This is a genomic window from Streptomyces sp. NBC_01707 (assembly GCF_041438805.1).
Classification (GTDB): Bacteria; Actinomycetota; Actinomycetes; order Streptomycetales; family Streptomycetaceae; genus Streptomyces.
Genome location: NZ_CP109190.1, coordinates 8,833,324 through 9,294,696, shown reverse-complemented (window position 1 = coordinate 9,294,696; position 461,373 = coordinate 8,833,324). Strand labels below are relative to the sequence as shown.

General features: G+C 68.8%; 401 protein-coding genes and 19 pseudogenes (2 of these 420 cut by a window edge). 197 read left to right on the top strand and 223 right to left on the bottom strand.

Going from position 1 to position 461,373, the window contains the following annotated elements:
* Nucleotides 1–1,049, top strand: partial view of a hypothetical protein gene (locus tag OG963_RS41550; protein ID WP_319740450.1) — the 3' portion only. Its footprint begins 472 nt before the window's first position; the window shows 1,049 of its 1,521 coding nt (coding positions 473–1,521); its start codon lies beyond the left edge, outside the window; the stop codon is at nt 1,047–1,049.
* 86 nt (nt 1,050–1,135) lie between these two features.
* Nucleotides 1,136–1,549: a hypothetical protein gene (locus OG963_RS41545; RefSeq protein WP_319740449.1), complete on the top strand. Its 414-nt coding sequence runs from the start codon at nt 1,136–1,138 to the stop codon at nt 1,547–1,549.
* Between the two features lie 72 nt (nt 1,550–1,621).
* On the opposite strand, the gene OG963_RS41540 is transcribed toward OG963_RS41545, so the two are convergent.
* A complete protein-coding gene (locus tag OG963_RS41540) occupies nt 1,622–2,098 on the bottom strand; it encodes a diadenosine tetraphosphate hydrolase (protein WP_371800118.1) in 477 nt (158 codons plus the stop codon).
* 282 nt (nt 2,099–2,380) lie between these two features.
* Between OG963_RS41540 and OG963_RS41535 the strand changes: the two genes are divergently transcribed.
* Both OG963_RS41535 and OG963_RS41530 read left to right on the top strand, forming a co-directional pair.
* Nucleotides 2,381–3,559, top strand: a complete 1,179-nt coding sequence (locus OG963_RS41535) for an alpha/beta hydrolase (protein ID WP_371800117.1) — start codon at nt 2,381–2,383, stop codon at nt 3,557–3,559.
* 320 nt (nt 3,560–3,879) lie between these two features.
* Nucleotides 3,880–5,274, top strand: a complete 1,395-nt coding sequence (locus tag OG963_RS41530) for a phytoene desaturase family protein (RefSeq protein WP_371800116.1) — start codon at nt 3,880–3,882, stop codon at nt 5,272–5,274.
* 410 nt (nt 5,275–5,684) lie between these two features.
* Here the strand turns inward: OG963_RS41530 and OG963_RS41525 are convergent, their stop codons facing one another.
* The 3 genes from OG963_RS41525 to OG963_RS41515 form a co-directional block, all read right to left on the bottom strand.
* Entirely contained in the window at nt 5,685–6,137 is a 453-nt protein-coding gene (locus tag OG963_RS41525) for a nuclear transport factor 2 family protein (RefSeq protein ID WP_030932737.1), read from the bottom strand.
* Nucleotides 6,138–6,590: 453 nt separating this feature from the next.
* Nucleotides 6,591–7,886: an MFS transporter gene (locus OG963_RS41520; protein ID WP_319740446.1), complete on the bottom strand. Its 1,296-nt coding sequence runs from the start codon at nt 7,884–7,886 to the stop codon at nt 6,591–6,593.
* On the bottom strand, nt 7,883–8,548 hold the full coding sequence (locus OG963_RS41515; RefSeq protein WP_319740445.1) for a winged helix-turn-helix domain-containing protein: 666 nt from the start codon (nt 8,546–8,548) through the stop codon (nt 7,883–7,885). The genes OG963_RS41520 and OG963_RS41515 overlap by 4 nt, the downstream gene beginning before the upstream one ends.
* 329 nt (nt 8,549–8,877) lie before the next feature.
* Between OG963_RS41515 and OG963_RS41510 the strand changes: the two genes are divergently transcribed.
* Nucleotides 8,878–9,330 (top strand): DUF6210 family protein, encoded by a 453-nt coding sequence (locus tag OG963_RS41510; protein ID WP_371800115.1) that lies wholly within the window; start codon nt 8,878–8,880, stop codon nt 9,328–9,330.
* A gap of 69 nt (nt 9,331–9,399) precedes the next feature.
* Here the strand turns inward: OG963_RS41510 and OG963_RS41505 are convergent, their stop codons facing one another.
* Both OG963_RS41505 and OG963_RS41500 read right to left on the bottom strand, forming a co-directional pair.
* A complete protein-coding gene (locus tag OG963_RS41505; RefSeq protein WP_319740443.1) occupies nt 9,400–9,810 on the bottom strand; it encodes an ASCH domain-containing protein in 411 nt (136 codons plus the stop codon).
* Nucleotides 9,811–9,949: 139 nt separating this feature from the next.
* The gene (locus tag OG963_RS41500) at nt 9,950–10,384 is read right to left on the bottom strand and encodes a MarR family transcriptional regulator (RefSeq protein WP_319740442.1); all 435 of its coding nucleotides are present in this window, start codon (nt 10,382–10,384) and stop codon (nt 9,950–9,952) included.
* Nucleotides 10,385–10,497: 113 nt separating this feature from the next.
* Here OG963_RS41500 and OG963_RS41495 point away from each other — a divergent pair, with 113 nt between their 5' ends.
* Together OG963_RS41495 and OG963_RS41490 are read left to right on the top strand one after the other, a co-directional pair.
* The gene (locus tag OG963_RS41495; RefSeq protein WP_371800114.1) at nt 10,498–11,625 is read left to right on the top strand and encodes an NADH:flavin oxidoreductase; all 1,128 of its coding nucleotides are present in this window, start codon (nt 10,498–10,500) and stop codon (nt 11,623–11,625) included.
* A 1,143-nt stretch (nt 11,626–12,768) separates the two neighbouring features.
* Nucleotides 12,769–13,167 (top strand): DUF6234 family protein, encoded by a 399-nt coding sequence (locus tag OG963_RS41490; protein WP_319740440.1) that lies wholly within the window; start codon nt 12,769–12,771, stop codon nt 13,165–13,167.
* A gap of 1,109 nt (nt 13,168–14,276) precedes the next feature.
* Here OG963_RS41490 and OG963_RS41485 read toward each other — a convergent pair.
* Nucleotides 14,277–15,092: an aminoglycoside phosphotransferase gene (locus tag OG963_RS41485; RefSeq protein ID WP_319740439.1), complete on the bottom strand. Its 816-nt coding sequence runs from the start codon at nt 15,090–15,092 to the stop codon at nt 14,277–14,279.
* 231 nt (nt 15,093–15,323) lie between these two features.
* Between OG963_RS41485 and OG963_RS41480 the strand changes: the two genes are divergently transcribed.
* Nucleotides 15,324–15,839 carry a DinB family protein gene (locus OG963_RS41480; protein ID WP_319740438.1) on the top strand — a complete coding sequence of 172 codons (516 nt, stop codon included), beginning with the start codon at nt 15,324–15,326 and terminating at the stop codon, nt 15,837–15,839.
* A gap of 39 nt (nt 15,840–15,878) precedes the next feature.
* Here the strand turns inward: OG963_RS41480 and OG963_RS41475 are convergent.
* The 9 genes and pseudogenes from OG963_RS41475 to folE all read right to left on the bottom strand — a co-directional run.
* Nucleotides 15,879–16,085, bottom strand: a pseudogene (locus OG963_RS41475) (transposase); the annotation flags it as partial.
* 152 nt (nt 16,086–16,237) lie between these two features.
* Nucleotides 16,238–16,903 (bottom strand): response regulator transcription factor, encoded by a 666-nt coding sequence (locus OG963_RS41470; protein ID WP_030932760.1) that lies wholly within the window; start codon nt 16,901–16,903, stop codon nt 16,238–16,240.
* Entirely contained in the window at nt 16,900–18,051 is a 1,152-nt protein-coding gene (locus OG963_RS41465) for a sensor histidine kinase (RefSeq protein ID WP_371800113.1), read from the bottom strand. The genes OG963_RS41470 and OG963_RS41465 overlap by 4 nt, the downstream gene beginning before the upstream one ends.
* 297 nt (nt 18,052–18,348) lie before the next feature.
* Nucleotides 18,349–18,984, bottom strand: coding sequence for a cytochrome b/b6 domain-containing protein (locus OG963_RS41460; protein ID WP_319740436.1), 636 nt, complete (start codon nt 18,982–18,984; stop codon nt 18,349–18,351).
* Nucleotides 18,968–19,711, bottom strand: a complete 744-nt coding sequence (locus OG963_RS41455; protein WP_319740435.1) for a molybdopterin-dependent oxidoreductase — start codon at nt 19,709–19,711, stop codon at nt 18,968–18,970. Before OG963_RS41455 ends, OG963_RS41460 begins: the two co-directional genes overlap by 17 nt.
* Nucleotides 19,708–19,911: a hypothetical protein gene (locus OG963_RS41450; RefSeq protein ID WP_319740434.1), complete on the bottom strand. Its 204-nt coding sequence runs from the start codon at nt 19,909–19,911 to the stop codon at nt 19,708–19,710. Before OG963_RS41450 ends, OG963_RS41455 begins: the two co-directional genes overlap by 4 nt.
* Before the next feature lie 433 nt (nt 19,912–20,344).
* Entirely contained in the window at nt 20,345–21,049 is a 705-nt protein-coding gene (locus tag OG963_RS41445) for an NUDIX hydrolase (protein WP_371800112.1), read from the bottom strand.
* Between the two features lie 27 nt (nt 21,050–21,076).
* Nucleotides 21,077–22,381 (bottom strand): CynX/NimT family MFS transporter, encoded by a 1,305-nt coding sequence (locus tag OG963_RS41440; RefSeq protein ID WP_371800111.1) that lies wholly within the window; start codon nt 22,379–22,381, stop codon nt 21,077–21,079.
* 119 nt (nt 22,382–22,500) lie between these two features.
* Complete coding sequence (gene folE, locus OG963_RS41435; protein WP_030932776.1) at nt 22,501–23,034, bottom strand: GTP cyclohydrolase I; 534 nt, start codon at nt 23,032–23,034, stop codon at nt 22,501–22,503.
* A gap of 418 nt (nt 23,035–23,452) precedes the next feature.
* Here folE and OG963_RS41430 point away from each other — a divergent pair, with 418 nt between their 5' ends.
* From OG963_RS41430 to OG963_RS41405, 6 genes are all read left to right on the top strand, one after another.
* Nucleotides 23,453–23,719 carry a glycosyltransferase gene (locus tag OG963_RS41430; RefSeq protein WP_371800110.1) on the top strand — a complete coding sequence of 89 codons (267 nt, stop codon included), beginning with the start codon at nt 23,453–23,455 and terminating at the stop codon, nt 23,717–23,719.
* On the top strand, nt 23,695–23,895 hold the full coding sequence (locus OG963_RS41425) for a hypothetical protein (protein ID WP_371800109.1): 201 nt from the start codon (nt 23,695–23,697) through the stop codon (nt 23,893–23,895). The genes OG963_RS41430 and OG963_RS41425 overlap by 25 nt, the downstream gene beginning before the upstream one ends.
* 265 nt (nt 23,896–24,160) lie before the next feature.
* Nucleotides 24,161–25,081 carry an FUSC family protein gene (locus OG963_RS41420; protein ID WP_371800108.1) on the top strand — a complete coding sequence of 307 codons (921 nt, stop codon included), beginning with the start codon at nt 24,161–24,163 and terminating at the stop codon, nt 25,079–25,081.
* 778 nt (nt 25,082–25,859) lie between these two features.
* On the top strand, nt 25,860–26,333 hold the full coding sequence (locus OG963_RS41415; protein WP_371800107.1) for a hypothetical protein: 474 nt from the start codon (nt 25,860–25,862) through the stop codon (nt 26,331–26,333).
* 109 nt (nt 26,334–26,442) lie between these two features.
* Nucleotides 26,443–27,816 (top strand): IS1380 family transposase, encoded by a 1,374-nt coding sequence (locus OG963_RS41410; RefSeq protein WP_371800106.1) that lies wholly within the window; start codon nt 26,443–26,445, stop codon nt 27,814–27,816.
* Nucleotides 27,817–28,079: 263 nt separating this feature from the next.
* Entirely contained in the window at nt 28,080–29,285 is a 1,206-nt protein-coding gene (locus tag OG963_RS41405) for an NUDIX domain-containing protein (protein WP_371800105.1), read from the top strand.
* 255 nt (nt 29,286–29,540) lie between these two features.
* Here the strand turns inward: OG963_RS41405 and OG963_RS41400 are convergent, their stop codons facing one another.
* Nucleotides 29,541–30,029, bottom strand: coding sequence for a hypothetical protein (locus OG963_RS41400; RefSeq protein ID WP_371800358.1), 489 nt, complete (start codon nt 30,027–30,029; stop codon nt 29,541–29,543).
* Nucleotides 30,030–30,370: 341 nt separating this feature from the next.
* Between OG963_RS41400 and OG963_RS41395 the strand changes: the two genes are divergently transcribed.
* Nucleotides 30,371–31,204, top strand: coding sequence for a hypothetical protein (locus OG963_RS41395; RefSeq protein WP_371800104.1), 834 nt, complete (start codon nt 30,371–30,373; stop codon nt 31,202–31,204).
* Nucleotides 31,205–31,389: 185 nt separating this feature from the next.
* On the opposite strand, the gene OG963_RS41390 is transcribed toward OG963_RS41395, so the two are convergent.
* Nucleotides 31,390–31,710 carry a hypothetical protein gene (locus OG963_RS41390; protein ID WP_371800103.1) on the bottom strand — a complete coding sequence of 107 codons (321 nt, stop codon included), beginning with the start codon at nt 31,708–31,710 and terminating at the stop codon, nt 31,390–31,392.
* Nucleotides 31,711–32,271: 561 nt separating this feature from the next.
* Here OG963_RS41390 and OG963_RS41385 point away from each other — a divergent pair.
* Nucleotides 32,272–33,381: a hypothetical protein gene (locus OG963_RS41385; protein ID WP_371800102.1), complete on the top strand. Its 1,110-nt coding sequence runs from the start codon at nt 32,272–32,274 to the stop codon at nt 33,379–33,381.
* Nucleotides 33,382–33,567: 186 nt separating this feature from the next.
* On the opposite strand, the pseudogene OG963_RS41380 reads toward OG963_RS41385, so the two are convergent.
* Nucleotides 33,568–33,645, bottom strand: a pseudogene (locus OG963_RS41380) (transposase family protein); the annotation flags it as partial.
* A gap of 310 nt (nt 33,646–33,955) precedes the next feature.
* Between OG963_RS41380 and OG963_RS41375 the strand changes: the two are divergent.
* From OG963_RS41375 to OG963_RS41365, 3 genes and pseudogenes are all read left to right on the top strand, one after another.
* Entirely contained in the window at nt 33,956–34,528 is a 573-nt protein-coding gene (locus OG963_RS41375; protein ID WP_371800357.1) for an AAA family ATPase, read from the top strand.
* Nucleotides 34,428–34,913 carry a transposase gene (locus OG963_RS41370; protein ID WP_371800101.1) on the top strand — a complete coding sequence of 162 codons (486 nt, stop codon included), beginning with the start codon at nt 34,428–34,430 and terminating at the stop codon, nt 34,911–34,913. The genes OG963_RS41375 and OG963_RS41370 overlap by 101 nt, the downstream gene beginning before the upstream one ends.
* Nucleotide 34,914: 1 nt before the next feature.
* Nucleotides 34,915–35,202: pseudogene (locus OG963_RS41365) on the top strand (IS5/IS1182 family transposase); the annotation flags it as partial.
* Between the two features lie 296 nt (nt 35,203–35,498).
* Here the strand turns inward: OG963_RS41365 and OG963_RS41360 are convergent.
* The 4 genes from OG963_RS41360 to OG963_RS41345 all read right to left on the bottom strand — a co-directional run bounded on the left by OG963_RS41360 (nt 35,499) and on the right by OG963_RS41345 (nt 39,270).
* A complete protein-coding gene (locus OG963_RS41360; protein ID WP_371800100.1) occupies nt 35,499–36,788 on the bottom strand; it encodes an amidohydrolase family protein in 1,290 nt (429 codons plus the stop codon).
* 680 nt (nt 36,789–37,468) lie between these two features.
* Nucleotides 37,469–37,690 (bottom strand): trypco2 family protein, encoded by a 222-nt coding sequence (locus OG963_RS41355; protein WP_319740423.1) that lies wholly within the window; start codon nt 37,688–37,690, stop codon nt 37,469–37,471.
* 144 nt (nt 37,691–37,834) lie between these two features.
* A complete protein-coding gene (locus OG963_RS41350) occupies nt 37,835–38,491 on the bottom strand; it encodes an NAD(P)H-dependent oxidoreductase (RefSeq protein ID WP_319740422.1) in 657 nt (218 codons plus the stop codon).
* Between the two features lie 50 nt (nt 38,492–38,541).
* A complete protein-coding gene (locus OG963_RS41345; protein ID WP_371800099.1) occupies nt 38,542–39,270 on the bottom strand; it encodes a DsbA family protein in 729 nt (242 codons plus the stop codon).
* 86 nt (nt 39,271–39,356) lie between these two features.
* Here OG963_RS41345 and OG963_RS41340 point away from each other — a divergent pair, with 86 nt between their 5' ends.
* Together OG963_RS41340 and OG963_RS41335 are read left to right on the top strand one after the other, a co-directional pair.
* The gene (locus tag OG963_RS41340) at nt 39,357–39,815 is read left to right on the top strand and encodes a helix-turn-helix domain-containing protein (RefSeq protein ID WP_319740420.1); all 459 of its coding nucleotides are present in this window, start codon (nt 39,357–39,359) and stop codon (nt 39,813–39,815) included.
* Between the two features lie 728 nt (nt 39,816–40,543).
* A pseudogene (locus OG963_RS41335) lies at nt 40,544–40,920 on the top strand (helix-turn-helix domain-containing protein); the annotation flags it as partial.
* Between the two features lie 44 nt (nt 40,921–40,964).
* Here OG963_RS41335 and OG963_RS41330 read toward each other — a convergent pair.
* Complete coding sequence (locus OG963_RS41330) at nt 40,965–41,528, bottom strand: winged helix-turn-helix transcriptional regulator (RefSeq protein ID WP_371800098.1); 564 nt, start codon at nt 41,526–41,528, stop codon at nt 40,965–40,967.
* 108 nt (nt 41,529–41,636) lie between these two features.
* On the opposite strand from OG963_RS41330, the gene OG963_RS41325 reads away from it, so the two are divergent.
* Together OG963_RS41325 and OG963_RS41320 are read left to right on the top strand one after the other, a co-directional pair.
* Nucleotides 41,637–41,942, top strand: a complete 306-nt coding sequence (locus tag OG963_RS41325; RefSeq protein WP_371800097.1) for a putative quinol monooxygenase — start codon at nt 41,637–41,639, stop codon at nt 41,940–41,942.
* Between the two features lie 529 nt (nt 41,943–42,471).
* Complete coding sequence (locus OG963_RS41320; RefSeq protein WP_371800096.1) at nt 42,472–43,551, top strand: SDR family NAD(P)-dependent oxidoreductase; 1,080 nt, start codon at nt 42,472–42,474, stop codon at nt 43,549–43,551.
* A 297-nt stretch (nt 43,552–43,848) separates the two neighbouring features.
* Here the strand turns inward: OG963_RS41320 and OG963_RS41315 are convergent, their stop codons facing one another.
* Complete coding sequence (locus OG963_RS41315) at nt 43,849–44,229, bottom strand: hypothetical protein (RefSeq protein WP_362277538.1); 381 nt, start codon at nt 44,227–44,229, stop codon at nt 43,849–43,851.
* 931 nt (nt 44,230–45,160) lie between these two features.
* Nucleotides 45,161–45,748, bottom strand: a complete 588-nt coding sequence (locus OG963_RS41310; RefSeq protein WP_371800095.1) for a hypothetical protein — start codon at nt 45,746–45,748, stop codon at nt 45,161–45,163.
* A gap of 610 nt (nt 45,749–46,358) precedes the next feature.
* Between OG963_RS41310 and OG963_RS41305 the strand changes: the two genes are divergently transcribed.
* Nucleotides 46,359–47,183: a hypothetical protein gene (locus OG963_RS41305; RefSeq protein ID WP_371800094.1), complete on the top strand. Its 825-nt coding sequence runs from the start codon at nt 46,359–46,361 to the stop codon at nt 47,181–47,183.
* Nucleotides 47,184–47,484: 301 nt separating this feature from the next.
* Here the strand turns inward: OG963_RS41305 and OG963_RS41300 are convergent, their stop codons facing one another.
* The 4 genes from OG963_RS41300 to OG963_RS41285 all read right to left on the bottom strand — a co-directional run bounded on the left by OG963_RS41300 (nt 47,485) and on the right by OG963_RS41285 (nt 50,624).
* Entirely contained in the window at nt 47,485–47,787 is a 303-nt protein-coding gene (locus OG963_RS41300; RefSeq protein WP_371800093.1) for a hypothetical protein, read from the bottom strand.
* 740 nt (nt 47,788–48,527) lie between these two features.
* The gene (locus OG963_RS41295) at nt 48,528–49,070 is read right to left on the bottom strand and encodes a GNAT family N-acetyltransferase (protein ID WP_319740411.1); all 543 of its coding nucleotides are present in this window, start codon (nt 49,068–49,070) and stop codon (nt 48,528–48,530) included.
* Between the two features lie 86 nt (nt 49,071–49,156).
* On the bottom strand, nt 49,157–49,597 hold the full coding sequence (locus OG963_RS41290) for a hypothetical protein (RefSeq protein WP_371800092.1): 441 nt from the start codon (nt 49,595–49,597) through the stop codon (nt 49,157–49,159).
* A 109-nt stretch (nt 49,598–49,706) separates the two neighbouring features.
* Nucleotides 49,707–50,624, bottom strand: coding sequence for a hypothetical protein (locus tag OG963_RS41285; protein WP_371800091.1), 918 nt, complete (start codon nt 50,622–50,624; stop codon nt 49,707–49,709).
* Between the two features lie 346 nt (nt 50,625–50,970).
* Here OG963_RS41285 and OG963_RS41280 point away from each other — a divergent pair, with 346 nt between their 5' ends.
* Nucleotides 50,971–52,641 (top strand): TlrC/CarA/OleB/SrmB family ABC-F type ribosomal protection protein, encoded by a 1,671-nt coding sequence (locus tag OG963_RS41280; protein WP_371800090.1) that lies wholly within the window; start codon nt 50,971–50,973, stop codon nt 52,639–52,641.
* Nucleotides 52,642–53,029: 388 nt separating this feature from the next.
* Here the strand turns inward: OG963_RS41280 and OG963_RS41275 are convergent, their stop codons facing one another.
* On the bottom strand, nt 53,030–54,490 hold the full coding sequence (locus OG963_RS41275; protein ID WP_362277517.1) for an MFS transporter: 1,461 nt from the start codon (nt 54,488–54,490) through the stop codon (nt 53,030–53,032).
* Between the two features lie 275 nt (nt 54,491–54,765).
* Here OG963_RS41275 and OG963_RS41270 point away from each other — a divergent pair, with 275 nt between their 5' ends.
* Both OG963_RS41270 and OG963_RS41265 read left to right on the top strand, forming a co-directional pair.
* Nucleotides 54,766–55,341 carry a helix-turn-helix domain-containing protein gene (locus tag OG963_RS41270; RefSeq protein WP_319740406.1) on the top strand — a complete coding sequence of 192 codons (576 nt, stop codon included), beginning with the start codon at nt 54,766–54,768 and terminating at the stop codon, nt 55,339–55,341.
* A 648-nt stretch (nt 55,342–55,989) separates the two neighbouring features.
* A complete protein-coding gene (locus OG963_RS41265) occupies nt 55,990–56,433 on the top strand; it encodes a PAS domain-containing protein (RefSeq protein WP_371800089.1) in 444 nt (147 codons plus the stop codon).
* A 141-nt stretch (nt 56,434–56,574) separates the two neighbouring features.
* Here OG963_RS41265 and frc (OG963_RS41260) read toward each other — a convergent pair whose 3' ends face one another.
* The gene (gene frc, locus OG963_RS41260) at nt 56,575–57,831 is read right to left on the bottom strand and encodes a formyl-CoA transferase (protein ID WP_030934744.1); all 1,257 of its coding nucleotides are present in this window, start codon (nt 57,829–57,831) and stop codon (nt 56,575–56,577) included.
* Nucleotides 57,832–57,920: 89 nt separating this feature from the next.
* Nucleotides 57,921–59,672: an oxalyl-CoA decarboxylase gene (gene oxc / locus OG963_RS41255; RefSeq protein WP_030934747.1), complete on the bottom strand. Its 1,752-nt coding sequence runs from the start codon at nt 59,670–59,672 to the stop codon at nt 57,921–57,923.
* 274 nt (nt 59,673–59,946) lie between these two features.
* On the opposite strand from oxc, the gene OG963_RS41250 reads away from it, so the two are divergent.
* The gene (locus OG963_RS41250) at nt 59,947–61,521 is read left to right on the top strand and encodes a FadD7 family fatty acid--CoA ligase (protein WP_319740404.1); all 1,575 of its coding nucleotides are present in this window, start codon (nt 59,947–59,949) and stop codon (nt 61,519–61,521) included.
* A 46-nt stretch (nt 61,522–61,567) separates the two neighbouring features.
* Here the strand turns inward: OG963_RS41250 and OG963_RS41245 are convergent, their stop codons facing one another.
* Nucleotides 61,568–62,503 (bottom strand): LysR family transcriptional regulator, encoded by a 936-nt coding sequence (locus OG963_RS41245; protein WP_030934752.1) that lies wholly within the window; start codon nt 62,501–62,503, stop codon nt 61,568–61,570.
* Between the two features lie 162 nt (nt 62,504–62,665).
* Entirely contained in the window at nt 62,666–63,640 is a 975-nt protein-coding gene (locus OG963_RS41240) for a 2-dehydropantoate 2-reductase (protein ID WP_319740403.1), read from the bottom strand.
* Nucleotides 63,641–63,889: 249 nt separating this feature from the next.
* Between OG963_RS41240 and OG963_RS41235 the strand changes: the two genes are divergently transcribed.
* From OG963_RS41235 to OG963_RS41225, 3 genes are all read left to right on the top strand, one after another.
* Nucleotides 63,890–65,443, top strand: a complete 1,554-nt coding sequence (locus OG963_RS41235) for a Re/Si-specific NAD(P)(+) transhydrogenase subunit alpha (protein ID WP_319740402.1) — start codon at nt 63,890–63,892, stop codon at nt 65,441–65,443.
* Nucleotides 65,440–66,906 (top strand): Re/Si-specific NAD(P)(+) transhydrogenase subunit beta, encoded by a 1,467-nt coding sequence (gene pntB / locus OG963_RS41230; RefSeq protein WP_030934761.1) that lies wholly within the window; start codon nt 65,440–65,442, stop codon nt 66,904–66,906. The genes OG963_RS41235 and pntB overlap by 4 nt, the downstream gene beginning before the upstream one ends.
* Nucleotides 66,907–66,999: 93 nt before the next feature.
* Nucleotides 67,000–67,698: a GntR family transcriptional regulator gene (locus OG963_RS41225; RefSeq protein WP_319740401.1), complete on the top strand. Its 699-nt coding sequence runs from the start codon at nt 67,000–67,002 to the stop codon at nt 67,696–67,698.
* Nucleotides 67,699–67,907: 209 nt separating this feature from the next.
* Here the strand turns inward: OG963_RS41225 and OG963_RS41220 are convergent, their stop codons facing one another.
* The 5 genes from OG963_RS41220 to OG963_RS41200 all read right to left on the bottom strand — a co-directional run bounded on the left by OG963_RS41220 (nt 67,908) and on the right by OG963_RS41200 (nt 74,985).
* The gene (locus tag OG963_RS41220; protein WP_362277506.1) at nt 67,908–69,320 is read right to left on the bottom strand and encodes an OFA family MFS transporter; all 1,413 of its coding nucleotides are present in this window, start codon (nt 69,318–69,320) and stop codon (nt 67,908–67,910) included.
* Nucleotides 69,321–69,832: 512 nt separating this feature from the next.
* Complete coding sequence (locus tag OG963_RS41215) at nt 69,833–70,045, bottom strand: formate dehydrogenase subunit delta (RefSeq protein ID WP_319740399.1); 213 nt, start codon at nt 70,043–70,045, stop codon at nt 69,833–69,835.
* Between the two features lie 4 nt (nt 70,046–70,049).
* Nucleotides 70,050–72,872 carry a formate dehydrogenase subunit alpha gene (gene fdhF / locus OG963_RS41210; RefSeq protein ID WP_319740398.1) on the bottom strand — a complete coding sequence of 941 codons (2,823 nt, stop codon included), beginning with the start codon at nt 72,870–72,872 and terminating at the stop codon, nt 70,050–70,052.
* Nucleotides 72,869–74,458, bottom strand: a complete 1,590-nt coding sequence (locus tag OG963_RS41205) for an NADH-quinone oxidoreductase subunit NuoF (RefSeq protein ID WP_319740397.1) — start codon at nt 74,456–74,458, stop codon at nt 72,869–72,871. Before OG963_RS41205 ends, fdhF begins: the two co-directional genes overlap by 4 nt.
* Nucleotides 74,455–74,985 (bottom strand): formate dehydrogenase subunit gamma, encoded by a 531-nt coding sequence (locus tag OG963_RS41200; RefSeq protein WP_319740396.1) that lies wholly within the window; start codon nt 74,983–74,985, stop codon nt 74,455–74,457. Before OG963_RS41200 ends, OG963_RS41205 begins: the two co-directional genes overlap by 4 nt.
* 427 nt (nt 74,986–75,412) lie before the next feature.
* On the opposite strand from OG963_RS41200, the gene OG963_RS41195 reads away from it, so the two are divergent.
* Nucleotides 75,413–76,099, top strand: a complete 687-nt coding sequence (locus tag OG963_RS41195) for a GntR family transcriptional regulator (RefSeq protein WP_371800088.1) — start codon at nt 75,413–75,415, stop codon at nt 76,097–76,099.
* On the opposite strand, the gene OG963_RS41190 is transcribed toward OG963_RS41195, so the two are convergent.
* From OG963_RS41190 to frc (OG963_RS41175), 4 genes and pseudogenes are all read right to left on the bottom strand, one after another.
* Nucleotides 76,060–76,863, bottom strand: a complete 804-nt coding sequence (locus tag OG963_RS41190; RefSeq protein WP_371800087.1) for an acyl-CoA dehydrogenase family protein — start codon at nt 76,861–76,863, stop codon at nt 76,060–76,062. The two genes, OG963_RS41195 and OG963_RS41190, sit on opposite strands and share 40 nt — an antisense overlap.
* A gap of 194 nt (nt 76,864–77,057) precedes the next feature.
* Nucleotides 77,058–77,609: a carbonic anhydrase gene (locus OG963_RS41185; RefSeq protein WP_319330839.1), complete on the bottom strand. Its 552-nt coding sequence runs from the start codon at nt 77,607–77,609 to the stop codon at nt 77,058–77,060.
* Between the two features lie 192 nt (nt 77,610–77,801).
* Nucleotides 77,802–79,189, bottom strand: a pseudogene (locus OG963_RS41180) (OFA family MFS transporter).
* A gap of 1,048 nt (nt 79,190–80,237) precedes the next feature.
* Nucleotides 80,238–81,467 (bottom strand): formyl-CoA transferase, encoded by a 1,230-nt coding sequence (gene frc, locus OG963_RS41175; protein WP_371800086.1) that lies wholly within the window; start codon nt 81,465–81,467, stop codon nt 80,238–80,240.
* Nucleotides 81,468–81,903: 436 nt separating this feature from the next.
* Between frc (OG963_RS41175) and OG963_RS41170 the strand changes: the two genes are divergently transcribed.
* Nucleotides 81,904–82,443, top strand: a complete 540-nt coding sequence (locus OG963_RS41170; RefSeq protein WP_319740356.1) for a TIGR00730 family Rossman fold protein — start codon at nt 81,904–81,906, stop codon at nt 82,441–82,443.
* 82 nt (nt 82,444–82,525) lie between these two features.
* Here OG963_RS41170 and OG963_RS41165 read toward each other — a convergent pair whose 3' ends face one another.
* The gene (locus OG963_RS41165; protein WP_319740349.1) at nt 82,526–83,977 is read right to left on the bottom strand and encodes a PLP-dependent aminotransferase family protein; all 1,452 of its coding nucleotides are present in this window, start codon (nt 83,975–83,977) and stop codon (nt 82,526–82,528) included.
* 47 nt (nt 83,978–84,024) lie between these two features.
* Between OG963_RS41165 and OG963_RS41160 the strand changes: the two genes are divergently transcribed.
* The 3 genes from OG963_RS41160 to OG963_RS41150 all read left to right on the top strand — a co-directional run bounded on the left by OG963_RS41160 (nt 84,025) and on the right by OG963_RS41150 (nt 86,517).
* On the top strand, nt 84,025–84,525 hold the full coding sequence (locus tag OG963_RS41160; protein WP_319740348.1) for a carboxymuconolactone decarboxylase family protein: 501 nt from the start codon (nt 84,025–84,027) through the stop codon (nt 84,523–84,525).
* A 93-nt stretch (nt 84,526–84,618) separates the two neighbouring features.
* Nucleotides 84,619–85,548: an MIP/aquaporin family protein gene (locus OG963_RS41155; protein WP_371800085.1), complete on the top strand. Its 930-nt coding sequence runs from the start codon at nt 84,619–84,621 to the stop codon at nt 85,546–85,548.
* Nucleotides 85,549–85,641: 93 nt separating this feature from the next.
* Nucleotides 85,642–86,517 (top strand): NAD(P)-dependent oxidoreductase, encoded by an 876-nt coding sequence (locus tag OG963_RS41150; RefSeq protein ID WP_319740346.1) that lies wholly within the window; start codon nt 85,642–85,644, stop codon nt 86,515–86,517.
* 170 nt (nt 86,518–86,687) lie between these two features.
* On the opposite strand, the gene OG963_RS41145 is transcribed toward OG963_RS41150, so the two are convergent.
* The 3 genes from OG963_RS41145 to OG963_RS41135 form a co-directional block, all read right to left on the bottom strand.
* Nucleotides 86,688–89,000 (bottom strand): FUSC family protein, encoded by a 2,313-nt coding sequence (locus tag OG963_RS41145; protein ID WP_371800084.1) that lies wholly within the window; start codon nt 88,998–89,000, stop codon nt 86,688–86,690.
* Nucleotides 89,001–89,784: 784 nt separating this feature from the next.
* Nucleotides 89,785–90,663, bottom strand: coding sequence for a trans-aconitate 2-methyltransferase (locus tag OG963_RS41140; RefSeq protein WP_371800083.1), 879 nt, complete (start codon nt 90,661–90,663; stop codon nt 89,785–89,787).
* Between the two features lie 136 nt (nt 90,664–90,799).
* On the bottom strand, nt 90,800–91,393 hold the full coding sequence (locus tag OG963_RS41135) for an XRE family transcriptional regulator (RefSeq protein ID WP_319740343.1): 594 nt from the start codon (nt 91,391–91,393) through the stop codon (nt 90,800–90,802).
* A 523-nt stretch (nt 91,394–91,916) separates the two neighbouring features.
* Here OG963_RS41135 and OG963_RS41130 point away from each other — a divergent pair.
* Nucleotides 91,917–93,119, top strand: coding sequence for a PP2C family protein-serine/threonine phosphatase (locus OG963_RS41130; RefSeq protein WP_371800082.1), 1,203 nt, complete (start codon nt 91,917–91,919; stop codon nt 93,117–93,119).
* Between the two features lie 102 nt (nt 93,120–93,221).
* On the opposite strand, the gene OG963_RS41125 is transcribed toward OG963_RS41130, so the two are convergent.
* The 4 genes from OG963_RS41125 to OG963_RS41110 form a co-directional block, all read right to left on the bottom strand.
* Entirely contained in the window at nt 93,222–94,409 is a 1,188-nt protein-coding gene (locus tag OG963_RS41125; protein WP_371800081.1) for a protein kinase family protein, read from the bottom strand.
* 281 nt (nt 94,410–94,690) lie between these two features.
* On the bottom strand, nt 94,691–96,238 hold the full coding sequence (locus tag OG963_RS41120; RefSeq protein ID WP_371800080.1) for a polysaccharide lyase family 1 protein: 1,548 nt from the start codon (nt 96,236–96,238) through the stop codon (nt 94,691–94,693).
* A 236-nt stretch (nt 96,239–96,474) separates the two neighbouring features.
* Entirely contained in the window at nt 96,475–97,464 is a 990-nt protein-coding gene (locus tag OG963_RS41115) for a LacI family DNA-binding transcriptional regulator (protein ID WP_362273833.1), read from the bottom strand.
* 951 nt (nt 97,465–98,415) lie between these two features.
* A complete protein-coding gene (locus tag OG963_RS41110; protein ID WP_319740339.1) occupies nt 98,416–99,072 on the bottom strand; it encodes a class I SAM-dependent methyltransferase in 657 nt (218 codons plus the stop codon).
* A gap of 179 nt (nt 99,073–99,251) precedes the next feature.
* On the opposite strand from OG963_RS41110, the gene OG963_RS41105 reads away from it, so the two are divergent.
* Nucleotides 99,252–99,608 carry a pyridoxamine 5'-phosphate oxidase family protein gene (locus OG963_RS41105; RefSeq protein WP_319740338.1) on the top strand — a complete coding sequence of 119 codons (357 nt, stop codon included), beginning with the start codon at nt 99,252–99,254 and terminating at the stop codon, nt 99,606–99,608.
* A gap of 35 nt (nt 99,609–99,643) precedes the next feature.
* A pseudogene (locus OG963_RS41100) lies at nt 99,644–99,796 on the top strand (IS5/IS1182 family transposase); the annotation flags it as partial.
* A 16-nt stretch (nt 99,797–99,812) separates the two neighbouring features.
* Here the strand turns inward: OG963_RS41100 and OG963_RS41095 are convergent.
* The 8 genes from OG963_RS41095 to OG963_RS41060 form a co-directional block, all read right to left on the bottom strand.
* The gene (locus OG963_RS41095; RefSeq protein WP_319740357.1) at nt 99,813–100,079 is read right to left on the bottom strand and encodes a hypothetical protein; all 267 of its coding nucleotides are present in this window, start codon (nt 100,077–100,079) and stop codon (nt 99,813–99,815) included.
* Nucleotides 100,080–100,113: 34 nt separating this feature from the next.
* The gene (locus OG963_RS41090; RefSeq protein WP_371800079.1) at nt 100,114–101,004 is read right to left on the bottom strand and encodes an LLM class F420-dependent oxidoreductase; all 891 of its coding nucleotides are present in this window, start codon (nt 101,002–101,004) and stop codon (nt 100,114–100,116) included.
* A gap of 256 nt (nt 101,005–101,260) precedes the next feature.
* Entirely contained in the window at nt 101,261–101,887 is a 627-nt protein-coding gene (locus OG963_RS41085; protein ID WP_371800078.1) for an SMI1/KNR4 family protein, read from the bottom strand.
* 692 nt (nt 101,888–102,579) lie between these two features.
* The gene (locus OG963_RS41080; RefSeq protein ID WP_319740335.1) at nt 102,580–102,906 is read right to left on the bottom strand and encodes a hypothetical protein; all 327 of its coding nucleotides are present in this window, start codon (nt 102,904–102,906) and stop codon (nt 102,580–102,582) included.
* Nucleotides 102,907–103,153: 247 nt separating this feature from the next.
* A complete protein-coding gene (locus OG963_RS41075) occupies nt 103,154–103,519 on the bottom strand; it encodes a DUF6300 family protein (protein WP_371800077.1) in 366 nt (121 codons plus the stop codon).
* Nucleotides 103,501–107,094, bottom strand: a complete 3,594-nt coding sequence (dnaE, locus tag OG963_RS41070; protein WP_319740333.1) for a DNA polymerase III subunit alpha — start codon at nt 107,092–107,094, stop codon at nt 103,501–103,503. The genes OG963_RS41075 and dnaE overlap by 19 nt, the downstream gene beginning before the upstream one ends.
* A 761-nt stretch (nt 107,095–107,855) precedes the next feature.
* Nucleotides 107,856–108,197, bottom strand: coding sequence for a DUF6299 family protein (locus OG963_RS41065; RefSeq protein WP_319740332.1), 342 nt, complete (start codon nt 108,195–108,197; stop codon nt 107,856–107,858).
* 133 nt (nt 108,198–108,330) lie between these two features.
* Complete coding sequence (locus OG963_RS41060) at nt 108,331–108,525, bottom strand: hypothetical protein (RefSeq protein WP_319740331.1); 195 nt, start codon at nt 108,523–108,525, stop codon at nt 108,331–108,333.
* A 543-nt stretch (nt 108,526–109,068) separates the two neighbouring features.
* Here OG963_RS41060 and OG963_RS41055 point away from each other — a divergent pair.
* Nucleotides 109,069–109,947: an isocitrate lyase/PEP mutase family protein gene (locus OG963_RS41055; RefSeq protein ID WP_319740330.1), complete on the top strand. Its 879-nt coding sequence runs from the start codon at nt 109,069–109,071 to the stop codon at nt 109,945–109,947.
* A 408-nt stretch (nt 109,948–110,355) separates the two neighbouring features.
* Here OG963_RS41055 and OG963_RS41050 read toward each other — a convergent pair whose 3' ends face one another.
* Both OG963_RS41050 and OG963_RS41045 read right to left on the bottom strand, forming a co-directional pair.
* Nucleotides 110,356–111,525 (bottom strand): thiolase family protein, encoded by a 1,170-nt coding sequence (locus OG963_RS41050; RefSeq protein WP_319740329.1) that lies wholly within the window; start codon nt 111,523–111,525, stop codon nt 110,356–110,358.
* Between the two features lie 283 nt (nt 111,526–111,808).
* Entirely contained in the window at nt 111,809–112,765 is a 957-nt protein-coding gene (locus OG963_RS41045) for a YafY family protein (RefSeq protein ID WP_319740328.1), read from the bottom strand.
* A 97-nt stretch (nt 112,766–112,862) separates the two neighbouring features.
* On the opposite strand from OG963_RS41045, the gene OG963_RS41040 reads away from it, so the two are divergent.
* Nucleotides 112,863–113,852, top strand: a complete 990-nt coding sequence (locus OG963_RS41040) for a zinc-binding dehydrogenase (RefSeq protein WP_371800076.1) — start codon at nt 112,863–112,865, stop codon at nt 113,850–113,852.
* Nucleotides 113,849–114,973, top strand: coding sequence for a winged helix DNA-binding domain-containing protein (locus tag OG963_RS41035; RefSeq protein WP_371800075.1), 1,125 nt, complete (start codon nt 113,849–113,851; stop codon nt 114,971–114,973). The genes OG963_RS41040 and OG963_RS41035 overlap by 4 nt, the downstream gene beginning before the upstream one ends.
* 176 nt (nt 114,974–115,149) lie before the next feature.
* On the opposite strand, the gene OG963_RS41030 is transcribed toward OG963_RS41035, so the two are convergent.
* The 11 genes from OG963_RS41030 to OG963_RS40980 all read right to left on the bottom strand — a co-directional run bounded on the left by OG963_RS41030 (nt 115,150) and on the right by OG963_RS40980 (nt 123,938).
* Nucleotides 115,150–115,566, bottom strand: a complete 417-nt coding sequence (locus tag OG963_RS41030) for a GFA family protein (protein WP_319740325.1) — start codon at nt 115,564–115,566, stop codon at nt 115,150–115,152.
* Nucleotides 115,567–116,023: 457 nt separating this feature from the next.
* Nucleotides 116,024–117,691: a phosphoenolpyruvate--protein phosphotransferase gene (gene ptsP / locus OG963_RS41025; protein WP_362273849.1), complete on the bottom strand. Its 1,668-nt coding sequence runs from the start codon at nt 117,689–117,691 to the stop codon at nt 116,024–116,026.
* Between the two features lie 177 nt (nt 117,692–117,868).
* Nucleotides 117,869–118,477: a bifunctional 4-hydroxy-2-oxoglutarate aldolase/2-dehydro-3-deoxy-phosphogluconate aldolase gene (locus tag OG963_RS41020; RefSeq protein ID WP_319740323.1), complete on the bottom strand. Its 609-nt coding sequence runs from the start codon at nt 118,475–118,477 to the stop codon at nt 117,869–117,871.
* A gap of 31 nt (nt 118,478–118,508) precedes the next feature.
* Complete coding sequence (locus tag OG963_RS41015; protein WP_030931699.1) at nt 118,509–118,793, bottom strand: HPr family phosphocarrier protein; 285 nt, start codon at nt 118,791–118,793, stop codon at nt 118,509–118,511.
* 118 nt (nt 118,794–118,911) lie between these two features.
* Nucleotides 118,912–120,027, bottom strand: a complete 1,116-nt coding sequence (locus OG963_RS41010) for a DgaE family pyridoxal phosphate-dependent ammonia lyase (RefSeq protein WP_319740322.1) — start codon at nt 120,025–120,027, stop codon at nt 118,912–118,914.
* A 17-nt stretch (nt 120,028–120,044) separates the two neighbouring features.
* The gene (locus OG963_RS41005) at nt 120,045–120,767 is read right to left on the bottom strand and encodes a DUF4310 family protein (protein ID WP_078879168.1); all 723 of its coding nucleotides are present in this window, start codon (nt 120,765–120,767) and stop codon (nt 120,045–120,047) included.
* Between the two features lie 11 nt (nt 120,768–120,778).
* On the bottom strand, nt 120,779–121,570 hold the full coding sequence (locus OG963_RS41000; protein WP_319740321.1) for a DUF4311 domain-containing protein: 792 nt from the start codon (nt 121,568–121,570) through the stop codon (nt 120,779–120,781).
* Between the two features lie 7 nt (nt 121,571–121,577).
* Complete coding sequence (locus tag OG963_RS40995; protein ID WP_319740320.1) at nt 121,578–121,913, bottom strand: DUF4312 family protein; 336 nt, start codon at nt 121,911–121,913, stop codon at nt 121,578–121,580.
* Complete coding sequence (locus OG963_RS40990; RefSeq protein ID WP_319740319.1) at nt 121,910–122,275, bottom strand: SFCGS family glycine-rich protein; 366 nt, start codon at nt 122,273–122,275, stop codon at nt 121,910–121,912. The genes OG963_RS40995 and OG963_RS40990 overlap by 4 nt, the downstream gene beginning before the upstream one ends.
* A 47-nt stretch (nt 122,276–122,322) precedes the next feature.
* Complete coding sequence (locus tag OG963_RS40985) at nt 122,323–122,730, bottom strand: hypothetical protein (RefSeq protein ID WP_319740318.1); 408 nt, start codon at nt 122,728–122,730, stop codon at nt 122,323–122,325.
* Nucleotides 122,727–123,938 (bottom strand): amidohydrolase/deacetylase family metallohydrolase, encoded by a 1,212-nt coding sequence (locus OG963_RS40980; protein ID WP_371800074.1) that lies wholly within the window; start codon nt 123,936–123,938, stop codon nt 122,727–122,729. The genes OG963_RS40985 and OG963_RS40980 overlap by 4 nt, the downstream gene beginning before the upstream one ends.
* A gap of 133 nt (nt 123,939–124,071) precedes the next feature.
* On the opposite strand from OG963_RS40980, the gene OG963_RS40975 reads away from it, so the two are divergent.
* The 3 genes from OG963_RS40975 to OG963_RS40965 all read left to right on the top strand — a co-directional run bounded on the left by OG963_RS40975 (nt 124,072) and on the right by OG963_RS40965 (nt 127,307).
* On the top strand, nt 124,072–124,818 hold the full coding sequence (locus OG963_RS40975) for an IclR family transcriptional regulator (protein ID WP_319740316.1): 747 nt from the start codon (nt 124,072–124,074) through the stop codon (nt 124,816–124,818).
* 109 nt (nt 124,819–124,927) lie between these two features.
* A complete protein-coding gene (locus OG963_RS40970; protein WP_371800073.1) occupies nt 124,928–126,139 on the top strand; it encodes an epoxide hydrolase family protein in 1,212 nt (403 codons plus the stop codon).
* 169 nt (nt 126,140–126,308) lie between these two features.
* Nucleotides 126,309–127,307, top strand: a complete 999-nt coding sequence (locus tag OG963_RS40965; protein WP_371800072.1) for a bile acid:sodium symporter family protein — start codon at nt 126,309–126,311, stop codon at nt 127,305–127,307.
* Nucleotides 127,308–127,744: 437 nt separating this feature from the next.
* Here OG963_RS40965 and OG963_RS40960 read toward each other — a convergent pair whose 3' ends face one another.
* The 3 genes from OG963_RS40960 to OG963_RS40950 all read right to left on the bottom strand — a co-directional run bounded on the left by OG963_RS40960 (nt 127,745) and on the right by OG963_RS40950 (nt 131,456).
* Complete coding sequence (locus tag OG963_RS40960; protein ID WP_319740313.1) at nt 127,745–128,005, bottom strand: hypothetical protein; 261 nt, start codon at nt 128,003–128,005, stop codon at nt 127,745–127,747.
* 389 nt (nt 128,006–128,394) lie between these two features.
* Entirely contained in the window at nt 128,395–129,198 is an 804-nt protein-coding gene (locus OG963_RS40955; protein ID WP_319740312.1) for a VanZ family protein, read from the bottom strand.
* A 170-nt stretch (nt 129,199–129,368) separates the two neighbouring features.
* Nucleotides 129,369–131,456: a SpoIIE family protein phosphatase gene (locus tag OG963_RS40950; RefSeq protein ID WP_319740311.1), complete on the bottom strand. Its 2,088-nt coding sequence runs from the start codon at nt 131,454–131,456 to the stop codon at nt 129,369–129,371.
* A gap of 573 nt (nt 131,457–132,029) precedes the next feature.
* On the opposite strand from OG963_RS40950, the gene OG963_RS40945 reads away from it, so the two are divergent.
* On the top strand, nt 132,030–134,417 hold the full coding sequence (locus tag OG963_RS40945) for a SpoIIE family protein phosphatase (protein WP_319740310.1): 2,388 nt from the start codon (nt 132,030–132,032) through the stop codon (nt 134,415–134,417).
* Nucleotides 134,418–134,548: 131 nt separating this feature from the next.
* Here the strand turns inward: OG963_RS40945 and OG963_RS40940 are convergent, their stop codons facing one another.
* Nucleotides 134,549–135,307: an IclR family transcriptional regulator C-terminal domain-containing protein gene (locus OG963_RS40940; RefSeq protein WP_319740309.1), complete on the bottom strand. Its 759-nt coding sequence runs from the start codon at nt 135,305–135,307 to the stop codon at nt 134,549–134,551.
* A gap of 411 nt (nt 135,308–135,718) precedes the next feature.
* Here OG963_RS40940 and OG963_RS40935 point away from each other — a divergent pair, with 411 nt between their 5' ends.
* Entirely contained in the window at nt 135,719–135,988 is a 270-nt protein-coding gene (locus OG963_RS40935; RefSeq protein ID WP_362273872.1) for an SH3 domain-containing protein, read from the top strand.
* Nucleotides 135,989–136,238: 250 nt separating this feature from the next.
* Entirely contained in the window at nt 136,239–137,570 is a 1,332-nt protein-coding gene (locus tag OG963_RS40930; RefSeq protein ID WP_371800071.1) for a PP2C family protein-serine/threonine phosphatase, read from the top strand.
* Nucleotides 137,571–137,706: 136 nt separating this feature from the next.
* On the opposite strand, the gene OG963_RS40925 is transcribed toward OG963_RS40930, so the two are convergent.
* On the bottom strand, nt 137,707–138,087 hold the full coding sequence (locus tag OG963_RS40925; RefSeq protein ID WP_371800070.1) for a hypothetical protein: 381 nt from the start codon (nt 138,085–138,087) through the stop codon (nt 137,707–137,709).
* Between the two features lie 119 nt (nt 138,088–138,206).
* On the opposite strand from OG963_RS40925, the gene OG963_RS40920 reads away from it, so the two are divergent.
* The 3 genes and pseudogenes from OG963_RS40920 to OG963_RS40910 form a co-directional block, all read left to right on the top strand.
* Nucleotides 138,207–138,368, top strand: a complete 162-nt coding sequence (locus OG963_RS40920) for a hypothetical protein (RefSeq protein ID WP_030931772.1) — start codon at nt 138,207–138,209, stop codon at nt 138,366–138,368.
* Nucleotides 138,369–138,720: 352 nt separating this feature from the next.
* Nucleotides 138,721–139,089 carry a PRC-barrel domain-containing protein gene (locus OG963_RS40915; RefSeq protein ID WP_319740306.1) on the top strand — a complete coding sequence of 123 codons (369 nt, stop codon included), beginning with the start codon at nt 138,721–138,723 and terminating at the stop codon, nt 139,087–139,089.
* Between the two features lie 189 nt (nt 139,090–139,278).
* Nucleotides 139,279–139,920, top strand: a pseudogene (locus tag OG963_RS40910) (thiamine pyrophosphate-dependent enzyme); the annotation flags it as partial.
* 165 nt (nt 139,921–140,085) lie between these two features.
* Here OG963_RS40910 and OG963_RS40905 read toward each other — a convergent pair.
* Nucleotides 140,086–140,685 carry a DinB family protein gene (locus tag OG963_RS40905; protein ID WP_371800069.1) on the bottom strand — a complete coding sequence of 200 codons (600 nt, stop codon included), beginning with the start codon at nt 140,683–140,685 and terminating at the stop codon, nt 140,086–140,088.
* 424 nt (nt 140,686–141,109) lie between these two features.
* On the opposite strand from OG963_RS40905, the gene OG963_RS40900 reads away from it, so the two are divergent.
* A complete protein-coding gene (locus OG963_RS40900; RefSeq protein WP_319740304.1) occupies nt 141,110–141,619 on the top strand; it encodes a DinB family protein in 510 nt (169 codons plus the stop codon).
* Nucleotides 141,620–141,921: 302 nt separating this feature from the next.
* Here OG963_RS40900 and OG963_RS40895 read toward each other — a convergent pair whose 3' ends face one another.
* The 6 genes from OG963_RS40895 to OG963_RS40870 form a co-directional block, all read right to left on the bottom strand.
* Nucleotides 141,922–142,236, bottom strand: coding sequence for a hypothetical protein (locus OG963_RS40895; RefSeq protein ID WP_327122804.1), 315 nt, complete (start codon nt 142,234–142,236; stop codon nt 141,922–141,924).
* Between the two features lie 415 nt (nt 142,237–142,651).
* Entirely contained in the window at nt 142,652–143,215 is a 564-nt protein-coding gene (locus tag OG963_RS40890; RefSeq protein WP_319740302.1) for a hemerythrin domain-containing protein, read from the bottom strand.
* Between the two features lie 230 nt (nt 143,216–143,445).
* Nucleotides 143,446–143,628: a CDGSH iron-sulfur domain-containing protein gene (locus OG963_RS40885; protein ID WP_319740301.1), complete on the bottom strand. Its 183-nt coding sequence runs from the start codon at nt 143,626–143,628 to the stop codon at nt 143,446–143,448.
* A 61-nt stretch (nt 143,629–143,689) separates the two neighbouring features.
* On the bottom strand, nt 143,690–144,349 hold the full coding sequence (locus tag OG963_RS40880; RefSeq protein WP_371800068.1) for a HemK2/MTQ2 family protein methyltransferase: 660 nt from the start codon (nt 144,347–144,349) through the stop codon (nt 143,690–143,692).
* Between the two features lie 329 nt (nt 144,350–144,678).
* Nucleotides 144,679–144,852, bottom strand: coding sequence for a CsbD family protein (locus OG963_RS40875; protein WP_319740299.1), 174 nt, complete (start codon nt 144,850–144,852; stop codon nt 144,679–144,681).
* A gap of 558 nt (nt 144,853–145,410) precedes the next feature.
* Nucleotides 145,411–145,782 (bottom strand): hypothetical protein, encoded by a 372-nt coding sequence (locus tag OG963_RS40870; RefSeq protein ID WP_371800067.1) that lies wholly within the window; start codon nt 145,780–145,782, stop codon nt 145,411–145,413.
* 1,080 nt (nt 145,783–146,862) lie between these two features.
* On the opposite strand from OG963_RS40870, the gene dnaK reads away from it, so the two are divergent.
* The gene (gene dnaK, locus OG963_RS40865) at nt 146,863–148,731 is read left to right on the top strand and encodes a molecular chaperone DnaK (protein WP_371800066.1); all 1,869 of its coding nucleotides are present in this window, start codon (nt 146,863–146,865) and stop codon (nt 148,729–148,731) included.
* Nucleotides 148,728–149,315, top strand: coding sequence for a nucleotide exchange factor GrpE (grpE, locus tag OG963_RS40860; RefSeq protein ID WP_319740296.1), 588 nt, complete (start codon nt 148,728–148,730; stop codon nt 149,313–149,315). The genes dnaK and grpE overlap by 4 nt, the downstream gene beginning before the upstream one ends.
* Before the next feature lie 105 nt (nt 149,316–149,420).
* Here grpE and OG963_RS40855 read toward each other — a convergent pair whose 3' ends face one another.
* Both OG963_RS40855 and OG963_RS40850 read right to left on the bottom strand, forming a co-directional pair.
* Nucleotides 149,421–149,984: an N-acetyltransferase gene (locus OG963_RS40855; protein ID WP_319740355.1), complete on the bottom strand. Its 564-nt coding sequence runs from the start codon at nt 149,982–149,984 to the stop codon at nt 149,421–149,423.
* Nucleotides 149,985–150,166: 182 nt separating this feature from the next.
* Nucleotides 150,167–150,358, bottom strand: coding sequence for a hypothetical protein (locus OG963_RS40850; protein WP_371800065.1), 192 nt, complete (start codon nt 150,356–150,358; stop codon nt 150,167–150,169).
* 170 nt (nt 150,359–150,528) lie between these two features.
* On the opposite strand from OG963_RS40850, the gene OG963_RS40845 reads away from it, so the two are divergent.
* Entirely contained in the window at nt 150,529–151,662 is a 1,134-nt protein-coding gene (locus OG963_RS40845; RefSeq protein WP_319740295.1) for a glutathione-independent formaldehyde dehydrogenase, read from the top strand.
* 166 nt (nt 151,663–151,828) lie between these two features.
* Here OG963_RS40845 and OG963_RS40840 read toward each other — a convergent pair whose 3' ends face one another.
* From OG963_RS40840 to OG963_RS40830, 3 genes are all read right to left on the bottom strand, one after another.
* Nucleotides 151,829–152,611 carry a nuclear transport factor 2 family protein gene (locus tag OG963_RS40840; RefSeq protein ID WP_319740294.1) on the bottom strand — a complete coding sequence of 261 codons (783 nt, stop codon included), beginning with the start codon at nt 152,609–152,611 and terminating at the stop codon, nt 151,829–151,831.
* A gap of 193 nt (nt 152,612–152,804) precedes the next feature.
* The gene (locus OG963_RS40835; RefSeq protein WP_371800064.1) at nt 152,805–153,701 is read right to left on the bottom strand and encodes an RNA polymerase sigma-70 factor; all 897 of its coding nucleotides are present in this window, start codon (nt 153,699–153,701) and stop codon (nt 152,805–152,807) included.
* 692 nt (nt 153,702–154,393) lie between these two features.
* Complete coding sequence (locus OG963_RS40830) at nt 154,394–155,590, bottom strand: FAD-dependent oxidoreductase (RefSeq protein WP_362273897.1); 1,197 nt, start codon at nt 155,588–155,590, stop codon at nt 154,394–154,396.
* Nucleotides 155,591–156,093: 503 nt separating this feature from the next.
* Between OG963_RS40830 and OG963_RS40825 the strand changes: the two genes are divergently transcribed.
* From OG963_RS40825 to OG963_RS40805, 5 genes are all read left to right on the top strand, one after another.
* Nucleotides 156,094–156,462: an STAS domain-containing protein gene (locus tag OG963_RS40825; protein WP_319740291.1), complete on the top strand. Its 369-nt coding sequence runs from the start codon at nt 156,094–156,096 to the stop codon at nt 156,460–156,462.
* Between the two features lie 63 nt (nt 156,463–156,525).
* Nucleotides 156,526–157,278 (top strand): SDR family NAD(P)-dependent oxidoreductase, encoded by a 753-nt coding sequence (locus OG963_RS40820; RefSeq protein ID WP_371800063.1) that lies wholly within the window; start codon nt 156,526–156,528, stop codon nt 157,276–157,278.
* A 146-nt stretch (nt 157,279–157,424) separates the two neighbouring features.
* Nucleotides 157,425–157,916: a nucleotidyltransferase domain-containing protein gene (locus OG963_RS40815; RefSeq protein ID WP_319740290.1), complete on the top strand. Its 492-nt coding sequence runs from the start codon at nt 157,425–157,427 to the stop codon at nt 157,914–157,916.
* A 94-nt stretch (nt 157,917–158,010) separates the two neighbouring features.
* Nucleotides 158,011–158,475, top strand: coding sequence for an SRPBCC family protein (locus tag OG963_RS40810; RefSeq protein ID WP_319740289.1), 465 nt, complete (start codon nt 158,011–158,013; stop codon nt 158,473–158,475).
* Nucleotides 158,476–158,963: 488 nt separating this feature from the next.
* Complete coding sequence (locus OG963_RS40805; RefSeq protein WP_319740288.1) at nt 158,964–159,662, top strand: BlaI/MecI/CopY family transcriptional regulator; 699 nt, start codon at nt 158,964–158,966, stop codon at nt 159,660–159,662.
* Nucleotides 159,663–160,121: 459 nt separating this feature from the next.
* Here OG963_RS40805 and OG963_RS40800 read toward each other — a convergent pair whose 3' ends face one another.
* Nucleotides 160,122–160,601 carry a DUF2000 domain-containing protein gene (locus OG963_RS40800; protein ID WP_319740287.1) on the bottom strand — a complete coding sequence of 160 codons (480 nt, stop codon included), beginning with the start codon at nt 160,599–160,601 and terminating at the stop codon, nt 160,122–160,124.
* 52 nt (nt 160,602–160,653) lie between these two features.
* Here OG963_RS40800 and OG963_RS40795 point away from each other — a divergent pair, with 52 nt between their 5' ends.
* Both OG963_RS40795 and OG963_RS40790 read left to right on the top strand, forming a co-directional pair.
* Nucleotides 160,654–161,457 carry an AraC family transcriptional regulator gene (locus OG963_RS40795; RefSeq protein WP_371800356.1) on the top strand — a complete coding sequence of 268 codons (804 nt, stop codon included), beginning with the start codon at nt 160,654–160,656 and terminating at the stop codon, nt 161,455–161,457.
* Between the two features lie 192 nt (nt 161,458–161,649).
* Nucleotides 161,650–163,995 carry a SpoIIE family protein phosphatase gene (locus OG963_RS40790; RefSeq protein ID WP_371800062.1) on the top strand — a complete coding sequence of 782 codons (2,346 nt, stop codon included), beginning with the start codon at nt 161,650–161,652 and terminating at the stop codon, nt 163,993–163,995.
* 2 nt (nt 163,996–163,997) lie between these two features.
* On the opposite strand, the gene OG963_RS40785 is transcribed toward OG963_RS40790, so the two are convergent.
* Complete coding sequence (locus OG963_RS40785) at nt 163,998–164,459, bottom strand: MarR family transcriptional regulator (RefSeq protein WP_319740284.1); 462 nt, start codon at nt 164,457–164,459, stop codon at nt 163,998–164,000.
* Between the two features lie 86 nt (nt 164,460–164,545).
* On the opposite strand from OG963_RS40785, the gene OG963_RS40780 reads away from it, so the two are divergent.
* The 3 genes from OG963_RS40780 to OG963_RS40770 all read left to right on the top strand — a co-directional run bounded on the left by OG963_RS40780 (nt 164,546) and on the right by OG963_RS40770 (nt 167,437).
* Nucleotides 164,546–165,106, top strand: a complete 561-nt coding sequence (locus OG963_RS40780) for an NADPH-dependent FMN reductase (protein ID WP_030931845.1) — start codon at nt 164,546–164,548, stop codon at nt 165,104–165,106.
* 263 nt (nt 165,107–165,369) lie between these two features.
* The gene (locus OG963_RS40775; RefSeq protein WP_030931847.1) at nt 165,370–166,557 is read left to right on the top strand and encodes a CE1758 family FMN-dependent luciferase-like monooxygenase; all 1,188 of its coding nucleotides are present in this window, start codon (nt 165,370–165,372) and stop codon (nt 166,555–166,557) included.
* 151 nt (nt 166,558–166,708) lie between these two features.
* On the top strand, nt 166,709–167,437 hold the full coding sequence (locus OG963_RS40770) for a CE1759 family FMN reductase (protein WP_371800061.1): 729 nt from the start codon (nt 166,709–166,711) through the stop codon (nt 167,435–167,437).
* A 243-nt stretch (nt 167,438–167,680) separates the two neighbouring features.
* On the opposite strand, the pseudogene OG963_RS40765 reads toward OG963_RS40770, so the two are convergent.
* The 5 genes and pseudogenes from OG963_RS40765 to OG963_RS40745 form a co-directional block, all read right to left on the bottom strand.
* Nucleotides 167,681–168,373 (bottom strand): annotated as a pseudogene (locus OG963_RS40765) (HAD family hydrolase); the annotation flags it as partial.
* A gap of 102 nt (nt 168,374–168,475) precedes the next feature.
* Nucleotides 168,476–169,558, bottom strand: coding sequence for an ABC transporter ATP-binding protein (locus OG963_RS40760; RefSeq protein ID WP_319740354.1), 1,083 nt, complete (start codon nt 169,556–169,558; stop codon nt 168,476–168,478).
* A gap of 8 nt (nt 169,559–169,566) precedes the next feature.
* On the bottom strand, nt 169,567–170,400 hold the full coding sequence (locus OG963_RS40755) for an ABC transporter permease subunit (RefSeq protein WP_362273912.1): 834 nt from the start codon (nt 170,398–170,400) through the stop codon (nt 169,567–169,569).
* Nucleotides 170,388–171,293 carry an ABC transporter permease subunit gene (locus OG963_RS40750; protein WP_319740281.1) on the bottom strand — a complete coding sequence of 302 codons (906 nt, stop codon included), beginning with the start codon at nt 171,291–171,293 and terminating at the stop codon, nt 170,388–170,390. The genes OG963_RS40755 and OG963_RS40750 overlap by 13 nt, the downstream gene beginning before the upstream one ends.
* A gap of 8 nt (nt 171,294–171,301) precedes the next feature.
* The gene (locus tag OG963_RS40745) at nt 171,302–172,456 is read right to left on the bottom strand and encodes an ABC transporter substrate-binding protein (RefSeq protein ID WP_319740280.1); all 1,155 of its coding nucleotides are present in this window, start codon (nt 172,454–172,456) and stop codon (nt 171,302–171,304) included.
* Between the two features lie 235 nt (nt 172,457–172,691).
* On the opposite strand from OG963_RS40745, the gene OG963_RS40740 reads away from it, so the two are divergent.
* Complete coding sequence (locus OG963_RS40740) at nt 172,692–173,465, top strand: GntR family transcriptional regulator (protein WP_319740279.1); 774 nt, start codon at nt 172,692–172,694, stop codon at nt 173,463–173,465.
* Between the two features lie 617 nt (nt 173,466–174,082).
* Complete coding sequence (locus OG963_RS40735) at nt 174,083–176,143, top strand: phosphocholine-specific phospholipase C (protein ID WP_371800060.1); 2,061 nt, start codon at nt 174,083–174,085, stop codon at nt 176,141–176,143.
* A 98-nt stretch (nt 176,144–176,241) separates the two neighbouring features.
* Here the strand turns inward: OG963_RS40735 and OG963_RS40730 are convergent, their stop codons facing one another.
* On the bottom strand, nt 176,242–176,697 hold the full coding sequence (locus OG963_RS40730; protein ID WP_371800059.1) for a hypothetical protein: 456 nt from the start codon (nt 176,695–176,697) through the stop codon (nt 176,242–176,244).
* A 323-nt stretch (nt 176,698–177,020) separates the two neighbouring features.
* Nucleotides 177,021–178,340, bottom strand: coding sequence for an acyltransferase (locus OG963_RS40725; protein WP_371800058.1), 1,320 nt, complete (start codon nt 178,338–178,340; stop codon nt 177,021–177,023).
* Nucleotides 178,341–178,802: 462 nt separating this feature from the next.
* On the opposite strand from OG963_RS40725, the gene OG963_RS40720 reads away from it, so the two are divergent.
* Both OG963_RS40720 and OG963_RS40715 read left to right on the top strand, forming a co-directional pair.
* Nucleotides 178,803–179,873, top strand: coding sequence for a mechanosensitive ion channel family protein (locus OG963_RS40720; RefSeq protein WP_030931878.1), 1,071 nt, complete (start codon nt 178,803–178,805; stop codon nt 179,871–179,873).
* 216 nt (nt 179,874–180,089) lie between these two features.
* Complete coding sequence (locus OG963_RS40715) at nt 180,090–180,989, top strand: YihY/virulence factor BrkB family protein (RefSeq protein ID WP_362273922.1); 900 nt, start codon at nt 180,090–180,092, stop codon at nt 180,987–180,989.
* Between the two features lie 75 nt (nt 180,990–181,064).
* Here the strand turns inward: OG963_RS40715 and OG963_RS40710 are convergent, their stop codons facing one another.
* Complete coding sequence (locus OG963_RS40710) at nt 181,065–182,141, bottom strand: glycerophosphodiester phosphodiesterase family protein (protein WP_352306870.1); 1,077 nt, start codon at nt 182,139–182,141, stop codon at nt 181,065–181,067.
* A 442-nt stretch (nt 182,142–182,583) separates the two neighbouring features.
* Between OG963_RS40710 and OG963_RS40705 the strand changes: the two genes are divergently transcribed.
* Complete coding sequence (locus OG963_RS40705) at nt 182,584–183,072, top strand: GNAT family N-acetyltransferase (protein WP_371800057.1); 489 nt, start codon at nt 182,584–182,586, stop codon at nt 183,070–183,072.
* Between the two features lie 226 nt (nt 183,073–183,298).
* Here the strand turns inward: OG963_RS40705 and OG963_RS40700 are convergent, their stop codons facing one another.
* Nucleotides 183,299–185,176: a transketolase gene (locus OG963_RS40700; RefSeq protein ID WP_371800056.1), complete on the bottom strand. Its 1,878-nt coding sequence runs from the start codon at nt 185,174–185,176 to the stop codon at nt 183,299–183,301.
* A gap of 354 nt (nt 185,177–185,530) precedes the next feature.
* The gene (locus OG963_RS40695; RefSeq protein ID WP_319740271.1) at nt 185,531–186,052 is read right to left on the bottom strand and encodes a CGNR zinc finger domain-containing protein; all 522 of its coding nucleotides are present in this window, start codon (nt 186,050–186,052) and stop codon (nt 185,531–185,533) included.
* Between the two features lie 414 nt (nt 186,053–186,466).
* Between OG963_RS40695 and OG963_RS40690 the strand changes: the two genes are divergently transcribed.
* From OG963_RS40690 to OG963_RS40680, 3 genes are all read left to right on the top strand, one after another.
* On the top strand, nt 186,467–187,336 hold the full coding sequence (locus tag OG963_RS40690; RefSeq protein ID WP_371800055.1) for an alpha/beta fold hydrolase: 870 nt from the start codon (nt 186,467–186,469) through the stop codon (nt 187,334–187,336).
* Between the two features lie 170 nt (nt 187,337–187,506).
* Complete coding sequence (locus tag OG963_RS40685; RefSeq protein ID WP_319740269.1) at nt 187,507–188,367, top strand: DUF427 domain-containing protein; 861 nt, start codon at nt 187,507–187,509, stop codon at nt 188,365–188,367.
* Nucleotides 188,368–189,120: 753 nt separating this feature from the next.
* The gene (locus OG963_RS40680) at nt 189,121–190,260 is read left to right on the top strand and encodes a DUF3103 family protein (protein ID WP_319740268.1); all 1,140 of its coding nucleotides are present in this window, start codon (nt 189,121–189,123) and stop codon (nt 190,258–190,260) included.
* Between the two features lie 241 nt (nt 190,261–190,501).
* Here OG963_RS40680 and OG963_RS40675 read toward each other — a convergent pair whose 3' ends face one another.
* On the bottom strand, nt 190,502–192,625 hold the full coding sequence (locus tag OG963_RS40675; protein WP_371800054.1) for a glycogen debranching N-terminal domain-containing protein: 2,124 nt from the start codon (nt 192,623–192,625) through the stop codon (nt 190,502–190,504).
* A 125-nt stretch (nt 192,626–192,750) separates the two neighbouring features.
* Between OG963_RS40675 and OG963_RS40670 the strand changes: the two genes are divergently transcribed.
* From OG963_RS40670 to OG963_RS40650, 5 genes are all read left to right on the top strand, one after another.
* Nucleotides 192,751–193,800: a LacI family DNA-binding transcriptional regulator gene (locus OG963_RS40670; protein ID WP_371800053.1), complete on the top strand. Its 1,050-nt coding sequence runs from the start codon at nt 192,751–192,753 to the stop codon at nt 193,798–193,800.
* An 89-nt stretch (nt 193,801–193,889) separates the two neighbouring features.
* Nucleotides 193,890–195,134, top strand: coding sequence for an extracellular solute-binding protein (locus OG963_RS40665; protein ID WP_362273941.1), 1,245 nt, complete (start codon nt 193,890–193,892; stop codon nt 195,132–195,134).
* Nucleotides 195,135–195,139: 5 nt separating this feature from the next.
* Nucleotides 195,140–196,288 (top strand): sugar ABC transporter permease, encoded by a 1,149-nt coding sequence (locus OG963_RS40660; protein WP_362273944.1) that lies wholly within the window; start codon nt 195,140–195,142, stop codon nt 196,286–196,288.
* On the top strand, nt 196,285–197,223 hold the full coding sequence (locus OG963_RS40655; protein WP_319740264.1) for a carbohydrate ABC transporter permease: 939 nt from the start codon (nt 196,285–196,287) through the stop codon (nt 197,221–197,223). The genes OG963_RS40660 and OG963_RS40655 overlap by 4 nt, the downstream gene beginning before the upstream one ends.
* Nucleotides 197,224–197,640: 417 nt before the next feature.
* Nucleotides 197,641–198,504, top strand: a complete 864-nt coding sequence (locus OG963_RS40650; protein WP_371800052.1) for a serine hydrolase — start codon at nt 197,641–197,643, stop codon at nt 198,502–198,504.
* A gap of 251 nt (nt 198,505–198,755) precedes the next feature.
* Here the strand turns inward: OG963_RS40650 and OG963_RS40645 are convergent, their stop codons facing one another.
* The 4 genes from OG963_RS40645 to OG963_RS40630 all read right to left on the bottom strand — a co-directional run bounded on the left by OG963_RS40645 (nt 198,756) and on the right by OG963_RS40630 (nt 201,781).
* On the bottom strand, nt 198,756–199,229 hold the full coding sequence (locus tag OG963_RS40645) for a carboxymuconolactone decarboxylase family protein (RefSeq protein WP_362273950.1): 474 nt from the start codon (nt 199,227–199,229) through the stop codon (nt 198,756–198,758).
* Between the two features lie 278 nt (nt 199,230–199,507).
* Complete coding sequence (locus OG963_RS40640) at nt 199,508–200,389, bottom strand: MBL fold metallo-hydrolase (protein WP_371800051.1); 882 nt, start codon at nt 200,387–200,389, stop codon at nt 199,508–199,510.
* A gap of 153 nt (nt 200,390–200,542) precedes the next feature.
* Nucleotides 200,543–201,244: a type 1 glutamine amidotransferase domain-containing protein gene (locus tag OG963_RS40635; protein ID WP_371800050.1), complete on the bottom strand. Its 702-nt coding sequence runs from the start codon at nt 201,242–201,244 to the stop codon at nt 200,543–200,545.
* A gap of 111 nt (nt 201,245–201,355) precedes the next feature.
* Nucleotides 201,356–201,781: a PPOX class F420-dependent oxidoreductase gene (locus OG963_RS40630; RefSeq protein ID WP_319740259.1), complete on the bottom strand. Its 426-nt coding sequence runs from the start codon at nt 201,779–201,781 to the stop codon at nt 201,356–201,358.
* Nucleotides 201,782–202,200: 419 nt separating this feature from the next.
* Here OG963_RS40630 and OG963_RS40625 point away from each other — a divergent pair, with 419 nt between their 5' ends.
* Nucleotides 202,201–205,422, top strand: a complete 3,222-nt coding sequence (locus tag OG963_RS40625) for an alpha-L-rhamnosidase (RefSeq protein WP_371800049.1) — start codon at nt 202,201–202,203, stop codon at nt 205,420–205,422.
* Nucleotides 205,423–206,152: 730 nt separating this feature from the next.
* On the opposite strand, the gene OG963_RS40620 is transcribed toward OG963_RS40625, so the two are convergent.
* Nucleotides 206,153–207,019, bottom strand: a complete 867-nt coding sequence (locus tag OG963_RS40620) for a class I SAM-dependent methyltransferase (RefSeq protein WP_362273978.1) — start codon at nt 207,017–207,019, stop codon at nt 206,153–206,155.
* A 168-nt stretch (nt 207,020–207,187) separates the two neighbouring features.
* Here OG963_RS40620 and OG963_RS40615 point away from each other — a divergent pair, with 168 nt between their 5' ends.
* Entirely contained in the window at nt 207,188–207,943 is a 756-nt protein-coding gene (locus OG963_RS40615) for a GNAT family N-acetyltransferase (RefSeq protein WP_362273964.1), read from the top strand.
* A gap of 66 nt (nt 207,944–208,009) precedes the next feature.
* Here the strand turns inward: OG963_RS40615 and OG963_RS40610 are convergent, their stop codons facing one another.
* The 6 genes from OG963_RS40610 to OG963_RS40585 all read right to left on the bottom strand — a co-directional run bounded on the left by OG963_RS40610 (nt 208,010) and on the right by OG963_RS40585 (nt 214,037).
* Nucleotides 208,010–208,879, bottom strand: coding sequence for an endonuclease/exonuclease/phosphatase family protein (locus OG963_RS40610; protein WP_319740352.1), 870 nt, complete (start codon nt 208,877–208,879; stop codon nt 208,010–208,012).
* Nucleotides 208,880–209,526: 647 nt separating this feature from the next.
* Entirely contained in the window at nt 209,527–210,921 is a 1,395-nt protein-coding gene (locus tag OG963_RS40605) for an FAD-dependent oxidoreductase (RefSeq protein WP_362273967.1), read from the bottom strand.
* Between the two features lie 360 nt (nt 210,922–211,281).
* A complete protein-coding gene (locus tag OG963_RS40600) occupies nt 211,282–211,908 on the bottom strand; it encodes a glyoxalase (protein WP_371800048.1) in 627 nt (208 codons plus the stop codon).
* A gap of 5 nt (nt 211,909–211,913) precedes the next feature.
* A complete protein-coding gene (locus OG963_RS40595) occupies nt 211,914–212,378 on the bottom strand; it encodes a helix-turn-helix transcriptional regulator (protein ID WP_319740255.1) in 465 nt (154 codons plus the stop codon).
* 275 nt (nt 212,379–212,653) lie between these two features.
* The gene (locus tag OG963_RS40590; RefSeq protein ID WP_030935256.1) at nt 212,654–213,064 is read right to left on the bottom strand and encodes a VOC family protein; all 411 of its coding nucleotides are present in this window, start codon (nt 213,062–213,064) and stop codon (nt 212,654–212,656) included.
* A gap of 460 nt (nt 213,065–213,524) precedes the next feature.
* A complete protein-coding gene (locus tag OG963_RS40585) occupies nt 213,525–214,037 on the bottom strand; it encodes a lamin tail domain-containing protein (RefSeq protein ID WP_256223322.1) in 513 nt (170 codons plus the stop codon).
* Between the two features lie 583 nt (nt 214,038–214,620).
* On the opposite strand from OG963_RS40585, the gene OG963_RS40580 reads away from it, so the two are divergent.
* On the top strand, nt 214,621–215,487 hold the full coding sequence (locus OG963_RS40580; protein WP_319740254.1) for an AraC family transcriptional regulator: 867 nt from the start codon (nt 214,621–214,623) through the stop codon (nt 215,485–215,487).
* Nucleotides 215,488–215,739: 252 nt separating this feature from the next.
* On the opposite strand, the gene OG963_RS40575 is transcribed toward OG963_RS40580, so the two are convergent.
* Together OG963_RS40575 and rph are read right to left on the bottom strand one after the other, a co-directional pair.
* A complete protein-coding gene (locus OG963_RS40575; RefSeq protein WP_319740253.1) occupies nt 215,740–216,216 on the bottom strand; it encodes a DUF2871 domain-containing protein in 477 nt (158 codons plus the stop codon).
* 361 nt (nt 216,217–216,577) lie between these two features.
* Entirely contained in the window at nt 216,578–219,175 is a 2,598-nt protein-coding gene (rph, locus tag OG963_RS40570; RefSeq protein ID WP_371800047.1) for a rifamycin-inactivating phosphotransferase, read from the bottom strand.
* A gap of 778 nt (nt 219,176–219,953) precedes the next feature.
* Here rph and OG963_RS40565 point away from each other — a divergent pair.
* Nucleotides 219,954–220,613, top strand: a complete 660-nt coding sequence (locus tag OG963_RS40565; protein ID WP_319740248.1) for an HAD family hydrolase — start codon at nt 219,954–219,956, stop codon at nt 220,611–220,613.
* A 179-nt stretch (nt 220,614–220,792) separates the two neighbouring features.
* Here OG963_RS40565 and OG963_RS40560 read toward each other — a convergent pair whose 3' ends face one another.
* Both OG963_RS40560 and OG963_RS40555 read right to left on the bottom strand, forming a co-directional pair.
* On the bottom strand, nt 220,793–221,494 hold the full coding sequence (locus tag OG963_RS40560) for a glycoside hydrolase family 11 protein (protein WP_319740351.1): 702 nt from the start codon (nt 221,492–221,494) through the stop codon (nt 220,793–220,795).
* Between the two features lie 700 nt (nt 221,495–222,194).
* Entirely contained in the window at nt 222,195–222,572 is a 378-nt protein-coding gene (locus tag OG963_RS40555; protein ID WP_319740247.1) for a tetratricopeptide repeat protein, read from the bottom strand.
* A gap of 290 nt (nt 222,573–222,862) precedes the next feature.
* On the opposite strand from OG963_RS40555, the gene OG963_RS40550 reads away from it, so the two are divergent.
* The 4 genes from OG963_RS40550 to OG963_RS40535 all read left to right on the top strand — a co-directional run bounded on the left by OG963_RS40550 (nt 222,863) and on the right by OG963_RS40535 (nt 227,365).
* The gene (locus OG963_RS40550; protein WP_371800046.1) at nt 222,863–223,630 is read left to right on the top strand and encodes a calcium-binding protein; all 768 of its coding nucleotides are present in this window, start codon (nt 222,863–222,865) and stop codon (nt 223,628–223,630) included.
* A 546-nt stretch (nt 223,631–224,176) separates the two neighbouring features.
* Nucleotides 224,177–225,067, top strand: a complete 891-nt coding sequence (locus OG963_RS40545; RefSeq protein WP_319740245.1) for an alkaline phosphatase family protein — start codon at nt 224,177–224,179, stop codon at nt 225,065–225,067.
* Nucleotide 225,068: 1 nt separating this feature from the next.
* Nucleotides 225,069–226,349, top strand: coding sequence for an MFS transporter (locus OG963_RS40540; protein ID WP_371800045.1), 1,281 nt, complete (start codon nt 225,069–225,071; stop codon nt 226,347–226,349).
* A complete protein-coding gene (locus tag OG963_RS40535) occupies nt 226,346–227,365 on the top strand; it encodes a TolB-like translocation protein (protein WP_362278147.1) in 1,020 nt (339 codons plus the stop codon). Before OG963_RS40540 ends, OG963_RS40535 begins: the two co-directional genes overlap by 4 nt.
* Before the next feature lie 344 nt (nt 227,366–227,709).
* Here OG963_RS40535 and OG963_RS40530 read toward each other — a convergent pair whose 3' ends face one another.
* The 4 genes from OG963_RS40530 to OG963_RS40515 form a co-directional block, all read right to left on the bottom strand.
* Entirely contained in the window at nt 227,710–228,279 is a 570-nt protein-coding gene (locus OG963_RS40530; RefSeq protein ID WP_093770682.1) for a hypothetical protein, read from the bottom strand.
* A gap of 1,369 nt (nt 228,280–229,648) precedes the next feature.
* Entirely contained in the window at nt 229,649–229,771 is a 123-nt protein-coding gene (locus tag OG963_RS40525) for a hypothetical protein (RefSeq protein ID WP_371800044.1), read from the bottom strand.
* Nucleotides 229,772–229,941: 170 nt separating this feature from the next.
* Nucleotides 229,942–230,373 (bottom strand): transglycosylase SLT domain-containing protein, encoded by a 432-nt coding sequence (locus tag OG963_RS40520; RefSeq protein WP_319330875.1) that lies wholly within the window; start codon nt 230,371–230,373, stop codon nt 229,942–229,944.
* A gap of 655 nt (nt 230,374–231,028) precedes the next feature.
* Complete coding sequence (locus OG963_RS40515; protein WP_371800043.1) at nt 231,029–232,249, bottom strand: cysteine desulfurase-like protein; 1,221 nt, start codon at nt 232,247–232,249, stop codon at nt 231,029–231,031.
* A 374-nt stretch (nt 232,250–232,623) separates the two neighbouring features.
* Between OG963_RS40515 and OG963_RS40510 the strand changes: the two genes are divergently transcribed.
* Nucleotides 232,624–234,282, top strand: a complete 1,659-nt coding sequence (locus tag OG963_RS40510; protein ID WP_030928891.1) for an FAD-dependent oxidoreductase — start codon at nt 232,624–232,626, stop codon at nt 234,280–234,282.
* Nucleotides 234,279–235,712, top strand: coding sequence for an ATP-binding protein (locus tag OG963_RS40505; protein WP_362278129.1), 1,434 nt, complete (start codon nt 234,279–234,281; stop codon nt 235,710–235,712). Before OG963_RS40510 ends, OG963_RS40505 begins: the two co-directional genes overlap by 4 nt.
* A 470-nt stretch (nt 235,713–236,182) precedes the next feature.
* Here OG963_RS40505 and OG963_RS40500 read toward each other — a convergent pair whose 3' ends face one another.
* Nucleotides 236,183–236,443, bottom strand: coding sequence for a hypothetical protein (locus OG963_RS40500; RefSeq protein ID WP_037823089.1), 261 nt, complete (start codon nt 236,441–236,443; stop codon nt 236,183–236,185).
* Nucleotides 236,444–237,123: 680 nt separating this feature from the next.
* On the opposite strand from OG963_RS40500, the gene OG963_RS40495 reads away from it, so the two are divergent.
* Nucleotides 237,124–237,669 carry a hypothetical protein gene (locus OG963_RS40495; RefSeq protein ID WP_319740233.1) on the top strand — a complete coding sequence of 182 codons (546 nt, stop codon included), beginning with the start codon at nt 237,124–237,126 and terminating at the stop codon, nt 237,667–237,669.
* A gap of 636 nt (nt 237,670–238,305) precedes the next feature.
* Nucleotides 238,306–239,106 (top strand): hypothetical protein, encoded by an 801-nt coding sequence (locus OG963_RS40490; RefSeq protein WP_319740232.1) that lies wholly within the window; start codon nt 238,306–238,308, stop codon nt 239,104–239,106.
* Nucleotides 239,107–239,237: 131 nt separating this feature from the next.
* Here the strand turns inward: OG963_RS40490 and OG963_RS40485 are convergent, their stop codons facing one another.
* On the bottom strand, nt 239,238–240,176 hold the full coding sequence (locus OG963_RS40485; protein WP_319740231.1) for an SDR family NAD(P)-dependent oxidoreductase: 939 nt from the start codon (nt 240,174–240,176) through the stop codon (nt 239,238–239,240).
* 174 nt (nt 240,177–240,350) lie between these two features.
* Between OG963_RS40485 and OG963_RS40480 the strand changes: the two genes are divergently transcribed.
* On the top strand, nt 240,351–241,238 hold the full coding sequence (locus OG963_RS40480; RefSeq protein ID WP_319740230.1) for a helix-turn-helix transcriptional regulator: 888 nt from the start codon (nt 240,351–240,353) through the stop codon (nt 241,236–241,238).
* A 30-nt stretch (nt 241,239–241,268) separates the two neighbouring features.
* Here the strand turns inward: OG963_RS40480 and OG963_RS40475 are convergent, their stop codons facing one another.
* Together OG963_RS40475 and OG963_RS40470 are read right to left on the bottom strand one after the other, a co-directional pair.
* The gene (locus OG963_RS40475) at nt 241,269–242,930 is read right to left on the bottom strand and encodes an ABC-F family ATP-binding cassette domain-containing protein (RefSeq protein ID WP_371800042.1); all 1,662 of its coding nucleotides are present in this window, start codon (nt 242,928–242,930) and stop codon (nt 241,269–241,271) included.
* 578 nt (nt 242,931–243,508) lie between these two features.
* On the bottom strand, nt 243,509–244,456 hold the full coding sequence (locus tag OG963_RS40470; protein ID WP_319740228.1) for a MerR family transcriptional regulator: 948 nt from the start codon (nt 244,454–244,456) through the stop codon (nt 243,509–243,511).
* Nucleotides 244,457–244,657: 201 nt separating this feature from the next.
* On the opposite strand from OG963_RS40470, the gene OG963_RS40465 reads away from it, so the two are divergent.
* The 4 genes and pseudogenes from OG963_RS40465 (at nt 244,658) to OG963_RS40450 (ending at nt 248,262) form a co-directional block, all read left to right on the top strand.
* Nucleotides 244,658–245,143: an SgcJ/EcaC family oxidoreductase gene (locus OG963_RS40465; RefSeq protein WP_030928909.1), complete on the top strand. Its 486-nt coding sequence runs from the start codon at nt 244,658–244,660 to the stop codon at nt 245,141–245,143.
* Nucleotides 245,144–245,433: 290 nt separating this feature from the next.
* A complete protein-coding gene (gene asnB / locus OG963_RS40460; protein WP_371800041.1) occupies nt 245,434–247,275 on the top strand; it encodes an asparagine synthase (glutamine-hydrolyzing) in 1,842 nt (613 codons plus the stop codon).
* Nucleotides 247,276–247,608, top strand: a pseudogene (locus OG963_RS40455) (dihydrofolate reductase family protein); the annotation flags it as partial.
* Between the two features lie 165 nt (nt 247,609–247,773).
* Entirely contained in the window at nt 247,774–248,262 is a 489-nt protein-coding gene (locus OG963_RS40450; protein WP_371800040.1) for a potassium channel family protein, read from the top strand.
* An 86-nt stretch (nt 248,263–248,348) separates the two neighbouring features.
* Here OG963_RS40450 and OG963_RS40445 read toward each other — a convergent pair whose 3' ends face one another.
* On the bottom strand, nt 248,349–248,864 hold the full coding sequence (locus OG963_RS40445) for a DinB family protein (RefSeq protein WP_371800039.1): 516 nt from the start codon (nt 248,862–248,864) through the stop codon (nt 248,349–248,351).
* A gap of 42 nt (nt 248,865–248,906) precedes the next feature.
* The gene (locus OG963_RS40440) at nt 248,907–249,680 is read right to left on the bottom strand and encodes a DUF4389 domain-containing protein (RefSeq protein ID WP_371800038.1); all 774 of its coding nucleotides are present in this window, start codon (nt 249,678–249,680) and stop codon (nt 248,907–248,909) included.
* A 468-nt stretch (nt 249,681–250,148) separates the two neighbouring features.
* Here OG963_RS40440 and OG963_RS40435 point away from each other — a divergent pair, with 468 nt between their 5' ends.
* Both OG963_RS40435 and OG963_RS40430 read left to right on the top strand, forming a co-directional pair.
* A complete protein-coding gene (locus OG963_RS40435; RefSeq protein WP_371800037.1) occupies nt 250,149–251,213 on the top strand; it encodes a phosphatidylinositol-specific phospholipase C domain-containing protein in 1,065 nt (354 codons plus the stop codon).
* A 252-nt stretch (nt 251,214–251,465) separates the two neighbouring features.
* A pseudogene (locus OG963_RS40430) lies at nt 251,466–252,162 on the top strand (YoaK family protein).
* Between the two features lie 70 nt (nt 252,163–252,232).
* Here OG963_RS40430 and OG963_RS40425 read toward each other — a convergent pair.
* The gene (locus OG963_RS40425; protein WP_319740223.1) at nt 252,233–252,493 is read right to left on the bottom strand and encodes a type B 50S ribosomal protein L31; all 261 of its coding nucleotides are present in this window, start codon (nt 252,491–252,493) and stop codon (nt 252,233–252,235) included.
* 62 nt (nt 252,494–252,555) lie between these two features.
* Nucleotides 252,556–252,720 carry a 50S ribosomal protein L33 gene (gene rpmG, locus OG963_RS40420; protein WP_319740222.1) on the bottom strand — a complete coding sequence of 55 codons (165 nt, stop codon included), beginning with the start codon at nt 252,718–252,720 and terminating at the stop codon, nt 252,556–252,558.
* 639 nt (nt 252,721–253,359) lie between these two features.
* On the opposite strand from rpmG, the gene OG963_RS40415 reads away from it, so the two are divergent.
* Nucleotides 253,360–254,802 (top strand): PP2C family protein-serine/threonine phosphatase, encoded by a 1,443-nt coding sequence (locus OG963_RS40415; protein ID WP_371800036.1) that lies wholly within the window; start codon nt 253,360–253,362, stop codon nt 254,800–254,802.
* A 122-nt stretch (nt 254,803–254,924) separates the two neighbouring features.
* On the opposite strand, the gene OG963_RS40410 is transcribed toward OG963_RS40415, so the two are convergent.
* On the bottom strand, nt 254,925–256,421 hold the full coding sequence (locus OG963_RS40410) for a hypothetical protein (RefSeq protein ID WP_319740220.1): 1,497 nt from the start codon (nt 256,419–256,421) through the stop codon (nt 254,925–254,927).
* Nucleotides 256,422–256,652: 231 nt separating this feature from the next.
* On the opposite strand from OG963_RS40410, the gene OG963_RS40405 reads away from it, so the two are divergent.
* Nucleotides 256,653–257,789 carry an aminoglycoside phosphotransferase family protein gene (locus tag OG963_RS40405; RefSeq protein ID WP_319740219.1) on the top strand — a complete coding sequence of 379 codons (1,137 nt, stop codon included), beginning with the start codon at nt 256,653–256,655 and terminating at the stop codon, nt 257,787–257,789.
* Nucleotides 257,790–257,940: 151 nt separating this feature from the next.
* On the opposite strand, the gene OG963_RS40400 is transcribed toward OG963_RS40405, so the two are convergent.
* Nucleotides 257,941–259,275, bottom strand: coding sequence for an N-acetylmuramoyl-L-alanine amidase (locus OG963_RS40400; protein WP_371800035.1), 1,335 nt, complete (start codon nt 259,273–259,275; stop codon nt 257,941–257,943).
* Between the two features lie 386 nt (nt 259,276–259,661).
* On the opposite strand from OG963_RS40400, the gene OG963_RS40395 reads away from it, so the two are divergent.
* Nucleotides 259,662–261,887, top strand: coding sequence for a germacradienol/geosmin synthase (locus OG963_RS40395; protein ID WP_371800034.1), 2,226 nt, complete (start codon nt 259,662–259,664; stop codon nt 261,885–261,887).
* Here OG963_RS40395 and OG963_RS40390 read toward each other — a convergent pair.
* The 3 genes from OG963_RS40390 to OG963_RS40380 all read right to left on the bottom strand — a co-directional run bounded on the left by OG963_RS40390 (nt 261,851) and on the right by OG963_RS40380 (nt 265,422).
* Entirely contained in the window at nt 261,851–264,253 is a 2,403-nt protein-coding gene (locus OG963_RS40390; RefSeq protein WP_371800033.1) for a glycoside hydrolase N-terminal domain-containing protein, read from the bottom strand. The genes OG963_RS40395 and OG963_RS40390 overlap by 37 nt on opposite strands.
* Before the next feature lie 151 nt (nt 264,254–264,404).
* On the bottom strand, nt 264,405–264,905 hold the full coding sequence (locus OG963_RS40385) for a hypothetical protein (protein WP_030928952.1): 501 nt from the start codon (nt 264,903–264,905) through the stop codon (nt 264,405–264,407).
* The gene (locus OG963_RS40380) at nt 264,883–265,422 is read right to left on the bottom strand and encodes a class I SAM-dependent methyltransferase (RefSeq protein ID WP_371800032.1); all 540 of its coding nucleotides are present in this window, start codon (nt 265,420–265,422) and stop codon (nt 264,883–264,885) included. The genes OG963_RS40385 and OG963_RS40380 overlap by 23 nt, the downstream gene beginning before the upstream one ends.
* 172 nt (nt 265,423–265,594) lie before the next feature.
* Here OG963_RS40380 and OG963_RS40375 point away from each other — a divergent pair, with 172 nt between their 5' ends.
* Nucleotides 265,595–266,227, top strand: a complete 633-nt coding sequence (locus tag OG963_RS40375; RefSeq protein WP_371800031.1) for a LysE/ArgO family amino acid transporter — start codon at nt 265,595–265,597, stop codon at nt 266,225–266,227.
* 76 nt (nt 266,228–266,303) lie between these two features.
* On the opposite strand, the gene OG963_RS40370 is transcribed toward OG963_RS40375, so the two are convergent.
* Nucleotides 266,304–268,163 carry a serine hydrolase gene (locus OG963_RS40370; RefSeq protein WP_371800030.1) on the bottom strand — a complete coding sequence of 620 codons (1,860 nt, stop codon included), beginning with the start codon at nt 268,161–268,163 and terminating at the stop codon, nt 266,304–266,306.
* A gap of 182 nt (nt 268,164–268,345) precedes the next feature.
* Between OG963_RS40370 and OG963_RS40365 the strand changes: the two genes are divergently transcribed.
* A complete protein-coding gene (locus tag OG963_RS40365; RefSeq protein ID WP_371800029.1) occupies nt 268,346–269,455 on the top strand; it encodes an NAD(P)H-dependent flavin oxidoreductase in 1,110 nt (369 codons plus the stop codon).
* Nucleotides 269,452–271,002, top strand: coding sequence for an acyl-CoA synthetase (locus OG963_RS40360; RefSeq protein WP_371800028.1), 1,551 nt, complete (start codon nt 269,452–269,454; stop codon nt 271,000–271,002). The genes OG963_RS40365 and OG963_RS40360 overlap by 4 nt, the downstream gene beginning before the upstream one ends.
* A gap of 52 nt (nt 271,003–271,054) precedes the next feature.
* Here the strand turns inward: OG963_RS40360 and OG963_RS40355 are convergent, their stop codons facing one another.
* Nucleotides 271,055–273,466: a penicillin acylase family protein gene (locus tag OG963_RS40355; protein ID WP_362273278.1), complete on the bottom strand. Its 2,412-nt coding sequence runs from the start codon at nt 273,464–273,466 to the stop codon at nt 271,055–271,057.
* 149 nt (nt 273,467–273,615) lie between these two features.
* Here OG963_RS40355 and OG963_RS40350 point away from each other — a divergent pair, with 149 nt between their 5' ends.
* Entirely contained in the window at nt 273,616–275,124 is a 1,509-nt protein-coding gene (locus tag OG963_RS40350) for an acyl-CoA synthetase (RefSeq protein ID WP_319740205.1), read from the top strand.
* Nucleotides 275,125–275,255: 131 nt separating this feature from the next.
* On the opposite strand, the gene paaK is transcribed toward OG963_RS40350, so the two are convergent.
* Nucleotides 275,256–276,545 carry a phenylacetate--CoA ligase PaaK gene (paaK, locus tag OG963_RS40345; RefSeq protein ID WP_362273315.1) on the bottom strand — a complete coding sequence of 430 codons (1,290 nt, stop codon included), beginning with the start codon at nt 276,543–276,545 and terminating at the stop codon, nt 275,256–275,258.
* 189 nt (nt 276,546–276,734) lie between these two features.
* On the opposite strand from paaK, the gene OG963_RS40340 reads away from it, so the two are divergent.
* Nucleotides 276,735–278,258 carry an alpha/beta fold hydrolase gene (locus OG963_RS40340; protein WP_371800027.1) on the top strand — a complete coding sequence of 508 codons (1,524 nt, stop codon included), beginning with the start codon at nt 276,735–276,737 and terminating at the stop codon, nt 278,256–278,258.
* A gap of 26 nt (nt 278,259–278,284) precedes the next feature.
* Here the strand turns inward: OG963_RS40340 and OG963_RS40335 are convergent, their stop codons facing one another.
* Complete coding sequence (locus tag OG963_RS40335) at nt 278,285–279,913, bottom strand: FAD-dependent monooxygenase (protein WP_362273282.1); 1,629 nt, start codon at nt 279,911–279,913, stop codon at nt 278,285–278,287.
* Nucleotides 279,914–280,182: 269 nt separating this feature from the next.
* On the opposite strand from OG963_RS40335, the gene OG963_RS40330 reads away from it, so the two are divergent.
* The 7 genes from OG963_RS40330 to OG963_RS40300 all read left to right on the top strand — a co-directional run bounded on the left by OG963_RS40330 (nt 280,183) and on the right by OG963_RS40300 (nt 285,464).
* On the top strand, nt 280,183–281,301 hold the full coding sequence (locus tag OG963_RS40330) for a SchA/CurD-like domain-containing protein (protein WP_030929001.1): 1,119 nt from the start codon (nt 280,183–280,185) through the stop codon (nt 281,299–281,301).
* 75 nt (nt 281,302–281,376) lie between these two features.
* A complete protein-coding gene (locus tag OG963_RS40325; protein ID WP_030928998.1) occupies nt 281,377–281,811 on the top strand; it encodes a cupin domain-containing protein in 435 nt (144 codons plus the stop codon).
* Complete coding sequence (locus OG963_RS40320) at nt 281,808–283,076, top strand: beta-ketoacyl-[acyl-carrier-protein] synthase family protein (RefSeq protein WP_319740208.1); 1,269 nt, start codon at nt 281,808–281,810, stop codon at nt 283,074–283,076. Before OG963_RS40325 ends, OG963_RS40320 begins: the two co-directional genes overlap by 4 nt.
* On the top strand, nt 283,073–284,323 hold the full coding sequence (locus tag OG963_RS40315) for a ketosynthase chain-length factor (RefSeq protein WP_030928991.1): 1,251 nt from the start codon (nt 283,073–283,075) through the stop codon (nt 284,321–284,323). The genes OG963_RS40320 and OG963_RS40315 overlap by 4 nt, the downstream gene beginning before the upstream one ends.
* A gap of 16 nt (nt 284,324–284,339) precedes the next feature.
* Nucleotides 284,340–284,597 carry an acyl carrier protein gene (locus OG963_RS40310; RefSeq protein WP_030928988.1) on the top strand — a complete coding sequence of 86 codons (258 nt, stop codon included), beginning with the start codon at nt 284,340–284,342 and terminating at the stop codon, nt 284,595–284,597.
* Between the two features lies 1 nt (nt 284,598).
* Entirely contained in the window at nt 284,599–285,078 is a 480-nt protein-coding gene (locus tag OG963_RS40305) for an SRPBCC family protein (RefSeq protein WP_319740210.1), read from the top strand.
* Between the two features lie 53 nt (nt 285,079–285,131).
* Complete coding sequence (locus OG963_RS40300; protein ID WP_030928982.1) at nt 285,132–285,464, top strand: TcmI family type II polyketide cyclase; 333 nt, start codon at nt 285,132–285,134, stop codon at nt 285,462–285,464.
* Between the two features lie 93 nt (nt 285,465–285,557).
* Here OG963_RS40300 and OG963_RS40295 read toward each other — a convergent pair whose 3' ends face one another.
* The 3 genes from OG963_RS40295 to OG963_RS40285 all read right to left on the bottom strand — a co-directional run bounded on the left by OG963_RS40295 (nt 285,558) and on the right by OG963_RS40285 (nt 289,578).
* Entirely contained in the window at nt 285,558–286,610 is a 1,053-nt protein-coding gene (locus OG963_RS40295; RefSeq protein ID WP_030928979.1) for a methyltransferase, read from the bottom strand.
* 35 nt (nt 286,611–286,645) lie between these two features.
* Nucleotides 286,646–287,734, bottom strand: coding sequence for a NosD domain-containing protein (locus OG963_RS40290; protein WP_319740211.1), 1,089 nt, complete (start codon nt 287,732–287,734; stop codon nt 286,646–286,648).
* 194 nt (nt 287,735–287,928) lie between these two features.
* On the bottom strand, nt 287,929–289,578 hold the full coding sequence (locus tag OG963_RS40285; RefSeq protein WP_371800026.1) for an acyl-CoA synthetase: 1,650 nt from the start codon (nt 289,576–289,578) through the stop codon (nt 287,929–287,931).
* 167 nt (nt 289,579–289,745) lie between these two features.
* On the opposite strand from OG963_RS40285, the gene OG963_RS40280 reads away from it, so the two are divergent.
* The 5 genes from OG963_RS40280 to OG963_RS40260 all read left to right on the top strand — a co-directional run bounded on the left by OG963_RS40280 (nt 289,746) and on the right by OG963_RS40260 (nt 294,066).
* A complete protein-coding gene (locus OG963_RS40280; RefSeq protein ID WP_030928972.1) occupies nt 289,746–290,546 on the top strand; it encodes a crotonase/enoyl-CoA hydratase family protein in 801 nt (266 codons plus the stop codon).
* Between the two features lie 15 nt (nt 290,547–290,561).
* Nucleotides 290,562–291,506 carry a Zn-ribbon domain-containing OB-fold protein gene (locus OG963_RS40275; RefSeq protein ID WP_371800025.1) on the top strand — a complete coding sequence of 315 codons (945 nt, stop codon included), beginning with the start codon at nt 290,562–290,564 and terminating at the stop codon, nt 291,504–291,506.
* Complete coding sequence (locus OG963_RS40270) at nt 291,507–292,559, top strand: thiolase domain-containing protein (RefSeq protein ID WP_319740214.1); 1,053 nt, start codon at nt 291,507–291,509, stop codon at nt 292,557–292,559.
* Nucleotides 292,552–293,718, top strand: coding sequence for a thiolase domain-containing protein (locus OG963_RS40265; RefSeq protein WP_327424651.1), 1,167 nt, complete (start codon nt 292,552–292,554; stop codon nt 293,716–293,718). The genes OG963_RS40270 and OG963_RS40265 overlap by 8 nt, the downstream gene beginning before the upstream one ends.
* A gap of 105 nt (nt 293,719–293,823) precedes the next feature.
* The gene (locus OG963_RS40260; RefSeq protein WP_030928960.1) at nt 293,824–294,066 is read left to right on the top strand and encodes a DUF397 domain-containing protein; all 243 of its coding nucleotides are present in this window, start codon (nt 293,824–293,826) and stop codon (nt 294,064–294,066) included.
* 24 nt (nt 294,067–294,090) lie between these two features.
* On the opposite strand, the gene OG963_RS40255 is transcribed toward OG963_RS40260, so the two are convergent.
* On the bottom strand, nt 294,091–294,744 hold the full coding sequence (locus OG963_RS40255) for a pyridoxal 5'-phosphate synthase (RefSeq protein WP_371800024.1): 654 nt from the start codon (nt 294,742–294,744) through the stop codon (nt 294,091–294,093).
* Between the two features lie 51 nt (nt 294,745–294,795).
* On the opposite strand from OG963_RS40255, the gene OG963_RS40250 reads away from it, so the two are divergent.
* From OG963_RS40250 to OG963_RS40240, 3 genes and pseudogenes are all read left to right on the top strand, one after another.
* Nucleotides 294,796–295,431: an ABATE domain-containing protein gene (locus OG963_RS40250; protein ID WP_371800023.1), complete on the top strand. Its 636-nt coding sequence runs from the start codon at nt 294,796–294,798 to the stop codon at nt 295,429–295,431.
* A gap of 28 nt (nt 295,432–295,459) precedes the next feature.
* Nucleotides 295,460–295,825, top strand: a pseudogene (locus OG963_RS40245) (ACT domain-containing protein); the annotation flags it as partial.
* 20 nt (nt 295,826–295,845) lie between these two features.
* Nucleotides 295,846–296,085 (top strand): hypothetical protein, encoded by a 240-nt coding sequence (locus OG963_RS40240; protein WP_371800371.1) that lies wholly within the window; start codon nt 295,846–295,848, stop codon nt 296,083–296,085.
* 345 nt (nt 296,086–296,430) lie between these two features.
* Here OG963_RS40240 and OG963_RS40235 read toward each other — a convergent pair whose 3' ends face one another.
* Nucleotides 296,431–297,537, bottom strand: coding sequence for a LacI family DNA-binding transcriptional regulator (locus tag OG963_RS40235; protein ID WP_319740199.1), 1,107 nt, complete (start codon nt 297,535–297,537; stop codon nt 296,431–296,433).
* Nucleotides 297,538–297,762: 225 nt separating this feature from the next.
* Between OG963_RS40235 and OG963_RS40230 the strand changes: the two genes are divergently transcribed.
* The 11 genes from OG963_RS40230 to OG963_RS40180 all read left to right on the top strand — a co-directional run bounded on the left by OG963_RS40230 (nt 297,763) and on the right by OG963_RS40180 (nt 311,750).
* Nucleotides 297,763–299,031, top strand: coding sequence for an ABC transporter substrate-binding protein (locus tag OG963_RS40230; RefSeq protein WP_319740198.1), 1,269 nt, complete (start codon nt 297,763–297,765; stop codon nt 299,029–299,031).
* 12 nt (nt 299,032–299,043) lie between these two features.
* Nucleotides 299,044–300,012 (top strand): sugar ABC transporter permease, encoded by a 969-nt coding sequence (locus OG963_RS40225; RefSeq protein WP_327424634.1) that lies wholly within the window; start codon nt 299,044–299,046, stop codon nt 300,010–300,012.
* Complete coding sequence (locus OG963_RS40220; protein WP_371800022.1) at nt 299,999–300,919, top strand: carbohydrate ABC transporter permease; 921 nt, start codon at nt 299,999–300,001, stop codon at nt 300,917–300,919. The genes OG963_RS40225 and OG963_RS40220 overlap by 14 nt, the downstream gene beginning before the upstream one ends.
* Before the next feature lie 45 nt (nt 300,920–300,964).
* On the top strand, nt 300,965–301,729 hold the full coding sequence (locus OG963_RS40215) for an SDR family NAD(P)-dependent oxidoreductase (RefSeq protein ID WP_362273268.1): 765 nt from the start codon (nt 300,965–300,967) through the stop codon (nt 301,727–301,729).
* Nucleotides 301,717–303,504, top strand: coding sequence for a heparinase II/III family protein (locus OG963_RS40210; protein WP_362273266.1), 1,788 nt, complete (start codon nt 301,717–301,719; stop codon nt 303,502–303,504). The genes OG963_RS40215 and OG963_RS40210 overlap by 13 nt, the downstream gene beginning before the upstream one ends.
* Nucleotides 303,505–303,507: 3 nt before the next feature.
* Nucleotides 303,508–305,496 carry a hypothetical protein gene (locus OG963_RS40205; protein WP_371800021.1) on the top strand — a complete coding sequence of 663 codons (1,989 nt, stop codon included), beginning with the start codon at nt 303,508–303,510 and terminating at the stop codon, nt 305,494–305,496.
* Between the two features lie 3 nt (nt 305,497–305,499).
* The gene (locus OG963_RS40200; RefSeq protein WP_319740192.1) at nt 305,500–306,126 is read left to right on the top strand and encodes a DUF624 domain-containing protein; all 627 of its coding nucleotides are present in this window, start codon (nt 305,500–305,502) and stop codon (nt 306,124–306,126) included.
* Nucleotides 306,123–307,202 (top strand): right-handed parallel beta-helix repeat-containing protein, encoded by a 1,080-nt coding sequence (locus OG963_RS40195; RefSeq protein WP_319740191.1) that lies wholly within the window; start codon nt 306,123–306,125, stop codon nt 307,200–307,202. The genes OG963_RS40200 and OG963_RS40195 overlap by 4 nt, the downstream gene beginning before the upstream one ends.
* A gap of 86 nt (nt 307,203–307,288) precedes the next feature.
* Entirely contained in the window at nt 307,289–308,350 is a 1,062-nt protein-coding gene (locus OG963_RS40190; RefSeq protein WP_371800020.1) for an SGNH/GDSL hydrolase family protein, read from the top strand.
* A 12-nt stretch (nt 308,351–308,362) separates the two neighbouring features.
* Entirely contained in the window at nt 308,363–310,771 is a 2,409-nt protein-coding gene (locus OG963_RS40185) for a polysaccharide lyase 8 family protein (RefSeq protein WP_319740189.1), read from the top strand.
* Nucleotides 310,772–310,775: 4 nt separating this feature from the next.
* Nucleotides 310,776–311,750, top strand: a complete 975-nt coding sequence (locus OG963_RS40180) for an alpha/beta fold hydrolase (protein ID WP_319740188.1) — start codon at nt 310,776–310,778, stop codon at nt 311,748–311,750.
* A gap of 21 nt (nt 311,751–311,771) precedes the next feature.
* Here OG963_RS40180 and OG963_RS40175 read toward each other — a convergent pair whose 3' ends face one another.
* The 4 genes from OG963_RS40175 to OG963_RS40160 all read right to left on the bottom strand — a co-directional run bounded on the left by OG963_RS40175 (nt 311,772) and on the right by OG963_RS40160 (nt 317,459).
* A complete protein-coding gene (locus OG963_RS40175) occupies nt 311,772–313,316 on the bottom strand; it encodes a phytoene desaturase family protein (RefSeq protein WP_371800019.1) in 1,545 nt (514 codons plus the stop codon).
* Nucleotides 313,317–313,376: 60 nt separating this feature from the next.
* On the bottom strand, nt 313,377–315,665 hold the full coding sequence (locus tag OG963_RS40170) for a tetratricopeptide repeat protein (protein ID WP_371800018.1): 2,289 nt from the start codon (nt 315,663–315,665) through the stop codon (nt 313,377–313,379).
* 27 nt (nt 315,666–315,692) lie between these two features.
* Nucleotides 315,693–316,580, bottom strand: a complete 888-nt coding sequence (locus OG963_RS40165) for an oxygenase MpaB family protein (RefSeq protein ID WP_319740185.1) — start codon at nt 316,578–316,580, stop codon at nt 315,693–315,695.
* 105 nt (nt 316,581–316,685) lie between these two features.
* On the bottom strand, nt 316,686–317,459 hold the full coding sequence (locus OG963_RS40160) for an SDR family oxidoreductase (protein ID WP_319740184.1): 774 nt from the start codon (nt 317,457–317,459) through the stop codon (nt 316,686–316,688).
* A 229-nt stretch (nt 317,460–317,688) separates the two neighbouring features.
* Between OG963_RS40160 and OG963_RS40155 the strand changes: the two genes are divergently transcribed.
* The gene (locus OG963_RS40155; RefSeq protein ID WP_362273254.1) at nt 317,689–318,300 is read left to right on the top strand and encodes a TetR/AcrR family transcriptional regulator; all 612 of its coding nucleotides are present in this window, start codon (nt 317,689–317,691) and stop codon (nt 318,298–318,300) included.
* Between the two features lie 99 nt (nt 318,301–318,399).
* Nucleotides 318,400–319,335, top strand: coding sequence for a LysR family transcriptional regulator (locus tag OG963_RS40150; RefSeq protein WP_371800017.1), 936 nt, complete (start codon nt 318,400–318,402; stop codon nt 319,333–319,335).
* 152 nt (nt 319,336–319,487) lie between these two features.
* On the opposite strand, the gene OG963_RS40145 is transcribed toward OG963_RS40150, so the two are convergent.
* Nucleotides 319,488–320,513 carry an alcohol dehydrogenase gene (locus tag OG963_RS40145; RefSeq protein ID WP_319740181.1) on the bottom strand — a complete coding sequence of 342 codons (1,026 nt, stop codon included), beginning with the start codon at nt 320,511–320,513 and terminating at the stop codon, nt 319,488–319,490.
* 244 nt (nt 320,514–320,757) lie between these two features.
* On the opposite strand from OG963_RS40145, the gene OG963_RS40140 reads away from it, so the two are divergent.
* The 5 genes and pseudogenes from OG963_RS40140 to OG963_RS40120 all read left to right on the top strand — a co-directional run bounded on the left by OG963_RS40140 (nt 320,758) and on the right by OG963_RS40120 (nt 326,138).
* Nucleotides 320,758–321,489 (top strand): HAD family hydrolase, encoded by a 732-nt coding sequence (locus OG963_RS40140; protein ID WP_371800016.1) that lies wholly within the window; start codon nt 320,758–320,760, stop codon nt 321,487–321,489.
* Between the two features lie 282 nt (nt 321,490–321,771).
* Nucleotides 321,772–322,494 (top strand): dienelactone hydrolase family protein, encoded by a 723-nt coding sequence (locus OG963_RS40135; RefSeq protein ID WP_371800015.1) that lies wholly within the window; start codon nt 321,772–321,774, stop codon nt 322,492–322,494.
* 262 nt (nt 322,495–322,756) lie between these two features.
* Nucleotides 322,757–322,963, top strand: a pseudogene (locus OG963_RS40130) (transposase); the annotation flags it as partial.
* Between the two features lie 120 nt (nt 322,964–323,083).
* Complete coding sequence (locus OG963_RS40125) at nt 323,084–323,242, top strand: IS3 family transposase (protein WP_371800355.1); 159 nt, start codon at nt 323,084–323,086, stop codon at nt 323,240–323,242.
* A gap of 208 nt (nt 323,243–323,450) precedes the next feature.
* Nucleotides 323,451–326,138 carry a bifunctional GNAT family N-acetyltransferase/acetate--CoA ligase family protein gene (locus OG963_RS40120; RefSeq protein ID WP_362273244.1) on the top strand — a complete coding sequence of 896 codons (2,688 nt, stop codon included), beginning with the start codon at nt 323,451–323,453 and terminating at the stop codon, nt 326,136–326,138.
* A gap of 99 nt (nt 326,139–326,237) precedes the next feature.
* On the opposite strand, the gene OG963_RS40115 is transcribed toward OG963_RS40120, so the two are convergent.
* The gene (locus tag OG963_RS40115; RefSeq protein ID WP_371800014.1) at nt 326,238–327,662 is read right to left on the bottom strand and encodes a sensor histidine kinase; all 1,425 of its coding nucleotides are present in this window, start codon (nt 327,660–327,662) and stop codon (nt 326,238–326,240) included.
* Complete coding sequence (locus OG963_RS40110) at nt 327,659–328,393, bottom strand: response regulator transcription factor (RefSeq protein ID WP_319740175.1); 735 nt, start codon at nt 328,391–328,393, stop codon at nt 327,659–327,661. The genes OG963_RS40115 and OG963_RS40110 overlap by 4 nt, the downstream gene beginning before the upstream one ends.
* Before the next feature lie 170 nt (nt 328,394–328,563).
* On the opposite strand from OG963_RS40110, the gene OG963_RS40105 reads away from it, so the two are divergent.
* The 5 genes from OG963_RS40105 to OG963_RS40085 all read left to right on the top strand — a co-directional run bounded on the left by OG963_RS40105 (nt 328,564) and on the right by OG963_RS40085 (nt 334,214).
* Nucleotides 328,564–329,925: a ferric reductase-like transmembrane domain-containing protein gene (locus OG963_RS40105; protein WP_371800013.1), complete on the top strand. Its 1,362-nt coding sequence runs from the start codon at nt 328,564–328,566 to the stop codon at nt 329,923–329,925.
* A gap of 11 nt (nt 329,926–329,936) precedes the next feature.
* On the top strand, nt 329,937–330,368 hold the full coding sequence (locus tag OG963_RS40100) for an FMN-binding protein (RefSeq protein WP_319740173.1): 432 nt from the start codon (nt 329,937–329,939) through the stop codon (nt 330,366–330,368).
* Entirely contained in the window at nt 330,361–331,128 is a 768-nt protein-coding gene (locus OG963_RS40095) for an FAD:protein FMN transferase (RefSeq protein ID WP_319740172.1), read from the top strand. The genes OG963_RS40100 and OG963_RS40095 overlap by 8 nt, the downstream gene beginning before the upstream one ends.
* Before the next feature lie 138 nt (nt 331,129–331,266).
* Nucleotides 331,267–331,782 carry a DUF2231 domain-containing protein gene (locus OG963_RS40090; protein ID WP_319740171.1) on the top strand — a complete coding sequence of 172 codons (516 nt, stop codon included), beginning with the start codon at nt 331,267–331,269 and terminating at the stop codon, nt 331,780–331,782.
* A gap of 1,025 nt (nt 331,783–332,807) precedes the next feature.
* Nucleotides 332,808–334,214 carry a PP2C family protein-serine/threonine phosphatase gene (locus OG963_RS40085; protein WP_371800012.1) on the top strand — a complete coding sequence of 469 codons (1,407 nt, stop codon included), beginning with the start codon at nt 332,808–332,810 and terminating at the stop codon, nt 334,212–334,214.
* Nucleotides 334,215–334,438: 224 nt separating this feature from the next.
* Here the strand turns inward: OG963_RS40085 and OG963_RS40080 are convergent, their stop codons facing one another.
* Nucleotides 334,439–335,113 (bottom strand): CBS domain-containing protein, encoded by a 675-nt coding sequence (locus tag OG963_RS40080; protein WP_319740169.1) that lies wholly within the window; start codon nt 335,111–335,113, stop codon nt 334,439–334,441.
* Nucleotides 335,114–335,316: 203 nt separating this feature from the next.
* Between OG963_RS40080 and OG963_RS40075 the strand changes: the two genes are divergently transcribed.
* Nucleotides 335,317–336,216, top strand: a complete 900-nt coding sequence (locus OG963_RS40075; protein ID WP_319740240.1) for a pyridoxamine 5'-phosphate oxidase family protein — start codon at nt 335,317–335,319, stop codon at nt 336,214–336,216.
* Between the two features lie 350 nt (nt 336,217–336,566).
* Here the strand turns inward: OG963_RS40075 and OG963_RS40070 are convergent, their stop codons facing one another.
* A complete protein-coding gene (locus OG963_RS40070; RefSeq protein WP_319740168.1) occupies nt 336,567–336,830 on the bottom strand; it encodes an SHOCT domain-containing protein in 264 nt (87 codons plus the stop codon).
* Between the two features lie 385 nt (nt 336,831–337,215).
* Between OG963_RS40070 and OG963_RS40065 the strand changes: the two genes are divergently transcribed.
* Complete coding sequence (locus tag OG963_RS40065; protein WP_319740167.1) at nt 337,216–337,497, top strand: DUF1876 domain-containing protein; 282 nt, start codon at nt 337,216–337,218, stop codon at nt 337,495–337,497.
* Nucleotides 337,498–337,790: 293 nt separating this feature from the next.
* On the opposite strand, the gene OG963_RS40060 is transcribed toward OG963_RS40065, so the two are convergent.
* From OG963_RS40060 to OG963_RS40040, 5 genes are read right to left on the bottom strand one after another with little or no spacing between them, the layout of a single operon-like run.
* Nucleotides 337,791–339,158, bottom strand: a complete 1,368-nt coding sequence (locus OG963_RS40060; protein ID WP_319740166.1) for a nickel-dependent hydrogenase large subunit — start codon at nt 339,156–339,158, stop codon at nt 337,791–337,793.
* Nucleotides 339,155–339,937, bottom strand: a complete 783-nt coding sequence (locus OG963_RS40055) for an oxidoreductase (protein ID WP_319740165.1) — start codon at nt 339,935–339,937, stop codon at nt 339,155–339,157. Before OG963_RS40055 ends, OG963_RS40060 begins: the two co-directional genes overlap by 4 nt.
* 1 nt (nt 339,938) lies before the next feature.
* Nucleotides 339,939–340,772, bottom strand: a complete 834-nt coding sequence (locus OG963_RS40050) for an FAD/NAD(P)-binding protein (RefSeq protein WP_319740164.1) — start codon at nt 340,770–340,772, stop codon at nt 339,939–339,941.
* A 2-nt stretch (nt 340,773–340,774) separates the two neighbouring features.
* Nucleotides 340,775–341,233 carry a Crp/Fnr family transcriptional regulator gene (locus tag OG963_RS40045; RefSeq protein WP_371800011.1) on the bottom strand — a complete coding sequence of 153 codons (459 nt, stop codon included), beginning with the start codon at nt 341,231–341,233 and terminating at the stop codon, nt 340,775–340,777.
* Nucleotides 341,230–342,390 (bottom strand): 4Fe-4S dicluster domain-containing protein, encoded by a 1,161-nt coding sequence (locus OG963_RS40040; RefSeq protein WP_319740239.1) that lies wholly within the window; start codon nt 342,388–342,390, stop codon nt 341,230–341,232. Before OG963_RS40040 ends, OG963_RS40045 begins: the two co-directional genes overlap by 4 nt.
* Nucleotides 342,391–342,566: 176 nt before the next feature.
* Here OG963_RS40040 and OG963_RS40035 point away from each other — a divergent pair, with 176 nt between their 5' ends.
* The 5 genes from OG963_RS40035 (at nt 342,567) to OG963_RS40015 (ending at nt 348,725) form a co-directional block, all read left to right on the top strand.
* Nucleotides 342,567–343,070, top strand: coding sequence for a hydrogenase maturation protease (locus tag OG963_RS40035; protein ID WP_319740162.1), 504 nt, complete (start codon nt 342,567–342,569; stop codon nt 343,068–343,070).
* Nucleotides 343,071–343,350: 280 nt separating this feature from the next.
* Nucleotides 343,351–344,166 carry a polyphosphate kinase 2 gene (gene ppk2 / locus OG963_RS40030; RefSeq protein WP_319740161.1) on the top strand — a complete coding sequence of 272 codons (816 nt, stop codon included), beginning with the start codon at nt 343,351–343,353 and terminating at the stop codon, nt 344,164–344,166.
* 257 nt (nt 344,167–344,423) lie between these two features.
* Nucleotides 344,424–345,770, top strand: coding sequence for a nicotinate phosphoribosyltransferase (locus OG963_RS40025; protein WP_371800010.1), 1,347 nt, complete (start codon nt 344,424–344,426; stop codon nt 345,768–345,770).
* A 155-nt stretch (nt 345,771–345,925) separates the two neighbouring features.
* The gene (locus OG963_RS40020) at nt 345,926–346,549 is read left to right on the top strand and encodes a CBS domain-containing protein (protein WP_319740160.1); all 624 of its coding nucleotides are present in this window, start codon (nt 345,926–345,928) and stop codon (nt 346,547–346,549) included.
* 223 nt (nt 346,550–346,772) lie between these two features.
* On the top strand, nt 346,773–348,725 hold the full coding sequence (locus tag OG963_RS40015) for a multicopper oxidase family protein (RefSeq protein ID WP_371800009.1): 1,953 nt from the start codon (nt 346,773–346,775) through the stop codon (nt 348,723–348,725).
* 156 nt (nt 348,726–348,881) lie between these two features.
* On the opposite strand, the gene OG963_RS40010 is transcribed toward OG963_RS40015, so the two are convergent.
* The 3 genes from OG963_RS40010 to OG963_RS40000 are packed head-to-tail and all read right to left on the bottom strand — an operon-like array spanning nt 348,882 to nt 353,253.
* On the bottom strand, nt 348,882–351,434 hold the full coding sequence (locus OG963_RS40010) for a cation-translocating P-type ATPase (protein ID WP_371800008.1): 2,553 nt from the start codon (nt 351,432–351,434) through the stop codon (nt 348,882–348,884).
* A 59-nt stretch (nt 351,435–351,493) separates the two neighbouring features.
* Nucleotides 351,494–352,351 (bottom strand): universal stress protein, encoded by an 858-nt coding sequence (locus tag OG963_RS40005; protein WP_327424600.1) that lies wholly within the window; start codon nt 352,349–352,351, stop codon nt 351,494–351,496.
* Nucleotides 352,351–353,253: a universal stress protein gene (locus tag OG963_RS40000; protein WP_371800007.1), complete on the bottom strand. Its 903-nt coding sequence runs from the start codon at nt 353,251–353,253 to the stop codon at nt 352,351–352,353. The genes OG963_RS40005 and OG963_RS40000 overlap by 1 nt, the downstream gene beginning before the upstream one ends.
* A 270-nt stretch (nt 353,254–353,523) precedes the next feature.
* Here OG963_RS40000 and OG963_RS39995 point away from each other — a divergent pair, with 270 nt between their 5' ends.
* The 6 genes from OG963_RS39995 (at nt 353,524) to OG963_RS39970 (ending at nt 358,436) form a co-directional block, all read left to right on the top strand.
* Nucleotides 353,524–354,213 (top strand): CBS domain-containing protein, encoded by a 690-nt coding sequence (locus tag OG963_RS39995; RefSeq protein WP_362273223.1) that lies wholly within the window; start codon nt 353,524–353,526, stop codon nt 354,211–354,213.
* Between the two features lie 140 nt (nt 354,214–354,353).
* Nucleotides 354,354–355,223 carry a universal stress protein gene (locus OG963_RS39990; RefSeq protein ID WP_319740154.1) on the top strand — a complete coding sequence of 290 codons (870 nt, stop codon included), beginning with the start codon at nt 354,354–354,356 and terminating at the stop codon, nt 355,221–355,223.
* 28 nt (nt 355,224–355,251) lie between these two features.
* Complete coding sequence (locus OG963_RS39985; RefSeq protein ID WP_319740153.1) at nt 355,252–355,938, top strand: CBS domain-containing protein; 687 nt, start codon at nt 355,252–355,254, stop codon at nt 355,936–355,938.
* Between the two features lie 250 nt (nt 355,939–356,188).
* Nucleotides 356,189–356,782 carry a CBS domain-containing protein gene (locus tag OG963_RS39980; protein WP_319740152.1) on the top strand — a complete coding sequence of 198 codons (594 nt, stop codon included), beginning with the start codon at nt 356,189–356,191 and terminating at the stop codon, nt 356,780–356,782.
* Between the two features lie 12 nt (nt 356,783–356,794).
* On the top strand, nt 356,795–357,421 hold the full coding sequence (locus tag OG963_RS39975; RefSeq protein ID WP_371800006.1) for a CBS domain-containing protein: 627 nt from the start codon (nt 356,795–356,797) through the stop codon (nt 357,419–357,421).
* 139 nt (nt 357,422–357,560) lie between these two features.
* On the top strand, nt 357,561–358,436 hold the full coding sequence (locus OG963_RS39970) for a universal stress protein (RefSeq protein WP_327424597.1): 876 nt from the start codon (nt 357,561–357,563) through the stop codon (nt 358,434–358,436).
* A gap of 168 nt (nt 358,437–358,604) precedes the next feature.
* On the opposite strand, the gene OG963_RS39965 is transcribed toward OG963_RS39970, so the two are convergent.
* The 5 genes from OG963_RS39965 to OG963_RS39945 form a co-directional block, all read right to left on the bottom strand.
* Nucleotides 358,605–361,289, bottom strand: coding sequence for a cation-translocating P-type ATPase (locus tag OG963_RS39965; protein WP_371800005.1), 2,685 nt, complete (start codon nt 361,287–361,289; stop codon nt 358,605–358,607).
* 166 nt (nt 361,290–361,455) lie between these two features.
* On the bottom strand, nt 361,456–361,911 hold the full coding sequence (locus tag OG963_RS39960) for an Hsp20/alpha crystallin family protein (RefSeq protein WP_371800004.1): 456 nt from the start codon (nt 361,909–361,911) through the stop codon (nt 361,456–361,458).
* Nucleotides 361,912–361,980: 69 nt separating this feature from the next.
* Nucleotides 361,981–364,407 carry a phosphoenolpyruvate synthase gene (gene ppsA / locus OG963_RS39955; RefSeq protein WP_319740147.1) on the bottom strand — a complete coding sequence of 809 codons (2,427 nt, stop codon included), beginning with the start codon at nt 364,405–364,407 and terminating at the stop codon, nt 361,981–361,983.
* 330 nt (nt 364,408–364,737) lie between these two features.
* Nucleotides 364,738–366,327, bottom strand: a complete 1,590-nt coding sequence (locus OG963_RS39950; RefSeq protein ID WP_371800354.1) for an ATP-binding protein — start codon at nt 366,325–366,327, stop codon at nt 364,738–364,740.
* Nucleotides 366,328–366,408: 81 nt separating this feature from the next.
* Nucleotides 366,409–366,819: a hypothetical protein gene (locus OG963_RS39945; RefSeq protein ID WP_319740146.1), complete on the bottom strand. Its 411-nt coding sequence runs from the start codon at nt 366,817–366,819 to the stop codon at nt 366,409–366,411.
* Between OG963_RS39945 and OG963_RS39940 the strand changes: the two genes are divergently transcribed.
* The 5 genes from OG963_RS39940 to OG963_RS39920 all read left to right on the top strand — a co-directional run bounded on the left by OG963_RS39940 (nt 366,775) and on the right by OG963_RS39920 (nt 371,715).
* Nucleotides 366,775–367,662, top strand: coding sequence for an MBL fold metallo-hydrolase (locus tag OG963_RS39940; RefSeq protein WP_319740145.1), 888 nt, complete (start codon nt 366,775–366,777; stop codon nt 367,660–367,662). The genes OG963_RS39945 and OG963_RS39940 overlap by 45 nt on opposite strands.
* A 312-nt stretch (nt 367,663–367,974) precedes the next feature.
* On the top strand, nt 367,975–368,625 hold the full coding sequence (locus OG963_RS39935) for a CBS domain-containing protein (RefSeq protein ID WP_371800003.1): 651 nt from the start codon (nt 367,975–367,977) through the stop codon (nt 368,623–368,625).
* A gap of 292 nt (nt 368,626–368,917) precedes the next feature.
* Complete coding sequence (locus tag OG963_RS39930) at nt 368,918–369,919, top strand: nitroreductase (protein WP_319740143.1); 1,002 nt, start codon at nt 368,918–368,920, stop codon at nt 369,917–369,919.
* Between the two features lie 61 nt (nt 369,920–369,980).
* Nucleotides 369,981–370,856, top strand: a complete 876-nt coding sequence (locus tag OG963_RS39925) for a universal stress protein (RefSeq protein WP_319740142.1) — start codon at nt 369,981–369,983, stop codon at nt 370,854–370,856.
* A 145-nt stretch (nt 370,857–371,001) separates the two neighbouring features.
* Entirely contained in the window at nt 371,002–371,715 is a 714-nt protein-coding gene (locus OG963_RS39920) for a response regulator transcription factor (protein WP_319740141.1), read from the top strand.
* 18 nt (nt 371,716–371,733) lie between these two features.
* Here the strand turns inward: OG963_RS39920 and OG963_RS39915 are convergent, their stop codons facing one another.
* The 4 genes from OG963_RS39915 to OG963_RS39900 form a co-directional block, all read right to left on the bottom strand.
* Entirely contained in the window at nt 371,734–373,449 is a 1,716-nt protein-coding gene (locus OG963_RS39915; protein ID WP_371800002.1) for a GAF domain-containing protein, read from the bottom strand.
* A gap of 533 nt (nt 373,450–373,982) precedes the next feature.
* Nucleotides 373,983–375,173 (bottom strand): acyl-CoA dehydrogenase family protein, encoded by a 1,191-nt coding sequence (locus OG963_RS39910; protein WP_371800001.1) that lies wholly within the window; start codon nt 375,171–375,173, stop codon nt 373,983–373,985.
* A gap of 103 nt (nt 375,174–375,276) precedes the next feature.
* Entirely contained in the window at nt 375,277–376,434 is a 1,158-nt protein-coding gene (locus OG963_RS39905; RefSeq protein ID WP_371800000.1) for a methyltransferase, read from the bottom strand.
* A 61-nt stretch (nt 376,435–376,495) separates the two neighbouring features.
* The gene (locus OG963_RS39900; RefSeq protein ID WP_030929108.1) at nt 376,496–376,702 is read right to left on the bottom strand and encodes a hypothetical protein; all 207 of its coding nucleotides are present in this window, start codon (nt 376,700–376,702) and stop codon (nt 376,496–376,498) included.
* A 219-nt stretch (nt 376,703–376,921) separates the two neighbouring features.
* Here OG963_RS39900 and OG963_RS39895 point away from each other — a divergent pair, with 219 nt between their 5' ends.
* Complete coding sequence (locus OG963_RS39895) at nt 376,922–377,752, top strand: endonuclease (protein WP_362273202.1); 831 nt, start codon at nt 376,922–376,924, stop codon at nt 377,750–377,752.
* 18 nt (nt 377,753–377,770) lie between these two features.
* Here OG963_RS39895 and glsA read toward each other — a convergent pair whose 3' ends face one another.
* The 3 genes from glsA to OG963_RS39880 all read right to left on the bottom strand — a co-directional run bounded on the left by glsA (nt 377,771) and on the right by OG963_RS39880 (nt 380,256).
* A complete protein-coding gene (glsA, locus tag OG963_RS39890; protein ID WP_371799999.1) occupies nt 377,771–379,117 on the bottom strand; it encodes a glutaminase A in 1,347 nt (448 codons plus the stop codon).
* A 13-nt stretch (nt 379,118–379,130) separates the two neighbouring features.
* Nucleotides 379,131–379,694 carry a hypothetical protein gene (locus tag OG963_RS39885; RefSeq protein ID WP_051878954.1) on the bottom strand — a complete coding sequence of 188 codons (564 nt, stop codon included), beginning with the start codon at nt 379,692–379,694 and terminating at the stop codon, nt 379,131–379,133.
* Between the two features lie 67 nt (nt 379,695–379,761).
* Entirely contained in the window at nt 379,762–380,256 is a 495-nt protein-coding gene (locus OG963_RS39880; protein WP_030929119.1) for a DUF1269 domain-containing protein, read from the bottom strand.
* A 381-nt stretch (nt 380,257–380,637) separates the two neighbouring features.
* Here OG963_RS39880 and OG963_RS39875 point away from each other — a divergent pair, with 381 nt between their 5' ends.
* On the top strand, nt 380,638–380,961 hold the full coding sequence (locus OG963_RS39875) for a plasmid stabilization protein (RefSeq protein ID WP_319740135.1): 324 nt from the start codon (nt 380,638–380,640) through the stop codon (nt 380,959–380,961).
* A gap of 138 nt (nt 380,962–381,099) precedes the next feature.
* On the opposite strand, the gene OG963_RS39870 is transcribed toward OG963_RS39875, so the two are convergent.
* From OG963_RS39870 to OG963_RS39845, 6 genes are all read right to left on the bottom strand, one after another.
* Nucleotides 381,100–382,524, bottom strand: coding sequence for an NADP-dependent succinic semialdehyde dehydrogenase (locus OG963_RS39870; protein ID WP_371799998.1), 1,425 nt, complete (start codon nt 382,522–382,524; stop codon nt 381,100–381,102).
* 210 nt (nt 382,525–382,734) lie between these two features.
* The gene (locus tag OG963_RS39865; RefSeq protein WP_030929128.1) at nt 382,735–383,211 is read right to left on the bottom strand and encodes an ATP-binding protein; all 477 of its coding nucleotides are present in this window, start codon (nt 383,209–383,211) and stop codon (nt 382,735–382,737) included.
* Nucleotides 383,212–383,398: 187 nt separating this feature from the next.
* Nucleotides 383,399–385,498 (bottom strand): xanthine dehydrogenase family protein molybdopterin-binding subunit, encoded by a 2,100-nt coding sequence (locus OG963_RS39860; RefSeq protein WP_371799997.1) that lies wholly within the window; start codon nt 385,496–385,498, stop codon nt 383,399–383,401.
* A 19-nt stretch (nt 385,499–385,517) separates the two neighbouring features.
* Nucleotides 385,518–386,504: a xanthine dehydrogenase family protein subunit M gene (locus OG963_RS39855; protein ID WP_371799996.1), complete on the bottom strand. Its 987-nt coding sequence runs from the start codon at nt 386,502–386,504 to the stop codon at nt 385,518–385,520.
* On the bottom strand, nt 386,501–387,067 hold the full coding sequence (locus tag OG963_RS39850; protein ID WP_319740131.1) for a 2Fe-2S iron-sulfur cluster-binding protein: 567 nt from the start codon (nt 387,065–387,067) through the stop codon (nt 386,501–386,503). The genes OG963_RS39855 and OG963_RS39850 overlap by 4 nt, the downstream gene beginning before the upstream one ends.
* Nucleotides 387,068–387,166: 99 nt before the next feature.
* Entirely contained in the window at nt 387,167–387,553 is a 387-nt protein-coding gene (locus tag OG963_RS39845; protein ID WP_319740130.1) for a hypothetical protein, read from the bottom strand.
* Between the two features lie 174 nt (nt 387,554–387,727).
* On the opposite strand from OG963_RS39845, the gene OG963_RS39840 reads away from it, so the two are divergent.
* The gene (locus OG963_RS39840; RefSeq protein WP_030929141.1) at nt 387,728–388,060 is read left to right on the top strand and encodes a DUF6479 family protein; all 333 of its coding nucleotides are present in this window, start codon (nt 387,728–387,730) and stop codon (nt 388,058–388,060) included.
* 116 nt (nt 388,061–388,176) lie between these two features.
* Nucleotides 388,177–389,001, top strand: a complete 825-nt coding sequence (locus OG963_RS39835) for a VOC family protein (protein ID WP_030929144.1) — start codon at nt 388,177–388,179, stop codon at nt 388,999–389,001.
* Between the two features lie 59 nt (nt 389,002–389,060).
* On the opposite strand, the gene OG963_RS39830 is transcribed toward OG963_RS39835, so the two are convergent.
* Nucleotides 389,061–389,588 carry a DUF6328 family protein gene (locus tag OG963_RS39830; RefSeq protein WP_319740128.1) on the bottom strand — a complete coding sequence of 176 codons (528 nt, stop codon included), beginning with the start codon at nt 389,586–389,588 and terminating at the stop codon, nt 389,061–389,063.
* 219 nt (nt 389,589–389,807) lie between these two features.
* Between OG963_RS39830 and OG963_RS39825 the strand changes: the two genes are divergently transcribed.
* A complete protein-coding gene (locus OG963_RS39825) occupies nt 389,808–390,197 on the top strand; it encodes a VOC family protein (RefSeq protein WP_030929149.1) in 390 nt (129 codons plus the stop codon).
* Nucleotides 390,198–390,303: 106 nt separating this feature from the next.
* Here the strand turns inward: OG963_RS39825 and OG963_RS39820 are convergent, their stop codons facing one another.
* From OG963_RS39820 to OG963_RS39800, 5 genes are all read right to left on the bottom strand, one after another.
* Complete coding sequence (locus tag OG963_RS39820) at nt 390,304–390,795, bottom strand: GNAT family N-acetyltransferase (RefSeq protein ID WP_319740127.1); 492 nt, start codon at nt 390,793–390,795, stop codon at nt 390,304–390,306.
* 63 nt (nt 390,796–390,858) lie between these two features.
* Nucleotides 390,859–391,263, bottom strand: a complete 405-nt coding sequence (locus tag OG963_RS39815; protein ID WP_371799995.1) for a DUF1992 domain-containing protein — start codon at nt 391,261–391,263, stop codon at nt 390,859–390,861.
* 227 nt (nt 391,264–391,490) lie between these two features.
* A complete protein-coding gene (locus OG963_RS39810) occupies nt 391,491–392,315 on the bottom strand; it encodes a tyrosine-protein phosphatase (RefSeq protein ID WP_030929157.1) in 825 nt (274 codons plus the stop codon).
* An 87-nt stretch (nt 392,316–392,402) separates the two neighbouring features.
* Entirely contained in the window at nt 392,403–392,705 is a 303-nt protein-coding gene (locus OG963_RS39805; RefSeq protein ID WP_319740125.1) for an SHOCT domain-containing protein, read from the bottom strand.
* Between the two features lie 90 nt (nt 392,706–392,795).
* Complete coding sequence (locus OG963_RS39800; RefSeq protein WP_234322217.1) at nt 392,796–393,224, bottom strand: DUF6325 family protein; 429 nt, start codon at nt 393,222–393,224, stop codon at nt 392,796–392,798.
* Between the two features lie 423 nt (nt 393,225–393,647).
* On the opposite strand from OG963_RS39800, the gene mutA reads away from it, so the two are divergent.
* The 6 genes and pseudogenes from mutA to OG963_RS39770 all read left to right on the top strand — a co-directional run bounded on the left by mutA (nt 393,648) and on the right by OG963_RS39770 (nt 402,287).
* Nucleotides 393,648–395,507 (top strand): methylmalonyl-CoA mutase small subunit, encoded by a 1,860-nt coding sequence (gene mutA, locus OG963_RS39795; RefSeq protein ID WP_371799994.1) that lies wholly within the window; start codon nt 393,648–393,650, stop codon nt 395,505–395,507.
* Nucleotides 395,507–397,708 carry a methylmalonyl-CoA mutase gene (gene scpA / locus OG963_RS39790; protein ID WP_371799993.1) on the top strand — a complete coding sequence of 734 codons (2,202 nt, stop codon included), beginning with the start codon at nt 395,507–395,509 and terminating at the stop codon, nt 397,706–397,708. The genes mutA and scpA overlap by 1 nt, the downstream gene beginning before the upstream one ends.
* Nucleotides 397,709–397,720: 12 nt before the next feature.
* The gene (gene meaB / locus OG963_RS39785) at nt 397,721–398,707 is read left to right on the top strand and encodes a methylmalonyl Co-A mutase-associated GTPase MeaB (RefSeq protein WP_362273181.1); all 987 of its coding nucleotides are present in this window, start codon (nt 397,721–397,723) and stop codon (nt 398,705–398,707) included.
* A 317-nt stretch (nt 398,708–399,024) separates the two neighbouring features.
* A pseudogene (gene rho, locus OG963_RS39780) lies at nt 399,025–400,163 on the top strand (transcription termination factor Rho).
* 72 nt (nt 400,164–400,235) lie between these two features.
* A complete protein-coding gene (locus OG963_RS39775) occupies nt 400,236–401,234 on the top strand; it encodes an aldo/keto reductase family protein (protein ID WP_362273177.1) in 999 nt (332 codons plus the stop codon).
* A 180-nt stretch (nt 401,235–401,414) separates the two neighbouring features.
* On the top strand, nt 401,415–402,287 hold the full coding sequence (locus OG963_RS39770) for a sigma-70 family RNA polymerase sigma factor (RefSeq protein WP_371799992.1): 873 nt from the start codon (nt 401,415–401,417) through the stop codon (nt 402,285–402,287).
* 56 nt (nt 402,288–402,343) lie between these two features.
* Here the strand turns inward: OG963_RS39770 and OG963_RS39765 are convergent, their stop codons facing one another.
* The 3 genes from OG963_RS39765 to ctaD form a co-directional block, all read right to left on the bottom strand.
* The gene (locus tag OG963_RS39765; protein WP_030929190.1) at nt 402,344–403,705 is read right to left on the bottom strand and encodes an NAD(P)/FAD-dependent oxidoreductase; all 1,362 of its coding nucleotides are present in this window, start codon (nt 403,703–403,705) and stop codon (nt 402,344–402,346) included.
* A gap of 133 nt (nt 403,706–403,838) precedes the next feature.
* Nucleotides 403,839–404,180, bottom strand: coding sequence for a hypothetical protein (locus OG963_RS39760; RefSeq protein ID WP_371799991.1), 342 nt, complete (start codon nt 404,178–404,180; stop codon nt 403,839–403,841).
* A gap of 43 nt (nt 404,181–404,223) precedes the next feature.
* Entirely contained in the window at nt 404,224–405,936 is a 1,713-nt protein-coding gene (ctaD, locus tag OG963_RS39755; protein WP_319740236.1) for a cytochrome c oxidase subunit I, read from the bottom strand.
* 441 nt (nt 405,937–406,377) lie between these two features.
* Between ctaD and OG963_RS39750 the strand changes: the two genes are divergently transcribed.
* Nucleotides 406,378–406,548, top strand: coding sequence for a hypothetical protein (locus OG963_RS39750; RefSeq protein WP_371800370.1), 171 nt, complete (start codon nt 406,378–406,380; stop codon nt 406,546–406,548).
* A gap of 34 nt (nt 406,549–406,582) precedes the next feature.
* Here the strand turns inward: OG963_RS39750 and OG963_RS39745 are convergent.
* The 3 genes and pseudogenes from OG963_RS39745 to OG963_RS39735 form a co-directional block, all read right to left on the bottom strand.
* A pseudogene (locus OG963_RS39745) lies at nt 406,583–406,768 on the bottom strand (3-hydroxyacyl-CoA dehydrogenase NAD-binding domain-containing protein); the annotation flags it as partial.
* Between the two features lie 73 nt (nt 406,769–406,841).
* Nucleotides 406,842–407,231, bottom strand: a complete 390-nt coding sequence (locus OG963_RS39740; protein WP_371799990.1) for a Zn-ribbon domain-containing OB-fold protein — start codon at nt 407,229–407,231, stop codon at nt 406,842–406,844.
* 110 nt (nt 407,232–407,341) lie between these two features.
* On the bottom strand, nt 407,342–408,046 hold the full coding sequence (locus tag OG963_RS39735) for a TetR family transcriptional regulator (RefSeq protein WP_319740116.1): 705 nt from the start codon (nt 408,044–408,046) through the stop codon (nt 407,342–407,344).
* Between the two features lie 109 nt (nt 408,047–408,155).
* Here OG963_RS39735 and OG963_RS39730 point away from each other — a divergent pair, with 109 nt between their 5' ends.
* Together OG963_RS39730 and OG963_RS39725 are read left to right on the top strand one after the other, a co-directional pair.
* Nucleotides 408,156–408,941, top strand: coding sequence for an electron transfer flavoprotein subunit beta/FixA family protein (locus OG963_RS39730; protein ID WP_093778800.1), 786 nt, complete (start codon nt 408,156–408,158; stop codon nt 408,939–408,941).
* 57 nt (nt 408,942–408,998) lie between these two features.
* On the top strand, nt 408,999–409,961 hold the full coding sequence (locus OG963_RS39725; protein WP_093778802.1) for an electron transfer flavoprotein subunit alpha/FixB family protein: 963 nt from the start codon (nt 408,999–409,001) through the stop codon (nt 409,959–409,961).
* A 72-nt stretch (nt 409,962–410,033) separates the two neighbouring features.
* Here the strand turns inward: OG963_RS39725 and OG963_RS39720 are convergent, their stop codons facing one another.
* Nucleotides 410,034–410,720, bottom strand: coding sequence for an alpha/beta hydrolase (locus OG963_RS39720; protein ID WP_371799989.1), 687 nt, complete (start codon nt 410,718–410,720; stop codon nt 410,034–410,036).
* A 577-nt stretch (nt 410,721–411,297) separates the two neighbouring features.
* Between OG963_RS39720 and OG963_RS39715 the strand changes: the two genes are divergently transcribed.
* Nucleotides 411,298–411,777, top strand: a complete 480-nt coding sequence (locus tag OG963_RS39715) for a hypothetical protein (RefSeq protein WP_371799988.1) — start codon at nt 411,298–411,300, stop codon at nt 411,775–411,777.
* Complete coding sequence (locus OG963_RS39710; RefSeq protein WP_371799987.1) at nt 411,774–412,958, top strand: CaiB/BaiF CoA transferase family protein; 1,185 nt, start codon at nt 411,774–411,776, stop codon at nt 412,956–412,958. The genes OG963_RS39715 and OG963_RS39710 overlap by 4 nt, the downstream gene beginning before the upstream one ends.
* Nucleotides 412,959–413,162: 204 nt before the next feature.
* Here OG963_RS39710 and OG963_RS39705 read toward each other — a convergent pair.
* Nucleotides 413,163–413,207: pseudogene (locus tag OG963_RS39705) on the bottom strand (hypothetical protein); the annotation flags it as partial.
* Between the two features lie 277 nt (nt 413,208–413,484).
* Between OG963_RS39705 and OG963_RS39700 the strand changes: the two are divergent.
* Nucleotides 413,485–417,219, top strand: a complete 3,735-nt coding sequence (locus OG963_RS39700) for a S8 family serine peptidase (RefSeq protein ID WP_371799986.1) — start codon at nt 413,485–413,487, stop codon at nt 417,217–417,219.
* 64 nt (nt 417,220–417,283) lie between these two features.
* Here OG963_RS39700 and OG963_RS39695 read toward each other — a convergent pair whose 3' ends face one another.
* A complete protein-coding gene (locus OG963_RS39695) occupies nt 417,284–417,997 on the bottom strand; it encodes a pyridoxamine 5'-phosphate oxidase family protein (RefSeq protein ID WP_371799985.1) in 714 nt (237 codons plus the stop codon).
* A gap of 281 nt (nt 417,998–418,278) precedes the next feature.
* Here OG963_RS39695 and OG963_RS39690 point away from each other — a divergent pair.
* From OG963_RS39690 to OG963_RS39675, 4 genes and pseudogenes are all read left to right on the top strand, one after another.
* Nucleotides 418,279–418,509: pseudogene (locus OG963_RS39690) on the top strand (histidine kinase); the annotation flags it as partial.
* Nucleotides 418,510–418,511: 2 nt separating this feature from the next.
* Nucleotides 418,512–418,892, top strand: a complete 381-nt coding sequence (locus OG963_RS39685) for an ATP-binding protein (protein ID WP_319741463.1) — start codon at nt 418,512–418,514, stop codon at nt 418,890–418,892.
* 137 nt (nt 418,893–419,029) lie between these two features.
* Nucleotides 419,030–419,944: a universal stress protein gene (locus OG963_RS39680; protein WP_319741464.1), complete on the top strand. Its 915-nt coding sequence runs from the start codon at nt 419,030–419,032 to the stop codon at nt 419,942–419,944.
* Nucleotides 419,941–420,819 carry a universal stress protein gene (locus OG963_RS39675; protein ID WP_319741465.1) on the top strand — a complete coding sequence of 293 codons (879 nt, stop codon included), beginning with the start codon at nt 419,941–419,943 and terminating at the stop codon, nt 420,817–420,819. Before OG963_RS39680 ends, OG963_RS39675 begins: the two co-directional genes overlap by 4 nt.
* Nucleotides 420,820–420,955: 136 nt before the next feature.
* Here OG963_RS39675 and OG963_RS39670 read toward each other — a convergent pair whose 3' ends face one another.
* On the bottom strand, nt 420,956–421,414 hold the full coding sequence (locus OG963_RS39670; protein WP_030933831.1) for a Crp/Fnr family transcriptional regulator: 459 nt from the start codon (nt 421,412–421,414) through the stop codon (nt 420,956–420,958).
* A gap of 403 nt (nt 421,415–421,817) precedes the next feature.
* On the opposite strand from OG963_RS39670, the gene OG963_RS39665 reads away from it, so the two are divergent.
* Nucleotides 421,818–422,693, top strand: a complete 876-nt coding sequence (locus tag OG963_RS39665) for a universal stress protein (RefSeq protein ID WP_371799984.1) — start codon at nt 421,818–421,820, stop codon at nt 422,691–422,693.
* Nucleotides 422,694–422,745: 52 nt separating this feature from the next.
* On the opposite strand, the gene OG963_RS39660 is transcribed toward OG963_RS39665, so the two are convergent.
* A complete protein-coding gene (locus OG963_RS39660) occupies nt 422,746–423,813 on the bottom strand; it encodes a zinc-dependent alcohol dehydrogenase family protein (protein WP_319741467.1) in 1,068 nt (355 codons plus the stop codon).
* Between the two features lie 340 nt (nt 423,814–424,153).
* On the opposite strand from OG963_RS39660, the gene OG963_RS39655 reads away from it, so the two are divergent.
* On the top strand, nt 424,154–424,855 hold the full coding sequence (locus OG963_RS39655) for a response regulator transcription factor (protein ID WP_319741468.1): 702 nt from the start codon (nt 424,154–424,156) through the stop codon (nt 424,853–424,855).
* 660 nt (nt 424,856–425,515) lie between these two features.
* A complete protein-coding gene (locus OG963_RS39650) occupies nt 425,516–425,947 on the top strand; it encodes a transglycosylase SLT domain-containing protein (RefSeq protein ID WP_319330875.1) in 432 nt (143 codons plus the stop codon).
* Between the two features lie 440 nt (nt 425,948–426,387).
* On the opposite strand, the gene OG963_RS39645 is transcribed toward OG963_RS39650, so the two are convergent.
* Nucleotides 426,388–427,611, bottom strand: a complete 1,224-nt coding sequence (locus OG963_RS39645; RefSeq protein WP_371799983.1) for an MFS transporter — start codon at nt 427,609–427,611, stop codon at nt 426,388–426,390.
* A 206-nt stretch (nt 427,612–427,817) separates the two neighbouring features.
* Here OG963_RS39645 and OG963_RS39640 point away from each other — a divergent pair, with 206 nt between their 5' ends.
* Nucleotides 427,818–428,765: an NAD(P)H-binding protein gene (locus tag OG963_RS39640; protein ID WP_371799982.1), complete on the top strand. Its 948-nt coding sequence runs from the start codon at nt 427,818–427,820 to the stop codon at nt 428,763–428,765.
* A gap of 10 nt (nt 428,766–428,775) precedes the next feature.
* Here OG963_RS39640 and OG963_RS39635 read toward each other — a convergent pair whose 3' ends face one another.
* The 3 genes from OG963_RS39635 to OG963_RS39625 form a co-directional block, all read right to left on the bottom strand.
* Nucleotides 428,776–429,147, bottom strand: coding sequence for a hypothetical protein (locus tag OG963_RS39635; RefSeq protein ID WP_319330729.1), 372 nt, complete (start codon nt 429,145–429,147; stop codon nt 428,776–428,778).
* A gap of 315 nt (nt 429,148–429,462) precedes the next feature.
* Nucleotides 429,463–430,176 (bottom strand): SDR family oxidoreductase, encoded by a 714-nt coding sequence (locus OG963_RS39630; RefSeq protein WP_319330727.1) that lies wholly within the window; start codon nt 430,174–430,176, stop codon nt 429,463–429,465.
* Nucleotides 430,177–430,383: 207 nt separating this feature from the next.
* Nucleotides 430,384–431,307, bottom strand: a complete 924-nt coding sequence (locus OG963_RS39625; protein WP_371799981.1) for a LysR family transcriptional regulator — start codon at nt 431,305–431,307, stop codon at nt 430,384–430,386.
* 150 nt (nt 431,308–431,457) lie between these two features.
* Here OG963_RS39625 and OG963_RS39620 point away from each other — a divergent pair, with 150 nt between their 5' ends.
* Nucleotides 431,458–431,760: a muconolactone Delta-isomerase family protein gene (locus OG963_RS39620; protein ID WP_319330723.1), complete on the top strand. Its 303-nt coding sequence runs from the start codon at nt 431,458–431,460 to the stop codon at nt 431,758–431,760.
* 96 nt (nt 431,761–431,856) lie between these two features.
* Nucleotides 431,857–433,131: a YbfB/YjiJ family MFS transporter gene (locus OG963_RS39615; protein WP_371799980.1), complete on the top strand. Its 1,275-nt coding sequence runs from the start codon at nt 431,857–431,859 to the stop codon at nt 433,129–433,131.
* A 58-nt stretch (nt 433,132–433,189) separates the two neighbouring features.
* Here the strand turns inward: OG963_RS39615 and OG963_RS39610 are convergent, their stop codons facing one another.
* The 4 genes from OG963_RS39610 to OG963_RS39595 form a co-directional block, all read right to left on the bottom strand.
* On the bottom strand, nt 433,190–433,810 hold the full coding sequence (locus OG963_RS39610; protein WP_319330721.1) for a TetR/AcrR family transcriptional regulator: 621 nt from the start codon (nt 433,808–433,810) through the stop codon (nt 433,190–433,192).
* Between the two features lie 100 nt (nt 433,811–433,910).
* Complete coding sequence (locus OG963_RS39605; RefSeq protein ID WP_319330719.1) at nt 433,911–434,459, bottom strand: CchlQ; 549 nt, start codon at nt 434,457–434,459, stop codon at nt 433,911–433,913.
* 259 nt (nt 434,460–434,718) lie between these two features.
* The gene (locus OG963_RS39600) at nt 434,719–435,444 is read right to left on the bottom strand and encodes a YcnI family protein (protein ID WP_371799979.1); all 726 of its coding nucleotides are present in this window, start codon (nt 435,442–435,444) and stop codon (nt 434,719–434,721) included.
* 30 nt (nt 435,445–435,474) lie between these two features.
* A complete protein-coding gene (locus tag OG963_RS39595) occupies nt 435,475–436,068 on the bottom strand; it encodes a hypothetical protein (RefSeq protein WP_319330715.1) in 594 nt (197 codons plus the stop codon).
* A 214-nt stretch (nt 436,069–436,282) separates the two neighbouring features.
* Here OG963_RS39595 and OG963_RS39590 point away from each other — a divergent pair, with 214 nt between their 5' ends.
* Nucleotides 436,283–437,200, top strand: coding sequence for an SDR family NAD(P)-dependent oxidoreductase (locus tag OG963_RS39590; RefSeq protein WP_371799978.1), 918 nt, complete (start codon nt 436,283–436,285; stop codon nt 437,198–437,200).
* Between the two features lie 195 nt (nt 437,201–437,395).
* Here OG963_RS39590 and OG963_RS39585 read toward each other — a convergent pair whose 3' ends face one another.
* The 5 genes from OG963_RS39585 to OG963_RS39565 all read right to left on the bottom strand — a co-directional run bounded on the left by OG963_RS39585 (nt 437,396) and on the right by OG963_RS39565 (nt 443,886).
* On the bottom strand, nt 437,396–440,842 hold the full coding sequence (locus tag OG963_RS39585; RefSeq protein ID WP_371799977.1) for an NACHT domain-containing NTPase: 3,447 nt from the start codon (nt 440,840–440,842) through the stop codon (nt 437,396–437,398).
* Nucleotides 440,843–441,190: 348 nt separating this feature from the next.
* Nucleotides 441,191–442,249 carry a vWA domain-containing protein gene (locus OG963_RS39580; RefSeq protein ID WP_319325762.1) on the bottom strand — a complete coding sequence of 353 codons (1,059 nt, stop codon included), beginning with the start codon at nt 442,247–442,249 and terminating at the stop codon, nt 441,191–441,193.
* Between the two features lie 453 nt (nt 442,250–442,702).
* Nucleotides 442,703–442,927 carry a hypothetical protein gene (locus tag OG963_RS39575; RefSeq protein WP_371799976.1) on the bottom strand — a complete coding sequence of 75 codons (225 nt, stop codon included), beginning with the start codon at nt 442,925–442,927 and terminating at the stop codon, nt 442,703–442,705.
* Nucleotides 442,921–443,190, bottom strand: a complete 270-nt coding sequence (locus tag OG963_RS39570) for a hypothetical protein (RefSeq protein WP_371799975.1) — start codon at nt 443,188–443,190, stop codon at nt 442,921–442,923. Before OG963_RS39570 ends, OG963_RS39575 begins: the two co-directional genes overlap by 7 nt.
* A 390-nt stretch (nt 443,191–443,580) precedes the next feature.
* Entirely contained in the window at nt 443,581–443,886 is a 306-nt protein-coding gene (locus OG963_RS39565) for an amino acid permease (RefSeq protein ID WP_371799974.1), read from the bottom strand.
* Nucleotides 443,887–444,110: 224 nt separating this feature from the next.
* Here OG963_RS39565 and OG963_RS39560 point away from each other — a divergent pair, with 224 nt between their 5' ends.
* Complete coding sequence (locus tag OG963_RS39560; RefSeq protein ID WP_319325472.1) at nt 444,111–444,914, top strand: Cof-type HAD-IIB family hydrolase; 804 nt, start codon at nt 444,111–444,113, stop codon at nt 444,912–444,914.
* Nucleotides 444,915–445,341: 427 nt separating this feature from the next.
* Here the strand turns inward: OG963_RS39560 and OG963_RS39555 are convergent, their stop codons facing one another.
* A complete protein-coding gene (locus OG963_RS39555) occupies nt 445,342–445,992 on the bottom strand; it encodes a carbonic anhydrase (RefSeq protein WP_030920328.1) in 651 nt (216 codons plus the stop codon).
* Between the two features lie 512 nt (nt 445,993–446,504).
* On the opposite strand from OG963_RS39555, the gene OG963_RS39550 reads away from it, so the two are divergent.
* On the top strand, nt 446,505–447,599 hold the full coding sequence (locus OG963_RS39550; RefSeq protein WP_371799973.1) for a PP2C family protein-serine/threonine phosphatase: 1,095 nt from the start codon (nt 446,505–446,507) through the stop codon (nt 447,597–447,599).
* 185 nt (nt 447,600–447,784) lie between these two features.
* On the opposite strand, the gene OG963_RS39545 is transcribed toward OG963_RS39550, so the two are convergent.
* The 3 genes from OG963_RS39545 to sigJ form a co-directional block, all read right to left on the bottom strand.
* Entirely contained in the window at nt 447,785–447,958 is a 174-nt protein-coding gene (locus tag OG963_RS39545) for a hypothetical protein (protein WP_158716135.1), read from the bottom strand.
* 1,156 nt (nt 447,959–449,114) lie between these two features.
* Entirely contained in the window at nt 449,115–449,573 is a 459-nt protein-coding gene (locus OG963_RS39540) for a VOC family protein (RefSeq protein ID WP_319325474.1), read from the bottom strand.
* A gap of 95 nt (nt 449,574–449,668) precedes the next feature.
* The gene (gene sigJ / locus OG963_RS39535; RefSeq protein ID WP_371799972.1) at nt 449,669–450,625 is read right to left on the bottom strand and encodes an RNA polymerase sigma factor SigJ; all 957 of its coding nucleotides are present in this window, start codon (nt 450,623–450,625) and stop codon (nt 449,669–449,671) included.
* Between the two features lie 223 nt (nt 450,626–450,848).
* Between sigJ and OG963_RS39530 the strand changes: the two genes are divergently transcribed.
* Nucleotides 450,849–451,427: an NADPH-dependent FMN reductase gene (locus OG963_RS39530; protein WP_371799971.1), complete on the top strand. Its 579-nt coding sequence runs from the start codon at nt 450,849–450,851 to the stop codon at nt 451,425–451,427.
* A 197-nt stretch (nt 451,428–451,624) separates the two neighbouring features.
* On the opposite strand, the gene OG963_RS39525 is transcribed toward OG963_RS39530, so the two are convergent.
* Together OG963_RS39525 and OG963_RS39520 are read right to left on the bottom strand one after the other, a co-directional pair.
* Nucleotides 451,625–452,662, bottom strand: a complete 1,038-nt coding sequence (locus OG963_RS39525) for an SPFH domain-containing protein (protein ID WP_319325477.1) — start codon at nt 452,660–452,662, stop codon at nt 451,625–451,627.
* Between the two features lie 4 nt (nt 452,663–452,666).
* On the bottom strand, nt 452,667–453,098 hold the full coding sequence (locus tag OG963_RS39520; RefSeq protein WP_319325478.1) for an NfeD family protein: 432 nt from the start codon (nt 453,096–453,098) through the stop codon (nt 452,667–452,669).
* A gap of 269 nt (nt 453,099–453,367) precedes the next feature.
* Here OG963_RS39520 and OG963_RS39515 point away from each other — a divergent pair, with 269 nt between their 5' ends.
* Entirely contained in the window at nt 453,368–453,634 is a 267-nt protein-coding gene (locus OG963_RS39515) for a DUF6233 domain-containing protein (protein ID WP_371799970.1), read from the top strand.
* Between the two features lie 16 nt (nt 453,635–453,650).
* On the opposite strand, the gene OG963_RS39510 is transcribed toward OG963_RS39515, so the two are convergent.
* Both OG963_RS39510 and OG963_RS39505 read right to left on the bottom strand, forming a co-directional pair.
* Complete coding sequence (locus OG963_RS39510) at nt 453,651–454,157, bottom strand: DinB family protein (protein WP_319739368.1); 507 nt, start codon at nt 454,155–454,157, stop codon at nt 453,651–453,653.
* 91 nt (nt 454,158–454,248) lie between these two features.
* A complete protein-coding gene (locus OG963_RS39505; RefSeq protein ID WP_371799969.1) occupies nt 454,249–454,545 on the bottom strand; it encodes a hypothetical protein in 297 nt (98 codons plus the stop codon).
* Nucleotides 454,546–454,841: 296 nt separating this feature from the next.
* Here OG963_RS39505 and OG963_RS39500 point away from each other — a divergent pair, with 296 nt between their 5' ends.
* Nucleotides 454,842–455,222, top strand: coding sequence for a VOC family protein (locus OG963_RS39500; RefSeq protein WP_319325481.1), 381 nt, complete (start codon nt 454,842–454,844; stop codon nt 455,220–455,222).
* Nucleotides 455,223–455,277: 55 nt separating this feature from the next.
* Nucleotides 455,278–455,860: pseudogene (locus OG963_RS39495) on the top strand (IS5 family transposase); the annotation flags it as partial.
* Between the two features lie 292 nt (nt 455,861–456,152).
* Here the strand turns inward: OG963_RS39495 and OG963_RS39490 are convergent.
* A complete protein-coding gene (locus OG963_RS39490) occupies nt 456,153–456,326 on the bottom strand; it encodes a hypothetical protein (RefSeq protein ID WP_319325482.1) in 174 nt (57 codons plus the stop codon).
* Between the two features lie 753 nt (nt 456,327–457,079).
* Between OG963_RS39490 and OG963_RS39485 the strand changes: the two genes are divergently transcribed.
* The gene (locus OG963_RS39485; protein WP_319325483.1) at nt 457,080–457,646 is read left to right on the top strand and encodes a YcxB family protein; all 567 of its coding nucleotides are present in this window, start codon (nt 457,080–457,082) and stop codon (nt 457,644–457,646) included.
* A gap of 143 nt (nt 457,647–457,789) precedes the next feature.
* On the opposite strand, the pseudogene OG963_RS39480 reads toward OG963_RS39485, so the two are convergent.
* A pseudogene (locus OG963_RS39480) lies at nt 457,790–458,026 on the bottom strand (IS630 family transposase); the annotation flags it as partial.
* The gene (locus tag OG963_RS39475; RefSeq protein WP_319739370.1) at nt 457,987–458,625 is read right to left on the bottom strand and encodes an acyl-CoA thioesterase domain-containing protein; all 639 of its coding nucleotides are present in this window, start codon (nt 458,623–458,625) and stop codon (nt 457,987–457,989) included. The pseudogene OG963_RS39480 and the gene OG963_RS39475, both read right to left, overlap by 40 nt.
* On the opposite strand from OG963_RS39475, the gene OG963_RS39470 reads away from it, so the two are divergent.
* Nucleotides 458,604–458,939, top strand: a complete 336-nt coding sequence (locus tag OG963_RS39470) for an STAS domain-containing protein (RefSeq protein WP_319787738.1) — start codon at nt 458,604–458,606, stop codon at nt 458,937–458,939. The genes OG963_RS39475 and OG963_RS39470 overlap by 22 nt on opposite strands.
* Before the next feature lie 301 nt (nt 458,940–459,240).
* Here OG963_RS39470 and OG963_RS39465 read toward each other — a convergent pair.
* From OG963_RS39465 to OG963_RS39455, 3 genes and pseudogenes are all read right to left on the bottom strand, one after another.
* A pseudogene (locus OG963_RS39465) lies at nt 459,241–459,495 on the bottom strand (DNA-formamidopyrimidine glycosylase family protein); the annotation flags it as partial.
* Between the two features lie 299 nt (nt 459,496–459,794).
* The gene (locus OG963_RS39460; protein WP_319325486.1) at nt 459,795–460,646 is read right to left on the bottom strand and encodes an aldo/keto reductase; all 852 of its coding nucleotides are present in this window, start codon (nt 460,644–460,646) and stop codon (nt 459,795–459,797) included.
* 31 nt (nt 460,647–460,677) lie between these two features.
* A protein-coding gene (locus tag OG963_RS39455; RefSeq protein ID WP_319325766.1) for a zinc-binding dehydrogenase crosses the window boundary here: on the bottom strand, nt 460,678–461,373 show its 3' portion. 318 nt of this gene lie beyond the right edge of the window; only the last 696 of its 1,014 coding nucleotides appear in the window; its start codon lies beyond the right edge, outside the window; the stop codon is at nt 460,678–460,680.

The window sequence follows — 461,373 nt, the reverse complement described above, 5'->3', positions numbered from 1 at the left end:
ACCTTCCAGAGGGCCGGGCCAGGACCCGCTGGGCCCTGCTGGTGCTGGGTGTGCTGTTTCTCGCGTACGCCGCCCTGGTACGGAAGAACGGAATCCCCGCCGCGATCCCGGTCTTCGCCCTGCTGGTCCTCGCGGCGTGGCCCGCCCCGGGCCGACGCCGCTGGCTGGCCGCCACCGGTGTCTTCGTCGCGGTCGTGATCGCCGGCAGCGCCGGTGTCTCCGCGGCCACCGCACCGTTGGCCACCCGCGTGTACGCAGTGATCCCGGTGGACGATCTCGTCCACGTGCTCACCCCGGCCCAGGTGCGCACCGCCGCCGAACAGGCAGGCGCGAGCGCGGACCTGCGTGACCGCCTGGTCACCACCGCCGTCAACTGCCAGAAGCGGCACATCGCCTCCGACGCGTACCTGCAGTGCTACCCGCGCAGCCGGCCATTCGACGTGACGTATCTGAATCACCGCGCGGACGTCATCGTCCGGATGTGGACGCAGCAGATGCCTCGGCATTGGAAGGGCTACGTCGAGTATCGGGTCCGGGTCTTCACCAAGCTGCTCTTCCAGAGCAACCAGGTCTTCTGGAACGGCACCTACGTCAATGCCGACGCCCGACTACACCCCGTTGTGCAGAAGGAGCCGCTCAACGACACCCTGAGATCGGCTCTGCAGAACTATGTGACCGGTTTCGCCCGCGACCTGCCGATGCTCTTCCAGGGCTGGTTCTGGCTGGCCGTCTCGCTGGTACTTGTGCTGCGTCGCCGGTGGACCGGCCCTTACTCCCGGGAACTCCGGCTCCTGGGGGCCAGTTCCCTCCTGTACATCCTCGCCTACCTGCCCACGGCGCCCGAGTCCAACTACCGTTACGTGTACTGGCCCGCGCTCTCCGGCACCGTCGCACTCGCACTGATCGCGATCGCCTTCGTGGCGCGTCGCCGCACGGCGGCCGACGGCCCCATCGGTGAACCGGACGCCCACCACACCGTGCCGTCGGCCGGCCGGGCCCCCGAATCCGCCCCCGCAGGACCGCGCGAGGACGCCGGCGTCGCCATGTGACCGGCATTCGGTCCGGGCCTTCAACGCTTTCCGGTGCTCAGAGAGTGCTCTGTCCTGGCGGAAATGTTTGGCAATGCAGTGCCGCCATGGATGATGACGAGGTGTTGATCCAGGTAGAAGCAGTGCGACAGGTTCCCGGAAGGCCAGCGACAGTTCGGGTGCGCTCGGAGGTGGGTGACGCCGCGGCGTTCTGGTGCGGCGACCCGACGGAAGTGGGCTGCGAGCATCATGTGGAGTGGACTGTCGATGAAACCGTGGCCTGGGACGGCAACACGCGGCCGGCCGATTCGTCCTCACCCAAGTTGGCTGAGGACGGAAGGCATATTGCCTTCCGGGGCCGACTGACTCTCACGGGTGATGGTGGGGCCGTGCTGGAAGTAGCCGGCACCCAAATCCTGTTCGACCTCGCCGATCCGCTGCCACCGGCTGCAAGCGATGGAACGTGGGTCGAGGTCCGTGTGGAGCGGAACAGCGTCAGTCTCTGGCCCTACGTGTTGTGAGTCGCAGGAGTCCGGCTCTGCCGCCGTTCAACTGTCCTGCCGGTTGTAGGTGATTCGCGGGTGAGTCTCGGCTCATCGGGTCGGCAGCCGGTCCAGTTCGCTGCCGATCGCATCCCGCAGCACGTCATGCTGCGGACCGAGCCTGAACTGCTCGTCACTCCACCACTCACGCGGATAGAGCCACACCGGAGCACCCACCGCCTCGGCCGGCTCCCACTCGAACCGCGGCCAGACATGCGCATGCAAGAACGGGTCCGTGTTCCCCAGGATCTCCAGGTTGACCCGTCGGAAAGCCGGGTCCAGCCGCCGACAGGCACGCTCGACCGCCTCGCCGAGCTGGTCCATGTCAGACAGGAAGGACAGCCGCTTCGCCCTCGGCAGGTCCGACAGGCGCTGCACACCCGGTTCGTCCACGAGCAGAACCGAGTAGCCCGGCAGGAACTGAACGTCCCCGATCACCGCGAACCCAGATGTCAGCCGTCGCAGCACGGTCGGGTTCTCGCCCCTCAGCGCAGTCCCGATCCGGTCCATCCGCCAGTCACCGTTCATGGCCAAAACCTACATTCTGGTGATCAAGGACCGCTCTTCGATCCCCATCCTCCTCACACAGTTCAAAGACCAAGCAAGTGGGGAGAGGAGCGGCCCCGGCCGTTTTCGAAGATCCCCATCACCGCGTACTGGTCGTAGAACTCGATGTCCCGGTTCCCAGCGGAATTGATTCGTACCGGACATGGATGCCGGTGGCCAAGGGCGTCACCTCCGTGGCAAGGCAAGGCTGGGAGATGAAGTACCGGGCGTTCTCCCAGAGTTGACGAAGGTAGGGTCATGGGCATGCCTATGGGATACGTGGTGACGACCGCGCTCTTGACCTGGTGCACCTTCTTCGCCGTTGTCGCACCGCGCCGGCCCCGGCCGCTGGCAACACTGAGCTTCTGGTTCGGCATGGTCCTCAACGAGGTGCCATTCCTGGGCATGCTCGCCGTGGTGACCTCCACGGCCTTGGCCGCCGGCCAAGGCGACCTGGAGTCACCGGCCAGCAAGGTGACGGCCGCGGTGGCCCTCGCCACCATCCCCGGGATGGCCGTGTCCGCCTGGCGGGGCCTGCGAACGGACCAGGTGGTCGGGCGCGCCCTTGAGGAGGGGCTGGGGGCCGACTGGCGGGATCGTGTGCACGTACCGCTGCGCCGCCACCGGCCCTGGGCGCGCATCCTGCTGCTGTCGCGCTTGATGCGGCGGCGCCATGTGCAGCGGATCCCCAACATCAGCTACGGGGACGCCGGCCGCCGGAATCTGCTCGACATCTACCGCCGCCGCGACACACCGCAGAGCGGGCCGGTCCTGATCTACTTCCACGGCGGCCACTACACCAGCGGAGCGAAGAGCCGTGAGGCACGGCCCCTGCTCTACCGGCTCGCCGATCAGGGATGGGTGTGCATCAGCGCCAACTACCGGCTGCGGCCCCAGACCGATTTTCCCGGCCACCAGATCGACGCCAAGAAGGTCATCGCCTGGGCCCGCGAGCACGCCTCCGAGTACGGCGCCGATCCGTCGAGGCTGTTCGTGGCGGGCAGCTCCGCCGGCTCCAACCTGGCCGCCCATTGCGCGCTCACGCCGAACGACCCGGTGTATCAGCCCGGATTCGAGTCGGCCGACACCTCGGTCACCGCGGCGATCTGCCTGTATGGCTACTACGGCCACTTCTTCGGTGAAGAGCCCGACGCCACGCCGTCGCCGAACCAACCGTACGCGTACCTCAACCCCGGTGCGCCACCGATCCTCATCGCGCACGGCACCAAGGACGCGCTGGCGACGGTCGAGGGCACCCGGTACTTCGTCGACCGGCTGCGCCGCGTCTCGGACAGCGCCGTTGTCTACGCCGAACTGCCCGGCGCACAGCACGCGTTCGACCTGTTCCACTCCGCGCGCTTCGAAGCCGTCGTGGACGGCGTCGAAGCCTTCGCCGCCTGGGTCCTGGCTGCTCCGCAGCCCACTCCCGACTCAGCCCGATAGATCCGGCCAGCCGGCCACCGGACGGACCGGCGCGTCCGCCGTCCGGACGGAGTGGTAGCAGCAGGCCGAGGGCATCAAGCCCACCCCCGGCGTCGTGTGCGCGCCCCCTCGCACAACGCCGGGCGGAACAGGTCTGCACGGTCTCCCGAACACGGGCAGAGACTTGGCGCCGCCGCCGTTTCAGCGCGGGCGGGCGAAGGTCAGCGCACCTGGGCCGGCAGCGTCAGCCGATCCGCGGGTGTTGCGTTCCGTCGATACGGGAGGAGCATGGAGACAGGGACATTCCGGAGTCGGGAGTAGCCACGCACCGATCGGGAGACATGCCCATGGGCTCCAGGATGACTGCAGCACACTCATACGATGCGGTCGTGATCGGCGGCGGTCACAACGGGCTCGTGGCAGCCTTGTACCTCGCTCGGGCGGGGTGGTCGGTGGCGGTGCTGGAGCGTAACGCCACGGTGGGTGGTGCCATCGCGAGCGGTGAGGTCACATTGCCGGGGTTCATGCACGACCTGTACTCCACCAACCAAAACCTCTTCCTCGGATCCCAGACGTACGCGGACTTCGGTTCCGACCTGTCACGCCATGGACTGCGGTTCCGCACTACTGACCATCCCTATGCCAACGTCTTCCCGGACGGGTCGAGCGTGCGTGTCCATTCCGACTACGAGCGCACCATCGGGGAACTTGCGGAACACAACCCCGGGGACGCCGAAGGTTTCGCCGGCCTCTATCAGCAGTACAAACAATTCGCGCCGTACCTGTTCGGCCTCTACGGAAGTGCAGTGCCGTCGAGCGCGGCAGTTCGGCAGGTTCTCAGCCTCCTGCGTCACCATGGCCTGCGTGGTGCGAGACAACTCACGCACACGCTGCTGATGAGTACGAGGGAGCTGGGCAGGGCCTGGTTCACCACCCGTGAGGCGCGGGCCATGGCGGCCTGCTGGGGCATGCACCTGGATTTCGGTCCGGACGTGGCCGGCGGCGCGATGTTCCCGCTCCTGGAGATGTTCGCCGACATGGAAAATGGCATGTCCGTCGTCGAAGGGGGCGCGCAGCGACTGCCTCAAGCGCTCGCCGAGGTTCTGGCGGAGCACGGCGGCGAGGTCCGCACCAGTGCCGAGGTGGACCGCGTCCTGTGCTCGAACGGCCGGGCTGTCGGTGTGCGCTGCGCCGACGGCGACACACTGACAGCGCGTCGCGCCGTGATTGCGAACGTCGGGCCCCCGGCCCTGTACCAGCGGCTGCTGGAACCCGATCAGGTACCTGCGCAGATGCGCCGAAAATCGCGCGGATACCTGTACGGCCCCGGCACCATGATGCTGCACCTTGCACTTGACGGGCCATTGCCGTGGGCGGCGGGAAGTGAGCTCGCCGGCTTCGGGTACGTGCACGTGGCACCGTACGTCGATGATCTGGCCCGTACCTATACCGATTCCCAGGCCGGGCTCCTGCCCGTGGAGCCACTACTCATCGTGGGACAGACTTCCGCGATCGACCCGACTCGGGCCCCGGCAGGCCGCCACGTCGTGTGGATCCAGATCCGTACGATGCCCTCGGTTGTCCGCGGCGATGCGGCAGGGGCCATCCGGCACACCAGTTGGCCTGAAGCGGTCGAACCGATGACGGACCGGGTGTTGACCAAGTTGGAGCACTACGCGCCCGGCAGCCGGGCACGGATTGTCCACGCCACCGCATACACCCCCCCAGGACCTTGAATCGGCCGATCCGAACCTTGTCGGCGGTGACAGTGTCGCCGGCAGCCACCACCTTTCCCAGAACTTTATCTTTCGGCCGATGTCTGGACACAGCGGCTACCGCACGGCGGTCCCCGGCTTGTACCTGACCGGTGCGGCGACATGGCCCGGCGCGGGCAACAACGCCACATCGGGTCGGCTCACGGCCCGCCAGGTACTCAATGATGTCCGTCTGCGCGGTTGGACATCGCGTTCAACGCGATTCCGGCAGACAGCCGGCCCCTGACCTATGTACGCGGCTTGGGAGGCCCGTAGGGCTCCCTGGACCTTTCGAAGAGCGACACGCCATCCTGAGCGCGAGCGATCAGACGTTCGTGCCAGGCTGTCCGAGAGCACCGATGTCCGGGGACCTCATTTTCACGGTGAACCGATCACGAACCCTCAGCTGTGCGCGGCGGTGAGCCGGCCAGCGTCGAGGCGTCTTCGTACCGGACCTCGTAGACGCGCTCGGCGAACTTCCAGCCGTCGCCGGTGCGCTGATAACGGTCATGATAGATGGCGTAGTTCAAGCCGCCGCGGCCGTCGCGGCCACGCCCGACCTCCGACATGTACGCGCGGCCGAACGCGGTGTCGCCGTCAAGTCGGATCACGCCCGGGTGCGTGTTCTGCACAAGAAAGTCCACGACATCCGGCACCCGCCTCCCCCAGGCACGGATCGGCTCCTGCCCTGCGAGTTCAACGGGGATGTTGGGCATCCGCCATACGCCGTCCGGTGTGAACAGCAACGCGATACGGTCGTAGTCGCGCATCATCACCGCGTCGGTGAACTCACCCCGCAGCGCCTCGATCTCGACGCGATCCGCGATGGCCTGAAAGTCACTCATCGATTGCCTCCCTAGCGCCTTGAACTCCGCGCACGAACGACACCGGGCCTCCACGGGATGGAAGCCGCCACCATGGCGGTACATCCGGTCCCGCCAAGCGTCCCTGGCTCCGACTCGCTTGATGGCGCGTTCGTCTCAGGAGTACGACGCCACGGCCCTCCGGAATGTGACACGGCCCCGCTCGGAACGCACCGCGATGAGGATCCGCTCGCACGAACGAGAACGAATGAGAATCCGACTGCTTCCATGCGCCGGGACATGCGCTGCCTGTCGAACTGCTTCTGGGCGGCAGCGGTTCGCTGACCTGCGGAGGTGTCTGGTGGTTTGAGGACGCAGGAGGCCGGTGTTCTCAAACCATCCGGGCTTCGGAAGTCGCGTTCGCGGTGGGGCGAGAAGCCACTTCGGCAGGACAGCCTTGTCACGACATTTGCACTGGTCGGCTGAGCGTCGTCCTCAGGTTGCCGCTTCGGGGGCCCCTCGCGCATCCACGCGGTCCATGTCGCGCCACTCGGGCCGCAGCCCGGTGAGGTTCGTGGTGAGGAAGTATGCGGCTCCGCCGACGAGGAGCACCGGCACGAGTCCGACGGAGGCCACCGCGGCCCCAGCGATCAGTCCGCCGAGAGGGATACCGGCCCAGGCCAGCGAGTCTCCGAGCGCGCTGACCCGGCCCAGCATCCGAGTCGGCACCCGTTCGAAGAGGATGGCCCCCAGCACGGGGTTGAGGAAGCCCGCCCCGAATCCACTGACGGCGAACACGGCCAGGACCGCTCCCATCGGCGCGTGGGAGGCAAGGACCAGGAATCGCGGTGCCCCGGCCAACAGGAATCCGATGAAGAACACCACTCGGCGCCGCAGTCGGTGCGCAGCCATCGCGGCGATCAGGCTCCCACCGACCGCAGCGGCTCCCAGCACGCTGCCTGCCAGGCCGATGGCGGTCGGCCCGTTGCCGGACTCTCGGGCCCAGACGGGCATGAGCACCGCGGCGAAAGCTGCGTCCAGCAGGTTGGTGATCGCGACCATGACGATGACAGTGAGCAGCAACGGCTCTTTGCGCAGGAAGGTGAAGCCCTCGCCGAATCGTCGCCAGTAGCCCGGTTCCGTCCCGGCCTGCGAGGGGGTTCCTTCGGCTGCATGCCCCATGCCGCGTGGCAGCGCCAGTCCGACGATCACGGATCCGAGAGCGAAGCAACCGGCGTTGACGACCAGGCCTGTCAGGGGGCCGAGCAGCGCCACCAGGGAACCGCCGGCCGCCGGGCCGACGGTGGAAGCGAGCCGCTCGGTCACACCGGTCAGACCAGTGGCCCGTTCCAGCGGCACCCGGCCGCGCTCGGCGGCCTCCGGGACCATGACCTCCTTGGCGAGGTCACCAGGCCCGCGGGCCGCGCCGATCAGCGCGACCAGGATCAGCAGGAACGGAAAGGACAACAGGTTCAGGGCATGCAGGACGGGAACCGCAGCGGCAGCGGCAGCGCTGGCCAGATCGGTTGTCCAGGAGATGGCCCGCGGGCCGATCCGGTCCACCAGCGGCCCGGTGAACGCCTTGACCACCACGTAGGGAGTCATCTCGCAGAAGGCGACCAGGCCGGTCTGGGCGGCGCTGCCGGTCGTGACGAGCACGAACCAGGGCAGGGCAACAGCCGAGACCCGAGTGCCCGTCAGTGATACGGCCATGGCTGCCAGCACCCCGCCCAGCGGCCGTAAGGAGCGTTTGCCGGCCGCGTCGTCGGCGCACGGGACGCCCGTCGTCACGACGTCTCCGTCCCTGTTGCTTTCTGAGGGATGGAAGGGTCCGCCGATGCGGCGGGCAGATCCAGCTCGGGCAGCACGTGCGTGATGACATCGACTCGCTCCGCTCCCTCGGGGGCGCTTGCCGCCGCCTCTGGGGTATCCGGTCGGTAGCGGGCGATGACGTCCCTGAACTCCTGGTGCAGGGCAGCGGTCTCCTCGGGCGTGAGCCGCAGAGCCCAGTTGCTCATGTCGAAGTTGTCCCGCCATGCGCGAGGCATCGTCTGGAGCTCGTTGAGCGTCTGCTGCGCGCGAAGTGTGTACGTGGCGGCCACCGACTGCAGGTAGGCCAGTGTGGCCTCGGGTTCCCGCTCGGCCAGATTCGCGTCGTTGAACCACGTCCTTTGGTGCACCGAACGCCACCAACGCTCTCGCGCGTTGCCGCGTTCCGTGTCCTCCTGGACGAACCCTGCAGCGCCGAGTTGGCGCAGGTGGTAGCTGGCCGTACCGGAATTCACGCCCAGCCGTTCCGCGAGGCGGGTGGCCGTCGACGGGCCGTACTTCCGCAGCAGCCCTACCAACTGCACGCGCACCGGGTGCGCCAGGGCGCGCAGCCCCTTGGCATCCAGAACAACCGCTTCTGCTTCGGCGTCGGAGCCATCCGGCCTCTCGCTTGAGTCAGTCATACCGCACACTCTAAACCGCAAACAGTTCTTCGCGAAGACTTATTCGCGAAGAACTGTTTGCGAAGAACCGTCTACTGTCCGGGTGAGGTGCACGGCCAGGTGGCGGCTCGCTGACCCACGGAGGCGCCTGAGCCGGTACGCGGACACGGCTGGGCCCTCCCATGGAAAACGGGTGGCCCCGCGAGCGCCGCCCCGGTTGGCTAATCCCGTGGCCCTCAGCAGCGCACCGCAGGGACCGAACCCACCTGCGCCCTGCCGCTCCGGCGGCCTTCACCGCCAGCACAGCGGCGGACAGCAGCTACGACGGCGCGTGGGAGGCCGGTGGAACCATGGATCACTTCTGCGAAACCAGCGGCAAGCGGCACATCCACCTCGACCCGGACAGCTGCGGCTCTGACACCGGCTGGGTATTCGTCATCGTGGCGGCGCCCACGGGCGTCGTCTACCAGAACCAGAGTGGTGGCCACTCCTGCGCCCAGTACGAGCAGGAGGGGTACTTGGTCCCGCTCTTCGGCTCGGGCCTGGACGAGGAGTTGAAGGAGATCTTCGTCGGCGAGCTGCGCGGGTGGGGCATGCGCGGCCAGGAGTGGACGGTGGAGCTTCTCGACCGGCTCCGGACAGCCGTCAGCTCCTTCGCGGTATACGGCTCCGGCCGCCATGACGAGCTGCATCCGACGGCGCTGGTCCTCGACGAGTCCCGTCTTCCGGAGGCTGCTGAAGCTTGGATCCCTGTCGTCAGTCCCGACGGGCCCGGCGTGCTGGTGTGGGAGAACTCGGACTAAGGCCAGTTGCAAAGCTTCGAGCAAATACAAGCCGACGCCGGAACGAGTCACGGGACCACCCGGTCCGTCCTACTCGACCACCCGGAAACGTTCGGCAACCACGAGCGTGTCATCGTCAAAGACCGCGGTACGCCCCAGGAACTCGCTCACGCCATCGCTCCGGAAGAACTCTTCGTGCGCCGCCCGCCACTGGGCAACGTCGGAGTAGCCGCGCCCCTCGGCACGCGCGAAGTCGTCATCGATGTCCCCCACAGCGACGACGCGCACGTCGACGAGTTCGATCGTGACAGCCGAACGGCCTTCGGAGTCGAGCACCGAGAATCGCTGACCGGTCTGCGGCACCGCCTCACCGGCGTGCTCGTAGATTTCCAGGAGGCCCGTGAGCGCGGTCTTCCGACCGCTCAGGATCGCCGCCACGCCACGGTCACGTTCCGGGCCAGGAAAGGCGAGTTCAAGAGCCGGAAGTTCGTCATGCCCCATCGAGAGAGGATACGAAGCCCGGTCGCGCTGATCAATGGTCATCGCCCCGCTCGCCCCGGACCCTCGCAGCGAGCACTTTCGCAAGCCCTGGTGTTCCGAGTCGGCAGACCCGGAACACCCGTCAGCTGATACCCCCGGCTCAAGCAGCGGGCTGGGAGATGAAGACTCGTTCCAGCAGGGTGTGCAGGGATTCCCGCTCATGATCGCTGAGCGCGTCCAGGCCCTCCTGCGTAGTGCGCATCTTCGCCCGAATCGTGTCGGCGACGCGCTCACCCTCGGCTGTGAGGACGACGTTCTTGATGCGCCGGTCGGAGGGGCTGGGCTCGCGGCGCACCAGATCGCGCTTCTCCAGCCGGTCGATGATCCCGGTCATGTTAGAGGCGTCGCAGGTCAGGGTGTGGGCCAGGGCGCGCATCGCGGCGGGACCCCGGCGCAGAACGGTCAATGCCTTGCCCTGGCTCGCGGTGAGGTTCTCGCTCGCTGCCGCGACCGTGAAGTCGCCGTAATAGGCACCGAGGCACACCGACAGCAGCTCCATGAGCCGTGCCGTATCGACGCGGGCGGTTCCTGTCATGGGAAGCACTTTACCCAGGAAACTTGACAATCTCAAATATCTACATCTACCGTCTTCTCATTGCTTGAAGTTATCAACCATCAATGTCCTCAAGTACCACAAGGAGCACCTGCGTGACCATCACGTCGACTTCGGCCCCCCGCGCGGCCGAAATCCTGTCCCGGCCCGTCACGCTGAACGGCCTGACTGTCCCGAACCGCATCGTGATGGCGCCGATGACGCGCATGTTCTCCCCGGGCGGCGTTCCCGGCGAGGACGTGCGGTCGTACTACGCCCGTCGCGCCGCCGCGGGCGTGGGCCTGATCATCACCGAGGGGACCTACGTCGGCCACGAGTCGGCCGGGCAGAGCGACCGTGTGCCGCGGTTCCACGGTGAGGAGCAGCTGGCGGGATGGGCGAAGGTCGCCGAGGCCGTCCACTCGGCGGGCGGCACGATCGTCCCGCAGCTGTGGCACATCGGCATGGTGCGCAAGCAGGGCGAGGCACCGTACGCCGACGCACCCGCCGTCGGCCCTTCCGGCATCCGCGTCGACGGTACCGAGGGCACCGGTAAGGCCATGACCCGGAGCGACCTGGACGACGTCATCGGCGCTTTCGCCGAGGCTGCCGCGGCCGCCGAGCGCACCGGCTTCGACGGCGTCGAGCTGCACGGCGCCCACGGCTACCTCCTCGACCAGTTCCTGTGGGCGGGGACGAACCGCCGCACCGATGCCTACGGCGGCGACCCGGTGGCCCGTACGAAGTTCGCCGCCGAGATCGTGGCCGCGGTCCGCGAGACCGTCTCACCCGACTTCCCGGTGATCTTCCGCTACTCGCAGTGGAAGCAGGAAGCCTACGACGCAAGGCTCGCCCAGACCCCGGAGGAGCTGGAGGCGATCCTGACCCCGCTCGCCGCGGCCGGCGTCGACGCCTTCCACGCCTCCACCCGCCGCTACTGGCTCCCGGAGTTCGAGGACTCGGATCTGAACCTGGCGGGCTGGACCAAGAAGCTCACCGGCAGGCCCACCATCACCGTCGGCTCGGTCGGCCTCGACGGCGACTTCATCCGCGCGTTCGCGGGCGAGGGCGCCGCGGTGGGCAGCATCGACAACCTGCTCGACCGCATGGAGCGCGACGAGTTCGACCTGGTCGCCGTCGGCCGCGCTCTGCTCCAGGACCCGGAGTGGGCGGCGAAGGTCCTGGCGGGCCGGGTCGAGGACCTGAAGCCGTACGACGCCGCGGCGCTGAAGACGCTGAGCTAGTGCAACGTTGCGCTGATCACGCGAAGGTCTGATCCGGGGTGCGGGGCCGTGGATGGCCGCTCCGAGGGAGAGTTGCCCCGCTGGTGTCGGTGTCTGGGGAGCTACCGTCCTAGCCCCGCCGTTGTCAGCGAACTGCCCTTACCGGAGGGACTGCACGTAGTCGATCTCGCGCGCAGAAGCACGAGGCCGGCAGGACCTGCTCGATGCCGCGGAAGGTATCGAGCAGGTTGTCAGCAGGTGGGAGTCGTCGACCCCGGCCGGACCGTTCCGAACGGCGCTCTGTCGAGCGTTGACGGAAGGCCGTCCGGGGTGGACGCCGCCGGTCATGGGCGAACCGGAACATCCGGGTACCGGCCGGTTCTCGGTCGGCACCGGATGCCGGTGGGGGGAGATCTGCGCCTTCTGAGCACAGCACAACGCTGCCCTGCCGGTGATGACTTGGGCGGTGGGCCGCCGACGTGCTGGTGACGAAACGTCCCGGCACGGACGCGGCCCCTCCAAGTCGAAGGGGTCGACCACCCCTGGCAGCCGCAATGTCGGCGCTGATCTCCGCGGCGGAGTCGCTGGTCCTTCCCGCAGTGACGAAGCAGCCGAAGGTGCTCATCCCGACCCACAGTGGCCGACCGAGCCCCGTCGCCTCCGCGGGGACCGAGATTCCGCCGTAGTCGCTGGTGTCCTGGTTCAGGCCACTCCTGCAGGACGGCCCGAAGCGTTCCACAAGCGCGCGGGTGAGCTGGGCGAAGCGGCGCGCTGAGGCTTCCAGATCGAAGTCTCGAGGACGCTCCGGGCGGTGGGGATCGTCGAACTCGCGCAGAAGCGCCCGGATCTGGTCCGCAGGAAGCACGCGCGTGCCCTTCTCTCGTGCGGTCTTGTGAACCGGCAGGTGTCGGCCCGGCTTCCTGCCCCACCCCCGGCTATCGAATCAAGGACAGAGAACGCCGCGGCGTACAGGCCGATCGGTTCGCCGCGCCTGCACCGACCACTCGCCGGGTCCTGAGTACTTCTACTCAGGACCCCGGTCCGCTTCTGAGCGACGCTGGACCGATGACCGCGCCCCCTGCTCCCGATACCCCGCCGTGGCCGAACCGCCATCCCCGCTATACAGGGGGCAACCATCCTCAGCCGCCGCAACGGCGCAGGTGGTTGCGCCCGGCCGCAGACATCGCACTCGCCGTCGGCCTCCTCGTGATCGACATCATCGCCCCGCTCATCGTGTTCGTATTCGGGCTCGACGCGGCTGGGTACCAGATGTTCGACCCTGCAGCCGACAACTCGTCCGTCTCACTCACACGCCCCTTCGCCTACGTGGCCGTGGTCGGTGGCATCCTCCTGCTCTCAGCCGTCCCCTTGTTCATGGCTCGCACATTCATCAGCTTCGGCGTCCAAGTCCTCACCGGCCTGGTCCTGGTCCTGGTGGCCGCCATCGGAATGAACGACGCAGACCGCAACTCGCATCCACAGCCCGTCCCGGTCTCCCCCTCCATCGACCCGGGCGCGCAGTGCCGGTCCGGCGGCGACAACAGCGAATGCGGCGGATCCTGACAAACTTGATGTTCCTCGTCACGGTGCGAACACGGCGGCCCCCGTGCAGAGGATCTGGTCCGGGCCAGGGTGATCGCCGGTGTACGGGTCAAGAACCGGCTCCCCAGGGCGAAAATCTCGACAGTGTCCACGAGGATGCGTGCCTCGACGATGGGGGCGACGGCGGCAAGCGAAAGCCCCTCAGAGGGCGGCCTCAGAGGGCTGAGGCGCGCTCATACGTTCGAGCGTAGGACGGTGCGCGGACAACCCCGCCCGAGGAAACGGCGGGCGCAGCCGGCTTACCCAGGTGCACGGGTCTCGGCCCGGCGGGACGATCCTGATACGGGTGGTGGCTCAGATGCTTCTCCCTGCTGGACCGCCGCCCGACCTCTGTCCGAGCACCCCGAGCTCAATGTCGGGCCGACAGTGGATGCGGACTCGGATCCCGTCGGCGAGGGCGCCGAGGGCCTGCTCGCGACCAATGGCCCGGCGGCCCCTCTCCGCCCGCGTGGACCTCAAGGGGTCAGGCGCCTGGGACGATACCCAACTCGACGATACAGCCGGCACGGGCGGTCGCCGCTCTTCGCCGTGCTCCCGCTCTTCTCCCGCTGCTCGGCCGCCGCCAATCTCCTCGTCGATGGGGTCCACCCACATGCGTACCAGGTCCGCGGAGTGCGGAGCCGAGGCAGGTCAGACGACGTGTCGCGCATACGTTCTGCGGTGCCGTCCCGTCGGCATGCCGAGACCCCACCGCTCGGGCAGGGGCTCGGGACGTAATGCGCTCGTCTTGGCTAATCGGGCGGCTCTTGCGGCAAGGGGCGATCTTGGGTGCCGCGCATCCGCTCCGTAAACTCGTCTTCGGCCCGCCTGGCCGTCCCCTCGGCTTCTTTCTGGTCTCGGTCGCCAATCACCTTGCCTGTGGCTTCCCCCTTCTCGCCTGCGGCTCCCCTCACCGTGCCGGGAAGTCTCACCTTGCCACTCCGCCGCCTCATATCGGCTCCTCGCGTATGCGAATCCTTGCTTTCCCAAGCTAGGTCAACTCAGCGCAGGTCGCTTTGCCTGAGAGACAGCAAGAGGGAGGATGCGCCCGTCGCGTCCGCCGCGCCCTCAAGAGTCGGGAGCGTAGCGATTCAGTCCATGCCCGACCAGTAGCTGCACCATTGCTCGGCCATGCGGGCCGTGTGCAGCTTCCACGGTTCGGCGTCGTGCACGGTAATGCTCTTCCACAGGCGCGCGTTGGCGGCCGAGAACGACGCCACCTCCGCCCGGTCGGCGCCCTGCCAGGCAGGCAGGACCCCGCACACCATGTCGGCCTGCGCCGCGGTGTGTCCGGCCTCCATCAGTCGCAGGATCAGCACCACCGGGTCGACCCACGCCGGGCCGACCGTGGGCCACGCCCAGTCGATCAGCCAGTCGCGCGTTTCGCCGAGCAGGACGTTGTGCGACGCCAAGTCGGTGTGCAGCAGCGTCCGTCCGGCGCGCCAGCGTTCGGCCGCGCCGGGGTCGGCGTGCGCCGCCCAGCGTTGCTCGACGCTGCGGACCACCGACGCCGGCGGCGTTTCCACCTGCGCCAGCTCACCCGCGAGCTGCAGGACGCGCGGCAGGTCGGGCGAGCTCGGCTCGTAGTCGGCGTGGCGGCCGCTGACGTTCTCGAACCCGAGTAGGTCCCACCCGCTGTCCTGGACTCGCCACAGGATCGTGGGAGCCAGGCGGGGCGCCACGTAGGGGTTGATCGCGGCCTCGCGCTGTTGCGAGGGGCGCTGCGGGTGATCGGACGGCATGCCCTTGACGAACACCAGCTGGTCGGCGGTGGACACGCACGCGGCGATCTGGGAGTTCTTGCCGCCCGAGACGGTCTCGGCCTTGATGACCGGCCCCGTGTGGACTTCCACGGCGTGGTGCACGTGCTCGGGAAGGTGCTCCCAGTCGATGCGCGACATGGACATGTGTGGCACCGTTCCCATCGGACGAATCGGGCAGGGCTGCCTCGGTCGGACATTACCACCGGACTGTCCCGCAGCCTGCTGGATGAGTTGTGGGCGCTGATCGAGCCGCTGCTCAGGGTCTGTCCGGCGGATCTTGCAGGACGTGCCGGCGCAAGGCGGTGGTCGCACGCTTGCCTGCGCGGCTTCTAAATCACGCGACACCAGCTCCGAGCTGTGGGAACCTCACCCACGATGACACAACGAACCGATACACCCCCCACGTGGGACGAACGTACACAGCTGGCCACCTTCCTGGATTACGCCCGTGACACGGCGCGAGCCAAGTGTGAGGGCGTGTCCGAGGAAGATGCCCGCAAGGCACCACTCCCGAACTCACCGTTGATGACGATGTGCGGGCTGATCAGCCACCTGCGATGGGTCGAGCACCACTGGGTCCAGGTGATGTTTCTCGGCGAGGAGCCCGAGGGGCCGCTCACGGCGGCGACCGACGACGACCCCGACCCCGAGATGCGGACAGCGGTCGACATCCCGTTGCCCCAGCTTCTCGCCGAGTACGAGGAACAGAGCACCCGCTATCGCCGCCTGGTGGCCGACCGCGACCTGAACTCAACGGCCGAACGTCCTATCAGCGACGGCCGCCACGTGGACCTGCGCTGGGTGATCCTCCACCTCATCGAAGAGATTTCCCGCCACAACGGCCACCTCGACGTCGTGCGTGAACTCGTCGACGGACAGACCGGCGTCTGAGGGCTGTCCCATCATCCCTGGCGGGCGCACGATGACCGCCGACCAGCGTCGATGCCGCTCGTACACGTTTTTCCACGGACCGAAACGCGCAGGCAGATACCGCCACGGCATCCCGGTGCGTAGCCGATACAGGATGCCGTTGACGACCCTGCGGTGGCTGACCCAACGGCCGCCTCGCTTGCCGGACTTCGGCAGATGCAGCTTCAGCCGGGCCCGCTCCGCATGCGTTAAATCTCCCCGCCCCATGCCCATGCCAACGACCCGAGACCGATACGGTCACAAGATCCGTCGGACAGACCCTGGTGTGCCTGGTCCTGGGCCCGTGCCAGGTCCAGCGTTCCGCACCCCGCTCACGGCTGTGATCCGCTCGGTCGTCAGCGTCCCGGCTCGCCGCCTGTTCATTGTGAGGGATGGACCAAGCCGCCCTCATAGGCGGCAATGACCAGGTGCGCCCTGTCTCTGGCTCCCAGCTTCACCATGGCCCGGTTCACATGTGTCTTCGCCGTCAGGACGGAGATGCCGAGGTGTTCCGCGATCTCGTCGTTGGACAGTCCCGTGGCCGCCAGCATCACCACCTCGCGCTCCCGCCCGGTCAGACTCTCCAACATCGGCGCAGCGTGCCGTACGGGGGGCCGGCGTGCGAGGAAGCGCTGGATCAGCGACCGTGTCGCTGCGGGCGACAGCAGTGCGTCACCGGCGGCGATCGTCCTGATCGCATCGATCAGCTCCTGCGGGTGGATGCCTTTGCCGACGAATCCGCTCGCTCCCGCTTGCAGTGCGTCCGCTACGTACTCGTCGGTCTCGAACGTGGTCAGGATGAGTACCTTCACCCCGGCAAGGGCCTTGTCACCGGTGATGATCCGTGTCGCTTCGATCCCGTCGAGGCCGGGCATGCGGATGTCCATCAACACCACGTCCGTTGGCTGACTCCGGACCTGGTCCACGGCGTCCGACCCGTCGCATGCCTCACCGACGACCTCGATGCCCGGCGTGGCCTCCAGCAGGATGCGGAAGGTCCCTCTGAGCAGCGCCTGGTCATCGACCAGAAGCACGCGGATGCTCATCCGCCCTCCTGGGGGCTTGCCGACGGAAGGTCGTTCGAACCGATGGGGAGGAGCGCGTGAACGCGGAAGCCGCCTGACACCTGGAGGCCGGCCTGCAGGGTTCCGCCCGCCGCGCGCACGCGTTCTGTGAGGCTGATCAACCCCAGGCCCGTGCCGGAACCATGGCCTGGTCCGGTGCCCCCGTCGTCGGTGATGGAGACCTCCAGGTGGGTTCGGTGAACCGCGACGACCACGGACACACGGGCGTCGGCAACGTGTTTTCGCGCGTTCGTCATCGCCTCCTGGACCACCCGATAGGCGGCCAGGTCGGTCAGGGGCGGCAGAGTGGCGCGCGGCCTGTCGCATCGGGCTTCCACGCAGAGGCCGGCATGGCGGAACGAGTCCAGCAGCGCCGGCAGGTCACCAAGTCCGGGCGCCGGGGTAAGCGGCTGGTCGGAGTCGTCGGCCTGACGCAGCAGGCCGACGGTGGCGCGCAGTTCGTCAAGTGCCGCTCGGCTGGTGTCGCGGATCTGCCCGAGAGCCCTGTAGGCGCGCTCGGCATCCTGGCGAACCAGATGGTGGGCCACTCCGGCCTGGGCGTTGACCAGGGTGAGGTGGTGCGTCACGACGTCATGCAGTTCCCGTGCGAGGCGCATGCGCTCGGCCACGACCTGCCGGCGCGCTTCCTCTTCCCTGGTCGCCTCGGCGTGCTCTGCGCGCTCCTGATAGGAGACCAGCAGCTCGCGTCGGCTCCGTACCGCGTCCCCGACCGCGGTGGGCAGTTGGGTCCATGCCAGAAGCGCAAGGTTGGACTCCACGGCTGACAATTCGGGGCGCACGACGAACGCGGCAGCGGTCATCGCGATGCCCACTGCCGCGCTGGTGCGCACGGCGGTTCGGCGGTCCGTCCGAGCTCCGAGCAGGAAAAGCGCTGCAACCGCCGGTGCCGGAGGCGGCGGCCCGTCAGGCACAAGGGCGACAAGCACCACGCTGGTGGTGGCCGTTGCCCACGTGGTTGCACGTGGCCATCGATGGGCGCACAACACCAGCAGACTGCAGACGGCGGATACCGCACCGGCCAGACGAAGATCGGCTTGGCCCTGGTGCGACACCAGCATCATGATCGGTCCGGTGATGAGGACGCAGCAGACAACAGCCACGGCGTCCACGCCGAATGGACGCCACGCCGGACGGTCGGCGAGGTTCCTCACCGTCGTCCAGATGCCTGTGACCGGTGCCATATCCCTTCCCCTACGTGTTGCGCATCGCGACCCGGCGCGCGTCGGCGTGACCCACGGTGCGATCGGGTTTCCCTGTCCCCGTGGTTCGCGGCAGTGCTGTCGGAGTGGAAGCCTTTGGCGGCCTTCGTCTCGGACTGGTCCAGTGCCCGCGGTCCTTCGGAACGAGCTTCGGATGTCACGGTTGCGGTAGGTGCAGGATACTTCCCGCCCTGGCAACCGGGTGCGTCAGGGCTCCCGGGCGGCTGCGGGCACCGGGTTCTCCTCCTCCCACAGAGGGTGGTGGTCACGCGCCCAGTCACGTGGGACCTGCCCGGTGCGCAGCCCACGGCGGGCCTGTGCGTCGCGGACGGCCATCCGTACATGGCCGAGGACCAGAGCCGCGATGAGCAGAGCCAGCCAGTCGTGGACGAATGTCGCTCCGGTACGCCACAGGAGGGGCGCAAGGCGAGGGAACCACATCAGGAGCCCCGTGCCGATCATGACGAGCAAGGCCCCGGCGAGGACGTTCGCGTACAGCTTCTGCCCGGCGTTGAATTTTCCCGCTGTACGAGGCCGCCGGCGAAGGGTGGCACGCACCCAGCCGCGGTCGTGCGGGCCGAACCGGTTCAGCCGGCTCAGGTCGGCACGGAACGCACGGGATACCAGGCCGGCCAGGAGCGGAACAGGCATGGCGATGCCCGCCCACTCGTGCACGGTCACCAACAGCCTCCGCCGCCCGACGAGTTCGGCCAGCACCGGCACGTAGAGGAACGCGGCGGTAACGAGCGCGGTTCCCACCAGAGCGGCTGTCCCCCGGTGTATCCAGCGTTCGGCGGCAGTGAAACGTCTGATCAGGTCCGGTTGTTCAGCTGGTCGGGGCATCATCGCGTCCGTTCGACTTGCCGACCCAGCCATCCACGTCGTACCCGAAATGCTCCCAGTAGCCCGGCTGGACATGGTCGGTGACGGTGATGCCGGACAGCCACTTGGCTGACTTGTAGAAGTACATCGGGGCGGCATACAGGCGCACCGGGCCGCCATGGGCAGCGGTCAGCGGCTCATCCCGCATCTTGTAGGACACCAGCATGTCGTGGCGTCGCGCCTGCTCCAGGGTGAGGCTTTCGGAGTAGACCCCGTCGAAACAGGTGAAGCGCACCGCGGCGGCCTCGGGCCGCACTCCGGAGACGTCAAGGAGATGAGACAGCTGTACCCCGGTGAAGGCCGTCTGAGGAACGCGCCAACCGGTGACGCACTGCACGTCCCGCACCAGGCGGGTGCTCGGCATGGCCGTCAGTTCGTCCAGTGTGTACGACGCAGGGCGGTCCACCAGACCGTCCACGGTCAGCCGGTAGTCGTCGGCGGAGCGGTGCGGGACCTTGTCGGCGACGGAATAGAAACGAAAGCCGCCGCCACCGGGCAACAGTGAGAAAAGGCCGGTGGGGTCCTTGCTGGCCACCGCGGCGAATGTGTCGTCAAGCCTGCGTTGCGCGGGCGCGCCCACAGCCACTCCCAGGGCGCCGGCCCCAAGAGCACCGAGGATGATTCGCCGGCCGACAGGCCTGTCCTCTCGGCGCCCTCGGGTGGAGCCGCCGTCGCTGTTCGAGGTCACCGTCGGTCGGCCCGCAGCTTCCTGATGCCGCCGACCAAGAGCGTCACACCGACGATGGCCACGACCAGACCGATGAACAGCCACTGTGATTCGCCGGACATCACTTCGCTGTTGTCGACAGCGCCGGAGCCCTGCAGCGACCACATCACGCCTATGAAGAGCAAAATTGCTCCGACCAGTGGCCGTACCCACTTCTTCATCTGCTGCTCCCTGGAGTCTGTATGCGTCTCCTGCGACGCGTCATGTCCGACAGGAACAGTCTCTCTGTGGGCCGCTCTCCGACGGTCATCCGCAGGAACGGAGTTGGGCTACCACCGTTACGGTGGACATCCGTGCTGCCTACCACGGCCGTGGTATGCGGCAGTGGGTGCGCTGGACGGCCGGTGCGCCCTCCCGCGCGCCGGTCCGCCGGGCGGAGGTGGAGGCGACGACGACGGTGATCCGCGACGGGTGCGCCACCCCGCTCGAAGTCATCACGACCGCGGTCACGTCAACGACGTCACTCAGACCCTCGCCCGGGGAACGGAGGCCTGCCCCAGCACACGCTCGAGTTGCGGGCCGTCACCGTAGTGGAAGGCATCCCCTGCGGAGGAAGCAAGGCCGTGATCGTCTACACGGTACGACCGGGAGGAGTTACACCGTTCGCTTCACAGTGCCCTCCCCGGGTGTGCACCGGACAACGTGCAGGAGCCTGTCGGAATACCGATCGATGATGTGTTCCACGGCGAACGTCGGCTGGGAGGAGAGTGCTTGGTCGAGAGTGAGCCAGAGGGGCTCCTCACCTTCCTCGTTCACGGTCAATTCTCCCTGAGTTCCCGTTGCCCGGTGATCGTCGACGTCCAGCAGATAAGCGTGCCAACGATGGGCGTCGGAGCCCCTTCTGCACATGTCTCCGTCGAGATGCTCGTCCGCAACGAAACGGAGGTCCCCGTGCGCGGCGCGGATGCCCACTTCCTCCCAGAGCTCCCGCGCTGCCGCGCGCTTGGGGTCCTCCCCACGTTCAACATGGCCTGCGGGTACGGTCAGACGGTAGGGAAAGGCAGTTCTCTGGAAGAAGAGAAATCTCCCTCGTGGGTCACGTACGAATACGCCGGCGCTCTCATGCCAGTACTCGCCGTCCGAATCGGTCCACCAGCGGATGCGGGGATCGACGACGACGGCTCTTCCGGCCTCTCGGCCGCACGAACGGCAGGTGCACCGTTTCCTTCCGTCCACGACGATCCATTCGACGGTCTCGGCGTGGCAGTGCAGGCAATACTCGCCACAGGTGTTGTCCCGCAGCGGGAGGAAGTCGATTTTCATCGTGCCCCGTTTCAAGAAGAAGGCCGCCGGCAGCATTCGGGAACCCGCACACCCGTAGCTCGGTCAGATTCTGTTGTGGTTGGGGTTGCTGACATCGGGTGCCTTTCGCAAGGGCTCCGATCCCTCCCTCACGTGCACGCCGCGCGGTGCGTCGAGCGACCGGGACACGCCGTCCGCAGTGCCGGTCGCGGACGTACGGGCGCCCTTCAGCAGAAGGACTGTGCCAAGTCCGCCGAAGACGAAGGTCCCGGCGGCGACGGCGCCCCATCCCGCCGCAGCGATGGCCAGGCCGAAGACCGGTGGTCCCATCAGCATTCCCACGCTGCCGAGCTGGTTGAGGATGCCATTGGCGACGTCGACATCCTCAGCACGGCTCACCGCGGCGGGGACGGCAGCGAAGACTGCGGAGATCAACAGTCCGTCGACGAGGAGAACAAGCGTGGCGGCGCCGCCGCTGACCGCGAGTGGGAATTCTGCCGAGAAAGCGGGGAGGCAGGCCACCGGCATCAGTACGCCCAGCGGGACGAGCGAGGAGAGGGCCACGCCTCGGCGCAGCAGCCAACTGGCGGCGAGCCCCCCGATCGCACTCCCCAGGCAGACGAGTGCCACCACGGTACCGGCGACAGTCGGCGTCACCTCTCGGTGCTCGGTGAGGAAGAGCGGGAGGACCATCACCACAGCGACGCCGACCAGCGACAGGCTTCCGTACGCCGCGCCGAGCTTCAGTGCCCCATTCCAGGTGCCGAGTGCGCGATGAGAGTGCTGCACGGGTGTCCTCGGCAGCCGGGGCAGGACGACGGTGAGCAACCCGGCCATGATCAACGGACCGAGCGCTGTGAGGGCCAACCATCGGTTCCACGTCCACTGCGATGCCAGGACTCCGCCCAGGGCCGCGGCGACGGCCAGGCCCATCGGAACGCACGTGCCCCACAACGCGAGCGCCGCCGATCGGATGCCGCCTTGCGTCATACGGGTGATGACGACCGGCCCCGCCACGAACACCAGCAGGTAGCCGACCCCTTCCGCGACGCGCGACCCCAGCAGCAGACCCCAGGATCCGGCGGTCGCGCTGATGGCGGTCGCAACTGCCATGACGAACAGGCCCCCGGACAGAGCTCGGTGAGCGCCGAAGCGGACGATCCACCATCCCGCCGGGGTGCCGAGGACGGCGCCCACCGCCGTGATGCTCGAAGTGGCCCAGGCGAGCGCGCCGGCTGACAACCCCAGTGACGAACGCAGGGCGGATCCCGCCGGCGAGACGGCACCCAGGCCGACTGCCGCCAGCACGCCGGCGAACCATGTCGCCACCACGTACTTCCAGGGTGACGTCGACACGCGGCGGTGGCTGCCTCTCTTCCTGTCGCGCACGGGTTCTCCTCGTGGTGGCTGGCGCGTTGTTCCGCACGGCGGCCGTCCTGGATCGGGTGACCGGTGGCGCGTGGCGGGAGGGTCGATCCCTTGAGCACCTCCCGCCACACGAGTCCGGATCAGTCGTCCAGACCGAACTTGGCCATCAACTCCTGATGACCCGCCACATATGAGGTGTCGGTGATCACGGTCTGATCGGACGGACCGCGGCTGCACATGCAGAGATGGCGGCTACGGGAGGTGACTCGCACGGCTTTTGCGCCGCCGGAGGACATGATCTCTTCAGCGATCTCCTTGACGAGGTACTCCTGGATCTGGAAGCGCCGGCTGAACGCCTGGACCAGTCGAGGGAATTTCCCGAGGCCGAGAATGCGATCACCGGGGACGTAGGAGATGTTGACCTTTCCGAAGAACGGCAGGAAGTGGTGGGCGCAGATCGAGAAGAAGTTGTTCTCCTGGACACGCACCACGCCGGTGTGCTCGCCGTTCACCAGGCAGGTGGTCTTGAGGATCTTTGAGGTGTCGATCTCATAGCCGCTCAGCAGCTCGCGATAGGCCCGGACGATGCGGTCCTCGCACTCCGGGCCGCTGTACCAACCGAGTGCCCTCGTGTCGGTGGTTACATTGGTTTTGAGCCAGTCTTCAATGGTCACCTGCGGCCTCCATTCCCACTTCCACCAAGGGTTCCGAAACCCGATGGAGTTATTTCACTATCCACCCAGTTGCATTCGTTGAGAACATCGCCCGCTTGGCTGACACCCGATCAGACCAATGCGCGGGTGATACGCTTATACCTACGTATTCAAATCCGCGAAGAAAATTAACGTTTCCCCGACGCTTAAAGCGGGCGGGGAGCGGGAACCCGGCGCCCGAATGACAAACAAAAAACCACCTGTCGTGCGCCGGAGCGCGGCCCGCTCATTCTGCCCGTCGCGCCACACCTCAACCCGGATCCGCCGGCTTGATACCTGTTGATAGTTCTTCCGGAAACGAGGAAGTGCCTTCCGTACGCGACCAAATTCCGGATCATCGAACTGTGCCGCCCATGGGGCACAGCAGATCAACAGCGGTGTGCGCGACGCGCTGGCGTGGCTGCTTGACCACGCCAACGTGATTCACCAGTGCGGCCCCGGACGACATCGAGGGCCTGTGCGGGCACTCGGCGCAGTTGCCCGCACAATGCGCGGCGGGCTATCACCTCGCGCGTACGTCGGCGCCGAGCTCCCTGACGTGCTCGCCCTGGCCGATGTGGTGATCTCCCGCAACGGCACCGGTACCATCACCGAGCTGACCGCGCTCGGCAAGCGGAGCACTTGGCGACCAACGGCGCCGCCGTGACGCTGGTGGGTGACGTGACCGCCGAGCGGCTGTGGGTCGCCGTGACACCGCGACTGACGGACTCGCAGCAACGTACGGCGACGGCCGAGCGTGCCCGTTCGCATGCGCGTCCCGACACCGCCGAGCGCCTGGTCTACGTCGTACTCTCCGCAGCCGGCCTAGGTCGATTCTCCTGAATCACCCTGCTGAGCAGATCAAGATGGCGGCACGGTAGTTGGTCCGCGGCCGACCCGACCTCGTGGCTGTCCGACTACCGCCAGCTCAGCCCGCGCTATGAACGTCGTCCCCGTAGCTACCTGGCCTTTCTCCGCCTCACCACCGCTCTGCGCTGCGCTGCCCCTGCGCATTGTCCGACCCGCCCTGCGCGGACAGTGTGGGAGACACGCCACCGACAGCGCAGTTCGTCCTCTCTGCCTGGGTGTTCAGGTCAGACTGCTGGGCGTGAATCGGAGGCAGGACGAGTTCGGGTCAGATGTGGGGCGCGGCCGGCATCGCGCGGGTGCCGGCTGCGGTGATCCGCCGCGCCGCGCGGTGCGGCTGCGGGCTCTGTTCGATGTGGAGTGGCGGGCGCAGGTGTCGCCGGACTGGCCCGCGGGAATCGCGGCGGGGATCGCGCTTGCTGCCCCCTTGCTGGTCGGCACGGTGGTGGCGCACCCCGAGGCGGGCGCTTCCCTGACCCTTCCGGCCCTGCTGGTGGTCATGCCCTTGCCACAGGATGCGAACCTGGGCGAACGCGCTCGCCGGCTCGGTGCGCGAACCGTGGCGATCACCCTGGCAGGGCTGTATTCCTTCCTGGTCGACGCCCGTCTCTGGGCCTTGGTGCCCGCGATCGCCGTGTCCGCCGCGGCGGGTGCGGTACTGCCACGCGTGGGAAACACGCTGGGTCTGGCCATGGTGCTGGTAGGCATCACCGGCCCGCTGGAAGGATTTGGCGTCCCTGCCCTCCCCCAGCTGGCCGGAAGCCTGTGGGGCGCGGTACTTCTTCTGCCCCTCCTACCCCGAAAGGATCCGGCCTCCCGCCCCGCACCCCCGTCCGGGCCACCGAAACACACCCGGCAGGACTGGCTTCACGCCGCCCGCCTCGCGCTGCTCCTGGGAACCGCGTCGGCAATCATGGCAGCGGCGCATCGGCTCACCGGCGAAGGCCACTGGCTCGTCACCGGAATCCTGCTCTCCCTGCGCCCCACACCCGAGGCAACCCAGGCCAAGGCGCGCCAGCGCATCGTCGGCAACACCCTGGGCGGCATCGCCGCCGCGCTGGTCCTCCTGACCCACCCCGGACCCTGGGCGGTCACGGCCACGGTCGCCGCCACGAGCACACTCGCCTACGCCCTCAGACCCGCCAACTACCTCTACTGGTGACTCGCCTTCCCCCTTCTGCTGCTCCTTCTCACCGACTTCGACCGGCCCACTCCCTGGTACACGGCCGCGGTACGGGCGGGCCTGGTACTGGTCGGAGCCGTCGTTTCCGTCCTCGCCTCACGTTGGCTGTGGCCACCGACCCAGACACTCGGATCCGCCAGCTGAAGCACTGAGATCGGCAAGATGCCCTGGACCGGGTCCGACGGCGGCGCTACGAGCAACACGCCAAGCCCCAGCGCGTCCTCGCAACCGCCGCTCGACTCCTTGACCACATCGGATGTTCGATCGTCGACCGGCACGGCACTCCGCTTGCTGTCTCTCTGACCAGCGGAAACCGTCACACCGTCACCGGACGGTCATCGACGCCGCCCCGGAGAACGCCGTGAGCTCCGCTGAAACACCCCCACCAACCTGATCACCAGCATGCACGGACACGTCGTTCCAGACGCCCGGAAGCGACGACCAGCTTGACCCATGGGGTCCTCAGACCGCGGCGCGTTCCCGGCACGGCAGGCGGGTAATCATCCGCCATGAGCTGGATCGCACCCCAGGAACTGGGCCATGCGGTACATACGGGCCCTGTCTCTGGCGCACTCAGACCTACTGACGACCAACTAGCCTCGCCCTTTCATGAGTTTGGTGGGTCCAGACGTGGTGGACGTGCCGGAGTGCCCCTGACCTGGCCATTGCTCTCGCAAGAATCTCACGAGCTGATCAGATGTGTTGCACCTGGCAGGTGCAGGGTGCCCTCGTTCCGGCAGATCCGCGAGGAAAGGGGGTGACCAAGAAGGGGCTCTCCTGCAAGGCTGCAGGCATGGAGAGCGAGTTGCTGGACGCAGAGGACTACGCTTCGGTTCTTCGGGCCACACAACTACTGTCCAGTCGCTACCTCCACGGCATGACACTGAACGCTCGCATGGAGGCGTGGGCAGAGTTCGTCGCGGACGCGGAAGAGGGCTTCGACACCATGTGGGCTCGGGAGTTCGACAACGACATGGCTCATCGCGACTGGCTCCACGATGCCTGGCCGATCCTGACCGAACGCGTCTGCCGGCTCCGTCAATCCGAGCTGGATGCGCTAGACGAGCGGTTCCGCGTGGCTACGGTACCGATCAAGCCGTTCGGTATGAACCAGAGCGCGAATTCACAACAAGCGCGGTGGTGGCAGTTCCGCTACCCGCGGCTCGTGACCGGGGATCCGGCCGAGGAACTGCCTTCGACGTGGTCCCCGGTACCCACCTACATCGACTGACGCTGGCCGTGATCCACTGAGTGGCCAGCAAGGCGGAGAGTGCAGATGACCTGCAATGATGGGACTTGTCTAGGGTCCGGTCAGACGCAAGGAAAGAAGTCCTCTCCCGGTGAAGACTATCGGCGTCTACCCTCCTGTCCGTGTCCAGGGCGACGGGGGTGGGGTGGTCTCGCAGGCCGGCGGGGTGCTGCTGGTGGAAACGGTCCGCAAGACGGGGCTGGACACGGCTATATCGGCGGCGCTGGCGCCGTGGCGCAAGTCCCGGGCGGTGCACGATCCGGGCAAGGTCCTGCTGGACCTTGCTCTGGCGGTGGCGCTGGGCGGTGACTGCCTGTCGGACATCGGCGTGCTGCGGGCCGAACCGGGCCTGTTCGGGTTGGTGGCCTCCGATCCAACGGTGTCGCGGCTGGTTGACATCCTGGCCGGGGCGGGTCCCCGCGCGCTTACCGCGATCCGCCGAGCCAGGGCCGAAGTCCGCGAGCGCGTGTGGACGTTGGCCGGTACCGATGCCCCCGACGCGCACGGGCACGTGATCGTGGACATCGACGGGGTGCTGGTTCTGGCGCACTCCGACAAGCAGGACGCGACCGCGACGTGGAAGAAAACCTTCGGGCATCATCCGCTGGTCGCGTTCGTCGACCACGGCCCGGCCGGGTCCGGGGAGCCGGTGGCTGCCCTGCTGCGGCCGGGCAATGCGGGCAGCAATACCGCGGCCGACCACATCACTGCCACGAAGCTGGCGCTGGCCCAACTGCCCAAGCAGTACCGGCGGGGTCGCTCGACCCTGATCCGAACCGACTCCGCAGGCGGCACCAACGAGTTCCTGGACTGGCTCACCGCGCGTGGCCGGTGGCTGTCCTACTCGGTCGGGATGACCATCACCGACGCCGTCCACCACGCCGTGCTGCAGGTCCCGGACTCAGCCTGGACCCCGGCGGTCGAACCCGACGGCCAGGTCCGCGGCGGCGCCTGGGTCGCCGAGCTGGCCGGCGACGTCCTCAAGGGATGGCCCGCGGGTATGCGGCTGATCGTCCGCAAAGAACGCCCGCACCCCGGTGCGCAGCTACGGTTCACCGACGCCGACGGTATGCGCTTGACGTGCTTCGCCACCAACACCACCGGAACCGCGATCGCCGCCCTGGAACTGCGGCAACGCCAACGCGCCCGAGCCGAGGACCGCATCCGAGCCGCCCGCGCCACCGGACTGCGCAACCTGCCTCTTCACCACGCAGCGAGCAACCAGCTCTGGCTGGAGATCATCCAGCTCTCCCTGGACCTCCTCGCCTGGATGCCCATGCTCGCGCTGACCGGCCAAACACGCCGCTGGGAACCCAAAAAGCTCCGCCTCAGACTGTTCTCCGCCGCCGCCCGCCTGGTCACCACCGGCCGCCAACGCATTCTCCGCCTCGACCGCCACTGGCCCTGGACCAAGGCGATCACCAGCGCCTTCACCCGGCTGCAAGCCCTACCGAACCCCGACTGACCAGCAGGATCAACCCGCCCCGACAAGCACCCGAATACCTCCGGACCCGTGGAACCCGGCGCCTACCCGACACGACAGTCGGGCCGTCGGCCTGCCCATCCCCAGAACAACCCGAGACCCGGCAAGTAAAAAAGCCCCCGTCAACGTCCAACGAGGGCTCACGCAAGATCGAGGCTAGGCTTCTGTGCAACGCCGTTCCTCCAGTACTTTCCACAATCTTGCGTTACGTACATGACTGTAGCGATGATCCCGAGGAGAAGGTGATGGGGCCGGAGCAGGTGAACACCACGGCGTGGGAGCGGTACGGAGCTCACCACATCGATCGAGGGACTCCCATCCCCGATGTGGAGAGCATCGACTGGGGATATTGGGGCGAGGGCCCGGGCGTCGAAGTTCTGGGTGACCTCCGGGGTAAGAGTGTGTTGGACCTCGGCTCCGGCATCGGGAAGCACGCCGCGCATCTCGTGCGGGAGCACGGAGCGGTCGTGGACGCCATTGACGCTTCACCAAACCAGTACCGACGCGCACGCGATCGATACGGTGCGCTGGACGGGCTGCAACTGCTCCTCGGCGATGCTGTCGAGCATCTGCAGGCCGCGGAACCGTACGACGTGATCTATTCCATCGGCGCTGTCCCCTACATCGACCCCCACCGCCTGCTTCCGGTCCTCGCTGCAGCCCTCAAGCCGGACGGGAAGCTCTGCTTCACCACCCTGCACACCAACAGCCTCGGCGACGGCCCCTCTCCGTCTGTCAGCGCCCGCCCCGAGATTCTGCGCCTGGCCGGCGGCGGCGAACTCACCGTGCAGATGTGGGTGCTTACTCCAGAGCTGTGGGAACACCTGCTCCTCGAGCACGGATTCCTTGTCGAGAGCATAGATGTCCTCGACTCGCCCGAAAGCGGTGACCACGTCTCCTACCGGTTGTTCCACGTGCGTCGGCGCGCTCGCGTCTCCTCGCGACCACGCACCTCCCAACCACCCGAGGCGCATGCAGCTCTCGGAGTCGGAGCGATCGTCCACAGTCGGCAAGGAGTGCTGCTCGGGCGCCATCGGAGGGGCACCTGGGAACTGCCCGGCGGGAGCGTGGAGCCGGGCGAGACACTGCAGGAAGCAGTCGTCCGGGAGCTGGGCGAAGAGACAGGGCTCAGGGCTCGAGCTGATGACGTCATCCTGCTCGGCACCCTGCTCGACGCCGTGGGTGGAGTCGTGCGGATCACCGTGCCCGCGGTCGTGACCGAATGGAAGGGCGAACCGGCCGACCAACCCGGGGAATGCGTGAGCGCTTGGCGCTGGTACCCGCCGCAGCACCTCCCCGACGGGCTCTTCGTGTGCAGCGCCCAAATCCTTACCGCATGGAACTCCGGACTCCGCATCGACCACCCGCCCGCCGCATTCACCCCCTACGCCCCGCCCCAACAGGCGTCCGGCCGCCCCACGGCCAAAGGCCAGGATCCTGAAGCACGTTGATCCCCCAAGGACTCCCCATCCGGTCTCTCCAGAGGACTACGTCAAGACGCTGCCCCACCTGGCCGCCCAAGCGAAGAGGTCGCTGATCGACTGGGCCCGCACCCGCCCACGTTCCACGTCCACGGCAGCGCTGCATCAGAGACTGCCGACGTGGCCGGCCCGGACTCCTGGAGGCCGCGAGTCCGCCTGAAAAGCACCACGACGGACAACATCGGCTTCCTGGAGGCGGATGATCACTCCCGTGGGGCGGGGCGCTCAGTCGTCGGCGATCTGCAGGGCCAGCGTGAAGTGCTCACCGTCCGTCCCTGCGAGCAGACTGTCGAACAGTGGGGTGAGTCCGTTCACAGCGCCGCATCCGGCGTCGTGGTTGGTCCACCATCTGGCCGTCGATCCGAGCAGGGACACCACCCGGTCCGCCGCACGCTCGGCGGTCTCGACGGGCAGGTGCCGGTAGCTCGGCCACACCAGGTCGACGGCCGCGACCTGGGCCAGGAACGAGGCGGCTCCGTGGGTCTCCACCGCTTCCAGAGCGGCGCAGATCTCCGGGACGGACGGCGGGGTGTACCCGGACAGGAAGCGCCGCCAGGCATCGTCCGCCGCGATCATGGCCAGCAGCGTGCGGATCCGGGCTGCCAGCTCTGGCAGGCCGGGGTCCGGCTCGGTGAACCGACCGGCCGCCACGTACACCCGCATCGGCGTGGAAAGCTCTGCCATGCCGGCTTCCAGCTCGGCCAGGATCCCCATGGACGTCACGGAGTGATTCTGCCGTACGCCCGGCCCGCGTCCGCTCCTCGCTCCGCACCCGGCCGACTGAGACACTCAGCCACGGCAACTGTGACTGAGCGTTGTAGGCGGGCGGCTGGCCAAGTGTGTGCTCAGGCCTCGCAGACCCGCGTATTTCAGCGGCTAAGGGACGGCCGCTCTGCGGGCCACTCAGAACGCTCAGCCGGGCCGAGTAGGACGCTCACGGACCCATTACAGCGTTCAGTCACAGCTGGTGCGAGTTGACCCTTGCTTGGCCCGACCGGCCGGATTCGCGCTCAGTAGTCGGTGGTGCCGACCGCAGAGTCCCATATGGTCGGTCCGTGTTGATCAAATTGGGTGAGCCGCGCAAGCTCGGCGTCCCGGCCCCCGAGGCGCGGTTGCACTTCGAGGCAGAGAAGCGGGAGAGCGGGTGCGGGCCGGGGCGCAGGTTGCTCGTGGTCGACGGGGAGCCTGCCTTCGAGCTCAGCTTCTGGTGTGGAACATGCCCGTTGCTGTTCCGCCGGTTGGAAACCGCGAAGCAGACGTTGTCGTTGGAGGGCGTGCAGGAGCAACTCACCGGGGCGCTGGCTGATCCGGGCGACGGTGGCGTGATCGATGCGTTCGGTGCGTTGCTGCCGCAGGGCGAGTACCTTCCGGTGCTGCTGCGCGTGGAGCCCCGTCTGGTCATCCCCGGCAAGGAAGGCGACTACTTCAGCGGCGAGCAGGTGGCCACGTGGGGGCTCGACCAGTTCTCGGGCCTGCCGGAGTACCCGCATACGCCGTACTACCGGACCTTCGAGACCGCAGTCGACGCGTCCGCTCACCTCTATGAGTTCGTCGTGCCCATGGTTCCCCCGACATGGAACGCGAGGGAGCGCGTCGAGGACTACGTCAAGCTCATGGGCCGGGGAGCGGTCCCGACGGCCGTGGCGGTCTCGACGCTGGACGTGTGCGAGCCCGCCGTCGGCCTGGGGGCCGACCATTCCCGGCACTGGGGTCTCACGCACTTCCTCCTCGACGGCCACCACAAGCTGGAGGCTGCGGCCACTGCCGGCCGCCCGGTGCAGCTCCTCTCGCTCCTGGCCCTCGGCGAGGGCCTGGCTGCACCTGAAGACTGTGCTCGACTGCCTGCCCTGCGCACTCAACCCCGGTCGGCCCGAACAACCGGTAGCTGAATCCAGCACCGGAGATCACACCTGCGAGCCGGCCTCAACGCACACCCGGGCCAGTCTGGACCTCAATCACGACCGGCAAGAGGGTGATTCCCCGCCGTTCGAACCGGCCTTGGACGCGATGCGGATGCCGCAGCTCGGCGTGGCACGGCCCGCCGTCGACACTCATCGGGAGGGCTTGGCCGGCTTCAGCACCGCCGCCCGGGTCCGATGACCGTGAGCCCCGCCTGCTCGGCGAGCCAGTGCGCACACGGCTCCCGTATCTGCCGGCCGTCGACGCCGACGCTGCGGACGTGGACGAGGACGGTGTGGTCATCGTCGAGCTCGCGCGTGCGAGTGTTGAGGAGGAGCGTCACCTCGGCGTGCTTGGACTCGCCGAGAATGCCCACCTCGGGCGCGTCCGGCCAGCACAGGCCCTCCCTGTTGATCTCGCCCACGTTCGGGCCGATCGCCGCCGTGAAGACGTCGTCGATGCTGCCGACCGGCAAATCGTGCAGCTCGCACTCCACCGGCAGCCGCCCTTCGTACGCAGACGGGTCGGTCGGCAGACCCGGGCCCCTGAACGCCGACGACCAGTGCGGGCTGGTCCTCCAATGGCACCCCGTCGAACTCCCCGCACTCCCCTACCCCCGGAACCACCCCACGGACAGTTCTCCTTCGCCACCCGCCGCACCTCGGCGACGGAACGGAGCTCGGCTTACACGGGAATCTCGGCCTTTCCGCAGCGGCCGAACTCCGTGAGGCGGCGCTCAAGGCGAGTGCCAGGTCAGGGGTACGGAAGACTGGATAGGCAATGTCGTTGGACATGCGGTGACTGTGCCACGGTCCGTCATCGCAGGTCATTGCGTTCACTGCACGGTTCACCACTTCGGAAGGCGCCACAGCACACCGAGGCCTCGAACACTGAGTGAGCCGCTTGCCGCCGACGGAGACAGCGTTTCGCATTCGCCCGCGCTGCGTTGACGCTCCGCGACGGTGGCAGGTGCCGTTCCCACGGCGGACGAGAGAACACGTTGGCCGGCTGCTGCCGAGCTGCGACGATGCAGCTGTTTCCTATGCGGAGGGGGCCTTTGTTCATTTTTGTCTGTGCCAGATGCGACGCCGAGCTGACCGTTCCCTTGTCCCAGGTCTCCCTTCCGGCCCACGCCCGTCAGAAATACGGGAATGGGGTCCAGCTTCCGGTGCTCATGGAGTCAGGGACGTTTGCCGTGGACCCAGACCTCTGGGGACGGCCGTGGCGGATGTGGGACGAGATGGATCCCGGCAAGGCGGAGGCGCGCGGCATCTACGCGCCGGGCTACGACCTGTCCGACAGTGCGCCCGGGGCGATTGTCATCGCGCCCGGTGATATCCGCGGAACCCGGCTGATCCCCGAGAAGCGCGGCGGTGCCTGCTGTGGCCTCGACGGGGCCGATGGGCCCAACATGTCCTGCGAGGCGTGCGACCTGCCGGTGGCGACCAGGGTCGACGACTGTTCGCTCTGGCAGGTAGTGCGGCTCAGCTCAGACGCCGTGCGCCGCGTCCTTGTTGACGGTGTCCACGCTGCGCCGCTCTCCTGGGCGGAGCTGGCAGAGATGCGAGAGAACACGCCCCCGTTCGAACCGATTGCCACGTGGGGAGGAGGACGGTTTGGGTCGAACCACTACTGGTCGTGGAGTCCGCAATGGGAGGCGGCAGCCGGCCAGGCGCTCGCCCACCTGCTGGCGGCCTCCAAAGGGCAGCCGGTGAAGGTCCCGGGCGGTCTGACCGCGGACGTCTTCCAACGCGTGCTCGATGCCCTGCTTCCCGCAAGCTCGCCAACGCGGCGCGCCGTCCTGGCTGGACCGGGACAGCCCTCCCCCGACGCGGACGTCGACATCCTCCTCGTACCGGTCCATCCCCAGACGGGTCAGACCTGGACCCCCGCCGGCCCGACTGCGTTGGCATACCTGGTACCCCTGCCGCTGGGGGTGTGGCTGTGGCTAGTCTCTCCCCAGCCGTATTTGCCGGTTCCCGCTGCGGGCCACATACCCCAAGACGTCCTCCGCGACGACCCGCTCCCGCCGCGCCCCAACTACCTGTTCCGGCCCGACCGGGCAACGTTCCAGCGCACCTTGGTTCGGCTACCATCCGTTGACAGCCCGTGGATGCGCACGATCCTCAAGAACCTCACGCAGGACAGGTCGGCCAGCCTCTTCTAGTCGCTTGGCAAGCGAACGGCGCCAGCCGCTCATGCCTCCCAAAGTGGTCGACATCCGCTGGCCGTTATCGGATCAGGCACGAATTCCGTGAGGCCGATCAACGGCGGTCGACCTCGGAAATGCAACGTCTTCTGGGACCGTAATCGAATTTCAGGACAGGGTTATCGCGATGGTCCTTGCTCGTCCGCCGAACAGCGGAGCGAGCTGCCGCAACGTCAGATTGGTACGCCAGTAGGCCGTGACCAGCAACACCCGGTCCTCCAGCGCGGCTTCGGCAAGCTGCTGACCACTGTCTCTCAGATCCGGCCGTGAGATCGTCGTGCTCATGATCGAGTCCTGGGTGATCGACGGTGGCAGCACCGTGCCCGTGTTGTCCGAGAAGGTGCTGCAGACCCTCCGAGCGAGGATCGCCGACGGGCTGCTTGAAACGTGGCTGACCAGTTCTTCCGGCCGATCGTTGTCGTTCGTGACTAGGGCGTGTGTCGAAAGTGGATCAAGCGGTCGCTGACTGGGCGGGTGATGGGGCAGCGCGTATTCTCCCAAGGTCTTGATCGTCTGTGCTTGGAGAACTCGTATGAGCTTGGATCTGGTGCCCGTTGACCGCGAGTCGGCTGCCGGGGCTGTCCTGCTGACCGGCATCCCGGGGAGTGGGAAGTCGACGGTGGCCGCTGCACTGGCCGGCCGGTTCCGGATGGCGGCCCATATCGAGGTGGACGCGCTCCAGCAGATGATCGTCAGCGGTGGGCAATGGCCCTCACCGGACGCGAACGCGGAAGCCGACCGGCAGATTTTCCTGAGGGCCCGCAACGCGTGCCTTCTGGCGGACAGCTTCGTGCGGGCCGGATTCATCCCGGTGCTCGATGATGTCGTGGTCCGTCGTTCCCACCTTGACTTCTACCGCATGACGCTGGCGGCCGTGCCGCTCCACATCGTCGTCCTCGCTCCTGGCCCGGCAGAGGCATGGCGGCGCAACCAGGCTCGGGAGAAGGCACTGGCCGTGGACTGGTCGCCACTGGATGAGGCGATGCGCTCCGAGCTCGGGCAGCATGGAGTCTGGATCGACAACGCTGCGCAGACGGTTGAAGAGACAGTCGAGGCGATCCTGTCTGCGACCGGTCTGGCCGAAGTCGATCAGCCTCTGCGATGATCGCCCGGTGGCGCGTGGAGATCTGACGGATACCCAGTGGGAGTGGCTGGCACCGTTGTTGCCCGGGGGCACGAAGCTGGGACGCCCGCCGATATGGACGAGGCGGCAGCTGATCGACGGCATACGGTTTCGGACCCGTACCGGCGTCCCGTGGCGTGACGTTCCGGAGCGGTACGGCCCCTGGGGTCGGGTCTACGACTTGTTCCGCCGCTGGCAGCGGGACGGCACCTGGCAGAACATCCTTGCCGAACTTCAGGTCCGGGCGGATGCCAAGGAACTCATCACCTGGGACATCAACGTCGATTCCACCGGTGATCAGCCCACCGTCGCCCACGAACCGGATCGGCTGGCATCAACGGCTCGATCCGGCCACTCCGATCATTGATCGCCGCCTGCTGCGGCGCCGGAGCATCGTCGGCACGATCCCCGAGCGCCGCGACCAGGCGGCCAGCCGCCGACGACCCGGGGCCCTCGGCGGCAGACCACCCACCTTCGACGAGGTCGTCTACCGCGACGGCAACGTAGTCGAACGATGCTCGGCCCGTCTCAAGCAGTTCCGCGCTCTCGCGACCCGGTTCGTCGAGCTCGCCGACCGTTACCGTGCCGGAGTTGTCTGGCTTCCTTGATTCTCTGGCGCCGCGAGGCCGCCAGGTGATCATTTGTCAGACGGGCCCGAGGGCCGCGGTGAACTGGCGGCGTGCTTCGTCGCATGTGCTGGAGGCGGCCGGGCGATCGTGCACAGCGCGATGACGGACGACCAGGGCGGGCGCATGTTTGTGGGTGCCCCGACGCCATCGCAGAGCTCCGAGAACGGGTGGATCAGCGTCTGCGGACGCGTCCGGCCGACTATGGCTCGGGCTTTCGTACCCTCCTCGCGATCGGGGGCAGTTCCATATAGATCAGGGCATCGGCTCCGACGGCGCTGCGGCCCGGCCACATCTGGGCGGTCCAGGAGCTACGGGACCCGCGTTCAGCGGGCCTTCCTCGGGTGGAAGTTGGACCGGCGTTCGCGTACAGCCGCCACGGCCTTGGCGACCTGGGCGTCGAAAGCGTCGAGCTGCTCAGCTTCGGCAGCGCTCGCGACGAAGGCACGTCGATCACAGGCTGTGCCCGCGCGCCAGATCCGCTCGATCGCGCGTGTTGCGGTGATGTCCGTCAACGGGTTACCGGACACGAGGACCAGGTCCGCGCGCTGCCCGGCCGCGACACGTCCTCGGTCGGCCAGGCCGAACACTCGTGCCGGTTCGGTTGTGGCGGCGGCCAGGGCCTGCGCCGGGCTGATGCCGCACCGGACAAGGAGTTCCAGCTCCCGGTGCAGGCTTGCTCCGAACACGGTCCCCGGGTTCGGGGCGTCGGTACCCGCCAGCAGAGTGACCCCCGCATCGGCCAGTCGCCGCACGTTCTCCTCGGCCCGCGAGTAGGGCGGCATTTCCCGGCCACGCCATCCCGAGGCGCTCGAGGTCAACCGGCGTGCCCAGCCGTCTCCGAGCGGCTCAGCAAGCCGCGGGTCACCTGCCACTGCCGCGCCACCTGGTTCACCGAGGGTGTTCTCGATGGTGGCCAACGTCGGGCCGACCGCGATTCCGGCTTCGGCCATGCGTCCGACCATAGCCTTGTCCAGCTCGGCGTCCACGGGAACGTGGGCCACCACGTCGACACCGGCGGACACAACCTCCTCGACACCGGCCACCGAGCTCACATGAGCGACGACGACCAGGCCGCGGGCATGCGCGGCAGTGACCAGTGCCTTGATGGTTTCGGAGTCCAGCGACGGCCATAGACCCCCGATGCCAGAGATGATCTTCAGGTAGTCCGAGCCCGCCTCGATCCGTTCCGCGACGAACTGCTCAGCCTGATCAGCGGTGGTCAACGTCGGGAACGGGGCATACATGATCGACGGGTGCCCGCCGGGCGCGGTGGCACCGACACCCGAGGAACGCACATCGGCCACGTCCGGACGGGAGCCGGCCTGCTCCTTGGCCAGCGCCACCAGGTCCGGTTTGCTGAACATGTCGAGAACGGTGGTAACGCCGAAGGTCAACGATTGGGCGAGGGCGCCGGGAACGAGGTGCACGTGGGCGTCGATCAGACCGGGAAGTACAGTCCCGCCAGCCGCGTCGATCACTTCGTCGCCTTCTTGGGCGGCCGAGACCGCCGAGCACTCAGTGATCAGCCCGTCAGCGAACCGGACCGAAGTCCAGTCCCGCGACATCGTCCCGTCGAACACCTTCGCGTTCACAATCGTTGTTGCCGCGGCCACGGCGTCCTCCCCCACGGGATCCTGAATAACCGGGACAGTGGGGGTTCACCCAACGTGAGGTCCCCCGAGGTCCTCGACCTCGCCGGCGGAAAAGCCACTCGCTACGCAGGGAGTCTACGACCCCCGCTCAGTTGAACAGCTCGACTCCCGCCGCAACCAGCAAGGCCTCCCGCGAATGCCTCGAGCGGGATGTGAAGATCACCCGCGGTTACGGATCCACTTACGGTACGGCGACCGCGCCGGCTCGAGACATTGTGGTGGTTGATGCTCGGCCAGCACGAGTGCAGAACACGGCGACGCCGGACAGCCAGCCCCACGGCGACTGACCGCCCGGCGAGTGGCTGTCCAACTGCAGGACACAGCGATCGCCGGCCATCTGTTCCCCCGCCTTGAGCCACACGGACAGCCGGCTGGCCTCCGGGTCGGAACACCGTGACCGCGCGGCCCTCCGCTCGCCCCACATGACCGGCGGTCAGCACGAGGCGCGCGCCGACGAGGTAGCCCGAGCCGGGACCGTGCGAGCCGGTGACCGCCACACCCCTGTCCCAGTGCACGCCGGGGCCTTCCGGGTCCTCAGCGTCCGATGTGGTTGGACACGTCGCCCGGTCCGGCGGGCCGACGCGAGTCGCCCCCCACCAGCAGGTTCCCGCGGTCGGCGCGACGCGAGGTCAGCGAGGGAGTCACCCGATGTGTCCTGCCCCCGTGACACTTCCGCCTCGGCTCCCCGGAAACCGCCCAGCCTTGAATCCGGCCTTGGCCTTGGCGTCCGTGCGCAACTCAACGGCGAGTTCGAGCTCGACCGTTCCGACGTCGAACACCACGTCCTGCCCGGCTCCGCGCGCGTCTGCAGTCAGCAGCTCGTCCCGCAACCCAGTGACTGAGTCGGCCAGTTCGATGTCCACGCTCCTACATTCGGTCTCTTCGGCCGAACAACTGATGGGAACTATAGGGTCCTTGCCCGGAAACCGGCCCGTACCCGACTCGGTGGCCGATCAGTCGGGTATTGGTGTCGTCCGGCGGGCTCGGCTCATGAGTGGCCGGAACGATCAGGCGATTGCCCGGGTGGCCGTGATGCGGGAGAACTCCTCGGCCTGCTGGCGCGCCTGGGTGTGCGCGCTTTCCAGTGAGGCGCGGTGCTGTGGCACCAGGTGCCGGAGCGACTCCACGCTGGGGGCGTACGTCAGCTCTGGTGTGATGGCGCGGACGTCCAGCGCCATCAGGTTCGTATCACCGAGGATGGTCTCCAGCGCGGGGACCAGGAAGTCCTTGCCGTGCTGGGGTGCGCCGGGGCCGTAGCCGCCGCCGCGGGCGGAGACGATGAGGGTGGGGCGGCCCGCGCTGGGAACCGCGCTGCCCAGGCCGATGGTCCTGCCGACCACCATGATGTGGTCCAGCCACGCTTTGAAGACCGAGGGGATCGAGTAGTTGTAGAGCGGCACTGCGAAGAGGTAGGCCCCGGCGCCGAGAAACTCCTGGACCAGCTCGTCCTGAAGCCGGATTGTGGCCTTCTGCTCGGGGGTGTGCTCGTCGGCGCGCATGGTGCGGGCGGTGATGCCGACGGCGCCGAGGTGGTCGACGGGATTGAGTGCGAGGTCACGCCTGACGATGTCGCCGCTCCAGGCAGCGGTGAAGGAATCGGCGACCTGGCGGGAGATGGAAGAAGCGCCGGAGGCGGAGGCGTCGATGCGCAGCAGGTAGGACATGGGGTGGGGTTCTTTCGTTGTGTCGGGCGTTCGGTACGGAGCGGGACGGTTCAGGTGGCGGGACGGCGCGGGACGGCGCAGCCGTCCACTCCGCAGGCGCCCTCGACATGGCCTTCCCCGAGCACCTGCAGCGGCCGGGGCTCGGGGTGGGTGGCTTCCCACACCGTGATCATCGCGGCCAGGAGCTCGTCGGTGCCGACTGCGCCGGGCAGGGCGTAGCGCCCGTCGAGGACCGTGAACGGTGTGCCGCCGGCGCCGAGTCGCTCCGCTTCGCGCTGGTCGGCGGCCACCCGGTCGCGGTAGCGCCGCTCGCGCAGGGCCTCTGCGGCGTCGGCACGGTCCAGGCCGATCTGGGCGGCGAAGCCGAGCACCTCGCCCTCGGTCCACAGGCGGCGTCCCTCGCCGAAGTGGGCGCGGAACATCGCCGTCCAGGCCTCGTCGCCCCGCCCCTTGTCGGTGGCGTAGGCGAGCAGCTCGTGGGCAAGGTCGGTCGGGCCCAGTGTCCGCTCCAGCGCGCGGTAGGGCTCCAACCCCTCCGCGCGGGCGGCAGCCTCGATCGGGGCGAAGATCCCCTCTGCATCCGAGGCGGGAATGCCGTACATCTCCAGCAGCTGCCGCTGGGTGACACCCTCGCGCGGCAGGTCGGGGTGAATCTGGAAGGAGCGGTGGGTGACCTCGACGTCGCCGGCGTACTCGAAACGCTCGAGAGCCAGCCGGAGACGGTTGTCCATCAGCCCGCAGTACGGGCAGACGATGTCCGCCCAGAACTCGATCTTCATGGTGGACCTCTCTCGAAACTCACTATCTGTTCGTAACCACACTGTGCATTAGGATGACCATCGATACAAAAGGCACATCTATGTGCGTGAGTTACCGGAAAGGGCTGGTCACCGTGGCCGTCGACAACGAAGTGAGTCGGGGGCGCACGAACGTGCGGACGAATGTGCGCCGCGTCCCCGGACCGTGCGCACACTGGAGCGACCAGGACGCCGACTTCATCCGCGAGATCCTCGACCTGGTCGGCGACAAGTGGAGTGTGCTGATCGTCGGCACCCTCTCCGACGGACCCGTGCGCTACTCCGACCTGGCCTGCGCCATCCCCGGCATCTCCCAGCGCATGCTCACCCTCACCCTCAAGCGGCTCCAGCGCAGCGGACTTGTCGATCGCACCGCATACGCGGAGGTCCCGCCCCGCGTCGAATACTCCCTGACCGGGCTCGGGAACTCGCTCCTCACCACCGTGCTGGAGCTGGCAGCCTGGTCCGCCGACCGGCACGACGAGATCCGCCACCACCAGCGCACATACGACACGCGAAACGCATAGGCACCCACCACACGAGCAACCGCTGAGAAGCGACGCCGCAAGATCTCAGGGCGCACGACCACCCCCTCAGGGCCGACGGGTCGTGGCGAGCGGTGATGCACGCGTCGAAAGGTGGATGACCGCTGCGCGCACAGCGCACGCCACCCATCACGCAGCGTGCGCGTCGGTTATGCGGGCGCCCACCAAAGCCTCGAGTGATTGGGCGACTTGGCCGTAAGGACGACACATTCGCCGATCACGCGTCGGAGGCTGATGTCCAAGGTGGCACCGATGCCGCAGAGGGAGAACCACTACGACTTCCGCATCTCAGGCTCACCGATATGGGACCAGGAGCGGTCGTCTTCAAGGGCGGGCCCCCGGGTGGCCTGGCCGAACCGGTGCGCGTCACCGACGCCGGACCGCGGGTCCACTGACCACGAAACCCCACGGCCGCTGACGCCCCCGAGAGCAGCCGGAGAGGAGTTCTGGCAGGCGGGTGCGTGCTCTCCGGGTGATGTCGACGGGCAGTCACTGTTGGTTGCCCGTACGGTCGGTATGGGTGCCCTGACAGAACGGCACTCGCGTGGCCCCGCGGATCCGTCGCACGTACCGCGGGATCCCTCCGCGTGGCTTGAGGCGTATCTCGTGCTGTGACCGCATAGGTTCGCCGGGTTGTGGTGGGCGGCGCCGTTGGATGTGCGGTGACGGCCGATCCGCCCGGTCGAGGTGCGGCGGCTGAGCCTGTCCGTGTGTGCAGACCAACTGACCCGGAGTGGTGGTAGCCGCAGCAGTTCGCGCGCGTACCAGTTTGGCGCGTGAGCGGCGTGCGGTGATACTCCTGGGGCCGGCCGGAGGGATCGCGTCCCGGTCATCGCGCAGTTGGTAGGGGCCGACGAGGACACGGTGAGCGGTGTGCTCAACCACGAGATCGGTCCGGCCATGTCTCGCCCCTCGCCGGGCGGGAGACCGTCCCGGCCGGCACAATTCCGATGACGAGGACTTCGTCGGCGCGACGCCCAGCACTCGCGCGACCAAGCGCAGGTCACCCCTTCACCCGCTGGTCGATCCGGAAGCCCGGCTGCCTACACCCGCCCACGGCCGGGTGATCCGCATCGGCCGTGAGGCGTGCACTGTTCCTCCGGCCTGGCCGACCGCCTGGCCGGCCCCGGTTCACGCCGCGCTGAGGTCACTCTCTTCGGCTGAGCGTGTGCGCGGTGTCACGATCGGTTCCAGGAGTCGTCGAGGTGTGTTGATCGCGTGGGACAGGGGATCGTCATCGGCGCCCGCCGGATCGAATCCAGGTCCGGGCTCGATGCGGATCTGCGGGACCGGGACGAGCGAACCGCACTCCTGACAGCGCCCCTCGCGGTCGAGGGGGCCGCCGTCCCGATCGTGACGCAGAGCGCGTTTGGCTCCTGTGGGCGAGTAGAACTCGTCCCCCCAGTTCATCAGAGCGTGCACGATCGGCCACAGCTCGACGCCCTTGTCGGTCAGTCTGTACTCGACGCCCGCGGTCGCGTCCTCGACGCGGATGAGCACGCCTTCATGCACAAGGGACTTCAGCCGATTGGCCAGGACGGCTCGCGGGATCTTCAGCTGAGCGGCGAAGTCGCCGAACCGGCGCAGCCCGAAGAACGCGTCGCGGATGATCATGAGCGTCCACCGCTCTCCGATGATCTCCAGGCTTCGCGCCAGCGAGCAGTTGGTGTCCGCGTAGGTGCTGGGGAGTGTCATACCTTGAATTCTACCCGCCCAGTTCACTCATTGAACCACCCCGTGTTACCGTTTCACCAGGAGAGTTCAGTCAGTGAACTGCCCTCTCGAGGCTGAGGAGGCCACCCCATGTACCAGTTCCTTGTTTCCTTCACCGTCCCACCTGAACACCGCGACGACTTCGTTCGAGCAGCCCAGCAGACAGCGCGGGAATCCCTGGCGAACGAGCCCGGTTCCCTGCGGTTCGAGGTCCTCGCGGACGAGGAGAACCCGGACCTCTTCTACCTGAACGAGGCCTACGCCGACGTCGACGCGTTCAGCGCCCACGCCGGCGGCCCCTACTTCGCCGCATTCTTCGCCGAAGCCGGCACCTACGCACAGGGGCCGACGTGGCTGATGAAGGGAAACCTCATCGGCGACAAGGCAGGCGCTTGAACTGCTGCGGGCGGCACGAGATCGATGCGGCTGCCGGTAACACCGCCGGGAGTGAGGCAGGCCCGCAGGCCAGCCAGCCGTCGCGGCCCTGACCGACCCGCGTCCATATGCGAGGGGCGCACGCTCTCGCCAAGGGTCGGCGAGACAGGAAGCTGAGAGGCAGGCGTGCCCGAACCTCTGAGGCGAACCTGCCGCTGCGTCGTGGCGCAGCGCCCTGACACACCCGTCGGTCGGTCCGCTGCAGGAAGGCGTCCTGCGCGCTACGAGGATGCGTTCCACCGGCGGTCGCTGCAGGCGCACAGGTGATCGGCGGCGCCGGAACGCCGGCCCCATGTGAATGGGTGCGGGAGATCGGCGCCGAGGACTGCGTCACCTGCCACAAGAAGGGTGGGTCCGGTGCGTACCCGCGACGGAGTCGGCGTGATCTTCGGCAACGTCGGCGAGGCGATGCTCGACCATCTGCTGCCGCACCTGACAGCCGACGCTCGCGTGCTCCTGTGCGTTGCGATCTCCCGATACGACGGAGGCCGTGGCCCCGCCCCTGCACAACTGGCTTCACCTGCCGATCAACAGGGTCCAGCTGCGGCGATTCATCGAGTTGGACCACCGGGCCCGCTTCGACGTGATCGAAGCCAACCTCCTGCCACTTCTGCGAGGTGGCAAGCCCCACAGCCGCAAGCACATGATCGAAGGGCTGACCCCGTCCCCAGCGGCGCTCCGCAAGCTCGTCGACGGCACAGACGCAGGCAAGCTGCTCGTGCGGGTCGGACCTCGTGAACCGCGACCACCCCACCGCCACACCCAGCCGGAGAACACCAACACGTCAACGAGGAGTACCACCATGTCGTCCGTACTGATCACCGGCGCGTCCAAGGGCATCGGCCGAGCCATCGCCATCGAACTGTCCGGCCGGGGCCACCGCGTGATCGCCACCGCGCGTCGTCCGGAAACACTGGCTGACCTGCCTGTCGACCAGCGCCTGCGCCTTGATGTCACTGTTCAGGAAAGTGTCGACCAGGCCATCCAGGATGCCGGCGACATCGATGTACTCATCAACAATGCCGGTGAGACCGTTCGAGCGCCCCTGGAGAGCGTCCCGCTCTCGGAAGTCGAGCGGCTCTTCCAACTCAACACCCTGGGTGCCCTGCGGGTGGCGCAGGGCTTGCTTCCGGCGATGCGCCAGAAGGGAGCGGGACACCTCGTGTTCGTCTCCAGCATCCAGGGACGACTGGTACTCCCGTTGATCGGCCCCTACGGTGCCAGCAAATGGGCGCTTGAGGCACTCGCCGAGACCCTCGCCATTGAGACAGGCCACTTCGGCATCAAGGTGAGCATCGTGCAACCTGGTGTCGTCTCCTCTGGCGGCGCCGAACGCGCCAAGGTGTTCTTGGAGGAGAACGACCCCTACGCCCCGCTGTACAAGGCACTCGATGTCCTGCGGGGCGAATCCGTCACCCCGCAGGAGGTGGCCGCCACGGTGGCCGACACCATCGAGCAGACCGACCCCCCACTGCGCGTACCGGTCGGCGCGCCGGCCGAACAGGTCCTCCGGGCCCGCAAGGAAGCTCCGGAGAACGAGACCTTCCTGACGGCCGAAATCAATTGGTAGGCACAGTGAGTGCCCCCGTCTTCCTTGTGCTGCGACCGCACGAGTCGGGTGGTACGTACTCCTATCAACCCCGATTCCCCGTGCGTCCCCGCCCGTTCTGGCACTCATGTGACACGACCGCTCTTCATCCCGAAGCAATGCAGGCAGGCCGGCACGGGGCAATGAGGTCCGACTTGCGCGTCGACGGCTTGTCCACGCACGCGGGCATCGATGTCCCGCGTACTCACCCGCCGGTGTTCGTCAATGATGGCTGCGGGCAATGGCATCGAAGAACGTCGCCCCTGCCGGTGGCAGTGGTCAAGGCAGCTGCGACACAGCGAGGCCGCTGATCCGGGATCGACCGAAATCGCTACCGCAAGCAGGGCATCCGCTCACGAAGCGGTGCCGGGCAAGGTTGCGTCCCAGTACTGGGATCGCCGCCTCGAAGTGGATCGCCTCGAACCTGGCAGCGCAGACGAAGCAGGTGTGGTGCATCAGTTCAGCCAGTACCACGCCCGCCAGATCCTCCTGCACCCCTGCGGAAGCGTGCCCGGCCAAATCAGGCAGGACAGCGTCTCGGGGCCACACCGCGACGTACGTACCATCCGGCCACTTCGGCCACTGCGGGAAACGCAGCAGCGCCGGCCGAAACCTGGCACCGAATCGCACCGGAACCCCGGCCATCTTCTCCACAGACACCGGAAGAGGCTCGTCCGCGAAAACACGAAGCTCACCCCAGGGTCCCGAAAACAGCCGCATCTACCCCGCCGTCCCACTCACCGGCAACCGCAGCGGCTGCCCTCATGTTCACCGTGTCGTCGCCGCTCCGGCCGGTGACACCCGCGCGGACGGCCACCCTTTCATGGTCACGGCGAACGTCGCGCGACCACCCGCTCGTCCCCGTCCCTCACGTCGTTCAACCCCCGGGGCTTGGAGCACTGGTTTGGAAGCACCCGTATGCGGCTGGCCACTGACCAGGCAACTCGCTGAACTACGCTCCGGCGGGCGCTGAACCGTTGTTCCCTGCTACTCCCCGATGGGCGCCGCCTGGTCCGGCACGCGGCGGGCACGCGGTCACTCGTGGATGCGGGCGGCCCCGAGCGCCCCGACGAAGAACGTCCAGTCGCACTCGGGAGGCAGGCCCTGCTCAAGGCAGGTGTACGAGCCCTGAGCGTCCGCGAGCCAGGCCCCCAGCTTCGTGGGACGTCGCGTTGTCCGGCGGACTCCATAGCCGAGTCGGCCAACCAGGCCAGGCCGCGGTTCATGGCAACGCCGACCGCGCCAATGGCCTGGGCTTGCGCCTGAGGCGTCCAAGAGTGGATGTGCGATGAGGTCCTGCTCGTGCCCTGGCCGGCGAGGAACTGCCGCCGGCATAGCAAGCGGAACCGCGCCATAGAGCCTCGACAACGTAGCGGCCAGTGCCTTGACTTGCGCCTCGCCGAGCGAGTGGCCACGCAAGGACCCACCGGGCAGCCGGGACATCACCACCGTGGGTTCCGGTGCCTCAAGGTCTGCTTCACAGGGCGCGGGGGCCAACCCGGGCGCGTACCCCGGCGCTTGCACACGTTCGCTGATTCCCAGGCAGGGAACGCCGCATGCGCCGGAAGGGCGCCGCAGGAAGGGGCCGGGTCTAGAAAGGAGGTTGCCAGTCGCCCCAGTCCGTCCTGTGGCCTGTCGCGGGCCAGGATTTCGTTTCACCTCGATGGGGCCACAAGCGGCCCACCCATTCACACCCCGGGATCGCGCCTTCCCAATCGTCGGTGCACCGGTCGGCCCAGGTCCGGCCCACCATGACCGGCCGTGTCAGCACACCGCCGACGACCGCCTGCACCCGCACCACCAGACCGAGCCCGTTGACTCCGGGGTTCCCCCGCGGACCGTAGGACACATCGAGCACCTCACACCTGTGAGCGTGCAAGAGGAACCGTTCCAGATCGGCGGGCACGCATGTGGTCAACTGCCGTCCCCGGAGTGTCACCTGGGGCCCGTGGACCGCGTCGACCGCGACGCAGAACAACCGGCCGTCGACACAGTAGGCGTACACGGCAGGTTCTGCACGCCTCGTGCCGAACTCCACACCGAGGTTCTCCCGGAACGAGGGGTCGGCCTGGAACCGACGCAGCTCGGTCATGCCCGGCATCACTGCGGCGACCTCATCGATAGGCATGCCAAAAAGCAGCGGACCGACGCCGTCCAGGGGCATCAGCTCCCAGTCCAACCGCGCCGGTCCCTTCACAGCGCCCCGGAGCTCTGTTGCCGCCATCCGTCCCCGTCCACACCGAGCCGAGCCGATTCCCGACGCTCAGCATCACCCTGGCATTACACCAAGTTCCAGATCGGTCAGGGGACTCCGGGGTGAGCCACATACATGAAGTGCCATCATCGCGTCACCTGACCGCTGCTGCAGGCCGGACGGGCTGCAGCAGCGGCCAGGTGACATCCATTCTCATCGATATCGATCGTGAAATGCCGGTGTCGACTACTCCCGGAACCACGTCGAAACGGCATCCCCGGAGAGTGGACAGCCGCCTATCTGTCAGCGGAGCGTGAACGCCTGCGTCGCCGCAGTGGTGCTGTCACCCACATCGTCAGTCCGACGAGGGAAAAGATCACTATCCCTCCGACAACGACAGGGATGGCTCCCACGAGAACAAAGGTCAGCAGAAGCTCTGCCCATGTCGGCTCCTCACCCATCGTGCTCCCACCCTGTGCCATGAACGTCATGACGCCAGCGGTGATCAATCAGTTCCGCAAGGTAGGGCGATAGCGATCCTCAGCAGGCCAAACCCCCCTCGGCGCTCGCCGGACAGGGGCGGTACCTTGCCGCCATGTGTATATCGACAGGTGAGGCCGCGTTCTCTGGCACGATCGTGTACTGCGGGCGCCAGCACCACCGCGTACACGGCCTCGTCCACGTCCTTGGCTACCAAAACACGGCCGTCAATCTGGCGGACGGCCCGAACGCCATGGTGCTGCACCTGCCCACCAGGCAGCTCACACCCCGGCACTTCCTCTCCGCGAGGCGCGCCGGCGACGTCCTGCACCGCATGGTCGCCGCCGTGGAACACGCCGCCGCCACAGCCGACGGCATCGCCTGGATGGGCGCGGAACCGCAGCCCGTCCAGGTCTTCGACCACGACGTCTACACGGTGCTCTTGGCAGACGACCCCACCGCGGTCCCCGCCGCGCTGTGGCAGGTGCCGCCCCACCGGCGCCCCGATCTCGACCCGGATCTCCTGCACTTCTACGCCGAACACTTTCCCGACCACACCATCGCCGTGTGCTGCTTCGACAACGCCGACGCGCAACGCGCCAAGCCCTTGCTGCTGTGGTACCCGCCCCTCGACCCCGACCGGCTGACCGTGCCGGCTTTGGACAGTCACACGGGTAAGGTGCCGGACCTCGACGCCACCGTGCCCGTGGACCACTGGGTCCTGTTCTCCACCGACCAGGCCCCCTCCGACTGGGGCACACCCGTGGTGTACCCCGGGGACATGCGCCACCGTCTGCGCGCCTTCCTCCCCACCGCCGTCGTCGGCCGGCACTACGGCCGCGGGCAGACTCTGCCCAACGGAGACTTCACCATCAGTCACCGCGACCTGCTCACCGGCGACCTCGACCGCATCGAGCGCCTGCAACCGACCCGCCGCTGAAAGATCAGGGCCGACGGGAGGTGGCACGTCAACCGAACCCAACATCACCCATTCAAGTTCAGCAGTGGTCGGCATCGGGCTTGTCGCGTCGGGACACGTCCGGAAGCCCACGCAGTGGCCCCGCGGGCCACGCTGCAGGGCAACTTCCGTCGAATGGCACCAGGCAGGATTCGAACTTGCGGCACCCGGTTCAGGACTTCTGCTGGGGCGTCTTGAGTACCTGCCGTCTCCCGCGGAGGACCGTCGGCGCAGGTCGCCCAACGCTGCCAGTGTCCAGCGCGGTTGCGGTCAGCTGTGGACGTCAGGTGCTCTTCGGCCGAAGGGCAGCGATCACTCCCGTGACGATGGCAAGCATGGGTACAAAGCTCAGCACGTCACAGATCATCACGACTGGGAACGGAGCTCCGAGAAGCGTCGGCAACTTCCTCCCGATCGCGATTACTCCAAATGCGAAGATCAACAAGGTAGAGATTCTGTAGCGCAAACGATCAATGCCGGGCCCCGTCCGAGCCTTCTCCATCGCACGGGCACACACGCTCGCGCTGACCAAGAGGAACCCAAAACCGGCCATGCCCCAAGACAGCCAGTTCACGGCGTTCTCCACGGCGTCCCCCTCAACCTCTCGCGTCCGCCCTCGGGAGAATATCCATGCGACGACGTTTGCCGATAGTCGCTACGGTTGCGGTGCTTCTCTGCTGTCTGCTGACCGAGGGCCCGCACGGACCTGCGCAGAAGGCCGGGTACGTCCTCGCGGTACTCCGGAGTTGACGTGGGGCGGAGGGTGGCCCTGGGCTGGAAGCGGTAGTGCTCCATACTCTTGCGCTCGATGATCGCCGTGACGTAGCTGAGGATGTCCACGGGCCGGTGAGATCCGGCCGATCCCACCGCCATCGTCCCGCCGAAGAAGAGCGCGCCCACGCAGCCGGTGATCACAGGATGCACGGCGGCGTGGACGAGCGCGGCAGGCGCCGGGGGTCCCTTTCCAGGCAGGGTCGAACGTCCACCATGCCCGTATCCGCGCCTTCGTTGCCGTTCGCAGCGCGCTCATGGACCGGTCGCTTCGTGTCGGGCCCCCGCGGTCGGGTTCCGGCCTCTCAACGACCGAGGCGAACCGGTGCCGCATCATCGGCGGGTTGAGGGCCGATTTGCCGCCTTCACGCGGGCTTTGAGCTCTGCCCACATCCCTATCAGATTGATCACGCGGGACCGGTGACGTAGGCCCCCTGGCTGTGCCCGACCCTGCCGTGCGCCGAGGATCGGCCTTGACCGCTGTTGTTCGTGCCTGTTGGTGTCAGCGATGTCAGCCGCACATGTCCCGCTCGACAGCTTTGGGGAGCCGGACGGTCAGGGGCGATTCAGACCCCACGTCTGCAGCGCGTAGGGTCGCCCCTTCTCCTCACCCGTGATCAGCGGCACGTCGAGCAGTCCGAAGCCCGCTTTGGTGGCCACGGCGACGCTGGCTGCGTTCTCGGCCTCCAGTTCCAGGATCACCTGCCCCACGCCCAGCTGCTCGAAGGCGTACGAGGCCATCACCCGCACCGCCCGCGCCGCCAGCCCTCGGCCGCGGTGCGCCGGGCCGATCGCGTAGCCGAGTTCCGTGCCCTCGGGGGCACGTCGCAGCATCACCTCACCGAGCGGTGCGCCGCCGTCGACGGTGACGGCCAGGAGGATGGTCGTGCCCTCCGCACGCAGCTGCCGGTCCAGGTCCAGCCGAGCGCGGGCGGCCGTTTCGTCGAAGGGGGAGACGATCGGTGTCCAGTACGCGATATCAGGGTGGTCGAACAGCGTCGGCATCGCGGCCAGGTCCGCCTCCGTCCAGTCGCGGAGGACGAGCCCCTCCCCCGAGAGCTCGATCCGCTCGGGAAAGGACGACATGGTGCTGCTCATGGTGGGGAACCTCTCTGGCCTGTTCCGGACGAGGCAGCATAACCGGGGGCAGGTAACGTCTCACCAGTAATTTCCGGGGACTCTCATCAATCGCATGCCTGTGCCGACCAGCGCGCCTGCCGACCAGCGCACCGCCGCAGGAACTCGCTGTCGCCCACCAGGCGGCACTGCACCTCGCCGCCATCCTGATCTGGTCCCGCAGGTGAACAGGACGCCGACGCCAGCCGGCTACTGGAGACCTGTGCTTGGTCGGCGACACCAGGCAGGACTTCGCGGAGGAAGGCCCGGGCGGCGTCCATGGACTGGCACGACACGTAGACCGCGTACGGTTCACCGATCCGGGTCGTCACCTGCTCGAGCTCTTCCGGCTCGTAGTCCCCCAAGATTCCACCCGAGAGGTCGATGCAGTACGAGTACCCGTGCTGGTGCAGCCTTTCATCGCCCGTCGCTGGATCCGGCACGAGCCCAAGGCAGCGGATTCGCCCTTCAAGCGACGGGCGTCGCTCCGCGGGGACAAGAATGATCACAGATGGCCAGGACACGCGTGTACCTCCCCGGCGACCGTCGTCGAGCAGTCCCCGCGGGGCGCCGGATCTTCCGTTCGGCGGGGCGGCTTCTTCACCTGGGAGACAGGCTCTAGCCGACCAGACGGCGGCGCCAGTCCAGAGGAGTGACGGTGATCGCCCGGCCAGGGTCACGGTCCCACTCGGCGCTGAGGCCGGCTGCTTCGAGGGCAGCCACGACCTCGTCGCCGATCACTGCAGCGGTCTCGGACGAGCCGTCGAAGCCGCCGTAGAGCAGCATCAGTCCTTGGCCGGCTGCGGCGGAGTCCGTGCACTGGGTGTGGAAGTAGACGAAGCCGCGAGCGTCGGGCCCGCCTTCGCCGCCGATCTCGGACTGGCCGCAGTTGCGGCAGCAGGTGAAGTTCTCGCGGGCGGTGATACCGGCCTTCTGGAGGGCGGTGAAGGCGTGGGTCAGCCGCTCAGGGTCGGTCTCACCCTGCCATGCGGCCTGCTCCGCTACGCGCTCCAGCCACATCCGGTCGGCCAGCGCCTCCGCCTGCTCGCGCGAGACGGGCCGACGGCCCTCGGTGACCAAATATTCCTCAGCGAGCTCGGCCAGTTCCGCGCGGGAGGCGTAGCCGCCAACCAGCACCTCGCGTACACGCTTCTCCAACTCCCCACGCTCGTCTACGTCGAGGTCGAGCAGCGGCACCTCTCGGTTGGGGCCCATGTCCAACGGAGACCACGCCAGATCAGCGTCCCAACCATCCACCTGGCGGGCCCAGCCGGTAAGCGCCGCAATCACGACCTCGGGCCTGTCAGCCATCGCCTGGAAATGCCGGTCGGCGGCACCGTCGCGGTACTCCAGGGTGTAGTCACCACCGGCCTCGTGCCAGACCTGGGCGAAGACGTCCGGTAGGTCGGGTATGCGTTGGGCCACCAGGAATCGGTCGCCGTCACCGCCCATACGCCGGACCAGTACGGCCAGCTCCCCGCCGGACACACGAACGTGCCGTTCCCAGTTCTCCGTCTTCACCACGATCTCGAGCATGCGCAGACTCTGACACACCCCGCCGACAGCAGAACTGCCGTCAGCCGGTACCGGCGTTGCTTCCACTGCCCGCCCACGGCATGGCCGGCATGGCCGGAGCGCCGTGTCGCTTCCAACAACTGGATTGCAGGCGGGCAGATTCCGGCCTACGGTTTTGCACATGGGTTCCCTGTGACAGTCTCCGTGCGACCGCGTTGAGCTTGGCTCCGCCGTCGCGCGTTCTCATCCGTGCTTCTGTTCCCCCGCGGTGTCGCCTGCTGTCCGGCATGCCGTGGAGTGTTCTGGCCTGCGCGGATGCGTCCAGCTGCCCGTTCCGATCGGCCTGGCCGAGAACAGGGGACTCTTCATGCTCACCGCACAGCTATCTCTTCAGAACGTTGCCCGCCGCTACGACGACCATGTCGTGCTGGACGACGTGTCTTTCAGCCTCAAGCCTGGCGAGAAGGCCGGGATCATCGGCGACAACGGAGCCGGGAAGTCCACCCTGCTGCGACCGATCGCCGGACACGACCGGCCGGACGACGGCGAGCTGACCGTGATCGCGCCGGGCGGCTCGGGTTATCTCGCCCAGTCGTTGGCATTGCCGCCGGAGGCCAGCGTTCAGGACGCGGTGGACGACGCTCTTGCCGATCTGCGCAGTCTCGAGGGGCGCATGCGTCGGGCCGAAGCCGGGCTCCAGGGCTTGGTAGGGGTGGAGCTCACCGCGGCGCTGGACGCCTACGCCCAGCTGGTCGTCCAGTTCGAGGCGCGCGACGGTTATGGGGCGGATGCCCGGGTGGACGTCGCTCTGCACGGACTCGGCCTGCCAAGTCTGCCCCGGGACAGGACGCTGGGCACGCTGTCGGGTGGTGAGCGGTCGCGGCTGGCGCTGGCCGCGGTCCTGGCGTCCCAGCCGGAGCTGTTGCTGCTGGACGAGCCGACCAACGATCTGGACGACCAGGCGGTGCGCTGGCTGGAGGCCCACCTGCGGGGGCATCGTGGCACGGTGCTCGCGGTCACCCATGACCGGGTGTTCCTGGAGCGTGTCACCACGACGATCCTGGAGGTCGACGAGGGCAGGGTGGCGCGTTACGGCGACGGCTACGACGGCTATCTCGCCGCGAAGGCCGCCGAGCGGCGGCGCCGGCTGCAGGAGTACGAGAACTGGCGCACGCAACTGGTCCGCAACCAGAAGCTGGCCGACACGCATGTGGCACGGCTGGGAGCGATCCCGCGCAAGGTGCCGTTCGCCGTGTTCGGCCACGGCGCCTTCCGGACCCGTAGCCGCGGACACGGGGCGATGAGCCGTATCCGCAACGCGAAGGAGCGAGTCGAGCGGCTGACGAACAGCCCCGTCGCACCGCCGCCCGATCCGCTGGTGTTCGCCGCCCACTTGAGCACCGTCGACGGGCGGACGCAGAAGGCGGCAGCGGCCCTCACCGGCATCCGTGTCGGGGAACGTCTGCATGTGCCTTCGCTGCGGATCGGCGGCGAGGAGCGGCTGCTGGTCACCGGGCCCAACGGAGCCGGCAAGACGACGCTGATGCGGGTGTTGGCCGGTGAACTGCAGCCCGAGGAGGGGACGGTACGCACGCGTGGCCGGGTCGGTCACTTGAGGCAGGAGGAGACATCGTGGCCGCCCGGCCTGACGGTGCCGCAGGCGTTCGCCCACGGGCGCGGCGGAGACCTGGACGAGCACACCGACCACCTCCTGTCGCTCGGCCTGTTCAGCCCCGCGGACCTGTGCCTGAAAGTGAGCGAGTTGTCTTACGGACAACGACGCCGTATCGAGCTGGCCCGCCTGGTGAGCGAGCCCGTCGATCTGCTGTTGCTGGACGAGCCCACCAACCATCTCTCCCCGGCCCTGGTCGAGGAACTTGAAGGGGCTTTGAGTGGCTACGAGGGCGCCGTCGTCATCATCACCCACGACCGCCGCATGCGAACCCGCTTCACCGGCACCCGCCTGGAGCTGAAGGCCGGCCACGTCTCACAGCCACCTGGCCCGGGTGGCGCTGCGAGCGAGGAGGCTGCTCAGTAGGCCGTCCGTCTGCGCTTCCCTTTCGAAGCCGCCTCCCAGTCGCTCGTCGATTGGTGCGAGCCGGGCGGCGGCTTCGCACACGGCCGCGATGTCGCCCCGCCCGGCCCCACGCCACAGGACCACCGCCGGCCCCATCGCCCATGCCGTCGTCCGTCTCCAGGCGGTCATCGAGCGAGTCGAGGAAGCCCGTGTCCTGGGCGGTGGAGCGCAGCCTCCCCCTGGCCGCATCCCGACCCGCCCGCCGAACCGGTCACTGCGTGACGGACCCCGGGGGCAGGGGGCGGCGAACCTGGGGGCACCGCGCGGGACGGGCGGGTCCGCGCCGGAGGGTTCGGCGTCTTCATTGCCCGCCCCGGGCGGCTTGTCGAGCCCTGATGCGGCCGAGGCCCTACCCGGCCACCGCTTCCGCCGTTTCCCGCGGCGTGCGCGAGCCCTCCAGGGAGCCGGTGTCCCGGCGCCGCAGAACTGTGCGGGCGGACGGGATCAGCAGGGCCGTCAGAGCGGCGGCGAGGCAGAGCACCGTCAGGAGAGCGAAGCCGTGGGTGTAGCCGGACTCCTGGGGCAGTCCCGTCGGCTGGAGATGGGCCGTGACCAGGAGGCCGGTGACCGCGGCGCCCAGCGAGCCACCGATCGTGCGGATGTTGGCGTTCATACCCGTCGCCGCACCGGTCTGGGTGGCCGGGACGCTGTGCACGATGAGCGTCGCCATCGACGCGAACGCCAGCCCGATACCCAGGCCGAAGATGCCTGCGGCGAGAGCGACCTGCCAGGCCTGCGCATGCAGGACGGTGAGCAGCCCACCGGCCGCCGCCGCGAGCGCGGAGCCGGTGACGAGCTGGGCCTTGGCACTGAACACCGGAGCGAGGCGCCCGCTGAGCACCCCGGAGAAGAACATCGCGACCAGCATCGGCAGCATGAGCAGACCGGCCCCGGTGACGCCCGCCCCGAACCCGTACCCGGCGACGGCCGGGGTCTGTGTGAAGGCCGGCAGGAACGACCACAGGGCGAACATGCCCGCGCCGAAGAGCAGTGCGACCGTGTTGGTCGTCCACACCGCGGGCAGCCGCATGATCCGCAGGTCGATCAACGGATGTGCGGCCCGGGCCTCGGCGATCAGCCACAGGGCGAACAGGACTACGGCGGCGGCGAGCAGGCCCAGGACCCGGGCCGATCCCCATCCCCAGGAGCCCGCCTGGCTCAGCGGCAGCAGCAGTGCCACCAGCCATGCCGACAGCAGGCCGGCGCCGAGCCAGTGGACGCTGCCCTCGGCCCGCCGGGGCGATTCGGGTATGTGCCGGACGGCAAGTACGACCGTCACAGCGACGACGATGACCGGCAGCCAGAACAGCCAGTGGTAGTCGAGCGCTGCCACGGTGGGCCCCGCCAGAACCATGCCGAGGCCGCTGCCGGCCGCGATGACCGCGGAGAGGTTGCTGATGGCGGAGCCGACCCGTGACGCGTCGAACTCGTCACGGATGATGCCGAAGGAGAGCGGGAACAGGGCGCCGCCCATGCCCTGGACGACACGCGCCACGATCAGGACGCCGATGTTCGGTGCGAGCGCGGCGAGCAGGCAGCCCGCGAGGACGGTCAGCAGCGCGGCGACCAGGGTGCGCTTCTTGCCCAGCAGGTCGCCGACGCGACCCAGGATCGGGGTGAAGACCGAGGCGGACAGCAGGTAGGCCGTCATCACCCAGGTCACCGTCGTCTGCGAGGTGTGCATCGCGTGCTGGACGGTGGGGAGGGCAGGCGCGATCAGCGACTGCAGGAGCGAGAACACCCCCGAGCCGGCCGCGAGGACGGCGAAGGTGGTGCGGTGCGAGGACCGCCGGCGAGATGGTACGGACACAGTCAGCTTCTTCCTCAGGCATGCGGGCAGGCCGTTTTCACGCAAGGGGCGCGGCGAGAGGCCGCTCGCTCCGACAGGGGAAACGGGTGCCCGCGCCGATGGGGGACGCGGGGGTGCCAGGAGGCACGATGAGGAGCGCGGCGTCACTGCCGCGTCGGGGAGGATGGAGGGTCCGAGGCAGGGCACGGCGAGTGCCGCCGCCCGCCCACTGCTAAAGTGGAGGTACGCCTCCACATTAACGGAGGCTTGCCTCCGGTTCAAGTCAGGAGTCCCCCGTGGCGCACACCCCGGTGAACGAGATCGTCGCGGCCCGGCGCCCTCGCCGCGCCGACGCGCGACGCAATTACGACGCGCTGCTGCTCGCCGCCCGCGAGGCCTTCGCCGCGCATGGCGCCGACGCCTCACTCGAAGACATCGCGCGCCGCGCAGGTGTCGGCATCGGCACGCTGTACCGCAACTTCCCTTCCCGCACCGAACTCTTCGAAGCCGTCTACGCGGACGAGGTCGACGCACTGTGCCGGGTCGCCGAAGAAGTCGCCGAAGAGCCCCCCTGGCAAGCACTCACCACATGGCTGCGCCGCTTCGTCGACTACATGGCGACCAAACGCGCGATCCGCGAGGCGATGGACACACAGTCGGCCGTGTTCACCTCCTGCCGCGCCTCCATGTACGAAGCAGGCGCCCCCCTCCTCGCCCGCGCCCAGACAGCCGGCGAGGTCCGCACCGACATGACCTTCGACGACCTGATCCGCATGGTCGCCGGAATCACCGGAGCGACCTACCCCGAGCCGGGCCAACGCGACCACATCCTCAAGATCGCCCTGGACGGCGTCCGCACCCATCGGACCTGACAGGACTCCAAAGCCCGCACCTGCCCCGGTCGAGCACCGGCCCCACCGCCACAGGGCCGTGAACGCGCGCCCCACCTCGTTCACTGTCGAGGCAGGGGCAGACCGTCGTGATGCGCACGGACCTGCGGTCACGCAGGGGAATGGGACCGGGCGGCACAGAGACCGCACTCCCATCGGGGCATCGCGCTCGACCGGCGGACACGGCGCCGGTGAACGCCCACCCGCGGGATGTCTCCGCGACGCCCATGTCATCGCCGCCCTGGACCGACCGGCCCCGCGGAGCCCTGTTCCGACCAGCCCCTCACCGGGCGGCACACGGCCCACTCACCGCCGCCGCACTCCCCCGGCGAGTCCGCACGCCGGTACTCGCCGAGACCGATACAGGCGGCACGAACTCGAACGCCACGGACGACAGCGGAGGTTGGCCCACCTCGCGGCCGACACCGTTCATCTCCCGTGAGAGCGCCGCCCAGTTCCGCGGCGGCCGACGCGTCCGCCGACGCCGGCCAGCCGGGCCGGAAGAACGTGGAGGCGGATGATGGCCTCGCTTCGACCGTGAGTTGATGACCGATCACCCCTCGATCGGTGGATTGTATTCAGTATACTTGCGACCGGCCGTACACTCGCATCGCGCCATCCGGAGGAGCCATGACAGTCCCGCACCCCGAACTGCTCACGCACATGACCATCCACGCGCCCGACGGCATCGTCATCGTCGACAGCGAGGGGCTCATCCTGTTCTGGAACAGCGGCTCGGAGCGGATCTTCGGGTGGAAGGAGAGCGAGGCACTCGGACAGAGTCTCGACCTGATCATCCCCGAGCGGCACCGGCGCCCGCACTGGGACGGCTTCAACGCGGCGATGGCCAAGGGCACCACCCGCTACGGTGCGAGCGACCTGCTGACCGTGCCCGCGCTCAAGGCCGACGGGTCGAGCCTGTCGATCGAGTTCAGCGTGTGCCTCCTGCCGGATCCGCAGGGCGGCGCCGGACATGTCGGCGCGGTCATCCGTGATGTCACCGCGCGCCGCGCCCAGGAGAAGGAGTTGCGCCGCCGCCTCGCCGACGCGAACGTTCGCGCCACGACCGGGTGAAACACGAGGCATCGCGAGGAGGGCAGGGAACCGCCGGTTCCCTGCCCTCCTCGCTGTTCCGTGTCCGCATACGCGGGTGTCCCGCACGCTGGTCGCGCGCGGGACACCCTGCCGTCCCCCGGTCACCGGGCTGACCCGGCATCAGGCGACGACGGAGACCTCGCGCAGCTTACGGATGGCGGCCTCGTCGTAGCCCAGGTCCGCGAGGACCTCGTCGGTGTGCTCGCCGAGCAGCGGCGCACCCTTGATGTCCGGCTTGAACCCGGAGAACTTCACCGGGCTGCCCACCGTCAGGTACGTGCCGCGCTCCTTCTGCTCCACCTCGACGATGGTGCCGCTCTTGCGCATGTCGGGGTCCTCGGCGAGCTCCTTCATCGACAGGACCGGGGCGCACGGCACCTCCCACTTGCGCAGGATGTCGACGGCCTCGTACTTCGTCTTGCCGGCGAGCCACTTCTCGATCTCGCCGAAGATCTCCATGATGTGCGGCTGGCGCGCCCGGGCGGTGCTGTACTCCGGGTCCTCCTTCCACTCCGGGTGGCCGATGACCTCGCAGGTACGAGCCCAGTTCTGCTCCTGGACCGTGAAGTAGATGTACGCGTTGGGGTCGGTCTCCCAGCCCTTGCACTTCAGGATCCATCCGGGCTGGCCACCGCCGCCCGCGTTGCCGCCGCGCGGCACGGCCTCACCGAACTCGCCGTGCGGGTACTGCGGGTACTCCTCCAGGTAGCCGACCCTCTCCAGTCGCTGCTGGTCCCGGAGCTTGACGCGGGTGAGGTTGAGGACGGCGTCCTGCATGGAGACCGAGACCTTCTGGCCGAGCCCCGTCTGGTCGCGCTGGATGATCGCCGTGAGCAGGCCGATCATGAGGTGCATGCCGGTGTTGGAGTCACCCAGCGCGGAGCCGGAGATGGTGGGCGGGCCGTCCCAGAAACCGGTGATGGAGGCGGCGCCGCCGGCGGCCTGGGCGACATTCTCGTAGACCTTGAGGTCGTTCCACTTCGAATCGTCGTTGAAGCCCTTGACCGAGCCGAAGATGAGGCGCGGGTTCAGCTCGTGGATGTGGTCCCAGCCGAGACCCATGCGGTCCATGGCGCCGGGCGCGAAGTTCTCGACGAGGATGTCCGACTCACGGATCAGCTTCTCCATGACCTCCTTGCCCTCGGGCGTCTTGGTGTTGATCGCCAGCGAGCGCTTGTTGGAGTTGAGCATGGTGAAGTACAGGGCGTCGAGATCGGGGATGTCCCTGAGCTGCTGGCGGGTCACGTCGCCGCCGTTGGTGCGCTCGACCTTGATGACGTCGGCGCCGAACCAGGCGAGCATCTGCGTACAGGCGGGGCCGGCCTGGACCCCGGTGAAGTCGATCACCTTGAGGCCTGCGAGCGGCTGGTCACTCATGTCTGAGTCCTTTTTGTGATGGGTTGCGCGGCGAACGGAGGTCGTGCTTGCTGATGTCGAGAGGTGGTTTGCCAGGTGTGGTGTGCGGGTCACTTCTTCTTCGGCACGATGTTGCCGACGGTGATGCCCTTGGGGTTGAGGTGCGAGATGTGACCGCTCTCCGTGCCCGCGCCAGGGTCGATGGCGCAGTCGATGAGGGCGGGGCCGCCCGCGGCGAGCGACTCGGTGAGGGCTGCGGTGACCTCGGCCGGGGTGGTGGCGCGGTAGCCCTTGCCGCCGAACGCCTCGATCATGAGGTCGTGCCGGGCGGACAGCATCAAGGTGGTGGGCGACGGGGCGTCGTCGAGCGGGTTGACGTCGTTGCCGCGGTACACACCGCCGTTGTTCATGATCACGGTGGTGACGGGGAGCCGGTACCGGCAGATCGTCTCCAGTTCCATGCCGCTGAACCCGAAGGCGCTGTCGCCCTCGACGGCGATCACCGGCTGGCCGGTCTCCACGGCGGCGGCGATCGCGTAGCCCATGCCGATCCCCATCACACCCCAGGTGCCGACGTCCAGGCGGTGGCGCGGGACGTGCATGTCGATGACGTTGCGCGCCATGTCGAGGGCGTTGGCACCCTCGTTGACGAGGTACGCGTGCTGGTTGTCGTGCAGCACGTCGCGCACGGCGCGCAGCGCGCCCATGAACTGCATCGGGTGCGGGTCGGCCGCCAGACGCCCGGCCATCTTCTCGACGTTCTGCGCGGAGCGCGCCGCGAGCTCCTCGCGCCAGGCGGCGGGCGCGGAGATCTGCCCCGGCTTGGTTCGCTCCGCCAGCACCTCGAGCACGGATTCGACGTCGCCGACGAGCGGCGCAGCGATCGGCTGGTTGCTGTCCAGCTCCCTGGGCTCGATGTCGACCTGGATGAACTTCGCGTCGGGGTTCCACTGCGGCGCCTCACCGTGCCCCAGCAGCCAGTTGAGGCGGGCTCCGACGAGCATCACGACGTCGGCCTTGCGCAGCGCCAGGGAGCGGGCGGTCGCCACCGACTGCGGGTGGTCGTCGGGCAGCAGGCCCTTGGCCATCGACATCGGTACGTACGGGATGCCCGTCGACTCGACGAACTCCCGGATCCTGGCGTCGGCCTGGGCGTAGGCGGCGCCCTTGCCGAGCACCACCAGTGGCCGTTCGGCGCCGGCGAGGAGTTCGATGGCACGGTCCACCGCCGAGGGCGCGGGCAGCTGGCGTGGGGCCGGGTCGACCAGCCGGCTGAGGGTCTTGGCGCCCTCCGCCTTGTCCATGATGGAGCCGAGCACGGCAGCCGGGATGTCGAGGTAGACGCCCCCCGGCCGGCCGGAGACGGCGGTGCGCAGCGCACGGGCGATCCCCCGGCCGATGTCCTCGACCCGGCTGACGCGGTACGCGGCCTTGCAGAACGGCTGCGCGGCGGCGAGCTGGTCCATCTCCTCGTAGTCGCCCTGCTTGAGGTCGACGAGGTGGCGCTCGCTGGACCCCGATATCTGCACCATCGGGAAGCAGTTGGTGGTGGCGTTGGCCAGGCCGACGAGTCCGTTGAGGAACCCCGGCGCGGACACCGTGAGAGCGATGCCCGGCTTCTTGGTGAGGTAGCCGGCCGCGGCCGCGGCGTGGGCCGCGTTGCTCTCGTGGCGGAAGCCGATGTAGCGGATACCCTCGGCCTGGGCGAGCCGGGCCAGATCCGTGATCGGGATGCCGACCACGCCGTAGATGGTCTCGACGTCGTTCAGCTTCAGAGCGTCGACCACCAGGTGATACCCGTCGGTGAGCTCGGCCGGTGCGTCGGCGTTCGCCGCTGTCTCCTGTGGTGAGGGGGCGGTCATGGTCCGAGGTCCTCCTTGGGCAAGTGATGCTGTGCGGCTTGTGGGTCCACCTTCTGCACCGAACCCTCGTCCCGTCCAAGACCTGACGGCGACCAGCCGATAACCAGCGTTTATCAACGGCTGGAATCGACCGCAGCACCTGCGGTGATAGTCGGCCGCTATCGGCCGTTCGCGGTTGTGCATTGGACGGTCGCGGGCCGTGGCCCGCAGGCTCGCACTCGACCGTTTCAGCTGTGTCGGTTGTTCGCCTCAACTGGCTCGAGGAGGTGGGGTGATGACCACAGTGGCCACAGCGTCCGTGCAGGAACCGGACCGCTACCGCCCGCCCGCGCTCACCGGTCTCGTCGATCTGCTGTCCCGGCCCGTGCGGGCACGTCCGCACTCGCGGGCCCTCGTCGTCGGTGCGGAGCGCGTCGAGCTGTCGTACGCCGGCCTCGCCTCGCTCGCCGATGACTTGGCCCGCCGGCTGACGGCCGCCGGGGTGCGGCCCGGGGACCCGGTGGGACTGGTCGCAGCGAACACCGCCGAGTTCGTCGTGTCTCTACTGGGTGCGGCCCGGGCGGGCGCGGTCGTCGCCCCGCTGGATCCGTCCCTGCCTCCCGATCAGCTGGGCGCGCGGCTGGGGGTGTTCGGGGCGCGGGTGGTGCTGTGCGGGCCCGAGGCCACCGCGGGCGTACCGGCCGCGTGGCCCGTGCGGGTACGGGTCACACCGGGCTCCCCCTGTGCGGTCACGCTCGACACGACGCGCGCGCCGCTCGGGCTGTACGGAACACGCACGCCGGGCCTCGCCGTGGACGATGCCCTGATCCTGTCGACGGCGGGCACGATGGACCGGGCCCGCCTGGTGCCGCTGACCCACGCGAACGTGGCCGCGGCGGTACGTGTGGTGTGCGCGACGTACGAACTGGGGCCGCAGGACGCGACGGTGGCGGTCATGCCGCTCTTCCACACGCACGGGCTGATCGCGGCGTTGCTCGCCACGCTCGCCGGCGGCGGCTGCGTGCTGCTCCCGGCCGGGGGGCGCTTCTCGGCCGACACGTTCTGGGACGACATGCGCGCGGTGGGTGCCACCTGGTTCACCGCGGTGCCCGCCATCCACGAGACCCTCCTCGCCCGTTCGGCCGGCGACCATCCCGCGCCAATGGCACCGCCCCTGCGCTTCGCCCGCAGTTCCAGCGCTCCGCTCAACACCGCTACCCAGCGGGCCCTGGAGCGCACCCTCGGGGTGCCGCTGCTGTCGGCCTACGGCATGACGGAGGCCGCCCATCAGGCGAGCAGTGAATCACTGCCGCCGCCCGGTACGTCCAAGCACGGCTCGGTCGGCCGTCCGACCGGGACTCGGATCCAGGTCGTCGACCCGTCGGGGCAGGCGTGCCCGCCCGGTGTGCAGGGCGAGGTCTGGGTTCGCGGCCCCGGCGTGGCCAGGGGCTATCTCGCCGATTCTGCTGCGACGGTGCAAGGTTTCGGCGGGGGCTGGCTGCGCACCGGGGACCTTGGGCATCTGGACGCCGACGGCGCCCTGTTCCTCACCGGCCGGATCAGGAACCTGATCATCCGGGCGGGCGACCAGGTCTCCCCCGAGTACGTCGAGGACGTGCTGTGCGGTTGTCCCGCCGTCGCCGAGGCAGCCGTGTTCGGGGTGCCGGACGAGCGGCACGGGTATCGGGTGGGCGCGGCGGTGGTGCTGCGCGAGGAGGAGGACGTGGAGCCCGCGGAGATCGTCAGGTACTGCCTGGACCGGCTGGCCCCCTTCGAGGTGCCCGAGCGGATCCAGGTCGTCCCGGCGCTGCCGCACACCGCCAAGGGAGCGCTGGACCGGCAGGCGGTCCAGCTGCGTTTCGCCCGGTGACGCTCGGGCCGGGTGAGCCGGGTGAGCCGGCTGGATCCACCTCGGCTCAGCGGACCAGGGGTTCGGGCACGGGCAGCGGCCGGTCGAAGAACTCGTCCAGGCGAAGTGAGGCCGCCGCCGTGATGAACGCGCGGGCCGCCAGCGAACCCGGCGTCGCGTCGTGGATCGCGACCGAGATGAGCGCCCGCGCGTCCGGCTCGACAAGCCGCAGCACGCGCATCCGGCCGGTGACCGGCAGGGCTCGCAGCCAGGTGTGCGGCACGATGCTGGTGCAGGCGCCCGCGCCCACGTTCGCGTACAGGGTGGCCACGGAGTCGGTCTCCACCTGTGGGATGACGGTGACTCCGCTGCGGGTGAACGCTGCGTCGATGACCTGACGTATCCGCATGTCGGGGGTGAGCAGCGCGAGCGGCAGCTGGGACGCCTCGGCCCAGGTCAGGGTGTCGGACTGGGGCAGCAGCTGATCGGCCGCGGCGAGCAGCATGTACCGCTCCTCGTAAAGCGGCGTCACCTGCAGTCCGTCCCGGTCCTCGGGGCCGAAGTGGGCGATGGCCGCATCGAGTTCGAAGGCGCGGAGCTGCCGGATGAGTTCCGTGGTGGACAGGCGGGACCGCACCTGGACCTTGGCCAGCGGGTGCGCCGTGCAGAACGCCGTCACCGGCAGCGCGAGCGTCGTCGAGGCCGTGGGCTCCGCGCCCAGCCGCAGTGTCCCGGTGATGCCCGACTGGACCGCGGCCACCTCGGCCTTGAAGGCCTCCTGCTCGGCGAGGATCCTCTTGGCCCAGACGACCAGACGCTCCCCTTCGGGCGTCAGGCCCTGATAGTTGTGGCCGCGATTGATCAGTGTGACGTTGAGCTCGCGCTCCAGTTTGGCGATCGACACGGACAGTGCGGGCTGTGAGACGAAGCAGGCGTCCGCGGCCCGCGCGAAGTGCTTCTCGCGGGCCACCGCCACGAAGTACTCCAGCTGACGGAAGAGCATGCTCGCCTCCTGCTTCGTCCCGCGCACTCCATACGTCCCCGCCCCGACCAGGTCGAACACGCCTGCGGTGGCTGCGCTGCCCGAGCTTACCCGGCGGCCCGGGCGGCGCCTCGCCCACACCGAAGGCCCGGCTCCCCGTCGTTGCGGGAGCCGGGCCGGTTCTCATCCCGTGCCGGTGTGGCGCGCCAGCAGGTCCGTGGCCGCGTGCACCGCTCGGAGCCTGGGTGCCTCGGCACCCGTGATGTCGGCCATCTCCACCACCGCGGTGACGATGGCGTCGAGTTCCAACTGCTTGCCCGCCTCGAGGTCCTGGAGCATCGACGTCTTGTGGTTGCCGACCCCCTCCGCACCCCGCAGCCGCTTCTCGATGGAGATGTCCGGTGTGCTGCCGACCCGGGATGCGATGTCCAGCGTCTCCTCCATGAGCTGGGCCACCAGGCGTCGCGTAGGCGGATGTCGGCAGATCTCGACCATCGTGGCCCGGGTGAGCGCGCTGATCGGGTTGAAGGCGACGTTGCCCATCAGTTTGATCCAGATGTCGTCCCGCAGGTTCGGCTCCACGGGGCACTTCAGTCCACCCGCGATCATCGCCTCGCTCAGCGCGGTGCACCGCGCCGAGATCCCGCCACCGGGTTCACCGATGGAGAAGCGGGTGCCTTCGAGGTGGCGGATCACGCCGGGGGCCTCGATGACGGTGGCGGGGTAGACCACGCAGCCCACGGCCCGCTCCGGTGCGAGGACCTTGCTGGTCGCACCGCCAGGGTCCACCGCCTCGATCCGACGACCCTCGTAGGGGCCGGCGAGCCGGTGGAAGTACCACCACGGGATGCCGTTCTGCCCGGCGACGACGGCGGTGTGCGCGCCGAGGAGCGGTTCGATCAGCGGGCCGCTGGACGCATAGGAGTGTGCCTTCAGCCCGAGGAACACGAAGTCCACGGGTCCGATCTCGGCGGGGTTGTCGGTGGCGTGCGGGTGGGCGACGAAGTCCCCGCGCGGGCTGATGACGCTGACGCCGCGCTCGCGAATGGCCTGCAGGTGCGGACCACGGGCGATCAGGTGGACATCGGCACCACCCCGGTGCAGGGCCGCTCCTACGAATGCTCCGATCGCGCCGGCTCCGAGGACAGCAATCTTCACGGCATCTCCTCTCGTGAGGAAGGTGAGGGTGTGATTGGATACTGTATGCAGTTCGTCGGTCCGATGTATACCCATCGAACCCGAACTGACACGGCCCTGATGCCCCCGACCACCCGCCCGGATTCACCCTGGCGTCGAGCGAACGGCGCACAATATGCTGCGCGCCTCCTGTCCGGTGCCCCGCTTCCTCCGCTCCTGACGCCCGCCGCGCACCGACGGACCCGCAAGGCCACTGAGAGAAGGAGAGCAATGTCTGCGCCACCACCACAACGCATAGGCGTCGTCGCCGAGTCGACCTCCGGGGAGACCAGAGTGGCGGCCACGCCGGACACCGTCCGCCGCCTGATCGGCCTCGGCTACGAGATCGTCGTCGAGACCGGCGCCGGAGAGGCATCGGGCTTCTCCGACGCGTCGTACGTCGAGGCAGGCGCTCGCCTCGACGACGCATGGCGCGCCGATGTCGTTCTCAAGGTCAACACGCCGTCCCACGACGAGGTGCGACGGCTGCGGGACGGGGCGACGATCGTCGGCCTGCTCGCCCCCGCCCAACACCCCGAACTCCTCACCCGGCTCGCGAGCAAGCATCTGACCGCGCTGTCCATGGACGCCGTGCCCCGCATCTCGCGGGCCCAGTCCCTGGACGTGCTCAGTTCGATGGCCAACATCGCCGGCTACCGGGCGGTCATCGAAGCCGCCCACGCCTTCGGACGATTCTTCACCGGACAGGTCACCGCGGCAGGCAAAGTGCCTCCCGCCAAGGTGCTGGTGGCCGGCGCCGGAGTGGCCGGCCTCGCGGCCATCGGCGCCGCGGGGAGCCTCGGCGCGGTGGTCCGGGCCACCGACCCACGCAGCGAGGTCGCCGACCAAGTACGGTCACTGGGCGGCGAGTTCCTGCCCGTCGAGGTCGAACAGGAGTCGGCGGGCGACGGATACGCCCGAGCCACCTCCGAGGCGTACGACCTGCGGGCCGCCGAGATCTACTCCGAGCAGGCCAGGGATGTCGACATCATCATCACGACGGCCCTGATCCCGGGCCGCCCGGCGCCACGGCTGATCACGGCCGATCAGGTGGCCTCGATGAAACCGGGCAGCGTCATCGTCGACATGGCGGCGGCGCAGGGCGGGAACGTCGAAGGGACGGTGAGCGATCGGGCTGTCGTCACCGAGAACGGCGTCACCATCATCGGCTACACCGACCTCGCGGGCCGACTGCCCGCCCAGGCCTCACAGCTGTACGGCACGAACCTGGTCAACCTGCTGAAGCTGCTCACCCCGGGCCGGGACGGGCAGCTGACCCTCGACCTCGAGGACGTCGTACAGCGGACGGTGACCGTGGTGCGCGATGGCGAGACGCTGTGGCCGCCGCCCCCCGTCGCGGTCTCGGCAGCACCCGCGAAGGCCCCGGCCCCGTCGGTGTCAGCGGTCGATCCGGCGCCGCCGCGGCGTCTGTCACCCGCGGGCCGCTACGGACTGATCGGGCTCGGGATGCTCGCCCTGTTCGCACTCATCGCCATCTCGCCCGCCCAGCTCGCCGCCAACTTCACGGTGTTCGCGCTTGCCGTCGTCATCGGCTACTACGTGATCGGCAAGGTCCACCACGCGCTGCACACCCCGCTGATGTCGGTGACCAACGCGATCTCAGGGATCGTGGTGGTCGGGGCGCTGCTCCAGATCGGCCACCCGCCCCTGGCCATCAGCGTGTTGGCCTTCCTGGCCATCTTGCTCACCACCGTGAACATCTTCGGTGGGTTCGCCGTCACCCGTCGCATGCTCGGCATGTTCTCGAAAGGCGAGGTTCGATGAACGCATCCACAGCGGCCCAGGCCGCCGACATCGTCGCCGCGCTGTTGTTCGTCTTCAGCCTCGCGGGACTCTCCCGGCACCACACCGCCCGTGCGGGGGTGGCCTACGGCGTCGCGGGCATGGCGCTCGCGCTCGTCGCCACCGTCGTCGTCGCCGGGCGCTCCGTCTCCGGCGAGTCGATCGCGCTGATCGCCGTCGCGGGCACGATCGGTGGCGCGATCGGCCTGTGGCAGGCCCGCCGGGTCGAGATGACCCAGATGCCCGAGCTGATCGCCGTGCTGCACAGCCTCGTCGGGCTCGCCGCCGTACTGATCGGCTGGAACAGCTACTTGGAGGTCGAGGCACAGCGCCCGGGCGCCACCGAGCTGGCCGGGTCGCTGCTACGGATCCATCACGCCGAGGTGTTCATCGGCATCTTCATCGGCGCGGTCACCTTCACAGGTTCCGTGATCGCGTTCCTGAAGCTGTCGGCGCGCATCAAGTCCCGGCCGCTGACCCTGCCCGGGAAGAACCTGCTCAACGTCGGCGCCCTGATCGCGTTCGTGGCCCTGACCGTCTGGTTCACCGTCAGCCCGAGCCTCGCCCTGATGATCGCCGTCACCGTGCTCGCGCTCGTCCTGGGGTGGCATCTGGTCGCCTCCATCGGCGGCGGTGACATGCCCGTGGTGGTCTCGATGCTCAACAGCTACTCGGGCTGGGCCGCCGCAGCGGCCGGCTTCCTGCTGGACAACAACCTGCTCATCGTGACCGGGGCGCTGGTCGGCTCCTCCGGCGCCTACCTGTCGTACATCATGTGCCGGGCGATGAACCGGTCCTTCCTCTCCGTCATCGCGGGTGGCTTCGGCGTCGAGGCCGCACCCAGCGGCGAGCAGGAGCAGGGCGAGCACCGGGAGATCAGCGCCGAGGACACCGCCGGCGTGCTGGCGGGCGCCACGCAGGTGATCATCACGCCGGGATACGGCATGGCGGTCGCCCAGGCGCAGCACCCGGTGGCGGAGCTGACGCGCCGTCTGCGGGAGCGCGGCGTGACCGTGCGCTTCGGCGTGCATCCCGTGGCGGGGCGACTGCCGGGGCACATGAACGTACTCCTTGCCGAGGCCCGCGTACCGTACGACATCGTCCTGGAGATGGACGAGATCAACGACGACTTCGCCGGCACGTCGGTGGTTCTGGTCATCGGCGCCAACGACACCGTCAACCCGGCGGCGATGGACGATCCGGCCAGCCCCATCGCCGGGATGCCGGTGCTGCGGGTGTGGGAGGCGGAGCACGTGGTCGTGTTCAAGCGGTCCATGGCCTCCGGGTACGCAGGTGTGCAGAACCCGCTGTTCTTCCGGGAGAACAGCAGCATGCTCTTCGGTGACGCCAAGCAGAGTGTGGAAGCGATCCTGCGCGAACTGGCGGCGAGTGACCCGAACCCGGAAGCGGGACGCCGGCCGGCGGAACAGCCAGCACCTGCGTGACATACACAGATTGCATACAGAAGCCTATATGCTGTAGGTGATCCCTCTCGCTCCATCGCCGGCACCTCCCCGCCGCCCACCACCAGGGAGCCCATGCGCGAGCCACGCACTTCCCCAGCCACCGTGACGACACCTGTCAACAGGCCCGTGCCCCTGCGCCAGGCCGTCTACGACGTCCTGATCGAGCTGATCGTGGGGGGCGTACTCCAGCCGGGCCAGCATCTGATCGAGGCCGAACTGGCCGAGGAACTCGGCGTGAGCCGCCAACCGGTGCGCGAAGCGCTCCTGCGCCTCCAGGCCGACGGATGGGTGGACCTGCGCCCCGCGCAGGGCGCATTCGTGCACAGTCCGACCGTCGAGGAGGCCACCCAGCTCCTCAGCGTCCGCGCCGTCCTGGAGACCCACTCGGCGCGAGGCGCGGCACAGTACGCGACCGGTCCGGACATCGCTCGCCTGTGGGAACTGCAGGCCGCCGGAATAGCTGCGCTCTCCGCGGACGACGCCCGCGGCATCGTCGAGGCGAACGCCGCGCTGCACGGCTTCATCACCGAGCTCGCGCGCAACCCCATCCTCGCCGAACTGATCCGGCAGGTCGACCGCCGGGTGCGCTGGTACTACATGCCCATCGCCCGGCCACGTGGCAAGGACGCGTGGAACGAGCACGCCGACATCATCGACCGCATCGCGGCCGGTGACGCCGATCGGGCAGAGGAACTGATGCACCATCACACCAGGACGACCACCGACTTCTACTGCCGGCAGCTGACCGCGGCACCCCCGGCCGGGGTGTGACCGCGGCGACTTCAACCGACCACACCACACATGAGGGACCTGACGCGGAAATGGGCCGGGGCCGGACGGAGCAGGGAGCGCACCCCACCGTCCGGCCCGACCCGTGCCACGGGCGCCGCGCCGGACGACTGCCGCCGCCGCCCAACGCTGTGTCGGCGCCCGCGCACGGTCCGCGGGGCCCGGGCGCGAAGTTGCGCCCGGGCGTTCGCTCAGTTCGCCGCGCCGGTCAGCCCGAGGCTGTCGGCGACGGCCGGCGCGGCGGGCCGCTCCTGGTCCGCGGGCCGGCCGGGCTGGCGCAGCAGCAAGGTGATCAGAGCCGACAAAAAGGCGATGCCGCCTGCCAGGTAGTAGCCGCCCGCGTAGCCCCAGGCGCTGATCACCGAAGCCGCCAGGCCACCACCGCCGACACCGCCGACCAGCTTGGCGCTGTAGACGAGGCCGTAGTTGGTGGCATTGTTGTTCTCCCCGAAGTAGTCCGGGACCAGTGCCGCGAACAGTGGGTAGAAGGCACCGCCGCCGAAGCCGTTGACGAACGCGAAAATCAGGAACAGCGGCTCGTTGTGGGCCTGCCCCGACCACAGCACGCCGAACTGCGCGACGCCCGCGATCACGAGCACCAGCGTCAGGGTCTGGCGGCGGCCCAGGGTGTCCGACAGCCACCCAACGGCGGCCCGGCCCACCCCGTTGACCACGGCGAGCACACCCGCCGACGAGGCGGCGATCAGCGGCCCGAACCCTAGGCTCTTGGCGAAGGGGACCTGGAAATTGATGCCGAAGAGCGAGACGCCGCCGATGCAGACCAGGGCGAACCACATCAGCGGCAGCTGGCCGGTCCTGATCGCCTGCATGGGAGTGAACTGGCCCTTGGCCGGCGGGTTCTTACGCAGCCTGCGCGCCACACGCTCGGCGTCCTCGCCACCGCCACGGTTGAGCGGGTCCACGTCGTGCGGCCACCAGCTCTTGGGCGGGTCGCGGAAGAAGAAGCCGCAGCTGCCGACGAGGAGGACCATGCCCAGGGCGATCAGGTCGAGGACCAACCGGTAGTTGTCGGCGTGGAACCAGTAGCTGAACACGAAGATCAACGGCAGTGTGCCGTAGGCGAATCCGCCGTTGACGAAGCCGGTCCGCGCGCCCTTGTTGTCCGGATACCACTTGCCGACCATGTTGATACAGGTCGCGTAGACGAGTCCGGAGCCGGCGCCGCCGAGCACCGAGTAGCCGAGTATCACCACGATCGGGTTCGAGACGTGGGAGATGGAGAGGAAACCGAGCCCGGACAGTACCGCCCCGAGGAGCATTCCCGTCTTGGCGGACAGCTTTCCGGTCTCCCGGAGCCTGCCCGCGGGAAAGGCGACGCCCGCCTGGAAAACCGCCCAGATACTGGCGATCCAGAAGGCCTCGGTAAGGGTCCAGCCATGGGCGTGCTCGAGGGTCGCCTCCGCCGAGCTGTAACCGTATTCGTAGACGCTGACGCCCATCATCGCGATCCACGGGAGCCAGACCATCCACGCCCGAGGCCTGCCCAGGATCGAGCGGTCGCTCTCCCCGATCCGATAGATGCGTCCATTGGCATCGGCGACCTCGCGGTACGAGGAGGAAGTCGCCTGCGGTGTTTCTGACATGTGTGCCTTCCCTTGCCTGAAAAAGAGCTTGGCGTGCGCCCCCTGGGGCCTTGCTCTTCATGCGGTGGGTGAAAGCGACTCCCCTCCACGGTGCGCGCCCGGGCTCTCGCCGGGCGCGGGTAGGGGGTACGCCGTCGGCGCGTCACGGGTCCGGGGCGGCATCCCGGAGTCCGCCGGCGTGCAGGCGGTGACCTGGTGGTTCGGCCTCGGCGCGGCGGGTTCGGGACCGCGGCGAGGTATGGCAGACAACTGACCTGCCGGTCGCGGCGCAGGGAGCCCGACCGGTGATTGCATACGGTATGGAGAATCGAAATCGTGTGTCCAGTGGGGCAGCGCGAAGCTTGACCAGTGCATTACCCAACTACCCTTTGGCACTGTGCAGTTACGGAACACAGTCGAGCGGCACGACCGGTTCCGGGCATGCCGAAGGGCCCCGCGGGGCTCCCCGCGGGGCTGCACGAGACAGCGCCCGCTGCGTCACATCGCAGCGGGCCGCTCTCTCAACTCCTGCGTCAGCGGAGCAACTTCACCGCCTCCACGACCAGCGGGAGCACGCCCGGCGCGTCGGATTCCACCAGCGCGCGCAACCTGGTGCGCATCCGCGGGTCCCAGAACCTGTCGATGTGTCCGGCCAGTTCGATGGCCGCCTGCCCGTTGGGCAGATGGGCGAGGTTCAGGGCGATGTCATTGGCCATGCGGCACTCGGACGGCTCAGTGGCGGACATGTTGTCAGTCCCCCGCCGTCAGGGCGCCCACGGGGGCCTCGGAGGCCCCGGTGGCCCCTTCGTGCCCCGGCGGCGCCAGGGCGACCTGGACGGCCGTCACCTTGTACTCCGGGCAGTTGGTCGCCCAGTCGGAGTTCTCCGTGGTCACCACGTTGGCTCCGGTGACCGGGTGGTGGAAGGTCGTGTAGACGACGCCCGTCGGCATCCGGTCCGACACCAGGGCCCGCAGCGTGGTGCGGCCTACCCGGCTGGCCAGGGTGACCTGGTCGCCGTCGGTGATCCCGCGGTCCTCCGCGTCGTGGGGGTGCAGTTCCAGTACGTCCTCGGGGTGCCAGGCGACGTTGCCCGTGCGGCGTGTCTGCGCCCCGACGTTGTACTGGCTGAGGATGCGCCCGGTGGTGAGCACCAGCGGGAAGCGGCGGGTGGAGCGCTCATTGGTCGGTACGTACGAGGTGACGACGAACCTGCCCTTGCCGCGGACGAATTCGTCGGTGTGCATGACGGGCGTCCCCTCGGGCGCGTCGGCGTTGCACGGCCACTGGACGCTGCCCAGCTTGTCGAGCAGCGCGAAGGAGACGCCCTCGAAGGTCGGGGTCACCGCGGCGATCTCGTCCATGATCTGGCTCGGGTGGTCGTACGCCATCGGATACCCCATGGCGGTGGCGATCTCGGTGACGATCTGCCACTCGTGCTTGCCCGCCTTCGGCGCCATCACCGCGCGCACCCGGTTGATGCGCCGCTCCGCGTTGGTGAAGGTGCCGTCCTTCTCCAGGAACGACGCCCCGGGCAGGAACACGTGCGCGAACTTGGCGGTCTCATTGAGGAACAGGTCCTGGACGACGACGAGTTCCATCGCCTCGAGGGCCGCGGTGACGTGCTTCAGGTTCGGGTCGGACTGCGCGATGTCCTCGCCGTGCACGAACAGGCCGCGGAAGGAGCCGTCGATGGCCGCGTCGAACATGTTGGGGATGCGAAGCCCCGGCTCGGGCAGCAGGGCGGTGCCCCACAGGTCCTCGAACACGGTGCGCACCGCGTCGTCGGAGACGTGCCGGTACCCGGGAAGTTCGTGCGGGAAGGAGCCCATGTCGCAGGATCCCTGGACGTTGTTCTGGCCGCGCAGCGGATTGACGCCCACGCCGTCGCGGCCGATGTTCCCGCACGCCATCGCCAGGTTGGCCATTCCCATGACCATGGTCGATCCCTGGCTGTGCTCGGTGACGCCCAGACCGTAGTAGATCGCACCGTTGGGTGCGCCGGCGTACAGCCGGGCGGCCGCGCGCAGTTCTTCGGCGGGGACCCCGGTGACCGGTTCGACGGCCTCGGGGCTGTTCTCCGGGCGGGCCACGAACGCGGCCCACTCCTCGTAGCCCTCGCATCGCTCGGCCACGAAGCTCCGGTCGACGAGCGCCTCGGTGACCACCACGTGCGCCATGGCGTTGACCACGGCCACGTTGGTGCTCGGTCGCAGTTGCAGATGGTGGTCGGCCTCGATGTGCGGCGAGCGTACGAGGTCGATGCGGCGCGGGTCGACCACGATGAGCCGGGCGCCCTCGCGCAGTCGGCGCTTCATCCGGGAGGCGAACACCGGGTGTCCGTCGGTGGGGTTGGCGCCGATCACCATGATGACGTCGGCCTCGGCGACCGACCGGAAGTCCTGGGTGCCCGCGGATTCACCGAAGGTCTGCTTGAGCCCGTATCCCGTGGGCGAATGGCAGACGCGCGCACAGGTGTCGACGTTGTTGTTGCCGAACGCGGCGCGGACCATCTTCTGGACGACGTACACCTCCTCGTTGGTGCACCGCGAGGAGGTGATCGCGCCGACCGCGCCGGTCCCGTACGTGTCCTGCAGCGCCCGCATCCGGCGCGCGACGGTGGCGATGGCCTCGTCCCACTCGACTTCGCGCCACGGGTCCGTGATCCTCTCGCGCACCATCGGCTTGAGGACACGGTCGGGGTGCGTGGCGTAGCCGAAGGCGAAGCGTCCCTTGACGCACGCGTGGCCCTCGTTGGCGCCGCCGTCCTTGTACGGCACCATGCGGACGAGCTCGTCGCCGCGCAGTTCGGCCTTGAAGGAGCAGCCGACGCCGCAGTACGCACAGGTGGTGAGGACCGAGCGGGTGGGCATGCCGAGGTCGACGACCGACTTCTCCTGGAGCGTGGACGTCGGGCACGCCTGAACGCAGGCTCCGCAGGAGACGCACTCGGAGTCCATGAAGGACTCCCCCGCGCCGGCCGCCACCTTTGAGTCGAAGCCACGCCCCTCGATGGTCAGGGCGAATGTGCCCTGGACCTCGCCGCAGGCACGGACGCAGCGGGAACAGGCGATGCACTTGGACGCGTCGAAGTCGAAGTAGGGGTTGCTGGTGTCCTTCTCAGCATCGAGGTGGTTCTCCCCCTCGTAGCCGTAACGCACCTGGCGCAGTCCGACGACGCCCGCCATGTCCTGCAACTCGCAGTCGCCGTTGGCGGGGCAGGTCAGACAGTCCAGCGGGTGGTCGGAGATGTAGAGCTCCATGACGCCCTGGCGCAGCTTCTCCACCTTGGGTGTCTGGGTGCGCACCTTCATACCGTCGGCGCACGGGGTGGTGCAGGAGGCGGGTGTGCCGCGCCGGCCGTCGATCTCGACCACGCACAGCCGGCAGGAGCCGAACGCCTCCAGGGAGTCGGTGGCGCACAGTTTGGGGATGTCGACGCCGGCCAGCGAGGCGGCACGCATCACCGAGGTGCCCTCCGGCACGCTCACCGGCATGCCGTCCACCTCGAGCGCCACCGTGGCCTCCCCCGGTCGCTCCGGGGTGCCGTGATCGGGTTCCTTGAGCAGGGTCATACCGTGCCCTCCGTCCTCGTGTCGGCGGGGACTTCGCCGAGGAAGTCGTCCGCGAAGTGAGCAAGGGCGCTGCGCACGGGCAGCGGGGTCAGTCCGCCCATCGCGCACAGCGAGCCCTCGGTCATCAGCTCGCACAGGTCGTCGAGCAGTGCCAGGTTCTCGTCCCTCTGCTCCCCCGCCACGATCTTGTCGATCACCTCGACGCCGCGCACCGAACCGACCCGGCACGGGGTGCACTTGCCGCAGGACTCGGCCGCGCAGAACTCCATGGCGAAGCGTGCCTGGGCGGCCATGTCCACGGTGTCGTCGAAGACCACGATGCCGCCGTGTCCGACCATCGCCCCGGCCGCGGCGAACGCCTCGTAGTCCATCGGCAGGTCGAACGAGGAGGGCGGAAGGTAGGCGCCGAGCGGCCCGCCGACCTGCGCGGTGCGCACCGGCCGGCCCGATCGCGTACCACCGCCGTACTCCTCGATGAGTTCGCGCAGCGTGATACCGAAGGCGGTCTCGACGATGCCGCCGTGGGCGATGTTGCCGCCGAGCTGGAACACCTGGGTGCCACGGGAGCGCTCCACTCCCAGCTCCTGGTACGCCTTGGCGCCCTGGGCGAGGACGACGGGGACGGTGGCAAGCGTCAGGACGTTGTTGACGACGGTCGGCTTGCCGAACAGGCCCTCGATCGCGGGGATCGGTGGCTTCGCGCGGACCATGCCGCGCTTGCCCTCCAGGCTCTCCAGCATGGAGGTCTCCTCGCCGCAGATGTACGCGCCCGCTCCGACCCGCACATGCAGATCGAAGTCGAGCGGCGTGCCGAGGACCGAGGTGCCGAGCCAACCGCGCTCGCGGGCGATGTCGATGGCGGCGCGCATCGTGGCGACCGCGTCCGGGTACTCGGAGCGGATGTAGAAGTAGCCCTCGCGGGCGCCGACGGCGTGCGCGGCGATCGTCATGCCCTCGATGAGCAGGAACGGGTCGCCCTCCATGAGCATGCGGTCGGCGAAGGTCCCGCTGTCGCCCTCGTCGGCGTTGCAGCAGATGAACTTCAGCTCGCCCGGGCAGTCAAGGACGGTCTTCCATTTGATGCCTGCGGGGAAGCCCGCCCCGCCACGACCACGCAGGCCCGAGTCGGTCACCTCGGCGACCACGTCGGCCGGCGCGAGCTTCAGCGCGGTGCGCAGCCCGGTGAGACCGCCGTGGCGCAGATAGTCGTCGGCATCGAGCGGATCGATGACGCCGACGCGCGCGAAAGTGACCCGGTTCTGCCGGGCCAGCCAGGGCAGTTCGTCCACCGGGCCGAGGCGCAGGGGGTGCTCGTCGCCGTCGGACAGCCCGGCGGCGAGCAGTGCGGGAACGTCGTCAGGGGTCACCGGACCGTAGCCGATACGCCCGCGCTCGGTTGCGACCTCGACCAGCGGTTCGAGCCAGAGCATGCCGCGCGATCCGGTGCGTACGATATCGACGGCCAGGTCAGCGCCGTCGGCAGCCTGTTGGATTGCAGCGGCCACCTCGTCGGCGCCCACGGACCGGGCGGCCGAGTCGCGGGGGACGTAGATCCGCACATGGGGCTGTGCGGGATGCTGGGTCATGACCGGGGTGCCTCGCTTCCGTCGGATGTCGCGCCGACGCCGTCGCGCCGCGTCTGGTCGGTTCCGTGCAGCAGCGCGCCGAGCCGCTCCGTGTCCACCCGGCCGTACAGACGTCCGTCGACCTCGACGGCGGGGCCGAGGGCGCAGTTGCCGAGGCAGAAGACCTGCTCGACGGTGACCGAACCGTCCTCGGCGGTTCGGCCCAGAGTGAGCCCCATCTGCCGTACGTACTCCACGAGATGTCCCGCGCCCTGGGCCTGGCAGGCCTCGGCGCGGCAGACGCGGACCGTACGGTGACCCGCGGGCTCGGCGCGGAAGTCGTGGTAGAAGCTCACCACCCCGTGCACGTCGGCCCGCGAGAGGTTGAGCTCGTCGGCGAGCACCGGTACGGCCTCCTTGGGCACATGTCCCAGTTCGGCCTGCACGGCGTGGAGGATCGGCAACAGAGCTCCACGCTGCTCGCGATGGGCGGCGGCGATCTTCCTCACCACCTGCTCCACCGTCGGATCACTGGTCCGGATGTTCATGGTCGTGCGGCCTTTCGTCAGGGCCGTGGAAGGGGTACGGGCACGGGCACCTGGGGGTCCGGTCCGAGCACCACGGTTCGCGTTCACAGGGGCACCTCGACCTCCCCTCGCACGCTCGGCGCAAGGGGCGAAACAGTCCTAGCGAAGCACGCAACCCTGATGCATACAAGCTTTTTGCATACAGAATCCCGCATGGAGTCATCTTTGCCGATCTTCCCCGACGGCCGGTCAACTCCACTGTTGACGCTCTGCGTTGATCCGGAGCGCGACCGGCCTCCGCCCCTGCGGGACATCACGCAAGGTCGTCGCTGGACATCACACTGCATACGAAAACCTGTATCCTGAACCGACCGCCGCGCGGTCCGCCCGGGGGTAACGGCCGGCACAGCCACCGACTCGGTGAGCTCGGGGGCGGAACAGGAGAACCATGCGCCAAGGCCTGACTGCCGGCTCCGCCCGGCGCGTCGCCCGCCCGACACCGCTGCGCCAGGCGGTGTCCGATGCCCTGGCAGAGCTGATCATCAACGGCACCCTGAAATCGGGCCAGCACCTGGTCGAATCAGATCTCGCCGAGCAGTTGGGAGTCAGCAGGCAGCCCGTGCGCGAGGCGCTCCAGCGCCTGCACACGGACGGCTGGGTCGACCTCAGGCCCGCCCAGGGGGCGTTCGTGCACACCCCCACGCAGGATGAGGCGACCCAACTCCTCGACGTCCGTACGGTATTGGAGACCTACTCCGCACAACTGGCGGCGCAGCACGCCAAGCCCGAGCACATCGAGCGCCTGTGGCAGCTCCAGCAGGAGGGCCTGGACGCACTGGCGGAGAGTACGACCGACCGCCTGGTCGCCGCGAACACGGCCCTGCACACCTACATCACATCCGTGGGCGGCAACGACGTGCTCACCGAGCTGATCGCACAGGTGGGGCGCAAGGTCCGCTGGTACTACACCCCGATCGCCAACTCCCGCTCCAAGGGCTCCTGGAACGAGCACGCCCGCCTCATCGAGGCCATCGCGAAGGGCGACCCGGAGCGGGCCGGCGAGATCATGCGGAAGCACACCGAGCGCACCCGCACCTACCGCAAAGCCATCGCGGCGGAGGCCGCGAACGCCTGACCGTCGCCGGTGTGCGTGGCCCCTGAAGCGGATCGCGCCAGCGCGCCGAGCGAGGGGTGCACCGCGTCGGACCCGACGACACCGCACAGCTCGAGCAGCCACGGCAGTACGGCGCCCAGCAGAATCTTGAAACCTTCGCCGTCCGAGCCCAGCATCGCCTCGGCCGGGACGCGCACCGGATCGGCGACCACCGTGGACGTGGCGCTGGCAAGCGGCGCCCCGGTGGGGTGCGCCGGAACGAACAGGCCGGGAGCGTGAGCCGGCACCCCCCAGAGCGTCAGGCCACCGTCCGAGCCGAGAGATGGCGACGACCAGACATAGCTGTCCGCCTCACCCGCGGCAACCACATCACGCTTGCGGGCCCGCAGCGCCACCACACCTCCGGTACGCCGCGCGGTCGGGCGCACCTCTCCCCCGGCGCCGTCCTCCACCACCGCCAGGGTGCACAGGTGGCGGCCGGCCGCCACCTCACCCCTCAGCCACCGGCCGCCGCACGTCTCGACCACCGCGGCCGCCGCATAGTGGGACTGGAGCACCGCGGCCGTGGCCGGACACACGGGCATGACCCGGGCGACCACCTCGGCGGCTCGTGCCAAGTCGGTGCCGCCACCGGCGGGTTCTGCCGAGCAGGTCAGCCCGAGGAGCCCGGCCCGGCCGAGGGCCATGACCGCCGCGCGCGGGAACTTCTTTTCCTGACACGCCAGTTCGCCGGCCGGAGCGATGATGTGGTCCAGGACGTCATGCAATGCGCTGGGATACGACACGGGGCGCCCCCTCAGGTGCGATGTCCGATCCGCCCCGGGCGGGCGGTCCCGATGGCCTCGGCCGCGGATCCCGGATCGGCGAGGCACTTGGATTGCATACAGTATTCGATTGTCGCCCGCAGCGCTATGTGTTCGGACGGACACGGCCACCCGACTCGCTTTCCAAGGGCGCGAAGTCGCAGATGCGGGCGCGCTCAGTCGAGGTCCGAGATCTCCCTCAGCAGCCCCGACGCCACATCGAAGACGAAACCCCGCACGTCGTCGGTGTGCGCCAGGAACGGCGACGTACGCACCCGCCGCATCGACTGCCGCACGTCCTGGTCGACGTCCCGGAACGACTCCACGGCCCAGGCCGGCCGCTGCCCGACCTCCCGCTCCAGCTCGTACCGGAACTCCTCGGTCAGCGTCTGCAGGCCGCACCCCGTGTGGTGGATGAGCACGACGCTCCGGGTCTTCAGGGCCCGCTGGCTGATGGTGAGGGAGCGGATGGTGTCGTCGGTGACCACTCCACCGGCATTGCGGATGGTGTGGCAGTCGCCCAGCTCGAGGCCCAGCGCGGCATGCAGGTCGATTCGGGCATCCATGCACGCCACGACCGCCACTCCTAGGACGGGACGGGCATCCATGCCGGGGTCGCGAAACGCGTCGGCGTAGGCGCGGTTGGCCCGCACCAGGGAGTCGATGACCGATTCCTGGCCAGGGGAACCGTTGGACGGGCGGGCACCGGAAGGTGTCGATGTCAACATGCTCGGTCGCCTCTCAGGGTCGATGCTCGGGAAGAACGGAGCCGGGCAGAACGCTGTCGCCCCGGCGAACCGGGGCGACAGAAGGGAGATCAGAAGTGGTCGTCAGGAGCGTGGGCACCCAGCGCGGGTGCTCCGCGCGGGGACACCCCGGCTCGGCCCCGCGCGCGGCGGGGCCGAACCCTCATCCCCTGCTCAGAGCGCCTCCCTCGCGACCGCGTCCGTGGCCGTGCTGACGCCATCTCGCTCGGACCGGCCGGGTGCCCGTAGGAACACCGCCAGGACCGCGGAGGCGAGTCCGATGCTGCCTGCCAGGGCGAAGGCACCGCCGTAGCCCCAGGCGCCGACCACGACCGCGCCGACACCGGAACCGACCAGGCCGGAGATCAGCTTGGAGCTGTAGACCATTCCGTAGTTGGAGGCGTTGTTGTTCTCACCGAAGTAGTCCGCGGTCATCGCCGCGAACAGCGGGAAGATGGCGCCGCCACCGAACCCGGAGACCATCGAGCAGAACAGGAAGAACGGCATCGAGCCGATGTCGCCGGAGAAGAACACCCCGAACTGTGCGGAACCCAGGACCAGACAGACGATGATCAGCGTGTTGCGGCGTCCGTACCGGTCGGAGATCCAGCCGATGACCCCCGGCCGGTACCGTTCACGATCGCCTTGAGCGACATGGCCGTGGCCACGATGCCGCCGGCGAACCCCATCTCCTTGCCGAACGGCACCTGCATGGCGATACCGAAGATGTTGATGCCCGCCGTGCACAGCAGGCAGAACCACATCATCCACAGCACCGGGGTCCGGGCCGCCTCGCGCGGGGTGTACTGCTTGACCGCCGGCGGGTTCTTGGCCAGCGAACGCACGATCCTCGGGTCGTCCGAGACCTTCAGCGGGTCGACGTGGTGGGGCCACCAGTTCTTCGGCGGGTCCTTGAAGAACCAGCCCGCGACCGCGACGACCGCACAGCAGACGACCCCGACCGAGACCAGTACACCCTGGTAGTTGGACAGATCCATGTACGAGGTGAAGAGGAACACGAACGGCACCGAGCCATAGGCGAAACCGCCGTTGACCATGCCGGTCTTGCCGCCCTTGCGCTCCGGGTACCACTTGCCGACCATGTTCACACAGGTCGCGTAGACGAGTCCGGCGCCGATACCGCTGAACATGCCGAAGCCGAAGTAGGCGACGATGACATGAGGCGCGTACGCCAGCGAGAGATAGCCGAGCAGGGTGCCCAGCGCTCCGAGCATCATCGCTCTCTTGGCCGGCAGCCTCCCGCTCTCACGGAGCTGCCCGGCCGGGAAGGCGACGGCCGCCTGGAAGAAGATCCAGACCCCCATCAGCCAGAAGATATGGCCGCTGGCCCACAAGTGCGCGTCATGCAGCGTCTCCTCGGCGGACGTGAACGCGTACTCCGACGAGCTGATACCCATCATGCCGAGCCACGGGAACAGCACCATGGTCCAGCGCGGCCTCCGCATGATGTCCCGGTCGGTCTCACCGAGCCGGTACACACGGCCGTTGCCGTCCGTCACCCCCCTGAAGGGGATGTGTGACTGTATGTCAGTTGTCGTCATGCCATTTTCCCTACGTCGCAGAACCCTGGTCAGCGCCCCCTGCCTGGTTCTCATGTGCCGTCAGGACCGGTCCGCCCGCGAGCCGCCCCACAGCCGGCCGGGTTCCCTGCACCCTGGACCGGCCCGGAGCGCGCGTGCGCTCACGAGTCCTGACTTCGCGTCACCACATGTGCGACCCCCTCCACGACGACGAAACAGTGATCCACTCCACACGCGGAGATTTTGCATACGGTATGGAGTAGACCGTATTCTGTAGAGGGGTGGCCGCCCTGTCTAGGGGCCGCACTGCGTCTTTCTCGCCCGGATGTCACGCGGAGGTCCGCGTACACCGCGTCGGACCGCAGCGGGCTCCCATCGGATCACAATCTCCCCTGAGTGGCCGGGCGTTGCTCAGGTCGGCGTCGCCGCCCGGTGACACCGGCGCACGGGCTCCGAGCCGTACGCGGCCGTCGACCCGTGCGGCTTCGGACGGCCGACGATCCGGAACCCGCGAGCCCGGCGTTCCACCGCCGTCGTGCACACGTCCGGAGGACGGCCCCTATGGCGCTGCGACCGCTGTGCGTGTCGCCGTGGACGTGCACGGCGCGGACCCCGCCCCTGGGCCTGCCGATGTCACATCGCCTTGCAACCCGAAGAAGTTGAGGACCTCGCGGCTGGGGGCAGCGCATGCGCGGCGATGGCGCGACGGGGCGTCGACGGCGCTCACGGCGACGCTCATGACTTTGTGTTGCCGTTCCACCGTGCCGTCGTGAAGTGGGATGACGCCGGGTGGGCGGGCCGGACGGTGCCAGGGGGCGCCTGAGAACACACCGTCCGGCCTCGCACCCGCGCCGCGGCGGCGGACGAGGTCCGCCGCCGCGGGCACGATGAGGGCCGACGCCTCAGTCCGAGGTCGTACGGGCGGTACGGGCGGCGCAGTGCGCATACCCGTGGATCCGAGACACGACTCGGTCCACAGAGTGCGACCGGCGCCGAGCGGTGCGGCCATCACGGCGGCCGTGGCGACAGCACGTACGCAGGAAAACGCCGTCGGCCGGTCCGAGCGGCATCAGATCACCCCGCCGGTCCGCAGCAGGGCCAACTCCTCTTCACTGACACCGAGTTCCCCGACGAAGACCTCTTCGTTGTGCTCGCCGAGCAGCGGCGAGCTGGTGATGTCGACGGGGGAATCGGAGAGCTTGAGCGGGGATCCGACGGTGGTGAACGAGCCGCGCTCCGGGTGCTCCACCCGGACGACCATCTCGTTGGCGGCCAGCGACTCGTCCGCGATGATCTCCTGGGTGGAGAGGATCGGGCCGCATGGGATGTTGTGGGCGTTGAGCTTCTGCAGGACGTCCCACTTGGGGAGCGTCGAGGTCCACTCCTCTATCAGCTGGAACATCTTGCCGAGTTTCGGGAGTCGCACCTCCGGGGTCGCCCACTCGGGGTCATCGGCCAGCTCGGGCCGCCCGATCAACTCGCTCAGCGGCTTCCAGCCGACCGGTTGCACGATCACGTACACGTAGTCGTTGGGCCCGCCGGGCGCGCACCTCACGGCCCATCCGGGCTGCCCGCCGCCGCTCGCGTTGCCACTGCGCGGCACCTCGTCGCCGAAGTCCTCGTTCGGATACTCGACCAACGGACCGTGTGCCAGGCGCTGTTGGTCGCGCAGTTTCACCCGGCACAGATTGAGCACGGCGTGCTGCATGGCCACGTTCACGCGCTGCCCACGTCCGGTGTTCTCCCGCTGGAACAGGGCAGCCAGAATGCCGGCGACGGCGTGGACGCCGGTCCCCGAGTCGCCGATCTGCGCGCCGGTCGCGAGCGGCGGACCGTCCTCGAACCCGGTGGTGGACATCGAACCGCCCATGGCCTGGGCCACGACCTCGTACGCCTTGAAATTGGTGTACGGACCCTCACCGAAGCCCTTGATGGACGCGTAGACGATCTTCGGATTGATCTCCTGGATCCGCTCCCAGGTGAACCCCATCCGGTCGACGGCGCCGGGCCCGAAGTTCTCCACCATCACATCCGAGCGGCGGATCAGCTCGGTCAGCAGCTCCTTGCCGCGCTCGCTCTTGGTGTTGAGAGTGATGCTCCGCTTGTTGCAGTTGAGCATCGTGAAGTACAGGGAGTCGACGTCCGGGAGGTCGCGCAGCTGCTTGCGCGTGATGTCGCCGCTCGGCGCCTCGAGCTTCACCACGTCGGCGCCGAGCCAGGCGAGCAGCTGGGTGGCCGAAGGCCCGGATTGCACGTGCGTCATGTCCAGAACTCGGATGCCTTCCAGTGCCTTTGCCATGCCGTCCTCACCTCGCTGATGTGTCGTGTCGTCGGGTTCGGGCTGGAGAGGAACACGGTCGTGCGGGACCCGGCGCCACGCGCACACCCTGCGCGACGACCGCAGTCATCACCCTGTCCGACCCCACACTGTAGATTGCATACCGTATGGAGTCGCCATCATCGTGGCCGCAGCGGGCGTCGTTGTCCAGAGGCCGTACGTGATTCCGCACGGAACCGTCGAACCGCACCGAAGTCGCCCGGTGACCCAGGACTGTTGGCGGCACGCACGCAAAGGTTCGGCGGCACGCACACCGCGACGGGCGCCCACGGTCAGCCGACGGCGAGGACCCGACCGATCGGCGAATTGGTCCTCTCCGCCAGCCGGTAATTGGTCCATGCCGCCGAGATGTCCAGCACGTACGGTCGGGATCATGACGACAGCAGCGCCCACCACGATGAAGATCTGTGTATTCCTCTCCGCCGCAGACCTCGACGAGCACTACACCCGGCCGGCCCGCGAACTGGCGGAGCTGCTCGGCAAGGGCGGTCACACCTTGGTGTGGGGTGGGTCGGACACCGGGCTGATGAAGGTCGTCGCCGATGGGGTGCGGGAGAGCGGAGGGCGGCTCGTAGGGGTCTCGGTCACCTTTCTTCAGAAGTGGGCCAGGCGAGACGCCGACGAGATGGTGTTCGCCGATGATCTCGCCGAACGGAAGGCCCTGCTGCTCGCCCGCGCGGACGCGGTGGTCGTGATGGCGGGTGGCCTGGGCACGCTGGACGAGGTGACCGAGATCCTGGAGCTGAAGAAGCACGGCCTGCACGACAAGCCGGTGGTGCTGCTGAACACGGCAGGCTTCTACGACGGTCTCTCACTCCAACTCCGCCGTATGGAAGAGGAAGGATTCTTGCCGGTGCCCCTGAACAAGTTGCTCTTCCCCGCCTGCACGGCTGCCGACGCCTTCGCCCACCTGGAGCGATCCGTCGGATCGCGGTGAGTCGACCACGGCGGTGATTCCCACTCCCCTGATGCACAAGGGCCGGTTCCGGTAGCGGCGCAGCGGTGGCCCTGCCCACGCATCAACCCTGCGCCCGGGGCATCACCCTGCACAATGTGTCCAGCGCACCCGTCCACGCACTGTCCGAGGGCGCCGCGTAGTTCACCACGAGTGCGTCCTGTTCGGGCAGCCGCCGGCCGGACTCGGGCACTTCGTAGCGGAACTCGGCGAGCCCGCTGACGGCGAGGCCCTGCCGCGCTGCCGCCTGAGTGACCGACTGCTCCGTCCCGTTCGGGAGTTCGAGGACCGCTTGCAGCCCGGCAGCCATGCCGGTCACGCGGACGTGAGGGGCTCTCCGGGCCAGAGCCGTGACCAGTTGTTCGCGACGGCGCCGGTAGTGCAGCCGCATCGAGCGCACATGACGGTCGTACGCGCCCGACGTCAGGAACTCCGCGAGCGTCAGCTGCTCCAACGCACTCGACATGTAGTCGCCGTACCCCTTGGCCGCAACGATGTCCGGGACGAGTTCCTGCGGCAGGACCATCCAGCCGAGCCGAACCCCGGGCGCCAGTGACTTGCTGGCCGAGCCGAAGTACACCACCCGGTCGGGGTCGAGTCCCTGCAGGGCGCCCACCGGCTGACGGTCGTATCTGAACTCCCCGTCGTAATCGTCCTCAAGGATCAGCCCACCGGTGCGCCGCGCCCATTCGACAGCCGCCGTGCGACGGTCCGGGCGCAGCGCGACCCCCGTCGGGTACTGGTGGGCGGGTGTCATCAGTACTGCGCCGATGCCGTCCAATCGCGCCAAGTCGTCGGTGCGCGCGCCGTATTCGTCGACGTGGACGGGCGTGGTACGCAGACCGGCGCCGGTCAGCAGGTCGCGATAGAGGTCGAGTCCGTACGCTTCGACGGCCACCGCCCGGACCTGTCGTGCGCCGAGCGCCCGTGCCATCAACGCGAGCCCGTGGTGGAAGCCGGAGCAGATCACGATCCGTTCCGGCTCGGCGTACACCCCGCGGGCACGCGCCAGATAGTCCGCGAGGGCGGTGCGCAGTCGGATCTGGCCGAGGGCGTCGCCGTAGCCGAGGGCGTCGTGCGGTGCCGAGGTCAGGGCGCGGCGGGCAGCGGTGAGCCACTGCGTGCGGGGGAAGTTCGCAAGGTCCGGTGAACCTGGCTGCAGGCCGTACATGGGGCGTTTCCGGGCCGGCTGCGCGCGGGAGGCGGCGGGTCTCGCCCGGCGCGGTTCGGCCCGCTTGGCCACCCGGGTCCCCGATCCCTGTTGGGCGGTGAGCCAGCCCTCCGCGACGAGTTCGGCGTAGGAGTCGGTCACGGTGTTGCGGGAGACACCGAGATCGGCGGCGAGCGAGCGGGATGGTGGCAGCCGGGTGCCGGGAGCCAACCGCCCCGTACGCACGGCGTCCCGGAGGGCGTTCGTCAGCCCGGCGCGCAGCCCGGGTCCGCGCAGTTCCAGATGGAGGTCGGTGCCGGGTTCGGAGGGCGGACCGGTCTCTGAATTGGTCTGTGAATCTGTCACAGAAATGGACCCTACTTCAGTGCCACTGGATGCGTAGCGTTGCAGCCATGAACACGAACGAAGCACACGAGAGCCCGGAACGTCTTCCCGAACACGCACCCCGACTGGACTGGACGAAACTCGCCCCGGAGGCGTTCAAGGCCATGATTCGCCTCGACACGGCGGCGAAGCAGGGAATCGATCCCGTCCTGCTGAACCTGGTCAAGATCCGCGCCTCTCAGATCAATCACTGCGCCTTCTGCCTGGACATGCACAGCAAGGATGCGCTTGCGGCAGGCGAGTCCGCGGAGCGGATCTTCCAGCTCGACGCCTGGCGGGAGTCGAGGCACTTCTACACCGCCAAGGAGGTCGCGGCGATCGAGCTGACCGAGGCGGTCACCGTGCTCACGGACGGGTTCGTGCCGGACGAGGTGTACGCGCGGGCCGCGGCGGAGTTCAGCGGGAGCGAGCTGGCCCGCCTCATCGTCGCGATCACCACGATCAACGCATGGAACCGCTTCGGCGTCTCCACCCGCCTCGTCCCCGGCCACTACACCCCCGCCGGCTGACAGGTCGGAGCGGGTCCGGGACGACCGGGCCCGCTGTTCGGCACCGCCCCGGCTCCGCTCCTGCTTCGGGCAGGCCCACACCAGGAGATTTTGGTGAGTACCGTCACTTCTCTGTCACCTCCTCCGCGCCTGGCGCGTGCCGCCGACGAGTTCGCACTCACCACCGTCCTGCTGTTCCTGGCGGTGACGGTCGTCAGGTGGCTGCGCGACCCGGACTCCGCGCTCTACGTGGGCGACCTCGACGCCGCGCTCGCCGTCATCGGCATCCTCAGCGGGGCCATCCTCACCGGGCTGATTTTCAGCCCGCCCGGCCGACGCAGTGGGGGCCACCTGAATCCCGCCGTGACGGTCTCCCTGTGGCTCATGGGCGCCTTCCCCGGGCGCAACGTCGTGCCCTACGCACTGGCCCAACTCGCCGGGTCCGCGGCGGGGACGGGTCTTGGCCGCTTGGTGTGGGGGCCCGCGGCCTCGCTTCCGTCGGTGGACTACGCGGCGATCGTGCCCGCACCCACATGGCAGCCCACGTCCGTCTTCGTAGCCGAGGCGGGCAGCATGACGATCATCATCGTCGCTGTCGGATTCACCATGACCCATGCCCGTCACGCACGCCTGGTGCCGTACGTCATCGGGCTGTCCGTCGCCCTGGTGATCGCTGTCCTGGGCCCCCGCAGCGGCGGCTCGATCAACCCCGCCCGCCAGTTCGGCCCTGCCGCACTCGCCGGGCAGAGCACTGATCTCTGGATCTACCTGGTCGCGCCGGTCCTGGGAGCGGTCCTGGGGGCCTGGCTGTACCGCTTGCTCAGCCGGCGCCGGCCGCTGACACGCAGAGTTCGGGGAGTCGCTCCCGGGCACGCTGTCGCTGCCGAGCCGCCTGCCGATCGGACTCGTGGTAAGCGCGATACAACTGCCCTGCATCCGGGTGAACGACATCCGGACCTTCAAGTACGGCATCACCCGTCCACCGCAGCTGGGCGACAAGCTGACGGAGGCGGTACCCGAGGCGGAGGCCGAAACCCGGGCTGATCAACGACTTCATGATTCCTCATAAAGCTCTTGCCCCTCTGCGCCGCCTCCCCTGTGAGAGGGATTCCCGAACCGAACGAAGGACTGATCCCCATGCGCATCTTGATCGCGGGCGCCACCGGCGCCGTCGGCCGACTGCTCGTCCCCCTGCTGCTGGACGCAGGACATCAGGTCACAGGACTCTCCCGTACGCCTGCAGGAGCCGAACGCGTGCGACGCCAGGGCGCCTCAGCCGTCCAGGCCGACGCCTTGGACAGAAACGGTCTGCTGCAGGTGATGGCGGCAACCGCACCGGATGCCGTGATCCACCAGCTCACCGCCCTGTCGGACGCGGACGGGGAAGCGACCAACCGGCTGCGCCGGGAGGGGACACGCAACCTGGTCGACGCGGCCGAGTCCGCCGGGGTGGGAAGGATCGTCGCCCAATCCATCTCCTGGGCGTACGCACCGGGAGAGGCCCCGGCCGACGAGACCGTCCCGCTCGACATCGGGGCGGCGCAGCCGCGAGGGGGAATGGTGGAGGGCATCCAGGCGCTGGAAGAAACCGCGGCCGAGCTGGAGACCTCCGTGGCGCTGCGGTACGGCATCCTGTACGGACCCGGCACCTGGTACGCGCCCGGCGGCGCCGTTGCCGCTGCCCTGGCAGGTGACTCGACCGCGCGTCTGCTCGCATACCTTGAGGCGGACCGTTCGGTCACCTCGTTCGTCCACGTGGCCGATGCCGCAAGAGCTACCGTCGCGGCCCTCGACTGGCCGTCCGGCCCTGTCAACATCGTGGACGACGAGCCGGCGCAGGGGCGCCAGTGGCTGCCCGTCCTGGCCGAAGCTCTCGGCGTACCCACTCCGGAAGCCACATCAGGACGGCAGAGCTGGGCAAGGGGAGCGTCCAACGCCCTGGCACGCTCCCGCGGATGGCAACCGGAACATGAGACGTGGCGAGACGGCTTCGCGACACAGGACGCGACCTGAGACGGGATCCGATGCGCGATTTCCGCCGGGACCGGTCGACGCGTCCCCAAAGAAGCCGCCGCCTTCGACGACGCCCTTCCCGTCACAAAGCCGCAGACGCGTCGCCTCGGTCACGGAGCTGCCCCCCGGCTTCCGTCGAACGTGGGCTGAACGCCACGACGCCGGCCCGGCTACGCGCCCCCGCCCCCGCCTCTGGACGACGCCCGGTCGGATGTTGCGGCCGAGACCACCCCGAGGGGGCGGGCCAGGCCGATCAACCCTTCGTCCAGGCGTTGCAGATGCCGCAGGACTCGGTCCGTGACACGGTCGTGCCGGGGGGTGCCGGGCGTGTCCGTCTCCAGCATGGAGGCCAGGCTCGCGCCGGTCTCCACCACGCCGTCGCTGTCGTCGTCCTCGACACGCGCGACAAGGACGTCGATGTTGTGGGCGATGCGTCGGCCTGCCCCTTTCAGGAGAGGGTCCGCGGCAACGCTCTTGCTGTTCGGAAGGAGTTCGGCCGTAGCCGCAAGAGAACGCGCGTGGTAGGCGCACGTCTCCAGCAGCGCCACGACGTAGCGAGCGGTCTGGCGGCGGGTCCGCAGCGGGGTGATCGGGTGGGTCAACGGCTGCGTGGAGGACCGCAGATCCTCCATGGCCGTATCGAGCTCCCGGGCCATGTCCAGCAGATCGCGCGCGACCCCACCGCTCAGCTGCTCCACCGCGGCATCGGTGACTGCACCGAGCCTGGTCAGCACCGTGCCGAGGAGTTCGTCGGTACGGCGATCGGTGTGCACCGGCAGGATCACGGCCGCCGCGATCACGCCACAGGCGGCGCCGAGCGCCGTCTCCTCGATGCGCAGGACGAGCACCGCGGAGCTGTAGGTGTTGAGCAGGGTGTACAGCAACCCCAGTGCCGCCGTGACGAAGAAGGACATCAGGGCGTACGACAGCGGCGCGGTGAAGAACATGGCGAAGACGAACAGCAGCACGAGTGCGAACGCCGTCCAGGTGTGGTGGCCCACCAGCCCAGCCAGGCCGACACCAGCGACGACGCCGAGAACCGTACCCAGCAGGCGCCGATAGCCCTTGACCAGGATCTCTCCGGTGGACGCCGTGTTCAGGAAGACGACCCAGCAGGTCAGCACGGCCCAGTACCAGCGCTGACTGGAGAGGAACTCCCCGCCCACGATGGCCAGCGCCGAACCCACCGACACCTGGACCGCGGCACGCGTCGTGGGACGCTCAAGTCCCTTGCGGACATCCTCGTCGGCATCGGTCTCCTCGGCCTGCGCGATGGCGATGTCCTCGGCCTCCAGTTCCTCACGCGAACGTGTCGTCGTGGGCGTGTCGTCGGACTCGTCCTGGGGCCCGTCGAGGGCCAGCCGCAGGCCCATGACACCGCGCGCCGCCTCCCCGATGCCACGGAAGACGTCCTGGACGGCAGCCGGGGCGCGCGGCAGATTCTCCTCGTCCCGATAGCCGAGCAGCCGGTTTCGCAGGTGGGCCACCGCCGCACCGCGATTGTTCGACGCCGGGCGCGCGACGAGCAGGCGCAACGCGTTGAGATCACGACGCAACGTCGCGGTGACGTCGTCCTGTGTCCGCAGCTGGTTACCGGGCGCCGGTGCCGGCGCGTGCGGCAGATGAAGCGTGAGCGTATCGGCGCGCTCGGAGCTGCGCGCGGTGAGGACGAGGACACCGAGCCGCTCGGCGGCGATCTCGGCGTCGGCGACACGACGCTGGACGAGCAAGGCGGTGGCTCTGTCGCTGGTGCCCTCCTCCAGCCGCCCCTGGATCATCATCGCGCTCTGATGGAGGCGCGCGGTGTACCGGCGTGCGTCCTCCAACGCCTTCTCGACGTGGTCCGGCCCGGCGACGAGCAACTCTATCTGGGCGGCCACCAATTGGGCGAGTCGGGCACGGAATGCCTCGCGCAGTCGCAGCAGAATACGTTCGGGCGTCTCGACGACCAGGCCGAATCGCACGACCGCGCTGCAGACGAACGCGACGACCAATGTCGCGCACAGCCCCGGCAGCGCAGACACCGTGGCCCTGACGAACAGGGACACGAAGTAGATCTGAAACCCGATGAGCCCCAGGGCGGTACCGCGGTCACCGAACCGGCGGCTGTAGACCGCCGCGAAGATCAAGGCGAGGAAAACGAGGTCGCCCGCGACGACCTCGGTGCTCAACAGCGCTCCCAGTGACATCGCCACGAGCGCCACGGGCAGGCCGAGCGCAAGGGTGATGGCCTGTCCACGCCGCTGCTTCTCCTTGATGGCGAAGGTCGCGACCATGGCGGAGATGGCACCGGCCACCATATGGCTCACATCGGCCTCGAGCAGCGCCAGGGCCGCGAGCGTGAGCGCGATGGCGCCGACCGTCCGCAGGCCGGCCATCAGCCGCAACAATCCGGGATCGGAGGCCGAGAACCGGTCCCAGATCCTCGTCCGGCTCGCCCGTGTCACTGTCCTCACCCTGCCGCTTTCCACGCTCGCCACCATGAACCGGAAGTTCCAGCATGGCACGCGTCAACCCCCGCCCTGGCCCCGCCGTCCCGCGGGAGTGATCAAGCGGTTGTGTGTACATGCCGGACGAGAAGGGCTGGAGTGAGACACTCGGCCCGGTCGTCCTGATCACCGCGGCTCGCCAGGTCCTGGTGGACGGATTCCGCACCTCCGGCCCGGGCTTCTTCCCGTGAGTCGAACCGCATGGACGCGCCGTCGAGCAGCACCTCCGCCTTCGTCCTGACGTCGTTGTCGTCGATCAGCTCGGCGATCTCTCCCTCGTGGACGGCGAAGTCCGCTCTTCGTACTGCTTCGACGTGGCCGGATCTCTTGACGATGTCTCGTGCCTCCAGCAGTGGATCGCGCGCAACGGCACCTCCCTCTGTTCACCCTCATCGGGCTCTCGCAAGGTCCATCGAGTCGTGAGTCGTCGCAGCACAGGAATTCCTGGCGCAGCCGAAGACGCAGGATCTGGCCGAACACCCCTGCGGACGGGACGCTCACCAGCCGCAGCAGCTCCACTACAACATCACCATCACGGGCGCACTGAGATCCGTCCTCCCGCTGGTCCTCGCATTCCTGATCCTGCAGCGCTACTGGCGCTCGGGACTGAGCGCCGGCAGCGGAAAGCTCTGCCCCTCTCACCCCGCCTTCGCAGGCACGCCCGTGACCGACCGGCCCGTGCTGCGCGGCGACGCAGGCGACCATCTCCTGAATCCCGCAGGCCGCGCAGACTCCGGCGCCGACGTGCCGACCGTAGTCGCTTCCGCCGCATGCCCGGTCAGGTACGTCGTGCTGCCCATACGGTGCGCTCGGTACGCACCGTCAGGTCGTCGCGGCGCAGAATGCTGCGAGGGCTGTCGGTGTCGAGCAACTGGTCGAGAGCGGTCAGGTCTTCGACCGTCAGCGCCTCGGCGACGCTGCCGCGCATGCGGCGCAGGCCGCCGAGTGCATAGCGGCCGACCGCCTCGGTGTGGGGCGGGCCGAGGTTCACGGTGATGGTGCGTTCGCCCTCGACGGTGAAGCCGGCGGCGGTCAGCATGGGCCCCCAGTCGGCGCCGCGGTGCGGCATGTGTTCGGCATGGTGACGGTCGAGTGCGGCATGGCAGCGTTCCTCGAGGCCGGGCCGGTCTTCCGGGGCGTCCTCGGGCAGGAATCGCGGGAAGCCTGCCAGTTCGACGACGGCGAACAACCCGCCTGGCGCCAGTGTGTCGTGAACCTGGCGCAAGGTGCGGTCGGGGTCGGCCATGTGGTGCATGGAGGCTGATGCCCACACGAGATCGGGCGTGCCGAGATCGGGCCAGGCAGCGTCGAGGTCGGCCAGAACGGTATGGACCCGGCCGGCCAGGCCTTCCGACTTGGCCTTCTCGAGCAGGCGGTGATGGTGGCTGGTCGAGGTGTCGACGGCGGTCACCTCGGCATCAGGGAAGCGCTTGAGCAGTGCGAAGGTGCCGGCTCCGGTCCCGCTGCCCAGGTCCACGATGTAACGGGGGGCGGCTTCGACGGGCAGCCATGCGGTGATGGAGGCGATGTGCTCCGCGAGCACTTCCGCATCGAGGTCGAGGATCTCCGCCAGGTCGTCGGCGTCCTGCTGCTGTCCGTGCTGGTGCACCGAGTGCGCGCCGTGGTCGTGCGCCGCATGCGGGGATGTGTGCGTCATGGCACCCACGCTAAGAGGATCAGAGGTGTGCGGCACGGTTGCTTTCCGAATGCGCAAGACGATGGCTGCTCGGACTGCCGAATACGCAAGCGGCTCTCGACCTGCGGCGGGGAAAGGCGGCTTCGCGGCGCTCCCGTCACTGCGGCGAACGGCCGGTGTCCCCTGCGCTCACGCCGGTTTGGTGCCCGCGGCGGGCGTCCCGGTCGAAGATGCCCAGGATCTCGCACGGGCCGCCTTCTGCTCCGACGGCATGCGGAAGCATGGTGGGAAACTCCGCGGACTGATTGGTCTCCACGCGAAAGCGGCGGTTGCCCAGCAGCAGGATTGCGGTGCCGGAGAGGACGACGAGCCATTCGTGGCCTGGATGGGCACGCATACGTGAAGGGCTGTCGGGCGGCGGATCCGTCATCCGCTGACGCACGACCGTCATGCCCGGGTCCGCCCGGACGGGCCACCGCATGAGCTGGCGGGCCCCGTCGATCATGGGGCTGGAGATGACATCGTCTGTGGCCGTCTCGACGAGCTGATCGAGCGAGGTGTCCAGGGCTCGGGCGAGGGTGACGAGCTGGTCCAGAGCAAGGCGGCGCTGACCGGTCTCGATCCGGCTGAGCGTGGAGGGACTCAGCCGGGCTCGGGCGGCCAAGTCGTCGAGCGACCAGCCCTGCGCCACCCGCAGCGCCCGGATCCGTTGGCGTACCAGGCTGTCGAGCTCACCATCACCTTGCGTCATGAGCAAGACTATATGCTCCATACGCAAAGCGTGCGGTGTGAACGCATGAGGGCCCGCGGCCTGCGGGTGTCGAACCCGGCAGCGTCACCCGGTTCGAGGATGAGAACGCGCTCGCCGAGTACCCAGCGAAGCGTTCCGCTGCGGACGTGGATCCGGCGGTCCACTCCGGCGGACGCCGACGCAGTCCGTAGAGACGCTCGCGATCATGTGGAGGTCCGCATGCACCTCGACATGAGACAGGAATCCGGGAGGCCGCCGCCTGTCTCCCCGGCGCACCGGCTCCGGGGAGATGAGGGACTCGTCAACAACATGGCCGTCCAGCACCGCACACAGCATCTGCCGAGATGCCCGAGTTCTGCGGTGGACGGAGATTCTCGCCGGGTACGGACCATGACGTGCCCGGCGGCTCAAACCTGTGACGGCAGACATCCGCGGCCGACAGGCGACCACGGAAGCCCAACAGCATACTGAACCAAGTGAGCATGAATAGCGGACTCGATCGCCAACGTGTCCGGGGTATGCCGTGAGAGAACCGGGGATCGACTACCACGCCATCTTCGAGGCGTCACCCAGCGCAATGCTGGTGCTCAATTCCGTGCTCGTCATTCTGGACGCGAACAGGTCTTATCAGAATCTGGTTGCTCGCAACCGCGACGAGCTCATAGGCCAGTACGTGTTCGATGCCTTCCCACAGGACGACGAATCCGAGATGGAGGACCTGAAGGCGTCACTGCGCCGGGTTCTGGAGAGCCACGACCAGGACGTGGCGGGCCCTATCCGCCACGACTTGGAGGAGCCGGACCGGCCGGGAGTGTTCGCAGAGCGCTACTGGAGCCCGATCAATGCCCCTGTCCTGGACTCCGACGGTCAGGTCGCGCTGATCGTGCACCGCCTCGAGGAAATCACCGACCTCGTCCGCGCCGGCGGCCCGGACGCCGATCATCAGAGTCGCCAGATGAAACTCGAGCTGTACGCCCGCTCCCGCGAATTGCAGCAGGTCAACGAGCGACTGCGCCAGACCAACGCCCGCGAACGACAAATCGCCCTCGCGCTCCAGGACTCGATGCTGCCCGCCCCCCAAGCCCTCGCCCACCACCAGGCAGCGGTCCGCTACCGCCCCGCTGTCCACGCCCTCAACGTCTGCGGAGACTGGTACGACGTGACCCAGCTCCCCAACGGCAAGTACGCCGTGGCCGTCGGCGACGTCGTCGGGCACGGCCTGGCCGCGGCGGGCGTCATGGGCCAGTTGCGCAGCGCCCTCAGCGCCGCCATCCGCGTAGTGGGCGGCCCCGCATCGGCCCTCGACGGACTCGACATGTATGCCCGTTCCGTTGACGGTGCCCTGTCCACCACCGCGGTGCAGACCATCATCGCCTGGGCCGACCACCGCATCACCTACAGCAGCGCCGGCCACCCGCCTCCGGCCCTGGCCGACCCCGACGGCACCGTGCGCTTCCTCGACCAGGCGACCGACCCGCCGTTGGGGGCCAGCATGGAACACACCCCCAGGCCCCAGGCCTCCACCACCTACGCCGACGGCGCCACGCTCGTCCTGTACACCGACGGGCTGATCGAGCGCCGCGGAGAGGACATCGACCAAGGACTGCAGCGCCTCGCCGACCATCTGGCTCGCCATGGCAACGGCGAGGTCGAAGCACTGGCAGATGCACTCATCGACCTCAGCTCCGCCACCGATGACACGGCCGTGGTCGTCGTCCGCCTGTGACCTGGCCGCCACCCATCGGCCGGGAGGAGCGAGCAACGCCGTCCCCACACGGGGATGTTCGGCACGCATTGGGCACGGCATGCGGAAGCGACCGGAACGCTGTCACCGCAGCGGCTCGCTCGGCTCCAGACAGCTCGAGGCAGAGGCCGACGCCCCCTCGTCGCCGAGATCAATGCGACCTGGCCTGTGAACACCCACCGATCCCACCTGGCTCCACCGCGCTGAACGACCACCCGACCTGACCCGTTCGATGTCGGCGGCCGGATACGACGTCCGTTTGCTCACCGTGAGCAGCCGGCGGTGGAACCCGTCCAGCACAACGGCAGCCCGGGCGTGCCGGTCGATGATCGCCGCGATCGCGGGCGGGATCCTCTCGGACCTTTCACCTGCGATCCAGTTGCGCAGAAACACCTCGTGCTCCACCTCGCCGCGCAGGCCGTCGGGCAGATGGTGGCGCAGCAGGTGGTTCGCGACGTAGCAACTGTCATACGCGAGATGGGCGGTGAGGAACTCGAATTCCTCCTGAGAGAGTTCGAACCCGGAGCTCAGAGCGAGACCGAAGTCCGCGAAGTAGATCGACCGGCCGTCGGTCAGGACGTTGTCGAAGTGGGCATCGAAGTGGACGAGTCCGCGGGAGCTCATGAAGGCGGCTCCGCGCGTCAGCGCTTCTTCAGCCCACGCGTGCGTCAGGCCGTCTTCGCCATCCGGAGCGGCCTTCCGTTGCTCGCCCAGCCACGCGGCAAGTGTGTGCGGGACGTGTTCCAGGAGGAGCACAAGACTGTAGGAGGACCGGCCGAGGGCCTCCAGCCGCTCCCGCACGGCTGACGAGCCCTCCCAGTGCGCGACCGCCCCGTCGATGCTCCCGAATGCGTCGGCGAATCCCCGGGGAGGAGAGTCCGGCAGGACTCGCCAGTGGTACATCAGCGGAAAGCCCTCGTACTCGTTCCCGAGGACCCAGTTGGTGGTCATCGTGTGCACGGCCAGCTCGCGCCAGGCCCCGAAGCCGGCTGAGCCCACCCCGTACTGATAGAACATCGGCAGGCCGAAGTGGTTCGCCGTCGACCGTAGGTTCTCCGGCCACATCTCGATGTCCGTCAGAGGGACTCGCTTGACGAAGACTCGGGTCCCGCCGACCTCGAGCTCCGCCGACCTGCCCCCGATACCGGACCCGAGCGGGGTGGCGGCGGCCACGACTTCGCCGAGTCGATGGTCGCTGAGCAGCGACAGGTGCGTGGAAACAGATCCGTACGTGGCCAGGCGTGCCACATACTGCGGATCCGGGTGGTCCATCAACGACTCCTCAATGCCCGAACCATCAACGTCTTCGATCGTGCGAATGTAATCGACCCTGACTCCGGCAGCCGACCGGCAGCGTGAGCACCGATGTCTCACGGCCCGACAGGCCAAGAGTTCTCCACGCGCAGAACTCCGACGGTTCCCATCTGCGGCGGCGGATACCCGAGTGTGCGAATCGACCTGAACGGGGGCCGCCGCACGCGACGGCCCCCGTTGCTGTTGCCCGGCGTGTCCGGGGAAGCCGGCCCCCGGACGGACGACGGGACCGCGCGCCGCTACCCGGCGTAGGTCTCGTACTCGGCGATCTTCGGTGTGCCCGTCGAGCTGACGATCTCGAAAGTGATCTTGCTCAGCGAGGTCCGGGGAACCGCGATGACACCCGCACCACTGCCGGACGTCAGGACTGCGCCGGTGTCACCGTTGACCACCCTCCACGATCCGATGCTGCCCTCGGAGCCTGACCCCTCCCGGATGTTGATCCTGGATACGGCAGTGGAGGAAGCCCACTTGATCGAGATGGAACCGGTCGAGCCGGCCGGCGACCAGTACGTGCTCATGTCACCGTCGCGCACGTTGCCGAAGCTCGTCCCTCCGGCCTTGCCGGAGCCGTCGGAGCCGGCGCCGATGCTGAGGTTGGTCCCGCCGGGCTGGGTCGGGTCCGGTGTGGGAGTGGTGGGGTCGGGCGTGGGGGTGGTCGGTGTCGGGGTCGGGGTCTGCGGCGAGCAGTTGCCGTTCGACACCTGCAGCCCCTTGTTGGCGCCTGCCGTCTGCGTCACGATGTCCGGCACACAACTGGCCGCATCGAGGTTGTAGGAGTAAGGGATGCTGACAGTGGTGTTGGACTGGGGGTTGGGGCCGGCGGGGTTGTTCTCGCTGCCGGGGCTGGACCAGGTCACGTTGTCGAAGGTGTTCCCGCTGACCTGCCAGTAGCCGGCCGCGTCGGTGTAGAAGGTGCCCAGGACGTCCTTGGAGTCCTTGAAGTAGTTGTTGTCCACCTTGGCGCGGGCGCCGGCTCGGGAGTTGATGCCGGATTCGTTGAGCTTCACGTAGTAGTTGTTGTAGATGTGCGCTATACCGCCGCGCAGCAAGGGGGTGCGGGAGTCGATGTTCTCGTACAGGTTGTGGTGGTACGTGATGAAGCCGTTCGAGAGTTCGGTCTCGCTGGATCCGACGAGGCCCCCGCGGCCGGAGTTGCGCAGGATGCTGTAGGACAGGGTCACGTACTGGGTGTTGTCCTTCATGTCGAAGAGGCCGTCGAACCCTTCGGACTCCCCACCCGACGCCTCGAGCGTGGTGTGGTCGACCCAGACGTTGCGGACGTCGCTCTCCATGCCGATGGCGTCACCACCGTTGGACGTGGGTGAGCCCGATTTCTTGACGTTCCGGACGGTCACGTTCTGAATGATGATGTTGCTGGACTCGCGGATGTGGATGCCCAGCTGATCGAAGACCGCTCCGCTGCCGACGCCGACGATCGTGACATTGCTGATCTGCTTGAGTTCGATCACGCCGGCGGCGGTGTTGCAACTGTCGCCCGACACCTTGGCAGTGTTGCCGTGGTTGATGGTCCCCTCGACCTCGATGGTGATCGGGGTACTGCTGCTGGCCCGGCTGCACAGGGCCGCATGGATCGCGGTCCCCGTGGTGGCCCGCACCGTCTGGCCACCCGTACCGCCGGTGGTCCCACCGTTCTGGGTCGCGTAGCCGGTGGCGCTACCGGTTGCCGCCGACGCCTCGGGCATCGACATGACCAGACCGGTCGCGGCCGCAAGGGCCATCGTGGCCAGCGCCGCATTGAGTCGTAGTGCGACTGGTCGTCTCATCCTCGCCTCACCTTTCGTTGTCGAATGCTGGGTGTTGCTGCTACGTACCGTGCTCATTTCGGCGGGCCGTCGAGGCTGCCGACCTGTTGCCTGGCAGGTCGCCGGTCGGCCCAGATGCATGCGTGAAGGCCGTTCCCGATTCACAAGAATTCTTGTATGAGAATCGGGTTCGTGTATGTGAACAGCGGTGACGGTACGTCACCCGCTTTGGCTCGTCAAGAAGTTGAGACGAAGGATCAGCCGGCCGGTTGCTCCGGGGCGCCGGTGGAGTCCCTGACGACCAGCGATGTCGCCAGCATGGTCCGGGCCGTTGCCGGTTCACCGGAGGTCTCCAGAGCCTGGATCAACAGATCGACCGCCGTGCGCCCCGCCGCCGCGGTGGGCATGGCGACGGTGGTGAGTCGGGGGCGGTTCAGCCTGCCGGCGACGGTGTCGTCCACGCCGATCACACTGATGTCCCGCGGCACACGTACGTTCTGGCCGTCGAGCCCTTCGATGAGCCCGATGGCGACCAGGTCGTTGTAGGCGATCACCCCGGTGGCGCCCGTCCCCAGGACGGCGGGCGTTGCCGCGATGCCGCCGTGTTCGGTCGGCGGATTGGGGCCGAGGACGTCCAGCCTGACCCCCTGGTCGGCGGCGGCCTTTCCGGCCGCCCGTCGCATCTGCGCACTGGTCCACGAACCACGGGGACCGCAGACCAGGGCCAGGTGACGGTGGCCCAGCCCGGCGAGGTGATCCACCGCGAGGGCCGCACCGTTCGCCACGTCCATGAGTACGGCCGAGAGCCCCGCCACGGAACGGTTGACCAGCACGAAAGGCAGCTCGCCGCCCAGCCGGCCGATGACGTCGTTGGCCAGCCGGGGGCTGACCAGGATCACACCGTCCACCTGGCGGGCCAGGGTCTGGATCAGTTCCTCCTCGACGGCCGCGTCCTCGTCGGTGTCGGCGACGAAGACCTGGTAGCCGCGGACCCGCGCGTAGGCCTGAGCAGCCTTGATGAGCGGCGGGAAGAAGGGGTTGGCGATATCGGAGACGATCAGTCCCAGATTCCGTGTGCGGCCCGTGGTCAGAGCGCGTGCGGTCTCGTTGGGCTGGTAGCCCAGTTCCGCGGCGATGGCGAGCACCCGTTCGCGGGTTTCCCGCTTCACCAGATGGGGGGCGGAAAAGGCCCGGGAGACGGTCGAGACATGAACCTCGGCGGCCTGGGCTACGTCACGGATGGTCATGACCACGGTTGCTTCCCTTGCCCGCCGTAAGCACGGTCGGCCGACCTCTGCCCGAAACCGGCCAACTCTTCGTCAGGTGCACACACTAGCCCGCACCGACAGCACCGCCTTTCATCGTGCAACCGGTTGCAAACATGGTCGGCGAAGAGGTGGTGGAGGTGATCGGTTCGACTCCGCATCTGCTTCCACGAACGCTTTGGCGGCGGCCGTGTCCTGTGGCTTGTAACACCGGAAGTCCTCTCGACTGGGGGGTCGATGGGGCGTACGAAGCGTGGGGACACCTCGCCCCTCCGGCATGCGACCCACAGATACTGGGATGCAACCGGTTGCATTCCGAGCTGGCATCAGAGTGGCGGCGAGTCCTGAGCATGTCAATGCTGCGGTCAAATCCCGTGCTGCGTAACGTCCTTGTTCCATCAGCGCGATATCAGCCTCGAAGGAAGCCGGCGCTTGCGGGCCGACGACCACGTCGTCAACCCGCTCGCCGTGCGCCGGGTGGGTCCGCCGGCCCACCGGCCGAGGAGACCGGCCGGTGTCGCGGAGCGGAGCTGCGGCGTTGCCGGCAGCCTCTGGCCTGTGGCCCAGGTGCCATGCAGGTGACTGTGTCGCCGGCACCCAACTCGAGTATGTGGTGCCCATCATGTGGTGCCGGTCAGATGCTCGCTGCACCGACCTGACCCCCGGATCAGCGGGGCGACCGATCGACATTCGCGACACCCTCATCGCTCGTATCGCCGAAGCCGAGCGCCAAGGCCGGCTCGGCGAGTTCGAAGGATTACAGGTCGGTCTCGCAGGCGCACGGAATGGGCTCGCCCAGAGCGACCGGCATGCCTACCAACGGACAACTGCCGGGCTCTGCAGGCCTGTGACCTGAAGCGGAGATCAGCGAGCACCGGTTCGGACCAGGAAGAACCGGACCATGGGATGAGCGCGTGTGCCGATCGAGCGTCTTCAGGCGTTCTGGGCTTTGCGGGCGAGCAGGTGAATCTCCTGGAACTGCCGTCGGTCGGTGGGCAGAGGCTCGCGAACCATCCGAGCCACCTCGGCCAATCCGGACTTGCGCAGCATCTCGGCAAGGTGATCAGGCGACCACCGATAGGCCGTCGCGACTGCGTGATCGAAGGCCTGCGTCGGGCGAGACGGATCATCGCTGGCCGAAAAGCCGACCAGAAGGTGGCCACCCGGTGCCAGCACACGGTGGAACTCCGCCAAGACGACGGGGAGTTCTTGCGGCGGAGTGTGGATGATGGACCAGCGTGAGAGTACGCCGTCCAGCAGGCCGTCGGCGATGTTCAACGCCGCCATCGAGCCCGTGTCGAACCGCAGGCCCGGATAGGCATTTCGAGCCAACTTGATCATCGCGGCAGAGGCATCAACGCCGAACACGGGAAGACCCAACTTGTCCAGATGGGCAGTGATATGGCCGGGCCCGCACCCCAGATCCGCGACCTGACCGTCCCCACTGGCGCTTACGACCTCGGCGAAGGCACTCAAGATCGCGCGGTCAAAAGGCCTGTCACGCAGCTCGTCGCGGAACAACTGCGCGTAAGTAGGGGCAACGGCATCGTAGGCGTCGCGAGAGACACTGAGGGCATCGTGTTCGACCATGCTCGCGACAGTAATTCCCGGCGCGGAGGTGAGCCGAGAAAATCGCGAACATCCCTCCCGCCTGTTCGTCCGGGCCGCCACTGATTCAGAGAAGTGATCAGGCCGAAGCTTGCCGGGATGCGGAAGCCGACCCTGTCACAGACTCTCGTGCGACCTGGGTGTATTCCTGCCTCTGGTTGATGGCGGCCAGGGCCGAGAGGGTAGGCGATGACAACAGCCCGGGCGAGGGCTGGGTCGCCCGGGACGTCGACGACCTGCTTCTCTCTTCGGCAGCCGGCCGCCGCAAGGTCAGCAACGTGGAGCGCGACGCGCGGGTGAGCCTGACGATCCACGACCGGGTCAACCCGCTGCGATGCCGGGAGGCGCACGGTACCGCGACGGTGACCGAAGATCGGGGCCGGATGCCGGCCGTCGCACTGGCCGAGCGGTACGAGGGGCCCGGCGCGGGTGAGACGTACCCGGAACCGCCACCCGAGGTGGTGCGGGTGGTCGTCAGGATCACCCCACAGCGGCAGGTCGGCGCCATCACCGACTGACTGATCGTTACAGAGCGAGTCGGGCCCGCGATGTCGTGCCTTGCGTTGTTGATCGCGAGGCCGTGTGGGTGGTTGCTGCTCTTGTTCCGGACGACCTCCGGGAGCGCGTGGCTCCGTTGCTGCCGCCCGTTGCCGAGCGCCGGCCTCACCGCCCCGGACGTCTGCGTGCTCCGGATCGGGCGGCGCTCCCCAGCACCGGTCCGCTCATGATGTCCGACGCTCTCGACCACCTTCGCACCAGGCAGAGCCGAGCGGTCGCGGGCAGGTGGGCGGCCGTATGCCCTCGACGGTGTTGTCGTGCCGTGCACGTTCGGCGGCCGGTACGGTCAGGTGGCTGGTGAGGGATTCGGACTTCACCAGACCGGGGTCTCCGGTGGCGACGACGGCGATGAAGGCGTCCATCAATCCCGCGTCGCCGCCCCCGTGGCCGCCGGCCGCATCCATCGTCCCCTCCGTGCCGAGGTCGGTCACGGGGGCACCAGGCCGGTCCCCCGGTGCCCCCGCGCTATGCGGGAGTGGGAGCTCCGCATTCCTCCGGGCGAATCCAGGTCCGGGCGAGTTCCGCGACCCAGGTGGCTGCCGCGTCGGGAGCGGGCGGGGGTGCGCCGACGACGACGAGCTCGGTGACGCCCGCCGCACCGAGTGCCGGGAGGTCCTCCGGGATGCCGTCGCTCAGAGCGACGGCGACCGTGAGCTCACCGAAAGCGCGACCGTGGCGGGCGCACTCATCGGCGAGCACGGCGACGCGCGCCGGGACGTCCGACGCCGCGACGTCGAAGCCGTACCAGCCGTCGGCGAGCGTGGCCGCGCGGTGCAAGGCGGCGTCGCTGTTGCCGCCGACCACGACCGGGAGACGGCCGCCGCGCAGCGGCTTCGGGTTGACCCGGATCGCGTCGAAGCGGGTGAACTCCCCGGTGAAGGACGCCGGGTCCTCGGCCCAGAGGGCGCGCATCGCGGCGAGGTACTCCTCGGTCCGCCGCCCGCGCTCGGCGAAGGGCACTCCGAGTGCTGCGAATTCCTCGGCGGACCAGCCGACCCCGACCCCGAGGCTGAATCGCCCGGCGGAGAGCACGTCGAGTGTGGCGGCCTGTTTGGCGACCAGGACCGGGTTGTGCTCAGGCAGCAGGAGTACGCCCGAGCCGAGCTCGATCCGGCTTGTGACGGCTGCCGCGAAGGTCAGGGCAAGCAGCGGGTCCAGCCAGTCCGCATCCGCGGGCACGGCGATCCTGCCGTCCTCGGAGTAGGGATAGCGAGAGGCAGGCGCGTCCACGAGCACCACGTGCTCGCCGCACCAGAGCCTCGCGAAGCCGTGCTTCTCCGCGGCTGTGGCCACCGCACGGATCACCTCGGGACGGGCACCGTCACCGATGCCGAGCGCGTGCAACCCCACTCGCATTCTCCACCTCCGGACGTCGCTTCAAGTACTCCTCACGAAATGATCTCTCCCCCACGGACGGACATCGACGGTCAGCCATCAACCACGCGCCGCGAAGCGAGGGTCCGCAGGCGCCGCTGTGGTGGTTCATTCCGTTAGGACTTCTAACGATCTGAACCGCGACCAGTCCGACCGAGGGTCCTCATCGGTGGGTGAGTCAGGGAGTTCTGCGATGGGGCTGCCGGACCGGCTCCACCCGGTGTCGGCCCGGCAGCGTTCACCAGCCGACCAGATCCATGGACCTTCGAGCCAGCCAGTCCATGAACGACACAGGCCGACCGTCGAGATTCAGAGGAAGGATTCGGTCGCAGGTGGCCCGGCCGTCGAACCACAGTGAGCCCTGGTAGGGACCGGCGACAACGAGCAGGGTCGAGAAGCCACAGCCGTTGTCCTGGATGAATACAGCTCCGGACGTCTTGCGCTCCTGGAACACCTCGTACTCGGCATCCCACTGCTTCCATGCCGCCTGGTGGGCGTTGTGGTCCGGGAAGTCCTCCGGCAGCGGCTCGCGTGCGTCCAGCTCATCCTCGTAAGCACGGTAGGAGTCCGGATGCGGGAAGGCGGTAGTGAGCAGGTCGTAGTTGGTGCTTGAGTCCCCATGCCAGCCCCAGCCTGCCGCGGACCGGCGTAGGCGGTTCACAGCGCCGTCGGGGCTGTGCCGGAGCAAGTACTCTCGGTACTGGTCCGGGAACGCGATGCCCAGCTCCGCCTCCGCTTCGCGGATCTCCGCTTCGGAGAGCGGCGGCGCCGGGCAGGCGTCCTGCCCCGAGGGGGGACAACTGAGCTCCTCAAGGCGCCGCCCCCGGGCGATGCGTTGGGCTTCCGCCATCCAATCGGTCGTCATACGGGTGAGGGTAGACGCGCACGGAGAGAGATGATCTCGGCGAGTGCCGCCGACGGCGCCGACCCGTCAGCCGCCGGCTCCTCCACTGCCAAAAGCCCCACCGTTGTCCTCCTTGCGTGCGTCGCGCAGCGAAGAGGGTCGGTTGATCTCATAGGGGCTGAGGCCTTCCCCGAAATCATCGGCGTCCCTCAAAGTCCGACCGCTTCGGGAGGAACGGTCGGTCCGTGGTCCCTGCAGTCGTGCTCGAGACCGACGGCGCGCGTCCCACCAGAGGAGGCCAAGCAGAACCGCCACTACGACCACCGCTATGCCGACGGGGAAGATCCAGCGCACATCCGTGGCGGCCATTGTGATGTCACTGATAGGCACCTGGCTCACAAAGTGGCTCATCTGGCCCACGTCCTTCCTGAGGGGATTCCACCGCTCACAAAGCGAGGCAGAGGCTTCCGCTCATTGGCGAGAGCCCGCGATGGCCGGAGCCGTGGGAAGTTCGAATCCCGCCGCCCTTGGCTGGATCATCTCGCGTGGCCCGCCTGAACTGGACGCCTGGCAAGGCTCAAGCTCACTTCAAGTTTACGGCGGGCAGCGCACGGCGGCCGCTCCCCGCCCGGACAGAGCCTCACGCCGCCACGCACGCCTGAGGGCCGCCCCAAGTCGTGATCATGTTGCGGGGTGGAGGCTGAGCATCCAGATCACTGCTCCGCGCAGGTGAAGACCGACGAGGTAGTTGTCGGAAGTCTTGTCGAGCGGGTCTTGAAGCAGCGCCACGCCTTGATCTTGTTGATGCACCGTTCGGCGCTGTTGCGATCTTTGTGGAGTTCTGCGTCGTGAAAGGCGGGCCTGCCGCCCCGGTGGCCGGCCGTCTTGTGGTTCGCTGCCTGGTCGGCCTTCTGCCGGATGACTGCCTCGATGCTCTGTTTCCGCAGGTGAGCGCGATTGGCGCGAGAGTGCGCCTGGTCGATGGCCACCGCGTCGGGCCAGGTGCGCAGGCGGCCGACCGCGCCACGGACCTCGGTCACCGTAGTCCGATGTCCTGGTGGATCCGGGGCTGACCCTCGGGAAACGCGATCCCCATCGTCAAGGCCGAGCACGTGCACGCAGACACGATCCGGGCCGCCCTCGCCGCCGGATACCTGGCGGTCAGGGACATGAGCGAGCGCAGCGTCCCTCTGTTCGGCTGGGGCCCCGGCGGCGCAGGGGTGACCTGCCCAGTCGCAGCATCCTCCCCGGCAGTCTGCGGGACCTCAGAGATGATGCTGCGCTTCGCTACAGTTCGCCTCGGCGCCAGCTGTCTTCTTCGTATGCAAGGGCCTGGCCAGCCGGCTTCCGCTGCCTCTGTACCTCGCCCCAGTCACCGGCCAGGTCGGCAAAGGACGAGAGATTTCCCTGCGTCACCATGTCGTCGACAGCGAACAGCGCGAGCAGATCTGCGGCGGCAGGATCCATGGCGTCACAGCTCGAGCACAGCAGAGAGGCGCGCATGCCTTCCACATCCTGGTTTCGTTGGTTCTTCCAGGAATGGGGAAACGAGGCGAGCATCAGTCCTGGCCTGCTGCAGCGCGCGCAGTCAGGCACTCCGTCGACCTGGACCAGAAGCGAGGCTTGCTCGCTACTCACGCGACACCCAGCCATGCGTCGGTACCGAAGGTTCCCTTGATGTCAGAGGCCACCGACGTGGGGTCCACCTCGAAGCCCAGCTCGTACACCACCGTCTTCACCGGTGTACGCACCTGAAGCCGGACAGGGCTCTCTCCCTTGTGCGCCGCCAGGATCCGCTTGAGTTCCTGGACGGTGGGCTCGTTCATCCTGTGGGCGAGGAAGGAGAGCTGCACCGGCGGCCGGCCGCCGTGTTCGGCCGACGACACGTCCAGGACCTGGATCTCCTGCCCGAAGATGCTGACGGCCCCGTCCCGGTCGTTGAGGCGTCCTTCGACCGAGACGACGCTGTCCGGGATCAGGGCGTGCTGGACCAGGTTGTACACGGCGGGGAAGAAGAGGACCTCCATCTCGCCGTCACGGTCGGCAAGGTTGATGATCGCCCAGGCGTTGCCCTGCTTGGTCACCCGTCGGTCGACGTTGGAGATCAGACCGGACAGACGCACGACTCCCTCGGTGCGTCCTGAACCGAGGAGTTCGCTGATGGTGGTGTCGCGGTTGCGGGAGAGGATGTGTTCCGTGCCGTCCAGCGGGTGCGCGGAGACGTACAGGCCGAGCATCTCCCGTTCGGTGGAGAGCAGTTGCTTGCGGGGCCATTCGTCTTCCCCGATCGGGAAGTCCAGACCGAAGCCGCTGTCGGGGCCGGCGCTGTCGGCGCCGAGGTCGGCGAAGAGATCGTCCTGACCATAGGCGGCTGCCTTCTTCACCGGGATGACAGAGTCGATGGCGTCCTCGTGGACGGCGGACAGTCCCTTGCGGGTGTGGCTCAAGGAGTCGAACGACCCGGCCTTGATCAGCGACTCGACAGCCCGCTTGTTCAGGGCGGGCAGGTCAGCCTTGTCGAGGAAGTCTGCGAAGGAGGTGAACTTCCCCTTCGACTTGCGCGAGGCCACCAGCGACTCGATGACGTTCTCGCCGACGTTGCGGACGGACCGGAGCCCGAAGCGGACGTCGTCGCCGACGGCTGTGAAGTTCGCCACCGACTCGTTGATGTCCGGCTGCAGCACCTGCACACCGAGCTTACGTGCGTCCGCGAGGTAGATCCCGGCCTTGTCCTTGTCATCACCCACGGAGGTGAGCAGGGCTGCCATGTACTCGGCCGGATAGTTGGCCTTGAGGTAGGCGGTCCAGTAGGAGACCAGCCCATAGCCGGCGGTGTGGGACTTGTTGAACGCGTACCCGGAGAAGGGCAACATGACGTCCCACAGGGCCTTGATGGACTCCTCGGAGTAGCCGTTGCCCTGCATGCCTGCATGGAACTTGTCCCACTCGGCAGCCAGCACTTCGGGCTTCTTCTTGCCCATCGCTCGGCGCAGGAGGTCTGCGCCGCCCAGGGTGTAACCGGCCAGTTCCCGGGCGATGGCCATGATCTGCTCCTGGTAGATGAGCAGATGGAACGTGTTGCCGAGGATGCCCTCCAGGGCGTCCTTGAGTTCGGGGTGGATCGGTTGGATCTCCTGGCGGCCGGTCTTGCGGTGGGCGTAGTTGGTGTGCGCGTTGGCCGCCATGGGGCCCGGACGGTACAGGGCCAGGGCGGCTGCGATGTCTTCGAAGCGGGAAGGCTCCATCAGCTTCAGCAGGGTGCGCATACCGCCGCCATCGAGCTGGAAGACACCGAAGGTGTCGCCACGGGCGAGGAGCTCGAAGGTCTTCTTGTCATCCAGCGGGATGCCCTGGGCGCCTCCCATGGGGACGGTGTCGGTGGTCAGGTCGACGCCGCGGTTCTCGCGGATGTTCTGGATGGCGTGGTCGATCACACCCAGGTTCCGCAGCCCCAGGAAGTCCATCTTGACCAGCCCCATGTCCTCGCAACTGGGGTAGTCGAATCCGGTGATCTTGACGCCGTCCTTGGCGCGCATATGGAGCGGGATACGGTCGGTGAGCTTCGTCTTGGAGAGAATGACCGCGGCCGCATGCACACCGGTGCCGCGGATCAGGCCCTCGACGCCCATGGCGCCGTCGACGACCTTCTTGACGTCCAGCTCGTTCTCGTACAGAGCCCTGATCTCACCGGCTTCTCCGTGGCGGGGGTGAGACGAGTCGAAGATCCCCGAAATGGGGATGCTCTTGCCCATCACGTCCGGCGGAAGCGCCTTGGTGATCCGCTCACCGTGGCTGAAGGGGTAGCCCATCAGCCGTGAGGTGTCCTTGATCGCGTTCTTCGCCTTGAGCTTGCCGAAGGTGTTCACCATGGCCGTGTACTCGGTGCCGTACTTGTCGACGACGTAACGCACCATCGCGTCACGCTGGCGGTCGTCGAAGTCGAGGTCGACATCCGGGGGGTTGATGCGCTCAGGGTTGAGGAACCGCTCGAAGAGCAGACCGTGCTCCAGGGGGCACAGCTCGGTGATGCGGGTCGCGTAGGCGACGATCGAACCGGTTGCCGATCCACGGCCCGGCCCGACGGGGATGTTGTTGTCACGGGCATGCTGGACGATGTCGGCGACGACGAGGAAGTAGGAGGAGAAGCCCATGGGGCCGATGACCGTCATCTCGGTCTCGAACCGCTCCATGACCTCATCGGGAATCGGAGAGCCGTAGCGCATCTCCAGGCCTTTGAGAACGTCCTTGCGCAGCCACGATTCCTGGGTCTCCCCCTCGGGGACGTCCGGGAACTGCGGCATCTCGTCCTCGGGCGCGAAGACTTCTTCGTAGGACTCGACACGTTCCGCGATCAGCAGCGTGTTGTCGCAGGCCTCGGGCAGCTCGGAGAACAGTTCCCGCATCTCTGCGGCGGTCTTGAGGTAGTAGCCGCTGCCGTTGAACCTGAACCGGTTCGGGTCGTCCTTGTTCTTGCCCACCCCGATACACAGCAGGTTGTCGTGCGCATCCGCGTGCTCTTCCAGCACGTAGTGCGCGTCGTTCGTCGCCAACAGCGGGATACCGAGATCCTCGGCCAGGCGCAGCAGGTCGCCTCGGACGTTGCGCTCCAGGTCCAGGCCGTGGTCCATCAACTCCAGGAAGTAGTTCTCCTTCCCGAAGATGTCCTGATACGCGCCGGCGACCTGCCGAGCCTCGTCGTACTGGTTCAGCCGCAGCCGCGTCTGGATCGCCCCCGAGGGACAACCGGTCGTCGCAATGATCCCCTCTGCATGCTCAGAGATCAGCTCCATGTCCATACGCGGCTTGCCCGCCGGGAACTGCCCTGTGTAGGACGCCTCGGTCGACATGTAGAACAGGTTCCGCAGGCCCTGGACGTTCTGTGCCCACATCGTCATGTGGGTGAAGCGGCCACCGCCGGAAACGTCCTTGGAGCCCTCGCCGTCGTCCGACATGGCCCGGACACCGCCGGGCCCCCAGAACTCCTGCTTGCGGTTGCGCCGCGAGGACGGCGCGACGTACGCCTCGATTCCGATGATCGGCTTCACGCCGTCATGCTTCTTGGCCACCTGCTGGAACTCGTAGGCTCCGAACATGTTGCCGTGATCACTCATCGCGATCGCCGGCATCTCCTGACGCGCGACCTCGGCGAACATCGGCCCAAGCCGTTGGGCGCCATCGAGCATCGAGTATTCGGTGTGATTGTGCAGGTGAACAAAGCTGTCGGACACCGGGCAGGCACCTCCGAGGCGCTCGTGGAGAGCCCTCACCCTATCCCTCGGTCGGACGCGGCAGACGCTCTCCGACACGCGTCGAAGGTGACCCCGAAGGGATCCGACGGTGACCTCGGTCGATCACACAAAGTTGTCACCGAGCATGCTTACGTTGCCGTTCGGGGGATTCCTACGTCTCGTAGCGGCCCAGCGCTCGGACGAAGGAGCGCCACGACGGCGCCTGCTCCGGCTCGCCGCTGCTGCTCCTGCCCTGAAGGGTCGGCGGAGCCGTACAGCCTCCCGGCGACCTGATCCCTGTCGAAGGCCGCGCCGCCACCCGCTCCCTGATTCTCAGCCTTGCCGTCCTGTTCAACCTGGGTGCAGCAGACGACGATCACGCCGGCCGGTCGATGCCGCGATGCCCCGGCCGTTGCAACCAACGGCAGCGGCTTCGTCCCGGCCGGACAGAGACCGTGCACGCGGTACGGGTCCGGGTCAGGCCGCGGCGGCCGCCGGCACCACGATGACGCATCCCCTCCGGTCACGGCTCGACGAGCGAGCCGGGCACGACGCGGCGGAACGGCCGGCTGCGCCAACGGCGAAGGAGCACTCGCTGGGAAGGCACCCAGTGTGAAGCAGCCCGCCCGCCACGGCTCCGGCCGGGCCACCCCGGTTCACCCGATGTCGGGGCGCGGGCGGCGCCTCGACCTCTGTGCCGGCCGCGATCTGCGCTTCCTCCCGCGGTCCCATTTCCGGTAGCGCTCGATCGGCCGGGCCCGTCAGCCCTTCGCGGGGCGCAACTCGATCTCGTGCCGGTTGGTCGCGATGATGCTTGGCATGGGCAGGCCGCTTCCCGTGTCCAGGTGCACAAGGGTCGTTTCCACCTCGGCCGGCCCCGGTGCCACCGGGGCTCCGAGCACGAGCTTGTCCTGGTTCACCCATGTGTGTTCGACGCCGTCGCACGTTGCCGCCGTGCCGCCGATGCCGTGCCGCACTTCGCCGACCCGCACCGAGGAAGACACGAAGACCGGTCCGGCACCCGACAACGGCGAACAGCGATAGGTGCCGAAGACGGTGACGGTTCCGTCTGTGGAAACCGTTCCGGTCGGGGCGGCGGACACTGCTTGACCATCCGCGGCACCGACCGGGCCTGCGGCTGCTGTCAGAAGAGCGCCGCCAATGACAACGACACCGGCGGCGACAAGGCTTCCTCGCACTGGCTGATCTCCTTGATCGTAAGAACCTTCCTGCAGCTCAACGAGATGCCTCGGGGGCGGAAACGACGACCGGAGCAATTGCGGGCGCGGTGTACGCCACCTGGCCGTAGGGGTACGAGACCAGGGTCGGTGCGGACGGCTTCGCCTGGGCGAAGCCTCGCGTGCCCGCACCGAGGAGCGAGCGACCGCACGCCACACGACAGTTGAGCCGTGCGCTCTTCGGCGGTCCCACAACCGAAGGATGGAGGCCCGGGGACGTCCAGGGTCTCGGCGTGGCGTTGCTCGCGCCGATCCCGCCTGCCTCCCCGGCACGGTGCCCCCTCCTGCTTTCGGACCACCAGGCCCTAGATCCCCCGCTCCGGGAGAACGATGGCACCGACCGGGCACGCTCCGGCGAATATCGGGCCTGCCGCTGCAGCCCGGACCGATCGCGTGTGGCTTCGCGCATGCCACCCGCCGGAACCGGATCCTGGGCATGACCGCTCACCCGCGCGAGGCCCGGGTGGTCCAGGTCGTGGGAAATGGGTGAGCGCGCCGGACCGGCGGATGACGGCCACATTTATTAGGTCACTTTCACCATATTTTTGCCCTATCATCCGAAATAAGGCCGGTGCTGGCGGATCCTATGGTCCGGAGCACCGGCGGACAGCGTGCCGCCGGCAGCCGGACGTCCGTGGTCATACCGAGGGGCACGAGCGATATGCGGGCGCATACGGTGCCGGGGCCGCGGCGACCGCGGTCGGCACCCACTCCCCTTCGGCGCAGGAGGACGGCCATGCCCAGACACACGACCCGCCTGCGGCAACTGCTCAACGACCCGAACATCCTGGTGGCTCCGGGAGCCTACGACGGAACCGGTGCCCGGCTGGTGAAGCAACTCGGCTTCCAGGCGGTCTACCTCAGCGGATTCGAGACGGCTGCCAGCATCCTGGGGCAGCCCGACGTGGGCTATCTGTCGCACACACAGATGGTGGAACGAGTCACGGCCATCGCCGATGTGGTGGACCTGCCACTGATCGCCGACGCCGATACCGGCTTCGGCAACCCGCTCAACGTCCGCCGCGCGGTCATCGCCTACGAACGGGCCGGCGCCGCGGCCATGCACATCGAGGACCAGACCTTCCCGAAGCGCTGCGGGCACATGCTCGGACGCGAGGTCGTCCCCGTCCACGAGATGGTCCAGAAGATCAAAGCAGCGGTCGACGCGCGGCAGGACCCCGACTTCGTCATCATCGCCCGCACCGACGCGCGGACGACACACGGGCTCGACGAGGCGATCGACCGAGGTGCCGCCTACCACGAGGCCGGCGCCGACATGTTGTTCATCGAATCCCCCGAGAGCGAGGAGGAGATGCGGCGGATCTGCGAGACGTTCCGCGGCATCGTCCCCCTTCTCAGCAACCAGGTCGAAGGCGGCCGGACGCCGACTCCGGGTGTCGGTGTCCTCCAGGACATGGGATACGCCCTCGCAATTTTCCCGGTGGGGACGGCATTCGCGGCCGCCCAGGGAATGCGGGACTACCTCGAGGTGCTTGCGACGGCAGGCGACACGCGAGGCGCACTCGAGAACCGGATCCAGTTCGATGAGTTCACCGCGCTGATCGGTCTTGGCGAACACACCGAACTCGAGCGGCGCTACCAGTCCGAACAGTAGGACCGTGCCCTGCATGGTGGTTGGTCCTTGAGAAACGTATGGGGAGCGTCGGGTGGGGCTGGACCGTCCCGGACGAACTGCGGGGACCGCCCAGCCCTTGTCGCCACCGGCCCGCCCGGGGCCGCAGAGCGATGGGAGTGCGGACAGGGCAGTGCGTGATCGCGATCTGTCCGGGTCGATCAGGTGAAGGGGAGGGATGACAGCGGGGTCACGGACGTGGTGCAGGAGGTTCTCCATGCCCCGGTGACCTCCGATCCACCCGACGCGCGCCTGCCGTCATCCGGTGGACGCCCCACCGCATGAGACCGCCGCACGCGCACCTCCGCCATCCGCCACAGGCACCCGCCGATCCGCTGGACAGGCACCTCATCGGCCCACCGGGCGGGCAGCCCGCACCCGGACGACCCGTCAGACCGCCTCCACCACCATCGCGTTGGCGAGTCCGCCTGCCTCACACATCGTCTGGAGGGCGTAGCGGGCGCCGCGCTCGCGCATCGCGTGGACCAGGGTGGTCGTCAGGCGGGTGCCGCTCGCGCCGAGGGGGTGGCCGATGGCGATCGCGCCACCGTGCACGTTGACCTTGGCCAGGTCGGCGCCGGTCTCCTGCTGCCAGGCCAGGACCACGCTGGAGAAGGCCTCGTTGACCTCGAACAGGTCGATGTCGTCGAGCCGCAGGTTCGCCCTGCGCAGCACCTTCTCGGTCGCCGGGATGACGCCACTGAGCATCAGCAGCGGGTCGGAGCCGGTGACGGCGAAGCTGTGCAGGCGGGCGAGGGGGCGCAGGCCGAGGCGGGCCGCGGTCTCGCTGGAGGTGATCAGAACGGCCGAGGCACCGTCGTTGATGGGGCTGGCGTTGCCCGCGGTGACGTTCCACTCGATCTGCGGGAAGCGTTCGCCGAAGCCGGGCTCGTAGTAGGCAGGCTTGAGGCCGGCCAGGATCTCCGGGGTGCTGCCGGGCCGTACGCACTCGTCGCGGGTGACGCCCTCCAGGGGCGCGGTCTCGGCGTCGAACAGTCCGGCGTCCCAGGCGGCGGCCGCCTTGTGGTGCGAGGAGACGGCGAAGGCGTCCATCCGCTCGCGCGTGATGGACCACTTGGCGGCGATGAGTTCGGCGCTGATGCCCTGCGGGACGAGGCCTTCGGGGTAGCGCTCGGCAACTCCGGGGCCGAAGGGGTCCTTACCGTCGGGCACGTTCGACCACATCGGCACCCGGCTCATCGACTCGACACCACAGGCGACGACCAGGTCGTACGCGCCCGAGATGACCCCCTGCGCGGCGAAGTGCACCGCCTGCTGGGAGGAGCCGCACTGACGGTCCACCGTGGTCGCCGGGACCGTCTCGGGGAAGCCCGCCGACAGCACGGCGTAACGGGTGGTGTTCATGGCCTGCTCGCCGACCTGGTCGACGGTCCCGCCGATGACGTCGTCGATGAGGGCGGGATCGATTCCGGAGCGCTCGACGAGGGTGCGCAGGGTGTGAGCGAGGAGCTCCACGGGGTGGACGTGCGCAAGCGCGCCGTTCGGCTTGCCCTTCCCTATCGGCGTGCGTACGGCTTCGACGATGACTGCGTCACGCATGGTGCGGGCCTCCTGACCGCCGGTGCGCCGGGCGGACCGCCCGGCACGGTTACCGGTGAGTTGCAAAATCAAACTCACTCTAACTCCATGAGTTGGAAAATCAAACTGATCCAACCGACCAGGCACGGAGCGTTGGCAGCCACGGGTCATGGCGATCAGGACGTTGTGACGCTCTGTGATCACAGGGGAGGTCCGTGCCGGTGCCGCTCGCAGAGCGCCTTTGCCACGCTTCACCCGCTGCTTCGAACGCTGCGCCACCGTCGCGGTGCTACGGCGAGGAAGGTCACTCGGGTGCGCGGGTGGCCCGGAGGAAACGGGCCCCCCACTCCTGGACATGCGCGGCGAACTCCGGCGGCCCCAGGACCTCGAACTCGACGCCCACGTTGCCCAGTGCCTGGGTCGGCCAGTCGAGGGAGGCCGAGGTCATGGTGAGCCGGCAGCTGTCCTGGTCGAGCGGCTCGATCGTGCCCCACCGGCCGACCACCTGCCGCACCCGTGCGGATGGCGCGTGGACGAGGACCTCGACCGTGTACGGAGCCGGGGCCCCGCTCGCCGCCTGGACGAATGCCACGGCGTCCTCGGCCGGGAGCAGGCGGGGCCGGAAACGGGCTCCGGTCGCCGTCGGCCCGGTCAGCCGGTCGAGGCGGAAACTGCGCCAGTCGTGGCGGTCCAGGTCGTAGGCGACCAGGTACCAGCGCCCGCCGAGGGCGACGACACGGTGTGGTTCGACCTCGCGCTCGGTGGGTGCGTGACCCCTGGATGCGTAGCCGAACCGCAGCCGCTCCTCGTCACGGCATGCCTGGGCGACTGCGGTGAGCACCCTCGCTGCGACGACCGGCCCGGACGCGGCAGCGGAGACGGTCATCGCGCGCAGGGCATCCACCCTGGCCCTGAGCCGGGGCGGCAGGACCCGCACCACCTTGGTCAGTGCGCGCAGGGAGGCATCCTCCAACCCCGCGATCCCGCTCTGCGCCGCGTCGCCGATGCCCACCGCGAGCGCCACCGCCTCCTCGTCGTCCAGCAGCAGCGGGGGCAGGACAGCGCCGGGCGCAAGCTGGTAGCCGCCGTCCGTCCCCCGGGCGCCGCTGACCGGGTAGCCGAGCTCGCGCAGCCGGTCGACGTCGCGGCGCAGGGTCCGCTCGGAGACTCCGAGCCGGTCGGCCAGTTCCAGGCCGGGCCAGTGCCGGTGGGTCTGCAGCAGGGAGAGCAGTTTGAGGGTCCGTGAGCTGGTGTTCGCCATGCCGGAATACTGCCCCGAGTTCCGGCCAGTAAGTGTCCGGAAGCCTCCTTAGGGTCGATCTCGAAGGCCGTACCGGACCGATGTGAGGACGAAAAAAATGATCACCCGTGAGATCCGACTGGCCGCGCAGATCACCGGCGTACCGACGCTCGACCACTTCGCCGTCGCCGAGACCGAGGTGGACGGCGAGGTACTGGTACGGACCGACCAGGTGGGGCTCGCCGCGACGTACCTGGAGCTGATGCGGGCCGACTGCACCCTCCCGGTGCCGGCCTGGCAGCCGGGCCGGCGGGTAGGAGTGGCCGCCATCGGCACGGTGGTCCGGTCCGACAGCCCCGAGCTCGTGGTCGGGGACCTGGTCCAGTCGATGGCCGGTTGGAGCGAGTACTCGGCCGGTCCGGCCGCGGGGTACGTCAAGCTCGACCGCGAGCTCTTCGCCGACCCCGGGTACCACCTCGGCCAGGGGCCGACCGCCTACTACGGGATGGCGGATGTGGCGGCCGTCGGCGAGGGCGATGTGGTGTTCGTCTCCGGTGCGGCGGGCGGGGTCGGCTCGCTGGCGGGGCAGATCGCCAGGTGTCTCGGTGCGGCGCGGGTGATCGGCAGTGCCGGAAGCCCGGAGAAGGTCGAATACCTCGTCGACGAACTCGGCTACGACGCCGCGTTCGACTACCACGACGGCTCCGCGGCCGACCGGCTGGGGGCGCTCGCACCCGAGGGCATCTCGGTGTTCTTCGACGTCGTGGGCGGCGAGCAGTACGACGCCGCGCTGCAGGCGGCCCTGCCTGGGGCGCGCTTCGCCCTGTGCGGCTCCCTGTCGAGCCAGCTCGGTGACGCGGCCGAGCGCTTCCCGAAGCCCGACCGCGCGGCTGCCGAGGCAAACGGCATCGAGCTGCTGCCGTTCTCCTGCTACCACACACCCGATCAGATCGCGGCCTGGAGTAAGCACTTCAGCACGTGGCTGGGCGAGGGCCGCTTCATCTACCCGCAGACGGTCGTGGAGGGCGGGATCGAGGACGTGCCGCGGGCCTTCCTCTCGCTGCTTCAGGGTTCCCACCGGGGCAATGTCTCGGTGCGGCTGTCGTGAACACCCTCTCCCTCCGGGCCCTGAACCGGGCACTGCTGGACCGACAGTTCCTCCTGGCGCGCACCGATCGCACGCCTGTGGAGGTGATCGGACGGCTGGTCGCACTGCAGGCACAGGAGCCCAACTGGCCCTACGTCGGGCTGTGGAGCAGGATTCACTGCTTCACACAATCCGAGCTCACCGCACTGCTGGAGGACCGGCAGGTGGTCCGCTCCGGCCTGCTCCGCAGCACCCAGCACCTCGCTGCAGCCGACGACTTCCGTCGGCTGCGGCCGCTGCTGCAGCCCGCGCTCGACCGCACCGCCGGTTCCCCCCACTTCACCCGGAACAGCACAGGGCTGGACGCCAAGTCCTTGGTGGCCGAGGGACTCGACCTGCTCGGGGGCGGGACGCTGTCCCGCAAGGAGCTGGCCCGGAGACTGGCCGAACGCCACCCGGGACGCGACGGTCGGATCCTGGCCGGGGAGGTCGAACTGCGCACTCCTCTCGTCCACGGCGCTGCCACCGGTGCCTGGGGCTCCTGGGGAAACCGGTCGGCGGTCTCCGTCACGCCCGCCGAGGCGTGGCTGGGAAAGCCGATGGTTACCGCAGGGGCGGCGGCCGGCGTCAAGGATTCGGCAAAGGAGCTGATCCGCCGTTATCTGGCGGCCTTCGGCCCGGCCGGGGTGAAGGACGTCCAGGCCTGGTGCGGCCTGACCCGCCTGGGCGAGGTCGTCGCGGACATGCACGCCGAACTGCGCCGCTACTGCGGCCCCGATGGCAGGGAACTGATCGATCCGGCCGACGCGGAGCTGCCCGACCCCGAGACCCCCGCCCCCGTACGGCTGCTGCCCGCATTCGACAACGCCCTGCTCGGTCACGCCGACCGGACCCGCGTCATCAGCGACGAGGACCGCAAGCGCGTGATGCCCGGCCAGGCGCAGGTACGGCCCACCTTCCTGGTGGACGGCCGGGTGCAGGGAACGTGGTCCCTCGGCGCCGGGACGCTGCGGCTCACCCCGTTCCGGCCGCTCTGCGCAACCGATCGCGAGGCCCTGGAACAAGAGGCCGACCGGCTGCTGCCGTTCGTGGGAGGCACGACGGTGTCCTACAGCGACACGGCGTCAACCCGGTCGTCTTGAGGTTCCACCCGGCATCCACCGCTGGAACGAGGCGCCCGACGCCCAACACGACGTCAGTGCCCCTGCGGCCGACGCCGGGCAGCGTGAAACGGTACTGACGCCGTGGCGTCCCGTCGGCAGGTGTGCGGTCATGGGTCGCCCTGCGATGCTCCACGCCATCCCCTGACCTGGTGCTGCTACAAGTGGAGCGGGTCGGGAGCGAGGTCGACCCTCATCCACGGCACGGCACGCTGACGGAAGCTGTGCCCCACGGGCTCCAGGCCGTCGATCTGCTCGGTGAGGCTGAATGTCGTCACCATGACCATGTCCGAGCCGTCCGCCACCGAGACGAGGTGGGTGCCGCAGCGCGGGCAGAAGCCTCGGCTCAGGGTCGGCCAGGTCGCGTACCACGTCGGCTCCCCGCAGCGGCCGGTCCAGATCAGCGTCTCCCGGCGGAACCCGGCCCACGACATCGCCGGTGAGCCGGACAGCAGGGTGCAGTGCTCACAGGAACACAGGTGCGGATCGTCCGGAACGCCTGTCACCTCGTACGCGATGTCACCGCACTGGCAGCGGCCCGTCCGCAGGTCGGGAGCGGTGGTCGATTCGGTCACTGCGACATCTCCTTCGACGCGACGTGCGGTTGCGGTGCCAGTGTGCTGCCCCGGAGCAGCCCGCGCCGGTGTTCGGGATTCCGCACCCCAAGTGGAGAGACATGTTCACCCCTCGCGGTGAACGGAAGCCCGGAACGCATGCTGGGCCACTCCGAATCGGGACGGCAGAGCTTTCATGTGTGTCGGGCGGAGCGGCCGGCCTCGACGCTCGGTCGGCCGAAGCTCGCAGCAGCCTCTCCCACGTGCTCCCGGGCAGCTCCCGGGCAGCGCCCGACGCAGGACCGGTGCAGTGGAACTGGGCGCGTCGGCGGCGCCCTCGACAAGATCGCGCGGCACGCCGGCGCCGACTCGGCTCACAGGCACGGTGCATCCAGTTCGGGTCGGCCCCCGCCTCATCGGCCGCAGCCGTCAGGGCGTGCGGGGCGACGTCCGGGTCACACGGACATCTGACGAACCATCAATCGAAGAGCACCGTCTGCGCCATACGCCGCGCCTCGTCGGCCGAGTCCGTCGAGCGGGCGGCGGACGCCGCGCGTCGGCACTGCGCGAGTGTGTATTTCGCCAGCGTCGCCCGCACGTACGGGATGGACGCGGCGCCCATCGAAAGTGAGGTGACACCCAGGCCCGTCAGCACACAGGCCAGCAGCGGATCGGAGGCCGCTTCACCGCACACGCCGCAGCTCTTGCTCGCTGCCTGCGCTGCGTCCGCCGCCAGCGCCACGAGATCCAGCAGCGCGGGCTGCCACGGATCCTGCAGCCGGGAGACGGCACCGACCTGCCGGTCAGCCGCGAAGGCGTACTGTGCCAGGTCGTTGGTACCCAGCGACAGGAACTCCACCTCCTGGAGCACCGAACGCGCCCGGAGCGCGGCGGAGGGAATCTCCACCATCGCACCGCACTTCGCCTGAAGCCCCGCCTCGCGGCAGGAGTCGGCGAACGCCTTCGCGTCGGCGCGGTCGGCGACCATCGGCGCCATGACCTCCAGGGACACCGGAAGGCCCTCGGCCGCCCTGGAGAGCGCGGTGAGCTGGGTCCGCAGTACGTCGGGGTGGTCCAGCAGACTCCGCAGACCTCGCACACCGAGCGCGGGGTTGGGTTCGTCGGCCGGCGTCAGGAAGTCGAGAGGCTTGTCGGCGCCCGCGTCCAGCACCCGTACCACGACTCGGCTCCCGGTAAAGGCTTCCAGCACCGCACGATAGGCCTCGACCTGCTTCTCCTCGGACGGCGCCTGCTTGCTGTCGTCCAGGAAGAGGAACTCCGTACGGAACAGCCCGATGCCCTCCGCGCCCGCCTCCAGTGCGGCCGCTACGTCACCCGGTCCGCCGATGTTCGCCAGGAGCGGCACCCTGTGTCCGTCCGACGTGGTGCCGCGTCCGGTCGAGACGGCGAGCGCGGCCTTGTGCTGCGCGGCGGCACTCTCCATCTCGGCCCGCGCCTCGGCGCTGGGCTCGACGAAGACCTCACCGGTGCGGCCGTCGACCGCGACGACGGTTCCCTCGGCCAGCTCGGCCACGCCGGGCAGTGCGACCACCGCCGGTATGCCCAGTGCCCGCGCAAGGATCGCGCTGTGGCTGGTGGGACTGCCCTCCTGGGTGACGAAACCGAGCACGAGTGTCGGGTCGAGCAGTGCGGTGTCCGCCGGGGCCAGGTCGCGCGCGACAAGGATGTACGCCGAGTCGCTGTCCGGCACGCCGGGCATCGGCACGTCCATCAGGCGGGCCACGATCCGGTTGCGGACGTCGTCGAGGTCCGCAACCCGTCCCGCCAGGTACTCGCCCGCATGAGCGAGCAGCGCGCGGTACGCCGCGAAGGCGTCGTGGATCCCTCGCTCCGCCGAGCTGCCGGCCGCGATGCGCCGCTCGGCGTCCGCCATGAGCTCGGGGTCCTGTGCCATCATGGCCTGCGCTTCGAGGACCGCCTGCGCCTCGCCGTCGGCCTGGTTGCCACGGGCGACGAGGTCTGCCGCGACCGCCTCGGCCGCTCGACGGGCGCGACCCTGCTCACGCTCCACCTCCTCGGCCGGAACCTGCTCGGCAGGCGGCTCCAGGTCCGCCGCGCCCATGTGCCGCACTTCGCCGATCGCCCATCCGTGGCTGACACCGACGCCCTGCAGTGTTGTCTCCATGTAACCGTCCCCGATGGTGCGGAGGTTCCGCCCCCGCGCCGGATTCCTGACCGCGTCCCGGCCGTGCCCCGTGGTGGTGTGACCGCCCGATGCTCTGCTCCCGACCCGGCCACTCCGCTCGGCGGGCCGGGGCGCGGACGCGCGGCAGTCGAGGTGGGGCGGCCCTCACCCACGTCGCTACAGCTGCTGCTGCAGCCGCTCCACCGCCTCGCGCACATTCCCGTGAGCGGTGAGGTCGCTCCCGATGCTCACCGAGAAGGCACCGGCCGCCAGCCACTCCCCCGCCTGTTCGACACCGACGCCGCCCGTCGCCATGATGCGCGCCCCCGGGAGCACGGACAGCAGGGACTTCAGGTACGGGATGCCGCCCACATGCGCGGGGTAGAGCTTGGCGACGCCTCGGAGTGCGGCGGCCCTGATCTCGGTGGGGCTGTGGCCGCCCTCGACGAAGAGCCGGTCCGCGTCGTCGGCGACCGGTCGTACTTCCGGCACCTGGAAGGGGCTGACGAGGAAACGGGCACCGGAGGCCAGGCCGGTTTCGGCGATCTCGGCCGAGGTGACCGTGCCGAGCCCGACCAGTACGTCGGGCCTGCTGCCCGTCCAGTGCTCCACCAGCCCCTCCCAACCCGGCGTGGTCGCGGTGAATTCGAAAGCGGTGATGCCGGCCGCGACGAGCTGGTCGGCAAGGGCGTGGGCGCTGTCGGCGTCGGCGGCCCGTACGGTCGGCACGGCGCGGGCGGCGGCGAGTCGGTCGATGACGTCCTGTACGGCGGGGGTGAGGGGCATGGGGGTCTTCCGTTCGTGAGCGGTCGTGCGGTCAGGCGGGCGCGGCGATGGCGGCAAGGGCGTCGACGGCCTGTCGGGCCGTTTCCTCGTCGACGCCGTCCGCGCGCAGCACGATCTCCTCGCCGCATCGGACGCTGAGGGCGAGCAGGGAGAGCACGCTGCGGGCATTGACGGGCCTGGCCTCGGGGCCCGCGTCGGCGCGGGCGACCGTCACCTGGGCGTCGGTGCGGGTGGCGGCTTGGACGAATGCGGCGGCGGGCCGGGCGTGGAGCCCGGACTCTTCCGTGACCACGAGGCGTCGTTCGACGACGGGCACAGCGATACCTTCCTTACGGAGTTTTGTGGGGGCGAGGGGCCGGCCCGTGCGGATGTGCGGCCCCGTCTCGCGGCGTTGCCGGACGGGGAGCTTCAGTGCGCCGTGCGGTGGCGCCCGATCAGTCCCGGGCGGGGAGCAGCTCGGTCAGGCGGCGGACCAGGATCTCTTCCTCGGCGTCGGACAGGGGACGCGGATCGACGGCCAGTCGCCCCGAGGATGCGTGGTGGTCGCGGAGGTGGATGCCGGGGGTTCCCGCGACGAGTTCGGCCGCCAGTGACACGGCGTCACGCCCGGCGGCCTCCGGGTGGACGGTGAGTTCCGTGCGGAAGATCTGCCGGCCCGCCTCGTCCTGCACCACGCGCGCTTCGATCCCGGGCAGGGCGCCGAGCCGCGCGGCGAGAGCGTGCATTCGGGTGCGCTGCCGTTCCCCTTCGGAGGTGGTGGCCGCCCTTCCGTACGTGCGTACCGCCTGCACCAGGCCGGCGACGGTCTCCTTGCCGACCTTCATCGGCCGGCCGATCCCCGCGTACTGGGCTCGGCATGCGGCGATGAGCTCCGACGAACCGCAGATGAAGCCGGAGGCGGGGCCGCCGATGGCCTTGCCTCCGCTGTAGACGACCAGGTCGGCGCCGGTGTCGGGCCATCGCCGCAGGTCTTCCTCGGCCGCCGCGTCGACGATGACCGGAATGCCGTGCTCACGTCCGACGGCCACCGTCTCCGCCAGCGAGACCATGCCCTTCTGTACGGCATGGTGCGACTGTACGTACATCAGGGCGACGGTGCGGTCGGTGATCGCACCTTCGAGGTGGGCCGCGCGGACCTTGTTGGCCGACCCGGCCTCGACTGCGCGGCCGCCGCCGAGCGCGATCATCTGGGTGAGGGGCGCGCCGAAGTGGACGGCGTGGCCCTTGGGGAGGATCACTTCGCAGGGACGATCCCCCGCGTCCGGAAGCGCCTCGATGCGGGCGACGTCCGTTCCGGCGACGAGGGCGGCGACGGCTATGGCGACGCCGGAGGCCGCTCCGGTTGTCGGGCACGCGTCCTCGGTACCAGCGGCGGCGGCCAGTTCACGACCGGCGGCGACCATCAGGTCGTCCATGACGACATGTGCCCTTGCCGCCGCGCCCATCGTCTCGATGGTCTCCTCGGAGAGCCTGCTGCCTCCCAGGGCGGTCATCTTCCCGTTGGCGTTGACGGCGGGTGTGAGGCCCAGGGTGTCGTAGAAATCTGCCATGGTCGTTCTCCTGTCTCTCAGCTGCCGGGGATGGGGAAGATGACGCCGAAGACCATCGCGCCGAGGATGGCTCCGCCGGTCAGCGGCTTCTTCCACAGGTAGAAGAGGAGCGCGCCGATGGTGGAGCCGATGCCGACCGGGAGGGAGGCGGTGGCAGCCGCGATGATGACCAGCGGTCCCAGGTAGCGCCCCGCGGAGTTGCCGGCGCCCATCATGACGTCGGCTCCGAAGGTCGACGTGTTGCCCGGTGAGTTCAACGTCGCCCGGCGTATGGCGATGATCAGCAGGCCGATGAGCGCGCCGCAGAGTGCTCCGGTGGGCAGGGCCAGCCAGAAGTTCTCCAGGGGCGCGGTGATGCCGGCCGCCAGGAGCATCGCGGGGATGCCGATGCCCACGCCGGTCTGCAGGGAGCCCCCGATGTCGAGGATGCCGACCATCGGTCCTTCGATGATCCGGGCGAACAGGAATCCGGCGCCGAAGGCCGCAGCGGCGCCGTAACTCCCGTTTTCCATACCGGCCTTGAGCAGAGCGGTGACGGCGATGTCGCTGAACGTACCGGTGTGGTAGACGTAGTAGAGGTGTGTTCCGGTGAAGATGCCTGAGGCCAGCATCGCCACGAAGAGCGGGAAGGCCCATTCGGAGAGCCAGAAGCTGCCCTCCTGCGGCACGTTCACCTTCGAGGATGTCGGCGCCCCGGCGTCGGAACCGGCCGAGGCGGCACTGGCGGTCGCGTGCGTCATGAAGGTGCCCCTCAATCGGTGGGTTCGGTGCCGGTGGCTTCGTGCAGTTGATGCAACCAGTTCGGGGCGTGGACCTTCATCTGCTCCAGGATGTCCAGGTCGACGCCTCGCAGGAAGGCGCTGGCGATGAAGAGGACCGCGACCGCGCCGGCGAGGACGCGGGTCAGGCGGGTCCAGCCGAGGTCGTCCAACGCCTTGCCGATGACGATGCCGAGGACGATGCCGGGCACCGCGTTCCCCATGACGATGTGCGCGACACCGCCGAGGACGGTGCCCCACGCGCCGGTCCGGCGGCCGGCGTCGACGGCCGCCATCCAGAAGACGATCGGCATCACAGGGTTGATGAGCCACTCGGACGCGGGCCCAAGGACGTCGGCGGCGATGCGCTGGAGCGAGTCGGGGATCGACGCGGCAGTCGTGTTGAGCGCCGAGACGAGCACGATGCCCACACCCGTACCGACGAACGCCATGCGCCGCGGGTTGTGCAGTGTCTCGGTGAGGTTGCGGTTCTTGACCATGGACAGCGCCGCGGCCCAGTGGGGCACGATCCGGTGGTCGACGTCGGAGCTCAGGGCGCCTGTGCCGACGGCTCCGGCCCAGGCGTTGAAGAAGAAGCCGAGGCCGAAGGAGAAGTGGGCGACCGGGTCGTTCTCGCAGGCGTTGAGCTCTCCCAGCGTACGGAAGGCGCCCATGCCCTGGACCTTCGGCGCGTGGAACATGCGGGCCACGCCCGCCGAGGCGGCGAATCCGATCAGCCCGCCGACGACGATGGATTCCAGCAGAATGGTGAGTGTCTGATTCATGGCCGGTTCACCTCATGTGGAGCGCGTGCTGGAGCGGCGTGAGGCGCTCCTCGCGGACGATGAAGTCGAGTCCCTCCAGGTCGAGGTGGCCGGCGCGCACCCGGACCAGCAGGTTCAGCTCGAAGCGGCGGCGCGCACGGGCGAAGAGCAGACCCAGGAAGCGCTCCGTCCAGCGGTACTCGGTGGCGGACGCCACCTCCAGCGACTGCGGTTCGACGCGGTAGCAGACGCCGTCGACCTGCTTGCCGACCTCCTGCCGGACCTGCTGCATCGCGGCGGCGAAGGCCCTCTCGCGGGTCGGGCCGGTGCCGGTGACACGGACCGTGAGCAGCGTCTCCCTCATGCCTGCTCACCCAGCTTCTTCAGCAGCGCCCCGGCGATGGCCCGGCCGAGCTCCTCGGTGTCCATGAAGCCGAACCCCAGCACGGTGCGGCCCTGTTCGACGGCGGTGATGCCCGCCTGAACCGAGCGCATGCCGAACTCGATGTCGTGCCCGTACTTCGCCTTGGCCGTGACGGCTCCGGCGCCGCCGCTGCCGCAGAACGAGATGCCGAGCGCGGCGCCCTCGGCAGCCATGATGTCGCCGACCTTCATGTCGGCGCCGGGGCCGGGGATCAGGACGGGCTCGGCGCCGGCCTTGCGGATGCCCTCGGCCACGCTGTCGCCCTTGCCGAGGCGGTGACCTATCACGATCTTCACAGTCATGCTGGTGCTCCTTCAGGGTCTGTCGGGGGTGGGGTACGCGCGGTGCGTCACGCGGGAAGGTCGAGCGCGGACGTCGACTGCCGGGCCGCCTCGAAGTGCAGCGCGAACAGGAGCACTTCGGTCTCGCTCGGGGTCTGGGCACGCGGCGTGCAGTAGAGGGCGAGCATCTGCCTCACATCGCGCAGTCGTTCTTCGGGCACTTCGGCGAAGACTTCGGGGCCCAGGTCGTCGAGGCGCTCGCCGTCCCGCATCCTGCGCACGAAAGCCAGCGCGTGGACGGCGATGGCGAGCCGCCGCTCCTGGGTCGGGGACAGCGTCTCGTCGGCCGCCTGCTGCTCGACGAGCGTGAGCAGCACGAGCAGTTCTGCCCGGTCGTCGTCGGACACCGGTCGGGAGGTCTGTGCCACCGTCTCGGCGAGGAGGTCGATCAGGGAAGACAAGGATCGGTCGGTCACGCAGCGGCCTTTCGGTGGTCGTGGAGGTGGGTGAGCAGCCCTGCCCGCACGACGGCGACAGGCACCAGCCGGCGCCGCGCGGTGCGGGTCTCGCCCTCGGCGTCGGTCAGTCCCGCTTCCTCCGCATCGAGGCGGAACAGGCTGACGTCGGCGCAGGAACCGACCCCGAGGTCCGCCAACTCACCCGCGAGGCCGAGCACTTCTGCCGGCCGCCGGGTCGCGCAGTCGAGGACCTCGTGGAGGGGCAGCCCGAGCACGAGCAGTTTGTTCAGCGTCGTGGCCAGCGAGTGGACCGGCCCTTCGACGTTGCGCAGATGCAGATCCGAGCCTGCGGTGTACGGGCGGATCCCCGCGTCGAGCGCCCGTTCCGCCGTCCGGAACGAGAAGCTGGCGCTGCCGTGGCCGACGTCCAGCCGAACGCCCCGTTCGAGCGCGGCGCGGGCCTGCGGCAGCGGCTGCGCGCCGCCGCCGAACAGGCCACCCGTCTTCCCGTGGAACGCGTGGGTCACCACGTCGCCCTCGTCGAGAAGGTCGAGCACGTCCCCCAAAGCGGGCGGTGCGTTGCCCACATGCACCATCACGGGCACGTGTCCGATCTCGGACCGCAGGCGGGCGGCCGTCTCCTTGGCCACCTTCAGCGGCAGGAGGCCGCTGTCGCCCAGTACGGAGCTGCTCATCCGGACCTTGAGGCCGCGGATGCGGTCGCGATGGCGCAGGAGCAGTCCGGCGGTGGCGTCGACATCGATGTCAGCGGCACCGCCGGCGAGTTCACGCACACCGTTGACGAGGCCGTGCCGGGAGATGTTCAGCCAGCTGAGCACGCGGGTCCTGGCGGCATCGACGACGTGACCGGCGAAGTGGTCCCAGTGGTCGCTGCCGCAGCTGCCCGCGTCCACGAGGGTGGTGACGCCCTGTTCGACTCCCGCCCGGTCGGCCTCGAGTCCCAGCCCGGTACTGGCGTGGTAGACGTGGGCATGGAGGTCGACGAGGCCCGGGGCGAGCAGATCTCCGCCTGCATCGTGCCGCTGCGCCGCCGGCGCCGCCGCCAGACTCCCGGCCCCGCCGATGTGGGCGATCCGGCCGTCGCGGACGGCGAGTTCGACCGGCTGGAGCTCGCCCGTGTCCGGGTTCGGGCGATTGGCACCGGTGATCACGAGGTCGAACGGATCCGGATCTTGTGAAGGGATTGCGGAGTGGTGTACAGCCATGGATGGCCGCCTTTCCCTTGCGGGGGTGGGGAGGCAGACACGCGGCAGCGAGAAACCGCCGCGTTCCGTACAGTGGACTATCATTCCGCTGTACGGATTACTGGAATCTAGCTGGCTGATGCACGGAGGGTCAATGGATCACGGGAAATCGGCGAACTCTGCCGCGAAGACCTTGCGGGTTCTGCATGCCGTGGCCCGGCTCGACTCCGCGCGCAAACTCAGCGAGATCGCCGAGGAGTCCGGTATCCCCAAGGCCACCACGCACCGCCTGCTCGGCACACTGATCGAGGAGGGGTACGTCGTCCCGGAGGGCGGCGGCAGCTACGGCGTGGGGCCCCAACTACGATCCATGGCCGCCCAGGTGCTCGCGGACGACACCGTCGGAATCGAATCGACCCTGCGCGCACTCCAGCAACGCCTGGGGCAGGCAGTCCATCTCGCCGTCCTGGGCGGCGAGTTCGCCACCTATACGCACAAGGTCGAGCCCGGCCACGCGTACCGCATCGCCACCGGCGTCGGCATGCCCGTACCCCTGCACGCCAGCGCCGCCGGAAAGGCGCTGCTCGCCTACCTTCCCCCGGCGGAGGCGGCCGCCCTCCTGGACCGCGCGGGCCTCCCCGAACGCACCACCCACACCATCACCGACCGCGGACGGCTGGACGACGAACTGGCACGCGTACGCGAGCAGGGATATGCGTCCGAGTACGAGGAGGCCGACGAATCGGTCTGCTCGATCGCGGCCCCCGTACTGGACCGGGACGGCTATCCCAGAGCCGCGGTCTCCGTATCCTCACTGACCTTCCTGGTCACCGAGGAACAACTGCGCACCTTCGCCCCCACCGTCTGCGACACCGCGGCGGAAGTCGCCCGGAGACTGTGACCCACCCGAGGCAGACGCCGGCCGGGCGGTCCGGCATTCGTTGTCGGGGACACGGTGGGCACGGACGACGTCCGCGCTTCCGGAGCGCCGGTACGTAGCATGTGCAGGCATGACGACGTCGACCGACGAGACCATCCACCCGTTCCGCATCGACATCCACCAAGACGAGCTGGACGATCTCCACGAGCGTCTCGACCGCACCCGCTGGCCGGACGAACTGCCCGGAGTGGGCTGGGCATACGGCATTCCACGCGACTACCTCGAGGAACTCGTGAGGTACTGGCGGCACGAGTACGACTGGCGTGCCGCGGAGTCCCGGCTGAACCAGTGGCCGCAGTTCACCACCACGATCGACGGGGCGAATATCCATTTCGCTCACATCCGGTCGCCGGAGCCTGATGCGACCCCGTTGGTCATGACGCACGGCTGGCCGGGCTCGATCGTCGAGTTCGCCGAGGTCGCCGGACCTCTCACCGACCCGCGAGCCCACGGCGGCGACCCTGCCGACGCGTTCCACCTGGTGCTGCCGAACATTCCCGGGTTCGGGCTGTCCGGGCCCACCAGGGAACGGGGCTGGGAGTTCAAGCGGGTCGCCGCCGCATTCGCCGAGCTGATGGAGCGCCTCGCCTACGAACGGTACGGGGTACAAGGCGGTGACTGGGGAGCAGCCATTTCCCGGGAGCTCGGCCGGATTCGGCCCGACCAGGTCATCGGCGTACACCTGAACCTGCTGCCGAACTCAGCCGCGACGCAGGACCCCGGCGCGGACGACCTGGACGCGCTGGGCCCCGCCGAGCGCGAGCGGACGCTGGCCTCCTGGCAACGCATGCGGGAATGGAGCAGTGACCGCCAGGGCTACGCCGACATCCAGTCCACCCGGCCGCAGACCCTTGCCTACAGCCTCACCGACTCACCCGTGGGTCAACTGGCCTGGATCGCGGAGAAGTTCAAGGAGTGGACCGACTCCGACAACCGCCCTGAAGACGCCGTCGACCGCGACCAGATGCTCACCAACGTCATGTTGTACTGGCTCACCGGCACAGCAGGCTCGTCCGCCCGCATCTACTACGAGCGCGCGCATGCCGACTACCGGGGCACACCACCTGAGCCCTCGACGACGCCGACCGCGCTCGCCGACTTCCCCCGGGACAACTTCATTCCGCTGCGGCACATCGCGGAACGGACGAACAACATCGTGCAATGGACGCAGTACGACCGCGGCGGGCACTTCGCGGCCATGGAACAGCCGGACCTGCTGGTCGGCGATGTAAGGAAGTTCTTCCGGGACTTGAGAGACCGTCGACGGAGCCACCACGAGTGACCCGGGTCGCCGGTCCCCGATCGAACCCGTGCACCACTTCCTGGGCGCTGCCGCTCGCATCTCCCCAGGAAGCTGTCGTTCGAATCCTGGACACCATGACCATATATCGAGACTCGGTTGCGAAGGGCCGGGCCCGCATCGTCTCATCACGCTCGTGCAAACCGAACAGATGATCACTGATCGCCCGGCGTCCGGCGACAAGGCAGCCCGACGCGCCGTCACCGTATTTCCCGTCCTCGTACTCGTGGCAGGCGCAGCCGGCCTCGTCTCGCCCGGCGCGTTCGCGGGCTGGACGAGCTCGGTTCCCTACCTGCTGGGAACCGTCATGTTCTGCATGGGACTGACGATGACCCCACTCGACTTCAGAGGCGTGGCGAAGCGTCCGTGGGCCGTGGCGATCGGCCTGGTCGCGCACTACGTGATCATGCCGGGGCTCGGCTGGCTCATCGCCCATCTGCTCGGGCTCCCGCCACAGTTGGCCGCCGGTGTGATCCTGGTCGGCTGCGCGCCGAGCGGCACGGCGTCGAACGTGGTGACCTTCCTGGCCCGCGGCGACGTGGCCCTGTCCGTCTCCGTCGCCACCGTCTCCACCGTGCTCGCCCCGCTGGTGACGCCGCCGCTCACACTGCTGCTGGCCGGTGCGTACCTGCCGGTGGACGCCGGTTCGATGATGACGGACATCCTCAAGACGGTGCTGCTTCCGGTGCTCGGTGGCCTGCTGGTGCGGCTGGTCGCGGGCAAACTCGTCGACCGGGTGCTGGGCCTGATGCCCTGGCTGTCATCGCTGGCCGTCGCCGCGATCGTCGCCGCCGTCGTGGCAGGCAGTGCCAGTGCCATCAAATCGGCCGCTGTCAGCGTGCTGATCGCCGTCGTGCTGCACAACGGCTTCGGACTCGCTCTCGGCTACGGCGTGGGCAAGGCCACCGGACTCGGCCGACCCGCCAGCCGCGCCATGGCTTTCGAGGTCGGCATGCAGAACTCGGGGCTTGCCGCCTCACTGGCGACCGCTCACTTCAGCCCACTGGCCGCCCTGCCGGCAGCGGTGTTCTCCGTGTGGCACAACATCTCGGGCGCCCTGGTCGCCGCCTGGCTGTCCCACCGGTCACGGCACAGTCGTCCGGCGCCCGCGGCCGCCGGCCACGCACTGGCCACAGCCGAGGAAGCCTGACAAGAAACGTCCGGACGGCCCCGGCGCCGATTCGCGGGGTCGTCGCAACCGGCCGGTCGACCGGACCGCGAACAGACGCCTGTCGGGCCGACCGGCGTGCTCGGATTCGGCTGGTCAGGTCGTGACCTGAGGGCCACGAAATCCACGGCAGCCGGCGGACGGGGCACGAGGCCGGTGCCCCGTCCGGGGCCGGCCCCACCGGCTGCTGTCAACTTCTCTCTTCACCTGGGCGGTTGTCCCAGCGCCGGATCCTCCGGCTGCGGCGGATGATGTCGCGCACGGGACACGTTCACGTGACCCCTACCAGCCAGGGTGTGGAGCGTCTTGCCGCCGTCCCGGTACTCGTTTCCCCACACCGGCCGCCGCGTCGGGCTGAGTGAGTGATCCCGGTCGGGGTCGAGATCAAGCTCGGTCAGCGTGCTCCGGCGCGCGCTCGCTCATTTCTGGCCGAGCTTCATGCGCTCGGTCAGACCGCCGATCTCGCTGCGGAGCTTCTGCACGAAGTCGGCAAGGCACGCCAGGGCGGACTCGATTTCGACCACTACGGCAGCGTGTTTGTCCATGGTGGCTGCGTGCTCCAGCTGTGCCCACACAGCTGCTTCCGCCACCAGTGCGTTGCGCTGGGGACTTGCGACCGGGTGCCGGGATGCTTGGGCGAGCAGTTCGCAGGCCTTCTTGCCGGGGGCGCTGTCGGTCATGCCGAAATCCTTCCAGCGGGACACGCGCAAAAGGGATGGTGGGCGTGCCGATCGGGCCTACGGCCTCCTCTGCGGTCCAACCGAGCCGGCCGAAGGGGACCAGTCGATCACCCGCCTGCCGTCATCGATTCGCATGAGCACGTCTCCGCTGGTCATGGCCGCACACCTCCGCTCCGGCCCGTACCCACGAGCCGCTCGGCCGCAAGCAGTACTCATAGGCGCAACGGCGCCCACTTCCATAGTGGGGGCCGCAGGTGGTCCACCGACAACAGCAAAGAACGCGCTACGGGCTCGGTCGCCCAGGAGACGTCAGCCATGAACGGTCGCGCTCGTCCCCCTCGAAGGTGCGGGCACGACGCGGGGGCGGCGAGGCTCCCGGACTCGGCAGGTCACCGGTCACGGGTCAGAAGTCGGCCGAACAGTGCGCGTCCCGAGGCAACCAGTCCGGACCCGCCACGGCCGGTCGAGGCCCTGCTCCGCGACTTGGACTTGGACTTCGGCTTCACCTTGGACTTGACCTTGGACACAGGCGTGGCCTTGGTCCTGGATGACGGCTTGGACCTGGGCTTGGGCTTGGTCTTGGACGCCGGCTTGGACTTGGTTTTGGACGCCGGTTCGGGCTTGGTCCTGGACGTCGGTGCGGACTTCGGCGCAACCTTCCGCTTGGGCTTCGGCTCCGGAGCCGCCTCCGCTCTGGTCGTCCCCTCCGCCAGGAGGTGATAGCGATGGCTGATCCGCCGCCCCGCCAGGAGATATCCGAGCAGTGCGCCGCTCGTGTTGAGGATCGCGTCGTCGATGTCGAAGGCGCGCCCGGGGACCAGGGCACCCTGGACGAGTTCGATCACCACCATCACCGTCACCGTCAGCGCGACCATGCGCAGCATCCGAAGCCGGCGCGGCACGAGAATCGGCAGCAGGATGCCGAACGGGACGCCCAGCAGGAGGTTTCCGCCGGCCTGCTTGCAGGCCGCGAGAAAGGTGTAGTCCTCTGCGTACTGCCGCAGCGACCTTCCTGGCCGGAGGTTGGACCGGACGAGCTCCTCCGATGCCGGTGACGGGGTGAGCGTCACCTTCGCCAAAGCGATGGAGAATGCGGTCAGGGCCAGGAATGTTGCCACCAGGACGAGCGCACGCAGCAGCGTGGTTCCCCACACTCTGCGTCGCCGAGCTTCACTGTCCACCTCTGCAGCCATGGCACACAGTTGCCCTCATCGGCCGCGAGCACACCTGCGGAACGCTCTGTCATGCCCTCGCGGGCCGGAAGGGGACGGAGGCAGGCGACGCGCAGGGCCGCTCGACGATCCCCCGCGCCCCAGCACCCCCACAGCCTCCATGGGGCGAGGCGCAGGCAGGATGCCGACGGTCACGATCGGTGGCCGTTCGCGCGGCAGATGAGGAGGGCGACGTCGTCGTGGTCGTGCGGATGGCGCAGCGCACCCAGGAGGTGGTCGCAGGTGGCTTCGAGTGTCGGTTGCGGCTCGGTGAGGAGGTCGAGGAGGGTGTTCAGACGGGTGTCGATGGGTTGGTCGCGGGTTTCGACGAGGCCGTCGGTGTAGAGGAGCAACTGGTCCCCGGTATCGAGCTGCAGGGTGGTCTGCTCGAACGCGGCGAGGCCGACGCCGAGGGGGGTGCCGGTGGGCAGTTCGACAAGTTCGGGTGGCCCTCCGAGCCGGGTCAGGACGGGCGGTATGTGGCCGGCGAGGGCGATCACACAATGCATGCGATGCGGGTCGTAGACGGCGTAGATGCAGGTGGCGAAGCCGGGCTCAAGGCCCGCGGCGATGTGATCGAGGTGCAGGAGGACCTGCGCGGGGTCGAGGTCGAGTTCGGCCAGGGTGCGGACGGCGGTGCGGAGCTGTCCCATGGTCGCGGCAGCGTTGATCCCGCTGCCCATCACGTCACCGATGACCAGGGCGGTCTTGTCGCCCGCCACGGGAATGGCGTCGAACCAGTCACCGCCGACCTCCGCGGAGACCTGGGCCGGCTGGTAGCGATAGGCGATCTCCAGGCCGGTCGGCTGGGGTGGCAGGTGGGTCATGAGGTGGCGTTGCAGCGTCAGGGCGGTGCGACGCTGGTTCTGGTACAAACGGGCGTTGTCGATGCGCACCGCAGCTCGGTCGGCCAGCTCGACGGCCAGGACGACGTCGTCGGGGTCGAACGGCAGCGGGTTGCGTGCGCGGCACAGGTCCAGGGCGCCCAGGACTTCACCGCGGGCGATCAGCGGCACGGCCAGGTAGGCGTGCAGGCCGGCCTGGGCCAGGAGGGCGGCTCCCCGTGGCTCGGCGGCGATGTGCTGCAGGTCCGTGTCGGTCACTTGATTCACCAGGACGGGGCGGCCGGTGATCACACACTGGGTGATGAGCCGGTCTGCGGCGTAGGCGGCCATATGTCCGGTCTGATCGGCCGCGTAGACGGCGTCGGTGGGATAGGCGGCGGTGACTGCCAGCGCCCTGAACACGGCGGGCGCTCCGGGGGACACAGTTTCCGGTTGCCGGTCGTCGAGGACTGCGTCGAGGATGTCGACGGCGGCCAGATCGGCCAGCTCGGGCACCAGGATGTCGGCCAGCTCCCGGGCGGTCTTCTCCACATCCAAGGTGGTGCCCACCATCGCCGAGGCCCGGGCAATGGTCGCCAGCCGCTTGCGGGCAGCGGCCGCCTCCAAGCCGGCGCGGTGCCGCTCGGTACTGTCCACCACCGACGCCGCCACACCCAGCACCCGTCCGGCGGGATTCTCGAGCCGGTAGTACGACACCGACCGGGCTATTTCATCGCCCGGATCGGTCGGGGACCGGCCCACGATGAAGTGATTGATCAGCGGTCTGCCGGTGTCCAGAACCTGCCGCATCATCGACGCGACGGCCCCGGTGTCGTCCAGGAACCGCAGGACCTGGTGGACGTCCCGGCCGATGTGCTGGGCCGCCGATTGACCGTTGAGGCTCTCCAGCGCCGGGTTGACCATCACGTACCGCAGGTTGCTGTCCAGAACGGCCAGACCGATCGGGGACTGGGCCACCAACTGCACCGACAGCGCCAGGTCCCGTTCCACCTCTCGCAAGGTGGCCTGATCGGTCGCGATGCCCAGGGCGTACGGCATTCCCTGCTGGCCCAGCAACCGCATGTTGCGGAACTCCACCAGCCGCGTGCTGCCGTCCTTGTGCCGCACGGGAAACACGCCGGCCCAGGTTTCGCCACTGCTCATCACCTGCGCGAACAGGTGCAGGACGAGGTCGAAGTGCTCGGGAGCCACCAGCAGGGGGGCCGCGAACCGGCCCAGCGCCTGGTCGGCGGTCCAGCCGAACAGTTCCTCGGCCTGCGGACTCCACAACGCGATCCGACCCGCGCTGTCCAGCACCACCGCGGCCACACCCAGCACGTCCAGCAGCCCACCCGGCTCGGCCGGGGCGACCCCCACCGACGCAGGACCCTCCGGGAACTCACCGGTGGCACCCATGAGGCACCTCTTCTCCCGAAATACATAGCCGTGCCCGACTCCCTGGCCCCCTCACCAGGCATCGTCTTCCATCCTCTCTCCCGACGCTACCGACCACAGCCTGAGGCCCTGGCGGATGGAAGGCGGAGAGAATGCAGTACGAGGAGTTCTCCGACTGAAGGCCGGGGGGGTGGGCGGGGTGGCAGCCACCCGTCTGGGTCAAGGGCCGAACACACCCATGGGAGAACCCGCGCGAAGGCGGTCCACGGCCGGGCGAGGCCCTCAGGAACCTCCGCAGTGCTCCCACTGCTGGTGGAAGCCCGACACCTCCGGCGGACGGCACTCGACCCGCCGTCCCGCCTGACTCCGCGGCGCGGACGCGGCACCACCGGGTCGGATCGCGGGCTGATCGGCTCCGTGCCGGCAGCCGATCGCCGACAATCGTTACGGACCGTCACCGAGGTGCGTCTCACTGGTCACCCCCGGGGTCCGATTCACCGCATCCAGCACGTGCGACCCCGCTTGGCGCGATCTGACGGCAGGACCGAGAGATCCTTGAATCACCAGTGGACTCGAAGGCGAGATGATCGGCCCATGGACACACCGGCAAGCACGCCAGGTGACTCCCTCACCCCCGCCGCGGCTCTGGCCGTGGCGGCTCCGGATGGCACGCTGACCGGCTGGAGCACCGGTGCGGAGCAGTTGCTCGGGTACTCCGCCGGTGAGGCCGTAGGTCGGCTCGCGACGGCGCTGCTTGCTGCTCCCCTCCCCGCCGGGGTCCGTGAGCGTTTCGATCGGCAGGAGGATTGGACAGGACACGTGGTACTCCGCCACCGGGACGACAGCGCCGTCGAATGCCGGCTGCGGGCACGCCCGCTGCCCACCGGTGACGGGCGAGCCGGATGGCTGCTGGAGGGAATCAGGGAGGAAGAGGACGACCGCGAACAGGACCCACTGATCCGCTGGTCGTTCGACCAGTCCCCGTTCGCCCTGGCGATCTACGACACCGAGGGCAGGTTCCTGCGGGTCAATGAACACATGACCAAGCAGCTCGCCGCCACGGAACGGGACGTTCGCGGGCTCCGGATCACCGAGCACATGCCCGATCCTGCCTTTCGAGCCCCTGAGCAGTCGGTCGATCACGTGTTGCGTACCGGGGAACCCGAACACATCGAGAACTACGTCAAGGTGCCGGGCGAGCCCCAAGCCCACCCCTGGACCATCCATTTCACCCCGCTCAAGGACTCCCTCGGCCTGGTGCAGGGCGTGCAGCAGGCCGCTCTCGACTTCTCCGAGCAGTACGCGGCCCGCGAACGTCTGGCGCTGCTCGATGAGGCCAGCAGGTGTATCGGCAGCAGCCTGGACGTGGCCCGCACCGCGCAGGAACTGGCCGACGTAGCCGTGCCCGACCTCGCGGACTTCGTCTCGGTCGATCTTCTCGACGCCGTGCTGCTCGGGGACGAGCCCCCACCGGTTCCCGACGACGGTCCTCTGGTACTGCGTCGCGTGGCCACCCGCCCCGTCGCAAAGGCTGTCGTCGCGGTCGGCGGGTTGTCCCGCTACCCGGAGTTCTCGCCGATCGCTCGCAGCCTGGCCACCGGCCGCGGCACCCTGCACCAGGTCGGCGAGCCCGAGGTCACCCACTGGCTGGCCCACGACCCGGTCCGGTCCGCCTGGATGAGCCGACAGCACGCGCACTCGATGATGGTGGTGCCGCTGCGCGGCCGCGGCACCAACCTCGGCGTCGTGTTCTTCGCCCGCCTGGATCCGTCTGCCGCACCGTACGAGCAGGCAGACCTGCAGATCGCCAAGGAGCTTGCGGCACGCGCCGCGGTCTGCCTCGACAACGCGCGCCGCTACACGCGCGAACACACGACGACGCTGGCCCTCCAGCACAGCCTTCTGCCACAGGGGATCGCCGAGCAGGTCGCGGTCGATGTAGCCAGCCGCTACCTGCCCGCAGACTCGAAAGTGGGTGTCGGCGGTGACTGGTTCGACGTGATCCCGCTCTCCGGCGCCCGCGTCGCCCTGGTGGTCGGCGATGTGGTCGGTCACGGGATCCACGCCTCCGCCGCCATGGGCCGGCTTCGCACCGCGGTACGCGCCCTCGCCGACGTCGATCTGGCCCCGGACGAGCTGCTCGCGCATCTGGACGACCTGGTCGTCCGGCTCAAGTCCGGGCCGGAGGCCGGAACCGGGGCCCCCTTCGGAGAGTTCGGAGCCACCTGTCTGTACGCGGTGTACGACCCCATCTCCCGCAAGTGCTCACTCGCCAGCGCAGGCCACCTGTGGCCCGCTCTGGTGACCCCTGACGGCACGGTGGACTTCCTCGAACTGCCCACCGGCCCGCCGCTCGGCCTGGGCGGACTGCCGTTCGAGGCGGTTGAACGCGAACTGCCCGAAGGCAGCCTGCTGGCCCTCTATACGGACGGCCTGGTCGAGGCACAGCATCGCGATGTCAACACCGGCCTGCAGACTCTGCGCACGGCCCTCGCCGACACGTCTCCGTCGTTGGAGACCACCTGCGATCGCGTGCTCGACACTCTGCTCGGCGAGCGGCCTGCCGATGATGTCGCGCTGCTCCTCGCCCGCACCCGCGCTCTGGACAACGGACACGTCGCTGTCTGGGATCTTCCCGCCGATCCGGAATTTGTGGCCGAGGCCCGTTCCAAGGCGACCGCCCAACTGCACGCCTGGGGACTGGACGACCTGGCCTACGTCACCGAACTCGTGGTCAGCGAGCTGGTGACCAACGCGATCCGCTACGCCTCCGCACCCGTTCAGCTTCGGCTGATCAAGGAACGGACGCTGATCTGCGAGGTCTCCGACGCCAGCAGCACCGCCCCCCACCTGCGCCGTGCCCGCATCTTCGACGAGGGCGGACGGGGCCTCATGCTGGTCGCTCAGCTCACCGAGCGCTGGGGAATGCGGCATACCGGCACAGGCAAGACCATCTGGGCCGAGCAGCCCCTTCCCGAGTAGGTGTACGGGGAACCGGTCACGCGGCTCACCGGGCGGCACGGGGCCATGAACCGGGTGCCCAGCACACCGCTCGCCCACGCGTGACCAGGCGCTCGCGGTGCGTGGACGCGGCCGGCGGACCGGGTCCGGGTTCAGTCAGGGAGCGAGAGCCTCCTGGTCAAGCACATCGCCGCCGACAACATCCCCACCCTGACCCGAGTGGTCCGGTACATCCAGTCCGACCGGAAGGAGATGCCGAGCGAACCGACCTGGTCACCGCTGTACACGGGCACCGCGGCACACGTCGTACCGCGGCGGTACTCTTCCCGGTCCATGACGACCGGCTCTGTCCGCGAGGAGTCGAGTTCCTGCATCAGCTCCTCCCTGCGCGTGATGGTGCGGGGGGTGAGTTCGGCCAGGGAGTGCCGGGAGAGGTAGTCGGCGCGCGCCTCCTCGCTCAGCTCACGCAGCACGCTCTTGCCCAGCGCGGTGGCGTGCCCGGCGTCCTGGAAGTCCACCCAGAAGTCCACACGCGGAGCCTGCGCACTGTCGACGATCTCCATGACACGGATTTCGCCCTGCTCGTACAGGCTCAGATAGACAGCGACCGACAGATCGTCCCGCAGGGACATCAGGACAGGTCGGATGCGCTCCACCAACCCCTGCCCGTCGTGCTCCGCACCCAGCGGGTGATGTCTGCAGGAGAGGGCGAATGCGCCGTCGTCCAGTTCAGTCACGTATCCGTCCCGGGCGAGTGCGGGCAGCAGTCGCTGGACGCCGGCCAACGGCAGTCCCGTCTCCGCGGCAAGCTGCTGCGCGGGGGCACCTGCCTCGTGCGCGCCTACGGCCTCCAGCAGGCGCAGGGCCCGGTCGACGGACGCGATGAGCTCGGGGCCGGTCTGGTCACCCATGCCACCAAGCATGGACCCGGTGCCGGAGGGCGGCAAGGCGCCTTGCTACGTGCCCACCCTGACGCAAGGAGTGAGGAGCGACGACCGTACGTGGGAGTCCGCCCGGTTCACCGCCCCCGCGTGTCCCGGTAATCGCCCTCGCCGGCTTGGTGGCCCGGTCGTGATCGTCTTTTCGAGGGATCGACGCGCTGCCGCAGCACAGGGTGCGGGGCGTATGCAGCTCGGAGTGATCCGATGTGATCCGGAGTCAATGGATGAGCGAGAGGGATGATCATGTTGAAGATCTTGGAGAGGCGGGCTCGGCACATCGCAGCGAGCTCGGGGGCTGCCGCAGTCGTCGTGCTCGGTTCCCCGCTGCTTGCGGCTGCTGCTCCCGCTCAGTTCGCTCCTCCCGTACAGCCTTATGCCACGGTGACCAGCCAGAGTGGTTTGAACGAGCGGCAGTACCCGAGCACGGACTCGTCGGTGGTGGCCGTCCTCGAGTACCAGGATCAAGTGGGCCTGCGGTGCAAGGTCCGTGCGCAGACCATCGCCGGCAACGACGTCTGGTACCTGCTGCGTGACACGCAGGCATGGATCTCGGCGAGTTACGCAGCACGGACCGGGACGGTCCCGTACTGCAAGGACGTCCAGGTGAACCGGCTCACTCACAGCCCGCAGGCAACCGACGCCATGGGATGACCGGGCCTGTCCCTCAGATGTTCGCACCATGGCGAACCGTGGTCCTGATGGCCCCGCCCGAAGCCACGGTCCGCCACGGTGTGCCCCGTTCCGTCCGGCCGCGGACGCGACCCACGTCGGCCTCTACGACAACAACGAATCCGTCACTTCCTCGGCAAGCGCCGGAGCGGCCGTGACCGGCTCATCGGCGCACCACGGAATGAGCGACGGTCGGCGACGCGTTGGGAGGTATAGGGCGAGGAGCAGCGACGTGACAACTGCGAGCATCACCACACCACTGGGCCGGATCCTTCGGTCCTGGCGTCGGTCGGCGCCGGGCCCCCTGTGGTTGGTGGTGCCCCTGACGCTCATCATCGCCATACCGGTGGCCGACTACTTCCTGCCGCCGGACATTCACCTGGCCCACCTGCTCATCGTGGCCCCCGCGGTCACTTCCGTCGTCTCGGGCCCTCGGCTCACTGCTCTGATCGGCGGGCTGGCGGTGGCTTCACTCGTCGTCGCGGGGACGGAGCGGGGCGTCCTGACCACCGAGAGTGTCCTGGTCGAGTTCGGGTCCCTCGCGGTGCTCTCCGTGCTCTTGGTGATCTTCGCGCTTCTGCGGGACCGACTGTGGCTGGAACTGCGCCGGGTGCGTTCGGTCTCCGACGCGACACAGCGCGTCGTCCTGCGCCCGCTGCCGGAGAGGGCCGGGCCGGTGTCCATCGCTTCGGAGTACCGCAGCGCCGAGGCCGACACCCGCATCGGCGGCGACCTGTATGCCGTGGCCCGCGCCTCCGACTCCACTCGGTTGGTCATCGGGGACGTACGGGGCAAGGGCCTCGCCTCGATCAGCGACACCGCGATCATGCTCGGTGCATTCCGCGCCGCGGCCCACCGCCAGTCCCCACTGCCGGAGCTGGTCGCGTACCTGGAGGGCGCGGTCCGGTGGGGTCTGGCGGAGTTCTCGGAGTCCTCGGGGTCCGAGGCGGACGTCGGGGAACGCTTCGTGACCGCCGTGGTGGTGGACATCCCGGACGACCAGCCGGTGGTCCACGTGATCAGCTGCGGGCATCCGCCGCCGCTTCTGCTGCGCGACGCCACCGCGACCGCGCTCACTGTGCCCTGCCCCGCACTGCCTCTCGGTCTCGGAGGGCTGTCCGACGACACCTACGTCCAGGCGACCTTTCCGTTCGCCTGCGGCGACCGGCTCCTGCTCTACACAGACGGCGTCAGCGAGACCCGCGACGTACAGGGCACCTTCTATCCGCTTGCCGAGCGCGCCGCCGCCTGGACCGATCAGGAGCCCGGACCACTGGTGCAGACGATCACCGCCGATCTCAAGGCGTTCGCGGCAGGCCCACTGAACGACGACATGGCGATGATCGTCGTCCAGCGCGACAAGACACCGGACGGTCCGAGCACGCCCTCGAGTCAGCACATCGTCCCTCACGACCGTCATCATCCGGATGCGTCGGCCGACGGCGTGGTGCGCGGCATCGGCGACCACGGACCGACACACGGACCCGGCAGACCCCACGCACACCCATCGCACCCGGCGGGTGCCGGTAACAACTGGAGACAGACTCCCAAGACGGCCGAATGAGTCGGAGCAGCGGGCAGGACGTACGGAGTGGTCCGGCACCGCAGGCCTCGGGTCAGCCTGTTCCGTTGGGCGCTGATCGGGAGCGGGTCGGCCGGTGGGGGTCGCGCCGCTCCAGCCGGCCAGGATGTCGAGGGCTTCAGCAGTGGGTGAGGCCGGCTCCGGGTGTATATGACAAGAGTCTGCTCGGGTCGTCCTCGACGGCCAGGACGACGTAGCCCAGGGCGGGTCGCCGACCAGCGGGGGCTGGAGGCGTTTCGTGCCGGTGGTGTGGGCATGAACGTCGTGGTCGGCCCACATGGGCAGAGAACGCTTCGCTGTGCGGGGACAGTTCGCCGATCAGCTCGGTGAGCTGTGGGTCGTCGGGGTGGCGGCCCGGCGTACAGGCGCAGGGTGGCGACGCAGTCGCGGCCACCCGTTCCCGGTCGGCGTACAGCGTGCGGGCGGCGGTGGCCTTCCGGACGAGCGCTGCTGCGCTGTGGGTGTCCACGGCCCAGGGGCATCCCCATTCCAGCCGCATATCCAATTCCGGAAGAGAGCAGGTCAGATTGCACTGACGTGCCCGAATGCAGGCTGATCTCAATTCGTGTGCATGGTCAGGGAATGGTGGGGCAAGCGATGGTACGGAGGTCGATAAATATGGTTCCCCTGCTTCTCGTTCTTCTGCTGGCCCTGATTCTCTTCGGCGCGGGTTTTGCGCTGAAGATTCTGTGGTGGGTCGCGATCGCCGTGCTGGTCCTGTGGCTGATCGGCTTCGTCGCCCGCCCGAAGGGTGGCAGTGGCCGCTGGTACCGCTGGTAGCCGACACCTTCGGCGCATTCCAAGCAGTGCAGGGCGGTGGCCCGTCGTCTTCCGGACGAAGCAGCAGGCCACCGCGTTCACAGCAGGCGCCGCCGCTGTTTTCCGATGGCGGATTGAAGCCGGATATCGGGGGAAGGCGGACGATGCCGGGTGGTCGCCGTGACTCAGCACAGAGAACGCCTGCCCTTCTGAAGATTGGAGAAGGTCCCGATTCACTTTTCCATCGGGGCGACAATCTTCGGATGCGGGACACCCGGACCGCACGCGGTCGAAACCGCTGTGCACGACGTACGGAGAAAGGAGGCCGGCGGGAATCCCTGCCGCCCTCCGTTTACCGGAGGAGTTGTTTCGCGTGACTGAGAACGTGTGGAATTACAAGTCGACTGCGGGCCGTGCGACGGGCCCCGACCTCACCGGCTACAAGGTCGAGGCGACGGACGGCAGCATCGGGAAGGTCGACAAGCATTCCGATGAGGTCGATGACGCCTACCTGGTGGTGGACACCGGCGTGTGGATCTTCGGCCGGGAGGTCCTGCTCCCGGCGAGCACGGTCGTCGGCATCGACCCGGACGAGCAGAAGATCTTCGTCGACCGCACCAAGGAGCAGATCAAGGACGCCCCGGAATTCGACCGGGAGAAGCACCTCGGCGACCCGGGCTACCATGCCCAGCTGGGCACCTACTACGGCGCCGGCACACCCTTCGGCGGTCCGTTCATCTGACCCTGCGTCCGTTCTGTGCCGCACGGCCCCCGGGACTCCTCAAGGAGTCCCGGGGGCCGTCGCATGCCCGGCAACGATGCTCGGCCGACAGGATGTTTGCCGGCCATGCCTCATCAGAGGTGCCGCCTCCGACTCGGCAGATCGTCAGTCACGACCGCAGGCCTGTGCCCGTCGGACAAGGATGAGGGGCTCCGCTCGGCGCTCGACAATCCCGGGAACGGAGTAAGGCCCGAGGCACTGGCCGCCACAGTCGACCGGGTCGCCGCCGACACCGCCGTCTTCACCTCCGACACCGGAATGGCCACCGTGTGGCTCTCACGATTCGTGGAGATGCGCGGTACACGACGCCTCCTGGGCTCGTACAACCTCGGCTCCATGGCCAATGCCATGCCACATGCTCTGGGAGCGCAGTACCTCGACCCATTCTGCGATGACGGCGGCCTGAGCATGCTTCTCGGTGATCTCATGACCCTCAAGACCGGCAATCTCCCCGTCAAACTCGTCGTCTTCGACAACCGCCGCCTCGGCATGGTCAAGTTGGAGCAGGAGCAGGCGGGACTGCCTGAGTTCGGTACCTTGCTGGACAACCCGGATTTCGCCGCGGTGGCCACCGCCATGGGCATCACCGGCATCCGCGTCACGGACCCCGCCGAGCTGGACGAGTCGGTACGACGCGCATTGTCCACGCCGGGGCCGCTCCTGCTCGACGTACTGACGAACCCTGACGAAATCGCCGTCCCGGCCGAACCGACACTCGCACAGGGCTGGGGATTCGCCGTCGCCAAGGTGAAGGAGGTCGTACGGAGTCACCGCGAGCCCGGCTCCGACTGATCCGGGGACCGTCGACTCCCCCATGTGCCGGCAGTTGACGGCACCGCCGGGCGCGCTCACACCACCGGCGATGCCGGGGCGGCTGTCGAGCCGCAGACGCTTCCGGCCGTGCGGCGCCGCACGGCCAACCCGCGAACCGGTGGTGTCGGCCGTGGCGGCGCGGGATCAGCCGTTGCCTGCTTCCCGCGCCGCGCGCTCCAGTCGGCTCCGGTGACTCTCCCACCACGCCTGATCGCCCGGTGGCACGTTGTCACCGCCCTTCAACAGCCCGACGGTCCCGTCGATGAGCTCACGCACGATGTCGGCGTGACCGGCGTGCCGTTGCGTATCGGCGATCACACGCACCAGGACGTGGTGCAGTGTCACCTCCCGTCGTTCCTCCGGCCACCACGGGACGTGACCGATCGCGTCGAGCGTGAGCGTCGCGAGCGTGCTGTTCGAGTGCTCCCACACCTGGCGGTACAGCCCGGTGATCTCCTCGCGCGACTCGTCCGCGGTGGCCCACATGTCCGCGTTGGGTTCGGCGTCCTCCGTGTACCACCAGGGCGGCGGTTCGTCGTCGAAGAACGGTCGCCCGAACGTGTCGCCGAGGTACCCCACCTCCACGCCGGCGACATGCTTGACCAGTCCCAACAGATTGGTTCCGGTGGGTGTCAAAGGGCGGCGGACGTCGTACTCCGAGAGCCCGTCGAGCTTCCACAACAGGGCGTCACGACCGTCTTGCAGGTAGCGAAGAAGATCCGACTTCGGGTTCGGTTCGATCATGCCGGGCAGTCTTCCATTCGCCACTGACAATCAGGCTCTGCAAGGCAACGCACGACGGTGCCGCAGGGACTCTGCCTCGCGACACCGTGGTGGATGCTTTCACCGGCCGGCCAGCCGGCCTCCCCCGCGACCGTCCTTCCGCGATTCTCCGGAGCGCCTTGCGCTCTCGCCCACGCGATACGGTGACCTGCCCAACGGGTCCCGCCCGTATCCGACTTGGGGCAGTGGGCCGGGTGAGCGCCGGTGCCGAGCGCGTTGCGTCCTGCGCCCGTGATCACCGAGGCGCCGACGACCCGGACCGAGTCCTGTGTCGTTCGCCGCCCTTGGTGACGGTCCGGGTCGGGCAGACGGCCCACCTCCGAGGGACTTCCGAAGGGAGTGGATACTGAGCTCCGGATACGGCCACGGACGAGAGGTACGACCAGTGACCAGCGACAATCGCACAGGACCGCCCAATTTCGGCAGCGAACGCGACATGCTGCGGGCCTTCCTCGACTACCACCGTGCGACTCTCGCCATGAAGTGCGATGGACTTGCCGACGAGGAACTGCGGCAGCGCTCGATGCCACCGTCAACGCTCTCACTGCTCGGTCTGGTGCGGCACATGGCAGAGGTGGAACGCGCCTGGTTCCGCCGGGTGTTCGAGGACAACGACGCGCCCATGGTCTGGTCCGACAAGCCTGACTTCCAGGCGGCGTACGACGCAAGCGCATCAACCAGGGACGAGGCGTTCCGTGCCTGGGAGGCCGAGGTGGAGAAGTCACGCTCCATCGAGCGGGAGGCCGACTCCCTCGACCTGGCCGGGTACCAGCCGAGATGGGACGAGGAAGTATCACTGCGGATGGTGATGGTGCACGTCCTCCTCGAGTACGGCCGCCACAACGGACACGCGGACCTTCTGCGGGAGGGGCTCGACGGGACTGTGGGAGCCTGAATCCGCGAGAGGCGCCGCTTCGAAGCCCGGCAGGCAGCCGGAGTTCGCTCTCCCGGCAGCTGCCGAGGTGGCCTCGCCCCGCCCTGAAGGACGGGGCTCACCATGTCTCGGAGTCGGCGGTCGAACGAAGCATCGAGCCGCCGAAGCTCGACCGGCCGAAGCCCACCTCGATCGCCAGGTCGACGCTGCCGCCGCCGAGAGGACCACCCGGGTCGACTCGGCTGTCGAGCTACCGGCCGGACACCGGATCGACGAGCGACGAGCGGATACGTGAGAGCGCGGGCCGGCCTTCGGGAAACGGTTCAATCCGATTCGCGCGCGAGTTCGAGTGCAAGGGCCTGAAGAATTTCCTCCGTCGGTGTCGCAGGTGCTGTCTCGTCATAGGCGTCCGCAACGGCCTGGAACGCGAGCACGAATCCGGTGATCAGTGCACTGAGCGGCTGAGAGAGCTGGCTCAGAACGGACAGCCCGACCTCGCGTGGACCTGCGGCGGCAGACACGACGAAATGCTCGGGAACCACCTCGCCGAGCAGGTCCGAGACATAGTCCGTACCGACCCCGCTGCGCAGTGCGGTGAGCGCAGCGATGGCCTTGAGTTTGATCTCGTTCTCGGTCATGGGACGAGGGTAGGAGCAAACCTCAGCACTTGGGCGGCACGGACATCCCGTCGATGTGCGATGTCGGGTGGTCGTTCACTGTGGCCGGCGGTCCGCGCCGCCGGTGTCGGACCGGGAGTCGCAGCACCCACTCCGTATCGCACAAGTGGTTCCAGCGTCAGGACGACGCCTCGGGCGGCAGACTGCCGCGAGTGGCGAGCCGGGAGCGATCTGCGGCCGGCCGGCCAGGACAGTGCCCGCTCCGGTCAGGACGCGCTGCGCTTCTTCGCGGAAGTCTTCCTGGGCGTGCGCTTCTTCGCAGCCGCCGTGGTCCTCTTCGCCGGGACAGCCCCCGCCCGGCGGGGGCATGCCGGCGGGCGCGGCGCCGGATGCGGGGATGTTGTGCCATGCTCCCCTGCGGACACCGGTCGACGGTTCAGCCTGTGGTCGTACGGCTGCTGACCAGGTCGCGTACACGGTCCACCAGTCCGACGCCGGGCGCGAGCAGCTTGTTGGCGGGCGGAGTGTTCGGGAGGGAGGGGTGCGGTCGGGTGGGGGCCATCTCCTTGGCCCGCCGCACCAGCCGCCCCAGCTCGTCCAGCTTGTCGGATGAAGACGACGCCGCGAGTGTCGGGAACAGCTCGTGCTCCTCCTCACGCACGTGGGAAGCGACCTCGAACTTCAGCTTCGCGACGATGTCGTTGAACTGCGGATCGTCGGCGCGCAGGTCTTCGAGGTCCTTGAGCATCTGCTCGACCTTGGCGTGATCGGCGAGTTCCTTGTCCGCCAGTGCCGCACCGTGCGGTACATCCTTGCGCACCGTCGGATACAGGTACATCTCCTCGGCGACGCAGTGCCGCACCAGTTCCGCGGTCAGCCGGTCGGCCAGCTCACGTCGCCGTGGATGCTCGACCGGCTGAGCTTCGATCTGCGCGAACAACTCCTCCAGCTCGCGATGATCGGCCGTGAGCTCCACGATCACATTCCCGCCGTGTCCCATGACAGTGCCTTCCTCGGGTTCGTCGCCCTCCGCAGAACGGAGCCGCAGACACTCAGACAACAGGTCGGGGAAGCAAAACCTGCGCTCTGCACGCGAAGACGGACACGCCAGTCACCTCCCCGGCGCAGCCACTCCCCGGGCACGCCCCGGCGCTTCCGCTTCCCTGCGGCACGGCGCGCCCGAGCCGGACCAACGTCTCAGCGGGGTGTCGCGACCCGGCGAGAGAGTCCTCACTCCGCACGCCGCTCCGAGGCCGTCGGTGGCACGTTCCGCCTCTTCCGGCCGCGGTGGCTCGTGTCGCACCAAGGGAAGATGAGGCTCCGTCGGCAGGTGCACAGTGCGACGACAGGCCGGTCCGAGCGAGCAATGGTGCCGTCCTCCTGGACGACTTCGACGGGCCCTTCCACAAGCATGGGTCCACCCGGCTCCTGCATGACGCGTCGTGCGGCTGCCCGAGACGTGGCCCCTGGTTCATCACGGCCGTTCGGCACGGATCACCACCAGTTCCTCCTTCTCCTGGCCTCGCGCGATCAGCCCCTGGGCCTCCAGCCAGTCGGCACGTTCACGCAACACAGGGCCGAAGGGGACGAAGCGGCGGTCGGTCACGGTGACGTCCAGTTCGGCTTCGGTCAGCCGCTTCACGGTCATCGCCGGGTTGCTCATCACGGAGTGGACCGCGAGCAGCACACCCCCTGGGCGCAGCAGAGCGGGAGCTTCGGCACAGAGCCGGTCGATGACGGCCCGGCCGTCGATCCCCGCCTCCCAGGCCCGAGCAGCGCCGCGGCCGGTCATGCGAGCGTCCGCCGACGGTACGTACGGTGGGTTCGCCAGCACCATGTCGAATCTCAGGCCGGTCACAGGTTCCGTCAGGTCGCCGCGGCTGACCCGGATTGCCCGTGCGTGACCGGAAAGCAGCGCGTTCAGTCGTGCGGTGAGCACCGCCGCAGCCGACGCGTCGATGGCGACGACGCGGGCAGCACCATGGTGGGCTGCGGCGATCGCCAATGCGCCGGTACCGGTACCCACGTCCAGCACATCGGCCTGGGGTGACAGATGTTCGCGCCGCAGGGCGGATATCAGCATGGCTGTGTCTTCCTGCGGCGCGTAGACACCTGGAGGCTTGAGGAGTTTCACTGTCGCGTCCGACCATCAGCGCTCACGCAGAGCGGGCGGGGGCTTGTGAACCCGTCCACCCCGCCATGGCTGTCCTGTACGCAACACGAACGCTCAGGAACAGCCATGGCGGGCACGGGACGACGGGCCGGGCGCGATGACTCCGCCTGCGAAGAGGCGTGCATGACGGGTGATCGGCCTGCGAACCGGTGTTGAAAGAAGCTCGACTCGGCGTTCGCTGAACGCCGGCGAAGTCCGGTAGCACCGAGATCTGAGGCTCCGGCGCACGAGCGTGAAGCACGAACGCCGTCAGCCCGGCTGCGCGGTCCTGCCTGCGTCCAGCCGGACAACTACCGTCCGGACTTCTTCAACCGCTCGGCCGCCTTTGCTGCGGTCTCCTGGGACTTGCCCGTCAGTCGCTCGCTGCGGCCCTCTGCCTGCATACCCTTGTCGCCCATGGCGTCGCCGGCGGTTTCCTTCAGCTTGCCCTTGACCTGCTTGGCCTTCGCCTTTGCCTTGCTCATAACGATGCTGTCCTTCACTGTGAGGGGGACTGACGTACTCACCCTGCGCCGATGACTCCGAGGCCGCAATCGGTGACGTACCGCGCGCACGAGAGCAGTCCGGCGAGGAAGGGTCGAAGGGGCGCACGCCTGGGGCCGGCCCCGCACCCGGTCGGCGCAGTCGACCTGACTACGCTGAATGAGGCAACCGCTGTTCGCGCCGGAGTCGGTGAAGCGAGCGCCCTCGGGGTCACGGATGCTGAAGGGGCCCTTGAGGCGCCAGTGGATGAAGGCACCGGTGACGAATTCCTCCGGCAGCGACGGCGGCCGTCACAACTGCATTTGCTGTTCCGGGCATCGACACCGCACCGGGCTCCCGGTTCCGGATCGGAATCGATGCGGCGTAGCGGAGAGTGAACCGTTCGGGGTCAGATGTCCCCTGGCTCACGGCGACGGCACCTGCTGCTGATTCCCCCGTCCGGGTGGCGGGCTCCACAGGGCGCCGTTCGCCTCATGTCCCGGACGGGCGAAAGGAGTCGGCCACGGAGGGTCCGATCAACCACATCGAATCGTCGGCGCTCACGTTCCCAGACGATCCCGCGGGACCAGCGGCGACAGGACCCGCATCGCCCGCTCAGGGTCGGAGACGGAGATCGCCAGCCTGCTGAACGGCGCGCACCGGCGCAGTTCCACACACAGCACCGGCCCGCCGGCCCGTACCAATGCGAAATCCTGCCCCTTCTGAAGCGGGCGGATACCCGCGCACAACTGTCCAGGAATCCAGGTTCCCCGGCCGCGCCCACCGCGAAGCGCCCGCCACCAGTCCGGCTCGAGATACAGCCCGCGAAGTGCCGATCCCGGTACCCGCACCTCGCTGTGGCGTGCCGCGATCTTCTCCCACCATGACAGGCGAACGACGATATCGGTGCCCTCCACTTCCACCCTCGCCATGACCTCTCCTCATTGTCGTGTTGCGAGGGCGGTCGGACCTGGTGCCTCGTCCGAGCCCCTGCGCGATGCCGAAGACGCGGTCCGGTCTCCATCGGGCCGTCGGGAATTTCCTCAGTAGGCCGACTCCGAAGCAGCCGACGGTTGCCGGTTCCATAGTGGTCGGGCCCCGACGGCTCCTCTGCAGCCGCCGACCACTTCGGAACTTCCGCACCACCCCGGAGATGTCCGACCGCTTCGATCCCGCTGTCCACAGGGCCGGCCGGGCGACCGACGTCGGCCACGGCCTCAAGGCCCCGTTGCGCGATCGAACCGACCTCAGTCGTCACGCTGCTGGACGTCTGCGCGGGAGCGCCCCTGCCGAAGAGGAAACGGGAGACCTCTCCGGCGCGGACACGTCCCCGGATGTCCTCTCGCGTCAGTTGGGCCGACCGGGCCCAGTTCGCATCCTTTGTAGCCCGGCGGGGACTTCGGTCCTGGGCATTGACCACATCGTCGGCGAGGCGGCGTACCCATCGCACTCTGCCGGCACCCGCACCGGTCGGACGCGGGGTGCTCGGTGACGCGGAACTGGTGCCCCCGGCCGGTGGTGGTGTCGGCACTGCTCGGAACTGGTCGGTGCTCATCAGGGCACGCAGGGTCGAAGCGTCGGAGAGCAGGCCGGTGACATGGCGAACGGGGACAATGGCCCCAGGGAGTAGCAGCACGGTGGCCGCCGGTACTCCGCACCGGTCGCGCCGCCGAACTGCGGGGCCGACGTCAGGGCGTCCCCCTCCCCGTGTGCGATCGGCCTCGGCGACGCCGCCCGGCTCATCGAGCCCCTCGCTCACGCCCACCCATACATGGAGGACGGAACCGCCACTCCTGCCGACCGCGTGGACCTCCTCGTCCAGCAGATCGAGAGGTTGCTCAGACATCACAAAGGGCGACGCCGGGATGTGAGCGTGAGCGTGGCCCCGAGCAGGCGGCCGGCCCGGACGCCGCACTGCGGCCGGCCAGGGAGGCGGACGATACTTGACCCAGATGCACTCAGGTTTTATCAATGAATGAGCATCAAGCATTGCCCGGGAAATGGAGGCAGTGATGGCACGCGCTGTGGGCGTTGACCTGGGAACGACGAACTCCGTGGTGTCTGTGCTCGAGGCCGGCGAGCCGACGGTCATCGCGAACACCGAGGGCGCGCGGACCACTCCGTCGGTGGTGGCGTTCGCCAAGACGGGTGAGGTGCTCGTCGGCGAGATCGCCAAGCGGCAGGCGGTGACGAATGTCGAGCGCACCGCGCGGTCGGTCAAGCGGCACATGGGAGAGGCCCAGTGGCGTTTCCCCGAGTCCGGCGACATCGATGGCAAGCGGTACACGGCGCAGGAGATCTCCGCGCGCGTGCTGCAGAAACTGAAGCGGGACGCCGAAGCACACCTCGGGGAGGACGTCACCGACGCGGTGATCACCGTCCCGGCGTACTTCAACGACTCCCAGCGCACCGCGACCAAGGAGGCGGGCCACATCGCGGGCCTGAACGTGCTGCGGATCATCAACGAGCCGACGTCCGCCGCGCTGGCCTACGGCCTGGACAAGGAGAACGACCAGACGATCCTCGTGTTCGACCTCGGTGGCGGCACCTTCGACGTGTCCCTGCTGGAGATCGGCGAGGGGCTGGTGGAGGTCAAGGCCACCAATGGCGACACACACCTCGGCGGTGACGACTGGGACCAGCAGATCGTCGACCACCTGGTGAAGCAGTTCAAGAACGGCTACGGCATCGACTTGTCCAAGGACAAGATGGCTCTGCAGCGTCTGCGCGAGGCCGCGGAGAAGGCGAAGATCGAGCTGTCGTCCGCGACCGAGACGACGATCAACCTGCCGTACATCACGGCGTCCGCCGAGGGCCCGCTGCACCTGGACGAGAAGCTGACGCGCGCGCAGTTCGAGCAGCTCACCGCGGACCTCCTTGAGCGCTGCAAGGGTCCGTTCCACAACGCGGTCAAGGACGCCGGGATCAAGGTGTCGGACATCGACCATGTGATCCTGGTGGGCGGTTCGACGCGGATGCCGGCAGTGACCGAGCTGGTGAAGGAGCTGACCTCCAAGGATCCGCACAAGGGTGTGAACCCGGACGAGGTCGTCGCCATCGGTGCCTCGCTCCAGGCCGGTGTCCTCAAGGGTGAGGTCAAGGACGTCCTGCTCCTCGACGTCACACCGCTGTCCCTCGGTATCGAGACCAAGGGCGGCATCATGACGAAGCTCATCGAGCGCAACACCACGATCCCGACCAAGCGGTCCGAGATCTTCACGACGGCCGACGACAACCAGCCGTCGGTACAGATCCAGGTCTACCAGGGCGAGCGCGAGATCGCGGCGTACAACAAGAAACTGGGCGTTTTCGAGCTGACCGGTCTGCCGCCGGCCCCGCGTGGTGTCCCACAGATCGAGGTCACGTTCGACATCGACGCCAACGGCATCATGCACGTCGCCGCCAAGGACCTCGGCACCGGCAAGGAGCAGAAGATGACCGTCACCGGTGGCTCCTCGCTGCCCAGGGACGACATCGACCGCATGGTGCAGGAGGCCGAGCAGTACGCGGAGGAGGACCACCGCCGTCGCGAGGGTGCCGAGACCCGCAACCAGGCGGAGTCCCTGATCTACCAGACCGAGAAGCTGCTGCAGGACAACGCGGACAAGATCCCCGGTGACGTGAAGACGGAGGTGGAGACCGCGCTCGCCGAGCTGAAGGAGAAGCTCGAGGGTGAGGACACCGCCGAGATCCGTACCGCCACCGAGAAGGCGAGTACGGCCGCACAGCGGATCGGCACCGCCCTCTACGCGCAGACGCAGACCGAAGCCGGTGAGGGCGGCACGGCCGACAGCAGCACGGCTGGGGGCGCGGCCACCGACGAGGAGGACGTCATCGATGCGGAGATCGTCGATGACGAGCAGAAGGGAGGCGTCGGATGAGCAAGGATCCGCACCTCGGGCATGAGGGTGAGCGCTCCGTGGTGACGCGCGACGTGCGCAGGACGGACCCGGTCATCCTCCAGTCCCGCCGACGCCAGGATGTGTCCGGTCCGGACGGCGTCGGTCAGGGGCGCCCGGACTCCGATCGAGCCGACTCCGCACGGCTGCGTGAGCAGATCGCGGATCTGACCGAAGATCTGCAGCGGGTGAAGGCCGAGTACGACAACTACCGCAAGAGGGTGCGCCGCGACCGCCTGGCCGTACGCGAGATCGCGGTGGTCAATGTACTCACCGGACTGCTGCCGGTCCTGGATGTCGTGGAGGCGGCTCGAAGGCAGGGCGACGACGCTGCGGAGGTCCTCTTCGACGTACTCGAGGAGCGGCTGTCGGCCCTGGGGCTGCGCACCGTCGGTGCGGCGGGTGAACGCTTCGACCCGAACACGCATGAGGCAATCGACTACTGCGCCTCCGGTACGGGCCAGGAAGCCGTGTGCGCCGAGGTGCTGCGCCACGGCTACCGGGTGGGCGACCGCCTCCTGCGCCCGGCTCAGGTGTCGGTGTCAGGACCCGCCCCTGCCGCCTAGTCCCCGCATGGACGCAGTGCCCGAGTGGTTGGAGCGGCAGTCCGGGGCCTCGTCGGCGGGAAGGTACGGGAACGCGATGTCGTCGTCTCCCCTGCCTTCGTGGTGTCACCCTTGTCGGCGGAAGTCCAGCATGTAGAAGACCTTGTCGTACCGGCGTTCACCGACGGCGACGAAGTCGGGAAGACGGCCGTACTCGGTGAAGCCCAGCGACCGGTAGAGGCGAAGGGCGTCGCTGTTGTCGCCACGGGCGTCCAGGGTGAGGACCTCCACACCCGCCCGCCGGGCGTCAGCGATCAAAGCAGAGGTCAGCGCCCGACCCACGCCACGACCCTGGACAGCAGCATCCACCGCGATCTTCTCCAGATCGGCGTGCGGTCGGTGAGTCGGCCGCACGTAGCGCAGCCAGTACCCCAACCCGACGAGCCGGCGGTCGAGGTAGGCGGCGCGCAGAGCCCCGTCCCCGGCCTGCACGGCAGTGACGACGTGGCCGAGGAGTTCTGCCACCTCATCGCGCGAAGGGGGCTCGACCCAACCCAGCGCGGCACCTCCACGGACCAGGTCCGCCAGGATCCGGTGGGCCGACTCCACCAGCCGGGCTCCCAGTTCGGGATCGGAGGTCAGCTCCGGCACTCCGAGGATGGCGGGTTCAGCGGTCCCGCTGCTGGTCATGGTCGTATTCACGAGCGACATCCTAGGAATCGGCCGGAGTTCCCGCACCGCGCCGTCGTCGGCCGAGCCCCGTTACCGATTCGCGCTCCTGGCCACGCGGCACATCATCGAGGATCCGCGGTTCATCGGTTCGCACAACCATCAGCCCGTACAGGCCGCCGAACGCGTCCTGCCCGCCGGGGTCAGCGGTCGGCGATGTCCTCGCGGAGGCCGTCGGAGAACTCCCACCACGACAGCGGTAGCCAGTCGCCGTTGACGAAGGCATCCACAGTCGCGCCGCGACCACGGACAGTCACCGTCGTTCCGGGCGGGTACATGGTACCGGACAGGCCAGGTACTGGGACGAGCAGGGTCCCGAGCCGTTGTGCTGCCACTCCTCGCCCTCCTTTTCCATATCTCGGTGCGACACCTGGGTGGGCATTTCTCCCGAGATTACCGGGTTGTCTGTTGGCGCAGGCCGGAGAATCATGAGAGATGGGTCACGCGGAAAATCGCGGGGCCTGGGTGGGAAGCATGCGTGCATCGCCGAGCGGAGGTGGCAGGCGTGAAAGCCGTTGTGTACAAGGGACCGTTCACCGTGGCGGTCGAAAACGTTGAAAAGCCCAGGATTCAGCACCCGAACGATGTGATCGTACGGATCACCTCGACCGCGATCTGTGGCTCTGACCTGCACATGTACGAGGGTCGTACCGCAGCTGAGCCCGGCATCGTCTTCGGCCACGAGAACATGGGACTCATCGAGGAAATCGGCCAGGGGATCACCTCGCTCAAAGAAGGCGACCGCGTGGTCATGCCCTTCAATGTCGCCTGCGGATTCTGCGTCAATTGCGTGGAGGGATTCACCGGATACTGTCAGACCGTCAATCCCGGCTTCGCGGGCGGCGCTTACGGCTATGTCGCCATGGGGCCCTGGCCTGGCGGCCAGGCAGAATACCTGCGCGTTCCCTACGCCGACTTCAACTGTCTGAAGCTGCCGCCGGGAGACGAGCATGAGACCGACTTCATGCTGCTTGCCGACATCTTCCCCACCGGGTACCACGGCTGTGAACTCGCCGATGTCCGCCCGGGCGAGAGCGTCGCCGTGTACGGCGGCGGGCCGGTCGGGCTCATGGCCGCGTACTCGGCCCTGCTACGCGGCGCGAAGAAGGTGTTCGTCGTGGACCGGGTCCCTGAGCGGCTGGAGAAGGCCCGGGAGATCGGTGCGGTTCCGATCAACTTCGCCGAGGGCGATCCCGTGGAGCAGATCAGGGAGCAGACCGAGGGCGTCGGCACGGACAAGGGCGTGGACGCCGTCGGCTACCAGGCGACGGCTCAGGGCGCGGACCGCGAGGAACCGGCGACCGTCCTGAACTCACTCGTCGACACGGTCCGGGCCACCGGAGCGCTCGGCGTGCCCGGGCTCTACGTCCCGACCGACCCCGGAGGCCCCAACGAGCAGGCCAAGCACGGCATGCTTCTCGTCTCGATCGGCAAGCTCTTCGAGAAGGGCCTGCGGATCGGTACTGGGCAGTGCAACGTGAAGCGCTACAACCGGTACCTGCGCGACATGATCATCGAAGGCCGGGCGACACCGAGCTTCGTCGTGTCCCATGAACTGCCTCTGGATCAGGCGTCGTCGGCGTACGACAAGTTCGACAAGCGGATCGAGGGCTACACGAAGGTCGTGCTGCACCCGTAGCGGAACATGAGCACGTCCTGGCCACATCACGCCGGGCCCGTGGGGCCGCGGGAAACTGTCGGAGGAAGCTGCGACGCGTGGCCCCCTCGGGCGAACGGCACCATGTTGCGGTGGCCGGAGTCCGGGCAGAACGCCCGGACTTGCCGGCGGCCGGGGGACGCAGTGGTCAGCTGCGGTTCCAGCTGCGGAGCTTGTCGGGGTTGAGTACCAGCCACACGTCTGTGATCTTCTCGTCCTGGACGTGGAAACTGACGACACCGGACACGGTGGTGTCATGACGGAGGACCAGACCGGCCTTGCCGTTCACGGATTGCAGGGTCGCTCGGAGCTTGGGGTACTGCAACAGCGCGGCAAGCATGAAACGGGCCGTGCGGTCCGCGCCGTGGATCGGCTTCAGGGCAGCGCGTGCCTTGCCGCCACCATCGCTGAGCGTGGTGGCGTCCGGGTCGAGCAGTGAGACGAGAGCGGGCAGGTCGCCGGTGTCGCAGGCGGCCCAGAAGGCCGTGACGATGCGGGTGTGCACATCGGACGCACTCTCCCGTCGATGCCGGTCGCGCAACTGCCGACAGGCGGCGAACGCGAGTCTCCCGCACATCTGCGAGGTACGGCCGACGATGGCGGCAATCCCTCCGAACGACAGGGCGACCATGTCGCGCAGGACGAACGCGACCCGGGCCGCAGGCGTCAGGGATGCGGGCACGACCGTCAGCGCCGTTTTCCCGGACTCGTCGAGGGTGATCCGGTCCAGCGCCCTCACCGGCGTCGAAGACACGGTGGTCGTCCCGTCCGGCACCGGCTCAGGCAGCCACTCACCCACGTACAGCTTCCGCCGGTGCCGGGCGGAGTCGAGGATGTCGAGGCATATGCGTGCAGCGACGTGTGTCCGCCCCACCTGCGGTATCTCGCTGACTTCAGCGATGGACAGGTCCTCGTCGTGGTTCTCATCCATGGGGGATGGTCCTTTCTGCTGGTGCGTCGGACGGCGGCCACCGGGCTCGCGTCGGGTGCCGGAGCGGACACGGACTCGCACAAGCCCGGGACAGGGCGCCGCACGGCCGCTGCGTGGCCGCGATGCGCCCTCTGTCGCTCCCGCCGGGACAGCCGATCCCCCGCGCCCGGTGGGAGGGGGCGGGGCGGAAGGCTCAGGTGGCCACGGCGGAGAGTTTCGACGGGTTCATCATCCACAGCACCCGGTCGATGCCGTCTGCGCTCACACCCACTGTGACCACGGCGAAGACGTCCCCGTCACGGTACAGACGCACCGAGGCCCGGCCGTTGGTCTCGACCTGCTCCACCGTCGCACCCGACCAGAAGGTGTCGGCGAAAGCGTGGATGTACTTCGCCACACGGTGAATGCCCACGACGGGAAACTTCGACGCCCGAACGGCCCCTCCGCCGTCGGCATACGAGACGACGTCCTGTGCGAACAGCTCCTCCAATGCGGCCACGTTCCCTGTCTGCGCCGCCGCCACGAACGCCGTCAGAAACCGCTGGTGCTCGTCGGCCGCGACACTCGCACGTTTCTCCGCGGCCAGATGCTTCCGCGCCCGGCTCACCAACTGGCGTACGTTCGCGTTCGTCTGACCGATGATCTCCGCGATCTGCTCGTACGGGTAGTCGAACGCCTGCCGCAGAACGTATGCCGCCCGCTCCGTAGGCGTGAGCTTCTCCAGCAGCATCAGCACCGCGACCTCCAGAGCCTCGCCGCGCTCGGCGCCCAGCGCCGGGTCACTGCTGGTGTCGACCGGCTCCGGCAGCCACGGGCCGACATAGGTCTCACGACGGACCCTCGCGGATTGCAGGACGTTGATCGCAAGCCTCGTGGTGGTCGTCGCGAGGAACGCCGGCGCGTTCTGCACCTTGGACCGGTCGTAGGTCTGCCAGCGGATCCAGACCTCCTGGAGGATGTCTTCCGCCTCGCTCACGCTGCCCAGCATTCGGTAGGCGATCCCGAACATGCGACCGCGGACATCGCGGAACACCGCCTCGGCCTCCTGAAGGCTCTCGACGTCTTCCGCTGGATCGTTCTTCGACGACATGGTTCGTGACCCTTGCTACTCGACGGGATTACCGGCGGTCGAGACCTCACGCATGGAGGCCGCATGTCGTCGGGGCCGGTGGTGCGGCCGGCACTTCCACCGGCCCGGGACCGGACCGCACCGGAATGACCTGCGGTTCGCAGGGTCAAGGGTGCAGGCCGCTCCACGCCGATCGCGTACAGGCCGTCGACCCCGGTCCCGTGATCCTCTGACCGGACCGAATCCGTCCGTCTTCGGTCGCCTGCCCACCCGCGAGGACGTCGCCCCTGCCTCCGGCGAGCTCGACGGCGTCGCGCAGGCCGGACCCTCCCCACCGGCGACGAGGACGGACCCGGCGATCCGTCGTTCGGACGTGTACATGTGTGCTCCTCGGCCATTGCGAGAACGTGCTCCTCATAGCTATGACCGCGTACTCCACTGATGTGTGACCCGATCTGTCGAAGCCGACGACACAGAACCCGAACGGCCGACATGAGTCGGGGAGGAACCCTCACCGGTCGTCGGTCCTGGCCGACGCCTCGGACGTCCCGCGGACGTACGGCGGGAACGGGCACTCGCGGGACCGGCGCCCACCGCGGGACAGGCATCGCGCTCACCGAGCAAGAGCGATGCCTGTCCGCGACGGCGTTCGTCAGCGCGGCCGGCCGTGATCCTTCAGGACCGGCGCGCGTGATGCGCGGCCGCCCGCGCTGTCAGAGGTTGGAGAAGCGGCCTGCCTGGGCGAGGATCTGCTCGGCGTCATCGACCGGGGGGTAGATCCACAGCGTATTGATGTCCCGCTTGAGGGACTTGGCGCCCTCGCCGGTCATCTGGACCGTGCGGTCCCAGCCCTGCGTGACCACGGCGCCGGCCGGCCCGAGATCCAGGCACACACCGTAGGGATCGGGAGTGAAAGGCAGCGGGTCCGTGCCCAGGAGGTCGGCGGCCACGTTGTGTCCGGCGAACTTCCCCATCGGCTGGGCGTGCTGGCAGCTCTGCGTCGTGTAATGCCCTTCCTCCGCGAGAGCGGAGGCGGTGTCGCCGGCGGCGTAGACGTCAGGGACTCCCGTCACCCGCAGGTAGGCGTCCACGCTCAGCCGTCCCAGACGGTCGCGGTCCCCCGGAATCTGTGCCGTCAGAGAACTGGCGACCATGCCGGCCGTCCAGACGACGGTCGCCGTGGGGATCACCTCACCGTCCGAGAGGGTGACGTCCTCGGCGGTGGCCGACGCCACAGTGCGTCCCAGGCGTCGCTCGATCTTCAGCTCGTCGACCGCTCCGTCGATCTGCGGGCGGGGTCCAGGGCCGAGCTCCGGTCCGAGGACGTCAGCGCGGTCGACCAGAACGACCCGCACCTCCTCGCCCGCGCCGTGTGCGTCGGCGATCGCCCGCAGCCGGTCGCCCAGGCCGGTCGCCACTTCCAGGCCGGTGAAGCCGGCGCCCACCACGACGGCCGTGTACCGGCCCGGGTACGGTGCCCGCTGCGGCAGCCGCCGCAGGTGATGATCGAACGCAGCCGCCGTGGACAGGGTGTCGACGTCGAAGACGTTCCGCGCGCCCGGGAAGTCAGGGCGCACCAGCCGACTGCCGGCGGCCAGCACGAGCTTGTCGTACGACAGGGTCAGGTCCTCGCCTGCTCGCCCGACGGCCCGAACCGTCCGGGCACCGGTGTCGATACCGGTCACCGTCGCTGTGACCCGGCGCACTCCGATGGGCCCGAGAACGCGGTCCAGAGGAACCCGCTTGCTCTCCGGCTCCTCTTCGTAGAGACGGGGGCGCACGACCAGATCGTCACCACCACTGATCAGGGTCACCCGCACCTCCTCGCCTGCCTCACGCGTGGCGCGCACGGCCCCTGCCGCACTCCATACGCCGGCGAATCCCCCACCGATGACAAGGATGTCCTTCATTGCTTCTCCCATGCCGCGTCGACAGTTACGCAGCACTGACAAGACGGCGAGGCGAAGTGTGACAGCACGGAGAATCTGATGTGCGTCTCTGCTGCCGACGGGCGCGCAACCTGGTCCGCCGGTTGTCGGCGACCCGGCCGAGGCCCCATGGCCGTCATGTCACAAATGACGAGGTGGGCCGGTCATACCCGACGAACCCGCAACTGCGATCACAACCGGAGTACTCATGGCCACCACGGAACGTCGGTTCTCGATGGTTCACGTGATCGACACCGGATGGTCCGGCACGCGCGCCGTCAGACCTGGCACCGATCGGCGGGCGACGGGACCGGGACCAATCGTTCCGTCCAAGGAAGCGGACACCCGACCGCGAGCGAAGGGTGAAGTCGATGTTCTCCAACTGTCACGACCAGCCTGCGTGCCCGCCCCGTTGCCATGACTGCCCCGGAAATCGACCGACCACGGCTTCGGCCGTCAGGCCGTTCTGCATCCATGTCACGCGTATGCGCGACGGTCGCGTCGTCCTCGCCGTGACGGGCGCTGTCGACTGGGCCACTGCCGGCGCGCTGCGAGCCACCGCTTTGCAGGAAATCGCAGCAGGCGCCCGGAAACTGGTACTGGACTTCTCGTTGCTGTCCTTCTGGGACTCCAGCGGCATGGGAGCTGTCGCGTCCGCATACCGCGGCGCGAGCCAGGTCGGCGCCTCAGTGGCCCTTGCAGGTCTCTCGCCGACGTTGGAGAAGGCCTATCGGCTGACCGGGATGGACACAGTGGTCCCGCTCCACCGCGACGTCTGCACGGCACTCACGGCACAGGGCAGTGAGGACCTTCGGTCGGCGGCTGAGGGTCGGCTTGGCCGCCGGGGCCCGTAGTCGGCTCGTTCCTCAACCTCTTCGATCTTCGATGTACATCGACCAACAAGGATGTGTTCAGTGATGTCCAGCCGATTTGCCAACCAAGTCGTGATCCTGACCGGCGCCGGCTCCGGGATCGGGCGAGCTGCCGCACTGGCGTTCGCGAAGGAGGGCGCGCGGGTGCTGGGAGTCGGGAGACGAGCGGAGGCGCTGCAGGAGACGGCCGATCTCCACCCGGCCATCGAGACGCTCAATGTCGACGTCAGTGCCGAAGGCGCACCCGAGCGGATCGTGCGGGCCGCGGTCGATCGATGGGGCCGCGTCGACGTCCTGGTCAACAACGCCGGAGTCCTCGCGATGATGCCCCTCGGTCAGGTGACCGCCGAAGGCATCAACCAGCTACTGGCCACCAACGTCACCGCTCCGAGCCTTCTGGCCGGCACCGCCCTTCCGTACCTGCGGAGCTCCCAGGGGGTGATCGTCAACGTCAGCAGTACGTTCGGGCACAGGCCCATCGCTCACGCCTCTCACTACGGTGCCTCGAAGGCTGCGATCGAACAGCTGACCCGAAGCTGGGCACTGGAGTTGGCGCCCGACAACATCCGGGTCAACGCAGTGGCTCCTGGCCCCACCGAAAGCGGAGCCTTGGCCGGCGCAGGCTTGTCCGCCGGGGAAATCCAACACCTCAAGGATGCCGAGGCAGCACGCATTCCGTTGGGCCGCCGTGGTGAACCCGATGAAGTGGCCGAGTGGATCCTGCGTCTGGCCGACGCGCAGACCGCCTGGCTCACCGGGCAGGTGCTCACGGTCGACGGCGGACTCGAACTCGCCTGATCATGACGCATGTCCAGCGACAGATGGTGTTCCGTCCGGGTCCTTCGGACTCCCGTGCGGTAACAGAAGCGGCACCACCGAGGTGAGAAGGTGATCCGGCTCCACTCGGCCCGCACAGGTCTCGGTGCACTAGCGTGCTCGGGGTGATGACAGCTGATGACGTGTTGTCCGTGCTTGCGCTGATGCGACGGGCCGAGGTCGGAGTCTGGATCGGCGGGGGTTGGGGCATAGACGCCCTGCTCGGCAAGCAGACCCGTGAGCACCGCGACCTGGATCTCATGCACCCCGAGGACCGGGAGGACGATGTTGTGAGAGCCCTGAACGGAGTCGGGTTCGTCGAGACCTTGAACTGGCGGCCCGTGCGGTTCGTGGTCGCAGCATCGGACGGACGGGAAATCGACCTCCACCCCCTCACTCCTGCAGCGGACGGCTCCGCCCTGCAGGCATCCCTCGACGCAGAGCGCCCGTTCGTCTATCCCGCGACGTGCTTCGTGACCGGCATGATCGGTGACACGCCGGTTCCCTGTCTTTCGGCCGAGCAGCAGGTCTATTTCCACCAGGGTTACGAGCCGACCGACCATGACCGTCACGACATGGCCCAGCTCCGGCGTGCCTTCGGAATCGCCACCCACTTCTGAGGTGGGCAGCGTTCGGTGAACACACGAGCATGTGCCCGCCCGGGTGCACTGCTGCGGCAGGCGGCTGCCGGACCACAGTGGTTCCATGGGGTCCATGACCAGCAGGACAGTCGTCGTCGAGCGCCGCATCGCCGCATCCCAGGGGACCGTGTGGGAAGCCCTCACGGATCTCAGGGGCATGGCGCAGGTGCTGAGCGGCGTATCGAAGACCGAGGTTCTCACAGACGGAGCCTTCGACGTGGGCACACACTGGCGCGAGACGCGGCGCATGTTCGGCAAGGAAGCCACCGAGGAGATGTGGGTGACCGCGAGCGAGCCGCCCGAGCGCTACGTGGCGGAAGCCGAATCCCATGGCACCCACTACGTCTCGGAGTGGGCGCTGCGGGCGGACGGCCCGGCGACGACGACGGTCCGCATGACTTTCACGGCCGAGCCGGCCGGCGGCTTCACCGGCCTGCTCGCCAAGGTCCTGGGCGGTGTGGGCGCACGGGCCGTGAGCAAGGCGATCGCGAAGGACCTCGACGACGTCGCCACAGCGGTGGAGGGTCGTAGCAGCTGAACGTCCCACTTCCTGAAGGATTTTGGGACCGGTCGCAGCAGGCGGCCGGAGATGCCGATGGACGGTCCCCCGTCGGTTGCCATGGGACGGCACCACGTTCGAACGCCTTCAATGGCCGTTGCCCGACGCAGCGCAAGTCCCGTCCGCCCCGTCCACCGGCATGCCGGCGAAGTCACCTGGCGCCTGTCTCGGGTGCAGGTCCGGGTGGTCCGCACGGGGCTGCGACAGTGACATTGCCCCTGTCGGTCTCGTCGTCGTGTGCCTCGCATCCACTGGTTCCTCACCCTGAAGGGAAGGGTGAGACATCACCCGACTGGCACATGAGGGCTCTCCTCGTGCGTACTATCTCTAGACACTGCTGCACATTGCGGCAGTTATGTCCTGCGGGTGACCCGGTCGGCACAGCCTGGGCACCTGCCTCCACTCACTCGCGGACCAGGTTCGTACTCTTCACCGCCGTACCCGCGAGCTGCAGAAAGGCCCATGACATGACTGAAATTCAGGCCCACGCCACAGGACTGACGTCGCAGTACATCGCCCAGGTGACGGGCGACCTTGAGCGCAACGTCAAGGAGCAGGAACGCATCAGTGCGGAAATCGAGGCGCTGCAGCAGCAGTTGGGTGCTCTGCAGCACGACCACTCCGTGCTGGTGAGCATGCGGGAGGCGCTCGGCGGCGCGAACGCGGCCGGCGAGGCAGACACCACGGCCGCGCCGACCGTACCGCGTCAGGCCACCGCCGAACCCCTGCAGGGCAAGCCGAAGAAGGCGGCCGCCACGAGCGCAAAGGCGACGGCATCCAAGAAGAGCGCCGCCAAGGCCCCGTCCGCGAAAGCCCCGTCCGCGAAGGCCTCCTCCGCCAAAGCCCCGTCCGCGAAGGCCTCCACCGCCAAGGCTTCTTCCGCGAAGGCACCCAAGACAGACGCGAAGCCGACGCTCGTCAACCTGATCCGCAGTCACCTGGGGCAGCAGAGCGAGCCGCGGTCCGCCACCGAGATCTCCGCCGCGCTCACGCAGGACCACCCTGACCGCGGCGTCAAGACCACCGTTGTGCGTACCACCCTCGAAGGGCTGGTCGCCAAGAGCCAGGCTCAGCGCACCAAGCAGGGTTCGTCCGTCTTCTACACCGCGACGGCCGATTCGGAGTCTGCCGCGGCCGAGCCTCAGCAGGAGAAAGTGGCCGGCTGAGGATCCTCAGGAGCGCCCATCTAGTCGCCACCAGGGGGCGGTCCGGTGACGCTCCGGCCGGAACCTCGTCGTGCGGGGCCGAGTCGGCGTGCGGCGGTGCGGGAGTGGGCCTCCCCCACGCCGTCGCTCGCACGCTCCGGTCCAGCACCGAGATCCTTGGTCCCACTTCTGTTCGACCAGGTTCCGACTGACGTGTGTCAGCTCAGCAGCCGTGGCAGCACGAAGGGTGTCACTGTCGCTGCCGGCCGGCTGGGGGGTGCCCAGCACACCAAGCAGGACAGTTGTCATCGACGGGGCGGCCCTGTTGCGACCGCCGCCCCGTCGGCAACCTCGTTGCCACGCTCCACGGTCGCGGCAGACCCCTCGGGCGTCTGATCCTCGCCGTGGCCATGGCCGCCTCCCTCGGAAGGCACGTGACCGCCCGAGTTCCGGTGATCGGGATCCGGGATCGGACATCGCTCAGGGGTGCATGCGCGCGCCCTTGAGGACCTTGTCCACCGCGTTGCGCGGCCCGTGAACAGCCATCCCCACCAGATCGAGCTGGTCCCTTCCAACGGCCCGTACAGCTGCCCGGTTGTCCCGGTCGTTGCCCGTGCCGAACAGATCCGAAGTGAACACGGCCCTCGGCAGCGACCGCGACAGCGCACGGCCGTGCGCAGCGGTCAACACCTCCTTCGTCCCCTCGAAGACCAGCACGGGCTGGCGGAACATCGGCAGGTACGCGGTGCCGTCGGCGTCCGCGTACGGCTCGCCGATCACCTCGGGTGACACCGTGCCGAGCCCGCTGACCAGGAAGGCGGTCACATTCAGCCGCTGCCAGGACTCAAGATCCTCCCGCAGCAGAACAGCGATCTTGGTGTCGAAGCGGACGGGCACGTTCTCATCCCATGCGCCGGTCTCGATCCCGGTTCCGGTCTCGGTCTCATCGTCATTTCTCATGCTTCGAGACTCCTGGGTTCGCGCCTTCCGCGTCTTGTACGTTCTTTGCGTGATGCCCCGGCAGGAGATCTCCGCTTGGCGCCCCCCAGTGGCGGGCGTCGTGGAGGTTTTCCACGCACACTTCACCGAGCACGCCTACCCCATGCACGTCCACGACGCCTGGACGCTGCTGATCGTCGATGACGGCGCGGTCCGTTACGACCTGGACCGCTACGAGCGCGGCACCCCGAGCGACACCGTGAGTCTGCTCCCGCCGCAGATCCCGCACAACGGCTCGCCGGCCACCCCTCAGGGATTTCGCAAGCGCGTGCTCTACCTCGACACGACACAGCTGGACGAGAGCTTCATCGGGCCGGCGGTGGACGGCCCGGACCTCACCGATCCTGTGCTGCGCAGACGCGTCGGACAGCTGCACACGACTCTCGCGAACCGGGGAGACGAGTTCGAGGCGGAGAGCCGTCTGGCCTTCATCGGCGAGCGACTGCGCGAGCATCTGCGCCCCAGGCTGGTCCTCGGTGGCGCGGCGCCCGACCGCGACATCGCCGGGAGTCTGCGTGACCTCCTCGACGAGCGCCTGCTCGAAGGCGTCGCTCTGGAAGAAGCCGCGCGGTTGGTACACGCCCACCCCACGCATCTCGTGCGAGCCTTCAGCGGCGCCTTCGGCATCGCCCCGCATCAGTACGTGATGTCCCGTCGCGTCGACCTGGCCCGTCGTCTGCTGCTCGACGGACAGCCGGCCGGCGAGGTGGCTACTGCCGTCGGCTTCTACGACCAGTCCCACCTCACCCGGCACTTCAAGCGAGTTGTGGGCGTCACCCCGGGCCGGTACGCCCGGACCGGGACCGTCCACCGATGACGGGCCGCGGGCACTTGCCGCCACACTGTGCCCCGACGGCGGAAGCACACTGACGGTCCGGGGCCGCTCGGCGGCGCTGCGGACTCCGGGCTGGGGACCGGCGAGCGGGCTGAGCCAATCGGTGTAGCTGCCGGATGAGCGGGCCTGTCGTCGACACGGGCTGGGCAGGGATGGCCGCGGAGGTGTTTTCGAATGCCCAGCGGCGACGTGCTCGTACTGATCGATGACAGTGGCCGGGTGGTCGAGTGGGGACGTCCGGCCGAAGAGCTGTTCGGGTGGTCCGCCGAGGAGGCCGTCGGCCGGTCCGTGACCGCGCTCATGAGTGAGGCCGCCGCTGACGGTGAACGGCTGCGGGAAAGGTTCTCGGACACGGCCTCGGTGCTGGTCAAGCCGGCGCTGCGAGGTACTTCCGTGATGTGGCAGGTGCTCTCGGCGGGGGACGCCGGGCCGGGGCAGGATGTGGCGATCTTGAAGGCCATGTTCGCCCGTTCCCCGGTGGTACTGCACGTCCTCGACAATCAGCTGCGCGTGGTCCGCATCAGCGTCGCCGCCGACAGTCTGAGCAGCACTCCGGTGCTGGGCAAGCATTTCACCGAGGCGTACGAGCTCGAGGACCCCGCGGAAGAAGCCACCGTGGCCCAAAGAGTCCTGGAGAGCGGAGAGCCGGTGGTGAACCGGCTCGTCCGGCGCACCAAGGGACCGGGCCGACCCACGCGCCGTATCCACTCCGTCTCCTATTTCCGTCTGGAGGACTCCCACGACCGTGTGCTCGGGCTGGTGACATACGCGGTCGATGTCACCGAGCGGGAGAACGCACAGAATCGCCTGGCGGTCCTGGACGCGGTCCGCAGAGGAGTGGGGCACCTGCTGAACGTGGGCATCGTCTGCGAGGAGCTGGTGGAGGCGGTGGTACCCGCCTTCGCCGACATCGCCGACGTCCAGGTGATCGAAGACGTCATCCGCGGCAACGAGCCCCCGGCGGTGCCCGTCCGCACGAACGTTCCACTGCGGCGAACGGCCTTCCAAGGCCGAATCGCGGATCAGCTGGTCGAAGACGTGCGCCCCCTGCCGACCGGCACCCCCTTCTCGGACGTCCTGTCCGACCTGCGACCGCGCCTGGTATCGATCGAGGAGGACAGCTCGTGGCTGGCCGCCGACCCGGCCCGAGCCGAAGTCATCAGGAGATCCGGTTCGCACTCCCTGATCGTGGCTCCGCTGGCCTTGCGCGGGCATGCTCTGGGCGTGGTCAGCTTCTACCGCCACCAGCAACACGACCCCTTCGAAGAGGAGGACCTCGCGGTGGCGTCCGCGGTGTGTTCCCATGCTGCGCTCTGCATCGACAACGCCCGGCAGTACATGCGCGAGTGGATCATCGCGCAGACCGTCCAGCGCAGGCTTCTCCCCCAACCACCGGCCACACACACCACCGTGGACATCTGCCAACTCCACCTTCCGGCTCCGGAGGCCGGCGGCGCATGGTTCGACGCGATCGAGCTGCCCGGCGCGCGGACCGCGCTGATCGTCGGCGACGTGGCGGGGCACGGCATCGCCGCAGCCATCACGATGGGACTCCTGCGGACGGCCATCCACACTCTCGCGGCCCTGGACATGCAGCCCGACGAGCTGCTGGCCCGCCTCAGCGACACCGCAGCCCGTCTCGCGGCCGCGTACGCACGACTGCCCATGGATCCCCCGGCCTCCGAGCCGCTCACCACCGGTTGCGCCATCGCGATCTACGACCCGGTCGAACTCACCTGCACCATCGCCCGCGCCGGACTCCCGGAGCCGGTCGCCGTACTCCCGGACGGCGCCCCGGCCGGTCTGTCCGTCCCCTCAGGTCCCCCACTCGCCGGAACAGGCAACGCCCCGTTCCCCGCGACCACCGTCGGCCTCCCCGAAGGAAGCACTCTGGCGATGGGCACGGCCGCGCTCGCGGACGAGGTCCTGGCGCCGTCCGGTCCGCTGCGCCCGCTCCTGGACGGCGCCGGCACAAGGCCCCTGCCTGACCTGCGCGACGACATCGCACACGCCCTCCCGGCCGGCAACCGGGCCGGCGAGACACTCATGATGCTCGCCCGGACGAAAGCGCTGCCCAAGGACCGGGTACTGACCCTCGACCTCCCTGCGGGTTCCGAGGCCGCACCGATCGCCCGCGCAGCGGCCCGCCGGCAACTGGAGGCCTGGGGGGTGGACGAGGAGACGGCGTACACCACCGAGCTCATCGTCAGCGAACTCGTGGGCAACGCGGTCCGCTACGGCACTCCACCCCTGCAACTACGCCTGATCTTCGAGCGGATGCTGACCTGCGAGGTCAGCGACAGAGCGACCAGCGCTCCGCAGGTGAAACATGCCCGCACCATCGACGAGACCGGCCGGGGGCTGTTCATCATCGCAAGCCTCGCGGACCAGTGGGGCACCCGCTCCCGATCCCAGGGAAAGACCGTCTGGGCACAGCAACCGACAGGGGTGTCGACGGAGCGCCGAAACGATGCCGGACACCTTGATGATCGCCACTTCGGCGGGTCGGGGAATTCGTAGGGTCAGGGTGCGGTCGCCACGCGTCGGAGTGCGGCGGCGAGTGCGGCGAGGTCATGGCCGGCGAGGTTGTCGAGGACGTGCCGTCGGATGCTGTCCAGATGGGACGGCCAGGCTTCCCGCAGACGGGCGAGGCCGTCGTCGGTGAGGACCGCGTTCCATCCGCGTAGATCTTCCTCGCACTTGGCTCGTCGGACGAGTCCCTGCTTCTCGAGGCGGTTGACGACGCGGGTCATTCCGCTGAGGGACAGGTTGCAGGCAGCGGCGAGCTCGCTCATCCGCATCCGGCGGTGGGGAGCCTCGGACAGGTGCATGAGGGGGGTGTACTCGGACAGAGGAAGCCCTCCGTCACGGACCATGTCCGCGTCCACCAGTCGTGGCAGCGCCGTCATGACATGGCCCAGAGCGCGCACGAGCATTTCCTCGGTCCCATCCAAGGGGCGCAGGGGCTCTTCGTCATGGGGCATGCCTCACATCCTAGCTCCTTGACAAGGCAAGCACTCAGCTCATTTACTTGACTCGGCAAGTACATATCCAAGCAAAGGGACAAACGATGACAAAGATTGGCATCATCCTCGGCAGTACGCGCCCCGGACGTAACGGCGAGGCGGTCGCCCACTGGGTGCACGAGCTGGCCACGGCCCGCACCGATGCGGAGTACGAGCTCGTCGACCTGCTGGACTACAAGCTGCCGCTGCTGGATGAGATCTACCCGCCTGCGATGGGTCAGTACAACCAGCCGCACACGCAGGAGTGGGCCGCGAAGATCGCCTCGTTCGACGGCTTCGTCATCGTGACCCCCGAGTACAACCATTCGGTGCCCGGCGCCCTGAAGAACGCCATCGACTTCCTGGCCGCCGAGTGGGCCAACAAGTCCGTCGGCTTCGTCAGCTACGGCTCCACCGGCGGCACCCGCGCCGTGGAGCACCTGCGTCTGATCGCCGGTGAGCTGCAGATGGCGGACGTCCGCTCCCAGGTGGCGTTCTCCCTGTTCACCGACTTCGAGAACTTCAGCGTCTTCAAGCCCGCCGATCTCCACCGCGACTCCCTCACCACCACCCTCGACCAGGTCGTCGCCTGGAGCAACGCCCTCGCTCCGCTGCGCGTCGGCTGACGCGAGGTATCACGAGGCTCCGCCGACATGCCCCGCACCGGCGTCCCCGACGCCGGTGCGGTGCGCAGGGCCTGCACCACCCTTTCGACCGCTGCGGGACATGACAAACCCGTCGATGTCAGGGCCCCATCACGCTCGGACCGGACACGGTCGGTGACGTGACCCACGACGCCCAGGACCGGCCGCTGTCACACGGCGAAACGATCCGGACCCGGTGGCGGAGGGGTGTCCTCGCCCAGGGACAACACAGAAAGACGGACAGAATGCAGTTCGGAATCTTCACGGTCGGCGACATCGCACCCGACCCGGTCACCGGCTACACCCAGAGCGAGGCGGAACGCATCAGCAACCTGGTGCGAGTGGCCCAGCGGGCCGACGAGGTCGGCCTGGACGTGTTCGCACTCGGCGAGCACCACAATCCCCCCTTCATCCCGTCCTCGCCCACCACCCTGCTCGCGCACATCGCCGCGCTGACCGAGCGCATCATCCTCAGCACCTCGGTCACGCTCATGACCACGAATGACCCGGTGAAGATCGCCGAGGACTACGCCATGCTCCAGCACGTGGCGAAGGGACGGCTCGATCTCATGGTCGGGCGCGGCAACACGGTGCCGGTCTATCCATGGTTCGGCAAGGACATCCGCAAGGGTGTGGCTCTCGCTCTGGAGAACTACAACCTGTTGCACCGGCTCTGGCGGGAGGATGTCGTGGACTGGGAGGGCACCTTCCGCACCCCGTTGCAAGGCTTCACCTCGACCCCGCGGCCCTTGGACGATGTGCCGCCGTTCGTCTGGCACGGCTCGATCCGCACGCCCGAGATCGCCGAGCAGGCCGCCTACTACGGAAACGGGTACTTCGCCAATCACATCCTGGCGCCGAACCTGCACTTCAAGCCGCTCGTGGACTTCTACCGCGCACGTTTCGAGCACTACGGGCACGGCACGAAGGAACAAGCAATCGTCGGTCTGGGCGGGCAGGCGTTCATCGCCCGACGCTCCCAGGATGCCGTGAACACCTTCCGCCCGTACTTCGAGGAGTACCCGGTCTTCCGGGGGAGCTCGCTCGACGACTACATGACCCGCACACCCCTGAGCGTCGGCAGTCCGCAGGAGGTCATCGACAAGACCCTCACCTTCCAGGAGGGTTTCGGCGACTACCAGCGCCAGCTCTTCGCGCTCGACGGCATGGGGCTGCCCGTCGAGATGGCGCTCGAGCAGGTCGAGCTGCTCGGGACCGAGGTCGTCCCGGTGCTTCGCAAGGAGATGGCCGCCAGGCGCGCCCCCGGAGTGTCCGACGCCCCCGTCCACAGCACCCGGGTCACGGAGAAGTACGGCGATGCCGAGCCACGGCAGCCGCGCCCGAACCCGAACCGCGGCGACAACCTCTCAGGCGCGTCCCCGTACCAGGACAGCGACCCGGCCGTCGAGGCACACTTCCCGTCGGCCGTGTGACCAGGGCAGGCAGCGTTTCCACTCGCGATCGAGGCGCGCGAGGCCTTCTCCCGGGCGAGGTGCTCCGCGACGTCGGCCTCGCGCGCCTCGACGCCGCCGAGTGCGAGGCAACGACATCCACCGCACCCAAGGAAGAGGTAAGGAACCCCGTATGAGCCTCAACACCTCCGCCCCGCACGATTCCGCCGAAGTGGACGAGCCGTTGCGCCTCGTCGTCGTCAGCGCTGGTGTGAGCGAACCCTCGTCCACCCGCCTTCTCGCGGATCGCACCGCGCAGAAGGTTCTCGACCTGCTCCTCGAATCCGGCAGTTCCGCGACCGTCGGTGTCATCGAACTCGGCCCGCTCGCGGTCGACATCGCCCAGGCGATCGTCTCCGGATACCCCGGCGAGCGCCTCAAGACCGCGTTCGAGCGCCTTGCCGCTGCCGACGCCGTCATCGCCAGCACACCCGTGTACAAGGCAGGCATCAGCGGGCTGCTGAAGTCCTTCGCCGACATCCTCGACAACGACCTGCTCATCGCCAAACCGGTCATCCTCGCCGCCACCGCGGGCACGTCCCGGCACGCCATGGTTGTCGACGAGCAACTCCGGCCCCTGTTCGCCTTCCTGCGCGCTCTCCCCGCACCCACCTCCCTCTTCGCCGCACCCGAGGACTGGGGCCAGGCCGCGCTCGGCGACCGGATCCAGCGCGCCGCCACCGAACTCGTACTCCTGCTGCGCAGCGGCGTCGGCCGGTCGATCGCCGACAGCGCCTGGACCGGCTACCAACACCAGTTCGGCGGCAACGCCACCCGCGCCGAACACACCGCCGACGACGTCGACTTCACCACGGACCTCATGCGGCTCGCCGCCGGTGGAACGGCGGGAGAGCGCGAATAGCCACCGGCGGAGGCGCCGAGCGGGAACATCGCCGCACGACGGCGGCGACCCGTTGCAGGAGGGTGCACAGCACTCCGGTGGCCAGGCGTGGTGACGGGTATCGCGTCAACTGCGTGCACGGTCAGGTGGAAGCGTCGCTCTCCGGGCCGGTGCCCGCGCCCACCACCGCGCCCAGACTCAACGGGCCGGGCCCAGGGCGCGCCTCCCCCGAGCCGGCGTCGGCTCGGTGAGCGCACGCGGGTCCGGTACCCCGGCACGCACCAGCGCACTCAAGAGCCCCAAGGACGCCTCCTCCAGGCTCCCGAGAACCGTGCGCCGGTCCCTCGGTTCGATGGGTGCGACGGACGGGACCGCGAGGACGTGGCAGCCCGCCGCCTCCGCCGAGGCGACGCCCGTGGGGGTGTCTTCCACGGCCACACAGGCGCCCGGGGACACACCGAGGGCTTGGCAGGCGGCGAGGTAGGGGTCGGGGTCGGGTTTCGTGCGGAGCGTGTCGTCGGCGGTGACCGTGGTGGTGAACCGGCCCGCACCCAGAGCCTCCAGGGCCTTCACGACGGTGTCGGCGACGTGCCGCGGCGAGGCCGTGACCAAGGCGGTGGGAACGCCTTCGCTGCGCAGCGCCACGAGCAGCTCGACGGCGCCGGGGCGCGGCACGACGTCGGCGCGCACCCGGGCCGCGAATTCCCTGTGGAGATCGGCGGCGACCGCGTCGACCGGAACTCCGGCGGCCCGGCCCAGTGCCTTCGCCGTGTGCTCCACGGGGCGGCCCAGCACATCGGGCTGGTCGGCCTCCGTGAGTGCGTACCCCAAACCGGCAGCCACCTCGTCGACGGCCCCCCACCACAGCTGCTCGGTGTCCACGAGGGTGCCGTCCATGTCGAACAGCACGGCTTCCAGCAGCGATGGCTGAACGGGCGTGGTGCTGGGTTGCTTCACAAAGATCTCTTTCGGCGGCTCGGCGTAGGGCGGGTGTCGACGTGCTGCAGGGCTGTGCGCCTGCAGACGTCCTGCGGGCGTTCGGATGCGGCGGCGCCGGGGTCAGTGGCGCCGCGCCGCGACGAGCACCGGCCGGTCCGGGAGCATCACGGTCACGGCGGTGCCCGCGGTGAGTACCGCCGCTTCGTGTGTCTGCAGGTCGGCCTTCACCTCGGTGCCGTCGGCGAGGCGGACGGTGACTCGGGTGACGGCGCCGAGGAAGGCGGTGGCTACGACCCTGGCGTCGGCCGTGTCGTCCACGGCGAGCCGGACCGCTTCGGGTCGTACGAGGACGTCCACGTCGTCGCCTTCGCCCGGGTCACCGTCCACGGGAAGCCGTCGTCCCAGGACCGTCACCGTCGTGCGCTCGGCATCGAGGACGCCCGGGATCCGGCTCATGGTGCCGACGAACTCGGCGACGAACGCGGTGGCGGGCCTCGCGTACAGCTCGGCGGGGGCCGCGCACTGCTCCAGCCGTCCCGCGCGCATCACGGCGACGCGGTCGGCCATCGAGAGCGCCTCCTCCTGATCGTGCGTCACAAAGAGTGTGGTGATGGCGAGTTCCTGCTGCAGGCGACGGATCTCCTCGCGGAGCGCCAGCCGCACCTTGGCGTCGAGCGCGGACAGCGGCTCGTCGAGAAGCAGGACCCGCGGGCGCAGCGCGAGCGCGCGGGCGAGTGCGATGCGCTGCTGCTGCCCGCCGGAAAGCTGGTGCGGGAAGCGCTCACCCCTGTCCCCGAGGCCCACCAGCTCCAGCAGCTCGGCGGCGCGGGCGCGCCGCTCGGCCGTACGGACCTTGCGCATGCGCATCCCGAACGCGACGTTGTCGAGCGCGGTGAGGTGCGGGAAAAGGCTGTACGACTGGAAGACCATCCCGGCGTCGCGGCGGTGGGCCGGCACCCGGGTCACGTCCTCACCGTCGACGAGTACCTCGCCGGAGTCGGGGTGTTCGAACCCGGCGAGCACGCGCAGTGCGGTGGTCTTGCCGCAGCCGGACGGGCCGAGCAGGGCGAGGAGTTCTCCGGGCCGCGCGGTCAGGTCGAGGCCGTCGAGGGCGACGGTCGCGCCGAACTTGCGGCGCATGCCGCGGAATTCGACGGTTGCGGCGCCGGTCGTGGCGGCCTTCTCCGGCGTGGTGATCGTCATGGTGAGGGTCATCCCTGGGAGACGGTACGGGAGGGGGCGCGGCGGCCGCCGAGGGTGGCGACCGCCAGGAGGAGTGCCCAGGTCAGGAACAGGCTGAGCACGGACACGGCGACGGACATCTGGGCCTGGGAGCCGCCGATGCTGTAGATCCACACGGCGAATGGCTGGAAGCCGAGGAGCTGGGCGACGGTGAACTCCCCCAGTACGAGTGCCAGCGTGAGGAACGCCGCGTTGAGCAGCGCACCGCGGAGGTTCGGCAGCACCGCGCGGACGAGGGCCTGCGGCCAGCCCGCACCGCAGCTGCGGGCGGCCTCGACGAGCGTGCGCACGTCGACGGCGCGAAGCCCCGCGTCGAGGGCACGGTGGACGAACGGCAGAGCCATCACGACGTAGGCGAGGACGAGCACGATCGGGAAGTCCGGGTTCTGGAGCGCGACGAACGTCTGGAAGAGCGGCGTCGTCGCGAGGTACTCGGGACCCCACTTGAGGACCGTTCCGATCCCGGCGACGAACGCGATCGGCGGGACGATCAGCGGCAGCGAGCAGATGACCTCGACCACGGGCCGCAGCCGGGGTGCGCCGAGCCGCAGCGCGACCATGGCGGGCACCATCAGCAGCAGAACGACGGCGATCGTGGCGGCGGCCAGTTCGAGGGAGAGCACCAGGCTGGGCAGGAAGCCGTCGGTGCCGAGGATCCGCGCGTACGCGTCGACGTTCAGGCCCTGACCCGGCACATCGACCGTGAAGATCACGGAGGCTGCCAGCGGCACCAGGAAGTAGAGCCCGGCGACGGCGAGAACCGCGGCCCGTCCGGGGCGGAAGGTGGTGTTCAGGCGAGCCATCGCGCGCTCCGTCGTTGCAGGGGCAGGTACACGGCCATCACCAGGCCCGCGACGAGGACCATGTCGAGGCTGAGGGCCAGAGCCACGTTCTCCTGGCCGACCAGGACGTTGCCCGAGATGGCGTCGGCGATCTGCAGCGTGACCAGCGGGACCGAGCTACCGACCATCGCGGCGGCAGTGGCGTAGGCGGCGAACGCGCTGCCGAACAGCAGCACCAGACCACCGAGCAACGACGGCGCGAGCACCGGCAGGGCGACGTGCCGCCAGTACTGGGCATGCGTGGCGCCGTTGTTCCGGGCGGCCTCGCGCCACTGGGAGCGCAGCCCGTCGAGGGCGGGCGTGATGGTGAGGACCATCAGCGGGATCAGGAAATAGAGGTACGTGAGAGTCAGGCCCCAGAAGCTGTACAGGGTCCAACCCGCGTCGGCGAGGCCCAGGTGCCTTGTGAGGACACCGGAGTTGCCGAGCGTCGCGACGAAGGCGAAGGCGAGCGGGACACCGCCGAAGTTCGCCAGCACCCCGGAGGCGGTGAGTACGGCCTCGCGCAGTGCGCGGAAGCGGGAGACCACCACGGCCTGCGCGAGCAACAACCCGAGGAGCATGGCGATGGCCGCCGAGACCGCGGACAGTTTTACGCTGCCCAGGAGCGCTGTCAGATAGGCGCCGTGCAGCGACGTGGTCAGATTGGCGGTGGTGTAGGACGTGGCGCCGGTGGCCGGGTCCTTGACCGTGAAGGCGCCGTTCAGCATGGCCAGGGCCGGGATCCCGAAGGCGATCGCCACGAAGACGAGCAACGGAACGACGGCGAGCCACCCGGCCCCCCGGCGCCGCCGCCCCGCGGCAGCGGCGGCGGGCGCAGCGACGACGGGGGGCGGCGCGGAAGTGACAGACATGCCGGAGGTCATCCCGAGACGGCCTTGCCCCAGCCCTGGGCGATGACGCCCTTGGCCTTGTTCTGCTGGGCCTCGGTCGGGAACGTGACCGCGCCCGAGACCTCGGGCAGCTTGGCGGCGGCGTCCTTGTCGAGCGTCCCCGCCTTCTCCATGGCGGGCATCAGCGCCGGGCGGGCGTAGCCCTTGAGCCAGATGTTCTGGCCCTCGACGCTGTACAGGTACTCCTGCCAGAGGCGGGCGGCCGCGGGGTGCGGCGCGTCCTTGGTGATGGCCTGCGAGTAGTACTGCGCGTACCGGCCGTCGGACGGGACGGAGACCTTCCAGTCGACGCCCTTGCTCTTGAACTCGTCGGCGTAGCCGGCGTTGAGGTAGTCCCAGTCGATACTGATGGGCGTCTCGCCCTTCTCGACCGTCGCCGGGGTCGACTCGACCGGCGTGTAGTTCCCGTTCTTCTTCAGCTCGGCGAAGAAGTCCAGTCCCGGCTGGACGTCGTCGAGGGAACCGCCGTTCGCCAGGGCCGCCGCGTAGACACCGCCGAACGCGGAGCCGGACTTGGTCGGGTTGCCGTTGAGCGCGACCTGGCCCTTGTACTCGGGCTTGAGGAGGTCCTTGAAGGTGCTGGGGCAGTGCTTGACGCGCTTGGCGTCGCAGCCGATGGAGACGTAGCCGCCGTAGTCGTTGTACCAGCGTGCCTGCGGGTCCTTCTGCGCGGCCGGGATGTCGTCGTACGAGGCGACCTTGTACGACGCGAACAGTCCCTGCTGGGCCCCGCTCAGGGCGAATGAGCTGCCAAGGTCCAGCACGTCGGGGGCACGGTCCTGGCCCTTGCGCGAGGTGACCGCGTTGATCTCGTCCTGGCTGCTGCCGTCGGGGTTCTCGACCTCGATCTTGATGCCGTACTTCTCGGTGAAGCCGTCGATCAGCGCGCCGTAGTTTGCCCAGTCGCGGGGCAGGGCCATGGCGTGCAGCGTGCCCTCCTTCTTCGCCGCGGCGACGAGGGCGTCCATGCCGCCGAAGTCCGTCGCGGAGGTGGCGGTGTTCGCCTTCTTGCCGTCCGGGGTGGTGGCGGACTGGCTGGTGGCTGCGCCACAGGCGCTGAGGCTGAGTGCGGCGACGGCGAGGCCGCCGGTGAGCACGGCGATCCTGGACAGGGGCAACGTCACGATCTCTCCTGGTGTGGCGCCCCGGGCGGAGATCCCCGCTGGGGCTCGACAGAGAACTTGTTTGAACAAGTTGACCTCAGTAGGCACGTCCTCCATGTCGTCTCGGTGAACAGAGGGGCAACTGTGACCACCACTCTTCTGCACACTCGCCGGATGCCCCCCAGGAGAACGACCCCCTTCCCGTTCTCGTCTACGCTGGTTCACCTGCACACTGCGCACAGCACGAGAGGGAACCATGGCAGCCCGACACGAGGAGATCGCCGAGGAGTTGCGCCAGGCGATCGATCGCGAGGAGTACGCGGTGGGCAGCCGGCTGCTCCCCGAGACAGAACTCGCTGCGCGCTACGGCGTCTCGCGCGGCACCGTCCGGCAGGCCGTCGCCACCCTGACGTCGGAGGGCCTGATCGGGTCCCGGCAGGGCGCGCGGCGCGTGGTGCTCGCCAGCCGCCGCAATCAGAGCTTCGCCGAGCTGCGCAGCTTCGCCCAGTGGGCGCGCGCGATGGGCCGCACGGCGACGGGCCGGGTGGTGTCCTCGGAGTACCGCCCCACGACCGCCCAGGACTCGGTACGACTCCAGATGCCCATCGGCGTACCGGTGCTGCACGTCCTGCGACTGCGCGGCCTGGACGGCGAACCGGTGCTGCTGGAACGGACGGTGTACGCGGACTGGATCGCCCCGGCTGTCGAGCGCATCGAGCCGGAGTGTTCATCAGTGACGCAACGGCTGTACGAGGACTCGGGGTTGGTCTTCGCATACGGTGAGCATCTGATCGACGCCGTCGCGGCGGGAGCGCAGGACGCCGAACTGCTGGGCGTGCGCCGGACGAGTCCGCTGCTGCGGGTGCGCCGGGTCACGACCACCCGCGAGGGCCGCCCCGTCGAGTGGTCCGACGACCGGTACTGCTCCGACGCGGTGAGTTTCAGCGTCCACAACTCGATAGGCAACAACGCGCTGGCTCGTCGGACCGGCCCGGGCGCGACGCCGGCGACTCAGGGCCGACAGCGCTGAGCCGTCGGCCCTGAGTCGCACCGGATCTCGGCCTCGAGGCCCAGGCACGTCCGTAACCGTCCCGCCTGCCCTGCGACGCCTGGCGCGCACACGCGCCACCGCGCGCGCCGATCCGCCCCGCAGGAGCCACCGATGGGCGCATCCGGCACCCGACCCGTCCGGGAAAGAAGGCTCCACGCAGCGAGGCAGCAGGAGGACCGCAGCTCGCCCAAGGTTCCCTGACAGCTGCCCGGGAACGGGCGAGCCCTGCCGCCGGCCGTCCGATGCTCGCAGCGTGCAGGCAGACGCGGATGACGTTCACCGCGGCCGGATTCGCCGACGGGTGGAGCCCGCACGCTGCGCTCCACCCGGTGGGCGCGACGGACCGATGCCCGGAGCCAGGACCGCCGGCGTTCCGCGCCGCGCGCTGCGGCCAAGGTGAACAGCAGTGCCCTGGTGGGGTGTTCCCGGCGTTCGAGCCGCTTCAGCCCGGTCCGCCCTGCCTCCGGCCACCGGGCCGGGTTGGCACAGGTTTCCCGAACGGTTCGCTTCTCCGCCGCCACTTGTTTGAACAAGTTGGGAAATGCTGGCCGCTGCACACTTTACGGCCCACGGATTTTCCGGGAGACATGCTCTTCATGAATGCCATCGACCGCAGACGGTTCATGCAACTTGCGGGCGGCACTGCCGCTCTGTCCGCTCTCTCCACCAGCATCGCTCGCGCGGCGGAGATCCCCGCGAACCGCCGGACCGGCTCCATCAAGGACATCGAGCACATCGTCGTCCTCATGCAGGAGAACCGTTCCTTCGATCACTACCTCGGCACGCTGCGCGGCGTTCGGGGCTTCGGGGACCCGCACCCGGTGACGCTGCCGAGCGGCAAGCCGGTCTGGTACCAGTCGGACGGCACCAAGGAGATCCTGCCCTTCCATCCGGACGCCAAGGACCTCGGCCTGACCTTCCTGGAGGACCTGCCGCACGGCTGGAACGACACCCAGGCCGCCTTCAACAAGGGCAAGTACGACCAGTGGATCCCGGCCAAGTCCGCCACGACGATGGCGCACCTGACCCGTGAGGACATACCGTTCCACTACGCGCTCGCCGACGCCTTCACGGTCTGCGACGCCTACCACTGCTCGTTCATGGGCTCCACCGACCCGAACCGCTACTACATGTGGACGGGTTGCACAGGCAACGACGGCAAGGGCGGCGGCCCGGTCCTCGGCAACGACGAGGCGGGCTACTCCTGGACCACGTATCCGGAGCGGCTGGAGAACGCCGACGTCTCCTGGAAGATCTACCAGGACATCGGCGACGGCCTGGACGCGGACGGCGGCTGGGGCTGGATCGGCGACGCCTACCGCGGCAACTACGGCGACAACTCGCTGCTGTACTTCGACCAGTACCGCAACGCCGAGCCCGGCGACCCGCTGTACGACAAGGCGCGCACCGGCACCGACGCGCGCAAGGGCGAGGGCTTCTTCGACGTCCTCCGTGCCGACGTGAAGGCCGGCAAGCTGCCCGAGGTCTCCTGGATCGTCGCGCCCGAGGCCTTCACCGAGCACCCGAACTGGCCCGCCAACTACGGCGCCTGGTACATCTCGCAGGTCCTGGACGCGCTCACCTCCAACCCCGATGTGTGGAGCAAGACGGCGCTGTTCATCACCTACGACGAGAACGACGGATTCTTCGACCACGTCGTGCCGCCCTTCCCGGCCGGCTCGGCCGCCCAGGGCAAGTCCACCGTCGATGTCGGCGGCGACCTGTACGCAGGCGACAGCGGCCGCCCCGCAGGGGCGTACGGCCTGGGGCAACGCGTCCCGATGTTCGTGGTCTCGCCGTGGAGCAAGGGCGGATACGTCTGCTCCCAGACCTTCGACCACACGTCGATCATCCAGTTCATGGAGCGCCGCTTCGGCGTGACGGAGCCCAACATCTCCCCCTGGCGCCGCGCCGTCTGCGGCGACTTGACCACGGCGTTCGACTTCCGGCACAAGGACAGCCACACACCGCGCCTGCCCGACACCACCGGCTACCTGCCGCCGGACGGTGACCGGCACCCCGACTACGTGCCGACACCGCCGGCCAAGGGCGCGCTGCCCCGCCAGGAGCACGGTCTGCGCCCCGCCCGGCCCATCCCGTACGACCTGACGGCCGACGGCAAGATCAGTGCCGCAGGCTCGCTGCGGATCGACTTCGCCTCCCACGGCCAGGCCGGCGCCGGCTTCCTGGTCACCTCCGCGACGGACGCCTCCGGCCCGTGGACGTACACCGTCGGTTCGAGGCACTCGCTGTCCGGCGTCTGGAACGTCTCCGCGAACTCCCACGGCGCCTACGACTTCACCGTCCACGGTCCCAACGGCTTCCTGCGCCAGTTCGCCGGCAAGGTCACCGCTGCGGGCCCCGAGATTGCTGCCCGCCACGACGGCAACGACGGAGCCGTGCGCCTGGTCCTGACCAACGACGGCCACAGGACCGTCACGCTCACGATCAAGGACGAGTACGGCAAGCACAAGCCGGCCACCTACCGGCTGCGCCCCGGCGCCCACGTGGTGCACTCGGCCAGGACCGAGCGCACCCATGGCTGGTACGACCTGACCGTGACCGCCGACCACGACGGCACCTTCGTGCGTCGTCTGGCCGCCCACGTGGAGAGCGGCCACGCGAGCACCAGCGACCCGGCCTTCTCCGCCCGCTGACCCCGCTCGTCCGTTCCGGCCGCGGCCCGGTGCCACCGGGCCGCGGCCGACGCCGTCGCACGAGCCGTTCCCTCAGGGGGACGTGCTCCGCGCGGTGGTCACCCGGCGCTCCATTCGGAACTCGGCCATGCGTACTCGTCGAAGCCGGCCGGAAGCTTCCCGCACGAGGTATGGACACTCACGGCGAGCGTCCCGGTGTGCTCGTACCAGTCCACGGCGACCGTTTCGTCGGTGTCCGGGCGCTCGAAGCGGAAGCCCATGTCGGAGAAGTTCTCGCCGGTGAGCCTCCAGCCCTCGTACTCCAGCCGTCGGCGTACGCGCTCCTGTCCGGCACGGGCGTCGCTCCGCAGGACGTCCGTCACCTGCCACTCGAGAACAAAGCTGCGCACGTCGCCACGGCCTTCGTCGATATGGGCGATGGACCTCAGCCCCCGGTAGTAACACGTGCCCGTCTCCACGCCACTGGAACTCACACCAGGCCGGCCAGGCAGCGCCACTTCCTCGTAGACCCGCTGCGCCTCCCCCTTGAGGCGTTCCGCAACCTGATCAGGCACGACTGTCGGATACGGTTCTCCCTCCCACACCCGGTAACCGACCACGGACACGCCCACAGCCAGCACAGTGCCGGTGAGCCACAGAACCCAAGGACCGGGGCGCCTCCTCAGCATCCGCGGCTCCCTCCCCCGACCCTTCGGGCGGCCGGACAGCAGACACCCGACAACACAACGACGACATCACTGGTGAGACCCCGAACCGACCACATGATCCAGACGGTAGAAGGCCACGACCGCCTCGCACCTGAGGGCAACTACTCAGAGCTCCATGAGTAGTTGCCGGATCGATGCCACAACGGCCGCGGACGCGGCCCGACATGGTGTCAGGCTGCCCTCTTCAAGGCGCTCTTGGGCTCGTCGGGAGTTTTGTGCACTGCCGTCCGTCGGTGGGCCGTCACCAGCGTCGTGCCCAGCGCCAGGCTCAGCGTGGGCAGCGCAGGGAAGCGGCCGCCGTACGCGAAGCCCCGCATGGCGAACCAGGTCAGAGCGGCGACGCTTGTCGCCAGGCCGAGCCACAGCGGCCAGGGACGGCGCAAGCCGATGGCCGGCCGGATTCGCTCGTACAGGAGCGCCTGCCGACGCTCCAGCGGTCGTAGCGCCAGCAGAACGCCGACCAGGACAACTCCGAGAACCAGCAGCCAGGGCAGCCGCAGCCCCCACCATGCCCCGGACCCGAACGCCGGCTCGGGCGCGATCCCGGTCAGATAGAACGCGGCGGCGACGACGAGCACCGGCAGCATGTGCCACAGGTACAGCGTCATGCTGGCGCCGCCCACGTGGCGCACCGCTCGCCAGACACGCTCGCGGTCCAGAAGCCGCCGTACCGCCGGCGCGGCGAGCAGACATAGGCCAACCTGGGCCACTGCCCACGCCAGCATGGCCGCCGACGGCGGATCGGTGTTGCTGGGGTCCTGCCCGGTCACCAGGATCAGGCTGACCGGGAACGGCCCGAGCGTGATCAGCACCGCGCAGGCCAGTCCCCCGCCCGCCGCCATCGCGGCCGGCATCCGCCGACGCCCCGTCAGCAGGCCGTCGCGCCAGCAGAAGCCCAGCTGGTAGGCAACGCCCCACACCAGCACATAGTTGAGCAGACCGATGTACGGCACCCGTACCGCCAGTGCCAACGCGTCGGCCGCAAGGGCGGCAGCGCCCATCACCACGGGAACGAGCAGACCCCAGCGCCGGTGCGCCGCGTGCAGCGACGGAGTCAGGACGCTGAGGATCAGATACACCGGAAGGAACCAGAACTGCATCGCCATCGCCCACCCCACCAGCGCGAGAGTGTCCGGGTCCACGCCGACAGCCGAGCAGATCCCGACGGCGAGCAGCACCAGCCCGCTGTACACCGCCACCGGAAGCAGCAGCCGCAACGCCCGCTGTCCCACCCATCCGGCGGCCGTGTCACCCGTCTCACGGGCTCGCGACCAGGAGCCGCCCGCTGCGTGGCCCCCGGCGAGGAAGAACAGCGGCATGATCTGGAACCCCAGGGTCAGCCACTGGGTCCAGGGAATGGTCGCCAGGAGCTCCGGCGCGGTGATCTGCCCACCCGGTCCCAGGACCAAGGCGGTGATCAGCCAGTGCCCCGTCACCACCAGGAGGATGGCCCATGCGCGCATGAAGTCGACGTAGCGGTCTCTGCTCATGCGTCGCCATGGTGTCGCAGAGCCGATGGAACCACGATGGGAAGTAGAGACCGCAACCATTTCGTGCTCGGTACGACATCACTCCCGTGCCGGGTCCGCGATGCAATGGCTTCTGTCTCGTCGGCGCGACCACCATCGCCGAGTACCCCAAGAACATCGAGAAGGTCGCCGCCCTCGAACGGCGGTTCCAGCCCGTGATGGTGCCCGAGCCGCCGTGGACGAGACCGTCGAGAGCCTGCGCGCCGTGGGATGCCACGCCCGATCTGCCCTCATGTCCCCTGGGTCGTCCCCCAGGGTGCCGAGGCCGCCTGCCGCACACACCGCCCGTCGGATGCGGCAGGATGGAAGATCGTTCCGGATCCGACGATCAAGCAGGTAACACAAGGTGACAATGAATCACATATGGCGCCCTCCAACGGGTTCCGCCGCCGGTCCGCTCGTCCTGCCGGCGGGAGGCAACCGGTGAACCGGGCACTCACGCTCCATGACCTGATCGTCGCCGGGGTCATGGTGGTGGCGGGCGTCCTGGCGGGACTGTTGCTGCGCGCCGCCCTGAGGTGGCTGGGCGAGCGTGCCCGCCGGACGCGGTGGAGCGGGGACGACGTCATCGTCGACACCCTGCGGACGCTGGCGCCCTGGGCGGCGATAGCTGCGGGCGTGGCGGCGGCCGCCGCGGTGCTTCCGCTGACCTCGCAGGTCGGACGCAACGTCAACCGGACACTGACGGTGTTGCTCATCCTGGTCGCCACACTGACCGCGGCACGGGTGATCACCGGTCTGGTGCGGTCCGTCGCCCAGTCCCGGTCCGGTGTGGCGGGGTCGGCCACCATCTTCGTCAACATCACGCGCATCGTGGTGCTGGCGATGGGCTTTCTCGTCGTACTGCAGACTTTGGGCGTCTCCATCGCCCCGCTCCTCACCGCCCTGGGTGTGGGCGGCCTCGCGGTCGCTCTGGCGCTGCAGGACACCCTCGCCAACCTGTTCGCGGGCGTGCACATCCTCGCCTCGAAGACGGTGCAGCCCGGCGACTACATCCGGCTGAGCAGCGGCGAGGAAGGGTACGTGGTCGACATCAACTGGCGTAATACCGTGGTGCGTCAGCTGTCGAACAACCTGGTGATCATCCCCAACGCCCAGCTCGCCGGCACCAATATGACCAACTTCAACCGGCCGGAACAGCAGATGTCGGTGCTGGTCCAGGTCGGAGTCGGCTACGACAGCGACCTGGAGCACGTCGAGCGCGTGACCGCCGAGGTCGTCGAGAGCGTCATGACCGACATCACCGGCGGCGTCCCCGACCATGAACCGGCCGTCCGGTTCCACACCTTCGGGGATTCCAGGATCAACTTCACGGTGATCCTGCGGGCCGGTGAATTCAGCGACCAGTATCTGATCAAGCACGAGTTCATCAAGCGCCTGCACCAGCGCTACCGGGCCGAAGGCATCAGGATTCCCGCCCCGATGCGGACGGTGGCGGTGCAGCAGGCCGAGACGCCGGTGCCGATCCCGCACCAGCGCACAGTCGGTCTGTGAGCTGCTCCGAGCCCTGACAACCGCCGTGGTCGTGGCGCTGACATCGGTCGACGACCGACCTCCGCCGCCAAGCGGCCGGTCGCGGCGGGTGTACGGCCCGGTGACGGTGGCAGAAGCGGAAGTGGTAGCAAGGATGTCCATACACCGGGGGATCCGCTGCCTCCCCCGGCGCTGCCAGGCCGCGCCGCGCCTGACCACGTCCCCGGAGAACCAGCCGTGCCGAGCAAGACCACCGCAACCGCCGCCGGACACGTCCCCCGCCAGGCCGGCCCTGCAGGGCGGGCCGCCCACTGGCGGTCCGCTCTGTGCCGTACCCCTGTATCGATCTGGAAGGACGACCTCTCGGACTGGGCCGCCGCCCTGACGTACTACGCCATCCTCGCTCTGCTCCCGGCGCTGCTGGTCACCGTCGCTCTGATCGGCCTGGCCAATCCCCGGGCCACCGACGCGCTGATCACCGACATCACCGCCTTCGCCCCGGCGGAGTCCGGAGCCGCGCTGCGCCAGCCGCTGGAGGCCGCGACCCACGAACGCGGCGCCGTATGGCTGCTGATCGCGACGGGGACCGTCAGCGCGGTGTGGTCCGCCTCCAGCTATCTGGCCGTCTTCCGCAGGGCACTGCACGCCCAGCACGGGGTGCGGGACAAGCGGCCGGCGCTGCGCAAGGCCCACATCATCGTGGCCACCGCCGTGGGACTTCTCCTGCTGCTCATGACCAGCGCGTTCGCCCTGGTGCTGACCGGACCGCTGGCCCGCTGGCTGGGACACCGGCTGGGCCTGGCACATGCCAGTGAAACGCTGTGGGCGGTGCTGAAGTGGCCCGTCCTGGTGTTCCTGGTCGCCTGTCTGATCATGGTGCTGTTCCGTACCGGGCCGGCGTCGGCCAGGGGTCTGAGGCGGGGGCTGCCCGGCGGGGTGCTCGCCGCGTTCCTGTGGCTGGTCGCCTCGGCCGGATTCGCCCTGTACGCCACGCACATCGGCTCGTACAGCCGGCTGTACGGCTCGCTCGCCGGGCTCGTCGTCTTCCTGATCTGGGTCTGGTTCACCAATCTGGCTCTGCTGACCGGTGCCCAGTTCAACGTCGAACTGGCGCGGCCGGCACCGGGCCGCTCGTAACGGCCTCGGCCGGGTGACGGCGTACGCCCCGGAACTCGGCGCTCCGGGGCGTACGCGTCCGCGATGTGCCGGGTGTCAGTGACGCGGCGCGTGGTAGGCCTTGGGCAGGCGCATGCCGCGGTCGGCCATGATGTCCCGCACGCGGTTGGGGTAGTCGGTGATGATGCCGTCGATGCCCATGTCCATGAGCGCCTCTATGGTGGCGGGGTCGTCACAGGTCCACGGGATGACCTTCAGGCCGCGCTCATGGGCCTCGGAGATCATCTTCTTGTCGGGGTAGAAGCGGAAGGCCGGGTCGGCGATCGTGCCGTTCTGCGGGAAACCGTAGTTCGGGGACAGCGCGGTGACACCGGGGACGGCAGCGGCGGCCTTGACGAAGTCGCCGTCGTAGTCGTCGGCGTCGATGCCACCGAGCCACGGGGAGGCGCCGGGCTTGCCGACCTCGAGGAAGTCGTAGTTCGTCAGCGCCACCAGCGGGTACGACGGTGCGAGCTTGTGCATCGCCTTCAGCGCTCCCCAGTCGAAGGACTGGATGGTGACCTGCTTCTCGATCCCGGAACGGTGGATCTCCTCGAAGACACGCCGGACGAACAGCTCGCGCGGCGCGGTCTGCTCGGGGGCGCCGGCCTCCACCTTGGTCTCGATGTTCAGCTTGACCTGCTTGGCCTTGTAGCTCTTGACCAGGTTGAGGACGTCCTTGAGCTCCACCATGCGGAAGCCCTTGATCTGCTCCTGCTCGGGGAAGCCGGGCAGCTGCTGATAGCCGCAGTCCATGCTCTTGATCTGGGCCAGCGTCAGATCCTTGATGTACTTGCCGACATACGGGTACATCGGGTCACCGGGCGTCACGGGACCGGTGTCCTTGCACTTCTGGGCGCTGATCTGCCGGTCGTGGTTGACCACGACCTTCTGGTCCTTGGTGATGTGGGTGTCCAGCTCCAGGGTGCTCACGCCGAGGCGCAGAGCCTTGCCGAAGCCCTCCAGGGACTCCTCGGTGGTCAGGCCGAGGCCGCCACGGTGGGCCTGCAGGTCGAAATGAGTCTTCTGGGGCGGTACGTGGTGGTGGTGCTGGGCCGTGGCCGCCTGGGCGGTCGCCGGAAGGGCGAGCACGGGCAGGACGGCTAGGCTGGCGACTGCATGCCGCAGGGACATCTATGCCTCGTCTGTTTCGGGCGAACTGGACCCTGCGAAGCTAAGCCGCAACCCCGGATCGCACGAAGCTCAGGCATGAGGTCATCGTGAACAACCGGGAAACGATCGCTTCTTCGGACCCCGGGGCAGACAGAAAGTGCTAATGCCCCACGGTCACGTGTGTGGCCTCGTGTGTCGGGAAGGCCGTCCCTGCCATTCTCGGCCGACGGTGCCATCACGGGGCGAGCTGTCCTGGTGCCCGACTGACGGTCGGCGGCGTCGGCAACGTGCGCCCGCGCCGCGATCGATGCGTCCGCCAGGTCGAGATCCGGCGACAGGCTTCGCCCGGAATCGCGCTGGTTGCGGCCGAGCGGGGCACGTAGTGTCGGCCTGCGCGGAAGCTGGGCCCTACGGCCAGTGCCCGTATCGGATCAGGGCATGGGCCCAGGACGGATTGACACATATGCATCTTCTCCCTTTCGCCACCGCGCACGCCGCCACGGTGGCGGACTGGCCGACGGCCTCCGCGGAAGTCGTCATGTGGTGCGGGCGGCAGGAGTTCCCTGTGTCTGCACAGACGATCTCCGCGTGGCAGCAGGACGACGACGTTCAGGCTCATGTACTCGTCGAGGGCGAGAACCTCGTGGGTTACGGGGAATTGTGGTTCGACGCCGAGGAGGACGAGGTCGAGCTGGCTCGGATCATCGTGGCGCCCGACGCCCGCGGGAAGGGGTTCGGCCGCGTGCTCGTCCGGGGCCTGCTCGCGCAGGCTCAGGAGTCTGGTCGGGCCGATGTCTTCATGCGCGTGCACCCGGACAACGGGAGGGCTCTGAGGTGCTATCTGGCGGCCGGGTTCGTGTCGGTCGCACCTGGCCTCGCCGAGAACTGGAATGCCGCTCAGCCGGTCGACTATGTCTGGCTTCGGCACGATGCCGAGAGATCGGGCGACTGAGTTGCCGTCGTTGACGTCATGTTGCCGGACTGGATCGGAGGCCAGGGGCTCAGCCGTCACTGCTCCGTGGCGTCGCGCGAGCGGCCCCGCGGTGGATCCGTGGGTGAGACGCTGAGCAGCACCGTGCAGACGAGCACGGGCAGGACTCGGTGCGTGACAGCCGGGGCAAGGTCCTCCAGCGCGAGCAGACCGAAGATGATCGAGGCCCCCCGGGGCCGAACCAGCCTCAGTGGTCGACGAGGTCGTGGGCGGCGCGGGCGATGTGGGTGCGTGAGATGCCTGTGGTGTCGAGAAGTTCGGCCGGGGTCCCGGAGCCGGGCAGGTCGTGCACGGCGAGGTGGGCGTATGCGGGGGTGAGGCGCTGTGCGGCGAGTGCGGACAGCACAGCCTCGCCGATGCCGCCCTCGGGGTGGTGATCCTCGACGACGACCAGTGCACCGGTCTCCTGGGCGGCGCGAGCGAGGGTGCCGACATCCAGGGGCTTCACGGAGTACAGGTCGATGACGCGGGCGCGGATGTTTTCGGCGGCCAGCTGGTCGGCGGCGGCAAGGCACTCGTGGACGGTGACGCCGGCGCCCAGGAGAGTTACCTGGTCGCTGTCACCGGCGCGCAGGGTCTTCGATCCGCCGACCGGGAAGGTCTCGTCGGGTGCGTAGAGGACGGGGTAGGCACCCCGGGTGGTACGCAGGTAGGAGATGCCGTCGAGGTCCGCCATGGAAGCGGTCAGGGCGGTGGCGGATGTGGCGTCGCTGGGGTACAGCACCGTGGAGCCGTGGATGGCGCGCATCATGGCGAGGTCTTCCAGGCCCATCTGGGAGGGGCCGTCCGCGCCGATCTCGACACCGCAGTGGGTACCGCACAGACTCATCGAGATCTGGGAGATGGCGGCCATACGAATGAAGTCGTGGGCTCGGGTGAGGAAGGCTGCGAACGTGGTGGCGTAGGGGTGGTAGCCGCGTACGGCCATGCCGACCGCGGTGGCGATCATCTGCTGTTCGGCGATGTAGATCTGGAAGTACCGCTCGGGGTGTGCCTCGCCGAAGTCCTCCGCGTGGGTGGAGTTACCCACTTCGGCGTCCAGAGCCACGATGTCGGGGCGGGCGCCGATCGCGGCGAGCGTCTTGCCGAATGCGACGCGGGTGGCGACGGCTTCGCCCGTCTTGAACTGCGGCAGCGTCACCTGTACCGGAGCGACCGGGTCGGTGGAGGTGGCGGCGGGCGGCTGGGGGCCGCGGACGGTGTGGTGGCGTACGCCGCCCAGTTCCGTGATCGCGCGGGCGGCCAGGTCGTCGGGCAGCGGCTTGCCGTGCCAGCCCTCGGCGTCCGCGACCTCGGCGACACCCTGGCCCTTGACGGTCTTGGCGACGATGACGGTGGGGGCCTGGCCGTCGTCCGCGACAGCCAGGGCTTGTTCGACGGCCGCCAGGTCGTGGCCGTCGACGACGAGAGCGCGGCAGCCGAAGGCTTCGGCACGGCGGACGTAGGCGTCGGTGTCCCAGCCCAGCTCCGTGGGACCGCTCTGGCCGAGGCGGTTGACGTCGATGATCACGGTGAAGTTGGCCAGCCGGTGCTGTCCTGCCTTGTCCAGGGCTTCCCACACCGACCCTTCTGCCATTTCGCTGTCGCCACACAGCACCCACACACGGGAGGACTGTTGTTCCAGGTCCCGTGCGGCGAGCGCGACGCCGACGCCGTAGGCGATGCCCTGGCCCAGGGAGCCGGTGGCTACGTCCACCCAGGGCAGGACCGGAGTGGGGTGGCCCTGAAGACGCGCACCCTTGCGGCGGTAGGTGGTCATGAGTTCCTCTTCGTCGATCGCGCCGGCGGCGAGGAACATCGCGTACAGCAAGGGGGAGGCATGCCCCTTGGAGAAGATCAGGTGGTCGTTGGCCGGGTTCTTCGGGTTCTGCCAGTCGTAGCGCAGATGACGTGTCATGAGGACGGCCATGAGATCCGCGGCGGACAGGCTGGAGGTGGGGTGGCCCGAGCCGGCGGCGGTGCTGGAGCGGACGGAGTCCACCCGCAGCTGCTGAGCCAACTCGAAGACCTCATCCAGGTCACTGTCAGGCCCCAGCCAGACTGTGACGGTGTTCTCAGCCGACATCGCGGACTCCTCTCGAGACGTGCGTTCCGATCCGGTTGCTTCGACGGCCGCCGGCTCGCGGGCCGCGCGCAGTGGCTGCGGGCGGTCCGTAGAGGCTGCGTGAGACGGCCGTACCCTTGCCGACCGTATGCCCGTGGGACGGAGGCCGCGATTCAAACGCGTGCCGGTCGGACGGCGCGGCCCAGGAACGCCGGCAGTGCGGTCCGGTGGCGCCTGTCCGCTGTGCAGCGGTTCATCGCCGGCCTGCGATGGTGGGAACCACCCGAAGTCGACGGCGCGGCCGGGGCCCGGTCGGGGGAACGTCCTGCCGCGGAGAGCTGAGCCCCGCCGCGTTCCCGGGAGCTGGTGGGGGTGCTACTCGGCTGCGCCGTCGCGGGTGCGCTGGTAGTGGCGCCTGGCCTTCATCCTGTTGCCGCAGACGGCCATCGAGCACCAGCGCGCCTTGTTGGTCTTGCTGCGGTCGAGGAGGAACCGCCGGCAGTCCGGATTGGCACACGGCCGCAGTCGTCCGGGTGTCGCCTTCTGCAGCGCGCTCCAGGTCATGACCGCCTGCACCGCCATCAGGCGCTCCTTGCGAGCGTCGAGATCCCAGGACACTCCGGCGGAGGAGACCTGGGGGTGGGACGTGACACCCTCGAGAACGGGGGCCAGTGACGTGGCCGGCCGGCTGCCACGCACCACGTCCTGCAGGGCGTCGCGCGCCTGCACGAGGTGGCGGTGCTCATCCGCGGTGCCGCTGCCGCCGTGCGCACGCTGCCAGGCCTCGGCCGCTGCCGGATCCGCCAGCTGATCCTGGACCATCCCGTTGACCACCGGCGTCGTGTTGAGGAGTTCCAGCAGTGCGTCCTGCTGCTCTCGATCGCCATCGGCCGCCATCACGCCTCCTAACCACATTGAATTACTTGAAAGGTTACACGAACCAAAGCGCGATCTAACCATGAAAGGAATTTTTGAAGGTTAGCATCGGACGAGACGTTCACCGCGGCCGCGGGTAGCACGCACACACGGGCTCCCACCAGGTCGAGATCGCCGCACCGAGTGCACTCATGCCCGACGGCTCCACTGGCCGGCGGGTCGCCGACGGGCGGAGGCTTGAAGAAGGCCCCATATCCGCGCCGATCCGGGCCCACCGCGCCCCGCGCTCCCGACCGGCGACGACCGCCTCCCGCCCCGGAGACAGCCGCGACGGCACCCCTCACAACTCTAACCATCAAAAGCTCCTTGACAGGTTAGAACCGGCGTGGTCGACTGATTTCATAACCACTCAAGCTCGATAGAAGGGTTAGGAACATGACCTACGCAGTCCACCACCGCACGGCCACCGTCAACGGCCTCGAGGTCTTCTACCGGGAGGCCGGCGACCCCCAGGCACCCGACCTGGTGCTGCTCCACGGCTTCCCGACCAGCTCACACATGTTCCGCCACCTGATCCCGGCACTCGCGGACCGGTACCACGTCATCGCTCCCGACCACATCGGGTTCGGCCAGTCGGCGATGCCCGCCCTGAAGGACTTCCCCTACACCTTCGACGCCCTCACCGAGGTCACCTCCGGACTGCTTCGGCACTTGGGTGTCGACCGGTTCGCGATGTACGTGCAGGACTACGGCGCCCCCATCGGCTGGCGCCTCGCGCTTCAGACCCCGGACCGCATCACCGCGATCATCACCCAGAACGGCAACGCCTACGAAGCAGGCTTCGTCAAGCCCTTCTGGGACGGCGCCTTCGCCTACGCCCAGGCCCCCGGGCCCGACACCGAGGCCCCCATGCGAGGCGCCCTGACCGCAGAGGTCACCCGATGGCAGTACGTGAACGGAGTCGCCGACCCCACCCTGGTCAGCCCCGACAACTGGGTCCACGACCAGGCACTGCTGGACCGGCCCGGCAACGACGGGATCCAGCTCAAGCTCTTCCGCGACTATCCCACCAACGTCGACCTCTACCCACAGGTCCACCAGTACTTCCGCGACTCCCGGGTCCCGCTGCTGGCGGTCTGGGGCGCCAACGACGAGATCTTCGGCCCCGCGGGGGCCGAGGCGTTCAGCACGGACCTGCCGGACGCCGAGATTCACCTGCTCGAGTCCGGCCACTTCGCCCTCGAGAGCCACCTCGAGCCCATCACCCAGCACATCCGCGACTTCCTCGGCCGCGTCCTCGCCTGACATGGAGGGTAGAGACGCCACCGCCATCGACGGCAAGCTCGTCCGGACCCGCTGTCGCCGACCGGAGGTCGCGGTCTCCCGCGGCTCCTGCGAGCTCAGACCGGGCAACCACCACCCGACCATCCCGGGGTACGGCCTCCCGCCCACCCCCCACCCGGAAGGAAATGGCCATGGGACTGTCCTGGCAGCAGGGACCCCTTTCCGCAGCGTCGATCGGACACTTCCTCACCCCCGGGCCCCTGCCTGAGCGCCTGCTGTTCGCCGAGCCGCTGCGCCGCCGTATGCGCGTGAAGTTCAACGGCACCTGGATCGCCGACAGCGAGAACGTGATCGTGCTGCACGAGCCGGGTCGCTACCCCGTCGCCTACTTCCCCCGTGGGGACGTGGACCCCCAGGTCCTGGCCACAGCCGACAAGGTCACCCACCACAAGGACCTGGGCGAGACCACCTGGTACGCGGTCCACGCCGGCGACCGCACCACCGAACGCGCCGCCTGGGAGTTCGCCTCGCCGCCCGAGCATGCCGCCGCGCTGCAAGGCCGCATCGCCTTCGCGTGGCGGGCCATGGACGCCTTCTACGAGGAGGACGAGCGCATCCTGGGCCACGCCGCGGACCAGTACCACCGCATCGACATCCGCAACACATCCAGGCTTCTGGAAGTCCGCCTGGGCGACACCGTGGTGGCCCGCTCCGAGCACCCCGTCGTGCTCTACGAATCCGGATTCGCCCCGCGCTGGTACGTCCCGCGCGCCGACATCGACGAGACCCGGCTGCGCCCCGTCGAAGGACAGACCTTCTGCCCCTACAAGGGCCTGTGCGACTACTACGACGTGGGCGATGTGCACCGCGCGGCCTGGACGTACCGCAACGCGTACCCCGAGGTCGGACGGATCGGTGACATGGTGTCCTTCGAACCGGACCAGGTCGAGATCCACCTGGACGGCAAGCGCCTGGAACTCGAGTCCGGGCAGAGGGTCGTCCCCCACGGCGTCGACCGCGGCCTGGACGCCGACGAAGTCAGGGCCCACTGACCCGGCAGGAGCCGAAGAGCGGACCCATCGGCGTGGAAACGGGTCGAGCGACGCGGAACACGGAACGCGGCACCACCCGACCGGTCTCACCACCGGCCCCGTCAACGCCGGCAGCGCCGACGGCTGGGGCAGCATGGACAGCGGAGTCCGCCCGGGAGCCCTTCGCACGTCGACCGGGCGGACCACCTTGGGCGTCGTCCCGTGACCTGCCGGCCGACGACGGATTTCCCGGGCCGGCCGTGCCGCGGGCCGCAAATCCGGCACAGCAGCGTCTGGTGGCCGCAATCGGGACGGCTCGGCTGCGGCGCTCGCCCGTTCGGCGGGGTGCCGACGACCACAACCGCCGCGTCGGCGAACGATCCGCCGCCCTGGTCTTCGGCTCCGGCGGCCCGTCCGCCGCGGAGCGTGACCGCATCGCCGATGTTTGTTCCATGGCAGGGCTCCTGGGATGAGCGGTGAACGGAAACCCAAGACCTCAGGCGGGGAACTCGATCGAGGTGTCAGCGGGTAGGGATGGCACCGCCCTCATGACGGGCTGGAGGACGACAACCCACTGCTCCGGCGGTAACTCCCTTACGAACCAATCGACTTGACGTGGTCCCGACACAAGAAATTTACCCTCCCGGATCTACTCGCATAGACCTCATGCCGTCATCCTGGGCGCAGACGTCCCAGAACCCGTCCCAGCAGCGCAGACGCCCACCCGGCGGCTCCGTCCTGGGCGGAACCAGCTCTCGGCATCAGGAGGATCTCTTGAGCAAGAAGCAGTTGCGGCGTACCACCCTCGTGGCGGTCCTTCTCGCCGCGGTCACCACCGCCACGGCGCAGGGAGCCGCATCGGCGTCCGCGGAGGCGTCCACGGCACGGCCGTCCGCCGCGGCGCCGTCCACCGTGCGCGGCATCGAGGACGATGTCGCCCGCTCCCTCGCCGTCTCGCTGACGGATGCGGGCTGGCGGTCGCAGGTGCGTAGCGCGGCCCTGTCATCCGCCCAGGTCGATGTACAGGACCTGGCGGCCCGGGCCACCACCCGGAGCGGCAAGGCACTGATCCCGGCGGTCCGCGAGGCGGACCGCCGTATCGCTGCGGCCAAGGGGCTGGCCGCGAGCACCGGTTCGCTGCTGCGCGTACGTCTCGGCGACGCCTCGATGCGTGAGGACCTGACCGGCGGGGCCGTCCCACTGGTCGCCGCCGCCCCTGCCGACGACGCCGCCGAGACGATCACCGCGTATGACAGCCACGGGCGAGCGCACATCCTCGACGCCCGCAAGGTGCCCCAACTGCCTGTCTACGTGGTGGACATCGACGTCTCCAAGGCCCTCGCGGCGGGACTCGGCGTCCTGAGAACGGAGTTCGCGAAGCATGGTGTCGCCACTCCCGGGCCGCAGTCGCGGCAGGCCGCGGGCGGCTGGTGGTCCACCCGTGTCACATCCGTCGAGCTGGCGGACGACGAAGAGCCCTGGGTCAAGGGTGACGCCGAGGTGTACACGCTGGTGACCGGCTTCGGGCTGGACGGCAAGGCGCGTGTGGACACGGTGGACATGCCCTATCTGAACAGCGACGGGGTCGTCTACTACCCCAACCAGATCCTGGTCAACTGGTCGAACTACAAGTACAACCTCGCCGACGCCGTGATGATGGAGGACGACGGCGACACGAACTACCAGGCACTCGCCCAGGCCCTGACCACGGCCCTGCTCACCATCACGGACCAGGGGGCGTACATTCCCCTGGTGAACGCGGTCCTGGCGGCCATCCCCACCTCCTGGTGGACCGACGACCCGGACTACGTCGACTCCTGGTACACGCTCGCCCGGACTGACTCGGGTCGCCGTAACGGGGCAGCCGGCAACGGCTGGATGACGGTCGAGCCGTACTTCGTCGAGCAGTTCTGACCGAGCGTACGCACGACGCGTGAAGGCCGCCCGGGGGCGGCCTTCCGTGTTTCCGGGCACCGGCCGTTCCCTCTCCGAACGATCACTGATGATCACCGAGAGAAGCCAGCGATGGTTCCGGCCCGCCGGCCGACCGCTCACCGAGGCCCTGGAGACGCTCTCGGCGCACGACGTTCGGGGCGATGGCCCGCGGCTTCGACGTCGCCGGCGGCGCGTGCGCGGCGGGTGCAGCTGCTCCGCGTCAACGGGGCGTCATGTGCTCCCTCTTCACCACCAGTCCGTTCGGCGCTTCGATGTGAGCCGTGCCGTCGGCGTCGACGGAGATGTCCAACCGGTCGCCGGCGACGTCGAGGCCCTCGACCTTCAGCGGCCGGTACTCCTCCGCGAATCCGGGCGCGACCGTGAGCGTTCCGCTGGGGACATCGGCAGAGAGCCCCAGCATCGACTGCAGGATCATGACGGACGAGGCCGCCGCCCAGGCCTGGGGACGGCAGGACGCCGGATAGGGCGAGGGCCGGGCGTCGGTCGCGGCGCCATGACCGGCGAACAGCTCGGGAAGTCGCCCGTCGAAGCCCGCGGAGGCGGACAGCAGACCCGCGGAGAGGGACGCGGCCGTTTCCGGGAACCCAGCCCTGACCAGGCCGTGTACCGCGATCGCGGTGTCGTGCGGCCAGATGGAACCGATGTGATAGCCGTACGGGTTGTAGGCCACGGAGTCGCTGCTCAGGGTCCGCAGACCATGGCCCGAGTCGAGGTCGGGCGCGCCGAGCCTGGCGGCCAGCAGAGCGCTCTCCTCGTGGTTGAGCAGACCGGTTCCCAGCAGTTGGCCGAAGCCCGAGGTGACCGAGTCCACCGGCTGCTTGTCCCCGTCGAGCGCGACAGCCGGATACGGACCGTGTTCGTCCTCCACCCAGAAGTGGCTGCGGAAGCGGTCACGCAGCCGTTCCGCCCACTCCTCCCACTGGTCGGCGCCGGGACGGCCGAATGCGCGCAGCAGGTCGGCGCCGCCGCGGGCCGCCTCGTATGCGTACGCCTGGACCTCGCAGAGCGCGATCGGGGAAGTGGCGAAGCGGCCGTCGCGATACCGGATGGAGTCGCCGGAGTCCTTCCACCCCTGGTTGGCCAGGCCACGTCCGGTGCGGTCGATGTACTTCAGGAATCCGTCCCCGTCCGCGTCGCCGTGGTCGCGCATCCAGGCGAGTGCGGACTCCGCGTGCGGCAGGAGCTGCTCCACCTGCTCGGGCGCGAGGCCCCAGCGCCAGGAGTCGTGCAGCAGCGTGATCCAGAGCGGGGTGGCGTCGACCGTGCCGTAGTAGCAGGGCGGCAGGGAGAAGTTCTCGTTGAAGTTCTGGGTGGCTCGGCGCACTTCGTGCAGGATCTTGCCGGGCTGCTCCTCGGTGTCCTGGTCGGACTTCACGCCTTGGCGGCGGGCGAGGGTGCGCAGCGTACCGGCGGCGAGATCGGTGCCCAGCGGCAGCAGCATACGGGCCGCCCACAGGGAGTCGCGGCCGAAGAGGGTGAGGAACCACGGGGCGCCGGCGGCCAGGAACTGGTCGGCGGGTTCGTCCGGATCGGTCAGCCGCAGTCGGTCGAGGTCTGCGGCCGACTGGCTCAGCCACTGGTCGAAGCGCCGGTCGGCGCTGCGCAGTACAGGCGTGCGCCAGGGCAGGCTGTCCGCCGGCGGTGCGGGGAACTGATCGCCGTCCTGATGAGCCGCGTCACAGTGCAGCACAGCGGTCCACGACGAGCGGGGGGCGAGTTCGATGTCGTACTCCAGCCGTCCGGCGGCCGCATCGACGGAGGAGGGCTCCGGGGAGCTGGTGAGCCGTACGACGAAGGTGTCCCCTGACCAGTCGAGTCCGCTCCCGGTGGCGGTGGCGGAGAGCGGGCTCTGCGCGTGTCCGGACTTGACGCGCTCCATCGGGGCGAGGTCGGTCCCGGCAGTGACGATCAGCCGGAAACGGACGTTCTGCCGTCCTGCGTTGGCGACTTCGAGGGTCTCCTCCAGGCGCCCGGGGGTGACACGGCGGCGCCGGTGCAGGGTGACCGCCGGGTCCGGAGTCTCCTCACCCAGACCGCGCAGCACACCGCGGAAGGCCGCCCGGTCCGCTCCTTGGAAGGCTCCCCGGACCGGCGCGATCGCGATCCCGTCCGCCGCGACGGTCAGGCGGGCGAGCGCCCTGCTGTCGCCGTGGTAGAAGCCGTCCGCGGAGCCGTCGATCTGTCCGTCGGCGTGCGAGATCGCGAAGCTCGGGGCGTACAGCGTCACACAGGCGTCATGCAGGAACGGCTGGAGTCCTTCGGCCGAAGGGCCGGGCCCCGTGTCGGAGTTCGTCATGTCGTGGGTCTTGACAGTGGTGTCCAACAGAGCAGAACCTCTCAGGCATTGGAGCGTTCCAAGAACCCTAACTACGACTTCACAGCGTTGACAACGGTATTGGAACGCTCCAATAAACTCGTCCGTTCGCACAACCGGTTCCGGAGACAGCCATGCCCCCCTCCCCCAACACCCCCGCATCCAAGGCAGGTTCGGTGACCCTGGCCACGGTGGCGAGGCGGGCCGGCGTCTCTCCGCAAACAGTGTCCAACGCGATCAACTCGCCCGAACTGCTGCGCCCGGAGACCCTGGAGCGGGTCCGTCGCACCATCGACGAGCTGGGCTATCGCCCGCATCGAGCTGCCCAGACCCTGCGCACCCGCTCCAGCAGACTCATCGGCTACGGGATACGCCCCACCGCCCCCGGCACCTCGGCCCCGGTCATGGACCGGTTTCTGCACGCCTTGTCCCAGACCGCCGACGAGGCCGGCTACCGGATCCTGCTCTTCGCCTCACCTCCTGGCAGCACCGGCCTCGAGGGGTACGAGGAACTCCTCGACCTGCACAGCGTGGATGGCTTCGTACTGAGCGGCACCGAGCGGGGCGACAGGCGCCAGGCCTGGCTGGAGAAGCGCGGTGTGCCGTTCGTGGGCTTCGGCCGGATGTGGTCCGGCCGCCAGATAGGCGACTGGGTGGATGTCGACGGCGCCTCGGGCACGGACTCCGCGGTCGAGCATCTGGTCGGTCTGGGGCATCGCAAGATCGCGTTTCTCGGCTGGCCGCGCGGCTCCGGAGTCGGCGACGACCGAGCCGAGGGCTGGCAGCGCGCCATGCAGCGGCACGGCCTTGCGGTACGTGGCAAGCGGGCGCACAGCATCGATGACATCACCTCGGCACAGGCCGCCGCCGGGCCGCTGCTCGACGCGGGCGCGACAGCCGTGATCGCCGCCAGCGACATGCTCGCCCTCGGCTGCTACCAGGCCCTGCGCGAGCGCCAAGCCGTTCCGGGCACGGACGTCGCCGTCGTCGGCTTCGACGACTCCCCCACGGCGGCGCTTCTCTCGCCCGGACTGTCCACCGTCGCCCAGCCACTGGAGGCCGTCGGCCGCGAATGCGTCCGACTTCTGTTGGCCCGCATGTCGGAACCCGATGCTCCGGCTGAGCGCGTCCTGCTCGAACCGTCTCTCGTCGTGCGTGACAGCACACCCGCGTCGGTCAACTGAACCACTCCCCGCGCCCGTTCACGGGCCACCGAATCACAGCACGCCCTTCCGGGCAGCTGAGCCGCAAGTTATGCCTTCTGGAGGAACTCATGGTCACCCGTACGGCCGTCGCCGCCCTCGCCACCTGTGCGGCGCTGCTGGCCGCCACCGGCTGCTCATCCAGCTTCGGCAGCGACAAGGAGCCCGAGCAGGACAAAGCCGGCAAGCAGAGTCTGACGGTACTGATCGCCACCTCGGGGGACGCCGAGACCCAGGCAGTCAAGACAGCCGCCGCCGCGTATGCGAAGAGCTCCGGCAACAAGGTCACGGTCGAAGTCGCCAAGGACATGAACCAGCAGCTTGCCCAGTCCTTCGCCGGGCACAAGCCGCCGGACGTCTTCTACGTGAACTCCGACCAGTTCGCGAACTACGCGAAGGGCGGCTCGCTCTACGCGTACGGGGACCGGATATCCGACGCCGACGACTTCTCCGAGCAGCTGCGCGCCTCGTTCTCGTACAACGGAAAGCTGGTCTGCCTGCCGAAGGACACCTCCACCCTCGGCCTCGCCATCAACACCGATCTGTGGAAGAAGGCAGGGCTGACGGAGAAGGACTATCCCAAGAGCTGGGCGGAACTGAAGACCGTCGCGGACAAGCTCACGGGCAACGGCGTCACCGGTCTGGTCACCAGCGACGAATACCAGCGACTCGGCGTGTTCATGAAACAGGCTGGTGGCTGGCTCACCGACGCCGACCAGAAGAAGATGACCGCCGACACCCCCGAGAACGCCAAGGGGCTCGCCTTCGTCCAGTCCCTGCTCAAGTCGGGCTCGATGAAGTTCGCGAAGCAGGTGGACACCAGCTGGGGTGGTGAGGCGCTCGGCAAGGGCAAGGCCGCCATGACGATCGAAGGCAACTGGCTCGACGGCGGTATGAAGCTCGACTACCCCGACGTGAAGTACGCCGTCGCGCCGCTGCCCGAGGGACCGGCCGGCAAGGGCACCCTCGCCTTCAGCAACTGCTGGGGCGTCGCCGCCGACAGCGCGCACCGCGCGGCGGGCGTCGACCTCGTGAAGTACCTCACCTCCGCCAAGCAGCAGCTCGCATTCGCCGACGCCTTCGGCGTCATGCCGTCGCGGACGAGTGCGCTCGAGACCTACGCCGAGAAGCAGCCGGCCGCCAAGGCGTGGGTGGACGGCAACGCCTACGCGCAGGGCCCGGTGACGATCGCCGGCTTCGACAAGGTCCTGAGCCAGTTCAACACCGATCTGCAGTCGCTGCGTACCGCCGACCCGAAGAAGATCCTCGCCGACCTTCAGCGCAACGGCGAACAGGCGATCGTGAAGGGCAACTGAGCCCCATGCCCATCCGCACGACGCACGCGAGCGGCACTCCCCGCACGACCGGCTCCCCCGGCGCACCTGACAGCGCACCCGGCGGAACCGGTACGACCGCGAAGGCCGGCCCCCAGCGCGCGGGCCTTCGCGGGGAGGGCACCTGGGGCTGGCTGTTCGTCAGCCCCATGGTGCTCGTCCTCGGCCTCTTCATGGTGCTCCCCATCCTGATGGCGCTGTGGGTGAGCCTGCTGCACTGGGACGGACAGTCCAACCCGTTCTCCGGTCAGGCCGATTTCGTCGGCCTGGACAACTACCGCACGCTGCTCACCCAGGACGGACTCGACCGCACGCTCTTCGCGACCTCCTTGCGCAACAACGCCTATTACGTACTGCTGACCGTCCCACTGCAGACCGTGCTGGCACTGGCTCTGGCCCTGATCGTCAACCAGAAGATGCTGCGGGGCCGGGGTGCGCTCCGTACAACGTTCTTCTTCCCGTCGGTCACCAGCTCCATCGCCGTCTCGACGGTCTTCCTCTTCCTCTTCCAGGGCAGCGGAGCCGTCAACTCCATGCTGTCCTGGATCGGGCTCAAGGGACCGAACTGGTTCGCGGACCCGCGCGGAGTGCTTTCCCTGATCCTCAGCGGTCTGGGAATCGTCGATCCTGAACGGCCCGCCGGGATGCTCGCCGATCACTCGATGATGGGACTCTCGTGGTTCGAGTGGCTCGCGGGCCCCTCCGTCGCAATGTGCACGATCATCCTGCTCGCCGTGTGGACGACCTCGGGCAGCTTCATGCTGATCTTCCTCGCGGCGCTCCAGAACATCCCGCGGGAGCTGGAGGAGTCGGCTGCCATGGAAGGGGTCAACCGGCGGCAGATGCTTCGCCATGTGACGCTGCCCGCGCTGCGTCCCGTGCTGTTCCTGGTCCTCACTCTGGGACTGATCTCCACCTGGCAGGTCTTCGACCAGGTGTACGTGATGGGCCAGGGCGCCCCGGGCAACACGACGCTCACGCCGGCATTCCTGTCGTACTCCGCGGGCTTCGACAACGCGGACTTCGGGCAGGGCTCGGCGATCGCGTTCATCCTGCTGGCCCTGATCCTCATCCTGACCGCGTTCCAGCGCTGGGCGCTGCGGGAGCGTGGCGTACACACCGGGAGGAACCGATGACCGCCGCCGGTACGGCCGTACGCGACCGGGCCCGGCGGTCCCCTCGCCGTCGCGCATCGCGTGAACGACGACACCCCGTCCTGAGCCGTTTCCCGCTGCCGGCCCGGTTGGTGGGCTACGCCGTGGTGCTGGGGCTGGGTCTGCTCTATCTGCTGCCGTTCGTCCTCCAGCTGGTGACCGGTTTCAAGACGGACCCGGATGCCGCCGCGCATCCGCTGGCCCTGTTGCCCACCACACCGACGACGGCCGCGTATCAGCGGCTGTTCGGACTGAGCCAAGCATCGGAAGGGATTCCCTTCCTGCGCTGGCTCAGCAACTCGGCGCTGGTGGCGGTACTGGTGACTGCGGGCCGGGTGCTGTTCGACTCGATGGCCGGGTACGCGCTGGCGCGGCTGCGTTTCTGGGGCCGCTCGGTGCTGTTCGGCTTCGTACTCGCAGTGATGGCGGTGCCCGGAGTGGCTCTGCTCATCCCGAAGTTCCTGGTGCTCAACACCTTCGGGCTCTTCGACACATACACCGGCATGATCCTGCCGTTGCTCGTGGACGCGGCAGGCATCTTCATCATGAAACAGTTCTTCGAATCCGTGCCACGCGAGGTCGAGGAGGCCGCCCGGGTCGACGGGGCAGGCGTGTTCCGGATCTTCTGGTCCGTGGTCCTGCCGATGGCCAGACCGGCGTTGATCACCCTGACGATCCTGTCGTTCCAGGGGTCGTGGAACGAGTTCACGCACTTCCTCGTCAGCACCCAGTCCGGCCAGTACGAGACGCTCACCACGGGCCTGGCCCGCTTTGTCTCGGGAGGTCTCGGCGGCGGCACGCAGTATCCCCTGAAGTTGACGGCAGCCCTGCTCTCCACCATCCCGGTGGCCGCGCTGTTCTTCTGCTTCCAGCGCTACTTCGTGAGTGGCGCCAACGAAGGGGCGGTCAAGGAGTGAGCTCGGGCGCCGTCAGGAGCTGACGGCGCCCGAGCGTGATGCCCACTTTCCTGCTGCGTCGGCGGTCGGGGTCCTTGCTTCCGAGGCCACTTCTGTTTGTCGAATATCACAGGCCGACATTGTGCCTAAATCGGATAATTAACCCCACTCATCTCAAATTCCTGCTCTCTCGGAACGTATGGTCGCTTTGAGATATGAAATGGGGATCCAATCCGGTTTGGCTCGGCCATTCTCCCCATTCATCGCTTCTCTGCGGCCCACACAGGTGCCAGGGCAGTCACCTGCCGCAGCCCACCTTGCCGACCGGTCGAAAGCAGGCATGGCGGGAGCCGATCGCCCCGGCCACGCGAGGTCCGGCGAGATGAACTCCGACACGCAGCAGGACGGGACACAGCCTTCATGCATGGATCGCACATATTGACCTGCTCTCGGCGCAGTGTGGCCGCTGCCCTTGCCGCAAGCTCATTGCTCGCCGCATTCACCGCAGCCACCCCCGCCTCGGCAATCACGGCCGTCGCCACGGTGGGTGGTTCGAAGGTCGTCTGCGCCTCGGAGAAGGCCGGCCTGGCCTCCCGGCTGTCCCATGACATAGCCGGTGCTCTCCGCGGGCGGCAGGACACGTCGGCGCTGGCCCTCTACGACCGGATCACCGGAACCACCTGCGAGCTCAGGGCCGACGCACACTTCGACTCCGCCAGCGTCGTCAAGGTCACGGTCCTCGGAGCACTGCTGCGGCAGGCCGAGGAGGCACACCGGAAGCTGACTCCGCAGGAGGTGAAACTGACCACCGCGATGATCACCAAGTCCGACAACGACGCGACCTCCGCCCTCTGGCACCAGATCGGATCCGCCGGCTTCGAGAAGTTCCTGGCCCTGGCAGACATGAAGCACACCGTCCCAGGTTCCGGTGTCAGCTGGGGGCTCACCCAGATCACCGCCGCCGATGAGCTCCGGCTGATGCGGCTGCTGACGACGGAGAACTCGGTGCTCACCGCGACCTCGCGCGCCTACGCACTCGATCTGATGGAGCACGTCGCCTCCGACCAGAGGTGGGGGGTGCCGGCCGGATCGCCCGCGTCGGCGACGGTGCACGTCAAGAATGGGTGGCTGCCGCGCGCGACCGGCGGATGGCGGGTGCACAGCGTCGGCGCCTTCACCGGCAGCGGTCACGACTACGGCATGACCGTTCTCTCGAGCGGCAACCTCACGATGGATTACGGCGTCGCCACCATCGAAGGAGCTGCGCGCGTCATCCATCGCGATCTGACCAGCGCGCGATGACAGCGAGCCGGTGACCGGAGGAGCCCGACTCCAGGGATCCGCATCGGCCCGGGCCCCGAGGAACGGGGCCCGGGCCGACGATCGGACCAACACGCCATCGGCCGGGCCCGCGGCGCACCGACCACGAAGACCAGTCGGGCCGTCGGGCGGACCAGAACAACGCCCCGGGCCCCGGCGAAAGACATTCCCGGCGACCGCTGATGCAGGTGCGGGGGGCATCAGCGGTCGCTGTACCGACCAGGCACTGCTGCCTATCCGAACTGGCCGGGCTGGTAGTCACCGGCGGGCTGCTGGACGATGACGTTCATACGGTTGAATGCGTTGATCAGGGCGATGAGAGACACCAGGGCGGCAAGCTGCTCCTCGTCGTAGTGCTTGGCCGCATTCGCCCAGGCCTCGTCCGTGACGCCGCCCGCCGCGTCGGCGATGCGGGTGCCCTGCTCCGTGAGTTCCAGGGCGGCGCGCTCGGCGTCGGTGAACACCGTGGCCTCGCGCCAGGCCGCGACCAGGTTGAGACGGGTCGAGGTCTCCCCCGCGTGCGCGGCGTCCTTGGTGTGCATGTCGGTGCAGAAGCCGCAGCCATTGATCTGGCTCGCGCGGAGCTTCACCAGCTCCTGCGTCGCGGCCGGCAACGTCGAGCTCGAGACCGCCTTGCCCGCGGAGACGATGTGCCCCAGGAACTTGGTCGCGACCGGGTTGCCGAAGAGGTTCAAACGAGCATCCATGATGCCCTCCTTGCCGTTGTCGGTGCCTACACCTCCCTGACGGAGCGGCTCGGCCGGATGTGACAGGACCGAATGTGACGTGGGTCTCCTCTCGTGCTCGGCGGCGGGGCCACCCGCGATCACGTTCGGGACCGTTACCGAGACGTCGTCGCCCCGCCCGTCAGGACCGATGATCCGGACGAAACCGCCCGGATCCCGGGGCGTGGTCGTCTTCGCCAAGCAGGCGGACGGTCGTCATGGAAGGCGGCGGACGTGGAGCGCCCGGACTCCTCGGCCGGTCACGCGTCCCCGTTGCAGATGATGAAGTCGGGGAAGACGTGCCGTCCCGGTCGGCCGCCGATCTCGTCCATCGCTTCGCGAATGCTGCGCAGCTGGCTGATGGTCATCTGCAGCGGTGGCTCATCCGGCTGGTACGTGGTCAGGACCGGGTAGTCCACACCGGGCTCGTTGGTCATCTCGATGTGGCAGCCGAGGACATGGGTGACGGGCCGGGTGTCAGCGAACGCGATCAAGCGGTCGACAGTTCTTCCGAAGGCGTCCCAGTCCTCCACATACAGCCGTCCCGGGTACACCGTGTCGCCGGTGAGCAGGAATCCGGTGTGCGGGTCGTAGTAGGTGACGGCCGCCTCATGGTGGCCGGGGGTGGCAAGACACTCCAGCACTCGGCCGCCGAGGTCGACCCGGGCCACCCGGTCCGGGTCGTCGGTGAAACCGAAGTAGCCCCAGGCGCTGTTCCGGTCCGCCCGCACGACCGTGGTGTGGGGACGGTCGGTGAACTGTGCGTCGGCCGCGATGTGATCACCATGGCCATGGGTGTGCAGGACGAGCAACGTGTAGGCGTCCCGGGGATGCCCGGCCAGCCACCGCCCGACCAGGTCGTCGACAACCCGGCGCAGCGGAAAGCACTGGGCGGACTCGGTGGCCCCGGTGTCGATGAGTACCGCTCGACTGTTGCCGAAGATCAGGAACAGGAACGGCGCCTCGTAGTTGATCGCCATGTTCTGGCGCAGGATGAACGTGTGCTCGTCGTACGCGTGCACCTGGATATCCGGGTCGGTGTTGTGTTTCGCCGACGGGGAACCGTGGATCCAGTCGACGGCCGGCAGTCGAGGTTCGGGCGCCTCCGACACGAAATCGACCTGCGCCTTGCTTCCGCCCATGACCTCTCCTGAGTACGTCGTCTCAGCAGGCCGGGCCCGGCGCACACGTCCACGCAGATTCGCGTCTCCCGGCCGAACCTACTACGCGCAGATCGAGTTGATCAACGGTTCATCCGCCGGGCCGGGTGAACCGGCCCCCCACGCCACTCTGCATCAGGCTGCGGTCAGCCGACGGACGACAGCCTCGGCGACCGCCCTGGCACTGCCCGGGTTCTGACCGGTTATCAGCCGTCCTTCTTCGACGACATAGGTTTCGAACGGTTCGTCGGCCGTACTGTAATTGGCGCCGAGCTTTTTCAACTCTTCCTGCAGGTTGTAGGGAACCGCCTGCGCCCTGTTCGCCAGTTCCTCTTCCTGCCAGGAAAAACCGGTGACATTCTTTCCCTTGACCAGGGGCTCCCCGTCACTCAAAGTCACATTCAGCAGGCCGGTTGCGCCGTGGCACACCGTCGACACGACTCGACCGGTCTCGTAGAACTGAGCCATCAGGCTTTCGAGATCCTGACTCCGGGGAAAGTCGAACATGACTCCATGGCCACCGGTGAGGTAAATCGCGTCGTAGTCTTCGACGTTCACCTCTGAGATCCTCTTGGTGTCCTCGAGGAGATCCATGAACCTTCTGTTCTCATATCGCTTCCCGGTGTCCAGCTCAGCCAGCACCTCATGCGACAGGCTCTCCGGATCGATGGGAACCTTCCCTCCGGACGGACTTGCGATATCCATCGAGAATCCGCTGGGCTCGGCCACGTCCCAGAAGTGGGTCAACTCACCCAGCCAAAGGCCGGTCCGCATGCCGGATTTCGTGTATTCATCGACATTGGTGACGATGACCAGAATCTTTTGGGTCGCATCCACAATGCATCGCCTCCGATCGCATCGTCATGCTCTCCAACCGTAGACCTGGGGAGTTAGACCAACCACCTGTAACCGAGAGTGGCGGTCCATGCCTGTGCCGTCTTCCCCGGCTCAGCGGGAGGTGGGCGCCCACGGGCCGACGCCGCCGATGCGCTCCACGGAGTAACGCACGAGATAGCCGGGACCCTTCGGCGCCGGGAATTCGGCGTCCTGCGACATATAGACCTTCGCCAATCGGTTGAGAAGATCCCATGCGTCGTCGCTCGGCTGGACTTCGGCCCTCGCCCGCAACACGGCGTACTCGTTCAAGAAGACACCGGATACCCGCGGCGCGTCGAAGGACAACACGACCCGTGGGTCGCGCTCGATGTTGCGCAGCTTCACGTGGTGCGACATGTGACCACTGACGAGATCATCGCCGTCCAGCCCGATCCAGATGACTGTCACCTGCGGGCTTCCATCGGGGTTGATCGTGCTCAGGTGAACCATGGGCCCGGACGCGATCAACTCTCGCAGTTCGCGCGGCAGGCCGCTCATAGCTTGATCCTTGCTGCCACAGGCTCACCCTATGTCTCGCTCGGTCCGAACGACCGCAGCTCGAGGACTCGTCCTGTGCGCGTTCACCGATACGGGTCACCGATGACTCGCGTCGAGGGCCCGAACACGGTGAAGTCGACCCGCTCTCGTACGAATCGGAAACCGCGCACTCGGCAGCCGTTCCCGCTGCGGGCACCAGCACCGCCGAGCAGCCCTGCAAGTGCGCCCAGAACGCGCCCGTCATGAAAGGTTTCAAGTAGAACGCAGGGAACCTAGTGTCGTAGTACGAGCAGTGTCAACGGCACAGACATGCAACGCTTTGAACCCCTAGCGCCTGCGCCCAATCCCTTGACAGGTCACTTCACTCACTCTAGTTTCCATGCCTGAAACGATTCATCATCGAGTCGTAGGAGCCGAGCGTGATCAGCAGAAGAAGACTGCTCAGCACGACCGCCACAGCAGCCCTGGGGACGGCAATCGCCTCCGCCGCACCGGGCGCCACCGCGCAGGCGACTCAAGCCGCCGGGGCCGCCACCGGAGGAACAGAAGTGACGCAGGGCGTACGCGTCAACGGACCGACCGTCGAGTACGTGAGTCACCCGCTCGGTCTTGACGTGCCGCAACCCCGGCTGAGCTGGCCGCTGGCTTCCGACGAGCCGGGCCAGGCCCAGACCGCCTATCAGATACGCGTCGCCGGCTCGCCCGGCCGCCTCGCGAAGCCGGACGTGTGGGACAGCGGCAAGGTCATGTCCCCGGACTCCGTCCTGGTGCCGTACGCGGGACCCGCACTCTCGTCACGTACCCGCTACTACTGGTCGGTGCGCGTCTGGGACGCCGGGGGCAGAGCCTCCGCATGGAGCGAGCCGTCCTGGTGGGAGACCGGCCTGTCGGAACGATCCGACTGGTCCGCGCAGTGGGTCGGCGCGCCCGCCGAGCTGGTCGGCGCCCCCGCTCTGGACGACGCCTCCTGGATCTGGTTCCCGGAGGGCGACCCGGCCGCCGGCGCTCCCGCGGCGACCCGCTTCTTCCGCGGCCGCGTCGACATCCCCGAAGGGGTGACCCGTGCACGCCTGGTCATGACCGCCGACGACGGCTACACCGCATACGTCAACGGGACGCAGGTCGCGCACGCCGAAGCAGACGGTCCCGCGGAGAACTGGCGCCGCCCCGCCCTCGTCGACGTGACCGCCCACCTGCGGACCGGAGCCTCGGTGATCGCCGTATCCGCCACCAACGCCACGGACTCACCCGCCGGTCTGCTCGGACTCCTCGAGCTGACGACCGCGGACGGGGTGCGCGCCTTCGCCACCGGCGCCGACTGGAAGGCCGTCGACGAAGAGCCGACCGGGGACTGGTGTTCCGCCGCTTTCGACGACGCCTCCTGGCAGCAGGCGAAAGCACTCGCGAAGTGGGGTTCGGGCCCATGGGGCAAGGTGACACCGTCCTCGTCGCCTGCCGCGCAGCTGCGCCATGAGTTCCACCTGAAGCGCGCATCGGTCGCGCGGGCGCGGCTGTACTCCACGGCTCTGGGCCTGTACGAGGCTCATCTCAACGGCGAGCGGGTCGGCGAGGACCGGCTCGCGCCCGGCTGGACGGACTACCGCAAGCGGGTCCAGTACCAGACGTACGACGTGACGAAACTGGTCCGGGCCGGGGCCAACGCGCTCAGCGTGACGGTCGCCACCGGCTGGTACGCAGGGAATGTCGGCATGTTCGGTCCGCACCAGTACGGTGAACGACCAGCTTTCCTGGGCCAGTTGGAGGTCACGTACACCGACGGCTCGACCGAGCGTGTGCTGTCCGGCACCGACTGGCGGGCCGCGACCGGACCCGTCACGAGCGCCGACATCATGTCGGGCGAGGAGTACGACGCCCGCCTGGAGACCGAGGGCTGGACACGCCCCGGATTCGACGACTCCGCCTGGGCGGCGGTCGACGCCTTCGACAAGGTGAGCGCCGCTCTCGTCGCCGAAGCCGGCGGCCCCACGCGCGTGGAGCGCACGCTGCCCGCCAGGAAGGTGACCGAGCCGAAGCCCGGAGTCTTCGTCTACGACCTCGGTCAGAACATGGTCGGCGCGGTCCGCCTCACCGTCTCGGGCAAGGCGGGGACGGCCGTGCAGCTGCGCCACGCGGAGGTCCTCAACCCGGACGGCACGATCTACACGACCAATCTGCGCTCCGCCCGCGCCACCGACACCTACATCCTCAAGGGTGGCGGCAAGGAGACGTACGAACCTCGTTTCACCTTTCACGGCTTCCGCTACGTCGAGGTGACCGGTTATCCGGGCAAACCACCGCTGAACGCCGTAGCGGGGCGGGTCATCCACACCGATGCACCCTTCACCATGGACTTCTCCACGAACGTGCCGTTGCTCAACCAGCTGCACAGCAACATCACTTGGGGGCAGCGCGGTAACTTCGTCTCCATCCCCACCGACACCCCCGCGCGCGACGAGCGGCTCGGCTGGACGGGCGACATCAACGTCTTCGCGCCGACGGCCGCGTACAACATGGCGTCGGGACGCTTCCTCACCAAATGGCTCGTCGACCTGCGTGACGGTCAGTCGGACGACGGTGCTTTCACCGACGTGGCTCCCTTTGTCGGCACGGTCGGCAAGGGCGTGGCGGGCTGGGGCGACGCCGGAGTGACCGTGCCCTGGGCGCTGTACCAGGCATACGGCGACACCCGGATCCTCGATCAGTCCTGGCCCTCGATGCTGAAGTGGCTCGACTACCTGGAGACGCACAGCAGCGGCTTCCTGCGACCGGCCGAGGGGTACGGCGACTGGCTCAACATCCAGGACGAGACCCCCAAGGATGTCATCGGCACCGCGTACTTCGCCCATGTCGCCGACCTCGTCGCCCGTGCCGCTCGGGCCCTCGGAAAGGACCCGGCACCGTACACCTCACTCTTCGCAAGCGTCCGTGACGCCTTCCGCGCGGCTTACGTCTCGAGCGGCGGCAAGGTGAAGGGCGACACACAGACCGCGTACGTGCTGGCCCTGTCCATGGACCTGCTGGCGGACGCCGACCGGGGCCCCGCGGCCGACCGCCTCGTCGAACTCATCAAGGCCAAGGACTGGCATCTGACGACCGGGTTCCTCGGTACCCCTCGTCTGTTGCCCGTGCTCACCTCGACGGGTCATACCGATGTCGCCTACCGACTGCTCGTCCAGCGGTCCTTCCCGAGTTGGGGCTACCAGATCGACAAGGGTGCGACGACGATGTGGGAGCGCTGGGACTCCATCAAGCCCGACGGCAGCTTCCAGGACGCCGGAATGAATTCCTTCAACCACTACGCGTACGGCTCGGTGGGCGAATGGATGTACGCGAACATCGCGGGCATCGCACCGGCCGCACCGGGCTTCCGGGAGATCCTCGTCCGACCGCGCCCGGGCGGCGGTGTCACGGAGGCGGAGGGACGTTACGACTCCGTCCGCGGCCCTGTCATCACCCGCTGGAAGCTGGACGACGACGGATTCCGCCTCGCCCTCACGGTGCCCGCCAACACCACGGCCGAGGTATGGATCCCCGCCACCGAGGCTGCCCAAGTCACCCACGGCACTTCCGAGTTTCTCCGGATGGAAGACGGCTGCGCCGTCTTCGCTGCGGGCTCCGGCACGCACCGATTCTCCAACTGACCTGTACAGGGGACCCACCGGTCGACGCTGGTGCGCGAGAGCTGATGCTGAAGCCTGGGCTCTGTCGGTAGCCCGGCCGTCCGGGTCCCCTGCTCTCACCGCCATGGCTGGGGGCGGGTGCCGGGCGAGTTCGTCGTCGGCCTGCCCGCACGTGCGGCAGAGTGAATCCGTTCGTCGCCGACGACGCCCGGGACGAGTCACCGACCGGACTGAGTGAACTTCGTGCGCGGACCGGCCCCGTAACGTGCCCTCGGCGGGCGGGTACGGGGCCGGTTCCGTAAGGACCAGATCAGCTGGTGGGTTCCGTCGGCCGACGCTGTGGGCGGGGGCAGCACGTTTCGGTTGCGCCTATACCGCAGCAGCTGACCTGCGCTACTTCTCGTGCCGGACCGAAGTGCCCGGACGGGCCTGACTCCGTGCGACGCCGGTCACGCGGCGTCTGTCCGCGCGTGGCGTTCCTGCATGCGCGCGACGACTCGTTGCCGACCCAGTCTCGGTCACAATTACGCAGGTCAGCGCCGTGGAGAGCGCACCTCTGGGTGGGGTAGGACCAGCCGGCGCCACGAACACACCTGATGTGATTTTCGGACGTACTCAACCCGTCAACTGGTGTGCAGTCACGCCGCACTCCAGTTGACGGAGCGGCAAGGCTCAGCGCTTCTGGGCTGCCGGACGCTCTCGGGACGCCGTCCGGTGCCACTTTCGAATGAGTCGGCCTTCGTGCAAGGAGTCACGCGCTCGGTTCGGGTCCTGGTCCGGCGGTTCCTTTCCACCAGACGAAGACCTCGGTGCTCGGCCGACGTTCGGAGAACCTGCCGGACGGGGAGACCTCCCGCAGCAGTCGACGCAGGTCTGCCTCGAAGTCGTCGCGGTGCACACCGAACAGGTGCGGAGCCGAGAACGACATCGAGAACGCCCACGCGACGACATCGTCATCAGTGCGCTCCAACGCCTGCCCGCCAGGCACCACATGGCGCTGGGGACCGGCGAATCCCGCCCGGGTGAGCACCGCCGCCTCATCGCCGGGCGTGCCGTGTGGCAGCGTCCCCCGGCCGGCTCGTCGGACCGGTCCCAGGTACTGCCTGACCAGCTCCTCCACCGCCGCATAAGGGACCGCCGGATGCGGAAGGCCGTCGACGGCTGGGGACTGCGTCTTCAGGTCGGAGATGTGCACCAGCGCCCCACCGGGCCGAAGCATGGTCCTGACGGTTGCCGCCACCAGATCGCGATCCATCCAGTGGAAGGACTGGCCGAAGGTCGCCACCGTGAACGTGCCGAGACCTGCGGGCAGATCCTCGGCCCGGGCCCGCACCCACTGCATCTTCCCCGTCAGTCCGCACTCGGCGGCCCTGCGCTCGGCTTCGACGATCATCCCGCTGTCCGGGTCGACGCCGACGATCTCACGGAACAAGTGCGCCAGGGTCAGGGCAAGGATGCCCGGTCCACAGCCCACGTCGACGAGACGCCCTTGCCCGTCGAGCCTCAGGACCTCGGCGAGCACGTCCGCCAGCCCGGGGGCGTAGGGCAGCCTCCCCCGCTGATAGTGGGCGGCCGTGCCCAGGAACAACGTGTCGTCCCACTCCCAGTCGGCAACCACATCCACCCACCACCGTTCGTAGAGATACCCGCCTGCCCAGCGGCCCGATGATTCCACGGCCCGACCGCCGCCGACGATCGGCGCAGCCCGCCGCCCCCCAGTGCCGGAACTCTTGTGCCGCTGCCACGATCAGTTGTCCAGGGGCGCGGGGTCCGGCACGATACGGCCATGACTGGCGATCTGCTGCTCGGCCGGGCTCGGGAGCTGTGGACTGAACTGGCGGTGACGCCGGTGGAGTTCCCCGCGAACGGGGCGAACGTCGTGGTCTCCCCAGGCTCGCGGTTGTGTCCGCCGCTGTGGACGGGAGTCGTGTTCCTCGGAGGTGCCGGCATCGTCACCACGCCGAGTGTGCAGGCCGCCCAGCTGATGGCGGACGCTTCAAGGAAGCTGTCCCCCGAGGAGCTCGTCGACGACGATCGCTTGCGTGAGGTGGTGCCCGTCCTCGATGCACTTGGGCCGGCCTCCCTCTTCTATCTCGACCGGGCGGACTTCCTTTCTGCGCATGAAGGCGTCGCTGTCGAGGAGGTGATGTGCGACGACGACGAGTTGGCCTCGCTCCTGGCCCGTGCTGGTGAAGAGGACGCAGACGAGAGTGGTCTGGAGACCATCACCTCTCCTGCGTTCGTCCTCCGCGAGGGTGAGGACGTTGTTGCTGCGGCCGGCTATCGAGCTTGGCCGCAGTCGGTCGCTCACCTGAGCGTGCTGGTTGCGCCTGACTGTCGAGGCCGGGGACTGGCGCGGTTCGTGGCGTCTGCGGCGGTGACCCGCGCGCTGGACGCCGAGCAGCTTCCGCAATGGAGAGCACGGCCGCATCCGTCAAGGCGTGTGGCGCATGCTCTGGGCTTTAAGGAGCTGGGTTCCCAGCTGAGCGTTCGCCTCGGCGACGGTACTGATTCCGTGCGACTGGATGTGCGTCCACGTTGACGCATCCGTCACCGCTGCCACCCGCGTCACTGCTCGGCGGGCTTCACCGACCGGCGCGCTCGGCGATCAGGGGGCGAGTTTGATGCCGGCGGCGATCGGGAGGTGGTCGCTGCCGGTGGCGGGCAGGGTCCGAACGCCGGTCACGGTTGCCGAGCGGGTCATGATGTGGTCGATCCGGGAAACGGGGAAGACCGCTGGCCAGCTGAAGGCGAAGTCCTGCGCCTGCGGGTTCATCTGCGAGGTGACGGGGGCCAGCCCGCGATCGTCCACCGTGCTGTTGAAGTCACCGAGCAGGATCACCTTGTCCAGCTTCTCGGCGGCGATGGCCGCGCCCAGCAGTTCGGCGCTTTCGTCCCGCCAACCCGAGTCGAAGCCGGTCCGCCGGACACGGACCGAGGGCAGATGGGCGACGTAGACAGCGGTCTCGCCCCACGGCGTCCGCGCGGCGGCCCGCAACCCACGGCTCCAGCCCTCCTCGATCCCCTTGGGTTTGATGTCCAACCGGCGGACGTCCGCCAGCGGGTACTTCGACCAGAGGCCGACGGTGCCTTCGACGGCGTGGTACGGGTAGTCGGGTGCCAGAGCCTTCTCGTAAAGGGCCGACGCGGGCGGCGTCAGCTCCTCCAGAGCGATGAGCTCCGGCGCGGCCTCGACGAGTGCTTCCGCCGTGCCGACAGGGACGGTGTTCTCGTCACTGACGTTGTGCTGGACCGCCGTGATGTCATGCGCACCGCGGTCCCCGGGGAGGAACAACGCGCCGAAGAGGTTCGCCCAGACGGCTGCGGGGAGAAGCAGGAACACCAGCGCGGTGGCCGAGCGGCGCAGCAGGGCCAGGATGAGCAGCACCGGGACGGCCAGGCCGAGCCAGGGCAGGAATGCCTCCAGCAAACTACCCAGGTGGCCCACGGTATTGGGCACGATCGCGTGGAAGGCCATCAGGCCGGAGGTCAGCACGGCAAGTGAAGCGAGGACACGCCCACGCGCCCAGGATGACCGGCCCTTGGCGTCCTTGCCCCACCGCCGCCGCCACCCACCTGCTTGAATCGGCCGCCACCGGGACATCGCATCCCTGGATTCCGACACCACCGTGCCGGCAGCCCGCTTCACCATGTCCCACCCATCTGCCTCGGACCCGTCCTCGGCCTGGAGCCATGAGCACGACGTGACCGATAGGACGCAAGAGGTCGGTGATCAGGTTCCGGCCCGGGTGGATGGTGCCGTCCCAGGTGGATGGGCGTGCTGTCCATCGGGTCCCGCCGGCTCACGCCGCGGGGCCCCTCCGTCCGACAACCCGCGTCGCCTCCGGACACGACAACGCATCCGCCACGGAGAAGCGGTCGGATCCACCTACGGGTTCCAGGCGGCGCTGTTCTGCTGCACGGCGCGGGAGGCGGGCGTTCACCCTGGACGCAACGGCCGAGGACGGGCTCACCGAGCAGCAGGAGAGGACCCGATGTCAACCACTCATGCCCACAAGGGCGGCGAATCCAGGTTGCCATTCCCAGTGGATGTCGGGGTCACGCGCCTTGCCGAAGCCGGACCAGCCCGTCACGAAACACGGCCTGGGCGCAGGTGGCTGGTGGTCAGTCGGCTCGCACGATGGTGGCGAGTACGTCGTTGAAGGCTTCGGTGGAGGTGGGGTGCTGGTAGACGGCGTCGCGGAGGTCGGCCGCCTTGACGCCGTGCCGCATGGCGAGCGCCACGGTGTTGATGAGTTCCTGCGCGTCGATGCTGAGCAGGGCGGCGCCGAGAATGTCGTCGGTGTCGGCGTCGAGGACGAACTTCATGACGCCTCTGGGGTCCTCGACGATGTACGCGCGCGGCATGGCGATGATCTCGGCGACCGGCTGACTGGCGATCTTCACCCGGTGTCCTGCCGCGCGGGCCTCCTTCTCCGTCAGCCCGACGGTTGCCAGCGGCGGGGTCATGAACAGGGTGTGCGGGATGGCCACCCGGTCCGCTGTGGAGCGCTTGCCCTCACCGATGAGCTGATCGAGGACGATGCGGCTGTCGTCGAGAGAGATGTAGGTGAACTGGGGACCGCCGTTGACGTCGCCGAGGGCGTAGATGTGCGGCTGGCTGGTGCGCAGGAACGCGTCGACCTCGACCGCTCCCCGCTCGGTGGTACGGACCCCGGCTGCCTCCAGGGCGAGATCGCGGGTGGCCGGGGCGCGGCCGGTGGCGGCCAGGATGGCGTCGGCTGCTACGGAGTGCTGGTGGCCGTCCTTGTCGTAGACGACGGTCGCGCCGCCGTCCCCGTCGCGGACCTGGCTCACGTGCGCGCCGGCAATGATCTCGATGCCCTCGTCGGTGAGGATGTCCTGGGCGACGGCGGCGACGTCGTCGTCGACACGGCCGAGGATCTTCGGAGATGCCTCGAGCACGGTCACCTGCGAGCCGAACCGACGGTAGATCGCGGCGAACTCCAGGCCGAGGTATCCGCCGCCGATGATGGTCAGTCGTTCCGGCAGGACAGTGGTCTCGATCAGCTCGGAGCTGGTGACGGTGTATTGGCTGTCACGCAGACCAGGAATGTCGCGGATGATCGGCTCGGAGCCGGTATTGATCAAGATGGTGTCGGCGGTGACCGTAAGTCGTTCGCGGCCTGTCTGGACCGCGACGGTGTGCGGGTCGACGAACGCGGCCTGACCAGTGAGGACCGTGACGGTCTCCATGCCGTTCAGCCCTGCGTAGTTGCCGTCGCGCATCATCTTGGTCACCGCTTGGACCTTGGCGACGGAACGCTCGTACCACTCCTGCGCCGCATCCTCCGGCCGGCGTTTGTCGGCGTGGTGGACCAGCGCCTTCGTCGGGACGCAGCCCACGTTGGGACAGGTGCCTCCGTACATCCGGTCCGACCGCTCCACGAGCACGACCCGCTTGCCGAGGCGACCCATCTTCGCGGCCACCGTCTTGCCACCTTTGCCGTAGCCGATGACCAGGACATCAGCGTGGAGACTGTGGTTTGCGCCTTCCATGCTCACTTCCGTTTCCGTGGAGATCGGGCGTCAGCGCGGAGAGGGTCCTGCGTGAGCGCGGCGTCTTCGTCACCTCAACACCAACACCAACCCCTCGAGGTCGCAACCTGCTTCGACACCGATCGTCACCGACAGTAGTCTGCGTACAAGTGTGCTGAGCTGCCCAGCAGATGCACGCGGACTTGCGTGGGCAGGGACCCGAAGCTTGTGCCGATAGCGGATGGCTGGGCCGCCGACGGTCACCGGTGTCACGCGCCTGAGACCCCTTCCTCCGGGGGAGTGACTCCGTCGGTCATCCGCCGACTCACCCGGCCGCCGTCTCGTGATCGGCGGCCGGGCACGGCCGGGGGCAGTGGCACATCAGGGCGTGGGCGCAAGCGATGCTGCCTCCCACGCGAACCCGTCCGGGTCGGTGAAACGCCCGGCGTCGCCACCGATCATGAGCCGGTGCGATCCGGTGCCTTCGGGAGCGACGCCGACGTCCTTGGCCAGGGCACGGCGCCTGTACAGCGCCAGCTTGACGGGACTCGGCCCAGCGGCGAACTCGACGTACACGCGGCTGAAGCTCTTCGCCACGGCAAGGCCGCGCTCGACGTAGAACCGCTTGCTCGCGACCACGTCCGCGACTCCCAGCAGGAGCACGATCTCGTCGATCTGCCGGGTGTCCGGACCGGTGTCCTTCTTCGCCGAGGTAGCGACCTTCCAGATCGTCCCGTCCGGGGCTCGCACGACGCCCCCGTAGCCCCAGAACGATTTCGCGGCAGGCTTCAGCGACGTGGCACCGGCTTCGAGGGCCGCGTCGATGAGGCTGTTGACGGTGGCAGGCTGGGACACCGTGAGCGACAGCGTGAACCCACGGAAGCCGGTGGTGGGTGCCTCCGAGGCCCGCAGGCGTATCTGCCTGTCCAGGCCGAAGGCTGTGGTGTAGAAGCGGTCGGCGGCCGAAGGGTCGGCCACGTCGAGGGTTACGGATGCGATGGATGCCATGGCCATCACGCTAGTTGCGGCTCGACGGCCGGCGCTTCTTGATTCCTGACCGGTCTTGTCACCTGTTTCGCCACGCACGGCGGCATCCCCGCCACCGCGCCTGTTGCGCGGCGCCGGTAGGCGCTGGGCGGCATGCCGACCAGCTCGGTGAAACGGGTGCTGAACGTGCCCAGCGATGAGCAGCCGACCGCGAAGCAGACCTCGGTGACGCTGAGATCGCCACGCCGCAGCAGCGCCGTCGCACGCTCGATGCGACGCGTCATCAAGTACGTGTACGGCGACTCGCCGTAGGCCAGCCGGAACTGGCGACTGAGGTGCCCGGCCGACATGTTCACGCCGCGGGCGAGCGCCTCGACGTTCAGCGGCTGCGCGTACTCGCGGTCGATCCGGTCGCGGACGCGGCGCAGTCGCGCGAGGTCGTTCAGGCGATGCGCCACGATGCGTGCGCGCCCCCACGAAGGGTGACACATGGGAGAACTCCATTTCCTCGATGTCCGCGAGCACCTGGGACGCGAGCCGCAGCGCACGGCGAAGCACTCGGTGGAGATGGCCGGCTTGCGGGAGTCCACGAGCCGGTCGAGCAACTGCTCGACGGCGGCGGGACGGAGGCCGGGGCGGCTCACGCTCTTCGACGCCCGGCCGCCGAGGGACGGGTTCAAGGAGAGCGGCCGGGGAACGCCGGCCGCCGAATTCGCCGAGGTGGTCGCGACGTCGGCCGTGATGGCCGAATCGATGACCGGACGGCTCAGCGAAGCTCCTGGATGCGGACCAGGTTGCCCGCGGGATCACGGAAGGCGCAGTCGCGGATGCCGTACGGCTGCTCGGTCGGCTCCTGCACGACCTCGGCATCGCTGGCCTGCACCTTCTCGAAAGTGCCGTTGAGGTCCCGGGTGGCCAGCAGGATCCACCCGTAGGTGCCCTTGGCCATCATCTCGGCGATGGTGCGGCGCTCGTCCTCGGTGACCCCAGGGTCGGCAGCCGGCGGCGCCAGGAGGATGGACGTGTCGGGCTGGCCGGCAGGGCCGACCGTGATCCAGCGCATCTTGCCCTGCCCGAAGTCGCTGCGGACCTCGAAGCCGAGGGTGTCGCGGTAGAAGGCCAGTGACGCGTCCGGGTCGTCATGCGGGAGGAAGCTTGTGTGAATGGTGATGTCCATGACTGTCATGCTAGGTGCGGCTCCGTGGCCCGCGCTTCTCGAATCCTGACCGATCCGGCCACCTGTTTCACCACACAAGTCGCATCGCACCGTCGCGCGCATCGCCTGCGGCTGCATCGCTCAGGATCTCCTCACCCGACTCCACCTCCGACGGTGGAAGACGGCCCCCGGCGCAACAGATCGATGCGGATGAGCCCAGCCCAGCTCAGGGCTGTCCCGCCCCGGCTTCGAAGTGCGGGATGCACCCGACGCTGGTGCACGCAGCAGGGCCCAGGTCCGTCCGGACCTGGGCCCTGCTGCGTGTCCCGGGCGTGGTGTCCCGGTGGTCCCCCGCCCCGAGGGGGGTGGCCGGTGAGCGCGTGGGCTGCGTGCCGCCACTTCGGGGGCGGGGGGTGGCGGCACGCAGCCGTTCCGGGAGGTCCGCTGTGGCTGTCAGCAGGCGGTGGCGGACGGGGTCAGGTCAGCGGCGGTGTCCGCGGTCGTTGTAGCGGTGGTCGCGGTCGCGGCCCCAGGACTTGGTGTCGACGGTCCGACCGTGGTCGTCGCGCAGGGTGGCCTTGTCGGAGTAGTTGCTCCAGACGTAGTCGAAGCGGCGGTCCTGGTAGACGTGGGCGCGGGTGTCGTAGCCGCGTCCGGTGTGGACGCGGACGGTGGCCCGGGCGCCCAGACGCAGGTCGTCGAAGCGGTAGCGCTTGCCGTCCCGGTTCGACAGTGTCCATCCGTCCAGGTTCACCGGCCGGTAGCCGGTGTTGGTGACCTCGACCCATTCCCCGTTCAGCGAACGGTTGGAGTGGTCGTCGACGCCCGGGCTGTTGTACTGGATGCCGCCGAGCACCACACGGGAGTACGTCTGGTGGTGACGGCCACGGTGGTGGCCGTCGTCGGCCGATGCCGGCATCGCCACGACGGCGACAAGGGAACCGGCCGCCAGACCGGTAGCGACGAGACGACGGACAGTACGAGAAGCAGACACGTGATGTCCCCTCAAGTAGAGGCGCCCAGGCCCAGGTCGGAGCCATGTTGCGCGGTGCGGGTCCCGGCTCAACAAGCCGAGGACCCACACTCTGAACCACCCGCCCGCCCACCGGCACAGGCTTCAGCCTGCGTTACAAAATGCGGATATTTCCGTAACCGACGACTGCAGTCGTCACACACTCCCCACAGACGTGACCCTGACAATCACTGAGCACGGCAACCACCCCCGCCACCCCCGGCGACAAGCCCTTACCGGCGCACCCGCACACCACGGCACACCACCCCGCGCTCCGCCACCGGTGTCACGTAAATCGGGTAACAGGCACAATGCTTCACATTCGGAGGACGCCGCCCCTCAGCTCACTGTCGCCCCTTCGCCCGGCGCGTCGACGTACCGCAACGAAAAGGCACGGGGCGAAAGCGAATGACCCGGCCTGCTTCGCTGCCCGGAGCCGCAGGCCAGGCGGTGGGCGCGTGGCCGTCGGGTGCCCTGTCGCACCCGACCGGACCGGGCACAGGATGTCGGGTGAGGCAAGGTGAGTCCTTCCTAACGTGAGTGACCGAAAGGGAAGGAGTCCGGGGTGCTGGAGCGGCTGAACCAGGCCATGGAGCACATCGAGTGTCACCTTGATCGACGGCTCGAGGTGTCCGACCTGGCGCGGATCGCGGTGACGTCGGAGTACCACTTCCGGCGGCTGTTCTCCGCGCTGGCGGGGATTCCGCTGTCGGAGTACATCAGGCGCAGGCGGCTGACGGTCGCGGGTGCCGAGGTGCTGGCCGGGGAGCGGACGCTGCTGGAGGTCGCGGTGCGTTACGGCTACACCTCGGGGGAGGCGTTCGCGCGTGCTTTCCGCGCGATGCACGGCGTCGGTCCCGGCGAGGCCAGGCGGGTCGGTGCGAGCCTGCAGTCCCAGCCACGGATGTCCTTCCGCCTCATCGTCGAAGGGAGCAGCAGCATGCGGTACAGAGTCGTGGAGAAGGAGGAATTCCGTGTGGTCGGCAGGAAGGCGCGCGTTCCTCTCGTGCACGAGGGGATGAACCCGGCCATCGCCGCCTTCATCCGGGCCATCGACCAGGAGACGCTGCAGCGCATCCGGAGTCTGTCCGATCAGGAGCCGGACGGGATCGTCTCGGTGAGTGACGATCTGGACGACAGTCGCGCCGAAGGGACCGAACTCGACTACTACCACGGCGTGGTGACGTGCGCCGCCGTACCCGAGGACATGGACGCGCTCGCTGTCCCGGGCGGCACGTGGGCCGTCTTCGAGAGCTCGGGGCCGTTTCCGCAGACGCTCCAGTACCTGTGGAGGGACGTGTTCACACAGTGGTTCCCGTCCAATCCGTACCGGAGCCGGCCGGGGCCCGAGATCCTGCGGACCCGGCTGTCGCAGGACGCGTCACAGGCGGACGCGGAGCTGTGGATCCCCGTGGAGCGGACGGCGGTCTGAGCGGTGGCGCGCGGCGGCCCATGGGCCGCCGCGCGCCGGATATGGTGATCGAACTCGTGGAACGATCTCAGGATGACTCGAGGCGATCTACCGGACGGGCAATGCGCCTCGCTGCAGCGGCTGTTGTCGCGGACGGCGAAGGTGGGTCGACCACCAAGGGCCCGGCGGCACAACTCAGCGACATCTCGACGTCATCGGACCGACGTCCGCTCCCCGGAGAGCCCATCGACAACTGCTCGCGACTGTCACCTGCTACAGCGCGTTGCCCTTCTCCAGGTCAGCAGGCAGTCCAGGGCCTGGAACAGGCTCTGGACTGTTGCGCCTATTGGTGACGCGCTTGCCGAGCAGGGTGAACAGGAGGATCAGGCCTACGGTGAGGACCGTATGGCCAAGGCCCGCGATCCATGAGACCGCTTCGGGGACCGGGTGACCGAGGACGGTCTGCGTGCCACGGAAGATCATCGCGCCCACAGTGATGGCGATGCCCGCGTTGTAGAAGGCGAAGAAGTACGTGAAGTGTCGGCTGCCGGACAGGGTGAACAGCTTGTCGAGCGCGAGGACGACGAGGAAGGCCAGCATGCCCAGAGCCAGTAAATGGGTGTGGACTACCGACAGTTGGGTCTCCCCGTCGAATCCGTTGTGTTTGGTGAGTTCTCGGTAGTAGAGCCCGGACACGACGCCCAGGATCATGTAGACATGGGCCGCGTGCAGCGATGCCCGGACGGTCATGACTCCCCCTCAAAAGTGTCTCCCGTACAGGGCTGAAGATATCCCCTGGGGTGACGTCGTGGAGCGAGCGTCACCGAGCCTTGCGTGGTGTACGCCGTCAACAGGCCGCGTATCTGGCGGCATGTCATTTCCCGTTCTCGGACGAGGTGTTGAAGGGGAGTGAAGAAGCTTCGAGGTCCGCCCGCAGGAGCCGCTCCGCCGGGCTCAGTCGCTCAGCCACCGACGGACGCGGGCGGCTGCGGGGGAGAAGAGATACCGAGCGGCAGGTCCGTCAGCCACGGCAGTTGCGATCGGCCCGCGGCATCCGCGGCTCGGTGTTGTGTTGGCGGAAGCTACGGACGGGCCTTCTCCGTGTGATCGGTCAAGACAGGATCTCGACGTATCCGTCGGTTCCGTGCATGCGGATCCGCTGCCCGTCCCGGATCAGCCGGGTGGCCTGCTCCACGCCCACGACGGCCGGCAAGCCGTACTCCCGGGCGATGACTGCGCCATGGGTCATCATGCCGCCCACCTCCGTCACCAAACCGGCGATGCCGACGAACAGTGGCGACCAGCTGGGGTCCGTGAAGGCCGTGACCAGGATGTCGCCCGCTTCGAGATCGGCCTCCGCCATGTCAAGGATGACGCGGGCCCGTCCCTCGACGGTCCCGGCGGAAACCGGTAGGCCGATCAGGGCGCCGGCCGGCACGTCGTCGCGTCGGTACGCCCCGGTGAGGGCCTCACCGTCCGATGTGAGCACCCGTGGCGGTGTGAGCGCGTGGTACGACCGGAACGCGTCCTTGCGCTGCTGGATGAGCCGGTCATCCACCTGGCGCGAGCGCACGACGTCGCGGAGCTCCTGAAACGTGAGGTAGAAGATGTCCTCCTTCTCGGAAAGCACGTCGGCCTGCGCGAGGCGCTCGGCCTCCTCCGACAGGGCCTGCTTGTAGACGAAGTAGCGGCTGACGATGCCGTACTTCGGGTACTCCCGGTATCCGACGAAGGCTCTCACCTGGTCGATCATCCGCTTGGTCTCGTCGGCCTTCCGGTCCCCGTCCGGCAGGGTGCGCAAGCGGGACAACACCTCCAGTTCCTTCTTCTGCGCCTTCCGCCGACCCCGCTCGAAGCGCCGCTCGGCGGCGCCCGGCTCGAAGTTCCTGACGTTGTCGAGGATCACGGGCACGAGCGTGGTAGGGCGCTCGCGCCACCGTGGCCTGGTGATGTCGATCTCGCCGACGCAACGCATGCCGTACCGGTCCAGGTAGGCCTCGATGGCATCGCGCGCTTCGGTCCCGCCCGCAATCTTCGGCAGCTCGTCCAGGAAGCCCTCGTCCTCGACGCCCTGCAGGAACGCCACCACCTCCGGCCGCGAGCGGATCACGTCCGCGACGTCGAGCAGCGCCAGCCCCATCTCCGACGTGACGTTGTCGGGGGCGGACAGCGTCAGCGTGTCAGCCGCGTTCTTCTCGCCCAGCCACTCCTGCAGCTTGTCGTTGAGCCACCACGTGGCCTCCATCCCTGCCATGATCGCCTGAAGGTTCAGCGGATCGCCGAGGACTCTCTTGTGCTCCTCGAAGGCATCCAGCAGGAAGTCGAACAGCGCGGGTCCGGTCTTCGTCCGGATGTCGCGCTCCAGGGCGGCGATGGACAACTGGCTGCGCTCGATCAGCTCGGTGACGATGGCCGGATCGGCCTCGACCGGGGCGGACGCATCGCGGGCCGGCGGCCTGCCGGGACCCCCGTCCGGGAGGGACGGGACGAAGTCGTCGCGGTCGAGGACGGTCTCCAGAGCGTCCCTGATCAGCGGATCACCTTTCCCCATGGCGTCCAGGAGGCCGTCGCGGCTCGCGGGCGAGGCCAGGCGCCGGGTGACGTCGACGAACAGCCTCCCGCCGGCCTCGTGCATCGGCACCATGGCCGTCAGTCGCCACATGGAGTGCCCGAGGGGCTTCATGGGGTCGGTCATCATCTGCCCATGCCCAACGGAGACGTAGACGTGATTCTCCTGGTCGCCGGACTCGGGGATGGGGAACAGCGTCGTGACCGGCCGGCTCTGAACGATCTGGAAGCCATGGTCGACCAGGCACCATTCGATGTCCTGCGGGCGGCCGAAGTGGGCTTCGATCCGCCGCCCGAGCTGCACGAGCCGCACGACCTGCGCGTCCGTCAGCGCCGGCTGATCCTGCCGCTGCGAGTCGACCGCCACTTCCTGCGTACCGCCGGCCGGCAGGGCGTGGACGGCACGCTTTTTGGCGGCGATCGCCTTGGCGACGACTTCGCCGTGCCGCACCTTGAAGACGTCCGGGTTCACCAGACCGGAGACCAGGGCCTCACCGAGGCCGAAGCCTGCGTCCACGGTGGCGACCTTCCGGTTGCCCGTGACGGGGTCCGCCGTGAACAGGATGCCGGCCGCGTCCGCGAAGACCATCCTCTGTACGACCACGGCCATGTGGACCGTACGGTGATCAATGCCGTTCCGCCGGCGGTAGGTCACGGCCCGCTCGGTGAACAGCGAGGCCCAGCACCGGCTGACGTGCTGGAGGATCGCCGTCGGTCCCACGACGTTGAGGTACGTGTCCTGCTGGCCGGCGAAGGAGGCCGTCGGCAGGTCTTCCGCCGTCGCGCTGGATCGCACGGCGTAGGCGGCCTGCTCGCCGAGCTGGGTGACTGCGCGGGTGATCGCCGCCGCGAGATCGCCCGGGATGGTGATCCCTTCGATGGTCCGGCGGATCTCCGCGCTGAGCGTGCGGGCCGCATCCCGGTCGTCCGGGTCCAAGCGCGACAGCTGATCGAGCCGATCGTCGATCGACGGCGCTTCCGCCATGATCCGCCGGAAGGCGTCCGTCGTCACGCAGAAGCCGGCCGGCACGCGGATGCCCTCGATCCGCGACAGCCCGCCCAGGTGAGCACCCTTGCCGCCGACGGCCGCGACCTGCGTCTCGTCAACCTCCTGAAGATCCCACACGTACGGCTCGATCATCGCGATACCTCCGAGGCAGTCGTATCCCGTCGCACTGCACCGGCCGATCGAATCACCCGCGCCTCCAGCTCTGTCGAACCTCTTGCCAGGCACGTCGTCGTCTCTGGCTGCCCTCCCTCTGACGAGCCGGCCGGCCGCTCATCCCCGTCGAGCGGCGCGCACACCCGCACCACCGCTCCGAGCGCTCGCGACCGTACCGCCACTCGCACCACTGATTCGACGTCACCGCGTCCCCCATACGCCGACAACACACGCACCTCGTGCCCTCATTTCCGCAGGTTGTGGCCTCAGCGGACGATTTTGCGCCACCACCCGGGTCTTGCCGCAAGCCCCCCGGTGCGCTATACGTTGAGAGTGGCAGGGAGAGGGATCTCCCTGCCTTTGTCTTTGCCTCCTGCCGTCCACTGGGACCGACCAGCTTCTCGCGTGGCGGCGCGCCGACCACGGCGATACGCGTCGTCGGCCCAGGCGGATCTCGCATCGGCCTACGGACGCAGCCGCGGAACCAGAAGTACTTTCCCCTGCCGGCGCGGCCCGAACGTCGTAGAGCGTGTCGTCCTCTCCCGGAGGTCGTCGCACCACGCGAGTGCCGGGCCGGGTTCGCCGGAGGGACGCTCGACGTCAGCATGATCCCACCGGAGCCATGGAACCCGGCGCCCACCCGACGCGACAGCCGGGCTGTCAGCCCGGCCACCACCAGGCCCGACAACCGAAACAGCGGGCCGAAGAAACCGACGGACCGTCACGAGAGATCGGGACAGCCCTTAGGCTTCCGGCCATGACACAGAACGCGGTTGACCTGGTGATCTTCGACTGTGACGGCGTGCTGGTGGACAGCGAACGAATATGCGTGAAAGTGGACGCGATGATCATGGCTGACCTGGGCTGCACGTTCACCGAGGCGGAGATCATCGAACGGTTCGTCGGCTCGTCGGACGAGGTCTACACGGCCGCTGTGGAAGAACGACTTGGCCGGCGCCTGGAGAAGAACTGGCAGCGGCGGTACGAGCATCTGTATCGGGCGGCCTTCGCAGCCGAACTGACCGCTGTCGACGGCATCACGGAGGTCCTGAACGGCCTCACCACGCCCATCTGTGTCGCCTCCAACGGCAGTCACGACGACATCAGGCACAGCCTGCAGATCACTTCGCTGAGCGACTACTTCAAGACGCACATCTTCAGCGCCGCCGACGTCCTCAGCGGCAAGCCCGCGCCTGACCTCTTCCTGCACGCTGCACGCACGATGGGAGTGGAGCCCGCGCGGTGCGCGGTGATCGAGGACAGCGCGTACGGAGTACAGGCCGCCCGCGCCGCAGGCATGCGCGCATTCGGCTACTGCGGCGGTCTCACACCGGCATCGAGGCTGGAGGGACCGGACACCGTCGTGTTCGAGGCCATGCGCGACCTGCCCGAACTGCTGGCAACCGCAACCTGCTGAACATCCCCGGCCCCTCGTGGGCGTCCACCCGTGCCCTGCGTCGAACGGAACGACCGCGGTGTAGCGCCGGCCGGCAGCACTGTGGCGCGGCGGCCATGGCCGCCGCGCCACAGGTGCGGTGGGTCAGGTGATCAGGAGTCAACTCGCGCTGCGGTCGGCTTCGTCGGGGGGTGGGACGTTCATCCGCTCACCGTGATATTCGAGTTCCCACTGCTCTGATATCCCTCCGTCGCGAGGATCATGTAGTAATTGAAACTACCCATGGGCATTCCATGGCCGGCCCACGCGTCGAAGTGATTTCCGGTGGTTATGGTCCCACCCGTCCTCTTCGACTGCCGGACGCTCCAGTACTGATTGAAGGTCTTGGTGCCTTCGACGGAAGGGGCGTTGGTTCGCGTCGTCTGGTAGATGTCGTAGGTGCCGCCGTCGCTGCTGACGGTGCCCTTGTACGTGCCCGTGGGCCGGTAAGTGCCCCAGTTGTCGACGATGTAGTACTCCACGAGTGGGTTTGACGTCCACCCGTAGAGAGCCAGATAGGCGTTGCCGGACGGATTGAAGCTGCCCGAGTAGTTCACACTCCTGCGCCCGCCGTTGCTCCATCCCTTACCGCAGACGAAATTCCCGACGTTGCTCCATGAGGTGCTGTAGTTTCCACCGGACCCCAGGGTCATGGAGACCGACCCACCGCCATCGGTCCAGAATGAATAGTAGTAGCCGTTATTGGTGCCCGTTTGATTTGTGGTGATGGTCGTGGCGGCGTGGGCGGTGCCGGGCAGCATCATGGCGGACGAGAGCGCCAACGCTCCGGCGCCGCCGATGAAACCTCTGCGGCTGAGCGGTTGGGTGGGGAGGTTGTTCATGGGGGCGGGGGCGTCGTTCATGTTCATGCTTCCTCCTCGTGAAGGCCGGCACGGAGGCCAGACAGCGTGATACGACCTGGCCGGCCCGTCGGTGGCCAGGGTGACGCGACCGCGCGTCAGCGTCGTCCAACGCTGCGACGGTGGGCGGTCGTCGTGCGATCAACGACCGGAGAACAAGGTCGCACGGGCGACCCGGATCGACAGGGGTTGGGGTCCGTCGATGGCGATAGGTTGGTGCGGCTCCGTAAGGTTGTCAACACTTTCGGCAAGGATTCCGAAATCTTATCCTTGGCCAGGAACTTACCGAGACTGCATCAAGCCTGGTCACCGGCCCTATCTGGTTGATCGAATACGAGAAGCGTGGCGGAATCCTAGATTCAGCGAACAAGTTCCGCGCTAATAATTTCGAAAGTTTCGGAGATCTTCCCGATCGCGCTGCGGACGGCAATGGGCTGACGGCCCCGGCGGCCCAGGACGGCCGGAACACGGTGGGTACAGCCCGCAGAAGGCAACGGTTGCCGTGCCGACTGCCGTACGACCGGCGATGCACCGGCGCGAACGAGCGGGATCCGGCCGGGTTCGAGGCCGACGGCGTCGGCGACTCGGACGGCGAGGGCCGTCGCGTGCGGGCCGGCCTACCGGTCTCCGGGCGCGTGGACGCACGTCTCGCCCGCGGCCTGATCACCCGGGGAGGGCGGACCACCGGCAGCCGGGAGGAGCCTCAACCGGCGAGTCGGAGGGAATTGCGGGGGTGCTTGAGAGCAAGGAGGTCCCGTGCGGTCATCGTGTCCGCGGCCCTCATGTGTGGCGCGGCCTCGGAGCAGCGGTGCTGGCGCTCCAGGACGCGGGCGAGAGCGAGGTGAGCAGAGGGGTGGGCGGGCTCGGCGCGCAGGACGTGCCGAAGCTCCGCCTCGGCCAGGGAAAGCTGCGCCGTGTAGTAGTACGAACGAGCGAGGAGCATCCGGAGGTCCAGGTTGCGGGGAGCCGCGGCAACCAGATCCTTGAGAACCCGGGAAGCCGCGCGGTAACGCTGGGATTCGAAGAGACGGCTCGCGTACTGCCGCCGCTCGTTCCAGCTCACTCCCTGTATGCCGACCATCACGTTCTCCGTTCACTGCACGAGCATGCGTTCCGCGGTGCAGGCACCTGGCGCCACGGGGTTCCGGGGCGCGAGGGCCGATGAGCCCTCTTGGCGTCTGAAACTTCATTGAAGTTTGAATCATTCCCATGTGGTTCCGGCCATCGGGGAGGAAACCCCCGCACATCGGGTTGAACCATGCCGCAGAGCCGCCACGGTCAGGACACCGCAGGCCGTCGTACAACCAACCACGGGCGTCATTGGTCTCTCTCGCGCCCGGACAAGATCCGGCTCATCGTTTTCGGAGAAACATGCGCATTCGTTCCACCAAGGCCGCCGGCGTCGGCGCTCTGGTACTGCTCTCGTTCCTGACGCCGGCCGCACACGCCGACGCCCGGAAGGGCGACACCGCCTTCACGTCGCTGTCCTTCAGCAAGCAGACAGTCAACGCCGGAGTCAGCGCGGCGCAGACGCTGACCGTCACTGCCGTCGCCAAGGACGGGTCCGGGATCAAGGACATCTACGGTTCCAAGCTGGTCAGCGCTGACAGCCGGATCATCCACGCAGGCTCCGCCGACTGCACCAGGCCCACATCCACCACCAGGAAGTGCGTCTTCAAGTTCACCCTCGACGCCAATCGCACCGACTACTACGACCTCAGGAACAGCTCGGCCGGCACGTGGCATTTCACTGCCGAGGCCGCCGCCGATGACGGGGACTTCTACGACCTCGAGGACAGCGCGCCGGTCAAGGTGAAGCGTTACGCCAAGCTCGCCGACACCCAGGCCTCCCCCGAGCCGGTCACCAAGGGCGGCACGCTCACCGTGACCGGGACGCTCACCCGGGCCAACTGGGACACCAACGCCTACGCCGGATACAGCGGCCAGGCCGTGACCCTTCAGTACAAGAAGTCCGGCTCCTCCACCTACACCACGGTCAAGAAGGTGACCACCGACAAGAGCGGCAAGCTCAGGACGACGGTCACCGCGAATTCCGGCGGTACCTGGCGCTGGACATTCGCCGGCACAGGCACCACGAGCACCGCGACCGCTTACGGTGACAGCGTCGCCGTGAAGTAGGGCCTTCCCGCCCGGGCCCTGCCCTTGGAACATCCGCAGGACAGGGCCGCAGGCGCAGAGACACACTGCTTTCGGCCACGGGCCGGGGCGGTAGCACACAACGCTCTGCTCGCAGGGTTCGTCAGCGGCACGTTCGCGGTGTCACATACGAAAGCGGCGTCTCAGCATGACGAGCTGGGAGTTCTCATCGCCCGATCGCGACGGTCCCGAGACCTCGCCGCCGGTACGAGGCCTGCGACCCGATACGGAGCCGCCCCGGCCGGTCGGCCTGCGGACGGACGGCACCGCCGCCCGACAAGTGCTCCGCTCGGCATTGCGCAGGGCGCGGGAATTCCCGGGAGCGCACACGGACCACGCCCCTCATCCTCACCTGTGCCTCCGCGTACGCGGCGGACGTAAGGGACCGAGGTCACCGGCGGGCAATCGGTGCAGGAGATCGTTCACCCGATCTTCATGCCCCTTGTGCGATGCGGTACGCGGGATACATCTTGGCGTGAGCATGCTCTGTCTGCACCGCCCCCGCCACTCCCCCACCGGAGGTTCCCAGTGCCTGGCAGATCCGTGTTCGACCGCAGTCGCACCGCCCTCACGTGTGCCCTGACCCTCACCGCTGCCGCCGTCGTCGGCCTGTGGACCGGCATCGGCGGCTCCTCGTCCGCCCAGGCCGCGGCCGGTGTGCCAACTCCCGACCACGTGATCGTCGTGGTCTTCGAGAACCACGGCTACAGCCAGGTCATCGGCTCCTCAAGCGCCCCGTACATCAACTCGCTGAAGAGCGGCGGCGCCAACCTGAGCGCCTCGTACGCCGAGACGCACCCCAGCCAGCCCAACTACTTCGCCCTGTTCTCCGGCTCCACGCAGGGCATCACCGACGACAGCTGCTACACCCCCGGCTTCTCCAGCAAGCCCAACCTCGCATCCGAGCTGATCGCCGCGGGCAAGACCTGGGCGAGCTACAACGAGACGCTTCCCAGCCAGGGTTCGACCACGTGCAGCAGCGGCAGCTACGCCCGCAAGCACAACCCGTGGTTCGGCTTCAGCAACGTCCCCACCTCGTCCGCGTACACCTTCCAGCAGTTCCCCACCGACTACACGAAACTGCCGCAGGTCTCCTTCGTCGTCCCGAACCTGTGCAGCGACATGCACGACTGCTCGGTCTCGACCGGTGACACCTGGCTGAAGAACAACCTCGGCGCCTACGCAACCTGGGCGAAGACCCACAACAGCCTCCTCGTCGTCACCTTCGACGAGGACAACCGGCTCAGCGGCAACCGCATCCCCACAGTGCTCTACGGCCAGCAGGTGACCCCGGGCGCCACGTCCTCCACCACGTACAACCACTACGACCTGCTGCGCACGCTCGAGGACATGCACGGCCTCGGCCATGCGGGCAACGCGGCGTCCGCCAAGGACATCACCGGGGTCTGGGTGTCCTGACATGTACGTAGCGGACAGCCGCGCCGCCCGCGCGGGGTCCGCCGAGCGCGCCGCCGGGCCGGGCACTGCCCCGGCCCGGCGGCGCGTGGCGGTCGCCCCCACGGTGCTGGCGCTCGGCACGGTCAGTCTGATCACCGACGTGTCATCGGAGATGGTGACGGCGGTCCTACCGCTCTACCTCGTGGCGGGGCTCGGCCTGAGCCCGCTCGGCTTCGGGCTCCTGGACGGCGTCTACAACGGCTTCTCGGCCCTGGTGCGGCTGGTCGGCGGCCACTTCGCGGACCGGGGCGGCGGGCGCCACAAGCCCGTCGCGATCATCGGCTACGGCCTCTCGGCGCTGTGCAAACCCCTCCTCCTCATCGCCCACACCCTCACGCCCATAGGCCTCGTCCTCGCGGCCGACCGCACCGGCAAGGGCCTGCGCACCGCGCCGCGCGACGCTCTGATCTCGTTGTCATCACCACCCGAGGCCCGCGGCCGTGCCTTCGGTGTCCACCGCGCGATGGACACCGCGGGCGCCCTGCTCGGTCCGCTCGCGGCCTTCTTGATCCTGCGGGCCACGGTCGACGGCTACGACGCGGTGTTCACGGTGAGCTTCTGCGTCGCGTTGGTCGGCGTGCTGGTGCTGGTCCTCTTCGTGCCGGGCGGTGCCGCCGCACGCCGTACCGACCGGGCGGCCCAACGGCCCCGCACCACGCTCCGAGCCGCCCTCGCCCTCCTGCGGCAGCCCGGCATCCGCCGTATCTGCATCTGCGCCCTGCTGCTCGGCCTTGCGACCGTCAGCGACTCGTTCGTCTACCTGCTGCTCCAGCACCGTCTCGGCGTGCCCGACCGCTGGTTCGCGCTGCTGCCGATCGGGACCGCGGCGGCCTTCCTGCTGCTCGCTCTGCCACTGGGGCGGCTCGCGGATCGGGTGGGCCCCTGGCGGGTGTTCCTCGCCGGCCACGGGGCACTGCTCGGCGCGTACGGACTGCTGCTCTCGTCCTGGCACGGTACGGCGCTCCCGTACGTCGTGCTCGTCCTGCACGGTTCGTTCTACGCGGCCACGGACGGCATTCTGATGGCGGCGGCGTCGGAGAGCGTGCCCGAGGAGCTGCGTTCGTCGGGGCTCGCCCTGGTGCAGACCGGACAGGCCGTCGCCCGGTTCGTCTGCTCGCTGGCCTTCGGCGCCGCGTGGACGGCGTGGGGCGACCGCACGGCGCTGCTGGCGGCCGCGGTGGCGCTCGCCGTGTGCTCCGTCTTCTCGTTCCGTCTCGGCCCGACCACAAAGGTTTCCGTATGACGAACACCCGTACCAAGCTGCTCGTCCTCGTCTGTGCGGTCACCCTGCTCGCGGCGGTCGCCACGACCTCCGTGCTGCACGCCGCCGCGCGCTCAGAACGGCGTGACGTGGCTCGTCCGGGCGGCCCGACGGTCGCCGCGGGCCGGGTCACGCTCACCGACAAGCGGCGGATCGTGTTCCGGAACATGGCGTGGGGGCCGCACCGCGACGAGCTGACGACGGTCCCGGCGGCGGCGCCCACGGGTGCGCGCACGGCGTCGGGCGTCAAGTGTCTGCGTTTCTACGCGGCTTCGGGCACCGGAGTCTGCCTCCAAGCCGTGCACGGGGCGATGCAGGACAGCTACCGGGCCACGATCCTGGACTCACGCCTCAGGGAGCGGGCGCATTACTCGATCCCCGGCATTCCGTCCCGCGCCCGGGTCTCCCCCAGCGGGCGGCTGGCGGCCTGGACGGTCTTCGTAGGCGGCGACAGCTACGCCGGCACGAACTTCTCCACTCGTGCGGCAATCCTCGACACCCGCACCGGCAAGCTCACTCCGACGCTGGAGGGCTTCGCGATACGCAAGAACGGTCACCGCTACCGCGCCGCGGACGTCAACTTCTGGGGCGTCACCTTCGCGGCCGACGACCGGCACTTCTACGCGACGCTCGCCACCAAGGGCAGCACGTATCTGGTACGGGGCGACCTTCGCACCCGCACGCTCACCACGCTGCGGCCGAACGTGGAGTGTCCCTCCCTCTCACCCGACGGCACCCGCATCGCCTACAAGAGCCGCGACAAGGGCCTGCCCGCCGACGCCCCGTGGCGACTGCACGTCTTGAACCTGCGCACGCTCAGGGACCATCCTGTGGCCGAAACCCGCAGCGTCGACGACCAGGCCGTCTGGCAGGACGACACCACCCTCGCGTACGCACTCCCGGGCGACTACGGGGCAGACCTCTACGCCGTGGCGGCCGCCGGCGGAGGCGCACCGCACCGCGTCCTGACGGCAGCGGTGTCCCCGGCGTACCTGTGAGCGAATGACATCGTGTCAGCACCTCCGTGCACCGTTGGGCGCACCTCCCCGGGTCGTGTCCGGTCACGGGTGCTCCGGCGGGCCGCGTGCGCATTTCGTCACGCGTTCGGCGGTTCCTTTGTACGCGTGCCGTCATGTACGGGTTCGGGTTCGAGCCCGCCGTCCGCGACACGCTTATGCTCAGTTGACGCTCGAAGTGGCATAGGTGATGTATAGGAGACACCGGGCCCGGGCCGCACGTGAATGTGGCCCCCGGAGGAGGCAACCGCCGAGAAGCTCCCCACGCCGGAAACCCCGGCCCGATTCCGACGGGCCGGGGTTTCCGTGTTGTGCGGGTGGAGCTGTTACCACTTGTTGCCGTAGCCGTAGTGGTCCCTGACCACGCGGAAGCTGCCCACGACGCCGTTGCGGACCTTCACGCCACCGCGGACCTGGCGGGTGAAGACACCGTTGCTCGTGCTCCAGGGGCCGACAGTCGCGACCGGGGAACCGTTGTCGCAGGTCGCCCCACGGAAGAGCTCCAGAGTCCGGTGGCTGTCGTTACGGACGTTGAAGCTCCGCGAGCCCAGCCCGCTGACCACAGTGATGCAGCCCTCCTCCGAACGGGCGGAGTAGGAACGCTCGTTGATGAAGATCCGGCCTTCGTACTTGTAGCCGTGGCCACCACCGTAGCCACCGCCACCCCCGTAGCCGCCTCCTTCATTGCCCTTCCCGCCCACGTTCCCGCCTTCGTTCCCGCCCTCGCCACCGAGCGGAGCCGCCGCAGGAGCACCCTGCTGGACGGCAGGCGCGGCCTGCTGGACGGACGGGGCAGCCTGGGGGGAACCGGCAGCCGAGGCATAGGTGATACCAGTAGTGGCGAGGACCGCGGCGCCCACAGCGGCGGCGGTCACGGCGACGGTACGCGTCGTCATGTCATTCTCCCTTGTCTCTGAGGGTCGGCCGGGCAACCGGCCTGAATTAAAAGTACTTATGGGGTCTTTACCTGTCATATCGGATACGTCGAGAGCGTGACGCCAGGGGGCCGAACGGGCGTACAAACAGGCGCGATCGCACACGCGTCGCGGGCCTGACGATCCGCCAGCAGGCAGGGAAACAGACCCACTTGGGAGGCAATTAGGCCTTCTGAGCGACTTCATGACACCCACTCACCCTCCCGGTCCCCGAATGGCCGTCATGAGCACCCGACCGCACCGGCCGATCACACCGCCGTTCGCGCACCAAGAGAGCGCCGGCATGCCACGCAGGCCTCGCGGGCACCGCCACGCCCCACGCGGTCGACGGAACCCCCGTCAGACCGACCTGGTGGCGCGGCTTCGACCGAGGCATCGGTGAAGCATCCCGGGGATCCATCGCACGTAAGGGGTTGCTTCACTTCGAGGAAGCGTGTCCCTTATGCCCCCTATGCACCGATGTGCTAGACAACTTCATTAATCCGGTGCCCCACGCCGGACCCGCGGGACGGCCCTGACATCACACCGATGACGACGTCAGGGCCGTCACCATCCGGCGACGCGCCGACACGGCGGTATGACTCAGCAGAAACGGCGCATACCCATGGGAGCCGTGCGGGGTCGGTTCCGGTCGGCATGCGGGAGGCGTCCAGGGCGTAAACGGTCCCCAGGAGCCGGCGATGCGCCTTCGAGTGGAGCGCCCGGCCGGCGGGGAGTGGAAAGCCGCACGACGGTCCCGGCCGACGCGGGTCACGATCCTCAGGCGCGATGACGCGAAGCAACCACGGTGGATCCACGTCCGGCGAGTGCGGCCATCATTCCCGCAGCTCTTGCCTGGCACGTGGTGGGCGGCCCGGACAAGTTGCGCACCTGGGCGCTCGCCTGGGACGGCGGCGACCGCTACGCAGGCCTCCTCCAGCTCGGACTGCTCGACGACCTCTTCGTGCTCGCCGGACTCTGCTACGACGGCGGGGTGATCGCCGGAGCGGTGGCGCGCCGAAGCGACCGGTCGGTGGGAGATTCCGACGTCTTCGCACCGGACGAGGGCACGGAAGCCGCTTGGCCGCGCGTGAAAGACGCAGGGCCGGTGGTCGGCCATGAGCGCGGTGATGGCCCGGCGGCCGCGGTCCGCCATCACTTCGAGCCGGTCGGACCGCTGCGGATCCGGGTGCACGGCCGGCAGCTGTCCCGTAGCCCTTGGAGGTCTCACGACACAGTGCGGCGTCGGATGCGGTGCATCGCAAGGCGGGCGTCGTCGCACCGGGCGCATTCCGGCGTTCCGACGACGCAGCGAGGTGCTCTAGCTGTCGTCGCGCGCCCGCCAGGGATTTCAGCGGGGCCGTGCCGACCGGCCGGCCGGGGAATCGTCCGCGTCGTATGTCGTGCCGACCGGCGCCCCGGAATCGTCCGCGTCGTACGTCGTGCCGACCGGTGCCGCTTCGACCGCAGCCACGGGGTGGGGGTACGCCACGGGTGGGGGCGTGCCGTCGGTGGCTGTGGGAGCGGCGGTCGTGGGCAGGCCGGTCGTGGGGACGCGGCCTGCGGTTCTGCGCCCGGTGGTTCTGTGCGGGGTGCTGGTCGCCCGGGACGTGCTGGGCGACCGGGGTGGCTCGTCGGGCCGGATCAGTAGGCCGAGTTGACGTTGTCGATCGAGCCGTAGCGGTGCGCGGCGTAGTTGGCGGAGGCCGTGATGTTGGCGACCGGGTCGTAGATGTTCGTCGAGGTGCCGGCGACGTGGTACGCGTTGAAGGTGGGGTCGATGACCTGCATCAGGCCCTTGGAGGGGATGCCCTTCATGGCGTTGGAGTCCCAGTTGTTGATGGCCTGGGGGTTGCCCGAGGACTCACGCATCAGGTTCTTGCGGATGCCCTCGTAGGTGCCCGGGATGCCCTTGGCGTGCATGACCTTCAGCGACTCCTTGATCCAGGCGTCGACGTTGCCGCCGGACTGGGCGGGAGTGGCGGCCGAGGCGGCCGGGGCGCTGACGACGGTACCGGCCACGACGGCGGCACCGGCCGCGACCATGCCCAGCGAGATCTTCTTGGTCTTGGTCATGCGAGCGAACTTCTTAGGCATCGTGGTGATCCGCACGTGGTAATTCCTGTTCTGTCGGGGGGTGATGCCAAGAATTGTTAAGGGAGGTGGAAACCTGGGTCAATGCCCACTTTTTACTACCGGCATTCGTACCGAGTTCTGAAAATGGTCGGGGAAGCGTCTTCGGGGCCTGCGAGCGGGGCGCAGTGGCCTACTATTCGGTTTCGGAGTGGCGCCCGTCACGTGGTCCACCCCACACGGCAAATGCCTCAAATCGGCGCAAGAGTGACGCAGGTCATGTGGCCTGTGTCATATCGGAATCGCTTTATTCGCTCGCCGTAATGCCGGATAAGCGTTCCGTATCGGCGGTGAGGACGGTCGGTTATTCGCGCGAATCGGCGGGAATCCCGGCCTCTGGTCGTGCGTGACCGATGCGGCGGCGCACGCCACGCGGTCGGTACAAAAAACTGATTCGGCGCCGCGCGTCGTGCGCATGGGTGGACCGGAGACGGCCGGGGACACCGAGCGGGAGTGACACATGGGCGCGCATCGGTGCGCCGCCGCTGGGCTTCGGGGGGGCTGCCATGTCCCCGAGCCCGTACGCGGTCACACGACTGATCGGCCCCCTACCGCGCGCCCCGTATTGCGGACCTGTTCATCCTCGGGCGCCACCGGGTCAGCCCGTGACGGGCGGGGTGCCGAGGAAGCCGGACAGCGCGTCCAGCAACCGGTCGACGTCCTCGTCGCTGCTGTACGGGGCCAGGCCGATCCGCAGCCCGCCCTCGTCGCCCAGTCCGAGCCTGCGGGAGGCCTCCAGTGCGTAGAAGGACCCGGCCGGAGCGTCGACACCGTGCTCCGCCAGGTACTGCGAGGCGGCGGTCGCGCTGTGGTCCGCCAGGGTGAGCAGCAGGGTCGGGGTGCGACGGGCGGCCCGGGAGTGCACGGTGACGCCGCCGAGCGCGGCCAGCCCCTGTTCGATGCGGGCCCGCAGAGCGTCCTCGTGGGCCTCGATCGCCGCGAAGGCGGCGATCAGCCGTTCCCGGCGGGTGCCGTCGGCCCCTGGGGCGAGACCGGCGAGGAAGTCCACCGCCGCGTGGGCCCCGGCCAGCAGCTCGTACGGCAGGGTGCCCAGCTCGAAGCGCTCGGGGACCGCGTCGGTCGAGGGCAGCAGCTTGTCCGGCCGTAGCGTCTCCAGCATTTCGGGACGGCCTGCCAGCACGCCCAGGTGCGGGCCGAGGAACTTGTACGGCGAGCAGACCAGGAAGTCCGCGCCCAGGCCGGACAGGTCGACCGCGGCGTGCGAGGCGTAATGCACAGCGTCCACGTGCATCAGGGAACCGGCCCGGTGCACCACGTCGGCGACGGCGGGGATGTCGGGGCGGGTGCCGATGAGGTTCGACGCTGCGGTGACGGCCACGAGACGGGTGTTTCCGGAGAGTACCCCGGCGATGTGCTCGGGCGTCAGCTCGCCGGTGGCCGCGTCGAAGTCTGCCCATCGGACGGTGGCGCCGGCGGCCTCTGCCGCCTGGATCCAGGGACGGATGTTGGCATCGTGATCGAGTCGGCTGACGACCACCTCGTCGCCAGGGCCCCAGTTCTTGGCCAGGGCGCGGGACAAGTCGTAGGTGAGCTGAGTGGCGCTGCGGCCGAACACGATGCCCCGCGGATCCGCGCCCAGCAGGTCGGCCAGTGCGCGGCGGGCGCCGGCCACGATCGTCTCCGCGTTGCGCTCGCCCTCGGTGGTGCGTCCCCGGTTGGCGAGTGGGTTGGCCAGCGCATCCACGAGGGCGTCGATCACCGGTTGCGGCGTCTGGGTGCCGCCGGGAGCGTCGAAGCGGGCAGAGCCGGACTTGAGGGCGGGGATCTGCGCGCGGACCGCGTCGACGTCGAAGGCCATGCGTACTCCTGAGGGCGAGGGCGTGCGGGGCCGCGGGCGGCTCCGGGCGGCAGGTGCCGGGGATCAGCGCCACCGACGCGGGAGCACTGCCCCGCAACCGGCTGCGGTATGCTCCGCGGCCCGCCTGCGGGCTCCAGCGCATTCGCTGGTGGTGATTCAGAATTCCACCACATGGTCGATGCCCGACTCGGAGCGGTACCGGCCGAGGACGTTCCTGCAACCTGCCGGGGCCGTTTCGGGTGGCGTGGCATCGCATGTTCCTCCGGGCCACGCCTATGGATGGAGGGTGCCGGGCGGCCGGACCCGCCGCATCTGCCCGGCGGCCGCGCCGGCTGAGGCCGTCATTTCCTGGCCTTTGCAGCAATGATGGATACATGCCGAACCCGACGATCCTGACTGTCGACGACGATCCGGCAGTCTCCCGGGCGGTCGCCCGCGACATCCGGCGGCAGTACGGCGACCGCTACCGCATCCTGCGCGCACTCTCCGGCCGCGATGCCCTGGAAGCACTGCGTGAGCTCAAGCTCCGTGGCGATCCGCTCGCGCTCATGCTCGCCGACTACCGCATGCCGCAGATGAACGGGATCGAGTTCCTCGAGGCCGCCATGGACCTCTTTCCGCTCGCCCGTCGCGTGCTGCTGACCGCCTACTCGGACACGGAAGCGGCCATCGACGCCATCAACGTCGTGGACCTCGATCACTATCTCCTCAAGCCCTGGAGCCCGCCGGAAGAGCATCTGTATCCCGTGATCGACACGCTGCTGGACCTGTGGCACGCCACGCCTGATCCAGGAGACATGGAGACCCGCGTGGTCGGGCACCGTTGGTCCGCTCCCTCCTTCACGGTCCGCGACTTCCTCACCCGCAATCTCGTCCCCTATCGGTGGTTGTTGTCCGACGATCCGGAGGGAGAGCGCCTACTGACTGCCGCGGGCCTCTCCGCGGCCGATGTACCGCTGGTTGTCACCCCGGACGGAAAGACGCTGGTCTCCCCCACCGAGCGGGAGCTCGCCGCGCAGGTCGGACTCAGTACCGTCCCGGCCTCGGATTTCTACGACCTGGTGGTGGTCGGTGGAGGGCCGGCCGGCCTGGGAGCCGCTGTCTACGGCGCTTCGGAGGGACTGCGTACGGTGCTGGTGGAGCAGCAGGCGACCGGCGGTCAGGCCGGTCAGAGCAGCCGTATCGAGAACTACCTCGGCTTCCCCGACGGCGTCTCCGGTTCCCAGCTGACCGAGCGGGCCCGCCGCCAGGCGCTGAAGTTCGGGGCGGAGATCCTCAGCGCGCAGCAGGCTGTCGCACTGGAGGTGGCGGGATCGGGCCGGGTGCTGCGCCTGGGTCCGGAGAGCACCATCGCCGCGCACGCCGTGGTCCTCGCCACCGGGGTGTCCTACCGGCGGCTGGCCGCCGTCGGGCTGGAGGAGTTCACGGGAGCGGGCGTCTTCTACGGGTCCGCCGTCACCGAGGCGCCCAGCTGCTCCGGGGAGGACGTGTACATCGTCGGCGGCGCCAACTCCGCAGGTCAGGCGGCTGTCTATTTCTCACGCTACGCACAGCGCGTTCACGTTCTCATCCGCCAAGGCGACCTGAGCCGTTCGATGTCCAGCTACCTGATCGACCAGATCAACTGCATCTCCAACATCGACATCCACCCGTGGACCGAGGTGGTCGGCGCGGAGGGCGAAGGACACCTGCAGCAGCTGTCCCTCCGTGAGAGCCGGTCCGGCGCCGTGCGCACCGTTCCCGCGTCGTGGCTGTTCATCTTCATCGGGGCCGAGCCGCATACGGAGTGGCTGGCGGGGGTGGTCACCCGTGATGAGCGGGGATTCGTGGTGACCGGCCCCGACCTGGTGGCCGGAGGGGAGCGGCCGGCCGGGTGGCGGCTGCCGAGGGATCCGTACCACCTGGAGTCGAGCGTGCCCGGTGTCTTCGCCGCGGGGGATGTGCGCTCCTCCTCGGTCAAACGTGTCGCGTCGGCCGTCGGCGAGGGAGCCATGGCCGTCGCGCTGGTGCATCGCTATCTGGAGGCGCAGTGACCACGTCAGCACATCTGTCACCGGCACAGTTGCGGACTCTGTTCCTGTTCGAGGAGCTCAGCGACGAGCAGCTCGACTGGCTGGCGGAGCGCGGCCGTGCGGAGCAACGGCCTGCCGGGAGCGTGGTGTACACGGAGGGCGAGCGGGCCACATGCTTCTTCGTGCTGCTCAGCGGAGCGATCGCGCTCAGCCGTGTGCTGCACGGCGACGAGGTGGAGGTCATCCGCACCGATCAACGCGGTGTCTACAGCGGGGCGAGTCGCGCATACCTCGGGGACCGCGTCGAGCAGCGGTATCCCCACACCATGCGGGCTGTCACCGATGCCGAGTTCTTCGTACTGCCTGCCGATGATTTCGCGACCGCGATCAGCACATGGTTCCCGATGGCACTTCACCTGCTGGAGGGCTTGTTCTTCGGTTCGCGTGCGACCAATGCCATCGTCAATGAGCGCGAGCGGCTGCTGGCTCTGGCGTCTCTGTCGGCAGGACTCACACATGAGCTGAACAATCCTGCGGCAGCCGCCGTACGGGCCACCGCGGCTCTGCGGGAGCGAGTGACCGCTATGCGTCACAAGCTCGCCATGATCGCTGACGGCCGCCTGGACGGAAGCGAGCTGCATCGTCTAGTGGAGCTGCAGGACGACGCGGTTCGACAGGCCGCCGCGGCTTCCGGTCTGCCGGCGCTGGCCGCCGCGGACGCGGAGGACACGGTCGGCGACTGGCTAGAGGAGCACGGGGTCACGGAGGCGTGGGAGCTCGCGCCGACGCTGGTCGCCGCGGAAATCAGTGTGCCGTGGCTGACCTCGGTGGCCGACACCATCGGCGAGGACAATCTCGGCTCCACGGTGAGGTGGCTGGCATACACCATCGACGCGGAACTTCTGATGGGTGAGATCGATGACGCCGTGACGCGCATCTCCGGACTGGTCGGCGCCGCACAGCAGTACGCGCAGCTCGACCGGGCGCCGCAACAGACCGTGGATGTGCACACGTTGCTCGATGCCACATTGACGATGCTGCGGGCGAAGATTCCGGCCGGTGTCGAGGTGGTCAAGGACTACGACCGAGAACTACCGCCGATCCTGGCCTTCGGAGCCGAGCTGAATCAGGTGTGGACCAACCTGATCATCAACGCCGTCGACGCCATGCCTGCCGGGGGTACGCTGACGATCCGGACGTGGCGGGAGGATGCCCACCTGCTCGTGGAGGTGGGCGACACCGGCACAGGGATTCCGTCCGACATCAGACCCCGGATCTTCGAGCCCTTCTTCACCACCAAACCGGTCGGTGAGGGCACTGGGCTGGGGCTGGACATCACCTACCGCATCGTGGTCAACAAACATCACGGGGACATCCGGGTCTCCTCACAGCCGGGCGACACTCGCTTTCTGGTCTGTCTGCCCATCGAACCGCAGGACGAGGGGCCCTGACGGCGTCGCAGGTGGCAGCCTGCCCGCTTTCGGCCAGGTATCCACGCAGCTCCCTGCACTGCGGGACGGAACAGCGCGGGCCGGCTGCTGTGCCGGGCGCCGTCGGGCCGGAATCTGCCCTGGCGCCGGTCGGGGACGCCGCCGGTGTGGTCCGTCTTGCCAGTTCGCGCGAGGCGGCGGGCGCGCGACGGGCTTCGACGACACCGATCCGGGCCGCGGCACCGTGACCCGGCCGACGACGGTCCGTCAGCCGTAGGCGGAGATGGGCCGGATGGCCGTCTCACGGCTGATGCGGGCTGCTGGAGCGCCACAATGTGAGCACTGGGCCATGGAGCTCGCCACCCATCTCGTACTGCGTGATTCGACGGGGCCCGCGTCGCGCGTCCGACCTCTGCCACGGCCTGCTGCCGGGTCCGGCTGCCTCGATGAGACGAACGACGGAGCCGGGCCGTGGCCCAGGGCCTGCCGGGTCAGATGAGTGCGGCACGCACGTCGGCGAGCGCCTCGTCGAGGGTGGTCGCAACGTTCTCGTGACCGCTGAAGCCGTCGTCCTCACCCGGGTCGACGGTCCAGCCCCAGCCGCTTTCGGGGTGCCCGTCGATGGTTGCCGCGTGCTTGCCCTTGGTGATGGTGATGGAGAGGTTTCCGCCGGGGAAGGTCTCCACCTCGACGTGTGCCGTGTCGCCGAACGCGTGAAGGATGGCGTCGCGGGCTTCCTGCTCGGTGGTCATGGGCTGCTCCTGATGGACGGTGACGACGACGGTGCGGCCGTCCGAAGGTGAGGATGAGGGTGCCGACGGGTGCGGTGGGGCCGAAGCGTACCGAGCCGGCGACCTCTCGGCGGGCGCAAGAGCAACTCGATCACATCCCCCACGTTGTCACTTGCTTCGCAGGGCCGCTCCGCGCGTCACTCCAGTACCCGCGCGACGTGCGCGACCTGACACCGAGTGGGAACCAATCACTCCATTGATCCTCCTGTTGGCGGCGCGCGTGGAATACCCCCGCCGGGCAGCGCCAGGGGTACGTCGTCATCGACGGATGTGGACTCAACTCGCCCGCCCGGACTTCCGCACGCTGGACCCCTACGTACAACGATGAGTTCAACGACCGGGCCGGGCCGGACGCCGCTGCCCGGTGTCGAGGACGAGCAGCGGCGTCTTCGTGACGGTGCGGCCGGGGGTATGCGACAGGCCGGCCGCAGCAGTCAAGGCGGGCCGATATGGGGGTCGATGACGGCTCCTCAGGACGGTGCGGGTGTGCGTCCGCACCGTTCCGGGATCGGCGGCATGCTGCCAGTTGAGTGACAGAATTCATATTTCCGGCATGTCGGATTTGGCAGATAAACAGACTATCCGTACTTTCATTCACAGGTCGGCATCCCAGCCGACGTCTCTGAGAAGAAAGAAGTGACATGACCACGCGTACCGTCGCAGTGACCGCCGCTGTAGTTGGCGCCGCGGTTCTCGCTACAACTGGTATCACCTACGCATCGGCTGCCGGCTCCACCCAGGCGGCTCCGTCCATCCAGGCTCCTGCCGCGGCCCCCTTCGGCGGTGACGGTGGAACCGCTGGAACGGCGAAGGGGAACGAAGGCAAGGGCAACGAGGGCGGCTACGGCGGCGGCGGCGGCTACGGCGGCGGCCGCGGCGGCCACTACTACGAGGGAAGGATCCACTTCAACGAGCGGACGTACTCCGGCCGCCCGGACGGCTGCATCACTGTGGTCAGCGGGCTGGGCTCGCGGAGCTTCAACGTCCGCAACGACAGCCGTCACACGGTCGAGGTCTTCCGCGGGGCGACCTGCGACAACGGTTCCCCGGTCGCGACTGTCGGCCCCTGGAGCACCAGCAACGGCGTCTTCACCCGCCAGATCCGCGGTGGCGTGAAGGTCCGCAACGGCGTCGTGGGCAGCTTCCGCGTGGTCAGGGACCACTACGGCTACGGCAACAAGTGGTAACAGCTCCATCCGCACAACACGGAAACCCCGGCCCGTCGGAATCGGGCCGGGGTTTCCGGCGTGGGGAGCTTCTCGGCGGTTGCCTCCTCCGGGGGCCACATTCACGTGCGGCCCGGGCCCGGTGTCTCCTATACATCACCTATGCCACTTCGAGCGTCAACTGAGCATAAGCGTGTCGCGGACGGCGGGCTCGAACCCGAACCCGTACATGACGGCACGCGTACAAAGGAACCGCCGAACGCGTGACGAAATGCGCACGCGGCCCGCCGGAGCACCCGTGACCGGACACGACCCGGTGGGGGCGACCGTCCCCGGCAGCTACCGCAGTCTGCGAGCGCCCGTCACGGATTCGGATGACGAGCGGCTCGACCACCGACGGAGCAGCCGAAACACCCCCTACTACTCCACCCAGGTTATTAAACCGACTGTATGTGCGTTGATGTCTGGAACTACGAGCCGGGGATGTCACTGTTCAACCACCGCCCTCCGATCGTGAGAGGTGTCATGAAACTCCTGTCCAAGATTTTCAGAGGGTCGAAGAACCCGGCTGACGCAGAAATGTCGCAGCGGCTCGAGGAAAGCATCGAAAGTGCCGGCTACTGGGCGAACAGAATGCCGAGGGAAGCGGCTCGGCTGGTGCAGAAAGTCCGTCTGTACACCTCCACCGCCGCAGCACTGAGCCTTATCACGGGGCTCCTGGCCTGGCCCGTCATCGGAGAGTCCTCGCACCTCACTGCCCAGGTGCTCATCTCGGTGTTGTCGGGTGTCGCCGCGTTGACGATCGTCGCCCCTCATGCCATCGGCCTGAGCGATCGCGGGGACGAATCCATCAAGCTGTGCAGCACATACGGGGCGATGTACCGCGAACTTCTGGAGGCAAAGGAACAGCTCGCCACCGGATCCTTGAAGGACCCGTCCCAAGTAGCGGACATCATCTGCCAGTTCGAGCGCATCCAGGAGCGGAGGGATGCCCTGGCGCTTCCGGTCGGAGACGGGCACACGGACCACGCGTACGCCCTGGAGCGGATCAAGGAAATCGGGCGACGTGGCTGGAGCGTTCCGGGCGGATTGCGAGAGATCGCACGGCCGTTGCTGCCGTCGGTGAGGACGCGCCCGCAGGTCTCCCGGACATCGACCGTCGATGACGAGGCCGTCATCGCCGCGCTCATCTACGTGCTGAAGAGCGGGGGCGCGGCACAGCAGATGCCGCCCTACTCCGAGGTTCCGACGTCCAACGTGCACCGTCCGCCGCTCCCGGTCCGGCCCCGCACCGAGGTGCGCGGGGAGAATTCACCGGGCGAAGCCGGACGCAACAGCCGACCGGGGTCCGCCGATCCTTCACCGCTGGTCATCGATTCGACCCACGTACGGGCCACGGAGACGGCGAAGCCGCACATCGGAGCCCCGCATTCCGAGACAGGTCTCCCCACCCTCTGACTCTGATGCAGCTCGCACGGTCACGTCGCAGCCATCCGAAAATGGTTGCGACGTGACCATGTGATGACCGGCGACCTAGAGGTGGTGGGGCCGGGGGGGGGGGAGCGATCCGCAGGGGGACCGTCAGGGTCTCAGCGCATGGTCGTGGCACGTGCGACGAGTTCGGTCGAGGTGTCCCACAGACGCTCCGCGTTGTGGGTGTCGAGCGCCCACGGGGCGACTCCGCCGCCGAACACGACGGGCTTCTCGCGCAGGACCGGGGCTTCGTCGCAGTCCTCGAAGTAGCGGCCCCCGACGCCCTCGACCAGGGGTGATGCGGCGAGCAGCACGGAGGTGGCGGCACCCTGCGCGGGCGTCTTCCGCTTGTCGACGGGTGTCTGCAGGCCGCCGGTGTGCTTCTGCAGCCCGGTGGCGATCGCCCCGGGGTTGAGAGCGTTGGCGAGAATGCCCTCGTGCGACCACCGACGGTCGGCTTCCACCGCGAGCAGCACATCGGCGGTCTTGGACTGGGCGTAGGCCGCCCACCGGTCGTAGGGACGGAACCGGAAGTCCAGGTCGTCGAAGATCACCGGCGAGAACAGGTGCGCGCTCGAGCTGACCGAGACGATCCGGGCGCCGGAAGCCGCGGCGAGTGCGTCGTGCAGGCCGTTGGTCAGGGCGAAGTGACCGAGATAGTTCGTGGCGAACTGGAGTTCGTGCCCTTCCGGGGTCAGTTCCAGCTCGGGCAGCGCCATGATCCCGGCGTTGTTGATCAGGATGTGCAGGGGCCCGTTCCAGGACGCGACGAAGGCGGCCACCGACCGCAGATCGCCGAGGTCGAGTGCGCGGGCGCTCACCAGGGGATTCCCGGTCAGTTCGGTGATCTGTGCGGCAATGCGGTCACCGGCTTCGCGGCGCCGGACTCCGAGGACCACTTCGGCGCCCGCCGCGGCCAGGGTGCGCGCGGTCTCGACCCCGATTCCGGACGTCGCGCCGGTGACCAACGCACGCCGTCCTGTGAGGTCGATCCCGGCGATCACGTCGTCGGCGGTCGAGGAGAATCCGAAGGGCGTACGCAGGAGGTCGGTCATGGTGCGACGTGCTCATTTCTGTTCGCGTGATGTTGTGTGCCGCAGCCCGACTGGGGGTGCCTGCGGCTGGTTCCCGTTCACGCTAGATTCGGCTCGCCGGACCGACCAGGCCCCGCTGTCCCTGGTACCGACAGGGACAGGACGCGGCAGCCGACGGGACCTACCCTGGAATTCATGGCAACAGCAAGCAAGCTGGGTGACTACTTGCGGGCCCGCCGCGAACAGGTGCGTCCCGAGGACGTCGGACTGCCCGCCGGAGAGCGCCGGCGGGTGCCCGGCCTGCGCCGGGAGGAGGTCGCCCTGCTCGCCGGCATCAGCGCCGAGTACTACCTGCGTCTGGAGCAGGGCCGCGACCGACACCCCTCCGACCAGGTCCTCGACAGCATCGCCGGCGCCTTGCGGCTCGAAACCGATGCCCGCGTGTACATGCGCGCCCTCGCCCGCTCGCCCCGGACCGCCACGCGCAGGAGCTCCCGTCCGGAGAAAGTGAGTGCGAGCATCCAGAGCCTGATCGACGGCTGGCCCACCACGCCCGCGCTCGTCCATGGCCGCTACATGACCACGCTGGCCGCGAACCCGATGGCCATCGCGCTCAACCCCCTCTTCGCGCCTGGAATCAACACACTGCGAGCCGCATTCCTCGAGCCGGAGATGCGCGAGTTCTACCGGGACTGGGACACGATGACCGCCAAGGCCGTCGCCTATTTGCGGTCGGTCAGCGCGGCCGCGGTCGACGACCCCGAGCTCGTCCGGCTGATCGGCGAACTCAGCCTGCACAGCGAGCGCTTCCGTACGCTCTGGGCCCGCCAGGACGTACGGCAGAGGACGAGCGGAATCACCCGCCTGCTCCACCCTCAGGTCGGTCCTCTCGATCTCCACTACGAGAAACTCGCGCTTCCCGGTGCCCCCGGTCAGATGCTCATCGCCTACCACGCCGAGCCCGGCTCCCCGACGGGGGAACGGCTTCAGATGCTCGCGCACCTGGCCGCGCCCCCGCCTTCTACGGGTACCGACACCGACTCGGCTGCCGCCGCCGAGGCGGTACAAGCACCGGACCAGTGAGCTCCGGGCTCATCCGCCCGACGGGGACGCTCAACCGGCCTCCGGCGCTTCGAGCAGGTCGCGGACCTCTTCGGCGCTCGTCTCCTGGATCTCCTCACCGAGGAGCAACCAGCGGGTGATGCCCGCCGATTCCAGGAAAGCCAGGTCGTGGCTGGCGATCAGGAGCGCTCCCCGGTAGGAGTCGAGCGCGCTCGTCAGCTGTCGCACGCTGGCCATGTCGAGGTTGTTGGTGGGTTCGTCCAGCATGAGCAACTGCGGGGCCGGTGCCGCGAGCATGGTCGCCGCGAGGGCGGCCCGGAAGCGTTCCCCGCCCGACAGGGTGCCCGCCGGCTGTTCGGCACGTGCCCCCTTGAACAGGAACCTCGCGAGCTGAGAGCGGATGTGGTTGTCGGTGACGCCGGGAGCCAGGCGTGCCACGTTCGCGGCGACACTCAGCTCCTCGTCCAGCACATCCAGGCGCTGCGGAAGGAACCGCAGCGGCACACAGGTCCTGGCCTCACCGGACAGCGGTGCGAGCTCTCCGGTGAGGGTGCGCAGCAGAGACGTCTTTCCGGCCCCGTTGCGTCCGACCAGCGCGATGCGTTCGGGCCCGTGCACCTGGAGATTGCCTTCGCGCAGCTTGCCGAACCGGAGGCCCAGGTCGTGCAGACTCAGGACCGTGCGGCCGGCGGGCACGGCGGTATGGGGCAGGCTCACCCTGATCTCGGCGTCGTCGTGGACCGCGTCCGCGGCCTCCTCGCGCCGCTCGCGCGCCTCATGAAGACGGTCCTCCTGGAGGCCGCGGAGCTTGTCCGCCGACTCCTGCGCGGACCGCTTACGCTCACCGGCGACGATTCTCGGGGCCCGCCGCTCGGCATCCATCTTCTTGCTGTGCCGCTGGCGTCGCGCCGCCTTGATCCGGGCCTCCTCCAGTTCCCGCTTCTGCCGGCGTACATCCGCCTCGGCGACTCGCAGCATCCGGCCGGCCGCTTCCTGCTGAGTGGCCACCGCCGCCTCGTAGGCGGACCAGCCGCCCCCGTACCAACTCACCGAACTGGCGCGCAGTTCGGCGATACGGTCCACTCTCTCCAGCAGCTCACGGTCGTGGCTGACCACGACCAGTACACCGGAACGCCAGGAGTCGACGGCCTCGTAGAGCCGACGGCGCGCGAACAGGTCGAGGTTGTTGGTCGGCTCGTCGAGCAGGAGGACGTCGGGACGCTCCAACAGCAGTGCGGCCAGGCGCAGCAGAACGGTCTCCCCGCCGGACATCTCGCCCACGGTGCGGTCCAGTTCGACGTCGCCGAGTCCGAGCGAGCCGAGTGTTGCCAAGGCCCGCTCCTCGACGTCCCAGTCGTCGCCGATCGTCTCGAAGTGCTCGATGCTCACGTCTCCGGCCTCGATGGCGCGCAGCGCGGCGCGCCGCCCGGCGATGCCCAGGGCCTGGTCGACGCGGAGCGTCGTGTCGAGGGTGATGTTCTGCGGCAGATAGGCGAGGCTGCCGCCGACGGTCACCGACCCCTGCGAGGGCCGCAGTTGGCCGGCCAGCAGTCGCAGCAGAGTGGACTTGCCGGTGCCGTTGGCGCCCGCGAGGCCGGTGCGGCCCCGGCCGATGGTGAGGGAGAGCCCGTCGAAGACGGTCGTGCCGTCCGGCCACCGGAAGGACAGGGCGGAGCAGGTCACGGAGGTGCTGGGCGCAATGGGGTTGGTCATGATGATTCTCGCAGTCGCAAGCGCAGGGGCAGGGGCTTCGTATGCGAGCACCACGCGGCGACCGAACCGGGAAGAAGAAGGAGCTGTGACCGCCCTCCGGAAGGTGAGGGACGGCTCATGCACCGAGGTCGCATCCACGCGGGGTCACGGGCGGCAAAAAGCCGGCTGCAGCGTGACAGGCGTACGGCTGATGCCGTACCGCGCGATGATCGCGAACCTCAGATGCGCAACGTCCACCTCTATCGGAGACAACAGGACTCAGGAACTGTACCTCAACCTCTCACTCGGTGTCCGGCACCTCGTGTTCCGGCGGGCTCGGTCGTGCTGCCCCGGGGCGGGTGTCCCCGACGAAGATCTGACCGTGGCGGCCGGACGAGGGCTGTCCGTGGGTGTGGGCCGTCCGTCGCCGGATCATAGGCGGGTCCGCGACCGCGTCGACCACATCGCCGACCCGGAGGAAGCGGCGATGCGGTCGGCCCGGTTCCCACGGCACCGGCGCGGATCGCCGCTGCGGAGGTGCCGGCTGCCGGGGCCGTGGGATTCCGTCGGCCGCCCGGACCGGTTCGCCGGCGGTGCGATCACTGCCCGGCGCGCTCTGTCCGGGCGCGCAATGCCTGGATGGACCAGTCGAACACCATGGTCAGACTGTGCGGGGCAGGCCAGCCGTTGATCACGGCGAGGAGCTGAAAGTACCGCTCCCTGCGCGGGTCGTTCACAGTCTCCAGCCGGGTCAGGAGCCGGCGCCGGAGATCGCCGTCGTCCCGGTGACCGGAGACACACGCGTAATGAGCGGTGAGCGCGGCGACCACGGGGTCGGCCTCGGGCGAGGCGGGGGCGACGCCCACTGCGAGGGCGGGGCCGACCTGGTCACGGATGACGGCGGCAAGGTCGCGGCGCACCACCGCGGTGTCGCCCTGGGCGCGCTCGGCCGCCTGGTCGTCCGCCATCCGCCGCACCGCGGCGCGGAAGTCCGGATCCTGGGACATTTCGGCCAGCTCCACCCACGCCTCGACCTGCTCCGCCTCGGGGTCGTCCGGCAGCTCCGGCGTCATCGTGCGGATCACCGCCGTGAATGCGGGGTCGGCATGGAGGTGGGCGAAGACGTCGTCGAGGAATTCGGCGATCAGCCCCCCGCGCTCCGCTTCGGAGAGCTTGGCGAGTCTGTGCATGAGATCCATCTCCGCAGGGGTGGGCCCGCGCCTGGCCACCGCCGTCAGCACCGCGCGCCGCAGGCGCAAGGTGCGGATCTGCACCGCCAGCGCTTCGGCGTGCGCTGCGGCAACCTCGGGCAGCGGCAGGTCCCGGTCCACGACCTTGCGGATCGTGGGCAGGTCCAGGCCCAGCGCGCGAAGGGTCCGCACGAAGTCCAGGCGCGCAACGGCGTCGATGTCGTACAGGCGGTAGCCGGCCGGGCTGCGGCCTGTCGGCGTCACGACCCCGCGGTCGGAGTAGAACCGGATGGTCTTGACCGTCAGCCCGGTGCGCCGGGCCAGATCGCCGATCGAGTAGAGCGTGTCGCCGTCCATGCCCCCACCTTCTTGTCTCCCCCTGCTGGAGACTCAAGCCCAGTCGGCCACCAGCATCGAACCACCTCCTCGCGGACGGGGCGACGGAGCCGGCGAGCCGCTGCCGAGCGTCGCGCGGCGCCTTGGGAAGGGCGTGACACACCGCGACGGTCACGCCTGGTCGCGGTCCTCAGCGGCACGGACCGTGGCAGGATCGGTGCCATGAACGAGAGCGCCGATGAGGAGTCCGTGACACCTGCGGTGCGAGAGCTCTACGAAGAGCTGCTCCGCGCCTGGAACCGCCGCGACGCCCACGCCTATGCGGCGCTGTTCACCCCTGATGCCGCAATGATCGGGTTCGACGGAAGCCAGGTGCGCGGCTCGGAGGTGGAGGGTCATCTCGCACCGATCTTCGCCGACCATCCGACCGCGGCATATGTGTGGAAGGTGCGGGAGGTGCGGCCCCTGGGCGGCACCGCGGCGATGCTGCGCGCCATCGCGGGGATGGTGCCGCCGGGACAGTCCGAGCTGAATCCCGCGGTGAACGCGGTGCAGACCCTGGTTGCCGAGTGCGGTTCCGGATCATGGCGCGTGGCCCTGTTCCAGAACACTCCGGCCGCGTACCACCACCGTCCGGATCTCGTGGAGCAGCACACCGGCGAACTTCGGCAGATACTCCGGGCAGAGCACGGTCAGCATCAGGGCTGATCAAGACCTTGCCGGTGGCCGAACAGCCGCTTGCGGGCCTCGACCCGGTCGTACGCAATTCCCGCACGGCACAGATGCGCGGAATGGATTATCCGTTCGCCGCAGGGCCTGACGGGCCGGAACGGCGGGCCACCGGGGCTGTCGCGGCGTCGTCGCATTGACGATTGCAACGGAGAGGCGCACGCTCGTTATATAAGTGCGAGATACATGTTGTTCGATTGTCGCGAAAATGCGCACGCGAGGATCCGCGGCGATGCCTTGCGAGGTCGAGCCATAGGCAGGAGGCATCTATGTGCGGGATCACCGGCTGGATCTCCTTCGACCGCGATCTGCGGTCCGAGTCCGCCGTACTGGACGCGATGACCGCGACGATGGCGTGCCGGGGCCCGGACGACAGCGGCACGTTCTTCGACGGCCCGGCCGGCCTGGGGCACCGCAGGCTCGCCATCATCGACCTGCCGGGCGGCCGTCAGCCGATGACGGTCCCGACCTCGCAGGGCGACGTGGCGATGGTGTACTCCGGAGAGGCGTACAACTACACCGAGCTCCGAGTCGAACTGGCCGGTCTCGGACACCGGTTCATGACCGACTCCGACACCGAGGTCGTGCTCCACGGCTACCTCGAGTGGGGGGACGCGGTGGCCGAGCGGCTCAACGGGATGTACGCCTTCGCCGTGTGGGACGCCCGCACACAGAAACTGGTCATGATCCGCGACCGCATGGGCATCAAGCCCTTCTACTACGCCCCCACCGCGGACGGCGTGCTGTTCGGTTCCGAGCCGAAGGCGATCCTCGCCAACCCTCTCGCCCGGCGCGCGGTCACCCTGGACGGGCTGCGTGAGCTGTTCGCCTTCGTGAAGACACCGGGGCACGCCGTGTGGGACGGGATGCACGAGGTCGAGCCCGGCACGGTCATCACCGTCGACCGCGACGGGCTGCACCGGCGCACCTACTGGGCCCTGGAGACGCGGCCGCACACCGGCGACCAGGCCACCTCGATCGCCACCGTGCGCGAGCTGCTCGACGACATCGTGCGCCGCCAGCTGGTCTCCGACGTACCGCGCTGCACACTCCTGTCGGGCGGTCTGGATTCGTCCGCGATGACCGCCATCGCCGCCCGGCATCTCGCGGAGAGCGGCGAGACGGTGCGCAGCTTCGCCGTGGACTTCGTGGGGCAGGCGGACAACTTCGTCGCGGACGAGCTCCGCTCCACGCCCGACACCCCGTATGTGCACGACGTGGCCCGGGCGGCCGGTACCGAGCACCTCGACATCGTGCTCGACTCCCAGGAGCTCGCCGATCCCGACGTGCGGGCGCGGGTGATCCGGGCCCGTGACCTGCCGATGGGCTTCGGCGACATGGACGCGTCGTTGTACCTGCTGTTCAAGGCGATTCGCGAGCATTCCACGGTGGCCCTCTCCGGCGAGTCCGCCGACGAGGTGTTCGGCGGCTACCTCCAGTTCTTCGACGAAGAGGCCCGCGCCGCCGACACCTTCCCGTGGCTCGTGAAGTTCGCGGAGCACTTCGGGGACGACGCCGATGTCCTGCGCCCCGAGCTGACGGACGCGCTCGACCTGCCCGGGTACATCCGCCACAGTTACGCGGTCGCCACAGCCGGGATCCGCCGCCTGGACGGCGAGTCCGACTTCGAGTACCGGATGCGGCGGATCTGTCATCTGCACCTGACGCGCTTCGTGCGCGTACTCCTGGACCGCAAGGACCGGACGAGCATGGCCGTCGGCCTGGAGGTTCGAGTGCCCTACTGCGACCACCGGCTCGTCGAGTACGTGTACAACGCGCCCTGGTCGCTGAAGTCGTTCGACGGACGGGAGAAGAGCCTGCTGCGGGAGGCCACCCGCGATGTACTCCCGCAGTCGGTGTACGACCGGGTGAAGAGCCCGTATCCGTCGACGCAGGATCCGAAGTACGCGATCGCCCTGCAGGAGCAGGCCAGGGATCTACTGGCCAGCCCCTCTCACCGGGTCTTCGAACTCGTGGACCGGGACCGGCTGAAGCGGGCCGCGCACCGTGAACTCCCGCAGATCACCCAGGCGTCGCGGCGCGGGCTGGAGCGCACCCTGGATCTGGCTGTCTGGCTCGATCTCTACGATCCTGAGCTGCTGCTGGACTGATACGTCGTGTCCGCGACGCTGGGCGACGACGACAAGCCGGCGTGGGTCAACACCACGCGTACCTCCGGTGACGAGGCGGTCCCCCGCATCAGGGAGCTCCACAGGACCGACGGAGGCGACCTGTTGGTCATGGGGAGTCCGACACTCGCGCGCATCCTCCTGCGCGAGGACCTGGTCGACGAGCTTCGGCTCATGATCATGCCGGTGATCTTCGGTGGCGGGAAGACGATCTTCCCTGACGACGGGGCGCAGCGGACGCTGGAGCTGGTTTCCACGGTCACCAGCGATACGGGCGTTCAGGTGTGCACCTACCGGCCGGTCGCCGTGGGATAGGCCGGGGCAGCTGGGCACACGGACGGGCGTGCCAGGCAGCGAAGTGAGAAGCAGGGACGCGATTTCCTGGCCGGGACCGGCGTGTGTCAGGCCGCTCACCAGGACCGTTCGACGGTAGCGTCGCCCTCACTCTTCTCTCTGCCTGGAGCCCGGGGGTTTCTGCCCGTGCAGCAATCGTTCTTCGCGCTTCTGCTCGGTCGCCTGCTGACCAACCGGTGGTGGCGCACCTTTCATGCCCGGGCCGCCCTGTCGGTGTCGGCGGCCACGGCCGCGGTCCTGTTGGCCGGTGCGGCATTGGTCGTTCCCGCCGAGGAGGGCGCGGCCGGCGCGAACATCACCTCCTTCCCCAAAGCCGTCTGGTGGTCCATCGAGACCGCGACGACGGTGGGGTACGGGGATCTGTACCCCGTGACCGCATGGGGGCGGGTGATCGCCTCGGTGATGATACTGGCCGGTATCACCACCTTCGGCATGGTCACCGCGTCCATCGCCACATGGTTCGTCGGCCGGGCCGAGCAGGATGCCCAGCATGTGGGCAGGGCGGTTCGCCGCTATGCCCGCCACGGCGAGGAGGTGTTCGACGCAGAGCTTCGGGCGCTGCACGACAGGTTCGACCGTGTGGAGCGGCTGCTCGAGAGAAACGGCGAACGCTAGGTGCCGACGGGCAGTCGGTCACCCGTCGGGCGCGGCCACGGGCTCCGGCCGTGTCCGGGGAGCGTGAGCAGCGACGGAGTGGTCGCTCAGTCCCCCGTCACCCCGTCGAGGCGTTCGCGCACGAGATCGGCGTGGCCGATGTGACGCGCGTACTCCCCGATCATGTGGACATGCACCAGGCGCAGTGAGAAGAGCTCGCCGTTGTGCGTGAAGGTGTCGTCGAGCGACGCATCGGCGACGACGGCGTCGGCGAGGCGGCACTCCTCGACCAGGCGTGCGTAGTCGTCGGCCGCACGGGCCGGGTCCAGATCCTCGAAGTCCGCGTCCTTGCCCTGGGCCGGGTCGTACATCGGGTCCAGCCGCTGTCCGGCGAATCGCTCCCGGAACCAGGTGCGTTCGACCTTCGCCATATGGCGGAGCAGTCCGAGAAGTGTGAGGTTGGACGGCGGAACGGTCCTTTCGGCGAGCTGTTCACCGGTCAGGCCGGCGCACTTCTGCAGCAACGTGCTGCGGAACCAGCCGAGATATCCCGTGAGCATCTCCCGCTCGCCGGCGACCAGGGAGCCAGGGATGCGCTTCGCTGCAGGTGCTGTCCAAGTCATCCCATGATCATGCCTGTTGGCCGGAAGTCCGCGCCAGGCCTTTCACCAGTCGTCGGCGGTGTCCGACGTCCATGACGTCGTCGTGGAGGTGGTGATGTCGGCGGCCACTCCGACGATCAGGAAGAGGATCAGCAGGGCCTTCCCCGTACCGCTCATGACCAGCGGTCGGGTGGCAGAACGTGTCTGGCGCTCCGGTACGGAGAGGGCGTCGTCGCCGAAGAACCCCTTGGGGTAGGCCGGTGTGAGCATCATGAAGTAGGCGGAGAAGCGCATGGTGTAGCGGAGTGTGGCGGCCGAGGCCTCGAAGAGGGGGCGGGGCATGCGCCCCAGGACGAGAGTGATCAGCCACCAGATGAAGGACAGCGCCCACCAGCCCGACGAGGCGAGGCCCTGCACGACGGCCGCCGGAATCATCAGGAACAGCCGGAAGAAGACGGCCAGCCGGTTGAGCTGCGTGGGCCTTACCTCGATCTGGACCGGGTAGTCCGGCGACGGGTTCAGCGTGAACGGCGGATAGCGGTCGATCAGCAGCATCGAGCTCGCGCCGACACGCATCTGGTAGCCGAGATATCCGGCGAGGAAGCGGAAGACCGGTTCGGGCAGCCGCCCCATGACCAGGGCGGCGAACCATCCCACGATGACGGTGAAGAAGGCCGCGATGTGGAGGAAGAACAACACGACGAAGTGCGGGATCAGCAGGAGGAGTCGTACCAGGACGGTGAGTCGCCGTTGTCGCGGCGGCTCGATGAGGTCCAGGACGGGCAGCCATTCGCCAAGGTCGGCTCCCCTGGGGCCCGTCCACCGGGCGTCAGCCATGTCGCTCCTCCTCGGCGGGTGACACGTACGCCATCCGCACACACGTCATCACCCCACGCTGGGCCCTCGGAAACCGGCCCGCAATCGGTCACGGGCCGATCGGGGCCGATGCACCCGGCCGACCGGGTGATGGTCGCTTCCGGCCCGGTAGGGACGAGGCCGTGTCACCCCCATCAGGTCGCGATGCCGTTCGTCCCGGCCACCGGGAACGGGGATCAGCGCCCCGGCCGGTCGGACCTCCAGGGCCGCGGCCGGACCGGCACCCGGTCCACGGACCGGTCACGACCGAGGGCCGCGCGGCTCCCGTCGTGGTCCGCCATGCCCAGCACCCGGGCCGTACGGCCCGGGATGACGACCCGTCGTCGCCGTCGGATCCGAACGGCCGGTTTCCGTACCCCTGCCCGTCACCCAACTCTCCTATCGTGCCTGTCGTTTGACGCGTTCGCATCAACGATGAAGGTGAGGACCATGGGAGACGGACGGCACATGGGACACGGATGGCGTCGAGGGCTGACGACCGCGGCGGCCGGTCTGCTCGCTGTCGGACTGACTGCGGGATCCGCCCGTTCGGCCGACACGGGTGAGTCCGCCTACTCGGCGACCACCGGTGTCGGTGTGCACAACGCGTACGAGAAGGGCACCTATCCCTACTTCGCCGACGCACTCGACTCCGGTGCGGCGCTTCTCGAACTCGATGTGTGGACCAACGTCTTCGGCAGTTCCTGGCGGGTCTCGCACAGCAATCCGATCGGCAACGACAACAACTGCGAGAACGCCGCGAATGCCGCCCAGTTGCGCACCAAGGCGCGCAATCAGAATCTGGCCGGCTGTCTCGCGGACATCAGGGCCTGGCACGACGCTCACCCCGGACACCGGCCGGTGGTGCTGAAGCTCGAACTCAAGGACGGCTTCCAGGCCAAGAACGGCCGGGGCCCCGCCCAACTGGACGCCTTGCTGTCCGACAAGCTCGGCAGCGCGCTGTTCCGGCCCGCTGATCTGGCCGATGGGCACGCCACGCTCGACGAGGCGGTACGGGCCGGCGGGTGGCCCACCCGGTCCGCGCTCGCCGGGCGCTTCGTCGTGGAGCTGATCCCGGGGACCGTCGAAGAGGGCAACCCCGCCGACACGCTGTGGACCGACCGGGAGTACGCCACTCACCTGCGCGATCTCGCGGCGGTCGGGCGGCTGGGGGACGCGGCCGCCTTCCCCGCCGTGCACCGGGCCGAGACCGGTGACCCGAGAGGGCGCTACACGGACACGGGCATCCGGCCCTGGTTCGTGGTCTTCGACGGGGACGCCGCCACGTACGCCGGTGGGTCCATCGACACCGGGTGGTACGCCCGGAACCAGTATCTCGTCGTGATGACGGACGCCCACGACGTGGCGCCCGCCATCGACGGCACGAGTCCGACACAGGCTCAGGCCCTCGACCGGCTCGCCCTGTTGGCGGGACGGCACGCAAGCATCATCACCGCGGACTGGCATGCGCTGACCCAGGTGCTCTCGACGGTCGTGCCGCGCGCGGCGGGCTGACGGGTGCCGGCGGGGCCGACGAGGTCACGGCGCAGCGCGGCCACCGGTCCGCCGTCTGCGCCGAGCAGTTCGCGGCCTGAGGGCTGTCCGCCCGGTGCATCCGCCGATGCCGCCGAAGTCGTGGAGTCGCGCGCAACGTATCTGTCGGTTCACGGAGCGGAACCCTAGGGTGGCAGCGTGTCCACTCCTACGGTGCCCACCGGCCGGTTCAGCGCGGATCCCGCACGCGATCCATGGGGCGAATGGGCACTGATACTTCTGTCCGCCGCGTCCGGGGCCGCGGATGCGTTCGCCTTCCTCTGTCTCGGCCAGGTGTTCGCCGGGGTGATGACCGGCAATCTCGTGCTGCTGGGCGGCTCCGCCGCCGGTGTCGGGGAGCACGGGGTCGCACTGCGCGTCGTCACCGCGCTCGTTGCGTACGGCTGCGGGGTCGCGTGCGGCGCGTGGATGGATGAGAGGCTGCGGTGGCGGCTGCCGGCGATGCTGCTGGTCGAGGTGGTGCTGCTCACGGCGGGCGCCGTGCTGTGGGGGCTGGAGCTGATCACGTCCGGCGGGGACCGGCTCGGGCTGTTGGCGGTGATCTCCATGGCGATGGGGATTCAGGGCCGGATCCGCGCGACGCCGACCAACTACTTCACCGGCACGCTGACGTCACTTGTCGGGCGGGTGGCCCTGCGGTCCCTGCGTGGCGAGGACGGCTGGGTGATGGGTCGGCTGATCGCTGTCGTGGTGGGTGCGACGGCGACCGCGCTGACGGTCCGGCTCTGGCCGGGCGCCGCTGCCTGGGTCGCCGCGGCGATGGCGGCGGCGGCCCTGCTCGCCGAGATGGTGCCGAGGCGACCGTCCCGGGGGTGAGGAACGGGCGGACAGCGAGAAGCCCCGGCCGGATCGGGGGAATCCAGCCGGGGCAGCTTCGAGTGTGGGCGCTCACCGCGTCATCCACATGTAGATGAACGATAAACCATCGCGCCCCGTTCCCCTGAATCGACACCGCCGACTGTGACGGGTCGCACGGCGCTTCAGTGTCCGGCGGGCTGCGTCGTTCCGTAGCGGCGCCGGAACTGCTCGATCCGTCCGGCCGCGTCCACCACCCGGTCGGTCCCGGTGTAGAACGGATGACTGGCGGACGAGGTCTCCACATCGATGACCGGGTAGCTGTTGCCGTCCTCCCACTCCACACGCTGGTCGGCGTCAGCGGTCGAACGGGTCAGGAAGGCGACCCCCGCGGCGCGGTCGCGGAAGACGACCTGCCGGGAGACGGGGTGGATGCGGGGCTTCATATGTGTTCCTTCCTTGGCGTCATGGACGGGGAGGACTATCGCTGCCGACCGTGCCCGACGGGTCAGCGTTCCTCGCGGAAGAGGACGTGCTGCCCGGCGGTGGGGTCGAACTTGCGCAGAACCAGCCGGTCGGGATTGTTGCGACGGCTCTTCCGTGTCACATAGGTCTGACCCGTGCCGGCGGTCGACCTCAGAGTGACGACGGGGCGGGCTTCACTGCGTGCCATGGGCACCTCCGGACGCTCTCACCGACCCCATCCAACCCTTACGGGAATGGGTGTCGTTTTCGTTCTGGTGCTGTAACGCGAGAGGGCCGGGCCGCATTCCCGTCCCGGACGCCCGCACGGAGGGACCGAGATCGAGAGGGATCCAGCCTTGGACACCGGGTACCGAAAGCCCGACCCCATGACGAACCGGGAAGATCCACGCGCGCGCCCGTCCACACATCGACCTCCCCGCCTTCAGGCCCTGCACCGGACCCGAGGTCGTGATCACCGTCGCGAGCGCCGCCGTGCACACGTGGCGGACGGGCCTCCGCAGCCCGGCAAGCCCGGGCCACGGCCCGACGGCGTGTCAGCTCAGCGTCGAAGGCTCCAGCGCATATGCCCCGATCAGGTGCGGCGACCCGCGCAGGAACGGCGCGCGCAGGCGCGCGGCGAGCCGCACGCGCCGGATGACTTGCATCAACGGCCGTGGAAGGCAAGGCTGTTCGAAGAACCGGGGCTCTGCGCAGCCTGTGGCATATGCCAGAAGCAACACCGTATCGAGTGTTGCCAAACTACTTACGGGCTCCCGCAGCCTGTGCCACAGTCGTCTTCGGTCCACCCTTCAGACCTGGTTGTGCCGCGCCTGTATCGGAGTACGAGATGCCGTCCCATGTGTCCGCGGACCGCCCCGCCCCACAGCCTCCCGAGCGCGATGCCGTCGACCTGTTGATCAACCGGACCCGTCGGCTGCGCGGAGACGTGGATGCCGTGCGGCGGGACACGGTGTTGGTCGACGAGGACGATCCGCAGCTGCGCTGGCAGCGCGCGCTCTGCGAGCTGGCCGTCCATCATCTCGACGATCTCGGCACGCATCTGGGACAGCTCAAGGAAGGCCCGCCGCCCGGGTCGGGGGAGCAGCCGGCAGAGGACGCGGAACGGGCACAGCAGGCGGACGTCGCCGAGCCGCAGGCCGGTGCGCTGCTGAGCCGGGTGGGCAGCGCCGAGTGGAATCTGCTGACCGACGAGGTCAGTTGGTCGGAGGAGTTGTTCGAGATCTTCGGCCGGCCCCCGCAGGCGGGACCGCTGTCGCTCGACGAGCTCCCGTCCGTGCTGTTCCCCGAGGACCAGCCACTGCTCACCACACTGGTGACGGACTGCCTGGTCGACGGGAGGCCGATAGACGGCGAGTTCCGCATCCTGCGGACCGACGGCCGGATGCGCACCCTGCACATGATGGGCGAGCCCGTTCTCGACGCGGACGGTTGCACCGCCTCCATGTGGGCCGTCCTGCGGGATGTCAGCGAACTGCGGCGCAGCCAGCGCGTGGTGCGCCAGACCGGCGACACCTTACGACGCCAGCAGCACATGGCGCAGACCGAGCGTCGTATGGCGGTCGAGCTCCAGGAGGCCGTACTCCCTGCATGGCGCGGCTCGCTGCTGCTCCCGCAGCGCGGAACCGGCGCACTGGACGTCGCGGCCCGCTACCTGCCGTCGGATGCCAGTGATCTGATCGGCGGCGACTGGTACGACGCACTGGAGCTGCCGGACGGCAGGACACTGCTCACGGTCGGCGATCTGACCGGTCACGGCATCCCGGCCACCTCGGCCATGGCGATGCTGCTGGGTGCGCTGCGCGGGATGGCGGTGGCAGGCATCGAGCCGGGCGCCCTGATGGGCCACCTCAACCAATTACTCGAAGCCTCCGTGCAGCCCGCGCTCGGCAGTGCGCTGTGCTGCCGTTTCGACCCCGTGACCCGCACTCTCGCCTGGGCACAGGCCGGTCACCCCGCACCGATGCTGTTCCGCGACGGAGCGGGACGACCCCTGCCATCACCGGACGGGGTGCTGCTCGGCGCCGCCTCCTCGGTGGCGTACGAGCAGGACGAAGTGACCCTGCTGCCCGGCGACGTGCTGGTTCTGCACACCGACGGACTGACCCGCCGCAGCGACCGGGGGGTGGGCCCGGAGGCGCTGCTCGCACTCGCACCGCGCTTCGCCGAGGCGCGCACGGCCCAGGACTGCGTACGGACGGTCGTCGAGGAGTTCGGTGGCACCGAGCGCCTGGACGACGCATGCGTGCTGGTCGCCCGTATCGGGATGTGAGCCCGGGTCGGGTCAGGAGCGCGACTGCACAGCACAGGGACGCAGGCAGAAGCTGCCTGCCTCGCGTGGTGCGGAGCTAGGACGGTGGGTGATCGGCGCCCTGTCGTCGCAGCGCCCCCGGATCAGATCTCCGAGCTTCTCGGCCGCTTGATCACGGAGCTCTGCGGCATCGCGAGATGGATCTCCTCACGCAGGTCCTCGATCTTCGCGTACCCGGCGAACTGCCCGGTGAGCCGGTACATCTCGCGCAGCCGGTCCCAGGTTCGGTGCGAGGAGGTCTCCCCCATCGTCACCAGGGCGAGCCGCGCGTATCGGTCGGCCTGCTCCGGGTCGTCGGCGATGAAGCACGCCGAGGCGAGCGAGATGTAGTCGAAGATCTTGGAGCGCTGGCGCCCGTTGGCGCGCAGTTCCAAGGCCTGCTTGGCGTGGCGCTGGGCGATGATGGCCACCGACGGATCGTGCTCGGCGAGCGTACGGAACGCCAGAGCCTGCATGCCGTGCAGATCCGCCTCGTCGAACAGCTGCATCCAACTGGGCGGCGGCACATCACTCTTGTCCGATACGAAGAGCTCCTCGGCCTTGCCGAGCGTGCGGCGCATGGCCTGGCCGCGGCCCATGGACGCCTGCGCCCAGGCCTCGATGGTGTGCAACATCGCCTGGGTGCGTGGCAGCACCATGTCCCCGGAGCCCGACTTGGCGAGCTTCATCAGGTCCAGCGCGTCGTCGGGACGGCCCAGGTGGACCATCTGACGGGCCGCCCGGGAGAGCGCCTCGCCCGCGCGCGGGCGGTCGCCGCCCTCGCGTGCCGCATGGGCGGCGATGACGAAGTACTTCTGGGCGGTGGGTTCGAGACCGATGTCGTGGGACATCCATCCGGCGAGTACGGCGAGGTTGGCTGCAACACCCCAGAGGCGGCGCTGCAGATGGTCGGGGTGGCGGTAGGCGAGCATGCCGCCCACCTCGTTGAGCTGGCCCACGACCGCCTTGCGCTGGAGTCCGCCGCCCCGGGAGGCGTCCCAGGCGCGGAACACCTCGACGGACCGTTCGAGCGCTTCGATCTCCTCCGACCCGATGGGCGCGGCCTCGTACCGGTCGAAGCCGGCCGGGTCCGCGTGGAAGGGATCGTCGATCCGTGGAGCGTCGGCCGCCAACACGGGGTCGGTGTGCAGCCAGTCGTGCATGGGGCCGGTGATGGTCGATCCTGCGGCGAGCGCGGCGCCCGCGCTCACCAAGCCGCGTCGGTTGAGCATGAGGTCCATTCCCGTGAATTCGGTGAGGACCGCTGCCGTCCGTTCGGGCGCCCACGGCAGTCCGTCGGGATTGTGTTCCGTCCCGACTTCCTTCCGCTTCCCCACACGCCCGCGCCGGCCGAACCCGAGGTCCTCGATGGTCACGACACGACCGAGTCGCTCGGTGAACAGGGCTGCCAGCACTTCGGGCACGGGATCGCGGGGGGACTCCCCCATGTCGATCCAGCGCCTCACGCGCGAGGTGTCGGTGGCCAGCTGCGGGTAGCCCATGGCCGCCGCCTGCCGGTTCACCATTCTCGCGAGTTCGCCCTTGGACCAGCCGGCAAGGCCGAACAGATCCGACAGACGGGTGTTGGGTTCTCCGGTCACGTCAAGCCCCCAGGTTCTCGGCTGAGTTGACAGTAACCCCCTGTCAGATGCCTTGCGACTATTCGCCAGGGTTCGCCAGGGTCCGCCAGATGGTCTGCCACCCGCACACCGGTGTCAGGTAGGAAAGCGCCACCCCGCCCGGCAGCCCTAGGCACTCCCCAGGGTGCCGAACGGCCGCCGGCCGGGGCGGCGCACGCAACTTGTCGGCGCACGAAGGGATCTGTCTCGCCCATGTACACAGCATCGTCCTCCGTGTCCGCCCCGCCCCGGCCCCTGCGTCCCATGGGGGCGGGCGCCGGACCGTACCTCTCCCCGCATGCCGGTCCGTCGGCGCCCGGCACGGTCCGGCCCCGGCGGCCGGCGGGGCCGGGCGCCCCACCGCTCAGCGGGCGTCTGGACCTGTCCGGTCCGCAGGGCGCTCAGCTGAGGATGGCGATCGCCTCGGTGCACCGGATCTGCCCGGAGTTCAACCCGGTCCAGGTGCTGCGCCGCAGCGGGCGTTCGGTACTGCTCGTCGGCACCACCGGACGCACGACGGCGGTCGCGAAGTGTTTACTGGACCACTCCCCCGTCTGGTCGGAGCGGTTCCGCCACGAAATAGCGGCATACCGGGCGTTCGTCCGGCACCGTCCGCCGGTCCGGGTGCCGCGGCTCATCGCCGCCGACCCGGAGAACTGCACACTCGTCATCGAACGGATGCCGGGACGTGTGGCGGCGCTGACGAGGCACCCGTCGGAGGCTCCGCCCAGGGCCGATGTACGGGCCGCGCTCGGTGCGATCAGCCGGGTCAATGCCTGGCGGCCGGCCGCCGGGTTGTTCGACGCCCAGCTGGACTACGCCTCACGCATCGCCCGGTATCACGAGCTCGGTCTCTTCACCGACCGTGATCTGGGTGACCTGCAGAAGCTGCTGCACGGCCTGGCGCATGCGGGCGGCCGTCAAGGCATGGGGCAGTTCTGTCACGGTGACGCCCTGCTCTCCAACATCCTGCTGTCGCCGACGGGTCCGGTGCTGGTGGACTGGGAGCACGCGGGCTGGTACCTGCCGGGTTACGACCTGGCGACGCTCTGGGCGGTGCTGGGCGACGCGCCGGCCGCGCGGCGCCAGATCAGCCAGCTGGCACAGGCCACGGGTCCCGCGGCGCGGGATGCGTTCCTGGTGAACCTGATGCTCGTACTGACGCGGGAGATCCGTACGTACGAGACAGCCGTGCAGCGGGCGATGCGGGAGACCACGCCCACGGGTGGCGGTCAGGAGCGTCCGGGCGTGCTGTCGTCGGGAGAGGAGCAGCGGCTGCTGCTGCGCCGGCTGCACGACGACTGCGCGATGGCCCGGCGGGCTGTGCGTGCTGCGGTCGGCACTCGCTGACGCGGCTCCACGAGGGATGTGCGCTGCGGGTCCGGTGCCGACACACCGGGCCCGCAGCGCGCTGTTGCGTTCAGTCCCTCCGGCAATCGCGGAGCGGGGCGGTTTCGCGGGCAGAGCCGCTGACAGGCCCCGCCCGCTCATCCCCGAGCCGTCACCGCACCCGCACGACATCCACATCGGACGCCTTCACGAAGGCGATCCGGTGCCCGATCTGCACCGTCACGTACTTCTGCCGTCCCTTGAAGTACGCGTGGTCGAGCGGATACGACGCGTCGATCGTCGGTGCGTAGAAGAACCCGGTCGGCGCCTCGCCCCCGCCGGGGTACGACTGCCCCGCCTTGATGGTGTACGGCAGCGGCGTTCCCACCCGCTGGTCCGCGAAGTCCGCCGGGTACTCGGACTTCTCCGGGTAGGCCACCCCGTACACCGGCACATCGGTACGGCCGGCCTTCGGCCGGACGACGTAGCCGGCGGTCGGCACGGTGGTCCGGGACTTCGCGGGAGTCTCGAACCAGGCCTTCTGGCCGTACCACCAGATCGCCGTCCAGCCGGGCGCGTGGTCTGCGACCACCGCCTGCTGAGTCGCGCTGATCTTGCTGCCCCAGTCGGCCGCGCAGTTCGTGCCGGGTGAGCCGTCGGTGTGCAGGCCCGGGTCGGAGAACAGCGGTGCGTCGGCCGACGGTTCGGTGTGGAGCGGGACGGCGCTGCTGCCCTGCACCGGCAGGTCGACGTTCTTCTCGCAGTCGCGGAAAGCCTGCTTGTTGTCCTTGAAGCGGGGGCTGACGGTGACGAGCGGGCTGCTCTTCGGTGCGCTCGGCACGGTGGTCGGCTTGCCGAGCAGCGCCATGAAGCGGTTCCAGTCCCAGTACGTTCCCGGGTCCCAGTGCATGTTCTTGGTACCGGCCGTGCTGGTGGGCGGCACGCCGTCGTGGCCGATGATGTGCTGCCGGTCGAGCGGGATGTCGTACTTGGCGGCGAGATAACGCACCAGCTTCGCCGTCGAGTTGTACAGCTCCGGGGTGTACCACTTGGCACCCTCGACGGCGACACCCTCCTGCTCGATGCCGATGGAGTGGGTGTTGACGTACCAGTTGCCCGCCTGCCAGGCGACGTCCTTGTCCTTGACCATCTGGGTGACATGACCGTCGCCCGAGCGCACCACATAGTGGGCCGAGGTCTGATTCAGCGGGTTCTGGAAGATCTTCAGGGTCGTGTCGAAGTCTTCTTCGGTGTCATGCAGAACGATGAATTTGATCTTGTTGCTGTGCGGGCGGTCCGCGGTGTCGTAGTTGCCGTACGTCTCCTTGTCGGCCGGATCGCCGGTCTGCTGATAGGCCGCCGGGACCCAGTCGCAGTCGAGGCCGCGGGGACATTCGGGCCGCACCCCGTCCGCACCGGCCTGCACCGCTGGAGAGAGCAGCGCGAGACTCAGGGCGCCGACGGTGGTCAGGGCGAGAGTGAGTCTGGTCCTCTGCTTGGACGTCATGACAACCCTTCTTGGAGCTGCGTGCTTCGAAAGTCGTACGTGGTCCGATGTCACTGTTCGGCTATGGGCGCACACTCTCTGACCTCAGGTGATAGCGCGTCAAGAGCCCAAGGCGGGTTGTCGGACGAGCCACTGGACCAGACCACTGGCAGGGGCTCTGACCTGCAAAGGTCAGGAAGCAACGACGGTGTGGCGGTGGGGCGTTACCTGAGTTTTACGGAGCGGCCGGGCCGGTGCCGCGGTCCGCCGACACCTCGCAGGCACACGCGCCTTTTGTCTGACTAATTCCTGGTGTGCGTGCCCCGGACGGCCGAAGGGTAGTGCTCGCGCGGACACGAAAGGTCCGCGCGGCCCCGCGCGGAATTCCTCGGAAAGGCCGGACGCACATGGCTCAGCCCTTCACCCTGCCGGACTTCTATGTTCCGTATCCGGCGCGGCTCAACCCCCATGTCGAGGAGGCGCGACAGCACACCAAGTCCTGGGCGCGCAGCATAGGGATGGTGGAAGGGTCCGGCATCTGGGAGGAGAAGGACCTCGACTCCCATGACTACGCCCTGCTGTGCGCGTACACCCACCCCGACTGCTCGGCGGAGGCCCTGTCACTGGTCACCGACTGGTACGTGTGGGTGTTCTTCTTCGACGACCACTTCCTGGAGCTGTTCAAGCGCACCCCGGACCGGGAGGGCGGCAAGAAGTACCTGGACCGGCTACCGGCGTTCATGCCGATGGAACGAGGGGCTCGGACACCCGAGTCGACGAACCCGGTAGAGGCGGGGCTGGCCGACCTGTGGGCGCGGACGGTGCCGAGCATGTCCGACGCCTGGCGGGCCCGGTTCGCGGAGGCGACCGAGAACCTGCTCAACGAGTCGCTGTGGGAACTCGCCAACATCAACGAGGGCCGCATCGCGAACCCCGTGGAGTACATCGAGATGCGCCGCAAGGTGGGCGGCGCACCATGGTCGGCCGGGCTCGTGGAGTACGCGGCGGGCGCCGAGGTCCCCGATTCGGTGGCCGACGAGCGGGCGCTGCGGGTGCTGCGGGACGCCTTCTCCGACGGTGTGCATCTGCGCAACGACCTGTTCTCGTACCAGCGGGAGGTCGAGGAGGAGGGCGAGAACAGCAACGGTGTGCTGGTACTGGAGAGGTTTCTGAACTGCTCCACCCAGGAGGCCGCCGAGGCGGTGAACGATCTGCTGACCTCGCGGCTCCAGCAGTTCGAGAACACCGCGCTCACCGAACTCGGACCACTGTGCGCGGAGAAGGGACTCGATCCGACGGAGACCGCGGCGGTTCTCACGTACGTCAAGGGTCTGCAGGACTGGCAGTCCGGCGGCCATGAGTGGCACCTGCGCTCCAGTCGCTACATGAACGGCGGCGGGGCGGGCGAGGCCGCCCTCGGCTTCGGCATGTCCGCCGCGTCGATCCGCTTCACCCCACGCTCGGAACTGGCCCGGCTGCGCAGCCACACCCATGCGCCCTACCGGCACGTCGGCCCGTCGCTGCTGCCCGCATTCGACCTGCCGTTCGGTACCACACTCAGTCCGCATCTGAACGGGGCGCGGGTCAGGCTCGTCGACTGGGCGCGCCGGATGGGGATCCTGGAGGCGCAGCCGGGGGTGCCGGGCTCGCACATCTGGGACGAGGAGCGGCTCGTCGCGATCGATCTGCCGTTGTGCGCGGCGGGTCTGCACCCGGACGCGACGGCGGACGAGCTGGATCTCGACTCGGGGTGGCTGGCCTGGGGTACCTACGGCGACGACTGGTTCCCGGTGGTGCACGGGCGGGCAAGGGACCTGGCCGGGGCGCGGCTGGCCAATGCGCGTCTCTCGCTGTTCATGCCACTGGACGACTCCGCCGCTCCGGAGCCGGTCAATGCGCTGGAGCGCGGTCTGTCCGATCTCTGGCAGCGCACGACGGCCCCGATGGACGACCGCGCGCGGCGCGCGTTGCGCACGGCCATCGAGTCGATGACGGCGAGCTGGCTCTGGGAGCTGGCCAACCAGGCGCAGAACCGGATCCCGGACCCGGTGGACTACATCGAGATGCGGCGGATGACGTTCGGTGCGGACCTCACGATGAGTCTGTGCCGACTCGGTCACGGCAAGAAGGTGCCGGAGGAGATCTATCGCAGCGGCCCGCTGCGCTCCCTGGAGAACGCGGCGTCGGACTATGCCGCGCTGCTCAACGACCTGTTCTCGTACCAGAAGGAGATCGAGTACGAGGGTGAGGTGCACAACGGCGTCCTGGTCGTGCAGAACTTCTTCGGGGCCGACTATCCGACGGCGGTGGCGATCGTGCACGACCTGATGAACTCGCGGCTGCGCCAGTTCCTCCATGTCGCCGAGCAGGAACTCCCGGTCCTGTACGACGACTTCGGGCTGGATGCCGAGGCCAGGGAGACCATGGAGGGGTACGTGCAGGAGCTCAGGCACTGGCTCGCCGGCATCCTGATCTGGCACCGGGACTGCCGCCGCTATCGCGAAGAGGATCTGCGGCGGGGTGCCGGCGCCCCGTGGCACCTCAGTGGTCCCACGGGGCGCGGCGTCTCGGCGGCGCGGGTCACCGCGCTGTTCTCTCAGCCCTCGGCTCTGCCCTCGGCCACCAGCGTGTAGCGGCCGCCCGCACGGGCCTTGAAGGTTCTTTCGCCGCTCGGCCACAGGGAGCCGCGGACGGTCACCTCGCGGCTTCGGCCCGCCGTGATCACCACACGGCGGGCCTGCCCGTCGGACCATTCGATGTCGACGGTGAAGCCTCCGCGGGCGCGGAGTCCGCGCACCGATCCCTCCGGCCAGCCGGCCGGCAGGGCGGGGAGGATCTCGATCACGTCGTACTGGCTCTGCAGCAGCATTTCGGCGATGCCCGACGTGGCACCGAAGTTGCCGTCGATCTGGAACGGCGGGTGGGTGTCCCAGAGGTTGGGGAGGGTGGAGCTCTTCAGCTGTTCCGCCAGCATCTTGTGGGAGTGGTCGCCCTCGCGCAACCGCGCCCAGAAGTTGATCTTCCACGCTTTGGACCAGCCGGTGCCGCCGTCGCCACGCGCCCCGAGAGAGACCTTGGCCGCCTCGGCCCAGTTGCTGCCGGGCTCGATCTGCCGGCCTGGATGGAGGGCGAAGAGGTGCGATACGTGGCGGTGGTCGTCGGCCGGATCGTCCCGGTCGGTCTTCCACTCCTGGAGCTGTCCCCAGGAGCCGATCCGCAGCCCGGGGTCGAGCCGGTCCAGGGCCGTCCGCAGTCGACTGCGGAAGGCGGGGGCGTCACCGAGTGTGCGGGCGGCCTCCAGGGTGTTGGTGAGCAGGTCATGGACGATCTGCTGGGACATCGCGGCGCCCGCGGTGAAGTCGCCGTGCTCGGGAGAGTAGCTGGGGGTGACGACGAGCAGCCCGTCGCGCGGGTCGGTGCGCAGATTGGCCAGCCAGAACTCGGCGGCCTCCTTCATCGCGGGATAGGCGGTGGAGCGCAGGTAACCGGTGGAGCCGCTGAACCGGTAGTGCTCGTACATCTGCTGGGTGAGCCAGGCGGCAGCCTCGGGGAACCAGAAGGCGGTCGACCAGTCGTGGACGCCGGTGAAGCCGTACGGGTTGGTCTCGTTGTGCACCACCCAGCCGGCCGTCCCGAACATCTCCTTCGCCGTGCGGCGCCCCGGTGCGCGCATCGCCTCGATGTAGCGGTCGTACGGTGCGGTGGTCTCGGCCAGGTTGGTGACCTCGGCGAGCCAGTAGTTCATCTGGAGGTTGATGTTGCTGTGGTAGTCGGCGGACCACGGCGGGGTGGTGGAGTTGTTCCAGACGCCCTGGAGGTTGGCGGGCAGCGAACCCGCCCGCGAGGACGCGATCAGCAGGTAGCGGCCGTACTGGAAGAACAGCGCTTCCAGCGCCCGGTCGGCGGGGCTCGTACCGCCGGTGTACCGGGCGAGCAGTTGGTCGGTCGGCAGGTCGGGCAGTTGCTGGCCGATGTCGAGGGCGACCCGGTCGAAGAGTGCGCCGTGATCGCGTACGTGGGCGGCCCGCACCTTCTCGTACGAGGTTCCGGCCGCCTCGTCCACCGTGCGGGTGACCGCACGGTGCGGGTCGTCGCCGCGGTAGGCCGGATAGCGGTCGGCGTAGTCGGTGGCAGCGGCGAGGACGAACCAGGCGCTGTCGGCGTCGGTGACGGTGAGTGTGCCGTCAGGCCCGGCGGTGACACGACCGCCAGTCGTACGGATCCGGATCTGGGCCTCGAAGCGCAGCCCGTTGTCCTCCAGCACACCCCGCACGGTCAGCCGGTCTCCAGCGGCGGTAGCGGTGAAGTCGCTGCGCGGCGAGGTGTAGCGCAAGGTGAAGGAGACCTGTCCCGGACGGTCCGCTCCGAGCCGCCCGGCGATGACGCTGCCGGGGTGCGAGACGAAGAACTCCCGGGTGTGGTGGACGTCCTGGTGGGCGTAGGCGACGGTGGCGAGCGCCGACCGCAGGTCGAGGGCGCGCCGGTAGGACCCGTCGGGGGTGGCCGGGGCATTCGACAGATCGAGCAGCAGGTCACCGAAGACCTGGTAGGCGCCGTAGCCGCGGCGTGCCTGGCCGAGCGCCGCGGCGACCGAATCCGGGTCGATCGCACCGTCGTTGTCGAGGTGTTGCTGCACTGCGGTGAGGGCGCCGGGTCTGGGGGCGGTCCAGTTCCCGAAGTCGTACCCCTGGGTGGAGCCGGGGCCGCCGGTCCACAGCGTCTTCTCGTTGAAGGTGAGCCGTTCGGAAGCGAGTGTTCCGTAGACGCTCGCTCCCAGGGCGCCACCACCGATGGGCAGCGATTCGCGTTCCCAGTCGGCAGCGGGGGTCCGGTACCAGAGCACCGGGTCCACCAGCGTCCTGGCCTCGTCCGGCCCCTCCGATCCGGCTGATTCATCGGAGGTACTGGCGGCAGCCGCCGTTCCGGCGAGTGCGGGAACCCCCAGCGCCAGGGCACCTGTTGCGCCGATGGCTGTCTTCACTGTGGTGCGTCGCGTCATCCCGGGTGTCATGGCGCACGACGCTAAAGGTCCGACGACTATTCGGACAAGGTGCATGACAGAGCAGCCTCTTGGACGGAGGCTGCTCAGGATTGGACAAAAATGCTCCGCGGCCGTCCGGATCGGTGCGGACGGCCGTGCCAGGGACGTTTCAGCCCTGCTGGAACAGCTCGGCGGGCAGGGGCTTCAGCAGGGTGTACAGATCGTCGGTGATCGGCCGGTCCCAGCTGGCGATGGTGACGAGCACCCCGTCGCTGCGGTCGAACTGGACGCAGGAGATCCGGGTCTCGGACAGCTTCACCCGGCGGACGATCAGCAGGTTGTCGCCCTGCATCACCGGCATGTCGTCGGTGCCGGTCACCTCGACCGGCTCGTCGTTCTCCAGCGCGAGCAGCAGCTGCGCGACCTCGAACGGGACCTGGCCCTCCTCGGTCTCGCGGGCGGGCGAACCCTCCGGGAGATTACCGATGATCATCGCGGGGCCGCGGCCGCCGAACAGGTCGTACCGCAGGAAGACACCCTGACAGCTCCCGTCGGGTGCGGGCAGCAGACCGGCGCCGAGGTTTCCGGGCCAGTCCCCCGGGTCCATGGCCAGGACGTCGAAATCCGGGCCCGCGGGTGTGGCGGCGCTACGGCGGCGGAGGAAGGACATGCAGACATGTTACGTGTCCGGGCTCACGTTGCGGAGCCGGGCCCGCGCACGTCGGACGGCCGACCGGCGGGCCCAGGCGTGTCCGGCGCATGATGACCCGACTCCGCGGCCAGCGCCTCCAGGACGCCGGCAACAGCTCCGGGGGCGTGTGGATGATGGAGTACCAGGCGATGATGCCGCCGAGACTGCCGTCCTCCAGATCCAGCGCGTTCATCGAACCCACGTCGAAACGAAGGTCCGGATGGGTCCGACGGGCCACCGCGATCATCTCCGGCGACAGGTCGATGCCACGTGCGGTCAGGCCCAGTGACTGCAGATGCCCTGTCACTCGGCCGGGACCGCACCCGATGTCGGCGACCGGTCCGGCATCGGACGCCTGCACGAGTTCGACGAATGCGGCCAGCATCGCCCGGTCCAGCGGCCTGTGTCCGAGTTCCGTTCTCAGGATTTCGGCGTAGTCCGCGGCGACGGTGTCGTAGGACGCCCGGGTGATGCGCAGGTAGGCGGGTTCTGTCATGGGTGAGCAGCGTAGTGGCTGACAACAATTGCATTGCCCACGCCCCCGGCCGCCCCCATCATCTGTTCATGAACTCGATCACCGCCCTCCTGTCGCCGACCCCTGCCGCCGCCCGACCGGTACGGGGCCAGCAGCAGCCCGGCCCACCGCGGAGGCTCGACCCCCTGCACACGTGATCGCCGCCCTGGTCGCGGGGCTCCTGGCCGGCTTGGGCATCGCCATGCCGATCGGAGCGGTCGGGGCCTACCTGGTGACCCTGACGGCCCGGACGTCCCTGAAGACCGGTGCCGCTGCCGCGCTCGGCGTCGCGACGGCCGACGGCCTCTATGCGCTGATCGCGGTCGTCGGTGGTTCGTCGCTCACGCATGTCATCGAACCTTTCGCGCTGCCTCTGCGCTGGGTCTCGGCGCTGGTGCTCGTCGCACTGGCCGCTCTGGGTGGTGCCACGGCGATCAGCAGGTACCGCACGCGGCATTCGGCGGTCCGGGCCGACGGGGCACCCCTCGGCCCCGCGCGGGCCTATCTGGGGCTGCTCGGAATGACGATGCTGAACCCCACCACCGTGATCTACTTCGCGGCGCTGGTGCTCGGCAGCCGGACCGCCGCTGCGGATCCCGACCGCTGGGAACAGTCGGTCTTCGTCCTCGCGGCCTTCGCGGCGTCCGCGGGCTGGCAACTGGTGCTCGCCGGTGGGGGAGCGCTGCTCGGCCGCGCGCTGACCAGCCATCGTGGGCGGCTCGTCACCGCCCTGGCATCCAGCACGCTGATCACCGCACTCGCCGTCCATCTGCTCGTCCCGTCGTGATGACGCCGGGCTGCCGGCCGAAACGGCCGGCAGCCCGGGCCCTGCTCGACGTCACTCGAGGGCGCGACGGCGCGCCTCAGTCCGCGGACACCGTCCACCCGTTGGCCTCGATACGCCCCGCGTCGGCGGACCTGCTGTCGTCGAAGACCGTACGGCCGTGGTCCTCGACCCGGATGCCGTCCACGTACGCCCCGCGCCCGACGTACAGCTGGTCCGTGGTGTACCGCCACCGCAGCCGCACCTCCTTGTCGCGCCAGGCGGCAAGGTCCGCTTCCAGTCGGTGCCAGACCCGGCCGGACCAGCCGGAGACCGAGCCGGCCGGATGCGGTTCGGGCTCCGTCCCGTGGTGTTCGACCGATGTCGGTACGGTGGTGAACGGCACCGGCTGCCAGGTCGCCCCGGCGTCCGACGAGGCCTCGAGGAACAGGAAGTCGGAGCCCGGCTCGGTGTCCCACCACAGCGCACAGCTCAGCGCGGCACGCGACGTCACCGGACGCAGCACGGGCAGAGCGAGCGTGGCGGAGGCGGCGCTCGCCATGCCGGAGAACCAGGCGGTACGGCCTCGGGCCGGGCGCACCGCCACCGCTCGCGCCATCTGGTTCGCCGTGGCGACCCGTGGTGCGCTGCCGGAGCGCCAAGTGCGCACCGGGTGGACCGAGTTGCCCAGCACGATCAGGAACGAGTCGGTCGTCGGATCGAGGACCAGGCTTGTGCCCGTGAAGCCGGTGTGGCCCGCGGTGCGCGGGGTGGCCATCGCCCCCATGTACCAGTGCTGGTAGAGCTCGAAGCCGAGCCCGTGCGCGTCACCCGGGAACGCGGTGTTGAAGTCGGTGAACAGGAGATCCACCGACTCGTCGGAGAGGATTCTCGCGTGCCCGTAGACGCCGCCGTTGAGCAGCGTTCGGGCGAGGATCGCCAGGTCCCAGGCGCAGGAGAAGACTCCGGCGTGGCCGGCCACCCCGTCCAGGCTGTAGGCGTTCTCGTCGTGCACCTCGCCCCAGACGAGGCCGCGGTCCAGGCCGGACCAGGGCAGCCTGGCGTCCTCGGTCGCCGCGATCTTCGGCTTCCAGGCGGCCGGCGGGTTGTAGCGAGTGCGGTGCATGCCGAGCGGAGCGGTGATCTCCTCGCGGAGCAGGACGTCCTCGGTGCGGCCGGTGATCTTCTCCAGGACCAGCTGCAACGAGATCAGATTCAGGTCGGAGTAGAGGTACACGGTGCCGGGCGGATTCGCCGGCACCTCGTTCCACAGCAGCTGCAGTTTTCCCTCCCGCGTCGGCGCGTTGTAGAGCGGAATCCAGGCGCGGAAACCCGACGTGTGCGTGAGCAGCTGACGGATCGTGACGTCCTGCTTGCCGCCCCTCGCGAAGTCGGGCAGATACGAGGCGACCTTCGCCTCCAGCTCCAGCGCCCCGCGCTCGATCTGCTGCACGGCCAGGATCGAGGTGAACAGCTTCGACACCGACGCCAGGTCGAAGACCGTGTCCTCGGCCATCGCGATCTGCTGGTCCGCCGGGAACTCCACCCCGGTGTCGGTCTTCTCGTCGTACGCCGCGTACCGCACCGCCTTGCCGATCGGCCGGTGCAGTGCCACCGTGCCACCGCGCCCTGCGAGCAGCACCGCGCCCGCGAACCACGGGTGCTTGGGGGAGGCGCCGAGGAACTTCTCGGCGTCGGTGACCAATTGGTCCAGCGGACCCTGCAACAGGCCCGCGCGGGCGGCGGAGCCGCGCCGCAGCGTCGGCCGGCCGTGCGCGGCATCCGCACCCGGTCCCGATGTCCCCGCCTCCGATGCCCCCGACGATCCCGCCCCAGATTCCATGGCCGACGCCGTCTCCGCGAACGGAATCGGCGCCAGGGCGAGTGCCCCGCCCAGTGCCAGCATCCCGCCGCTCAACCTGCGTCGGCTGATTCCTCTGGCGGCTGCGTCCTCGGTCATCCGGAACCCCTTCCTACCGGGTGAAAGTAACTTTCGTCATCCAGTCCCGTGCTGAAACTTCCTGCCGCCGCAGAGATTACTGTCACCCCTGCCGTCCCGGAGGCTCCCGGCGCCACAAAGAATCTGACACTGCATCAGAAAACCTCTTCCTTCGGATGTCCGACTGCGGCATCCTGCCGCCCATGGAGACGGAGCTGAGCAAGAAACTGGGAGTCGAGCACGCCATCTTCGGCTTCACGCCGTTCCCGGCGGTGGCCGCGGCCATCACCCGGGCCGGCGGGTTCGGCGTACTCGGCGCGGTCCGTTACACCGCCCCCGACGATCTCGCGCGCGACCTCGACTGGATGCAGGAGCACACCGACGGCAAGCCGTACGGCCTCGATGTCGTCATGCCCGCCAGAAAGGTGGAGGGGGTGACGGAGGCCGATGTCGAGGCGATGATCCCTGCCGGACACCGCCAGTTCGTCCAGGACACCCTCGCCAAGCACGGCGTCCCCGAACTCGCCGAGGGCGAGGCCTCCGGCTGGCGGATCACCGGATGGATGGAGGAGGTCGCCCGCAGCCAGCTCGACGTCGCCTTCGAGTACCCCATCAAGCTGCTCGCCAACGCACTCGGTTCGCCCCCCGCCGACGTCGTGCAGCGCGCACATGACGGGGACGTCCTCGTCGCCGCCCTCGCCGGAAGCGCCAGACATGCCCGGCACCACGCGGATGCGGGCATCGACATCGTCGTCGCCCAGGGGTACGAGGCGGGCGGCCACACCGGAGAGATCGCCTCCATGGTCCTCGTCCCCGAGGTCGTCGACGCCGTGGGACCGCTCCCCGTCCTCGCCGCCGGAGGCATCGGCAGCGGAGAGCAGGTCGCCGCCGGACTCGCTCTCGGAGCGCAGGGCGTCTGGCTCGGCTCGCTCTGGCTGACCACCGAGGAGGCGGACCTCCACTCCCGCGCGCTGACCCGCAAACTCCTTGCCGCAGGCTCCGGCGACACCGTTCGCTCCCGTGCCCTCACCGGCAAACCCGCACGCCAGCTCCGTACCGAATGGACCGACGCCTGGGACGACCCGTCGGGACCCGGCACGCTCCCGATGCCGCTCCAGGGGCTGCTGGTCGCCGAGGCGGTCTCCCGTATCCAGAAGTACGAGACCGGCGCACTGCTCGGCACCCCCGTCGGCCAGATCGTCGGCCGGATGAACACCGAACGCAGCGTGCAGGCCGTCTTCGACGACCTGACCAGCGGCTTCGAGCGCGCCGTGGACCGGATCAACCGCATCGCCGGACGGAGCGTCGCATGAATCAGTCGCCGAACGGCTTCTGGGCCCAGGCCACAGCCGACCCCGAACGCACGGTCCTGGTCGGGCCCGACGGGCAGACCTGGACCGCAGGCCGGCTGCACGCCGCCGCCAACCGCCTGGTCCACGGGCTTCGTGCGGCAGGGCTCCGGCAGGGCGACGCGTTCGCCGTCGTTCTCCCCAACGGCGTCGAGTTCCTCACCGCCTACCTCGCCGCCTCCCAGGCCGGCTTCTACCTCGTACCCGTCAACCACCATCTCGTCGGCCCCGAGATCGCCTGGATCGTCTCCGACTCCGGCTCCAAGGTGCTGATCGCACACGAGCGGTTCACCGACGCTGCGACTGCCGCCGCGGACGAGGCGAAGCTGTCGGCGAGCCACCGGTACGCCGTCGGCGAGGTCGACGGCTTCCGCCCCTACGCCGAACTGCTCGACGGGCAGTCCGACGCCCCGCCCGACGACCGCACGCTCGGCTGGGTCATGAACTACACCTCGGGCACCACCGGCCGGCCGCGCGGCATCCGTCGCCCGCTGCCCGGAAGGCTCCCCGAGGAGAGCCATCTCGGCGGATTCCTCGGCATCTTCGGCATCAGGCCGTTCGACGGCAACGTCCACCTGGTCTGCTCGCCGCTCTACCACACCGCCGTACTCCAGTTCGCGGGCGCCGCCCTGCACATCGGGCACCCCCTGGTGCTGATGGACAAGTGGGCGCCCGAGGAGATGCTGCGGGTCATCGACGCCCACCGCTGCACGCACACGCACATGGTCCCCACCCAGTTCCACCGCCTCCTGGCCCTGCCCGACAAGGTGAAGGAGCGGTACGACGTCACCTCGATGCGGCATGCCATCCATGGCGCGGCCCCCTGCCCCGACCACGTCAAACGCGCCATGATCGACTGGTGGGGACGGTGCGTCGAGGAGTACTACGCCGCCAGCGAGGGTGGCGGGGCGTTCGCCACCGCCGAGGACTGGCTGAAGAAACCCGGCACGGTCGGGAAGGCGTGGCCCATCAGCGAACTCGCCGTCTTCGACGACGACGGCAACCGCCTCCCGCCGGGCGAACTGGGCACCGTCTACATGAAGATGAGCACCGGTGGCTTCAGCTATCACAAGGACAGGACCAAGACGGAGAAGAACCGCATCGGTGACTTCTTCACCGTCGGCGACCTCGGCATCCTCGACGAGGGCGGCTATCTCTTCCTCCGCGACCGCAAGATCGACATGATCATCTCGGGCGGCGTGAACATCTACCCCGCCGAGATCGAAGCCGCCCTCCTAGCCCACCCCGCGGTCGCCGACGCCGCCGTCTTCGGTATCCCGCACGCCGACTGGGGCGAGGAGGTCAAGGCGGTCGTCGAGCCGGCTGAGGGACACCTGCCGGGCGACGGGTTCGCCACCGAGATCCTCGCCCACTGCGCGCAGCGGCTCGCCGGGTACAAACGCCCCAAGAGCGTCGACTTCATCGAGACGATGCCGCGCGACCCGAACGGCAAGCTGTACAAGCGACGGCTGCGCGACCCGTACTGGGAAGGCCACCGGCGGCGACTGTGACCGACGGGCCGGCACCCTGCCGTCCCCGGGCGGGGTACCGGCCCACGGCGGACTACCGGTGCTCGTGCACCCGCACCACCCGCAGTGCCGGCGAGCGTGCGATGTCCTTCTCGCAGAACCGGGAGGTCACCCAGCGCTCACCCGAGTAGAGCTCGGTCTGGTCGCTGAAGTGCGGCGACTTCGGATTCGAGGACTGGGAGTACGTCAGCAGGGTTCGGGCAACCGGGCACTTCGAGCCGTCCCAGCCGACCGCCTGGACATAGCTCGAGCCGGCCGACACCTCCGTGTAGCCGCCACCTGCGGCGTCCCACACCGGCTCCGTCTTGTTCCAGATACCGAGGGACTCCGTGCCGCCGCCCACCGGGATGCGCTTCCCGTTCCGCACGACCCCTTGGTGGTCGCCAAGCGGTGCGTCCAGGGCGATCCCGGCCGCGCGCAGCTCGGCGACCGCGTCGGCGAGCGCCGAAGTGACCCCCGGAGCCGAGGTGTTCAGCGTGTTCGGGGTACGGACCGGGTCCGCGGCGGAGAAGGGCACCTTCCACAGCTCGGCCGCCGGCACCGCGGTGGCCCTGCGCCAGAACCGGTCGAAGAGCAGCGCCCCCCGGCTGCCGGTGTCGACCCTGCGGTCCCAGTGGGCGAGCACACCGCACGCCGCCGAGACATCGACCGCTGTCCCGTCACTGCCGACGGCACGCCCGCCGGGCAGCGCGGCGCAGGCGCGCGCCAGGTCGGCCGCGGCCAGATCCCCGGCCGGGGCGCGGTTCGCGTACTGCTGGTCCTGCAGATCGCGGAGGGTGAGCCGGCCCTTCGCCGCCATCGCCGACACATCCTCGATCGCTCCCCGGGTCCGCATCGACCGGGGCGCGGCGACCGTACCGAAGACCCGCTCGAAGCCGGTCAGCGGAGCGTCGGCGTTGGTCAGCCAGGCGCTGTCGTTGGAGTTCTCGACGTACGGGGCGTCCTTGACGGTCGGCATCCGGCCCGGCCCGAAGATGCCGGGCTGCACCGCATCCGGGTCCGAACCGAGGGCGCAGTCGCTCCTCGAACCGTCCAGCACCGCGAGCCCGGACGACGGGTACGTCGCCCGGCCCAGCGGGGTGGAGCACCGCTGAGCGAGCTCGTCCGTGATCCTCGGCAGCACCTGCGACTGGGAGAAGAACGAATGCCCCGACGAATCGGCGGCGATGGTGTTCACCCACGGCAGCCCCTGGGTGCGGCGCAACGCGGTCTGGATGTCGGCGGTGCTACGGGCCCTGCTGAACCCGAGACCGGTGTCCGGGGATCGCAGATTCGTGGCGTTCGGGTCGTTGAGCGCGTACGCGGTGGCCGCCGTCCACGGCAACGGCAGCCCGGCCCCGAGCGAGTTGACGACCGGACCGTACCGGGTCCACCACTGCGCGCGGGTCACCGCGGCGCCGCCCTTCACGGCCACCGAGACCGTGCGTTTCACCATGCGCTCCGGCCGGCCGTCCACCAGATAGACGGTCGGATCCGCCGGGTCCAGACTCAGCTGATGCAGATTGAGGGTGACACCGGTGGCGACCGTGTGGCTCCACGCGATGTTCGCGTTGTGCCCGATCGACACGGTCGCCGAGCCGAGCAGCGAACCGCCCGCCACGTTCAGCTCCCCGGGGATGGTCTGCTGCGACTGCCAGAACCGCCGCCCACCCTGCCACGGGTAGTGCGGATTGCCCAGCAGCAGCCCACGCCCGTTCGCCGTCGAACTGCCCCGGAACGCGACCGCGTTGGAGCCCATGTCCGCGTTCTGCGTGGACAGCAGCCGCTGCGCCGCCTGCGCCGCGTCCGTGGGCCGGACACCGGGCGACGCGGCCGTGCCCGTCGGTGGCTGCGCCGCTGTGATGCCGTCGATGCCGCGGCCCTGGCCGCCCAGCACGGAGAGCGCGAAGGCGCGGGTCGTGACGTCCAGGGCCGTCACCGGCCGCACCCAGTCGGCGTTCCGGCAGGCCGGATCCGTGATCCGGTTCTGGGCCAGCCATGCGTTGTACCCGGCCGCCCAGCCGCGTTCCAGCTCCTTCACGTCATGGCTCTGACCCGCCGGAGCGGGCACCTTCAGCAGCTTCTCGACGGTGTGGCTGTCGCGTATCCCGCGGAAGTAGAGATCACTGGAGAGATTCTTCGTCGCGGAGGACAGCGAGCCGTCCGGCGCCGCGTCCGGGCCGAAGTACCTCGACCGCTCGCCGCGCAGCGTCACGAAGCCGTCGGCGAGCGTGCACACCTGGTCGGCGGCCTGCGCCCAGCCGTTGCCGAACCCCAGATCCGCGTAGTCCTTGGCCACGATGTGCGGGATGCCGTACTCGGTGTAGCGGATCACGGCGGAGAGCCCGCCGCCCGACGGGTGCCGGTCGTGCGAGGGATCGGCCGCGGCCGGTGGCAGGGACGCCGACACGGTGAACAGAGCGAGACCGGATACCGCGAGAAGTCTGAGCCGGTTTCGGAGGGGCAAGGGTCCTCCCAACTGTGCGTGCGCGAAAGGCGGTTGCTCGGATCTTCCGAGACGCCACGCGCAACTCAGCCAGCACCTCCGTACCCCTGTCAACATCGAGGCCGGGATCCGCCCTTGACCACCGGGCCCCGGCCGCACAGGATCACGCCATGACAGGTGTACGCAGCTCCACAGTCGACGGCGTCGTGACGCGCAGCGCCCGGCGCACTCCTGATCGCACCGCTGTGCGGTATGCCGAACGGTCCTGGACCTACCGGGCCCTCGACACGGCGGTCAGCACCGCTGCCGCCGTCCTGCTCGACGGACACGGCCTGCACCCCGGCGACCGGGTCGCCTCCTACGCGCACAACTCCGACGCGTACCTGATCGCGTACCTCGCCTGCGCCCGCGCCGGCCTGGTCCATGTGCCGGTCAACCAGAACCTCACCGGCGACGACCTGACGTACATCCTGCAGCAGTCGGGCAGCGCCCTCGTCCTCACCGATCCGGACCTTGCCGACCGGATCCCGGCCGGTTTCGCCGTACGTCCGCTGCGCGACGCGCCGCACTCCCTTCTCGGTGAACTCGCCAGCCCACGCTCCTTCACCGCTGAGCGCGAACCGGCCGCCGGCGACCTGGTGCAGCTGCTCTACACATCGGGCACCACCGCGCTCCCCAAAGGCGCGATGATGACGCACGGCTCCCTCGTCCACGAGTACGTCAGCGCGATCACCGCCCTCGATCTGCGTCCCACCGACCGGCCCGTCCACTCACTGCCGCTCTACCACTCCGCCCAGATGCATGTGTTCCTGCTGCCGTACCTCGCGGTCGGCGCGGAGAACACCATCCTCGACGCGCCCGAAGCGGGCAGGATCTTCGACCTCGTCGAGGCCGGGCAGGCGGACAGTCTGTTCGCCCCGCCGACCGTCTGGATCGGCCTCGCCAACCACCCGGAGTTCGCCACCCGAGACCTCGGCGGGCTGCGAAAGGCGTACTACGGGGCGTCGATCATGCCGGTTCCGGTGCTGGAACGGCTCCGTGAGCGGTTGCCCGCGCTCGCCTTCTACAACTGCTTCGGACAGAGCGAGATCGGCCCGCTCGCCACCGTCCTCGGGCCCGACGAGCACGAGGGCCGGATGGACTCCTGCGGCCGGCCGGTGCTCTTCGTCGAGGCGCGAGTCGTCGACGAGCACGGCAAGGAGGTCCCCGACGGTATGGCGGGCGAGGTCGTCTACCGCTCCCCGCAGCTGTGCGAGGGCTACTGGGACAAGCCGGAGGAGACCGCAGAGGCGTTCCGCGACGGGTGGTTCCACTCCGGCGATCTCGCGGTCCGGGACCCGGAGGGCTTCTTCACCGTCGTGGACCGGGTGAAGGACGTCATCAACTCCGGTGGTGTCCTCGTCGCCTCCCGCCAGGTCGAGGACGCGCTCTACACTCACCCAGCCGTCGCGGAGACAGCCGTCGTCGGATTGCCCGACGAGCGCTGGATCGAGGCCGTCACCGCCGTCGTGGTCCTGCGCGCCGACGCCACGGAACAGCAGCTGCTCGACCATGTGCGGGAACGGCTCGCCCACTTCAAGGCCCCGAAGAAGGTCCTCTTCGTGGACGAACTGCCGCGCAACGCCAGCGGAAAGATCCTCAAGCGCGAGCTCAGGGACCGTTTCACGCTCCCTGGGTGACGGTTTCGGCCGATCCCGACGAAGGCCCCCGACACGGCGGCGGCCCGGGCAGAGGCCGGGAACACCGCGGTGCCCGTCCCATCCGCCGGGGGCGAACGGCGCCCGCTCCCCGGCGGTCCGACGGCGGGCGCTCAACGCCCGCCGCGCTCGTCCACGATCCGCTTGAACTTGCCGACCGACCGCTCCAGCGTCTCGGGGTCGACGATCTCGACCCCCACCGACACCCCGATGCCCTCCTTGACAGCCGTCGCGATCGTGAGTGCCGCCGCCGCCCGCTGGTCCGGCGTCGACTCCGCCCGCGCCTCCGCCCGCACCGTGAGCGCGTCGAGCCGGCCCTCGCGGGTCAGCCGGAGCTGGAAGTGCGGCGCCACCCCGGGTGTACGCAGCACGATCTCCTCGATCTGGGTCGGGAAGAGATTCACCCCGCGAAGGATCACCAGGTCGTCGCTGCGCCCGGTGACCTTCTCCATACGCCGGAAGACCCTGGCCGTGCCGGGCAGCAGGCGGGTCAGATCCCGGGTCCGGTAGCGGATCACCGGCATGGCCTCCTTGGTGAGCGAGGTGAAGACGAGCTCGCCCTCCTCGCCCTCCGGCAACACCTCACCGGTCAGCGGGTCGACGACCTCCGGATAGAAGTGGTCCTCCCAGATGTGCAGTCCGTCCTTCGTCTCGACGCACTCCTGGGCGACACCGGGGCCGATCACCTCCGACAGGCCGTAGATGTCGACCGCGTCGATGGCGAACCGCTCCTCGATCTCCCGGCGCATCTCCTGCGTCCACGGCTCGGCACCGAATATCCCGACCTTCAGCGATGTCGTGCGCGGATCGACGCCCTGCCGCTCGAACTCGTCGAGAAGCGTGAGCATGTACGACGGCGTGATCATGATGATCTCCGGCCGGAAGTCCTGGATCAGCTGCACCTGGCGGGCAGTCATGCCGCCGGACGCGGGGATGACCGTACAGCCGAGCCGCTCCGCTCCGTAGTGCGCCCCGAGTCCGCCGGTGAACAGCCCGTACCCGTACGCCACATGGACCTTCTGGCCCGGGCGGCCGCCGGCCGCACGGATCGAGCGGGCGACCACATCCGCCCAGGTGTCGAGATCCCCCTGGGTGTAGCCGACGACGGTGGGGCGGCCCGTGGTCCCGCTGGACGCATGGATGCGCCGTACCTGGTCCTCCGGCACCGCGAACATGCCGAACGGATAGTTGTCGCGCAGATCGGTCTTCGTGGTGAACGGGAAGCGGGCCAGGTCGGCGAGACTGCGGCAGTCGTCCGGGCGAAGCCCCGCCGCGTCGAACGCCGCACGGTAGAAACCGACGTGGTCGTACGCATGCTGAAGTGTGGCGCGCAGACGTTCCAGCTGCAGCGCCTCCAGCTCCTTGCGGTCGAGCCGTTCCGCCGCGTCCAGCAGAGCCGTCATGCCGATCTCCCTCGTCCCGAGCAGACGACCGATCATTCGGTCGATCGTTACGGGAGCAGTAATTCAGGATGATCCGCGACCTGGCAAGGGGGGCGGCACAATCGTGCCGGTCGGGGCCGAACCGCGGCGCGGATACGCTCACACCGAACACCGGTGCAGCCCGGCGCGGCGCCTGTTTGGATGGCGTGCATGCCGTTCTTTCACACATATGACGGGACCGGGCTCACCTACCACCTGCAGGGCGAGGGCGAGCCACTGATCTGTGTGCCCGGTGGGCCGATGCGGGCCGCCGTCTACCTCGGCGACCTGGGCGGACTCTCCGCCCACCGGCAGCTGGTGCTGCTCGATCTGCGGGGGACGGGCGAGTCCGCGGTGCCCGACGACCCCGCGACGTACCGCTGCGATCGCCTCGTCGACGACGTCGAGGCGCTGCGCGTGCACCTGGGCCTGGAGCGCATCGACCTGCTGGGACACTCGGCGTCCGGCAACCTGGTCGAGCTCTACGCCGCCCGGTATCCGCAGCGGCTGCGCTCGCTCACGCTCGTCACTCCGGGAGCCCGGGCCGTCGGGCTGGAGACGACCGACCAGGACCGGACCGACGCCTTCGCGCTGCGCAGCGGCGAACCCTGGTACGAGGCCGGGGTCTCGGCACTGAAGGAGATCCAGGCCGGACACGGCGGCAGCGAGCAATGGGCGGCGGTCGAGCCGTTCGCCTACGGGCGGTGGGACGCCGCGGCTCGCACGCATGCCGCCGGGAAAGCGGCACAGTGCAATACCGGGGCGATGGCGGTCCACCACCAGGACGGCGCCTTCGACACGGCGGCCACGGTTGCCGCACTGCACGACCTGCCGGTCCCGGTGCTCGTCCTCGCGGGGGAGTACGACGCGGCACCGACCCCCGACCGCGCCGCCGAGCTGGCCGCGCTCTTTCCGCAGGCCGAGTTCGCCGTGCAGCGCGGTGCCGCGCACTTCCCGTGGCTCGACGACCCCGGCGCGTTCGTCCGCACCGTCCGTGCGTTCCTCGACCCCGAGGTGCACAGCGTCCAGGCCGGCGGCATACGGCTCGCGTACCGCGTCTGGGGCGATCCGTCCGCCCCGCCCGTCGTCCTCGCACACGGACGGGGCGGCAACAGCCGGGACTGGACGGAGATCGCCGAACAGCTCGCCGCCGACCATCGGGTGTACGCACTCGACTTCCGCGGCCACGGCCTCAGCGACTGGACCGGCCGCTATTCGTTCGAGCTGTTCCGCGACGATCTGCACGCCTTCATGGAGGCCCGCAATCTGGCCGGCGCCACCGTCGTCGGGCACTCGATGGGCGGGGCCGCCGCCTATCTGCTCGCCCAACGGGAACCCGGACTGATCGGCAGACTCGTCATCGAGGAGGCCCCGACGCTCATCCCGCTCGACCCGCCGCGTCCGCCTGCCGAACGCCCGGACCAGAAGCTCGACTTCGACTGGCCGGTCGTCCCGTCGATCGACGCCCAGCTCAACGACCCCGATCCGACAGGCCATGAGCGCCTCGGCGACATCACCGCCCCGACACTCGTCATCGGAGGGGGCCCCGGCAGCCACCTCCCACAGGATCAACTCGCCCGGATGGCGCAGCAGATCCCCGACTGCCGGTTCGTCACCATCGACGCCGGACATCTCGTCCACACCGCCCGACCCGCCGAATTCCTGGTGGCACTGCGGTCGTTCGGCATGGACTGAGAAGTCGGCGACGTGCCCCGACGGAGTCAGTCGCGGCTGAGCAGGGTGGCCAGGACGTCGTGCAGGGTCGCCTCCGGGTCGGGTACGGAACCGGCCGACCGCCAGGCCACGAAACCGTCGGGGCGCACCAGCACCGCGCCCTCGGCGGTCGTCCCGTGGGCCTCGGCCCAGTCCGCCCCGTTCTCCGGTTCCAGATCGGATCCGGAGCCGATGCCGAACGCGTCGAGCCGGAGCGACAGCCGGTCGGCGACGCGCGCGGCCGCACGACGCCACGCCACATCCGCGCCGTCGCAGAGCAGCACGAACGAACGCTCGTACAGATCCAGTGTGGACTTGCGCTCGCCGGACTGACGGACCCACAGATGCGGCGCCCGGGAGCCGGGGTCACCCGTCAGCTGCAATCCGCGCGGCACCACGGGCTGCTCGGGGTCGGCGCCCACCACGGCACCACGGACGTAGCGGTAGCCCAGTGCCACGGGCAGCAGCCCGCCCTGCTTCCCGCCGCCCGCACCGGGAGGCGGGGCATACCCGGGGTGGCTGTGTTCCGCGGAACGGGCGGACGCCCGCTCGCTCGTCGCCCGGGCCACCGGCTGCCGCTCCGCCTCGTACGAGTCCAGCAGTCCCGGGCCGGCCTCGCCGCGCAGCACGGCGGCGAGCTTCCAGGCGAGGTTGTGCGCGTCCTGGATACCGGTGTTGGAGCCGAACGCCCCGGTGGGGGACATCTCGTGGGCCGAGTCGCCCGCGAGGAACACCCGGCCGGAGCCGTACCGGTCGGCGACGCGCTCCGCGGCGTGCCACGGGGCCTTGCCGGTGATCTCCACATCGATGTCCTGGGCGCCCGTCGCCCGGCGGATGTGGTCCGCACACCGCTCGTCGGTGAAGTCCTCCAGGGTCTCACCCTGCTCCGGCTTCCACGGCGCGTGGAACACCCAGTCCTGCTCGTTGTCCACGGGCAGCAGCGCGCCGTCCGCCGCCGGGTTGGTGAGGTAGCACACGATGAACCGCCGGTCGCCCAGCACATCGGCGAGCTTCTTGGACCGGAAGGTGATGCTGACGTTGTGGAACAGGTCGCCGGGGCCCGACTGGCCGATCCGCAGCTGCTCCCTGATCGGACTGCGAGGGCCGTCGGCCGCGATGAGGTAGTCGGCGCGGACGGTCGTGTGCTCGCCGGTCTCCCGGTTCTTCAGCACCGCGTCCACCGCTGACCCGTCCGAGTCGAAACTGAGCAGCTCGGTGGAGAACCTCAGGTCACTGCCCTGCTCACGGGCCTGGGCCAGCAGCACCGGCTCCAGATCGTTCTGGCTGCACAGGCACCAGCCGCTCGGGCTGAACCGGGCGAGTCCGCCACCTGGGTCGATCTCCTTGAACAGCCACTCCTGGTCGTCGCCGGTCAGCGAGCCCGCCTGGAGGATGCCATGGTTGTCGGCGAGGACCGAAGCTGCCTCCCGGATCCGCTTCTCCACCCCCGCCGTGCGGAACACCTCCATGGTCCGGACGTTGTTGCCGCGCCCCCGCGGATGTGTGGAGGTGGCCGCGTGCTTCTCGACCAGCAGATGCTCGATGCCGAGCCTGCCGAGGAAGAGCGATGCGGACAGGCCCACCAGCGAGCCTCCCACGATGAGGACTGGTACGCGGTGGTCGACGTTCTCGTTCATCAGTTGCTCCCGCTAGGACGCTGTGCAGATGCACTGTCCATGCCCTTGTGAGAGCCGTTCGGACGGCTGCCGGAGCGCTGCTCACCTGAACGGTTCATAAATCTCGCGTCAGCCGGACCAGCGTTTCACGATCGGTCACGGAGAGATGCCCGCGGTCCGGGGGCGGACCGTACACATCCGCCGGGAGAAGCCCCGCTCCGATTCCACTCGACAACCGACGGCCGGCCAACCGATACGGCCACCGCACCGTCTCGAAGGAGAGCGCAACCATGACCACCCTCTCGGAACGGATCTCGCAGTCCGCCTTCGACGGCTCCAGGCTGCGGATCGTTCTGCTGCTCGATCTGCACGACGGAGCCCAGAAGCAATTCCTGGAGGCGTATGAGGACATGCGCAACCAAGTGGCATCCGTCCCCGGACACATCAGCGACCAGCTGTGCCAGTCGATCGAGAACCCCTCCCAATGGCTCATCACCAGCGAATGGGAGAGCGCGCCGCCCTTCCTCGCCTGGGTCAACAGCGAGGAACACGTCAAGACGGTCCAGCCCCTGCACAGCTGCGTACGCGACACCCGCTCGCTGCGCTACAGCATCCTGCGCGAGACCGGCAGCGCCTTCGACGCGTTGCCCGAGTCGGCCAAGGGCGGCCTGCAGGCCTCGCCGCGGCTGGGTGACGGCGTGGTCCGCCACGCGCTCACGTTCACCGTCAGGCCGGGCACCGAGGAGATCGTCGCCAAGATCCTCGCCGACTACGACTCACCGCAGTCCCGGGTCGACGAGCACACCCGGCTGCGCCGGACCTCGCTGTTCATGCACGGCAACCGTGTCGTACGGGCGGTGGAGGTCGAGGGCGACCTCCTCGCGGCGCTGCGCCACGTCTCCCGGCAGCCCGAGGTCAGGGCCGTCGAGGAAGCCATCAACCCGTACCTGGAGCAGGACCGGGACCTCACCGATCCCAACTCCGCCCGGATGTTCTTCACCCGAGCGGCGCTCCCCACGGTCCACCACGTGACGAGGGGCCGGCACAACCCCGCCGAGATCCGCCGGCACGCGCTCTTCTACCAGGCCAAGGAGGGCTGCGGCATGGCGCTCGCCCGGCTCCTCGCGGGCTACGACGAAGAGGCCGCCGACGACACGACGAGCCCGATCGACAGCAGCACCATCTTCCAGCGCGACGACATCGTCGTCCGGCTCCTCGAAGCCGTCGGCCCGCTCGACGCCCAGGCGGCCCAGGCCGTCGGTGTCGACGGCCCCGGCAAGGTGGCCAGACTCGGACGCCTCCTCGACGAGGACGCCAACGCCGTCCCCACGAACGACCGGGAGATCTCCCGCTTCATCACGCATGCCGAGATGAAGCTGATCACCGATCGGCGGGCCGCGGAGTCCTGAACCGCGCGTCAGCACCTGGGGGGTTCTCGCTCAACCCGTCACCATCACGCGCACTGCGCCAGGAGGAAAGCAGTCATGACCACGCACCGGCCACGCATCGTGGACCTCAGTGAGACCCAGCCCAACCGCAGGCGCGGAGGCGATCTGCGCGCCATGCTCACGCCGACAGCGGTGGGCGCCACCAGCGGCTTCATGGGGCTGGCCATCGTGCAGCCCGGCGACCGCATCGGAGAGCACTATCACCCGTACTCCGAGGAGTTCGTGTACGTCGTGAACGGTCTTCTGGAGGTGGACCTGGACGGTGAACCGCATGCCCTGCGGCCCGACCAGGGTCTGCTGATCCCTCCGCACGTACGCCACCGCTTCCGCAACGTGGGCGATGTGGAAGCGCGCATGGTGTTCCATCTCGGCCCGCTCGCCCCGCGGCCGGAACTCGGCCACGTCGACACCGAGCACACCGAGACAGCGGACCGGGCCGCGCCGCCAGAACGAGCCGAGGCCGCTTCATGACGCGGCGCGTGGCGGTCACCGGGGTCGGCGTCGTCGCCCCGGGCGGAATCGGCGCGCCGGCCTTCTGGGACCTCCTCGCGAACGGGCGCACCGCGACACGGGGCATCACCCTCTTCGACCCGGCCGGGTTCCGCTCCCGGATCGCCGCCGAGTGCGACTTCGACCCGGCGGAGCACGGTCTCGACGAGGGGGAGATCGCCCGCGCGGACCGGTACATCCAGTTCGCGCTGGTCGCCGCCAGGGAAGCTCTCGGCGACGCGGGTCTCGACCTGGAGAAGGTGGATCCGTGGCGGATCGGGGTCTCGCTCGGGACGGCAGTGGGTGGCACCACCCGACTGGAGCACGACTACGTCGCCGTCAGCGGCAGCGGCGCCCGCTGGGACGTCGACCCCCGCCCGGCGGGCCGGCATCTGGAGCGGGCCTTCTCGCCCAGCTCCCTCGCCTCGGCGGTGGCCGAGGAGGTCGGCGCGCACGGCCCGGTGCAGACCGTTTCGACGGGCTGCACCTCCGGCCTCGACGCGATCGGGTACGCATTCCAGTCCATCGAGGAGGGCCGCGTCGACGTATGCATCGCCGGCGCGTCCGACTCGCCGATCACCCCCATCACGGTGGCCTGTTTCGACGCGATCAAGGCGACCTCGGCGAACAACAGCGACCCGGAGCACGCCTCCCGGCCGTTCGACGCCCGTCGGGACGGCTTCGTCATGGGCGAGGGCGGAGCCGTCCTCGTCCTGGAGGAGCTGGAACACGCCCGCGCCCGCGGCGCGACCGTGTACTGCGAGATCGCCGGCTACTCCACCTTCGGAAACGCCTACCACATGACCGGGCTGACCCCCGAGGGACTGGAGATGGCCGAGGCCATCAACCAGGCCCTCGGTCACGCCCGTATCGACGGTTCGGAGATCGACTACGTCAACGCGCACGGCTCCGGCACGAAGCAGAACGACCGTCACGAGACGGCCGCGGTGAAACGGGCCCTGGGCGCGCACGCCTACGACGTGCCCATGAGCTCCATCAAGTCCATGGTCGGTCACTCACTCGGTGCCATCGGTGCCATCGAGATCGCCGCCTGCGTCCTCGCGCTGGTCAACCAGACAGTGCCGCCGACGGCGAACTACGAGACCCCCGACCCCGAATGCGACCTCGACTACGTGCCGCGTACCGCACGTCCCATGAAGCTGCGCAGCGTCCTGTCGGTCGGCAGCGGCTTCGGGGGTTTCCAGTCCGCGGTGGCCCTGACCAGAAGAGGCGGGAGGACACGATGAACGTCCGAGAGGCCCGGCGCACCGTCGTCACGGGCATTGGTGTCGTCGCCCCCAACGGCACGACCACGGAATCGTTCTGGAAGATGACGCTGGAAGGGGTGAACGTCCTCGACCGCGTCACTCGCGAAGGCTGCGAACATCTGCCCCTGCGAGTCGCCGGCGAGGTCCGGGGCTTCGACCCGGTGGCGCTGGTGGAGGAACGTTACCTCGTACAGACCGACCGGTTCACGCACTTCGCGATGGCCGCGGCGGATCTCGCGCTCGACGACGCCCGGCTCGGCCGGGCCGACTACGAGAACGCCCCGTTCGGCGTAGGCGTGGTGACCGCTGCCGGGTCGGGCGGCGGCGAGTTCGGCCAGCGCGAACTGCAACGGCTGTGGGGTCAGGGGTCCAAGTACGTCGGCCCCTACCAGTCCATCGCCTGGTTCTACGCCGCCAGCACCGGCCAGATCTCCATCCGGGGCGGTTTCAAGGGGCCGTGCGCCGTAGTCGCCAGCGACGAGGCGGGTGGCCTGGACGCGCTGGCGCACGCCGCCCGGACCATCCGCCGCGGCGCCGACGCGGTGGTCGTCGGCGCGGCCGAGGCTCCCCTGGCCCCTTACTCGGTCGTCTGCCAGCTCGGGTACGAGGACCTGAGTGTCTGCGACGACCCCGCACAGGCGTACCGCCCCTTCACCGCCGACGCCTGCGGCTTCGTGCCGGCCGAGGGCGGCGCCATGCTCGTGGTCGAGGAAGAGGGAGCGGTACTGCGCCGCGGGGCCAAGGTCCGGGCCGAACTGGCGGGCCATGCGGCGACGTTCACCGGGGCGTCCCGGTGGGCGGAGTCCAGGGAGGGTCTGTCCCGGGCGATCAGCGGTGCGCTCCGGGAGGCCGACTGCGCGCCGGAGGAGATCGACGTGATCTTCGCGGACGCGCTCGGAGTACCCGCGGCCGACCGGGCCGAGGCGCTCGCCATCGCCGACGCGCTCGGCGCGCACGGCAGGCGCGTACCGGTCACGGCGCCCAAGAGCGGGATCGGCAGGGCCTACTGCGGAGCGCCGGTGCTTGACGTGGCTGCCGCGGTGCTGGCCATGGAGGACGGACTGATACCGCCCACCCCCAATGTGGTCGACGTGTGCCACGACCTCGACGTGGTCACCGGCCGGGCACGCCCCGCCGAGCTGCGGACGGCGCTCGTGCTGAGCCGCGGCCTCATGGGTTCGAACGCGGCGATTGTGCTGCGGCACCCCACCGACACCCACGCGTGAGAAGGAGAAGCCCCTCATGACCAATCCACTGACGTACCAGGAGCTGGCCGCGCTGATGAAGAAGGGCGCGGGAGTCACCGTCGACCCGAGCGACATGGAGAGCCGGCCCGCGTCCGGCTTCGACGAGTTCGGCCTGGACTCGCTCGGCCTCCTCGGCATCGTGGGTGTGCTGGAGAACCGGCACGGCCAGGCGCTCCCCGCCGACGCGGACCGCTGCAAGACCCCCCGCGAATTCCTCGACCTGGTCAACAACACCCTCGTGACAGGAGCCTGAAGTGTCCGGACACACCGAGAACGAGATCACCATCGCCGCCCCCCTGGACCTCGTCTGGGACGTGACGAACGACCTCGAGAACTGGCCGCGCCTGTTCAGCGAGTACGCATCCGTCGAGGTCCTCGAGCGGGACGGCGAGAGGACGAAGTTCCGGCTGACCATGCACCCCGACGAGAACGACAAGGTCTGGAGCTGGGTCTCCGAGCGCACCACCGACCGCGCCGCGCGGACGGTCATCGCCCGCCGGGTCGAGCCCGGCCCCTTCCAGCACATGAACATCCGCTGGGTGTACTCGGAGGTCCCCGGCGGCACCAAGCTGCACTGGCAGCAGGACTTCGCGATGCGGCCCGACGCACCCGTCGACGACGCGTGGATGACCGACAACATCAACCGCAACTCCCGCGTCCAGATGGAACTCATCCGGGACAAGATCGAGCAGCGCGACCGTGAGCGGCGCACCGCCCCCGTCAGCGCCCGCTGACGTTCCGCCCGTCCACCCCGCCGCACGGCGGGTACCAGAAAGGCATCCTCTCGATGCACCATGCTCTGATCGTCGCCCGTATGGCGCCGGATTCGGCGCCGGACATCGCCGAACTGTTCGCCGCCTCGGACGGCAGCGAACTGCCGCACCTCGTCGGCGTCACCCGGCGCAAGCTGTTCCAGTTCGGTGACGTGTACCTGCATCTGATCGAGTCCGACCGCCCGCCCGGTCCGGAGATCGCCAAGGTGCACCAGCACCCGGAGTTCCAGGATCTCAGCGACAAGCTCACCGCTTTCATCAGCCCGTACGACCCGAAGACCTGGCGTGGTCCGAAGGACGCGATGGCGCACGAGTTCTATCGGTGGGAGCGGGACTCCACCGCCTGAGCAGCAATGAGCGATTGCCCCGGGTCCGGCTCGAGAGCCGGACCCGGGGCGATTCCACAGCCCGAAACTTCCGCGGTCCGAGGAGCGAGCGGGTCAGGCGGGGACGGCGCATTCGAATGCGTGCAGATACGCATTGACCGGACTGATGTCGCCGACGATCAGGCCGGCCTCCGTCATCCGGCTCATCAGACTCTCCCTGGTGTGCTTCGCTCCGCCGACATTGAGGAGCAGCAGCAGATCCATGGCCGTGGTGAACCGCATCGACGGCGTGTCGTCGACCAGGTTCTCGATGATCACGACCCGCGCACCCGGGCGGGCGGCCGTCATCACGTTGCGCAGCGTCCTGCGGGTGCTGTCGTCGTCCCATTCCAGGATGTTCTTGATGATGTAGAGGTCGGCCTGGACAGGGATCTCCTCGCGGCAGTCCCCGGCGACGATGCGGGTCCGTCCGGCGAGCGGACCGCCGTCGCGAAGCCGTGCGTCGGCCCGCGCCACCACGCCGGGCAGATCCATCAGCGTGCCGCGGACCGACGGGTGCTTCTCCAGCAGGCTGGCGAGCACGTGTCCCTGACCGCCGCCGATGTCGGCGACCTCGGACACCTCGGCGAGGTCGAGGAGTTCGGCGACCTCCAGCGCGGACTGCATGCTGGAGGTGGTCATGGCCCGGTTGAAGACCTGGGCCGACTCGTGCGCGTCCTGGTGCAGGTAGTCGAAGAACCCCTTTCCGAACACCTCGGGGAAGACGCTTCTGCCGGTGCGCACAGCGTCGTCCAGACGGGGCCAGACCTCCCAGGTCCAGGGCTCGGTGCACCACAGCGAGATGTACCGCAGGCTGTTCGGATCGTCCTCCCGCAGCAGCCGGGACATGTCGGTGTGGACGAACTTGCCGTCCTCGGTCTCGGCGAAGATCCCGTAGCAGGACAGGGTGCGCAGCAGACGCTTCAGCGGCATCGGCTCGACGCTCAGCTGGGCCGCGAGCTCCTCCGCGCCGGTGGAGGTCTCTCCGAGCGCGTCGGCGACGCCCAGCCGGGCCGCCGCACGCACGGCGGCGGCGCAGGCCGCGCCGAAGACGATCTCGCGCAGTCGCATCCCCGGATGCGGGGTGATGGGGGTGGTGGTGATGGGGGTGGTGCTCACGGTGGTCATACCGTCTCGCTTCTCCTCGTGCGGGGGGACATGGGTCAGCACATTCCGGCCGGTGCGGACGTCGCGCATACGTTGCGGGCGAAGCTGTTGCGCTGTGTGGTTTCCTGGTTGGTCAGGTCCGCCGGCTTGTTGCCGGTCGCCCGGTTGTCGCTGATGGTGTTGCCGGTGTTGTGAGCGCCCACGAAGCTCTTGAACAGCACGATCCCGCCGGAGAGCGGGGTGGCGCCCACGTTGTTCTCGACGGTGTTCGAGCGCACATCGGTGTCCACGGTGCCGGTGAGGATGATCCCGGACCCCTGGATCGCGGGCAGTCGCTCGGTCTTGACGCAGTACTTGTTGTTCTTGGTGACATGGTTGTCGTGGATGGACATCGCCCCGGCCTGCGGCTTGCCCTCGTCGCCGACGACGAAGACACCGCTGCAGTTGCCGGTGAGGGTGTTGTTGTGGATCGAGAGGTTGCGGACGCGGCGGGCGGTGAGGCCGATCCGGTTGTCCGTCAGCGTGTTGCCCTGGACCTTGGTGCCACGGGTGTCGGTTGCGCCACCCTCCTCGTCCACGGTGTTCGCGACGAAGATGCCGGCGTCGCCGTTGGAGCGGGCGGTGTTGTCCCGGAGGTCGGAGCGGGTGGACCGTTCCTGGGCGATGCCCCAGACGCCGTTGGACCGGGACGTCACCTGCCGGACCGACAGCCCGTCGGTCCAGGAGGCCCAGACTCCGTTCTTCTTGAATCCGGAGACGGTCAGCGAGCGGATGCGTACCCCGTCGACGGGGTGTTTTGACGTGCCCTGGACGCAGATGCCGTTTCCGGCCTTCGCGCAGGCGTTGGCCGCCTTGGCCCCGGTCGCGGGCGGCATGAGCACCGTCCCGGCCTTGGCGCCCCGCAGGGTCAGGCGAGCCTTCTTGATCAGGACACTCTCGTGATAGGTGCCGGGCCGGATGTCGATGGTGTCACCCGACCGGGCGGCGTCCACCGCGGCCTGGATCGAGTGACCCGGACGCACCACGCGCACGACTGGGGAATCCACGGAACGGGAGGCGGCCGCGGTGCAGGCCGGCACAGCGGCACCCACGGCGCTGGCGGCCACGGCGAGGCACAAGAGCTGTTTGGTGTGACGTTTCTCCATGAGCCGAAACTATGGGCGAACACCCTCTGATGCCACGCAGGGTGAGCGGTTGGACACATCACGTGCCTGAATGGCTTACGTCGGAACAGCCGCCGCGCACAAGTGGTGGACGCGCGGCGGCGCACTCGGGTGAGATTGCACGGCTCGGCGACGGTCCTCGCACCCGGGTCGGGTCCGGGATCAAGGGCGGCCGTTCAGTCCTGCGATCCGAGGCCGGGTGTCCGCGGTCCGCGGCCGGGCGCGACGATCGAGCGGGCCCACCGGTAGTCGGCCTTGCCGCTGGGTGAGCGCTGGATGTGTGGGGCGATCACCAGCTGCCGGGGGATCTTGTACCCGGCTAGACGGCTCCGGCAGTGCGCCTGGACCTCGTCGAGCGAGGGTTCGGCCGCTCCCTCGCGCAGTTGCACCACCGCCGCCACGTGGCTTCCCCACCGTTCGTCGGGCACCCCGGCGACGAGCGCGTCGTACACGTCCGGATGGGACTTGAGCGCCTGTTCGACCTCCTCCGGGTACACCTTCTCGCCCCCGGTGTTGATGCACTGCGAGCCGCGGCCGAGCACGGTGACGATGCCGTCCGCGTCGACGGTGGCCATGTCGCCGAGCAGCACCCATCGCTCCCCGTCCCTGCGGAAGAACGTCTCCGCGGTCTTGCGCGGGTCGTTGTAGTAGCCGAGCGGTACGTGGCCCCGCTGGGCGATGCGGCCCGGCTCGCCCGGCGCCACCGGATCGTACGTCGCCGGGTCGACGACGGCCGTACGGGAGTTGACCTGGATGCGGAACCCGTTCTGCGGACCGGAGTCGGCCGTCGCGGTGCCGTTGAAGCCGGACTCCGACGAGCCGAAGTTGTTGAGCAGCATCACGGTGGGCACCAGCGACTGGAACTCCGCGCGCACCGAGTCGGACATGATCGCGCCCGAGCTGGATACGGAGAACAGTGACGAGCAGTCGGTGCCCTTCAGGGGCCCCCTCAGCGCGTCGATCAGCGGTCGCAGCATCGCGTCGCCGACCAGAGACACGCTGGTGACCTTCTCCTTCTCGATCGTACGGAGCACCTCCTCCGGCACGAACTTGCGGTGGACGACGACCCGCTGACCGAAGTTGAACCCGATGAACGCGGTCAGCGTCGACGTTCCGTGCATCAGCGGGGGAGTGGGGAAGAAGGTGATGCCGTCGCCGCCCGCGGCGACCCGCTCGGCCAGCTCCTGCGGGGTCTTCACCGGGTCACCGGTCGGCGCGCCGCCGCCGAGACCGGAGAAGAAGAGGTCCTCCTGGCGCCACATCACACCCTTGGGCATGCCCGTGGTGCCACCGGTGTAGATGATGAACTGGTCGTCGCCCGATCGGGGCGAGAAACCGCGCCCGGGATCCCCGGCCGCGTCGGCGTCGGCGAACGCCACGGCATCCGGACCCGGCGCGCCCGCCGCCGGCGTGCCGACCCGTACGAGGTGGCGGAGCTCGGGTGCCCTCGGCGCGGCGGCCGCGACCCGCTCGTCGAACTCGGCGTCGAAGACCAGGGCCGTCAGATCCGCATCCCGGTAGAGGTAGACCAACTCGTCTTCCACATACCGATAGTTGACGTTGACCGGCACGATGCGCGCCTTGAGGCAGGCCAGTACGGTCTGGAGGTACTCGATGCCGTTGTAGAGATGGAGCCCGAGGTGCTCGCCGGGGGTCAGACCCGCGTCGATCAGATGGTGGGCGATCCGGTTGGCGGCGCCGTCCAGCTCCGCATAGGTGAGCCGCCGCTCGGCACCCGTACCGGGATGGTCGAGATACACGAGCGCCTCGCGATCCGGGACCGCGTCGACGACCGACTCGAACAGGTCGGCAAGGTTGTACTCCACCGTTCCTCCTGACCCCGGTTGCTGAGTGGTCCGGCGGTCATTAGAGCGCCGACCGGCACAACTGGGAAGGGGCGCCGCCGAAGAAAACTGACTGACTGTCAGAAAACTATTGAACTGGGCCCCCACCTACTGCAACCTGTTCTAGATCTGGAGACGGGAGGCAGGCAATGGGTGGTACGGAACACCTCACCGTGCAGCGCGAAGGCGCCACACTGGTGCTCACCCTGAACAGGCCGGAGGCGAAGAACGCGCTCTCGCTGCCGATGCTGGTCGGGCTGTACGACGGCTGGCTGGCCGCGGACGAGGACGACGGCATACGTTCCGTCGTCCTCACCGGCGCAGGAGGCTCCTTCTGCGCCGGCATGGACCTCAAGGCCCTGGCGGGCAAGGGCATGGAGGGCGAGCAGTACCGGGACCGGATGACGGCCGACCCCGACCTGCACTGGAAGGCGATGCTGCGCCACCACCGCCCCCGCAAGCCGGTCATCGCCGCCGTCGAGGGGCACTGCGTGGCGGGTGGAACCGAGATTCTTCAGGGCACCGATATCCGTATCGCCGGTGCGAGCGCCACATTCGGGCTCTTCGAGGTCAAGCGGGGACTGTTCCCCATCGGTGGCTCGACGGTACGGCTGCCGCGCCAGATAGCCCGCACCCATGCCCTCGAGATGCTCCTCACCGGACGCCCGTACAGCGCCGACGAAGCAGCCCGCATCGGGCTGATCGGCAGAGTCGTCCCCGACGGCACCGCACTGGAACAGGCCCTCGACGTCGCCGAGCGGATCAACGCCTGCGGTCCGCTCGCCGTCGAGGCCGTCAAGGCCTCCGTGTACGAGACCGCCGAGATGACCGAGACCGACGGGCTCGCCGCCGAGCTGAAGCGCGGCTGGCCGGTATTCGCGACCGCCGACGCCAAGGAAGGCGCCCGCGCCTTCGCCGAGAAGCGCCCGCCCGTCTTCCGGCGCGCCTGAGTCAAGGAGACAACCGTGCCCGACGTCCTCAGCGCACCACTGGTGGTCGAGTTCCCCTTCACCCGCTCCCTCGGCCCGGTCCAGAGCGCCTTCCTGACCGGGCTGCGCGAACGGACCGTGCTCGGCGTGCGGACCGGCGACGGAAGGGTCCTGGTCCCGCCCGTCGAGTACGACCCCGTCACCGCCGAGGAACTGCGCGAACTGACCGAGGTCGCCACCACCGGCACCGTCACCACCTGGGCCTGGAACCCGGCCCCGCGCCGTGACCAGCCCCTGGCCACCCCGTTCGCCTGGGTGCTGGTCAGGCTGGACGGGGCCGACACCGCCCTGCTCCATGTCCTCGACGCGCCGGGACCCGAAGCCGTGAACACCGGCATGCGGGTCCGGATCCGCTGGGCCCCGCAGCGCACCGGTGCCATCACGGACATCGCCTGCTTCGAACCGTACGAGAGCGAGCCCACGGCCGGAAGCACCCCGCACAGCGGCGAGTTCGCCGACCCCGTCACCGGCATCGTCACCGCGGCCCGCCTCGACTACACGTACACGCCCGGCCGCGCCCAGAGCGCGTACCTCAACGCCCTCGCCGAGCAGCGCACCGTCGGCGAGCGCTGCCCGTCCTGCCGCAAGGTGTACGTCCCGCCCCGCGGCGCCTGCCCCACCTGCGGCGTAGCCACCGCCGAACAGGTCGAGGTCGGCCCGCGCGGCACAGTCACCACGTACTGCATCGTCAACATCAAGGCGAAGAACCTCGACATCGAGGTCCCGTACGTCTACGCCCACATCGCCCTCGACGGCGCCGACCTCGCACTGCACGGACGGATCGGGGGCATCCCGTACGACCAGGTGCGGATGGGTCTGCGGGTCGAGCCCGTCTGGACCGAGGGCGCCCGCCACCCCGACCACTACCGGCCCACCGGAGAGCCGGACGCCGACTACGACGCGTACAAGGAGCTGCTGTAGATGCGAGACGTAGCGATCGTCGCCTTCGCGCAGACGGACCATCGGCGGCGCACCGACGACCTCTCCGAGGTCGAAATGCTCATGCCGGTCCTGCACCAGGTCCTCGACGCGACCGGCCTCAGGGCGCGCGACATCGGCTTCACCTGCTCGGGATCCAGCGACTACCTCGCCGGCCGCGCCTTCTCCTTCACCATGGCCCTCGACGGCGTCGGCGCCCAGCCGCCGATCTCCGAGTCCCATGTGGAGATGGACGGCGCCTGGGCGCTGTACGAGGCATGGGTGAAACTCCGGACCGGTGAGGCCGACACCGCCCTCGTCTACTCCTACGGGAAGTCCTCGCCCGGTGAGGTGCGCGACGTCCTCACCCGCCAGCTCGATCCGTACTACGTCGGCCCGCTCTGGCCCGACTCCGTCGCGCTCGCCGCACTCCAGGCCCAGGCACTGATCGACGCGGGCGAAACCGACGAGGCCGCCCTCGCCTCGATCGCCGCCCGCAACCGCACCGCCGCCGCGGACAATCCGCACGCACAGCTCGCCGGCTCCGTACCGGCCGGCGACTACGTCGTCCGGCCGTTGCGCACCGGCGACTGCCCACCGGTCGGCGACGGCGCCGCAGCCGTGGTCCTCGCCGCCGGTGACACCGCGCGCGCTCTGTGCACCCGCCCGGCCTGGATCCGTGGCATCGACCACCGCATCGAGGCCCACAGCCTCGGAGTGCGGGAGCTGACCGACTCGCCGTCGGCCCGGCTCGCCGCCGAACGGGCCGGTGCCTTCGAACGGCCTGTCGACACAGCGGAGTTGCACGCCCCGTTCACCTCCCAGGAGGTGGTGCTGCGCAAGGCGCTCGGACTCGACGACAGCGTTCGCGTCAACCCGTCCGGCGGTGCGCTCGCCGCCAACCCCGTCATGGCCGCCGGGCTGATCCGGCTCGGCGAGGCCGCGGCCGGTATCCACCGCGGCGAGTCCGACCGGGCGCTGGCCCACGCCACATCGGGACCCTGTCTGCAGCAGAATCTGGTCGCCGTCCTCGAAGGGGAGACCACGCATGTCTAAGGAGCCCGTAGCCGTCGTCGGCATCGGCCAGACCAAGCACGTCTCCGCCCGCCGGGACGTGTCCCTCGCCGGTCTCGTCCGTGAAGCCGCCGTACGCGCTCTGGAGGACGCCGCCCTGACCTGGGCGGACATCGACGCCGTCGTCATCGGCAAGGCACCCGACTTCTTCGAGGGCCTGATGATGCCGGAGCTCTATCTCGCCGACGCCCTCGGCGCGGTCGGAAAACCGATGCTCCGCGTGCACACCGCGGGCTCGGTCGGTGGTTCCACGGCGCTCGTCGCCGCCAATCTCGTCGCCGCGCGGGTGCACCGCACCGTGCTCACCCTGGCCTTCGAGAAGCAGTCCGAGTCCAACGCCATGTGGGGGCTGTCGCTGCCCATCCCGTTCCAGCAGCCGCTCCTCGCGGGCGCGGGCGGCTTCTTCGCCCCGCACGTGCGCGCGTACATGCGCCGCACCGGGGCGCCCGACACGGTCGGCTCCCTCGTCGCCTACAAGGACCGGCGCAACGCGCTCAAGAACCCGTACGCACACATCCACGACCCGGACATCACGCTGGAGAAGGTGCAGGCCGCACCGATGCTCTGGGACCCGATCCGCTATTCCGAGACCTGCCCGTCCTCGGACGGCGCGTGCGCGATGATCCTCACCGACCGGACGGGCGCCGACCGTTCGCCGCATCCGCCCGCCTGGGTGCACGGCGGCGCGATGCGCAGTGAACCGACCCTGTTCGCCGGCAAGGACTTCGTCTCGCCGCAGGCGGGCAAGGACTGTGCGGCCGATGTGTACCGGCAGGCCGGGATCAACGACCCGCGACGGGAGATCGACGCCGTCGAGATGTACGTCCCGTTCTCCTGGTACGAGCCGATGTGGCTGGAGAATCTCGGTTTCGCAGCCGAGGGGGAGGGCTGGAAGCTCACCGAGTCCGGCGTCACCGAACTCGACGGCGACCTGCCGGTGAACCCGTCGGGCGGTGTGCTCTCCACCAACCCCATCGGCGCGTCCGGCATGATCCGCTTCGCCGAAGCGGCCCTGCAGGTACGCGGACAGGCAGGCGAACACCAGGTGCCGGGCGCCCGTAAGGCGCTCGGCCACGCCTACGGCGGCGGGGCGCAGTTCTTCTCCATGTGGCTGGTCGGAGCCGAGCCTCCCCGGACCTGAGACGAGCACCGTCCCGGGCCGGCCGAGCAAGCCTTGGCCGCGGCCTGTCCGGGACCGCCCGCGGTGGCTAGGCTTTGGCCGGGACGACTAGCGGGAGGAGCCGACGTGGCGGAGAGCACCACCACCCAGCAGCCCTTTGCCGGCTGGGACAAGCCGGACCTCGACCTCAGCAAGGCCGACTGGCAGTCGGGCACACAGGGGGCCGGGGATGTCCAGATCGCCTTCGTCGAGGGATTCATCGCGATGCGCAACGCCGGTAAGCCCGGCAGCCCTTCACTGATTTTCACCCCGGCCGAATGGCGGGCCTTCGTGGTGAACGCCCGCGACGGCGAGTTCGACCTCACCTGACGTCGCGGCCCGCGCGGGGTCAGCTCAGGGCCACAGCAGTTCACGATCCCAACCGGTAGCCGTGGCACGGTAGTTGAGCCGGGTGTGGTTGCGCTGCTTGTCGCCCTGCCAGAACTCCACGGTCTGCGCCCGCACCGAGTGCAGCGTCCATCCCGTCGGTACGAGATCCGGCTCCCGCTCCACCCGGGCGAGCGACCGACGTACCGCCGCGTCGCGCACAGCGAGGTCCGTCAGCGGGCTGCTCTGCCGCCCGAGCAGCGCCTCCGCCCTGGCCCCAGGTCCGCGGGCCAGGAAGTCCGCGGCGCTCCGCTCGGCGCTCTCGGCGACGACGGGCCCGCGCACCCGCACCTGGCGCGCCGACTGCGGCCAGTAGAAGGTGAGAGCGGCGAACGGGCGGTCCGCGAGATTGCGGCCCTTGACGCTGCCCGCGTCCGAGGCGAACTGCCAGCCCTGTGCGGACACGTTCTTGAGGATGAGTGTGCGGGCGGTCGGATTCCCGTCGGCACCCGCCGTCGACAGAGTCATCGCGTGCGGCTCGCGGACCCCGGAGTCCAGTGCGTGCAGCAGCCACTCGGTGAAGAGTTCCTCGGGGGTGTCAGGGGCCGTCCTCGGATCGAATTCGGGCAACTCGCCCTGGAACACCTCGATGTCACGCAGCAACAGACGCAGCTCGGTCATACCGGTCCCTCCCCGCACCTAATGGTTATGGCTGACGCTACCATTAGCCTTATGTCCGACACCCGGCTCGCGCTCGACCTCGCACTCACCGTCCGCCATGACGGACGGGGCGGTGTCGCCGACGACCTCGGCACCCCCGAGGGGCTGACCGCCTGGGTGCACGAACGGCCCGGTCTGCTCGGGCCCGGCCCGGAGGCCGATGTCCGGGCGGCGGACTCCGCGTCGGCCGATGTCTGGGAGGCGGACGAGGAGAGCCTCGCCGCCGTACGGTCCCTGCGTGCCGCCGTCCGGGCCCTCTTCGCGCACGCCGTACGCCCCGGTGAACCCAGTCCCGCCGATGTTCGCGACCTGGTGCCCGTGTCCGAGGCACTCGACCGGCTCAATGCCGCGGCCGCAGTTGTCCCGACCGTCTCCCGTCTCGACTGGCCGGACGAAGGTGACCCCCTCGTCTCCCACCACCCGACCGGCGCACCGCAGCGCGAGGGCGCATTGCCCGCCGCCCTGGCCCGCGCCGTGATCGGCTTCCTCGCCGGACCGGACCGTGCCGGGCTGCGTGCCTGTCACGCCCCACGGTGCGTGCGCTACTTCATCAAGGAGCACCCACGCCAGGAGTGGTGCAAGCCCTCGTGCGGCAACCGGGCCCGGGTGGCCCGCCATCATGAGCGGCACCGCTCGTCGCACCCGTAGCGGCGTGAACCGCCGTAGCGTGGTGATCATGACTGGCGAACGCGACCTGCGAACCCTGCTGAGCGGCATGAGGCCGGAGCTGAACGCCGGCCGGTACGTGTTCACCACGGTGCCCGACGGTGCTGCGCCCGCCGGTCTCGCTCCCGTGGTGACGGTCACCGAGCGCGAGGGGCTGACCTTGGTGCTCCTGGAGGAGGAAGCCGTCGCCGCCGGGCTGACGTACGACTATGTGGCGGCCTGGATCACCCTGCGCGTCCACTCCGCTCTGGACGCCGTGGGGCTCACCGCCGCCGTGGCGCTCGCTCTCACCGATGCGGGGGTGAGCTGCAATGTGGTGGCCGGCTACCACCACGACCACCTGTTCGTCCCGCACGGACACGGCACCGAGGCGGTGGGTTCTCCGAGTTCCACCGGGTGCTGGCCCCGGGCGGCCATCTGCTGCTCGCCTTCAAGGCGGGGGACGAGATCCGACACCTTGAACACGCGTACGGCCATCCTCTGGCGCTCGACGTCCACTGGCTGGAGCCCGAGCGTGTGGCGGAGCTGCTGCGCCGGGCCGGGTTCGTCGTGGACGCCACACTCGTGCGCGAGGCAGGCCGGGACGAGGCCGGCCCCCAGGCGTACCTCATGGTCCGCAGACCGGCGAACCCGTAGTCGGCAGGCCCGCCCCGTCGCCCTCGCCACGTGGCGTCCGGCCTCGGGTCGGCCGGCTGGATCCCGGCTGCCGTGCGACGTCTTCGCTGTGCGCCGGATGGACACGCCCCCTCTCACCGAGCCGCCCGGGTACGCCCGCGATGACCGTCCCGACCGTGCCAGGCGTCGGCACCATGCTGTCAACTCGCACCTGCACCGCCTCCCGACAAATCGCCGGAAGCGTGAGCAGGCGGGGCGTGGCGAATCCCCGTCGTCGCGCCCTGAGCTGGTGCACCGCTCCCCTGCACCGTTGTACGGAACAGGGCGAAGTGCGGAATCGGCGGGCGGTTCCGTTCCCGACTCCGGCTATCCCCCGAGCGACTGACCGGCCTCCGTCGGCGCAGGGACGGAGGCGCCGGCCGGAATGGGCTCCGGGGCCGGGGCCGTCGACTCCCGTACGACCAGTCGCGGCCGGATGAGCAGGGAACGCCCGGCCACCGGGGCCGAGTCGATCCTGGCCCGCAGCTGCTGGAAGGTCTCGGCCGCCATCTCCGGCAGCGGCTGCCGGACCGTGGTGAGCGGCGGTTCGAAGAGGTCGGCGAGCAGGATGTCGTCGAAGCCGACCACCGAGACGTCCTGTCCGGCGCTGTGCCCCGCGTCCTTCGCGCCCCGGCAGATACCGATCGCGCACATGTCGTTGACGGCGACGAAAGCGGTGGGCGGGCGCGGTCCGGACAGGAGCTCCCGCGCCGCCTTGCGGCCCAGTTCGGCGGCGTCCTTGTCGCTGAACTCGGCGGTGTCCGCGCCCGGCCAGACCACCGCGTCGGCCGGATCGAGTCCCGCCGATTCCAGGGCGGACCGGAATCCGCGCAGTCGCTCGCGGCGGTTTACGCTGTTGACCGACCCTGAGACGAACGCCAGCCGCCGGTGGCCGAGTTCGATGAGATGACGCGTGGCGAGTTCGGCACCCATCGCGTTGTCCACGCTGATGGAGGCCAGTGACGGCGGGTCACCCGCCTGGGCGGTGCGGTCGAACGCAACCATCTTCAGACCGCGGCTGAGCAGTGGCGCCACGTGGTCGAGCGACGGCAACGAAGAGCACAGCACCACTCCGCTCACCCCGTCGGCGAGCAACTCCTCGCCGTACTTGAGCTCTCGGGCCGGATCACGCTCACTGTTGCAGAGCAGTACGTGGTAGCCCTCGGCGAGCGCGATGGACTCCAACTCGCGGGCGAGCGAGCCCCAGAAGGGGTTGGCGACCGACGGCACGATGAGACCGATGACTTTGATCCGGCCGGTGCGCAGCATCCTTGCCGCACGGTTGGGCCGGTAGCTCAGCTGATCGATCGCCTGCTCGACTCGGGCCAGGGTGGCCGCCTGCATACGGTCCGTACGTCCGTTGAGGACGTTCGAGACCGTGCTCGCCGAGACCCCAGCAGCCTCCGCGACCTGATGGATCGTTACCCCGCTCATGCCACCTCCGGTTCGGAACCCATTCCACGATCCAGTGTACCGATTTACTGAACACTCTTCACCGGTACACCAGTTAACTCCCTTGAAAATTCTCGTGCATCAGCTGTTGACGTCTCTCTTGAGGCGTTCCTAGCATCAGTGCATCGATTTACCAGCGCTTCCCAGTACTGGCCGGGTTGCCGTCGCTGGATCGATCTACAGTTTCCACCTCCAGAGGGGTGTCCCATGGAACTCAACAGACGGTCGCTGCTTGCCGCGATCGGTGCGGGCGCCGCTTCCGCGGCGCTCGGCGGATGCGGTACCGGCACGTCGACGGCCGGCTCCGCCGACGGCCCCGCCGAAGGTGAGATCTCGCTGCTCACCCCGATCTTCGAAGGTGCCGACGGCAAGACGCTGCTGGAGGAGGAGATCCTCGGGGGCTTCAGGAAGAAGCATCCCAAGGTCAAGGTGAGCGTCGACTACACGACGTACGCGCAGCTCAACGAGAAAATCACCACGGGTCTCGCGGGTGGGCTGCTGCCCGATGTACTGATGATGGGAGTCGGCTGGATCCCACCGTTCGCCGCCAAGAAGGCGATCGCCGAGCTGCCCGAGAAGCTGGCCTCCGCGCACGACTACGAGAAGCGGGTGCTCGAGCCGTCGCGGTACGACGGCAGGCTGTACGCACTACCGGTCGTCCTCGACACCCGCATCGTCGTGTACCGCAAGGACCACTTCTCCGCGGCCGGAGTCAGGAAGACCCCGGGCGATTGGGCCGAACTCAGGTCCGTGGCAAAGCAGTTGACGAGGGATGGTCACCTCGGGTTCGACCCGTTCTCGATCGATCTGCGCCAGTGCTGGGAGACGTTCCTCTTCGCCAACGGCGGCCGGCTCTTCAGCGCGGACGGCAAGAAGGTGCTGTTCAACAACGCACGCGGGGTGGAGGCGCTGCAGTTCTTCAAGGACCTGGTCAAGGACGGCTCGTCGGACTACGCGAAGAAGACCGACCTGGGTGCTCCGTCGAACATCCAGACCGGCAAGGCCTCGATGATGATGTCGACCAGCGCCCTGTGGAATCAGCTGAAGGACACCAATCCGGAGCTGATCGAGGACGACAAGGTGGGCGCGTTCATCCTCGCCAACCGCAAGCCGGCGATGCTTCAGGGCGGCACGCTCGTCTCCCAGTCCGCGAGCTCCAAGCACCCTGCCGCGGCCCGCGCGCTCGTCGAGCACCTCGCGACGCCCGAGTCGATCCTCGGGGCCGCCAAGCAGCGGGGCTCGGTGCCGGGGCTGAAGGACCTCAACGACACCAGCTATGTGAAGGAGAACAAGTTCGTCGATCTCTCCCTGCAGAGCATGGGCGACGCCTGCTCGGAGGGCGGCACCGCGGCCTGGATGGAGATACGCGAGAAGATCAAGCCGACGCTGGAGCCCGCGATCGTGGGCGGTCAGTCCGCGAAGGACGCCATCGCGGAACTCGGCCGGCTCGCCGAGTCCGCCATCGGCAGGATGTGAGGACCCGTCACTGTGGGAACGACATCCGTGGTGAAGGCCAGGCCCGCACGGCCGGCTTCCCCGCCCGAGAAGAAGACGGTGCCGAGGCGTACCGGCAGGGTCCCGACGGGCCCGGGGCGTCGTCGGCGCCGGGCCGGAATGCTGATGGTGGCGCCCGCGCTGCTGCACGCCTCGCTCTGGATCGGCCTGCCGGTCGTCGCCTCGGTGGTCCTTGCCTTCACGAAATACGACGTGCTGACGGCGCCACAGTTCGTGGGCCTGGACAACTTCCGGGACATGCTGCACGACGCGGTCTTCCGAAAGTCCATCGTCAACACGGTCGTCTACACCTTCTTCACCGTGCCGTTCGGAATGGCGTTGGGTCTGCTGATGGCCCTGGCGCTGCACACCGGACTGCGGGCCCGCGGCATCTTCCGAACCGCGATCTTCCTGCCGCAGGTGACGGCGACCGTCGCGATCGCGCTGGTCTGGCTGTGGATCTACAACCCTGGCAACGGGCTGCTGAACGCGCTGCTCTCGTTCCTCGGGATCGACGGGCCGGCCTGGCTCTCGTCGACGACCTGGGCGATGCCCTCGGTGATCCTTGTCGGAATCTGGCAGGGCATCGGCATGAAGATGCTCATCTACCTGGCCGCGCTGCAGACCCTGCCGAAGGAGCTGTACGAAGCCGCTTCGGTGGACGGTGCCTCCAAGGTGCGGCAGTTCTTCTCGATCACGCTGCCGCTGCTGAAACCCGCCACGTTCTTCGTGCTCATCACGTCGATGATCAGCGCGTTCCAGTCCTTCGACCAGATCTACATCCTGACCGACGGCGGTCCCGCCAACAGCACCACGATGATGACCTACGAGATCTACAAGTCCGCCTTCCGGGAGTTCCGCGTCGGCTACGCCTGTGCGCAGTCGCTGGTGCTGTTCGTGCTGCTCATGGGGTTCACCCTGGTCAACCGGCGGATCATGGGAGGCACCCGTGGCCACAGCTGAGCTGCAGAAGCCGAGCGCCCGGACAGGTCCTGCGCCCGGCCCGTCCCCGAAGGTCTCGGCCGGGCGGATCGCGCTCCACGTGACTCTGGCCGTCATCTCGCTGCTGATGGTGGTGCCGTTCATCTGGATGGTGCTCACCTCGTTCAAGACGCCGACGGAGATCGCCTCGCAGGACGCCGGACTACTGCCGCAGCACTGGGAGTTCGGAAACTATCTCGATGCGCTGAAGGCGGCGCCGTTCGCCACGTACGCCCGCAACAGCTTCATCATCGCCATCAGCCACACGGTGCTCAATGTGATGGTGGCGTCGATGGCCGGGTACTCCCTGGCCCGGATCAGGTTCCGTGGCAGCGAGGTCATCTTCTATCTCTTCATCGCCGCGCTGATGATCCCGACGTACACAAAGGTGCTGCCGGAGTTCCTGATCGTCCGCTTCATGCCTCTGGCCGGCGGGAACGACATCCTCGGCCAGGGCGGCAGCGGCTGGCTGGACTCCTGGTGGGCGCTGATCGTCCCCGGCGCCGTCACCCCGTTCGCCGTGTTTCTCTTCCGCCAGTTCTATCTGGACCTTCCGGTGGAGCTGGAGGAGGCGGCCCGGCTGGACGGGCTCGGCGAATTCCGGATCTACGCACGGATCATGACACCGCAGGTCAAGCCCGCACTCACCACGGTGGCGCTGCTGACCTTCGAGTCGTCGTGGAACAACTTCCTCTGGCCACTGCTGGTGACCCGCACGGACAGCCTGCGGGTGATCCAGGTCGGGCTCTCCGTCTTCAAGACGGAGAACGGCACCCAGTGGCACTTCCTGATGGCGGGCACGACGCTCGCCACCCTCCCCATGGTCGTGCTCTTCCTCATCGGCCAGCGCTATTTCGTGCAGGGCTTCGCAACTGCCGGTCTCAAGTGACCGGTTCCGGTCCCGAGCGGCCGGTCATCGAAAGGGTTGTCTCCCATGTCTGCTGATCTCAACGGATCCCGCGCGCTGGTGACAGGAGCGGGCCACGGCATCGGCCGGGCCATCGCCGTCGCCCTCGCCGAGGCCGGCGCCGATGTCGCCGTCCACTACCACTCCTCGGCCGACGAGGCCGCGAGGACGGTCTCCGCCATCGAGGCGCTGGGCCGTAGGGCGAAGGCGTTCCAGGCCGATGTGACCGTGACCGCGGACGTCGACCGGGTCGTCGACGAGGCAGCCGGCTTCCTCGGCGGGCTGGACGTACTGGTCTGCAACGCGGGCCATCTGATCGGTCGCACCACGATCGCCGAGATGACCGACGACCACTTCGACCGGGTCATGTCCACCAACCTGACGTCGACGTTCCGTACCGTACGGGCCGCGCTGCCGCATCTGACGCAGTCGTCGGCCGGCCGCATCATCACCATGTCGTCACTGGCCGCCCACAACGGCGGCGGCCCTGGCTCGGTGGCGTACGCGGCGGCCAAGGCCGGCATCCGCGGATTCACCAAGGGGCTGGCCAAGGAACTCGGCGGCACCGGGATCACGGTCAACACCGTCGCCCCGGGCTTCATCAAGGGCACCGCCTTCCACGACACGTTCACCGCGCCGGCGGCCCAGCAGGCGATGGAGGCGGGCATCCCCGTCGGCCGGGCCGGCACGCCGGAGGACGTGGCCGCGGCCGTCGTCCACCTGGCGTCGCCGACATCCGGCTTCCTCACCGCCACCACGGTGGACATCGACGGTGGCGTATGGCCGCGTTGAAGCGGATCGCCCGGGAACGAGGCGGCTGGTGGCACGCGTACGTCTGCCCGGCACACGGGATCGAGCTCGACCACGGTGATCTGCTCGCCGGGACCTTCCCGGACGGTGGTGCGCGGTGCGCGTACGGCTGCCGGGTGGACGACGAGGCGGTACGTGGCGCCTGGCTGGTGCTGTCGCACCAGGCGTGGGCGCGACATCTGCGGATACTCGCCCACCGGGGTGAGCGGGCGGAGGCGCTGGCGCGGCTCGTCGAGTACGCCGGTCTGTACGCGGAACTCGCCACCGAGCGGCACGGCGATGCGCAGACCTGGATGCTGCGCGGCCGGCTCTTCCACCAGGCGCTGACCGACGCAATCTGGGCGGTCAACATCGGTCACACCGTCATCACACTGGCCGAGGACTCCGCGGACGGTCTGGTGACGGTGCTGCCGCTCCTCGACGATCTGGAGCGCGCCGCGCTGGACGCCCGGGATGTGCTGACGGGGCAGGGGCATCTCGCTTCCAACTACACGGCGTGGCTCAACGCCGCAGGGGTGGCGGCGAGTCGTGGCGCGGCCGCGGCCCGCGGTCAGCAGTGGGAGGGCGCGAAGCTATGGCTCGACGGCGACCACGGGCTGTACGCGCATCTGCGCGTCGCCGTCGCCGACGACGGCTGGGAGTGGGAGGGCAGCACCTACTACCACGGGTTCGTGCTGCGGGCCGCGCTGCTGGCGCTGCGCTCCACGGATCCGGCGGCCATTCCGTCCGATGTGGCCGACGTACTCGCCGGAATGACAGACGCACTGGCGGCCGTCGCAACACCCGGCGGCGTTCTCCCCGCGCTGCACGACGGCCCATATCTGCGCCATCCGCTCGCCCTGGAATGGCTCGAACTGGTGGCACTGGCCCAGCAGTTGGTGCCGTCCTCGGCCCTGGAGGCGGTGGCGGGACGGGCCCGGTCCGCACTCGGTACGCACGACGACGGGCTGGACCGGTCACTGGGCGGCTGGTTCGCGGGCCCGCCGCTGCCGGAGCGTCCGGCACCGGGTCGGGTCACGGTGTTCCGCACGACCGGATATGCGGTGCTGCGCGTTGCGGGGATCCATGCGCTGCTGGACTTCGGTCCGCACGGGGGCTCGCACGGACACCGCGACAAGCTGTCGCTGTATCTGTACGGGAACACCACCTCGTGGCAACCCGACTTCGGTCAGGTCCCCTATGCCCACGCCGAGTTCCGTGACCTGTACGCGTCCACCGAGGCGCATCCCGCCTTCCGGGTGGACCGCGCCGAGCAGGCGGAGTGCACCGGGAGGCTGCTCGATCCGGACAGCTCGTCCGTCCGCGCCGAGGTGACCGAAGCGTACGAAGGTGTGCGGGCGGTACGGCGGATCACGGTCGGCGACGGCTATCTCGTCGATCTGCTGACGGTCACGGCGGAGGACTCCCGGCAGTTCACCGCGCAGCTGCGCCCCGGCGTCGCGCTGGACGTCCAGCTGCAGGCCGACGGTCCCGTGCGCACCACCTGGTACGGCGACGAGACGCTGCACGGCTGGCACACGCACACCGTCGGCGTACCGGTCCGTCCGGTCACCCGGCCGGGCCCCGGCCCGGCCGACGATCCGCAGCGGATGTGCACCCGGGTCGACTTCACTGCGCATGCGCAGCGGGTCACGTTCGCCTCGGTGTACCAGGCGTCGTCGGCGGGGCCCGCCGTCACCGACGTGCGACTGGACGATGACGGGCTGACGGTCGGTCTGGCCGACGGCAGCACGACATGGTTCCGGACGGAGGACTGAATCGTGTTGCTCTCGGCGACCCCGCCGCCCGGCCCGCGCCCCACCCAGGAGGCACGGTTGTACGAGGAGGCCACCCGCCTGCGCGGGCTGGACCCGCCCCGCACCCACCCGCCGGCCAGCATCACCTGGCTGGGACCCGCCGCGTCCAACCCGGCGCTGGCCCACCGGGTCGGTGGCGATCCGGTCCATCTGGCGGAGAGCCGTCGCTGGATCGAAGCGGCGGTCCGGCTGCCGCACTGGGGCAAGGCCCATATGCCGGACCACGATCTGGACGCCGGCTGGTTGCTGCACCATCTGTCGCTCGCCCATCGGTGGATCGGTGACGAACTACCGGACGGGCTGCGGGCACTGCTGCGGTACAAACTGCTGCTCCAAGGGCGGCGGATGTACGACTTCGCGGTGGCGAGTGAGGGCGGCTGGTGGTCGTCGTCGTACTGGCAGAACCACAACTGGATCTGTTACGCGGGGCTGGCGACGGCCGGGTACGTGCTGGGCAAGGAGGAGTGGACCGAGCGCGCCAAGGAGAACCTCGGAACGGTCCTCGATCTGATGCCGGAGGACGGCTCGCACGCCGAGGGGGTCGTCTACTGGCGCTACGGCGTGCCGTTCCTGGCGATCCACCTGGATCTTCTCCGGGAGGCGGAGGGCATCGACTGGTGGGACCGGGGCGGTTTCCTCTCCCGTACGTTCCGCTACCGGCTTCACCAGACCGCCCCCGGCTTCGCCCGCAATGTCGACCACGGCGACTGCCACGACCGGCGCAGCGGGCACAGCGCCGCCCTGTACTACCGCCTGGCCGCCCAGTACGGCATCCCGGAGGCTCAGTGGATGGGCGATCTGGCGTCGGGCGAGCTGCTCTGGCAGGAGGCGTCGGGGAGCGGGGTGCGACCGGGGATCCTGCCGGAGGCCTACCTCGAATACCTCTGGTACGACCCGTCCGTGCCGGCCACGCGGCCCACGGGGACCCGGGCGTTCTTCCCGGATCTGGGACTGCTCGCGGCACGCACGGGATGGGACGACGACGCCACGCTCGTCTCGTTCAAGGCGAGTCCGGGCGGCGGGCACAAGGCGTGGGAGACGTCTGCGAAGCACCGGGCCGAGCGTGGCTGGGAGACCCTCGACCAGGGGCACCACCACCCGGACTCCGGTTCCTTCGTGATGGTCTCGCAGGGTGAGTTCCTCGCGGTCGACGAGGGGTACAGCAACCGCAAGCGGGCCGCGCACCACAATCTGCTGCTGGTGGACGGGCAGGGCTACGCGGACGAGGACCGCTACCACGTCTACAAGGACCTTCCGTTCGAGCGGCAGGCGCGGCAGCGCGATGTGCTCGTCGGCGACGAGTGCGACTGGGTGCACGCGACAGCGGAGATCGCCGCGATGTACGACCCGGGGCTCGGGGTGCGGCGGCTCGACCGGACGCTGGTGTTCACCCCGTCGGGACGGCTGGTGCTGCTCGACCTGGCGGAATCGGAGCCGGGCGAGGGGCGGGAGTGGACGTTCCTCCTCCAGACCGACCGGCCCACCGAACGGCAGCCGGACGGTACGCGGCTGATCCGGTCCGGTCCGGCCGTGGCGCGGGTACGGCAGTTCGCCCCGCTCGACGCATCGGTCACGTCGGAAGTCACCGAGGTCGAGGCCAATCCGACGTCCAGCACACCGGAGCTGCGTCTCACCCGCACCCTGCACACGCTCCGGTCGACGTCCCCGCGGTCGGTCTCCGGGCTGTTCCTCACGGCGATCACGCCCGGTGCGGCGGACCCCGGCGAGCGGGCCGAGTGCACGGACGGGCACGGCGTCACCTTCCACGGCGAAACGGTGCTGCTCTCCCCCGTCGCGCGCCGGATCCGTACCGCTGCTGTGTCCGCCGATGCCGCGGCCGTGCTATTTCGCGACGACGCCCACGCACCCTACGTCGTCGCGGCCACGCGGCTGGAGCTGAACGGACGCGTGCTCCTCGATGTCCCGGAACCGTACACAGGAAAGGTCGGCTGACCCGTGCAGGTAGCATTCCCGCCCCGGGAACAGGCCCACGCCCCGTCCGGATGGCCGACCCTGCTGCGCCGGCTGGAGTTCGTGGCCTACCCCGCGGCGGCCGGGGCCGCGTTCGCCGTACTGTCCCTCGGCGTCGTGACGTGGCTGCCCGCGCTCGCCGCGATGGCGTACGCCCTGCAGCGGTGGCGCACCGATGGGGACACCCGCTGCTTCACCGGCGCGTTCACCGCGTTCCCGCAGTACTGGCGCGCGCTGTGGCCGCACTCGTTGGTGTCCACCGTCGCGGCGTTCGTCCTCACCGCCAACATCACCCACCTGCTGGGCCGTTCGGAGCCCTGGACGTTCGTGGTGGTCGCCGCTCAGGTGGGCATCGCGGCGGCCGCGGTCATCCACCATGTGGCGCTGGCGGCCGAGGCAGGCCGTTCGCCGCGGGGGACGGTCCGCTCCTGGTCCCGCGCCGCGCTGGTGCTCGGCTTCGGGTCCGCGGCCCGTGGCACCGCACTGCTCGGCGCGGTGATCTCGGCAGCCCTCCTCTCCCTCGTCGTACCGCTGGGCCCACTGCTTCTCGGCCCGAGCATTCCCGTACTGCTCGCCCTGTCCTTCGCCGATCCCAGGAGGCACACCTCATGAGCCGTTTACTGCGCACAGCTCTCGTCGCCGCACTCGCCGCGGGCGCTCCGCTCGCCTTCCCGCCGCCGTCCGTCGCGACGGAGTCGGCGACCGCCTACTACGTGTCGCCGTCGGGCAGTGACTCCGATGCCGGTACGTCGGCGAGTGCTCCGCTCGCCACCATCCAGAAGGCCGTGGACCTGGCGCCGACGGGCGCGGTGGTGCATCTCGCCTCCGGTAGGTACGAGCAGGACGTGGTGACGAGGCGCCCCGGCGTCACGATCACCGGCCCCTCGACGGCGGTGGTGAACGGGGCGGGCGACGCCCGGATCATTCAGGTGCAGCACGACTCGACCACGCTGAGCGGCTTCACCGTGGACGGGCTGCACGGGGCGTCCACCGATGTGTCGGGCTACCGCCTGAAGCTCATCTACGTCATGAGCACGACCCCTGGAAATGGTGTGGGCGCGCTCCACATCACCGACATGACGCTGAAGAACGCCGCGGACGAGTGCCTGCGGGTGCGCTATCTCGTCACCGGCGCCGACATCTCCGGCAACACCATCACCGACTGCGGCGTCGCAGACTTCAAGTTCGGCGGCGGTGGCAAGAACGGTGAGGGCATCTACCTCGGCACCGCCCCCGAGCAGCAGGGCGCGAACGGAGCCCCGGACGCGGCGCCCGACATCAGCAAGAACAACCGCATCCATCACAACATCATCGCCACCCAGGGCAATGAGTGCGTCGACGTGAAGGAGAACTCGACGAACAACTACGTCGAGTACAACGACTGCAGCGGCCAGAAGGACTCGAGCTCCGGCGGTCTCGACGCGCGCGGCAGCGGCAACATCTTCCGTTACAACACCGTTCACGACAACGTCGGCGCCGGCATCAGGCTCGGTGGTGACACCGAGACGGACGGTGTCGGCACCAGCGTCTACGGCAACACCATCACCGACAACGCGGGCGGCGGCATCAAGTTCATGCGCACTCCGCAGGGACCGGTGTGCACCAACACGATGAGCGGCAACACCGGCGGCGACGCCGTCGGCACCTACGGCAGCGAGTACACGCCGACGGGTGCGTGCCCGCAGTGAGTGGCCGGGGACCCGCGAGACGCGGGTTACTGACGGCGGCGGCCGGACTGGCCGCGGTGGCCGCGACGGCGCCAGGTCCGCAGGCCGTGGCGGCGCCGAGCCGCGATGCGGGCCGTTCACGCTGGACGACCTCCTGGGCGGCCGCGCAGACCGCGCCGACCGCCACCGACACCGTGGCGAACTCCGGACTGACCGACGGGACGTTCACCGCCGCCGTGCGGCTGTCCGCCGGCGGACAGGTCCGGCTGCGGTACGGGCATGCCTTCGGCACCGCGCCGGTCCTGGTCGGGCCGGTGACTGCGGGCGGGCAGGCCGTGACCTTCGGCGGGAAGCCGCAGGCATGGATCGCTGCGGGCGCCTCGCTGACGAGTGATCCGGTCGCCGGTCTGCGTACCACCGAAGCGGCCCGGTTGACCGTGGAGACCCGGCTGCCGGGCCCCACCGGACCGCTCTCCTTCCACCGCAACACCCACGCCTCGCACAGTGTCGACGGCGTCCGCACGACCTCCGTGTTCCTGCTGACGGGCGTCGAGGTGACCGGCGCGCACGGGCCGGTGATCGCCGTGCTCGGCGACTCCATAGCCGAGGGTGTCGGTACCCCGGACGACGCCGATCTGCGCTGGCCGGACCAGCTGGCGCGACGCCTTCCCGGCTCGGCCGTCGCCAATCTCGGCATCAGTGGCAACCGGGTGCTGCTGGACGACGCCAGGTTCGGACCGAGCGGACAGGCCCGCTTCGACCGCGATGTGCTGTCGCTGCCCGGGCTGCGGACCGTGTTCGTACACCTCGGGATCAACGATCTTCAGCAGCCGCCCGGACAGACCGATCCCGCGCTCGTCCTGGCCGGCTACCGCCAGCTCGTCCTGCGCGGCAGAGGAGCCGGGCTGCGGGTCGTCGGCGCGACCGTCACGCCGTTCGAGGGCTGGGCCCGCTGGACGCCCGGGCTCGAAGCGGTCCGGCAGCGGATCAACGCGGCGGTGCGCACCGGACGGGTCTTCGACGCCGTCGCCGACTTCGACGCCGCGGTCCGCGACCCGGACCGCCCCTCGCGGATGCTGCCCGCGTACGACAGCGCGGACGGACTGCACCCCAACCCTTCCGGCCATGCGGCGCTCGCCGCGGCCGTCGACCGCCGACACCTCCTGTGAGGGGCCCGCATCATGAACCGAGGCACTACCCGGGGCACGACCCGACGCGCTGTTCTCGCCGGAGCGGCGGTGCTCGGCGCAGCCGCCGCGATGCCCCTCACGTCCGCCGGAGGGACCGCGTTCGCCGCAGCGGGTGACGCCGCCGCGCTGCGCAGCCGCTGGCACACACTGCTCACCGGCGGCCCGGGGCTCGATCTCACGGACCCGCAGATCGCGGCGACGGTGGCCAGGATCGGCAAGGCCGCGACCACCGCCGCCAAGGGCCTCGACCCGACCCGGACCGACGGGCTGTTCCCCGATCTGACCAGTACCACGCTCTCCAACCACGTCACCACGTCTTTCAAGCGCCTCGCCACGGTCGCGACCGCGTGGGCAGTCCCCGGCACCCCGCAGTACGGCGACACCGCACTGCGCGATCTGCTGCGGGATGGGATCGACTGGATGCTGACGAACCGTTACGGACCCGAGCACACCAGGTTCGACAACGACTGGGACTGGGAGATCGGCTCCGCGCTCGCCCTCGACGACTCGACCGTTCTGCTGTACGACGCCCTCGGTACCGAGCGGCTCGACCGGATCACCACGGCCGTCCGGCACTACACGCCCGACCCGAACCTGTGGCGGGCCGACCGGCAGATCGCGACCGGTGCCAACCGGGTGTGGATCTCGACCGTAGTCGCGGTCAACGCGGTACTGCGCGACGACGGCGACGATCTCGTCCGGGTCCGTGACGCTCTTTCGGACGTCGAGGGTTCGGGGGCCAACAGTGTGCTGGCGTTCAACGACACCGGTGCGGCCGTGGAGGGCACCGGCGAGGGGTTCTACTCCGACGGCTCGTTCCTCCAGCACTACAAGCACCCGTACAACGGCGGCTACGGCAAGGAACTGCTCGGAAATCTCTCGCGGCTGCTGAACCTGCTCGCCGGGACGCCGTGGACGGTCACCGATCCCGATCTCGACAACGTCCGGCACTGGGTCGACGACGGCTTCGACCCGCTGATCGCCCGGGGCGACATGATGGCGTCGGTCTGCGGGCGCGAGATCGCCCGCCCCAGCAAACAGGGGCATGTCTCTGCCCAGACGGTCATCGAGGCTGTGGTGCGGCTCATCCCGAGCTTCCCCGGGGACACCGCCGACCGGTTCACGGCGCTGGTCAAGCAGTGGATCGCCGAGGACACCTACCGGGACTTCCTCGCGGTCACCGACCTTGCCACGCTCGTCGCCGCGCGGCAGATCATCGCCTCGCCCGTCCCGGCGCGCGGCCCGCTGGTCGCCCACAAGCAGCACCCGCGGATGGACAAGGCGGCCCACCACCGGCCGTCGTTCGCGCTCGGCATCTCCGCGTACTCGTCGAGGATCTACAACTACGAGTCGATCCAGAACGAGAACCTGCACGCCTGGCATCTCTCCGACGGCATGATCCTGCTCCACACCGACGATCTCGGGCACTACAGCGAGGACTACTGGCCGACCGTCGACCCCGCCCGGCTGCCCGGCACCACCGTCATCGCCGGTCGCCCTGCGGATGCGGCCGGGCAACGCACCACCAGCACTGCGGACTGGGCGGGTGGTGCGGCACTGCCCGGAACGACGCTCGGAGCGTACGGCATGGAGCTGCGCGCGTTCGGGAGTTCGCTGCGTGGTCTGAAGAGCTGGTTCTGCCTGGACGACGTGATCGCCTGTGTCGGCTCGGGCATCACCGCCGACGCGGGCACCGCAGAGACGGTCGTGGAGAACCGCAAACTGCGCGACCCGCAGGCGGCTCTCCTCGTCAACGGCACAGCCGTTCCGGCCGGCGCAGGCTGGTCGGATCGGCTCGACCGGGTCCGCTGGCTGCACCTCGCCGGGACCGGCGGCTACATCTTCCCCCGGGCCGGCACGGTCTACGGCGTGCGCGAGGAGCGCACCGCGACCTGGCGCGAGATCAATCTGAAGTACGGCACCGACACCCCTGTCACCCGCCCCTATCTGACGCTGTGGCAGGACCACGGAACGGCACCGGACGGCGCCGGCTACTTCTGGCTGCAGGCGCCCGCCGCGTCCGCCGCACGAACCGGACAGTGGTCGGACGCGCCGCCGGTGAGGCTCGTCGCCGACTCCACGGCCGTGCACGCGGTACGCCGCTGCGCGGACGGGCTGTTCGCGGCGAACTTCTGGACCGCGGGCACCGCTCAGGACCTCACCTCCGACGGGCCCGCGTCGGTGCTGTTGCGTCCCGAGGGCAGGACGGTGACGGTGTCCCTGTCCGATCCGACCCAGCTGCGGTCCTCCGTCGTACTGGACCTCGCGCAGCGCGGTCTGACCGTCGTCTCCGCCGATCCGGGCGTCAGCGTCTCGACCACGACCACGGGTATCCGGATCACTGCCGACACCGCCGAACGCCACGGCTCAACCGTCACCCTCACCCTGAAGAGGAGCTAGACCCTTGCTGTTCGACATGGACCTGGAGCGGCTGCGGGCGTACCGGCCGGAGCCGGAGGAGCCCGCGGACTTCGACGCCTTCTGGGCGAAGACGCTCACCGAGGCGGCCCGTCACGAGCTGGAAGCCGAGTTCGTCCCGTACGACGCCGGGTTCGCGACGGTCGATGCCTTCGATGTGACGTTCCGAGGCTGGGGCGGACAACCGGTGAAGGCGTGGCTCATGCTGCCGCGGGCGCGCTCGGCGCCGCTGCCCGCCGTGGTTCAGTACATCGGCTACAACGGCGGCCGGGGCATTCCGTACTCCTGGCTGACCTGGAGCGCCCTCGGCTACGCGCATCTGGTCATGGACAACCGGGGACAGGGCGGTGGGGGCAAGAACACCGCGGACACCCCGGACATCGGCCCCGACGGCCACGGCTCCTCGTCCCCCGGCTTCCTCACGCGCGGCATCGAGGATCCGTACCGGCACTACTACCGGCGGCTCATCACGGACGCGGTGCGGGCCGTCGATGCGGCGAAGGCGCACGAGGCCGTGGACGCGTCGCGGGTCGCGGTCCTCGGCGGCAGCCAGGGCGGCGGGCTCGCCCTGGCCGCTGCCGGGCTGCGCGACGACGTGGTGGCGGCGGTCGCCGATGTGCCGTTCCTCTGCCACTACCGGCGCGCCTCGCAGATCACGGACGCGGGCCCGTACGCCGAGATCGCCCGCTGGCTGTCCGGGCACCGCTTCCGGATCGACGAGGCGATGGAGACGCTGTCCTACTTCGACGCGGTCAACTTCGCGGCGCGGGCGACCGCGCCGGCGTGGTTCTCGGTGGGTCTGATGGACAAGGTGTGCCCGTCGTCGACGGTGTTCGCCGCCTACCACCGCTACGCCGGACCGGCCGCGATCGAGGTGTTCACGTACAACGGGCACGAGGGTGGCGCGGAGTACGACCTGCCGCGCAAACTGGGTGCGCTGCGCGGCGTGTTCGGTCAGTAGGTACGGAGCCGCGGGTACGGGTCACCGGCCCAGCGCCGCCATCGCGGCGTTGTGGCCGGGAACCCCGCTGACCCCGCCTCCGCGTACGGCGCCCGCCCCGCACAGCAGCACATTGGCGTGCGCCGTCTCGACGCCCCACCGGCCGGTGGATTCCGTGGCGTATGGGAAGGCGAGATCCCGGTGGAAGATATGGCCGCCGGGCAGCCGAAGATCCCGTTCGAGGTCGAGCGGGGTCTTCGCCTCGATGCACGGCTCGCCGTTCCCGTCGACGGCCAGACAGTCGGCGATCGGCTCGTCGAGATGCGCGTCGAGCTCGGCGAGCGTGGCCGTGAGGAGGGCGGCGCGTGCAGCCTCGTTGTCCGCTGCGAAGAGCCGGGCGGGAGTGTGCAGGCCGAAGAGGGTGAGGGTCTGGTAGCCGCGGGCGGCGAGTCCGGGACCGAGGATCGACGGGTCGGTCAGCGAGTGGCAGTAGATCTCGGACGGGGGCGCCGCGGGCAGCCGCCCCGATGCCGCGTCCCGGTAGGCGTCGGCCAGCTGCCCGTACCCCTCCGCGATATGGAAGGTTCCGGCGAACGCCTCGCGTGGGTCGACGGAGCGGTCGCGCAGCCGGGGCAGCCGGCGCAGCAGCATGTTGACCTTCAGCTGGGCGCCTTCGGCGGGGGCCGGCGGCTCGTCGCCGAGGAGTGCGGCGAGGGCCTGCGGCGACGCGTTGACGAGGACCCGTCGGGCGGCGACCCGGTGTTCACCGTCGGGTGAGCGGAAGGTGACCTCGGCCCGGGTGCCATCGGTCTCGACGCGGGTCGCCTCGTGCCGGACCCGGATCTCGGCACCCGCCGCCCGGGCGGCCTGCGCGAGGGCGTCGGTGAGCGCGCCCATGCCGCCGACGGGAACGTCCCAGTCGCCGGTGCCCCCGCCGATCACGTGGTAGAGGAAGCAGCGGTTCTGGAGCAGGGACGGGTCGTGCGCGTCCGCGAAGGTGCCGATCAGGGCGTCGGTCAGCACGACTCCGCGTACGAGATCGTCGGCGAAGTTCTCCTCGACGGCCACACCGATCGGTTCCTCGAAGAGCATCCGCCAGGCGTCCGGGTCACCGATCCGGTCGCGGAGCGCGTCCCGGCTGGGCAACGGCTCGGTGAGGGTCGGGAAGACCCGCTCGGCGACCTGCTGCGTCATGCCGTAGAAGCGCTGCCAGGCCGCGTACTCGCGCTCGCCGCCGGTGAGCGCGGCGAAGGACTCCCGGGTGGAGTCCCCGCCGACGAGCAGTCCGGTGGCGCGACCGCCCCGCACGGTCGGTGTGTACGAGGAGACGGTCCGCTTGCGTACGGCGAAGTCCAGCCCGAGATCACGGACGATCTTCTGCGGCAGCAAGGACACCAGATACGAGTAGCGTGACAGCCGGGCGTCGATTCCGTCGAAGGGACGGGTCGAGACGGCCGCTCCCCCGGTGTTGCCGAGGCGTTCGAGAACAAGGACGGACTGTCCGGCGCGGGCGAGATAGGCGGCGGCGACCAGACCGTTGTGGCCGCCGCCCACGATCACTGCGTCATACGTGTCAGGTGCGGGCATGGCCCTTGGTAACACGGGACGATCGCCTCTGGCCAGAGGCGGCGGGGCGGAAGTTGCTGGTCAGTGCGGTTCGACGCCCCGCTGCTGGCGCAGCGCCGCAACCTTGCGGTACAGCTCGACCGCCTCCGTGCCGCGCCCGAGCTGTTCGAGACAGTGCGCCTCGTCGTTCCGGCTGGCGAGCGCGTCGGGGTGGTCGGCGCCGAGGACGCGTTCGCGCGCCTCGGCGACCGTCCGGTACACGGTGAGGGCATCGGCCCAGCGGCCCAGCCAGCCCAGGCCGACAGCGACCTCGCGACGGCTCACGAGGGTGTCGGGGTGGTCGGGGCCGAGGATGCGCTCCCGGATCGCGCACACATCGCGCGACTCGGCGAGCGCTTCATCCCATCGGGCCAGTCGCCCCAGATTGACGCCGAGGCCGTGGCGGGCGCGGAGCGTCTCGGGGTCGGCGGGGCCGACCACCCTGGTCCGGTCGTCGACGAGGGCGCGGTACAGCTCCAGAGCCTCCGCGCTGCGGCCCAGCCTGCCGAGGCTGATGCCGACCTCGTAGCGCGCGGAGAGCGTGTCGGGATGGTCCGCGCCGAGCGTCGTCGCGCGGGCCCGGGCGACCTGCTGGTAGGTCTGCAGCGCGTCCGACCAACGCCCCAACTGACCCAAGGTGTAAGCGACTTCGTAGAGGGTGACCAGGGTGTCCGGGTGACTGGCGCCGAGCAGCCGGCTGCGGGCGTGCGCCACGTCGCGGGCCATCCGGAACGAGTCCTCCAGACGCCCGAGCCTGCTGAGGTTGAACGCGAGGTTGTGGCGGCAGCGCAGGGTGTCGGGGTGGTCGGGGCCCATCGACCGCTCCCTGGAGGCGAGGACCGCGGCGTACACCTGATGGGCCTCGAAGTGGCGGCCGAGCTGGCCCAGTACGTACGCCGCCTCCTGTCGGGCGGCGAGTGTTTCGGGGTGGTCGGGGCCCATGGTCCGTTCCCGGCCCTGGGCAACCCGGTCGAACTCGCGGAGAGCGTCCGCGGCGCGGCCGGTGCGGCTCAGGGTGAACGCGACCTCGAACCGGCTGGCGAGGGTGTCGGGGTGGTCGGGGCCGAGGGCGTGCTCGCGTTCGGCGGCGACCGCACGGTGCACCTCGCCGGCCTCCTCCCAGTGGCCGAGCCGCCCCAGGTTGAGGCCCGCGCTGTGCCGGTTGGCGAGGGTGGAGAGCAGTTCCGGCGAGGGTGTGGGCCGCTCGGGCCTGGCGAGCGGGACGCCTCCGGTCAGGGCCCGCAGGTCGGTGCCGGTGGTCCATTCGCCGGTCAGACCCGCGGAGTGGTCGGGCGTGGCGAGACCGAGGTGCGTGGCCCCGGACGCCCTGTGTCCGACGGTCATGCCACGGGTCCAGGACGGCAGTCGCGGCCCGGGGCCGAGGGGTTGCCGGCCAGGGCGCAGGACGGGAACCGGCGGGGCGAGCCGGACCCGTCCCGACGGCTGGGGATGCCCCGCCGGCGGGAGGTGCTGTTGCTCACCGGTGCGTCCGACGGCGATCCGCTGCCGCAGGTCGCCCGCGTCGACGGGCCGCTCCTCCGGCGTCTTGGCGAGCAGCTCCAGGACGACCCGGTCGAAGAAGCCGGGGAGTTCGGCGCGGTGGGTGCGCAGCGGTTCGGGCTGGGTGTCGCGGTGCCCGACGAGGACGGCCCAGGCGTCGTCGAGGTCGAACGGCGGGACCCCGGTGGCGATCTCGTACAGCACACAGCCCAGTGAGTAGAGGTCGCTGCGGTGGTCGACATGCCCACCGCTGATCTGCTCGGGCGACATGTAGTGCGGGGTACCCATGGCGATGCCCGTACCGGTCAGGCGTGAGGTGAAGCCGATGTCGCGGCCGAGTCTGGCGATGCCGAAGTCGCAGATCTTCACCGTGCCGTCGGTCAGCCGCATGATGTTGGCGGGCTTCAGGTCGCGGTGCACGATGCCCTGTTGATGGGTGTAGCCGAGCGCGTCGGCGACCTGCTCGGCGATGTCGACGATCTCGGGCACCGGCAGTGGGTGCTGTTCGTTGTCCTCCAGGAGCTGGCTGAGGTTGCGGCCGTCGAGGAGTTCCATCACCAGGTAGAGCACACCGTCGTATTCGCCGAAGTCATGGACGACGGTGACACCTCGGTGCTGGAGGGCGGCGGCCACCCGGGCCTCGCGGCGGAACCGTTCGCGCAGGATCCGGGTGAACGACTGATCGTGCTGGGGCCCCATCGGCTTGAGACATTTGACGGCCACGTGGCGGCCGAGCGACTCGTCGCGGGCGCGCCACACCTCGCCCATGCCCCCGCGCCCGATCACATCGAGCAGCCGGTACCGGCTCTGGATCAGCCTGGTGTCCGCCATCGCGTGCTGTCGCCCCCGTTGCTTCGCCTACTGCTGCGCCCTCCCCGGCCCGTCCAGTATGGCTGCCTCGTCACGGAGTTTGGAGGGGGCGGGGCGGCTACCGGGGCCGAGCCGTTCCATCGCCTGCACGATGTGGCCGGGCGGGAGTTGCCAGCGCAGCCGCGACGGGATGCAGCGCAGGGCGGTTCCGGTGGCGCGCAGGCGCCGGTCGACGGTGCGCAGGGGTGGCGCGGGCCTTCCGTAGAGGTCATGGGCGTACGGGGGCAGTGACTGGTAGGCCAGTGCCGCGACGCGACGCCACAGCAGTTCGCGCGCCGGGATCAGCAGGGCATGGACGGGCGGACGGCGGAGAAAGTCGTCGACGACGAGCGCCTCGGCGCCCGCGACGAGTTCGGGCCGCACCCGGTCGAAGTAGGCGGCGAGCTGGGCGGTGGTCGCGGGTACGTCGTCGGGGTCGAGGCCCACCAGGCGGGCGCTGGTGCGGTGTTCGTCGATGTAACGGTCGGCCTGCGCGGCGGTGAGGGACCGGCCGGAGCGGAGCTGCACCTGAAGGTAGGAGTCGACCTCGGCGCAGTGCACCCACAGCAGCAGCTCCGGTTCGTCGACACCGTACGTCTCACCGGTCGCCGGGTCGGTGGCCTTGAGGAGCCGGTGGATCCTGCGGACCCGGGCGCCCGCCTTCTCGGCGGCTTCCGTGGTGCCGTAGGTGATGGTGCCGACGAAGCCGGCCGTGCGCATCAGCCGTCCCCACGCGTCCTTGCGGAAATCGGAGTTCTGCATGACGCCGCGGACGGCGCGGGGGTGCAGCGCCTGGAGGTACAGGGCACGCACGCCGGCGATCCACATCATCGGGTCGCCATGGAGCTGCCAGGTGACGGTATCGGGCCCGAAGAGCCCCGGATCGGCGTGCGCCATGCCTGCTCCTGCCTCCCGCTCGGCCGCGTCCCTGCGAACGACGTGTGCACCCACAGGATGCGCCGGTACCCGGCCGACACTCCAGACCCCCGCGTTCCGGCCCGGTCACACCCCCGCGACGACCGCCACGCCGACCCGGCCGCCGTCGACGTCGAGCACGGTTCCGTGGACGAACGCCGACTCGTCGCCGGCCAGGTACACCGCCGCCTGTGCGATGGACTCGGGGCTGCCGACCCCACCGGCCGGAGTGCCCTTCATCATGATGTCGCCGGGGCGCGCCTCGGTCTCGTCGGGGGTGGGCGTGCGGACCACACCGGGCGAGATCGCGTTGACCCGCACGCCGGACGGGCCGAACTCGGCGGCCCAGGCCCGGGTCAGGGTCTCCACCGCTCCCTTGCTGGAGCTGTAGAGCGCTCCGACGGGAATACCGAGGCGGGCGATCCACGATCCGAGGTTGACGATCGCGCCACCGCCCGCCTCGGCCATGGCAGGGGCGAGGGCGGCGGTCAGGAAGAAGGGCGCCTTGACGTTGACGCCATAGACCTGGTCGAACGTCTCCTCGTCCGTGTCCGGGGTGGTCGAGCCCGGATAGATGCCGGCGTTGTTGACCAGGATGTCGACCCGACCGCCGAGCACCCGGGTCGCCTCGTCGGCGAGGGCCCGGGAGGCCGCCGCACTGCCGTCGAGGTCGGCGGGGACGAAGTCGGCACGCCCACCGGCTGCCCTGATGCCGTCGACGACCTCTTGTCCGCGCTCGTGGTTCCGGCCGGAGACGGCGACGTGCGCCCCCTCGGCGGCGAATGCCTCGGCGATCGCGCGTCCGATGTTGCTGGTGGCTCCGGTGACCAGAGCGGTCTTGTGGTGCAGGCGAGTGCCCATGATGCGGTGTCTCTTCTCGTCGGCGCGGCGTCGTGACGGCGCGCGGAATGAACTCTGTGGATCCGGTCGATCCGGGCCGCCGCAGGGCGGCAGAGTGGACCACTAGGTCCAGTGTGGACCGTGGGGTCCAATGTGAACCCGCGGAACTGGACTGTCAAGTCCAATGGAGTTAGCCTGGTCACCCTCGACGCCTCCCGGAAGGTTGGCCGACAAGGAGGTCACCGACACCGTGCTCACCACCCGTGGAGCCGCCACCCGGCAGCGCATCATCACCGGCGCCGCAGCCCTGATCCGCGACCACGGCGTCGCCGGAGTCAGCCTCGACGACATCCGCGCGGCCACCTCCACCAGCAAGAGCCAGCTGTTCCACTACTTCCCGCAGGGCAAGTCCGACCTGCTCCTCGCGGTGGCCGAGCACGAGGCCGAACAGGTCCTCACCGACCAGCAGCCCATGCTCGGCGACCTGACCAGCTGGCAGAAGTGGCAGGACTGGCGCGAGCGCGTGATCGAGAAGTACGACGCCCAGCGTGCCGGCTGCCCACTGTCCGCACTCACCGCCCAACTCGACGTCGCCCGGCCGACCACTCAGGGCATCATCACGCGGCTTTACGACCGCTGGCACGCCCATCTGTCCGAAGGCGTACAGGCCTTGAAGGACTCGGGCGAGGCCGAAGCGGACCTGGATGCCGGCGCGGCGGCAACGGCCATTCTGACCGCCGTCACCGGCGGCGCCACCCTGCTCCAGGCCACCGACTCCCTGACCTACCTCGAGACCTCCCTCGACCAGGCGCTCAGCGCCCTGCGCCGGGACGCGACACCTGTGGCACGGGTCAGCGGCTGACCATCAGAAGGAGCCCGGACGGATGCCGTAGTCGGCAGGCCCGGCCAGAACCTCGCTCCGAGACGCCCGGACGAGCTTGCCGCCGGTAAGGATGTCTTCATGCTTGATGTGCGGCGCCTGCGGATCCTGCAACACCTGGCCACCTACGGCACGGTCGCCGCAACCGCCGACGTACTGCACCTGACCGCGCCGGCCATCTCGCAGCAGTTGGCGGTCCTGGAACGCGAAGCCGGCGTACCGGTCGTCGAGAAGCACGGGCGTACGCTGCGCCTCACCGCCGCCGGGGAGCTCCTGGTCGCACATGCCGAGGTCGTCCTGGGCGACCTGGCCGCCGCCGAGGCCGACCTCGCGGCCCTGCGGGGCGGAGAGCACGGCGTCCTGCGCGTGGCCTCCTTCGCCTCCGCCGCCCGCCGGCTCATGCCGGCCGTCTTCGCGCGCCTGGGAACCGAGGAGAGCAGGAGCCACTCGCTCTCGCTGCACCTCGTCGAGCAGGAACCCGACCTCGCACTGGAAGCCCTGCGCAAGCGGGAGGTGGACCTGGCCGTGGTGCACGGTTACACCGTGCTGCCGCGCGACTTCCCCGCCGGTTGCGAGCCCTCACTGCTCATGGAGGACCCGGTCCTGCTCGCTCTCGCGCCCGCCCGGGCGACGGCGCTGGGCCTGGCCGAGGGTGAGGCTGCCGATCTGACCCGCCTCGCGGACGACCCCTGGCTGACCCCCGGTCCGGAGACCTCCTGCTACGAGATGATCCAACGCACCACCGGGGCCGCCGGATTCGTCCCCGGCATCAGGGTCCGCAGCAGCGACTTCTCCGTACTGACCTCGCTCGCGGCCGCCGGAGCCGGGGTCGCGCTCGTGCCTCGCCTCGCCCTGCCCGAGGCCAACGCGCCGCTGAGCCTGCATCCACTGATGCGGCCCGTCACCCGGACGGTCTACACCGCCAACCGCACCGGCACCGCCCGCCGGCCGGGCCTGCGGCACCTGCTCGACATCCTCACGGAGACAGTCGCCGCCTCTCTGACCGCCCCGGCCTGAGACCGGCCATCGACCCACTCACGCGTCTACCACGGCATCGCGGGCCCCTGGAATGAGCAGCACCACTCCGACGTCTTCCTCTCAGCCCCGCACACCGCTCACGAGGATGCCGCCCGGGCGACCCGCCGATGGAAGGCCGAGGGCCGGGTACGTCAGCGGGTGGTCAGCACCATCCGGAAGCGGGCCGCGCCGGAGAGCATCTTCTGGTAAGCCTCATCGGCCTGGTCCAGCGGCACGATCTCGGTCATCGGGCGAATTCCGTGCAGGGCGCTGAAGGCCAGGGTGTCCTCCACGTCCTGCGCGGTGCCGGACGGATGGCCCCGGACGATCTTGCCACTCATGAGCAGCTGGTTCGGGCTGATGCCCAGTGGCTCGGTGTCCGCCCCGATGACCACCAGCTCGCCGCGGGGCGACAGCCCCTCCACGGTCGCTGTGGTGGCGTCGGAGTTGGCAGCGGTGGCCAGGACGACTCTGGCGCCGCCCAGGGACTGCAGCGCGTCCGCGACGGGGGTGTCCGCCGTGCTGTCGATGTAGTGGTGCGCACCGAGCTGCTCGGCGAAGTCGGCCTTGCCGGCTCCGCGGGCGATGGCCACGGTCTCGAAGCCCATGGCGGCTGCGTACTTCACCCCCAGGTGGCCGAGGCCGCCGATGCCGAGCACGGCGACCAGGTCGCCCGGCCGGGCGGAGCTGCGCCGCAGCCCGTTGTACGTGGTCACCCCCGCACAGCCCAGGGGCGCCGCATCGGGCGCGGCCAGCGCGTCGGGGATCCGGGCCAGCGCGTCTGCCGGAGCGATCACCGCTTCGGCGTACCCTCCGTCGTAGGCCCATCCGGGAACCTTCAGGTTCTCGCACACGATGAAGTCGCCCTGCCTGCAGGGCTTGCAGTGTCCGCAGCTGCCGCCGAACCAGCCCACCGCCACCCGGTCGCCCACACGCCAGCCCTTGTCCTGCGTTCCCTCGCCGAGTTCCTCGATACGCCCGGCGATCTCATGCCCCGGGACCAGCGGAAACCGCACGCCCGGGACCCCGGCGTTCACGAAAAATACGTCGCTGTGGCAGACCCCGCAGGCATCCACGGCAATCCGTACGTGGCCTGGACCCGGCTGCGGCATCTCACGCTCGACAATCGCGAGCGGACCGCCGGGGGCGGAGACCTGGGCGACTCGGTAGGTGCTCATCTCGATCTCTCCGGGCTACGGGTACGGCACCCCCGGAAGCCAGTAGAGCAGCCCCGGCCCGAAGGCGCGCGCCGACTCCTCGCTCCCGAGATCGACCGCGGACCCCGTTCTGAGCCAGCAGGGATGCGAATCGCGCTCACACGTTCCATGTCCCGCGTCATGCGACCTGGAGAACCGTCCCAAGAGGAAGATCGCGACACCGGCCTTCTGGCGCCCGGGACAGGCACCACGAGACGATCATCCGATGGCAGATGTGATTTTCTTCGATCTGGACGGCACCCTGGTCGATCATCGAAGCGCTGTCCTGGAAACGATCGGCCAGATCGTCCGGGCCGCGCCGAACGCGACGGCTCCGCCGGCGGAGCTGGTGGCGCTGTGGTGGACGCTGGAGGCGCGCCACATGCGGGAGTACTTGGCCGGTCAGTGCTCCTTCGCCGAGCACCACCGGCGCAGGCTCCGCTCCTTCCTGCCGATGCTCGGCGAGCCGGTTCCTGAAAGTCCCGGCCTTCTGGACGCCTGGATCGCTGAGCGCTACCTCACCGTGTTCGCGGAGTCCTGGCGGTGCTATCCCGATGTCCAGCCATGCCTGGAGACCCTGAAACGGCTTCCCCGAGGACCGCGTCTGGCTGTTCTCACCAACGGGGACCCCGAGCAGCAGCGCGCCAAGCTCGCCCGCTTCGGCCTCCTCGAATACTTCGAGGCCGTCCTGACCTCGACCGAGCTCGGAGCGGCCAAGCCCGTGGCCTACGCCGCCGCCTGCCGGCGGATGCGGACGGACCCCGCGCAGGCGGTCAACGTGGGCGACATGCTGGAAGGCGATGTACACGCGGCCGCCGTCGCCGGACTCACCGGCATCTGGCTGGACCGAGGCATCGACTTCGTCACCGGTGGACCATCGCCGACGGCAGACGAGACGGTGCTCCGCATCGAACGGCTCACCGACCTCCCCGACCACCTGTCACGCACGAAAGCCTGATCGGCTCTCATGGCCGTCACGAGGGAGCGACCAGGGTGCACGCCTTCCCCGGGGTACGCATCGGCTGCCCATGTGGTGAGGCGGCATCCGGCCACGGAGCCTCGGCAAAAACCCGTTGGCAGACCCACGGCGGCCGCTGCTAGTCTCCCGGAGGCCGTGCGAGAGAACGAGGAGGTGGTACCCGTGAACGCAGTAACTACATGGGTGCTTCCCTCCGGGGTCACGGTCGGGCGATAGGTCGTCCGGGAGCGCCGTTCAAGAGCCCTCCCGAAAGGCACGACCGTGCAATTCACTTCTGAACAACGCCTCGACGACGGCGTCCTCGAGCGCGAATTCAACCTCGGCGAGATCCCCGGCACCCTGTGGACGTCTGGATCCGCACCGGCCCCGCTGGTCCTGATGGCCCACAACAACGGCCTTCCCAAGGCGGAACCCCGGCTGGTGGCCCGGGCCCGGTACACCGCGGCGCGCGGCTACGCGGTGGCCACCATCGACGCCGCCGGGTGCGGTGACCGTCCCCGTTCCGCAGCCGATGAGCAGGCCCGTACCGAGCTCCGGCGGGCGATGCAGGCCGGCGAGCAGGTCGACGAGATCTTCGAGTCCTTCATCGGCCCGCTCGTCGAAAACGCGGTCCCGGAATGGCAGACCACTCTGGACGCACTCCTTGAGCTGCCCGAGATCGACGGCCCCGTCGGGTACTCCGGGGGGTGGACCGCCCTCGGTATTCGGCTGGCGGTGGCCGAGCCGCGCATCGCGGCCGCAGGCTTCTTCGCCGGTGGGTACGTGCCCCGTGCCCAGCGCGAGGAGGCCCGGCAGGTCACCATTCCGCTGCTGTTCCTGCTGCAGTGGGACGACCAGGGGAATCCACGGCAACGGGCCCTGGACCTGTTCGACGCGTTCGGCAGCAAGGACAAGACGCTGCACGCCAATCCGGGAGGGCACACCGGCACCCCGTGGTTCGAGCTGGAGGACGGGTGCCGGTTCTTGGACCGCCACCTGAAGTGAGGCCGGGCCGCCTGGCGGGCGGCGGACAGTAGGAGGTGTCGGCCGGGATGCCGCCATCGAGGACAGGTCCCGGCCCTCCTCGATGGCGGTGACCGGCAGATGCACAACCGCCCCGACCGGCCGGTACCGGCCGGTCGGGGCGGCGCTCGGCCATCAGCGCCGCCATCAGCCGGGACCATGCCGTGAGGCACTCGACCCGCAGCTTGCGGACCGCGGTGTTACCAGGAGCGCTAGTTGGCACCGGGGGGCGTTCGTGACCTGCGGGACGAACGAGAACACGAACGGGCTTCTGCGCCAGTACTTTCCCAAAGGCACCGACCTGTCCAGGTGGTCGCCCGACGAACTCCAGGCAGTGGCTCACGCCCTCAACAGCCGGCCCCGCAAAACACCCGGATGGAAGACCCCGGCCGAGGCACTCAACGAACACCTACACTCGGCCCAGAAAACCGGTGTTGCGACGACTGGTTGAATCCGCCCAATACACCAGCCACCAATTCGCAATACTGGCCGACCAGTTCGGCGTTCGACTGCCGGTCGGCCGCACCGGTCGGTGCTGGGACAACGCGCTCGCTGAGTCGTTCTCTCGACCATCAAGCGCGAATTGCTCGATACCGCCGTCTGGCCCAGCCGGGCAGCCGCCCACACTGCGATCTTCGATTTCATTGAAGGCTGGTACAACTTGCACCGACTGCACAGCAGCCTCGGCTACCTCAGTCCCGCCGACTACGAGACCGCACTCGCAGCCTGACCACCACACCAAAGGTGTCAGTCAAAGTGGAACAAGCTCAGGCCCGCCGCCCATTCCACCAAGTCCTCAGCCCGGCCGATGCGCCTCGGGGCGGACCGCACGGGGGGTACTGGGGCCAATCGGCCCCGCCGCTTACCCGCTCAGCCCCTGTGGCCCACGGAGCACGCGCCGAACACTGGAGAGGAAGCGTCCGGAAGGAGATCTTGCGATGACCGGCACCAAGGAAGCCCCGGTGCACGCACTGCTGGGCGACGGCACCACCGTACGGATTCGCCAGGCGGGATCGGCGGACCGCGAAGAAGTGCTACGGCTGTACCAGGAGATGTCGCCGGAGAATCTGCGGCTGCGGTTCTTCTCCGCCAACCCCGCCTCCGCAGGGAAGGCCGCCGACCGCGTGGCAGCGGGCGAGCGGCCTGGCTACCGCGCGCTAGCAGCTGAATACGCGGGACATCTGGTGGGCCTGGCGGAATACGAGGTCCTGCCACCAGGAAGCACCGCCGAGATCTCGGTGGCCGTCGCCGAAGGGTGGCACCGCCGGGGTGTGGCGACGCTGTTGCTGGAACACCTGGCGGACGCGGCCCGTACGGCAGGGGTGACGGCGTTCAGCGCGGACGCCCTGGCCGAGAATCACGATGTGCTGAAGGTCTTCCACGACCTGGGGCTGCGCGTCACCAGTCACTTCGACGGTCCTGAGGTGCACTGCACGGTCGAACTCACGGAGGACAACACCTACCTGAATGCCGTCGAGATCCGGGGCCGGGTCGCCGACGTCGTCAGCCTGCAGCCGCTGCTGCGGCCGAGGGCCGTTGTGGTGATCGGTGCCGGACGCAAGCCAGGCTCCGTAGGGCGGGCGATCCTGAGGAACATCCGCACCGGCTCCTACACCGGGCTGGTCTACGCCGTACACCCCGAAGCGGCAGCCGTCGCCGGAGTACACGCCTACAGCTCCGTCGCCGATCTGCCGCAGGTGCCTGACCTGGCCGTGATCGCCATACCGGCCGCGTACGTCGACGGAGTGGCAGAGGAGTGCGGGAAGGCTGGCGTGCGAGCCTTGCTCGTGGTCTCTGCGGGACTGAACACGCACCAGGCCGCGGGCCTGATGGGCTCGTGCCGGCGCCACGGTATGCGACTGGTTGGTCCCAACTGCCTAGGGCTCGCCAACACGGAGGACCGCGTACGTCTCGACGCGACCTTCGCTGCCCGCCATCCCGGACCGGGAACCGCTGGAGTCGCCGTGCAATCAGGCGGTGTCGGCATCGCGCTGCTGGATGGCCTCGCCCGCCTCGGCATCGGCGCGTCCAGCTTCGTCTCGCTCGGCGACAAGTACGACGTCAGCGGTAACGACATGCTCCAGTGGTGGGAGAGCGACGGGCACACGGACCTGGCGCTGCTGCATCTGGAATCCTTCGGCAACCCCCGTGCCTTCTCGCGCACCGCCCGCCGAGTGGCCCGGGCGATGCCGATACTCACCGTGGACGCCGGCCGATCCGAGGCCGGCCGGCGCGCCGCAGCCTCCCACACCGCGGCGGCGGCCACCCCGACCATGACCCGGCAGGCTCTGTTCACCCAGGCCGGTATTACTGCCACCCGCACCATCGGCGAGCTCCTGGACACCGCTGCCCTGCTGCATGCACAGCCCCTGGCCGCAGGTACCAAGGTCGTTGTTGTGAGCAATGCGGGGGGAGCGGGAGTCCTGGCCGCGGACGCGTGCACGGACGCCGGGCTCGTCGTCCCGGCGCTCAGCGCCGACCTGGTGGACGAGCTTCTTGGCCTACTGCCGGATGGTGCCACTGCCACCAATCCCGTGGACGTCACTGCGGCGGTCGGCGAAAAGCAACTACAGGCGTGCGTCAGCCTCCTGGCCCGGCACGGCGCCGTGGACGCCGTACTTGTGGCACTGGTCCCCACTGCTGTCGCCACCGCCACCGGCGAGGACTTGGTACGCGCCCTGACATCGGCCCCAGAGCCGCTCCCTCGTCCGGTCATTGCGGTCCTACCCGCCCAGGCAGCCCGTGTCGAACTTCTACCGGCCACCGACGAGACCGCCGTCCCCGCGTACTCGGACGCCGAGGACGCCGCCCGTGCCCTCGCCCACACCGCCGCCCGCGCCGACTGGCTCTCCCGGCTACCGAGTTCAGTACCCGATTTGCCGAGCGTGGAGACCGGCCGCGCACGGGATCTCGCCGCCGCATATCTGGACGGCAACCCGAAAGGTGGCTGGCTGGATCCGCAGGCGACCGCGGCGCTCCTCGCCTGCTACGGCATCCCTCAGATCCCCTGGGCGTGGGCCCGGGACGAGGACGAGGCCGTCGACGCGGCCGAGCGACTCGCAGGGCCTGACGGGCGCGTCGTGATGAAGGCCTACTGGCCAGGGTTGCTGCACAAGAGCGAGCAGCACGCCCTCCACCTGGACCTGCACAACGCCTCCCAGATCAGAGCCGCTCACCGTGATCTGGTCACCCGGTTCGGTGACCGGATGACTGGGGTGGTCATCCAGCCACTCGCCGAACGCGGCACCGAACTGTTCGCCGGGGTCGTCCAGGACGAGGTCTTCGGACCCCTCGTGGTGTTCGGGCTGGGCGGTACGGCGACCGAACTGCTCGCCGACCATGCGGCCCGGCTGGCCCCGCTGACGGAGCTCGACGCGCACGACCTGCTGACCTCGCCACGCTGCTCGCCGCTGCTGTTCGGCTACGCCGGCCGTCCCACCGCCGACCTCGGTGCTCTGGAGCAGCTGCTGCATCGGCTGTCGCGAATGGCCTCGGACCTGCCCCAGCTGGCCGACGTCGACCTCAACCCGGTCCTCGCCGGGGCGCACGGGATCACGACGCTCGACGCCCGCGTCCGGCTCGTCCCGCGCCATGCCCACGACCCGTATCTGCGTCGGCTGCGCTGACACGGTCCCCACAGATTGAAGGAGAAGATCGGCGCCGTCATGCGCACCGTAGCGAGCGAACGGGCCTGCTCCATCGGGGTTCGGGCCAGGCGAGCGGTGTCAGTTGGGGAGTGTGAGGCGGAAGGTGGTGTGTCCGGGACGGCTGGTGACGGTGGCGGTTCCGCCGTGAGCGGTGATGACGGCATGGACGATGGCGAGGCCCAGACCGGTGCTTCCTGTACTGCGGGAGCGGGCATGGTCGGCACGTACGAAGCGGCCGAAGACCTCGGGCCGAAGCTCTTCGGGGATGCCTGGCCCGTTGTCGCTCACGCTGAGGGAGACGCCGGCCGGCTCGGTGGTGAGGGCGATGGTCACGTCGGTGCCTGGCGGGGTGTGGGTACGGGCATTGGCGAGGAGATTGCCGATGGCCTGCTGGAGCCGGTGGGCGTCTCCGGCGACGGTGACAGGATCTTGGGGGAGGTCGAGGAGCCAGCGGTGGCCGGGGCCGGCGGCGCGTGCGTCCTCCGTAGCGTTCAGGATCAGCAGGGTCAGATCGACCGGTTCATGTTCGAGAGGGCGTCCGGCGTCCAGGCGGGCGAGGAGCAGCAGGTCGTCGACAAGGCGGGTCATACGCTGCGACTCGGCATCGATGCGTTCCAGGGCGTGACGGACTTCGGCGGGGACGGGGCCGTGCCGGCGCAGGGCGAGCTCGGCGTGGCCGCGGATGTTGGCGACGGGGGTACGTAGCTCGTGGCTGGCGTCGGCGGCGAAGTGCCGGAGCCTCTCCTCGCTGGCCTGACGCCGGGTGAGGGCGTCCTCGACGCGGCCGAGCATGTGGTTGAGGGCGGTGCCGACCTGGCCGACTTCGGTGCGCGGGTCGGTGTCGGGAAGTGGTTCCGGCATGGCGACTTCGCCGCTGGCGAGCGGCAGCCCGGCGACCTCCGCCGCCCGGGCGGTGACCCTCTGGAGGGGGCGAAGGGAGATCTGCACCCACAGCGCACCGGCGATGCCGGTAGCTACGAGGGCGGCGCCGAACAGTACGGTTTCGACCGCTTCGAGCCGGTGAACGGTCTCTTCCACCGGGTGCAGGGGCAGGCCGGTGATCAGAATGTCCTGGTCGTCGCCCTGGACGGCCGTGACGCGATAGCCCCCCAGTGTGGAGAGGCGGATGCTGTGCCCGCTTCCGTCGACGGGAATTCCCGCAAGGGCGCGGCGATCACTGGGGGTGAGGTGGAGGGGTTGGTCGGTGGCTTCATCGACGACGGCTGCCTGGGTGACGGTGCCGTTCAGGAGGCGGGCGCCGAAGGTCGCCTCGGCCTGACCGCGCGTGTCGGGACGGTTGTCCGCGTCGGGTTCGGCCTCGTGTTCCAGGCTGGCGGCGAACCGGCCTCCTGAGGCGGAGAGCTGTTCGTCCAGCCGCCCCATCAGGAAGCCTCTCAGAGCGAGGGCGGTGGTGATGCCGACGACGAGGCAGGCGAGGGCGAGCAGAGTGACGAGTCCGGCGGTGAGCTGACCGCGCAGGGTACGGGGCGGCAGGCGCCTCATGGGGAGTCCGGCTTCAGGACGTATCCGACGCCGCGCACGGTGTGGATCATCGGGGTGCGTCCGGCATCGATCTTCTTGCGCAGGTAGCTGATGTAGAGCTCGACGACATGGGCTCGTCCGCCGAAGTCGTAGGCCCAGACGCGGTCGAGGATCTGGTCCTTGGACAGCACTCGGCGCGGGTTGCGCATGAGGAAGCGTAGGAGTTCGAACTCGGTGCGGGACAGGTCGACCGTGGTCCCGCCGCGTCTGACCTCCCTGGCTTCCTCGTCCATGATGAGGTCGCCGACGGTGAGCTGGTTCGTGCCCGGCTCGGCAGTCATCCCGGCCCGCCGGAGCAGCCCGCGCAGCCGGGCCAGGACTTCTTCCAGGCTGTAGGGCTTGGTGACGTAGTCGTCGCCGCCGGCGGTGATGCCGGCGATACGGTCCTCGACGGCGTCACGGGCGGTCAGAAACAGCACGCACACGCTGGGCGCCTCGCGCCGAAGGGCTCGCAGGATGTGCAGGCCGTCGAGGTCGGGCAGCATCCAGTCCAGGACCACCGCATCGGGCCGGAAATCACGGGCCGTGGTGAGCGCGGTCGCTCCGTCTGCGGCGGTACGGACCTGCCAGCCCTCCCCTGTCATGACCCCGGCCAGCACGTCCGTGACGTCGGGCTCGTCGTCGACGACGAGCACCCGTACGGGCGCTCCGTCGGGGCGGTGCAGCAGCGAGGTCTTACGTGGCTCGTCCATGGTTCCTTCAGCATCCCCCAGCACGGACCACAGCAGGGCTGGCCCTGCCTCTGAGTTTCCTCTGAATCGGCCCTGAAGGCGGCCGACGGGGCCGTTTCAGAAGGTACACAGAAGTTGGACTGTGAGGCTGGCCGCCCATCACCGGAGCATGTCTCATCCGGAGGAGCGCCATGACCGCCACATCCACCACCACGTACGCGAGTCGTGGGATGCGCCACCGGCGCCCGCGCCGCAGCGTCGTGCCGATTCTGGCGTCGCTCGTGATCTGGGCCGGCGCCGCCGGGGTGCTCGCCCTGTGGTGGAGCGACACGACCTCGGTCGTCGGTCCGGCGGGCTGGCTCACCGGTGCGGGACGTATCACCGGGCTCCTGGCCGGCTACGGCTGCGCGGTCCTCCTCGCGCTGATGGCCCGCATGCCGCTTCTGGACCACACCATCGGCACGGACCGGCTCGCCCGCTGGCACGCGTTCGGCGGCCGCTGCACCATCTCCCTGGCCCTCACCCACACCCTGCTGATCATCTGGGGCTACTCACTGACCTCGCACACGAACGTGGTCAGCCAGACCTCCACGCTCGTCCTGCGTTACCCCGACCTGCTCAAGGGCACCGCCGGCTTCCTGCTGTTCCTGACCACCGGAATCCTCTCAGCCCGCGCGGCCCGCCGCCGAATGAGTTACGAGACCTGGCATTACCTGCACTTCGCCACCTACCTGGCCGTCTTCCTCACCTTCGGACACCAGCTCTCCAACGGAGCCGACTTCGTCGGCAACCGCTCCGCCCAGGCGGCCTGGTACACGCTGTTCCTCGGCGTCGCGGCGCTGGTCGCCTGGTACCGGTTCGCCGTACCCGTCCGGCGCGGACTGCGCCACCGACTGCGCGTGGCCGCGGTCCATCCCGAGGCACCGGGTGTGGTCTCCGTCCACCTCACCGGCGACCACCTGGACGAGCTGGGGGGTGAGCCGGGGCAGTTCCTGCGCTGGCGCTTCCTGACCCGCGGGCTGTGGTGGACCGCCAACCCCTACTCCCTCTCCGCCCCCGCGCAATCCGGCCGCCTGCGCATCACCGTGAAGACGGCAGGCGGGCACAGCGCCGCGCTCGCCCGCCTGGCACCCGGCACCCGGGTCTGGGCCGAGGGACCTTACGGCGCCTTCACCGCGAGGCGCCGCACCGCCCCCAAGGTCCTCCTTCTGGCCGGCGGTGTCGGCATCACCCCCTTGCGCGCGCTCTTCGAGACACTGCCTGGCCAGGTCACCCTCGTCTACCGGGCCCGCCGCCCGGCCGACCTCGCCCTGCGCAGTGAACTCGACGCGATAGCCGCCCGCCGGCGCGCCGGCGTGCACTACGTCGTCGACGAACCGGCCGCCTACTCCTCACCCCTCACCGCCCGGGGCCTGACCGATCTGGTGCCGGACCTGGCGGCACACGACGTCTACCTCTGCGGCCCTCCCGGCATGACCCAGGCCGCGATCACAGCCCTGCTCGACGCCGGTGTGCCGGCACGGCGCATCCACCACGAGTCCTTCGCGTTCTGAGGAGAACCGCCATGCGCCCAGCCGTCCTCGCCACCACCGGGATCAGCGCCCTCGTCGTAACCCTGCTCGCCCTCAAACCTCACCAGCTCCCCGCCCTCGCAGGAGTGGCCCCCAGGTCCCCAACAGCCTCCGCATCGCCACACACCCCCGCCGGTGCGTCCACGGGGACGGGCACATTCACCGGAGATCCGATCGATACCCAGTACGGAGCCGTGCAGGTCGCCGCCGTCCTCTCCAAGGGAAAGATCATCTCCGTCAAGGTTCTTCAGGCACCGGACCAGAACGGCCGCGACCAGCAGATCGCCGCCTACGCCCTGCCCCGCCTCACCCAGGAGGCCATCGGGGCTCAGAGCGCACACATCGATGCCGTCTCCGGTGCGAGCTACACCAGCCAGGGCTACATCCAGTCCCTCCAAAGCGCCCTGGACCAGGCCCATGCCTGACCCCGCGCTCGGGCTGCGCCACGTCGAGCACGTCATGGGCACCGTCTTCTCCTTCGACATCCGTGACAAGCCCACCACCGCCATCCACCGCGCCCTCGCCGAGGCTGTGCACCACCTCCACCGGGTCGACGCCGTGTTCTCCACCTACCGGCCCGACAGCTACATCAGCCGCCTCGACCGCGGCGAAATCCGCCTTCAGGACTGTCCGGCCGAAGTCCACGAAGTCCTGTCCCTGTGCGCACAGGCCACCCACGACAGCGACGGCTGGTTCAGCATCACCCCCTCCGGCACCCTCGACCCCTCAGGTCTCGTCAAAGGCTGGGCCACCGAAACGGCGTCCCAGCTTCTTTACGACGCGGGCGCGCACCACACGTGCGTCAACGGCGGCGGTGACCTGCAGCTCCGCGGTCAGGCCGGCCCCGGCACTCCGTGGCGCATCGGCATCGCCCACCCACTGCGCCCCGGCGAACTGGCCACCGTCATCACCGCCGGCCACGACCTGGCCGTCGCCACCTCGGGCACTGCCGAACGCGGCGTTCACATCGTCGACCCGCACAGTGGTACACCCGCCGCGGCGTTCGCCTCCCTCACCCTCGTCGGGCCCCGCCTGACGCTCACCGACACCTACGCCACCGCCGCATTCGCCAGAGGCGACGGGGCACAGGGCTGGGTGGAAACACTGGACGGATACGAAGCACTCGCGGTGCTGCCCGACGGCCAGGAATGGCGTACCCCAGGATTCCGGCGATATGGATCATGAGACAGGGCGCGGACTCATTCCCGCTCGCAGGGAACGGCCGCCTCCCGGTCACGGCCGCGGCTTCGCCACCGAAGGCGCCGTAGAAGCTCTACTTGTTCCCTGTCCAGCGTTGAACACCAACCCCGAAGGAGCCCCGCTGTGGGACCCGACCTGATCAACGGCATTCCCGCGCACGTCTTGTTCGTGCACTTCGTCGTGATCCTGGTACCCCTCACTGCTCTCGCTCTGATCCTGTGCGCCGCCCTCCCCTCGGTCATGCGCCGGTTCGGACTTGCACTCCCGGCCCTCGCCCTGGTGTCCCTGATTAGCGTGCCGTTGACGACAAACGCCGGCGAGTGGCTGGAGCGGCACGTGGACAGCGACGCCCTGGTCCGCAAGCACACCGAACTCGGCGAGGAACTCCTTCCCTGGGTCGTCGCACTCTTCCTGGCGGCCACGGCGGTGTGGTGGTCCTACCACCACACCGCCCACCGCACCCCCGACGCGGGGGGATCCACCAGCACGGTGGCCATCCCGCTGCGCATCACGGCAGCGGTTCTGTCCCTCGTCGTCGGAGTCGGCGCGGGCGTACAGGTGTACCGAATCGGCGAGTCCGGTGCCAAAGCCGCCTGGCACGACGCCTACTCCTCAACCGCGCACTCCAACCGTGACTGACCGGCATCCGTCGGGGGGCACCCCAGCCCGGGGACCGCGCTCGTTGACAACGACACAGCATCCAGCCCTTCTGCTTGATGCGCATTGAGCACCAAAACCAAAAGCAGGAGGTCCAGGACATGCCCGAGCACCACTACTCGGCTCACGCGGTCGGTCCCTGTGATCACACCGCGAACCACACGGGGAACTGACCACCGTAACCGCGAAGCGCCGGTGGCACAACGGCTGCTTGTCACAACGATCCATTCCCGGAGCAAGATCAGAATCGGGTCACCGGGGCGTCGCTCGGATCGTTTCTCAGAGCTCGCTCGCGCGCAAAAGCAAGTCGACCCCTTCCGGGGAGATGTTCTCGCCGTCCGTGGGGTCGAGGTTGGCGCCGTGCCGCGCGTTCGGCCCGCGTTGGAGCGGTGAGCACGTCGATGGCACCGATCCCGGTAAGCATCGGCTCGGAGGCCGACCCCCGCCGACAGGGCTGATCGCCCTGCTGCAAACCGGCACAAAGGCCCGCCGTCGGCCGGCGCACCGCTGCCGTCACAAAACCTTCCCAGCGATGGTGCCAACCGGAATACGCAGCGACGTTCCCGCGAACGCGGACCGGTCTGCCCGAGCTGCGCCATGCGTGGCGTGCCGCTTTCGGAGTAATGAGCGGGTTAAGCTATTTGATCGTGTCACGCTGTGATCTTGCTTGATCACGGTCGTGTCAGGAGCCCGAGATGCACCGCTCGCGTGAGTGGGTGATGAGCCGATCCGTCGTGCCTGCCACGCGGATCCCACTGTCACAGCCCGGCGTTGGCCCAGGGGTGCAGGAACAGCACAGACGCCGGTGTCGCCGGAGCTGGGGTACCTGAACCTGGACAAGAAGCCGTCAACACCTCGTCAAGCAGTGACGTAAGGCCTTCGACCAACGCGAGGTTTCGTGCGGCAGCCCCTCCCGACTCACCTTCACGGCAGTCTGATCCACACTGGTACCGACTCCTGATGGGCTGAGGGCCACCGAACCGAAATCGAATCACCAGGCGGCCGTGATGACCGGGAATGCCGAAGCCCCCCAACAGCACCCTGACCCCACGCTGCGCCTGCGTCTGGGCACTGAGTTGGAGCGGATCGCCGAGCAGCTCAGATCGTTGGCCCGGGCCCAGGACCAGTTGCATGACCTGTACGAAGCCGTCCTGAGCCGCGACGTAGAGCTGCCCGTCGTGCTGGGTCTGATCGTGTCCACAGCGATGGAACTGGTCGGCGCCCGCTACGGCGCGCTGGGCGTGCTTGACGAGGAGGGCGAAAACCTTGAACTGTTCGTCCCCGTCGGCCTGTCCGAGCAGGAACGGGCAGACCTGGTCGGCGTGGAGCTCCCTCGCGGGCGCGGTCTGCTCGGGCATCTGATCGCCCACCCTCAATCGTTGCGCGTCGATGACATCGCCGACCACCCTGACTCAGCAGGCTTCCCGCCCGGCCATCCGGCCTTGCGGACCCTGTTGGGAGCGCCGATCAGCATCCGCGGGAAGATCTACGGGGATCTGTATGTCTCCGAGCGGCTCGACGACCGGCCCTTTGATGCCCACGACGAAGTCTTGATCGTCGCGCTGGCCGGCGCCGCGGCCCTGGCCATCGACGACGCCCGCCTGTACGAGCAGGCCAGCCTCGACGCCGAGCGGTTCCAGCGGCTCCTGCTACCCAGGCTTCCCGAGCACCTGGAGCCGTTCGAGGCTGCCGCTGCCTATATTCCTGCCAGCACACCCGGACAAGTCGGCGGAGACTGGTACGACACTCTATTGGTCCCTGACCAAGCCTGCGCCGCAGTCATCGGCGATGTCGTCGGCCACGACCTCCAGGCCGCCGCCGCGATGGCCCAGACCCGCAACATGCTGCGCGCCCTCCTCTACGACCGACACACCCCGCCCAGCGCCGTCCTCAGTCGACTCGACCGCACCCTTCAAGCCATCACAGACAGCCCCGTCACCACCGCATGCCTTGCACGCATCGAACCCAGACAACCGGTTGGTTGGACACTGCGCTGGAGCACCGCAGGCCACCCCCCACCACTGCTGATCACCCCGGACCACCGGGCTCGCTATCTTCATGCCGACCCTGACTTGCCCCTCGGCGTCGACATCGCCCAGTCACGCCACGACCACACCTACCCTCTGCCCCCTGGAGCGGTGGTGATGTTCTTCACCGATGGGCTCGTCGAACACCGTGAGCACCCGATTGAAGAGAGGCTGGAACGCCTCGCAGCCAGCGCTGTCGCCCACGCCGCCATGCCCCTGCACGACTTCGTGCAAGCACTGGCCGACAACCACCCCAGCGACGGCAACGACGACATGGCCATCCTCGCCCTGCGAACCCCGCCGAGCCCCGGGGAGACTCCGGACGAACACCGTCCGTCGAACGCTCGTCAGGAACGCGGCCCAGGGGACCCGCCATTGCCGATCTGACGGACAGTCACCGCTCCCCCATCAATCAGTGCGAGCTGGCCGACGGAGTCCACACCGCGCGTGCGCGTCCCGCAAGCCACGAAAGGGCCCGGCCATTCCTCATCAAGATCATCGGCTGAAGTGGCGCGAACCCGGCCGTCAAGGTCTGTGCAGACAACACGGACCGGCGTTCACCCGTTGCGCGAAGGGCCGACGGTCCCGTCGCCGCCCCGGTCCTGAATGGCTCACGTGCCGGTGGGGGAATTCCGGTCGTCGTCGGTGCGGTGCGCGATGTGCTCAGAGACCGAGACCACGCCGTCAACGCTCCGGCACAGCCGCTCGATGATGGGGACCAGGCTCTTGAACTCGACAGATCCATTGAGGGTGACCTGCCCCTCACGTACCTCGACCGTCACCTCCGAGGGAGCGAGGCCCAACGTCCCCTGCAGTACATCCCGGTTGATCTCCTCGCGAATGGCGTCGTCACGGCGCAGGAAGATCCGCAGCAGGTCACTGCGGCTGACGATGCCCTGGAGCCTGTCCGTCTCGTCGACGACGGGCAGGCGCTTGACGTTCTGGACTGCCATGAGGCGGGCGGCCTCAACTACGGTCCACTCCGGACGGGCGCACACCGCGGGAGCCGACATCAGCTCCTCTGCCCTGGCCCCCTCGGCCTTGGCGCGCTCCCACGCCTCCAGATGTGGGATCGGGGTCCGGCCGGAGGGATCGGCCTGGTCCGCGGATTTGCGCAGGAGGTCGGCCTCGGACACCACCCCCATGGGGCGGTCCCGTGCATCCACCACGGGTACGGCGGTGACATCGTTCTCCGCCAACAGCTTGACGATCTCCTTGAAGGGCATGTCACGCCGTGCCCGGACGACGTCTCGGGTCATGAGCTCTGCGACCGTTCGGTGGTGCATGATGCTTCTCCCTTCGGGGGTGTGACACGCACATGTGAGGCGAATCAGGAACCAATCGCCCACAGGTGAGCCGCCCGGGTCCGTTTGGGGGGGAGCCCCAGCCTGGCCCGTTGAGCCAAGGAGGTCAGGGTTTCACCCCGTGCGGCAGCACGCCGCGCGTGGCACGTTGGATACAGCAACATATTGAGGAAACGGCGGCGATCATGCGAGCTCACCTCGGCGATCAACTTGTGGTCGAAAGCCCAGCCACCGGCGCTACCAGGCGCGACGGCGAGATTGTCGGACTCCACCACGAGGACGGAACCCCTCCCTACGACGTGCGCTGGTCGGATACGGACGCGGTGACTCTCGTTTTCCCGGGCCCCGACGCGCATGTCCAACACATCGAACACCGGCCCGAGAGAGAAGCCACGGATGAGGCGGGTGCCGAGTCCGCCAGGACCTCGCTTGGCAGGGCACCCAACCCTGGCGACATCGGTCGGCGCGTGGCGTTCGAACGCAAGCGCCAGGGACTCACCCGGGCAGAAGCAGCCCGCCTCGCCGGAATGGCGCCGGCCTACCTGGCGTATCTCGAAGAACGGCCGGCCGACCCGACTGTGGCGAGTCTCATCAGACTGGCCGGCGCGCTGGGCACCAACGTTGCGGTCCTGCGCGGAGCCGGCATCGACCGGCCGCCAGGCCAAGGTCGCGCGCTCGTGCACCCCCGTCTGCAGGACATAGGCCCAGACGAATGCCGAGCCCGGCTTTCCACGCATGGCGTGGGGCGAGTCGCGGTGTCGACACCCGACGGGCCAGCCGTCATCCCGGTGAACTACGAGGTCATCGATGACGCGATCGTTTTCCGGACCGCGCCTGCCTCGGTGCCCGCAGCAGCTGTGGGAACGGATGTCGCATTCGAGGTCGACCATGTGGATGAGGCCATGAGCCAGGGCTGGAGCGTGCTCGCAGTCGGCCCTGCACGGGTTGTTACGGAGCCCGACGCGGTACATCGGCTAGCCGTTCGCGCCCATACCAAGCCTTGGGCAGGGGGCCAACGCGAGATGTGGGTGTCGATCCGGCCCACGCGCCTAACGGGGCGTCGCATCAGTCCTGCCGATCAATGAGGGCCACGGACTGCGGCTTGCCCGGCGCGCGTTCCACGACCGCGATCTGACCGTCACCGCAAAGCGATTCCAGGAATGCGGCAGAACCGCACGGCTTCTTCCCTGGCATGCGTACGGGATGCGAAGTGTTCACACTCGCTTTGAGGAGAACCAGTCGGGGCGGTCCGGCTCAGTGCGATCTCCCTGAGCAGATCATCACGAGACAGGGGAGCGCTCCGCGGGGGTGACGTTGATGCTGCACCGGCGGGAGAGGGCGCTGCGCTTGGGCGCAGGGTCGTGACGGCTCCTCCCCGTCTGATGCCGGTCACGGCGTCCTTGATGCGAACGGTCGGCAAGGGCATCCTCAGGGGTCACCCGTGTTTCGTGGAAGGCGGGGAAGCGCGCAGGGTCGTCAGGCGCCGCTGGTACTCCTCCTCGTCGATCTCGCCGCGGGCGAACCGCTCGGCGAGCAGTTGTTCGGGCGAGGGCCCAGCCTGGACGTGGGGGCGCTCAGGGGTGCGGCCCAGGGCGCGGAAGATGAGCACGCCGATACCGACGATCACCACCCAGAACAAGACCATGCTCACCGACATCGCGAACCAGCCCCAGCCACCACCGTGGCCGTACCAAAACATCGCGTTTCACTTCCCGGTTGTTGCCGGGGCCCCGGGCGCGGAGCCCGCTGTCCTGCCACGTTCTCTGTCACTGTCACTGTCACTACCACGGTCCCTCGGCCCTGACCGCCGGTGTAGGGCCGGATGGTCCCCGGTTGCCGGACGGTCAGCCGCGTGCTCGCAGGACGGCCCACAGGGCGTGCCGGACGGACCTCTCCGGCACGCCCTGTGGGCCAGTAGGCCCAAGCCCGGAACAGCTCACACGGCGCAGAATGGAGGCCGGAACAATTCGAGAAGGATCGTTTCTGCGCCGAATCCTCGTACTTCGCCGTCGTGGGAAACCGGCGTGCCGACGGCGGTCGCGCCCCCGGCAGGCTGGACCATTCAACGGAAGGAAGGCTTGGCCATGACCCTGCACACCGGCACCGAGAAACCACACAGCAAGCACTGGAACGTGGGTCTGGACCTCTTCGAGGAAGGTGACCTCACCAAGGTTCACGCCGTCCTCGACACCGGTGACACCACCCTTCGGAGTCGCACCTCCGCCCAGCGCAACCCTAACGACACACCCGTTCCCGAGATCGGCGACGAGTTCGCCGTCGGCCGAGCCCTGATCGACCTCGGTAACCAGCTGCTCCGCGCCGGAAGAGCCGACTCCGCGTCGGGTGGCCTTGCCGCGCCCGGTTGAACGGGCGTCGAGGGCAGCCGCCCCCGACCGGTGGACAGAAGAGGTCCGCCACTGCACAGCGTCGGCCGTCGCGCTGCCGCCCGATGTCCGACCCTCGGGATGCACCTGTACGCGGCACCAATGCGTGCCGTGCGGCATTCCCCTGTTGTCGGCCCAGTTCACGGGCGCGGCCGACCTCCGTCGAGGTGCCGGGGCGACTGTTGCAGTACGGCCGAACGAGCTGCGTCGACGCCGCGGCCTACGCCGGCCCAGTAAGCTGCCACGCCGATTCACGCACCGCCCTCGTTCGGCTTTCAGGTCCGCTCGACGGTGAGATTGAGGAAGTGGGCCGAGCATGAGATGCACGGGTCGTGATTGCGGACCGCCCGTTCGCACAGGGCGGTCAGCTCCGCGTCGGTGGGATCGCCGTCTCCCAGGCGTTCCTGCACGATTCGGCGGAGGTCCTCCTCGATCGCACCCAGGTTCTGCGCGGTCGGCGGGACAAGGCTGGCGTCGGTGACGATCCCTTCGGAGTCGAGGGTGTAGCGGTGGTACAAGAGACCGCGCGGCGCCTCGGTCGCCCCATGCCCGGTACCGGCTCGGGAGGGCACGTCGACGTAGGGGTGCGGCGGGGGTTCGTAGGCGTCGATGATCCGCAGTGCCTCGTCGACCGCGTAGAGCACCTCAACCGCTCGCACGATGATGCTGCGGAAGGGGTTTCGACAGACGGTGCCCTGCCGGGGGTCGCCGAGTCCGGCGTCGTGGGCGGCCTGGAGGGCGATCGGGGACAGCCAGCGGCCGCTGATGGCGTACCGGGCGAGTGAGCCGGTGAGATGGCGGCGGTTGTCCAGCGCGGAGTGGAGGGCGGTGGAGTGGGGTACCTGGCTCTCGGTGACGCGGGCGCCGAAATCGTGGACCCCAAAGGTACGGGTGGGCAGCGCGCGGTCGGATTCGGGGGGAAGGCCAGCGATGTGCGGCGCGGGCATGACGGTCGGGGTGCCGGACTCGATGGCGTAGGTGCCGGGCTCGGACAGAGCGAACAGGTCGTTGTCACAACCGGCGTCAGGGAACTCGAAGCCGGCCACCCAACGGACGGTTTGGGCCGCGTCGTCCCGGGCCTGGCGCAGCCGATCGGCCAGCGGGCGCAGTTCGGTCGTGATCGGGATGCGGTGGAAGCCACCGAGGCGGACATTGACCGGATGGATCGCCCGGCCGCCCAGCAGTTCGAGGATCGCGTTGCCGGCCTGCTTGAGCCGAAGGCCGCGTTCGATGTCGGCGCGCCGGGTGCGTGCGAGGTCGATGGCGCTGTCGCAGCCGAAGAAGTCGGGCGCGTGGAGAAGGTAGATGTGCAGCGTCTGGCTCTCGATCCATTCGCCGCAGTAGAGCAGTCGGCGCAGCGCCGCCAACTGCCCGTCCACGACGACGCCGCAGGCGTCCTCGATCGCTCGGCAAGCGCTCATCTGGTACGCGACCGGGCAGATCCCGCACACCCGTGAGGTGATGTCGGGCGGCTCGGCGTAGGAGCGTCCGCGTAGGAACGCCTCGAAGAAGCGTGGCGGTTCGTAGATCGCCAGCCGGGCCTCTGCGACCTCGCCGCCGTCCATGCGCAGATGCAGTGCGCCCTCACCCTCGACGCGGGCGAGCGATCCGACTTTCAACACCCTTGAGCCGCGGTGGGTCACTCTTCCAGTTCCTTCCGGGAGGCCGCGTCGAACTCAGGGGCGGCGGCATTGAAGGTGCGCAGCACCCGCACCACGTCGAGAGTGTCCATGCCATCGCGGCGCAGGAGGGGAATGAACGAGGGGAAGTTGGTCGAGTTGGACGGGCCGAAGCAGCCGTAACAGCCGCGCCCGTACGCGGGACAGATCGCACCGCATCCGGCGTGGGTGACCGGACCCAGGCAGGGTGTGCCGTGGGCCACCGTCACGCAGACCGTGCCGCGCTGCTTGCACTCGAAGCAGACGCTGTGCGCGGGTACGTCGGGTTTGCGTTCGGCCAGGTAGGCCGTGATGACTTCCACCAGTTGGCCTCGGTCGATGGGGCAGCCGCGCAGTTCGAAGTCCACCGGGACATGGGCGCTGATAGGTGTGGAGGTAGCGAGCGTCTCGATGTAGTCCGGTCTGGCATAGACGACAGCCTGAAAGTCAGCGACATCCGCGTAGTTGCGCAGCGCCTGGACGCCACCTGCGGTCGCGCACGCCCCGATGGTCACCAACCGCTTGGAAACCGCCCGGATGTGCCGGGCCCGGTCGACGTCCTGCTGGGTGGTCACCGATCCCTCGACCAGCGACAGGTCGTACGGCCCCGGCGCGTCGGTGCTGGAAGCCTCCAGGAAGTGTGAGATCTCCACCCTCTCGGCGATGCCGAGGAGTTCGTCCTCGCAGTCCAGCAAAGTGAGTTGGCATCCGTCGCAGGAGGCGAACTTCCAGACGGCGAGTTTCGGACGATCGCTCGCGGTCATGTCACAACTCCCTGACCATGAGGAGGGTTTGGGCCTTGCTCCAGCTGACGACGGGGCCGTCGCGGCAGAGCAGGAGGGGGCCGAGCTGACAGTGCCCGCAGTGGCCAGTGGCACAGTGCACATTTCGTTCCAGCGAGACCTGAATCAGGTGCGGATCGATGCCTCGGTGTACCAGTTCGCCGGCGGTGGCGCGCATCATCGGCTCGGGGCCGCAGATGAACGCCGCAGACGCTGCGGGCCCGAAGGTGGCCCGATCGAGCAGGGTCGTGACGACGCCGACCTCGCCCTGCCACAGCGGGTCAGCGCGGTCCACGGTGGTCAAGACCCGGGCAGCCGACTGCCAACCGCGAACGTCCTCGGTGTAGAGCAGCTCGTGGGGCGTGCGCGCTCCGATGAGGACGTTCAGCCGTCCGTAGCGCTCGGGGGCGGCGAGCGCGTCACGTACAAGTGGGCGCAGCGGCGCCAGACCGATACCTCCAGCGACGACGAGCAGGTCGGTACCAACTGCGGCAGGTAGTTCCCAGCCGTGGCCGAACGGGCCACGCACTCCGACCGTGTCACCACGCCGCAGCCCGTGCAGCGCGCCGGAGACCGCTCCGACCGTCCGGACGGTGTGCGTCAGCCGGTTCCCGTCGATCCCGGAGACCGACAACGGGATGTCACCGATGCCGAAGGCGTACACCATCGCGAACTGCCCGGGCGCGAAGGGCTGCAGCGCCGAGCGGACCGGTTCCAGGACGATCGTGGCGGTGTCGGGCGTCTCGGCCTCGCGATTCACCACCCGGTACGCAATGGGGACGGTTCCCGGCCGAGCAGTCAATGTTGCGGAAGCCATGATCACGACTCACCGGCGTCGGGGGGCCCGTACAGGTCGAGCAGGCGGATTCGGGTGGACTTCAGCCGTCGTGCGATCACCTGCGCAACGCAGTTGGTCAACGCCAAGCCGAACGACGGGTCCTTCTCGCACGCGGCTCGGACCTGCTGCGCGTCGAACTCTGACGCCGACACGGCGCTGCGGGCCTGCGCGCCGAGGTGCCAGAGGTACGGCTCGAACAGCCAGTACCAGCCCAGCAGATCGCCTTCACCAAGGGTCTCCAGGACTGCCTCGCGGCGGGCCGGAACATGAACGTCGAGCGCAACGAGCCCGGAACGGATGATCCAGAACCGGTCGGCGACACCGCCCTCGTCGAAGATGCGGGTGCCACCGGGGAAGGAGACATCGTGGGCGAACGTGATCAGCCGCTCGCGGTGGCCGGGCGACAGGGCCCCGAGAAACCCGTGGCGCACAACGGTCATTGCGGGCTCTCCCCCGGCTCCTGCCGGGCGGCCTCCCGTTCCAGGTTCAGCGCCTGGGCCTCCTCGGTGATGTCGATACCGACCGGACACCACACGATGCAGCGCCCGCAGCCGACGCACCCGGAGCTGTCGAACTGGTCGTGCCAGGTGCCGAGTTTGTGGGTGGCCCACTGCCGGTAGCGGCTACGCGAGGAGTTGCGGACCGGACCCGCCTGCAGATGGGAGAAATCCAGGTCGAAGCAGGACTCCCAGCGCCGCCATCGCTCGGCGTGGTCACCGGTGAGGTCCGTGATGTCCTCGGTGGTGGTGCAGAAGCAGGTCGGGCAGACCATGGTGCAGTTTCCGCAGGTCAGGCAGCGGTCCGCGACGTCGTCCCAGCGCTCGGCCGTGAGCGTCTCGCGCATCAGCATCTGCAGGTCCACCAACGGCATGCTGCGGCCCATGCGATCCGCCGCGTCGGCGACACGCTCACTCGCCGCGGTCCGAGTCGCGGCGTCGGCGGGACCGTGGGGCAGCTCGGCCAGGACCGACTCTCCCTCCTCGCTCCCGATCCGCACCAGGAAGCGGTGGCCGTCGGAATCGAGCACCTCGGTCAGCGCCAGGTCGTAGCCGGGCCCCACGGCCGGCCCGCTTCCCATGGACACGCAGAAGCAGGTGGCACCCGGCTCGGTACACTCCGCCGCCACCAAGAAGGCCCGCTCACGACGCCCACGGTACGCCGGGTCGTTGTACTTCCCGCCGGTCAGCACCCGGTCCTGAATTGCGATGGCCCGCAGGTCGCAGGGGCGCACGCCGAGGAACGCGTACGACGACGGTGATGTCCGGTCCTCGGTCACCATCAGCTCGCCGTCGGCACCGCGATCGGCAGTCCACTGCCGCTCCCGCGGCGGATGCAGAAACGTTTTCCAGGACTGAGGGCCCGCGCTGTGCGCGAACACGGCGCCGTCCTCACGGGCACGCAGCCGGTAGACGCCTGCCTCCAACTCGACTCCCCAGCCGTAGGGGAGTTCGGCACCGCCGGAGATCTCGGACAGGACGATCGCCCCGTCGCGGACGGTCGGTCCCACGACCGTACGGCCGCGCCCGGCCAGGACCGTGATCAGCGCGTCCAGGCCGTCCTTGCCGATCACCGCGGCCGTGCCGCCGCCGTCCGCCATCGCCAGCCTTCCGACGTCGCCGATGATGCCTTCCCGGCCAGTATGCGCACGGACCTGCTGCCCGCCATGGCCGACCGGCCCCTGCGTGGTCCAGGTGGCGGTGTCCGTCACCCCGTACGGCCCCCGCGCGGACCCGGTACAACTGGCGGGCCTGTCCGGCGGGAAGAGGCAAGCGCGTGAACCTCACTACGCGGATCGCCGTCATCGGCGTCGGGAACGATTTCCGCCACGACGACGGTGTGGGCTGGGCTGTCGTGGCCCGGCTGGCAGAACGAACCGAGGAACGGCCACTGCCGAGTGGGACCGCCCTTCTGGTGTGCGACGGTGATCCCGCCCGCCTGATCACCCTGTGGGAAGACGTCGACCTCGCCATCGTGGTGGACGCCGCACACGCACACCCCGGGCATCCCGGTCGGCTACATCGCCTGAAACTGGATGGTGGGCAGCTGTCGCAGACAGGCAGTGCGACGAGTTCCCACGGGCTCGGGCTCGGCGACGCCGTCGAACTCGCCCGCGAACTGGACCGCCTGCCCGGACAACTGGTCGTCTACGCCATCGAGGGGGCCGACAGCAGCGTGGGCACCGGCCTGTCAGCACCCGTCGCAGCCATCGTGGAGCCGCTCGCCGAACGGATCGCGGAAGAGATCGCGCTGCACGTGGGTTCTGTCGGCAGTCGGTAGGCACGAATTGGCTGCTTGCGACGTGTACGTTCCCTTTTCCTGCCGCCATCTCCTGTGCCGGAGCACTTCCGCACCCGGTTCCCCGACGCACCCCCCGGCCGCTCGCCCCCACCCTCAGCGGGCGGCTGCACCACACCCACCCATGGCACGGCCACGGAGACACCCGCGTCACCTGTCTGCCGCCCCAGTCATCCGCGGACGCCGTAACGGGTCCGCGCGGCGAGGTCCGTGCGGCGCTGACGCTTGACTTCGAGCGTGGTCCACTCCGTAACGTCATCCCATGGCAGACGAGAAAGGCAAGCCCGGAAAGCTGCGGCGCTCGCTGTACGAGCCGGAGCTGTACCGACTCCAGACCGAGCTCGTGAAGCTCCAGGAGTGGGTACGGGCCGAAGGCGCACGGCTCGTCGTGGTGTTCGAGGGACGAGACGCGGCCGGCAAGGGCAGCACGATCAAGCGCGTCACTGAACACCTCAATCCTCGGGTAGCACGCATCGTCGCGCTGCCGCGACCCACTGAGCGCGAGCGCAGCCAGTGGTACTTCCAGCGGTACACCGAGCATCTTCCAGCTGCAGGGGAAGTGGTCCTCCTCGACCGGAGCTGGTACAACCGGGCGGGCGTCGAGCGCGTCATGGGCTTCTGCACCATGGAGGAACACCAGCGGTTCCTTCGCCAGTGCCCGATCTTCGAGCGGATGCTGGTGGAGGACGGCATTCTGTTGCGCAAGTACTGGTTCTCGGTGAGTGACGCCGTGCAGGAGGAACGGTTTCGACGCCGGCTGGAGGATCCCACCCGTCGATGGAAGCTCTCACAGATGGACCTGGAATCGATCACCCGCTGGGAGGCCTACTCCCGCGCAAAGGACGAGATGTTCGTCCATACGGACATCTCGGAGGCTCCCTGGTATGTGGTCGAGAGCGATGACAAGCGTCGGGCCAGGCTGAACATGATCGCCCATCTTCTGTCATCCGTGCCGTACGAGACAGTCACTCCACCGGTGATCGAAATCCCTCGGCGGCCGCCGGCCACCGGATACCAACGGCCGCCGAGGGACCTTCAGACCTACGTCCCCGACCACGCCTCAGAACTAGCACAGTGAGCGGGAAGGTGCCCCGCACGGTCAGGACGATGGTCGACCAGGACATGTAGGACTCGGCCGAGCTGGAGACCGAGGTGGACGGACGTGATCCGCCTGGGCCACACCCATGACGTGCCCCTTCACTACAGCAGCGGCAGGAGGTTCGCTGGGCGCCGCCTGGCACTGGGCTGGTCCACGGGGCGTCGGAGGCCGATAGTGGAGAGGGAGGACGCAGGCAGCCAGGCACGTGAACCGTAAAGGGCGGGAAGGTGCCGTCGATGTCGAATGCTACGAGCACCGACCTTTACGAGGTCACGATGGCCCAGTCGTATCTGAGCGAGGGCATGACCGGTTCGGCGACGTTCAGTCTGTTCGTGCGCAACCTGCCTCCGGACCGCGGATTTCTTGTCTGCGCCGGGCTGGAATCAGTCCTCGACTTCCTCTCCGCCTATCGTGTGGATGCGGACGACGTAAATGTCTTCGCCTCTGTGATGGGACGACGGCCCGAGGATCTGGCACCGCTGCTCGGCCTGGAATTCACTGGTGAGGTCCGGGCAGTGCCCGAAGGGCGCATCGTGCTGGCCGGCGAACCCCTGCTGGAAATCACTGCGCCCCTTCCGCAAGCCCAGCTGGTTGAAACCTACGTACTTAACCAGCTCAACCACCAGACCTCCATCGCCTCCAAATGCGCCCGGTGCGTCCTGGCCGCCGACGGACACCAGGTGGTGGACTTCTCCCTGCGGCGCACTCATGGCATTGAAGCCGGACACCGGGCCGCCAGGCTGGGTGCAATGGTCGGCTTCGCCGGAACCAGCAATGTTGCGGCGGCTCACGCCGAGGGCCTGCCCGCAGTCGGCACAATGGCCCATTCGTACATCGAGGCATTCGGTCTTGAGGAGGACGCGTTCCGGGCCTTCACCCGGTCCCATCCAGGCCCTGTGACACTCCTGGTCGACACCTACGACACCGTGACGGGCGTGGCGACGGCGGCGCGCGTGCTGCGCGATCTGGGGCTCGGTCCGGGGTGTGCCATCCGGCTGGACAGCGGTGACCTCGGAGCCCTGGCCGTAAAGGCTCGGACGATCCTTGATGCCGCCGGTCTACAGGAAACACGCATCGTGGCAAGCGGTGGTCTCGACGAGTTCGCCGTGGACAAACTGGTCCGCTCCGGAGCGCCGATTGATACGTACGCCGTCGGGACCCGGATTGGCGTCTCCGCGGATGCCCCTTACCTGGATTCCGCGTACAAGCTGGTGGAGTACGACGGCCGGCCGGTAATGAAACTTTCTTCGGCCAAGGTGACAGCGCCAGGGCGCAAGCAGGTGTTCCGAAGGCCGGGATACGCGGATCTCATAGCTCTCATCGACGAACCGCCGCCTCCGGATGGTGTCCCGCTGCTGGAGTCGGTCATGCGGGAGGGCCGACGTGTTTCGGATCGCACAGAGCTGGACACAGCCCGGAAAAGGTTCGCGGCCGACCTCGCGGCACTGCCACCCGGGGCCCGCACAATAGGGGCGCCCGTCGCACCGAAGGCGGAACTCTCGGGTCTCCTCAGCTCACTCGCCGCACATGTCCGCGGATATATCGAGAAGAATCTGATGAGGGACGCGGGCGAAGTCATTTGATCCGATCTCGCCACCACGCACAAGCCATGGTTCTCGCCAACTGATTGCAGGCCTCTCGGATCCGTCTCCATGACCTTTACGCCCCTCACGGCCGCGGCAGCTGTCCGTGATGAGCGCCGTCGCGCCCCCGAATATCCCCGCCCGAGGAGCACCCCATGACTGCATCCCGGTACACCGTCAGCGACGTCATGACCCACACGGCCGTGGCCATCGGCCGCGAAGCCTCGTACAAGGAGATCGTGGAGCTGATGCACCAGTGGAAGGTCAGCGCAGTGCCGGTGCTCGAAGGCGAGGGCCGTGTCGTCGGGGTCGTCTCCGAGGCGGACCTGCTGCCGAAGGAGGAATTCCGGCAGGATGAGCCGAAGCTGCCCGACCAGCTCGAGGAGGCATCCAAAGCCGACGCGGTGCTGGCCGAGGAGCTGATGTCGAGTCCGGCCGTCACCGTCCACCCCGATGCCACGCTCGCCGAAGCCGCCCGCATCATGGCGCGCAAGCGGGTGAAGCGGCTGCCCGTCGTGAACAGCCTCGGCATGCTGGAGGGTGTCGTGAGCCGCAGCGACCTGCTGAAGGTCTTCCTGCGCCCGGACGAGGAGATCGACGAGGAGATCCGCTCCGCCGTTGTCGCGGAGCTCGTTCCCCCGGTCGAGCTGGACTTCTCGGTGCTGGATGGTGTCGTCACCCTGCGAGGGCCGCTCCAGAACCGTTCCCTGGTGCCGCTTCTCGCTCGGGCCATTCGCGCGGTCGAAGGCGTCGTGGACGTGCGCATGGAACTTGTCTGAAGCTCCCTCCAGGCACTGCGTCCCGCAGCAGCCGGTCCGGCTCCGCCGTGCGGGTGGTCGCGACTCAGCAGGGGTATCGACTGATCCGGGCGACCTGAAACGCTGCACTTGCACGAAGACCTCGGCCCGCGACGTTCCGAGTGGCCCTTCTTCGTTGTGTCCGAAACACTGGAACGGTTTCTGGGACCACAGCCGATGGGGGGCCGTGTCCAGGAGGACTCAGATGGCCACAAGGCGTCAATTCATCAAGGCCGGCCTAGGCGGCGGAACCTGCCTCTTCCTCCCGGCCGGTCCTGCCTCCACGCCCGCCTGGCCGGGGTTCGCCAGTCGCGTCCTGGACCCGACGACGATCGACAAGTACGTCACCGAGCTCGCCGTCCCGTCAGTCATGCCCTGGGCCGAGAGGGACGAGGCAGGACACGTCGATCACTACACGATCGGTGTTCGGCAGTTTCGGCAGCAAATTCTGCCGGCCGGTATGCCTGCCACGACGGTGTGGGGGTACGGGTCGACCCGCCATCCGGGAAGCTTCGCCTACCCGTCATGCACCGTCGAGGCGACCTTCGGCCGGGCCATACAGGTCACGTGGGTGAACCAGCTGCTCGACCGCCACGGCAACCATCTGCCGCACCTGCTGCCGGTAGACCCCACACTGCACTGGGCCAACCCTGAAGGTGGTATTTCATGGCGTGATGCCCGACCGACCTTCACCTCGACACCCGGCCCCTACACCGGGCCCGTGCCGATCGTGACCCACCTGCACGGGGGGCACAACACGCAGGAGAGCGACGGCTACCCCGAGGCGTGGTATCTACCCCGTGCATCCGACATCCCCGACGGATATGCACGGGTGGGCTCCTTCTATGAACAGTTCAAGATGATGTTCGAGGACCAGTTCCATGCAGCCTGGGAGCCAGGAACCGCCGTATTCCAGTACGCCAACCAGGAGCGTGCCGCCACCTCCTGGTTCCATGACCATGCCCTGGGGGTCACTCGGCTGAACGTCTACGCGGGGCTGGCGGGCTTCTACCTCCTGCGTGGCGGGCCTGCCGACCTTCCGAGCGGTGTGCTTCCGGGGCCGGCACCGAAGCTCGGTGACCCCCCGGGGAGGCACTACTACGAGATCCCGGTCGTCATCCAGGACCGGTCGTTCTCCACCGACGGCAGCCTGTTCTACCCGTCGAGTCGTGCATCCTTCGACCACTTCACCGGTCCCTACACCCCCGGCAGTGACATCTCTCCCATCTGGAACCCGGAGTTCTTCGGCAACACGATGGTGACCAACGGCCGTACCTGGCCCACTCTCTCCGTCGAGCCGCGCCGCTACCGCCTGCGGATTCTCAACGGCTGCAACGCACGCTTCCTGATCCTGAAGATCGTCACCGACCCGATGGCCCCTCGTCCCTCAGCTCCGGTGCTCCCCTTCTGGCAGATCGGTTCGGAGGGAGGTTTCCTGCCCGCACCTGTGCAGCGCGACCAACTGCTCACCGCCCCCGCCGAACGCGCCGACGTCATCGTCGACTTCACCTCGATCCCGGTCGGCACCAATCTGTACCTCGTCAACGAGGGCCCCGACGAGCCGTTCAAGGGCGGGAAAGCGGGCACAGACTTCCAGCCGGCGGCTCCCGGGACCACCGGACAGGTCATGAGAATCACCGTGGCACGACCGCTCGCTACACCGGACAGGACCATACCCCCCGCCCAGCTCACCCTTCCGCCGTTCGAACCACTGGGTCCAGCGAGCCACACACGGCAGGTCTCCTTGCAGGAGCAGAACTCCGCAGTCCTGCGGGGGGTGGGCCCCCGCATGGTGATGCTCGGCACCGTGGACCGGAACGGAAACCGGATCCCCATGGGATGGAGTGATCCCATCACGGAGAACCCGGCACTCGGGGCGACCGAGATCTGGGAAATACACAACTCCACCAAAGACGCCCACCCGATCCACATCCACGAGGTTCAGTTCCAGGTCGTCGACCGGCAGACCGCCGGGCACAGTGCAAGACCTCCAGAGCCCGGGGAGAGCGGTTTCAAGGACACGGTGATCGCCTATCCGCACGCCATCACCCGGGTCAAAGCCACCTTCGACCGGGCAGGACAGTATGTGTGGCACTGCCACATGCTGGAACACGAGGACAACGAGATGATGCGGCCCTACCGTGTCGGCCCTCCCTGAACGGAACGCCAGAACCCCTGCTTTTACGCTGCCATCGCTCTATGACGTAACCCCTCGTACCGAGTCGGCACCTACCGCCACCGTGCTCCGGTCTGCGGTGACCAGCCGGTTGAAGATCGTGCGGCGGTTCACGGTGGGCGAAGACTCGCACCAGTCTCATGACTTCGCCTCCGCGGCCTTCCTTTCCCGGAATGCATGTCGTGTGAACCGAGCAGCCAGGTAGCCACTCATAAGGGCGGCCGTCGCAAGAGCGGCCCCGGACCAACCGAGCGGCTCGGTCTCCAGAACCGACCGCAGCGGCGGAGCGTACAGGGCCGCCAGCGCCAGCAGGGCAGATGCGAGCACGGCCAGGGGGAGGAAGGGGTTCTGCCGGGTCAATAGACGCGTCCGCAGCCCCATGACGACGCCGAGTTGCGCGCCGAGCAGCGACAGGAACAGGACGCTCTGCCATGGAAGGTCCCAGGCACGTGCAAGAACCCCTGCCGCCAGACAGACCGCGGTAACGACCGTGGCCAGCACGAGGAGACGCTGCCAAGCACCGGCGCCGAGGATGTGCTGACCGGGTGGCCGCGGTGGCCTGTGCATGGCATCCGGGGACGCCGGCTCTGCGCCCATGGCCACACCGGTCAGACCATGGGTCAGCAAATTGATCCACAGGATCTGGCCGGCCCGGAGGGGCAGCGGGAGTCCGACAAGGGGACCGACCAGCATGACGAGGATCTCCGCGGTACCGCCAGCCAGGCCATAAATCAAGAAGCGCCGGATGTTGTCGTACACGCGCCGGCCCTCCTCGACGGCCGCGACTACGGTCGACAGGTCATCGTCGGTGAGGACGAGGTCAGCCGCCTGTCGTGCGACCTCCGTTCCCCGCTTGCCCATGGCCACACCGATGTCGGCCCGGCGCAGGGCCGGGCCGTCGTTGACACCGTCGCCGGTCATGGCCGTGACCGCCCCTCGGGAACGCCAGGCATCGACGATGTCCAGTTTCTGCTGCGGGTTCGTCCGGGCGAATACCCGTGCTGTGGTGAGGTCGTCTGTGCGCCCTGATGCCAGATCAGGGCCAGTGAGTACCGAGTCGTCACCGCAGACTCCGTCAATGAGTCCCACACGAGCGGCCACCGCGCGTGCTGTGGCGGGGTGATCTCCCGTAATAAGGACTGGTGTGATCCCCGCTGCACGGCAGGCGGCGAGCGTAGCGGCCGCCGCTGGTTTCGGGGGATCGCTGATGGCAGCGAGGCCCAGCAGCCGCAGGCCTGTCTCAGCTGTGGCAGCGTTGCTCGGTTCGTTCCGCCGCTCGGTGGATGCAACGGCGAGCACTCGGAAGCCGCGGGAAGCAAGGATCGCCGCCTGCTGTCGCGCGCCCATCAGGACGTCCTTGCGGTCGGCGAGCACGGAGACGTCGAGCACCACTTCAGGCGCGCCCTTCAAGCACACGAGCAGAGCACCTGAAGCCATTCGGTGCACTGTGGTCATGCGCTTGCGGAGACTGTCGAACGGTGCTTCCCATGTCCTCGGGTACAGCCGCCTGATTTCCGTTTGATCCGCACAACCTGCTTTGGCCGCTGCCGCCAAGAGTGCGGCTTCCATGGGGTCACCGACGGCAGTCCACCGGTTCTCATGGGCGGCATGATCCTGCGGTGGCCGCAGGGCGGCGTCATTGCACAACGATGCCGCCGTCAGCAGGTCCCGTACGGGGCCAAGTTCAGCGGGCGTCGGCTTCCTGCCGTCGACCTGGATGTCCCCATAAGGTTCGTAACCCACCCCGAAGAGATCCGCTGCCGCCCGCGGCGTCCAAACGTGCTGAACCACCATGCGGCCTTCGGTGAGGGTTCCGGTCTTGTCGGTAGCCAGCACTGCCACGGAGCCGAGCGTCTCCACGGCCGGGAGCCTGCGTACGAGGGCGTGCCGGGCCGCCATACGCCGGGCGCCCAGCGCCAGTGCGAGGGTCACGACGGCAGGCAGGGACTCGGGGACCGCCGCGACGGCCAGGCTGATCGCCGTCACGGCCATGGTCCCGGCCGGCAGGCCGCGTGCGAGCCCGAAGACGAAGACCACAAGGCAGAGTCCCAGGGTGACGACGGCCAGGATGCGCCCCAGGGAGGCGAGACGGCGCTGCAGTGGTGTCGGCTCGCGTGCACCGTCGAGGAGTGCGGCGATACGGCCGAGCGCACTTTCGGCGCCGGTGACGGTGACCGTTGCGACGCCCCGTCCGCGCACCACGACAGTCCCTGCGCCCAGCAGCGCGCCGGAATCCTTGTCCACAGGGACGGACTCCCCGGTAAGCATGGATTCGTCGATGAGTAGGGCAGATGCCTCGATGAGCTCGGCGTCGGCAGCGACGATGTCGCCCTCGCCGAGCAGCAGTACGTCGCCGGGCACCACAACCGCTGCGGCGATCTCCCGTGCTGAGCCGTCCCGCAGGACACGAGCGCTCGGTGCCGACATCGCCGACAGAGCTGCCACGGCGTGGTCGGCGCGGATCTCCTGTGCGACCCCCACCGTCGTGTTGAAGACGATCACCAGACCGATGACCACCGCGTCCGCGTGATCGCCGATCACAATCGTCAGCAGTGCCGCACCGAGCAACACCATGATCAGCGGATCACCGAGCTGCGCAACGACTCGGCTGTACAGAGGTGCGCTACGCACCTCCGCCACCTCGTTGCGGCCGTGCTCGGCCAGACGGCGCTCGGCCTCCGTCGAGGTCAACCCGCCGGGCTCCTCTACCGGCACTCGTCCACGTCCGAGGTGGTAGTCACGATGAGGCTTCACACGAGGGGAACCGTGATCACCGGGCAGTGCGCGCGGTGCAGCAGTCCGTGGACGACCGAACCGAGCCGCATGCCCGTGTAACCGCCCCGGCCGCGGCGGCCCACGACGACAGCCAGGGCGTGCTCGGACGCCTTGGCTAGCTCCTCCACCGGATGTCCGGTCGGCACTTCGTGGGCCAGGTGCACGTCCGGGTACTTCAGCGACCAACCTGCTGTGGTCTCGGAGAGCATCCGACGCTGAGCCTGCACGGCGGCCTTCGCGTCGTGAAGCATGATCACGGGCGGCTGCCACACCGAGACGGCGCGGAGCGCGGCTCCGCGGAAGTCTGCCTCCTCGAACGCCAGCCCCAGCGCCGCCTTCGAGGACTCGCTGCCGTCAATTCCCACGACCAGGTAGGTCGGCTGTTGGGTGACGTGCTCCGCGTCGCCCACGACCACCACGGGACAACGTGCCCTTGCCGTGACGGGGACGACGAGGGAGCCGGCGCTGAAGTGCTCCGCCGTACGGTTCAGGTGTCGGGATCCGAGGACGACCATCCGGGCGTCCTCGGACAGTCGGGCGATCACCGAAGCCGGGAAGCCATCGAGCAGATCGGTGACCGGCTGCAGTTGCGGATGGCGCTCCCGGGCCCAGTCGGCAGCTGCTTCGAGAGCGTGTGACCCGGCTTGGATCATGGACATCCTGCGCGCGCTGTCATCGCAGTGCTGCGTGTCGTGCAGTGGAGATACGGCCACGACGAGCCGAAGCTCCAGCCCGCGTCGATGGGCCTCGTCCGCCGCCCAGGCCAGCGGCAGGTGCCAATCCTTGGCCGGATCGATGCCGACGACGAGCTCGCGGCGTTCAGCGGCGGCCATCACGACTCACTCCCGTGGCCGGGACCGTGCCGCGGAATAAGCTGCACTGGACAGTGCGCGTGGTGCAGGAGAGTGTGTGTCGTCCGCCCGAGGGTGCGTCCGATGTAACCGGGTGACCGCCGTCCGCCCATCACCAGCAGATCCGCGTGGTGGGATGCCTCGACCAGAACTCCGGCCACAGTGAGGCTTCCCTCAGCATCCGCCTGCACGGTCAGGGCCGGGAATTCATCGCGGATCCCGTCCGCCACCGCCGTCAGTTGGTGAACCTGTTCGCCGGCCATTCCTTCGACGTTGTCGAGCATGGTCACGGCCAGTCCGGCGGACTCGAGTACGTTCCACACGTGCAACAGCCGCAGCGATGCCTGGCGGAGCTCGGCTTCGCGCGCCGCGTAGCGGGCGCATTCGCCGTCGTGCTCGTCACGGACCGCGGCGAGCACCACTCCGGCCTCACCTCCCTTCTCAACGCCCCTGACCACGATCACGGGCGTCGTGGCACCGGCAGCAACCTTCAGACCTACGGATCCGAGCATGAGAGATTCGAAACCGCCGAGACCCCGGTTCCCCACCACGACAGTGCCTCGGAGCCCCGCGGTCCGGTGCAGGCTGGGGACGGCGGAGCTGCGGCTGAGCTCCGTGGTGATGTGCACACCGGGATACTGGTCCCTGATGGCGGCGGCAGTGTCCCGCAGCAGTTCTTGGCCCGCGTTGCGTACACGCTCGATGCTCTCCACTGAAAGGTAGAGAGCCCGGCGGTCCGTTTCGGCGGCGTGGACGATGTGCAGTGGACTGTCACGGCGTACAGCCTCGGCCGCCGCCCACAAAGCTGCCTGGCGGGCCGGCTTGGAGCCATCGACGCCGACGATGACGGCACCCAGTTCCAGCCTGCCAGTGGTGCCTTCCATGGTTCCTCCTCACCGAGAGCCGGCAAAATGGGCAGCTCTCACGCTGCCACCGCGGGGCCCCGCATGTGGAGGGCCGCTCAGGACCGCCCGGGGCCCAATGGTCCCTGTCGAGGGAATCCTGCCCTGTCCGAGCACTCGAGCCGGGTCCGACCGGTCCCGGCTGAGACCCATTCGGCCCTCCTCACTCCGGTACGGCCGGCGGATCGTGGTCTCTGAACGACCTCCGGCATTGCGTCCGTGCGGGTCGGCGAGACGGCAGGAGGAGCCTCCATGAAGCACATCAGAGTGGGAGACCTGATGACCGACGAGGTCGTCTCGGTCGTCCCGGCCACCTCCTTCAAGGAGGTCGCGAAGCTGGTCGCCCAGTACAACATCAGCGGACTGCCGGTGCTCGACGAAGAGGACCATGTCGTCGGCGTCGTCTCCGAGAGCGACCTGGTGAACCGACAGGCCGCGAGACACCTCGCGCCGAGCGACAGACCGGACGCCGGCACCGGGACCGGGACCGCAGTGTCGTCGGGAGCTGAATTCATGGCTGCCGAGGTCATGTCGACCCCGGCGGTGACCGTCCACGCAGACGAGACCGCACCGGACGCCGCTCGGCTGATGATGCGTAGTGGCGTGGAGAGGCTGCCGGTCGTGGACGACGAGGACCGACTCGTCGGTATCGTCACGCGCCGGGATCTGCTCCGTCTGTTTCTGCGCCCCGACGCGGAGATACGACGACGCATCATCGAGGACGTAGTTGTGGGCACCATGGGGCTCGGAGCCGACGCGGTCGCCGTCCATGTGATCGACGGCGTCGTCACTCTGGAAGGCCAAATGGAGAGCCGGAGCCAGATTGCGATCCTGACACGCCTTGCAGAACAACTCGACGGGGTGGTCGCGGTCGTAGGCCATGTGACCGCGCACACCGACGCCCCCGCACCCGCCCCCCACAGTGTGCCGCACATGGGCTGACCGGAGAGCTGCGAGACGCGTCCCCAAGACACGGTGGGGCTGATCGGCCCCGCAACGGGCCACATGGCCCCTCCTCCGCTCCTGGCCCGCGGGCCACACTGAGAGAGGACGACAAAGCTGCGAGACGGGAGGTTCGTGGCATGAAGCACCTCGTGACAGTCGGCGTCGACGGATCCCCCGAGAGCCGGGCGGCCGCCGTCTGGGGCGCCAAAGAGGCGTCCTTGCGGGAGGTGCCGCTGAGGCTCGTCCACGTGATCGACTGGCCCATCAGTCCAGCCGTTCCGCGGTTGGACTGCCACACGGCCGGTCGGTGGGCCGACGAGGTGCTCGCCGGGCCTCTGGAGGATGTACGGCGTCGTCACCCGCATCTGGAGATGACCACCCGGTATCTCTCCGGCAGGCCGGCCGCCGCGCTGGCCGTCGAAGCAGCCGGTGCCGACCTGCTCGTCCTTGGTTCTCGCTCCTTGGGCAGCCTGCTGGGCTTCCTCGTCGGCACGGTGGGCACGGCGACCCTTGTAGCCACCGAAACGCCGGTGACCCTCGTACGGGCGGCTGATGAACCGGAGGACGCCGAGCCGACCCGGTACGGCGAGATGATCGTGGGGGTCGACATCCACGAAGCACCCGACAAGGTTCTGGCCTTTGCCTTCGAAGAGGCCGCCCGCCGCAGTTGCGCCTTGCGGGCGATTCACAGCTGGAAGCTTCCCCGCGCCTACAGGTCCTTCCCCAACGTCGACCCCGACAACGAACGGGAAGCAGGTCGGAGTGTCGCGAAGATGCTCGACGAACTGCTGGAGCCCTGGCGCCGCAAGTTCCCGTCGGTGAACGTCGACCAGGTCGCGCTCATGGGACCGGCGGGTCCTCACCTCGTCCGGGCCTCGCTGGACGCGGACCTCGTCGTCGTCGGCCGGCACCTTCGCCGGTCCCCTCTGGGTGCGCATCTCGGACCGGTGGCCCATGCCGTCCTGCATCATGCCGCAGCCCCCGTGGCTGTCGTAGCCCACGGCTGACAGCCCCGAACGAAAGGGAAATCGGACCATGTTGCACCGTACTGTCTCCGAAGTCATGACCCGGGACGTGGCCACCGCCAGCCCAGAGGCGACACTCAAGTCGGTCGCCTGGAGCCTCGACTACAACGATGTCTCGGCTCTGCCCGTTGTGGACACCCGCCATCACCCCATCGGCATCATCTCCGAAGCCGATCTGCTCCGCAGGCAAGCCGGGCTGCCGGACACAGAGGGCCGTGACCAAATGCGCGAGACGGCCGCTGTGGACCGCCGCATAATGGACGCCCGCACAGCTGGCGAACTGATGTCCACGCCCGTGCTGACGGCCCGGCCTGACTGGGGCATCGTCGAAACAGCCCGCTTCCTGAACGCGCGCGGGGTCAAACGCCTTCCGGTGGTCGACGACACAGGAACACTCATGGGCATCGTCAGCCGGTCCGACTTGCTGCGGCCGATGCTCCGCCGCGACGACGCCATACACGATGAGATCGTCGACGAGGTGCTGGGCCGAACTCTCCGGATGACGCCAGGGGGCGTCACAGCAACCGTGCAAGAAGGGGTCGTCACCCTGAGCGGCACGGTCGAGGAACACTCAACAATTCCGATTGTTGAACACCTGTGCCTTTCCGTCGATGGTGTCGTCAGCGTCGACCAGTACCTCGAATACGCCGTGGAGGACCTGCCCCCGGATTCAGCGCGTGATACAGACGACCGCTGAGCACTCACACCATGGGACGGAAAGAGCCGACCGCTTCTCGCGGTTCCCGATCGTGCGGTGCACGGCCGCCAGCCGCTTCTCCGCATCCTCGCAATGACTCTTTCCGTCAATTTCATGAAAGCACCGTTCACGTCAGGACAACAGAGCCGAACAGTCCCCTGTGGACCCCGGGTGGTCCTACCGCCGGCAGACAACGCTGCCGACGCCGGGACATATAGGGCCGTTCGTTCTCGGAGGAATCATGAAACAAATGCGTACCGTCGATGACGTGATGACGCATGCCGTTATCCCGGTCAACCGCACAGCGCCGTTCAAGGACATCGTGAAGACCATGCGGCAATGGCGGATGAGCGCCCTGCCCGTCCTGACGGACGAGGGACAAGTCGTCGGCGTGGTCTCCGAAGCAGACCTTCTGCTCAAAGCGCAAGGTGGGGACGAGTCCCGCGCTGTCTCCGCCGGTCAACTCATGACCGTGCCCGCCGTGACGGTTACCCGAAATGCAAGCATCGCGGGTGCCGCTCGGCTGATGGCCCGCGGCCACCTCAAGCGGCTGCCCGTCGTCGACGACGACGGCCGCCTGATCGGGCTGGTCAGCCAGGGTGACCTTCTGAAGATCTATCTCCGCCCGGACGAGGACATCGCCGAAGAACTGCGTGAATTGATCATGGCTGAACTCATCCCGTCCGGCTCGGCAACCGTGCACGTCCAGGTGTCCGACGGTGCCGTCCGCCTGGACGGCTGCATCCCCGACCCATTGCTCAACGACGTGCTGGTCCATGTCGCGCGCACGGTGCCGGGAGTCGTGGACGTCACGGCCCGGCTCGACGTCGAAGTCCCCGCCTGAAGGAGAGGGACGATGAGGCATCGCAGAGTCTTCGACATGATGACGCCGACGGTCGTAAGCGTCCAGCGCGGCACCACGCTCAAGGAAATCACCCGGCTCCTCGACGAGTTCGGCATAACTGCCGTGCCTGTCGTGGACGAGCACGATCGTCCCGTAGGCGTCGTCTCCGAAGCCGACCTGCTCCGCAGTCGCAGCTCCAGGGGCCGCGCGAATGCCGCCGTCGATCTCATGAATCGCCCGGCGATCACTGCGGCGCCTGAGTGGAACGTCGTCCGCGCGGCCCGTGTCATGGAGAAGCACAAGATCAAGAGATTGCCCGTTGTCGACGGCGAAGGCCGACTGATCGGCGTCCTGAGCCGCGGCGACCTCCTACAACTCTTCCTGCGCCGGGATCACGCAATCCAGGAAGAGATCCTCGAAGACGTCCTGACGCACACACTCCGGCTCAGCCCCTCGTCGCTGACCGTCGAGGTCGCCGACGGTCTCGTGACCCTCAGCGGCACCGTGAGACGGCGCAGTCTCGTCCCCGTCATCCCGCGCCTGTGCCGGAGCGTCGATGGCGTCGTGGACGTGATCAATCGGCTCAATTACGAGCAGGACGACATGCCGGTCGATGCACGGACGGGCACCCTGGGGTAGGAGAGGGGCGTGAATCGCCAAGACCGCCGGTGCGAGGTGATGACCGCGCGGTTGTCACCGCCTTGGAAACGCCTCATTCAGATGTCCGCAAGAACGAATCCCGTGGCCGCAAGCCTGTCCCTGTCCGAGGAAGGCCATCATGAACCAACGTATTGTCGTCGGCCTCGACGGATCCAAAGAAAGCATCGCGGCGGCCCGTTGGGCCGCGCGCGAGGCGCTCCTTCGCAATGCGCCGCTGCACCTTGTCCATGCCGAGGAATGGTCGTCGCCTCCCGGTATCCCTGCCGCCAGTTCCGATGTGCGTCGCCCGTGGACGGAGGCCCTCCTGCGCGAGGCTCATGACGGTCTTCGAGAAGGACACCCGCAACTGGACATCACCACCGAGTCGTTCGATGGTCGGCCGGCCGACTCGCTGGTCGGTGTGGCAGCGAGCGCGGGCATGCTCGTCCTCGGCTCCCGAGGACTGGGCACGCTCACGGGATTCGTCCTCGGTTCCGTCGGCATGGCGGTCATCCAGGCCGTGGAGCGGCCCATTGTCCTGGTGCGCGCGGCAGAGGACGCAATGCCGCACGCCCATGGGCGGCACACGGACCGCGACATGGTCGTGGGCATCGACATCAGCCGACCGTGCGACGCTCTCCTCGCCTTCGCATTCGACGAGGCGTCACGGCGGGCCTGCACACTCCGTGCTCTGCACAGCTGGATGCTTCCCCCGCTGGCGGGGTCCGGATTCGCGTACAGCCCGGAAGTCAATGCGCAGATCACTCAAAGCATGAACACCGGCCTGGACGACATGCTGAAGCCGTGGCGGGACAAGTACCCGACGGTCCCCATCGACGCGCAGGCGACGATCGGAAGTGCCTCCGAGCAGCTCTTGGAGGCAGGTTCCGAAACAGGCCTCGTAGTCGTCGGCCGTCGCATCCGCCGGTCCTCGATCGGCGCACACATCGGACCGATCACTCACGCGGTCCTCCATCACGCCACCTCACCTGTCGCCGTCATCGCGCACGAATAGGCCACGGCCGCGACGCGCATCGTTGCTGTAGCCACCACTCAGGTGAAGCTGGGCCTTGACTTCCGGCGAGATCCTCAGACCGCTCAGCCGAAACGGGCACGCGTGACCAGCCCCTCACGTTCTCCGTCAACGGGCGCACCGCGCGCAGGTGAGCCTCCGGAACATGCGTCAGGGCTGTGTTTTTCGGTGTGCGCGTCGGACCCAACGCCGCAGTTCGTCCGTACCCCAGACAAGCACGGGGAAGGTAGCAATCAAGGCGACGACGTCGGGGGGCAGGGCGGCCGTACCGAACAGCCCTTGGAGGAGCGGCACATAGACGAGTACTGCGGTGAAGGCCAGCTCGAAGGCGATACCGGCCAAGAGCAGGGGGTTGGTGAACAGACCGATGTCTCGCAGCGCGGCGTGGTCGGTGCGGGCGGCCATCGCAGTGCCGACCTGGCAGGTGACGATGCCGGCGAACGTGGCGGTGGTCGCGGTCATGTACGCGTGGTGCAGCGCCGTGCCGGGGCCTGTCGCACTGCCGGGGTGCCAGCCCGCCCGCCACAGCACATAGAAGAAGGCGGTCATGATCAGAGCGGCGGAGACCGCGCCCAGTCGGCCCCAGCTGCGGAGAAGCATGTCGCGGGAAATCACTCCCTGCGAACTCGGGCGTGGTGGGCGGCTCATGACACCCGGCTCGGCTCGTTCGCGGCCGAGTGCGAGCGCCGGGAGAGTCTCGGTACCGAGGTCGATGGCCAGGATCTGCAGCACGGTCAGCGGCAGTGGTACGGCACCGGCAGAGAGTGCAAAGACCAGGAAGGGGACGACTTCGGGGGTGAGGTGGGCAAATATGTAGACGATGAACTTGCGCACGTTGTCGTAGACCCGACGCCCCGACTCGATGGCATCGACGATGGTGGCGAAGTTGTCGTCGGTCAGCACCATGGTCGCAGCCTCACGGGCGACATCCGTGCCGGAGCGGCCCATGGCGACACCGATGTGTGCCCGGTGGAGGGCGGGGGCGTCGTTGACGCCGTCGCCTGTCATGGCGACGATCTGCCCGTGGGCGCGCAGGGTGTCGGCCACTTTCAGCTTGGTCTCGGGTGAGGAGCGCGCGAAGACGACCTCTGCGTTCCCGTGTGCCAGGACCTGGTCGAGGTCGTGGTCGCCGATCGACTCGGACTGCGCCACCACGTGCAGGCTCGGTTCTCCGATGCCCACTTCACGGGCTACTGCCGCGGCGGTGGCACCGTTGTCGCCAGTGACGATGTGGACGCGGAGTCCGGCCTCGTGACAGCGGCGAACGGCGTCCGCGACTTCCGGCCGTGGCGGGTCGTACAGGCCGACAAGGCCCAGGAGCCGCAATTCTGTCTCCGCGTCCTGGCGCCGGGCCGGCAGCTCGGATCCTGAGGACAGCTCACGGCCGGCGACGGCCAACACGCGCATGCCGTCATGCGCGAGATCGTCCGCCGCGGCCAACGCCGCCGCATCGTGGCCGTCGGACAGGGAGCGGGACACCGATTCCGGTGCGCCCTTGACGATGACGTGCATATGCTGCGCATCGTCACCCTGGACGACCGACATCAGGCGCAGCCGTGGGTCGAAGTGGAAGAGGGCGTGACGCCCGGTGTCCCGCTGGTCGAGGTCGACGGGAGCGGCGTGGGCCGCGGCACCCTCGATCAGGGCGATCTCTGTGGGATCTCCGTGCAGTTCGCCCTGGGCGTCGCGGGAGACTGTGGTACACAGTGCGCTGGTTCGCGCCAGCGCTCCCGCCCAGGGGCCGTTTTCCCTACCGTGCTCCGGCGTCCACACGGCTTGGAGCTTCATGCGGTTCTGGGTGAGAGTGCCGGTCTTGTCCGTGCAGATGACGTTTGTGGATCCGAGCGTCTCCACGGCGCTCAGGCGTTTTATCACCGCTCCTTCGCGGGCGAGTACGCGCACGCCGACAGCAAGTGCGAGGGTGATGGTCGGCAGCAAGCCCTCGGGCACGTTGGCGACGAGCAGGCCGATCGCGAACATGAGGGAGTCAGTCAGCGGCAGCCCCACGGCCACACCGGCCATCAGGAACACCACGCCCATGGCAACCGCTACGGCGGCAATGAGCCAGGCGACCTTCTTTACCTGCTTCTCCAGGGGGCTGGGGTCACGTCGAGTGCGCTGGCTCAGCGCGGCGATACGTCCGAGCTCCGTGTGGTCGCCGGTGGCGAACACGATCGCCCGGGCCTGGCCCCCCGTGCACGTGGTGCCACTGAAAATGAGGTTGGGCTCCTGCAACAGCGGTGCCCCGACGAGTCCGGGACCGGCGATGCGTTCGGCAGGCGCGGACTCACCGGTCAACATCGACAGGTCGACTTCAATGCCGCCGTCGGCCAGACGTGCGTCGGCGGGGACCTTGGCACCCTCTTCGAGAACGACCAGGTCTCCCGGCACCAGTCCCCTCGCTGCTACGGTCGATGGGTGGCCGTCCCGGATCACCATGGCCTGCTCGGGCAAGTATTTCGCCAGCGTCTCCACCGCCCGTTCGGCCTGCCGCTCCTGAAGGAGCGCAAACCCCGCGTTGACGATGACGACGGTGACAATGGCCCAGCCGAGCACCGGGATGTCGGCGACGAACGCCAGCGCTGCGGCCGCCCAGAGCAGCAGGGCGAGCGGGTGGACCAGCTGCCGGACGAGTTCGCGCCCCAAGGGTGACCTCGCCTTGCGGCGGACCTCGTTGGGACCGTAGACGGCGAGGCGGCGGGCCGCCTCCCGTGCGGAAAGGCCGCTCGCCCCTGTGCCGAGTTCGCGCCGCAACAACGGCAGGGGCTCCAGTGGGTCGGGGCTCAGCAGCGGCCCCTGGCCGGTGGTGTGTGGGGTGGTGTCGGCTTCAGTCATCTTCCGCTCCCGGCCTCCGCCGCGGCCGGTCGGCTTCCGCTCCCGGCCCCCGCCGCGGCCGGTCGGCCCAGCGGGGGTCCGACGTGCCAGTGGCCGTGCTGTCGGTCAGCGGCGCGTCGCAACTCGTTCGCACGACAGCCGAACAACCGCCGCACCTGCCGATCCGTCACGACTCGGCGTCACCGTTGGTTGTGGCCCTCTTGACGGGGATGCTGCGTGCCGTGTCTGGTACGTCAGGCCCCATCTCTACGCGCACCGTGAGGATGCCGTCCTCGTACTCTGCCTCGACCCCCTCGGACGGAATCTGAGCCGGCAGGCGAACGGTGCGGTGGAAGGAGCCGTAACGGAACTCCGAGTGATCCTTCTCCTCCTTGCTCTCAGTGTGTTCGGCGCTGACGGTGAGGGTGTCGCCCTCGACCGTGATGTGGATGTCCTTCGTGGGGTCCATCCCGGGGAGCTCGGCGCGCAGCACGTACTGTCCCTCCTGGCTGGTCACCTCGATCGGGATCAGGTGGACTCCGGACATCGGCCGCCACATCGGGATGCGGGGAAAGTCGGTTCCGAACCAGTCCATGAGGTCGGGGAAGAGGTGACGCCTGCGCTCCATCTGGGTTCCGGACATGGTGTCCTCCGTCTCCAGTGCCTTGGCGGCGCTTTCCGCGGTGTCGGGTTCAGTTTCAGTCGCTGGACGTCAGGCCCGCTCGGGGCGGTCGGGTCCCGAAAGGGCCGTTCGGTCCTCCCCGTGCAGGTTCATTTCGGCAGCAGCCACGTGCTGCTTCACCGCGGCGAAGCTGTCCGGTGCCACTGAGATCGAGTCGATGCCGGTCTTCACCAGGAATTCCGTGAAGGCGGGGTCGTCGCTGGGGCGTTGGCCGCAGAGGCCGACCGTGCGGCCGACGGACTGGGCGCGCGGAACCAGCGTTTGGATGCTGCGCGTGACCGCGGGGTTGGTCTCATCGAAGACATGGGCGAGGGCTTCGGAGTCGCGGTCGACGCCCAGGGTGAGCTGGGTCAGGTCGTTGCTCCCGATGGAGAAGCCGTCAAAACGCGCGGCGAAGTCCTCGGCCAGAATGATGTTGGACGGGATCTCCGCCATGACGTACACCTTGAGGCTGTTCTCGCCCCTGCGTAGCCCCTGTTCCGCCATGACGGCCAGAACCCGGTCGGCCTCTTCGAGGGTGCGGCAGAAGGGAATCATGATGATGACGTTCGTCAGGCCGAAGTCGTCGCGAACCCGTCGCAGTGCCCGGCATTCCAGGGCGAATCCTTCGCGATAAGCGTCACTGTAGTAGCGGCTCGCGCCGCGCCAGCCGATCATCGGATTCGCTTCGACCGGTTCGAAGGCCCGGCCGCCGAGCAGCCGCGCATACTCGTTGGTCTTGAAGTCGCTGGTCCGTACGACGACCGGGTCGGGCCATCGAGATGCGGCGATGCGGGCCACACCGTGCGCCAGTCGGTCGACGAAGTACTGGCCGCGGTCGAGGCAACCCTCGGTGAGTTGCTCTATGGCGCAGCGGTCGTGCTGGTCCACTCGGTCGGGGTGCAGCAGAGCCATGGGGTGGGCCTTGACCTGGTGGGCGACGATGAACTCCAGGCGCGCGAGCCCGACGCCGTCGGCGGGCAGGCGCCACCAGCGGAAGGCTGCGGACGGATCAGCGAGATTGAGCATCACGCGGGTCCGGGTGGCAGGGAGTTCGGCGAGATCGGTTTCGTGCTCCTCGTAGGCCAGGAGTCCCGCGTAGACCTGACCGCGGGCACCCTCGGCACAGGAGACGGTCGCCTCATGGCCTGTGCACAGCAACTCGGTGGCCCGGCCGGTGCCGACGACGGCTGGGACGCCGAGTTCACGGCTGACGATGGCGGCATGCGAGGTCCGGCCGCCATGGTCGGTGACGATGGCGGAGGCACGCTTCATGACCGGTTCCCAGTCCGGGTCGGTGATGCCGGTGACGAGCACCCCGCCGGTCGGGAAGCGGTCGAGATCCACAGGCGAGTCGAGGACGACGACCGGGCCGGACCCGATGGCTTCGCCGACCGCTATGCCCTCGATGAGGCTCTCCCCCGGTCTGACGGTCAGGCGACAGCGACGCAGCGTCGTCGTACGGCGCCGGGACTGTACGGTTTCGGGGCGGGCCTGGACGATCGCCAGCTCGCCGGTCAGGCCGTCCTTGGCCCATTCCAGGTCCATGGGGCATCCGTAGTGCTCCTCGACGGTCATCGCCCATTCGGCCAGTTGCCGGACTTCCGCAGCTGTCAGGACAGGTCGCGAGCGCTCCTCGCCGGTCGTGTCGACGGTCCGGGTCAGGCCGTGCTCGCCATAGACCGCCTTCTTCCGCTTCGCTCCGACCCGTACATCGATCACGGCATCCAGTGCCGAGTCCTTCAGGCTCGGCTTGAAGACCGTGTGCTCGTCGGGGTCGACCTGGCCACTGACGACGGTCTCGCCCAGGCCCCACGCCGCGCTGACCACGATGACCTCGGGGAAGCCGCTTTCGGGGTCGAGGGTGAAGATCACTCCGGCGCCCGCGAGGTCCGAGCGGACCATGATCTGAACGCCGACGGAGAGAGCGACCGAAAGGTGGTCGAAGCCCGTCCGCTCCCGGTAGTCGATCGCGCGGTCGGTGAACAATGAGGCATAGCAGCGGTGGCAGGCCTGCAACAGCTGGGCAGGCCCGCGGACGTTCAGGTAGGTCTCCTGCTGGCCGGCGAAACTTGCCTCTGGCAGGTCCTCGGCGGTAGCACTACTGCGCACGGCGACTTCGGGATCCTCGCGGCCCTGGTCGCGCGCGAGCCTCTCGTACGCGGTGACGATCTCGCTCCCCAGTCCGGTCGGCAGCTCCTCAGCCATGATCATCGACCGGATCGCCACCCCCACCTCATCCAACCCGGCCCCTTCGTGCAGACGCCCGATCTGCGCTGCGATCCGCGCACGCAGTCCGTGGCCGTCGAGCAAATCTCTGTACGCGTCCGCCGTCGTCGCGAAACCAGGAGGCACCCGCACGCCTGCAGATGCCAGATGTGCGGTCATCTCTCCCAGGGAGGCGTTCTTGCCACCGACACAGCCGACATCCTGCCGACCGAGCTCTGCGAACGGTACGACCCGTCGAGCGGTTGCCATGATGTCCTCCGCCATATGTGCGGTAGCCGGGGGTTCAGTAGGGCATCGACCGACCGAAGGGGGTACGCAGATCCAGCTGCGGGCGCTTGCGCGGCTGCCTCGGCCGCATCTGCATCCGAGTGCGCTGCATCGTTGTCACCTCTCCGGAAGGCGGAACCCGAGACGGCGTTCGACTTCCACGATCGCTCCGGAGGCGCCATCGCCGCAGTGCCGAGGGGACCAGAAGCACGGGGCCGGGTGGGCTGTACGGAGGGGCCGACCGGCCCATCGGAAAGAGCAGCCCGGAGCCGGTGACCACCGAAGGGCACGCACATCTCACAACGGCGTCTGCTACGCGTCCCGGTACAGACGGTCAAGGTCGACGAGCATGACTTCGCCACGAGCATGCGCCGCATGGAGCTCGGGGCTGAACCCCGAAGCACCGTATAGGGCCAGTCGGACGTGGCTTACATCCTCAAGGGAATTGAGTCCATCCAGGATGCACCGCAGACGTTGCAGATGGTGGATGCCCATGCCGGTATGCCATCGTGCGAGCCCCACCGACAGAAGGGAACCGGCCATCGGGCCGTCCTGTCGGCGGACCACGACCTCGGCATCCAGCCCGGCCGTCGCCGACGGGTCGCCGAGGGAGCCGTACGACGCCGTGACATGGTCGGCACCGAAGACCGCCGAGTCGGCGAAGCGGACCGCCCACTCCCGGCAGACTTGAGCAAACTGCGGTCCGGCGACAAGAGAGTTGAAATCGGCTCGCGCGCCTGCCCACACCGTCTCGGCGTCGCTTTGCTCAAGAGCCGCCCTGCGTGGGCGCGCCAAGGCGTGCTCGAACGCGAGGAGCGGGTCCGCGATGCGATGGCGCTTGACCCCCGACTGCAGCCCGTCCGTCTGCGATTGGAGCAGACCGTGGTCGCGGAGGAGGGCGAGGGTCCGGGAGGCATCTGTGAGCTGCTGTCCCAGGAAGGTGGCGATTTCGCCGTGGGTCGTGCAGCCTCTGGCCAGGGCGGCAAGTACGGAGTGACAAACCCCGTGGCTCCAGGGCCCGGTCTCCTCGTCGAGGAGATGGCGAGCCTCGTGGAAAAGCGGCATGCGCGGATTCAGGACGGTGCGGCAGACCCAGGCATCGAAGTCGTCACGATCGACAGGAACATCGTCGTCGACGTAGTCGTGCCGATAGGCGGGCGTCCCGCCGACGACCGTGTAGACGAGAAAGGCGAGCCTCGGGTCGTCGATGCCCCACAGTTGCGCCGTCTTGCGGAAGTCCAGGGGCTGGATGTGGAGCTTCAGAGCGGCGAGTGCGTGCAGCGGCGAGGAGTGCGCGAACAGCCGGATCATGACCGGTGCGGTCTCACCACCGAGCAGCAATCGCGCACGACTTTCCAGTGGCGGTCTGTCGAGGTGCCGGAGGGCTCCGTGGATGACAGAGGGCAATGCCGGGCTCGCCGCGACAAGATCGGGGAACGAGTCGATGATGACGGGCAGCGGCCGGGTGTCGCCCAGCGCCAGCAAGGCATCGATGCCTTCCTTCCAATCACGCCAGTGGCTGGGCTGTGCGACCTGCCGGTATCGCGCGTACTCCTCGCCCAACCTGCGCAAGGACTCGGCTTGGGTGGCTTCCTGCCCACAGAAATAGAACCCGCCCGTGGCGCGTGCCACCGATTCCAGCAGGAGCGTTTTGCCCTGCCTGGGCCGACCCATGACGACGCCGAGGCCCTTTCCCGGATGCGGATCGCTCGAGAAGGCCATCAAGGCTGCCCATTCGTCTTCCTTGTCGAAGAGGCGATCGGGCCTGGCTGAGCGTTCAGGCTCCACGATCGAGGTCTGCTGCTGTCCGTGTACGGCATTCACACCATGCACCTCCGGAACCAGCTGAGAGCTACTCCATTCTCGGGCTCGCGGCCGTCGAGCGCGCGCTGTACCGACCATCGTTGTCACGACGAAGAGAGCGCACGGGCAGACGAAACCAACGTTGTTCCCCCGCGGCCACGGTCACCAGCCGCTCGCCGGCTAGACACACGGGCAGAGGGGATTGAGTCGCGAGTGAGGCACGCGAATCCCCAACCGGCCAGGCAGAAACTGGACGCGAATATCCCGGTGCCCGCGGTAACAGAACGTGAACGAGCAGCGCGGCACCTCCCGGAGCGGGACGGGGTCGATGCGGAGTCCGTCCGGGCCTGCCTCGAGTCCTGCGACGACCCGTTCGACGAGATCGAGGGTGCCGGCCATGGCACCCAGGTGGATACCTTCGCCGGTGGTGCCGCCCTGAATGTCTGCCACGTCGCTGAGCAGGGCTTCCTCCCAGTACCGCCAGGCGTCCGGCCCCTTCCGGCGGGCGAGGACCCAACCATGCACCAGGCTGCTGAGGGTCGATCCGTGACCGGTACGAGTCAGGTAGTAATTGACGGTCGTGCGCCACACTTCGTCGTCGAACCGGTACCCGAGGCGGTCGAAAAGTTCCTGCAGATCGGCGGAGCGGAAGGCGCCGACGTACTACTGATGGAGTCGTACGGCGATCGTCACCATGATCCCGGAAGAGCCCACGCCGCGTTCGCAGCCGTACTCACGCGTGCGCTCGCGCGCGGCCGAACCGTCGTCATCCCGGCCTTCGCGATCGACCGCACCGAGGTTGTCCTCCACGAGCTCGCCGCCCTGCGCCAGGACGGGGTCCTGCCCCGGTCTGTTCCCGTCTATGTGGCCAGCCCCATGGCTCTGGTCGCGCTCGACGTCTACCGCGAAGCACTGCGTGCCCGCTCCCCCGAGATCAGGCCCGAGATTCTCGACCACGGCGAGACAGCGATCAGCCCTGACCCGTTTCTGCCCGCGCGAACCGTCCAGGAGTCCATCGACCTCAACAGCACGCCCGGTCCCGCCGTCATTGTCTCTTCGGCCGGCATCGCCACCGGCGGCCGGGTCCTGCACCACCTCCACCGGCTCCTGCCCAATCCACGCAACGCCGTCGTCATCGTCGGTTTCGCAGCCGCCGGCATCAGGGCCCGCGACCTGGTCGACGGCGCCCACACACTCAAAATGTTCGGCGAATACGTCCCCGTACGCGCAGAGGTGGCCGACCTACCGCACTTTTCGGCACACGCCGATACCGACCGGATCATGGACTCGCTGCGCGGCTCCCCCGCACCACGTACGACCTATCTGGTCCACGGCGAGGAGTCGTCGTCAGAAGCCCTGCGGGACCGGATCAACCGTGAACTGGGCTGGACAGCGGTGGTACCCAAGCCCGGGGAAGCTGTCCTGGTCCGCTGACCGGGACCGAGCGGCTTGCACCATCTGACGCCGCGGGACTCTCCCGCGCTCCGTTACCGCCAGTGCAAGGCTGCGAGTGAGGGGTTGGAGGCGAACCATGGAGGCTATGAAGGCTTCGCTCGTCGACGTGTCGTCCGATGCGTCTCGACACCACGGCCGTAGCGGGCCTCTGCGGGGAATTCTCCCGAGTCGCCGATCACCGCGGCCACGGCCCACGAGCCGCCTGCCGCCCCGGCCGCGCGCGCTGTTGGGCACCTGTGCGCCCCCAGGGCACCAGTCGGCCGCTCGCCCACACTCACCGAGGGATTTGCCATGACCTCTGGCCGGTACACCGTCAACGACGTGATGACGAAGACTGTCGTCACCATCACCCTTGACGCGGAATTTAAAGAGATTGCCGCCGCCATGGAGCAGTGGAAAGTCACGGCCGTACCCGTCATCGAAGGCGAGGGCCGAGTCGTCGGCGTCGTCTCCGAAGCCGACCTGCTCCCGAAGGAGGAGTTCCACGACCACGCGCCCGGAATGATCGAGCAAATGCACCACCTGGGCGACATCGCCAAGGCCGGCTCGGTCCGAGCCAAGGATCTGATGACGAGCCCCGCCGTTACGGTCAAGCCTGACGCGCCCCTCCCGCAGGCCGCCCGGCTGATGGTCGACCGGCATGTCAAGCGCCTACCGGTCGTTGACGCCGATGGCAGCCTCAAGGGCATCGTCAGCCGCGCCGATCTCCTCAAGGTTTTCCTGCGCGCCGACGACGAGCTCGCGGCCGAGATTCGTCGTGAGGTCGTCAACCGGCTATTCCCCGTCTCGGACCGAGTGAAGGTCAATGTCACCCGGGGTGTGGTCACGCTCACCGGTCGTGTCCGCCACGCCACCCTTGTTCCCGTCGCCGCCCGCCTCGCTCAGTCCGTGGAAGGCGTGGTCAGCGTCGACTGCCGACTCGAAGGCCTGTCATCTGCATGAGCTGGCGATTGCCTTGCCCGCAGGCACCGAGCCGAAGGGTCCCGGCGCCATGGCGCCGCCCCGGTGAGGCGTCGTCCTGCGACAAGCACGAGCAAGCGTCTGGACGTTCGCTGTCCCGTATGTCCGGCAACACGTCCCCATCCGTCCTCCTCGCGAGAATCGAGCACCCAGTGGCCCCGCCGGGGAGTCCATCCGGCCCTGTCGAGGGACGAACGGCCCATTGGTACGGGACTCCGATCCGCCCCATTCTGAAGAGGCCATCGACTGTTCCCGTCTCTCCGGGAGACCTGCGATGCTCACCAAAACGCTCCACGACGCCACATTGACCGACCTAGTCGCCGATGCCACCACCGCGCCGTCCATGCACAACGCCCAGCCCTGGCAGTTTCGCTACGAACGCTCCAGCCGCACCCTCACGCTCCGCGCGGACCTCGATCGTGCGATGCCGGAGGCCGACCCCTCCACCCGCGGACTCCATGTCGGCTGCGGCGCGGCCCTGTTGAACCTGCGGGTATCTGCCGCCCACCTCGGCCTGGACTGCGTCACCACGCTCCTGCCCGAACCGTCGGACCCGCCCCTCCTGGCCGTCGTACGCCTGGGCATCCGCGCTGACTCCGCCCGGAAGCCGGCGGACGAAGCACTCGCGGCACTCCACCCCGCGATCCGGGATCGGCATACCAGCCGCTATCCGTTCGATGAGCGGGCCATCCCCGAGGACATTCGTGCGCGCTTCGCCGAAGCGGCCCGCATCGAGGGCGCGGACTTCGCCTTCATGACTCCGACGCATCTGGAGACCGTGCTCGAACTAATCCGGGATGCCGAGGGATACGACCGCAGGGATCCGGCGCGAGAGGCGGAACAGCGCAGCTGGACCCGGGACACAAAGACAGAGGTCCCAGCCGACGGAATTCCGGATTACGCGTTCGGGCCGCGTGACGCGTCCGATAGGGCGACCGTCCGCGATTTCGCAGGCACAGCCGTCCTCGCAGGGCGAGTACGCGTCCTGTTCGAGAACCGGCCGCAGCTGGCTCTTCTGAGCACCGCGGGCGACCGTCCCGAGGACTGGCTGCGCGCCGGGCAGGCCCTGGAACGTGTCCTGCTCACCGCCACACTTCACCACGTGTCCAGCTCCTTCGCGACACAACCCCTCGAATGGCCGGACCTGAGATGGGTCCTGCGCGACCCGGTCTTCGGCAAGGGACATGCACAAATGATCATCCGCCTGGGATACGGCCCGGCGGGGCCCCGGACACCACGCCGCCCCCTTGACCAGGTACTGACCATCGAGCCGTAGAAACTCGGGTCGTATGCCACCGAGGCAGGCGGCCGTTCGAGCAGGGAAGGCGGTGGGAGCGATGCAGCTCCCTGTAGTCGTCGGAGTGGACGGATCAGAGGGCAGTCTGCGCGCACTGGACTGGGCAGCGACGGAAGCGGCCCGACAACAACTCCCTCTGCGCGTCATCCATGCGTCATTGTGGGAACACTACGAAGGGCTGCGCCCCACATTCGACACCGAGCGTCCCGCCGAGCAGATCCTCGCCGAGCATCTCGTCGCCTCCGCGCAGGAGCGGGCGCAACGTCTCCGTTCTGAGGTGAGCGTGGCCGCCGACGTGCAGCCCGAAGACCCGGTGACCGCACTCGTCCAGGAGAGCCACGAGGCAGCCCTTGTCGTGCTCGGTTCCCGCGGCCGGGGCCGAATCGCCGGGATGCTCCTCGGATCCGTCAGCCTCGCCCTGGCCGGCCGGTCCCACTGTCCGGTTGTCGTAATTCCGATGCCCCCGCCGAGCACGCAACCGAAGCCCGGCCGCATCGTCGTCGGGATCGGAGACGCCGCAGGTCCTTCAGCAGCCGCCCGCTTCGCACTCGAACAAGCGGCGTCGCGTCAAGGTGAACTGATCGCGGTACGGGCCTGGCGCTGCCCCGCCCACGAGGCCATGGACCATCCGCTTCTCTCGGGTTCCCCGGCATCCGCCCACCGCCAACAGGCCGAGGAACACCTCGAAGACGTCCTGTCGGTGCTGGACCGCACTGGCTCCGATGCCGTCATCGAGCGATCGGTGGTACAGGGGCCCGCTCACCAGGCCCTGATCGAAGCAGCTATGGGCGCGGAACTCCTCGTCGTCGGCGCGCGGCGGGGCAGTGGACGTCACGGGCTCCACCTCGGCCCGGTGAATCACGCGGTTCTGCATTACGCGCCCTGCCCGGTGGCCGTCGTGCCCCACACCCGCTGAGCATGCCGACGATACTCGTGGCCGCGGTGCCTGAGATCTGAACGGCCGGAGCGTGGGCCCGTTCGGCCCTGGTGCGTAGCTCCTGTGCGGACGCACTATGACGGAGGGGCGGGACTGCGCAACCCTCGACGGCGAGGAGGGCACCATGAGCGACGAGACGGGGTTCTCGACCCAGAGACCGATCCGCGTGTTCCTGCTCGACGATCACGAGGTGGTCAGGCGCGGGGTGCAGGATCTGCTTGACGCGGAACCTGACATCAAGGTCGTCGGCGACGCCGGCACAGCCGATCAGGCTCTGGCCCGCGGCCCGGCGCTCCGCCCGGACGTCGCGATTCTCGATGTGCGGCTGCCGGACGGCGACGGTATCGCCGTGTGCCGGGAACTGCGCTCTCGGATGCCGGAGCTGTCCTGTCTGATGCTCACCTCGTTCGACGACGACGAAGCGCTGCTCGACGCGATCATGGCTGGCGCGGCAGGCTACGTGCTCAAGGTAATCAAGGGTTCTGACCTTGTTGCCGCCGTCCGCACACTGGCATCCGGGCGTTCGACCCTCGACCCGACGACCACCGCACGGCTGATGAGCAGCCTGCGCGAGGAGGAATCCGCCGCTGAACCCGAGGGGGACGACGCGCTGTCCGGGCTATCCCCGCGGGAGAAGGACGTCCTCGAACTGATCGGCGAAGGGCTGACAAACAGCCAGATCGGCAAGCGCCTCTACCTGTCGGAGAAAACCGTCAAGAATGATATCTCCCGTCTGCTGGCCAAGCTCGGCGTCGAGCGCCGCATCCAGGCAGCCGTGATCGCTGCGCACGCCACGGAACCTTCCCCGCCGCCTGAAGCCGGACAGCACCAGACGTAACCGTGCGGCCCCGAAACATCAGGGCAGCCGCAGTGGCACCCGCCAGTTCAGCTGGGTGCCACCCTTCCCCGACGCCCCCACTCTCATCTCGCCATCGAGCTTCTCGGCACGCCGTGCAAGGTTGGCGAGCCCGCTTCGGGAACCACCGTTCTCGGGCATGCCCACACCGTTGTCGGACACGACGAGGTTCAGCGCCCCCTCACCCACCACGAGCGAGATGTCCACCGACGTGGCCTGTGCATGGCGAGCAACATTGCTCAGCGCCTCCCCCAGAACGGCGATCACCTGCTCGGCGATCTCTGCCGGCACATCTGTGTCAATGAGCCCTCCCATCCGCAGGGAGGGTTGAAAGCCCAAGGTACGTGCGGCCTGTTCCACCGTAGCCACCGTCCGGCCTCGCAGCCCCTGGTCGGCACGGCCCGGTCCGCGTGCACGTAGGCCAAAGATCGTGGATCGGATGATCTTGATGGTCTCGTCCAGATCGTCCACCGCGCGCAGCAACCGCTCGCTCGCCTGTGGATGATCCACGAACCGCACCACGCTCTGCAGGGTCATACCGGTGGCGAACAGCCGCTGAATGGCCAGGTCGTGCAGATCCCGGGCGATGCGGTCCCGGTCCTCCAGCAGAGCGATCTGCTCGGCGGACTTGCGCCGTTCGGTGAGTTCCATCGCCAGCGCAGCCTGACCTGCGAAGGTCAGCAGGGGCAAGGTTTCCGACGTGGTGAAGGCAGGACGCTCCCGTACGCGGGCCAACAACAGCACCCCACGGGTCCGCTCTCCCGTAATCATCGGGACCGCGACAGCCGGGCCGAGCCCCGCCCACCTCGGCGGGCCCTCGGTGATCCGCGGATCGTGCCCGACATCGCGGCTGGTGATCGGCTCGCCCGCATCGAGAGCCGCGCCGACGAACGATCCTTCACGTGGCAGGACCAGACCTTGATGAATCTCGGCGTCCACACCTGACGCCAGTGCCACCCGGAGGCTCCTACCCTCCGTGGGGAGTGCCAGGACGCCGAGGTCCGCGGAGAGAATATGCGAGGCACGATCGACGATCATCTGCAGGACGTGAGCCTCGTTCACCCCGCTCAGCAGACCCGCGACGATCTCACTATTGGCTTCCTGCCACCGTTGGCGATCGCACGTCTCCGCGTACAGGCGAGCGTTCTCGATCGCCACTCCCGCCGCCACGGCCAGCGTCGACAGCACGGTCTCGTCCTCTGCGTCGAATGCACGACCGCCCCGTTTTTCAGTGAGGTACAGATTGCCGAACACTTCGTCGCGAACCCGGATGGGCACCCCCAGAAACGAATGCATCGGGGGGTGGTTCGGCGGGAACCCGTACGACGCCGGATGCTCGGCAAGCTCCGCGAGCCGCAGGGGCTCAGGATGACGGATGAGCTCGCCCAGGAGGCCGTGCCCCGCTGGCAGCGGGCCGATGGCCTCCCGCTGCTCCACGGTGACGCCCACGGGCAGGAACTGCGTCAGCCGGGTTCCCTCGCCAACCACTCCCAGGGCTCCGTACTCGGCATCGACCACAACAACTGCGGCTTCGACGATCCGGCGCAACACCTGGGGCAGATCGAGTCCCCTTCCCACCGACATCACGGCATCCAGTAGCCGGGCCGTCCCGGCAGAGCTATGGGTCACGGCATCAAGGCGCCCCTGGAGGTCGGCCGGCAACGTGCTCAGCCGACGTCGCGCCCCACCACAGCGGTCAGTTCCGTTGTCGCCCACGGTGCCTCCACCTTGCCCCACCCATCCCAGGCGGGCCACACCTCCACGGTAGGACCGACCACGACGAGGCACCTGGTGGACTCCAACCCACTCAGCCGTACAGTCGAGCAGCGCCTGGGGCAGTGCACGGAATCTGCAGGCTTCTCGTCGATCGGAACCAGCCGCGGCTGGCAGCCCGCCGCATGCGCCCGCGCGTTGCTGGACACTGTGTGCGAGCCCGATGACCGGAGCGAGGCCCCGGCCTCCTTGCATCCGATCTCGGCCGAGGCGAACACTTCCGCTTGAGTCAACGGCTGAGCCTCTACGCGGCGCAGCTCATGACAGCCTGCGATCAGAACCTCCCCTTACGTGATCCCGTACGCTCGTTCGTCGAGCGGGAGACACGCACGCACGATGCATCCAAACCTCGACATACCTACCAAAACATCAGGTCAGCGGCCTCGCGAAGTCGACAGACAAGGCCCATCGCCCGTCAGTCCAGAGGTGCCAACTATCCATCTTTTGTGCCAACCATAGATCCTCGTCACACGCGGTCAGCGGCGCACGCGCGGCATCCCCAGGCCGATCCAGGAGATGATCTCCCGCTGGATCTCGTTGTTGCCGCCACCGAAGGTGAAGATGACGGCGGACCGGTATCCGCGTTCCAGTTCGCCGTGCAGGACGGCGCCCGCCGAGCCCTCCTTGAGCGGTCCGGCCGAGCCGACGACCTCCATCAGCCAGGCGTAGGCGTCACGGCGCGCCTCGGAGCCGTAGACCTTGACGGCGGAGGCGTCCTGCGGGGTGAGGGTGCCTTCCTGGACGGCGGAGACCATCTGCCAGTTGAGGAGTTTCATGGCGTCGAGCCGGGTGTGGGTGCGGGCGAGTCGGGTGCGGACCCAGCCGAGGTCGATCACCCGGCGCCCGTCGGCCAACTTGGTGTCGGTGGCCCAGCGCTGCACGTTGTGGAGGGCGCGGATGGCCATGGTGCCGTGGGCGGCGAGGGTGACGCGTTCGTGGTTGAGCTGGTTGGTGATGAGCCGCCACCCCTTGTTCTCGTCGCCGACGCGGCGGGAGACGGGGACACGGATGTTCTCGTAGTAGCTGGCGGTGGTGTCGTGCGAGGCGAGGGTGTTGATCAGCGTGCAGGAGTAGCCTGGGTCGCCGGTCGGGACGAGCAGCATCGTGATGCCCTTGTGGGGCGGGGCGTCGGGGTCGGTACGGACGGCGAGCCAGACCCAGTCGGCGGTGTCGCCGTTGGTCGTCCAGATCTTCTGACCGTTGACCGTGTAATGGCCGGTGTCCTCGTCGCCGTCGCGCACGGCCCGGGTCTTGAGGGCGGCCAGGTCGGTTCCGGCGTCGGGTTCGCTGTACCCGATCGCGAAGTCGATCTCGCCGGCCAGGATCTTCGGCAGGAAGTACGCCTTCTGCTCGTCCGTGCCGAACTGCATGATCGTCGGTCCGACGGTGTTGAGGGCCATCAGGGGCAGCGGTACCCCCGCCTGGGCGGCCTCGTCGAAGAAGATGAACTGTTCCATCGGGGACAGGCCACGTCCGCCGTACTCCGTCGGCCAGCCGACGCCGAGCCAGCCGTCGGCGCCGAGGCGGCGGATCGTCTCGCGGTAGAAGCGTTTCTGGGCGGCGGGGTCGTCGTACCTGCTGTAGGCGTTGTCGGGAACGAGTCCGGCGAAGTACGTGCGCAGCTCGGCGCGCAACTGCTGCTGCTCAGGCGTGTATTCGAGGTGCACGGCCCCTCCAGGAGTCTCGCGGTCGCGTCGCCCGTGTGCGGCGGCGCACACAGTAGAACGTGTTGCAAGAATCCGGAAGGGCCACGGGGACCCGTCCCGTCTGTCAGCGCTTGACGGCGCGCAGCACGACGAACTTGGGGTCACCGGCGACGGTGGTGCAGTTGCCGAAGGTACGGCGCAACTGGGTGTGGTAGCCGAGGTGCCGGTTGCCGACGACCCACAGCTCGCCGCCCTGCCGCAGCGCGGTGCGCGCCCCGTGGAACATGGTCCGGGCCGTGGCGTCGGTGGTCGCCAGGTGCGAGTGGAACGGCGGGTTGTTGAGCACCAGGTCGACACTGCCCGGCGGCACGTCCGCCATCCCGTCGCCGACCACGAAGTCGGCCTCGGCGTCCGTCCCGAGGTTGGCCCGGAACGTCGCCTCGGCCGAGGCGACCGCCTGGTACGACTCGTCGATGAAGGTCACCGTCGCTTCGGGGTTGGCGAGCGCGGCGGAGGTGCCGACGACCCCGTTTCCGCAGCCCAGGTCGACGATGCGGTCCCGGCCGCTGCGCTCGGGCAGATGGTTCAGGAAGAAGCGGGTGCCGATGTCGAGGCGCTCCGCGCAGAAGATCCCGGCGTGGTTGACGACGGTCCGGCCGGAGACGGTGCCGATGCCGTCGGGCAGGTCGTAGCGGTGCGGCCACGGGCTGAGGGTACGGGCCAGGGCCGGGTCGGGGGTGCAGAAGATCAGTCGTGCCTTCTTGACCGCGAGGGAGGTGCGGGTGGGTCCGATGATCCGCTCGAACAGCTTGAGGGTGGAGGTGTGGATCTCCTTCACCATGCCGGTGCCGATGACGACGGTGCCGGCGTGCACGGCGGGGGCGAGCCGGTGCAGCTGGTCCTCCAGAAGCGCCAGACTTTTGGGGACGCGCACGAGAAGGACGTCGATCCGCTCCGGCGGCGTGTCCCTGGGCGACAGCAGACGCACGGTGTCCGGGTCGGCACCGTTGCGGACGAGGTTCGCCAGGGTGGCGCGCTGCGCGAGGTACGAGTCGGTGATCTGCACGGGGCGGTGCCCGGCCAGCACGGTGGTCAGCGCACCCCAGCGGTCGCCCACCACGACCACGGCGCCGGACAGGTCGACCGGCTCGGCTCCTTCGATCCCCTCCAGCTGCCGCAGCAGATATTCGTCGGCAGCGTCCCAGGCGCGGAACGGGTCGCGCGGGTGCTCGGGGAAGCGGGCGAGGTCGAACCCGCCCTGTGACGTCGTCAAACGGTTCATTGTGCATTCAGGCTAGCCGAGCGGCGGGGAGCGCCCACACACTCCCCGCCGCACCGGCCGCCTACGGCAACTGCTTCTCCATCGCCGCCCGGCCCTCTCGTGCCAGCCGGCGCTGCGCCCACTCAAGATTCTGCGGAGTCAGGTCCCGCCCGGAGGCGAGCACCAGATCCTCGGCCGACGGATGCTCGCTCCCGCCGGTGTGCAAGAGGCTGTCCGGGGTCACGCCCCGAGCCATGGATACGGGTACGGATTCGGGCTCTTCGCTCATGCCGCCTCCTCGTCCTTGCCGCAATTCTCGCCCTGCGGCTCCGGGACCGCATCCGAGAGCCCGATTGACCTGCACATGATAGGTACACAGCGTTCACACCTCGGTCACCGTGCGTGTGGAAGGCTCCCGCTGACCACGTACCGCACACGAACAGCGCGGCACCGTCCCCCACCCCGTGACGGCGCCGCGGTGCCTGTTTTTCCGGAGAGGACACCCCACATGTCCCGTCGTCACCTTCCCTACCGGCGCCCACTGCTGGCCACCTTCGCCGCCTTCGCGGTACTCGCCGGCACCGCGGCCGCCGCACCCGCCACGCCGACCGCACCCCGGACCACACCGGTGGCCGCGACGCCGCTCGCCACGCTCGACGACACGTACTACCAGGACGCGCTCGGCAAGACCGGAACGCAGCTCAAGAGCGCCCTCCACTCGATCATCAGCGTGCAGACCAAGATCTCCTACAGCCAGGTCTGGGACGCGCTCAAGGACACCGACCAGGACCCCGCCAACTCCTCGAACGTGATCCTCCTCTACACCGGTCGCTCCGAGCCCAAGAGCGACAACGGCGGCGCGGTCGGCCAGTGGAACCGCGAGCACGTCTGGGCCAAGTCCCACGGCGACTTCGGCACCAGCACCGGACCCGGCACCGACATCCACCACCTGCGCCCGGAGGACGTCACGGTCAACTCCATCCGCGGCAACAAGGACTTCGACAACGGCGGCACCGCGGTGAGCGGAGCGGCCGGCAACTACACCGACAGCGACTCCTTCGAACCGCGCGACGCGGTCAAGGGCGACGTCGCCCGCATGATCCTCTACATGGCGGTGCGGTACGAGGGCGACGACGCCTTCGCCGACCTCGAACCGAACGACCAGGTGAACAACGGCTCCGCGCCGAACATCGGCAGGCTCTCCGTGCTGAAGCAGTGGAGCCAGGAGGACCCGCCGGACTCCTTCGAGGAGCGACGCAACGACGTCATATTCGACCGGTACCAGCACAACAGGAACCCGTTCATCGATCACCCCGAGTGGGTCCAGGCCATCTGGTAGCAGCGCGGTCCGGTGCCGTCAGGTCGTCGGGCGTCCCGCCTCCCGCGCGGCGCGCTCGACGGCCTCCTCGCGGGAGGTGAAGCGCCGGGGAGCCGTCGGGTCGCCGCCGGTCACTTCGAGATGACCGGCCGGGTCGACCACGGCCGTGCGCCGGCCACCCTCCGTGAGCCGGGCCAGTCCGGAGCACAGCATCGACCTCGCCACCGTGTCGATGCCGGTCACCTGCCGCAGATCCAGCACCACGGACGCGGTCTCCTCCGGCCCGGACTCGTCGAGCGCGTACAGCACGCGTTCCGCCGCGGTGAAGTCGAGGGCGCCCTGCGCGGCGACGACCGCCACCCGTTCCCGCAGGGCGCGCTCCTGCTCCTCCGTCGGGGCGGACGGCAGATCGTCGGCGGTGGTGACCAGGGTGACGGTCGAGGCGGCGAGCGCCGGGTTGTGCATCAGATGCAGCCCGAGCCGTTCCGACAGCGCCCCCAGCGCGATGCGCCCGCGGACCGATGTGCCGGTCGGATCCAGCCGCGGGCTGTAGGCCGCCAGGCCGAACCGGGCCGGTCCTGCGGCGATGAGGCCGCCGGACACCCCGCTCTTGGCGGGCAGCCCCACCCGCAGCAGCCAGTCGCCCGACGTGTCATACATGCCGCAGGTCGCCATCACGGCGAGCACCTGCGCGGCGACCGGTTCCTCGACGACCACGTCACCGTTGAGCGGGTTCACACCGCCGTTGGCAAGGGTCGCGGCCATCGCGGCGAGGTCCAGCGTGGTGACGCGTACCGCACACTGCCGGAAGTACGTCTCCACGGCTCCCACCGGGTCGACCGGCAGCGGGCCCGCGCTGCGGATCAGATACGCGAGGGCACGGTTGCGGTCGCCGGTGGCGACCTCGGAGGCGTACACCGCCTCGTCCACGTCCAGCCGCCGGCCGGCGAACCGGCTCAGACAGTCGAGGATGCGGTCGAACCTCGGAGTGTCGGCGGTGTCGGGGATCAGCGCGGTGGTGACGATCGCACCGGCGTTGACCATGGCGTTGTCCGGCCGGCCGGTGCCCGGTTCCAGGCTGATGGCGTTGTAGGCCTCACCGCTGGGCTCGGCGTTCACCCATCGGGACACACCGTCGAGTCCGAGCTCGCACAGCGCGAGGGCATAGACGAAGGGTTTCGAGACGGACTGCATGGTGAACGGGACGTCGGCCTCACCCGTGCTGTAGCGATGGCCGTCCATGCTGATCAGGGCCAGCCCGAACGCCTCCGGGTCGGCCATCACCAACTGCGGGATGTAGTCGGCAGGTACGCCGTCGCGCACACCGGCGAACCGGGTGCGCAGTTCGTGCAGCGCATCCGTCACCGCACCGGCCGCGGAGCTCACCTCGCTCCGGCCGTCAGCTGCGCTCGGCCTGGGTGATCCGGGGGAACGTCTTGACTCCGGCCGCCTTACGGCTGTTCGCGTGTTCACTGACCGTCCGGCCGGGCGGGGCGTCCGGGAAGCCGAGCACCACCGAGTCGAGCACCTTCCCCGATGCGTCGACGAACTCCACCCGGACGGCGTAGAAGGCGGCCTTGTCGGTGGGGTTGGTGACGCGGACCAGCGCACTGCGGAACTGCTCACCCGTGGCGATCGGCAGCCCGTTCACCGAGACGTCCTTGATCGCGTTGCCCTTCCCCTTGACCCCTGCGAGCTGCTGGGCGGCCTTCTGCCGGCTGCGCTCGAGCTCTGCGGAGACCGAGGCCTCGAAGTCGCTCTGGGAGCGCGGCGAGGCGCTCGCGGAGGGCGACTCGTGCGGCTCCGGGGACACCGTCCGGGTGCTCCTGGCCGTTCCCGGAGACGTTCCGCCGGAGTCGCAGGCGGCGGCGCCCGCCATGAGCACCGCGGCCAGCACGGCGGGGGTCAGACTGCGGGCTGCGCGGCCGCCGAGGGCGCGTCGCAGAGGGCTGAGCTGGTTCACGGACACTCCGGGTCTGCTCGGAAGAGAGAGTCAGGGGGATACGGCTGGACGGGCGGAAGACACCGGATCACTCGGCGTCCTCGCCGAAGATCTCGCGGAGCCGGGCCTCGCTGAGGGTGTCCAGGTTGCTGTGGAGAAGCTCGGCGCCGCCGCCGGGGAGCGCGTCGCTGATCCGGTCGGGCACCTCGTTCGTGGTGAGCAGGAACAGCGCCGAAGTTCCGGGCGTCACCTGCTTCTTGACCTCCGCGATGAAGTCGTCGTCGATGCCGACGTCGGCCAGCTTGCCGCCCAGCGCCCCGGCCGCCGCACCGATGGCCGCGCCCAGCAGCGGCATGAGGAAGATCAGCCCGAAGAGCATCCCCCAGAACGTGCCGCTCAGGGCGCCGGCGCCGACCAGGTTGAGCAACTGCTTCGTTCTCGGCTTCGCCTTGTCGGTCGGCCAGCTGACCACGGCGGCGTCGAGGATCTTGATCAGCCCCTCCTTCTGGAGGACCTTCAGTGTGCTCTCCACATCCTCCGCGCCCTCGGCGGACTGGAACTTCCACACGGTGAGGGTGGACATCGCGCATACCTCCGGACTCCGGAACCGATCAGCTCGCCCATATTAGGATCAAAAGGTATGAATCGACCCGCTGAATCACGTGGACCGCGTCCCGCCACACACCCGAACGGGTGACCCACGCAGTTGAGCCGCCCAGCTGCGGTCCCGGCCGCACGAAGGGCTGTCGGCCGCGCCCCGTCGGCGGGGCCGCACCGCCGTCGCCCGACCGGCCGCGGCCGGGCCGCCGCCGACGGACACGCGCACGCCACGGCTGCGCGAGCACCCGGGCGGCCGCACGGGACCGTATTCCGATGCAGGCCCCGGGAGCCGCTGGGACACTGGGTGGTGCACCCCGGACCGTCCCTCTCGGGCACGGAGGCCACGGAGAGGAAGTGACCGCACATGCCACGCGGATCCAGTCCCAGGCGCGAGCGGCAGTACGAGCACATCAAGGAGAGCGCGCAGGAGCTCGGAGTGAGCGAGGAGCGGGCAGAGGAGATCGCGGCGCGCACGGCGAACAAGGAGCGCGCCCGCTCCGGTGAGCCGACGACCGCGAGCCGTACGTTGGTCCACGACCTCTCGTCCCTGCGGCGCGCCGAGCTGCGCTCCCACGACGGGGCCCAGGACCCCACGCGCGACCAGCTCTACGAAGAGGCCAGAAGGAAGAACGTCAAGGGACGCTCGACCATGACAAAGGCCCAGCTGGCCAAGGCCGTCGGCCGCTGAGCCCTCGCCGCCGGGCGGAACCCGCCGGGCGACTCGGCCGGAACGTCCGAATACGACCGGTACGATGACGCCCCTCCGCCTTGCGATGCACCGCATCCGATGCCGCGTGCCGATCCACCAGGGATGACGGGACAGCCCTCAGGAGCCGCTTCCGTCCGGCTCGGGGCCGTACCAGACCGTCGTGGCATTGCAGAATTCACGGATGCCGTGACCGGCCAGCTCCCGCCCGTAACCGGAGCGCTTCACCCCGCCGAACGGCAGCGCGGGGTGGGAGGCGGTCATGCCGTTGAAGAAGACGCCGCCGGCCTGCAGGTCACGCACGCACCGACGGCTCTCGTCGGCGTCGCGCGTCCACACGTTGGAGCTGAGGCCGAACGGGCTGTCGTTCGCGAGGGTCACGGCTTCGTCCAGGTCCTCGACGCGGTACAGCGTGGCGACGGGGCCGAAGGTCTCCTCGCGGTGGATCCGCATGGCGGGGGTGATCCCGCTGAGGACGGTGGGGGTGTAGAACCAGCCGCGGTCCAGCTCCGCACCCAGGCCGGTGGGCCGGCTGCCCCCGCACAGTGCGGTCGCGCCCTGGTCCACGGCGTCGTCCACCAGCTCCTCCAGGTCGGCGCGGCCCTGTTCGCTGGAGAGCGGGCCGACGTCGGTGGTCTCCTGCTGCGGGTCACCGACCGTCAGACCGTTCATGCCCGCGGTGAACCGCTCGGCGAACTCGTCGTACACATCGGTGTGCACGATGAATCGCTTGGCGGCGATGCAGGACTGCCCGTTGTTCTGGACCCGGGCGGTCACCGCCGTGCGGGCGGCCTGCGGGATGTCGGCCGACGGCAGGACGAGAAACGGGTCGCTGCCGCCCAGTTCCAGCACGGTGTGCTTGACCTCGTCGCCCGCGATCGACGCGACGGAGCGGCCGGCCGGTTCACTGCCGGTGAGGGTGGCGGCGACGACGCGGCGGTCACGCAGGATCGCCTCGACCGCTCCCGCTCCCACCAGCAGCGTCTGGAAACAGCCGGGCGGGAAGCCTGCCCGGCGGAACAGGCCCTCCAGGTACATCGCGGTCTGCGGGACGTTCGACGCGTGCTTGAGCAGGCCGACGTTGCCCGCCATGAGTGCGGGGGCGGCGAACCGCACGACCTGCCACAGCGGGAAGTTCCACGGCATCACGGCGAGGACCGGGCCCAGCGGACGGTAGTGGACGTAGGCCCGGGAGGCTCCGGCGTCGCGTACGTCGTCGGCCGGCGGGTGCTCGTCCGCGAGAAGTCCCTCGGCGTTGGCCGCGTACCAGCGCATGGCCTTGGCGCATTTCGCGGCCTCCGCGCGGGCCGCTTTGATGGGCTTGCCCATTTCGGTGGTCATGGTGCGGGCGATGTCCTGCTGGTCCTCGTCGAGGAGGTCGGCGGCCCGGTTGAGCAGCCGGGCCCGTTCACCGAAAGCGGTGGTGCGGTACTCCCGGAACGTGGTGTCCGCGGTCGCGAGCCGATGCTCGATCTCCGCCTCTCCCAGTGCCTCGAACGTCTTGAGGGTCTCACCGTTCGCCGGGTTGACCGTCGCGATGGGCATGACTGTGGTCTCCTTGCCTCGGATTCTTCGACCGTGCCGCGCGACGCCCCGTCGCGCAACGCGGGTTCCGGTGCGGACACCCGACCGGCGCGGATCGTACGTGCGCTGTGCACGTCATCCGCGCCGGTGGGCAGAGCAGACTTCTTCGCGTAGGGACTCGGATACCGGTCCGGGCAGGGATCCCCGCCGCCCCTGTCGTCGGCGCCCGCCTCAGACGAGGGCGGGCTCGGCAGGCTCGGAGGCCGGCGGCAGCAGGAACTCGCGTACTCCTGGCAGGGGTGCGCGCGGCAGCAGATCGGTGTTCCGCGGCGCCTCGGCGTAGCGGGTGAACCAGACGACTTTGCCGTCGAGGGTCCTACAGGTGCCCCAGCTGTGGCTGAGGGCCATGACACGGCTGAGACCACCGCCGCCGCTGCTGAGCAGTCGCGGCATCTCGGAGCTGTTGTCGGCGACGGAGACCGTGAGGTGCCGTCCGGACCAGCGGAGTTCGACGACGCACTTGTTGTCGCCACCGACGTGCCGGTGGACATTGGTCAGCAGCTCCTCCACACCCCGGCACACCGGCCGGATGTGAAGTTCGAGACTCCAGTGGCGGAGATGCGCGGCGACTATTCGTCGCAACTGCGAAACGCGCTCTTCCGATACCTGGAGTTCGACCAGATAATGCCGGTCGAGTGGAACGGTCATCGTCGAGGCTCCTCACGTCCAGGCCCATCTGCTTCGCCCCGTTGAACCAACGACCCCCGAATACGAAGAGTGAGCAGATGTCACTATTAGGTCACTCCTTAGGGTGACCCGGTGGGACCGGTTGCGCAACACGAAGGTGAGCGGACCGCTGAATGCACCACGGAGCGTGACCACGCCGCATCCACCCTTACGGCAGATACGGCAGCAGCTTGTCCGGCGTGAGCGGGAGGCTGCGCACCCGGGCGCCGGTCGCGTGCCGCACGGCGTTGCCGAGAGCGGCCGCGGCGCCCACGATGCCGATCTCACCGATGCCCTTGCTGCCCATCGGGTTGAGATGCGGGTCGTCCTCGTCGATCCAGTGCGCCTCGATCTGTGGGATGTCGGCACAGACGGGCACATGGTAGGAGGCGAGATCGTTCTGCGTGAAGTCGCCGAAGACGGGGTCGATCGTGCTGCCCTCGGTCAGTGCCATGCCGAGCCCCATGATCATGCCACCGATGAACTGGGAGCGCGCGGTTCGGGAGTTGAGGATACGTCCGGCGGCGAAGACGCCGAGCATGCGGCGCGTCCGGACCTCACCGGTGCGGGTGTCGACGGCGACTTCGGCGAACTGCGCACCGAACGCATGCCGTGCGTACGGGGATTCCACCGCCGCGTCCTCCCAGGTGTCCGCGGTGACCGTGAGGCCCTCGTCGGGAAGGGGCCCGGTGCGCTCGAGCAGGTGTCGTGCCAGGGCGGCGGACGCCTTGTGCACGGCCCATCCCCAGGAGGCCGTACCCGCGGATCCTCCGGCCAGCGGCGCTTCGGGCAGTGCGCTGCTGCCGATGTCGATCCGGACGTCGGCCACGGGGGCGTCGAGCACGGACGCGGCGATCTGCGCAAGGACGGTGCGGGCGCCGGTGCCGATGTCGGTGGCGTTGATCCTGATGAGGTAGGTGCCGTCGGCTGCTGCGTGCGCCGACGCGCTGGAACCACCGACGTACACGGGGTACGTGGCGGAGGCGACGCCCGTACCGAGCAGCAGTGGGCCTTCGGTGCGGACTGCGGGGCGCGGGTCGCGGTCGTACCAGCCGAACCGTGCGGCACCCTCCTCCAGGCAGGCGGCGAGGCCGCGGCTGCTGAAGGGGCGGCCGGAGTCGGGTTCGTACGCGGGGTCGCTGCGCAGACGCAGTTCGACGGGGTCGATGCCGAGGGCCACGGCGAGCTCGTCCATGGCCGACTCCAGCGCGTACATACCGGGGGCCTCGCCGGGTGCGCGCATCCAGGAGGGGCTGGGTACGTCCAGGGCGGCCACCCGGTGAACCGTACGACTGTGCCCGGACGAGTACATCGCGCGGGCCGGCACGGCCGCCTGTTCCACGAACTCCTTGACCGTGGAGGTGTGGGTGATGATCTCGTGGGCGAGCGAGGTGAGGGTGCCGTCGAACTCCGCGCCGAGTCGGATGCGTTGCACGGTGGGTGCGCGGTGGCCTACGACTGCGGACAACTGGCGCCGCGGCAGGGCGAGTTTGACGGGGCGCCCGGTGTGGCGTGCGGCCATGGCGGCGAGGACGGTCTGTGGGCGCGCGGTGCCTTTGGAGCCGAAACCGCCGCCGACGTGTTCCGAGACGACCGTGACCTGATCGGGCCGGAGCCCGAACACGGTCGCCAGGGTGTCACGGACCGTTCCGGTGCCCTGGCTGGAGTCGTACACGGTCAGCTGCCCGTCGTCGGCCCAGTGGGCGGTGGAGGCGTGCGGTTCCATGGGGTGGTTGTGCAGGGGCCCGAGTGTGTACGTGACGTCGATTTGTACGGGGGACCCGGCGAAGGCGCGGTCGAAGTCTCCGCGTTCGCGGACGGCCGGGTATCCGCCGTTCACCGTCTGCGGTGTGTACAGGCCCGGGTGGTCCTCGGTGAGCCGGACATCGTGTCCGGCGCTCTCGTACTCGATCCGGACGGCCTCGGCTCCTGCCCTCGCGGCCTCGAACGTCTCGGCCACCACGAGCGCCACCTGCCGGCCCCGGTGCGGGACCCGGTCGTCCTGGAGGACGGCGAGGGCCGGGTCGTCGGGCTGCCTCAGTCTCGGGGCGTTCTCATGGGTGAGGACGGTGTGCACGCCGGGCAGGGCGAGTGCCTCGCCGGTATGGATCGCCGTGATCCGGCCGCGTACGACGGTGGCGGGTACGGGCCAGGCGTACAGGCAGCCGGGCGGGGTGTGCTCGGCTGCGTAGCGGGCGGCTCCGGTGACCTTGTCCCGGCCTTCGCGGCGGGCCACGGGGCTGCCCAGCGGCTGGGGGGCCTGGCTCATGGCGGGAGTCCTCACGTTCTCAGACGGCGGCGGTGAGTGCGGTCAGGGCGTCGACGGCCAGACCGCGGGCGAGCTCCACCTTGAACGCGTTGTCGCGCAACGGCCGGGCGGCCGCGAGTTCGACGTCCACGGCCCGGGTGAAGGTGTCGTGGCCGGCGGTGGCGCCCCGCAGGACCTCTTCCGCGGCACGGGCCCGCCACGGGCGGTGGGCCAGCCCGCCGAAGGCCAGCGCGGCGTGCTGGATCCGGCCGTCGCGAACGGTGACGACCGCGGCGACGGAGGCCAGGGCGAAGGCGTACGAGGCGCGGTCGCGAGCCTTGCGGTAGAGGGAGACCGCGCTGTCCGGACCGGGCGGCAGCAGCACCTCGGTGATCAGCTCGCCCGGCCGGATCACCGTGTCGCGCTCGGGTGTGTCCCCCGGCAGCCGGTGGAAGTCGGTGACGGGTACGGAGCGTTCGCCGTCCGGTCCGTACAGCTGGACCACCGCGTCCAGGGCGGCCAGGGCGACGGCCATGTCCGAGGGTTGGGTGGCGACGCAGTCCACGGAGTGACCGAGGACGGCGAGATCCCGGTGGGCGCCTTCGCGGGCGGGACAGCCGGTGCCCGGTGCCCGCTTGTTGCAGGGCTTCGAGGTGTCCTGAAAGTACGGGCAGCGGGTGCGCTGCAGCAGGTTTCCGCCGGTCGTGGCGGTGTTCCGGAGCTGCCCGGAGGCCCCGGAGAGCAGTGCCTGCGACAGGGCGGGGTAGCGGGTGCGCACGGTGCGATGGCCGGCGAGGTCGCTGTTGCGCACGGTCGCGCCGATGCGCAGACCGCCGTCGGCCGTGTCCGTCACCTGGTCCAGGGGCAGCCCGCTGACGTCGATGAGCAGGTCGGGGGTGGTCACACCCAGCTTCATCAGGTCGATCAGATTGGTGCCTCCGCCGAGATACACGGCTCCGGGGCGAGCGGCGCTCGCGCGGACCGCCTCGGCGGTGCTGCGGGCGCGCAGATACTCGAACGGCTTCACGGCGCCACGTCCAGGATCGCTTCGACGATTCGGGGGTACGCCCCGCAGCGGCACAGGTTGCCGCTCATCCGTTCGCGGATCTCGGTGGCAGTGAGCCGGGCCGGGCCGGAGCCGGGCAGGCCTGTTTCGGTGGCGTGGGACGGGAAGCCGTCGGCTGCCTCGGCGAGCATGCCCACCGCCGAGCAGATCTGGCCGGGGGTGCAGTATCCACACTGCAGGGCGTCCCGGGCGAGGAAGGCTTCCTGCAGGGGATGCAGCTCGTCCCCGTCGGCGAGCCCCTCGACGGTGGTGATCGCGGACCCGTCGTGTGCGACGGCGAGCAGCAGACAGCTGTTGGCGCGCCGGCCGTCGACGATGACGGTGCACGCCCCGCACTGGCCGTGGTCGCAGCCCTTCTTCGCGCCGGTGAGGCCGAGGTGCTCACGCAACGCGTCCAGGACGGTGGTGCGGTGGTCGAGCGACAGGGTCCGTTCGGTTCCGTTGATGTGCAGCGTCAGCGTCGAACGGTGAAGAGCCGACTCCGGATCACCGGCACCGCCCTCCCACCGGCTCGCATGTTCCACCCGTTCGCACCTCTCAAAGCAGTAGCTTTTGGGTGCTTTGTACCAGATACGCCGAGGCCTCCCGATGCATTGCGCCGACTCCGGGCGCAGGTGCGCGCCTCACCTGCTCTCCACCCGCAGGCGTACCTCCTCCTCCTGGTCGCCGGAGACCGTTCCGACGACCCGCACCGTGAAGGCGTCCGCCAGGTGCCTCCTGAGCTCGTCGACCGCCCAGTAGCCGCCCTGCACATCGAGTGTCACGGGCCTGCCGATCGTGATGGGGCCCGAGACCACCCTCGCCTCGGACACATCGACGGTCACGTTCCATACGGTGGGTCGTTTCCCGCCCAGGTCCTGCGGCACGTCCACCGAGGCGCGGTCGGTGGTGAAGGCGGCCCGCAGCACGTCGAAGACCATCCGTGCGTCGTCCTTCGAGCATCCGCTGACGGCGACCGCCACCTCCTTGCCGTACCGGTTCTCGTCTGCCTGCTCCTGTGTGCTGTTCACGGGGGGTTCCTTCCGCTCTCGGTGCTGCCCCTCCTCCAGGCTCACCCCACGGCTGGGTGTCGGCGACACGAAGCGGTCGGCGAGCACTGAAACTCCTTTCTCGTTATATCCACTTAAAACATGAATTCAAGGTCATAGCCGAGTGACGGCCCCGGCTCGGGGTATCCGGCATGCATGGACGTATCGAATGGAGCCCTCAATTCCCTGGCCGTCACGCTCGCGGACGGGCGGGGTGCGCTCGGCGTCGTGATGGCGATCGTCGGCGTGGCCCTCGTGGGCATGCTGATCGGCGCCGTCTGGCTGGGACGGCGGCGCCGGGCCGAGGAACTGCCGCCGCCCCGGCCCGATGAGCAGCCGCTGCGGCCGGACCACCGCACACACGTCGAGGAGCGCGACGTCCACGGCGACGACAGCTTCCCGGCCGACGGGCGAGGGCTCTCCCCCTACGAACTGGGTGACCACGGGAACGAGCCCATCCGGCACGAGAAGGACGAGACGCGCGACTGAGCAGGTGCATGTCCGCATCGGCGCGTGTTGCGCGACCGACCGACCGAAGTGAGGCTGGTAGAGGCCCGACCGCCACGGCATGCGTGTGCCGCAGAACCGATGAAGGCAGCAGCACCATGACGGGAAGCAGACCCAGGACCGCGCCCCCCTCGGCACCGCTGACCGGACCGTCGGCGCCCTGCTGGGTCAACCTCATGACCCGGGACCTCAAGTCGGCACAGGAGTTCTACACCGCCACGCTGGGGTGGTCGTTCCGGCCGGGAAAGCTGGGGCAGGAATTCTCCGTCGCACGCCGCGACGACGTACCGGTGGCCGGTATCGCGGCGATCGCCACAGCCATCCGGGTCGCGGTGGCATGGACTCCGTACTTCGCCGTGCAGGACGCCGATGTGGCTGCGTCGCGTATCCGTGAGCGCAGCGGCACGGTGGCGGTGGGGCCACTGGCACTCGGCAAGGGACGCGGCGCCCTGGCGGCGGACCGCGACGGCGCGGTGTTCGGCATCTGGGAGCGGACCGAAGCGGCGACCTCACCGCCGGCGCCCGACGACCACTCGAACGCGTGGCTCGAACTGCGCACCAGGGACGCTTTCGACGCCGCGATCTTCTACGGCCAGGTCCTCGACTGGGCGACCGGACGTCCCGGCTGCTGCGAGGTCTCGTACGAGAAGGACGAGGTCGTGGTGGACTGCGGCGGCAAGCGGCTGGCCCGGATCAGCTCCGGTGCGGTCGAGGCCGCGCCGGATCCACTGGTCCGCCCGCACTGGCAGGTCCACTTCCCGGTGTCCGATGTGGCGGCAGCCGTCTCGGCGGCGCGGCAGCACGGGGGTTCGGTGGTCGAGCAGCGGACACAGGGGCACGGCACGGAGGCAACCCTGCTGGACCCGGACGGCGGGCTCTTCACCGTCACCGACATCCGAAGCCCGGCTGCCGAGGACATCTGAGCCGAACGGTCGCAGTCAACTGTTCGGCTGCCCGCCGCACGCCGCGTACGCCTCCGAGGTCACTTCTCGCCTTCCGATGCCGAGCGCGCCAGCACCCAGACGGGGAACACGAACCAGCAGATGAGGAACCACAGGGCCATGGCGCCCACCAGCCACAGTGCGAGCGCGTTGTGGAGGGCCACCCGCAGGATGAGCAGCAGCGCGGAGCACATCGTGCAGAACAGCAGCACGAGGCCGAGCACGGTCAGTCGCGACGCCCACACCACGGTCTGCGGCTTGAGCCGGTGCCCGGTGAGCAGCCGGTGGAGGGAGACGGGCCCGATCAGCGCGGCGGCCGTGGCCGACCCCAGCATCACGGTGACCACATAAATGGTGCGGTTCATGTCCGACAGAGCGGCGAACCGCGACTGGAAGACGACGGCCAGCAGAAAGCCGAACAGGATCTGGACGCCGGTCTGGGCGACGCGCAGTTCCTGGAGCAGATCCGTCCACAGCCGGTCCGCCCGCTCCTCGGCCGTCTCGTGGCGGCCGAGGTCGGACTCCCGACCGCTGTCCGCTTCGCGGTCCTCGCCGGGTGTCGGGGTCACCGTGAGCCTCCGTCCGCGGTAGCTGTCGAACCCGTTGCGCCGCCTCCTACCCCACCGTAGAGATCTCACGTCGGGGCGGCAGCCCGAATGCGCCGTCGGCCATGCCCTCGACGAACGGTGCCGGACGCGCCTACGATCTTGAATACGGCATCGCGCGCCGGTCACCGGCCGGGTGAGGCGTGGAGGTGCCCGTGAGATGCCCGTTGGAGGCATTCCACAGTGTCAGTCGAGTTGAATCACACCATCATTCACGCCCGGAACAACCGGGAATCCGCCGAATTCCTTGCACACATCCTGGGTCTGGAAATCGGGGCGGAATGGGGCCCGTTCGTGGCGGTCGCCACGGCAAATGGGGTCACGCTGGATTTCGCGACCATTCCCGCCGAATCGATCGTCGGGCAGCATTACGCCTTCCTGGTCTCGGAGGCGGAGTTCGATACGTCGTACGCCCGCATCAAGGAGCTCGGGATCACCTACTGGGCCGATCCGCACCGGAAGCATCCGGGCGAGATCAACCACAACGACGGCGGCCGGGGCATCTACTTCCTCGACCCCGCCGGACATGCCATGGAGCTCATCACGCGCCCGTACGGTGGCTTCGCCTCGTAACGGTTCCCGGCGCACCAGGCGTTCGGCCGGGATCCGGGTCACCGGGTCCCGGCCGTTCGGCCGGGATCCGGGTCACCGGGTCCCGGCCGGGCTCCCTCGCGGCCTGTCAGGCGACCGGAAGTGTCAGTTCGGGACGGTCCCACATCACCGCGGGCGGGTTGGCCGTGGCAGTGCCGGTCCGCAGGGCACCGACACTGCGGTAGAAGCCCTCGGCAGGCGGATGCGAGACGATGCGAACACCGGTGAGCCCGGCCAGCTGCGCCTCGCCGCGCAGATGCGCGATCAGCAGCCGTCCGATACCGAGACCCTGCGCATCGTCGGCGACGAACATCAGATCCAGTTCGGCCGGTTCGAGCACCAGCGAGTAGAACCCGAGCAACTGGTCCGTACCGCTGTGGACGGCCACGAAGACACGATGGGTCTCGATGTAGTCGGGCCCCACCCGGTATCCGGCGACCATGGGCGCGTACGGCCCCTCGTAGGCGCGGGAGTTCCTGACCAACCGGGTGAGACGCTTGGCGTCGCGCGCCGTCGCCCGCCGGATCAGCACATCCCGGCAGCCTGCCCCGCCGACCGGTCGCGTAACACTCGGTTTCATAAAGGGAGTATTACGCATCGGAGGCCGGGTCCACTCCCGGCCTCCCCTGCCCGCTGCCGTGACCTACGCCGGACCGCGCTCCGCACGCCATGCCTCGACCACGGCGTCGATGTCGAACGGGCGCATGTTCAGCAGGGGGCCCGGCGGCGGCCTGCGGATCGCCGCCTCGATCTTCTCGTTGACCTCGGTGAGCATCCGGCGCACCTCGGCCTCCGAGCGGGCTTCGGACACCGAGGCACGGGTGTCCTCCGCCTCCTTGCGCAGGGCCAGGGCCGGCGGCAGCATCGACACCCCCTCACGCTGCATCTTCGCCTTGATCCACCAGGTTTCGTCGTACGGGCGGTCGATACCGGGCAGCGGCTTGCCGAAACCCGGCAGCTGGGAGAAGTCGCCGCGCTGCTCGGCCTCACGGATCTGCTTGTCGACCCACGATTCGAAGCTGACACCGGCGGGTTTGCGCTCGGTCAACGTGCACCCCTCTCGGAGAACCCTTGATCCCGTACTCCCACGATACCGAGGGTGGTCCGGGCGCCGGTTCCCCGGTACCCGGGCCGCTCCTCGCGTATGACCGCGGAGTGTCCTCGTCCGCGGCCCGGCCCACGGCAATCACCTCGGCCGTGCAGGCAGGCGACGACCTACCCGTCAGGGGTATGGAGTCGACCGATGGATCCTTCGCGGATGACCGCTTTGGCCGATCAGGTGGCGGCAATGGCCGGTTCCGGCCGGGCGGAGACCACGAGCCCGCTCCGCAGCCGCTCCACCACGGGCTCGGGGATGCGCAGACCGTCACGCACATAGCCGTCCAGACCGCCCCACCGTTCGTCCATCGCGTCGAGCGCGGTCGAGAGATAGCGGGGACGGACCTCGATGATCGCGGCTGCGATCTCGGGATCGCCGCCCGCGTCCAGGAAGCCCTGCACATACGGCTGGAAGGCAGCCCGCACCACCGGATTCACGGCGAGGAACTCCGCCCGTACCACATCGCGTGACGCCCCGACCATGAGCAGGAGCAGCGCGGTGGCCCACCCGGTGCGGTCCTTGCCCGCCGTGCAGTGGAACAGCACCGGCCGGGCACGGTCGTCCGCGGCCGTCTCGACGAAGGCACGGTAGGCGGCCGCGGCGCCCGGCGACAGCACCAGCTTCCGGTAGGTCTGCGCGAACAGCCCCTCGGCCTTTCCACCCCCGAGCACCTCCTCCGCGGCCACCGGATCGCTGAGCAGCGCGCGCAGCCGGGCGGGTGCCACGCCCGGGTTGTCGCCGAGGACGTCGGCGACGAAGAGCCGGGCTCCGGGCGGCAGCCGGTCGGGGGCCGCCATGCGCTCGTCGGCGGTGCGCAGATCGACGACCGTCCGGATCCCCAGGGCGGTCACCGCCACGTCCCGGGCCGCGTCGAATGCGCTGAGCGGTCCGGAGCGCAGCACCGCTCCCGACCGGAAGCAGCGGTCGCGACCCAGCGAAATGCCGCCCAGGTCACGCAGATTGACAACGGTGGCAGCCGCAACGGCCCTGGCGGTTTGCACGATGGATTCCCCTTATTCCGGACGCGACTCATTCCGGGCACGGCTTACTGCCGACACGGCTGATGAATGGATTCGCCCCGGCCGGATTCAGCCGGCCAGAATCTTCGCCTTCTGCGCCTCGAACTCGGCGTCGGTCAGGATCCCTTGCTTCTTCAGCTCGGCCAGTCGTTCCAGCCGGTCGATGATGTCGTCCGCCGGGGGCGCGGGAGCCGCTGCCCGGGCAGGGGGGGTCTGCTGCTGTGCGGTGGCCTCCTCCTGTGCGGCCGCTTCCTGCGCGCCCCACCTCTGCTGCTGGCGCTGCTGGACCCGTCCGCTGACCGCCGATGCCGTGCCCGCGACGACGGCGGTGCGCGCCACGGTGCCCAGCAGTCCCGGTCCTCTGCGGTTCATGCCCGGTCCTCGGAAAATCGGCATGATGTGCGCCCCTTCCAGTGCGGTGCGGTGCGTACGGTGCGACGGCCTGTTGCGGGCCGGGCAAGGTCAGCCGGTGGGACCGCCGGCGGCCACGGCCGCCTCCGCGATCTCGGCGGGGATCCGCTCATGCGCCACCACCTGACCGCCCGAGGCCCGGACGGCCGCTGTGAGCGGCACGGCCCACAGGTCCTCCCACACGATCAGTGCGGCGGAGCTGCCCGGTGGCACGCTCTCCCCGAGAGTCCGGATGTCCTCGCTGTTCAACAGGCCACCGACCACTCCCTCGACCGGCTCGAACGACACCAGGTCATCAGGGTCGAGGTCGTCCAGCTCCACTGATTCGAGCGTGCCGTCCTCGCCCCGGTACACAAACGTCAGGTCGAGGATCCGCACCGCCTTCGAGGCGACCGCTTCGGCCAGCGCCGGCGCAATGGCCCCGGTGAAACGGCTCCCGGGAAATGCGACGACGAGGTACTCCACAGGTCCCACAGTCACGGGCGTGTCCTCTCCTGACGGATGGATTGCCTGCAGCATAACTTCGGATATTTCGTGATGCACTGTGGCAATTCCCCTGGAACGGAGAGCTGAGCGGCCGCCTTGCGGGGTCCCTGATCGAATGCGCGGACGCGGTCGGTGCCGATACCGCTTCGACGGGGTCGGGGGTGACGATCGGACAGACGCCGCCGAAACCGGCGGGACCGGTGAGCCGGGTGCGGTGTACCCGGACGCGAGTGGGCCGATCGGGTGTCACGAGGGGGTGTCGAACAGCGGCGGGCGGGGCGGCAGGGGTGCCCGGTCCTGACCGCCGACAGCTCCCCGATTACGCCACCGTCCGTAAAGGATCAAGTGCGCGCGGAGAGGGCAAGGTCACAGGCGGTTCCCCTGCTGCTCATCTGAGCCTTCGCCTAGCATCTGGGCATGACGGTCCTGCCTGCTGACGGGCTTTCGTTGGCCGCCGAATTCCCTGACCCAGCCCATGAGCAGTGGCAGAGCCTTGTCGAAGGTGTGCTGCGCAAGTCGGGCAAGGATGTTGCGGGTTCGGCAGCCGAGGAAGCACTGTCCACCACAGTGGAGGCCGGGCTCATCACCCGCCCTCTGTACACCTCACGCGATGACGCGCCCGATGCCGGTTTTCCGGGCTTCGCCCCCTTCACCCGCGGCAGCAAGGCCGAGGGGAACGCGGCGAACGGCTGGGACGTACGGCAGCGGCACAGCCTGACGGATCCGTCCCGGCTCAACGAAGCCGTGCTCGCAGATCTGGAGAACGGTGTCACCTCGTTGTGGCTGACCGTCGGCGGTGCGACGGGCGTGCCGGTGTCCGGGCTCGCGCGTGCGCTGGACGGCGTCTATCTCGATCTGGCTCCGGTCGTGCTCGACGCGGGCAGCGAACTCGACTCCGCCGCAACGGAGTTGTTGCGGCTGTATGCGGAGCGGGGCGTGGCCCCGGAGTCCGCCCGCGGCACTCTCGGCGCCGACCCACTGGGCCACGCGGCGCGCAGCGGCAGTGCACCGGAGCCGGCGGCCGCCGTGCACTGGGCCGAGCGGTGCGCCAAGGAGTATCCCGGGCTGCGGGCGCTGACCGTGGACGCGCTGCCGTACCACGAGGCCGGTGGATCGGCGGCCCAGGAGCTGGGCAGTTCGCTGGCGACCGGTGTGGCCTATCTGCGCGCGCTGACCGGGGCGGGGCTCTCCGTCGACGCGGCCTGTGCCCAGTTGGAGTTCCGGTACGCGGCCACCGCCGACCAGTTCCTGACCATCGCCAAGCTGCGCGCGGCGCGCCGGCTGTGGGCGCGGGTCGCCGAGGTGTGCGGGGCCGCGGACGCCGGCGCGCAGCGCCAGCACGCGGTGACGTCGTCGGTGATGATGACGCGGCGCGATCCGTGGGTGAACATGCTGCGGACGACACTGGCATGTCTGGGCGCGGGCGTCGGCGGGGCCGACTCCGTCACCGTGCTGCCGTTCGATCACGCGCTGGGTCTGCCGGACGCGTTCGCCCGTCGTATCGCCCGTAACACGTCGACGATCCTCATGGAGGAGTCGCATCTGGCCCGGGTGATCGACCCGGCGGGCGGCTCCTGGTACGTGGAGCGGCTGACCGCTGAACTCGCCGACTCCGCCTGGGCGTTCTTCCAGGAGATCGAGCGGGCCGGCGGTCAGGCCGCGGCGCTCGGCTCCGGCCTGATCGGTGAGCGGTTGGCGGAGACCTGGGCGGCGCGCAGCAAGGATCTGGCACGGCGCAAGGAGCCGGTCACCGGTGTCAGCGAGTTCCCGCACCTTGCGGAGCGCCCGGTGGAGCGCGAGGTGACCCCCGCCGCCGACGGCGCGTCGGGCGGGCTGCCCACGGTGCGTCGTGACGAGGCGTTCGAGGCGTTGCGTGCCCGGTCGGACGCCCATCTGGCGTCGACGGGCCGACGGCCCCGGGTGTTCCTTGCGGCGCTCGGCCCCGCGTCGGCGCACACCGCGCGGGCCACGTTCGCCTCGAACCTGTTCCAGGCGGGCGGGATCGAGCCCGTGCACGACCCGGCGACGGTGGACGCCTCGACGGCGGCCGAGGCCTTCGCGACCAGTGGGGCCACGGTGGCGTGCCTGTGTTCCGGTGACGCGCTGTACGCCGAGCAGGCGGAAGCCGTGGCCTCGGCGCTGCGCGCGACCGGCGCGCAGCGGGTGTTCCTCGCGGGCCGGCCCGCCGAGTATCCCGGTGTCGACGAGTACGTCTTCGCGGGCTGCGACGTGGTGGCCGTGCTCTCCTCCGTTCTCGACCGTATGGGTGTGGCGTAATGCGGATCCCCGACTTCTCCGACATCGAACTCGGGCCGGGCACCGGCGCCGAGGGGTCCGAGGACCAGTGGCACACGGCGGTGAAGGAGTCCACCGGTGGCTCCGACGGCGATCTTCTGTGGGAGACTCCGGAAGGCATCGAGGTCAAGCCGCTGTACACCGGGCGTGACCTGGAAGGGCTCGACTTCCTCGGTACGTATCCGGGCATGGCCCCGTATCTGCGCGGTCCCTACCCGACGATGTACGTCAACCAGCCCTGGACGATCCGGCAGTACGCGGGGTTCTCCACGGCCGAGGAGTCCAACGCCTTCTACCGCCGCAACCTCGCAGCCGGGCAGAAGGGACTCTCCGTCGCCTTCGACCTGCCGACCCACCGCGGCTACGACAGTGACCACCCGCGGGTGACCGGCGACGTCGGCATGGCCGGTGTGGCGATCGACTCGATCTACGACATGCGCCAACTGTTCGACGGCATCCCGCTGGACAGGATGACGGTGTCGATGACGATGAACGGAGCGGTGCTTCCCGTACTCGCGCTGTACATCGTGGCCGCCGAGGAACAGGGTGTACCGCCCGAGAAGCTGGCCGGGACCATCCAGAACGACATCCTCAAGGAGTTCATGGTCCGCAACACCTACATCTATCCGCCGAAGCCCTCCATGCGGATCATCTCCGACATCTTCGCGTACACCTCGCAGAAGATGCCGCGCTACAACTCGATCTCCATCTCCGGGTATCACATCCAGGAGGCGGGCGCGACGGCCGACCTGGAGCTGGCGTACACCCTCGCCGACGGGGTGGAGTACCTGCGGGCCGGTCGGGACGCGGGTCTCGATGTGGACGCGTTCGCACCCCGGCTGTCGTTCTTCTGGGCGATCGGCATGAACTTCTTCATGGAGATCGCGAAGATGCGGGCGGCCCGCCTGCTGTGGGCGAAGCTGGTCAAGGAGTTCGAACCGAAGAACGCCAAGTCCCTCTCGCTGCGCACCCATTCGCAGACCTCGGGCTGGTCGCTGACCGCGCAGGACGTGTTCAACAACGTCACCCGGACCTGCGTGGAGGCCATGGCCGCCACCCAGGGACACACGCAGTCGCTGCACACCAACGCGCTCGACGAGGCCCTCGCACTGCCGACGGACTTCTCGGCGCGGATCGCCCGGAACACCCAGCTGCTGCTCCAGCAGGAATCGGGTACCGGCCGGGTCATCGACCCGTGGGGCGGCAGCGCGTACGTGGAGAAGCTGACGTACGACCTGGCGCGGCGGGCCTGGCAGCACATCGAGGAGGTCGAGGCAGCGGGCGGGATGGCGCAGGCCATCGACGCGGGCATCCCCAAGCTCCGGGTGGAGGAGGCCGCGGCCCGTACCCAGGCGCGGATCGACTCCGGGCGGCAGCCGGTGATCGGAGTCAACAAGTACCGGGTGGAGACGGAAGAGCAGATCGATGTGCTCAAGGTCGACAACTCCTCGGTGCGCACCCAACAGATCGAGAAGCTGCGGCGGCTGCGCGCGGAGCGCGACGAGGCAGCCTGCCAGTCCGCCCTGCGGGCACTGACGGCCGCGGCCGAGAGCGGTCCCGGCGCGGGTCTCGAAGGCAATCTGCTGGCGCTGGCGGTCGACGCGGCGCGGGCGATGGCCACGGTCGGCGAGATCTCGGACGCCCTGGAGAAGGTGTACGGGAGGCATGCGGGGCAGATCCGTACGATCTCCGGTGTGTACCGCAACGAGGCAGGGGAGTCACCTTCCGTGGACCGTACCCGGACGCTGGTCGGCCGGTTCGAGGAGGCGGAGGGGCGCCGTCCGCGCATCCTGGTCGCCAAGATGGGCCAGGACGGTCACGACCGCGGTCAGAAGGTGATCTCGACGGCCTTCGCCGACCTGGGCTTCGACGTCGATGTCGGCCCGCTGTTCCAGACGCCGGCCGAGGTGGCGCGGCAGGCGGTCGAGGCGGATGTGCACATCGTGGGCGTCTCCTCGCTGGCTGCCGGGCACCTCACCCTCGTACCGGCGCTCCGTGAGGAGCTGGCCGCCGAGGGCCGCGACGACATCATGATCGTGGTCGGCGGGGTGATCCCGCCGCAGGACGTCGAAGCGCTGCACGAGGCGGGTGCGGCGGCCGTGTTCCCGCCGGGCACGGTGATCCCCGATGCCGCCTTCGATCTGGTGACGCGGCTCGGTGCCGCGCTCGGCCATGAGCTGTGAGCCGCTGACCCGATGCCTCCGACGATCGAAATCGACAGCTATGTGAAGGGGGTGCTCGACGGGAAGCGGGCGCACATCGCGCGCGCCATCACTCTCGTCGAGTCCACCCGCCCCGATCACCGGGCGCTGGCCCAGCAGTTGCTGCGTGAGCTGCTGCCGCACTCCGGCAACGCGCGGCGCGTCGGAATCAGTGGCGTACCGGGGGTCGGGAAGTCCACGTTCATCGATGCACTGGGCACGATGCTCACCGGGCTGGGGCACCGGGTCGCGGTGCTGGCCGTCGATCCGTCCTCCAGCCGGACCGGCGGCTCCATCCTGGGCGACAAGACCAGGATGGAGCGGCTTGCGGTCGATCCTGCGGCGTTCGTCCGCCCCTCCCCCACCGCCGGGACGCTGGGCGGGGTGGCCAAGGCGACCCGGGAGTCCATCGTGGTGATGGAGGCGGCGGGTTACGACGTGGTGCTGGTGGAGACGGTCGGGGTGGGCCAGTCGGAGACGGCCGTGGCCCAGATGGTCGACACGTTTCTGCTGCTCACGCTGGCCCGCACCGGCGATCAGCTGCAGGGCATCAAGAAGGGCGTACTGGAGCTGGCGGACGCGATCGCGGTGAACAAGGCCGACGGTCCGCACGAGCGGGACGCGCGTGCGGCGGGCCGCGAACTGGCGGGCGCCCTGCGGCTGATGCACCCGGCGGACGCGGCCTGGACTCCGCCGGTGCTGACGTGCAGTGCCCGTGAGTCGACCGGCCTCGACACCCTGTGGGAGCGGCTGGAGCAGCACCGTGCGCTGCTCGACTCGACGGGGCGGCTGGCCGCGAAGCGGCGTGACCAGCAGGTCGACTGGACCTGGACGATGGTGCGCGACGAGCTGCTGGACAGCTTGCGCAGCCATCCGCAGGTCCGTGCGCTCACACCTTCGCTCGAACAGCGCGTGCGTGACGGCGAGTTGACGGCAACCCTCGCGGCCGAAGAGATCCTCGGCGCTTTCCGGGGCGACTGAGCGGACCGGGCAGGGCGAGCAGGGAAGGGCGGTGGCTGCACAGCAGCCACCGCCCTTCCGTATTCCCGGCACCTGACGCGTCCGCCAGGTGGTAAAGTGCAAACGGCACGTGTGTAACGCCCCGATTCGGGCGCCGGTGCCGTTCTCCTTCCTGTCGCTGCTCCGTCCGTCCTTTCCTGACCGGCGACGCAGCTTCCCGCACCACCTTCCTCCAGTCCGGTACGGACTTTCCTGCCCGTCGTCCGGGGCGTGATCCCACCGCCCCTACGCATCCGTCGGGCCCCTTCATTCGCCATGTCGCGAAAGGACCACCCCGCATGACCACCACCCTCAAGCACCCTCTTGACCAGCGACAACTGCCGACGAACGTGGCAGGAGTCCTCGACCTGACGCACCAGGGGCACGGCGCGCTGCGCACAGACGGCGGCCACCCCTCCCCCGCCGACGTCCAGGTACCTGCGGCCCTCGTCCGCCGGCACGGCCTGCGCAGGGGCGATCTCGTCGAAGGCCTCTGCGACCGGCCGCGCACCCTGTCAGCGGTCGAGCGGATCAACGGCCGTCCCCCGCAGGCGCTGAAGGGCCGGCCGCACTTCGCCGATCTCACCCCTCTCCACCCCGGGCAACGGTGCGTCTGGAGACACCCGGCGGCAGCCCGGCAACCCGCATCGTCGATCTCGTCGCCCCCGTCGGCAAGGGACAGCGCGGGCTGATCGTCGCCCCGCCCAGGACCGGCAAGACAGTCCTGCTGCAGCAGATCGCCGCCGCTGTCGCAGCCAACCATCCGGAGTGCCCCCTCATGGTGGTGCTGCTCGACGAGCGCCCCGAGGAGGTGACGGACATGCGCCGTTCCGTGCGCGGCGACGTGTTCGCCTCTACGTTCGACCGGCCCGCGAAGGAGCACATCGCCCTCGCCGAACTCGCGGTGGAACGCGCCAAGCGGCTCGTCGAGCAGGGCCAGGACGTGGTGATCCTGCTCGACTCGCTCACCCGGCTGTGCCGTGCCCACAACAACGCGGCGTCCGCCGGAGGCCGCACCCTCAGCGGTGGTGTGGACGCCGCCGCCCTGCTCGGACCCAAGCGACTCTTCGGCGCCGCGCGCCGCACCGAGGAGGGCGGCTCGCTGACCATCCTCGCCACCGCGCTGACGGACACCGGGTCCCGCGCCGACGACTACTTCTTCGAAGAGCTCAAGAGCACCGGGAACATGGAACTCCGGCTGGACCGCGCACTGGCGGACAGACGGATCCACCCGGCCGTGAACATTCCGCAGTCCGGCACCCGCCGAGAGGAACTGCTGCTCCCCGCCGCCGAACTGACCGCCGTACGAGGACTGCGGCGCGCACTGCACACGAGGGACCCGCAGGCGATGCTGGAAGTGCTGCTGGACAGGATCCGGCAGACCCCCGACAACGCGGACTTCCTCCGCCGGATCCAGGGCACCGTGCCCGACGCCTGAGTCCTCCCGGCCGGCACACCGGCGCACGCTTAGCATGACGTGTTCACGCATCAGCACAGGGAGAGCAGGCACATGGAATTCCGCCGACTCGGCCGCAGCGGTCTGACGATCAGTGAGATCGCCTACGGGAATTGGATCACCCACGGCTCCCAGGTGGAGGAGGACGCGGCCGCCGCCTGTATCCGGGCCGCCCTGGACGCCGGAATCACCACCTTCGACACCGCGGACGTCTACGCCGAGACCCGCGCCGAGGCCGTCCTCGGCCGGGCGCTGAAGGACCAGCGCCGCGAGAGCATCGAGGTGTTCACGAAGGTCTACTTCCCGACCGGCCCCGGGCAGAACGACCGCGGTCTGGGCCGCAAGCACATCCTCGAGTCGATCGACAACTCGCTTCGCCGGCTGCAGACCGACTATGTGGACCTGTACCAGGCGCACCGCTACGACCACAGCACGCCGCTGGAGGAGACCATGGAGGCGTTCGCCGACGTGGTCCGCTCCGGCAAGGCCCTCTACATCGGCGTCTCGGAGTGGACGGCGGACCAACTGCGCGCCGGACACGGCCTGGCCCGCGAGCTCAATGTTCCGCTCGTCTCCAACCAACCGCAGTACTCGGCTCTGTGGCGGGTCATCGAGAGTGAAGTCGTGCCCGCGTCCGAGGAGCTCGGCATCGGTCAGATCGTCTGGTCGCCGATCGCCCAGGGCGTGCTGACGGGCAAGTACAAGCCGGGGGCGCAGCCGCCGGCCGGTTCGCGGGCTACGGACGACAAGGGCGGGGCATCGTTCGTCGCCGGTTGGCTCCGCGACGACGTCCTGGAGCGGGTCCAGCAGCTGGGGCCGCTGGCGAACCAGGCCGGTCTGAGCCTTGCTCAGCTGGCCGTCGCCTGGGTGCTGCAGAACCCCAACGTCTCCGCCGCGATCATCGGTGCCTCCCGGCCCGAGCAGGTCACGGAGAACGTGAGGGCAGCGGGCGTGAGGTTCGACGCGGATCTGCTCAAGGCCATCGACGACGTTCTGGACCCGGTGGTGGAGCGCGACCCGGCGCTGACCGCGGGCCACGAAGGCAACGGCTGAGCCGCCCGGTCTCCGGGAGGCCGGTGCCCGCTCTCCGGCGGTCACCGGCCTCCCGCGCGTGTCGGAGTGCCGGCCTCCCTCGCGTGTCGGCGTGTCGGCGTGTCGGCTCCCGGAGCGTGTCGCAAAGGCCTGGTCCCATGGGTCACTCGTACGACACGGAGCGACGGAGGAGAGCGACCGATGGACGAACAGGAACTCCTGGCGGCCCGCTTCGAGGAGCACCGGCCCCGGCTGCGGGCAGTGGCCTACCGGATGCTCGGCTCGGCCGCAGAGTCCGACGACGCCGTCCAGAGCACCTGGCTGCGACTCGTCCGCACCGACGTCGGAGACGTGGCGAACCTCCGTGGATGGCTGACGACGGTCGTCGCCCGGGTCTCGCTCGACATTCTGCGCAGCCGCGAGACCCGCCGTGAGGATCCCTGGGAATCGCGGCTGCCGGGGTCCGCCGTGGGCCACGACTTCGGCGTCGGGCCGGAGGAGCGGGCGGAGCTCACCGACTCGGTCGGGCTGGCGCTGCTCGTGGTGCTGGACACGCTGTCGCCCGCGGAACGTCTGGCGTTCGTGCTGCACGACATGTTCGCCGTGCCGTTCGACGAGATCGCCCCCATCGTGGAACTCACCCCGGCCGCGACCCGGCAGCTCGCCAGTCAGGCGCGCCGGCGCGTACAGGGCACGGTCCCGGATCCCGGGACCGACATGGCCCGTCGGCGTGAAGTCGTCGACGCCTTCCTGGCCGCTTCGCGCGGCGGCCACTTCGATTCGCTGCTGGCCTTGCTCGATCCCGACGTCGTACTCCGTGTCGACTCTGCGGCGGCCTTGTCGGGCGTGGCCGGGGCGGTGGGGGCCGCTGCGGTGGCCGGCACGTTCGCGGCGCGCGCCTCGGCAGCACGGCCCGCCCTGATCGACGGGCTTCCCGGCGCCGTCTGGGCCCCGGGCGGAGGACCGCGGGTCGTCATCGGCTTCACCGTCGAGGCCGGTCGAATCGTCGCGATCGACCTCGTCGCGGACACCGACCACCTCGACCGGATGGATCTGCGGATCCGCGACGTGTGAGAACGGTGGCCCGTCGCCTCACCGACGCGACATGCCGCTCCCTGACTTGTCCCGGATCAGCCTCGGGCGGTCAATGAGGCGGTGTGCTGGCGGACCTGTTCCGGGGTGAGGTAGGAGTTCGTGTGCTCGAACTCGCGCAAGGTGCCCGGCTTGCGGGACTGGAATCCGGTGCGTACGAAATCGTCACCGGCTATGGCGTTGAGCATCCAGTTCGTCATGACCCGGGCCTTGGCCACATTGGTCCGCATCGCCGACCAGTGGTAGCCGCGGGCCACGGCCTGCGCGGCGATTCCGTGCATCTCGACGCCGAGCGGCTTGGAGACCGCGTCCCTGCCACCGAGGTCCACGACGAGCCCGAGGTCTCTGTGTTCGTACGGCTTCAGCGGCTGGTGACGGAGCGTGGCGATCAGGTTGTCGGCGAGCCTGCGGCCCTGCCGCATGGCGTGCTGCGCGGTGGGCGGGCAGACCGCGCCGCCGCCCTTGACCAGGTCGGGTACGGCGGCGGCGTCGCCGAGCGCGAAGACACCGTCGAAGCCCGGCAGGGTCATCTCCGGGGTCACCGCCAGACGGCCCCGTACGGTCTCCGCGCCGAAGGTGGCGACCAGCGGGCTCGCGGTCACACCGGCCGTCCAGATCAGCGTGCGGCAGGGCAGCACCCGGCCGTCGGTGAGCGTCACCTTGTCCGGCCCCGCCTCGGCGACCGAGACTCCGAGCGACACGTCGATCCCGCGTTCGCGCAGCACCTCCAGGGCGCTGAGCCCGAGCTTGTCCCCCAGCTCGGGCATCAGCTTCGGGGCGATGTCGATCAGATGCCACTTGATGAGTTTCGGGTCCAGCCTGGGGTAGTACCGGACGGCACTTGTGGTGAGCCGCTGCAGGCAGGCCGCGGTCTCGGTGCCCGCGTATCCGCCGCCGACCACCACGAACTGCAGCCGGGAGGCCCGCTCCTCCTCGTCGTGGCTGGCGTCCGCCAGGTCCAGCTGTGCGATCACGTGGTCGCGTATGTAGGCGGCCTCGGCCAGAGTCTTCATCCCGCGGGCGTTGTCGAGCAGGCCGGGGATGTCGAAGGTGCGCGTGACACTGCCGGGGGCAAGGACGATGTAGTCGTACCGTTCGTCGACGACCTCGTCGGTGATCTTGCGGATGACGCAGATCTTCGCCGTCGTGTCCACGCCGATCGCCCCGCCGGGGATGATCCGGGTGCGGTGCCGACGGCTGCGGCGCAGCGACACCGCGACCGACTGCGGTGTGAGCACGCCTGACGCCACCTGCGGCAGAAGTGGCAGGTAGAGCTGGTACGAGAACGGGGCGACGAGCGCGATGTCGGCCTCACCGGGTTTGAGTGCGCGCTCCAGACGGCGTACGCACTCGACCCCGCCGAATCCGGCGCCGACGACGAGAATCCTGGGTCGTGCCACGGTGTCCGTCCCTTCTCGGGTCTGCGCGGGCGCCCGTTCTCCTGCCAGGTCACACACGCCCGTCACCCACCATCCTCACGAACCGGGTCCGAGTTCGCCTGCTGAGGACGACAGAACGGACGACCGCCCGATGTCAGCGGGTCAGCAGGGTGAGAGCCGTGCAGGTACCACTGACCGCGCCGACGGTGACGACTGCCGCCGCGACACAGCGCGCCCTGAGCCTGCGATAGCGGTCGTTGTACTCGCCGCGCAGTTCGGTGGAGCGGGTGGCGATCCGGGCCACCATCGCCCGGGATGCGACGACACGGTCCGCGGTGTACACGCGGGCCACGTCCTCACGCTGGGTGGTGGTGAGCCAGGGCAGTTCGTCGGTGAAACGGCGGGCCAGCCTGCGCGCCTCCTCGACCTCTGCGCTCCACAGCAGATAGCCCTCCATCTGTGCCAGTCCGCGGGCGCTCTCCTTGTCGGGGTCCACTCGGTGCTCCTTCCTCCTTCTCGGCGGACTGCCGCGCTCACGCCTACCGGTCACCGGGGGTCGCGGGTGTGGCGCCGGGACGGTGGGCGCCCTCGTCGAGGGTCCGTACCGAGGGGTGGTGCAGGTCGAACGCCGGGGACTCGGAACGGATCCGCGGCAGGGTGACGAAGTTGTGCCGCGGCGGCGGGCAGGAGGTCGCCCACTCCAGCGAACGGCCGAAGCCCCACGGGTCGTCGACCTCGACCTTCTTGCCGTACTTGGCGGTCTTCCACACGTTGTAGAAGAACGGCAGCATCGACAGGCCGAGCAGGAACGAGGAGATCGTCGAGATCGTGTTCAGCGCGGTGAAGCCGTCGGCGGCGAGATAGTCCGCGTAACGACGCGGCATGCCCTCGGCACCGAGCCAGTGCTGCACCAGAAATGTGCCGTGGAAGCCCACGAACAGCGTCCAGAACGTCATCTTGCCGAGCCGCTCGTCCAGCATCTTGCCGGTGAACTTCGGCCACCAGAAGTGGAATCCGGAGAACATCGCGAAGACCACGGTGCCGAAGACGACGTAGTGGAAGTGCGCGACGACGAAGTACGAGTCCGAGACGTGGAAGTCCAGCGGGGGCGAGGCCAGGATGACGCCGGTCAGACCACCGAAGAGGAACGTCACCAGAAAGCCCATGGACCAGAGCATCGGTGTCTCGAAGGACAGCGATCCCTTCCACATCGTGCCGATCCAGTTGAAGAACTTCACACCGGTCGGTACCGCGATGAGGAAGGTCATGAACGAGAAGAACGGCAGCAGCACACCGCCGGTGACGTACATGTGGTGCGCCCACACGGTCACGGACAGGCCCGCGATCGCGATGGTGGCACTGATCAGGCCGACGTAGCCGAAGATCGGCTTGCGGCTGAAGACAGGAATGACCTCGCTGACGATGCCGAAGAACGGCAACGCGATGATGTACACCTCCGGATGGCCGAAGAACCAGAAGAGGTGCTGCCAGAGCAGCGAACCGCCGTTGGCCGCCTCGAACACATGCGCCCCGAACTTACGGTCTGCCTCCAGCACCAGAAGTGCAGCCGCCAGCACCGGAAAGGCCAGCAGGACCAGTACACCGGTCAGCAGCACGGTCCACACGAACATCGGCATGCGGAACATCGTCATACCGGGCGCGCGAAGGCAGATGATCGTGGTGATGAAGTTGACCGAGCCGAGGATCGTGCCGAAGCCGGAGAAGGCCAGACCCATGATCCACATGTCGCTGCCGATCCCCGGTGAATGAACCGCGTCGGTCAGTGGGGAGTAGGCGAACCAACCGAAGTCCGCGGCGCCGTTCGGGGTGAGGAAGCCGGCCACCGCGATGATCGAGCCGAAGAGGTACAGCCAGTACGCGAACATGTTCAGCCGTGGGAACGCCACGTCGGGTGCGCCGATCTGCAGCGGCATGATCCAGTTCGCGAACCCGGCGAACAGCGGCGTCGCGAACATCAGCAGCATGATCGTGCCGTGCATCGTGAACGCCTGGTTGAACTGCTCGTTCGAGACGATCTGCGTGCCGGGACGGGCCAGCTCGGCGCGCATGACGAGAGCCAGCACACCACCGACGACGAAGAAGCCGAACGACGTGGCCAGGTACATCGTGCCGATCGTCTTGTGATCGGTGGTGCTCATCCACCTGACGATGATGTTTCCCGGCTCCCTGCTGTGTACCGGCAGCTCGTTCGCGTACGACTCGTCTGTCTCGTCCGCCCCTGCTGTGCCCATCGTCGTCACTACGACGCTCCTTCGATCGGTCCTTCGCGGGTGGGCTCGGCACCCGGCAGGGCGCCGCTTCCACCGGGGGCGGCCGGCGGCCCCCCGGAGCCTCGCGCCAGTTTCCAGCTGCAGCAAACCAGCCATGGGGGCGACATGTGCGGCCCGGCGCCCGCCGGGCCGGGACATTCACCCGTCAGGGCGTGCTGACCACATGTGGCAGTGCGAGCGCCATTGCGGCGCTCAACACACAATGAGAAAAACTGAGTTGTGCGTCTCTCCGACGATGACTTCGCCGACGGAGACCCCGAACCCCCTCAGACGCTTCGTCGAAGCACCGCCGCGCGAACGTGCGACGGTGCCACCTCCGACGGACGGGCGGCGGCAAAGTCACATGATCACGGCGATCGGTCTCGGCAGCCGGCAGGAAGAGCCCCATCCGGCCATCGACCGATGGACCCGCCCTCATCCAGGAGCAGGAGCGCATCCATCGGCTGCGCCGGCATCCAGCTCACCGACACCGAAATCCAGATCCGCGCCGAGGACGGCACCACCATGCCCCGGGGCAGCAGGGGCGAGATCCGGGCGCGCGGCTTCCGGCAGCGTTCGGGGTGTCAGTCGTGAATGCGAGCCTGTCGAGCGCGCCTTGACGCTCCGGCTCGCTCAACTTCCCGCCGCGCAAACCCCGGTCGAGCCACGCGACGGCCCGGGACCGGCCCGCCGCCGGAGCTGCCTCGCCACGCTCGGCGACCTTGACGTCCAGGCCGGACCTGACATGGACCTCCGTGATGCCTGGCCCCGTCAAGCCGCAGCCCACGACGCGGATCCTGCTGCATTCAGGCATGCCTGGACGTCCTCACCGGAGGCATCTCGCGGCTGCCGGTGATGTCCGGGCGTCCGCCTGCGCGGGGACCGGTTCACTGCCAATCGGCGCGCCCGACCGGGTCGCAGAGTTCGAGGAGGGGCTCCCCGGAGTCCGGGTCGGCGCCGGTGACGGGGCGCACTCGCGCGCCCACGTACACCAGATGCGGTGCGGCACCCACGACCTGGCACCGGAACACGAAGCCCTCGGGCAGCCGGACCAAGGACTCGTTGCGAGCAGCCTCGGTATAGCGGTGCACCACGCTGGAGCGCACGACGACACCCAGGCCGTCGCTGCGTACGGATTCGAGATCGCTCGATGCACACACCGGACACAACAGCCGCCGGAACGACGCCGTACCGCACCAGTGGCAGAGCTGGTGGATCAGTCCGGCTTCTGCCGGCACCGTCGGCGCGGCCTTACTTGCTGAAACTGAATGGGACACGTCTCGACCCCTTGGACTCGGCTCGGGTGCGTCGGCGCCGTGCTTCGACGCAGACGCACCATATGGCACTGAGTGCCGAGACGTAAAGGTACTGAGTACCTACTCCGAGGTCAGTCCGCGGCGAGGGCCGATTCGACCTTCTGCACCACGCGCCACATGGGCGTGCCCTTGGCGGCGACCACCACGACGACGTCGTCGCCCGCGGCCGGCGTGGCGACGCCTTCGGCTGCGGCTCCCCAGACCTGCTGCACGACCCCGAGGGCATGGTCGACCGAAGCCTCCGCGTCCCCCTTGCCGCCCGAACGCAGCCACGACCGCAGGCCGTTGTTGTGCGCGGCGACCACGGCCGCGGCGATCACCTCGGCGTGCAGCGGGCCGTCCGGGGTGCCGTCGTAACGGCCACGGAGATACTCGGCCAGCGTGCGTTCGTAGCGGCGGACCACGGACAACTCGTACGTCCGCAGGCCGGGGACCTCCCGCGTCAGGTGATAGCGCTGGACGGAGAACTCCGGATTCGCGGCATACATCCGTAGCACGAGCCGGGCCGCGTCGCACACCGTGCCCACCGGGTCGCCGTCGTCGGCCGCCTCCAGAAGCGCCGTCATATCGGCGAGACAGCGCTCGTGGTCGGGGAAGACCACGTCCTCCTTGGAAGGGAAGTAGCGGAAGAACGAACGCCGCCCGACCCCGGCCCGCGCGACGATGTCGTCCACCGTCGTCCGCTCGAAGCCCCGTTCCAGAAAGAGCTGGAACGCCGCCTCTGCGAGCACCTCCCGCATGGGTGGCTTCTTCACTGGTCTGCGCGCCTCGGTCATGCCGGGAACCTAACACCAACTGCGGCCGTTCGACACTACGTACCTTTACAGAGGGTACTGAGTGCCATATGGTCGAAATCAGGAACCACACCGAGGTAGGAGAGCCGGCGTGAGCTTGAGGATCGTTGTCTGTGTGAAGTACGTGCCCGATGCGACGGGTGACCGGCATTTCGCGGATGATCTGACGCTGGACCGTGAGGATGTCGACGGTCTGTTGTCGGAGCTGGACGAGTATGCGGTGGAGCAGGCGTTGCAGATCGCGGACGCGGCGGATGATGCGGAGATCACCGTGTTGACGGTGGGTCCGGAGGATGCCAAGGACGCGTTGCGTAAGGCGTTGTCGATGGGTGCGGACAAGGCTGTTCATGTCGAGGACGACGATCTGCACGGTTCGGATGTGATCGGTACGTCGTTGGTGCTGGCGAAGGCGATCGAGAAGACGGGTTACGACCTGGTCGTGTGCGGGATGGCGTCGACGGACGGGACGATGGGTGTGTTGCCGGCGGTGCTGGCGGAGCGTCTGGGTGTGCCGCAGGTGACGTTGTTGTCCGAGGTGCGGGTCGAGGGTGGCACGGTGACCGGGCGTCGTGACGGTGACAGTGCGTCGGAGCAGTTGCAGGCGTCGTTGCCGGCGGTGGTGTCGGTGACGGACCAGTCGGGTGAGGCGCGTTACCCGTCGTTCAAGGGGATCATGGCGGCGAAGAAGAAGCCGGTCGAGTCTTTGGATCTGGAGGATCTGGAGATCGATGCGGACGAGGTCGGTCTGGCGGGTGCGTGGACCGCGGTGGATTCCGCGGCGCAGCGTCCGGCTCGTACGGCGGGCACGATCGTCAAGGACGAGGGTGAGGGCGGCAAGCAGCTCGCCGAGTTCCTCGCGGGTCAGAAGTTCATCTAGAGCCGGCTGTTGCGTCCGTCCCTCGTTCCTTCGTTAGTTGCAGGAGATTGAAGTCCCATGGCTGAAGTTCTCGTCTTTGTCGATCACGTGGACGGTGCTGTCCGCAAGCCCACTCTGGAGCTTTTGACGCTGGCGCGTCGGGTCGGTGAGCCGGTTGCGGTCGCGTTGGGCGCGGGTGCCGGGGCCACCGCTGCGGTGCTCGCCGAGCATGGTGCGGTCAAGGTCCTCACCGTGGATGCCGCCGAGTTCGCGGATTATCTGGTCGTGCCGAAGGTGGATGCGCTGCAGGCTGCGGTCGAGGCGGTGTCCCCGGTCGCGGTGCTGGTTCCGTCCTCTGCCGAGGGCAAGGAGATCGCGGCCCGTCTCGCGGTCCGGATCGGTTCCGGGATCATCACGGACGCGGTGGATCTGGAGGCCGGTGAGCAGGGGCCGGTCGCGACGCAGTCGGCGTTCGCGGCGTCGTTCACCACGAAGTCCCGTGTCTCGCGGGGTGTCCCGGTGATCACGGTGAAGCCGAACTCGGCGCCGGTCGAGGCGGCTGCGGCCGCGGGTGCGGTGGAGTCCCTGGCGGTCAGTTTCTCGGCGCAGGCCACGGGCACGAAGGTGCTGTCGCGGACGCCGCGTGAGTCGACCGGGCGTCCGGAGCTGACCGAGGCGGCGATCGTGGTCTCCGGTGGCCGTGGTGTCAACGGTGCGGAGAACTTCGCGATCATCGAGGCGCTCGCCGACTCGCTGGGTGCGGCGGTCGGTGCCTCGCGTGCCGCGGTCGACGCCGGCTGGTACCCGCACTCCAACCAGGTCGGCCAGACCGGCAAGTCGGTGTCCCCGCAGCTGTACATCGCGTCCGGTATCTCGGGTGCGATCCAGCACCGGGCCGGGATGCAGACCTCGAAGACCATCGTCGCGATCAACAAGGACTCCGAGGCCCCGATCTTCGACCTCGTCGACTACGGCGTCGTCGGCGACCTCTTCCAGGTCGTCCCCCAACTCACCGACGAGGTCAACACCCGCAAGGGCTGACCTGCCGAACCGGCCGCGGGTGCGCCTCACGACTCCCGCGGCCAGGCGTTCGCGTGAGGCCGGCGGCCGCGGTCAGACGCCGGCCGCTTCCTGGATCAGGTCGGTGACCGCGCCGGGACGGGAGGCCAGAGAAGCATGGCTTGCGTCCAGTTCCACGATCCTGCGCGGGTTCATGCGCTGCGCCATGCGACGTTCGTTGTCCGGGTGGATCATGCGGTCCGCGGTGGAGACCTGGTACCAGGAAGGCTTTGCGCGCCAGGCCGGGGTGGTGACGGTGTCGCCGAATGTCGATGCGAGCGGCGCCTTCTGGGTCACCGCCATGACCAGCGCCTCGTCGGGCGGCAGATCCTGGGCGAAGCTCTCGTGGAACTTGTCCTGCTTGATCCAGAGATAGCCGTCGGAATCCGAGGCCAGGTTGGCCATCCCGGCCGAAGGCGTCTCCTCGCTGATCCGACCGGCGCTCTCCCCCGCGTCCGGGGCGAATGCGGCGATGTAGACCAGCCCAGCCACGTTGGACAGGTCCCCGGCCTCCGTGATGACCGCTCCGCCGTAGGAGTGACCCACCAGCACCACCGGTCCCTCGATCCGCTGGACCATCTTGCGCGTGCGTGCGGCGTCGTCGACCAGCGAGGTCAGCGGGATCTCCACCGCGTGCAGGGAGTTGAAGCCCCGCCTGTGCAGCTCGGTGATGACCCTGCCCCAGTGGGCGGCGCCACCCCAGAAGCCGTGGACCAGAACGATGGCGGGCTTGTCGGCCATGGGGTTCACACCCTTTCGCTGTCTCCGGGCCTCTGCTGCCATCGGTCACGCTAGGCGGGCCACCTGACGCCCGCCACCGCACACCGGCGCAGGGCGACAGCCGGAAAGAAGGGCCACCTGCCAGCGGCTGCTTGCAGGTGGCCAGTGACCTACTGCCCCACGGCTTTCGGACCCCGTTTCCTCAAGGCCCTCCGCGACGCGGTCGATGTCGCCCGGCAGGCTCTCACCAAGCGCTCGGAGTGCAGTGTGAGGTGTCGGCCCGGCAGGCCACGGCGCCGCGCCCGTACCAGCCCCTGCCGCGATCGCAGCCCGGACGGCCCGTTCGGGTGACAGGGTGCACGGCTCGGGGCAACTGTCCGCAAGAGTGGACGGCTAGATCTCCGAGGCGGTGTGCGGCCGAAGAGCCCAGACCCCGCTCACCGGGACCGGGGCTCACAGATCACACCTCATCGTCAGCCGCGGACGGAGCGCCCAGGCACGCGCGGCCGGTTCTCGACGACGGTCAGCCCCAGCGAGACGTAGCGCTCGACGAGTTCGTCCTCGGTGACAGGCCCGTCGGACCGGTACCACTGCGCTGATGCGCGCGTCGGACGTCGTCCGCATCGTCGTGCATACCCCCGAAGCTGCGGTGCACCCGCTGATCCACTCGAAGCCGCGCACCGGGCTGCAGGGCAAATTCAGCCTGGAGTACGCGCTGACCTCGGCCCTCCTCGACGACCACCCCGGATTCGTGTCGTACACCGACGGCTACGTCGAGCGCCCGCCCGCACAGCGCCTCATCGGTCCGGTGGAGGCTGTTCGGACCTCCAAAGGCCCGGGACTGCTGACCGGAGACACATCCGTCCAGATTACGATCGGCCACGGAACCGTGCCCCGCACGACCCTCGCACCACCGCCCGGATCCCCCCAACTTGCCGCAAGCAAGGAAGAGTTCGCCGCAAAAGTCGCCGACTGCGGGGCAGATGCACCCGGACTGCTCCTCGGCCTCGACCGGAAGGGTGCCGCACAACTCATGCGCGACACTTTCCCCGTACACCATCCGGAGGACTACGCATGAGCCCGCTTCCCCTCGAAGGAATCACAGTCGTCAGCCTGGAGCAGGCCGTCGCAGCGCCCTTCGCCACCCGTCAGCTCGCCGACCTGGGGGCCAGAGTCATCAAGGTCGAACGCCCGCGTACCGGTGACTTCGCCCGGGGCTACGACGAGTCCGTGCACGGCCAGTCGAGCTACTTCGTCTGGCTCAACCGGTCGAAGGAGTCGCTGACACTCGACATCAAGACGCCCGCAGGCCGTGACGTCCTGGAGCGGCTGCTCGCCGGTGCCGACGTCTTCGTGCAGAACCTTGCCCCGGGCGCTGCCGGCCGACTCGGACTGGGAGCGGCTGAGTTGAGTGAGCGTTACCCCTCCATCGTCGTCTGTGACATCTCCGGATACGGCAACACAGGCCCGTGGGCGGACCGCAAGGCGTACGACCTGCTGGTGCAGTGCGAGACGGGTGTGGTGTCGCTGACCGGTTCACCCGAAGAGCCCGCCAAGGCGGGCATCTCGATCGCTGACATCGCAGCGGGCATGTACGCGTACTCAGGCATCCTCACCGCACTGTACGAACGGCGGACGACGGGCCGGGCCCGCTCCGTGGAGGTGTCGCTCTTCGAGGCGCTCTCGGAGTGGATGGGCTCCCCTGCGTACTACACGGCGTACTCGGGCACGCAACCCGCACGCGTCGGCGCCCAGCACGCGACGATCGCCCCGTACGGACCGTACGGTGCAGCGGACGGCAGGACCGTGCTGCTCGCCATCCAGAACGAACGCGAATGGGTGTCCTTCTGCGAGGTCTTCCTCGGCGACGCCTCCCTCGCCACCGACCCGCGGTTCCACCGGAACTCGGCCCGGGTGGCCCGCCGTGACGAACTCAACGCCATCGTCGCCGCTCGCTTCGCGACGCTGGACGCTGCCGACGCGGTGAAGCTCCTGGACGACGCGAAGGTCGCCAACGCGCGGCTCAATTCGGTCGAGGAGTACTGGAATCACCCGGTCCTGTCCGGCCGTGACCGCTGGCGGGACGTGTCGACTCCGGGGGGCGCGATCAAGGCCCTGCTGCCGCCCGCCACCCTTAGTGGGCTGGACCCCCGCATGGACTCTGTTCCCGCCGTGGGCGAGCACACGGACAGCGTGCTGCGCGGGCTCGGCTACGACGGCACCGCCATCGCCGCCCTGCGCGCTGACGGCGCGGTCTGACGTCACTGGGAAGGCTGCGCGCCATGCCGGAGGAGCAAGGCCCCTACGATCAGTCGTCCACGGGCCCGTCGCGAGGGTGACGCTCAACCGCCCCGAAGCCCGCAACGGCTGCACCCGCCACATCGCCGACGAGACGGCCATGGCGTACGAGCTGCGCTGCGGCAGCCGCAAGAGCCCGCCGGCGGCGGCGACGAGGCCGCGCTTGACCTCGGGGATCCCGAACCGGGAGCTGTCCGCGGCGACGAGCATGCCGCAGGCGGGGACGATTTCACGGCCACCGGCCTGCGCGTAGCCGCGGCGCCGCGGCTGACGGTCCGGGCAGGGGCGTCCACCCGCATCCGGCTCGGCCGGTACACCTGGCACCACGGCTGGGCGTAACCCGCTCCCTGGAGCCACATTTGATGACGTGTTACCGCCAAGGCGTGTAACCGCCAGATCTGAACGGCCACAAGCAGGTGTCCGGACCGGAAACTCTTCGCAGCACCCGGAACCACCGATTCGCCGGGTGCGCGGAGGAGAGACATCCATGACCAGAGCATCCGCGAGGCGGAGGTCTCGGCTGCTGGCAGCCGGGCTGTCGCTCGTACTGCTGCCGGCCGGGCAGGCCGTCGCAGCCGGGACAACGGGGACGGCGTCGGACACCGATCGTGCCGCGTCGACCGTGCACGCACCCACCACCGCGCGAACCGTCACCCTCATCACCGGTGACCAGGTGACCGTGACCGACCTCGGAGCCGGGCAGAAGTCGGTCGCCGTCGAGCGGCCCGAAGGCGCTACCGGAGCGGTCCGAAGCGAGATTTCCGACGGCCGGATCACTGTCATACCCGACGAGGCCAGGCCCTACCTCCAGGCGGGCGTCCTCGACGCCGAGCTCTTCGACGTCACCGCTCTGCTCGAGCAGGGGCTGGGTGACCCGTCCTCCGACGGGCTGCCGCTCATCGTGACGTACACGAAGAACGCCCGGAGCGCGACGACGCCCCACGGGGCCCGCCAGGTCCGTGGACTGCCGAGCGTGGGCGGTGCGGCGCTGGAGGCCTCGACGTCCGGTGAGTTCTGGCGTTCGGTCGCGCCGGACGTCACTTCCAAGGCGCGCGGCGCGGCTCCGGGCAGCGTGCGCCTGGCGGGCGGCGTCGAGAAGATCTGGCTGGACGCCCGGGTCGACGCCGCCATGGAGACCAGCAACGCCCAGATCGGCACCCCCGCGGCCTGGGAGGCGGGGCTGACCGGAAAGGGCGTCAAGGTCGCCGTCCTCGATACCGGTGTGGATCTGACCCACCCCGATCTCAAGGACCGGGTGAGCGAGACCAAGAGCTTCATCGAGGGCCAGGAGGTCGCCGACCGGAACGGGCACGGCACGCACGTCTCCTCCACCGTCGGCGGCAGCGGTGCGGCGTCCGACGGCAAGGAGAAGGGCGTCGCGCCGGACAGCACGCTCGCCGTCGGCAAGGTCCTCAGCGACCAGGGGTCCGGCACCGAGTCGCAGATCATCGCCGGGATGGAGTGGGCGGCCAAGGACGTCCACGCCAGAATCGTCTCGATGAGCCTCGGCTCGTCGGAGGGCAGCGACGGCACCGACCCGATGGCCCAGGCGGTGAACACCCTCTCCAAGGACACGGGCGCCCTGTTCGTGATCGCCGCGGGCAACGCGGGCGGCCCCGGCACCATCGGCTCCCCCGGCGCCGCCGACTCCGCACTCACGATCGGCGCGGTCGACTCCGCCGACAAGCGTGCGTACTTCTCCAGCCAGGGTCCGCGCCTCGGCGACAACGCGCTCAAGCCCGACCTGTCGGCGCCGGGCGTGAACATCCTCGCGGCCCGCTCTCAACTCGTCACGGGCAGCGGCCCGTACACGTCGATGAGCGGTACGTCGATGGCGACCCCGCATGTCGCGGGCGTGGCGGCGCTGCTCGCCCAGAAGCATCCGGACTGGACGGGGCAGCAGCTCAAGGACGGCCTGATGAGCACGTCCAAGCAGATCGACGGCACGTCGTACGAGGTGGGCGCGGGCCGCGTCGACGTCCCGGCCGCCGTCTCCGCGCAGATCACCGCGACCGGCAGCGCAGACCTGGGCTTCGTCAGCTGGCCGTACGAGGGGAACAAGCCGGTCACCAGGACGCTGACGTACAGCAACTCCTCGGACCGGCCGGTCACCCTGGGGCTGTCCGCAGAGGGCGCTCCCGCCGGTGTGGTCGCCCTCGCCGACTCCACCCTCACCGTGCCCGCGCACGGCACCGCGCAGACCACGGTCACCGGTGACGGCACCGCAGCAGCCGTCGGCGTCACATCGGGCCGGATCGTCGCCAGGGACGGTGACACGGTCGTCGCGCACACGGCCTTCGGTCTGAACAAGGAGGAGGAGCGCTACACCCTCACCGTCCACGTCAAGGACCGCGACGGCGCGGCCACCGCCGCCAACCTGGCCGTGCAGAAGCTGGCTCAGGGCGCGGATCCCTTCCCTGCCGCGGTCAACGACTCCGGCACGCTGCAGCTGCGCCTGCAGCCCGGCACATACACCCTGTCCAGCTTCCTCGACGTACACGGCAGCAAGGGCAAGGACTCGCTGGGTCTCGGTTTTCTCGCCGAGCCCGAGGTCACCTTGGACCGCGACCGTGAAGTCACCCTCGACGGGCGGACGTTGCGCGAGATCCGGGCTCAGGTGGATCAGCGGACTGAGACCCGCCAGCTGAACATGAAGTTCAACCGTTCGGCCAACGGCGCGTCCTACACCGGAGCCGTGCTGGTTCCGCTGAAGTACGACAGCATCTTCGCGGCGCCGACCCGCAAACCCGCCACGGGCACCTTCGAGTACCGGACCGTGTGGCGGCTCGGCAAGCCGCGGCTGGATGTCGAGGCAGGCGGCACTCGGCTCGGCGAGGCGGTCGTCCAGAGCGGATCGGACCTGTTCACCGGACGCAAGCGGATGTCCCTGGTGGACGCCGGCACCGGCAGCACTGCCGACTACGCCGGCAAGGACGTGACGGGCAAGGCGGTCGTCGTACGCCGCACGGCCGCGATCACCCCCGCCGAGCTGGCTCAGAACGCGCAGGACGCGGGCGCGAAGGCCCTGTTCGTCACCGATGAGGCGCCGGGGCGCCTGTCGGCCACGTTCTCCGGGGCCGACGGGGCGACACGTCCGCTGTACATCGCGACGGTGAACGCGGCGGACGGAGCGCGGCTCGTCGAGACTGCGCGGCTCCACCGGAGTGTCGAACTGACCGGCACCGAGAACACGCCGTACGTGTACGACCTCACCAAGGGTTACCCGGGGGCGATCCCCACCGACCTGACGTACCGCCCGGGCAAGAGTGAACTGGCCGTCGTGGACAACAAGTTCCACGCGACGAAGGCCGCGGACGGTGGCGAGTTCCGCTACTCGATCACCGATACCTTCCCGATCGGCATTGGCTTCCAGGAGAAGATCAAGTTCCCCGTGGAGCGCACCGACTACATCAGTGCCGGCCCCGACAACGGATGGCACGTCTCCATGTCGAACGGCCCGGGCGCCATCGAGCAGCGCACCGGCGTCGTGCACCACCGCGGCGGCACGCGCTCCGCGACCGACTGGTTCAAGCCGGTCTGGCACCCGTGGCTGGGCACCGGCCTCGGCTGGGGCCAGCAGCGCCTCGGCAACAACCTGCGGTTCAACACACCTGGCTGGGGTGACTCGGGACCGGACCACACCGGCTTCGGCGATGTGTGGAACGAGACCTCGATGACCCAGTTCACCGAGGTGTACGTGGACGGGGTGCGGGTCGACCGCAAGACCAGCTCGGGCGCGTACGCCCGGAACGTCAAGCCCACCGAACAGGACTTCAAGGTGGTCACGGACACCACCCTGGACCCGGACGTCTGGCGGCTCGCCACGAAGGGCCACTCCGAGTGGACCTTCAAGTCGTCCGCCACACCGACCGACCACTGGACGTTCCTGCCCATGCTCAACCTCGGGTTCGACGTCGACACCGACCTGCACGGTGATGTGCGGGCCGGGAGGCGGCTGGATCTCGGGATCTTCTCCGAGTACGTCAAGGGCGCGCCGGACACCGGGCGGATCACCGGCTCCACGCTGGAGGTCTCCTTCGACGACGGCGCGACATGGAAGTCCGTCGAACTCGACGGCGTGCGCGGCAAGTCCGCCACGTGGGCCGGCTCGGTCCGGGTGCCGAACGACGCCCAGTACATGTCCGTGCGGTCCTCGGCCTCGGACGACAAGGGCGGCTCGGTCAAGCAGGAGATCATCCGCGCGGTCGGCGTGCGGAAGTAGCAGGCCGGGTGGGAGCTGCGCAGACGGCGGCGCGGCTCCCACTCCCTGCCGCATGCGCCGAGGATCAGCCGGAAGGCGAAGGCGGGGTGGGGCTCTGACATACCTGGACGCGCCGACCGGTGAGCCGAGTGGGGGCGATGGTCAGCCACAGGTCGCGCGGTCCGTCCGCCCACGGGGCCGTGTACGCCACCTCGTTCAGGTGCTGTACGACGTTCGGGTCGTCCACCGTCGACGCCGTGCCGATGGCCAGAACACTCCACCCCTGACTCAGCGCGTCGTCGATGTGGTCGACCTCGAAGGCGACCACGTGGCCCGCCGCGCCGGCAGGCGTGGCACCGGCTGCCGTCCGGAAGGCCAGAAGGCTGTCGACGACCACGTAGTTCACCGGGACAACGGTCGGCCCGTCCGTCGTGGAGACAGAGATTCGCCCCACCCCGTGGGTGGACAGCAGCGCACGGCACTCGTCAGCGCTCAGCTCGATGAGTCGCGAGTGGCGACCCGCACGGCCGGTACCGGGCGGAAGATCCATGCTGCTGCCGGTGAGCTCGGAAACGGTCGTGTCCAGAGCATTGGCCAGCCGCAGCATGAAACTCATGCTGGGCATGGCCGGCTGTTCCTCGAGGTACTGAATGTAGGTGGCGGCCGAACCGGACCTGTCGGCCACCTCCTGCCTGGTCAGCCCCAGCTCTTCGCGACGTGCCGCAATGCGTCTGCCCACGTCACCCGGCGTCGTCGCGCGTTCCTCGGGCGAGGGGCCCCGGGGTTCTTCCTCCGACATGCTGCGCACATCCCTCTGCTGGTCGGTGCAATCACTGTTGCTGGTCGGTGCGATCACTGTCCGCGCATTCGCGCAGATCGGCCTCAGCATCAATCCTGTGCCGGAACGACGCAGACCGCACGGGCCGACCGGCCCGGTGCACACCCCGCTCAGCCCATTCCCGGGTCCGGCCACGGTGTTCCGCAGGCCCCGCGGACGGCCACGACGACGCGGGCCCGATCCCTTCCGGAGCCCTATCGTGCGAGGTGGGCGCCAACCGGACCGGAGGGGATGGTGTCGCGGTGAGCGAAGAGCATGCGGCGGGTGCCGAGGGCCTCGCGCTGTTCCCTCTGGACGAGCTTCTCCGCGAGCTGGAGATCCGCATCAGCGCCGTACGCGGAACGCGGGACAGCCTGCACAGTCTTCTCGAGGCGGTTCTCTCGGTCGGGAGGGAACTGGACCTGGCCCAGGTACTACGCGGAATCGTGGAGGCTGCCGTCGAGCTGGTGGACGCCAGGTACGGCGCGCTGGGAGGGTGACCGCGGCCATCGAGGCCGCGGCGCCCTCGCTGGGCTTCAGACCCACACTGCGGGTGGACGGTTCCATCGACGCCGAGGTGCCATCAGCGGTGTCCGGCCCTCTCATCGCGGTCCTGGAGGAAGCGCTGAGCAACACCGCCCGTCATGCCGCCGCTCGCAACGTCGACGTGCACGTCGAGGCGGCCGCAGGCATGGTGACACTGACCGTCACCGACGACGGCGTGGGCGTCCCGCCAGGAGCTGCGCGAAGTGGACTGCACAACATGCAAGAGCGAGCCCTCGCACTGGGAGGTGTGTTCCGTCAGGACACCCCGCCCGGGGGAGGAACCAGGATCGTCTGGCGGGTGCCTCTGTCCGGCACGGAAACGGACGGCTGAGCAGCGCGCCCGGTACTGCCTGCGCGCCGCACAGCTGTCAGGGGACCTTCGGCCCGCACGCGGGCCCCTCCGGCCCTCGTCCGGCGCAAGGCCGTGGTGGCAACGTGAAGGATGCCCCGACGTGGCAAGGAGGAATGATGACGAGCAATGCTTCCGGCCCTCCGCGACACGGGGTGGTCGTGGTCGGCACCGATGGTTCGGCCGCTGCCGGTTCCGCACTCCTGTGGGCGGCCGCTGAAGCGGCGCGAAGAGAAAGCCCGCTGCGTATCGTCCACGGCACGGACACCGAGAACCGGGCCGCGCACCTGTCCGTCGAGACACTGGACCGGATCGGGAAGGCGGGACGGGAGCTGCTGGAGAGGGCGGCAGCCGAAGTCACCCGGCACTACCCCGGTGTCGAGGTCACGACCGAACTCAGCCGGAGCAAGCCGGCGGCCGGTCTGCGCTCGGCAGCCGGAACGGATGGCACCATCGTTGTCGGCAGCCGCGGACTGGGCGGGTTCTCCGCATTGCTGCTCGGCTCGGTCGGACTGCAGGTGGCAGCGGAGGGCGAGGTGCCCGTCGTCGTGGTCCGCGACGACGGGCAACGCGCACGGGCGGGTGTCGTACTGGCCGCCCTGGGCGGCGCAGCGGACCTGGAATGTGTCCGCCATGCGGCACGGGCCGCCGAACTGCGCAAAGCCTCCCTGCGCATGCTGAGCGTCTGGAACGTATTCCAGTACGTAGGCCTCGTCACTCCTCTGATGGATGACGTCGACGAGATCGCCCATCGGCGCTCCAGCGAGATCTCGACGGTCGCCGACCGGATCCGGGAGGAGTTCCCCGGCCTGGCCGTGACGACGGATGTGGAGAAGGGCAACTCGACGGCCGGTGTGCTGGTCGAGGCATCACGCGACGCGGACCTGCTGGTCATGGCCGGCGGGCGGGGTCCCCGCCTCTTCGGGCCGTCGCTGGCACGGGTCACCCATGCCGTGCTCCACCATGCCCACTGCCCGGTCCTGCTCGTCCCGCGTGCCCGTGGGGCCGCAGAACCGGAACAGGAGAAGTCATGACCAGCAATCTGGACCACTCGGAAGTGCTCGTCGGTGTCGACCTGAACAGACCGTTCCATCTGCCGCTGGTCTGGGCGGCCGACGAGGCCCACCGCAGAGGACTGACCGTACGGCTCCTGTTGGCGGTCCCTCCGACCCACCACGGCCACCATGTGGACAGCACCGCACAGCATCTGGCCCTGCGCGCCCATGGAGACGACTCGCTCGCGCAGGCGGCAGCCCGTATCCACGAACGGCACGAGGACCTCGAGGTGGTCACCGAGCTGCTGGACGGAATGCCGGCCCCTCTGCTCTGCCGGCACAGCCGGCAGGCCCGCATGATCGTACTGGGGACGCGCGAGCTGGGCCGCCTCGCGGAATTCCTGAGCGCGGGTTCGGTGACCGTGCCGGTCAGTGCGCAGGCGCCCTGTCCGGTCGTCGTGGTGCGCGAGCCCGAGCACATCACCCAGCAGCCGCCCCACGTGGTCGTCGGAGTCGACGGCAGCCCGGCGTCGGACGCAGCTGTGGCTTTCGCCTTCGAGGAGGCCGCCCTGCGTGGCGCCGAACTCCGTGCCCTGCTGGTGCGGCCGTCGTCCATGATCTCTTTCAGGGAGTCGGCTTCGGCGGAGCCGGAGCGGCTCAAGCTGCTCACCGAAGCGGTCGCCGGGCCGTCCGCCGAGTACCCGGACGTGCACGTCACCCACGAGGTGGCGCGGGGGCACCCTGTGGAAGAGCTTGCCCGCGCCTCCGAGGACGCCCTGGCCGTCGTGGTCGGCCGACGAGGGCAGGGCGGATACACCGGCATGCGGCTCGGCTCGGTGGTTCATGGTCTGCTGCACCGGGCGCACTGCCCCGTCATCACCGTTCCGGGACCGGCAACCGTTCCCGCGCCGTGATCCGGGCGCGAACGTTCCGGCGCCCCGTGGGTGCCGCGGTCGCGCCTCGTCGCAGCCGGTGAGGCCACCGGCTGTGGTGGGCGATCTTCAGCGCGCTTCGACCCCAGGTGGGAGGTCCGCTCGGCGGGGCGACGGCTCAGGTGCTGTTGGTCAGCCCGCTTCCGTGCGGGGCGTACAGGTCGAGCAGCCGGGCCCGGGTGGACTGCAACCGGTGGGCCACCACCCGGGCGACCCACAGAGCCACGGCGGTGGCCAGCTCGGGATCCGCCTGGCACTCCTGGCGTACCTGAGCCGCGTCCAGCTCGTACGCGCGTACCAGGGTCATCGCCTCTGCTCCCAGCTGCCACACATATGGGCTGAACAACCAGGACCAGCCGATGAGTTCACCATGACCGAGGGACTCGATGACCGCCGGGGGGCGTCCCGGCACACAGAAGTCGAGAGTGACCGTGCCGGTCCGCACGATCCAGAAGTGGTCGGCGCTCTGTCCTTCCTCAAAGATGCGTGTCCCTTCGGGGAACGACACTTCCGTGGCGAAGTGCATGAGCCGGTCGCGGTGCTCGGGACCGAGCGACCGCATGGTCGGAGAGGTCATATCGGGTCTCCTCCACAAGGGCGGCATTCGTCGTCGGTGAGGTGGCGAGAAGCGGATGGATCTCTCTGCGCTCCCGTGCCGTCTCGTACGCCTCCTCCGACGGACCTGGTACCAGTTTCCACCGGTTTCCCGGTGGTCGGCAGGGGCTGTCCGGGGTGGCCCGGGGGCCGACCGGCCCTAAGGCCTGTCCCGTGGTCTCTGGCGGGCCCTCGGCAGCCCGGCTCGCCACCGAGCGGGGCGGACGAATCCGTCGGCGCCGCGTCCACCGCTCCGGGCAGCCGCCGCTCCCGTTGGGCCGAACGTCCCGCATTGGGGACCGATCGTCCCTCCCGCCGATCCCGTGCGGATGTCACGGTGGCGACACGGGGTTCTTCCAGCCGCGGGAAGAAAGGCGGTGGGGACGATGGAGCTGCCCGTGGTCGTGGGCGTGGACGGATCGGATTCCAGTCTCCGGGCAGTCGACTGGGCCGCGGACGAGGCCGCCCGTCACGGGCTGCCGCTGCGACTCGTGTACGTCTCCCGGTGGGAGCGTTACGAGGCGGCAAGCCTGCAACAGAGCCTCGAACGCCCCTCCGAGCAAGTGCTGGCGGACAGCATCGTGACCGATGCGGCCGCGCGTGCCGCCGTCCGTGACCCCGAGGTGACGGTCACGGCCGAGGTGCTGGCCCAGGACACGGTCACCGCGTTGCTGGACGAGGGGCACAGGGCCACGATGCTGGTCACGGGCTCAAGGGGCCGCGGCCAGCTCAAGGAGCTCCTGCTGGGCTCGGTGAGTCTGGCCGTGGCGGCCCGCGCCCACTGCCCCGTCGTCGTGGTGCGTGGCGACGCCACGGGAACCGTCGGCGCGCACGGCCGCATCCTTCTCGGTGTGGCCGACCCGGCACGGGGAACGGCTGCCGTCGCGTTCGCGTTCCGGGAGGCCGCCGTCCGGAAAAGTGAGATCGACGCCGTGCGCTCCTGGCGTCGCCCGGGGTACGAGGGCACCGGACTCCTGCGCGACACGAGCGCTCCTGGTGTCTCCCGCGAGATGCGCGCGGAAACGGAACTCGATCAGGCCCTCGGACCGTTCCTCGGCAGACATCCCGATGTCGCCGTACGCCGCTCCACGGTCGAAGGACCGGCCCATCTGGTGCTCGTACACCGCTCCGCCGCCGCCGACCTGCTCGTCGTGGGAGCACCGCGGCGGCACGGGCTCGTAGGCCTGCAGATCGGCCGTACGGCGCACGCGGCACTCCACCATGCGCACTGTGCGGTCGCGGTGGTGCCGCAGCCCCAGTGACGAAGCGACAGCAGGACGTCCTCGACCGTGATCGAGGACGTCCTTCACGCTGTCATGCGGGTACATCGACGACGTCGTGCTGCACGCCGCCCAGCACCACCTTGAGTGCGCCGGTCTCGGCTGCGGCTGCAAACACTTCGTACGCCTCCTCCATCTGATCGAGGTCGAAGTGGTGCGTCACCAGCGAGCCCGTGGACAGGCGGCCGGCGGTCAGCAGGCGCAGGAGGACGGGCGTGGAGTACGTGTCCACGAGCCCCGTCGTGATCGTCACACCCTTGATCCACAGGTCCTCCAGGTGGAGGTCTACCGGCTTGCCGTGCACCCCGACGTTCGCCACACGCCCACCCGGGCGGACCACCCTCGTGCACAGTTCGAAACTGTCCGGTACGCCGACCGCTTCGATGGCCACATCGGCCCCGAGGCCTTCGGTGAGGTCTTCGACGAGTTGCTGAGGATCTTCTCCCGCGTTCACCACGGCGTCCGCCCCGAACGCCCGTGCTGCCTCCAGCCGGGACCGGGCCAGGTCCACAACGATGATCCGCCAGGGGGAGTACAGCCGTGCGGTGGCGATGGCGGCCAGTCCGATCGGGCCTGCGCCGACGATGACCACGGTGTCACCCGGGCGGACCCCGCCGTTGAGCACCCCCACCTCGTAGGCGGTGGGCAGGATGTCGGAGAACAGCACACCGTCCTTGTCGTCCACCGCGGCGGGGAGCGGGTGCACCGACAGGTCGGTGTGCGGGATGCGCACGTACTCGGCCTGCGTGCCGTCGATCAGGTGTCCCAGTACCCATCCGCCGCCGCCGCGGCACTGTCCGTAGCGCCGCTCGCGGCAGAAGCGGCAACGGCCGCACGAGGAGATGCAGGACACCAGTACCCGGTCCCCGGGACGGACCGTCCGCACGTCGTCGCCCACCTCCACTACTTCCCCGACGGCCTCGTGGCCGAGCACCCGGCCCGGTGTCACCTCGGGCACGTCACCTTTGAGGATGTGCAGATCCGTGCCGCAGATCGTTGTCGTGCCGACTCGGACAATGGCGTCCGACGCGTTCTCGATGTCCGGGTCCGGTACCTCGTCCCAGGAACCCTTGCCCGGCCCGTGGAAAACGAATGCCTTCATCGCGATCGCTCCCTGGTGCGCGTTGCTCCGTGGCGCCCTTCCACTGCCATCCTGTGCCGAAGTACTGCCGACACGCATGGGCCGGTCGGTACCCAGAACGGGTGCACCGGCCCAATCGGAGAAACCGGCGGGAGAGCGAGAGTGGAATTGCGCCCGCAGCACCAGGGCTCCGGGCCGCCGCACGCGGGACCGGGCATGGTCGATGTTGAATGGGAACCCAGCCGTCCCGTCGGGAGAACGCAGGCTCCACGGCACACGGCCATGAGCCGTCCGGGCCTGGCACCACCCGGAAGATGTGGGCAGGACCGGGCCGGAACGCACGAGCGGGCAAGGGGCAATCATGGATGACGCACCCCAGTTCTCGGAATCAGCACCCATCAAGGTGTTCCTGCTCGACGATCACGAAGTCGTACGCCGGGGCCTGCGCGACCTGCTCGACACCGAGCCGGACATCGAGGTCGTCGGTGAAGCCGGCACCGCCGACCATGCGCTCGCCCGCGGGCCCGCGCTACGACCGGATGTAGCAGTCCTGGACGTACGTCTGCCGGACGGCGACGGCATCACCGTCTGCCGCGAACTGCGATCCCGCATGCCCGGCCTGGCCTGTCTGATGCTCACCTCGTTCGACGACGACGACGCACTGCTGGACGCGATCATGGCCGGCGCCGCGGGATACGTGCTGAAGCAGATCAAGGGATCGGACCTCGTCTCGGCGGTCCGGGCCGTCGCATCGGGCCAGTCCATGCTCGATCCCGCCACCACCACACGTTTGATGAGGACGCTCCGGCACGACGACACCCCTGCCTGTGCTGCGGACGACGCCCTTTCGGGGCTGTCCCCGCGCGAGCGCGAGATCCTGGACCTGATCGGCGAGGGGTTGACCAACCGCCAAATCGGCAAGCGGCTCTTCCTCTCGGAAAAGACCGTGAAGAACCACATTTCGCGGCTGCTCGCCAAGCTGGGTGTAGAACGCCGCATCCAGGCGGCCGTCATCGCCACCGAGGCCCGTCCTCACTCCCCCTACGCCGACGGGAACCACTGAGGAACAACGAGCGGGGCAGCGGCGCGGGCCGACTTCGCCGTGGCGCGACTCGTAGGGTTCAGGCGCCTCTGCGTGATCGGTCGCGCCGCCCCTCGTCCGTAGCGCGCAGTCCCCGGCCCTCCGGAGAACGCTGGAATTCGGCGTTCACCCTGGCGGACCCAGCGGGCCACCGCATCGTCAATTCCCGCTGCGCACCAGCGCGGGCCCCGTCCCCTTCCGCTCGGTTTCCTCGGTCGCCCCCGGTCCGCCCATACCTACGACCAAAGGCCGGGATTCCGCGTCGGTTCGCGCGAATAACCCACCACCCCCACCCCCGATACGGAACGCTTATTCAGAATTACGGTGAGCGAATTAAACGTTCCCGATATGACGCAGGCCACATGACATGCGTCACTCTTGTGTCGTTTTGAGGCATTTGCCGTGTGGGGTGAGCCATATGGCCCGCGTCACTCCGAAGTCGAATAGTAGAACCACCGAGCCCCGCCACCCGTCCCACGAAGCCAGTTCTTCAATCATTCTCTGCGCCTGGTACTAATCGCAGTAGTAAGAGGTGGTCATTGACCAGGGATTCCCTCCTGATTAACAATTCTTGGCATCACCCCCCGACAGAACAGGAATTACCACGTGCGGATCACCACGATGCCCAAGAAGTTCGCTCGCATGACCAAGACCAAGAAGATCTCGCTGGGCATGGTCGCGGCCGGTGCCGCCGTCGTGGCCGGTACCGTCGTCAGCGCCCCGGCCGCCTCGGCCGCCACTCCCGCCCAGTCCGGCGGCAACGTCGACGCCTGGATCAAGGAGTCGCTGAAGGTCATGCACGCCAAGGGCATCCCGGGCACCTACGAGGGCATCCGCAAGAACCTGATGCGTGAGTCCTCCGGCAACCCCCAGGCCATCAACAACTGGGACTCCAACGCCATGAAGGGCATCCCCTCCAAGGGCCTGATGCAGGTCATCGACCCCACCTTCAACGCGTACCACGTCGCCGGCACCTCGACGAACATCTACGACCCGGTCGCCAACATCACGGCCTCCGCCAACTACGCCGCGCACCGCTACGGCTCGATCGACAACGTCAACTCGGCCTACTGATCCGGCCCGACGAACCACCCCGGTCGCCCAGCACGTCCCGGGCGACCAGCACCCCGCACAGAACCACCGGGCGCAGAACCGCAGGCCGCGTCCCCACGACCGGCCTGCCCACGACCGCCGCTCCCACAGCCACCGACGGCACGCCCCGGTCACGCGCAGACGGCGCATCACAGCCGGGGTCACAGCCCCCGGCCCCGCGCCCTCGCCAAGGGAAGCGGCGTCCACCCGGCGTCGAAGTGCCGACGCACACCCACCGGTCGACGCCCAGCACCGGCTGTCGTGATGGCGCGCACGACGCCACCTTCGCGCCGTGCCCTGTCAGCGTCCCGGACCCCTTTCGTCGACAGCGACGCTCTCAGGGCTTCACCGGTGACACGAGCGGACGTCACCGAATGGCGCGACGTGTTCCGGCTTCTCCCCGACGACAGGACTCGCGGCCTTCACCGGCGACCGACAACTCCTCCCGCCGGGGGCCTGCATGCCGCGTACGCTCCCGCGCCTGCCGCCAGCAGCATCACGCAGCCCGTGAAGATCAGTCCGGCTTGGCGCAGCCCGAGCCATGTGGCCAGGGCACCCACCCCGACCACCGGCACCGAGATCCCGGTGTAGGCGACGACGAAGAACGCCGAAATGGTGCCGCCACGATGCTCTGCCGGGGCGGCACTGCTGACCAGGGTGAGTGCCGCGCGAAAGGCCAGTCCCTGGCCGGTGCCGCCGCACAGGGCACCCAGGACGAGCAGCACCATGGATTCGGCGATCAGCGACGACGCCACCAGCAGCAGGCCCGCGACGAGAATGCCGCACCCCACGGGGAGCGCGAGGCGGGCGCCGATCCGTTGAGTCAAGGACTGCCCGACGGTCGAAGCGAGAAACACGGAGAAGACCACGGCGCCGGAGACAGCCAGGTTGTGCACACCCAGCGTCCGCGCGTCGAAGCTCGGCGCGACCGCCGTGAACAGCCCGAGAAGCGCGAAGCCGGCGAACGCCGCCAGCGAGGCGGGCGGGAACACACCCTTCACTTCGGAAGGCACCGTGACTCCCTGCGGCGTCAGAGGCGGCCAACTCTTCGGCTCGGCCACGGTCTCCGGCAGGAACCAGGTAATCACCGCGGCCACGGCCACCAGCCCCAGGTGGACCCAGAACGGCAGCGTCAGCGGCCAAGGCGTGTACTGCGCGAGGAAGCCCGAGAGCAGTGGCCCGCACCCCAGACCACCCATGTTCGCCGCAGTGGCGGCGAAACCGGCACGCGCCTTCTGTCCTGGACCCGCCAACTCGATGACGGCCGCTGTTGCCGCACCGCTCAGCAGGCCGGCCGCACAGCCCGACAGCAGTCGCCCCGCGAAGAGCAGCGGCAGGCCATTCTGCAGGAGGAAGCATCCCGCGCTCGCGGCCGACAGAGCCATCGCGCACAGCAGCACGGGTCGGCGGCCGACCTCGTCGGAGTAGTTTCCCGCCACCAGGAGCACGGTGATGACCGCGACGGCGTACACGGCGAAGATCACGGTCACCAGCAGCTCGGAGAACCCGATCTGTTCCTGGTAGAGCCCGTACAGCGGAGTGGGCAGTGTGGTCCCGGCCATCCCGATGGCGAACACCACTGCCGCCGCCGGATAGCCCGGCCGCCGGCCACCGGCTGCCTTCCCTGCGCCGTCACGAACGATCACGCAGGTCACCCTACGAGCGGCCCCGCACCGCAGCGGCGACCGGCACGAGGTGGCTCGCCGCTCCGTGCAGGCGCGAGCGCGGGGTTCTCATGTCGTCTCCCCCATCGGCGGATGATCTCCCGTGACTCGTCGCACCGCTGCTCCATCCCGGTCTGACCGGCAGGGCGTCCCACAGCCGGGCGCTGCGACCCGGCAGGATCACGCCCATGGTGCACCGACCCTCGATCCCCTCACCCGAAACCGCCCTGACCCTCGTGACAGGCGCCGCCGGCGACGTCGGCCGGAGGGTGGTGGAACGCCTACGCGGCGACGGCCTGCCGGTTCGCGCATTCGTGCACCGGGACGACGAGCGCGCCGCCGAGCTCCGCGACCTGGGGGCGGACGTCGCCGTGGGCGATCTGACACGGGCGGCCGACGTCGTCCGGGCGCTCGACGGCTGTCGCCGGATGTACTTCGGGCTGACCGTCTCCTCCTACTATCTGGAGGCGACTGTGACCGCGGCGGTGGCCGCCCTGGACCAGGGGCGTCTCGAGATCTTCGTCAACATGTCCCAGCTGACGGTCTCCCAGATGACACTGGCCAGCACCAGCGAATCCAGGCAACAGCGTCAGCACTGGCTCGCCGAACAGACCCTCGACTGGTCCGGACTCCCGGTGACCCACATCAGGCCCACGGTGTTCATGGAGAACCCGATCTTCCTGATGGCCATGGCCGCCGACGTCGCGCAGGACGACACCATCCGGCTTCCCTTCGGATCGGGCCGTACCTCCCCGGTCGCCATCCAGGACGTCGCCGAGGTGGCGGCCACCATCCTCGCCTCGCCGGACGCACACGTGGGCCGCACCTACGGCCTGACCGGAGAGCGCTCCCGCGACATGGCAGCCATCGCGGAAGAACTCACCGACGCATTGGGCAGAGACATCACCTACGCCGACGTACCCCACGAGGAATGGGTACGCACCAGGCTCACGCCTCTGGGCCTGCCTGATCACATTCGCGATCACCTCTCCACGATGGCGCGCCTGCACGCCGCGAACAGGTACGACCGAGCCACCGACGACGTGGAGCTGATCACCGGACACCCCCCGCTGAGCTTCCGCGACTTCGTACGGAGCCATTCCGCGGCCTTCACCGGCACCACGCGCGCACAGTGATCAGCCGCAACTAATCGAGCCGGGACACCTGGTAGTGACTGATGTACCAGCGGTCCTCGACTCGCTTCACCAGTACACCGAGATGGACGCTCACCGTGGGCCTGTCGGTGAACGAGAAGTCGACGCTCAGATAGCCGTGCACGAGGTCGTCGGCGGGCCGCCTGGTTTCGAGAATCCGATACGCGGCCGTCATCCCGAGGGGTTGGGAGTCGTAGTAGTCGGCGACGCCCTGCCGTCCGACGCTGTAGGGGCGCAGGCCCTGGAAGATCGCGTCCTCGGTGAAGTGGTTGGCGACCCGCTGCGGGTCGTGCCCGTCGACGGCTGCTTTCCACTGGTCGAGGACACCGCGCAGGATCGCCTCGCTGTCTGTCGTGCTGTTCATCATGGATCTCCTGTCAGGTGTGACGGGGGCAAACGGCTTCCTGCCCGGCGGGTCACGATGCAGGTCCCCGAGTCTGCGCCGGGCTCGGGAACGGCGATGGCGGGGACCGCCCGCGACGACGTCGCGCGCATGGCCGGGCGGCGCGAGGCGGCGGTCCGAGTGGCCGCGCCCCTCGTGGCCCGCACCACGAGGCCGTCGGCTTCGCCCCTGGTACGGGCTGTCTGAACACGGCCTCGACGCGCCCCGCCCGACGGCGACCACCGCGCGACGGGCCCTGCCCAGCGGGCCACGGGGCACGTCAGAGGCGCCTTCGGGTCAGCGGCCGGCGCTCTGGCCGCCGTCGACGTGGAGGATCTCGCCGGTGACGAACGGGGCGTTCTCGAGGTAGATCACCGCGTCCACGATGTCGCTGAGTTCGCCCATCCGGCCGACCGGGTGCAGTCCGGCGAGCGCCTCGTGGGTCTCCTCGGCGTGCATGGGGGTCTTGATGATGCCCGGAGAGACGGCGTTGGTACGGATGCCACGCTTGGCGTACTCGATGGCGAGGGACTTGGTGGCGGACTGCAGGCCGCCCTTGGTCAGCGAGGCGAGCACGGAGGGGACGTTGGAGTCGGCGTGGTCGACCAGGCTGGTGGTGATGTTGACGATGTGCCCGCCGCCCTGGGCGAGCATGTGCTCGATGGCCAGCTGGGTGATGCGGAAGAAGCCGCGCAGGTTCACGCCGGTCGCCGTGGCGTAGTCGTCCTGGGTGTACTCGTGGAAGGGCTTGGCGAGGAAGATGCCCGCGTTGTTGACCAGGGTGTCGACACGGCCGAACCGCTCGACGGCGGCAGCGATGACGCGTTCGGCGGTGGCGGGGTCGGCGATGTCGCCCTGGACGGTGACGACGTCCGTGTCCTGCGACTCGGCGACGGTCCGCGAGGTGGCGACGACGCCGTAGCCGAGCTTGCGGTAGGCGTCGACGAGGCCTGCACCGATGCCCTGCGACGCGCCGGTGATGACTGCGACCTTCTGGCCCTGAGCACTCATGATGATCTTCTCCATAACGGGATGTGTTCCGACCGATCGACTAGCCGACCGGTCACCTATCGAAAGGTAGACGACCGGTCGAGAAAGAGTCAACGAGCACTGACGTCAGTCCAAGGACCGGATTCCTCATTGCTGATAGGCGCAGCCTCCCATCCCAGGCTGGCCGAGGCCGGGACCGACGCCGGTTCGCCGGAGGAGCGGGGCCGCCTATTGTCCCTGCGCGCCGCTGTCGGGGCGCCAGGCGCCCGGGGCGTCGATTCCCAGGTCGCCGACGCCGTCGCAGAGCGCGTCGACCACGGCACGTACGGCCGGGCGGGCCTCGCTGCCGCGCCAGACCAGGAACCAGGGCCAGTACACCTCAGGCCCGCGGACCGGACGGGGGACCAGGTCGGGCGGCAGCTGGGCGGACTGTCCCTTGGGCGAGTTGATGACCGGGCGGCCACTGCGCCGGACATGGTCGAAGAACGCGGAGCCGGTGATACCGCCGTCCGAGATGTGTACGGCGCGGGCCCCGGTGTCCCGGGCCAACTGTTCGGCATAGAGGTTCCAGGACGACCAGGAGGTGGTGTCGTCGTCGAGGAGGACATCGGTGTCGCGGGCGAGTACCTCGCCGGTGTCATCGCCGGTGGCGACGGCGTAGAGCCGGTCGGCGCCGATGAGCCGCGCCTGAAGGCCGAGCTGCTCCAGGTCCTCGGTCCGCACCCAGCACACCGCGAGGTCCAGACTGCCGTCGGCGACCCGGGCGGCCTGCGTGTGGGAGGGCGCGATCCACGCGTCGATGTGGAGTTGGGCCACCGCGGGGGTGCGGGCGACCAGGTCTGCCGGGAGCCAGTTGACGTAACCGAGCCGGACCCGCTCCGCTCCGGAAAGCCGGCCGGCTCGGCGCTGGAGGTCGTCGGCCCGTTCCAGCAGGTCGCGGGTGTGCGGGAGCAGGGCCGCCCCGGCCGGGGTGAGGGACACCGAGCGGCGGTCACGGTCGAACAGGCTCACGCCGAGGTCGCGTTCCAGCACTTTGATCTGCTGGGACAGCGAAGGCCCGGCGATCAGGAGCCGCTCGGCGGCCCGGCCGAAATTCAGTTCCTCGGCGACCGCGACGAAGTACCGCAGTTGACGCAACTCCACGCCCGCCATGCTACGTCCGGTGGGAGGCTGCGCCTACAAGTACCAAGGATGCCGGTCGTGGCGTCGGCCCTCGTGGCAGGTACACGATGGCCCATGGAAACCGTCCGCACCAATGGCGCACCGGTGCGAAACCGGACGCCGACCGAACGGAGCAGAACCATGCGCGAATTCCTGGTCGAGATCACCACCACCATCCCTGAGGGCACCACCCAGGACGAGGTCGACCGGCGTCGCGCCGCCGAAGCCGTCCGTGCCAAGGAACTGGCCTCCACCGGCCACCTGGCCCGGCTGTGGCGCCCGGTCGGCGAGTTGCGCAGCATCGGCGTCTGGCGTGCCGCCGACGAGGCCGAGCTCCACGAGAAGGTGCTCGGCACGCTGCCTCTGCGCTCGTGGATGTCGCTCGACGTCACCCCTCTCGAGTCCCACCCCAACGACCCGGGCCGGACCGACGCCACGCGGTGACCCGCGGTCTTCCTTCGGACATACACCGCCGCCGTCACGCGGCCGCAGCAAAAGACCGCGCCCCGCACACGCGCACGGCCCCACGAGGACTTCGTCATGAGACTGCGAACCCAGCGCCGCTCCTCCGCCCGGTCCAGCGGCCCGTTCCGCTCGCCGTGGACCCACGTGGCGCAGGCCGCCGCAGCGCTCGCCGCGGGCATGGGGGTCGGCCGCTTCGTCTACACCCCGATCCTTCCCCTGATGCACACCCAGGCAGGGCTGTCCTCAGCCGCGGGCGCGAACCTGGCCACCGCCAACTACATCGGCTACCTCGTCGGAGCGCTGATGGGCATCGCGATGCCGGCACTGGTCCGCTCACCCGCAGTGCTGCGCGGTTCCTTGATCGTCCTGACCGGCAGTCTCGTCGCGATGCCCGCCACCCACAGCGTCACCGTGTGGATCGTGCTGCGACTGCTGGCCGGCCTGACCAGCGCCCTGATCTTCGTCGTCGCCGTCAGCTCGGTCCTCAGCCACCTGCGCGATCACCCCGCTCACCTGCCCGGCTGGGCGTTCGGTGGAGTCGGCGCAGGCATCGCCCTGTCCGGTCTGCTCGTTCTCGTCCTGCGTTCCGTGGCCGACTGGCGGGCCGCCTGGTGGGCCTCGGCCGGACTCGCCGCCGTCTTCGCCGCTGTTGCATGGAATCTGCGCCCTGAGGGCACACCCGCGTCCGACGCCGGCTCCACGACGGGGCCCGCCCGACCGAGCCCGCGCCCGCGCCCGCACCGCTGGTTCACCGCCCTGTTCGCCGCCTACACCCTGGAGGGCATCGGCTACATCGTCGCCGGCACGTTCCTGGTCGCCGCGATCGAGCAGAGCTCCCCGGGCTGGGCGGGCAGCGGCGCCTGGGTGCTCGTCGGTCTGGCTGCCGTACCGTCCTCGGCGCTGTGGGCCCGGCTGGGCCGGCACTGGTCCCGCCCCGACCTGTTGTGCGCCGCCCTCGTCATCCAGGCGGTCGGCATCGCCCTCCCCGCGCTGATCGGCGGCGTGACAGCTGCCTTGATCTCCGCGCTGCTGTTCGGCGCGACGTTCCTCGGCGTCAGCACCATCGCCCTGGCTGCAGGAACCCACCTGCAGTTCCCCAGGTCGGTCGCCCTGCTGACCGCCGGCTACTCCGTGGGCCAGATCCTCGGCCCGTTGGTCGTCACCCCGCTGCTTCACCACGGCTACCACCAAGCCCTGATCCTGGCCGCCCTGGTGGTCCTCGCCGCCGCCGGTGCCGCCGCCGTGCTGCGGATCGGCTTCCCGCACCACATGGCCGTCGTGCGGAGCACCGTCCCCGGACGGCGGTCCGCGTCGGCAGAAACCGCGCCGATTCGGAGCGATCGCCCTTGACACCCCTTGTCGCCCGCCGTTCAGCCCCTGGTGCCGGCCGCCGCTCCGGGCGGGGGTGTCAGCTGCCGGCCAGTGCCTCCTGCGGTGCGCGCGCACCGAGCAGGGCCAGGCAGTTCGCCCACAGGGGGCTGAGCCTGTGGGTGTTGTTGTAGAGCTTGGCGAACAGCACCTGTCCCTCGAGCTGGGCGACGACGGACCGTGCGGCTTCCCGGGTGTCGGTCACGCTGACCTCGTCGCGTTCAAGAGCCTCGGTGATGACCGAGTCGACCATCTCGACCTGTGCGTCGAAGATCTCCTGCAGTCGGGCACGGATGGCCTCGGTCTGGTTGCTCATCTCCAGGGTGAGATTCCCGAACAGACAGCCCGAGACGGTGCCACAGCTCTGCTGGCCGGCGCGCTGGCCGGCCTCCGTCACCTCGAACAGCTGCCGCAGCCGGTCCAGTGGTTCTGCTTCGCTGTTCAGAATGCCCGTCCAGTCCCGCTTCTGGCCGGCCCAGTGCTCGTCGATGACGGCAAGGGCAAGGGCCTCCTTGGACTCGAAGAAATAGTAGAAGCTGCCCTTGGGGACACCGGCCGCCTTGCAGATCTCGGCCACGCCCAACGCCGAGTACCCGCGTAGCTCGATGAGCGACTGCGCGGCACTGAGGATCTTCTCTTTGGCGTCACTGGTCCGTCCCATGTCGCGAGTGTACGACCCGACCGTCACTTACTGGACCGGTCGGCTACGGGACAGCCCTTTGCGGATTCCGGTTGCCGTGCGCCACCCCGGGGGACGCGGATCAGCCCGCGCCGGCCAGGTCCCCGTTGCACAAGGGGCACCGCTCCTTGCCGTCCCAGGCGTGCCAGCCGAAGACGGCGGGTACCAGAGACTGCCCCTCCAGTTCGTCGCGGACGGCGACTCGGTAGGCCCACACGCTCGCGATGTACGGGTGGTACGCATCGTGGAAGGCGGGTGAGGAGACGGGCGCGCCCGTCGCGACGGCGCTGCGCAGTGCGCGAAGCTGCTCGAACATCGCCTGGCCCGCGCCGGCGACCGTCGCGCTGGCGTCGATGAACAGCCTCTCCCGTACCTCGTACAGTCTGGCCTCGGTCAAGGCGGCGCGGCTGGCCGACTCCAAGTCGGTGGCGGCATCAGGTGCCTGCGCGAGTCGGCGCAGCTGCGTATGCGCGGCGCCCGCAGCAGCGATGAAATCGATGTACGCCTCGCGGCGCCGCGCGCCGAGGCCGCGGTCGGCCTCCTGTCGCGTGCGCAGACGGTCGGCCAGAACGGTTCCGGATATCGCGATCACGGCGCCGCCCAGCGTCGCAACCAACGTCCCCCACTCCATGCGCACACCCCCCTGTCCGCCGGTTCGGACGGCACCGTAGCACCACGCCGTGGACCGCGCCGGTGGGCGCGGGGTCGGCCGTTCACTCGGTCGCGGTCTCATACTCGGTCGGCGGCGGCGTGGCGGGGCCGACCACGCAGCTCCGCAGAGACGCTCCGCGTCGGCGTCGGTGTGGATGAGCGGGTCGGTGTGGACGAGCGGCAGCACGGCCCCGCCGACGGAACTGGGACGCCGACGGGACCGTGCTTGCGCGCGGCGGCTATGCGGAGCCGGCCTTGCGACCACGAGCGATGGCCACCCCGGCTGCGACAAGCCCCAGAACGCCCGCGGCAAGCCCGGCGATGCCGAGGCCGCGTGCGGTCGAGTCACTGCTCGACGCCTTGGCCGTGGCCTCCGGCTCCGAGGACGAGGCGGTCATGGGTGCGCTCTCGTCACCCGCGGTACCGGCCGTGAGCTTGAGGACGGGTGCCGGGCTCTCCGGCTCCTCCGCACCCTTCTGCGTCTCCTCGATCCAGCGGATGACCTTGCCGTCGGAGTAGGTCTGCAGCGTCTTGAAGCCCAACTGATCGGTGTCGTGCGGCAACTGACCGAAGACGACGTCGAAGTCCTGGTACTCACCGGATCGGATCCGTCCGCCGGACCAGGTGATCTCGGAGACGGCGTCGGTGATGGTGCCGTCGTCGGTCTTGACGGGGGTCTTGAGCCTGGTGGTCGTCACCTTCGCGGTCCAGCCGTCCTGAGGGGTGACGAGTACTCCCAGGACCGGGTGGTCGACGGGCAGGAAGACCTGCACCTTGGTGGTGTCGGCAGTGTCCTCCTCGTTGGGCACGCGGAAGGTGAGGACTCCGTCCGTGGCGCCCTTGGCGTAGCTGTCGGGGTGGACGGTGACGTGCGCGAAGGCGACGCCCGCAGCGGTCAGGACGCCGGCGGTCGCGAGGGCGGCCACGGTGCCTGCCCGGCGCAGGGCGGTGCGTGTCGAGGGCATGACTGGAACTCCGTACTGGGGTCGGTGGATTCAGGGCGCGTACGGGCTCCCGGTGGGCGGTCCTCGACGGTGGACGGCATGTCGCAGCAGTACCTGACGCCTCGGCCGCAGCTCGCCCGCGATCCCGTGTACGAAGCCCACGGCGACCGGTGCGACACACAGCTCTCTCCGTGCGTGCCACCGACCCACCAGCGCCGGTACCCACGCGACCGCCGCCCGTCGCAGCAGCGACCACAGCGCGGACTCGCCGCGTCGCAACCACCAGGTCACGAGGACGCCCGCCGCGATATGGACCGCGGTGGCGTGGGGCGTCAGAGCGTGCTGATGGGCCATACGCAGGCCCTGCATGGTGTGGATGCCCAGCACGGCATGAGGCCGTCCGGCGTCGAATGCGTCGTGCAGCCCGCCCTGGGCCGCGAGCGTCCCGCCGCCGATGCCGGCCAGCGACCGCTCCCGGCCGCCCAGCAGCCAGCCGCCCGCGAAGACGGTCGCGAACCCGACGGCCTGCACCCATACCGGTGGTGCCGCACCCGTCGCCAGCGCATGGCCCCAGGCTGCCAGCAACACTGAGAGCACGGCGAACACCACCGCGCGCACGCTGCGTACCGAAGGGGACGCCCTCATGGCGCCAGATACTCCCACGCGAAGCCCTCAACGGACCTGCCTGACTGCCGCATCCGCCTCGTCGTCGACCGTCGTGCCGACCAAGGGGGTGGAGCCCGTGTCGGCCGGGCGGGATGCCGCTCCCTTGGGCGGGACGACCGTATCGTGACAGTGATGCCTCGTCGGCCGGCCTGCGGACGGCGGGGCCACTGCGGGTCGCCGACCATCGGCGGCGATGAGCTACGAGCCCTGCGACCGCCCGCCGCTGCCCAAGCGGGTACGGCTCGTGCGGGTCCGGACCGAGGAGACCGCGCTGCCTCGGCTACGCGAGATCGACGCCGACCGGTGTCCGGGCGTCGCCGGTTCCCGGACAGACCGGACCGCACAACGATTCCGCAAGGAGCACCCCATGTCTGTGGAGCACGAAGACCTCGGCCTGCGCCCCCTTACCGCCCTGGTCACCGGGTCCACCTCCGGCATCGGCCGGGCAGTCGCCGAGCGGCTGGCCGCCGACGGCATGTCCGTCGTCGTCAGCGGCCGCAACGCCCAGCGTGGTGCCGAGACCGTCGACGGGATCACCGCCGCCGGCGGCGAGGCCCGGTTCGTCCAGGCGGACCTCGAGGACCCGGCCGGCATCGACCGGCTTGCCACCGAGGTCGGTGAGATCGATGTCCTGGTCAACAACGCAGGTCACGCCGTCCTGGCGCCGACCGAGGAGATGAAGGTCTCCGACTACGACTCGATGTTCGCCGGCAACGTCCGCGCGGCGTTCTTCCTCGTGGCGGCGTTCGCCCCGGCGATGGCGGCAAGGGGATCGGGCAGCGTGATCAACATGGGCAGCATGGCCGGCAGCCTCGGCCTGGCCAGGGGAGCGGCGTACGGCGCGACCAAGGCCGCGCTGGCGTCCCTGACGCAGAGCTGGACGGCTGAGTACAGCGGTCGCGGCGTCCGTTTCAACACCGTCGCGCCCGGCCCGGTCTACACATCAGGCGCGACCCGCGAGTTCTTCGACGCAGTCGCCGAGACCACCGCGATGAAGCGCGCGGCCGAGCCCGCCGAGATCGCCGAGATCGTCGCATTTCTCGCGTCGCCGAAGGCCGGCTACATCACCGGCGCGACCGTCGCGGTCGACGGCGGCCGCACCGCCATCTGACCCCGCCTGCTCCGAGGGACAACGCCGTGAGCGACACCGCGTATGCCCTGTGCGTCGTCGATGCCGCCGACGCCGAAAGACTTGCTCGCCGCGTATGAGCACGACTTCGTCCATCAACGGGGTCGTGTCCGCCGCCGCGGGCGGCCTCCGAGCCGGCCGCCTTCGACATCGTCACAGCGCCTGCGCCCAGTCAGGTCACAGAAGGTGCAGGTCCACCCACGAGGGCAGAGTGCCGATTCCCCGGACGCGATCGCGATCAATCGCGAGGGAGAGCCTTCGCAGATGAGCCAGCCCCGCCAACGGGGAAAGGTCGACGTCCCCTTCTGCCGTCATGTCGCCGGTGATCTCGCAGAGGATCAGTCCCGGGAAGGCTTGAGCCAATCGGTTGACGGCCGCCTGGACAACGCGTTCACCGCCACCGCCGATGAGGGACAGGCTGGAGACGCTGCTCAGGAGCGCGGTTGCCGGAAGGGTCTCGAGTGACGCAGCGGTCGTGCTGAGGTCGGTGAGACGGGACAGACCACGGATCTCCTCCCAGTCGTCGGTCGAAGCCGGACTGGACGGGGGGTTGAGCGTGAGGCTCGTGAGCTGTGTGAGGTCACCAAGCCCCTCGAGCCCTCTCTTGGCGCGCGCCTCTCCGGACACGCTGAGGCTGTTCAGCGGGGCTTGCACCGGGAGATCCTGTGGGGACCACTCAAGGCCGGAGGGACCGCTGATCCTGAGGGTCTCCAGAGTCCGCAGCTGCGACACGGGATGAAGATCCATGTCCGAGCCGGCACCGGTGATGTCCAGATGCCGGATCGACAGCCCACTCAGCGCGGTGACGTCCACGAGAGCCGGGCAGGCGCCGATGACGAGTGATCGCAACTCCGTATGTCCGTCCAGGAAACCGAGGTCGGAAACCGCGTCGTTCGAGAGCATGAGGCGCGTCGACCTGTGTCGGGAGATGTACGAGACCAGGGCCTCGAGTGACACACCGGCCCTGATGTCCAGGCTCTCCGGCTCCAGCCCGAGGCGGTTCAGTTGACGAAGCTGGTCGTCCGACCGAATGGCGTAGTTGAGGTTCGCCGGGTCCAGACGCGCGATGATCTCCTCGGCGTACCGGGCCGTGTCGAAACGCGACCATGCCCATGAGAGCTGGGAGCGGACCAGGAGAAAGGGATGCTCGGCGAAGCGGGCAAGAAAGGCGACGGCAGCGTCCGACTTGATGTGGGTGGCCGCGATGACCACGTGGAATGCGGCCACGTCGCCGACCTCGTCCGGGCCCGGCAGGAGATTGAGAATCAGGGGGCCGACTTCGGCGAGGGCCCGGGCCTCCTCCTCGTTTCCCGGGGGTATGAGGGTGGCGGCGCGCTGCTGCACCTCTTGGCGTACAGCGGGATCGAGGGAGGTGGCGTGTCCCAGGCAGGCCGCGGCAAGCAGGTAGACACGGGCCTTGAGACGCTTGTCCTCGGTACGATCGCCCAGGTCCAGAAGTCCCCGGAAGATGATGACGCGTTCGCCGGCGCGGGCGAGGGCGACCGCCATGCGAATGACGTCCGCCCATTGATCGTCCGCCGCATGTGCGACCAGCAGTCCGAAGTCGCCTTCTTCCAGGACGGCCCGGGCGCCGAGGAAGTCCTGGAAGGTGCGGTGGATGAAGTCCACCGTGTCGGGGGCGGGTTCGCGGAGGAGTCCGCTGCGCTGGAGGAAGTACTCGAAGACGGTCTCCGCATCACCCAGTTCGGCGACTTCCGGCACTGCGGGAAGGGCCCGGCCGATGATGTCCATCGCACGGGAGCGGTCCATCTCGGTACGGCCGTTCCTGATGAGCCAGTAGGCAAGTCGCTGCAGCACGTCGAGTTGCGGGGCGTCGGCGAGGTCGGGCCCCGTCATGTCCCGTTCCCGGTCCCGGCGGCTGAGGAGCATCGAGAGTGCGGCCTCGTAGAGGTCCTTGCGGCCGTGGGGAAGATAGCCTCGCCGATCACGGTGGAGGGCGCAGATCAGCCCGCACATCAGGGGGTTGACGGCGAGGCGGCCGAGATCGGACTCGGTTCGTACGGCGGTGAGGAGTTGGCCCTCCAACCTGTCGAGGTCGGCGGCATCGTCGCCGCCGACCCTGGCAGCGTCGTGCCAGCGTCCGATGAAGGTGGCGATGTCGGCGGGTCCCATGGCGGACAGCGTCAGCCCGGTGAAACCGTCCTCGGCGAGCCATCCCTGGTCCACGGCCGACGGACGGGACGTGACCAGCCACCGGTTGTCACCGTCGTAGGTCTCGATCAGGTCCTGCAGCCATCTCCGTGTCCGCTCACGCTCACGGTCGGGGATCTCGTCGATGCCGTCGATGAGGATCAGGCCACGCCCCGCGCCGAGGACCCGGTGCTCCCAGCCGGTGGGCTGAGTGCCGGCAAGCGGGCAGCCGGTGACGGCGAGGAAGTCCTTGGGGGCGGGTAGCCGCTCCCCGTGGCGCGTGAGCGTCCGAAGGGGCAGGACGAACGGGATACGGTCGTAGAGGTAATCCATGCGGTCGGGAAGGTCCTGACGGGCGGTGCTGACAGCGAGCCACTGGATGAGGGTGGTCTTGCCCGAGCCGGCTTCGCCCCGGAGGAGTATGCGCCGGTCGGTGGCCAGAGCCTGGTCGGCGGGCTGCGAGGTGAGCGACTCGCGGAACGGCTGGTCGGCTGCCATCTCCCGGAGGACGAGGGAGTTCAGGCGGTCGACGTTCGAACTGTGCCGTTGCGACGGCTCGGACCGTTCGGCAGCCGCATGCGGGAGCCGCTGCGAAGTGTCCTCCACCTGCTCCCTGGTGCCGGACGAGGGCAGGCTCCCCGCCTCGCTCGTCGGAACAGCTCCGGTGGTGGTCGAGGAGCTGAGCAGGTGGTGGGACACGGAGTCGTCCCCACGAGTGCCCGGCCGGAGCGTGCGAAGCCATGCGGACGACTGCCACGGCCCCGAGAGCGGCGACGCCTCCAGGCTCAGATACGCCACGTCCAGCGGCCATCGTGTCGAAGAGCTGTCGAGATCGATCCCGTAGATCGTGAGCTTGCCGTGCTTCTTGGTGATGTGCGCCAGGTACGCCTGCTCGAAGGCGGCTTCCTCGCCGCCGGGGAGTGTGCTGCGGCGCATCAGCTCGTCGACCTTGAGGATGAGTTCGTCGACCGCGCGGGTCTGCTGGACCAGGGTGTGCGCGACGAAGGTCGAGCGTTGCGTGAAGAAGTGGAGGATATGCAGGCAGGCGGTGTCGAGCAGGGCCTCGTAGAAGTACGCGCCGTCGGAGGTGAGATGGCGTTCGGGATTGTCACTCACATGTCGCAGGTCGCGGGCGAAAGCCTGATGGCCGAGACGGACGGCGTCGAGATCGCTGATGGTCAGTTCACCGAGGGCCTGGAGGGTGCCGGCGAGTGCGTCGGTGACAGCCTGCTGTTCGTCCTCTCGTATGGGGTGTTCGCCTGCGCGCAAGGCTTGTCTGACGAGCTTGGCGGCGAGTTCACGCACGTCGGATTCGGTGAGGGCTCGCTTCTCGCCTCTGAACGAGACGTAGCCGGAGATGCGGATCGGCTTGTCGACCAGGCCGGCTCCGGGCCCCTCGGTGACGAAGAGCTTCTTGACGAGGGGGGCTATCGCAGCCGAGGCCAGTCGGGTGCCGATGGCAGTTGGTTCCAAGTTGTCCCCCTGTAGACCCGTGGCCAGCGCTGCCGTCCGATCCTATGGCGCCTCGAAGGACGCCGTCGGTGTCGGTGCGGCGTTACCGGGGACCTTGAGCGGAACGCCCCGCGTGGGCGCGGCAAGCGCCGGCTCTTCGGTGACCTTGCACGTGCCGAGCGGAACGTCCCCGCGTCTGCGGGGAGGATGCTGCTCGCGCGTCCCCTTGGCACTCTCATTCGGCGTACTCCGACCGTCGCGCCGCCGCGTGCGGCCAGTGACCGCACGCGGCGACATCTGTTACTCACTACGGTGCAGAGAAATGGGAGCGGGCTGCTCCCGGACCACCCCGCTCTTCGCTCATCGAATTCAGAGCATGATGAGCAGACGCGTCTCCGGCTTGAGCTTTCTGTTCACTGAACGACTCTGCACGTACACCTCCAACTTGGGATTGTTGCCCGCCTTGACGGAGACGGTTCCCTGGACATCCGTACCGAACAATAGGCTCCGTGCCGCGTCGCCCGTATAGGCGCGGTCGGTGTCCTTCTCGACCACGACGACTTCCTTGTTCTGCTGGACCTGAGCCCGGGCGCCCAGCTGGTAGTAACACGAACCACGTTCGTACGTCACGCCCGGATGCGAGTTGACGAAGGGGCGAATTTCGATCTCCTTGTCGACCTTCAGGAGCCGGTACCTGTCGGCCGGAATCGGTTCGAGGTTCGCGCGCACCTCGTCAACCGATATGTCCTGGCCGACGGCGAACAGGTTCTTCGTGCCGCGCACCCCCTGCTCCCGCCCGCGGAGGAAGCTGGTGGCGGCAGCACGCACCGTGCCGATCGCCTCCTCGACGCCCTTCTGGGAATCCGCGTCCCAGATGGCGATGTTCCCGGCCGGGAAGCCATAGTTCTGGGCGGTGCGCTTGGCCAGGGAGTTCGGAACGAGGATCGCGGAAGTCCAGTGGCCGGGAAGCCCTCCCATCTTCGCCGCGATCTTGTCGAGCCATGGGCCGAGGATGGTCATGTCACCGTCGTGCCGCCTGTCGCCGCCGGAGGCGTTCTCCTCACCGTCCGTCACCACGATCTGGAGGAAGCTGTGTTCGCCGTACTCCTCCCAGATATGGCCCAGGTCGTCCAAGGACTTCAGAGAAGCCTCTATAAGGGCCGTAGCGCCATTGTTCACCTTGTACAGCCCCCGCATGGAAGGAAGATGCTTCACGTCCATGTCCCAGACCAGGTTCTCCACCTTGTGGTCGAAGGAGTAGAGGCTGATCCGTGTTTCGTGGCCGAGGCTGTCCGACTCGGCCTTCAGCCCCGCCACGAATTCGTCCACAACTCGGATGAGTTGACTCTGGTGCGGACGCATTGAACCCGAACAGTCCACTACCAGCGCGACGTGATTCACCTTGTGCTGAATCCTGTTTGCGGACACGTTTGTGCTCCCCCTCCGATGCTCCCCGAGTGATGTCTCCACTTTATGGGGAGGCACTGACAACGGCGTCGAACGCCCAATCACCGCCCGCAAGTTCGCGATGGCCTCGACGCACAGGTCCGGCGGGTAGCCGAAGAGCGTGAACCTGGTGATGTCGGGCAGCCGGTGCGTCCAGTGGTTCAACCGGGTGGCCGGTGGCCGGGCCACCGCTTCGGCCAATGTTGTGTCGGCTCCTCCCGCTGCTCGACAACGGCAACGCCTACGACGCCCTCGCCCCTTCCACAACCGTCGGTCGAGCTGCTCGGCCAGTCCGACGACGATGCCCTCGGCACCGCGCACGTGGATTGCCACCCGGAAGCGGGAGCGGCCCTGGTTGCTGACTGGCCAGGGTCGCCCGCGGTTCCACGTCTCAGCGGTGTGTCGTTCGGATCTGCGGACAGTTGCTGCCGGGGCTCAGGCACGCTCGGGCCAGGAGAATCCGAGTTCCTCGGCGCGCTCGCGGTTGCCGCCGCATACCTGACCATAGGTTTTCGGGTCTTCCTTGGCCAGCCGGCGCAGGGCGGCCGCTGCCTGTGCATCAGGCGCGGTGCCGTCATCCGGCACGACCCAACGGAATTGGAGGGGAATGCCGTCCGGCTTCCCTGAGCCGAGTCCCGGCGCGTACTCAAAGGTCACCACGGGGTGTCGGGGTCCTCGAAGCCGCTGCTGATCCAGCCCCGTTTCGCGTCCCACCGGCTCAGTAGATCCGGCCGCTCAACCAGCCCTGCTTTGATCAAGCGGGCCGTGGTGCGGGCCGGCCGGGACCAGGAGTGGTCGGTCTCGGCACGGGCGATCTCCGCGTCGTAGACCACGGCGTCGAACCGGTAGGCAGCCAGTTCGGGGGCGGGCTCCCGGCATGGTGGACGGCTGCCGCCAGTTCTCCCATAGCACCTGGTCTCCATCACGTCGGATGGTGACGTAGAGCGCGCCGCAGCATCCCTCGGTGCAGTATGCCTCCGCGAGCTGTACCTCCCTGGGCTCCGAGGCGGCCCGGAGCAGGCCCTCGTCCAGCAGGAAGTCGGGGCTGTTGGCTGGACCGCGGGCGAAGAACTCCGGAACCACGGGACGCCCGTCGAGAAGGATGCGGGTCTCGACGGGTGCCCGGTCCACCGGATCGCCCGCCACCACCTCGACACGCAGCACGCCGGGTGTCGCCGGGCGCCCGAAAGGTTGCCGACCGGCGCGGCGGATCCACCCGGCCCGCAACTGCTGGTCCGCCTCGCCTGCGTCGGTATCCGGCGGCGAGGCCCATCGGGGCTCGGCCAGCAGCCGTCCAAGTGATTCCAACAGAGTCACACCCCGTCCAGGAGGTCGGGGCCTGCCGCCTCGCCCGCGAGGTCGACGGCCCGGTCGGCGCCGAACGCGCCCATGATCAGCCAGCAGCCGGCCGCGTGGAACACGGTGAGAAAGCCGATGGCGATGAACGTGGCCCGGGAAACCTTGCGGCATGGGTCGCGCGCCTCCTCCGCGTAGATCGCGGTCGCCTCGAAACCGGTGAAGGCGCCGATGACGAGCACACACATGCCGGCGATGCCGCCGGTTTCCGCCCGACCAGTCGGGTGTACCTTATGGCGCCTCCGGTCGCGCCAGGATGGCACTGGTCCGTGCGCCGCCAGGGGTACGTCGAAGCATTACGTGCCTGAAGCGCGTTGGCCTCCCCTCGTCGAGAAGCACGCAACTGCGTCTGATGCCAGACTCGACGGTGCCCTCCAGCAACTTTCGGAAATCAGGGACTACGGACCCGTCCCACGGGTCCCCCGCATCCTTGAGCCCTTGCCTTTCCCAGCCCGGACCTGCCGCGATCAATGCTTACGGAGGCGTGATGCCAACCCGACCGATCCGCCTACTTCTCGCCGACGTCGACGGCACTTTGGTCACGAGCGACAAGCTCCTCACCGACCGCGCTGTCCAGTCGGTCCACAAGCTCCACGACGCCGGAGTCCTCTTCGCGGTGACCAGCGGGAGACCACCCCGCGGCATGTCCATGCTCATCGAGCCCCTGGCCCTGGCCACTGAACTCGCCGCCTTCAACGGTGGTCTCATCGTCAACCCGGACATGACCGTCGTCGAACAGAAGGTCATTCCCGAGGAGGTGGTGGCCCCGGCCGTCGCACTCATGGAGTCGTTCGGCCTCAGCGTCTGGATCTACCAGGGCGCCGACTGGTACGTGCGCGATCTCAAGGGACCGCACGTTGATCGCGAGAGCTGGACGGTGCAGTTCGCACCCACGCTCGTGCCCAGTTTCGACGGGCTGGAGCAGGGCGCCGCCAAGATCGTCGGGGTCAGCGATGACCACCAGGTCGTGGAGAAGGCCGCGGCCGCAGCTCGCGCACAGTTCGGCGAGCACGTCTCGGCCGCCCGCTCGCAGCCCTACTACCTCGATGTGACCCATCCGCAGGCCAACAAGGGTGGTGTCGTCAAGTACTGGTCCACCAAGCTCCGGATTTCCCCCGAACAGATCGCCACGATCGGCGACATGCCCAACGACGTGCTGATGTTCGCCCACTCAGGACTGTCCATCGCAATGGGCAACGCCAGCCATGAGGTCCAGCGCGCGGCGAGGCGGGTTACGACGAGCAACGAGGACGAGGGTTTCGCGAACGCGGTCGAGCAGTTCATCCTTTGACCCGCTCGACCGCATGACGAGGTTGGGAAAAGGCGGCATCCCGCGTCTCCTGGGAGGGCATTCAGGCCAGCGGATGTCCGGCTCCCGTACTGCTCCCGCCCTTCAGTTCGCAGCGGGTAAGGGCTGTCCCGTAATCCCTGGTAGATCAACGCGCACGACGTCAGATGCGGTGCATCGCAGGACGGCGGGGCGACGAGCTGTCATGCCGGATTCAGCCGGAGAAGAGGCAGCCGGGGCCGCCCGAGGAGGCCAGTCGGCGCTATTTGCCTTGCCCGACAGCCGCAGGATGCCGCTGGTCGAGGAGGACGTGACACACCGGACCCGTTACGCGAACACTCAGCGTTACGGCGTCGCGCTTCGGTCGACACCGACTCACGGGGTCACATGCCCACGCCTCCCCCGCCCACTCCGCCCGTGCGGCCGCCGTTCAGGCGCCTGGTCCCGGGGCCGCCGCTTCGACGGGCAGGCCGCGGGTCGTGACGAGTTGCGCACTGCCGTCGGCCAGCCGGTAGGACAGGCCCACCACGGCGGTCCGCCCGGTGGCGACCTGGTCGGCGAGCACCCTGGAGCGGTCCAGGAGGAGGTCGACGCTGTGCCGTATGTGCTCGGCGATGATTTCGTCGTCCTGGGTGAGCCCGGCGGCGCGGGCGGCCAGGACGCTGGGGGTGACGCGTTCGATGACGTCACGCACGTACCCGGTGGCGGCGACGCCGTCGGTCAGGGCGGCGCGGGTGGCCGCGACCGCGCCGCATGAGTCGTGGCCCAGCACCACGACCAGCGGGCAGTCCAGCACGCTCACGCCGTACTCGATGCTGCCCAGCACCTCCGGCCCTGCCACGTGGCCCGCGGTGCGGACGACGAACAGATCACCCAGGCCCTGGTCGAAGATGATCTCGGCGGCGAGGCGTGAGTCGGAGCAGCCGAAGATCACGGCGAACGGACGCTGGCCGGGTGCGGTCTCCGCACGGCGCGCGGCGTCCTGGTTCGGGTGCTGCGGGGTGCCGGCGACGAAGCGCTGGTTTCCGGCCAGCAGCAGTTCAACGGCTTCGGACGGAGTGAGCGGCGGGGCGTCATTCATGGCCGCAGACTACGTCCAAGCCCCGCTCACCACAGCGTCGGGGTCCGCCAAATGGGGATCAGGGGCAGCAAACCAGGTCTGAACGCCTCAAAGTCACCAGGCTTCCCTGGGCGCCGCGGCAGCGGCTTCCAGGCGGAGCATCCAAGCGCGGTGAACCAACCAGGTGCGACGGCATGCGGACCGCCACCGTGCCGTGGTCTTCACCCGGATCCCATCCAGCGACGGCTGATGGCCGGCACCCGATGTCACCCCGCCCGGCCGGACGCCTCCACAAGCGCCCGGCCGTACTCGAAGAAGTGGGTGACCAGATGGTGCAAAGCATCCGTGGAGGCGACCAGCACCGGCCGAGGGCATGGCCCGGCCCCGGCCCTTGGCCTCCAGCGGACTGCCTGCCGGCGACGATGCGCAGAGCGCGTTCAAGGGTTGGCCCGACATCGGTGAGCGCCGGCTGGCGGGATGACGACGCGGCCCGGAACATTGGGAGGGGAGAGCCCTGGACAGAGGGGACACCCATGGTTGCCGCCTGGTACGAGCGCCACAGGTGGGTGGAGCTGCCCCTCGGCGTCAAGTTTCTCCTCGGCCTCGGCTGTTTGATGATTGCGGCGTGCGTAGCCGTCGATCTGGTGTCCGGGCCGGACAGCACCCTTTCCCCGGTCCTGATCTCGGTGCCTGTGCTGGCGGCCGTCGGAGCCCGGAGGGTTTGGGCTCCGCTGGCTGCGGGTGTTCTGGCAATCGTCCTGGTGTTCGTACTCGCTCGGGCGAATCCGAGTGTGCCGACAGTGATCCACGTGAGCTCCGCGGGCTGCGTGGTGCTGGCTGCCGCCGTCACTTCGGGCGTTATCGCCCTCATGCACAGAGAAGAGCAGGCGGCGGCCCGGCTGCACAACATCACCGAGGCGGTTCAGAGGGCCCTGCTGCGCCCGCTCCCACCCCGGGTGGGCCGTCTGCAGGTGGCGGTGCGCTATGCCGCTGCGGAGCCGGATGCCCGAATCGGCGGGGACCTGTACGACCTGCTGGACACCAAGTTCGGCGTCCGGGTGCTGCTGGGCGACGTCCGCGGCAAGGGATTCGAAGCAGTGGAGGTCGCCGCCGACATCCTCGGCGTCTTCCGTGACGTGGCCCGAACCGAACCCGGCCTGGAAAGCGTGGCCACGCGACTCGACGGCGCGATCACCCGGCGCGGCCGAAGCGAAGAGTTCGCCACCGCGATTCTGGTCACCACGGCACCGGAGGAGAACCACGCGGCCGTCATCGTCAACTGCGGCCATCCCCCACCGCTGCTGCGCCACCGCGAGGGGACCGTCACCGAGCTGTCGGCCGAGGTGGCCGCGCCACCCCTGGGGCTGTGTGAGCTGGCCGGTGACTGTTATCGCTTGCAGAAGGTCCCCTTCCAACCCGGTGACCTGCTGCTGCTCTACACCGACGGCACCTCCGAAGCCCGCAATCGGCAGGGCCGCTTCTACCCGGTCGCCGAACGCCTCCGAAGCATCGGCGAGAGCGATCCGGACGCCCTGCTCGACCGCTTGCTGGACGACCTGCGCTCATGGACCGGCGGCCGGATCCGCGACGATGTGGCCTTGATGGCCCTTCGCTGCATGCGATGGTGACCGGCCCGACAGGCCTTGACTTCCCCATGCCCAGCGCCCCGCTCACGGGACGCTTCGGCGGCCCGGGTGCTCGGCGGTGAGCGAGCCCGGAGGGCCCATGACCGGGCCCCGACTGCGCTGAAAGAGAGTAGCCGCCGTTGCACGTTGGTTCCGTGCAACGGCGGCCGCGTCAGCAGGACAGCTGGTTACAGCTCCCGCTCGATCTGGTTCTCGCTGACCTTGTCTTCACGCATGGTCGCCTCGTTCTGGACGGCGTAGCGCGTTTGCGCCCCGCTGCCCTCGGCGCTCCGGATCTCGCCCCGCTGAAGCTCGTCCTGGTGGTCCCGGTACTCCACGTGCTGTCCCTTGCGATAGGGCATGGGAATCTCCAACTCTCGTGTGGTTCGGTGGGGAGCTGACCCCGCCCGTTCGGCGGGCCACTCCTGGCGCCGGCGACTATCAGCAGGCGCACTGACAGCCCACCTCCAACGACGCTCACCAGCAACCACTACGGGCCGAATGGGGGACGACCCACCCGGCAGGGTTCTGTGAGCGACAGGTACGTCCTGCGCGAGGCGATCGCGGCTCGGCCCCAGGTCTGGATCGCCATCGTGTCCTGGACGAGGTCGTGCACGTGCTGGGTCGTCTCCCCCACCTCTCGGATCCGGAACTCCTCCCCCGGCGGCAGCCGGGGGCTCCTCGCCAGGCCTGGTCGGCCCGGCCCGGCCCATAGAGCGTTCAGGGCGCCCACACTGTCGGCGCGCGCCGAGTGGCCGCACGAGCCGCAGCGGAATTTCTCCTGAGTGGGCCGGTTCTCCTCGGCGGTGTGCCCAGATCTCCGAAAAACGCTCGACCGCGTCGTCCTACCGAGCGAACCTGGCTTCCTCGGTCTGCTTCCCTGCCGCGCTGCGATACCGGATCTCGTACGCCCTCGGACACTTCGACCGGCGTGACCCGGAGTGTTCGCAGTCCTCCCCGGCTCGGTTGAACTCATAGGGAAGCAGGGCTCGTTGGGCTTCGGCGTGATCAACTGCCCGGCATTCCCACACTCGATCGAATGCGGACAGGACCGCCTCGGAAACCTCGCACCGACGCCGAGCACCGTGCCGATGGTCGGCCTCGTCGGAGCCCGACCACCCGGTGGGGCGGAGGACATCACGCGGGCGGTTCTCGCATGATGGCGCCGGAGTTCACCTTCCGTGGTGGTACATCACGTGCTTGGTGCGGGAGCAGTCGTCCAGGGCGTACAGATGACGGTCTCCGTGCACGGGTCGACCACTTCTCCGAGGCACTCCGTACGGCTGTCGAGGAAGCAGCCGTCGATGTAGCGGCGGAGAGGCGGGAGTGCAGGACCAGCTGTTGCCGCTACCCGAATGAGACTCGCCGTCGGCCTACGCGAGCACGGCCAGGTCGGCGGGACGCTCGGCTCGGCGTGTGCCGCCGGCTTGCAGATCGACGCGCGCCATCCCCGCCGAGCGTCTTCGCTGGAGCGTATGAGACACCCGGCTCCCACTGGAACCGGGGCGGCCCTATTGGTCATTTCGAAATGGAACTGAGCCCTGAGAACGCTTCGGTGGTGAGCTCCTGGAGATCAGCGAGCGGGATGTCGCGGAGGTGCTGCGTCAGCCCCCAGCGATGACCGAACGGGTCGAGCAGTTGCCCTTCCCGCTCGCCCCAGAAGGTGTCGCTCACCGGACGGATCACGGTGGCACCGGCATGGACGGCCCGCTGCCAGGCGGCGTCGACATCGTCGACATGCAGGTAGACGGCACCGTAGGTACCGCCGAAGTGCTGTGGTCCGAAGGACTCCAGCTCCGGGAACTCGTCGGCCAGCATCAGGGTGAGTGTCCCGATGCGGAGCTGGACGTGGATCAGTCGGCCGCCGGGCACCACCAGCCTGGTGAGCTCCTCGGCTCCGAACACCTTCTGATACCAGTCGGATGCCTCGTCCGTGCCCCGCGCGGTGAGGTGCAAGGTGTGGGCAGTGAGGGTCATGACGGTCCCCTTCTGAGGTCTGGATCAGGCCGGTGCAGGCACCGCACCGGCCGCGCAGTCGGCCTGTCGAATCGACGGCGCAGCAGGGCGAGTTGTCAGCGTCCAGCAGGCCGGGCGGATGTGTCGGCCCAGGGCCGCAGCTTGTCCGGGTTGCGGATCGCCCAGATCCGTTGGATGCGGTCGTCGTCGATGTCGAAGGCGTAGACGGTCAGTACGTCACGGCCCTTCATCGCGACGAGTCCCGGCTGGCCGTTGACGGTCCGTTCGAGAAGGTCGAGCCGACCCGCGAGAGCCGCCAGGCGCACCAGGAACTCCGCGACCGCCCCCCGGCCTTGGACCGGGACCGGGGACGCCATCGCACGACCGCCACCGTCCGCGACCGCGACGACCGACGGGTCGAGCAGTCTGATGAGGGCATCCACGTCCTTGGCCTGCCAAGCCTGTCGGAAGTCACGGACGAGCACGGCACGGCGCGGCGCCGCCGCACCGCGGCTACGGGCAGCAGCCACTCGGCGGCGGCCCGCGGAGGCCAGTTCGCGGCAGGCCCCGGGGGTACGGCCGACGATCTCGGCCACCTCGCCGAACGGCACCCGGAAGACATCGTGCAACATGAAGGCGACGCGCTCGGCCGGCGTCATCGAGTCGAGGACGACCAAGAACGCCATCTCGACGGACTCGTCCAAGGTGATGTGGTCGGCCGGGTCCCTCGCCATCGATCCGAGCGGGAGCTCGCTCCACTCCGCACGCACCGGCAGCGGCTCGGGAATCCATTCACCGACGTACCGCTCGCGACGCACACGGGCCGAACGGAGTTGGTCGAGGCAGATCCGGCTCACGACGGTGGTCAGCCAGGCGCCTGGAGAGGAGATCGCGTCGCGTCGCGCCTCAGGGAGCGATAACCAGCGGGTGTAGGCCTCCTGGACCGCGTCCTCCGCCTCGGTCAGCGAGCCGAGGAGGCGGTAGGCGACATTGGCCAGGGCGCGGCGTTCGGGCTCGAGCAGATGGTCGTCCGGCCGCGCCGTGGGTTCGTCGCGTCCGCCTGTGATCTTCATCGGTCCAGTCCCCTTCACTCACCGAGTTCGCGTCTCCTCGTGATTCGACGAAACAGCGCCCATGGATGTCAGCCGTCGACACGGGCCGGCCGTCGTCCTGACAATTGCGGTCGCTGCCCCGTCGGTCCGCGGTGACGGCGAACTGCCGAATACGACGGTGGGGACCGAGTACTCCGTGGCACTTCGCGGGTCCCCACCCCCTTTCGCGACAGGAGACAGCACAGTGAACAGGATCGGCATCATTCTCGGGAGCACTCGTCCAGGTCGGCTCGGTGCACAGGTCGCCGGGTGGGTCCACGACATCGCGGGGCGACGCGGCGACGCCGACTTCGAACTGGTGGACCTCGCGGACTTCCGCCTTCCTCACTTCGACCAGGCGGTTCCTCCGGCCAGGGGTGGGGAGGGTGGCCCTGAGGCGCAGGAGTGGGTGCGGACGATCGACGGCTTCGACGGATTCGTCTTCGTCACGCCCGAGTACAACCACCAGATGCCGGGCGTGCTCAAGGACGCCGTCGACTTCGTCTTCGCCGAGTGGGCCGACAAGGCTGCCGGGATCGTCTCCTACGGCGTCGCCGGGGGCACGGGCTCGGCAGCCCAGTTGCGGCAGATGTGCGGCCTGCTCGGACTCGCCGACGTCCCGGCACAGGTCTCGCTTCACCTGGCTTCGGACTTCGAGGACTTCTCCGTGTTCACGCCGAGTGAGTTCAGTGATGACGCCTTGAGTGGGCTGCTCGATCGCGTCGTGGAGTGGACCGAGGCACTCGCGCCGGTACGCAGACGGCGTGCGGTCTCCGTGGCCTGAGCCCTCACCGGTCTCACCCACACGGTCGCCACACTGCTGGAGCCCGCAGAGGAGAAGAGCACCCTGCTGCGCGCGTGGATCGCCTTGGTACAGGCCGAGGACCTGCCGCACCTGGGCGCGGACCTGCTGGACGTCTCCGGCAGGGCGCTTGAAGCTTTCCGGTGCGCGAGTTGCGCCGGCAGAGGTGCCGCCCGCCGTCAGCGAGGCGGGTGAGGCGGGAGGGCATCAGGGTTGGCGCCCTCGGCCTTGGCCGCGTCGGCAAGGGCCGCGGCAGCGGCTTCCTCCGCCTGAGCCTTGTCGTTGGCGGCCTGGGCGACCATGTCGTCCGAGGGCTTCTCTCGGGTGGCCGGTGACTGGGGCAACACCTCGGTGAAGGCGCGGGACACCCCCTGGAGTGCAGAGGTGATCTCACTGGGGATCACCCAGAAATTGTTGCCCGAGCCTTGCGCGAGTTGCGGCAGCGTCTGGAGGTATTGGTAGGCGAGCAGCTTGGGGTCGGGATCGTTGCGATGTACGGCCTGGAACACCTCGTCGATGGCCCGGGACTGGCCCTCGGCCTGGAGAATCGCAGCGGTCCGGTTACCCTCCGCGCGCAGGACAGCCGCCTGTTTGTCGCCTTCGGCGGTGAGGATCTGCGACTGGCGCTGCCCCTCGGCACCGAGAATCGCGGCCCGCTTGTCCCGCTCGGCTCGCATCTGCTTCTGCATCGCGTCCTTGATGGACTGCGGAGGGTCGATGGCCTTGATCTCCACCCGGTTGACCCTCAGCCCCCACTTTCCGGTGGCTTCGTCCAACACCCCGCGCAGCTGGCTGTTGATGGTGTCCCGTGAGGTGAGCGTCTTTTCCAGGTCCATGGATCCCACGACGTTGCGCAAGGTGGTGACGGTGAGCTGCTCGACCGCCTGAAGGAAATTCGCGATCTCGTAGAAGGCCGCGCGTGGGTCGGTGACCTGGAAGTACAGAACGGTGTCGATCTCTACAACCAGATTGTCTTCGGTGATGACCGGCTGCGGTTTGAAGGAAACAACCTGTTCGCGCAGATCAATCACCGGATGAACGCGGTCGATGTAAGGGATCACGAGGCTGAGGCCGGGATTCAAGGTCCGGTGATAGCGGCCGAGCCGCTCGACATTACGAGCGCGTGCCTGGGGCACGATACGGACCGCCCTCACCACGGTGAAAACCGCGATCAGCGCGACGATCAGGCCGGCAATCAAGAACGCCGAAGTTTCCATGTTTTCAGTCCCGGGGGTAGACAATCGCGGTGGCGCCGCTGATCTCCATGACGTCGACGGTCTTTCCAGGAGGGATCACCAGCGTCTCGTCGTAGGCGCGGGCCGTCCACTCCTCACCGTCGATGCGAACCCTGCCGCCCCGGCCCGTCACCTCCGAGACGACATACGCACCCCTGCCGACCAGTGCGTCTACGCCGAATCTCTCCACTTGGGGCTGGAGAACGTGGCGCAGCGCAATGGGGCGCACAAACAGCACGGTGACTGTAGCTACGACGGTGAACACCAGGAACTGCAACGGCAGCGGCAGTCCGACCGCGGCGGACCCCGCCGTGACCAACGCGGCCGCACTCAGCATTCCGAGCGCAGCAGTAAGGGTGAAGATCTCCGCCGCAGCCAATACGGCTGCGATGATCAACCAGATCAGCCATGGATCCATTGCATGCCTCTTCTGACCGATGTGGGTGCGGAAGGACCTGACTCCCCCCATTGCACCCCGATACGGGACAGCCGGATACCCCTTGGGGAAGGAAACCCTGCCGAACGATCGGAGGTGTGCCGGTGCAATGTGCACCCCGAGCACGCTGCTTCATCTCTTTACGTTAATTTTACCCATGGAAGAAGATCGTCGAACTCCTCAGCGCGGGTCAGCTGGGCGCAAAGATCACCCGACCTCGGACTGGGTCGTTGAGTTCGGCATCGGGGTCGGTGCCGACCCATCGAGGTCGCGTCGGCGGGTGCCACGCCGCCGGAAGGCGCCACCGGGCCATCACGCGCGAACAGGCCCTCGCCGCCCACACTGACGGGATCCGGACCTGCCACCGCCGGCCGGACACCGAGCTTGGGGTGCTCGGGCAGTCAGGCGCTGCGGGGCCTTCGCGCCTTGTCCGCGCGGAGTTCGACGGGTCGGCGCCGCCGTGGTGGCGGAGCAGAGCGGGCGGGTCTCCGGCTCTGGCCAGGCATGCGTGGTGGTAGTTCAGCGAAGCCGGATCTAGTCGCCGGTCGTGCCGTCGAGCATCTCGCGCAGGATGTCCAGGTGGCCGTTGTGGCGGGCGGTCTCCTCGGTGAGGTGGAGGAGGATCCAGCGCAGGTCGACGTGGAGGCCGTTGCGGACGGCTCGCTGGGCCTGCTTGTCCAGGCCGTTCCCGGCGACCAGTTCGCGGTAGTGGGCGCTCTGTTCGGCGTATTCGTCGAGCAACTGCGTGAGCGGGAAGTCGATCGCGATTCGCATCTCGCGGTCGGGGTCCTCCTCGGTCCAGGGGCCCCGGTCTTCCTCGCCGAGGAAAACCACTTGGAACCAGTAGTACTCGACCCAGCGGAGGTGGTTGATCACTCCACTCATGGTCATCAGCGGCGAGCCCGGCAGGAGCGCCTTGCGTGCATTCTCCGCAGAGACGCCATCGCACTTGGCGCGGGCGGTGTCACGTGCGTAGTCGAGAAACGTGGTGAGCTGCGTGCGCTCGTCCCACGCGGGCGGCGTGTCGTCGATTCTGGTCATCGCGCGAAGCCTCCCCGATCACCGCGACCGATGTCGAGGCATTTTTCGACGAACCCAACCTCCTCCACCCAGCTCCTTGTCCGGCGGGTCCCTACAGCGATTCAGCGCCGATGGGCTCCCCGGCAGGATCGACCGGACGGGCCGCACTGAGCGATCTGGCCGACACGCACCCACCCGTGAACAGCGCGCCAAGGAATCCGGTCACGCCTCGGGCCATGAGCTTCTTGTGGAGGATGACGATCAACAGCGTGAGGGCGAGGCCCGCCATGCTGTAGCCGGGGAACACGCCGGTGAACATGCGGATCTCGTCGTGCACGAGGCTCGACGCCATGGCGAAGGGCGGGCCGGCCGCGTTGCAGGCGGCCCCGGCGATCATCGACAGGACCAAGCAGGCACCCCAGCCGAGTGGCTTCACTCGCCGCCGGTGCTGGAGCCGAACCACAGGAGTGCGGTCAGGGCACCGGCGAGTCCGACAGCCCTCAGGGCTTGTCGTCAACCCGTCTGCCCCGCTGGGCGGCCGACGGTCCCCGCCCGGCGGCCCGGCCCGGCGAGGCGACGACCCCAAAAGCCCTTCTCACCTGCTCGCTTCACCCGGTACGGTCTCGACCATGTTCCCACTACGGGAAGCCCAAGAGTTCCGCGCGGTTGCCCCAGCAGTTCCCACGTTGAGAGTAGGTTTCGTCAATGGCATGTCGTATCAGTGAGCTCGTGCTCGGTTGCCGCGACCCCGAGGTGCTGGCGCGGTTCTGGTGCGAGGTCCTGGACTTCGTAGTGCTCGATCGCGAAGGGAACGAATACTTCGAGATCGGGCCACGCGAAGGGTTCGGCGGCCCGCAGCCGACGATCATCCTCAGCCGCAGGGACGAGCCGGAGCCGGGGAAGCTCCGGCTACACATAGACGTCAACGCCACCGACCGCGATCAGGACGCCGAGCTCGAACGCCTCCTGAAGCTCGGGGCGCGCCCGGCTGACATCGGCCAGACCGGCGAGGAGCAGTGGCACGTTCTTGCCGACCCCGAGGGCAATGAGTTCTGCCTGCTCAAGGCCCGTCTCAACCCGCTCTGACCGCTCTGTGTCCCCGGTGCGGCCCCAGGGCCGTGTCGGCAAATGGTGATCTTGAGTGGTGGATCATGGTCGGGTGATACGCCGCCATGAACTGTCTGATGGTGAGTGGGAGTTCGTCCGGCCGCTGCTGCCCGCCTTGTTGCGGGGGCGGAAGCGGTTGGATGACCGGAGGTTCCTCAACGGGATCGTGTGGAAGCTCCGTACCGGGATCGCCTGGCGGGACGTTCCCGAGCGATACGGGCCATGGGCCACACTCCACACGCGTTTCCGCCGGTGGGCGCTGGACGGCACCTTCGACCGGATGCTCCGAGCCGCGCAGGCCCGGGCGGACGCGGCCGGTGACATCGACTGGCTCGTGTCGGTCGATTCCACCGTCGTCCGCGCCCACCAGCATGCCGCCGGGGCCCGAAATGGGGGATCCGAAACCCCGGACTCGGACGCTCTCGAGGCAGCCTGACCAGCAAGATTCATCTGGCCTGCGACGCCGTGGGACGGCCTCTGGCCTTCACCGTCACCGGCGGGAACACCAACGACTGCACCCAGTTCACCACTGTCATGGAAGCGATACGGGTGCGCCGCCTCGGTCCAGGATGGCCCGGGTGCGGCCCGCCCATGTGCTGGGCGACAAGGGATGCAGCCCGCTGCACCGTCCCCGAACAGGCCGACCAGGTCCGCACGCCGGCACTCAGTGAAACCAGCGCCACCCGGGCGGCGAGCGCAGTGGGCGGCAGCCAAGTCGGCGAGTGCCTCCGGAGATCAGCGCCGGGGCACGAGCGGCAGAGGCCGCTGCCGCACGCGTGTGCGCCGGAGTGGGCCGGTGCGACGCGATGTGTACTGGGGCAGCTGTTGTAGTGCCAAGCCCAACTGCGCACCACCGTACGCACGAACCCGCTCTGGCCTCGTGCTGGCTCCTCCCACGACGTGGCGTGGTCAGCGCCGGAAGCTGTCCTTCGACTTCTCCTTGATGTCCCGGGCCTTGCCCCGGGCCTCCAGTGCGGCTCCCTTGGCCGCGGTGGTCTCGTTACCCATAGCGTGGGCCACCTTCCTCACGGCCTTCCCGACCACCTGCTCGGTCTTGGCCTTGGCCTTCTCTCCGGCACTCATGTCGGTCCTTTCGTAAGCACTCACTCATCCGCCTGCCCCTGACCCCGGAGCGGAAACTACGGCATCGCTGCGCTGCGCCTCCTCCGACGTCCGTGCTCTCCAGCAGCTCACCCCGGCACAGCCCACACACTTCATTGTGTTCCCGGCACGAGGTGTTTGGCGGCGCTCGATTCGCAGTTTCTGGGGCGCAGGTGCCTTGATCTCCATTTCGGCCGGGTCGGCTGAGCTGGGTCGGCTGCGGAGGTTCATGGCTGTAGGCAGGTGGGAACGGCTGCGGCCCGACGCTCGAGTCGGGTGCTCCGGGTTCCTCGGGTCATGGGTAGGGAGAGGCAGGGCCACGGTCATGTGGCCGGTCTCGGCAGGGCGGACACGGCGCGCGCCACCTCCCGTCCGGGGCGGCTTGCGGCCCCTGCACGACCGGCCGGGGTCTGGACGAAGCCGAGGCCGAGCAGCAGATGCGTTGCCGAGTCCCTGCCGTGAGGGTCGGGACGGGACTTTAAGAGCGCTTTATGCGAGCGCGTCCGGTCGATCCCGTGACGCGATTACTCCCTGGACAGCGAGTTGTCACTGCTGCCCGGTAGCTTCACCGCGTGACGAGATGCAACGCCGTCACCCAACTCCTGCCCTGCTCGACGAGGTCCCCGCCATGGTCGGCGTCGTCGGCCGACCCAGACGCCTGCCCCGCCACGGCGGCCGTCCGCCCCAGCACTGAGGTTCGGTAGGATCCGCAGGTCTTCGTACCGGGGAGGAATCATGGCCGAGGGCCGCAGCGCCGAAGGCACGAACAACAGCGCGCAATCCTCTGACGACGTCGTGGACGAGCAGACCGCGGTCCAGCTGGTGTACCGGCCCCAGTCCGCCGACACACTGGTCGGCCTGCGGGTCCGCGAGCGGATCAAGCGGACCGGGTTGCTGCTGCGGGGTGTGTTCCTCACCCTGTGGGTAGGGCAGTGGCTGCTCTCCACCGTGGGTCGCGGGAGTTTCGACGTGGTCTCGACCGTTCTGTTCTTGTTCGTCATCCTGGTGGTGTGGGGGTACCCGCGCCTACAGGCGGCCAATGTGCAGCGGATCATCGGATGGCAGGGCGAGTACCGCGCCACCGTGTCTCCGGCCGGGATCACCTGCCGCACCGACCACAGCACGTTGGTCCAGAAGTGGTCCGTCTTCCAGGGCTACCGGGAGACTGCCGGCCACTTCGTCCTGCTCAGCCGGGACCCCAACATCATGTACCTCGGTGTCCTGCCCAAGCGGGGCGTGCATGACGCCGAGGGCCTCGACCGGCTGCGGGCCGTCCTGGACCAGCACACCACTCGCATGTGACGAACCTGAAAGGCACCCGGCGTCGGCTCGTCGATCCGGCTGCGGGCACTCCCGCATGGCTTTCCACCGCGCCAGGAGATGTGACGTTTCCCTGTTGAAAGGGGTTGCCGACGTTGAATTCGTGCTGTCGGTCGGGATGTTCGTGGACTGACGGTCAGGTCGGTCTCGGCGAGGCAACCTTGTATGAGGTGCCTACGGTCCTGGCAGTGCCATGTCTGATGCGCTTAATGAGGTGCTTTGGCGTAGAAGACCACGTTGGAGAGCCAGCCTCGCCGTAGCAAGGACCGGATCCCTTCGACGGGGTTGATGTCGGGTGCGTAGGTCGGCAGGTGGTCGATGGTCAGCCGGTGCCGGGCTTCGGCGAACTCCCGCCTCCCAGCCGTGCGCGACAGGTCAGTGATGGGCGGCGATGAAGTCGCGGCTCGTCAGTCCTGGTGCACGGCCCGGAAGCCATGGCGCACGGCACGCGCCTGGCAGGCGAGGGCAAGCAGCCGGCCGGAGGTGGACCAGATGGCGCTGTCGTCGATGGCCCAACCGCTTCCGGCGTGCTCGGGATCCGGACCAGGGCCCAGCCCTCGGCCGGTGCTACGTCCAGGGCGTCGGTGAAGTGCACGGTCAGCTCCGCGGTCGGCACCGGGCGAGGAACGGTCCACAGAGCGAACAGCGCGGGCGGCAGGGCGTCAGCGAGGACCACCAGCGCCTCGGCGTCCAGCGGCCTGCGGTCGACGAAGCGTATCCAGGCAAGGAGTTCGGCCCTCTCCCCGCCACCGAGTGGGCGGGCATCGGTGGCCGGGCGATTGTCCAGGTGGGCGGCGAAGGCCGCCAGGTCGCGCGGCAGGGTGAGGGGCGGACACGCGTACCAGCCCGGCACGGCAGGTAAACGAATTCCTCGACCGCCCAGAGACTGCGGGCGTCCATCAGCACCTCTGCACGCAGTCGGGTCTCGGGGGTGAGCACATGGACCCACTGACGGTTTCATCCGATCGCCGAGCCGGCTGGCCGGTCGTCGAGGTCGCGGGTGAGCTGGACATCGCGACCGCCGATCAACTGGGCAGCCGGCTCGCGGACGTCATCACGGCTCACAGTCCGGCCAGGATCGTCCTGGACATGTCCAAAGTGCACTTCTGTGACGCGAGTGGTCTGCGCGTGCTGGTTCGAGCCCATGGCGCCGCCCACCAACACCACGGCCTGCTGCACCTCGTGTGCCCGAAGGCGAAGGTCCGGCGTCTGCTGCGGATAGCCGGCCCTGGCCGAGGTGATCCCCGCCCACGCCACTCCTCCCTGAGGTCCTGATCCCGGCGCCGTGCGAGGGCGGAGAAGAGGCCGTCTGCCGTGGAGAACTAGTCATCAATGTTTGACGCCCCACCGCCCTGCGGACCCGGTCGCTGGATTCGGAGTTCCCCCGGTAGGACCAGAGTTCGCGCAGGGCCGGCAGCAACTTCGCCTGGGCCGACGCAAGAAGAGGTGCTGGTGTGCTCTGCCGATCTGGACGAGTGCGATCTCTGCTGAGCCCGCGTCGGCGAAGGCCTGTACAACTCGACGAGTCGCCAATGTCATCCCACACGGAACTGCCTTCGCGATGTCGACGGTCCGTGGTGAACACCACGCGGTCGTGCGGATCGGGCGGGTCAGCCTCTGGCCGGAAGACCAGTTCCCCCGTCACACCGAAGTGCAGCAACACGGTGAGCCCGGCGGCGCGGGCGAGCAGCCACTTGCCTTGCCCCTCCGGTGCGTTGAACCGGTGGCCTACCAGATCGCGGCTCAGGCGCCCCGCGCTCACCCCGTGCAGGACGCCCATGTCATGCGCGTCGACCCGATTGATCCGCTTGCCCTGCGCACAGGAGGACAGGATCTCCCGGAACCCCCCGACACGGGCATGCCGGCACCCGCCGATCTTCGTAGAGTTACCCTGCGCTGTTGGCCGTATGTTCAGGATTGCACCGCGGATGGATCACCACCAGGTGATCACCAGGCCGGCCCTTGCCGTTCCCCGGCCCGGGGTCGTCGCGGACGATCCTGGGGGCACCGTCCGACGCTCGCTCCCTCGCCCCGCAGGCGAGGGACAGCCGGTGAGTCGGGCTCCGGTCACGACGCCGAGTCCCGTCATCACGGTGGCTCGCAGGAGGGCGCGTCACCGTGGAGCTGCGGTCATGCGTCGAGGCGGCGCTCGGCGAGCCAGGTGACGATCTTCGGATCGTGGTGGTCGAAGAACAGCGAGCTGCCGGTGTCGAGGGTGGCGATCCGCGCCATCTGCTCGTCGGTGAGCTGGAAGTCGAATACGTCGAGATTCTCAGCCATCCTTTCGGGCCGGACGGACTTGGGGATGGCGATGACGCCGCGCTGGGTGAGCCAGCGCAGCACGACCTGCGCGACCGATTTGTCGTACGCCTTTCCGATCTCGGCCAGCAGAGGGTTCGTGAACAGGTCGTTCCTGCCCTCGGCGAAGCCGCCCCAGGACTGGATCTGCACGCCGTGCTCACGCATCAGGTCCTGGTAGTCGACGCGCTGGAAGAAGGGATGGGTCTCGACCTGGTTGACGGCGGGGGTGATCTCGTTGTTGACGATCAAGTCGAGCAGCCGGTCGGGGTAGAAGTTGGCGACACCTATCGCCTTCGCTGTGCCTGCGCGGTTGAAGGCTTCCATGGCGCGCCACTGTCCGTAGACATCGCCGAAGGGCTGGTGCATCAGATACAGGTCGAGGTAGTCCAGACCCAGCCTGGTCAGCGAGGTCTCGAACGCGCGCTTGGTGTTGTCCTGGGCGGGTGCGTCCTGGACCCACAGCTTGGTGGTGACGAACAGATCCTCGCGGGCGATGCCGCTGGACTTGACGGCGCGACCGACGGCCTCTTCGTTGTTGTAGGCGGCGGCAGTGTCCAGCAGGCGATAGCCGGCGGCGAGCGCGTCGGAGACGGCGCGCTCGGTGTCCTCAGCGGGGATCTGGTAGACGCCGAAGCCGAGCAGCGGCATCGCGACGCCGTTGTTGAGGGTGGTGGACTGCATGAGGGGGCATCCTTAGCTGTGCGGGTGGGAGTCAGGGGCGGATGAGGGCCTTGAGGACCTGGCGGTCGGCCATGGCCCGGTAGGCGTCCGGTGTCCGGTCGAGGGTGAACGTCTGATCGAAGACGCGGCCGGGGACGATGGTGCCGTCGAGGACATCGGGCAGCAGCTGCTCGATGTAGGCGCGGGCGGGGCCGGCGCCGCCGGTCAAGGTGATGTTGCGCATGAACTCGGCCGGGCCGATCGGCCCCTGTTCGTACTGCGGGACGCCCAGGCGGCTGATGGTGCCGCCGTCCAGGACTGCGCCCAGCGCGGTGTCGAGGGCCTGGCGGGTGCCGACGGCCTCGATCACCTTGTCCACTCCGCCGGTCAGCTCGTGGATGCGGGCGATGCCCTCCTCGCCGCGCTCGGCGACGACGTCGGTGGCGCCGAAATGGCGGCCGAGGTCGGTGCGGGCCTCGTGGCGGCCCGCGAGGACGATCCGCTCGGCGCCCAGCCGCTTGGCCGCGATCACCGCGCACAGGCCCACCGCACCGTCCCCGACGACCAGCACCGCGTCCCCGCGGCCGACGCCGGCGGTGACCGCGCCGTGGTGCCCGGTGGTCATCACGTCCGACAGCGCCAGCAAGGACGGAAGCAGCGCGGAGTCGGCGGCCACCGGCAGCTTCACCAAGGTGCCGTCCGCGTACGGGACACGAACGGCCTCGCCCTGACCGCCGTCGACACCGTC

Excerpts from the sequence above, each read along its gene's own strand:
- OG963_RS40055 (WP_319740165.1), bottom strand. The coding sequence starts at position 339,937 with ATGACCGCGAGCGATCGTCCGAAACTCGCCGTCTGGAAGTTCGCCTCC.
- OG963_RS41345 (WP_371800099.1), bottom strand. The coding sequence starts at position 39,270 with ATGAAGATCGAGTTCTGGGCGGACATCGTCTGCCCGTACTGCGGGCTG.
- OG963_RS39625 (WP_371799981.1), bottom strand. The coding sequence starts at position 431,307 with ATGGCGGGCGTGGAGTTGCGTCAACTGCGGTACTTCGTCGCGGTCGCC.
- OG963_RS40000 (WP_371800007.1), bottom strand. The coding sequence starts at position 353,253 with ATGGAAGGCACCACTGGCAGGCTGGAACTGGGTGCCGTCATCGTCGGC.
- paaK (WP_362273315.1), bottom strand. The coding sequence starts at position 276,545 with ATGACGGCTCTGCTGGACGCGGCGGAACGGCTCGACCGCAAGGAGCTG.
- OG963_RS40670 (WP_371800053.1), top strand. The coding sequence starts at position 192,751 with ATGCCCCCCTCCCCCAACACCCCCGCATCCAAGGCAGGTTCGGTGACC.
- OG963_RS40810 (WP_319740289.1), top strand. The coding sequence starts at position 158,011 with ATGACCAGCAGGACAGTCGTCGTCGAGCGCCGCATCGCCGCATCCCAG.
- OG963_RS39770 (WP_371799992.1), top strand. The coding sequence starts at position 401,415 with ATGGACGAACAGGAACTCCTGGCGGCCCGCTTCGAGGAGCACCGGCCC.
- OG963_RS40480 (WP_319740230.1), top strand. The coding sequence starts at position 240,351 with ATGGCAACAGCAAGCAAGCTGGGTGACTACTTGCGGGCCCGCCGCGAA.
- OG963_RS41205 (WP_319740397.1), bottom strand. The coding sequence starts at position 74,458 with ATGACCCAGCATCCCGCACAGCCCCATGTGCGGATCTACGTCCCCCGC.
- OG963_RS40045 (WP_371800011.1), bottom strand. The coding sequence starts at position 341,233 with ATGACCGTTGTGCGCCACGGGTTTCTCGGGGCCCTGTCGCCCGGCCAC.
- OG963_RS39605 (WP_319330719.1), bottom strand. The coding sequence starts at position 434,459 with ATGGAGTGGGGGACGTTGGTTGCGACGCTGGGCGGCGCCGTGATCGCG.
- OG963_RS40790 (WP_371800062.1), top strand. The coding sequence starts at position 161,650 with ATGCCCAGCGGCGACGTGCTCGTACTGATCGATGACAGTGGCCGGGTG.
- OG963_RS39570 (WP_371799975.1), bottom strand. The coding sequence starts at position 443,190 with ATGGAGACCAGGTGCTATGGGAGAACTGGCGGCAGCCGTCCACCATGC.
- OG963_RS40265 (WP_327424651.1), top strand. The coding sequence starts at position 292,552 with ATGTCTAAGGAGCCCGTAGCCGTCGTCGGCATCGGCCAGACCAAGCAC.
- OG963_RS39635 (WP_319330729.1), bottom strand. The coding sequence starts at position 429,147 with ATGAACAGCACGACAGACAGCGAGGCGATCCTGCGCGGTGTCCTCGAC.
- OG963_RS40365 (WP_371800029.1), top strand. The coding sequence starts at position 268,346 with ATGGAGACGGAGCTGAGCAAGAAACTGGGAGTCGAGCACGCCATCTTC.
- OG963_RS40380 (WP_371800032.1), bottom strand. The coding sequence starts at position 265,422 with ATGACAGAACCCGCCTACCTGCGCATCACCCGGGCGTCCTACGACACC.
- OG963_RS40755 (WP_362273912.1), bottom strand. The coding sequence starts at position 170,400 with ATGGCTCGCCTGAACACCACCTTCCGCCCCGGACGGGCCGCGGTTCTC.
- OG963_RS39750 (WP_371800370.1), top strand. The coding sequence starts at position 406,378 with ATGGACCCGCCCTCATCCAGGAGCAGGAGCGCATCCATCGGCTGCGCC.
- OG963_RS41085 (WP_371800078.1), bottom strand. The coding sequence starts at position 101,887 with ATGACGACCGATTGGATGGCGGAAGCCCAACGCATCGCCCGGGGGCGG.
- OG963_RS40840 (WP_319740294.1), bottom strand. The coding sequence starts at position 152,611 with ATGGATGAGAACCACGACGAGGACCTGTCCATCGCTGAAGTCAGCGAG.
- OG963_RS40560 (WP_319740351.1), bottom strand. The coding sequence starts at position 221,494 with ATGAACGACGCCCCCGCCCCCATGAACAACCTCCCCACCCAACCGCTC.
- OG963_RS39865 (WP_030929128.1), bottom strand. The coding sequence starts at position 383,211 with ATGACCGTTCCACTCGACCGGCATTATCTGGTCGAACTCCAGGTATCG.
- OG963_RS40360 (WP_371800028.1), top strand. The coding sequence starts at position 269,452 with ATGAATCAGTCGCCGAACGGCTTCTGGGCCCAGGCCACAGCCGACCCC.
- OG963_RS40120 (WP_362273244.1), top strand. The coding sequence starts at position 323,451 with ATGACCGGCACCAAGGAAGCCCCGGTGCACGCACTGCTGGGCGACGGC.
- OG963_RS39990 (WP_319740154.1), top strand. The coding sequence starts at position 354,354 with ATGAAGCACCTCGTGACAGTCGGCGTCGACGGATCCCCCGAGAGCCGG.
- OG963_RS41225 (WP_319740401.1), top strand. The coding sequence starts at position 67,000 with ATGCGCGAGCCACGCACTTCCCCAGCCACCGTGACGACACCTGTCAAC.
- OG963_RS40255 (WP_371800024.1), bottom strand. The coding sequence starts at position 294,744 with ATGACCGAGCTGCGTCTGTTGCTGCGTGACATCGAGGTGTTCCAGGGC.
- OG963_RS40920 (WP_030931772.1), top strand. The coding sequence starts at position 138,207 with ATGGTTCCCCTGCTTCTCGTTCTTCTGCTGGCCCTGATTCTCTTCGGC.
- OG963_RS39640 (WP_371799982.1), top strand. The coding sequence starts at position 427,818 with ATGGTGCACCGACCCTCGATCCCCTCACCCGAAACCGCCCTGACCCTC.
- OG963_RS39935 (WP_371800003.1), top strand. The coding sequence starts at position 367,975 with ATGACCTCTGGCCGGTACACCGTCAACGACGTGATGACGAAGACTGTC.
- OG963_RS41045 (WP_319740328.1), bottom strand. The coding sequence starts at position 112,765 with ATGGCGAACACCAGCTCACGGACCCTCAAACTGCTCTCCCTGCTGCAG.
- OG963_RS40925 (WP_371800070.1), bottom strand. The coding sequence starts at position 138,087 with ATGCGGCTGGAATGGGGATGCCCCTGGGCCGTGGACACCCACAGCGCA.
- sigJ (WP_371799972.1), bottom strand. The coding sequence starts at position 450,625 with ATGAAGATCACAGGCGGACGCGACGAACCCACGGCGCGGCCGGACGAC.
- OG963_RS39895 (WP_362273202.1), top strand. The coding sequence starts at position 376,922 with ATGTCCCGTCGTCACCTTCCCTACCGGCGCCCACTGCTGGCCACCTTC.
- OG963_RS40150 (WP_371800017.1), top strand. The coding sequence starts at position 318,400 with ATGCTTGATGTGCGGCGCCTGCGGATCCTGCAACACCTGGCCACCTAC.
- OG963_RS40160 (WP_319740184.1), bottom strand. The coding sequence starts at position 317,459 with ATGGGCACTCGCCTGCACCACAAGACCGCTCTGGTCACCGGAGCCACC.
- OG963_RS39470 (WP_319787738.1), top strand. The coding sequence starts at position 458,604 with ATGGACCCACTGACGGTTTCATCCGATCGCCGAGCCGGCTGGCCGGTC.
- OG963_RS39680 (WP_319741464.1), top strand. The coding sequence starts at position 419,030 with ATGACGAGCAATGCTTCCGGCCCTCCGCGACACGGGGTGGTCGTGGTC.
- OG963_RS41050 (WP_319740329.1), bottom strand. The coding sequence starts at position 111,525 with ATGCGTGACGCAGTCATCGTCGAAGCCGTACGCACGCCGATAGGGAAG.
- OG963_RS39995 (WP_362273223.1), top strand. The coding sequence starts at position 353,524 with ATGAAGCACATCAGAGTGGGAGACCTGATGACCGACGAGGTCGTCTCG.
- OG963_RS39545 (WP_158716135.1), bottom strand. The coding sequence starts at position 447,958 with ATGCCCTATCGCAAGGGACAGCACGTGGAGTACCGGGACCACCAGGAC.
- OG963_RS39595 (WP_319330715.1), bottom strand. The coding sequence starts at position 436,068 with ATGAGGGCGTCCCCTTCGGTACGCAGCGTGCGCGCGGTGGTGTTCGCC.
- OG963_RS41540 (WP_371800118.1), bottom strand. The coding sequence starts at position 2,098 with ATGAACGGTGACTGGCGGATGGACCGGATCGGGACTGCGCTGAGGGGC.
- OG963_RS40270 (WP_319740214.1), top strand. The coding sequence starts at position 291,507 with ATGCGAGACGTAGCGATCGTCGCCTTCGCGCAGACGGACCATCGGCGG.
- OG963_RS39975 (WP_371800006.1), top strand. The coding sequence starts at position 356,795 with ATGAGGCATCGCAGAGTCTTCGACATGATGACGCCGACGGTCGTAAGC.
- OG963_RS41530 (WP_371800116.1), top strand. The coding sequence starts at position 3,880 with ATGCCCATGGGCTCCAGGATGACTGCAGCACACTCATACGATGCGGTC.
- OG963_RS40250 (WP_371800023.1), top strand. The coding sequence starts at position 294,796 with ATGTCCGACACCCGGCTCGCGCTCGACCTCGCACTCACCGTCCGCCAT.
- OG963_RS41140 (WP_371800083.1), bottom strand. The coding sequence starts at position 90,663 with ATGACGCACACATCCCCGCATGCGGCGCACGACCACGGCGCGCACTCG.
- OG963_RS40940 (WP_319740309.1), bottom strand. The coding sequence starts at position 135,307 with ATGGGTGACCAGACCGGCCCCGAGCTCATCGCGTCCGTCGACCGGGCC.
- asnB (WP_371800041.1), top strand. The coding sequence starts at position 245,434 with ATGTGCGGGATCACCGGCTGGATCTCCTTCGACCGCGATCTGCGGTCC.
- OG963_RS40785 (WP_319740284.1), bottom strand. The coding sequence starts at position 164,459 with ATGCCCCATGACGAAGAGCCCCTGCGCCCCTTGGATGGGACCGAGGAA.
- OG963_RS39665 (WP_371799984.1), top strand. The coding sequence starts at position 421,818 with ATGGAGCTGCCCGTGGTCGTGGGCGTGGACGGATCGGATTCCAGTCTC.
- OG963_RS41460 (WP_319740436.1), bottom strand. The coding sequence starts at position 18,984 with ATGCCCCGACCAGCTGAACAACCGGACCTGATCAGACGTTTCACTGCC.
- OG963_RS40775 (WP_030931847.1), top strand. The coding sequence starts at position 165,370 with ATGCAGTTCGGAATCTTCACGGTCGGCGACATCGCACCCGACCCGGTC.
- OG963_RS40655 (WP_319740264.1), top strand. The coding sequence starts at position 196,285 with ATGACCGCCGCCGGTACGGCCGTACGCGACCGGGCCCGGCGGTCCCCT.
- OG963_RS40230 (WP_319740198.1), top strand. The coding sequence starts at position 297,763 with ATGGAACTCAACAGACGGTCGCTGCTTGCCGCGATCGGTGCGGGCGCC.
- OG963_RS41470 (WP_030932760.1), bottom strand. The coding sequence starts at position 16,903 with ATGAGCATCCGCGTGCTTCTGGTCGATGACCAGGCGCTGCTCAGAGGG.
- oxc (WP_030934747.1), bottom strand. The coding sequence starts at position 59,672 with ATGACCGCCCCCTCACCACAGGAGACAGCGGCGAACGCCGACGCACCG.
- OG963_RS41350 (WP_319740422.1), bottom strand. The coding sequence starts at position 38,491 with ATGTCCTACCTGCTGCGCATCGACGCCTCCGCCTCCGGCGCTTCTTCC.
- OG963_RS39985 (WP_319740153.1), top strand. The coding sequence starts at position 355,252 with ATGTTGCACCGTACTGTCTCCGAAGTCATGACCCGGGACGTGGCCACC.
- OG963_RS40705 (WP_371800057.1), top strand. The coding sequence starts at position 182,584 with ATGCATCTTCTCCCTTTCGCCACCGCGCACGCCGCCACGGTGGCGGAC.
- OG963_RS39630 (WP_319330727.1), bottom strand. The coding sequence starts at position 430,176 with ATGAGTGCTCAGGGCCAGAAGGTCGCAGTCATCACCGGCGCGTCGCAG.
- OG963_RS41280 (WP_371800090.1), top strand. The coding sequence starts at position 50,971 with ATGCTCACCGCACAGCTATCTCTTCAGAACGTTGCCCGCCGCTACGAC.
- OG963_RS41220 (WP_362277506.1), bottom strand. The coding sequence starts at position 69,320 with ATGTCAGAAACACCGCAGGCGACTTCCTCCTCGTACCGCGAGGTCGCC.
- OG963_RS39620 (WP_319330723.1), top strand. The coding sequence starts at position 431,458 with ATGCGCGAATTCCTGGTCGAGATCACCACCACCATCCCTGAGGGCACC.
- OG963_RS40080 (WP_319740169.1), bottom strand. The coding sequence starts at position 335,113 with ATGCACCACCGAACGGTCGCAGAGCTCATGACCCGAGACGTCGTCCGG.
- OG963_RS41005 (WP_078879168.1), bottom strand. The coding sequence starts at position 120,767 with ATGACGCACGCGACCGCCAGTGCCGCCTCGGCCGGTTCCGACGCCGGG.
- OG963_RS40835 (WP_371800064.1), bottom strand. The coding sequence starts at position 153,701 with ATGTCGTCGAAGAACGATCCAGCGGAAGACGTCGAGAGCCTTCAGGAG.
- OG963_RS41400 (WP_371800358.1), bottom strand. The coding sequence starts at position 30,029 with ATGGGGATCCTGGCCGAGCTGGAAGCCGGCATGGCAGAGCTTTCCACG.
- OG963_RS40660 (WP_362273944.1), top strand. The coding sequence starts at position 195,140 with ATGCCCATCCGCACGACGCACGCGAGCGGCACTCCCCGCACGACCGGC.
- OG963_RS40335 (WP_362273282.1), bottom strand. The coding sequence starts at position 279,913 with ATGAACGAGAACGTCGACCACCGCGTACCAGTCCTCATCGTGGGAGGC.
- OG963_RS41055 (WP_319740330.1), top strand. The coding sequence starts at position 109,069 with ATGCCCAGACACACGACCCGCCTGCGGCAACTGCTCAACGACCCGAAC.
- OG963_RS41500 (WP_319740442.1), bottom strand. The coding sequence starts at position 10,384 with ATGACAGGAACCGCCCGCGTCGATACGGCACGGCTCATGGAGCTGCTG.
- OG963_RS40970 (WP_371800073.1), top strand. The coding sequence starts at position 124,928 with ATGACGACGTCGACCGACGAGACCATCCACCCGTTCCGCATCGACATC.
- OG963_RS41115 (WP_362273833.1), bottom strand. The coding sequence starts at position 97,464 with ATGACCATCCGTGACGTAGCCCAGGCCGCCGAGGTTCATGTCTCGACC.
- OG963_RS41505 (WP_319740443.1), bottom strand. The coding sequence starts at position 9,810 with ATGGGGCATGACGAACTTCCGGCTCTTGAACTCGCCTTTCCTGGCCCG.
- OG963_RS41000 (WP_319740321.1), bottom strand. The coding sequence starts at position 121,570 with ATGAATCAGACACTCACCATTCTGCTGGAATCCATCGTCGTCGGCGGG.
- OG963_RS40475 (WP_371800042.1), bottom strand. The coding sequence starts at position 242,930 with ATGACCAACCCCATTGCGCCCAGCACCTCCGTGACCTGCTCCGCCCTG.
- OG963_RS39660 (WP_319741467.1), bottom strand. The coding sequence starts at position 423,813 with ATGAAGGCATTCGTTTTCCACGGGCCGGGCAAGGGTTCCTGGGACGAG.
- OG963_RS39615 (WP_371799980.1), top strand. The coding sequence starts at position 431,857 with ATGAGACTGCGAACCCAGCGCCGCTCCTCCGCCCGGTCCAGCGGCCCG.
- OG963_RS40875 (WP_319740299.1), bottom strand. The coding sequence starts at position 144,852 with ATGAGCAAGGCAAAGGCGAAGGCCAAGCAGGTCAAGGGCAAGCTGAAG.
- OG963_RS39655 (WP_319741468.1), top strand. The coding sequence starts at position 424,154 with ATGGATGACGCACCCCAGTTCTCGGAATCAGCACCCATCAAGGTGTTC.
- OG963_RS41150 (WP_319740346.1), top strand. The coding sequence starts at position 85,642 with ATGCGCATCTTGATCGCGGGCGCCACCGGCGCCGTCGGCCGACTGCTC.
- OG963_RS41325 (WP_371800097.1), top strand. The coding sequence starts at position 41,637 with ATGTACCAGTTCCTTGTTTCCTTCACCGTCCCACCTGAACACCGCGAC.
- OG963_RS40965 (WP_371800072.1), top strand. The coding sequence starts at position 126,309 with ATGATCACTGATCGCCCGGCGTCCGGCGACAAGGCAGCCCGACGCGCC.
- OG963_RS40515 (WP_371800043.1), bottom strand. The coding sequence starts at position 232,249 with ATGGCCTTCGACGTCGACGCGGTCCGCGCGCAGATCCCCGCCCTCAAG.
- OG963_RS39920 (WP_319740141.1), top strand. The coding sequence starts at position 371,002 with ATGAGCGACGAGACGGGGTTCTCGACCCAGAGACCGATCCGCGTGTTC.
- OG963_RS40100 (WP_319740173.1), top strand. The coding sequence starts at position 329,937 with ATGCGCCCAGCCGTCCTCGCCACCACCGGGATCAGCGCCCTCGTCGTA.
- OG963_RS41125 (WP_371800081.1), bottom strand. The coding sequence starts at position 94,409 with ATGGACCACCCGGATCCGCAGTATGTGGCACGCCTGGCCACGTACGGA.
- OG963_RS41485 (WP_319740439.1), bottom strand. The coding sequence starts at position 15,092 with ATGTCCATGTCGCGCATCGACTGGGAGCACCTTCCCGAGCACGTGCAC.
- OG963_RS39650 (WP_319330875.1), top strand. The coding sequence starts at position 425,516 with ATGACCAAGACCAAGAAGATCTCGCTGGGCATGGTCGCGGCCGGTGCC.
- OG963_RS41515 (WP_319740445.1), bottom strand. The coding sequence starts at position 8,548 with ATGACTGACTCAAGCGAGAGGCCGGATGGCTCCGACGCCGAAGCAGAA.
- grpE (WP_319740296.1), top strand. The coding sequence starts at position 148,728 with ATGAGCAAGGATCCGCACCTCGGGCATGAGGGTGAGCGCTCCGTGGTG.
- OG963_RS40385 (WP_030928952.1), bottom strand. The coding sequence starts at position 264,905 with ATGTCCTTCCTCCGCCGCCGTAGCGCCGCCACACCCGCGGGCCCGGAT.
- OG963_RS39510 (WP_319739368.1), bottom strand. The coding sequence starts at position 454,157 with ATGACCAGAATCGACGACACGCCGCCCGCGTGGGACGAGCGCACGCAG.
- OG963_RS40870 (WP_371800067.1), bottom strand. The coding sequence starts at position 145,782 with ATGGCGAGGGTGGAAGTGGAGGGCACCGATATCGTCGTTCGCCTGTCA.
- OG963_RS40470 (WP_319740228.1), bottom strand. The coding sequence starts at position 244,456 with ATGGACGGCGACACGCTCTACTCGATCGGCGATCTGGCCCGGCGCACC.
- OG963_RS41480 (WP_319740438.1), top strand. The coding sequence starts at position 15,324 with ATGACACAACGAACCGATACACCCCCCACGTGGGACGAACGTACACAG.
- OG963_RS41545 (WP_319740449.1), top strand. The coding sequence starts at position 1,136 with ATGGATGATGACGAGGTGTTGATCCAGGTAGAAGCAGTGCGACAGGTT.
- OG963_RS40175 (WP_371800019.1), bottom strand. The coding sequence starts at position 313,316 with ATGCCCGCACCTGACACGTATGACGCAGTGATCGTGGGCGGCGGCCAC.
- OG963_RS40760 (WP_319740354.1), bottom strand. The coding sequence starts at position 169,558 with ATGACGATCACCACGCCGGAGAAGGCCGCCACGACCGGCGCCGCAACC.
- OG963_RS39590 (WP_371799978.1), top strand. The coding sequence starts at position 436,283 with ATGAGCTACGAGCCCTGCGACCGCCCGCCGCTGCCCAAGCGGGTACGG.
- OG963_RS40630 (WP_319740259.1), bottom strand. The coding sequence starts at position 201,781 with ATGAGCGGCCTGCCGCGCGAACTGCGAGAGTTGATCGCGTCCGGGCCC.
- OG963_RS41285 (WP_371800091.1), bottom strand. The coding sequence starts at position 50,624 with ATGCTCGAGATCGTGGTGAAGACGGAGAACTGGGAACGGCACGTTCGT.
- OG963_RS39485 (WP_319325483.1), top strand. The coding sequence starts at position 457,080 with ATGGCCGAGGGCCGCAGCGCCGAAGGCACGAACAACAGCGCGCAATCC.
- OG963_RS40830 (WP_362273897.1), bottom strand. The coding sequence starts at position 155,590 with ATGAAGGACATCCTTGTCATCGGTGGGGGATTCGCCGGCGTATGGAGT.
- OG963_RS40885 (WP_319740301.1), bottom strand. The coding sequence starts at position 143,628 with ATGCTTGTGGAAGGGCCCGTCGAAGTCGTCCAGGAGGACGGCACCATT.
- OG963_RS39805 (WP_319740125.1), bottom strand. The coding sequence starts at position 392,705 with ATGAACCGCAGAGGACCGGGACTGCTGGGCACCGTGGCGCGCACCGCC.
- OG963_RS40050 (WP_319740164.1), bottom strand. The coding sequence starts at position 340,772 with ATGGCTTCCGCAACATTGACTGCTCGGCCGGGAACCGTCCCCATTGCG.
- OG963_RS40615 (WP_362273964.1), top strand. The coding sequence starts at position 207,188 with ATGACTGGCGATCTGCTGCTCGGCCGGGCTCGGGAGCTGTGGACTGAA.
- OG963_RS40595 (WP_319740255.1), bottom strand. The coding sequence starts at position 212,378 with ATGTGTCACCCTTCGTGGGGGCGCGCACGCATCGTGGCGCATCGCCTG.
- OG963_RS40780 (WP_030931845.1), top strand. The coding sequence starts at position 164,546 with ATGACAAAGATTGGCATCATCCTCGGCAGTACGCGCCCCGGACGTAAC.
- OG963_RS40905 (WP_371800069.1), bottom strand. The coding sequence starts at position 140,685 with ATGATCGAACCGAACCCGAAGTCGGATCTTCTTCGCTACCTGCAAGAC.
- OG963_RS40805 (WP_319740288.1), top strand. The coding sequence starts at position 158,964 with ATGACTGAAATTCAGGCCCACGCCACAGGACTGACGTCGCAGTACATC.
- OG963_RS39860 (WP_371799997.1), bottom strand. The coding sequence starts at position 385,498 with ATGAGCCAGGCCCCCCAGCCGCTGGGCAGCCCCGTGGCCCGCCGCGAA.
- OG963_RS40085 (WP_371800012.1), top strand. The coding sequence starts at position 332,808 with ATGACCGGGAATGCCGAAGCCCCCCAACAGCACCCTGACCCCACGCTG.
- OG963_RS39840 (WP_030929141.1), top strand. The coding sequence starts at position 387,728 with ATGGACGTATCGAATGGAGCCCTCAATTCCCTGGCCGTCACGCTCGCG.
- OG963_RS40040 (WP_319740239.1), bottom strand. The coding sequence starts at position 342,390 with ATGGCGGACGGCGGCGGCACGGCCGCGGTGATCGGCAAGGACGGCCTG.
- OG963_RS40215 (WP_362273268.1), top strand. The coding sequence starts at position 300,965 with ATGTCTGCTGATCTCAACGGATCCCGCGCGCTGGTGACAGGAGCGGGC.
- rpmG (WP_319740222.1), bottom strand. The coding sequence starts at position 252,720 with ATGGCACGCAGTGAAGCCCGCCCCGTCGTCACTCTGAGGTCGACCGCC.
- OG963_RS40390 (WP_371800033.1), bottom strand. The coding sequence starts at position 264,253 with ATGACGCGACGCACCACAGTGAAGACAGCCATCGGCGCAACAGGTGCC.
- scpA (WP_371799993.1), top strand. The coding sequence starts at position 395,507 with ATGCGGATCCCCGACTTCTCCGACATCGAACTCGGGCCGGGCACCGGC.
- OG963_RS41170 (WP_319740356.1), top strand. The coding sequence starts at position 81,904 with ATGAAGATCTGTGTATTCCTCTCCGCCGCAGACCTCGACGAGCACTAC.
- OG963_RS39675 (WP_319741465.1), top strand. The coding sequence starts at position 419,941 with ATGACCAGCAATCTGGACCACTCGGAAGTGCTCGTCGGTGTCGACCTG.
- OG963_RS40310 (WP_030928988.1), top strand. The coding sequence starts at position 284,340 with ATGACCAATCCACTGACGTACCAGGAGCTGGCCGCGCTGATGAAGAAG.
- OG963_RS40290 (WP_319740211.1), bottom strand. The coding sequence starts at position 287,734 with ATGGAGAAACGTCACACCAAACAGCTCTTGTGCCTCGCCGTGGCCGCC.
- OG963_RS40325 (WP_030928998.1), top strand. The coding sequence starts at position 281,377 with ATGACCACGCACCGGCCACGCATCGTGGACCTCAGTGAGACCCAGCCC.
- OG963_RS40800 (WP_319740287.1), bottom strand. The coding sequence starts at position 160,601 with ATGAGAAATGACGATGAGACCGAGACCGGAACCGGGATCGAGACCGGC.
- OG963_RS40890 (WP_319740302.1), bottom strand. The coding sequence starts at position 143,215 with ATGGGACACGGCGGGAATGTGATCGTGGAGCTCACGGCCGATCATCGC.
- OG963_RS40795 (WP_371800356.1), top strand. The coding sequence starts at position 160,654 with ATGCCCCGGCAGGAGATCTCCGCTTGGCGCCCCCCAGTGGCGGGCGTC.
- OG963_RS40445 (WP_371800039.1), bottom strand. The coding sequence starts at position 248,864 with ATGACTTGGACAGCACCTGCAGCGAAGCGCATCCCTGGCTCCCTGGTC.
- OG963_RS41120 (WP_371800080.1), bottom strand. The coding sequence starts at position 96,238 with ATGAGACGACCAGTCGCACTACGACTCAATGCGGCGCTGGCCACGATG.
- OG963_RS40725 (WP_371800058.1), bottom strand. The coding sequence starts at position 178,340 with ATGAGCAGAGACCGCTACGTCGACTTCATGCGCGCATGGGCCATCCTC.
- OG963_RS40075 (WP_319740240.1), top strand. The coding sequence starts at position 335,317 with ATGCGAGCTCACCTCGGCGATCAACTTGTGGTCGAAAGCCCAGCCACC.
- OG963_RS41135 (WP_319740343.1), bottom strand. The coding sequence starts at position 91,393 with ATGACGCAAGGTGATGGTGAGCTCGACAGCCTGGTACGCCAACGGATC.
- mutA (WP_371799994.1), top strand. The coding sequence starts at position 393,648 with ATGACGGTCCTGCCTGCTGACGGGCTTTCGTTGGCCGCCGAATTCCCT.
- OG963_RS40590 (WP_030935256.1), bottom strand. The coding sequence starts at position 213,064 with ATGGACATCACCATTCACACAAGCTTCCTCCCGCATGACGACCCGGAC.
- OG963_RS40145 (WP_319740181.1), bottom strand. The coding sequence starts at position 320,513 with ATGAGCACCTACCGAGTCGCCCAGGTCTCCGCCCCCGGCGGTCCGCTC.
- OG963_RS40605 (WP_362273967.1), bottom strand. The coding sequence starts at position 210,921 with ATGGAAGGCGCAAACCACAGTCTCCACGCTGATGTCCTGGTCATCGGC.
- OG963_RS40465 (WP_030928909.1), top strand. The coding sequence starts at position 244,658 with ATGAACGAGAGCGCCGATGAGGAGTCCGTGACACCTGCGGTGCGAGAG.
- OG963_RS40140 (WP_371800016.1), top strand. The coding sequence starts at position 320,758 with ATGGCAGATGTGATTTTCTTCGATCTGGACGGCACCCTGGTCGATCAT.
- OG963_RS39970 (WP_327424597.1), top strand. The coding sequence starts at position 357,561 with ATGAACCAACGTATTGTCGTCGGCCTCGACGGATCCAAAGAAAGCATC.
- OG963_RS40400 (WP_371800035.1), bottom strand. The coding sequence starts at position 259,275 with ATGACGTCCAAGCAGAGGACCAGACTCACTCTCGCCCTGACCACCGTC.
- OG963_RS41405 (WP_371800105.1), top strand. The coding sequence starts at position 28,080 with ATGGGGCCGGAGCAGGTGAACACCACGGCGTGGGAGCGGTACGGAGCT.
- OG963_RS39550 (WP_371799973.1), top strand. The coding sequence starts at position 446,505 with ATGGTTGCCGCCTGGTACGAGCGCCACAGGTGGGTGGAGCTGCCCCTC.
- OG963_RS39930 (WP_319740143.1), top strand. The coding sequence starts at position 368,918 with ATGCTCACCAAAACGCTCCACGACGCCACATTGACCGACCTAGTCGCC.
- OG963_RS39950 (WP_371800354.1), bottom strand. The coding sequence starts at position 366,327 with ATGGTCGGTACAGCGCGCGCTCGACGGCCGCGAGCCCGAGAATGGAGT.
- OG963_RS41305 (WP_371800094.1), top strand. The coding sequence starts at position 46,359 with ATGTGTATATCGACAGGTGAGGCCGCGTTCTCTGGCACGATCGTGTAC.
- frc (WP_030934744.1), bottom strand. The coding sequence starts at position 57,831 with ATGAGTGACCAGCCGCTCGCAGGCCTCAAGGTGATCGACTTCACCGGG.
- OG963_RS39610 (WP_319330721.1), bottom strand. The coding sequence starts at position 433,810 with ATGGGACGGACCAGTGACGCCAAAGAGAAGATCCTCAGTGCCGCGCAG.
- OG963_RS40320 (WP_319740208.1), top strand. The coding sequence starts at position 281,808 with ATGACGCGGCGCGTGGCGGTCACCGGGGTCGGCGTCGTCGCCCCGGGC.
- OG963_RS40735 (WP_371800060.1), top strand. The coding sequence starts at position 174,083 with ATGAATGCCATCGACCGCAGACGGTTCATGCAACTTGCGGGCGGCACT.
- OG963_RS40105 (WP_371800013.1), top strand. The coding sequence starts at position 328,564 with ATGACCGCCACATCCACCACCACGTACGCGAGTCGTGGGATGCGCCAC.
- OG963_RS41200 (WP_319740396.1), bottom strand. The coding sequence starts at position 74,985 with ATGAACATCCGGACCAGTGATCCGACGGTGGAGCAGGTGGTGAGGAAG.
- OG963_RS39725 (WP_093778802.1), top strand. The coding sequence starts at position 408,999 with ATGGCTGAAGTTCTCGTCTTTGTCGATCACGTGGACGGTGCTGTCCGC.
- OG963_RS39700 (WP_371799986.1), top strand. The coding sequence starts at position 413,485 with ATGACCAGAGCATCCGCGAGGCGGAGGTCTCGGCTGCTGGCAGCCGGG.
- OG963_RS40575 (WP_319740253.1), bottom strand. The coding sequence starts at position 216,216 with ATGACCGTCCGGGCATCGCTGCACGCGGCCCATGTCTACATGATCCTG.
- OG963_RS39960 (WP_371800004.1), bottom strand. The coding sequence starts at position 361,911 with ATGTCCGGAACCCAGATGGAGCGCAGGCGTCACCTCTTCCCCGACCTC.
- OG963_RS41110 (WP_319740339.1), bottom strand. The coding sequence starts at position 99,072 with ATGGTCGAACACGATGCCCTCAGTGTCTCTCGCGACGCCTACGATGCC.
- OG963_RS40555 (WP_319740247.1), bottom strand. The coding sequence starts at position 222,572 with ATGGTCGGCATACAGGGAGTGAGCTGGAACGAGCGGCGGCAGTACGCG.
- OG963_RS40330 (WP_030929001.1), top strand. The coding sequence starts at position 280,183 with ATGACCACCCTCTCGGAACGGATCTCGCAGTCCGCCTTCGACGGCTCC.
- OG963_RS39525 (WP_319325477.1), bottom strand. The coding sequence starts at position 452,662 with ATGGAAACTTCGGCGTTCTTGATTGCCGGCCTGATCGTCGCGCTGATC.
- OG963_RS40185 (WP_319740189.1), top strand. The coding sequence starts at position 308,363 with ATGAACCGAGGCACTACCCGGGGCACGACCCGACGCGCTGTTCTCGCC.
- OG963_RS41160 (WP_319740348.1), top strand. The coding sequence starts at position 84,025 with ATGAACACGAACGAAGCACACGAGAGCCCGGAACGTCTTCCCGAACAC.
- OG963_RS41020 (WP_319740323.1), bottom strand. The coding sequence starts at position 118,477 with ATGCCCCTCACCCCCGCCGTACAGGACGTCATCGACCGACTCGCCGCC.
- OG963_RS40640 (WP_371800051.1), bottom strand. The coding sequence starts at position 200,389 with ATGGGCGGAAGCAAGGCGCAGGTCGATTTCGTGTCGGAGGCGCCCGAA.
- OG963_RS40095 (WP_319740172.1), top strand. The coding sequence starts at position 330,361 with ATGCCTGACCCCGCGCTCGGGCTGCGCCACGTCGAGCACGTCATGGGC.
- OG963_RS40665 (WP_362273941.1), top strand. The coding sequence starts at position 193,890 with ATGGTCACCCGTACGGCCGTCGCCGCCCTCGCCACCTGTGCGGCGCTG.
- OG963_RS41295 (WP_319740411.1), bottom strand. The coding sequence starts at position 49,070 with ATGAGCAGCACCATGTCGTCCTTTCCCGAGCGGATCGAGCTCTCGGGG.
- OG963_RS40710 (WP_352306870.1), bottom strand. The coding sequence starts at position 182,141 with ATGTCCCTGCGGCATGCAGTCGCCAGCCTAGCCGTCCTGCCCGTGCTC.
- OG963_RS41450 (WP_319740434.1), bottom strand. The coding sequence starts at position 19,911 with ATGAAGAAGTGGGTACGGCCACTGGTCGGAGCAATTTTGCTCTTCATA.
- OG963_RS40820 (WP_371800063.1), top strand. The coding sequence starts at position 156,526 with ATGTCCAGCCGATTTGCCAACCAAGTCGTGATCCTGACCGGCGCCGGC.
- OG963_RS39490 (WP_319325482.1), bottom strand. The coding sequence starts at position 456,326 with ATGAGTGCCGGAGAGAAGGCCAAGGCCAAGACCGAGCAGGTGGTCGGG.
- OG963_RS40530 (WP_093770682.1), bottom strand. The coding sequence starts at position 228,279 with ATGACGACGCGTACCGTCGCCGTGACCGCCGCCGCTGTGGGCGCCGCG.
- OG963_RS39900 (WP_030929108.1), bottom strand. The coding sequence starts at position 376,702 with ATGAGCGAAGAGCCCGAATCCGTACCCGTATCCATGGCTCGGGGCGTG.
- OG963_RS40350 (WP_319740205.1), top strand. The coding sequence starts at position 273,616 with ATGACAGGTGTACGCAGCTCCACAGTCGACGGCGTCGTGACGCGCAGC.
- OG963_RS39475 (WP_319739370.1), bottom strand. The coding sequence starts at position 458,625 with ATGAAACCGTCAGTGGGTCCATGTGCTCACCCCCGAGACCCGACTGCG.
- meaB (WP_362273181.1), top strand. The coding sequence starts at position 397,721 with ATGCCTCCGACGATCGAAATCGACAGCTATGTGAAGGGGGTGCTCGAC.
- rph (WP_371800047.1), bottom strand. The coding sequence starts at position 219,175 with ATGATCGAGCCGTACGTGTGGGATCTTCAGGAGGTTGACGAGACGCAG.
- OG963_RS40165 (WP_319740185.1), bottom strand. The coding sequence starts at position 316,580 with ATGGCGCACGCCGATCCGGGGCTCTTCGGGCCCGATACCGTCACCTGG.
- OG963_RS40280 (WP_030928972.1), top strand. The coding sequence starts at position 289,746 with ATGGGTGGTACGGAACACCTCACCGTGCAGCGCGAAGGCGCCACACTG.
- OG963_RS40740 (WP_319740279.1), top strand. The coding sequence starts at position 172,692 with ATGGCAGCCCGACACGAGGAGATCGCCGAGGAGTTGCGCCAGGCGATC.
- OG963_RS41215 (WP_319740399.1), bottom strand. The coding sequence starts at position 70,045 with ATGTCCGCCACTGAGCCGTCCGAGTGCCGCATGGCCAATGACATCGCC.
- OG963_RS40170 (WP_371800018.1), bottom strand. The coding sequence starts at position 315,665 with ATGGCGGACACCAGGCTGATCCAGAGCCGGTACCGGCTGCTCGATGTG.
- OG963_RS39520 (WP_319325478.1), bottom strand. The coding sequence starts at position 453,098 with ATGGATCCATGGCTGATCTGGTTGATCATCGCAGCCGTATTGGCTGCG.
- OG963_RS40510 (WP_030928891.1), top strand. The coding sequence starts at position 232,624 with ATGCCGAACCCGACGATCCTGACTGTCGACGACGATCCGGCAGTCTCC.
- OG963_RS40770 (WP_371800061.1), top strand. The coding sequence starts at position 166,709 with ATGAGCCTCAACACCTCCGCCCCGCACGATTCCGCCGAAGTGGACGAG.
- OG963_RS41075 (WP_371800077.1), bottom strand. The coding sequence starts at position 103,519 with ATGGCTGGGTGTCGCGTGAGTAGCGAGCAAGCCTCGCTTCTGGTCCAG.
- OG963_RS40980 (WP_371800074.1), bottom strand. The coding sequence starts at position 123,938 with ATGGCTGTACACCACTCCGCAATCCCTTCACAAGATCCGGATCCGTTC.
- OG963_RS41330 (WP_371800098.1), bottom strand. The coding sequence starts at position 41,528 with ATGACACTCCCCAGCACCTACGCGGACACCAACTGCTCGCTGGCGCGA.
- OG963_RS40405 (WP_319740219.1), top strand. The coding sequence starts at position 256,653 with ATGTACACAGCATCGTCCTCCGTGTCCGCCCCGCCCCGGCCCCTGCGT.
- OG963_RS40995 (WP_319740320.1), bottom strand. The coding sequence starts at position 121,913 with ATGAGGGAGACGCTGCTCACGGTCCGTGTCACCGGCACCGGCCCGACC.
- OG963_RS40005 (WP_327424600.1), bottom strand. The coding sequence starts at position 352,351 with ATGGCCGCCGCTGAACGCCGCGAGCTCGTCGTCGGCATCGATCCGGCC.
- OG963_RS40700 (WP_371800056.1), bottom strand. The coding sequence starts at position 185,176 with ATGTCGGCTGAGAACACCGTCACAGTCTGGCTGGGGCCTGACAGTGAC.
- OG963_RS40015 (WP_371800009.1), top strand. The coding sequence starts at position 346,773 with ATGGCCACAAGGCGTCAATTCATCAAGGCCGGCCTAGGCGGCGGAACC.
- OG963_RS40070 (WP_319740168.1), bottom strand. The coding sequence starts at position 336,830 with ATGTTTTGGTACGGCCACGGTGGTGGCTGGGGCTGGTTCGCGATGTCG.
- OG963_RS40195 (WP_319740191.1), top strand. The coding sequence starts at position 306,123 with ATGAGCCGTTTACTGCGCACAGCTCTCGTCGCCGCACTCGCCGCGGGC.
- OG963_RS41235 (WP_319740402.1), top strand. The coding sequence starts at position 63,890 with ATGTCTGCGCCACCACCACAACGCATAGGCGTCGTCGCCGAGTCGACC.
- OG963_RS40945 (WP_319740310.1), top strand. The coding sequence starts at position 132,030 with ATGGACACACCGGCAAGCACGCCAGGTGACTCCCTCACCCCCGCCGCG.
- OG963_RS40235 (WP_319740199.1), bottom strand. The coding sequence starts at position 297,537 with ATGAGCGGGGTAACGATCCATCAGGTCGCGGAGGCTGCTGGGGTCTCG.
- OG963_RS41250 (WP_319740404.1), top strand. The coding sequence starts at position 59,947 with ATGACCACAGTGGCCACAGCGTCCGTGCAGGAACCGGACCGCTACCGC.
- OG963_RS40955 (WP_319740312.1), bottom strand. The coding sequence starts at position 129,198 with ATGGCTGCAGAGGTGGACAGTGAAGCTCGGCGACGCAGAGTGTGGGGA.
- OG963_RS41090 (WP_371800079.1), bottom strand. The coding sequence starts at position 101,004 with ATGCGAGTGGGGTTGCACGCGCTCGGCATCGGTGACGGTGCCCGTCCC.
- OG963_RS40340 (WP_371800027.1), top strand. The coding sequence starts at position 276,735 with ATGCCGTTCTTTCACACATATGACGGGACCGGGCTCACCTACCACCTG.
- OG963_RS40600 (WP_371800048.1), bottom strand. The coding sequence starts at position 211,908 with ATGGCATCCATCGCATCCGTAACCCTCGACGTGGCCGACCCTTCGGCC.
- OG963_RS39820 (WP_319740127.1), bottom strand. The coding sequence starts at position 390,795 with ATGAAACCGAGTGTTACGCGACCGGTCGGCGGGGCAGGCTGCCGGGAT.
- OG963_RS40520 (WP_319330875.1), bottom strand. The coding sequence starts at position 230,373 with ATGACCAAGACCAAGAAGATCTCGCTGGGCATGGTCGCGGCCGGTGCC.
- OG963_RS39870 (WP_371799998.1), bottom strand. The coding sequence starts at position 382,524 with ATGCCCATCGCGACGGTCAACCCGGCGAACGGTGAGACCCTCAAGACG.
- OG963_RS40110 (WP_319740175.1), bottom strand. The coding sequence starts at position 328,393 with ATGGACGAGCCACGTAAGACCTCGCTGCTGCACCGCCCCGACGGAGCG.
- OG963_RS40685 (WP_319740269.1), top strand. The coding sequence starts at position 187,507 with ATGGGACTGTCCTGGCAGCAGGGACCCCTTTCCGCAGCGTCGATCGGA.
- OG963_RS41370 (WP_371800101.1), top strand. The coding sequence starts at position 34,428 with ATGGAGTCTGGATCGACAACGCTGCGCAGACGGTTGAAGAGACAGTCG.
- OG963_RS39965 (WP_371800005.1), bottom strand. The coding sequence starts at position 361,289 with ATGACTGAAGCCGACACCACCCCACACACCACCGGCCAGGGGCCGCTG.
- OG963_RS41245 (WP_030934752.1), bottom strand. The coding sequence starts at position 62,503 with ATGCTCTTCCGTCAGCTGGAGTACTTCGTGGCGGTGGCCCGCGAGAAG.
- OG963_RS39540 (WP_319325474.1), bottom strand. The coding sequence starts at position 449,573 with ATGACCCTCACTGCCCACACCTTGCACCTCACCGCGCGGGGCACGGAC.
- ppsA (WP_319740147.1), bottom strand. The coding sequence starts at position 364,407 with ATGGCAACCGCTCGACGGGTCGTACCGTTCGCAGAGCTCGGTCGGCAG.
- OG963_RS41525 (WP_030932737.1), bottom strand. The coding sequence starts at position 6,137 with ATGAGTGACTTTCAGGCCATCGCGGATCGCGTCGAGATCGAGGCGCTG.
- OG963_RS40825 (WP_319740291.1), top strand. The coding sequence starts at position 156,094 with ATGCGCGACGGTCGCGTCGTCCTCGCCGTGACGGGCGCTGTCGACTGG.
- OG963_RS39880 (WP_030929119.1), bottom strand. The coding sequence starts at position 380,256 with ATGTCCACCCTCACCGTGTGGAAGTTCCAGTCCGCCGAGGGCGCGGAG.
- frc (WP_371800086.1), bottom strand. The coding sequence starts at position 81,467 with ATGGCAAAGGCACTGGAAGGCATCCGAGTTCTGGACATGACGCACGTG.
- OG963_RS40500 (WP_037823089.1), bottom strand. The coding sequence starts at position 236,443 with ATGACCACCGAGCAGGAAGCCCGCGACGCCATCCTTCACGCGTTCGGC.
- dnaK (WP_371800066.1), top strand. The coding sequence starts at position 146,863 with ATGGCACGCGCTGTGGGCGTTGACCTGGGAACGACGAACTCCGTGGTG.
- OG963_RS40960 (WP_319740313.1), bottom strand. The coding sequence starts at position 128,005 with ATGACCGACAGCGCCCCCGGCAAGAAGGCCTGCGAACTGCTCGCCCAA.
- OG963_RS41010 (WP_319740322.1), bottom strand. The coding sequence starts at position 120,027 with ATGGCAGATTTCTACGACACCCTGGGCCTCACACCCGCCGTCAACGCC.
- OG963_RS39905 (WP_371800000.1), bottom strand. The coding sequence starts at position 376,434 with ATGAACCGTTTGACGACGTCACAGGGCGGGTTCGACCTCGCCCGCTTC.
- OG963_RS39710 (WP_371799987.1), top strand. The coding sequence starts at position 411,774 with ATGAGCCCGCTTCCCCTCGAAGGAATCACAGTCGTCAGCCTGGAGCAG.
- OG963_RS39735 (WP_319740116.1), bottom strand. The coding sequence starts at position 408,046 with ATGACCGAGGCGCGCAGACCAGTGAAGAAGCCACCCATGCGGGAGGTG.
- OG963_RS41040 (WP_371800076.1), top strand. The coding sequence starts at position 112,863 with ATGATCACCCGTGAGATCCGACTGGCCGCGCAGATCACCGGCGTACCG.
- OG963_RS41375 (WP_371800357.1), top strand. The coding sequence starts at position 33,956 with ATGAGCTTGGATCTGGTGCCCGTTGACCGCGAGTCGGCTGCCGGGGCT.
- OG963_RS40395 (WP_371800034.1), top strand. The coding sequence starts at position 259,662 with ATGGCTCAGCCCTTCACCCTGCCGGACTTCTATGTTCCGTATCCGGCG.
- OG963_RS40990 (WP_319740319.1), bottom strand. The coding sequence starts at position 122,275 with ATGACTGTGAAGATCGTGATAGGTCACCGCCTCGGCAAGGGCGACAGC.
- OG963_RS40895 (WP_327122804.1), bottom strand. The coding sequence starts at position 142,236 with ATGACCGAGAACGAGATCAAACTCAAGGCCATCGCTGCGCTCACCGCA.
- OG963_RS40065 (WP_319740167.1), top strand. The coding sequence starts at position 337,216 with ATGACCCTGCACACCGGCACCGAGAAACCACACAGCAAGCACTGGAAC.
- OG963_RS39555 (WP_030920328.1), bottom strand. The coding sequence starts at position 445,992 with ATGAATGACGCCCCGCCGCTCACTCCGTCCGAAGCCGTTGAACTGCTG.
- OG963_RS40645 (WP_362273950.1), bottom strand. The coding sequence starts at position 199,229 with ATGGATGCTCGTTTGAACCTCTTCGGCAACCCGGTCGCGACCAAGTTC.
- OG963_RS40315 (WP_030928991.1), top strand. The coding sequence starts at position 283,073 with ATGAACGTCCGAGAGGCCCGGCGCACCGTCGTCACGGGCATTGGTGTC.
- OG963_RS39695 (WP_371799985.1), bottom strand. The coding sequence starts at position 417,997 with ATGTCGGAGGAAGAACCCCGGGGCCCCTCGCCCGAGGAACGCGCGACG.
- OG963_RS39835 (WP_030929144.1), top strand. The coding sequence starts at position 388,177 with ATGACGGGAAGCAGACCCAGGACCGCGCCCCCCTCGGCACCGCTGACC.
- OG963_RS41535 (WP_371800117.1), top strand. The coding sequence starts at position 2,381 with ATGCCTATGGGATACGTGGTGACGACCGCGCTCTTGACCTGGTGCACC.
- OG963_RS40295 (WP_030928979.1), bottom strand. The coding sequence starts at position 286,610 with ATGACCACCGTGAGCACCACCCCCATCACCACCACCCCCATCACCCCG.
- OG963_RS40535 (WP_362278147.1), top strand. The coding sequence starts at position 226,346 with ATGACGAACACCCGTACCAAGCTGCTCGTCCTCGTCTGTGCGGTCACC.
- ppk2 (WP_319740161.1), top strand. The coding sequence starts at position 343,351 with ATGGCAGACGAGAAAGGCAAGCCCGGAAAGCTGCGGCGCTCGCTGTAC.
- OG963_RS40815 (WP_319740290.1), top strand. The coding sequence starts at position 157,425 with ATGACAGCTGATGACGTGTTGTCCGTGCTTGCGCTGATGCGACGGGCC.
- fdhF (WP_319740398.1), bottom strand. The coding sequence starts at position 72,872 with ATGACCCTGCTCAAGGAACCCGATCACGGCACCCCGGAGCGACCGGGG.
- OG963_RS40425 (WP_319740223.1), bottom strand. The coding sequence starts at position 252,493 with ATGAAGCCCCGCATCCACCCCGTCTCCCGGCAGGTCGTCTTCCGCGAC.
- OG963_RS41105 (WP_319740338.1), top strand. The coding sequence starts at position 99,252 with ATGGCGGCCAGGGCCGAGAGGGTAGGCGATGACAACAGCCCGGGCGAG.
- OG963_RS40495 (WP_319740233.1), top strand. The coding sequence starts at position 237,124 with ATGACCACGCGTACCGTCGCAGTGACCGCCGCTGTAGTTGGCGCCGCG.
- OG963_RS40750 (WP_319740281.1), bottom strand. The coding sequence starts at position 171,293 with ATGTCTGTCACTTCCGCGCCGCCCCCCGTCGTCGCTGCGCCCGCCGCC.
- OG963_RS40020 (WP_319740160.1), top strand. The coding sequence starts at position 345,926 with ATGACTGCATCCCGGTACACCGTCAGCGACGTCATGACCCACACGGCC.
- OG963_RS40855 (WP_319740355.1), bottom strand. The coding sequence starts at position 149,984 with ATGACCAGCAGCGGGACCGCTGAACCCGCCATCCTCGGAGTGCCGGAG.
- OG963_RS40025 (WP_371800010.1), top strand. The coding sequence starts at position 344,424 with ATGTCGAATGCTACGAGCACCGACCTTTACGAGGTCACGATGGCCCAG.
- ptsP (WP_362273849.1), bottom strand. The coding sequence starts at position 117,691 with ATGGAGACAACACTGCAGGGCGTCGGTGTCAGCCACGGATGGGCGATC.
- OG963_RS40440 (WP_371800038.1), bottom strand. The coding sequence starts at position 249,680 with ATGGCTGACGCCCGGTGGACGGGCCCCAGGGGAGCCGACCTTGGCGAA.
- OG963_RS40695 (WP_319740271.1), bottom strand. The coding sequence starts at position 186,052 with ATGGCGGCCGATGGCGATCGAGAGCAGCAGGACGCACTGCTGGAACTC.
- OG963_RS40550 (WP_371800046.1), top strand. The coding sequence starts at position 222,863 with ATGCGCATTCGTTCCACCAAGGCCGCCGGCGTCGGCGCTCTGGTACTG.
- OG963_RS40540 (WP_371800045.1), top strand. The coding sequence starts at position 225,069 with ATGTACGTAGCGGACAGCCGCGCCGCCCGCGCGGGGTCCGCCGAGCGC.
- OG963_RS39600 (WP_371799979.1), bottom strand. The coding sequence starts at position 435,444 with ATGCCCTCGACACGCACCGCCCTGCGCCGGGCAGGCACCGTGGCCGCC.
- OG963_RS39460 (WP_319325486.1), bottom strand. The coding sequence starts at position 460,646 with ATGCAGTCCACCACCCTCAACAACGGCGTCGCGATGCCGCTGCTCGGC.
- OG963_RS39925 (WP_319740142.1), top strand. The coding sequence starts at position 369,981 with ATGCAGCTCCCTGTAGTCGTCGGAGTGGACGGATCAGAGGGCAGTCTG.
- OG963_RS40370 (WP_371800030.1), bottom strand. The coding sequence starts at position 268,163 with ATGACCGAGGACGCAGCCGCCAGAGGAATCAGCCGACGCAGGTTGAGC.
- OG963_RS39775 (WP_362273177.1), top strand. The coding sequence starts at position 400,236 with ATGGAATTCCGCCGACTCGGCCGCAGCGGTCTGACGATCAGTGAGATC.
- OG963_RS40415 (WP_371800036.1), top strand. The coding sequence starts at position 253,360 with ATGCCGTCCCATGTGTCCGCGGACCGCCCCGCCCCACAGCCTCCCGAG.
- OG963_RS40975 (WP_319740316.1), top strand. The coding sequence starts at position 124,072 with ATGGATCACGGGAAATCGGCGAACTCTGCCGCGAAGACCTTGCGGGTT.
- OG963_RS39670 (WP_030933831.1), bottom strand. The coding sequence starts at position 421,414 with ATGACCTCTCCGACCATGCGGTCGCTCGGTCCCGAGCACCGCGACCGG.
- OG963_RS40485 (WP_319740231.1), bottom strand. The coding sequence starts at position 240,176 with ATGACCGACCTCCTGCGTACGCCCTTCGGATTCTCCTCGACCGCCGAC.
- OG963_RS40950 (WP_319740311.1), bottom strand. The coding sequence starts at position 131,456 with ATGGGTGCCACCGGTGAGTTCCCGGAGGGTCCTGCGTCGGTGGGGGTC.
- OG963_RS40565 (WP_319740248.1), top strand. The coding sequence starts at position 219,954 with ATGACACAGAACGCGGTTGACCTGGTGATCTTCGACTGTGACGGCGTG.
- OG963_RS41445 (WP_371800112.1), bottom strand. The coding sequence starts at position 21,049 with ATGCTGCCGGCGGCCTTCTTCTTGAAACGGGGCACGATGAAAATCGAC.
- ctaD (WP_319740236.1), bottom strand. The coding sequence starts at position 405,936 with ATGGGCACAGCAGGGGCGGACGAGACAGACGAGTCGTACGCGAACGAG.
- OG963_RS40210 (WP_362273266.1), top strand. The coding sequence starts at position 301,717 with ATGGCCGCGTTGAAGCGGATCGCCCGGGAACGAGGCGGCTGGTGGCAC.
- OG963_RS39560 (WP_319325472.1), top strand. The coding sequence starts at position 444,111 with ATGCCAACCCGACCGATCCGCCTACTTCTCGCCGACGTCGACGGCACT.
- OG963_RS39875 (WP_319740135.1), top strand. The coding sequence starts at position 380,638 with ATGCCACGCGGATCCAGTCCCAGGCGCGAGCGGCAGTACGAGCACATC.
- OG963_RS41510 (WP_371800115.1), top strand. The coding sequence starts at position 8,878 with ATGGATCACTTCTGCGAAACCAGCGGCAAGCGGCACATCCACCTCGAC.
- pntB (WP_030934761.1), top strand. The coding sequence starts at position 65,440 with ATGAACGCATCCACAGCGGCCCAGGCCGCCGACATCGTCGCCGCGCTG.
- OG963_RS40115 (WP_371800014.1), bottom strand. The coding sequence starts at position 327,662 with ATGAGGCGCCTGCCGCCCCGTACCCTGCGCGGTCAGCTCACCGCCGGA.
- OG963_RS41145 (WP_371800084.1), bottom strand. The coding sequence starts at position 89,000 with ATGGTGGCGAGCGTGGAAAGCGGCAGGGTGAGGACAGTGACACGGGCG.
- OG963_RS41195 (WP_371800088.1), top strand. The coding sequence starts at position 75,413 with ATGCGCCAAGGCCTGACTGCCGGCTCCGCCCGGCGCGTCGCCCGCCCG.
- OG963_RS40610 (WP_319740352.1), bottom strand. The coding sequence starts at position 208,879 with ATGGCCTTCCACGCGATCGTGCCCAATACCGTGGGCCACCTGGGTAGT.
- OG963_RS40300 (WP_030928982.1), top strand. The coding sequence starts at position 285,132 with ATGCACCATGCTCTGATCGTCGCCCGTATGGCGCCGGATTCGGCGCCG.
- OG963_RS39720 (WP_371799989.1), bottom strand. The coding sequence starts at position 410,720 with ATGGCCGACAAGCCCGCCATCGTTCTGGTCCACGGCTTCTGGGGTGGC.
- OG963_RS39980 (WP_319740152.1), top strand. The coding sequence starts at position 356,189 with ATGCGTACCGTCGATGACGTGATGACGCATGCCGTTATCCCGGTCAAC.
- OG963_RS41265 (WP_371800089.1), top strand. The coding sequence starts at position 55,990 with ATGACAGTCCCGCACCCCGAACTGCTCACGCACATGACCATCCACGCG.
- OG963_RS39715 (WP_371799988.1), top strand. The coding sequence starts at position 411,298 with ATGCGCGCGTCGGACGTCGTCCGCATCGTCGTGCATACCCCCGAAGCT.
- OG963_RS40690 (WP_371800055.1), top strand. The coding sequence starts at position 186,467 with ATGACCTACGCAGTCCACCACCGCACGGCCACCGTCAACGGCCTCGAG.
- OG963_RS40435 (WP_371800037.1), top strand. The coding sequence starts at position 250,149 with ATGGGAGACGGACGGCACATGGGACACGGATGGCGTCGAGGGCTGACG.
- OG963_RS41185 (WP_319330839.1), bottom strand. The coding sequence starts at position 77,609 with ATGTTGACATCGACACCTTCCGGTGCCCGCCCGTCCAACGGTTCCCCT.
- OG963_RS39500 (WP_319325481.1), top strand. The coding sequence starts at position 454,842 with ATGGCATGTCGTATCAGTGAGCTCGTGCTCGGTTGCCGCGACCCCGAG.